316 protein-coding genes and 5 pseudogenes are annotated in these 345,925 nt (G+C 66.3%); 200 read left to right on the top strand and 121 right to left on the bottom strand.

Annotated elements, in window-relative coordinates; translation table 11 throughout:
* A partial coding sequence (locus AC5P7X_RS10765) for an autotransporter family protein (protein WP_495214801.1) occupies positions 1 to 1,920 on the bottom strand: 1,920 nt, incomplete at its 3' end.
* Between the two features lie 349 nt (positions 1,921 to 2,269).
* On the opposite strand from AC5P7X_RS10765, the gene AC5P7X_RS10770 reads away from it, so the two are divergent.
* Positions 2,270 to 4,621 (top strand): GH92 family glycosyl hydrolase, encoded by a 2,352-nt coding sequence (locus tag AC5P7X_RS10770; RefSeq protein ID WP_053500934.1) that lies wholly within the window; start codon positions 2,270 to 2,272, stop codon positions 4,619 to 4,621.
* Positions 4,622 to 4,764: 143 nt separating this feature from the next.
* Here the strand turns inward: AC5P7X_RS10770 and AC5P7X_RS10775 are convergent, their stop codons facing one another.
* Together AC5P7X_RS10775 and AC5P7X_RS10780 are read right to left on the bottom strand one after the other, a co-directional pair.
* Positions 4,765 to 6,138, bottom strand: coding sequence for a sensor histidine kinase (locus tag AC5P7X_RS10775; protein WP_053500936.1), 1,374 nt, complete (start codon positions 6,136 to 6,138; stop codon positions 4,765 to 4,767).
* Positions 6,131 to 6,805, bottom strand: coding sequence for a response regulator (locus AC5P7X_RS10780; protein WP_053500938.1), 675 nt, complete (start codon positions 6,803 to 6,805; stop codon positions 6,131 to 6,133). The genes AC5P7X_RS10775 and AC5P7X_RS10780 overlap by 8 nt, the downstream gene beginning before the upstream one ends.
* 62 nt (positions 6,806 to 6,867) lie before the next feature.
* On the opposite strand from AC5P7X_RS10780, the gene AC5P7X_RS10785 reads away from it, so the two are divergent.
* From AC5P7X_RS10785 to AC5P7X_RS10795, 3 genes are read left to right on the top strand one after another with little or no spacing between them, the layout of a single operon-like run.
* Entirely contained in the window at positions 6,868 to 8,115 is a 1,248-nt protein-coding gene (locus AC5P7X_RS10785) for a TolC family protein (RefSeq protein ID WP_053500941.1), read from the top strand.
* Entirely contained in the window at positions 8,112 to 9,284 is a 1,173-nt protein-coding gene (locus tag AC5P7X_RS10790; RefSeq protein WP_329842145.1) for an efflux RND transporter periplasmic adaptor subunit, read from the top strand. Before AC5P7X_RS10785 ends, AC5P7X_RS10790 begins: the two co-directional genes overlap by 4 nt.
* Positions 9,281 to 12,358, top strand: a complete 3,078-nt coding sequence (locus AC5P7X_RS10795) for an efflux RND transporter permease subunit (RefSeq protein WP_329842146.1) — start codon at positions 9,281 to 9,283, stop codon at positions 12,356 to 12,358. Before AC5P7X_RS10790 ends, AC5P7X_RS10795 begins: the two co-directional genes overlap by 4 nt.
* Before the next feature lie 159 nt (positions 12,359 to 12,517).
* On the opposite strand, the gene AC5P7X_RS10800 is transcribed toward AC5P7X_RS10795, so the two are convergent.
* The 6 genes from AC5P7X_RS10800 to AC5P7X_RS10825 all read right to left on the bottom strand — a co-directional run bounded on the left by AC5P7X_RS10800 (position 12,518) and on the right by AC5P7X_RS10825 (position 18,709).
* Positions 12,518 to 13,129: a DUF1120 domain-containing protein gene (locus AC5P7X_RS10800; RefSeq protein WP_053498842.1), complete on the bottom strand. Its 612-nt coding sequence runs from the start codon at positions 13,127 to 13,129 to the stop codon at positions 12,518 to 12,520.
* A gap of 12 nt (positions 13,130 to 13,141) precedes the next feature.
* Positions 13,142 to 13,762, bottom strand: coding sequence for a hypothetical protein (locus AC5P7X_RS10805; protein WP_053498843.1), 621 nt, complete (start codon positions 13,760 to 13,762; stop codon positions 13,142 to 13,144).
* A gap of 57 nt (positions 13,763 to 13,819) precedes the next feature.
* Entirely contained in the window at positions 13,820 to 14,587 is a 768-nt protein-coding gene (locus AC5P7X_RS10810; protein ID WP_080375089.1) for a DUF1120 domain-containing protein, read from the bottom strand.
* Positions 14,575 to 17,043 carry a fimbria/pilus outer membrane usher protein gene (locus tag AC5P7X_RS10815; protein WP_495214802.1) on the bottom strand — a complete coding sequence of 823 codons (2,469 nt, stop codon included), beginning with the start codon at positions 17,041 to 17,043 and terminating at the stop codon, positions 14,575 to 14,577. Before AC5P7X_RS10815 ends, AC5P7X_RS10810 begins: the two co-directional genes overlap by 13 nt.
* Complete coding sequence (locus AC5P7X_RS10820) at positions 17,040 to 17,741, bottom strand: fimbria/pilus chaperone family protein (RefSeq protein ID WP_495214803.1); 702 nt, start codon at positions 17,739 to 17,741, stop codon at positions 17,040 to 17,042. Before AC5P7X_RS10820 ends, AC5P7X_RS10815 begins: the two co-directional genes overlap by 4 nt.
* Positions 17,742 to 17,965: 224 nt before the next feature.
* A complete protein-coding gene (locus AC5P7X_RS10825; protein WP_053498848.1) occupies positions 17,966 to 18,709 on the bottom strand; it encodes an SDR family oxidoreductase in 744 nt (247 codons plus the stop codon).
* A gap of 105 nt (positions 18,710 to 18,814) precedes the next feature.
* Between AC5P7X_RS10825 and AC5P7X_RS10830 the strand changes: the two genes are divergently transcribed.
* Positions 18,815 to 19,747 (top strand): LysR family transcriptional regulator, encoded by a 933-nt coding sequence (locus AC5P7X_RS10830; RefSeq protein ID WP_329842151.1) that lies wholly within the window; start codon positions 18,815 to 18,817, stop codon positions 19,745 to 19,747.
* Between the two features lie 111 nt (positions 19,748 to 19,858).
* Here the strand turns inward: AC5P7X_RS10830 and AC5P7X_RS10835 are convergent, their stop codons facing one another.
* The 8 genes from AC5P7X_RS10835 to dkgB form a co-directional block, all read right to left on the bottom strand.
* Positions 19,859 to 21,226 carry a heavy metal sensor histidine kinase gene (locus tag AC5P7X_RS10835; protein WP_329842152.1) on the bottom strand — a complete coding sequence of 456 codons (1,368 nt, stop codon included), beginning with the start codon at positions 21,224 to 21,226 and terminating at the stop codon, positions 19,859 to 19,861.
* Positions 21,223 to 21,921, bottom strand: a complete 699-nt coding sequence (locus tag AC5P7X_RS10840; RefSeq protein WP_329842154.1) for a heavy metal response regulator transcription factor — start codon at positions 21,919 to 21,921, stop codon at positions 21,223 to 21,225. The genes AC5P7X_RS10835 and AC5P7X_RS10840 overlap by 4 nt, the downstream gene beginning before the upstream one ends.
* 45 nt (positions 21,922 to 21,966) lie before the next feature.
* Complete coding sequence (gene copD / locus AC5P7X_RS10845; protein ID WP_329842156.1) at positions 21,967 to 22,851, bottom strand: copper homeostasis membrane protein CopD; 885 nt, start codon at positions 22,849 to 22,851, stop codon at positions 21,967 to 21,969.
* Between the two features lie 10 nt (positions 22,852 to 22,861).
* Positions 22,862 to 23,239 carry a copper homeostasis periplasmic binding protein CopC gene (gene copC, locus AC5P7X_RS10850; protein ID WP_053498857.1) on the bottom strand — a complete coding sequence of 126 codons (378 nt, stop codon included), beginning with the start codon at positions 23,237 to 23,239 and terminating at the stop codon, positions 22,862 to 22,864.
* 110 nt (positions 23,240 to 23,349) lie between these two features.
* Entirely contained in the window at positions 23,350 to 23,673 is a 324-nt protein-coding gene (locus tag AC5P7X_RS10855; RefSeq protein WP_053498859.1) for a MoaF-related domain-containing protein, read from the bottom strand.
* Positions 23,670 to 24,608 (bottom strand): cyclase family protein, encoded by a 939-nt coding sequence (locus AC5P7X_RS10860; protein WP_329842159.1) that lies wholly within the window; start codon positions 24,606 to 24,608, stop codon positions 23,670 to 23,672. Before AC5P7X_RS10860 ends, AC5P7X_RS10855 begins: the two co-directional genes overlap by 4 nt.
* Positions 24,605 to 25,603: a TIGR03571 family LLM class oxidoreductase gene (locus AC5P7X_RS10865; protein ID WP_495214804.1), complete on the bottom strand. Its 999-nt coding sequence runs from the start codon at positions 25,601 to 25,603 to the stop codon at positions 24,605 to 24,607. Before AC5P7X_RS10865 ends, AC5P7X_RS10860 begins: the two co-directional genes overlap by 4 nt.
* An 11-nt stretch (positions 25,604 to 25,614) precedes the next feature.
* Positions 25,615 to 26,418 carry a 2,5-didehydrogluconate reductase DkgB gene (gene dkgB / locus AC5P7X_RS10870; RefSeq protein ID WP_329842162.1) on the bottom strand — a complete coding sequence of 268 codons (804 nt, stop codon included), beginning with the start codon at positions 26,416 to 26,418 and terminating at the stop codon, positions 25,615 to 25,617.
* A gap of 117 nt (positions 26,419 to 26,535) precedes the next feature.
* Between dkgB and AC5P7X_RS10875 the strand changes: the two genes are divergently transcribed.
* Positions 26,536 to 27,438, top strand: coding sequence for a LysR family transcriptional regulator (locus AC5P7X_RS10875; RefSeq protein WP_329842163.1), 903 nt, complete (start codon positions 26,536 to 26,538; stop codon positions 27,436 to 27,438).
* A 175-nt stretch (positions 27,439 to 27,613) separates the two neighbouring features.
* Here the strand turns inward: AC5P7X_RS10875 and AC5P7X_RS10880 are convergent, their stop codons facing one another.
* On the bottom strand, positions 27,614 to 28,087 hold the full coding sequence (locus AC5P7X_RS10880; protein WP_329842164.1) for a MerC domain-containing protein: 474 nt from the start codon (positions 28,085 to 28,087) through the stop codon (positions 27,614 to 27,616).
* A 32-nt stretch (positions 28,088 to 28,119) separates the two neighbouring features.
* Here AC5P7X_RS10880 and AC5P7X_RS10885 point away from each other — a divergent pair, with 32 nt between their 5' ends.
* From AC5P7X_RS10885 to AC5P7X_RS10920, 8 genes are all read left to right on the top strand, one after another.
* The gene (locus AC5P7X_RS10885) at positions 28,120 to 28,653 is read left to right on the top strand and encodes a ZrgA family zinc uptake protein (RefSeq protein ID WP_329842165.1); all 534 of its coding nucleotides are present in this window, start codon (positions 28,120 to 28,122) and stop codon (positions 28,651 to 28,653) included.
* Positions 28,650 to 29,345 carry an ATP-binding cassette domain-containing protein gene (locus AC5P7X_RS10890; RefSeq protein ID WP_329842166.1) on the top strand — a complete coding sequence of 232 codons (696 nt, stop codon included), beginning with the start codon at positions 28,650 to 28,652 and terminating at the stop codon, positions 29,343 to 29,345. The genes AC5P7X_RS10885 and AC5P7X_RS10890 overlap by 4 nt, the downstream gene beginning before the upstream one ends.
* The gene (locus tag AC5P7X_RS10895; RefSeq protein WP_053498873.1) at positions 29,338 to 30,591 is read left to right on the top strand and encodes an ABC transporter permease; all 1,254 of its coding nucleotides are present in this window, start codon (positions 29,338 to 29,340) and stop codon (positions 30,589 to 30,591) included. Before AC5P7X_RS10890 ends, AC5P7X_RS10895 begins: the two co-directional genes overlap by 8 nt.
* Positions 30,592 to 30,593: 2 nt before the next feature.
* Entirely contained in the window at positions 30,594 to 31,145 is a 552-nt protein-coding gene (locus tag AC5P7X_RS10900; protein ID WP_329842168.1) for a DUF3299 domain-containing protein, read from the top strand.
* On the top strand, positions 31,135 to 31,755 hold the full coding sequence (locus AC5P7X_RS10905) for a DUF3299 domain-containing protein (RefSeq protein WP_032954192.1): 621 nt from the start codon (positions 31,135 to 31,137) through the stop codon (positions 31,753 to 31,755). Before AC5P7X_RS10900 ends, AC5P7X_RS10905 begins: the two co-directional genes overlap by 11 nt.
* A complete protein-coding gene (locus AC5P7X_RS10910; protein ID WP_206620331.1) occupies positions 31,755 to 32,501 on the top strand; it encodes a hypothetical protein in 747 nt (248 codons plus the stop codon). The genes AC5P7X_RS10905 and AC5P7X_RS10910 overlap by 1 nt, the downstream gene beginning before the upstream one ends.
* 153 nt (positions 32,502 to 32,654) lie before the next feature.
* Positions 32,655 to 34,187, top strand: coding sequence for an MFS transporter (locus AC5P7X_RS10915; protein ID WP_053498878.1), 1,533 nt, complete (start codon positions 32,655 to 32,657; stop codon positions 34,185 to 34,187).
* A gap of 4 nt (positions 34,188 to 34,191) precedes the next feature.
* On the top strand, positions 34,192 to 34,749 hold the full coding sequence (locus tag AC5P7X_RS10920) for a TetR/AcrR family transcriptional regulator (RefSeq protein WP_188247510.1): 558 nt from the start codon (positions 34,192 to 34,194) through the stop codon (positions 34,747 to 34,749).
* Between the two features lie 128 nt (positions 34,750 to 34,877).
* Here AC5P7X_RS10920 and AC5P7X_RS10925 read toward each other — a convergent pair whose 3' ends face one another.
* Positions 34,878 to 35,759 (bottom strand): AraC family transcriptional regulator, encoded by an 882-nt coding sequence (locus tag AC5P7X_RS10925; protein WP_329842171.1) that lies wholly within the window; start codon positions 35,757 to 35,759, stop codon positions 34,878 to 34,880.
* Positions 35,760 to 35,865: 106 nt separating this feature from the next.
* Here AC5P7X_RS10925 and AC5P7X_RS10930 point away from each other — a divergent pair, with 106 nt between their 5' ends.
* Positions 35,866 to 36,402 (top strand): carboxymuconolactone decarboxylase family protein, encoded by a 537-nt coding sequence (locus AC5P7X_RS10930; protein WP_053498885.1) that lies wholly within the window; start codon positions 35,866 to 35,868, stop codon positions 36,400 to 36,402.
* Between the two features lie 56 nt (positions 36,403 to 36,458).
* On the opposite strand, the gene AC5P7X_RS10935 is transcribed toward AC5P7X_RS10930, so the two are convergent.
* Positions 36,459 to 37,238 carry a TraB/GumN family protein gene (locus tag AC5P7X_RS10935; protein WP_495214806.1) on the bottom strand — a complete coding sequence of 260 codons (780 nt, stop codon included), beginning with the start codon at positions 37,236 to 37,238 and terminating at the stop codon, positions 36,459 to 36,461.
* Between the two features lie 345 nt (positions 37,239 to 37,583).
* A complete protein-coding gene (gene fdhD / locus AC5P7X_RS10940) occupies positions 37,584 to 38,441 on the bottom strand; it encodes a formate dehydrogenase accessory sulfurtransferase FdhD (protein WP_329842173.1) in 858 nt (285 codons plus the stop codon).
* Positions 38,442 to 38,685: 244 nt separating this feature from the next.
* On the opposite strand from fdhD, the gene AC5P7X_RS10945 reads away from it, so the two are divergent.
* Together AC5P7X_RS10945 and AC5P7X_RS10950 are read left to right on the top strand one after the other, a co-directional pair.
* Positions 38,686 to 40,971 carry an FdhF/YdeP family oxidoreductase gene (locus tag AC5P7X_RS10945; protein WP_329842174.1) on the top strand — a complete coding sequence of 762 codons (2,286 nt, stop codon included), beginning with the start codon at positions 38,686 to 38,688 and terminating at the stop codon, positions 40,969 to 40,971.
* A 484-nt stretch (positions 40,972 to 41,455) separates the two neighbouring features.
* A complete protein-coding gene (locus AC5P7X_RS10950) occupies positions 41,456 to 41,995 on the top strand; it encodes a DUF411 domain-containing protein (protein WP_083297588.1) in 540 nt (179 codons plus the stop codon).
* A 116-nt stretch (positions 41,996 to 42,111) separates the two neighbouring features.
* Here AC5P7X_RS10950 and blaL1 read toward each other — a convergent pair whose 3' ends face one another.
* Positions 42,112 to 42,981, bottom strand: a complete 870-nt coding sequence (gene blaL1, locus AC5P7X_RS10955; protein WP_372483675.1) for a L1 family subclass B3 metallo-beta-lactamase — start codon at positions 42,979 to 42,981, stop codon at positions 42,112 to 42,114.
* Between the two features lie 203 nt (positions 42,982 to 43,184).
* On the opposite strand from blaL1, the gene AC5P7X_RS10960 reads away from it, so the two are divergent.
* Both AC5P7X_RS10960 and AC5P7X_RS10965 read left to right on the top strand, forming a co-directional pair.
* Positions 43,185 to 43,451 carry a hypothetical protein gene (locus AC5P7X_RS10960; RefSeq protein ID WP_005416705.1) on the top strand — a complete coding sequence of 89 codons (267 nt, stop codon included), beginning with the start codon at positions 43,185 to 43,187 and terminating at the stop codon, positions 43,449 to 43,451.
* A 9-nt stretch (positions 43,452 to 43,460) separates the two neighbouring features.
* Complete coding sequence (locus AC5P7X_RS10965; protein WP_235647180.1) at positions 43,461 to 44,639, top strand: low temperature requirement protein A; 1,179 nt, start codon at positions 43,461 to 43,463, stop codon at positions 44,637 to 44,639.
* Here AC5P7X_RS10965 and AC5P7X_RS10970 read toward each other — a convergent pair.
* Genes AC5P7X_RS10970 through AC5P7X_RS10980 form a run of 3 tightly spaced genes read right to left on the bottom strand, consistent with a single transcriptional unit; the run spans position 44,636 to position 48,795 of the window.
* A complete protein-coding gene (locus AC5P7X_RS10970; RefSeq protein WP_495214807.1) occupies positions 44,636 to 46,081 on the bottom strand; it encodes a coiled-coil domain-containing protein in 1,446 nt (481 codons plus the stop codon). The two genes, AC5P7X_RS10965 and AC5P7X_RS10970, sit on opposite strands and share 4 nt — an antisense overlap.
* 16 nt (positions 46,082 to 46,097) lie before the next feature.
* The gene (locus AC5P7X_RS10975) at positions 46,098 to 47,585 is read right to left on the bottom strand and encodes a DUF6384 family protein (protein ID WP_495214808.1); all 1,488 of its coding nucleotides are present in this window, start codon (positions 47,583 to 47,585) and stop codon (positions 46,098 to 46,100) included.
* Between the two features lie 13 nt (positions 47,586 to 47,598).
* Positions 47,599 to 48,795: a cell surface protein gene (locus AC5P7X_RS10980; RefSeq protein WP_495214809.1), complete on the bottom strand. Its 1,197-nt coding sequence runs from the start codon at positions 48,793 to 48,795 to the stop codon at positions 47,599 to 47,601.
* Between the two features lie 303 nt (positions 48,796 to 49,098).
* On the opposite strand from AC5P7X_RS10980, the gene AC5P7X_RS10985 reads away from it, so the two are divergent.
* On the top strand, positions 49,099 to 49,533 hold the full coding sequence (locus tag AC5P7X_RS10985) for an EamA family transporter (RefSeq protein ID WP_329842181.1): 435 nt from the start codon (positions 49,099 to 49,101) through the stop codon (positions 49,531 to 49,533).
* 31 nt (positions 49,534 to 49,564) lie between these two features.
* Positions 49,565 to 49,957 (top strand): DUF3224 domain-containing protein, encoded by a 393-nt coding sequence (locus AC5P7X_RS10990; protein WP_329842182.1) that lies wholly within the window; start codon positions 49,565 to 49,567, stop codon positions 49,955 to 49,957.
* Here the strand turns inward: AC5P7X_RS10990 and AC5P7X_RS10995 are convergent.
* The 8 genes from AC5P7X_RS10995 to pip form a co-directional block, all read right to left on the bottom strand.
* Positions 49,954 to 50,469 carry a DUF1697 domain-containing protein gene (locus tag AC5P7X_RS10995; protein WP_353075224.1) on the bottom strand — a complete coding sequence of 172 codons (516 nt, stop codon included), beginning with the start codon at positions 50,467 to 50,469 and terminating at the stop codon, positions 49,954 to 49,956. The two genes, AC5P7X_RS10990 and AC5P7X_RS10995, sit on opposite strands and share 4 nt — an antisense overlap.
* Positions 50,466 to 51,107, bottom strand: coding sequence for a response regulator transcription factor (locus tag AC5P7X_RS11000; RefSeq protein ID WP_053501277.1), 642 nt, complete (start codon positions 51,105 to 51,107; stop codon positions 50,466 to 50,468). The genes AC5P7X_RS10995 and AC5P7X_RS11000 overlap by 4 nt, the downstream gene beginning before the upstream one ends.
* Positions 51,100 to 52,155: a sensor histidine kinase gene (locus tag AC5P7X_RS11005; RefSeq protein WP_495214811.1), complete on the bottom strand. Its 1,056-nt coding sequence runs from the start codon at positions 52,153 to 52,155 to the stop codon at positions 51,100 to 51,102. Before AC5P7X_RS11005 ends, AC5P7X_RS11000 begins: the two co-directional genes overlap by 8 nt.
* A gap of 235 nt (positions 52,156 to 52,390) precedes the next feature.
* On the bottom strand, positions 52,391 to 53,128 hold the full coding sequence (locus tag AC5P7X_RS11010) for an MgtC/SapB family protein (RefSeq protein ID WP_053500236.1): 738 nt from the start codon (positions 53,126 to 53,128) through the stop codon (positions 52,391 to 52,393).
* Between the two features lie 31 nt (positions 53,129 to 53,159).
* Positions 53,160 to 55,919 (bottom strand): magnesium-translocating P-type ATPase, encoded by a 2,760-nt coding sequence (mgtA, locus tag AC5P7X_RS11015; RefSeq protein ID WP_495214812.1) that lies wholly within the window; start codon positions 55,917 to 55,919, stop codon positions 53,160 to 53,162.
* Positions 55,920 to 55,982: 63 nt separating this feature from the next.
* A complete protein-coding gene (locus tag AC5P7X_RS11020) occupies positions 55,983 to 56,282 on the bottom strand; it encodes a hypothetical protein (protein ID WP_005416698.1) in 300 nt (99 codons plus the stop codon).
* Between the two features lie 293 nt (positions 56,283 to 56,575).
* Positions 56,576 to 56,875 (bottom strand): EF-hand domain-containing protein, encoded by a 300-nt coding sequence (locus tag AC5P7X_RS11025; RefSeq protein ID WP_053500233.1) that lies wholly within the window; start codon positions 56,873 to 56,875, stop codon positions 56,576 to 56,578.
* Between the two features lie 318 nt (positions 56,876 to 57,193).
* On the bottom strand, positions 57,194 to 58,141 hold the full coding sequence (pip, locus tag AC5P7X_RS11030; protein ID WP_188247494.1) for a prolyl aminopeptidase: 948 nt from the start codon (positions 58,139 to 58,141) through the stop codon (positions 57,194 to 57,196).
* A gap of 114 nt (positions 58,142 to 58,255) precedes the next feature.
* On the opposite strand from pip, the gene AC5P7X_RS11035 reads away from it, so the two are divergent.
* Positions 58,256 to 58,921, top strand: a complete 666-nt coding sequence (locus tag AC5P7X_RS11035; protein WP_329842189.1) for a TraX family protein — start codon at positions 58,256 to 58,258, stop codon at positions 58,919 to 58,921.
* A gap of 117 nt (positions 58,922 to 59,038) precedes the next feature.
* Positions 59,039 to 59,464 (top strand): organic hydroperoxide resistance protein, encoded by a 426-nt coding sequence (locus tag AC5P7X_RS11040; RefSeq protein WP_005416694.1) that lies wholly within the window; start codon positions 59,039 to 59,041, stop codon positions 59,462 to 59,464.
* Between the two features lie 42 nt (positions 59,465 to 59,506).
* On the opposite strand, the gene AC5P7X_RS11045 is transcribed toward AC5P7X_RS11040, so the two are convergent.
* The gene (locus tag AC5P7X_RS11045) at positions 59,507 to 60,379 is read right to left on the bottom strand and encodes a hypothetical protein (protein WP_171957048.1); all 873 of its coding nucleotides are present in this window, start codon (positions 60,377 to 60,379) and stop codon (positions 59,507 to 59,509) included.
* 219 nt (positions 60,380 to 60,598) lie between these two features.
* On the opposite strand from AC5P7X_RS11045, the gene AC5P7X_RS11050 reads away from it, so the two are divergent.
* Entirely contained in the window at positions 60,599 to 63,265 is a 2,667-nt protein-coding gene (locus AC5P7X_RS11050; protein WP_329842192.1) for a sensor histidine kinase, read from the top strand.
* 32 nt (positions 63,266 to 63,297) lie between these two features.
* Positions 63,298 to 66,675, top strand: coding sequence for a hybrid sensor histidine kinase/response regulator (locus AC5P7X_RS11055; protein WP_329842194.1), 3,378 nt, complete (start codon positions 63,298 to 63,300; stop codon positions 66,673 to 66,675).
* Positions 66,676 to 66,707: 32 nt separating this feature from the next.
* On the opposite strand, the gene AC5P7X_RS11060 is transcribed toward AC5P7X_RS11055, so the two are convergent.
* A complete protein-coding gene (locus AC5P7X_RS11060; RefSeq protein WP_053500238.1) occupies positions 66,708 to 67,355 on the bottom strand; it encodes a response regulator in 648 nt (215 codons plus the stop codon).
* An 80-nt stretch (positions 67,356 to 67,435) separates the two neighbouring features.
* On the opposite strand from AC5P7X_RS11060, the gene AC5P7X_RS11065 reads away from it, so the two are divergent.
* The 13 genes from AC5P7X_RS11065 (at position 67,436) to AC5P7X_RS11125 (ending at position 80,587) form a co-directional block, all read left to right on the top strand.
* Positions 67,436 to 68,113 (top strand): response regulator, encoded by a 678-nt coding sequence (locus AC5P7X_RS11065; RefSeq protein WP_070489829.1) that lies wholly within the window; start codon positions 67,436 to 67,438, stop codon positions 68,111 to 68,113.
* Positions 68,106 to 68,423 carry a hypothetical protein gene (locus tag AC5P7X_RS11070; RefSeq protein WP_141750812.1) on the top strand — a complete coding sequence of 106 codons (318 nt, stop codon included), beginning with the start codon at positions 68,106 to 68,108 and terminating at the stop codon, positions 68,421 to 68,423. Before AC5P7X_RS11065 ends, AC5P7X_RS11070 begins: the two co-directional genes overlap by 8 nt.
* Positions 68,424 to 69,064: 641 nt before the next feature.
* Positions 69,065 to 69,970, top strand: coding sequence for a hypothetical protein (locus AC5P7X_RS11075; protein ID WP_495214814.1), 906 nt, complete (start codon positions 69,065 to 69,067; stop codon positions 69,968 to 69,970).
* 232 nt (positions 69,971 to 70,202) lie between these two features.
* Positions 70,203 to 71,108, top strand: a complete 906-nt coding sequence (locus tag AC5P7X_RS11080) for a hypothetical protein (protein ID WP_053500916.1) — start codon at positions 70,203 to 70,205, stop codon at positions 71,106 to 71,108.
* Between the two features lie 56 nt (positions 71,109 to 71,164).
* A complete protein-coding gene (locus AC5P7X_RS11085) occupies positions 71,165 to 71,845 on the top strand; it encodes an outer membrane protein (protein WP_346607277.1) in 681 nt (226 codons plus the stop codon).
* A gap of 166 nt (positions 71,846 to 72,011) precedes the next feature.
* The gene (locus AC5P7X_RS11090) at positions 72,012 to 72,566 is read left to right on the top strand and encodes a fimbrial protein (protein ID WP_070489831.1); all 555 of its coding nucleotides are present in this window, start codon (positions 72,012 to 72,014) and stop codon (positions 72,564 to 72,566) included.
* A 58-nt stretch (positions 72,567 to 72,624) separates the two neighbouring features.
* Positions 72,625 to 73,374 (top strand): fimbrial biogenesis chaperone, encoded by a 750-nt coding sequence (locus AC5P7X_RS11095; protein ID WP_053500910.1) that lies wholly within the window; start codon positions 72,625 to 72,627, stop codon positions 73,372 to 73,374.
* A gap of 80 nt (positions 73,375 to 73,454) precedes the next feature.
* Positions 73,455 to 76,037: a fimbria/pilus outer membrane usher protein gene (locus AC5P7X_RS11100; protein WP_495214816.1), complete on the top strand. Its 2,583-nt coding sequence runs from the start codon at positions 73,455 to 73,457 to the stop codon at positions 76,035 to 76,037.
* Positions 76,038 to 76,066: 29 nt separating this feature from the next.
* Positions 76,067 to 77,077 carry a fimbrial protein gene (locus tag AC5P7X_RS11105; RefSeq protein ID WP_329842205.1) on the top strand — a complete coding sequence of 337 codons (1,011 nt, stop codon included), beginning with the start codon at positions 76,067 to 76,069 and terminating at the stop codon, positions 77,075 to 77,077.
* Complete coding sequence (locus tag AC5P7X_RS11110; RefSeq protein ID WP_080375117.1) at positions 77,074 to 77,829, top strand: fimbrial biogenesis chaperone; 756 nt, start codon at positions 77,074 to 77,076, stop codon at positions 77,827 to 77,829. The genes AC5P7X_RS11105 and AC5P7X_RS11110 overlap by 4 nt, the downstream gene beginning before the upstream one ends.
* Before the next feature lie 227 nt (positions 77,830 to 78,056).
* Positions 78,057 to 78,995 carry a fimbrial protein gene (locus tag AC5P7X_RS11115; RefSeq protein ID WP_253134949.1) on the top strand — a complete coding sequence of 313 codons (939 nt, stop codon included), beginning with the start codon at positions 78,057 to 78,059 and terminating at the stop codon, positions 78,993 to 78,995.
* A 63-nt stretch (positions 78,996 to 79,058) separates the two neighbouring features.
* A complete protein-coding gene (locus AC5P7X_RS11120) occupies positions 79,059 to 79,733 on the top strand; it encodes a fimbrial biogenesis chaperone (protein ID WP_253134946.1) in 675 nt (224 codons plus the stop codon).
* A gap of 482 nt (positions 79,734 to 80,215) precedes the next feature.
* Complete coding sequence (locus tag AC5P7X_RS11125) at positions 80,216 to 80,587, top strand: hypothetical protein (RefSeq protein ID WP_053501317.1); 372 nt, start codon at positions 80,216 to 80,218, stop codon at positions 80,585 to 80,587.
* Positions 80,588 to 80,921: 334 nt separating this feature from the next.
* Here AC5P7X_RS11125 and AC5P7X_RS11130 read toward each other — a convergent pair whose 3' ends face one another.
* Positions 80,922 to 83,117, bottom strand: a complete 2,196-nt coding sequence (locus AC5P7X_RS11130; protein ID WP_495214817.1) for a TonB-dependent receptor — start codon at positions 83,115 to 83,117, stop codon at positions 80,922 to 80,924.
* A 238-nt stretch (positions 83,118 to 83,355) separates the two neighbouring features.
* Between AC5P7X_RS11130 and AC5P7X_RS11135 the strand changes: the two genes are divergently transcribed.
* From AC5P7X_RS11135 to AC5P7X_RS11145, 3 genes are all read left to right on the top strand, one after another.
* Positions 83,356 to 83,949 (top strand): TetR/AcrR family transcriptional regulator, encoded by a 594-nt coding sequence (locus AC5P7X_RS11135; RefSeq protein ID WP_495214818.1) that lies wholly within the window; start codon positions 83,356 to 83,358, stop codon positions 83,947 to 83,949.
* A gap of 118 nt (positions 83,950 to 84,067) precedes the next feature.
* Positions 84,068 to 84,694, top strand: a complete 627-nt coding sequence (gene lepB / locus AC5P7X_RS11140) for a signal peptidase I (RefSeq protein WP_053500267.1) — start codon at positions 84,068 to 84,070, stop codon at positions 84,692 to 84,694.
* 70 nt (positions 84,695 to 84,764) lie between these two features.
* Entirely contained in the window at positions 84,765 to 85,877 is a 1,113-nt protein-coding gene (locus AC5P7X_RS11145) for a DNA glycosylase AlkZ-like family protein (protein WP_235642231.1), read from the top strand.
* A gap of 145 nt (positions 85,878 to 86,022) precedes the next feature.
* Here the strand turns inward: AC5P7X_RS11145 and AC5P7X_RS11150 are convergent, their stop codons facing one another.
* Genes AC5P7X_RS11150 through AC5P7X_RS11160 form a run of 3 tightly spaced genes read right to left on the bottom strand, consistent with a single transcriptional unit; the run spans position 86,023 to position 88,427 of the window.
* Positions 86,023 to 87,099, bottom strand: a complete 1,077-nt coding sequence (locus AC5P7X_RS11150) for an ATP-binding protein (RefSeq protein ID WP_495214820.1) — start codon at positions 87,097 to 87,099, stop codon at positions 86,023 to 86,025.
* A 3-nt stretch (positions 87,100 to 87,102) separates the two neighbouring features.
* Positions 87,103 to 87,864 carry a response regulator gene (locus tag AC5P7X_RS11155; protein ID WP_329842214.1) on the bottom strand — a complete coding sequence of 254 codons (762 nt, stop codon included), beginning with the start codon at positions 87,862 to 87,864 and terminating at the stop codon, positions 87,103 to 87,105.
* Positions 87,861 to 88,427 carry a hypothetical protein gene (locus tag AC5P7X_RS11160; RefSeq protein ID WP_346607270.1) on the bottom strand — a complete coding sequence of 189 codons (567 nt, stop codon included), beginning with the start codon at positions 88,425 to 88,427 and terminating at the stop codon, positions 87,861 to 87,863. Before AC5P7X_RS11160 ends, AC5P7X_RS11155 begins: the two co-directional genes overlap by 4 nt.
* 237 nt (positions 88,428 to 88,664) lie before the next feature.
* Between AC5P7X_RS11160 and AC5P7X_RS11165 the strand changes: the two genes are divergently transcribed.
* From AC5P7X_RS11165 to xth, 3 genes are all read left to right on the top strand, one after another.
* Positions 88,665 to 89,846 carry an efflux RND transporter periplasmic adaptor subunit gene (locus AC5P7X_RS11165; RefSeq protein ID WP_495214822.1) on the top strand — a complete coding sequence of 394 codons (1,182 nt, stop codon included), beginning with the start codon at positions 88,665 to 88,667 and terminating at the stop codon, positions 89,844 to 89,846.
* A gap of 2 nt (positions 89,847 to 89,848) precedes the next feature.
* Positions 89,849 to 91,792 carry a MacB family efflux pump subunit gene (locus AC5P7X_RS11170; protein ID WP_495214823.1) on the top strand — a complete coding sequence of 648 codons (1,944 nt, stop codon included), beginning with the start codon at positions 89,849 to 89,851 and terminating at the stop codon, positions 91,790 to 91,792.
* A 223-nt stretch (positions 91,793 to 92,015) separates the two neighbouring features.
* Complete coding sequence (xth, locus tag AC5P7X_RS11175) at positions 92,016 to 92,807, top strand: exodeoxyribonuclease III (RefSeq protein ID WP_005416667.1); 792 nt, start codon at positions 92,016 to 92,018, stop codon at positions 92,805 to 92,807.
* Here xth and AC5P7X_RS11180 read toward each other — a convergent pair whose 3' ends face one another.
* From AC5P7X_RS11180 to AC5P7X_RS11250, 15 genes and pseudogenes are all read right to left on the bottom strand, one after another.
* Positions 92,808 to 94,526 (bottom strand): sensor domain-containing diguanylate cyclase, encoded by a 1,719-nt coding sequence (locus AC5P7X_RS11180; RefSeq protein ID WP_495214904.1) that lies wholly within the window; start codon positions 94,524 to 94,526, stop codon positions 92,808 to 92,810.
* A 115-nt stretch (positions 94,527 to 94,641) separates the two neighbouring features.
* A complete protein-coding gene (locus AC5P7X_RS11185) occupies positions 94,642 to 95,268 on the bottom strand; it encodes a DNA-3-methyladenine glycosylase (RefSeq protein ID WP_053500279.1) in 627 nt (208 codons plus the stop codon).
* Between the two features lie 72 nt (positions 95,269 to 95,340).
* Complete coding sequence (locus tag AC5P7X_RS11190; RefSeq protein ID WP_495214824.1) at positions 95,341 to 96,300, bottom strand: cation diffusion facilitator family transporter; 960 nt, start codon at positions 96,298 to 96,300, stop codon at positions 95,341 to 95,343.
* 69 nt (positions 96,301 to 96,369) lie between these two features.
* Positions 96,370 to 96,954 (bottom strand): AprI/Inh family metalloprotease inhibitor, encoded by a 585-nt coding sequence (locus tag AC5P7X_RS11195; RefSeq protein WP_495214825.1) that lies wholly within the window; start codon positions 96,952 to 96,954, stop codon positions 96,370 to 96,372.
* A gap of 188 nt (positions 96,955 to 97,142) precedes the next feature.
* The gene (locus AC5P7X_RS11200; protein WP_005416661.1) at positions 97,143 to 97,400 is read right to left on the bottom strand and encodes a hypothetical protein; all 258 of its coding nucleotides are present in this window, start codon (positions 97,398 to 97,400) and stop codon (positions 97,143 to 97,145) included.
* Complete coding sequence (locus AC5P7X_RS11205) at positions 97,397 to 98,749, bottom strand: TFIIB-type zinc ribbon-containing protein (RefSeq protein WP_329842223.1); 1,353 nt, start codon at positions 98,747 to 98,749, stop codon at positions 97,397 to 97,399. The genes AC5P7X_RS11200 and AC5P7X_RS11205 overlap by 4 nt, the downstream gene beginning before the upstream one ends.
* Before the next feature lie 20 nt (positions 98,750 to 98,769).
* Positions 98,770 to 99,909, bottom strand: coding sequence for an SPFH domain-containing protein (locus tag AC5P7X_RS11210; protein WP_329842224.1), 1,140 nt, complete (start codon positions 99,907 to 99,909; stop codon positions 98,770 to 98,772).
* Between the two features lie 101 nt (positions 99,910 to 100,010).
* Positions 100,011 to 100,439, bottom strand: coding sequence for an NAD-binding protein (locus tag AC5P7X_RS11215; RefSeq protein WP_329842295.1), 429 nt, complete (start codon positions 100,437 to 100,439; stop codon positions 100,011 to 100,013).
* A pseudogene (locus tag AC5P7X_RS11220) lies at positions 100,425 to 100,901 on the bottom strand (NAD(P)-dependent oxidoreductase); the annotation flags it as partial. The gene AC5P7X_RS11215 and the pseudogene AC5P7X_RS11220, both read right to left, overlap by 15 nt.
* Before the next feature lie 45 nt (positions 100,902 to 100,946).
* On the bottom strand, positions 100,947 to 102,251 hold the full coding sequence (locus AC5P7X_RS11225; RefSeq protein WP_329842225.1) for a transporter: 1,305 nt from the start codon (positions 102,249 to 102,251) through the stop codon (positions 100,947 to 100,949).
* 49 nt (positions 102,252 to 102,300) lie between these two features.
* Positions 102,301 to 103,050, bottom strand: a complete 750-nt coding sequence (locus AC5P7X_RS11230; protein ID WP_329842226.1) for a hypothetical protein — start codon at positions 103,048 to 103,050, stop codon at positions 102,301 to 102,303.
* Positions 103,051 to 103,063: 13 nt separating this feature from the next.
* Positions 103,064 to 103,768 (bottom strand): C39 family peptidase, encoded by a 705-nt coding sequence (locus AC5P7X_RS11235; protein ID WP_495214826.1) that lies wholly within the window; start codon positions 103,766 to 103,768, stop codon positions 103,064 to 103,066.
* A gap of 99 nt (positions 103,769 to 103,867) precedes the next feature.
* Positions 103,868 to 105,184 (bottom strand): FapB/FapC family functional amyloid domain-containing protein, encoded by a 1,317-nt coding sequence (locus tag AC5P7X_RS11240; RefSeq protein ID WP_495214827.1) that lies wholly within the window; start codon positions 105,182 to 105,184, stop codon positions 103,868 to 103,870.
* 43 nt (positions 105,185 to 105,227) lie between these two features.
* Entirely contained in the window at positions 105,228 to 105,845 is a 618-nt protein-coding gene (locus tag AC5P7X_RS11245; protein WP_053496543.1) for a FapB/FapC family functional amyloid domain-containing protein, read from the bottom strand.
* Positions 105,842 to 106,372, bottom strand: a complete 531-nt coding sequence (locus AC5P7X_RS11250; protein WP_053496544.1) for a FapA family amyloid fibril periplasmic chaperone — start codon at positions 106,370 to 106,372, stop codon at positions 105,842 to 105,844. Before AC5P7X_RS11250 ends, AC5P7X_RS11245 begins: the two co-directional genes overlap by 4 nt.
* 397 nt (positions 106,373 to 106,769) lie before the next feature.
* Here AC5P7X_RS11250 and AC5P7X_RS11255 point away from each other — a divergent pair, with 397 nt between their 5' ends.
* Positions 106,770 to 108,125, top strand: a complete 1,356-nt coding sequence (locus tag AC5P7X_RS11255) for a sigma-54 interaction domain-containing protein (RefSeq protein ID WP_053496545.1) — start codon at positions 106,770 to 106,772, stop codon at positions 108,123 to 108,125.
* A 7-nt stretch (positions 108,126 to 108,132) separates the two neighbouring features.
* Here AC5P7X_RS11255 and AC5P7X_RS11260 read toward each other — a convergent pair whose 3' ends face one another.
* Both AC5P7X_RS11260 and AC5P7X_RS11265 read right to left on the bottom strand, forming a co-directional pair.
* Positions 108,133 to 109,014, bottom strand: a complete 882-nt coding sequence (locus AC5P7X_RS11260) for a TolB family protein (protein ID WP_495214828.1) — start codon at positions 109,012 to 109,014, stop codon at positions 108,133 to 108,135.
* Positions 109,011 to 110,051 (bottom strand): hypothetical protein, encoded by a 1,041-nt coding sequence (locus AC5P7X_RS11265; protein WP_495214829.1) that lies wholly within the window; start codon positions 110,049 to 110,051, stop codon positions 109,011 to 109,013. The genes AC5P7X_RS11260 and AC5P7X_RS11265 overlap by 4 nt, the downstream gene beginning before the upstream one ends.
* Positions 110,052 to 110,142: 91 nt before the next feature.
* Between AC5P7X_RS11265 and AC5P7X_RS11270 the strand changes: the two genes are divergently transcribed.
* From AC5P7X_RS11270 to AC5P7X_RS11285, 4 genes are read left to right on the top strand one after another with little or no spacing between them, the layout of a single operon-like run.
* A complete protein-coding gene (locus AC5P7X_RS11270; RefSeq protein WP_495214830.1) occupies positions 110,143 to 111,069 on the top strand; it encodes a LysR substrate-binding domain-containing protein in 927 nt (308 codons plus the stop codon).
* Positions 111,066 to 111,527, top strand: a complete 462-nt coding sequence (locus tag AC5P7X_RS11275) for a helix-turn-helix domain-containing protein (protein ID WP_495214831.1) — start codon at positions 111,066 to 111,068, stop codon at positions 111,525 to 111,527. Before AC5P7X_RS11270 ends, AC5P7X_RS11275 begins: the two co-directional genes overlap by 4 nt.
* Before the next feature lie 10 nt (positions 111,528 to 111,537).
* Positions 111,538 to 111,963: a VOC family protein gene (locus AC5P7X_RS11280; RefSeq protein ID WP_253134881.1), complete on the top strand. Its 426-nt coding sequence runs from the start codon at positions 111,538 to 111,540 to the stop codon at positions 111,961 to 111,963.
* Positions 111,960 to 112,190, top strand: a complete 231-nt coding sequence (locus tag AC5P7X_RS11285; protein WP_005416635.1) for a hypothetical protein — start codon at positions 111,960 to 111,962, stop codon at positions 112,188 to 112,190. The genes AC5P7X_RS11280 and AC5P7X_RS11285 overlap by 4 nt, the downstream gene beginning before the upstream one ends.
* 7 nt (positions 112,191 to 112,197) lie before the next feature.
* Here the strand turns inward: AC5P7X_RS11285 and AC5P7X_RS11290 are convergent, their stop codons facing one another.
* The gene (locus tag AC5P7X_RS11290) at positions 112,198 to 112,893 is read right to left on the bottom strand and encodes an HAD family hydrolase (RefSeq protein ID WP_111176402.1); all 696 of its coding nucleotides are present in this window, start codon (positions 112,891 to 112,893) and stop codon (positions 112,198 to 112,200) included.
* Between the two features lie 139 nt (positions 112,894 to 113,032).
* Between AC5P7X_RS11290 and AC5P7X_RS11295 the strand changes: the two genes are divergently transcribed.
* A complete protein-coding gene (locus AC5P7X_RS11295) occupies positions 113,033 to 113,494 on the top strand; it encodes a hypothetical protein (protein WP_495214833.1) in 462 nt (153 codons plus the stop codon).
* 18 nt (positions 113,495 to 113,512) lie between these two features.
* Here AC5P7X_RS11295 and AC5P7X_RS11300 read toward each other — a convergent pair whose 3' ends face one another.
* The gene (locus AC5P7X_RS11300) at positions 113,513 to 114,253 is read right to left on the bottom strand and encodes a DNA/RNA non-specific endonuclease (protein WP_053496552.1); all 741 of its coding nucleotides are present in this window, start codon (positions 114,251 to 114,253) and stop codon (positions 113,513 to 113,515) included.
* 311 nt (positions 114,254 to 114,564) lie between these two features.
* Entirely contained in the window at positions 114,565 to 115,713 is a 1,149-nt protein-coding gene (locus AC5P7X_RS11305; protein ID WP_229765958.1) for a hypothetical protein, read from the bottom strand.
* A 24-nt stretch (positions 115,714 to 115,737) separates the two neighbouring features.
* On the opposite strand from AC5P7X_RS11305, the gene AC5P7X_RS11310 reads away from it, so the two are divergent.
* Positions 115,738 to 117,312, top strand: a complete 1,575-nt coding sequence (locus AC5P7X_RS11310; RefSeq protein WP_346607257.1) for a S15 peptidase family protein — start codon at positions 115,738 to 115,740, stop codon at positions 117,310 to 117,312.
* Between the two features lie 4 nt (positions 117,313 to 117,316).
* On the opposite strand, the gene AC5P7X_RS11315 is transcribed toward AC5P7X_RS11310, so the two are convergent.
* A complete protein-coding gene (locus tag AC5P7X_RS11315; protein ID WP_070489131.1) occupies positions 117,317 to 118,246 on the bottom strand; it encodes a DUF6708 domain-containing protein in 930 nt (309 codons plus the stop codon).
* 60 nt (positions 118,247 to 118,306) lie between these two features.
* Positions 118,307 to 118,603 (bottom strand): annotated as a pseudogene (locus tag AC5P7X_RS11320) (PfkB family carbohydrate kinase); the annotation flags it as partial.
* Between the two features lie 185 nt (positions 118,604 to 118,788).
* Between AC5P7X_RS11320 and AC5P7X_RS11325 the strand changes: the two are divergent.
* Positions 118,789 to 120,003, top strand: coding sequence for a chymotrypsin family serine protease (locus AC5P7X_RS11325; protein ID WP_495214834.1), 1,215 nt, complete (start codon positions 118,789 to 118,791; stop codon positions 120,001 to 120,003).
* A 65-nt stretch (positions 120,004 to 120,068) separates the two neighbouring features.
* Here AC5P7X_RS11325 and AC5P7X_RS11330 read toward each other — a convergent pair.
* Together AC5P7X_RS11330 and AC5P7X_RS11335 are read right to left on the bottom strand one after the other, a co-directional pair.
* Positions 120,069 to 120,403: pseudogene (locus tag AC5P7X_RS11330) on the bottom strand (LysR substrate-binding domain-containing protein); the annotation flags it as partial.
* A pseudogene (locus AC5P7X_RS11335) lies at positions 120,342 to 120,668 on the bottom strand (arsenic transporter); the annotation flags it as partial. The pseudogenes AC5P7X_RS11330 and AC5P7X_RS11335, both read right to left, overlap by 62 nt.
* 66 nt (positions 120,669 to 120,734) lie before the next feature.
* Between AC5P7X_RS11335 and AC5P7X_RS11340 the strand changes: the two are divergent.
* Both AC5P7X_RS11340 and AC5P7X_RS11345 read left to right on the top strand, forming a co-directional pair.
* Positions 120,735 to 120,947: a hypothetical protein gene (locus AC5P7X_RS11340; RefSeq protein WP_088497589.1), complete on the top strand. Its 213-nt coding sequence runs from the start codon at positions 120,735 to 120,737 to the stop codon at positions 120,945 to 120,947.
* Between the two features lie 106 nt (positions 120,948 to 121,053).
* On the top strand, positions 121,054 to 121,614 hold the full coding sequence (locus tag AC5P7X_RS11345) for a hypothetical protein (protein WP_495204886.1): 561 nt from the start codon (positions 121,054 to 121,056) through the stop codon (positions 121,612 to 121,614).
* Here the strand turns inward: AC5P7X_RS11345 and AC5P7X_RS11350 are convergent.
* The 3 genes from AC5P7X_RS11350 to msuE are packed head-to-tail and all read right to left on the bottom strand — an operon-like array spanning position 121,571 to position 124,271.
* Positions 121,571 to 122,605: a methionine synthase gene (locus tag AC5P7X_RS11350; RefSeq protein WP_495204887.1), complete on the bottom strand. Its 1,035-nt coding sequence runs from the start codon at positions 122,603 to 122,605 to the stop codon at positions 121,571 to 121,573. The two genes, AC5P7X_RS11345 and AC5P7X_RS11350, sit on opposite strands and share 44 nt — an antisense overlap.
* A gap of 39 nt (positions 122,606 to 122,644) precedes the next feature.
* Complete coding sequence (locus AC5P7X_RS11355) at positions 122,645 to 123,622, bottom strand: DUF1852 domain-containing protein (RefSeq protein ID WP_138951290.1); 978 nt, start codon at positions 123,620 to 123,622, stop codon at positions 122,645 to 122,647.
* Positions 123,623 to 123,677: 55 nt separating this feature from the next.
* On the bottom strand, positions 123,678 to 124,271 hold the full coding sequence (msuE, locus tag AC5P7X_RS11360) for an FMN reductase (protein ID WP_346607252.1): 594 nt from the start codon (positions 124,269 to 124,271) through the stop codon (positions 123,678 to 123,680).
* Between the two features lie 75 nt (positions 124,272 to 124,346).
* On the opposite strand from msuE, the gene AC5P7X_RS11365 reads away from it, so the two are divergent.
* Positions 124,347 to 125,261, top strand: a complete 915-nt coding sequence (locus AC5P7X_RS11365) for a LysR family transcriptional regulator (protein WP_171957003.1) — start codon at positions 124,347 to 124,349, stop codon at positions 125,259 to 125,261.
* On the top strand, positions 125,261 to 126,133 hold the full coding sequence (locus AC5P7X_RS11370) for a methylenetetrahydrofolate reductase (protein WP_070489144.1): 873 nt from the start codon (positions 125,261 to 125,263) through the stop codon (positions 126,131 to 126,133). Before AC5P7X_RS11365 ends, AC5P7X_RS11370 begins: the two co-directional genes overlap by 1 nt.
* Positions 126,134 to 126,139: 6 nt before the next feature.
* Here AC5P7X_RS11370 and AC5P7X_RS11375 read toward each other — a convergent pair whose 3' ends face one another.
* Positions 126,140 to 127,291, bottom strand: coding sequence for a serine hydrolase domain-containing protein (locus tag AC5P7X_RS11375; RefSeq protein ID WP_447900410.1), 1,152 nt, complete (start codon positions 127,289 to 127,291; stop codon positions 126,140 to 126,142).
* 223 nt (positions 127,292 to 127,514) lie between these two features.
* On the opposite strand from AC5P7X_RS11375, the gene AC5P7X_RS11380 reads away from it, so the two are divergent.
* From AC5P7X_RS11380 to AC5P7X_RS11395, 4 genes and pseudogenes are all read left to right on the top strand, one after another.
* The gene (locus tag AC5P7X_RS11380) at positions 127,515 to 128,042 is read left to right on the top strand and encodes a DUF6622 family protein (RefSeq protein WP_139727130.1); all 528 of its coding nucleotides are present in this window, start codon (positions 127,515 to 127,517) and stop codon (positions 128,040 to 128,042) included.
* Between the two features lie 108 nt (positions 128,043 to 128,150).
* Positions 128,151 to 128,528 carry a hypothetical protein gene (locus tag AC5P7X_RS11385; RefSeq protein ID WP_065177798.1) on the top strand — a complete coding sequence of 126 codons (378 nt, stop codon included), beginning with the start codon at positions 128,151 to 128,153 and terminating at the stop codon, positions 128,526 to 128,528.
* 113 nt (positions 128,529 to 128,641) lie between these two features.
* Positions 128,642 to 129,112 (top strand): hypothetical protein, encoded by a 471-nt coding sequence (locus AC5P7X_RS11390; protein WP_070489153.1) that lies wholly within the window; start codon positions 128,642 to 128,644, stop codon positions 129,110 to 129,112.
* Positions 129,113 to 129,156: 44 nt separating this feature from the next.
* Positions 129,157 to 129,363: pseudogene (locus AC5P7X_RS11395) on the top strand (hypothetical protein); the annotation flags it as partial.
* On the opposite strand, the gene AC5P7X_RS11400 reads toward AC5P7X_RS11395, so the two are convergent.
* The gene (locus AC5P7X_RS11400) at positions 129,283 to 129,642 is read right to left on the bottom strand and encodes a hypothetical protein (RefSeq protein WP_495214835.1); all 360 of its coding nucleotides are present in this window, start codon (positions 129,640 to 129,642) and stop codon (positions 129,283 to 129,285) included. The pseudogene AC5P7X_RS11395 and the gene AC5P7X_RS11400 sit on opposite strands and share 81 nt — an antisense overlap.
* A gap of 30 nt (positions 129,643 to 129,672) precedes the next feature.
* Entirely contained in the window at positions 129,673 to 130,575 is a 903-nt protein-coding gene (locus AC5P7X_RS11405) for a LysR family transcriptional regulator (RefSeq protein ID WP_053496567.1), read from the bottom strand.
* A 109-nt stretch (positions 130,576 to 130,684) separates the two neighbouring features.
* On the opposite strand from AC5P7X_RS11405, the gene AC5P7X_RS11410 reads away from it, so the two are divergent.
* From AC5P7X_RS11410 to AC5P7X_RS11430, 5 genes are all read left to right on the top strand, one after another.
* A complete protein-coding gene (locus AC5P7X_RS11410; RefSeq protein ID WP_495214837.1) occupies positions 130,685 to 131,806 on the top strand; it encodes a 4-oxalomesaconate tautomerase in 1,122 nt (373 codons plus the stop codon).
* 75 nt (positions 131,807 to 131,881) lie between these two features.
* Positions 131,882 to 132,940: an ABC transporter substrate-binding protein gene (locus AC5P7X_RS11415; RefSeq protein WP_070489222.1), complete on the top strand. Its 1,059-nt coding sequence runs from the start codon at positions 131,882 to 131,884 to the stop codon at positions 132,938 to 132,940.
* A gap of 14 nt (positions 132,941 to 132,954) precedes the next feature.
* Positions 132,955 to 133,788 (top strand): ABC transporter ATP-binding protein, encoded by an 834-nt coding sequence (locus AC5P7X_RS11420; RefSeq protein WP_053496569.1) that lies wholly within the window; start codon positions 132,955 to 132,957, stop codon positions 133,786 to 133,788.
* On the top strand, positions 133,772 to 134,548 hold the full coding sequence (locus AC5P7X_RS11425; protein WP_329842241.1) for an ABC transporter permease: 777 nt from the start codon (positions 133,772 to 133,774) through the stop codon (positions 134,546 to 134,548). Before AC5P7X_RS11420 ends, AC5P7X_RS11425 begins: the two co-directional genes overlap by 17 nt.
* A gap of 132 nt (positions 134,549 to 134,680) precedes the next feature.
* Positions 134,681 to 136,114: an OprO/OprP family phosphate-selective porin gene (locus AC5P7X_RS11430; RefSeq protein ID WP_253134848.1), complete on the top strand. Its 1,434-nt coding sequence runs from the start codon at positions 134,681 to 134,683 to the stop codon at positions 136,112 to 136,114.
* A gap of 24 nt (positions 136,115 to 136,138) precedes the next feature.
* Here AC5P7X_RS11430 and AC5P7X_RS11435 read toward each other — a convergent pair whose 3' ends face one another.
* A complete protein-coding gene (locus AC5P7X_RS11435) occupies positions 136,139 to 137,386 on the bottom strand; it encodes an arsenic transporter (protein ID WP_329842244.1) in 1,248 nt (415 codons plus the stop codon).
* Positions 137,387 to 137,681: 295 nt separating this feature from the next.
* Between AC5P7X_RS11435 and AC5P7X_RS11440 the strand changes: the two genes are divergently transcribed.
* Positions 137,682 to 138,863: a serine hydrolase domain-containing protein gene (locus AC5P7X_RS11440; RefSeq protein WP_329842246.1), complete on the top strand. Its 1,182-nt coding sequence runs from the start codon at positions 137,682 to 137,684 to the stop codon at positions 138,861 to 138,863.
* Positions 138,864 to 138,969: 106 nt separating this feature from the next.
* Positions 138,970 to 139,182: a hypothetical protein gene (locus tag AC5P7X_RS11445; RefSeq protein ID WP_005416609.1), complete on the top strand. Its 213-nt coding sequence runs from the start codon at positions 138,970 to 138,972 to the stop codon at positions 139,180 to 139,182.
* 96 nt (positions 139,183 to 139,278) lie between these two features.
* On the opposite strand, the gene AC5P7X_RS11450 is transcribed toward AC5P7X_RS11445, so the two are convergent.
* Positions 139,279 to 139,839: a fasciclin domain-containing protein gene (locus AC5P7X_RS11450; protein WP_053496573.1), complete on the bottom strand. Its 561-nt coding sequence runs from the start codon at positions 139,837 to 139,839 to the stop codon at positions 139,279 to 139,281.
* A 422-nt stretch (positions 139,840 to 140,261) separates the two neighbouring features.
* Between AC5P7X_RS11450 and AC5P7X_RS11455 the strand changes: the two genes are divergently transcribed.
* The 8 genes from AC5P7X_RS11455 (at position 140,262) to AC5P7X_RS11490 (ending at position 153,882) form a co-directional block, all read left to right on the top strand.
* Positions 140,262 to 143,390, top strand: coding sequence for a TonB-dependent receptor (locus AC5P7X_RS11455; RefSeq protein ID WP_053496574.1), 3,129 nt, complete (start codon positions 140,262 to 140,264; stop codon positions 143,388 to 143,390).
* Positions 143,391 to 143,520: 130 nt separating this feature from the next.
* A complete protein-coding gene (locus tag AC5P7X_RS11460) occupies positions 143,521 to 144,279 on the top strand; it encodes a SapC family protein (protein ID WP_495214838.1) in 759 nt (252 codons plus the stop codon).
* Between the two features lie 3 nt (positions 144,280 to 144,282).
* Entirely contained in the window at positions 144,283 to 145,305 is a 1,023-nt protein-coding gene (locus AC5P7X_RS11465; RefSeq protein WP_495214839.1) for a cupin-like domain-containing protein, read from the top strand.
* Between the two features lie 11 nt (positions 145,306 to 145,316).
* Positions 145,317 to 146,849 (top strand): tryptophan halogenase family protein, encoded by a 1,533-nt coding sequence (locus AC5P7X_RS11470; RefSeq protein ID WP_372486436.1) that lies wholly within the window; start codon positions 145,317 to 145,319, stop codon positions 146,847 to 146,849.
* A gap of 165 nt (positions 146,850 to 147,014) precedes the next feature.
* Positions 147,015 to 148,508: a xylulokinase gene (gene xylB / locus AC5P7X_RS11475; RefSeq protein ID WP_495214840.1), complete on the top strand. Its 1,494-nt coding sequence runs from the start codon at positions 147,015 to 147,017 to the stop codon at positions 148,506 to 148,508.
* 43 nt (positions 148,509 to 148,551) lie between these two features.
* Complete coding sequence (gene xylA / locus AC5P7X_RS11480) at positions 148,552 to 149,886, top strand: xylose isomerase (protein WP_053496576.1); 1,335 nt, start codon at positions 148,552 to 148,554, stop codon at positions 149,884 to 149,886.
* Between the two features lie 31 nt (positions 149,887 to 149,917).
* Positions 149,918 to 151,327, top strand: coding sequence for a sugar porter family MFS transporter (locus tag AC5P7X_RS11485; protein WP_329842252.1), 1,410 nt, complete (start codon positions 149,918 to 149,920; stop codon positions 151,325 to 151,327).
* Positions 151,324 to 153,882, top strand: coding sequence for a glycoside hydrolase family 3 protein (locus tag AC5P7X_RS11490; protein ID WP_495214842.1), 2,559 nt, complete (start codon positions 151,324 to 151,326; stop codon positions 153,880 to 153,882). The genes AC5P7X_RS11485 and AC5P7X_RS11490 overlap by 4 nt, the downstream gene beginning before the upstream one ends.
* An 8-nt stretch (positions 153,883 to 153,890) precedes the next feature.
* Here AC5P7X_RS11490 and AC5P7X_RS11495 read toward each other — a convergent pair whose 3' ends face one another.
* Positions 153,891 to 154,949 (bottom strand): LacI family DNA-binding transcriptional regulator, encoded by a 1,059-nt coding sequence (locus AC5P7X_RS11495; RefSeq protein ID WP_329842254.1) that lies wholly within the window; start codon positions 154,947 to 154,949, stop codon positions 153,891 to 153,893.
* A gap of 92 nt (positions 154,950 to 155,041) precedes the next feature.
* Here AC5P7X_RS11495 and AC5P7X_RS11500 point away from each other — a divergent pair, with 92 nt between their 5' ends.
* Genes AC5P7X_RS11500 through AC5P7X_RS11530 form a run of 7 tightly spaced genes read left to right on the top strand, consistent with a single transcriptional unit; the run spans position 155,042 to position 167,072 of the window.
* Entirely contained in the window at positions 155,042 to 157,216 is a 2,175-nt protein-coding gene (locus tag AC5P7X_RS11500) for an alpha-glucuronidase family glycosyl hydrolase (protein WP_495214843.1), read from the top strand.
* A complete protein-coding gene (locus AC5P7X_RS11505; RefSeq protein ID WP_495214844.1) occupies positions 157,213 to 159,201 on the top strand; it encodes a sialate O-acetylesterase in 1,989 nt (662 codons plus the stop codon). Before AC5P7X_RS11500 ends, AC5P7X_RS11505 begins: the two co-directional genes overlap by 4 nt.
* Positions 159,202 to 159,254: 53 nt before the next feature.
* Positions 159,255 to 160,949: a glycoside hydrolase family 43 protein gene (locus AC5P7X_RS11510; RefSeq protein ID WP_495214845.1), complete on the top strand. Its 1,695-nt coding sequence runs from the start codon at positions 159,255 to 159,257 to the stop codon at positions 160,947 to 160,949.
* Entirely contained in the window at positions 160,946 to 163,639 is a 2,694-nt protein-coding gene (locus tag AC5P7X_RS11515) for a glycoside hydrolase family 3 protein (protein ID WP_495214847.1), read from the top strand. The genes AC5P7X_RS11510 and AC5P7X_RS11515 overlap by 4 nt, the downstream gene beginning before the upstream one ends.
* 59 nt (positions 163,640 to 163,698) lie before the next feature.
* A complete protein-coding gene (locus AC5P7X_RS11520) occupies positions 163,699 to 165,183 on the top strand; it encodes an MFS transporter (RefSeq protein WP_005416593.1) in 1,485 nt (494 codons plus the stop codon).
* Between the two features lie 16 nt (positions 165,184 to 165,199).
* Positions 165,200 to 166,237 carry a glycoside hydrolase family 43 protein gene (locus tag AC5P7X_RS11525; RefSeq protein ID WP_329842261.1) on the top strand — a complete coding sequence of 346 codons (1,038 nt, stop codon included), beginning with the start codon at positions 165,200 to 165,202 and terminating at the stop codon, positions 166,235 to 166,237.
* Between the two features lie 4 nt (positions 166,238 to 166,241).
* The gene (locus AC5P7X_RS11530; RefSeq protein ID WP_495214849.1) at positions 166,242 to 167,072 is read left to right on the top strand and encodes an aldose epimerase family protein; all 831 of its coding nucleotides are present in this window, start codon (positions 166,242 to 166,244) and stop codon (positions 167,070 to 167,072) included.
* Positions 167,073 to 167,161: 89 nt separating this feature from the next.
* Here AC5P7X_RS11530 and AC5P7X_RS11535 read toward each other — a convergent pair whose 3' ends face one another.
* The 4 genes from AC5P7X_RS11535 to ptsP form a co-directional block, all read right to left on the bottom strand.
* Positions 167,162 to 168,415 (bottom strand): carbohydrate porin, encoded by a 1,254-nt coding sequence (locus tag AC5P7X_RS11535; RefSeq protein WP_329842263.1) that lies wholly within the window; start codon positions 168,413 to 168,415, stop codon positions 167,162 to 167,164.
* Between the two features lie 14 nt (positions 168,416 to 168,429).
* Entirely contained in the window at positions 168,430 to 170,136 is a 1,707-nt protein-coding gene (locus tag AC5P7X_RS11540) for a PTS fructose transporter subunit IIC (protein ID WP_329842264.1), read from the bottom strand.
* An 86-nt stretch (positions 170,137 to 170,222) separates the two neighbouring features.
* Entirely contained in the window at positions 170,223 to 171,179 is a 957-nt protein-coding gene (locus AC5P7X_RS11545; RefSeq protein ID WP_329842265.1) for a 1-phosphofructokinase family hexose kinase, read from the bottom strand.
* Positions 171,176 to 173,689, bottom strand: a complete 2,514-nt coding sequence (ptsP, locus tag AC5P7X_RS11550) for a phosphoenolpyruvate--protein phosphotransferase (protein ID WP_495214850.1) — start codon at positions 173,687 to 173,689, stop codon at positions 171,176 to 171,178. Before ptsP ends, AC5P7X_RS11545 begins: the two co-directional genes overlap by 4 nt.
* 157 nt (positions 173,690 to 173,846) lie before the next feature.
* Here ptsP and AC5P7X_RS11555 point away from each other — a divergent pair, with 157 nt between their 5' ends.
* From AC5P7X_RS11555 to AC5P7X_RS11565, 3 genes are all read left to right on the top strand, one after another.
* Complete coding sequence (locus AC5P7X_RS11555; protein ID WP_329842267.1) at positions 173,847 to 174,854, top strand: LacI family DNA-binding transcriptional regulator; 1,008 nt, start codon at positions 173,847 to 173,849, stop codon at positions 174,852 to 174,854.
* Complete coding sequence (locus AC5P7X_RS11560) at positions 174,851 to 175,297, top strand: Rap1a/Tai family immunity protein (RefSeq protein WP_329842268.1); 447 nt, start codon at positions 174,851 to 174,853, stop codon at positions 175,295 to 175,297. The genes AC5P7X_RS11555 and AC5P7X_RS11560 overlap by 4 nt, the downstream gene beginning before the upstream one ends.
* A 147-nt stretch (positions 175,298 to 175,444) precedes the next feature.
* Positions 175,445 to 175,678: a metallothionein gene (locus AC5P7X_RS11565; RefSeq protein WP_005416583.1), complete on the top strand. Its 234-nt coding sequence runs from the start codon at positions 175,445 to 175,447 to the stop codon at positions 175,676 to 175,678.
* Between the two features lie 15 nt (positions 175,679 to 175,693).
* Here AC5P7X_RS11565 and AC5P7X_RS11570 read toward each other — a convergent pair whose 3' ends face one another.
* The 3 genes from AC5P7X_RS11570 to AC5P7X_RS11580 all read right to left on the bottom strand — a co-directional run bounded on the left by AC5P7X_RS11570 (position 175,694) and on the right by AC5P7X_RS11580 (position 177,175).
* The gene (locus AC5P7X_RS11570) at positions 175,694 to 176,245 is read right to left on the bottom strand and encodes a cysteine hydrolase family protein (RefSeq protein WP_329842269.1); all 552 of its coding nucleotides are present in this window, start codon (positions 176,243 to 176,245) and stop codon (positions 175,694 to 175,696) included.
* A 3-nt stretch (positions 176,246 to 176,248) separates the two neighbouring features.
* Positions 176,249 to 176,887 (bottom strand): DUF6766 family protein, encoded by a 639-nt coding sequence (locus AC5P7X_RS11575; protein ID WP_495214852.1) that lies wholly within the window; start codon positions 176,885 to 176,887, stop codon positions 176,249 to 176,251.
* A 99-nt stretch (positions 176,888 to 176,986) separates the two neighbouring features.
* Positions 176,987 to 177,175, bottom strand: a complete 189-nt coding sequence (locus AC5P7X_RS11580; protein WP_053496592.1) for a hypothetical protein — start codon at positions 177,173 to 177,175, stop codon at positions 176,987 to 176,989.
* 148 nt (positions 177,176 to 177,323) lie between these two features.
* Between AC5P7X_RS11580 and AC5P7X_RS11585 the strand changes: the two genes are divergently transcribed.
* The 7 genes from AC5P7X_RS11585 to AC5P7X_RS11615 all read left to right on the top strand — a co-directional run bounded on the left by AC5P7X_RS11585 (position 177,324) and on the right by AC5P7X_RS11615 (position 182,669).
* The gene (locus AC5P7X_RS11585; RefSeq protein ID WP_111128454.1) at positions 177,324 to 178,487 is read left to right on the top strand and encodes a zinc-dependent alcohol dehydrogenase; all 1,164 of its coding nucleotides are present in this window, start codon (positions 177,324 to 177,326) and stop codon (positions 178,485 to 178,487) included.
* A 10-nt stretch (positions 178,488 to 178,497) separates the two neighbouring features.
* On the top strand, positions 178,498 to 178,995 hold the full coding sequence (locus AC5P7X_RS11590; protein WP_329842272.1) for a hypothetical protein: 498 nt from the start codon (positions 178,498 to 178,500) through the stop codon (positions 178,993 to 178,995).
* A gap of 109 nt (positions 178,996 to 179,104) precedes the next feature.
* Positions 179,105 to 180,046 carry an acyl-CoA dehydrogenase gene (locus AC5P7X_RS11595; RefSeq protein WP_206620268.1) on the top strand — a complete coding sequence of 314 codons (942 nt, stop codon included), beginning with the start codon at positions 179,105 to 179,107 and terminating at the stop codon, positions 180,044 to 180,046.
* Positions 180,034 to 180,792 carry a PIG-L deacetylase family protein gene (locus AC5P7X_RS11600; RefSeq protein WP_206620267.1) on the top strand — a complete coding sequence of 253 codons (759 nt, stop codon included), beginning with the start codon at positions 180,034 to 180,036 and terminating at the stop codon, positions 180,790 to 180,792. Before AC5P7X_RS11595 ends, AC5P7X_RS11600 begins: the two co-directional genes overlap by 13 nt.
* Positions 180,789 to 181,376 (top strand): class I SAM-dependent DNA methyltransferase, encoded by a 588-nt coding sequence (locus tag AC5P7X_RS11605; RefSeq protein WP_065196295.1) that lies wholly within the window; start codon positions 180,789 to 180,791, stop codon positions 181,374 to 181,376. Before AC5P7X_RS11600 ends, AC5P7X_RS11605 begins: the two co-directional genes overlap by 4 nt.
* Entirely contained in the window at positions 181,373 to 182,062 is a 690-nt protein-coding gene (locus AC5P7X_RS11610) for a glycosyltransferase family 2 protein (RefSeq protein WP_495214853.1), read from the top strand. The genes AC5P7X_RS11605 and AC5P7X_RS11610 overlap by 4 nt, the downstream gene beginning before the upstream one ends.
* A 178-nt stretch (positions 182,063 to 182,240) precedes the next feature.
* The gene (locus AC5P7X_RS11615) at positions 182,241 to 182,669 is read left to right on the top strand and encodes a BLUF domain-containing protein (protein WP_495214854.1); all 429 of its coding nucleotides are present in this window, start codon (positions 182,241 to 182,243) and stop codon (positions 182,667 to 182,669) included.
* Positions 182,670 to 182,684: 15 nt separating this feature from the next.
* Here AC5P7X_RS11615 and AC5P7X_RS11620 read toward each other — a convergent pair whose 3' ends face one another.
* Positions 182,685 to 183,062, bottom strand: a complete 378-nt coding sequence (locus AC5P7X_RS11620; protein WP_053496599.1) for a response regulator — start codon at positions 183,060 to 183,062, stop codon at positions 182,685 to 182,687.
* Positions 183,063 to 183,228: 166 nt separating this feature from the next.
* Here AC5P7X_RS11620 and AC5P7X_RS11625 point away from each other — a divergent pair, with 166 nt between their 5' ends.
* The 4 genes from AC5P7X_RS11625 to AC5P7X_RS11640 all read left to right on the top strand — a co-directional run bounded on the left by AC5P7X_RS11625 (position 183,229) and on the right by AC5P7X_RS11640 (position 185,845).
* Complete coding sequence (locus AC5P7X_RS11625; protein WP_229765966.1) at positions 183,229 to 183,609, top strand: hypothetical protein; 381 nt, start codon at positions 183,229 to 183,231, stop codon at positions 183,607 to 183,609.
* Positions 183,610 to 183,886: 277 nt separating this feature from the next.
* Positions 183,887 to 184,354, top strand: a complete 468-nt coding sequence (locus AC5P7X_RS11630) for a BLUF domain-containing protein (protein ID WP_346607292.1) — start codon at positions 183,887 to 183,889, stop codon at positions 184,352 to 184,354.
* A complete protein-coding gene (locus AC5P7X_RS11635; protein WP_495214855.1) occupies positions 184,351 to 185,118 on the top strand; it encodes a DUF72 domain-containing protein in 768 nt (255 codons plus the stop codon). The genes AC5P7X_RS11630 and AC5P7X_RS11635 overlap by 4 nt, the downstream gene beginning before the upstream one ends.
* Positions 185,111 to 185,845 carry a DNA-formamidopyrimidine glycosylase family protein gene (locus tag AC5P7X_RS11640; RefSeq protein ID WP_070489195.1) on the top strand — a complete coding sequence of 245 codons (735 nt, stop codon included), beginning with the start codon at positions 185,111 to 185,113 and terminating at the stop codon, positions 185,843 to 185,845. The genes AC5P7X_RS11635 and AC5P7X_RS11640 overlap by 8 nt, the downstream gene beginning before the upstream one ends.
* A 39-nt stretch (positions 185,846 to 185,884) precedes the next feature.
* Here AC5P7X_RS11640 and AC5P7X_RS11645 read toward each other — a convergent pair whose 3' ends face one another.
* The 3 genes from AC5P7X_RS11645 to AC5P7X_RS11655 form a co-directional block, all read right to left on the bottom strand.
* Entirely contained in the window at positions 185,885 to 186,382 is a 498-nt protein-coding gene (locus tag AC5P7X_RS11645; RefSeq protein ID WP_495214856.1) for a YciE/YciF ferroxidase family protein, read from the bottom strand.
* A 112-nt stretch (positions 186,383 to 186,494) separates the two neighbouring features.
* The gene (locus AC5P7X_RS11650; RefSeq protein WP_171956971.1) at positions 186,495 to 186,911 is read right to left on the bottom strand and encodes a low affinity iron permease family protein; all 417 of its coding nucleotides are present in this window, start codon (positions 186,909 to 186,911) and stop codon (positions 186,495 to 186,497) included.
* A complete protein-coding gene (locus tag AC5P7X_RS11655; protein WP_495214858.1) occupies positions 186,908 to 187,162 on the bottom strand; it encodes a hypothetical protein in 255 nt (84 codons plus the stop codon). The genes AC5P7X_RS11650 and AC5P7X_RS11655 overlap by 4 nt, the downstream gene beginning before the upstream one ends.
* 271 nt (positions 187,163 to 187,433) lie before the next feature.
* Here AC5P7X_RS11655 and AC5P7X_RS11660 point away from each other — a divergent pair, with 271 nt between their 5' ends.
* Positions 187,434 to 190,082 carry an excinuclease ABC subunit UvrA gene (locus tag AC5P7X_RS11660; RefSeq protein WP_495214859.1) on the top strand — a complete coding sequence of 883 codons (2,649 nt, stop codon included), beginning with the start codon at positions 187,434 to 187,436 and terminating at the stop codon, positions 190,080 to 190,082.
* A 106-nt stretch (positions 190,083 to 190,188) separates the two neighbouring features.
* On the opposite strand, the gene AC5P7X_RS11665 is transcribed toward AC5P7X_RS11660, so the two are convergent.
* On the bottom strand, positions 190,189 to 191,142 hold the full coding sequence (locus AC5P7X_RS11665) for an alpha/beta fold hydrolase (protein WP_207049101.1): 954 nt from the start codon (positions 191,140 to 191,142) through the stop codon (positions 190,189 to 190,191).
* A gap of 168 nt (positions 191,143 to 191,310) precedes the next feature.
* Here AC5P7X_RS11665 and AC5P7X_RS11670 point away from each other — a divergent pair, with 168 nt between their 5' ends.
* From AC5P7X_RS11670 to AC5P7X_RS11705, 8 genes are all read left to right on the top strand, one after another.
* Entirely contained in the window at positions 191,311 to 191,880 is a 570-nt protein-coding gene (locus tag AC5P7X_RS11670; RefSeq protein WP_495214860.1) for a TetR/AcrR family transcriptional regulator, read from the top strand.
* 62 nt (positions 191,881 to 191,942) lie between these two features.
* The gene (locus tag AC5P7X_RS11675) at positions 191,943 to 192,419 is read left to right on the top strand and encodes a nuclear transport factor 2 family protein (RefSeq protein ID WP_021202431.1); all 477 of its coding nucleotides are present in this window, start codon (positions 191,943 to 191,945) and stop codon (positions 192,417 to 192,419) included.
* Positions 192,420 to 192,565: 146 nt separating this feature from the next.
* Positions 192,566 to 193,084 carry a hypothetical protein gene (locus AC5P7X_RS11680; RefSeq protein WP_495214861.1) on the top strand — a complete coding sequence of 173 codons (519 nt, stop codon included), beginning with the start codon at positions 192,566 to 192,568 and terminating at the stop codon, positions 193,082 to 193,084.
* A gap of 253 nt (positions 193,085 to 193,337) precedes the next feature.
* Positions 193,338 to 193,985 (top strand): aldehyde dehydrogenase iron-sulfur subunit PaoA, encoded by a 648-nt coding sequence (gene paoA / locus AC5P7X_RS11685; RefSeq protein WP_495214905.1) that lies wholly within the window; start codon positions 193,338 to 193,340, stop codon positions 193,983 to 193,985.
* Complete coding sequence (locus AC5P7X_RS11690; RefSeq protein WP_495214862.1) at positions 193,982 to 194,932, top strand: FAD binding domain-containing protein; 951 nt, start codon at positions 193,982 to 193,984, stop codon at positions 194,930 to 194,932. Before paoA ends, AC5P7X_RS11690 begins: the two co-directional genes overlap by 4 nt.
* The gene (gene paoC, locus AC5P7X_RS11695; RefSeq protein WP_495214863.1) at positions 194,932 to 197,136 is read left to right on the top strand and encodes an aldehyde oxidoreductase molybdenum-binding subunit PaoC; all 2,205 of its coding nucleotides are present in this window, start codon (positions 194,932 to 194,934) and stop codon (positions 197,134 to 197,136) included. Before AC5P7X_RS11690 ends, paoC begins: the two co-directional genes overlap by 1 nt.
* 9 nt (positions 197,137 to 197,145) lie before the next feature.
* Positions 197,146 to 198,207, top strand: coding sequence for an XdhC family protein (locus AC5P7X_RS11700; protein WP_495214864.1), 1,062 nt, complete (start codon positions 197,146 to 197,148; stop codon positions 198,205 to 198,207).
* Entirely contained in the window at positions 198,183 to 198,851 is a 669-nt protein-coding gene (locus AC5P7X_RS11705) for a nucleotidyltransferase family protein (RefSeq protein WP_495214865.1), read from the top strand. Before AC5P7X_RS11700 ends, AC5P7X_RS11705 begins: the two co-directional genes overlap by 25 nt.
* A 61-nt stretch (positions 198,852 to 198,912) precedes the next feature.
* Here AC5P7X_RS11705 and AC5P7X_RS11710 read toward each other — a convergent pair whose 3' ends face one another.
* The 3 genes from AC5P7X_RS11710 to AC5P7X_RS11720 all read right to left on the bottom strand — a co-directional run bounded on the left by AC5P7X_RS11710 (position 198,913) and on the right by AC5P7X_RS11720 (position 200,953).
* The gene (locus AC5P7X_RS11710; protein WP_495214866.1) at positions 198,913 to 199,383 is read right to left on the bottom strand and encodes a hypothetical protein; all 471 of its coding nucleotides are present in this window, start codon (positions 199,381 to 199,383) and stop codon (positions 198,913 to 198,915) included.
* Positions 199,384 to 199,740 carry a hypothetical protein gene (locus AC5P7X_RS11715; RefSeq protein WP_495214867.1) on the bottom strand — a complete coding sequence of 119 codons (357 nt, stop codon included), beginning with the start codon at positions 199,738 to 199,740 and terminating at the stop codon, positions 199,384 to 199,386.
* A gap of 457 nt (positions 199,741 to 200,197) precedes the next feature.
* Positions 200,198 to 200,953, bottom strand: coding sequence for a tetratricopeptide repeat protein (locus AC5P7X_RS11720; RefSeq protein ID WP_442256386.1), 756 nt, complete (start codon positions 200,951 to 200,953; stop codon positions 200,198 to 200,200).
* A gap of 165 nt (positions 200,954 to 201,118) precedes the next feature.
* Between AC5P7X_RS11720 and AC5P7X_RS11725 the strand changes: the two genes are divergently transcribed.
* The 3 genes from AC5P7X_RS11725 to AC5P7X_RS11735 all read left to right on the top strand — a co-directional run bounded on the left by AC5P7X_RS11725 (position 201,119) and on the right by AC5P7X_RS11735 (position 205,453).
* Positions 201,119 to 201,829: a hypothetical protein gene (locus AC5P7X_RS11725; RefSeq protein WP_495214868.1), complete on the top strand. Its 711-nt coding sequence runs from the start codon at positions 201,119 to 201,121 to the stop codon at positions 201,827 to 201,829.
* 322 nt (positions 201,830 to 202,151) lie between these two features.
* Complete coding sequence (locus tag AC5P7X_RS11730; RefSeq protein ID WP_495214869.1) at positions 202,152 to 204,734, top strand: AAA family ATPase; 2,583 nt, start codon at positions 202,152 to 202,154, stop codon at positions 204,732 to 204,734.
* A 290-nt stretch (positions 204,735 to 205,024) separates the two neighbouring features.
* Positions 205,025 to 205,453, top strand: coding sequence for a DUF3653 domain-containing protein (locus AC5P7X_RS11735; protein WP_346607215.1), 429 nt, complete (start codon positions 205,025 to 205,027; stop codon positions 205,451 to 205,453).
* A gap of 36 nt (positions 205,454 to 205,489) precedes the next feature.
* Here the strand turns inward: AC5P7X_RS11735 and AC5P7X_RS11740 are convergent, their stop codons facing one another.
* Complete coding sequence (locus AC5P7X_RS11740; RefSeq protein ID WP_346607214.1) at positions 205,490 to 205,915, bottom strand: hypothetical protein; 426 nt, start codon at positions 205,913 to 205,915, stop codon at positions 205,490 to 205,492.
* Positions 205,916 to 205,924: 9 nt separating this feature from the next.
* Positions 205,925 to 206,566 carry a TraX family protein gene (locus AC5P7X_RS11745; RefSeq protein ID WP_346607291.1) on the bottom strand — a complete coding sequence of 214 codons (642 nt, stop codon included), beginning with the start codon at positions 206,564 to 206,566 and terminating at the stop codon, positions 205,925 to 205,927.
* 535 nt (positions 206,567 to 207,101) lie between these two features.
* Here AC5P7X_RS11745 and AC5P7X_RS11750 point away from each other — a divergent pair.
* Positions 207,102 to 207,359, top strand: coding sequence for a hypothetical protein (locus tag AC5P7X_RS11750; RefSeq protein WP_180832635.1), 258 nt, complete (start codon positions 207,102 to 207,104; stop codon positions 207,357 to 207,359).
* Positions 207,360 to 207,670: 311 nt separating this feature from the next.
* On the opposite strand, the gene AC5P7X_RS11755 is transcribed toward AC5P7X_RS11750, so the two are convergent.
* From AC5P7X_RS11755 to AC5P7X_RS11765, 3 genes are all read right to left on the bottom strand, one after another.
* Positions 207,671 to 208,069, bottom strand: a complete 399-nt coding sequence (locus AC5P7X_RS11755) for an Imm10 family immunity protein (protein ID WP_180832634.1) — start codon at positions 208,067 to 208,069, stop codon at positions 207,671 to 207,673.
* Between the two features lie 13 nt (positions 208,070 to 208,082).
* Complete coding sequence (locus tag AC5P7X_RS11760; protein ID WP_495214870.1) at positions 208,083 to 213,500, bottom strand: RHS repeat-associated core domain-containing protein; 5,418 nt, start codon at positions 213,498 to 213,500, stop codon at positions 208,083 to 208,085.
* Positions 213,501 to 213,613: 113 nt separating this feature from the next.
* On the bottom strand, positions 213,614 to 219,253 hold the full coding sequence (locus AC5P7X_RS11765; protein WP_346607212.1) for an IPT/TIG domain-containing protein: 5,640 nt from the start codon (positions 219,251 to 219,253) through the stop codon (positions 213,614 to 213,616).
* Between the two features lie 218 nt (positions 219,254 to 219,471).
* On the opposite strand from AC5P7X_RS11765, the gene AC5P7X_RS11770 reads away from it, so the two are divergent.
* Positions 219,472 to 220,446, top strand: a complete 975-nt coding sequence (locus tag AC5P7X_RS11770; protein ID WP_495214871.1) for a cytochrome-c peroxidase — start codon at positions 219,472 to 219,474, stop codon at positions 220,444 to 220,446.
* Here AC5P7X_RS11770 and AC5P7X_RS11775 read toward each other — a convergent pair.
* The 3 genes from AC5P7X_RS11775 to AC5P7X_RS11785 all read right to left on the bottom strand — a co-directional run bounded on the left by AC5P7X_RS11775 (position 220,443) and on the right by AC5P7X_RS11785 (position 222,574).
* Positions 220,443 to 220,859 carry a hypothetical protein gene (locus AC5P7X_RS11775; protein ID WP_146146946.1) on the bottom strand — a complete coding sequence of 139 codons (417 nt, stop codon included), beginning with the start codon at positions 220,857 to 220,859 and terminating at the stop codon, positions 220,443 to 220,445. The two genes, AC5P7X_RS11770 and AC5P7X_RS11775, sit on opposite strands and share 4 nt — an antisense overlap.
* An 843-nt stretch (positions 220,860 to 221,702) precedes the next feature.
* Positions 221,703 to 222,023: a hypothetical protein gene (locus AC5P7X_RS11780; RefSeq protein WP_206620807.1), complete on the bottom strand. Its 321-nt coding sequence runs from the start codon at positions 222,021 to 222,023 to the stop codon at positions 221,703 to 221,705.
* A gap of 71 nt (positions 222,024 to 222,094) precedes the next feature.
* The gene (locus AC5P7X_RS11785; RefSeq protein ID WP_206620806.1) at positions 222,095 to 222,574 is read right to left on the bottom strand and encodes a GNAT family N-acetyltransferase; all 480 of its coding nucleotides are present in this window, start codon (positions 222,572 to 222,574) and stop codon (positions 222,095 to 222,097) included.
* Positions 222,575 to 222,707: 133 nt separating this feature from the next.
* On the opposite strand from AC5P7X_RS11785, the gene AC5P7X_RS11790 reads away from it, so the two are divergent.
* Positions 222,708 to 224,903, top strand: a complete 2,196-nt coding sequence (locus AC5P7X_RS11790; RefSeq protein WP_495214872.1) for an AsmA family protein — start codon at positions 222,708 to 222,710, stop codon at positions 224,901 to 224,903.
* 73 nt (positions 224,904 to 224,976) lie between these two features.
* Positions 224,977 to 225,462 carry a TspO/MBR family protein gene (locus tag AC5P7X_RS11795; RefSeq protein ID WP_235648142.1) on the top strand — a complete coding sequence of 162 codons (486 nt, stop codon included), beginning with the start codon at positions 224,977 to 224,979 and terminating at the stop codon, positions 225,460 to 225,462.
* Between the two features lie 16 nt (positions 225,463 to 225,478).
* Here the strand turns inward: AC5P7X_RS11795 and AC5P7X_RS11800 are convergent, their stop codons facing one another.
* Positions 225,479 to 225,772, bottom strand: coding sequence for a hypothetical protein (locus AC5P7X_RS11800; protein ID WP_235648141.1), 294 nt, complete (start codon positions 225,770 to 225,772; stop codon positions 225,479 to 225,481).
* Between the two features lie 127 nt (positions 225,773 to 225,899).
* On the opposite strand from AC5P7X_RS11800, the gene AC5P7X_RS11805 reads away from it, so the two are divergent.
* The 4 genes from AC5P7X_RS11805 (at position 225,900) to AC5P7X_RS11820 (ending at position 231,699) form a co-directional block, all read left to right on the top strand.
* Positions 225,900 to 226,487 carry a biliverdin-producing heme oxygenase gene (locus tag AC5P7X_RS11805; RefSeq protein WP_495214873.1) on the top strand — a complete coding sequence of 196 codons (588 nt, stop codon included), beginning with the start codon at positions 225,900 to 225,902 and terminating at the stop codon, positions 226,485 to 226,487.
* Positions 226,488 to 226,602: 115 nt separating this feature from the next.
* Positions 226,603 to 228,843, top strand: coding sequence for an ATP-binding protein (locus AC5P7X_RS11810; RefSeq protein WP_495214874.1), 2,241 nt, complete (start codon positions 226,603 to 226,605; stop codon positions 228,841 to 228,843).
* The gene (locus tag AC5P7X_RS11815; protein WP_049414761.1) at positions 228,840 to 229,307 is read left to right on the top strand and encodes a response regulator; all 468 of its coding nucleotides are present in this window, start codon (positions 228,840 to 228,842) and stop codon (positions 229,305 to 229,307) included. Before AC5P7X_RS11810 ends, AC5P7X_RS11815 begins: the two co-directional genes overlap by 4 nt.
* Complete coding sequence (locus AC5P7X_RS11820; RefSeq protein WP_372486379.1) at positions 229,300 to 231,699, top strand: response regulator; 2,400 nt, start codon at positions 229,300 to 229,302, stop codon at positions 231,697 to 231,699. Before AC5P7X_RS11815 ends, AC5P7X_RS11820 begins: the two co-directional genes overlap by 8 nt.
* 2 nt (positions 231,700 to 231,701) lie before the next feature.
* Here the strand turns inward: AC5P7X_RS11820 and AC5P7X_RS11825 are convergent, their stop codons facing one another.
* The 3 genes from AC5P7X_RS11825 to AC5P7X_RS11835 are packed head-to-tail and all read right to left on the bottom strand — an operon-like array spanning position 231,702 to position 233,702.
* Complete coding sequence (locus AC5P7X_RS11825; RefSeq protein ID WP_171956944.1) at positions 231,702 to 232,394, bottom strand: Rossmann-fold NAD(P)-binding domain-containing protein; 693 nt, start codon at positions 232,392 to 232,394, stop codon at positions 231,702 to 231,704.
* A 13-nt stretch (positions 232,395 to 232,407) separates the two neighbouring features.
* Positions 232,408 to 233,082, bottom strand: coding sequence for a ChrR family anti-sigma-E factor (locus AC5P7X_RS11830; RefSeq protein WP_372486378.1), 675 nt, complete (start codon positions 233,080 to 233,082; stop codon positions 232,408 to 232,410).
* Positions 233,079 to 233,702 (bottom strand): sigma-70 family RNA polymerase sigma factor, encoded by a 624-nt coding sequence (locus tag AC5P7X_RS11835; RefSeq protein WP_053496654.1) that lies wholly within the window; start codon positions 233,700 to 233,702, stop codon positions 233,079 to 233,081. Before AC5P7X_RS11835 ends, AC5P7X_RS11830 begins: the two co-directional genes overlap by 4 nt.
* A 131-nt stretch (positions 233,703 to 233,833) precedes the next feature.
* Between AC5P7X_RS11835 and AC5P7X_RS11840 the strand changes: the two genes are divergently transcribed.
* From AC5P7X_RS11840 to AC5P7X_RS11890, 11 genes are all read left to right on the top strand, one after another.
* The gene (locus AC5P7X_RS11840; RefSeq protein WP_206620798.1) at positions 233,834 to 234,601 is read left to right on the top strand and encodes a hypothetical protein; all 768 of its coding nucleotides are present in this window, start codon (positions 233,834 to 233,836) and stop codon (positions 234,599 to 234,601) included.
* 81 nt (positions 234,602 to 234,682) lie between these two features.
* Complete coding sequence (locus tag AC5P7X_RS11845) at positions 234,683 to 235,633, top strand: acyl-CoA desaturase (protein WP_053496655.1); 951 nt, start codon at positions 234,683 to 234,685, stop codon at positions 235,631 to 235,633.
* 1 nt (position 235,634) lies between these two features.
* Positions 235,635 to 236,912: an NAD(P)/FAD-dependent oxidoreductase gene (locus tag AC5P7X_RS11850; protein WP_329843515.1), complete on the top strand. Its 1,278-nt coding sequence runs from the start codon at positions 235,635 to 235,637 to the stop codon at positions 236,910 to 236,912.
* The gene (locus tag AC5P7X_RS11855; protein ID WP_053496657.1) at positions 236,909 to 237,676 is read left to right on the top strand and encodes a DUF1365 domain-containing protein; all 768 of its coding nucleotides are present in this window, start codon (positions 236,909 to 236,911) and stop codon (positions 237,674 to 237,676) included. Before AC5P7X_RS11850 ends, AC5P7X_RS11855 begins: the two co-directional genes overlap by 4 nt.
* Complete coding sequence (locus tag AC5P7X_RS11860; protein WP_372486377.1) at positions 237,673 to 238,932, top strand: class I SAM-dependent methyltransferase; 1,260 nt, start codon at positions 237,673 to 237,675, stop codon at positions 238,930 to 238,932. The genes AC5P7X_RS11855 and AC5P7X_RS11860 overlap by 4 nt, the downstream gene beginning before the upstream one ends.
* 1 nt (position 238,933) lies before the next feature.
* Positions 238,934 to 239,479 carry a DUF2878 domain-containing protein gene (locus tag AC5P7X_RS11865; protein WP_053496658.1) on the top strand — a complete coding sequence of 182 codons (546 nt, stop codon included), beginning with the start codon at positions 238,934 to 238,936 and terminating at the stop codon, positions 239,477 to 239,479.
* Positions 239,476 to 240,261 (top strand): DUF1295 domain-containing protein, encoded by a 786-nt coding sequence (locus AC5P7X_RS11870; RefSeq protein WP_495214875.1) that lies wholly within the window; start codon positions 239,476 to 239,478, stop codon positions 240,259 to 240,261. The genes AC5P7X_RS11865 and AC5P7X_RS11870 overlap by 4 nt, the downstream gene beginning before the upstream one ends.
* A complete protein-coding gene (locus AC5P7X_RS11875; RefSeq protein WP_495214876.1) occupies positions 240,258 to 241,331 on the top strand; it encodes an SAM-dependent methyltransferase in 1,074 nt (357 codons plus the stop codon). Before AC5P7X_RS11870 ends, AC5P7X_RS11875 begins: the two co-directional genes overlap by 4 nt.
* 8 nt (positions 241,332 to 241,339) lie before the next feature.
* Positions 241,340 to 241,873, top strand: a complete 534-nt coding sequence (locus AC5P7X_RS11880) for a lipocalin family protein (protein WP_005416504.1) — start codon at positions 241,340 to 241,342, stop codon at positions 241,871 to 241,873.
* 313 nt (positions 241,874 to 242,186) lie between these two features.
* Complete coding sequence (locus AC5P7X_RS11885; RefSeq protein WP_053496660.1) at positions 242,187 to 242,813, top strand: response regulator transcription factor; 627 nt, start codon at positions 242,187 to 242,189, stop codon at positions 242,811 to 242,813.
* The gene (locus tag AC5P7X_RS11890) at positions 242,810 to 245,179 is read left to right on the top strand and encodes an ATP-binding protein (protein WP_495214877.1); all 2,370 of its coding nucleotides are present in this window, start codon (positions 242,810 to 242,812) and stop codon (positions 245,177 to 245,179) included. Before AC5P7X_RS11885 ends, AC5P7X_RS11890 begins: the two co-directional genes overlap by 4 nt.
* Here AC5P7X_RS11890 and AC5P7X_RS11895 read toward each other — a convergent pair.
* From AC5P7X_RS11895 to AC5P7X_RS11935, 9 genes are all read right to left on the bottom strand, one after another.
* Positions 245,136 to 245,891, bottom strand: coding sequence for a SapC family protein (locus AC5P7X_RS11895; RefSeq protein ID WP_372486374.1), 756 nt, complete (start codon positions 245,889 to 245,891; stop codon positions 245,136 to 245,138). The genes AC5P7X_RS11890 and AC5P7X_RS11895 overlap by 44 nt on opposite strands.
* 110 nt (positions 245,892 to 246,001) lie before the next feature.
* Positions 246,002 to 246,274: a hypothetical protein gene (locus tag AC5P7X_RS11900; protein WP_005409616.1), complete on the bottom strand. Its 273-nt coding sequence runs from the start codon at positions 246,272 to 246,274 to the stop codon at positions 246,002 to 246,004.
* A gap of 250 nt (positions 246,275 to 246,524) precedes the next feature.
* A complete protein-coding gene (fusA, locus tag AC5P7X_RS11905; protein WP_372486373.1) occupies positions 246,525 to 248,561 on the bottom strand; it encodes an elongation factor G in 2,037 nt (678 codons plus the stop codon).
* Positions 248,562 to 248,977: 416 nt separating this feature from the next.
* Complete coding sequence (locus tag AC5P7X_RS11910) at positions 248,978 to 249,727, bottom strand: hypothetical protein (protein WP_372486372.1); 750 nt, start codon at positions 249,725 to 249,727, stop codon at positions 248,978 to 248,980.
* Between the two features lie 64 nt (positions 249,728 to 249,791).
* Positions 249,792 to 250,553 carry a heme ABC transporter ATP-binding protein gene (locus AC5P7X_RS11915; protein ID WP_495214878.1) on the bottom strand — a complete coding sequence of 254 codons (762 nt, stop codon included), beginning with the start codon at positions 250,551 to 250,553 and terminating at the stop codon, positions 249,792 to 249,794.
* A complete protein-coding gene (locus tag AC5P7X_RS11920; protein ID WP_072166990.1) occupies positions 250,550 to 251,593 on the bottom strand; it encodes a FecCD family ABC transporter permease in 1,044 nt (347 codons plus the stop codon). The genes AC5P7X_RS11915 and AC5P7X_RS11920 overlap by 4 nt, the downstream gene beginning before the upstream one ends.
* The gene (locus tag AC5P7X_RS11925; RefSeq protein ID WP_372486370.1) at positions 251,590 to 252,636 is read right to left on the bottom strand and encodes a heme/hemin ABC transporter substrate-binding protein; all 1,047 of its coding nucleotides are present in this window, start codon (positions 252,634 to 252,636) and stop codon (positions 251,590 to 251,592) included. Before AC5P7X_RS11925 ends, AC5P7X_RS11920 begins: the two co-directional genes overlap by 4 nt.
* 51 nt (positions 252,637 to 252,687) lie before the next feature.
* Positions 252,688 to 254,064, bottom strand: a complete 1,377-nt coding sequence (locus AC5P7X_RS11930; RefSeq protein WP_372486369.1) for a YncE family protein — start codon at positions 254,062 to 254,064, stop codon at positions 252,688 to 252,690.
* A 122-nt stretch (positions 254,065 to 254,186) separates the two neighbouring features.
* Complete coding sequence (locus AC5P7X_RS11935; protein ID WP_495214880.1) at positions 254,187 to 255,215, bottom strand: alpha/beta hydrolase; 1,029 nt, start codon at positions 255,213 to 255,215, stop codon at positions 254,187 to 254,189.
* Positions 255,216 to 255,536: 321 nt separating this feature from the next.
* Here AC5P7X_RS11935 and AC5P7X_RS11940 point away from each other — a divergent pair, with 321 nt between their 5' ends.
* Positions 255,537 to 255,911, top strand: a complete 375-nt coding sequence (locus tag AC5P7X_RS11940; protein ID WP_495214906.1) for a hypothetical protein — start codon at positions 255,537 to 255,539, stop codon at positions 255,909 to 255,911.
* Positions 255,912 to 255,984: 73 nt separating this feature from the next.
* Here the strand turns inward: AC5P7X_RS11940 and AC5P7X_RS11945 are convergent, their stop codons facing one another.
* Both AC5P7X_RS11945 and AC5P7X_RS11950 read right to left on the bottom strand, forming a co-directional pair.
* Positions 255,985 to 256,356, bottom strand: a complete 372-nt coding sequence (locus AC5P7X_RS11945) for a DUF805 domain-containing protein (protein ID WP_026346975.1) — start codon at positions 256,354 to 256,356, stop codon at positions 255,985 to 255,987.
* A 115-nt stretch (positions 256,357 to 256,471) separates the two neighbouring features.
* Complete coding sequence (locus AC5P7X_RS11950) at positions 256,472 to 257,749, bottom strand: replication-associated recombination protein A (protein ID WP_227836677.1); 1,278 nt, start codon at positions 257,747 to 257,749, stop codon at positions 256,472 to 256,474.
* Between the two features lie 362 nt (positions 257,750 to 258,111).
* Here AC5P7X_RS11950 and AC5P7X_RS11955 point away from each other — a divergent pair, with 362 nt between their 5' ends.
* Complete coding sequence (locus AC5P7X_RS11955) at positions 258,112 to 259,284, top strand: hypothetical protein (protein WP_495214881.1); 1,173 nt, start codon at positions 258,112 to 258,114, stop codon at positions 259,282 to 259,284.
* A gap of 91 nt (positions 259,285 to 259,375) precedes the next feature.
* Here AC5P7X_RS11955 and lolA read toward each other — a convergent pair whose 3' ends face one another.
* From lolA to AC5P7X_RS11970, 3 genes are all read right to left on the bottom strand, one after another.
* Complete coding sequence (gene lolA / locus AC5P7X_RS11960; protein ID WP_206620603.1) at positions 259,376 to 260,014, bottom strand: outer membrane lipoprotein periplasmic chaperone LolA; 639 nt, start codon at positions 260,012 to 260,014, stop codon at positions 259,376 to 259,378.
* Positions 260,015 to 260,125: 111 nt separating this feature from the next.
* Entirely contained in the window at positions 260,126 to 262,069 is a 1,944-nt protein-coding gene (locus AC5P7X_RS11965) for a DUF3857 domain-containing protein (RefSeq protein ID WP_257243986.1), read from the bottom strand.
* Positions 262,070 to 262,108: 39 nt separating this feature from the next.
* On the bottom strand, positions 262,109 to 264,469 hold the full coding sequence (locus AC5P7X_RS11970) for a DNA translocase FtsK (protein ID WP_005416487.1): 2,361 nt from the start codon (positions 264,467 to 264,469) through the stop codon (positions 262,109 to 262,111).
* Between the two features lie 233 nt (positions 264,470 to 264,702).
* On the opposite strand from AC5P7X_RS11970, the gene trxB reads away from it, so the two are divergent.
* Positions 264,703 to 265,674, top strand: coding sequence for a thioredoxin-disulfide reductase (gene trxB, locus AC5P7X_RS11975; RefSeq protein WP_005416486.1), 972 nt, complete (start codon positions 264,703 to 264,705; stop codon positions 265,672 to 265,674).
* A 99-nt stretch (positions 265,675 to 265,773) separates the two neighbouring features.
* Here trxB and AC5P7X_RS11980 read toward each other — a convergent pair whose 3' ends face one another.
* Positions 265,774 to 267,252 (bottom strand): N-acetylmuramoyl-L-alanine amidase family protein, encoded by a 1,479-nt coding sequence (locus AC5P7X_RS11980; protein WP_495214883.1) that lies wholly within the window; start codon positions 267,250 to 267,252, stop codon positions 265,774 to 265,776.
* A gap of 192 nt (positions 267,253 to 267,444) precedes the next feature.
* Here AC5P7X_RS11980 and AC5P7X_RS11985 point away from each other — a divergent pair, with 192 nt between their 5' ends.
* The 4 genes from AC5P7X_RS11985 (at position 267,445) to AC5P7X_RS12000 (ending at position 270,264) form a co-directional block, all read left to right on the top strand.
* A complete protein-coding gene (locus AC5P7X_RS11985; protein ID WP_171956925.1) occupies positions 267,445 to 268,569 on the top strand; it encodes a GNAT family N-acetyltransferase in 1,125 nt (374 codons plus the stop codon).
* A 65-nt stretch (positions 268,570 to 268,634) separates the two neighbouring features.
* Positions 268,635 to 269,375 carry a leucyl/phenylalanyl-tRNA--protein transferase gene (aat, locus tag AC5P7X_RS11990; RefSeq protein ID WP_495214884.1) on the top strand — a complete coding sequence of 247 codons (741 nt, stop codon included), beginning with the start codon at positions 268,635 to 268,637 and terminating at the stop codon, positions 269,373 to 269,375.
* 86 nt (positions 269,376 to 269,461) lie between these two features.
* Positions 269,462 to 269,680 (top strand): translation initiation factor IF-1, encoded by a 219-nt coding sequence (infA, locus tag AC5P7X_RS11995; RefSeq protein WP_005409596.1) that lies wholly within the window; start codon positions 269,462 to 269,464, stop codon positions 269,678 to 269,680.
* Positions 269,681 to 269,769: 89 nt separating this feature from the next.
* Positions 269,770 to 270,264: a hypothetical protein gene (locus tag AC5P7X_RS12000; RefSeq protein ID WP_495214885.1), complete on the top strand. Its 495-nt coding sequence runs from the start codon at positions 269,770 to 269,772 to the stop codon at positions 270,262 to 270,264.
* Positions 270,265 to 270,336: 72 nt separating this feature from the next.
* Here the strand turns inward: AC5P7X_RS12000 and clpA are convergent, their stop codons facing one another.
* Positions 270,337 to 272,622: an ATP-dependent Clp protease ATP-binding subunit ClpA gene (clpA, locus tag AC5P7X_RS12005; protein WP_495214886.1), complete on the bottom strand. Its 2,286-nt coding sequence runs from the start codon at positions 272,620 to 272,622 to the stop codon at positions 270,337 to 270,339.
* Positions 272,623 to 272,760: 138 nt separating this feature from the next.
* On the opposite strand from clpA, the gene AC5P7X_RS12010 reads away from it, so the two are divergent.
* The gene (locus AC5P7X_RS12010) at positions 272,761 to 273,573 is read left to right on the top strand and encodes an APH(6) family putative aminoglycoside O-phosphotransferase (RefSeq protein ID WP_053496675.1); all 813 of its coding nucleotides are present in this window, start codon (positions 272,761 to 272,763) and stop codon (positions 273,571 to 273,573) included.
* Between the two features lie 104 nt (positions 273,574 to 273,677).
* On the opposite strand, the gene clpS is transcribed toward AC5P7X_RS12010, so the two are convergent.
* Positions 273,678 to 274,004, bottom strand: coding sequence for an ATP-dependent Clp protease adapter ClpS (gene clpS, locus AC5P7X_RS12015; RefSeq protein ID WP_005416477.1), 327 nt, complete (start codon positions 274,002 to 274,004; stop codon positions 273,678 to 273,680).
* A 112-nt stretch (positions 274,005 to 274,116) separates the two neighbouring features.
* On the opposite strand from clpS, the gene AC5P7X_RS12020 reads away from it, so the two are divergent.
* The 8 genes from AC5P7X_RS12020 to AC5P7X_RS12055 all read left to right on the top strand — a co-directional run bounded on the left by AC5P7X_RS12020 (position 274,117) and on the right by AC5P7X_RS12055 (position 279,761).
* Positions 274,117 to 274,590 (top strand): hypothetical protein, encoded by a 474-nt coding sequence (locus AC5P7X_RS12020; protein ID WP_005416476.1) that lies wholly within the window; start codon positions 274,117 to 274,119, stop codon positions 274,588 to 274,590.
* A gap of 1 nt (position 274,591) precedes the next feature.
* Positions 274,592 to 275,053 carry an NUDIX hydrolase gene (locus AC5P7X_RS12025; RefSeq protein ID WP_049460786.1) on the top strand — a complete coding sequence of 154 codons (462 nt, stop codon included), beginning with the start codon at positions 274,592 to 274,594 and terminating at the stop codon, positions 275,051 to 275,053.
* Positions 275,050 to 276,192 carry a tRNA 2-thiouridine(34) synthase MnmA gene (mnmA, locus tag AC5P7X_RS12030; RefSeq protein WP_005416474.1) on the top strand — a complete coding sequence of 381 codons (1,143 nt, stop codon included), beginning with the start codon at positions 275,050 to 275,052 and terminating at the stop codon, positions 276,190 to 276,192. The genes AC5P7X_RS12025 and mnmA overlap by 4 nt, the downstream gene beginning before the upstream one ends.
* Positions 276,189 to 276,803, top strand: a complete 615-nt coding sequence (hflD, locus tag AC5P7X_RS12035) for a high frequency lysogenization protein HflD (protein WP_005416473.1) — start codon at positions 276,189 to 276,191, stop codon at positions 276,801 to 276,803. The genes mnmA and hflD overlap by 4 nt, the downstream gene beginning before the upstream one ends.
* A gap of 216 nt (positions 276,804 to 277,019) precedes the next feature.
* The gene (locus AC5P7X_RS12040; RefSeq protein ID WP_005416472.1) at positions 277,020 to 278,210 is read left to right on the top strand and encodes a methyl-accepting chemotaxis protein; all 1,191 of its coding nucleotides are present in this window, start codon (positions 277,020 to 277,022) and stop codon (positions 278,208 to 278,210) included.
* Between the two features lie 5 nt (positions 278,211 to 278,215).
* A complete protein-coding gene (locus tag AC5P7X_RS12045; RefSeq protein ID WP_346607195.1) occupies positions 278,216 to 278,524 on the top strand; it encodes a hypothetical protein in 309 nt (102 codons plus the stop codon).
* Between the two features lie 135 nt (positions 278,525 to 278,659).
* Positions 278,660 to 279,124, top strand: coding sequence for a hypothetical protein (locus tag AC5P7X_RS12050; protein WP_346607194.1), 465 nt, complete (start codon positions 278,660 to 278,662; stop codon positions 279,122 to 279,124).
* 130 nt (positions 279,125 to 279,254) lie between these two features.
* Positions 279,255 to 279,761: a hypothetical protein gene (locus tag AC5P7X_RS12055; protein ID WP_346607193.1), complete on the top strand. Its 507-nt coding sequence runs from the start codon at positions 279,255 to 279,257 to the stop codon at positions 279,759 to 279,761.
* 132 nt (positions 279,762 to 279,893) lie between these two features.
* Here the strand turns inward: AC5P7X_RS12055 and AC5P7X_RS12060 are convergent, their stop codons facing one another.
* Complete coding sequence (locus AC5P7X_RS12060) at positions 279,894 to 282,653, bottom strand: bifunctional diguanylate cyclase/phosphodiesterase (protein ID WP_049461077.1); 2,760 nt, start codon at positions 282,651 to 282,653, stop codon at positions 279,894 to 279,896.
* Between the two features lie 130 nt (positions 282,654 to 282,783).
* On the opposite strand from AC5P7X_RS12060, the gene AC5P7X_RS12065 reads away from it, so the two are divergent.
* On the top strand, positions 282,784 to 284,886 hold the full coding sequence (locus AC5P7X_RS12065) for a sensor histidine kinase (protein WP_032954159.1): 2,103 nt from the start codon (positions 282,784 to 282,786) through the stop codon (positions 284,884 to 284,886).
* Between the two features lie 3 nt (positions 284,887 to 284,889).
* Positions 284,890 to 286,662: an EAL domain-containing protein gene (locus tag AC5P7X_RS12070; protein WP_005416466.1), complete on the top strand. Its 1,773-nt coding sequence runs from the start codon at positions 284,890 to 284,892 to the stop codon at positions 286,660 to 286,662.
* A gap of 93 nt (positions 286,663 to 286,755) precedes the next feature.
* On the opposite strand, the gene AC5P7X_RS12075 is transcribed toward AC5P7X_RS12070, so the two are convergent.
* From AC5P7X_RS12075 to flgA, 4 genes are all read right to left on the bottom strand, one after another.
* On the bottom strand, positions 286,756 to 287,976 hold the full coding sequence (locus tag AC5P7X_RS12075; RefSeq protein ID WP_053496680.1) for an ATP-binding protein: 1,221 nt from the start codon (positions 287,974 to 287,976) through the stop codon (positions 286,756 to 286,758).
* A gap of 91 nt (positions 287,977 to 288,067) precedes the next feature.
* A complete protein-coding gene (locus AC5P7X_RS12080; RefSeq protein WP_014037132.1) occupies positions 288,068 to 288,406 on the bottom strand; it encodes a FlgN family protein in 339 nt (112 codons plus the stop codon).
* On the bottom strand, positions 288,403 to 288,708 hold the full coding sequence (flgM, locus tag AC5P7X_RS12085; RefSeq protein ID WP_005409579.1) for a flagellar biosynthesis anti-sigma factor FlgM: 306 nt from the start codon (positions 288,706 to 288,708) through the stop codon (positions 288,403 to 288,405). Before flgM ends, AC5P7X_RS12080 begins: the two co-directional genes overlap by 4 nt.
* A gap of 75 nt (positions 288,709 to 288,783) precedes the next feature.
* Positions 288,784 to 289,440, bottom strand: coding sequence for a flagellar basal body P-ring formation chaperone FlgA (flgA, locus tag AC5P7X_RS12090; RefSeq protein WP_005416463.1), 657 nt, complete (start codon positions 289,438 to 289,440; stop codon positions 288,784 to 288,786).
* A 165-nt stretch (positions 289,441 to 289,605) separates the two neighbouring features.
* Here flgA and AC5P7X_RS12095 point away from each other — a divergent pair, with 165 nt between their 5' ends.
* The 55 genes from AC5P7X_RS12095 to AC5P7X_RS12365 all read left to right on the top strand — a co-directional run.
* Positions 289,606 to 290,550, top strand: coding sequence for a chemotaxis protein (locus AC5P7X_RS12095; protein WP_005416462.1), 945 nt, complete (start codon positions 289,606 to 289,608; stop codon positions 290,548 to 290,550).
* Positions 290,551 to 290,706: 156 nt separating this feature from the next.
* Positions 290,707 to 291,102, top strand: coding sequence for a flagellar basal body rod protein FlgB (gene flgB / locus AC5P7X_RS12100; RefSeq protein ID WP_005409576.1), 396 nt, complete (start codon positions 290,707 to 290,709; stop codon positions 291,100 to 291,102).
* A gap of 3 nt (positions 291,103 to 291,105) precedes the next feature.
* Positions 291,106 to 291,513: a flagellar basal body rod protein FlgC gene (gene flgC, locus AC5P7X_RS12105; RefSeq protein WP_005416461.1), complete on the top strand. Its 408-nt coding sequence runs from the start codon at positions 291,106 to 291,108 to the stop codon at positions 291,511 to 291,513.
* Positions 291,514 to 291,536: 23 nt separating this feature from the next.
* Complete coding sequence (locus AC5P7X_RS12110) at positions 291,537 to 292,220, top strand: flagellar hook assembly protein FlgD (protein ID WP_053496682.1); 684 nt, start codon at positions 291,537 to 291,539, stop codon at positions 292,218 to 292,220.
* Positions 292,221 to 292,252: 32 nt separating this feature from the next.
* Positions 292,253 to 293,476 (top strand): flagellar hook protein FlgE, encoded by a 1,224-nt coding sequence (gene flgE, locus AC5P7X_RS12115; RefSeq protein ID WP_053496683.1) that lies wholly within the window; start codon positions 292,253 to 292,255, stop codon positions 293,474 to 293,476.
* Positions 293,477 to 293,508: 32 nt separating this feature from the next.
* Positions 293,509 to 294,258 (top strand): flagellar basal body rod protein FlgF, encoded by a 750-nt coding sequence (locus AC5P7X_RS12120; RefSeq protein ID WP_053496684.1) that lies wholly within the window; start codon positions 293,509 to 293,511, stop codon positions 294,256 to 294,258.
* Positions 294,259 to 294,361: 103 nt separating this feature from the next.
* On the top strand, positions 294,362 to 295,147 hold the full coding sequence (gene flgG, locus AC5P7X_RS12125; RefSeq protein WP_005416457.1) for a flagellar basal-body rod protein FlgG: 786 nt from the start codon (positions 294,362 to 294,364) through the stop codon (positions 295,145 to 295,147).
* A 22-nt stretch (positions 295,148 to 295,169) separates the two neighbouring features.
* The gene (flgH, locus tag AC5P7X_RS12130; RefSeq protein WP_005416456.1) at positions 295,170 to 295,862 is read left to right on the top strand and encodes a flagellar basal body L-ring protein FlgH; all 693 of its coding nucleotides are present in this window, start codon (positions 295,170 to 295,172) and stop codon (positions 295,860 to 295,862) included.
* 8 nt (positions 295,863 to 295,870) lie between these two features.
* Entirely contained in the window at positions 295,871 to 297,001 is a 1,131-nt protein-coding gene (locus AC5P7X_RS12135; protein ID WP_053496702.1) for a flagellar basal body P-ring protein FlgI, read from the top strand.
* Between the two features lies 1 nt (position 297,002).
* Positions 297,003 to 298,202, top strand: a complete 1,200-nt coding sequence (gene flgJ / locus AC5P7X_RS12140) for a flagellar assembly peptidoglycan hydrolase FlgJ (protein WP_053496685.1) — start codon at positions 297,003 to 297,005, stop codon at positions 298,200 to 298,202.
* Positions 298,203 to 298,210: 8 nt separating this feature from the next.
* A complete protein-coding gene (gene flgK / locus AC5P7X_RS12145; protein WP_053496686.1) occupies positions 298,211 to 300,091 on the top strand; it encodes a flagellar hook-associated protein FlgK in 1,881 nt (626 codons plus the stop codon).
* On the top strand, positions 300,088 to 301,290 hold the full coding sequence (flgL, locus tag AC5P7X_RS12150; protein WP_053496687.1) for a flagellar hook-associated protein FlgL: 1,203 nt from the start codon (positions 300,088 to 300,090) through the stop codon (positions 301,288 to 301,290). Before flgK ends, flgL begins: the two co-directional genes overlap by 4 nt.
* 399 nt (positions 301,291 to 301,689) lie before the next feature.
* Positions 301,690 to 302,907: a flagellin gene (locus tag AC5P7X_RS12155; RefSeq protein WP_005416451.1), complete on the top strand. Its 1,218-nt coding sequence runs from the start codon at positions 301,690 to 301,692 to the stop codon at positions 302,905 to 302,907.
* A 72-nt stretch (positions 302,908 to 302,979) separates the two neighbouring features.
* Complete coding sequence (locus AC5P7X_RS12160) at positions 302,980 to 304,170, top strand: flagellin (protein ID WP_372486338.1); 1,191 nt, start codon at positions 302,980 to 302,982, stop codon at positions 304,168 to 304,170.
* Between the two features lie 86 nt (positions 304,171 to 304,256).
* Positions 304,257 to 305,426: a flagellin gene (locus tag AC5P7X_RS12165; protein ID WP_495214889.1), complete on the top strand. Its 1,170-nt coding sequence runs from the start codon at positions 304,257 to 304,259 to the stop codon at positions 305,424 to 305,426.
* 440 nt (positions 305,427 to 305,866) lie between these two features.
* Positions 305,867 to 307,282 carry a flagellar filament capping protein FliD gene (fliD, locus tag AC5P7X_RS12170; protein WP_005416448.1) on the top strand — a complete coding sequence of 472 codons (1,416 nt, stop codon included), beginning with the start codon at positions 305,867 to 305,869 and terminating at the stop codon, positions 307,280 to 307,282.
* 128 nt (positions 307,283 to 307,410) lie between these two features.
* Positions 307,411 to 307,827: a flagellar export chaperone FliS gene (fliS, locus tag AC5P7X_RS12175; protein ID WP_005416447.1), complete on the top strand. Its 417-nt coding sequence runs from the start codon at positions 307,411 to 307,413 to the stop codon at positions 307,825 to 307,827.
* A complete protein-coding gene (locus tag AC5P7X_RS12180) occupies positions 307,824 to 308,117 on the top strand; it encodes a hypothetical protein (RefSeq protein ID WP_005416446.1) in 294 nt (97 codons plus the stop codon). The genes fliS and AC5P7X_RS12180 overlap by 4 nt, the downstream gene beginning before the upstream one ends.
* A complete protein-coding gene (locus AC5P7X_RS12185) occupies positions 308,114 to 308,692 on the top strand; it encodes a PilZ domain-containing protein (protein ID WP_069138606.1) in 579 nt (192 codons plus the stop codon). The genes AC5P7X_RS12180 and AC5P7X_RS12185 overlap by 4 nt, the downstream gene beginning before the upstream one ends.
* Positions 308,693 to 308,784: 92 nt before the next feature.
* Positions 308,785 to 309,417, top strand: coding sequence for a response regulator (locus tag AC5P7X_RS12190; protein WP_005413261.1), 633 nt, complete (start codon positions 308,785 to 308,787; stop codon positions 309,415 to 309,417).
* A gap of 323 nt (positions 309,418 to 309,740) precedes the next feature.
* A complete protein-coding gene (gene rpoN, locus AC5P7X_RS12195) occupies positions 309,741 to 311,150 on the top strand; it encodes an RNA polymerase factor sigma-54 (RefSeq protein WP_053498600.1) in 1,410 nt (469 codons plus the stop codon).
* Between the two features lie 14 nt (positions 311,151 to 311,164).
* Positions 311,165 to 311,542 (top strand): response regulator, encoded by a 378-nt coding sequence (locus AC5P7X_RS12200; protein WP_005409556.1) that lies wholly within the window; start codon positions 311,165 to 311,167, stop codon positions 311,540 to 311,542.
* Positions 311,539 to 313,038: a sigma-54 dependent transcriptional regulator gene (locus AC5P7X_RS12205; RefSeq protein WP_495214891.1), complete on the top strand. Its 1,500-nt coding sequence runs from the start codon at positions 311,539 to 311,541 to the stop codon at positions 313,036 to 313,038. Before AC5P7X_RS12200 ends, AC5P7X_RS12205 begins: the two co-directional genes overlap by 4 nt.
* A gap of 197 nt (positions 313,039 to 313,235) precedes the next feature.
* Positions 313,236 to 313,652: a hypothetical protein gene (locus AC5P7X_RS12210; protein WP_053498604.1), complete on the top strand. Its 417-nt coding sequence runs from the start codon at positions 313,236 to 313,238 to the stop codon at positions 313,650 to 313,652.
* Positions 313,653 to 314,093: 441 nt separating this feature from the next.
* Positions 314,094 to 314,459 (top strand): flagellar hook-basal body complex protein FliE, encoded by a 366-nt coding sequence (fliE, locus tag AC5P7X_RS12215; RefSeq protein WP_005409552.1) that lies wholly within the window; start codon positions 314,094 to 314,096, stop codon positions 314,457 to 314,459.
* A gap of 13 nt (positions 314,460 to 314,472) precedes the next feature.
* Entirely contained in the window at positions 314,473 to 316,119 is a 1,647-nt protein-coding gene (gene fliF, locus AC5P7X_RS12220; protein ID WP_049412900.1) for a flagellar basal-body MS-ring/collar protein FliF, read from the top strand.
* 7 nt (positions 316,120 to 316,126) lie between these two features.
* The gene (gene fliG / locus AC5P7X_RS12225; protein WP_024958226.1) at positions 316,127 to 317,113 is read left to right on the top strand and encodes a flagellar motor switch protein FliG; all 987 of its coding nucleotides are present in this window, start codon (positions 316,127 to 316,129) and stop codon (positions 317,111 to 317,113) included.
* Positions 317,110 to 317,751, top strand: coding sequence for a FliH/SctL family protein (locus AC5P7X_RS12230; protein ID WP_053498606.1), 642 nt, complete (start codon positions 317,110 to 317,112; stop codon positions 317,749 to 317,751). The genes fliG and AC5P7X_RS12230 overlap by 4 nt, the downstream gene beginning before the upstream one ends.
* Complete coding sequence (locus tag AC5P7X_RS12235) at positions 317,748 to 319,133, top strand: FliI/YscN family ATPase (protein ID WP_049412897.1); 1,386 nt, start codon at positions 317,748 to 317,750, stop codon at positions 319,131 to 319,133. Before AC5P7X_RS12230 ends, AC5P7X_RS12235 begins: the two co-directional genes overlap by 4 nt.
* 3 nt (positions 319,134 to 319,136) lie before the next feature.
* Positions 319,137 to 319,604, top strand: coding sequence for a flagellar export protein FliJ (gene fliJ, locus AC5P7X_RS12240; protein ID WP_005416437.1), 468 nt, complete (start codon positions 319,137 to 319,139; stop codon positions 319,602 to 319,604).
* Positions 319,604 to 320,773: a flagellar hook-length control protein FliK gene (locus AC5P7X_RS12245; RefSeq protein ID WP_495214892.1), complete on the top strand. Its 1,170-nt coding sequence runs from the start codon at positions 319,604 to 319,606 to the stop codon at positions 320,771 to 320,773. The genes fliJ and AC5P7X_RS12245 overlap by 1 nt, the downstream gene beginning before the upstream one ends.
* Before the next feature lie 222 nt (positions 320,774 to 320,995).
* Positions 320,996 to 321,511 carry a flagellar basal body-associated FliL family protein gene (locus AC5P7X_RS12250; RefSeq protein WP_005416435.1) on the top strand — a complete coding sequence of 172 codons (516 nt, stop codon included), beginning with the start codon at positions 320,996 to 320,998 and terminating at the stop codon, positions 321,509 to 321,511.
* 10 nt (positions 321,512 to 321,521) lie between these two features.
* Positions 321,522 to 322,526: a flagellar motor switch protein FliM gene (gene fliM, locus AC5P7X_RS12255; RefSeq protein ID WP_005416434.1), complete on the top strand. Its 1,005-nt coding sequence runs from the start codon at positions 321,522 to 321,524 to the stop codon at positions 322,524 to 322,526.
* Positions 322,523 to 322,858 (top strand): flagellar motor switch protein FliN, encoded by a 336-nt coding sequence (fliN, locus tag AC5P7X_RS12260; RefSeq protein ID WP_005409543.1) that lies wholly within the window; start codon positions 322,523 to 322,525, stop codon positions 322,856 to 322,858. Before fliM ends, fliN begins: the two co-directional genes overlap by 4 nt.
* 17 nt (positions 322,859 to 322,875) lie before the next feature.
* Positions 322,876 to 323,274: a flagellar biosynthetic protein FliO gene (gene fliO / locus AC5P7X_RS12265; protein WP_495214907.1), complete on the top strand. Its 399-nt coding sequence runs from the start codon at positions 322,876 to 322,878 to the stop codon at positions 323,272 to 323,274.
* Position 323,275: 1 nt separating this feature from the next.
* A complete protein-coding gene (gene fliP, locus AC5P7X_RS12270) occupies positions 323,276 to 324,055 on the top strand; it encodes a flagellar type III secretion system pore protein FliP (RefSeq protein ID WP_495214894.1) in 780 nt (259 codons plus the stop codon).
* 59 nt (positions 324,056 to 324,114) lie between these two features.
* Positions 324,115 to 324,384, top strand: coding sequence for a flagellar biosynthetic protein FliQ (locus AC5P7X_RS12275; RefSeq protein ID WP_005413254.1), 270 nt, complete (start codon positions 324,115 to 324,117; stop codon positions 324,382 to 324,384).
* A gap of 12 nt (positions 324,385 to 324,396) precedes the next feature.
* Positions 324,397 to 325,188 carry a flagellar biosynthetic protein FliR gene (gene fliR / locus AC5P7X_RS12280; RefSeq protein ID WP_049460577.1) on the top strand — a complete coding sequence of 264 codons (792 nt, stop codon included), beginning with the start codon at positions 324,397 to 324,399 and terminating at the stop codon, positions 325,186 to 325,188.
* Between the two features lie 274 nt (positions 325,189 to 325,462).
* On the top strand, positions 325,463 to 327,595 hold the full coding sequence (locus tag AC5P7X_RS12285; RefSeq protein WP_495214895.1) for a putative bifunctional diguanylate cyclase/phosphodiesterase: 2,133 nt from the start codon (positions 325,463 to 325,465) through the stop codon (positions 327,593 to 327,595).
* A 204-nt stretch (positions 327,596 to 327,799) separates the two neighbouring features.
* Positions 327,800 to 328,930 (top strand): flagellar biosynthesis protein FlhB, encoded by a 1,131-nt coding sequence (flhB, locus tag AC5P7X_RS12290; RefSeq protein WP_005416428.1) that lies wholly within the window; start codon positions 327,800 to 327,802, stop codon positions 328,928 to 328,930.
* Between the two features lie 44 nt (positions 328,931 to 328,974).
* The gene (gene flhA / locus AC5P7X_RS12295) at positions 328,975 to 331,035 is read left to right on the top strand and encodes a flagellar biosynthesis protein FlhA (protein WP_171974417.1); all 2,061 of its coding nucleotides are present in this window, start codon (positions 328,975 to 328,977) and stop codon (positions 331,033 to 331,035) included.
* A 146-nt stretch (positions 331,036 to 331,181) separates the two neighbouring features.
* Positions 331,182 to 332,804, top strand: a complete 1,623-nt coding sequence (gene flhF, locus AC5P7X_RS12300) for a flagellar biosynthesis GTPase FlhF (protein ID WP_053498621.1) — start codon at positions 331,182 to 331,184, stop codon at positions 332,802 to 332,804.
* Positions 332,791 to 333,678: a MinD/ParA family ATP-binding protein gene (locus tag AC5P7X_RS12305; RefSeq protein WP_005416424.1), complete on the top strand. Its 888-nt coding sequence runs from the start codon at positions 332,791 to 332,793 to the stop codon at positions 333,676 to 333,678. Before flhF ends, AC5P7X_RS12305 begins: the two co-directional genes overlap by 14 nt.
* Complete coding sequence (locus AC5P7X_RS12310; protein WP_053498623.1) at positions 333,675 to 334,418, top strand: RNA polymerase sigma factor FliA; 744 nt, start codon at positions 333,675 to 333,677, stop codon at positions 334,416 to 334,418. The genes AC5P7X_RS12305 and AC5P7X_RS12310 overlap by 4 nt, the downstream gene beginning before the upstream one ends.
* A gap of 57 nt (positions 334,419 to 334,475) precedes the next feature.
* Positions 334,476 to 334,868: a chemotaxis response regulator CheY gene (gene cheY, locus AC5P7X_RS12315; RefSeq protein WP_005413247.1), complete on the top strand. Its 393-nt coding sequence runs from the start codon at positions 334,476 to 334,478 to the stop codon at positions 334,866 to 334,868.
* Positions 334,868 to 335,473: a protein phosphatase CheZ gene (locus tag AC5P7X_RS12320; protein ID WP_032129220.1), complete on the top strand. Its 606-nt coding sequence runs from the start codon at positions 334,868 to 334,870 to the stop codon at positions 335,471 to 335,473. The genes cheY and AC5P7X_RS12320 overlap by 1 nt, the downstream gene beginning before the upstream one ends.
* Positions 335,474 to 335,475: 2 nt before the next feature.
* Positions 335,476 to 337,335, top strand: coding sequence for a chemotaxis protein CheA (locus AC5P7X_RS12325; RefSeq protein WP_053498624.1), 1,860 nt, complete (start codon positions 335,476 to 335,478; stop codon positions 337,333 to 337,335).
* A gap of 90 nt (positions 337,336 to 337,425) precedes the next feature.
* Positions 337,426 to 338,166: a flagellar motor protein gene (locus tag AC5P7X_RS12330; protein ID WP_049413360.1), complete on the top strand. Its 741-nt coding sequence runs from the start codon at positions 337,426 to 337,428 to the stop codon at positions 338,164 to 338,166.
* A 1-nt stretch (position 338,167) separates the two neighbouring features.
* Positions 338,168 to 339,184: a flagellar motor protein MotD gene (motD, locus tag AC5P7X_RS12335; RefSeq protein ID WP_065178540.1), complete on the top strand. Its 1,017-nt coding sequence runs from the start codon at positions 338,168 to 338,170 to the stop codon at positions 339,182 to 339,184.
* 4 nt (positions 339,185 to 339,188) lie between these two features.
* On the top strand, positions 339,189 to 339,971 hold the full coding sequence (locus tag AC5P7X_RS12340) for a ParA family protein (protein WP_053498628.1): 783 nt from the start codon (positions 339,189 to 339,191) through the stop codon (positions 339,969 to 339,971).
* Positions 339,968 to 341,098, top strand: coding sequence for a chemotaxis protein CheW (locus tag AC5P7X_RS12345; protein WP_495214899.1), 1,131 nt, complete (start codon positions 339,968 to 339,970; stop codon positions 341,096 to 341,098). The genes AC5P7X_RS12340 and AC5P7X_RS12345 overlap by 4 nt, the downstream gene beginning before the upstream one ends.
* 253 nt (positions 341,099 to 341,351) lie before the next feature.
* Complete coding sequence (locus AC5P7X_RS12350; protein ID WP_053498632.1) at positions 341,352 to 341,660, top strand: STAS domain-containing protein; 309 nt, start codon at positions 341,352 to 341,354, stop codon at positions 341,658 to 341,660.
* Positions 341,657 to 342,022, top strand: coding sequence for a response regulator (locus AC5P7X_RS12355; protein ID WP_005409521.1), 366 nt, complete (start codon positions 341,657 to 341,659; stop codon positions 342,020 to 342,022). The genes AC5P7X_RS12350 and AC5P7X_RS12355 overlap by 4 nt, the downstream gene beginning before the upstream one ends.
* A gap of 45 nt (positions 342,023 to 342,067) precedes the next feature.
* Positions 342,068 to 344,056 (top strand): chemotaxis protein CheA, encoded by a 1,989-nt coding sequence (locus AC5P7X_RS12360; protein WP_111127755.1) that lies wholly within the window; start codon positions 342,068 to 342,070, stop codon positions 344,054 to 344,056.
* Between the two features lie 372 nt (positions 344,057 to 344,428).
* The coding region (locus tag AC5P7X_RS12365; RefSeq protein ID WP_495214902.1) for an MCP four helix bundle domain-containing protein at positions 344,429 to 345,925 on the top strand (1,497 nt) is incomplete at its 3' end.

Consider the following 345,925-nt stretch of genomic DNA (forward strand, 5'->3'; position numbering starts at 1 on the left):
CGCGTAGCCGGTTTCCACCGCACCCTGCCAGGCACGGCTGTCGTAGCGTTCCGCGTCCAGACCGATGCCTTCCACGCGATTGCGGAACTGCGCACGCTGCAACGAGCCATCCACATAGAAGCCTGCATACGGGTCGGCACCATTGCCGCCGCGCCAGGTACCGTAGATGCCCAGCGCCTCGCCCTTCACCTTGCCGCGGGCGTAGTAGCCGGTCAGCTCATTGGTGGAGGTGCTGCTGGCGTTGCCGCTGGACAGCATCACGCCCACGCTGCTGCCCGAATCGTGACGCCACAGATCGGCACCGACGGTCAGTGCCTGGCTGTTGCCACGGATGTCGAGCTGGCGGCTGACGGCATCGAAGCCGTTACGCGAGCCATCCACGCGGGCCCAAGCGCGGCCGGAGTTCTGGCCGGCGTTGCGGTCGTGGTAGCCCACGCGGAACATCGTCTGCGCGGCCTGCAGGTTGGCCAGGTAAGCGCCTGGCTCGGGGCGTAGCACCGGTTCCGGATTGACCGGATCCACGGGATCTACAGGGTCGACCGGCGGGCATTGCGGCAAGCCAGGGTTGGCCTCGCAGGGATCAGGCAGGGTCGGCAGCTGCGAACGCAGGTACCAGTTGCCGTCGGCGCCCGTGCCCTTGTGCAGGAAGTACTCGTACTGACCGCCCACCGCGCGGCCGGAGAGGTTGAACTGGCCGTTGGAGGCGCCACCCACATGGATCAGCTCGATGCCCTTGTCGGTCTGCGCACCGGCGCCGCCGACGTTGTTGACACGCACGTTGGCGCTGCCGCTGGTGTCACCGCCGATGATCAGCTTGTCGGTGGCGGCGTCGTCGCCGGCCAAGACGGTGTTGAAGATGATCATGCCATCGGCGCCGCTGAAGTTGCCAGCCACGTTGAGGGTATGGAAGGCGGAGCCGTCGCCGAGGGCGACCGTGCCGTTGCCGAGGCTGAGCGTGCCGACCGAGGAGTTGCCGGTCAGGTTCCAGGTAGAGGAATCCAGCGCCACGCGGGTGACGTTGCTCATGGTGCCGATGATGCTGGCGCCGTTGGACAGCGCCACATTCACCGTGCTGCCGGCGGCGTTGACAATGTTGCCGTTCATCCGCGAGTTCTCGACATTCAAGTCGATGTCCGCATCGGTTGCGTCAACGCGCAACAGGTTGCCGTCACCGCCGACCAGTTCGGCACCATTACGGAAGTTGAAACGGGCAACGACTGCAGCGTCAGCAGGATCGAATTTTTCCTCGATGTAGATACCAGACCCCGTGCGGCCCTCCACCCGGGAAGCGTCGATGTCTACAGTGACTGCATCACCTGTAACCGGGGTGAAATCATATTGGGCCCAGATGCCGTTGCCATCGCCGATGATCGTGCTTCCGTTACGGGCGACGATCTGCCCGGTGCCCACCAGGAACAGGCCGGTGCCGCTGTACACGCCGGTGGCTGCCTGCGCATGCCCCTCCAGATGCGTTGCATCCAGAACCAGGTCTCCACCCAACTGTACGCTGGCTCCGATTCCGCTGCCCGAAAGCGTGCTGCGCGTGAGGGTAGCGGAGGAACCCGGGAGCGCACTGCCGATCAGTCCCGTCAATGCCAGCGCTCGGCCCGTCGTATTGACCACAGTGGAATCGTTCATCGTTATCGCGCTGTTGCCAAGGCGGATACCAATGGCGCTCGACGCATTGATCGCCGCGCTGTCAAAGGTCACTGTGGAGCCGTCGGAGGCATCAACAGCCTGCGTAGCGCCGCCGGCCGCGACCACAAGGGAGGCATTGTCGAGTGACCAGGACTCAACGGGGTCTCCGGCGTTGACGGTTGCGCTTTCACCCGGGTTGAGGACGCCGGCCTGGCTGGGACCGGCAACGGCAAGGCCGGCGGCAATGGCCAGCGCAAGGGAACGGCGGACAGCGATCTTCATGATGTACTCCTGCTGGAATCAGAACCTCAGGAAAGGGGACCCCGTTCACTTCGTCGGCGTTAATGAAGCGCCGAGATGTTGTGAAGTCCAGGTGACACCCGTGCCTTTTTCCGGCCCGCCCGATGCAAACTGCGCGAGAGATCACACAACGGCAGGAGATGTCGTCACTCGCTTTGCCGCGCCGTTTTGGGCACGGGGACAGTCTGGTGAGGGGGGAAGGATCAATCCATGCAACTAATTGCAGTCTTCACTCGCCATAGGCTGAGTGATTGGAACCGTTCAGCCGCACCGCAACATGCGATGCCAGAACACGGATGCTAGGATCTGACAACCATCTGAATCGATCCAAATGCCGATGCCCATGCTGGACCGTCGCCTCCTGATCGCCTTCGCCGCTACCGCCGTGCTTGCCTCCGGTGCCGCCTTGGCGGCCTCGCCGAAAACCGCTGCCGAGCGCGCCTACGCCGCCGTCGATCCCTTCATCGGCACCGGCGGCGAGGGCCACACCTACCCGGGCGCGACGGTGCCGTTCGGCATGGTCCAGCTCAGCCCGGACACGCGTATCCAGCCGCGTGAAAAGGCCTATGGCTGGGCGGCGGGCTACCGCTACGACGACAGCAGCATCGTCGGCTTCTCGCATACGCATTTTTCCGGCACCGGTCATTCGGACCTGGGTGACGTCCTGCTGATGCCGTTCACTGGCAATCCCGGCCTGGAGCGCGGTGATCCGGAAAAACCGCGCAGCGGCTATGCCTCACGCTTCCGCCACGCTGACGAGAGGGCCGAGCCGGGCTACTACGCGGTCACCCTGGACGACTACAAGTTGCGCGCCGAACTGACCACCAGTGCGCGCGTGGGCGTGCACCGCTATGCCTTCCCCAAGGGCACCGACGCCAAGGTGCTGCTGGACATGCGTACCAGCATGTACGACTACCCGGGCAAGGTGCTGTGGTCGCGGGTGCGGGTGCGCGCCGACGGTACGGTGACCGGCTTCCGCGAGACGCGCGGCTGGGCGCCGGGCCGCCAGCTGTACTTCGCGATGCGTTTCTCGCGCCCGCTGGCCGGACATGAGCTGCACAACACCGAGCAGGACATCGTCTACAAGGGCTTCCCGCCGCCGGGTGAGAAGGATCCCGCGCAGCGTGCGCAGATCGAAGGCCGGCAGCTGGTCGGCACGTTTGCATTCGGCAAGCTGGATGCACCGCTGGTGGTGAAGGTGGCGATCTCGCCGGTCAGTGAAGCCGGCGCCATCGCCAACCTCGACGCGGAAGTGGCCGACTTCGATTTCGACCGCGTGCGTGCACAGGCGAAGCAGGAGTGGGCGCAGGCACTGTCCGTGCTGGACATTGACGCGCCGGAACATGCGCGGCGCAGTGCCTATACCGCGCTGTACCACACGATGCTGGGGCCGACGCTGTTCATGGATGCCGATGGCCAGTACCGCGGTTCGGACAACGCGGTGCACAAGGCCGACGGTTTCACGAACTATTCCACGTTCTCGCTGTGGGACACCTACCGTGCGCTGCACCCGTTGCTGACGCTGGTGCAGCCGGAGAAGCGCAACAGCGACTTCGTCAATTCGATGCTGGCCCACCATGAGCACAGCCCGTACGGCATGCTGCCGGTATGGTCGTTCCACGGCCTGGAGGACTGGTGCATGATCGGCTACCACGCCGTGCCGGTGATCGCCGATGCCTACGTGAAGGGCATCCGTGGCTTCGACGCCGACAAGGCATTGAAGGCGATGGTCGAGACCGCCAATTACGGCCCTTACGACGGCATCGCGCAGTACCGTGAGCTGGGCTATGTGCCGATCGACGAGGAAGGTGAAGCGGCCAGCAAGACGCTGGAGTACGCCTTCGACGACTGGGCCATCGCACGCATGGCGCAGGCCATGGGCAAGGCCGATATCGCGGCGACCTTCGACAAGCGCGCTGGCAACTGGCGCAACGCGTTCGACAAGGACACCGGCTTCATGCGCGCGCGCAAGCGCAATGGCAGCTTCCGCACGCCGTTCGACCCCAGCGCCAGCGGCTACGGCACCGACTATACCGAAGGCAACGCATGGCAGTACTCGTGGTACGTGCCGCAGGACGTCGCCGGCCTGGCGGCAGCGCACGGTGGCAGCGACAAGCTGCTCGCGCGCCTGGACGAGGTATTCAACGCCAAGGTGGATCCATCGATCTTCGAGCACATGGAAGACATCACCGGCCTGATCGGCTGGTACGCGCATGGCAACGAGCCCAGCCACCACGTGGCCTACCTGTATTCGTACGCCGGCCAGCCGTGGCGCACCCAGGCGCGGCTGAAGCAGATCATGGATACCCAGTATGCCGACCGTCCCGATGGCCTGGCTGGCAATGATGACGTCGGCCAGATGTCGGCGTGGTATGTGTTCACTGCGTTGGGGTTCTATCCGGTCGCGCCGGGCTCGGGCGAGTACATTCTTGGCCGTCCATTCCTGCCCAGGACCGCGATGCGTCTGCCGAACGGCAAGACGTTCACCATCGTGGCTGATGGGCTGGATGACAAGCACACGTATGTTGGCAACGTGAGCCTCAACGGCAAGCCGCTGCAGCGCACCTTCCTGCGCCATGACGAGATCCTGGCAGGTGGCGAGCTGCGTTTCACCATGCAGGCCGAGCCGAACAAGGACTGGCCGGGGCAGGGCGCGCAGGCGCCCTATTCGATGAGCCGGTGACGCGCACTCGGTAGGTGCCGACCTTGGTCGGCACGCTTCACGGGTGACCAGGAACCTGTGGAGCCGAGCCCATGCTCGGCTCAGGCATCGTGCCAGGAGCAGCCGAGCATGGGCTCGGCTCTACAAGGGCGGTTCAACAGCGCTCATCGGAACCGCAACCCCACCCGCGCACCGCCGATCGGGGCGGTATCAATCATCAAGGTCGCGCCATGCCGTTGCGCGATCTCGGCCACGATCGCCAGTCCGAGCCCGCAGCCGTCGCCCTCGCTGCTGGCCCGGTAGAAGCGTTCTGTGACGCGCGCGCGTTCGGCTTCGGCGATGCCGGCGCCGTCATCGTCCACCCATACCTGCACGCCGTCGGTTCCCTGCCGAACGCCGAGGGTGATGACTCCGGGCGTGGCGCCGTAGCGCAGCGCGTTGTCCAGCAGGTTGCCCAGCGCCTCGCGCAGCAACTGCGGATCGCCCTGTAGCTGCACGCCGTCGTCGGGTCCGTCGTAACCCAGGTCCACGCCGGCCGCCAACGCACGGTCGGCGTAGCGCTCGACCACGCCCCGCGCCAGCGCGGCCAGGTCCAGCGGCTGCAGCGGCAGTACGCTGCCATGGAGATCTTCCGAACGGCTGAGCATCAGCAGTTGGTTGACCAGGTGCTGCAGCCGCGCCAGCCCGGCCAGCGTGCCGGACAGCGCCAGCTGCTGGGTCTGCGGATCCTGTTGCCGCAATGAACTCTCCAGCTCCACCTGCATCGCCGCCAGCGGCGTGCGCAGCTGGTGCGCGGCGTTGCTGACGAAGCGCCGTTGCGCGGCCTGCATGGCGTCCAGTCGCTGAAGCAGGGCGTTGTAGGCCTCCACCGCCGGCCACAGCTCGCGTGGCGCCTCCTGTGCGGGTTCCAGGGGCGCCAGCGGGTCCGGGCGGGGGCTGGCCAAGCGCCGCGCCACCTGGTTGGCATGGCGTGCGGCCGCGCCGGTCCCGGACCAGGCCAGCCACGCGGCCAGCGTGAGGATCGCAGCCTGGAACGGGATGCTGGTCAGCAGCAGCTTGCGCTCCAGCCGGTGGCGCTTGCGCAGCGTCTCGGCTACGCGCAGCCGGATATCGTGGCCCGGTCCGGCACTGACGAGGACTTCGACCATGCGCACCGGCTGCCCGCGCAGGCGCGCATCGTAATAAACCGCGTCGTCGCTTGAGGCGGCGGTGGCCGGGCGCGGCAGCGCTTCGGCCAAGTCGCCATACAAGCGTCCACCCGCAGCATCGACCACTTCGCCATGCACTTCGTCGGCGGTGTCCCAGCTGAACATACGTGACACCGCGGGCGTGATCTCGATCGAGGCATGACCCTCCTGCACCGTCACCAGCTCGGACAGGGACATCGCCGAGTCCAGCAGCCAGCGGTCATAGACCTGACCGGCGTAGAAGCGCGCCAGCGCGAAGGAACCCACAGCGCTACACATCAGCAGCACCAGCAGCGGCAGCCACAGGCGGCGCAGCAGCAGGCTCCGCAGGCTGTGCACGCGCTCAGTCACCGCTGGCCTCCAGGCGATAACCCAGGCCACGCAGCATGCGGATGCCGACGCCGGCACGCGCCTGTTCCAGCTTGCGGCGCAGGCGACTGACATGCACTTCGATCACCGACAGGTTGGCGTCGTGGTCCCAGCTGTACAAAGCGTCGAACAGGCGCTGCTTGGTGACGGTGCGGCCGGGATGCTGCATCAGTGCCTCGACCAGTGACAACTCGCGGGCGGTCAGTTCGATGCGCTGGCCGTCCACCTGCGCCTCATTGCGGATGCTGTCGAAGCACAGACGGCCCAATCGCTTCTGCGCCGGTGCGTCACTGCGGCGGCGCGACAGCGCACGCAGGCGCGCTTCCAGCTCGCCCAGTGCGAACGGTTTGGCGAGATAGTCGTCGCCACCCCGGTCGAGGCCGAGGATGCGGTCCTCCACGCCGTCGCGCGCCGTCAGGATCAGCACCGGCAGGATCACACCGTCGTTGCGCAGGCGCGAGAGCAGGTCGAGGCCATCGACGTCGGGCAATGAAAGGTCGAGCACCATCACGTCATATGGCGCGCTGGCCAGTGCAGCGGGTGCATGCAGCCCGCGCGAGAGGTGGTCGCACAGATGACCCGCGCCCTGCAGGGCACGGATCAGTCCATCGGCCAGGGCGGCGTCGTCTTCGATCAACAGGATTCGCATTGCAAGCTTCGTGCAAGGTTGGGGCAAGATTGGCGCAAGTGCGTCACCTTACCGTGACGCGCATGAATTTCTCCCCTTGCCTTGCGGCTGTGTTGGCCGCCCTCCTGTGCGCACCTGCGGCGTCGGCACTTTCCCTGCAGGAGGCGCAGCGCGCCATGGAAGCACACAACCCGGACCTGCGTGTGGCGGCACTGGCGCTGCGTGGCGTGCAGGGCGACGCGCAGACGGCGGCGCTGCGTCCAGCGACCGAGCTGTCGATCGGCACCAGCAAGCTCAGCCCCAGGCACGGCGTCGGCCCCGGACGCTGGCAGGACAAGCGGATGGACAGCACCGTGGGCCTGGGCTGGACCTGGGAACGCGGTGGCAAGCGCGCGTTGCGTATCCGCCAGGCCGATGCGCTGCTGGAGGTGGCCGGACTGGACATGCTCGACACCCGGCGGCGCCAGCAGGTGGCGCTGCACGAAGCCTACTTCGGCCTGAAGCGCGCGCAGGAGCGGGCGCAGATTGCCGAGGCCAACCGCCAGAGCTCGACCGAGCAGATGGCGGCGGCGGCCAAGCAGGTTGCTACCGGGGCGATGGCGCCGGTGGATCGCGCGCGGCTTGCGGTGGACGACCTGGCCGTCGCCGACGCGGCGCGCGAGGCGGCCCTGGATCTGCGCGATGCGCGGCATGCGCTGGGCCTGCTGCTCGGCAGCGACGACAACCACGACCTCACTGCCGATGACCCCTGGCCGGATGCCAACAGCGTGGCCGATGTGCGCGCGTTCGACCCGCAGCAGCGTGCCGATCTGCGCGCAGCGCGTTCGCGCCTGGCCGCGGCCGATGCCGGTGTAGCACTGGCGCGCAGCGAGCGCCATCGCGATGTCCAGCTGGGTGTGGAAGCCGAACGCGAGCCGACCGACATCAGCGGTGTGACCTGGGGCGTGTCGTTGACCATCCCACTCGGTGGCCCATCGCGTGCACGCGGCGCGATGCAGCGTGCCGAGGCCGACCGTGATAGTGCGGCGCTGGAACTGCAGGTGCTGCAGCGCGAAGCGCGCGCCGAACTTGACCTGCTGCAGGCCAGTGCGCAGTCCGCCGCGCAGCGCCGCAGCGACTACGAAGGACTGCAGTCCGACGCCGCGCGCAAGGCGGTGCAGGGCATCGAACTGGCCTACCGGCGCGGCGCCGCCAGCCTGACCGATCTGCTGGATGCGCGCCGCAGCTGGCGCGAATTCGAGGCCGCGTTGATCGAAGCGCGTGCCGACCATGCCATTGCCCTGGCGCGCTGGGAAGCGGCCACATCCGTTGTTGAAGGAGCGTCCCGATGAAGTCCACCGTCGCCCGTCGCCTGCGTGCGCGACATGCCGTGCTGCCGGCCCTGCTGGCGCTGGCCCTGCTGGGCGGCTGCGGCCGCGAACCGGCGTCATATACCGAGGACGCGCCGCAGGTCAGTGCCGGCCAGATCCAGTTTCCAGCCGGCAGCCGCCAGCTGGACGTGCTGCGCAGCGAGGCGGCGACCGCCGGCGCCAGCGCCAGCCTTCAGCTGCCGGGCCGGGTGGCCTGGGACGCGGCACGCTCCAGTGCACTGCGCACGCCGTTGCCGGGTCAGGTGGCGCGCATCGAGGCGCAGCCGGGGCAGAGAGTGAAGGCAGGGCAGGTCATCGCCTGGATCACCTCGCCGGAGTTCGGCCAGGCCCAAGCCGAGGGCGCGCGTGGCCGTGCCGAACTGCAGCAGGCACGCAAGGAGCTGGAGCGCACCCGCGAGCTGCACGCCGCGGGAGTGGCGTCGGGCCGCGAACTGGATGAAGCCGAAGCGAGCTTTGCCGGCAGCCAGGCCGATCATGCGCGCGCGACTGCATTCGCCCGGGCCTATGGCAATGGCCAGCGCGTGGACCAGCGCCTGCCGCTGCGCGCCCCCATCGATGGCGTGCTGGTGGAGCGGCGGATGAACCCGGGCATGTCGGTCAGTCCCGACAGCGAGCAGCCATTGGCAGTGATCGGCGATCCGGACCGCCTGTGGCTGCTGCTGGATGTTCCTGAAAGCCTGGCAGGGCGGTTGAAGGCCGGCATGCAGGTGAGCGTGCCCGGCGCCGATGGACAGCCGCTGCAGGCGACCCTGCAGCACGTGGATGACTTCATCGACAGTGAGCGCCGCGTGGTGCAGGCGCGTGCCGAGCTGGACAACCGCGCACGTGGCTTCAAGGCCGGGCAGTACGTGCGCGCCCAGGTGGCGTTGCCGTCCGAGGGCGGTGTCTCGCTGCCCGACGCCGCGGTGTTGCTCATCGACGGAAAGCAGGTGGTGTTCGTGGAGGAAGGCAAGGGCCGCTTCGTGCGCCACGCGGTGCACGCCGAGGAGCTGGGTGACGGCCGCCTGTGGGTGCGTGAAGGCCTGGCGCCGGGCAGCAGAGTGGTCGTCGAGGGTGGCCTGCTGCTGCAACAGCTGGTGGACAGCGCGCCGGCAGCCGTCAGCACCGGCACCGGGCGCGCCGCCCCATGATCGATCGCCTGATTGCCTATTGCCTGCGCCAACCGCTGATGGTGATGCTGGCGCTGCTGCTGTTCATCGGCGCTGGCATCGCCGCGTTCCGCGTGCTGCCGGTGGAAGCCTTCCCGGATGTGTCCGACACCCAGGTGACGGTGGTGTCGCTGCACCCGGGCCGTGCCGCCGAAGAGGTGGAGCGTGAGGTGACGACGCCGCTGGAAGTGGCGCTGTCCGGCATTCCGCATTCGGTGCGGGTGTTCTCGCATACGCAGTTCGGCCTGTCGATGATCATCCTGACCTTCGACGACAAGGCCGATGACTACTTCGCACGCCAGCAGGTGCTGGAGCGCCTGCAGGGCGTGGAGCTGCCGGAAGGGGTGACCCCGGAGCTGGAGGCGATGAGCTCGGCGGTGGGCGAGATCTACCGCTATGTGCTGAAAGGCCCGCACCTGACCCCGACCCAGCTGCGCACCGTGCAGGAATGGACGATGGAGCGTAGCCTGCGCACCGTTCCTGGAGTGGCCGATGTGATCAGCTTCGGTGGCTTTGCGCGCACCTTCCAGGTCAAACCGGATTTGGGCAAGCTGCGTGACCGCGGCATCAGCCTCAGTGAGTTCGCCGAGGCGCTGGAGAAGGGGAGTTCTAACGCGGGCGGCGGCTACGTGGAACGCGGCCAGCAGCAGTTCCTGATCCGCGGCGTGGGCCTGATGCGTTCGCCGGCCGACATCGGCAACGTGGTGGTGGCGCAGCGCGGGGGCACGCCAATCCTGGTGCGTGACCTGGCCAGCGTCGCCGACACCGGCCTGCCCCGGCAGGGCCTGGTCGGCCAGGATGACAATGACGATGCGGTGTTCGGCATGGTGCTGATGCGCAAGGGTGAGAATCCCTCCGACGTGCTCGACGCCCTGCATGCGCGCATCGCCGAGATCGAGGCGAACCAGCTGCCGGCCGGGGTCAGCATCGAGCCGTTCTATGACCGCTCGTGGCTGGTTTCGACCACACTGAAAACCGTCTTCCGCAATCTGTTGGAAGGCGCGGTGCTGGTGTTCCTGGTGCTGTGGTTGTTCCTGTACAACGCCCGCGCCGCGCTGATCGTGGCGGCGATGATGCCGCTGGCCCTGCTGTCGACCTTCCTTGGCCTGCATCTGTGGGGCGTACCGGCCAACCTGTTGTCGCTGGGTGCGATGGACTTCGGCATCATCATCGATGGCGCGGTGATCGTGACCGAACACATCGTGTCGCGGCTGTCGAAGCTGCCGCCGAACGCTGACAGGAAGACGCGCTTCTCTACCGTACTCTCGGCAGCCTCCGAAGTGGGGCGCCCGACGTTCTTCTCGATGCTGATCATCATCGCCGCACACATCCCGATCTTCACCCTGCAGCGCCAGGAGGGCCGAATGTTCGCGCCGATGGCGTACTCGGTGACCTCGGCGTTGATCGGTGCGTTGATCCTCGCACTGACCGTGGTGCCACTGTTCTGCTACTGGTGGCTGCGCCGCGACCGCATGCGCGATGGCAATCCGCTGATGGACCGCCTGACCGGCTGGTACAAGCCGATCCTGGAACGCGCACTTGCCCGTCCGCGCGCGGTGGTGCTGACGGCGGTTGTGCTGCTGGTCGGTACGCTGGCACTGGGCACGCGGCTGGGATCGGAGTTCCTGCCCGAGCTGGACGAAGGCTCGATCTGGCTGACCGCCACGCTCGACCCGAGCACCAGCCTGGCCGAGGCGCAGCAGCAGTCGCGGCGCATCCGCGAGCTGGTCGGCACCTTCCCGCAGGTATCGACGGTGGTGGCCAAGCTGGGGCGGCCAGAAGATGGCTCCGATGCCAAGGGCGCCAACCAGATCGAGGCGCTGGTGGCGTTGAAGCCTGAGAAGCAATGGCCGAAGGGCGTGGGCAAGCGGCAGCTGGTGAGCGACCTGCAGCGCACGCTGGAGCAGCGCATCCCGGGGCCGGAGTTCTCGATCTCGCAGCCGGTGCGCGACAACATCCTGGAGAGCATCTCGCAGATCAAGGGCCAGGTGGTGATCAAGGTCAGCGGCTCGGATCTGGATGTACTGAACCAACAGGCGCAGGCGATCCTGGGGCAGGTGCGTGGCGTGGAGGGCGTAGAGAGTGCCTTCATTGATCGTGACGGCTCATTGCCGCAGCTGCAGATCGAGATCGACCGCGATCGTGCGGCACGCTATGGACTGAATGTGCGCGACATCGACGAGGTGATCGAGACCGCACTGGGCGGGCGCCAGGTTGGTGAACTGTGGGAAGGTGACCGCAGGTTCCCGATCACGCTGCGCCTGGACGACGCCGACCGTGACCTGCAACGGTTGCGCACGGTCCCGGTGGGCATTGGCGATGGCCACACCGTGACGCTGTCCGACGTCGCCGATTTCCGCATGGCCAGTGGCGCGATCAACATCTCGCGTGAGAACGCACAGCGGGTGAAGGCGGTGAGCATCTTCATCGCCGGCCGCGACATGGGCAGCGTGGTGGCCGACATGCGCAAGCGCGTGGACGCCAGCGTGCAGCTGCCGGACGGCTACCGGCTGGAGTGGTCTGGCGAGTTCGAGAACCAGCAGCGTGCGATGAAGCGGCTGGGCTGGGTGATTCCGCTGTCGGTGCTGATCATCTTCGTGCTGCTGTTCGATGCCTTCAAGGACATCAGCAGCGCTGCGCTGATCCTGGCCAACGTGCCACTGGCGATGATCGGCGGCATCCTCGCCCTGTGGCTCACTGGCATCCCGCTGTCAGTGTCGGCGGCGATCGGTTTCATCGCGTTGTTCGGGCAAGCAGTGCTGAACGGGGTGGTGATGCTCAGTCGCTTCGCCCAGCTGCGCGAGCAGGGCATGGACCTGCTGCAGGCGGTGGTACAGGGCTCGCTGCAGCGCCTGCGCACGGTGCTGATGACCGCGCTGCTGGCGATGTTCGGCCTGCTGCCGATGGCCACCTCGCACGCGATCGGTGCCGAGACCCAGAAGCCGCTGGCGGTGGTGGTGATCGGCGGCCTGCTGTCGGCGATGCTGTTGACCCTGCTTGTGCTGCCTACGCTGTACTACTGGGTACACCGGCGCCGCGAGGCCCATGGCGCCTGACCTGACTGTAGCGCCGAGCCCATGCTCGGCTGCTTCTGGCCTTCGCGCGAAGAGCAGCCGAGCATGGGCTCGGCTCTACCGACTCCCTGCGACACGCGCAGATGCAGCAGGCCAGCAGATGCGGGGCCGGGCATCCGTTGCCCGGCCCCGCCGAACCGATCAGAGGTAGTGAAGGTCGATGCCTATCATGCTGCGCAGACCTTTGGCGTTCTCAAGTTCGTCACCCTCAAGATCAACACCCAGCATCGTCACCCGCATGTTGGCAGAGACCTTTGCGAATCCTGGGTCGCGAGGATCGCCAATGCGCATGTAGTTGCCCGGATCGTCCACCCGGACCACATGGCTGCCGCTTCCTGATGAATGGAGCATTGCGAAATCGACCTGCTTTCCATCAGCGACGCCGTGAGGGATACGGAGTTCGACCATTGCCAGGTGGTCGTCATTCTCGGTGGCGAGGATGAAGCCATCCTTGGGAATTGGATTGTCGATGAGCAGGAGGTCGCGGAACTTCAAACCCACATGGGTCCTGGCAGTGCAGTCGATCGACAGCTGTGCGTTGCGGTGCTCCACAAAGGCCCATTTGCCTTCCGTGGTCGGTTGCGGGGCCAGCTCACCGAAGTCCAGCGCGCCGCCATCCGGTAGGGACAGCGTGCAGGATTCCGGCTGGATCGTCCCCGATACCGACAGCTCGCTTGCCTGTACAAGCGAAGCGGGGACACACGCACTGAGCAGTAGTGCTGCAACTGCCTTGTTCTTCATGAAGGTACTCATTTCGCCTCTTCCTTAAAGGTAGAGCAGTTCCATTACCATCTGACCAACGATATCCACCTCGTTCACTGCATCAAATTCACCTCGTGGCTTCAGGCTTGGCGTGATATTGATGTCGAACGTGGCATGACGGGCGCCAGATAGAGTGGAGCCGCCGGCCAGAACCATGACGTGATCGTGATCCTTGGAGCGGACTTTGTTGTCCAAGGTCATCGCGTTGTTGTCCAGCTTTCTGCGCGCAAATGGATAGGACTTGGCGTCAGCCTGGCCGTTTGTCAGATGCACTTCGTACCATCCGAGACTCTTCGAGCTGTCATTGCTGGGATAGATATGGAAGATGTCATCAAATCCACCATCGACCGTTGCGGTATCTGCAAACTGCAGGCCGAAGCGCGCGGGGAACGCGCAGGTGACAGTGCCCGGCAGCGTGATCGTGGAAAGCTCGGTAGACCGATCGGGTGGGAGCTTGTCCAGATCCTGCTGCGGAATGGTGAACTCATTGCCGTTGACGGACAGCTCGCAGGCACTGGGGTGGATGCTTCCGCTGACTTTCAGCTCGCTGGCATTGACATGCATGGCCGAGCAGCCGGCAAACGCCAATGCCAGCAGCGAGTGCGGGATGAATCGATTTTTCATGGGGAATTTCCCTTGCTGGAGAAGAAGCCCGCCATAGAGTAAGGCGGGCACCTTCGATTACAGGTACTTCAGCTCGATGGTGGCCTTGCCGTCCAGCGACACCTCATTGGTCAGGTCAAGGTGCTCCGTACCCACCACAGCGGCGTCGATTGTCAGGGTCGCGCGGGCGTTGGTAGCCGATGCAGCAGCGAGCGAACCGTCCTGGGCCTGCCAGGCGGTGAGCTGGTTGGGTGCGACCACGGTCGCGGCAGTCCACGTCGCCCCCAGGTCAGCGGACGTCACGAAGCTGGCGTCGCCGGCGTCAGCCGTGCCTCCGTTCAGCGAAATCACGTAGGCGCCGATGTTGCTGCTACCGCTGACACCCAAACCATAGGCTTGCTCTGCATTGGCCCCCATCTTTGCCACGGCAACGGCATCATCCGCGACGGTTCCCGACTGGTCATCCGTCACCAGCAGTGCGAACTGCGACTTCGAGGCGCAGGAAACCAGGACATCGGTGCTCTGGCGGCCGATGTGGGTCGGCTGATTCTCACTGAGCTTGCTGGCATGGAAGTTGCCCAGGTCGAGTTCGGTCTTGGTCAGGCTCAGCTGGCAGGACGGCGGAGTCACCTTGCCGGTCACGTTCAGGGTCACGCTGGCATTGGCGGTTGCGCTTGCGGCCAGGGCCGCAGCGGCCAGTGCAATCATCTTCAACTTCATGGTGATCTGTTCTCTTTGAAATCGATAGGCCGATGCGGGCACTATCGGGGGATGGAATGCCGGCAGAACCGGCAGGCGCCGCATCGCGCCGGGGAGGTGGGTTTGCGGCCGTACTACGGCCGGCATATCGCGGTTCCCTGTTCGAAGAACGCGTCATTCGACACCGGTGTTTCCAGAGCCAGTTCGAGCGTGCAGCGCTGGCCTTCGCCCAGCTGCACTTCAATCGGCACACCCGGTTCCACGTTCGGAATGAAGATCCGGCCGCGCTCGGCGACGGCGCTGACGATCTGGCCCGCAGCCAGAACAAGCTTTCCCTTTTCAAGCGGTTGGCCGTGCTCCAGCGTGGCCAGCACGTACACGCGGCGGGTTTCCTGGGTGCGGAACTGCACCTTGGGCACCGCACCCCGCGCGACGTGCAGGGAATACACCGCGTTGTGCACATCCACCTTGGACGGCAGCGTGGTGCCATCCACCTGCACGCGCGTGGCGACATAGGGACGGATGCGCGGAATGGCGGCAAATCCGCGGCGATTGGTCCAGACGCTGCCGGCGTCGGTTTCCAGGCGCACGCCCGGCCGGCGATCCACCTGGGCAATGCCGAAGGTGTCCTGCAGCGGCTGCGGCGAGAAGATCAGGCCGTAGCGGTGCAGCGCCAGGCCGCCACTGGCGGCCAGATTGATATGGGTGTTGCCCTGGCTGTGCGAGGCGCTGCCCGACAGGTGCGCGCGGCGTGTCATCCGCCCGGCACCGACGGAAAAACGGGGGCTGGACTCGCTCTGGCGGATATGTTCGACCGAGGTGCGCCAGGCCAGTTGCGAGTCCAGGCGACCGGACGCGTCCACGGTGAAGGTCTCGGTGCCGCGGCTTTTCCGGGCGCTGCTGCGCACCGAGGTGTTGCCCAGCGGCAACGCCCACGACAGCTGTGCGCTGCGATCGGTGCCCCTTGCTCCACCCTGCGTCGATTGCACCGAGGCGGTGAGCAGGCTGCGGCCAACGCGGTGCGACCAGCCTGCGGACAGGTGGCTGCTGCTCTGGCCATCGAAGCGGCGGCGCGGCGACCAGGATACGTTGAAGCTGCCAAGCCGTGACGTACTGAAAGCCAGGCCGGCGGAGGCCTGCCAGCGCGTGCGCGTGGGCAACCATTCGTCGTCGCGTGGTTGCAATGCCGTGTACAGGTCGGCGTAGTTCGCGCTCTGCCGTAGCATGCCAAAGTAGGCGCTGATGCCGTTCATGCGCGTGTTGGCGCGCATATCCAGCGCATAGCCCACGCCCACGCGGGAGGAGGCGGCAGTGAGCCGGGCACTCAATGCCATCTCCGCATTGCCGCGCGTGATCTGGTCGAGGCCGATGGCCACCGCACGGTACTGCCCGGTCAGCAGGAATCCGGAACTGGCGACAGCATCGGCCTTGGGGAGGCGCCAGGCGGTGCTGGCAGTGACCACGGCCTGTGGACCACCGGGAGCGTGGGCCACCGTATCGCGCAGCTGGCCGGCAGCAAAGGTCTTTCCGGGGCGCGCAAGCGTGGCACGGCTGAAGCTGGAGGCAGGCACCACGAAGGTACGTTCACCATCGTGCTCGTGCACGGTGACGTCCAGGTCGGTGGTGCTGTTGCGCAGCGAGAAACCAGACAGGCTGAAAGGCCCGGGCGGTACCAGCGTGGTATGCAGCAGCACACCGGCCTGGTGGATCTCGATGCGCGCTTCACTGCTGGCGATGCCTTCCACCAGAGCGCCTGCCGACGCCTCGGCCACGGCCAGTGCGGACTCGGGCACCAGCAGCACGCCATTGATCGGAATGCCGGTGAACAGCGGATTGGCCGAGGAGACATGGCCGAGCCGCAACAGCGCGCGTCGGCGCGGCAGGCTGCGTTCGATATAGCTGTCCTGGAACTGCAGCCGCTTGCCGCCTGGGTCGGCGCTCATTGACTGGCGGCTGCGGAACATCCAGCCCGCCGCATTGAAGCCCGTCTCGGTATAGGCCGAGTAGGAGGTGCGCGTGTTCCCGCCCGCGGCGATGGTGCTGGAACTGAGGGTGTAGTTCAGAAGTCCACCGATGCCGCCGCGTTCCACATCGACGACGTCGACCGGGGAGTCGTCCAGCGCATCTTCGGGCACCACCAGGTGCAGCTGCTGCGTGCCGGGCTCCGGGCGGATCACCGCCTGCGGCCAGGCATCGCGCAGGTCGAACGTGGCCTCGTCGTCCATATGGTCGAAGCTGGCTGGCCAGCGCAGGCGTGCCCTGCGCAGCAACGCCATGTCGGCCAGCAGCTGGCCCTCCTCGCCGAAGCGCGCATGAAGCTGGGCGCCGGTCCTGCCGTTGACCGTCACCGTGACCCGATGCGTGCCTGGCGCAAAGCGCGGCTCATGCCGGAACAGTTCGGCCAGGGCGGGGTCCAGGCCACGCGCAGCCAGCGCCCTGCGATCAAACTCCATCGCCTGGGTACCGGGGTCCGCGCTGGCTACAGGCGCATGCACGAGGCTGGCCAGCGCCGCCACCAGTGTTGTGCGCGGCAGCCGGATCAGGCCAGTCTGATGTGTGTCCTGCGTTCCCCGCCTGGCACGTGCCAGGGGGAGTGCGGTCATTGCAGGGGCAGATCGTAGGTGTCGACGGAGAAGCCGTAGACGCTTGCCGGACTGATCCGCAGCGTGGTGTCGGTGGCCGAGGCTTCAGGCAGCGGCAACGACACGGCTTCGTTGGCCAGCAGGTAGGCGCGCTTCAGCTCTGCGGTCTTGCCCGAGGGCAGCAAGGTGACCGAGGGGGCCAGCCGCACCACATAGGCGCTGTCATTGGTGAGCGTCAGCGTGTCGCCGTCGCGCGACCAGGTGAGCAGTTTCCACGGGGCATCATTGCGTGGCAGGCCCTTGGGGTGCAGCAGCAGCGGCAGGTTCTGGCGCACGCCGATACCAACGGTGGTTTTTCCGGGTTCCTGGTTGGGCTGGCCGATACCTTCGAAGGTCACGCGCTTCAGGCGCTGGGTCTTCAGCGGCTCACCCTGCAGGATGAAGCGCACCAGCTGTTGCTGGCCTGCATCCACGCGCGCAATGGGCGGGGTGGCGATCACTACGGTGTCCGGGTCTTCGGGAATGTCCAACACCACGGTGTGCAGCAGCGCGGGGGCCTTGTCGGTATTGGTGACAGTGGTGGTCGTTTCGCCATCGGCCTCATCGAGGATGACGATGGTGGATTTGGGCTGCATGCCATCGGCCAACGCCGGGGCCGCGGCCAACGCACAGGCGGCCACAAGGACAGAGCGGTACAGGTTGGAGCGGACGAGATGCATGACGGACCACCACAGAGTGCTTCCAGCAGGCGGCGGCAACTGTGCCGCCTGCAGAGGGTTCGAAGGATGCCCCCTGACTCGGAGTTGAGGTTGGGGGCAGACTGGATTCTGTGGTGGATGCAGCGGGTGAAACATCGGACGATGACGATAGTTCGCACGCTTGACGCATGTGTCGTCCGCTTGATGATCGGTGCAGACGCGGTGCGGTGCGGACTGTGCTGTCGCTAGACCATCCCTCCGTTGGCGCGCAGCGCCTGGCCGTTGATCCATCCGCCATCCGTGCCAGCCAGGAACCCCACCGCGCCGGCTATGTCTTCCGGCGTACCCAGCCGCTCCAGCGGGTTCATCCTCGCCAGCCGCTCGATCAGTTCCGGCGATTTTCCCTCGAGGAACAAGTCGGTGGCGGTCGGGCCTGGGGCCACTGCATTCACGGTGATGTTGCGCCCGCGAAGCTCCTTGCTGAGGATCGCGCCCATCGTCTCCACCGCTGCCTTGCTGGCCGCGTACACGCTGTAGTTCTCCAGCTTGATGCCAACCACGCTGGTGGACAGGGTGATCAGGCGGCCACCGTCGCGCACCCGTCGCGCGCTCTCGCGCAGCACGTTGAAGGCGCCTTTCAGGTTGATCCCGATCACCCTCTCGAACAGGGCATCGTCGCTGTCGGCCAGCGGCGCCAACTGCAGCACGCCGGCACTGTTCACCACTACGTCGATACCGCCGAAGCGCGCCTCGATGGCATCGAACAGCTGCCGCACCGCCTGAGGATCGGCGACATCCGCCTGCAGCGCGATGGCCTGCGCGCCGGCTGCGCTGAGCTCGGCCGCCAAAGCTTCGGCGTCGTCGCGGCGCCCCGCATAGTTGATCGCGAGCGCGTGGCCATCGGCGGCCAGGCGGCGGGAGATGGCGGCGCCGATGCCACGGGAGCCGCCGGTGACCAGGGCGACAGAGCGGGCGGGGGAGAGGGTCATGGTCGGTTCCAGCGGGCGCGCCGGAGTGGCGCAGGGCCATCTTCGCGATATTGCCTTTTCGGATAATCCTGCATAATCCGTCAACATCATCCGGACAACCGAACAATGGACCGCTTCACGGCCATGCGCGCCTTCGTCCGTATCGTCGAGCGCCGCAGCTTCACCCGGGCTTCCGAGGACCTGGGCCTTCCGCGGGCCACGGTGACCGACGCGATCAAGGCACTGGAACAGCGGCTGGGCGTGCGCCTGCTGCACCGGACCACGCGGCGGGTGGTGCCAACGCTGGAAGGCGAGGCCTTCTATGGCCGTTGCCTGCGCCTGATCGCCGACATGGATGATGCCGAGGCCGCGTTCCGTGACGCGCCGCCGCGCGGCCCGTTGCGCATTGAAGTGCATGGCACGCTGGGCCGGCACCTGCTGTTCCCGCACCTGCCGGACTTCCTGCAGCGCTACCCGGAGATCGAACTGGAGATCAGCGAAGGCGACCGCTATGTCGACCTGCTGCGCGAAGGCGTGGATGCAGCGTTGCGGGTGGGGACGCTGGCCGACAGTGATCTGGCGGCGCGCCGGTTGGCGATGCTGCGCGAGGTGACGGTGGCCGCGCCGGGCTACCTGCAGGCCAAGGGCGTGCCGGCCAGCATCGATGCCCTGCAGGACGGCCACCAGATGGTCGGCTACCGCTCCAGCGCCAGCGGCCAGCTGATTCCGCTGGAGTTCCAGCAGGGCGGGCAGGTGCACTACGTGCCGCTGCCGGCGCGGGTGCGTGTGTCCGGTGCAGACGCCTTCCTTGGTGCCGCGCTGGCAGGCCTGGGCATCATCCAGGCACCGCGCTACCGGATGGACCCGTACATTGCGCGCCGGCAGCTGGTGGAGCTGCTGCCGGAGGCGCCGCCGACGCCTAGCCCGTTGAGCCTGGTCTACCCGCGCAACCGCACGCCGTCGCCGCGCTTGCGGGTGTTCATCGACTGGGTGGCCGGGGTGTTCGAGCAGACCGGTGTTGCCGGCCAGCGGCCGGCACTACCGAAGCGGCGCTCCTGAAACGCCACGACGGGATAGCTGTGTCGGGGTAGTGCTGGCCGCTGGCCGGCAGCTGCAATGCGGCAGCTGCAATGCGCTTGATGCACCGGTAGTGCCGGCCAGCGGCCGGCACTACCGGGCTGCGGCGCTCGGCAACACCAGCTCGAACACGGTGCCGGTGTCATCGGACGCAACACTCACGCTGCCGCCATGCGCCTGTGCAATCGCGCGGGTGATCGCCAGGCCCAGCCCCGCACCTTCGTGGCGGCCACGCTCGCCGCGGTAGAAACGATCGAACAGGCGCGGCAGCGCTTCGGCGGAAATCGGCGTGCCGACGTTGTGCACGCTGACCCTGCACACGCCATCGGCCTCGGCCAGCCGTACCCGCACTTCGCTACCGGCAGCGGCATGCTTCAACGCGTTGGACAGCAGGTTGGCAATCGCCCGGTGCAGCATCAAGCGGTTGCCTTCCACGCTCGCCACACCTTCGCGGCGCAGGGTCAACTGCCGGTCCTCGGCCAGCAGGTCGTAGAACTCGAGCAGCGAATCCACCACCCCATCCAGCGCCACCGGCTCGCGCGAAGGCAGCGCGCCCGGTGCTTCAGCCTGCGCCAGGTACAGCAGGTCGCCCACGGTCTGTGCCAGCTGCTGCAGTTCCTCGGCACACGACGCCAGCGTCTCGCGGTAGGCCTCGTTGCTGCGCGGGTGCGCCAGCACCACCTGCACCTGGGTGAGCATATTGGTGATGGGCGTACGCAGCTCGTGGGCGAGATCACCGGAGAACTCGGTCAGCCGCGCGAAGTCCTGCTGCAGGCGTGCCAGCATGCCGTTGAGGGTCTGCGCCAGCTGCTCCAGTTCGGCCGGTGCACTGCGCGCGCTCAGGCGGCGCTGCAGCCGGCCAGCGGTGATCTGCCTTGCCTCATCGGCCAGCATGCGCAGCGGCCGCAGCGTGCGCCGCACCACGTAGCCGCCGAGCAGGCTGCTGGCCACTGCGGCGCCGATGATGGCGATCGCCAGCAGGTGGCGGAAGCGCTCCAGGAAGTCGGCATGGCGGTTGTCATCGATGGCCAGCAGGGTGACCAGCTGGCTGCTGTCGGCCAGCGTCTGGCGCAGGTGCAGGGCGTGCATGCAGCGACCATCGGCGAGGATCCAGTCGTGCCGCCGTGGCGTGGCATCGATGGGCTGGCTGCGTGCATGCTCGCGCAGCAGCGCCGGCGCAGTGGAGAACAGCACGGCTCCGCTCCCATCAACAATGTGGAAGGCGATATCGGGATGGTGGCCGAGCGCCTCTGCCAACCGCGGCCCGCGTGCGGTGGCGGGCCCATTGTCAGCGAGGTCGCGGATCAACGCGATCTTGTTTTCCAGTTCGATGAAGTCCTGGGCAACAAGATCATGGCGGGCGCTGACATAGATCGCCACGCCCAATGCGGCCAGCACCAGCGTGGCCACGATGGCGAACAGCAGTGTCAGCCGTACCGCAATGGAACGACGCAGGCTCATCCGCTGTGCACTGCACCGTCGTCCGGCGCCTCCAGCACATAGCCCATGCCGCGCACGGTGACGATCAGCTTGGCATCGAAGTCATCGTCGATCTTCGCGCGCAGGCGGCGGATCGCCACGTCGATCACATTGGTGTCGCTGTCGAAGTTCATGTCCCACACCTGTGATGCGATCAGTGAGCGCGGCAGAACTTCGCCCTGGCGACGCGCCAGCAGCTCCAGCAAGTTGTATTCCTTCTGGCTGAGGGCGATGCGATGGCCGCCGCGTTCGACCCGGCGGCGCAGGGTATCCACCACCAGGTCGGCGATGACGATGCGCTCGGCCTGCGGCTGTGCCTGGCCGCGACGCAGCAGGGTGCGTACCCGCGCCAGCAGCTCGGCGAAGGCGAACGGCTTGGCCAGGTAGTCGTCGGCACCCAGCTCCAGGCCCTGCACGCGGTCGGCGATGCTGCTGCGCGCAGTCAGGAAAAGCACCGGCACCTGCCATCCGGCGGCGCGCAGCCGCGACAGCACGTTCCATCCATCCAGGCCAGGCAGCATCACATCGAGAATGATCAGCTGGTACTCGCCACTGCCGGCCAGATGCAGCCCGTCGATGCCGTTGCAGGCGAGATCGACCACGTAGCCGGCCTCGATCAGGCCCTGGCGCAGGTAGTTGCCGGTCTTGGGTTCGTCTTCGACGATCAGCAGTTTCATGATGCGCCCATCATCGCAGCTTGGGCACGGGTCGGTGGTGCCGGTTCACGCCAACGGATCCAGCGTGCCGAGGATCGCGACGCAGGCCAGCACCAGTATCGCCAGCAGCGATTCGCAGGCCAGGCTGTAGCGCAGGGAACGCAGCGGCGGCGGTTGCCAGCCGCCATGGATGGAAACCGCCAGTGCCGGCACCAGCCGCCAGCGGTGCAGTGCCGCCAGCCCCAGCATGCCGCCCACCAGGGCCAGCTTGAGCAGCAGCCAGCGCCCGTGTGCGGTACCGGTCAGGGTCTGTACGGAACCGCCGAGATTGACATAGGTATAGGTGCCGGTCATCGCCAGGGTGGCGACGATGACCGTGCCGGGCAGGGCGAAGCTGTGGGCGGCCTGCCACAGTGCATGGGTGCGTTCGCGCAGGGGCAGGCCTTGTGGACGCAGCGCCAGTTGCAGAATGGCGGCGATCGCGCCGACCCAGGCGCCGGCGGCCAGCAGGTGCACGATGCCGGCCAGCAGCCGCAGCGTGCCACCGATCCCATCGCCCGCAGCGGCGTGGCCGTTCCAGGACAGGCTGGCCAACGCCGTGGCAGACAATGCGAGCAGGGCCACGCGGCGCAGGCCCTGCAGCGGCGTGGCGAATGCCAGCAGGGGCAGCATCGCCAGCACCGCCACGGTACGCAGCAGGCCGGCTTTACCCACCGGCGTACCGGTGAGGAACCAGTGCGCCGTTGCAGGGTCGATGTCGGCCGGCGCGATGCCGAGGACAACGGACAACCGGGTGATGGCATCGGTGACCACCAAGGCCAACGCGATCAGGGCGAGCGCCAGCGAGACGCCGCGCGGCAGCCCCGGACGGACGAACAGCATCGGCCCGAACAGCAGCATCAGCACCAGGTACAGCGCCAGCCGCAACGCATACGGCGAGAGCTCGGCCACGTCGGCAGCCTTACTTCACGGTGAAACGGTACGTGCCAGTGATCGGGTGGCTGTCCTGGCCGACCGCGCGCCACTGCAGTGCGTAGCTGCCTGCCGGCAAGGGCTTGGCGAAGCGTGCGCGCAGCGTGTGGCCATCTTCGGAGAGCTCCTGCGCAGTGGTGGGCATGGCCATCTTCATGCGGCCATGGTCCATGCTCAGCTCGATGCGGGTGGCACGCGGCATCACCTTTTCACTGAACTGCAGCTCGATCTGGCTGGCCGGGGCCACGATCGCGTCGGCGGCCGGCGTCGAGCGCACCAGGCTGGGATGGGCCAGCGCCAGCGGCGCAAGCGCGAGGCCGGACAGGAGAAGAACAAGGGCAGTGGAGCGGAGCAGGGGGTGGGTCATGCGTGGGACACCTGTGGAAGACGTGGCCCACAGGGTGGAGGGCAGCGCCTTTCGCCGCCCTGACCCTTGCATTACCGATCTGTAATGTTCCTTCCGGCCGCTGGCCGGCATCACAGCGCTGCCAGCGGCCCCTGCATGCGATGGAAGCTGCCATCGGTGGCGGTGAACCAGGCCAGCGAACGCCCGCCCACGAAATCGTCGACATGCACGACCGTAGCGCCATCGGCTTCCTGCCACGAAATGGCATAGATCCCTTTGCTGATCCGCTGCCACTCGCAGGCGGCTTCGCCCTGCGCACCGGCATAGGCGCCGGAGACGATGGCGTACTGCACGTGGCGGCCATCGGCGCTGTAGACATTGTCGGCGGCCAGGCCGTCATAGCTGACGCGGAAGCGGCGGCCAGCGAACAGGGGAAGGTCAGCCGCGGTGTTCATCGGATCGCCACCGGGTTGATGTTGACCTGGGTCGAGCCGACGTACAGCGGCTGGCCGAGCACGAACAGGAATTCCCAGGCGCTGTCGCGCACCAGCGCACGGCTGTCGATCAACTCCAGGTTGTAGATGCCGCGCTTGGCCAGCATGTACTGGTTGATCGGGAACTCCTCGGCACCGTTCGGGTTCGGGTAGACCTCCGAGGCCCAGGTGTCGCCACCGAAGGCGACGATGCCCTGGTCGGCCAGCCACTTCGCGGCCTCCATGCCGATACCCGGTTCCACTTCCAGGAACTGCTTGTCGTCCTTGCCGATCAGTTCCAGCCAGCCGGTGTTGAACAGCACCACGTCGCCCTTGCGCAGGCTCAGTCCCTGCTTCTTCAGCACGGCCTGGATGTCGGCCACGGTGAACTCGGTGCCGCCGGGCACGATCGCCTTGCCGTAGTACGCGGTCATGTCCATCACGACGCCGCGGGTGACCATCGGCGGTACCTTCTCGACGCCGAGCTTGCGCACACCGTCCACGGTGACGAAGTCGGCAGCCTTGTTGCCGTTGTAGTAGACGTTGTCGATGCCGATATGGCCGATGCCGTTGAGCTGGGTGCCAACGCCGGTCCAGGCGTTCACCAGTTCATCGTTGAAGGTGAACCTGTTGGGGCCCAGCGATTTGCCGGCCTGCTGGCCGACCTGCACGTTGTACAGGCGGAAGCTGCGGTGGCGGAACGCAGGCAGGTTCTTGTCCACCGGCACCGCCAATGGATAGGTCTTGCCGGTCCTGACCAGCGATACCGCGTGCTTGACCACGTCGGCGGTCAGCAGGTTGGCCGCGCCGATCTCGTCGTTGGCGCCGTAGGCAGAGGGATACCAGTCCTCGGCGGCAGCCTGGAAGGACAGCGGCAGGGTGGCCAGCGCAAGCGCGGCCAGGGTCTTCATCGTCATGGCAAAGCTCCGGTAACTGTCAGGCCGTCGCGGGGGGGGGCCAGCGGGGCATGCGGCGCGGCGGCACCGGCATGGGCCGGGAAGTGCGGCAGCACGTACTCGGCGATTTCGTGGAAGGTATCGGCCAACGGTCGTTCGTTGCGGCGGAACTGCAGGCCGATGTGGTCGACACCGGCCGCCTGCATGGCGTGCAGTTCGGCCAGCAGGGCGTTGCGGCCGCCGCGCAGGCCGAAGCGCCAGCGCTGCAGGGGGGCATCGGCGTCGGCCACCAGGTCCAGGTGGATGAAGCTGGCATACGGCTTGTTGCCGGCCACGGCGCGCCACGCTGCCACGCGTTGCCCATGGTCCTGTGGCGTGCCCGGATAGGCCAGGCAACCATCCATGTGCCGGCCGATCCAGGCCGGTTGCTGCTGGGCCAGGCCGGCCACGAACAACGGCAGGGCCGGGCCATCCGCGGGCAGCACGTCCAAACCCTGCGGGAGGTGCGCGGCGGCGCCTTCGCGCAGCAGTGCGATCTGCTCGCGGAAGCGGCTGCCCCGCGTGTCGAAGTCGCGGCTGAACAGCGGGTACTCCACCGGGCGGTCGCCACTGGCTACGCCCAGCAGCAGGCGGTCACCGCTGAGCCGCTGCACGCTGCGCGCCGACTTCAGGGTCAGCAATGGCTCACGGATCGGCAGCACCACCGCACCGGTGCCCAACAGGATGTCATTGGTGATGCCGGCCAGGTAGCCGAGGTAACTGAATACCTCGAACACCTGCGCCACATCGCCGAAGGCCGGGTCGTACACCGGCACGTCGCGTACCCACAGCGCACGGAAGCCGAGGCGGTCGGCCAACCGTGCCAGTTCCGCATGGCGCTGCAGGTCCGGTTCGCCGGGCAGGCGTCGCGCGGCGCGTCGTGCCTGTTCGCCCAGCGGCGTCCAGTCATTGTCCAGCGGTGCCTCGATGCCGATGCTGAAGCCACCGGCCTGCAGACGCGTCAACGCACTGCCCATGGCGAGGCTCCTCAGTCCCAGTCCGGGGCCAGGCCCGGCGGATCGACTTCGCGGCCGTTGTGGTCAAGCGCGGCGATCGCGGCCATGTCATCAGCATCCAGGTGCAGGTCCTGGGCGAGCAGGTTGCTGGCCAGGTTCTCGCGCTTGGTCGAGGACGGGATGACCGAGTAACCCAGTTGCAGTGCCCACGCCAGCGCGACCTGGGCCACGGTGGCCTGGTGCTTGTCGGCGATGGCGGCCAGCACCGGGTCCTTCAGCACCTTGCCATAGGCCAGGGTCATGTAGGAAGTGACGGTTATGCCCTGGTCCTGCAGGAAGGCGGTCAGTGCCGGGTTCTGCAGGTAGGGGCTCAGTTCGATCTGGTTGGTGGCGATCTCGCCGGCGCCGACCACCTCGATGGCCTGCCGGGTCAGCTTGATGTTGAAGTTGGACACACCGATCTGGCGGGTCAGGCCCAGCTTCTTGGCTTCGGCCAGCGCGGTCATGTACTCGCGTAGTTCAACGCCATTGCCCGGCGCCGGCCAGTGGATCAGCAGCAGGTCGACGTAGTCGGTGCGCAGCTTGGCGAGGCTGTCGCGCAGGCTCGGGATCAGCTTGTCGGCGGCGTAGTTGTCCACCCAGATCTTGGTGGTCAGGAACAACTGGTCGCGTGCTACGCCGGACTCGGCGATGGCCTGGCCGACCTCGGCTTCGTTGCCGTAGATCTGCGCGGTATCGACCGCACGGTAGCCGACTTCCAGGGCATCGCGCACCGAGTCGATGACGGTCTGGCCGGTCAGGCGGAAGGTGCCGACGCCAAAGGAAGGAACGCTCATGATGGACTCCAGGGACTTCGTTGCGAGCCGGCGGCTCGGGACAGGGCGAAGTGTGGGCGCTTTACATTTGTTGATTAAGCCGTGTATACGGGAAACGCTTTTGCGCCGAGGTAAAAAATGAAAACCACCCTGGATGAGCTGAAGGCCTTCGTGGCCGTGGTTGACAGTGGTTCGATCACGGCGGCGGCCGAGGAGCTGGAGCTGACCATCTCGGCCACCAGCCGCACGCTGGCGCGGCTGGAGGACAAGCTGCAGACCACGCTGCTGCGGCGGACCACGCGGCGGCTGGAACTGACCGAGGAAGGCACGGCGTTCCTGGAGTACGCGCGCACGATCCTGGCCACGGTGGACGAGGCCGAGGAACAGATGGCCGCGCGGCGGCTGCAGCCGGTCGGGCGCCTGCGCGTGGATGCGTCCACGCCATTCATGCTGCACGTGATCGTGCCGTTGCTGGAGGGCTTTCGCGAGCGCTACCCGCAGGTGGAGCTGGAGCTGAATTCCAACGAGGGCATCACCGACCTGATCGAAAAGCGCACCGATGTGGCGTTCCGCATCGGCGTGCTGCGCGATTCCACCCTGCATGCGCGACCGATCGGCCACAGCCGCATCCGCGTGGTGGCCAGCCCCGAGTACCTGCGACGGCACGGCACGCCGACGCGCGTGGAGCAGTTGCGCGAGCACGACCTGCTGGGCTTTACCCAGCCCAGTTCGTTGAACGAATGGCCACTACACGATGCCGATGGCGGGCCTTTCGTGATCGAGCCGGCCATCGCTTCATCCAGTGGCGAGACACTGCGGCAGATGGCGGTGGCCGGGTTGGGCATCGCCTGCCTGTCCGACTTCCTGACCCGCCAGGACCGGCGTGATGGCCGCCTGGTGCAGCTGTTGGCCAGGCAGACGCAGGAGGTGCGGCAGCCAATCAACGCGGTGTACTACCGCAACACCGCGCTGGCCGCGCGCATCACCTGTTTCGTCGACCATGTGACGCAGACGCTGGGGCAGCGTCCGTTTGACGAATAAGGAGGGGTAGAGCCGGCCGCTGGCCGGCTGCCGGGAGTGCATCAGTAGATCCACGCCATGCGTGGATGGTGTTTTCCGTCCGGCCAGCGGCCGGCACTACCGTTGGCTGTGCTGCATGTTTCAGTAGATCCACGCCATGCGTGGATGGCGTGTTCCAACCGACCCGCAGCCGGTGTTAGCGGTTGTGCAGCGCCCGCCGATTGCCGATGTGTGCTGCCGCCAGCATCATGCCGCCGCACGCGGTGGTGACGCCATGCCAGAGCAGTGATTCCTTCAGCGGCAGGTACAGCGAGGCTGACAGTAGAAGGATCGCGCCGACGCACGCCAGCCGCAGAGGCCGCCCGCGCCCGTGCCGGTGCAGCCCGGCCGAGGTGCTCGCCAATGCCAGCGAAGAGGCCAGCAGCGCGAACAGCCATTCCCAGCGTGACATCGCGAGCAGCAACGTCATCGCGCCATGGCCGGGGTGCTGGAACGAACGCAGAGCCATCATCGCCGCCGGCACGAAGGCCAGCAGTAGGGGCAGGGCGATGCAGTGGGCGGCGCAGGCCAGGGACAGCCAGGCCCCGGCAAGATCGAAGCGCGGGTGCCAGCGTGCCGAACGTGGCGGCTGGGCCAGGGCCCTTGCGGGCGTCGTGGGGATGTGGTCCATAATGTTACATAGTAACAATTGGAGTGTCCCCCATGAAGCGTTCTGCTGCTCTTTTCCTGCTGCTGGCTGCCAGTGCGACGCAGGCCCATGACATCCGCCAGCACGCACCGCACGTGCACGGCCAGGCGACCGTCGATGTTGCGCTTGACCAGCAGACGCTGGAATTCGCCCTGCAGGCCCCTGGCATCGGTATCCTCGATTTCGAGCGGCCGCCGGCCAATGCGGCCGAGCAGTCCGCGCTGACACGGGCTACGACAGTGCTGAAGGGCGGCAGCTGGGTCGCCCTGCCCACCGCCGCGGGCTGCCGCCTTTCAGGCAACGATGCCAAGGCCGAGGGATTCGATGCGACGGCTGCAGCACCGCCATCAGGTGAGCACCGGCACGCGGGGTTCAGCGCAACGCTGCGGTATCAGTGCGCCAAGCCGGCCGAGTTGCGCGCCATCGTCGTGCGCTTGCCCGTGCTATTCCCGGGCCTGCATGAAGTGATCGTCAACAGCGCCACCGCGCACGGCCAGAACCGCAGCGTGTTGACCGCGGACAATCTGCGCGTGGTGCTGGGGCCGTGAGCATGCGACCGGTGATCGCGCTGGAGGGCGTGCAGTTCGGCTACGGCCCGCGCCTGGTGCTGGATGTGCCGCGGCTGTGGATCGAGCAGGGCAGCAGCGTGCTGCTGCGCGGGATCAGTGGCGGTGGCAAGAGCACGCTGCTGGGCCTGCTGGCGGGCGTGCTGCTGCCCGGCAAGGGCCGCATCGAAGTTGTGGGCCACGGGCTGCAGGCGATGCGTGGTGCTGCGCGGGACCGCTTCCGCGCCGATCACCTTGGCGTGATCTTCCAGCAGTTCAACCTGCTGCCGTTTCTCAGCGTGCGCGACAACATCGCGCTGGGCCTGCGCTTCTCGCGCCTGCGCAGCACGCGCATCAGCGGCCCGCTGGATGCCGAGATCGCGCGCCTGCTGCAGGCCCTGCAGCTGGACCCGGCGCTGATGCAGCGGCGCGCGGGTACGCTGAGTGTCGGCCAGCAGCAGCGCGTGGCGGCGGCACGCGCCCTGATCGGCCGCCCGGCGTTGCTGCTGGCCGATGAGCCGACCTCGGCGCTCGACCGCGACGCGGCGACCGCGTTCCTGAAGCTGATGTCGGCGCAGTGCCAGGCGGCCGGCACTACGGTGCTGGTGGTCAGCCACGACGACAGCTTGCAGCCGTTGTTCGACCGCACGATTGCCCTGTCCCAGATCAACCAGGCAGGTGCCGGCCATGCTTGAGCTTGCCTGGACCAGCCTGCGCAGCCGTGCGTTGAGCGTGGGCCTGACCGTGCTGGTCATCACCCTAAGCGTGGTGCTGCTGCTGGGTGTCGAACGCGTGCGCACGCAGGCGCACGAAGGCTTCGCCAGCACGGTGTCGGGCACCGATCTGATCGTCGGTGCGCGTTCGGGGCCGGTGAACCTGCTGCTGTATTCGGTGTTCCATATCGGCGACCCGACCAACAACGTGTCCTGGCAGTCCTACCAGGCGCTGTCCGCGTTGCCGCAGGTGAAGTGGGCGGTGCCGCTTTCGCTGGGCGATTCCTGGCGCGGCTACCGCGTGGTCGGTACCAGCGATGGCTATTTCGAGCACTACCGCTACGGCGCCGGGCACGCGCTTGCGTTTGCGAGCGGACGGCCGTTCGATGACCTGTATGACGTGGTGATCGGTGCCGAGGTGGCACAGGCACAGAAGGTTGGTCTCGGTGACCAGATCGTGCTGGCGCATGGCACCGGCGCGGTCACCCTGGCCACGCATGCCGACAAGCCATTCCGTGTCGCCGGCATCCTGCAGCAAACCGGCACGCCGGTCGACTCGTCGCTGCTGGTCTCGTTGGCAGCGATCGAGGCGATCCATGCCGACTGGCGTTCGGGCGTGCAGCTGCGCAGCCAGAGCGTCAGCGCCGAGCAGGCGCGTCATCTGGATCTGACCCCGACCAGCATCACCGCCTTCATGCTCGGCCTGAACTCGCGCATCGCCACGTTTTCGGTGCAGCGCAGGATCAACGAGTATCCGGACGAGGCGATGCTGGCGATCCTGCCCGGCGTCACGCTGCAGCAGTTGTGGCAGTCGCTGGGGATGGCCGAACGGGCGCTGCAGCTGATCAGCGCGATGGTGGTGGCACTCGGCATGGTCTCGCTGGTGGCGCTGCTGGTCTCGACCCTGCAGGAGCGGCGGCGCGAGATGGCGATCCTGCGTGCCACCGGGGCACGGCCGGGTTACATCGCTGCCCTGCTGGTGGTGGAGGCGGTGGCGACCAGCGCGGTGGCCTGCGCGCTGGCGCTGGTGCTTCTGGTGGCCGCCAGCATTGCCGGGCGCGGCTGGGCGCTGGCCAACTTTGGCCTGTCGATCACCCATGTCTGGCCGGACGGCCGCGAGCTGGCCTGGGTGGCAGGCGTGCTGGCGATCAGCGCTGTGGCCGGGCTGGTGCCGGCGTTGCTGGCCTACCGGCGCACGCTGGCCGATGGCCTGTCGCCGGGAGGCTGAGCATGCGCTGGACGCTGTCGCTGCCGATGGTGTTGGCCCTGGCCGCCTGCGAGCGGCCGGCGGATACCGGTGTGCAGGCCTTGCCACCCTCGCCGGTTGTCGACCGCGCTGACGCTGCGGATGCGGCAGAGCAGGAACTGGACTGGTTGCAGATGATGCCGAAGGACGAGCTGGCCGCGCTGGAGCGGGGCGAGGGCCCGGAGGTCGAGCACAACGGCAACCGGCGCATGCCGCAGTTCGGTACGTTCCGTACGGTGGATACGGTGCTGCAGCGACCGGTTCGCCTGCCGGGTTACGTGGTACCGCTGGCCAACGCGCAGGACGGGCGGCTGACTGAATTCCTGTTCGTGCCGTACTACGGCGCCTGCATCCACGTGCCACCCCCGCCGCCGAACCAGATCGTGCACGTGGTGCTGCCACGCCCCATCGCGATGCCGGACATGTACTCGCCATTCTTCCTGGCCGGCACCCTGCGTGCCGAACGGCTGGATGACGATCTGGCCGGCTCCGCCTACACCATGCGCGATGCACAGCTGAGGCCTTATGAACCGTAGCCCCTTGTTGCTGGTGCTGGGATGCCTGTGGCTGGCGGGCTGTACGTCGCCGGGCGGCGATGCCGTGGCGGTCACGCCGAAGGACACACCGGCTGCAGTCGCTACGGACGCTGCCGCGATCAACCGTTGGGATGCGTTGCGGCCCGATGAAGTCACCTACCAGCGCCCGCCGCCGCAGATCGGCCTGTCACGCGGTGGCATGGATGGCGTGGGCGGACTGATCGACGACACCGGCTCCGGCACGCCGCCGGGGCAGGAGATCGACCATTCCAGCCCGGACCGCGCCAAGCAGTTCGGCTCCTCGCGCGTGGTCGACGCCGTCGACGGTCGCGCGGTCGATCTGGATGGCTACGTGGTGCCGCTCGGCACCAACGATGCAGGATTGGTGGATGAACTGCTGTTCGTACCGTTCTATGGCGCGTGCATCCACGTGCCGCCACCACCACCGAACCAGATCATCCACGTGACCCTGGCCACGCCGATCGCGCTGGGCGATCTGTGGGATCCGTACCGGCTTGCCGGCCGCCTGCAGGTGAAGCGTTTCGACGCGGATATCGCCAGCGCGTCCTACGATGCTGCGGCAGCCACGCTGACGGCGATCCACAACTGATGCCGCGGCGCTGGATCATGGCTGCCGGGGTGCTGCTGGGCGCAGTCGTGCTGCGGGTGTGGTGGCAGCGGCAGCGCGCCCCCATCGCGCCACCGGCGGTCGCGTTTCCGGCGCCTTCGTCCGACGCCAGCCAACGCATCGAACAGCGCCTGGGTGATGACCCCGCGTTTCGCAACGACGTGCTCTTCCTGCTTGCAGCAACATTGCGCGACCGCTGCCAGCCGGCGCAGGCGGGGCTGCTGGCGCGCATGGCCAATCGTGCATCGCTGCCGGTGCTGGCGGCAGTCAGCGCGGTGACCCAGCAGGACCCATCGCTGGACCGGCCGATCTACCAGTACATCCAGCATCGCGCCGATGCGACGCCGTGCGGGCAGCCGCTGCAGATGCCGTTGGCCGGTGGGCGCAGCATGGCCGTGGACATCGAACAGTATGCGCGCATGTTTCCGGACAGCTACTTCGACCCGCAACGCAGCAGCGAACCGCGGGATTTTGGTGGACTGTCGCTGCAGCAGCGCGCCGGCAATGCCTGTAACAGCGTGGTGTATTCGGTGCTGCCGCTCGGTGGCACCGACTGGCGGTGCAGCAGCCTGCGCGCGAATGCCCGTGCGCGCGTGCGCGGCCTGTGCGAGGACGAGCTGCGGCGCCAGCATGGGGGAACTGGCGGGGAACTGGACATGGCCGTGGGGAAGGGCATGCAGGCGGCGGTGGTATCGGCGATTGCCGCGCTGCCCGAAGACTGCCGGTAAACGTTCATCAGTAGAGCCAGGCCATGCCTGGCTGGCGGCGCAGTCGAGCAAGCCCGCCTCTACAAAAGCTGAATCGGTGGACTTCGAAGATCATAACTATACAGGACATCCTGTATAGTTATGGCCGTATTCCACCCCCGATCAGGTTCTCCCATGGCTTTGTCCCAGCCCTTGGCCGGTGCGCCGGCCCTGTCGCGTGCCCGTCGCTGGGCACTGTTGTTCACCGTCGCCGCCGGCCTGCTGCTGGTCACGCTCGACAACTCGGTGCTGTACACGGCACTGCCGACGCTGACCGAGGAACTCTCTGCCAGTGCCGGCCAGGCGCTGTGGATCATCAATGCGTATCCACTGGTGATGGCCGGCTTGCTGCTGGGCGCGGGCACGCTGGGCGACCGCATCGGCCACCGCCGCATGTTCCTGATCGGCCTGGTGGTGTTCGGCGTGGCCTCGCTGGCGGCGGCGTTCGCCGACACTGCAGCGCAGCTGATTGCCGCACGCGCGTTCCTGGCGGTCGGCGCGGCCGCGATGATGCCGGCCACGCTGGCGCTGATCGGCCTGAGCTTCCACGAAGAGCGCGAACGCAACATCGCCATCGCGATCTGGGGTTCGGTGGCCATCGTCGGTGCGGCGCTCGGCCCGATCATCGGCGGCTGGCTGCTGCAGCACTTCTGGTGGGGCTCGGTATTCCTGATCAACGTGCCGGTGGTGGTGCTGGCGCTGGTGGCCACGCTGCTGCTGGCACCGGAAGGCCAGCGCGACACCTCGCGGCCGTGGGACCTGGTTTCGTCGCTGCTGGCTCTGGCTGCACTGTCCGGCCTGGTGCTGGCGATCAAGTCGCTGATCGCTACGCCGCCGTCGTATGCGCTGGGCGCAGGCGCGCTGCTGTTGGCCGTCATCAGCGGTGCGGCGTTCGCACGCCGCCAGCAGCAGTTGCCGTACCCGCTGCTGGACTTCGCGATCTTTCGCAATCCGGCATTCCTGGCTGGCACGCTGTCGGCGGTGTTCACCCTGTTCGCGATGGCCGGCCTGCAGCTGGTTACCACCCAGCGCTTCCAGCTGGTGGCAGGCTTTACGCCGCTGCAGGCGGGCCTGCTGGTGTCGGTGGCGGCGCTGGGCAGCCTGCCCAGTGCGCTGCTGGGCGGCAGCATCCTGCACCGGGTGGGCCTGCGCCCGCTGATCTGTGGCGGCCTGGCTGCGGGTGCGCTGGGTGTGGGCGTGGTGGCCTTCGGCTTCCCGCACGGCCTCGGTTGGGTGGTCGCGGGCATGGCGATCACCGGCTTCGGCATGGGCTCGGCCATCTCGGTGGCGTCCACCGCCATCCTCAACAATGTGCCGGCACACCGCGCGGGCATGGCCTCGTCAGTGGAAGAGGTGTCCTATGAGTTCGGCGGCCTGCTGGCGGTGGCGACGCTGGGCAGCCTGAGCGCCGCGATGTACAGCGCGTTCCTGCCGGTCTCGGCCGATATGCCGGCGCTGGCCCGCGAGGGTTTCACCCAGGCGCTGCATGCCGCGCGCGAGAGCGGGCAGGGCGAGTGGTTCGCATTGGCTGCGGCGGCGTATGACCGTGGCTACCAGATCGTGCTGCTGGTGATCACGGCGGTGCTGGCGCTGGGCGCGACGATCCTGGCGCGCCTGCTGCGCGGCCGCGTCGGCAGCCGCGAGGGCGCGGCCGATCGCGTAAAATGAAGCGATGAGAACCAGCAAGCGCGATCGCATCCTCGACGCCGCCGTCAACGTGATCAATCGTGACGGCGTGCGTGCGGTGACCTTCGAGTCGGTGGCGGCCGAGGCCAAGCTGACCCGTGGCGGCCTGCTCTACCACTTCCCGTCGCGCGAGGCGCTGCTGCGCGGCATCGACGAGCACCTGGTGCAGGCCTGGGAGTCGTCGATGGAAACGCTGCTGGGCAAGCGTGCGGACGAAGCCTCGGCGCTGGAGCGTTACCAGACCTTCGTGCGCGTCTCGGCGCAGAGCGCTACCCGTGCCGAGCTGATGTTCATGCTCGAATCGGCCGACCCGGACGCCGATGAGCGCCCGTGGGGCCCGGCGGTACGCCGCTGGGCGCCGTTGCCGCCGTCGGCCGGGCTGAATGACCCGGCCGCGCTCGACAATTTCGTAGCACGGCTGGCCGCCGACGGCCTGTGGATCTACGAAGCGATGTACGAAGGGCAGCTGGATGAAGGCGTGCGCGCCCAGGTGGCCGAGCGCATCGCCGGGCTGCTGGCGAAGTCTGACGGCACGTCCAGTTGAGCGGCCGGTCGGCGCGCAGACATCGCCCGTGGTAGAGCCGACTGTTGGTCGACTGCTCTCCAATCAGACAGCGAAAACCCCGCGCTTCGCGCGATAGTCGACTGACAGTCGACTCTACCTCTCACCCTTTACCCAGCCTGGGCGGCGCTCGCGGCCAACCAGGCCCTGGGCGATGCCCCCAACCGCTTGCGGAACGCCTTCGACAACGACGCGGTATCGGCAAACCCCACCTCGACCGCTACCTGCTTGACCGCCACGCCGGCCCGCAGCTGCGCGCAGGCCAGGCTCAGCCGCCAGTCCAGCAGATAAGCGGCCGGCGTTGCCTGCATCACCTCCTTGAACACTGCCGCGAATGCGCTGCGCGACATGCCGGCGGTCGCGGCCATACGGGGCAGCGTCCATTCGTCCTGCGGCGCCCGGTGCATCGCCACCAGTGTGCGTGCCAGCCGTGCATCGGACAGGCCGCGCATCAGTCCATGACTGACGCCCGCTGCATCCGGGTGGTCGACCACCCAGCGCAGGATCTGGATCAGCGCCACCTCGAACAGGCGATTGGTCAGCAGCCGTGAACCGCAGCGCTGGCGATCGGCCTCGGCAAACAGCAGCTGCAGGGTGTCATCCAGTTCGCCGATGGCCGGCAGCGGCACCACCATGACCGGTGGCAGCGACTGCACGATCGGATTGCGCGCACCGCCATCGAAATCCAGCGTGGCGCAGGTGAAATCCGGGCCATCCAGCGGCGCGTTGAAGAACACATGGTGCAGCGGCTGCGGGTACAGCAGCAGGCTGGGGGTGTCGATCTTCAGCCGGGGCAGCGCGATAGCGCCGTCGGGATGGCGGACTTCCATTTCACCCTGGCGCAGGATGTGCAGGAAGGCACGACCGGGCTGCGGCTCGAAGACATGGCGCCCGCACAGCGGACCGCTGTGGAACAGCGCGGCCTGCACCCGGAAGCGCTCCAGCAGGGAGGAGAGACGGTCGGGTGGGGAGGTGTCGGTGGGCATGCTCATGGATGAATGGACAACATGTGTGGCTAATTGCGCCTGAAGCGTCCAGCGAGTCTACCTAGGATGAGCGGGTCGTCCAATCCCGGGCGCTTTCCCAAGGAGATCCACCATGTCCCGTGTCCCCCTGATCGATGCCGCCAACACCACCGCCGACCGCCAGGCCCTGCTGGGTCAGGTGCACGCTGCCTTCGGCGCCACCCCCGCCATGTTCCGCGCCGTGGCCAACTCGCCAGCCGCCCTGCAGAGCATGTGGGGTTCGTTCGGCGCGCTGGGCGGCGGTCGCCTGTCGCCGCTGCTGGGCGAGCAGATCGCCGTGGCCATTGCCAACCGAAATGCCTGCGAGTATTGCCTGGCTGCACACACCGCGCTGGGCCGCAAGGCTGGTGCCAGCAGCGAGCAGATGGCCGCTGCACAGATCGGTCAGTCCAGTGACCCGGCTACTGCCGCCGCCCTGGATTTCGCGCTGAAAGTGGTCGAGCAGCGTGCGCAGATCGCCGAGGGCGATGTGCAGGCGCTGCGTGCGGCCGGCTTTGACGATGAGCAGATCGTCGAGATCCTCGCCCATGTGGCGCTCAACCTGTTCACCAACTACGTCAACGTGGCGTTCGACGTGCCGGTGGACTTCCCGAAGGTCGCGCTGCGCTGAGTGCGATTTGTCCGGGTGGCCGAGTGCTGCCCGGACCTCGGCATCCAGCTCGGCGGCTAGGCGGGCTGGAAGGTGAATCCATGTTCGCGCAGGCCTTTGATGTAGCCACTCCCGTCGAACGCGTCCTCAATATCCAGTACTGCAAGCGTGGTGGATGCGTCCCCGGTCGCGGCGTCCACCGCATTGAGCCAGGCATCCAGCCGCAATGCGTCCAGCGCGAGCGCAGCGGCGGGCGTGTCCGCCGGCGTGTCGCCACTCGTGTCGTCCCCGTACATGGCAACGGCATCGCCCTGTGCCCAGGCCTGGGCCTGCGCGACGGCGATCCGCGGCAGCTGGCGCAGTCGCTGCACCTGTGCCGCAAACCGGGTGGTGTCATCGAGTACAGCGTGTGCCGGGGCACTGTCGCCATTCAACGGAATGTCGATGGTCAACTCAGCGCGTGGCACATGGTAGCGGCCTCCGGCTGCATGGCTGGTCCGGCGCAGCTCCTTGCAGAACACCTTCGGCGATTCCAGGCCGTGGCGGGCCATGATGGCCTTGCGCAGTACCTTGAGCGCGAAAAAGGGACGCAGGTGTTCCAGCCCGACAGACGCGATTCCGCTGTGCTCCACTGCCGCCTGCCATTCGGCATGGGCCTCGGCGGGGAGAAGATCGCGCAGCGTGCGGCCGTCCGCGATGCGGTGAACGATCGAGGCATCCGCCACCACCCGGCGCAGCCGGGTCAGCGCGCGCAGCCCAGAGCCTTGCCATGCGCCGCTGATGTCGACCTTCGGTCGTGCCAGAAGCGTGTTCGCCGCCGACGCAATGCGTCCCGCGTCGCCCAGCTGCGATGGCATCGCGCCGGGAAGCGCAGCAGGGACAGGGAGGAGCCACAGGCGTGCATCCGCACGCTGCGCGAGCCAGAGTGCAGGACCTTCTGCGCGGATCGTAGGTGCGGCAAGGGTGTCCGTCCTGCCCGCACCGCTGTTCCTGGGCGACACAGATACTGTCCTCACCGTGCGATGGACGGAAACGTCAAGCGACACGGACAGCAGTGAACGGGTTGGGCGGGCAGCCGTCTTGGGAATTCCTGCAGGGGAGGGGCCTCGGTTGGTGTAGCCGATGCTGGGCATCACAGCGGATGCCGGCTATCGGACAACGACGACATCGCTGGCCGTGCCTGCGCGCCCCTCGCGTGGGCGCTACCCTTCCGTACCGCTGTCGTTCTCCGTCACCTGCAAGCGCTCGGGATGGGTATACACATTGAACCCGCTCTCCCGCGCGAACCCGACCAGGCACAGGCCGGCACTGCGGGCCAGGTCGATCGCCAGCGCGGTCGGTGCTGACACTGCAGCCAGTATGCTGGCACCGGCGCGCACCGCCTTGCTGACCATTTCGTAGCTGGCCCGGCTGGAAATCACCAGCAGGCCGCCTTCGATGGCGTGTTCGTTGTGGTGCAGCGCACCGATCAGCTTGTCCAGTGCATTGTGGCGTCCGACATCCTCCCGCACCCAGCCGATGCGTCCACTGGCATCGGCCCAGGCCGCGGCGTGGGTGGAGCCGCTTGCCGCATTCATCGGCTGGTGCTGCGTCAGCGTGGCCAGCGCGCGCTGCAGAGCGGCGGGCGAGTAGCTGCGTCGCTCGCGGATCTGCGGCAGTGGGCGCAGCACTTCTTCCAGCTGGCGCGTGCCGCACAGGCCACAGCCACCACGACCGGGCAGCAGGCGTCCATTGGACGGGTCCAGGTCGGCACCGGGTGCCTCCTCAGCCACGGTCATCTGTAATTCGATGCCTTCCAGCTGCGGGCGGATCTCGATCGACAGCAGCTGCGAGGGGGTGTCGATCAGGCCTTCGCTGAGCGAGAAACCGAGCGCGAAGTCTTCCAGGTCGCACGGTGTGGCCATCATCACCGCAAAGGCGGCGCCGTTGTAGCGCAGCGCCACCGGCACTTCTTCGGCCACCACATCGACCTGCTGCTGTTGCCCCTCGTTGCGCCAGCGCTGCAGCGGGCGTTGGGCGGTGCCGGCAGGTGGGGTGTGCGGCGGGATCGAATCAGGCATGCAGCGCGTCCGGACAAGGGAGAAACGCGGGCGGGCCACCGCCTGCGGTTTCGAGGATAGCGCAGTGGTCGCGCGCAGACGCGGCTGTAACCGTTGCCATGGCAGGTTGTGCTGAAAACCGCCTGTACCCTCTGGCGAAGCCGCGCAGGCCGTGCTTGACTGTGCGGCTGGTCGTGCCATTGACGGCGCCGCCGGACCGCGTTGTGCCGATTGTTGCTGCGTTCCTTCCGTAAGGTTCCCGAACATGTCCGAGCAGAAACCGCCGCGTTACAAGCCCTACAACCAGCCTGCCGGCGGCTGGGGTGCCGCCGGTGCCACGGCCAAGGTGCTGCTGCAGCAGAGTGTGATCGGCAAGGGGTCAAAGGCGTTGCTGGCGATGAACCAGCCCGGCGGCTTCAAGTGCCCCAGCTGCGCGTTCCCCGATGCCGACGAACGCAGGAAGCTGGAGTTCTGCGAGAACGGCGCGAAGGCACTGGCCTGGGAAGCCACCCAGTTCCGCGCCGGCCGCGAGTTGTTCGCGCAGCACACCGTGACCGAGCTGATGGCGCAGACCGACTACTGGCTGGAGATGCAGGGCCGGCTGACCGAGCCGATGCGCTACGACGCAGGCACCGACCACTACGTGCCGTGCAGCTGGGACGATGCCTTCGCACTGATCGGCCGCCACCTGCAGGCGCTGGACAGCCCACACCAGGCCGAGTTCTACACCTCCGGGCGCACGCCCAACGAAGCAGCATTCCTGTATTCGATCTTCGTGCGCGAGTTCGGCACCAACAACTTCCCGGACTGCTCGAACATGTGCCACGAGCCGACCAGCCGCGGCCTGCCGCCGGCGATCGGGGTGGGCAAGGGCACCATCGTGCTGCAGGATTTCGAGCACGCCGAAGCGATTTTCGTGATTGGCCAGAACACCGGCACGAATTCGCCCCGGATGATGAGCAACCTGGTCGAAGCGCGCAAACGCGGCATCCCGATCGTGGCGGTCAATCCGATGCCCGAGCGCGCGCTGATCCGCTTTGCCGAGCCGCAGGACGTGGTGCAGATGGCCACGTTCGGTTCAACCGAGATCACCAGCGAGTTCGTGCACATCCGCATCGGCGGCGACCTGGCCCTGATCAAGGGCATGATGAAGGTGATGTTCGAGCGCGAGGCACAGGGCGAGCGCGTGCTCGACCATGGTTTCCTGTCAGAACACACGGTAGGCCTGGAGGCGCTGCGCGAAGACGTGATGGCGCAGGACTGGGACGAGATCGTACAGGTGTCCGGCATTTCGCAGGCGCAGATCCGTCGATGCGCGGAGATCTACATCCGCTCCAACGCGACCGTGATCTGTTACGGCATGGGGCTGACCCAGCACCAGTATGGCTCGCGCCTGCTGCAACAGGTCGCCAACCTGCTGATGCTGCGCGGCAACTTCGGCAAGCCCGGTGCGGGCATCGGGCCGATCCGTGGGCATTCCAATGTGCAGGGCGACCGCACTGTCGGCATCGACGAGAAGCCCAAGCCGGCCTATCTGGAACGCGTGCAGCAGGTGTTCGGCTTCGATCCGCCGCGCGAGCATGGCCATCATGTGGTCGAGTCGATCGAGGCGATGCTGGATGGCAGGGCCAAGGTGTTCATCGGCCTGGGTGGCAACTTCATTCATGCGGTGCCCGATACGCCTCGCGCGTATGAAGCGATGCGTGGGCTGGACCTGACCGTGGGCATCGCCACCAAGCTCAATCGAGGTCATCTGGTTCATGGCCGCGATGCGCTGATCCTGCCGGTAGTGGCGCGCTCGGAGCGCATCGTCACGCCGGCCGGCGAGCAGTTCGTCACCATCGAAGACGCGATGTCCAATGTGACGGCTTCGCGCGGCGTGCTCGAACCGGTCAGCACGGAGGTGCTGCCCGAGGTCGAGATCGTCTGCCGCATGGCGATGGCCGCACTGCCAGGCAGCAAGGTCGACTGGGCGCGCTGCATGCACGACTATGCGCCCATCCGCGATCTGATCGCTGCCGTGTACCCGGAGATCTACACCGGCTTCAACGAGCGCATCCAGCAGCCACGCGGGTTCCATCTGGACATTCCGCCGCGCCGCCGCGTCTGGCCCACGCCGAATGGCAAGGCCAACATCCTGGTGATGCCCGGCCTGGACGTGGACGATCCGGTGCACGATCCGGACATGTTGCGGTTGGCCACCGTGCGCTCGCACGACCAGTACAACACCACCATCTACAGCTACAACGATCGCTATCGCGGCGTGTACAACGATCGCATGGTGCTGTTCATGAACATCGAGGACCGGCTGGCGCGCGGACTGCAGAAGGAAGCGCTGGTCAGCCTGGAGACGATCAGCCGCGATGGCGTGCAGCGGCGCATCGAGGGCCTGACCGTACTGGACTACCCGATGCCGCGCGGCGCGCTGGCCGGCTACTACCCGGAACTGAACCCGTTGTTGCCGCTGGACTACTACGACCGCATCAGCGGTACGCCAGCGGCCAAGTCGATCCCGGTGCGGATGAGCGCGATGGTGGCGGCGATTGCGTGACACGCGCATCGGCTATCATCGGCGGGTGAACCTGCCTGGCCTGCTGCTGCGATGGATGCTGCTTGTCGCCCTGGTGCTGAATGCACCGGCGCTCGCGCTTGCCTCATCTTCGTACAGCGGGTCGGCCAATCAGGATCACTGCGCTGCACCGCACTCGGCCGGCATGGCGGCAGCCGGCTGCTGCGATGATGCGGCCCCGGCGGCCTGCCAGGGTGGTGAGTGTGAATGCCCGCCGGCCTGCCTTGGCATGCTGGCCACGTTGAGCGGAACGCCCGCCTCGCCGTGGCGCGAGGCGCCGGTAGGCGCCGGTTCCCAGCAACGCGCACCGCCACCGATGCCGGACCCATTGCGGCCCCCTATCGCGTGATTCCCTGCAGGCGCTCAAGCGCCTGCCGTAGCTGCTCGACCTTTCTCGACTCTGCCTGTGCCTTCGATGCGCGGGCGACGGGCCGCGTTGCCCGCCTCTGCAAAGGAATCACTCCCTATGAACCGTACTCTCTCGCTCGGCCTGCTGCTGGGCACCGTGTTGGCCACGACCGCCTGTGCACGTGCCGCCGAAGAATCTGCCGCCGCACCGGTCGCCAGCGCGGCACCAGTGGCACCGATCCAGGCCAGCCCGGCGAAAGTCGATCCGGCCTTGCCGGTGGCCATCGTGCACAAGACCGCCAGCTGTGGCTGCTGTGGCATCTGGGTCGACCACCTGAAGGCCGCCGGCTTCCAGGTCGATGTGCGCGACACCGATGACATGAATCCGATCAAGGTCCGCCTGGGTGTACCGGTCGGCAAGGCGTCCTGCCATACCGCCGAGATCGGCGGTTATGTGGTCGAGGGCCACATCCCGGCCGAGGACATCAAGCGCCTGCTGGCCGAACGCCCGGCCGCGCGCGGGCTGGTGCTGCCCGGCATGCCGGCCGGTTCGCCGGGCATGGAAATGCCGGACGGCTACGTGCAGCCGTATACCGTCGAGCTGGTGCGCACCGACGGCAGTACCGAACCGTTCGCCCAGCACGGACAGGGTGGCTGATGGACGGCGGGTGCCGGTCGTTCTGACCGGCACTCTTCGACGCGTCCTGTGTAGAGCCGAGCCCACGCTCGGCTGTGTTTGGCCGGCAAGCCGAGCATGGGCTCGGCTCTACGGGATCAGCGTGCTGCGGCCGTTTCCCTGGCCAACTGTGCGTCGAACTTCTTCTCGGCCGCATCCGCGTAGGCCTTGCAGTTCAGTGCCTTGTCGCTGGCCTTGCTGCCAGCGGCATAGTTCCAGTTGCTGGCGCCCGGATGCGGGGTCAGCAACAGGTCGCAGGGCAGGCCGCGCACCGTAGCGAAGCTGCGCCGGTAGTCCTCGACCAGGTGGGGATAGCCGGCGTTGCCCTGCAGCTGGTAGCCCGGCGCACTCAGGCTGTCGGCGTAGGCGATGCGCACCGGCTTGCCATCGCGGGTATCGGTCCAGGTCCAGGCGGTGCTGCCCGGGGTGTGCCCTGGCATGAAGTGTGCGGTGAACGCGATGCCACCCACCGTGACCACTTCGCCATCCATGATGATGCGGTCGGTGCTGGCCGGCGGAAAGGTGATGCTGTCGCCAAAGTGCAGGTCGTTGCTGCCCCCGCGCGCCAGCAGCACCGCTGATTCGGCGTTGGCTACCACCATCGCACCGGTACGGCGCTTCAGTTCTGCCACCGGGCCCGCATGGTCGGCATGCGCATGGCTGAGCAGGATCAAGCGCAGGTCCTGCGGCGCCACGTCGCGCACCTTCATGTTGCTGATGAGGTGGCTGGCCATCTGCGGCATGCCGCCGTCGAGCAGCACCGCGCCGTCGGCGGTCTGCACCAGGAGCGCGGTCAGGTCCTCAGTGCCGATCTGCCAGGTATGGTCGGCAATCTGCAGCGGCGCCATCGGCTGCAGCCAGGATGGGTCTACGGTGTAGGCCTGCAGCTGTGGCAGCGGTGAGTCGGCGGCAGTGACATCAAAGGCAAGTGTGGCAGTCAGGGCAAGGGTCGTCAGGCAACGGCGCATGGCGGAGAGGGGTCTGGATAGGGTCGGATGAAGCTAGCACGTACCCTGGACGGCCCGTTTCGCGAATAACTCATGGCTGCCATAAGGTTCGCCGCAGCCGATGCCGGGATTGTTCGCTTGCTCTGGACTGTGAATCCATCTGCACGGGCTGTTGCGCACGATCGGCCGGGGCTAGCCTGTTCCCAGGCTCAAGGAGGTGGACCATGCATGTGCTCATGGTGATGCTCGGCGGCGTGCTCCTGCTGGGCGTGTTCCTGCTGTTTGGCCGTCTCTGGAGCGTGGGCACCTCGCAGCTGCCCACGGCGCTGATCGCCTTCATCGCTACCTGGCTGCTGGTGGCCGTGGCCAACATGTGGGTGGGGGTCAGCAAGGCCGGTTACGCGGTACGCGAGGAGTTGCCGATCCTGTTGCTGGTGTTTGCCGCGCCGGCGCTGCTGGCCGGTTTCCTATACTGGCGCCTGGCGCGCTGAAGGAGTTCCATGCGTACCCGACTGCGCCTGCCTGCGCTGCGCCACCGTGATGGCCACCATGCCCGCGTGACCTACGAAGAACTGTTCTTCGATCTGGTTTACGTTTTCGCGGTCACCCAGCTCAGCCACCATCTGTTGCACCACCTGGACCTGGCTGGCGTGCTGCAGACCCTGGTGCTGTGGTTCGCGGTCTGGCTCGGCTGGCAGTACGCGTGCTGGGTCAGCAACTGGTTTGATCCGGAGGCGCCTCGCATCCGGGGCCTGTTGTTCGCCACCATGCTGCTGGCGTTGTTGATGTCCTCGTCCATTCCCGAGGCGTTTGCCGATCGTGCGTGGATCTTCGCCGGGGCGTACGCCACGATGCAGGTCGGACGCACCGCGTTCGTGCTGATCGAGGTCGGCCGCAACCATCCGTTGGCGCCGAACTTCCGCCGCATGCTGGCCTGGGTCAGCGTCTCGGCCTGCTTCTGGCTGGCCGGCGCAGCGGCCGAGGGCAACCTCCGCCTGGCACTATGGGCGGTGGCGGTGGCCTGCGAATACATCTCGCCGATGTTCGGCTTCGCGTTCCCGGGCATGGGTCGTTCGCACACCCGCGACTGGACGATCGAGGGCGGTCACCTGGCCGAACGTTGCCAGCTGTTCGTCATCGTCGCGCTGGGTGAGACGTTGCTGGCAACCGGGGGCGTGCTCAGCGACGTCGAGCATTGGAGCCTGGAAGTGGTTTCAGCGGTGTTGGCCACCTTCGCTGGCACGATTGCGATGTGGTGGCTGTACTTCGGCATCTCCAGCCGTGATGCCACAGAGGCCATCACCCACGCCGAAGACCCCGGACGGATGGGCGCCAACTTCCATTACGTGCACGCGCTGCTGATCGCCGGCATCATCGCCACCGCGGTGGGCAACGATCTGGTCATGGACCACCCGGCGGCGGCGGTCACCACGGTGTACGCCACCGTGATGGTGGCGGGCCCGCTGATCTACCTGCTGGGCAGCGCCCTGTACAAGCGCGTGGTCTATGGACGCGCGCCGCGCTCGCACCTGCTGGGCGCGGCGGCGCTGCTGGTGCTGGGCCTGGTGTTGCCCTGGATGCACCTGCTGGCCGCCGGATGGCTGACCAGCCTGGTGCTGCTGGGCGTGGGCGTGCTGGATGCGCGGCTGAAGCGGCGCACCCGGCCGCTGCCGGGCTAGAACCCGCCGCCGGTCTTGAAGCCACCGCCACCGCTGATGCCGCCGCCGCTGTGGAAGCTGCCGCCGCTGGAACTGGAACTGGAACTGGAACTGGAACCGGAGCTCGAGCTGGAACTCGAACGCGAGCTTGACCTCGAGCTGGAACTGCTGGAACCGCCCGAAAGCAGGTCGAACAGGCTGCCAGAGGAGCGGGTGGTGCTTTGGCTGCGGGGGGTGCTGAAGAAGGATGCGGCGACGGTGGCCGGGGCGGCGGACCGGTAGCTCGGCGCCTCGTAGGCCTGGCGTTCGATGTCTGCTGCTGCCTGGTAGCTCCTGCGCGCGGCCTGCAGGCTGTCCAGGCGCTTCTTCAGCACGGCCATTTCACGGGTGTGCTCAGCCACCATGCCGTCGATCTCGTCCAGGCGCAGGCGACTGCCATGGATGCGTTCAAGCACGGCATCGTCCTCGCCGGACGCGGTGGCGGCGACGCGGCGGTACAGGTCGTCCATGCTCTTGGCCGACAGTGTGCGCGCCAGCGCGGTGAGCAGGGCACCGCCTTCGGCATCGGTCCAGCTGCGGAAGCCATCGATCTGTGCCTGCTTGGCATCCACGGTCTGACGATGCAGCTGCTCGGCGAGGAGCGCCTGCGCTACTGCGCTCTGTGCCGTCTGCAGCTGCTGGCGCAGCGGGTCGCCACCAGCGCGGGCGAGGGCGGCATCGCGGGCCTGCTGAACCGGCTGGCGGGCGGCCTCCACGTCGTCGCGGGCGCGTCCGGCATGTTCCTGCAGATAGGGCGGAAGCTCGACCAGCGTGGCGTACTCGCGACGGGCACGGTCGAAGCCGCACAGCCCGGCCAGCCAGCCATCGACGGTGCGCACCAGCGGCCAGCCGCGGTACGCCGTGCTGCCGTAGTTGCGCCGGTGCAGGTACATGAAGATCGGGTCGGCCTGGTAGGCGCCGGCCTTGGCGTCATGCTCCGACTGCGCGGAGGCGGCCATCCGCTCCACCGTGTCAGCGCGCGCCACGGCCAGCTGCAGATCGTCCTGCAGGGCCCTGTAGGTGGGTTCCGCTTCCAGCGCGGTGTCCACCTGATCCTGAAGGGCCTGCCAGCGTCCACCGGCGGCGTCGCGCGCGGCAACGGCCTCCCGCGACCGCTGCTGCAGCGACTGCTCGATGTCCAGCAGTGCCTGCAGTTCGTCGGCCAGCACCGCCGCTTTGCGGTCACGGCGCTGCAGATCGGCGCTGGACTGCTGCAGCAGGTCCCGGGCCAGCATCGGCGGCGCATCGGTAGCGGCCTCGGCCTGCAGGCGGGCCAAGGTGTTGAAGTCGTCGCGGACTCCGCCGTGCAGCGCTTCCTGTTCCTTGATCAGTTCCCGGCACTGGTCGCCACGCGCGGCCAGTTGTGCCTGCACCTGGCCGATATCGGTTTCGACATCGGCAATCGCGTCGTTCAGGTCTCTCATGTCAGTTCCTTACCCATCACCATTGGGTGATGTAGCCACCGGTGGCGGGCATGCGGAACCGCGGCGACAGGCTGCCGCGCGGCTTGCTGCCGATCTGGTCGTCTTCGATGATGCCGTTGTCCTGCTTGTCGGCGGCAACGCGGTTGTAGGTGGCCTCGGGCACGCGTACGGCAAACACCGAGACCCGTTCCTCCTTGCCGGTTTCCTCGTTGCGGATCGGCAGTTCAACAGCGTTGCCGGCCTCGTCCAGCGCCTCGGTCACCAGGTAGTAGTTGCGGCCACCATTGGCCTTTTCGTTGTAGCGCCAGACGCCGGTGCGTTCATCGTCACGGTTGACGATGCGGTAGACTAGGGTCTGCGACAGCAACCCCACCAGCTGGCTGACCTCTTCCAGGGCCGGCCCGGCTTCGGCCAGCGTCTCGACCCGGATCAGGCGGGCGGCCTGCTCCAGTGCACGCTCGAAGCGCTTGCGGTCTTCGCCGGCGACACCGGTGGCGAGGCCATCGGCCTTGAGCTGGGCCAGGCGCTCGTTGAGCGCGGCCAGTTTGTCGGCGCTGCCGATCAGGTCCTTCAGGGTTGCTACCGCCTGCCCGGCCGCGGCGATGTCGCCCGCGCGCACTGCGACATCGCCGCCGGTGTAGGCGCGTGCGCGCACCAGCTCGGCATCCGGCGCCAGGCGTGCTGCCTTTGCAGCGGCGTTGGTGGTGTCCAGCAGCTCGCTGGCCTTGATCGCCTGGCCGAGGGTGTTCAGCCGCTCGGTCAGCGGAGGCAGGGTGTCCTTGGCCTGCGCCAGCAGTTGCGCCGCTGCCAGCCGATGCTGCTCCACCTGCGCGGCCGCCTGCTGGCCGGTGGCGCTGCCACCGCTGCTGAGCCGGGTGAGCTTGTCCTTGCGCACAAGGGTCGGCTGCGCGGCCAGTGCGGCGGGAACCTCGGCAAAGCGCCGCTGTGCCTCGACCAGCGCGGCCTGTGCGCCCTCGGTCAGCGGCTGCAGGCGCTCGCCGCTGGCGGTGGCACGTGGCAGCAGTCCCTGCAGGGCCTGTTCCTGTGCAGCCAGCAGGGCGCGCGCTGCGGCAGCCTCCTGTTGCTGTGCGGCCACCTTGTCGTTCAGCACCTGCACGTTCTTCTGCACGTTGCTCTCGTGCACGAACGCGCCGAAGCTGCGCGCCATCACCAGCAGGACACCGAGCATCAGCAGCACCAGGGCTACCATCAGCGCCCATTTCAGCAGCCGGCTGCGGTCGATCCAGCGCCGCGCCAGCCAGGCCTTCCAGCCTCGCGGCGCGGTGTAGAGGTAGCGCTGCTCACGCTGGGCCTGGATGCCGGCTTCGAGGATCTCGTCGGAGACCTCGATGCCCTGCGAGCGGTACAGCTCAAGCAGGCGCTGCTTCAGCGTCGCCTTGTCATGGCCGCTGTCGGCCAGCGCCTTCATTTCGGCATTGCGGTAACGCAGCTGGTCGACCACATCCATGGTCAGCAGCGCATCCTGCAGCTCGGCAGGGGCCATCGTCGCACTCACCTCAGCGCGACTCCGGGCTCGGCGGTGCCTGCAGCAGGGCGGCGAAACGCTGCTTGCCCTGTTCGACATACTCGGCGATCTCCGCCGAATCGCGGGTGGCCTGGCCGCGCAGCTGCTCGATCTCCTGCAGCGAGGTCTCCTGGAAGCGCACCACCGCGTCGACCAGCTTGCGCACCGAATCGACGCCGATGGTGGCGCCGTAGCCGGCCTTCAGCCCCTCGTGCAGCACGTCATCGCCAATGTTGGCCACCGCTTCCAGGCCCTTGGAGGTGCCCTCGGTCATCGCATTGAGCGCCTGCGTGGACTCGTGCAGGCCCATCTGCGTGTTGAAGGCCAGGTTCAAGGCGGTGAAGCTGGTTTCATTGGTGGAGAAGAACACCACCGAGCGCTCGTTGACGCGGCGCTTGATCTCGTGCGACTGGTGCACGCGCAGCATGATCGCCTCGGAGGTGGCGTAGTTCACCTGCAGGTTCTCGGCCAGGTCCTTGGCCAGCTGGTAGCGCGACTCCTCGGCCTGGTTGTTGCGCAGGGCCTCGTCGCGGGCCATGACCAGGCGGCCGGTATCGGCAGCATCGGCGGCCGGAACGGCCGACTCCACGCGCTGCTGCGCCTGCTTCAGCGCCTCGCGGGCATCGGCCAGCGCCTGCTCCTGCAGCTTCAACAGCTCATGGGCCTGGATCTCGGCATCCTTGATCGACAGGCGGAAGTCGCCGTACATCTCCAGCACGCGCGACTCGCGCTGCAGCTGCTCGGCCGAATCGCGGCTGACGTCCAGGAACGTGCGGCGGATCTTCTCGAACCGGCTCGGGATGTCGCCGCGGGTCACCTTCATCCACAGGTTCTGCAGGCGCTCGCCCATGTCGATCCTGCCGTCGCGCACCTGCTCGACCATGGTGCTGGCATCGTCACGGATGCTGTCGAAGGCGCGGATGATCTCGGTATAGCGGTCGGACACCTTGGCCGAGCTGATTTCATCACGCATCACGGCATTGAAATGCCCGGACTGCTGCAGCACGCGGGCAATGGCCACCACGCGGCCCTGGTCAAGGTTGGACAGCTGCGAGACCAGCGCGATGGCCGGAGCGTTGTTGTCCTGGGGAGCGGCCAGGCCCAGGCTGCGCAGCGTGGCCATGGCGCGGTCGAGGTACTTGATCGGCGCGGTAGCGGCCGGCGTGGCAAGGAGGGTGTTCTCGGACATTTCGACGGCTCCGGTCAGGGCAAGCGATGAGGAACCTGCCATGCGGAACGGGCAGGTTGCTGCGAAACGAAGGGGAGGGGAAGCAGCAGCCGTGCGGTGCACGGCAGGCGGGCCCGGTCAAGGGACGACGGCCCGGCAAGGGCGAGGGTGGTGTCCTGTTCACGCATGGCGCATTCCCTGCAGATCGCCCCCCTGGCGATTCCTCACCCATTGTAGCGGTGGTGATGGGCAGGTGAAGCCCCACCGATGGCAGGGTGGAGTAGCGTTGGCGCACGCTCATCCGTTCCGGCAAGCGAGGGGTCCGTGCAGAACGTACCGCAGTGGTTGATATGGGCCGGACTGTCTGCCGTGTTCGCGGCGCTGACCGCGCTGTTCGCCAAGGTGGGCGTGAAGGGTGTCGACTCGGACCTGGCCATGGCCATCCGCACCCTGGTGGTGGCGGCGGTGATCCTGCCGTTGGTGGTGGTCACCGGCAAATGGTCCAACCCGTTGCTGCTGCCGGGGCGCACCCAGCTGTTCCTGGTGCTGTCGGCGCTGGCCACCGGTGCGTCGTGGCTGTTCTACTTTCGCGCGCTGCAGAGCGGAGAGCTGGCCAAGGTGGCGGTGGTGGACAAGTTCAGCGTGGTGCTGGTGATCGTGCTGGCCTATCTTCTGCTGGGCGAGCGGCCCAGCCTGCGGGAGTGGAGCGGCATCGGCCTGGTGCTGGCCGGGGTGATCATGCTGGCCACGAAGAAGTAGCCGCGTTCAACCGACCAGAGGGGAGAGCAGGATGCAGGGTGAAGCACACGGTACGTTCGAAGTTGATCTGCGGCCGATAGGTGGCAACGACGGCCCGATCGCGGTGATGTCGATCAACAAGACCTTCGCCGGCGACCTGCGGGGCAGCAGCGTCGGCCAGATGCTGGCCTTCCGCACGGCGGTGCAGGGCTCGGCCGGCTACGTGGCGATGGAGCGGGTGACGGCCACGCTGGCCGGGCGCCACGGCGCGTTCACCCTGCAGCACAATGGGTTGATGACCCGTGGCACGCCCCAGCTGAGCGTGGTGGTGGTGCCTGATTCCGGCAGTGGCGGCTTGCTGGGCCTGGTCGGCACGCTGGAGATCACCATCAGCGAGGGTCGCCATGACTACCGGCTCCTGTACAGCCTGCCGGAAGAGCGCTAGCGCAGTTCCGCTGCCATCGCCGCGAGCCGGGCGACGGTGTTGAGATTGCGTGCCGTGCCCTGTGCCGAACCGGGAATACGCAAGCGCGAGTCGGCCATGCCGGCACCGTAGTGGATGAAGATCTCGCGCGTGCCGAGTGCGAGCTGTTCATCGCGCCGGCCGGTCACGCCGTCCAGCGGATCGGCAGGCAGGCTGCCGTCGAGGAACAGCGCGACCACACGGTTGCCGGCGGCCTGCGCAAACGGGTTGCGTGCCACTACGCCGGCGATCTCGTTGGCCGAGCGCACCAGCACGCCCAGCGGCTTGCCGGCGTACGCCTGCAGCCGTTGGGCGAGGGCCTCCCGTACGGTGGATTCATCAAGCCCGCTGCGGAACACCACATTGCCGCTGGCGATGTAGGTGCGGACATCGGCGAAGCCTGCGTCCTCGCACATCGCCACCAGTTCGCGCATCGGCAGCTTGCCGGTGCCGCCGACGTTGACCGCGCGCAGCAGCGCGACGTGGACGTTCATGGCGTACCCGCCTGCAGGCGGTCGTACATGCGCACCAGGTCAACCAGGGTGCGTGCGCCCATCTTGCGCATCACCTGCGCACGGCGCACCTTCACCGTGATCTCGCTGACGCCCAGGTCGCCGGCGATCTGCTTGTTGAGGCGGCCGCGCACCACGCCATCGACCACCTCGCGCTCGCCAGCATTGAGGGTGTCCCAGCGCAGCTGCAGCGCGCCGAGTGCCTCGCCCTCGCGGCGGCGCTGGCGGTCGATCTCGATGCCCTTGTGGATGGCATCAAGCAGTTCCTGGTCACGGAAGGGCTTGGTGAGGAATTCGATGGCGCCGTCCTTGATCGCGTTGACGCCCATCGCGATGTCGCCGTGACCGGTGATGAACACCACCGGCAGCTGCAGGCCGTGGCTGCTCATCGTGCGATGGAATTCAAGACCGCTCTGGCCGGGCATGCGCACGTCCAGCACGAGGCATGCCGGTGCGTCTTCCAGCGCGTGTTCGAGGAAGGCCTGGGTGGAGGCGAAGGCCCGCACCTGCAGGCCCATCGAGGCCAGCAGGTCTTCCAGCGCGGCGCGCACCGACGGATCGTCGTCGATCACGTAGACGATGGGTGCCGGGTCGGCGATGGGTGCAGCGGGCTTACGCATAGGGAGAGTCCGTGGCGATGGGCAGGTCGAACACGAAGCAGGCACCGCCGCCTGCGGGTCGTTCGGCACGGATCTGGCCGTCGTTGGCTTCGATCATCGAGCGGCTCAGGCTGAGACCCAGCCCCAGGCCGTGCGACTTGGTGGTCCAGAAGGCATCGAACACACGCTCGGGATGGTCGGCGGGCAGGCCGACGCCGCGGTCACGCACACTGAGACTGACCCGCTGGCCGTCACGCCGGGTCAGCAGTGACAGGCGCCGGTCGGCGGCGGGCACGGCTTCCATCGCGTCCACCGCATTGAGGATCAGGTTGCCGATCACCTGCTGCACCTGCACGCGGTCGGCCTGCACCGGTGGCAGTTCGGCGTCCAGCAGCAGCGCCACGGCCACGCCATGCCGGTCCAGCTCGCTGCGCGACAGCGCCAGCATTTCCTCCACCGCCTGGTTCAGATCGAAGGCGCGTCGTTCCGGTGCCGCGCCCTGGGTCAGGCCGCGGATGCGGGCGATCACGTCGCCTGCGCGGTGTGCATCGGCCAGGATGCGGGCCACGGTCTGCCGGGCCTTGTCCACGTTCGGTGGGTCCTGCGCGAGCCAACGCTGGCAGGCTTCGGCGCTGCTGGCGATGGCCGCCAGCGGCTGGTTCACTTCATGCGCGATGGAGGTGGTGAGCTCGCCCACGGTGGAAGCGCGCGCCACGCGCAGCAGGCGGCCCTGTGCTTCCTGCACGGCGGCCTTGGCCGCTTCCATGTTCAGGGCGAGGTAGGTGGTGATGCCGATCACCAGCATGCCGATCACCGAGTTGACCAGGCCGATGCGATAGGTGCCGAAGCGGGTCAGGAAGAAGCTCAGCCCGGTCAGCGCGATGCAGGTAATGGCCAGGGTGATCAACCCGCGTGCGCCCATCACGCGCGATGCGGCCAGGATGACCGCCGCGTAGAAGCAGGCAGCGGCAACCGCGTAATCGGTGACGGTGTCGATCAGGAAGATCGCCGCCATCACGACGATCAGGGCCAGCAGCACCAGTGGGCGGCGGGGCGACAGCGATGGCATCGGGACGGCTCCCTGGCGTGGGCGGAAAGGATAGCAAAGCCGCCATCGGTGGATGCCGACCCTGGTCGGCGTGCTCCTGCGCGGTGGGTGCCGGCTCCTGGTAGGTGCCGACCGTTGGTCGGCACAGCACTTGAACGGCGGGGCGATGAGGGTTTGTGCCGACCAACGGTCGGCACCCACCAAAGCGATGCACGGTGCACCCGGGGGGCATGAAGTTGCCGGCCAGCGGCCGGCACTACTCCTCCAGGCTGGCGTTCCAGAACCCCTGCAGCACGCCGGGCGTGGTCGCCAGCGTCGCCAGTACCGCATCCAGTTCGCCGGCATCCACCGTGGTGGCATACAGCACCGCTTCGATTTCCACGTCGCGCTCGCCAAACGGGCGCTGGTCCACCGCGCGCACCGGGTACTGCGCCTGCTCAAGCAGCAGCAACAGCTGGTCCAGTACCTCGGCCTGCTGCTCGCGCTGGCAGACCACGTTGATCGCATAGGTTGCCTCGCTGAACGCTTCCGGCAGCGGCTGCCGCTGGATGCGGTTCACCACGGGCCGAAGCAAAGTATTGGCGGCCAGCACGAACACCGCCGCGAGTACTGCTTCGGGCAGCAGCTTGATACCGGCACATGCACCCACCGCCGCCGATCCCCACAGGGTGGCGGCGGTGTTCAGGCCGGACACCTGGGCGCCGTCCTTCATGATCGCGCCGGCACCGAGGAAGCCGACGCCGGAGATCACATAGGCAACCACATGCAGCGGCGACGGCGGGCCGCCGTACAGGTCATGGAAGCGCACCGCCAGATCGACGAACACCGCCGCTCCCACCGCCACCAGCGTGTTGGTACGCAGGCCGGCGGTGCGTTGCCGCAGCTGGCGTTCCAGGCCGATGACCGTGCCCAGCACGAACGCCACCGACAGGCTGATCAGCGAGCTGAGCGTGGCGCCGGCGTTGAACACCGGCAGGTTCGGATTGATGTCCATTGTGTTTCTCCCTGGACAAAGCGGCGGGCGCTTACTGCCAGCCGTAACGACGGATGTAGAACCGCTTCAGCGCAGTGGTCAGCACCGCGTAGCCGAACAGGATCGCGACCAGGAACGGCCAGTAGCCGGCCGGCAGCGCCTGCAGCTTGAAGTAGTCGGCCAGCGGGCTCATCGGCAGGGCCACGCCAATGGCCATGATCAGGCCGGTCATCAGCAGCAGTGGCGGCGCGGCGATGCTCTGCAGGAACGGCAGCTTCGGCGTGCGGATCATGTGCACGATCAGGGTCTGGGTCAGCAGGCCGACCACGAGCCAGCCGGACTGGAACAGGCCCTGGTCGGACGGCGTGCGTGCATCGAACACGTACCACATCAGCGCGAAGCAGCTCAGGTCGAAGATCGAGCTGATCGGCCCGAAGAACACCATGAAGCGGCCGATGTCCGCCGGGTTCCACTTCAGCGGCTTGCGCACCAGCTCCTCGTCCACGTTGTCGAACGGAATGGCGATCTGCGAGATGTCGTACAGCAGGTTCTGCACCAGCAGCTGCAGCGGCAGCATCGGCAGGAACGGCAGGAAGGCCGAGGCCACCAGCACCGAGAACACGTTGCCGAAGTTGGAGCTGGCGGTCATGCGGATGTACTTCAGCATGTTGTTGAACGTGCGCCGGCCCTGGATGACACCTTCCTCCAGCACCATCAGGTTCTTTTCCAGCAGGATGATGTCGGCCGCCTCCTTGGCGATGTCCACCGCACTGTCCACGCTGATGCCGATGTCGGCTGCGCGCAGCGCCGGTGCATCATTGATGCCGTCGCCGAGGAAGCCGACCACCTTGCCCTGAGCACGCAGCTCGCGCACCAGGCGCTCCTTGTGCAGCGGCGTCAGCCGGGCGAACACGCGATGGTGGTGCAGCGCCCGCGACAGCGCGCCGTCGTCCATGCGCTCGATCTGCGGCCCGGTCAGGATGGTGTCGGTGTCCAGCCCCACCTGCGCGCAGACACGCGCGGTTACCAGTTCGTTGTCACCGGTGAAGACCTTGACCTCCACGCCATGCGCGGCCAGCGCCTGCAGCGCCTGCGCGGCCGATTCCTTCGGCGGGTCCAGGAAGGCCACGTAGCCTATCAGGGTCAGGCTACATTCGTCGGCCTGCGAATAGGCGGTCTGGCTGGCTGCGGTCTCCTTCATCGCCACCGCCACCACGCGCAGGCCCTGTTCGTTCAGTTCCTCGGTGGTCTGCCGCACCCGCGCCAGGCGGCGCTCGTCCAGCGGCATGTCCTGGCCGTTCTCGCGCACGGTGCTGCACACCGCCAGCATCTCTTCCACGGCTCCCTTGCAGATCAGCTCATGGTGGTCCTCGCGCTCGGAGACCACCACCGACATGCGGCGGCGCTCGAAGTCGAATGGGATCTCATCCACCTTGTGGTAGTCCTGCGACAGCCGCAACGAACTCTGCAGCTCCACGTGTTCCAGCACTGCGCGGTCCAGCAGGTTGATCAGCCCGGTCTGGAAGTGACTGTTGAGGTAAGCGAACTTCAGTACGTCTTCCGAATCGTGGCCGAACACATCGGTGTGGCGCTCCAGCGCGATCCTGTCCTGGGTGAGGGTGCCGGTCTTGTCGGTGCACAGCACTTCCATCGCGCCGAAGTTCTGGATGGCATCCAGGCGCTTGACGATCACCTTGCGCCGCGAAAGCAGCACCGCGCCCTTGGCCAGGGTGGAAGTGACGATCATCGGCAGCATTTCCGGCGTCAGGCCCACCGCCACCGACAGCGCGAACAGGAACGCCTCGGTCCAGTCGCCCTTGGTCCAGCCGTTGATCAGCAGCACGAACGGCACCATCACCAGCGCGAAGCGGATCAGCAGCCAGCTGACACTGTTGACGCCGGCCTGGAATGCGGTGGGCGCACGGTCGGTGGCGGTGCTGCGCTGGGCCAGGGTGCCGAAGTAGGTGCGGTTACCGGTGGCCAGCACAATGGCGGTGGCCGTACCGGACACCACGTTGGTACCCATGAACAGCAGGTTGTGCTGTTCCAGCAGGCCGGCCAGGCCATCGCCCGGGTGCGCGAATTTCTCCACCGGCAGCGACTCGCCGGTCATCGCCGCCTGCGCCACGAACAGGTCCTTGGCGTTCAGCACGCGGCAATCGGCCGGAATCATGTCGCCTGCCGACAGCACGATGTGGTCGCCGGGCACCAGTTCACGGATCGGCAGGTCCAGCAGGCGTGCCGGGCGACGGCTGTGCAGGCGCGCGCCGAAGTACTGGTCTGCCACATCCGCAGCCTCGGTGCCGGGATTGCGGCGCAGCACGCGCGCAGTGTTGCCGACCAGTGCCTTCAGCCGCTCGGCCGCTCGGTTCGAACGACCCTCCTGCACGAAGCGGATCAGCGTGGACAGCAGCACCATCGCACCGATGACGATCGTCGCCTTGATGTCCTCGGTCAGCCAGGACACCGCCGCCAGCACGGTCAGCAGCAGGTTGAACGGATTGCGGTAGCACTGCCACAGGTGGCGCCACCACGGCAGCGGCTTTTCGTGATCCACCTCATTGGGGCCGAGCGTGGCCAGTCGCTGCTCGGCCTCATGCGGACTGAGGCCATCGGCATGCGAGTCCAGCGTGGCCAGCAGCTCGGCTTCGTCCTGCTGGGCGAGCGTGACCAGGCCGGTGGTGAGCGCGAACGGCGCCGCTTCGGCGCTGCCCGGACCAAACCCGGCTTCGGGCATTGCGCGGCGGCGGAACAGGTTGCCTGCGCGACGGCTGCGCAGGAAGGCGTTGAACCAGGCGTTGAGCAGGCTCATGGGACGCTCCTCGAATGTCAGAGCCGGCCGCAGCCGGAACACGAACGGAATGGGTGAGACAGATCAGGCGTGGCGCATCGCAAGCACTGCCGGAGACCATGGCTGCATGTGCAGCCGCTGGCTGCCACCGATGCACAGTGGCTTCATCGCATCGCGCAGGGGATAGGGCAGATGACGCAGCACAGTGATGCGCTCGCTGATCGGCAGCAGCGACAAGGCGTCGGCCACCACGCGCGGCGAACCGAGCGACAGCGAACGGGCAAACATGACCGGGCCGTATTGCAGCAGCTGGCTGCGCAGGGCGGCAACATCGCGCTCGCCGATCAGGCGGCGCAGGGTGATGTAGAGGATCTTGTAGGACATGGGGGCGATCTCCAGGCAGGCGGCGCCTGGCGGTCCCCCGTCACTCAGGCAGGCAGGGACCGGCGGGCAGGCGCCAGGAACAGGCAACAAGCGGTGATCCGGGGTGCGGCGCACCCGGCAGGGTCGGGGTCCATCTGCGTCTCCATGAGGGAAAGGTGCCAGCCAGGGTTGCCCTGGCCAGTGGTGCTATTGTCCGCCCCTGAATGGGACAGGCCTAGAGACTCGTGGGTTAGCCCGGCTATACCTTGGTATAGCCGGGCATGCACAGCGCCAATCGAGGGTTCAGTGATGGATCAATGCGAAGCGCTGGTCTGCTTGCACACGTCGTACTCGCCACGGGTCAACGTCTTGTCACGGTCGGTATCGCAGGCATGCAGCCGTTCGGCCCAGTCCGGTGCTATTGCATCGACTTCCGCCAGGGTGACGATGCCGTCCTTGTCCCTGTCCAGCGACTCGTACGGCGGTATCAACTTCACTTCGGTGACGTCCTCGGCGGCGGTGGCCTTGCTCGCCTCCTGGGTCCTGGAACAGGCACCCAGCAGCAGGGCCGCACAAAGCGAGAGTGCAATGGGAAGGTAGCGACAAGCGATCATGGCGTGCTCCTGAAGAGAAGGCGGACTACCGGTGCGGTGGTCACGGCCGGATCTTCTGCGGGAGGCTGTAAGTGGGCTGCGAAGAATGGGGCCCGTGGACCGTTGCCGGTGGGTTGCCATTCACCGGGCCACGCAGCTACGACTGCGCGGAGACGCCTGGGCGAGGTGGCTCGACGGAGACGGCTCGGTAGAGTCGACTGCCAGTCGACGATCGCGCGCGGCGCGGGGCTTTCAGCTTCCTGCCAAGAGCAGTCGACTGACAGTTGACTCTACCTTCCTACGGTGGAATGCCGGCCAGCGGCCGGCACTACCCTCCCTTCAGAAGCGGTCGGCAAAGGCGTCCGTGGCCCGCACAAGCGCATCCACCGTGGCCGGCTCGTTGGCACTGTGGCCGGAGGTCACCATCTCCAGCCGCGCTTCCGGCCACGCCTTGGCCAGGTCCCAGGCGCTGCGCGGCGGGCAGATGATGTCGTAGCGCCCCTGCACGATCACGCCCGGCAGGTGGCGGATGCGATCCATATCGCGCAGCAGCTGGTCCGGTTCCAGGAAGATGCCGTTGCGGAAGTAGTGCGCCTCGATGCGGGCCTTGGCCAGTGTGTCCAGCGGGTCATCGGTGGACTCGGCGTCCACATCATGCTGCAGGGTGGCCGCGTTGTCTTCCCAGCCCAGCCAGGCCTGCGCGGCTTCGATCCGGATCGCTTCATCCGGGCTGTCCATGCGGCTCCAGTAGGCTGCGATCATGTCGCCGCGCTCGGCTTCCGGAATGTAGGCCTCATAGCGGTCCCAGCGCTCCGGGAAGATCCAGCGCGCACCGCCGTTGGCCTCGGCGAACCAGCGGTTTTCCATTTCGCGGCCGAGGAATACGCCGCGCACGATCAGGCCGGTGGCGCGCTCGGGATGCGCCTGTGCGTAGGCCAGTGACAGGGTCGACCCCCAGGAGCCGCCATAAACCAGCCAACGCTCGATGCCCAGGTGCTCACGCACCTTCTCGATGTCGGCCACCAGGTCCTGCGTGGTGTTGTCGCGCAGCTCGCCGAACGGGGTGGAACGGCCGCTGCCACGCTGGTCGATCAACACAATGCGGTAGCGTGCCGGATCGAAGAAACGGCGATGGGTGGGCGAAATGCCCGCGCCTGGGCCGCCGTGCAGGTACACCACCGGAATGCCGTCCGGTGTGCCGCACTCTTCGACATGCAGCGTGTGCAGATCGCTCACCGGCAGGGTGAACTCGCGGTAGGGTTCGATGGCGGGGTACAGGGTGCGCATGGCAGGTGTCTCACAAGCTGGGGCGGCCAGCATAGCGCCGACACCTGCAGGCTGCAGCGACGGGCTCCTGCTCGGCGCTGGAAATGGGCTGGCCGATGCGCATAAGCTTCCGCGATGCAAGCGACCACGACCGGGACGTCAACCTTCAACTTCACCCTCTGCAGCGGCGCGCGCGAGCTGCTGAAGTGGATCGCACTGCTGGCCATGATCGGTGATCACGTGGCCAAGGTGGTCTTTGGCGGCTACGTACCGGTGGTCAGCGAACTGGGGCGCATTGCCTTCCCGCTGTTCGCGCTGGTGATGGCCTGCAACCTGGCCCAGCCCGGGGCCGACCTGCGCAAATCGATACGCCGGCTCGCGTTGTGGGGGCTGATCGCGCAGCCATTGCACGCATTCGCGTTTGGTTCCTGGCTGCCGCTCAACATCCTGCTTACCTTCACTTTGGCGGTCGTGGCCGTTCATGCGCTGGCGAACCATCGGCCCGTTCTGCTGTTGCTGGCTGCCGGCGTGCTGCCGATGTTCGTGGATTACCAGTGGGCGGGTGTCGGCTGCGTGCTGCTGGGATGGATCGCGTTCCGGCATCGCGCGTGGTGGCTGCTGCTGGTCGGGCTCGCAGCGGTGTGCTGGGCGAACCACAACGGCTGGGCATTGCTGGCCGTACCGGTGGTGCTGCTGGCCGCGCGGGTGACATGGCCACTGCCGCGCTGGCGGTGGGCGTTCTATCTCTACTACGTCGGGCACCTGGGGGTGCTTGCTGCGTACGTGCTGCTGCGCGCCTGATTTGTCGCTGCAGGGTGGCGGCTATCGTCCCTGTCCGATGGAACGTGCTCGATCCTGCTTCCACGATGCGGCTTCCGGCCGCGTCCGCGGTCGCGCAACCACGCAAAGGAGCACTCCATGAGCATTGAACAGATCCTGTACACCGCCCAGGCCACCGCCGTCGGTGGTCGCGAGGGCCACGCCACCTCATCGGACAGGATGCTCGATATCGCGCTGTCCACGCCGGCAGAACTGGGTGGGACTGGCGGGACGGGCACCAACCCGGAGCAGTTGTTCGCCGCAGGTTACTCGGCGTGTTTCCTCGGCGCGCTGCGCCATGTCGCTGGCCACGAGGGCGTGAGCATCCCCGACAATGCTTCGGTTACCGGTCGCGTTGGCATCGGCCCGGTCAGCACCGGCTTCGCCATCGACGTCGCGCTGACCATCTCGTTGCCGGGCGTCGACAGCGAGCAGGCACGTGATCTGGTCAGCAAGGCCCACGTGGTATGCCCGTACTCGCATGCCACCCGCAACAACATCAACGTCGCGCTCATCGTAGCCTGACCCAACCGCCGCAGCGGGACGCGCCCGCTGCGGCCTTCGGGTTTACCCCGGCGCCATCCAGTCCAGTGGTGATGCCGCGAGAAATGCCTGCACCGTGCTGTACAGCGCGTCCGACTGTGCAGCGCTCCCATCCAGCCGGAACTCACCCAGCACGTGCAGGGTGCCGGCGCCGTCGTCATCGTTGCGATGCCCGGCAAGCAGCACCGGCACCCGCGCCAGTCGCGCAAGCCGCAACGGTGCGGGGTGACGATGGCCCGGCAGCGCGGAACGTACCATCAGCAGCGGATCCAGCAGCGCGATGATCGTGGCGCCACGTTGCAGCTGCCGCCAGCCCTGGCCGGGCATGGACGATGATCCGATGTCCAGGCGATGGCCCTGGCCCTGCAGTGCCGACAGGATTCGATGCTCGGCCGACCCTGGAGCGTGCGGGCAGCGGATGAAGTAGTGTGCCGGCGCACCCGGCCGGTCCAGCACGGCGGCGATGGCCAGTTCGACATCACCGGTGGGTAGCACGCAGACCACCCGGCGCCTGCCGGCTCCTGCTGCCCAGAGCGCCTGGGGGTCTTTCCAGGTGATCAGGCGCGCATGCCGTTTCACGGCGGGGAAGGGGAGTGAGCGCAGGTGGCGCAGGCGCATGCGCCGCAACCACGCATGTGCCAGCATGATGCTGCCCAGTCTGCTCGCCGTGCCGGCGGGCAGGCCGACCTGTTGCAGGGCGCTACAGGTGCGCTGGTAGCGACGGGTCTGCAGGCAGGATCCCAGCACGGCAGAGATCTGGCAGGCGACGCGCCGTTGCTGCGACGGTGACAGCAGGCGCGCGGCGAAGCCGCCCAGGCGCAGGCTGGCCTGATCGAGTGCATGCCGGCTGAGCAGCCGCAGCAGCCACCAGCGTTCGCCCATGCGTCGTGCCCACATTGCCGTCTCTCCGCGCCCTGCCGTTTCGAGATGACAGGGTTGCGGCGGGCGCAATGGACAGGAACCGGACAAGTACGAATTGTGGGTTGGCGTGAATAGTGGGGGGAATGCGACACCCCAAACCCCGAAATTGGACATCGTCCTACATCGACGCGGGCGCCGCCGACGCATGCTGGCTCTCCTTTCGAGTTACGCGAGCGCACCGCGCCGCCTGTTGCCATGCCATCGTCCCGTCCAGCCATTGCAGCGTCCCTGTATCGCCTGCACGCCCGTGCCGGGGCGGGTCCGGCCGATGGCGGCGAGCTGCAGGCACTGCGGCGCTACCCGCGGCGGCTGATGCTGGCCTGCGGGGCGGTACTCAGTCTGTTGTCGATCAGCGTGCTGATCACGCTTATCGTGGTGCAGGTGAACGCCTACGAGGCCCGGCGCATTGCCGATTTCCGCCGGGCCCACAACGCGTTGCAGATCCAGCTGGCGCGACAGGATGCCAGCTATGCCCGCCTGGCCAACATGGCCGAGTACGCCTGGGGCCACGACGTACGGCTGGGCCAGTCCAGTTCCGATGCCATGTACCTGGCCTATCTGCAGGGTGGGCAGCGGTTGGTGGTGGTGGCTGACGACAGCAGCCGCCCGCAGATGGCGCTCGGCCTGCAGACACTGCAGTGGCAGCCGCAGGAGCTGAAGCGCTACCTGCAGCTGAGTGCCGCCGTCTCGTTGATCCAGCGCCTGACCCGAACCTCCGATGAAGGCGAGCCGGTGGGAGCGTCCTACTTCTTTGATCCCAGTGGACAGTATCTGTCACTGGACAAGGGGCTGACCGAGCGCAGCCTGGCCGACGCACTGGGCACGCGCTCGCGCGACGAGATCTTCGAGCACCTGCGGGCTCCGGCGCAGCTGCTGGCCCCCGCCTCGCTGCATGACCAGGTGCCGCTGCTGGAGAGCCTGGCACGCAGCGACGCACCGCAGCGCACCTTCGGCCGCCATCCGATCACCGGCCAAGCCTCGCTGGTGTCGGTGTTCCAGGCCAGCGCCGGAGACGCACCCATTGCCACCTTCGTTGCGTACGAACCGCTGGCGCGCTTGCAGGCGCTGCTTCGCCGCAACAGCCAGGGCCACCTGATGCTGCTGGACCGTGACGGCCTGCGCGTGCTCTCCAGCCACGAGGATGCACGTGATGTCAGCGGCGCCGACGCCGACTGGGTCCTGCTCGGCAATGCCACCCGCGCACGCTTTCACAACGGGCGCTTCACCCTGGCGCTGGCGGTGAATGGCACGCCCTGGACGCTGGTGGAAACCTACCGCTGGCGTGACATCCTGCGCGGCATCGCGCCGATGCTGCTGTCGGGCGGCGCCTCGCTGATCGCCGCGCTGGCCGTGCTGTGGATCTTCCTGCTGTGGCTGCACAAGCGCATGTACATGCCGGCGCTGCGCCAGGTGAAGGCGATCTACGCGCGCGACCAGCGCCTGCGTCTGCTGCTGGACTATGTTCCAGTCGGGGTCGCGCTGCTGGACGCCCGCAGTGGTGAGGTACAGGACCTCAACAGTCCGTTGCAGCGGATGGACCGCGCCAGCGGTGGCCGCTTGATTCCACAGCTGCGCGCCGCGGTCGAGCAGGCTGATCTGGCCGATGGCCCGGTCATCCTCAGCGGTGAGCTGCCGCTGGCCAGCGATCCGCAGCAGCGACTGTTCCACCGTACCCACGTCCACTGCGGCGGGCACGCGTGGCCGGGAGGCGTGCTGCTGATGGTGGAAGACACCAGCGAGGACATGCGCGCCCTGCTGGCCGAGCAGGAACTGACCGCCGCCGCCGAATCACGCAGCCACGCCAAGTCGAATTTCGTGGCAGCGATGAGCCACGAGATCCGCACGCCGCTGCACGGCATCATCGGCCATCTGGAACTGCTGGCGCGCGGGCCGCTGCCGCAAGAGTCGATGGAACGGGTACTGCGCCTGCGCCAGTCGACCGATTCGCTCATGGACATCATCACCGACGTGCTGGACCTGTCGCGCATCGAGTCCGGCCAGTGGACATTGACGCCCGAGCGGTTCTCACCGGCGGCGATGCTCGAGCGGGTGGCGCTGCTGTATGCCCCGATGGCCAATGCCAAGGGCCTGCAGCTCGATTGCGTGGTGGGCGCCGACGTGCCGGAAGGTGCCGTGGCGCCGATGGCGGCGATCGAGCGGGTGCTGCGCAACCTGGCCAGCAATGCGCTGAAGTTCACCGCGTCCGGTCGCGTGCAGCTGGGTGTGTCATGCCGTCGCGAGGCCGCCCAGGCCTGGCTGCGTTTTGAGGCAACCGATTCCGGCATCGGCCTGAGCCAGGCAGAGTGCGACCGCCTGTTCCAACCCTTCGTGCAGGCAGACACCACCATCCTGTCGCGATTTGGCGGCTCCGGGCTGGGCCTGGCGTTGTGCCAGCAGCTCTGTGAGCGCATGGGCGGCCGGATCTGGGTGGAAAGCACGCCTGGGGTCGGCAGCCGTTTCGCGTTCGAAACCCCGCTGGCGACCTCGGTCACGCAGGTCGCGGCCGTACCACTGGCAGGCCGGGTGGTGGGCCTGTTGGCCGCTGCCGGGCCGTGGCGCACCGAACTTGAGCGGCGGCTGCGCGGCTTCGGCGCACAGGTGGTCACACCGCCAGTGCTGGCACAGGCCCCATGGCTGGAACTTCCCGAGGAGGCGACGGTGGTGATGTTCGAGCCTGGCCCGGGTGAATGGGAGGGGGTGTTGCGCTCCGGCCGTGCGTGGGTGCGGGTCTGCCGCGAAGGTCCGCTGCGTCCGCAGTGGCAAGGGGAGGGGCAGGTGGTGTCCTGCTATGCCAGCGAATCGCTGTATCAGGCTCTGGTTCAAAGCGAGCCAGAACCGCCAGTCAATGTCGCAATCGGATAAATTGCATGGGCACCCACGTCAGGATCAATGTCATGGCAGGTTCCGGAACCGCGCCCACCGCAGGAAGCTCGGCTGCCGCAGCGCGCCTGGACGACCTGCGCCGCCTGCGCAAGCGCCTCCTCATCGGCGGCGGCGCCCTGATCACCGTGCTGGTGTTGCTGGCGGCCATCGTCAGCTCCATCGCCGACGTGGAAGAGTTCCATGGCCGTGAACGGCAGTCGTTCATGGAAGCCCGGGCTGCGATGGACTACTTCCTGTTCCAGCGTGACCGCGCGTATGCCACGGTGGTCAACGGCAACGACGTGCTCTGGCGCGACCAGCGCCCGGTCCTGCAGCACGCCGGCGCCGCGCTTGCAGAACGCTTCCATGCGCAGGGCGAGGAACTCCTGGTGCGTGCCGAGGGCCGCACGGCCGTGCCGTGGCTGGTGCTCGGGCTGCAGGACAACCCGCTGCCAGCGCACGAGCTCAGTGCCTATCTGGGCATGATCGAGGTCTATTCGGCCTATACCGCCGATTCGATCACCTCGCAGGAGGCGCCGGGCTCGGTGACGGTCTATGCCTACGAGCCGCAGGGGCGGTTGCTGGCCGTATCCAATCTGCGCGATGAGGCGCAGCTGCTTCAGACCCTCGGCGTGGCCACGCGCCAGCAGGCGTTTGCGCGGCTGCTGCGCGACGAGCCCGACGTGCGGCGGCTGGCGCCGCGGCCCGGCCCGATCCGCTCGGCATCGCGCGAGGGGCGGCTGCGCTCGCACTTCGCGGTGAACCCCTTCAACGGCCAGGCCTCGCTGGTCGGCACGTTGACCATGGCCGAAGGCACCACGCCGTACTTCCGGCGCGTCGTGTTCGAGTCCATCGATACCATCCGGGCACGCCTGGAGGCGCGCGAAGAGGGCCGCTACCTGGTGGCCACCGGCGACCATCGCGTGGTGCTGAGCAGCGGCGGGCTCACCGCTGACGAGCAGGCGCTGGCACTGGCCGCCGTGGCCAGTGGCCTGGGTACCAAGCCGGTGCGCCACTATGCGAACGGCCGCTTCATCCTGGCCTGCGCGCTGCCCGGCGTGGACTGGACGCTCAGCCACGTCTACGACTGGTCCGATATCTGGCAGGCGCAGGGCAACTACCTGTTGATCCGCTGGATCAGCGCGCTGCTGATCATCGTTCTGTTGTGGTGGCTGCTGCGCCGTATTGACCGGCGGGTATTCACGCCGGCGCTGGCCGATGCGTCGCGGGTCTACGAAAGCGAGGCGCTCAGCCGCGCCATCATCAGCACCGCGCCGATCGGCCTGGCGCTGCTCGCGCGCGACAATGGTCGTCCGCTGCTGGAGAACGACACCGCACGACAACTGGTGCAGGTCACCCAGCATGACAGCACGGCGGAGGGCGAGGTGGCGCCGCTGTACGCACGCCTGGCCGAGGCCGGGCGCGGCGTGCAGGGCGACGAAGCACTGGACCTGCACTGGGCGGCCGATGAAGGCAGTACCACCCAGCTGCAGATCAGCCTGGCGCTGGCCAGGTATCACGATCAGGCGGTGTGGGTGTGTGCGCTGCGCGATGTCACTGCGCAGGTGGAGCTGGAAGAGAACCTGCGTCGCGCACGCGAAGACTCCGAAGCGGCGCGGCAGTCGGCGGAAGCCGCCACCCGTGCCAAGTCAGCCTTCGTGGCCACCATGAGCCACGAGATCCGCACGCCGCTCAATGGCGTGCTGGGCCACCTGGAGCTGCTCGGCCGGTCGCCGCTGCAGCCGGGCCAGCGCGAGCGGCTGGACCGCATCCGTTTCTCGGCCGATGCGCTGATGCGGATCATCAGCGACGTGCTGGATTTCTCCAAGATCGAAGCCGGGCAGCTGGATGTCGAGCTGGCGCCGTTCCCGCTGCGGCCGCTGATCGAGAGCGTGGCGCTGCTGTACGCGCCCGACGCACTGCGCAAGGGCGTGCGCCTGTACTTCGCGGTGGAGGCGCCGGCGGGCCAGGACTGCATCGGCGATGTGCACCGGTTGCGCCAGATCCTCAACAACCTGGTCAGCAACGCGGTGAAGTTCACCGCCTCCGGCCGCATCCTGCTGCGTGCGGAGCTGCTGATCGACGGCGCCGCCCCGCAGCTGCGGGTGCAGGTGGTGGATTCGGGCATCGGCATGACCGACGAACAGGCCCGGCAGCTGTTCCAGCCCTTCCAGCAGGCCGATGCCAGCGTTTCGCGCCGCTACGGCGGCAGCGGCCTGGGCCTGGCCCTGTGCCAGCAGCTGGCACAGGCGATGGGCGGCCAGGTGTCGGTGCAGAGCACGGTAGGCGTAGGCAGCAGCTTCACCCTGCAGTTGCCGGTGCGCACGCAGGCTGCCACGGCGCCGCTGCCGCAGCCACTGCGTGGGCGTCGTAGTACCCTGCTGTCATCGTCTCCGGAATGGCGCAGCGAGTTCGAGCGACTGTTGGTGCAGTGGGGTGCGGCAGTCACCGTACTCGATCATCCGCAGGCCGGGACCGGCGGCGACGTGCTGCTGATCATCGGCGATCACCGCCCGTGGGATCGCGAGGAAGAACGGCAGCTGGCCAGCGCCCATCACCATGCCGTGCTTGCGCATGCACAAGGCCCGTTGAATCCCGAGCAGCGTGGTGACTATACCGAGGTGACCTGCTACGCCAGCGACGCCCTGCTGCTGGCGATCGGCGCCGACGAACCCATCATGCCGGCACCGCAACCGACGCGTGCCACGGCGGTGGACGCGCGCGGGCGGGTGCTGCTGGTGGAAGACAATGCGGTGAATCGCGAGCTGATCCAGCAGCAGCTGGAAGAGCTGGGGTTTGCCGTCGATGCGGCCGAGGACGGCCGCGCAGCACTGGCGATGTGGCAGGACGATACCTACCTGGCGGTGCTGACCGACATCAACATGCCGGTGATGGATGGCTACGCGCTGGCGCGCGAGCTGCGCAGCCGGGGCCACTCGCTGCCGATCCTGGCGATCACCGCCACCGCGCTGGCCAGTGAGCGCGAGCGCTGCCTGGCGGCCGGCATCGACGACCTGCTGCTGAAGCCATTGAACCTGGACCGGCTGGAAGCCGGGTTGAGCAAGGTGCATGCGCGCACGCCGCGCCCGGTGGCATCGGGCATTGCCGCCGGTGGCCGCAGGGTCTCCGCCGCGATCCGGCGCATCTTCGTCGAGACCGGCGACAAGGATCTGCAGGCCATTGCCGAGGCGCGCGCAGCGAACGACCCGCAGCGCCTGCTGGAGCGCGTGCACGCGTTCAAGGGGGCACTGCAGATGCTGGGCGAAACACTGTTGGCCGAGCAGTGCGGGGCGGTGGAAGCGGCATTGCGTGACGGCGTGCCGGTGGCAGACGTCACGTTGGATGAACTGCAGCAGGCGCTGCACGTCCGGCTGGAGGAGTATCGCCAGGCTCTGGAGGCGCAGCCATGAGCGGCCGCCCATGCCGCCGCGCGGCGGCGTGCTCAGCCTGCCGGCGCATCCAGGCCCAGGTCCGAGGCGAACTTCAGCAGTTCCGCATCGCGCTCCACGCCCAGCTTGCGCATGGCGTTGATCTTCTGGGTGCTGACCGTCTGCTTCTTGCGGCCCAAGCGCTCGGCGATCTCGGCCACGCTCAGCCCCGAAATGAACAGCGCCACCACTTCCTGCTCGCGCTCGGACAGCGCGGTCACGCGGCGCACTTCCTTGCGCTGCAGCAGCTCGGCCACGCTGGGCGAGAGATAACGGCGATGCGCGTACACCGCCATCACCGCTGCCTGCACGTGGTGCAGGTCGTCGCCCTTGCTGAGGATGCCGGGCACGCCCAGCGCATCCAGGCGGTTGAGCAGGCTGGGCTGTTCCAGGCCGGTCATCACCACAACGCGCAACTGCGGGAAGTGCGTGCGCAGGTACGCCAGCAGCTCCAAACCATCGCCGTGGATGCCGCCCGGCATCGCATAGTCGGTCACCAGCACGTCGCAGGGCTCGCGTTCCAGCAGGGCCACCAGGCCGGTGGAATCGGTCGCCGCGCCAATGCAGTGGATCGCAGGCGCCTCGTCCAGCGCCGACTTCACGCCAAGGCGGATGACCGGATGGTCGTCGGCAAGTGCAACGCGGATGGCGAGCTGGATCATGGAATGGGAGGTCCGGTCGTTCGGGAAATGGCTGGCCGTACAGCAGGAAAACATACGAACCGCTTCAAGGAGCATGCAGCATGAGCATCCGCATTGTCATCGCCGATGACCATCCCGTCATCCTGGCCGGTGTGCGGGAGGCGCTGGGCGAAGTGCCGGACATCGACGTCGTGGCAGGCGTCGAGGATTCTACGGCATTGGTCGAAGCGCTGGGCAGGTTTCCCGTGGATGTCGCGGTGACCGACTACTCGATGCCCGGTGGCCAGTATGGCGATGGCGTGGCGCTGGTCGGCTTCCTGCGCCGCCGCTTCTCGGCCGTGCCGCTGGTGGTACTGACCAGCGTGGGTGGCGCACAGGTGTTGGCCAGCATCCGCAGGGCAGGGGTGTCGTGCATCGTGTCCAAGGCTGACCCTATTCCAGAGCTGGCCGAGGCCATTCGTGCGGCGAAGGAGGGACGGCCCTATCTGTCGCCGGAGATCGAGCGCCAGTTGGGCAGCGCGACCATTGAACAGGCGGTGCTGACGCGCCGTGAGGCCGAAGTAGTGCGCCTTATCGCCGAGGGCAAGACCCAGAAGGAGATCGCCCAGCAGCTGCAGCGCAGTCGGCAGACCATCAGCACGCAGAAGCATTCGGCGATGCGCAAGCTGGGCCTGCAGCGCAGCGCGGAAATCTTCGAGTACGCGCTCAACGAAGGCATGGTGTCGGCATCACAGGGGGCGCGTCTGGCACGTGGGCCGCGCAGGAACGACGATGACTGAGCATGCGGAAATCAGGCGTTGTCCGATGGAAACGGCCGATCAGGCGGCTAGGGTGGAAGGGCCAAACCCACCTGCCGACGGAGCCGCCGTGTCGCGCCTGCTCGATGTACGCATCGCCGCATTGATGTCCAGCTTTTCCAGATTGTCGCCGCATGGCCAGAAGCGGTTCCTGGATCTGTTGAATGTCTACATCTATGCATCGCCGGCGCAGCGCAGGCAGCTGCGCAGCACCTGGCCGGACGTGGTGATCGAGCCATGCGGCTGCCTCGAAGACGCACCGCAACCGCAAGCCCGCAACTCCACCCGCTGACGATTCGAACTGGATCGAGGGCGACCTCGATCGCGTCCACCTCACATCGGCAGCGAAGTAGCTGGCGAGCGTGTGGATAGTCGGGACCCTGTACGAAGATCTTGTCTCTCTGCCGGTTGCCGACGCCCGGCAGACGTCCTTCCTCAGGCGGAGGAACTACGATTGATCCTCGTACTCTGATCGTTGGACGGTCAGCACTGGTGGGTTGGTCAGGAGGTGGGGTCTGTTCGACAACCCGCAACGGGCGCCCAGTACGGATGACGCCGTCATGTAGTTGCCAGTGCACGGCATCGATGGCGATATCTATCAGATCAGCAATCCAAGCCGTGATCGCTGCGCCCACATTCGGCCGATCAACACCACTCTCTTCATCCCGGCACCCGTCCGCGGAAAGTCACTGACCTTCCGCTATGGAGCCACTCGGCGTCGCTGGGTCTATCAGGCCTGCTGATCGATCAAGGACGGGGAGGCGAGGCCTGGCAGGTCTCGCTTCGCTTTCGGCGAGCGGAGCATGAGCGCGTGGTCAAAATCGTACTCGTCAGGCAGCAGCAATGCGCTGCCCGGCGCATGGTTGTGGTCGCCGCTCCGTACGTGCCCGCTGGGCACGGAGCGGCGTCCCTCAACTGAAACCACGAGACCTCATGATTTCCCGCAAGCTCCTGTGTGCTGCCACCCTGCTGTGCCTGGCACCGTTCACCGCCAGTGCCGCCGAAGCCCATCTGACCCCGAAGTCCAACGGTGGTAGCGGCGCCATGCCGTCGGGCTATTCCAAGCTGTTCTTCGAGATCGCCGACAATGACTTTGCACCGATGCTGACGTTGCCGGCCAACCCGCGCGATCTCGATGACGTTGTGCTGACCTCGATGGCTGATCGCCGCGCCAGCATGCTCGATGCGGCGGGCACCAGCGTAGCCGATCTGGTCTATATCCCGGTGTCGCCGTTGAGCAGCTACAATCTCTGGAAGTCCAACTCGCTGGGCCGCTGGATGACTACCCCCTACGGTGCGGATGCGACGCGCATCGTGCTCAACAAGGGGGCTCACGCACAGGCACCGGCCATCACGCAGACCTTCGTGGATCTGCATGTGACCCGGAACGTTTCCAGCGTCGGCCTGCCGCCGCATGCACCGGCGCGTGCGGTGCTTGGCCTGGTGAACTACACCCAGAACGACGTGACCATCAGTGGCCCGGAACTGGCCGGTGGCATTCAGACCTGCGCCGTCGCACAGACCTGCGCCTTTGTTTTCGATGGGGGCGATGGCCGGTGGCATCCGCGCCGCGGGCGTGCCCACTTCCAGCCGACCACCGAGCAGCTGCCCAAGCTGGCGCAGCGCTGGACCGACATCGTCCTGCAGGGACCTGCCGAAGACGTGAACACCCCGTTGTCGATGATGCTGCCGGTTGAGGCCGTCGACGGCGACGTGCTGCAGATCCGTGACGTGTCGGACTCGCGCGCGTATCGCATCAATGGCACCACGGTGAAGTCGACACCGTTGACCTATCGCTACAACGCCAGCGAGGGCCGCTGGGGTAGCCCGGAGCGCTGAATCACCAGCAGTGCAGGGCGCCAGCCCTGCACTGCCAGATCGCCGGACCGCGTGCCTGGCGGCGCGTGCGGTCCGCGCAGCAAGGTGGATCTGGTGTGATGTGAAGGCTGAGTGAAAATCGTACTCGTCAGACAGATGTACCTGTCTACGGTCGGCATCGTTGCATGTACCGCATCACCTGCTTCGGGCAAGGGCAGCGTGCGGCAACCCTCAACTGCAACCGCGAGACATCATGATTTCACGCAAGCTCCTGTGCAGCGCCGTGCTGGCCTGCATTACCCCGCTGGCCGCTTCGGCTGCCGAGGCCTACCTGACCCCAAGCAAGAACGGCGGCACGGGTGATCTTCCGTCCGGCTACACGAAGGTGTACTTCGAGCTGTCGAACGACGACTGGACCCAGGAGATCAAGCTGCCAAGCAATCCGCGCAGCGGCGATACCGTTGTGCTGAGTTCGCTGGCCACAGCGGGAAGCCGCCTGCTCGCTTCCGACACTGCGTTCTCCCATCTGGCCTATGTTCCGGTGCAGCCGCTGAGCAACATCGAGCTGGCCTGGAGCAGCGGCAGCAAGCGCTGGGAAGTGACCGGGGGCTTGTCTGCGCGCACGCTGCTTGGCCAGAACGTTCCGGACTTCCAGATCCCGAGCACCGACCACGTCGTCACCCAGATGGACCTCTGGGACGGCTATCACGTGGGCACGCTGTCGTTGCCGGACACCGCCGAACGTGGCGCCGTCCTTTCCATCAGCAACCGGGCCACCTGGGGCACGACCCTCACCGGCGCACAGCTGGCCGAGGGCCACGATCAGGTCTGCCCGGGCAGCAGCGAGTGCAGCTTCGTCTTCAACGCCGATGGAAAGTGGCATGCGCGCCATGGGCGCAGGCATTTCCAGCCGACCCAACCGCAGTTGCCGGTGCCGGCGCAGCGCTGGACTGACATCGTCATCAGCGGCCCAGCGGAAGACGTCATCACGCCGATGCTCATGAGCCTGCCGACGGGTGGCATCCACGGCGACATCATCCAGTTTACCGATGTGTCCAACTCCAGGGCCTACCGTGTTGGCGGGTACGGCATCGATGGCAAGGCGAAGACCTTCCGCTACAACGCACGTCTCGGCACCTGGGTGCAGCAGCCGCGCTGAGTAGAGGCGCAGTGCGTGTTGCGCACTGCGCATTGACCGGAGTACTGGAGAACCCTATGCCCAATCCCTTCATGGTCGTTGGCGCCGCCATCGGCATGTGCATTCCTGCCTTGGCAATGGCCGGCGACCCACACAACTACGAGACCGTCCGGGTCATTGATGCGCACCACCAGGCCCGCAACATGGACGCGAGTGCCCGGCCCGGAATCGGCCGCTTCGTAGCGGGTGACCAGAAGCAGAATTTCGTGACCGGTTCGCTCGCGTTTGGCCGCGCCTATGGCAATGGCTGGCGCAGTGAAGGCGAGTTCGTCGCCCGGCGCACGGACACCTACACCAGCGGTTCCAGCGCCTTCACCACCAGCAGCAACCATCACGACGTGCGTTCGCAGCGGCTGATGCTCAATGTCTACCGCGATCTTGCGATCAACCAGGCATGGTCGCTGTACGCCACCGCCGGTGCGGGTCTGTCGCACATCCAGTCAGGCGGCTGGCAGGGTACGCCAAACCGCCGGTACGGCAAGGCAACGCGTACCGGCCTGGCCTGGTCGATGGGGGCCGGTGTTTCGATTGCCGCCGGGACCAACATGACGGTCGATCTGGGATACCGCTATGCGGACCTGGGCCGCACCGAAAGTGGCTGGAACACGTTCGCCAACGCACGTGGCCTGCAGGACGAGAAGCTGCAGCTGGATCTGGTGTCGCGCGAAGCGACGCTGGGGTTGCGGTACGCGTTCTGAATCAATCCTCCGACGCCGTGCGTCTCGTCATTTCTCGTCGTTGTCCTATGCCTGCGCATCGGTGACATCCCTAACATTTCCTCTCGAAGGGAATGCCCTTCGCTCAAGCCCAGGCATAGCGCGGCTTGAACGCAGTACACCTACCAAACACTGGATATTCAACATCATGAACAAGCTTGCAATTGCTCTTTCGGCCGCGCTCTCGTTGGGCGCCGCTGCCTCGGCTCACGCCGCTGACGCCACCATCACCTTCACCGGCAAGGTCGTTGCATCGACCTGTGCGGTCGACGTCAGCACGGGCTCCAACACCGTCGCTCTGCGCCAGATCAATGCAGGTGCATTCAAGGGCGATCCCACCGTGGGCAGCACGCCGTTCACGATGACGCTGAAGGCCGGCGCCGGTACCGCAACCTGCGCCAAGGACAAAGCACGCCTGGTTGTAGACAAGACTGCCAGCGCCATCAACGCGGACGGCATGATCACTGATACCGCGGGCGGTTCGGGGACCCGGACCAACGCTATCGTCAAGTTTCTGGACGCTGACAACGGCGACGCAGCGATTGACCTGACCAAGCTCGACGACCCCGCCCTGCAGCGTGACAAGGATACTGGTGGCGAGTTCAAGTACAACTGGATCGCGCGCTATCACGCACCGGGCGGGGCTGATCTGACCGAGGGTGATTTCAGCGGCAGGCTGGTCTTCGACATCGATAACTACTGATCCGTACTGCCGGGGGCACTAGGCCCCCGGCAACCACCTGATTGCTGAGGATGTCTTCATGCCTTTCATCCATCGAACACTGATGTGCTGCGCGCTTGCGGCGCCGACACTCCTGGCTAGTGTCGGGGTCGAAGCCAAGGTCGTGGTTGAATCCAATCGCGTGATTTACGCGGAAGGCACCAAAGAGCTGAGCGTTCGGACGCAGAACGCAGGCAGCGGTCCGGTGCTGGTACAGGCCTGGGTGAGCGAATATGGCGCCCGAACGCCGCCTTCGGAGAGCAACGCTCCGTTTGTCGTACTGCCGCCGGTTGCGCGCGTGGATGAGGGAAAGCACCAGGCGTTCAGGCTGCGCGCGATTGGTGGAGACTTGCCGGCGGACCGCGAGAGCGTGTTCACCTTCAGCCTTGCTGAAATACCCGCTAGTCCGGTAGGCGAAGCAGCCTCCAGTGCGGTTGTAAACGTAATATTCCGCAATCGGCTCAAGCTGTTCTACCGCCCGCAGTCGATCAGCAAGCTTGACTCTGCCTCTGCCATCGACAGCCTCCGCTGGTCTGTAGTGCCTCAGGGTCACGGTTGGGCACTGCAGGCAGACAACAACAGCCCCTTCCATGTCAGCACGGTCAGGGCTTCGATAACCGTGAATGGTCGCAAGACCGAAGCCGCCAATGTTGACATGCTTCGCCCCTATTCCAAGCAGTCGTTCCCGTTGCCAGGTGCCGCGTCGGCTTCATCGGGCACGGTCACTTTCAAGTACATCAATGACCACGGCGGCGATGTTGAACGCACGATGCCCCTGACCACGAACTGATCCCCCATACCCTCGCTGACTTGCACCACCTGGGCCTGGCCCGGGGCGGCAGCGCCTTGCCCAAACACTGGACCATGACCATGACCCGACATGCCAAGCACAACTCGCTCTGCCGTCGCCCGTTGGCGGCCGCAGTGGTGGCCGCGCTGCTGCCGATGTCAGCATGGGCCGCGCCGAAGGTGGAGTTCAACCCGGATCTGCTGTTCGGCATGGGCAGCGAGCACGTGGATCTCAGCCGGTTCGAGCGCGGCGATCTGCTTCCGGGCACCTACAATGCGGATATCAGCATCAACGGCCAGGTTGTTGACCGACGGGATATCGTGGCCCGCGTTGCCCAGGACGATGAGGTGCGCATCTGCTTCGATGCAGCACTCTTCGAGCTGATGGGCCTGGACGAGAAGCGGCTGGAGGCCGAGCGCGCCTCTGGCGACGATACCGAAGGCACCCTGCTGCCGCTGCCGGCGGAGCCCAGTTGCGAACGCCTGGATGCCTTCATTCCGGGTGCAACGAGCGAGTTCGACGTTGGCGAGCAGGCGCTGCTGATCAGCATTCCGCAGATCTATCTGGCCCGCACCCCGCGCGGCTGGGTGGACCCGGCCCGATGGGACCCGGGCATCACCGCTGTCACGCTGGGCTACAGCCTCAGCCACGATCGCTATCGCTACGAGGGCCGGGAAAGCCAGAACACCAGCATGACCGTGGATGCCGGCCTGAACCTGGGGCAATGGCGGCTGCGCCACAGTGGCTATCTGCACCACAGCAACGACGATGGCATGCGCTACGCAGCGGGGCGCAGCTACCTGCAGCGCAACGTGCCGTCGCTGAATGCGCAGTTGACCGTGGGTGAGTCCTCCACCAGCGGCGACATGCTGCAGGGCGTTAACTACCGTGGCGCGAACATCACCACCGACCCGCGCATGCTGCCGGACGGTGCCAGCAATTTCGCACCCGTGGTGCGCGGTGTCGCGCAGACCAATGCGCGGGTAACCATTCGCCAGCGCGGCTTCGTGATTCACGAGACCAGCGTCGCGCCGGGGCCCTTTGAGATTGACGACCTGCAGATCTATGGTTCCAGTGGCGACATCGAGGTGGAGGTTACCGAGGCCGATGGCCGCATCGAGCGCTTCGTGGTGCCGTTCACCGCCATGCCGCAGCTGCTGCGCCCTGGCCAGCAGCGCTACAGCATCACCGCCGGTGATCTGCGTGACGACCAGTTCGCGCAGAAGCCGCGCTTCATTGAAGCGACGCTGCGCCGGGGCGTGAGCAACAGGTTCACTGGCTATGCGGGTGCCACCGCAGCGTCGGGCTATACCGGGCTGGTGCTGGGCGGTGCCTGGTCGACGCCCATCGGTGCGTTCTCCGGCGATGTCACCTTCAGCGACGCGCGGATTCCGGGCATCAACGGCGGCGTCGAGCGTCGCCGTGGCCAATCCTACCGTGTTGCATACAACAAGGCGCTGTTCGACGACAACACCAACATCACGATGGCGGCCTACCGCTATTCGACCAGCGACTTCCTCACCCTGGCCGACGCCATGCGCCTGCGTGGCAATGTAGGCCAGGAGGCTGGCTATGACATCGTGGGGCGCCAACGCAGCCGCCTGGACCTGACCATCAACCAGCGCCTGCAGGACGGCAAGGGCCAGCTGACGTTCACCGGCAGCACCAGTGACTACTGGGACCAGAACCGACGCCAGACCAGCTTCTCGCTGGGCTATGGCAGCCGCATCGGGCGCGCCAGCTATACGATCAGCGCGCGTCGCACGCTGGAATCGTCGCTGTTCTCCAGCGACGCGGCGAAGGCCACCAACAGCGTGTACCTCAGCGTCAGCGTGCCGCTGGGCGTGCCGGCCAGCGCGCCGCGCCTGGATGTGAATGCAAGCCGCGACAGCAGCGGGCGCAACGGCTACGGCGTGGGCGTGATCGGATCACTCGGCGACACCGGCCTGGGCAGCTACAGCGCCTCACTCAATCGCGACGGCGACCGTTCCAGCTACGGCGTCAGTGCCAACTATCAGTTGCCGGTGGCACACGTCACCGGTTCCTTCAACCGCTCAACGCAGAGCAGCAGGCTCTCGCTGGGCGCCAGCGGCGGCCTGGTGGTGCACGGTGGCGGCATCACGCTGGCCCAGCGCCTGGGTGAGACCGTTGGCCTGGTGCATGTGCCGGGTGCTGCGGGCGCAAAGGTCGACAGCGCCACCGGCGTGAAGACCGACTCGCGTGGCTATGCCGTGGTGCCGCACCTGAGCCCGTTCCGTCGCAACGAGTTGGGCGTGGACCCCAGTGACCTGCCACTGGACGTCGAACTCAGCGCCGGTTCCGTGTCTGCCATCCCCAACGCGGGTGCGGTGGTGAAGATGGTGCTGCCGACGGCCGTGGGCCGTAACGCACTTATCGAAGCGCGGCTGCCGGATGGCACTGCGTTGCCCTTCGGCACCGATGTGCTCAATGCACAGGGCGACGTGGTGGGCGTGGTGGGGCAGGGCAGCCGGCTCTGGGTGCGCGGCCTGGATGAGCAGGGTGAGCTCTTTGTTGCACATGGGGCAGGTGAGGGGGCGCAGTGCCGAATTCCTTATGACCTGCGCGACAGCCCGAGCGCCGATCTTCTGGTTGCGGCCTGTGCGCCGTCGCTGGCTGATCAGGCGCAGCTTGCGGCTGATTGAATCACTTTCGGTGTAGAGGAACACGGATCATGAAATCTCACGTACGAAAATGGGCCAGACAAGGACTGCTGCCAATGATGGCGGTGGTTGCCATGGGTATCGCTGCTCCTGCCATGGCGCGTTGCGACTTCGGGGAGCCTGGTCGCGCGACCCTCACCGGCGCTCGGCTCACAGTCAATGGAACTCAGGTCGGCAGGCCGGTTTCGCCGTGGTACAACCTGTCGTCCGTCGATGATGTTGGCGGCTGCACCGACTCTGGGACGATGTATGTCACCGGCCGTGCCACCACCCAGGGGAGCTACACAGAGGGCCGGTCTACCTATTCCATCTATGAGACAGGCGTCCCAGGGCTCGGCTTCATCATGGCATTCCGGAGCGAGGCGCGGGAGAACGGCATCGACTATCAGCCGGTTGTTGCAGGCACGACCAACTCAAAGGTCTTCTTCCGGCATTGGCTGACGCTGGATCTGAGAATCCGCTTCATCAAGATTGGCGATATTCCAGAAGGCACCCTGATTATTCCGGAAGTGGCTGCGGCGGACTTCATTCTGCGCGACTTCAGCAGCGTGACCACCGGCAATAGGCTTCTGCTGGGCGCAACCTCAATCGAGGGAATTTACAGAAAGCTCTGCTACCCCAGGAACACTTCGGTGAACATGGGCCGTGCGCTGCAGACGGAGTTCTCCACGCGTTACAGCCACAGTGCGCCGCGTACCTTTGATATCGTGCTCGACTGTGAGGAGAAGGTCGGTGATGTCCTGTTCTACCTGGAGGAAAATGCGGCCAGCCCGCTGCTTGATCGTGATCGGGGATTGGTTGAAGTCAGCGGTGGTGCAAAGGGCATCGCCCTTCAGATGACGGACGTGGGCGGGGCGGCGATCCCGTTCGATTCGATCAGGTCCTTCGGCCACAGCGGCGATGCGGCCGGCGAGCTGCGGCGCACGTTCGAGGCGCGCTATGTGCAGACCGTCGGTGATGCCGATGACATCGTGCCAGGCAACGCGAATGCCTCCATTTCCATCGTGATGGCCTACCCATGACCCGTCGACTGGCAGCCTGCGGCATGACGGTGGCAAGGGTGCTCGTGGCCTGCCTGCTGCTGATCAGCGTGGGTGACGCCGCAGCGCAGGTTGCACTGCCCAGCACCAGGGTCGTCATCCGGGCCGAACAGGGCGCGGTAACCGTACCGCTTCGCAACATGGGGGAGGTGCCGGTGCTGGTACAGGCGTGGATTGCCGAAGGCGACCCGAATCAACCGCCGGAGCAGTCAGCGGCACCGTTTGCAATGGCGCCACCGTTGATGCGGCTTGACCCCGGCAAGGACAAGCCGCTGCGCATCAGAACGCTGGCAACGCTCGCGCCCGCCGATGCGCGCGAGCACCTGTACTGGTTGAATGTGCACACCATTTCATCACGTTCGGAACTCGCGCAAGGCGATCGGCTGGAATTGCCGGTGCGCAGCATCTACAAGCTGCTGTACCGGCCCGCAGGCCTTCCGGCGCCAAGCGTGAAGCGGGCAGAGGCGGTCGCGGTGCAGTTGCAGCGCGAGGGCGCGGCGCGATCTCTGGTCGTGACCAATCCGACGCCGTACTACCTGAACCTGGGCGACGTAACGTTGCTGCACGCGTCGGGCGATACCCGCCTGGGCAACCCGCATGTGGCACCGTTCGGCAGCGTCGCGATTCCGATACCCGGCGATGCCCCGGACGGACGTTTGAGTGCACGCTTGAACTGGATCGATGATGACGGCCGCCTGCTGCCCATCGTTCGCGAGCTGGGCCACGGGGGGTAGTGGACCTGCAGACGGGCGGCAACCGGGGCTGTCAACGCGCCGGGCCGCGCCAGACTTGCGCAGCCGGCCTGCAGGAGGGTATACCGTTCGGCATCACGGTTTGAGGCGGCACGTTCCTGGCTATGGACCCATCCGCTGGCGAGGTTCTGAACGAGACGCCTGCGCGGCGGCCAGTCGTGCGTCTTGGGCTTTTGCTGGCCCCCTGTGTGCTCGCGCCTGGCATCGCCATGGCAGCCTCCTGCAGTGGCGGTGGCGGCCACACGGACTTCCAACCACCCGCGCTGGTGGAGTTCACCGCGCGCGACGTTCCTGTGGGCGCCGGCCTGACCCCGTGGCTGCCCGTCAATGGCGGCGCGTCCACCAACGAGTTCCGCTGCGATGCGGACGCCCCCATCGACTATAGGATGGAGACGCACGGTGGGTTCATCCGTGAGCGCTATCACGAAAGCGGCGCAGAGTATGTAGTGTATGAGACCGGCGTTGCGGGGGTCGGCATGGCGTTCCTGGCGGAATTCGAACGCAGCACCCGCGGGCGCCCATCAGCAATGGGCTACGACGAGGTGGTGCTGCATGCCGGCGACAGCGGCACCGGGCCGGTGGGGGCGCGGCTGAAGGTGAAGTACATCCGCACCGGCAACATCGCCTACGGCAGCGCCACCAGCAAGCGGGAAATGGTGATCGAGTCACGCCTGTATGAAGGCGGCGCCGGCCCACTGCGGCATCAGCTGTGGGTAGGTGCAACGACCCTGAAGGTGCAGGACCGCCCCAGCTGCCGCATGCGCACGCAGGAGGTCAACATGGGGTTCGTGCCGGTGGCGGCGTTCACCGGCGTGGGATCCATCGCCGGCGAACGCAGCTATGAGCTGGTGCTCGACTGCGAAGCCGGTGTCGGGCGGGTGGACTATCAGGTGGTTCCCACCACGGCGGTGCTGGATGCCTCGCAGGGCATCGCCGAGGCCAGCGGCGGGGTGGTCGGGGTGGGCTATCAGTTCCTCAACGGCGATGGTTCGCCGATGCGCTTCTATGGTTCCGATGAGTTTGGCCGGGGCTCGGCCAACGCCGAGATCCTGCGCAAGACCTTTGGTGTGCGCTATCGGCAGACCCTTCCGGCCATCACGCCCGGCCCCGCCAACGCGGGGTTGACCTTCAGCCTGACCTTCCCCTGAGGCCGCATGCCCTATCACGTGCAAGCAAAGACAGGATTGCGCGCGGCCTGCTGGAGCAGTGCCTTGTGGCTGCTGTTCCTCGCGCCGGCCGCGCAGGCCGACGTGACCGTGGAAGGCACGCGGGTGATCTATGCGGCAGGCCAGCGTGAGGCGGCGCTGCGATTGAAGAATGACGGCGAACGCGCGTCGCTGGTGCAGGCGTGGGTGGCCGACGGCAACCTTCAGCAGGCTCCGGAAGCCTCCGCAGCGCCGTTCGTGCTTGATCGCCCGATGCTGCGGCTGGACCCCGGTGCATCCCACGCACTGCGGATAAGAGGCATCGCCCCGCAGCTGCCGACGGGCGACCACGAGCACCTGTACTGGCTGAACGTGGTGGATGTGCCCGCACGCGAGGCCAAGGCGGATGACAACGTAGTGCAGGTGGCCATCCGCTTCCGCATGAAGCTGTTGTACCGCCCGCAGGGGCTCGGGGCGCCGGTGAATCCTGACGGCCAGGTGAGCATGGCAGCAGGCGCGGGCGGGCTGGCGCTGCGCAATGCCGCACGGCACCACTTCAACCTGGCGGGCATGACATTGGTCTCCGCCACCGGCGAGCGGGCGGTGGACGCGTTCTACCTGGCCCCCGGTGAGAGCCGGACATTGGCGCTGCCCGAGGGGTTTGCCGGTCCGCTGACAGCGGTGCGCTATGAGTGGGTGGACGATGATGGTGTGCTGCATGCGGTGACGCGACCGCTCTGACGGCACCAGGGTGTGCGCATGTCGGCATCGGCGTGCGCGTGGCGCTGTTGCCGGTGCGGGGCGCTGGCAGTTGGGGATGTGCCGGGCCTGGTTGGGAAGCGCGTCAGCGGCGCGCACGAGCCCTGAAACACGGGCGTCTGTGGGTGTGCGACAATGCCGCCCGCTGCATGAATGTCTCCGTCTGTGCACCGCAGCGCTTGCTGATGGCAAGCCGGTTGTGCGCATGATGGGTTGCCACCGGAAAAGGGTGGCCGGGTGTGGAAACCCGTTTGGTCGATTGATGTTTGATGTCTGCGCTTGCCAGTCGGCGTCGCCTCGTGTGACGCCGGCTGGCAATCCGCTCGCGTTCCATGGCGGGCGGTACGTGGGGTGTACGCAAGTGCGCCCACCGGCCGATTAATCGACCACCGGTTTCCACACACGTACCGTCCCGCCGCCTTTGTTAAGGGCGGTGGCACCGTAGCCTTGTACGGAGACCCGCCATGAACCCTTCCGACATTCCCCCTCTGCGCACCCAGTACGCCCCGGCCAACGCCGATGAGGGCGAGGAAGCGAGCGCAACGCCCGACCCCAGCAACCTGATCGCGCTGCTGCACCAGATCGGCCGCGGCGTAGCTGCCGACGGCCAGCCCTGGCCCGAGCGCCACCAGCTGCCAGGCCGCTGCCTGGCGCTGGCCGACAGCGACGGCGCGTTGGCCGGCCTGCGCATCGTCAACGAGATCCTGCTGGCCGCCGAGCGCGCCCGCCAGAACGGCGGCCCGGAGCACTACGTGGGCGACCGTGTGATGGAAGGGCTGAAGCTGGCCGCGCTGGCGCTGACCAACCACGCCATTTTTCGTCTGCACCCCGAGTAGACCTATGCCGAGCGTGGATGCTGTCGGTGTAGAGCCGGGCCTGCGCTCGGCTCACCGGGCAAAACGCAGCCGAGCGTGGGCTCGGCTCTACAGGATATTCGCATCCTGCCTGGATGCCGTTGGCGGATGGCCCCGCGTTCTGTAGAGCCGAGCCTGCGCTCGGCTCATCGGGCAAAACGCAGCCGAGCGTGGGCTCGGATCTACAGGATATTCGCATCCTGCCTGGATGCCGTTGGCGGATGGCCCCGCGTTCTGTAGAGCCGAGCCTGCGCTCGGCTCACCGGACGAAACGGAGCCGAGCATGGGCTCGGCTCTACAAGGGGTCCATGCCAGCTCAGAAATCCAGGGTTGCCGACAACAACACCGTCCTCGGCGCCCCCAGCGCCAGGCTGGAAAGCAACGGCATGCCCCAGTACGCCTTGTTGGTCACGTTGTTCACGGTGGCGCGCAGCGCCAGCGGCCTGCCGGCCAGTGTGGTGCTGAAGCGCGCGCCCACGTCGAACAACGTCCGCCCCGGCACTGACAGGCGGTTGTCGGCACTGATGTACTGCTTCGACATCGCCGTGGCAGTACCGGTCAGGGTCAGGCCTTCCAGCGCGGGCACATCCCATTCCACGCCCAACTTGGCCTGCCGCTGCGCAACCGCTGTGGCCATGCGGCCTTCATTCACGCCGCCCGCCGTGCGGGTCAGTTTCGGCTGCACATAGGCCACGCCGCCCAGCAGGCGCACGCCGTCCAGTGGCGCACCGAAGAAGCCCCATTCCACACCGCGGTTCCGCTGTTCGCCGCCGAACGAGAAGATATTCGTGACCGGGTCGGTGTAGCTGCTGGGCCGCTTGATTTCGTACACGCTGAAGGTGTGCGCGAAGCGGCCCAGGTCCAGTTTCAGGCCCAGCTCCTTCTGCTTGGTGCGGAACGGTGCGAACACATCACCGGCATTGGCGGCGGTCATCGGCGCGGTGGCGCCCTGGCTGAGGCCTTCGATGTAGTTGGTGTAGAGGGAGACCGTGTCGGTGGCCTTCATCAGCAGCGCCGCTGCCGGGGTGGTGGCGCTCTCGTCATAGCGCGAGGTGCGTGCGCCCGTTGCCACATTGAAGGTCTCGCTGACCACCTGCTGGCGGCGCACACCCAGCGTCAGCTGCACGCGGTCACCGGCGAAGGACAGGGTGTCGGCGAAGCCGATGCTGTCCAGCCGCAGTTCGGTATGCGAGATGTGCGGCGCTACGAATGGCGCGGCCGGGCCCCACACCGGGTTGTACAGGTTGGTGGTCCAGTCCCAGCCCGGCACGCTGCGGCGGCCGTAGTCGTTCTGGGTGTGCTGGTAGTGGGTCACGTTGGCGGCCCACTGGTGGCCGACGCTGCCGGTATGGAATGAACCGCGCAGGCCGGCATCGCCGGACTGCTTCCTGATATCGAAGGCGAGCTGGCCGATTACCGTGGTGAAGTCGCCGGCCGGGTTGAGGATCTGCGCGCTGATCGAACCGTTGTAGCGGTAATCGGTCCTGCTGGTGCCGTAGGCCAGGTAGGCCAGCAGGCTATCGTTGATGTCCAGCTCGCCGCGCAGCATCGCGCCCTTGTCCTGGCTGTCCACGTAGGCCCAGTCCGGGTTGATCAGCGTATCGCCACGCGGCGGCCGCGGAATGACGACGCCGGGTGCCAGACCGACGCCGCGTGCGGGGCCGTCAACACGGTCATCGGCGCTGTACAGATCGGCCGACAGCCGCGCACGTTCGCCGCGCCAGTCCAGTGCCAGCGAACCGAGCTGCACCTTCTTGCGCTGCTTGCCCACGGCGCCATCGCCATCACGGTACGCGCCGTTGAAGCGGATGCCGAACTGCTTGTCCGCGCCGAGCCGACGGCCCATGTCCACATGGGTGCCGAACTGCGCATCGGAGGCGAAGTTGGCGCTGACCCGCAGCAGCGGCTGCTCGCCAGCGCGCTTGGGCACCAGGTTCACCGCGCCGCCCACCGAGCCGCCCGGCGGCATGCCGTTGAGCAGCGCGGAGGGGCCCTTCAGTACCTCGATGCGTTCGAACATTTCCGGCGAGGTGCGGTAGTAGGGCGCCATGCCACTCAGCCCGTTGAAGGTGGTGTCGCTGGTGCTGGAGGCGAAGCCGCGGATTGCGTAGTTCTCGCTCCAGGAACCGGTGACGCCGTTGCTGAACACCGTGGGGTCGGTGGCGGCGATGACGTCGGTCAGGTCCTTGGCCTGGCGGTCGCGGATGAAGGACTCGGTGTAGCTGACCGTACTGAACGGCGTATCCATGACGTCCTTGTCGCCGAGCAGGCCGATGCGACCGCCGGCCGCGACCTGGCCGCCGGCATAGTCGCCGGTCACGCGGCGCTGTTCCTGCACCTGCACCGAGGGCAGGGTGGACGGCGCGGTGTCGGCCAGCGCGGCACACGATGCCATCAGGCCAAGCGCGAGCGCCGATGCGCGGTAGCGGCGGGCCACCCTGTGTGGATGTCGCTGGCTGCAGCACGCGGCGGCTGCTTGGTTTTGTGGAGAGGAGAAGGGGTACACGGTCATGCCTGGGTCCTGTGAATCGCGAGGGCGAGCGCGCCTGGCGCGCGGCCATCGGCAAGCACGGGGGAGGGCGCAGCGCGGGGTTGTCGGCTGGGTGGGGACCTGGCGGGAAGTGAGCCACGGGCTCGATCCGGACGGCGCCATGATTGCGAACCAGACGCATTCCGAATTAGTTGAGTAAATTAAACTAAATCAACCGAAGCGGACAAGAGGGTCCCTTTGCTGGCACCCTCGGCAGGGTATGAACACGCAACGCGAAACCACGGTGCCGCCGCGCGGCCGCCCGCCGACCATTACTCCCGAGCGCCTGGCCGACATCGGCATCCGCCTGGGCCTGCCCAACCTGACCATGGCCAACGTGGCCGCCGAGCTCGCGGTCACCCAGGCCGCGCTGTACAAGCGCGTGGCCAACCTGGAGGCGCTGAAGCGCCTGGTGGCCGAGGCGGTGTTCCAGCGCTGGCAGATTCCCCACGCCTCGGCCGATGCGGCGGGTGGCCTGCAGGGTTACCTGATGGTGTTCGTCGAATCGTTGTGCGAGGTGGTGAAGGCGCATCCCGGGTTGCCGCCCTACCTGCTGCGGCGCACGGTGGCGACCGCGCCGATGCTGGAGAAGATTGCCTCGCACCAGGCGCATGTGGCCGAGGTCTTCGGCCTGCCGATGGACAAGGCACGCTGGCTGCTGGCCACGATCGCGTTCTACTGCATCGCCGGCGCCGACACCATCTACGCGATTGCGGATGACGAAGAGGGCCAGGTGATCTCCGAGTTCAAGCAGGGCATGCGGGCGCTGGTGATCGGGTCGTTGCAGTTGTTGGAAGCGGACGGCGATCCGTAGCGCTGACCATGCCGGATGGTCCTGAGTGTGGGCACATCTGGAACTTGTCCTATGTGTGACCAGGTGTGCCAGGTCTAGCCTAGGGCTCGGAGTCCCTTCATCACCTTCCGGAGCCCTTATGGATGCCACCTCCCGCGCGCCGTTGTCCCAGCGGACGCTGGCGTGGCTGAAGAAGGAGGTCGTGCCGCTGCTGATGCTGCTGGGCCTGTTCTTCGCTGCACGCGACACCCTGGCCAACCACTACGTGGTGCCGAGTGGTTCGATGCAACCCACCCTGCAGCCGGGTGACCGCGTTGTTGTCGATATGCGCGCGCACGGCCTGCGCCTGCCTTTCACCGGGCTGAAGCTGATGGGCGCCAGCGTGCCGCAACGCGGCGAGGTGGTGGTGTTCGCTTCGCCGGCCGATGGCGTGCGCATGATCAAGCGCGTGGTGGCGGTGGCCGGCGATCGTGTGCGCCTGCAGGATGGGCGACTGAGCGTCAATGGGCGGTCTCTGCAGATGACCGGTGCGACCGATGTGGAGCGGTTCGGCGAGCGTCAGGCCCGGCTCGACCTGACGCGTGGCGGAGGCCCTGACATCGCCGAAGTGCGGGTGCCTACAGGCAAGGTACTGGTGCTGGGGGATCACCGTGGCAACAGCCTGGACGGCCGCTTCTTCGGATGGGTCGATGCGGACCGGATCTACGGTCGCGCGGTGGCGGTGTACTACCGACGGGGGCAGGGTGTGGTCTGGCAGCGCCTGTAGTTGGGGCCGCGGAAGTGTCCCGGTGCGGCGAGCGCTAGTCCTGGGAGAATTGCCGTGATGCCATCCACGCATGGTGTGGATCTACAATGCGGCCATGCCAGCCACGCCCACCCTCGATGATCTTCGCCGCTATGCGGTGGCGCGCACCCTGTTCAAGCCGACCACGCTGCTGACCGCGATCCGGAAGCTGGGCTTCGTGCAGGCCGACCCGATACGGGCGCCGGCACGCGCGCAGGACCTGACCCTGCGGCACCGGGTGAAGGACTACCGCGCGGGTGATCTTGAACGTCGTTATGCGCGCTTGCCGGTGGAAGAGGACTGCCTGGTGAACTACGGCTTCCTGCCGCGCGAGCATCTGGCGCTGATGCACCCGCGCGTGTCCAAGCGCGAGTGGGACGCCGAGACCCATCGCCGCGCGGCCGAGGTGCTGGCGTTCGTGCGCGAGCGCGGCAGCGTACACCCCCGCGAGGTCGACCAGGCGTTTGCGCATGGGCGGGTGACCAACTACTGGGGCGGCACCAGCAATGCCAGCACGCATCTGCTTGATGGCATGCACTACCGCGGGCTGTTGCGGGTGCAGCGGCGCGACAGTGGCACCCGTATCTATGCCGTGGCCGAGCATGCCGAGCCGGACGCCAGCGAGCAGGCACAGATCGAACGCGCCGCTGCGCTGATTGATCTGGTGGTGCGCAAGTACGCGCCGCTGCCATCGGCCAGCCTGACCTATCTGGTGCGCCTGCTGGGCTATGGCGCACCGCATCTGGCCGAGCAGACCCGCAAGGCATTGGCGCTGGCCAAGCAGCAGCTGGCCAGCTGCACGCTGGAAGGCACCACCTGGTACTGGCCGGCAGACGAGAATCCACGCTCGCGCAGGCACGCGCCAGACGAGCAGGTGCGCCTGCTGGCGCCGTTCGACCCGGTGGTGTGGGACCGCCGCCGTTTCGAGTTGCTGTGGGAATGGGTCTACAAGTTCGAAGCGTACACACCTGCGGCGAAACGCCAGTACGGCTACTACGCGCTGCCGGTGTTGTGGCACGACCAGGTGGTGGGCTGGGCCAATCTCAGCGTGCGCGAGGGTGAGTTGGTGTCCAGCGTGGGCTATGCCGGCAAGTCGCTGGCCCGCGACAAGGTGTTTCGTGGCGCGCTTGAAGACGAACTGCAGCGCATGGCGGCTTTTCTGTAGAGCCGAGCCATGCTCGGCTGCGCGTTGCGCTGAGCTGCGTTTCGGTATCCATGAGACCCACCTATTGCGCGCGGGGCGCACGAATGGCAGCCGAGCATGGGCTCGGCTCTACAAGGCGATGATCGAGGCGGACCCTTGAGCAATCTCAACGACGCGCATGCACTGGCCAGCGGATCTCGAACGCGCTGCCGCCGCGTTCGGTCGGGCGGCACTGCGCCGTTCCGTGATGGGCCACGGCAATCGCCCGCACCACGGCCAGGCCCAGCCCGGAGCCTCCGCTCTGCCGCGATCGCGAGACATCGGTGCGCTGGAACGCCTCGAAGATGCTGTCGCGCAGCTCGTCGGGCACGCCGGGGCCGCCGTCTTCCACTGTCACGGTGCAATGGCCTTCGGCCAGCGTGACACGAACCCGCAGTGGGCAGGGAATGGCATGCCGTCGTGCGTTTTCCAGCAGCGCCAGCACCGCCTGGCGGATGCGGGCCGGATCGCAGTCCGTCAGCGACGGCCGTGCCTCCAGGGTCACCGAAAACCCGCTTTCGGCCAGTGCGTCGGACATTGCTTCCACCACCGCGGCCACCTGCACGCTGACGTCGCTGCGCTGCAGGCGCAGATCGAGGTGACCGCTCTCGGCCAGGCTCACCACGCGCAGGTCTTCGATGATGCGGGTGAGTCCTTCGAGCTGGGTGAGCATGCTGTTGAACTGCTCGGGGCCCGGCTCGAACACACCCTCGGCAATACCCTGCAGGCGGCCGCGCAGGATGGTCATCGGCGTGCGCAGTTCGTGCGCGATCGCCGCGTTCCAGAACACGCGGTTCTCGGACATCCGGCTGAGCCGTTCGGCCATCGAGTTGAAATCACTGACCAGCGTGGCCGCTTCGGCCATCGTGGTGTCGCCGCCGCGTGCACGTGCGTCCAGATCCCCGCTGGCCACCCGGCGCAGGCTCTCGGCCACCGAGTTCAACGGGGTGATGATGCGCCGGGTCAGGCGCGAGGCGACCAGCGTGGCGAAGATGACCACTACGGTGGCGGTCAAGCCGATCCACAGCCATTCCAGCCCGGACGGCATGATCGTTTCCGGCGCGTCGTACCAGCGCGGATAGAACACCTCCAGCAGGTAATAGAACAGGTAGAAGCCACTGATCGACAGCACCGTCGAACACAGCGAGGCGACCGTGATGGAGAGGGTGATCTGGCGGCCGATGCTCTTGCCTTTGGGATTCATCGATCAGTCCAGGAAACGGTAGCCAACGCCACGGATGGTGGCGGGAATGCCGATCACGCCCACCTCTTCAAGCTTGCGCCGCAGCTTGCTGACGTGACTGTCGACGGTACGTTCCTGCGCATCACCTTCGGGCAGGCAGGCATGCAGCAGGTCCGCGCGCGCATGCACCTGGCGCGGCGCGCGCGCCATATGCACCAGCAGCCGGAACTCGGTGAGGGTGACGCTCAGTGCGTAGACCTGCTCGCCGGTGCGCACCGTCACCTCGTGGCTGCGCAGGTCGATCTCGAACGGCCCCTGGCGGATCAACCCGTTGGGTTCTTCGGCGGCGGTGGGGGCACTGCGGCGCAGCACGGCCTGGATGCGTGCAACGATCTCAGCGGGATTGAATGGTTTGGCCACGTAGTCGTCGGCACCCACGCGCAGGCCGGTCAGCCTGTCCACGTCCTGGTCGAGCGCGGTGAGCATGATCACTGGCGTGTTGCCGCGCCGCCGCAGTTCGCTTAATACCTGCCAGCCATCGAGCTTGGGCATCTGCACGTCCAGCAGCACCAGGTCCGGGCGCAGCTGGCGATGGCTGGCGAGCGCCGCCTCGCCGTCGGCGGCGCGTGCGCTGCGCAGGCCGGAACGGGCCAGGTAGGCACCGAGGATATCGGCGATTTCGCCTTCATCTTCGGCAATCAGGACCAGGGGCGCGGGTCGGCTACGGAGTTCATGTCTCGTTGCGTGCTGCGGGTTCGAGGGCAGGGCGGGAAGGGACTGGGTCATCGGCCGCGCTCCATGGCCTGTGCTTCCTCGTCGGCTGCCCAGGCCAGTGTGGCCAGCACCAGCGTGCGCTGCAGGCTGGGTTCCACCGCAGCCGCGCCGCGCAGCTGCTGCAGCATCAGGGTGGACACCGCCGAGGGTAGCTTGCTCCAGCGCGAGGCCATGGGGGTGGCGTCCACCCGGGCCTGCAGCCGTGCAGCCATGCCCGCGATGGTGTGCAGGCGGACTGCCAGCAGGGCGGCCACCACGGTGGCCACAAGGGCAAGCAGCAGATGCAGGTTGACGTTGGCGGCCGGGTGCGTCGCCGCCCAGACCGCCAGGCCGATCAAGGCCAGCGATGCGAGAGACCCGGTGCGGCGGGTGCGGCCGGGCCCATCACTGCCGAACCCCACCAGGGCGGCGGCCCCGAAGCCGGCCAGCAATGGCAGGCCCGGATACGGCGCGACCCACATCCACGTGCTGGTCGATGCCAGCACCAGTGCTATCAACCATGGCGAAGGCGCACACCAAGCCAGGTAGGCACGGCGCACATCGATGGGTGGCAGGTCCGGGTAGGAAAGGGACACGGCAGGCAGGCAGTCGGCGAGGCCGACGAGGCTAGCGACCGTTGATGGAGATTCGGTCGAGATTGTGTCGAGATTGCGTGGACGCGGAGCTATCGCGTTCAGGCGTGGCGCTGGTGCCTGAACGGCCGCGACGCCTCCATGCAATCTCCACGGTGGCTCCAAGAAACGTCCATCAGTGTCTTCCAGACTGCGGCTCCGGCGGTCGCATTGGGCGACTGCCCGCAACCGGGCGTTTCGATGAGCAACCGCAGGACCTGGATCATTGCCGCCGCCGTGGCCACGCTGGCCGCCGGTGCTGGATGGTGGACGTTTGCAGGCGGCGATGATGCCGCGCTGATCACCGCGCCGGCAAGGGTGGCGGATCTGGAGAAGACCGTACAGGCGGTCGGCCGGGTCCATCCGAAGGAGCTGGTGGCGGTGGGCGCGCAGGTGTCCGGCCAAGTCAAGCGCCTGCATGTGGTGCTGGGCCAGCGCGTACGGGCCGGCGATCTGATCGCCGAGGTCGATTCACAACCGCAGCGGATCGCGCTGCGAAGCGCCGAGGCGGCCACCAATGCGCTGCATGCCCAGCATGCGGCCAGTCAGGCGCGCTATGTGCAGGCCAGCCATGCCTACGAGCGGCAGTCGCAGCTGGTGGTGTCGCGGCTGGTTTCCCAGGAAGGTTTCGAAGCCGCGCGCGTGGCACGCGACGCAGCACGTTCGGAGGTGGCTGCGCTGCAGGCGCAGATCGACCAGGCGGTGACCCAGGTCGAAACTGCACGGATCAATCTGGGCTATACCCGCATCGTCTCGCCCAGCGACGGCTACATCGTGGCCATCGTCACCAAGGCCGGGCAGACGTTGAACTCCATGCAGACCACGCCGACCATCGTGATGCTGGCGCAGATGGATACGATGACCGTGCGTGCCGAGATCGCCGAGGCGGATGTGGAACTGGTCGCACCCGGTCAGCCGTTGTGGTTCTCGACGCTGGGGCCGAGCGGGCACCGTTATGAATCCCATCTGCAGCAGCTGGAGCCAGCGCCGACCTCGATTGCCGAGGCCGCTTCCGGCAATGCGGGCGGCTCTGCGCAGACGCCGAAAGCGGTGTACTACGCCGGGCTGTTCGATGTAGCCAATCCTGGCCTGAAGCTGAAGCCTTCGATGACGGTGAAAGTGACCCTGCAGCTGGCGCGGGTCGCCAACGCGCTGCAGGTGCCATTGACGGCACTGGCCGAGCCGGATGACAAGGATGGCGACCGCGGCACCGTGCGCGTGGTCGATGCCAAGGGCCGCGCTGAGGAACGTGCGGTGACGACCGGCCTGCGCACCGCCACCGCCGTGCAGATCCTGTCTGGCCTGAAAGCGGGCGAAAACGTGGTGGTTGGCCAGGCGCCCAGCGGTGGCGACGCCGAACCCGCCAGCCTGCTGGGGATGTGAGCATGGCCCATGCACTGCTGGAACTGGAGGGCGTATCGCGCGCCTATCGCTCGGCCGCCGGCGAGGTGGTGGTGCTGAAGGAGGTCTCGCTGCGCATCAACGCCGGCGAGTTCATCGCCATCATTGGCCCCTCGGGTTCGGGCAAGTCCACGCTGATGAACATCCTGGGCTGCCTGGACCGGCCGACCGAGGGCAGCTATCGCGTGAACGGCGAGGCCACCGAACAGATGGCGCCGGACGCGCTGGCACGCCTGCGCCGTGAGCATTTCGGCTTCATCTTCCAGCGCTACAACCTGATGGAGAACCTGAGTGCCACCGAGAACGTAGCGCTGCCGGCAGTCTATGCGGGCGTGGACGCACAGACGCGCACTGCGCGCGCACGCACGCTGCTGGAAGCGCTGGGGCTGGGCGAACGCACCGGGAACCGGCCGGGTCAGCTGTCCGGTGGCCAGCAGCAGCGCGTGTCCATTGCCCGCTCGCTGATGAACGGCGGCGCGATCGTGCTGGCCGACGAGCCGACCGGTGCGCTCGATCACGCCAGTGGCCAGCAGGTGATGGCCGAGCTGAAGCGCCTGCACGCGCAGGGCCACACGGTGATCCTGGTGACGCATGATGCGGCGATCGCCGCCAACGCGGCGCGGGTGATCGAGATCGCCGACGGCCGGGTGGTGGCCGACCGCGCCGAGCCGGGATTGCTGGCTGCGGGCGCAGGATGCGGGACCGAGCGTGCCGCGTCGCCGGTCGCCGAGCGCCGCGCACGCAGGGACGCGGTCCGCGAAGCGGCACGCATGGCCGTGCGTTCGATGCTGGCCCATCGCCTGCGCACGCTGCTGACCATGCTCGGCATCATCATCGGCGTGGCCGCGGTGGTGACTGTGGTTGCGTTGGGCAAGGGCGCACAAGCGCAGGTCGAATCCCAGATCAACGCGCTGGGCGCCAGCACCCTGGAGATCTTCCCGGGCGCAGATTTCGGTGACCCGCGCTCGGCGGAAGTCGAAACGCTGGTGGTGGCCGACGCGGACCATCTTGCGGCGTTGAGTTATGTGGACAGCGTCAGTCCGAACCTGACGGGATCGGTGGCGGCACTGCAGGGCAACCGTCGTGCCAACACCCAGGTGCTGGGCGTAGGGGCCGACATGCCGCGCGTGCGGGGGCTGCGGCTGAAGGCCGGCCGCTTCTTCACCGACGCCGAAGTCGATGCGCACCGCGCAGTGGGCGTGGTCGACCAGAAGGCGGCGAAGGCGCTGTTCACTGGCAATCCCATCGGCAGCACGGTGCTGCTGGGTGGCATGCCGGTCGAGGTGATCGGCGCGGTCGGTCCCAATGCGTTCGCCGGTGGTGCAACCCCCACGGTCTACGTGCCGTACACCTCGGCGGCTTCCCGGCTGCTGGGCAGCCAACGCCTGGAGAGCATCACCGTGCGCGTACGCGACAACGTACCCACCAATGCCGCCGAAGCCTCGCTGGGCGCCGAGCTCGAGCGCCTGCATGGCCGTCGTGACTTCTTCATCTACAACGCCGACCAGATCCGCAAGGCGGTGATGAAGTCCAGCCAGACCATGGCCGCGTTGGTTTCGGCGATCGCGGCGGTGGCGCTGGTGGTGGGCGGCGTAGGCGTGATGAACATCATGCTGGTGTCGGTGAAGGAGCGCGTGCGCGAGATTGGCGTGCGGCTGGCGGTGGGGGCGCGGCAGAACGACATCCTGCGCCAGTTCCTGATCGAGGCGGTGCTGATCTGCCTGCTCGGCGGTGTGCTGGGGGTGTTGCTCGCGTTCGCTGTGGGTGCGCTGTCGAGCCTGTTGTCGCTGGGCGTGCCGTTCCTGTTCTCGCCGGGGCCGGTGCTCGCCGCACTGGCGTGCTCTTCGGCCATCGGGCTGGGCTTTGGCTACTTTCCGGCACGCACTGCCGCGCAGCTGGACCCGATCCAGGCATTGGCGGCAGAGTAGGGGCGCACCCGGTGACATCGTAGCCGCCATCACGGCCGGCGTTGCGGTAGAACGGCAGCAGCCACAGGTGGCTGATGCCGGGTTCACGGTGACCAGCCTGCTGCGCGGCATGGCAGCGGTCGGTGAACCGGATGGCACCGCATCATTACGCGGCATCCACGGTCCCTGCATGCCTGGGCGCGCACAGTGAACCCTCACCCGATGCGCCGAGGAGACTTCCTGCATGGCCCGTCGCAAGATGCTTCGCATTGCCACGTTCAACGTCAACGGCATCGGCACACGCCTGCCGCAGCTGCTGGACTGGCTGCACAGGGAATCGCCGGATGTGGTTGCCCTGCAGGAACTGAAGGCGACCGACGCCGCGTTTCCGGCTTCGGCATTGGAAGAGGCTGGCTACGGCGCGCTCTGGCAGGGCGAGGCGCGCTGGAACGGCGTGGCGCTGCTGGCACGAGGGACCACGCCGGTCGAAAGCCGCCGCCGATTGCCGGGCGAGCCCAAGGACACCCAGAGCCGCTACCTGGAGGCGGCGGCGCATGGCATTGTGGTGGGTGCACTCTACCTGCCCAACGGCAATCCGCAGCCCGGGCCCAGGTTCGACTACAAGCTGCGCTGGATGGAGCGCCTGATCCGGCATGCGCGCAGCCTGGTCGAGCTGCCGCACCCTGCGCTGCTGCTGGGTGATTTCAATGTGATTCCCACCGACGCCGATGTCTATGACCCCAAAGCCTGGCGCCGCGACGCGCTGCTCCAGCCGGAGGTGCGCGAGGCCTTCGAACGACTGCTGGCGCAGGGCTGGACCGATGCGGTGCGGAAGGTGCACGGCGACGCCACGATCTACACCTTCTGGGACTATTTCCGCCAACATGCCGAGCGCGACCGTGGGTTGCGCATCGATCATCTGCTGTTGAATCCCGTACTGGCCGAGCGACTGAAGGACGCTGGCGTCGACCGCTGGGTACGCCTGCAGGAAAAGGCCAGCGACCACGCGCCGGCCTGGGTGACGGTAAGCGCGTGATCAACGCGCGGCTGGGTCTTCGCGACGCTCGCGGCGTACCCGTGCGCGGGTGCGGTACAGGCGGCTGTCCGCTTTCTGGATGGTGTCGGCCACCGGTTCGCCAGGCGTGTTGATGGCCGCACCCATCGAGAACGCGCTGGGCGAGAGCGCGGCGTGGTCCTGGTACCAATGCTCCAGTTCGCTCAGCCGGCCGTCCGCAGGCGCGACCAGTACCACCATGAATTCGTCGCCGCCCAGTCGCACCACCGTCTCATCCCTGCCCAGCGGTGAGCGCAGGAACGTGGCGAACTCGACCAGGACGGCGTCGCCACGCCGGTGGCCCTGGGTGTCGTTGATGTGCTTGAAATGGTCCAGATCGAACATCACGCAGGCCCAGCGCTCGTCAATCAGTTCATCCAGCGGGTGCAGGTAGCGCCGGTTGTAGCACTGGGTGAGCGGATCCTTGAAGGACATTTCGCGCAGCTGCTGCTCCTGCATCCGCAGCGCGGTGACGTCCTGAGCATGTCCCAGCACGTAGGGCGGGCTGGCTTCGTTGTCGAGCACGTTGTGATACGCCCAGTAGTGGCGCGTTCCGTCCGCGGCGATCAGCTCGATCACTCCAGCGTCGGTGTGGTTTGCCTGGATCCGAGCGAGGTAGGCATTGAAGCCCGCGCGTTTTTCCGGCGGCATCAGGTCACACAGGCTGCGCCCGATCATCTGGCTTTCCTCGAAACCCAGTGATTGCACGGCCGCCGGATTCACCGAGGTCAATGTTCCGTCCAGCGTGTGCGTGCAGATCAGGCCCAGGCTGTAGTGGAACAGTCGCCGATAGCGGGTTTCGCTCGCTTCCAGCGCATCGAGCGCGGCTCGCTCGTCCGTGATGTCCTGGATCGCTCCGACCAGGCGCGGATGCCCGTCGATCTGTTGCCGGCTGCCAACGACGCGCGTCCAGATCGAGCGACCGTCGGCCGTGGTCATCGGTAGCTGCACTTCCCAGGACGTGCCTTCGTCGATGCAACGCTGCACTGCTGCCCGGATGATGTTGCGGCTGTCTTCGCGATAGAACGACAGCGCGGTGTCGAGCGTCGGTTCAAAGTTGCTGCGCACGCCGTGCAACTGCTTGGTCTCGCGGGTCCAGCGCACTTCGTTGGTCACAAGATCCATCTCCCAGCCGCCCACCCGCGCGGCGCGGTTGGTGCGCTCCAGGAAGTCTTCGCTGCGTTTCAGCTCACGATGCAGCGCTTTGGCCTGACCCACCTGCGCCATCAGCGTGCTGCGCTGCTCCAGCACCTGGGTGGTTACCCGGGCAAGGTGCACCATCAGCTCGCGCTGGGACGGAGACAGCACGCCGGGCATCGGATCGAGCAGGCACAATGTGCCGATGCGTGCGCCGTGCGCGGAGCCCAGAGGGATGCCAGCGTAGTGACGGATGCGCGGCCCGCCCGTCACCAGTGGATTGGTGGAAAAACGCGGATCCTGGCGTGCATCGGCTATCTCGAGCAGCGCGTCCTGGCGTATGGCATGGGTGCAGAAGGAAATTTCGCGGGCCGTTTCACTGACGCCCTCAAGGCCGATGTTGGCCTTGAACCACTGGCGGTCTTCGGCCACCACGCTGATCAGGCCCATGGTCATGCCGGTCGCGGCGCGGGCGGCGGCGACAATGGCATCGAACACCGGCTCCGGCGGCGTGTCCAGCAGGTGCAGTCGTTCGATTTCGAGCAGTCGTTCGGCTTCGTCCATGGTGCTTTTCAGGGCAGGGTGGCGAGGGCGGCTTCGGCGGCTGTCGGGCGCTACGCTAGTGCGTACCGCGTTATGTATCGCCATGACGGGGTGATGCCGACGTGACGCATCGCGGTCAGGGTTTGCGGGGCCCGCGCGAGGGCCGCACTGAAACGTGACGGTGGTCGCGAACATGCCAGCGCCAAGGGAAGTCCACCGCGCGGGTGATGCCGATGCGGGGCCCGACCACCGGATCTGCCGGAGGCGGCACGCCATCGCTGGCGATGACAATGCCGTGGCTGCCTGTCACCAGATCGGCGCCGTCGAAACTGCGGTCCAGCCCGAAGGCCTGCGAGAGCTTGCCGGGTCCGCTGGCCAGATCGTGGTCGCGGCGTGCGGCGGGACGCCGCGCCCGCATCTGGTCCAGCCCCTCGAGAGGTTCGATGGCGCGAAGCAGTACGGCCACGCCTTCGCCGATCTCTCCGCAGACAACGTTGCTGCCCCAGTGCATACCGTACGTGAAGTAGACATAGAGGTGGCCCGCCTCACCGAACATGCTGACCGTGCGCGGCGTTGGCCCGCGATAAGAGTGCGCGGCCGGATCGTCGCTGCCGGCATAGGCTTCAACCTCGACGATGCGGCCGACGCGACCATCGTTGCGCACCAGCAGCTTGTTGAGCAGCTCCGGGGCGAGCTCAGTTGGCGGGCGCCGGTAGAAGCCGCGCGGGAGGCTCTGCAGGGAAACGGGCAACCAGTCCGGCACGAGAGTGGCAGGTTCGGGCGAGAGACCCTGGCACTGTGGCACTGGCGAGGTGAAACGTGCGCAGACGCCACGTCATTCCGGTGCAGGCGGAGCGGCCAGTGCCGCGCGGCGGGCGGCATAGACCTCGGGCGTCTGCGGCTTGATGAACAGTGCCACCAGTTCCGGGTATTCCCGCTTCACCGCGGTTTCGATGCGGGTGATGCAGGCTTCGATCTGCGGGGTCCGGCGATCGTCCTCGAACTCGGCGCTGAGCATGGCCACGACCTGTTCCGGCCCCATCTGCATGGTGGTCACGCCATTGGCGCGGCGCAGGTCCGGATCGGTTTCGGCCACCGCCATGATCCGCTCGGCCAGCGCAGGATGGGCAGGCTCTCCAACCAGCAGGCCCTTGGTTTCACGGGCCAGAAGGAAGGCGGTCGCGGCCAGCACGCCGGCGATGCACAGTGACGCGACCCCATCAAGCACCGGCATGTCCAGCACCTGCGCGGCCAGCAGGCCGATCAACGCGAAGCCCAGGCCCAGAAGGGCGGCACTGTCCTCCAGCAATACAGTGAAGGTGGACGGGTCCTTGCTGCGGCGGAAGGCTTCGAAGTAGCCGAGCCTGCCCTTGGTACGCCGGAACTCCCGCAGCGCCACCCACCAGGAAGCACCCTCGAACAGGATGGAAATGCCCAGTACGCTGTAGCTCAGCGCGTGGTTGCTGGCGGGCTCCGGCCGGCGGATGTGCTGGATGCCCTCGTAGGCCGAGACGCCGGCACCAGCGGCGAACACCAGCAGGGCGACGATGAAGCTCCAGAAGTACAGCTCGCGGCCATAGCCGAAGGGATGGACCGGGTCCGGCGCCTTGCCGGCACGGCGCAGGCCGTACAGCAGCAGTACCTCATTGAGGGTGTCGACCAGTGAATGCACGCCCTCGCTGAGCATGGCCGAGCTGCCGGAGATGCCGGCTGCGATGAACTTGGCCACGGCAATGGCCAGATTGCCTGCGAGGGCTGCATAGATGACGAGACGGGAGCCGGTGGGAGCGGACATTTCGGCGGCGGGGCGGGGCGGACGCCTATTCTTCCCGATCAGCGCGTGCCCACTGCGTGCACGGTGCGATCAGCGGCCCTTGGGATTGAGATACAAACGCGCCCCATCCGATTCACGGTACCCCGTCCAGCGTCCGCCGCCCGACGCGCGGAAGCGCCCGAACAGCGTGTTGCTGGTGTCGGTCAGCTGCAGCTGGTTGCCTGACAGCACCCAGCGGTTGGCCGAGAAGAAGCCATCCGGGCAGCCGGCAGGCACATAGGCACTGTAGCCGCCGAACCACTCGATGTTCTTCAACTCGATGGTGCAGGTGCCGCCGTTCTCCTGGCCCAGTGTCCAGCTGCCGACCAGGTCGCTGTCGCGTACATCGCGGTCATCGCGCCGACGGTCATGGCCCCAGTCGTCGTTGTTGTCGTGGAAGCCGAAGCCCACGTCGATGCCTTTGCTTTCGCTGCGCGACTCGGACTGTGAGCTGCCACTGGTGGTGGTCTGCGTGGTCATCGAACCACTGTTCTGGATCTCGGTGCTGCTCGAATGGGTGGTCTGGTCGGTGCGGGTAGTCTGTTCGCCGATGCCGAACGAGGCGTCCTGGGCCATGGCGGGCAGGGCCAGGACGCACAGCACCGACAGGCAGCTACGGGGAAGCAGGGCAGCCATCGCAGGATCCTCGGAAGGTGGATCGCGCGAGTATCGAACCGGTGGGGTGGGAGACGGTGTGAGGGTGTGCGCTGGGGCAGCCCAGCGAAGGGTAGTGCCGGCCGCTGGCCGGCTCCCACTTGGCGCCCAGAAACCGAAGGGATGCCGGCCATCGGCCGGCATGACCCGCAGCCAGGCATGGCCTGGCGCTACTGATCCGGCTTCACCCTTGCCACCCGTTTCCGGTACTCATACACGTTGTCACCGCGGATACGCTTGTCCTCGGTGCCGGTGATCCGGCCGACCTGCTGGTCCGAGCCGGTGACCGGTTTGGCCTCGATCTCGGTCTCGTGTTCGAAGGAGTGCGATTTGTCGGTGTTGCGGTAATAGCGGTACAGCGCCCAGTACAGCGCGGTTGCGCCGGCCGGACCTGCCGCCAACAGCCAGAGGCCACTGTCGTCGCTCATGTCGATGCCACCAGGAAGGCAATTGCGAGGGCTTCAATGACGGTGCCGGTGGCCAGGGCCGCCAGCAGCATCTTCCATTGCTGCACGGGCACGCTGCCCATGGTTTCGCCGGTACGGCCGTTCACTGCGATGTAGTGCAGCATGCCGCCGTTCTTTCCGGGCTGGTGATACGAGTACAGCCACACCGGCAGGTACATCGACACCCAGCGCGTTCCATGCACCTCCAGCTGCTCCTGTTCCCAACGCACGCCACGGTTGTAGCGCCTCACCGAACCTTCCACCTGCGCGCGGGCGATCGACAGCAGCTGGTCTTCCAGCCGCGGCCGCAGCTTCTCCACGTCGAGGTTGCGCTTCTCAGAGGTGAAGCCGGCCAGGTATGAGGCGTTCCATTTCACCGCGTTCTTGGTGTCGAACGGCAAGATGGTGTTGATGATGTTGTTGGTGTTGGCGCGGGTATCCAGATTGCCGCGCTCGGCCGAGGATTCCAGGGGCAGGTCATCAACCGTGAAATCCACCTGGCGCTCGACCTGGTAGACATCTGCGTCGTAGAGGGTGCGTTTGTTCTTCTCGCTGCCGACCGTGTATTGCCGGGTCTGGATCTCGCCCTTGCCGGCCACGGCCGCGCTGACATTGCTGTCCACGATCATGTAGGGCAGGAACACGCCCACCACGTTTTCCGGGGTGAACTGCTCCTTGAACGCCTTCAGCGCGAACATGCGGCGCTTGTCGACGAACTGGCGGATGCGCGCGACCGCATCATCCTTCTTGATGTGGAAGGGCAGCACCGCATCGGGCACCGCACCATTGCTGATCTGTTCGTTGACGCCGAAGACGTGGCGGCACCAGTGGCAGCGCGCCGTCATCGTGCTTTCGGTATTGACCGTGACTTCGGCACCGCAGCCCGTGCACTTGAACGTCATCAGCGCCGAGGTGTCGGCGTCGATGTCACGCGCGCCGGAGGCGATGACCGTACCGCGCAGCTGGTCGATGGCCTCGCCCAGCCCGAATTCCTCCTCGACGCGCGCGCCATGCCATTCGTGACGGCAGTACAGGCAGACCAGGATATCGGTGCCGGCCTTGGGCCGGATGTCGGTGGCGCCGCACTTCGGGCAGCGGTTAAGGCCGTCCTTCAGCTCGCTGGCTGAGGTATCGATGGCTACAGGATCGGGCGCTTCCACTTCATCGCGGATGGCCTGGGGCAGCTTCGAGGTGTCCAGCGGGAAGCTGCCGGGCAGGGGAGGGACGTCCTGCGGCGAACCGGGCCCATCCAATGACGCCGCCGGCAAGGGCGGCGGCGTCGTGGGCGCGGATCCGGGCAGCGGCGGTGGGCCGTTTCGGGGATCGGACATGTTCGTTGTGCGTCCTGCTGTTACAGGCCCAGTGCCTTGGCTTTCAGGGCGTCGTAGTCGCCCTGGGTGATCAGGCCCAGGTCCAGCATTTCCTTGGCCTTCTTCAGCTTGGCCACCGGATCGTCGGCAGCCGGCGTGGCCGGCTGCTGCATGCCGCCGACACCGAACATGCCCGAGGCCATGCCGACACCGACCAGGCCAGCCGCACCGCCGTTCTCGCCGGCCGACTGGATGCCCTGGGCGACGCTGGCCTGCAGGTTGGAATTACCGCGCGAGCCGGACAGCGCATCTGCGCGCTGGACGGTCTTCAGCAGTTCGCGGGTGTTGGCGTCGTACTCGATCGAGACAATGGCGGTCTTGACGATGGCCAGGCCGCGATCGGACTTCCACTGGTAGCCCTGCTCGACGGCGGCCGACAGGCTCTGTGCAAAGCCCAGCGAGTCCTGCTGCAGCTTGGTGATGCGGTTGCCCTTGCCCGGATCGTTCGTGTACAGGCTGAAGGCGGGGGCCAGCGAGCCGACCACTTCATTGAACAACTGGCTGGCGGCGGCGTTGTCCAGGTCGGTGAAGTCGAACACCTGGCCCGGCTGCAGGTAGCTGGCCGGCACGAAGTTCTTCACGAACAGGATCGGGTCGACGATCTTCAGCGTGTACGAGCCGCGCGTGACCGCGCCCACCTGGGTATTGAGGAAACCATCGTCCCAGTAGATTTCCGACTGGGTACCGAAGCGATTGTCCGGCAGCTCCTTCAGCGAGACGAAATAAGCCGCCTGCTGCGAACCGGGCTGGCCGCCGAACTTGAAGCGTTCCCAGCTCTGCTTGATGAAGGTGCTGACCAGACCGTCGCCGGCGAAGATCGACTGCGAGTTAGGATCGCCCGAACGCCACTCGTAGCCGCCCGGTTCGGCGACGAACGCGGTGATCGCGCCGTCCTGGAACAGCAGCAGGCCGTAGCCTTCCGGCACGATGATCTTCGAGCCGTTGGTGATGATGTTGGACGAGCCACTGGTGTTGGAGCCGCGGCCGGCGTTGGTGCCGCGCGGCACCGCGGCGAACAGGGCCGCCGTCGAGGGCAGGCCTGTGGGCACGGTGTAGAAGTCCTTCCACTGGTCGGCCAGCACACCACCGACTGCACCCTTCACCGCCTGTACCAGACCCATATCCAACTCCCTGTGATTCGAGGGCAGGCACCGTGCCTGCCGAGCTGGACTGAATATAGCAGCGGTGGGGGGCGGCAGTGGTGCCGGAACATGAATCCGGATCAGCGCCGGCCGGTGCCGGTTGGCCCGGCTCGTACAGCCTGCAGCACGGCCGCCATGTCCAGCGCCCCCCACCCGGACGCCAGTGCCTGTGCGAACAGCGCGTCGCTGGCGTCGATCAAGGGCGCATGCATGCCGACCTCATGGGCGGCAGCGGCTACCAGCCCACTGTTCTTGCGCACGTCGGTGATCGACGCCTGCACGCTGAAGTCACCACGGACCATCTTGTCCAGCTTGATGCGTGATACTTCGCTGGCCATCGGCCCTGCGTTGAGCACCTGCGCGAAGCGGTCCAGCTCGATGCCGTGGGCTTCGGCGAAGTGCACCGCTTCGGCCAGGCCGGTGACCAGGGTGATCAGGTACAGGTTCACCGCCAGCTTCATGCGCAGCGCGGACGGCACTGCACCACAGCACACCGTTTGCCTGCCCATCGGTGCAACCAGTGGGGCGGCTGCCGCGAGGTCGGCATCCGCACCGGCCAGCAGGATCACCAGCTGCGCCGATTCGGCCTGTACGCGTGAGCCGGACACCGGCGCCTCGACGTAGCGGCCGCCCGCGGCACGGATCTGCTCGGCAAGCGCCTGCGAGTACGCTGCCGAGCTGGTGCCCATGTTGATCAGCAGGCGGCCCTCGACCCGCTCGCCGAACGCCGCGCTATGGCGGTCGAGCACGCTGTCGATGGCATCATCATTGGCCAGCATCAGGATGAGGTTGTCGCAGGCCGCGAATACTCCGTCCACTGCCTCGCAGACGTCGATGCCGGTGGCGCGAGCGGCAGCATGGTTGCGGTCTGAGCGCGACCAGCCGCGTACCTCGTAACCTGCGCGAGCCAGATGGGCCGCCATGGGCGTTCCCATCACTCCAAGTCCCAGGAATCCGATGCGCATGATGGACGTCCGCTGGCCGCAGGGCGCCCATCATGCCATGGGCAGTGGCCGCTAGAGCATGTAAGGGATCTTGAACGCCAGCGTGAAGTCCGGTGCATCCGGGGTCAGCCCGATGCCCAGCAGGGTCACCAGTGTGGTGTGCTGGTTGAGCGCGTAGGTCACGCCCAGATTCAGTGATGCCGCGTTGGCGTCGCTGCCGATCACTTTCATCCACTTCCCGCCTTGGAAACGGGTGGAGGCGCGGGCGCTGATGCGGTCGCTGAAGGACAGGCTCAGGCTGGTCCGCTCGTTGAATGCGAAGGCCACGCCAGCACCGAAGTACACCGAGCCTCCCAGCTTTACGTCGCCTGGGTTGACCGTATCCGGATTGCTGTCGATGTCGCTGAAGCCGCGAGGGATGGAGTGCACGTACCCGATGTTGGCGAACAGGATGGCCGGATCGGCGGTCTTGACCATCGACAGGCCCACATTGGCCTGCCACACGCCATTGCCGGTGGGCTGTTCCCTGGGTACGGCGAAGCGGATGTAGTCATCGTCGTCGCGCTCGATCACCTTCCAGTCCAGACCGTAGGGTGCGCGCCCGGTAGGGGCGGTCACGCCGGCAGTGAGAACGGTCTCCGGGCGCCAGCCGCGTTCGCCGAACAAGCGGTAATTCGCACTCAGGCCGATATCGCCCAGCCCGTTGCCATTGGTTTCTTCCTGCGCGATCGCAGCCGCCGCACCGCCGGCGCCGCCCTTCTGGTAGACGGTGCGCCGCGCCAGGTAAGGCACGTCCAGGTTGAGCGTCAGGTTCGGGCTGACACCCCAACGCGCGGCCAGGTTGTAGGTGAGCGAATCGGATTCAACGTTCTCGATGGCGATGTTGCCGAGGAAGATCGCGTCCAGCGCCAGGAAACCATTGAGGGTGAGCTGCTTGCGGTCGTAGCGGGCGTAGGTGAGGCTGTTCTCGACGGTGAAGCGGCGCGAGAACAGCGCCGACTGCTGCTGTTTCACATCATCCACGCTGCGCCGCGATTCCTGCTTCGCCTGCTGTGCCTCGGCGGCGGTACTGGCGTAGCCTTCGCCACCCGACGAAGTCTGTAGCGTCGCGCCACGCTCGACTGCCGTAGCCGTAGCCGTAGCCGTAGACGGGGCCATCGGGCCAACCTTCCCACTCAGCCGCGCCTGCATCGCCTGCACCTGCATGTCCAGTTCGCGCAGCCGCCGCACTTCCTGCGCGTAGTTGGACTTGAGCTGCTCCAACTGGTTGGCCAGTGCCTGCACGTCGGCGCCATCATCCGCCGCGGGTGGTGCGGCAAAGGCGGTACCCGCCAGCGCCGCCAGCGCCAACGGGGTGATCCTCATCAAGGTGTGCATGTTCGTGTCCTGCGTTGTGGAACGCTTCCCCCAACGCCGTGCCGTGGTGCTACCGGCCCGGCCCCATGCCGCGGTTCATCGCAATCGCCTGGGCCACGTTCTGGCTCAACGGCAGGTTGCCGCCCGCGGTGTCCCGCACCAGCTCCAGCCGCAGCTGATTGCTGGCGATCTGGCCGTCGCCGGCCAGGGCGATGCCCTGGCCGACGCTGCCGTTGCGTATCCATTGCTGGACCAGACCCTGGCCATCCACCTGAAGCTGCAGGCGTGCCTGGTTGCCGTCCAGCACTGCGGAGGCCGAGACGCCTGCGCCCTGTGCACTGAGCGAATGGGCTCCATCACCCGACAGGGCCGGCACCGCGCCATTGCGTACCACCAGCGTGGTCGCATTGCGGGCGACATTGCCATCGCCGGCCACCTGCACGCTCTGCACCAGGCCGCTGGCGTTGGCCAGGCCACTGCTGTCGATGTGGCGACCCTGCGTGTCAGGCAGCGGCGCATCTGCGGCGGTCACGTGCACGCTGGGCTGGAAGCTCAATTTCGGGCTGCCGCCGCTGCGGAAGTCCATGCCCAGGGTCAACGCACCCTGCAGCACGCTTCCGTTGCTGGCCTGCCACTGCGAGACCATCGTCACTCCGAACCAGGCCACGGTATTGCCGCCTACGGTGTAGCGGCCGCGCATCAGGTTCAGTTCGGGATCCGGAATTTCCTTCAGGCCACGCCCGGGCGCCGCGTCCGCCGCCTGCAGGGGCAGGGGGGGGCAGGCCAGCAGCAGGACCATCAACAGTCGGTGGCGGAACATGGCGGAGCCTCCTTCAGAACAGGTCGGCGTGGCTGAAGCCGAAGTCGACCAGTTCGGCATCGGTGATCGGCCCCTGTCGCGCGTAGAGCGCGCGGGCACTGGGCCGTTCGCTGGGTTGCAGCAGGACCGTGTTGCGATCGAAATCACTGCCGATCACCACGAATACGGCATGCGATGGCCACGCAGCGAGGAATTCAGGCAGCGCCAGGCTGCGGTTGCCAAGGATGGGGTCAGCCACCTCGACCACACCGCCGCGCACCTGCTTGAGCACCACGAAGTGGCGGAAGCCGCGCACGTCCATCAGCACAAGGCCGGGAACGCGAAGCGTGCGCAGGCGTGCCTCATCGATGCGATAGCCGCGACCGCGCATGCCCAGCGATTCCACGTAGCGCTTGATGTCGAGCAACGAAAAGCCACGCTCGGCCACCAGCGCCGGGTCGGACACCCCCATCATCCCTTCGATCACCGTCGCCTCGTCGGTATCGAGGTGGTAGGCATGGCGCAGGAGGGTCGCCAGTGCGGCCGCCCCGCAGCTGTAATCGGTGTGCTGGCGTACCACGTTGCGGTAGCGCCGTTCCTGCATGCTCTCCACCTTCTGCTGCAGCAGCGCGCCATTGGGCAGCACGCCGGCGAAGCCGACGTCGCCCGCCCGCGCAGACGCGCTGCCCAGCAACAGCAGGCAGGCCAGCAGGCGTATCGAGAGACGGTGGCCGATCATCGCGTTCTCCGGCAGCAAGGGGGAGCCCCTGTCCCAAGGGGGAGGAGGAACAGGGGCTCCCGGGGACCCGGCCATTGGCGGACGGCCGGGGTGTTGCGCTTACTCGCCGTTGCCGCCACCACCGCCGGTGCTGGGCTGGGCGACTGCCAGGGCCAGGCTGTTGGCCTGCAGGTTGCCGGTGCCCGCGGCCACGTTCACGCCGATGTTGCCGGAGGCGCCCGAGAAGGCACTGCCGGACAACGCCGAGGTGTTGGTCGCATCTACATTCACCCAGCGCGTGGTGCTGACTGTGCCGCTCAGGCTGGCATACAGGTCGGCCACGCCCAGTTCGACGAACTGGCTGGTGCCACTCTCACGCGTATCGAAGCCCAGGCCGCCCACCCCCGGCCGGTTGGGGTTCATCGTGGCGTTCTGGATCTGGTTGTCCAGATCGATATGGCCGGTGCTGTTGCCACCCGGGTGCGGCAGCTCGCCACTCCACGTATCCAGGTAGTAGTTGGCCATCTGGTAGGCGTTGCCGGTGCCGCGGTAGGTTCCCGCGCCATAGGCCAGTGTCAGGCCGCTGACGCCGCCACGCATGCCGACCTGCACGGTATCGGTGTAGGACTGCACGAAGCCGGCGTTGCTGACCGTGTTGCCGGTGGAGACCTGGTTGGAGCTGATGCTCGACTGCGCCACTGCGGTAGTCGCGACCGAGGCGGCGAGCGCATTCTTCTGCTCGTTGTTGTTGCCCGAGGCGACGTTCACGCCGATGTTGCCGGACGCACCGCCGAAGGCATTGCCACCGAGACCCGCGGCATTGGTGACGCCGGAGTTCATGGTGGCGTTGCCGAAGCCGGCCTGGTTGACGAACACCTCGGCGTCGGCCATGCCGAAGCTGAAGGACGCATCGGCCGCAGATAGTGAAGCCGCGTTGTCCTGCGTATTGTTGTCGCCCGATACCACGTTGAAGCCCAGGTTACCGGAGGCACCTGCACCCACGCTGTCACCGATGGAGGCACTGTTGGTGACCAGGCTGTTGCTGGTGGCGTTGTTGCTGATCGACTGCCGGTTGTCGATCACGGCAATGGCCGCCGAGTCGAGGTCGATGTCGCCGGTGATGTTCGGGTCGCCGGAGAAATTGATGTCGGTGCTCAGGCGCAGGTCCTTCTCCAGGTTCACGTCGACGCCGTGGTTGTTCTTTTCCTTGCGTTCGTCGGCCTGGATGTTGCTGTGCTTCTGCACGTTGACGTTGACGTTGCGGTTGCGTACGTCGTTGTCCGTATGGTTGTGGGTGTCGTTGCGGGTTTCGCTGATGGTGTGGGTGTGGTTGATGTTCGCGTTGGCGTTCTGGTTGTCCCAGCCATTGGCCGCAGCGGCGGTCGAGGCGGTGGCAATCGCCATGGCGAGCATGGTCCGTTTGACGGTCGCTTTCATGGTGCCCTCTCTCTCATCGGGTGGTGCATCGGTTGGGTGGTTGTCACGGGCGGTCCTGCACGACCAGGCCCAGTACATTGGCCGTGTCGTTGCCGTTGCCCGCGATCTGATTGAGTTGCAGGACCCCGTCGAATCCCCGCAGCGCCGTGCTGGTGACACCAGCACTGCGGGTGCCCGTCGCGACGCCGCGACCGGCGTCGTCCCGCCCCCCTGCCAACACGGAACCTTCGGCGGCCAACGCCGTATCGTCGGTTTCGCGTATGCCCTGTCGGGCCAGCGTCGCGCTGACGACATTGAGCGTCGTGTTGGCGATGCCGCTGGCCTGGTTGATGGATGCGATGCCGCTGGCACCGGCCAGCGCCTTGCCATCGATGACGGCAGTGGCGTGCAGCGGTGCACCCAGTACGCGGTTGCCACCGCGGAGTTGCCGGTTGCTGATCGAGACGTCGGCATGTTCGCCCGTGGCGATGCCGCGCATGTTGGCCTGCAGGTTGAGGTCGCCGGCCGCCTGGTTCACCGCGATGGCACCGTTTGCACCCGCCAGGGCGTGACCGTCGATGCGGGCAACGTCGAGGTAGGCGAGCATGCCGCTGTAGTCATCGGCCTGCGCGATCAACGGCGTGGCAGGCAGGATCAGCAGCAGCCAGTGCGCCCGACTCACTTGCCACCTGCCGGGGCCATGCCCTGCAGCGGGAACTGGCCGAGAGCGCCGCGCACGGTCTCGCCGATGCCGCGGGTGCTGTTTCCGACCGCGCCGAGCGGCCCGCTCATGGCGCCACCGAGACTGCCGCCGACCATGCCGTCACCGTGGCGGCCGAGCGTACCGCCCAATGCCTGCTGCGTCACGCGTTCGACCGTGGTGCCTGCGGGTGCGGTGGCTGTGGCTGCCTGACCCGCCCCCATGCCTGCGTAGTCCTCATCGCTCAGCTCGTCCATCCCGTTTGCCGGGGCACCCGCACCGAGGGCCGCTGCGATCTCGCGCTGGGGTTTCGGGTCGGCGATCAGCGCCATGCCGGGCGGCGCCATGCGATAGGCCGGGCGTGCGGACACATCACGCAACAGGACGATTTCGCCCGGTTGAGCCTTCACGCCCTGGCGTGCACCGGAGGCAGAGGCGCTCGCGGCAACCGACAGCAGGGCCACGGCCAGCGTCGCCAGCAGGCCGCGAATGGGGGTGGTGCCGTCCATGCCGATCTCCCGTGGTGGGTGCGGCGGAACCACGCATCAACCGTGCCAACCCAGCAAGGCTTGGCCGCTCTGGCGCCAGGCGCTGGCAAGCATGGGGTGCTGCTGCCGCGCTGTTACAGAGGCGTCGGAAAAATGTTGGGATTGCGCTGTACCAAGCGCCGCAGGGCAAGGCGGGCGCCCGACTGTCACACGGGCGTTACAGGTGCCGTCGCGGACTGCAACGATGCCGCTTCAGCCGGTGCTTTCTTGACGCGGCGCTCATTGCGCCGCCGTTTAGCGCAGCGCTAGGATCCGCCCATCAAAGGCCGCTGCGGTGGCCGTAAAGGGTCCCGGCGGAGGGCGGCACGCCGGTGATTGCCTGACAGTCCGCCGACGGTGTCCGGATGCTGGGGGAAGCATGGCGGCGGTCCCGGAGGCTTCTACATCACGTTGCGTGCTCTGGTTCGGCGAGCCGCTGGCGAACGAGCGCAGCGCGCTGGCGGCCGCAGGCTGGTACGTGCGCCGCATCCATCCCGACCCGGCGATGGCGATCGGGCTGCGCGGGCGTGATCGGCTGCTCGCTGTGCTGGATCTTCGCCATCTGGATACGCCCGCGCTGCAGTTGCTGGCGCCATGGATCGAACAGCACGTGCATCTGCCCTGGCTTGCGGTGCTGCCACCCGGCGCAGGGCCCACGCCTGCAGCGTGGCTGCCCTTGCTGCAGCGTTGCATCTCGCGGTTCACGCTGCCTTTCGGCCTGCAGGACCTGGTGGCTGCGATGCGCCAGCAGTTCGACGCGGATGATCCTTCTGCCAGCGAGGTATGCGGCGGCCAGGGACCACGCGCACTGATCGGCGAGAGTCCTGCGTTGCATGCGGTGCGCACCGTGCTGCACAAGTTCGCGCCGGTCGAACTGCCGGTGCTGGTCACCGGCGAAACCGGTACCGGAAAGGAGCTGGCGGCTCACGCGCTGCATGCGTTGTCCGGCCGTGCGGGCAAGCCGTTCATCGCGGTCAACTGCGGTGCCATTCCGGCCAACCTGGTGCAGTCGGAGCTGTTTGGCCACGAGCGCGGCTCGTTCACCGGCGCCGACAAGCGCCAGATAGGCGTATTCGAAGCCGCACACGGCGGCACAGTGTTCCTCGACGAGGTGGGCGACCTGCCGGCGGAGGCGCAGACCAGCCTGCTGCGCGTGCTGCAGGAAGGCACCTTCGAGCGCGTCGGCAGCAGCCAGCCGCTGCGGGCCGACGTGCGCGTACTCGCGGCCACCCACGTCGAACTGGAGCACGCGGTGGCGCAGGGGCGGTTCCGCAGCGATCTCTACTATCGGCTCAATGTGCTGCGCCTGCTGATGCCGCCCTTGCGCGAGCGTGGCGCCGATGTGCAGCTGCTGGCCGAGCACTTCCTGCGCTGCTTCCGTCTGCGCCACAGCGTGCGTGCACGTGGCTTTGCGCCCGCCGCGCTGCAGGCGATGCGACGCTTCGGTTGGCCCGGCAACGTGCGTGAACTGCTCAACCGGGTGCAGCGGGCGGCGATCATGGCCGAAGGCGAGCTGATCAGCGAGCGTGACCTCGAACTGGGGGGGAGCGAGCATGCGCCGCCGGGCGCGATGCTGCAGGATGCCCGCGGCCAGGCCGAGCGCGATGTGCTGCTGCAGACCCTGCGCCAGACCGGCTACAACGTCTCCGAGTGCGCACGGCAGATGCAGATCTCGCGGGTGACCGTGTACCGGCTGTGCCGCAAGCATCGGCTGGAACTGCCGGCGCAGCGCTGAGCGCGGATCATGGTTCGCCCGAACGGTAGCGGATGCGGTACAGGTCCAACCCCGCACCGTCTGCGCGCCGCGCCGAATAGGTCAAAGTGTCAGGTTGCGAGCCATCCAGCATCGCACCGTAGCTGTCGCCGAAGGCTTCGTTCACCGGGGAGGGCAATGCATGGCCCGCGTCATAACGGCCTCCACGCTCGTAGCCAATGAACTGTCGTACCGGTGCACTGCCGAAGTCCAGGGCACGGGCAAACACCACCGTTCGGCCGTCGCCGAGGAAAGTGGCATCGAACTCCTGCGCGGCGGTATTGATGCCACCGGCCAGCGGCCGCGCCAGCTGCGCCACGCCGCCGATCATCGTGGCGCTGTAGAGGTCATGGCCGCCGGCACCGCCCGCGCGATCGCTGGAGAACAACAGCGTACGACCGTCCGGGGAGAGCATCGATGCGAACTCGTCGGCCGCACTGTTCACCGCGGGGCCCAGATTCTCCGGTTCGCCGAATCGACCGTCGCGTCCAATGCTGGCCCGGTACAGATCGTCGCCGCCCTGGCCGCCTGCGCGGTCCGAGCAGAAGTACACGACGCGCCCATCTGCGGAGAACGCGGGATCGAAGTCGCGCCCGGCCGTGTTGAACGGTACCGGCGTCGCCGGCCGCCAGCGCTGCCCATCGTGGCGGGAGACCCAGATGTCATACCCGCCCGGACCGCCGGGACGGTTGCGGCTGAACCACAGTGCGGTGTTTCCGTCCGGGCTCAAGGTCAGTCGAATCTCGTCGTACTGCGTGGATGCAACGCCCGGCGCAAAGCGTTCGGCGGGGCCGACGATCTGCAGCACCCTTGAGGGAGTCGCGGGGGGCGACGCAGAAACCAGCAGCATCACGGCCAGCAGCGCTTTCATGCCTGCCGCTCGAAGTCGCTGACCCAGTTGGTTTCCCAACTGCGTCCCCCATCGGTCGAAGCCGCCTGTTCCCAGCGCGCCGAGCGCGGGGTAATGCGTGACCAGATCACCCGCGTCTGGATCGGCCGTCCGTCGTGCTGGTCATCGCCGAAGAAGCGCCCGACGCCGGCCTCGAAACCACCGCGCAGCGGCGCGCCGATCCGGGTCGGCTCCCGGCCATCCAGCCACCAGCTCAGCCAGTGCCGCTCAGCCGCACTCCAGGCGCGCATACCCATGCCGCGCAGTGGTGCTCCCGGCACGTCCATCAGGTTGTCGCCCACGTTGCCGAATCCTCCCAGTACCGGCCAGTTGTGCAGGGTGCCGTTGAACGCGTCCCACGCATCACTGCCTGCCAGCCGAGCGCGCAGGCGACGATGGCGCACGTTCCAATGGCCCACCAGGAAATCGAAATCGCGCGGTGCATCCGGCAGCTTCGGAAGCGGAGAGGGGGCTGCCGCAGTGCGGCGGAACCAGTTGCGCCAGTTCACTTCCCAGTGCGCGCCGGCATCGGCGGAGAACGCCTGCTCCCACCACGGCTCCTCGCCATGGATGTCATGCCAGCGGAACCAGACGTCGATGGGGCGTCCCCTGAAGTGATCACGACCACGGAAGCTGCCGCCATCGCCTTCGAAGACGCCGCGCACGGGCGCTTCGATATGGGCAGGGTTGCGTCCATCGATCCACCAGATCGACCACGTGGAAGACACCGGATCAAACGCACGCACGCCCAGGCCCCTGTAGGGACCCGAAGGCAGCGCCATGACGTTGTCATCGATGGTGCCGAGTCCGCCCAGGGTGAGCCAGACCGCGCTGGCGCCGCTGAAGGCTTCCCAGCGGGTATCGCCCAGCAGGCGCTCCTTCAGCCGTTGGTGCCGGACCCGCCAGTTGCCCTGTAACCATTTCCAGTCTTCGCTGTGGCTGGCCAGGGGCCGCCCCGAGGGCAGGGCGCTTGAGGCTGCCGCCGCGGCCAAGGTGGCCAGGAACTGCCGTCGATCCATGTGCGTGACCCCTTGCCGGACGTGCCTCCATCGTTGCGGGTGCGAGGGGGATTGACCACGCAGATATCGGGGCTCAGGCTAAGCCACACTTATGGTGACCCGACGCCAGCTTCCATCGCTTGTCGCCATCCGCGCCTTCGAAGCGGCGGCGCGGCTGGGCAGTTTCGCCCGTGCCGCCGAGGAGCTCGACACCAGTGCGGCATCGGTGAGTTACCACGTGCGCCGGCTGGAGGCCCAGACCGGTACCTGCCTGTTCCTGCGCCATGCACAGCATGTGGAGCTGACGGCAGCGGGTGCCAGCGTCGCGCAGGAGGCCACCCGGGCCTTCGACGCGCTTCGTGCCAGTTTCATGCGTGCCGCTGACATGGATGCGGCGCGATTGCGCCTGTCCGTATTGCCCACGCTGGGCACCAGCTGGTTGACGCCTCGCCTGGGCAGCTTCCGTGCCCGCCATCGGAACATCGTGCTGGAACTGGACCTGTCGGCAGAGCCCCACGACCTGGCCGCCGGGCGTTTCGATGCCGCCATCCGCAATGGGCATGGCGGGTGGCCCGGGCTGCAGGCCACGCCCCTGTTCCCCAGCATTTTCACCCCGTTGTGCGCGCCAGCGCTGCTGCCGGCGGCAGACGGGCTCGGTCGCCGGGCGTTGGACGTTCCGCTGCTCGGCAGGCCCGACTGGTGGGCACTGTGGTTCTCCGCACATGGTGCCGTCCCGCCGCCGGCCGCAGAGAGCTTCATCACCCCCTTTGCGGTAGAGCATCTGGACGTCGGCGCGGCCATTGCCGGGCAGGGCATCGCCATTGCTTCGCCAATCCTGTTCCAGGCCGAACTGGACAGTGGGCGCCTGGTGCAGGCACATCCCGGTGTGGCCAGCGACGGGCGTGGTTTCTGGTTCGTGGCACCGACGGCGCGCAGCCGGAGCGCCAAGGTCATTGCGTTCGGTGACTGGTTGGGCGAGCAGGCCGCGCAGGCCAGGCATGCGGCGCGACATCATCTGGCGCGCACGGTGGCGGCATGAGCCAGAGCCCCGAACTGCTGCGACGCCTGCTGCGTGCCAAGGACCGGATGGACCATGCCAGCCACGAGGACTGGCCGGTGGCCCGCCTGGCCGAAGTGAGTGCCGTATCCGCGGCGCATTTCGCGCGTTCGTTCAAGCAGGCATTCGGGCTGCCGCCGCACCGCTACCTGCTGAGCCGCCGCATCGAACGGGCCGTGGCGATGTTGCGTGACACCGACCTGCCGGTCACCGAGATCGCCGCCCAGACCGGGTGGAGCAGCCTGGGCACCTTCGGCCGCATCTTCCGTGACATCACCGGCGACAGCCCCGGCAACGTGCGCGAGCGCGAGCGCGCTGGCCAGGTGACCCCGGCCGGCGTGCCGGAATGCCATGCGCGTGCCGCGCAGCGACCGGACCTGAACATCGCAGTTTTGGAGAAGCGCCGTCGCCAGGCGGTTGCTAACGTGGACCCCACCTGAGGGAGGTCCCATGACAAACACTGTGAACACGGTCGGCCTGTATGTGCGCGACCAGGATGAGGCACTCGCGTTCTACGTCGGCATGCTCGGTTTCGAAGTGCACACCGATGTGCGCAATGGCAGCTACCGTTGGCTGACGGTACGCAGCCCCGGCCAGGACGGATTCCAGCTTGGGCTGTTCGTTCCGGGCCCGCCCACCCACGATGCGGCCACCGCGCAGGCGCTGCAGCAGCTGGTGGCCAAGGGCGCCATGCCGCCGCTGGTACTGGCCGTGGACGATTGCCAGGCGTGCTATACGCGATGGCGGGCGCAGGGCGTGGAGTTCACCCAGGAGCCGGTCGAACGCTATGGCGCCATCGATGCCGGATTCCGTGACCCGTCCGGCAATGGCTGGAAGATGATCCAAGCCCGCTCTGAAGCGAGGCGCCGTCAATGAGCCGGGGGGGCTGGGCGCGGCCCGTGCATCGCTGGACCTCGATCGTCTTCACCCTGGCGGTGATCGCCAATTTCGCCGTCCGCGGGCTGGGACAGGGCGAGCCGGCAGCGTGGATCACCTATTCGCCGCTGCCGCCATTGTTCCTGCAGCTGTTCACTGGCCTGTACCTGTTCGTGCTGCATTACGCCGGGAAGCGCCGCAGCGCCGCACTGGACGCCGCGGGCTGAGGCCGACTCAGGCGGCAGCGTCGGCGGCGTAGGCCGCCAGCAATGCCGGCAGCTGGTCCATGCGCTGGAAGATCACCTTCGCACCCGCAGCGCGCAGGGCCTCCGGCGTGCTGTGGTGCGGGCCGCCCTCGCTGAACCCAAAAACGGTCGCACCCGCCGCGACGCCGGCGGTCGCGCCGGTCACGGTGTCTTCGATCACCGCACAGCGGGCCGGGTCCACACCCAGCGAAGCGGCAGCGGCCAGGTACACGTCCGGGTGGGGTTTGGTCTGCGGCATGTCCTGGCCGCTGAAGACGTGGTCACCGAAGGCATCGAGGATGCCGACCTTGCTCAACTGCAGCTTCACCTTGAACAGGTCGGCACCGGACGCGCAGGCAATGCGGCCACCGGTCGCTATGGCGATCGCACGCACGGCCTCGGGCGCCCCCTGGATCGCCTCAAGGTCCTGCTCCAGCGCACGATTGCGCTGCTGGCGGAATTCCTCCAGCCACTGCTCGGTGAACGGCTTGCCGGTGCGCTCTGCGATCAGCCCGGCCAGATGGGCCACGGATTGGCCCAGGAAGACCTCGCCCGCCTGCGCAGGCGTCAGCGGCCAGCCGCGTGCGGTCAGCATTTCCGAGAGCACGCGGGCCACCAGCGGCTCGGAATCGACCAGTACGCCGTCGCAGTCGAACAGCACGGCATCGAAGGGGAAACGGGACATCTACTACTCCGGGACAGCCAAAAGGGCGAAGCGCCCGCCATTTTCCCATAGCGGGACGGGCAGGGCACGCCGGCCACAGGAACGCTAGACTGCCGGGCCACCCCACCCATCGCCTGCACGGGAATACCCCTTGAACCGAGTGCGATGCCAGGCCCGGCACCATCACCTCATCAGTGCCGGCATCGCCGGCGCGGTGGCGCTGGCCGGCAGCTGCCTGCTCCCCGTCCTGGTGTTGCTGCTGCCTGCGGGATTCTCGCCAGGCGAGTTCATTATGCCCGTTGCCGACGGCGCCGCGCAGTTGCGGAGTGCGGGGCTGCTCCTGCTGGCGGCCTGCGCACTGGCCACGTTTGCCGGCCTATGGGCCAGCGCGCCGTCGCCGGAACCCGCATCGACGGCGCGCAGGATGGTGGTGTCGCTGATCCTGCTTGCCACGACGCTGCTGATCAGCCTGGCCAGCATGGCCTACCTGATGCGAACGCTGTCCAGTGGGACGCCAACGACAGGGCACGGGCTTGTCGCTGCTACCGTCGTCGGCGCCGTAGTGCAGTTCCTGTTTGCCAGAGTGCTGGCGTCACGATGGCTGCGTGTACAGGCATCGTGACGTTCCTCTGTCCGCCGCTCAGCCCAGGTCACACCCTGCAGGCTGTGGCCAGGTGGTGGCCGGCAGCATGTTCTTCAGCGAGGCCGGTGCGTTGATCGCCACATAGCTGGCGCCCAGCAGCTCCTCCAGATCGGCAATCGTCACCAGGTAGTTGTCCAGGCTGCCGAGGTTGGCCTCGTTGGGAATGATCCAGCTGATCGCCTTGGCGGTTCCGGTGTTCGGGTCACGGGTGATGATCGTCTTCCAGAAGAACTCCGGGGTCGGGATGCCATGGCTGGCCAGGAAGTAATCGTTGGCGGCGTCGCCGTAGACCACACCACCGTAGACGTCCACCGGTGCGATGTCGCGGTAGCACTCGGCCACGTTTTCGGCCTTCACCCAGATGCCCTGGTTGAAGCTGGACACCTGCGGCACGATGTTGGTCATGTAGTTGGCGCGACGGATGTAGGTCGCGTCGTAGTCCATGTGGTTGGACGTGACCAGATGGCCACGGTCATAGCCGGATCTGATGCTGGCGTAGGACGCGGTGCTGGTCTGGCCCAGGCAGCCGGCTGGCAGGTCCGGGTCCTTGTAGAAGCTGGACGGCCGTGCGGCCGAACCGGTATCGGCGGTAAGCGTGTACTCGTAGCGGGTGGCGCTGTGGATGCTGCAGTCGTAGGTCAGCACGAAGCCGCCCTTGTTGAGGGTGACCACCTGGGCCTGTGCAGCACCGGCAAAAGCACTGAGTACGATGGCAAAGACAAAGCTTGCAAGGCGCATTTCGATTCTCCAGCAGAAGATTCAGGGCGCAGCCGCCCGTCACGACCTGGCCGGGGCGAGGACATGCGGAGATGCTGCGGAGACGGATGCTGCGGATTGCGGTGGAGCCTGGCCGCGTTGTTGGGCCATCAGCCCTGCGGTGTCATAAGCGTCACAAGCTGGCGCCTTGTGGTCAATGACGAAAGGGCGAAGCTGTGATCATGCGCAAGCACTGGTGATATGTCAGATCACGCGGCGCGTGGATGACACGCGCGCGTGCTAGGCGCCTGGCAGGCCTGCCAGCTGCGCGCCTGGGCCTGCGGCGGCGGGCGCTACAGGAATGCTTCCTGTTCTTCGTCCGGCGCCAGGCATGCGGCCTTGCTTTGCTCGGTCGAGCTCGCAATGGCCGCCTCGTCGAAACCGCTGCGGCTCAACCACAAACGATTCCAGCGGACCAGTGCGTCGCTGTCGCGTGCCAGGCAGGCATAGCGGACGATCGATTCCAGGTTGTCGATGGTCGGGTACTGCTGGGCGATTTCGTCCAGTCCCTGGCGCATCAGCGGCCAATCGGGCTTCGCCGCGCGGAAGTGATCGGGCGAATACGCGGTGGCCGACCAGTACAGCCGTGCGTAGCGCATGGCCCGCTTCTTCTTTGGTGCGCTGGCCATCGAGTGCCGCGCGAAGGCTTCCATCTTCTGCGCGCTGCCGCCCCAGGCCGGCGTGAAGTACTCCATGGCAATGAGGTGCAGTGGTTCGTAGTCGGGGAAGGCCTTCGCTGCGCGATCAACGAGCGCCAGCATTTCGTCGTCATCCGCGCTTTCGCGCAGCGCGATCAGCACGTTCATCTCGTGCCAGAACGGGTCGCCGCCGGCAACATCCTCATGCGATTGCAGGTAGGCCCGCGAAACCGCGTTGTACTCATGGAACTGTGCCCAGTCGTCGGCGTTGACGGTGTTGGCGTAACCGTTGCCGCGGTAGCTCCAGGCCAGGTTGAGTGGAATCCGTGCGGTGATCAGGTGGGCCGCCGCAGACTTCGGCGCGTGCTGAACCCAGCGCGCCGCCCATGCAGACCAGTCGTTCCAGGCTTGAACCTCCTGCCGCGACGTGCCGATTGCACGCGACATGCAGATGTAGAAACGGCCGAGCCGGGATTGGCCGGCGGCGTTGAGCTCGCCCTTGCGGAAACGCGCGGCCATCGCATCAAGTGCCGCAAAGTCGTCGTTGGCCATCAGCCGCGCAATCTCCGCGCAATCGTTGGCCGGTTCGGGGGCATCTTCCGCCAACACTAAAGGGGCGAACAGACAGGCGACGCTGGAGAGCGTGCCTGCGACGAGCATCCTGTGCATCGGGGGCGTCCTTGCTTTGATGGGAGACTGCGGAGGGCCCGCAGTGCCTTGAAGCATAGCAAGGCGCGCTTTGCGGCATGTTGCGTCGCAAGGTGCCAGCCACCATTCGCACTGGTACGGTCCGATCCGTTGCACCACCACCGACGGGGAGAGACAACGATGCGCAAGGTTCTGCTGCTGTTGATCCTGCTGACCGGGCTGGCGCCCACGGCCCTGGCGGCCACGGTCAAGACCACCCATCGCACCATCCCCAGCTGGGATGGCACGCCCCTCGGGGCCTTCGTCATCGAACCCCAGGATGCCGGCAGTGGCCGCTATCCGCTGCTGGTGATGCCCAGCAGCTGGGCAGTGCCCAGCGTGGAGTACGTGGGCGCGGCACAGTCGCTGGCGCAGCGCGGCTATGTGGTCATCAGCTACAGCTCGCGCGGCTTCTGGGAGTCGGGCGGCAGCATCGACATCGCCGGGCCGGCCACGGTCGAGGACGTCAGTGCACTGATTGACTGGGCGCTGGACAACACCCGTGCCGACCCCTCACGAATCGGTGTATCGGGCATCTCCTATGGGGCCGGCACCAGCCTGCTGGCGGCGGCACGCGACCCGCGCATCAAGGCCGTTGCCGCGTTGAGCGGCTGGGCCGACCTGCAGGCGTCGCTCTACAGCCATGACACGCCCAGCGCGCAGGGTATTGCCCTGCTGGTGGCAGCCGGCCTGGCCACTGGCCGCCCCGGGGCGGAGCTGGCCACCATCAACGGCAATGTGCTGGTCGGCAACTACCAGGGGGCGGTGGACTCGCTGCTGCCGGTGGCGGCACAGCGCAGCCCGGCCAGCAGCCTTGATGAGATCAATGCCAACCAACCCGCGGTATTCCTCGCCAACGCCTTCAACGACAGCCTGTTTCCGCCGGGCCAGCTGGTCGACTTCTTCACCCGCCTGAAGGGACCCAAGCAGTTGCAGCTGCGCCATGGCGACCACGCCCTCAACGAAGCCTTCGGTGCGCTCGGCATTCCCAATGAGGTCTATGCCACGGTGGGCGACTGGTTCGACCACTACCTCAAGGGCGTGGCCAATGGCATCGATCGCCAGCCGGCGGTGCAGTTGAAGTCGCAGAAGGGCAGCTGGAGCCGTTATCCGGACTGGCAGGCCACCTCTACCGGCGCCGTAAGCTACGGGCTGACCGCGCCGACCGGGCTTCTGCTGCCCACCGGAGGGCTGGCCGAGAGCGGTGGCGGCACCGGTTGGAACTACCGGATCGGCAGCGGCCTGCTTACTGCCGCCAACTCCGGCGTGGTGATGGCGTCCGGCGCGCTGCAGATGTTCAACCTGCCGCCCGGTGCCTATGTACCATTCGTTGGCCGCAACGCCGCAGGCGTCTGGCAGGGCCCGATCTACTGGAGTGCACGCCGCCTGGATGGCGCACCGGAAGTGCGGTTGACGGTGACGCCCACTCGCGCCAACACCACGCTGTATGCCTACCTGTATGCCGAGGATATGCTGGGCAACGGCCAGCTGATCAGCCACAAGCCGTACACCCTGCGCGGTGCCACGCCCGGCCAGCCGAGAACCATCGATCTTCGCCTGGAAGCCAGCAGCTGGAACCTCCCGACCGGCAGCCGGCTGACCCTGGTGGTCGATACCGTGGACCTGCGCTATGCGGGCATCAGCCAGCTGGGCGGTGCGGTGACCTTCAGCTCGCCAGCCAACGCGCCTTCGGTGCTGAAGGTGCCTTTGCATTGATGGGTCAGCGCAGGTCCGGTGGATTCATCGAAGCGTCGCGGACACAGGGATCACCGGCGTCCGGTGTCAGGCACGCCTCGATGTCCGGTGGAAACCGCGGAATCCTGCTGGTCTGCATCACCACCCAGCGCATGATCGTGTGCAGGTAGTTGAGTGGCAGCATCGTGAGCCACATGAAACCCGGGAGCTGCGCGTCTTCGGCGAAGATGCGCTCCTTGCCGGACGCGAAGCTCTCGCGCTTGCCGTCCAGCGGCATGCAGTAGTGCACCGCGTCCACGACGGCTGCCGGTCCTTCTTCCATGTAGCGCCGCAGGAACTCCCAGTGGGCATGCGCGTTCTCGATGCGGGAGGTCGCGATGCAGAACGCGAACGTCTCCCGTACTGTCACGCCATCCGCGTCCAGGATCAGTCCGCGGACATCCCAGTTGTACCATCCGAAGGTTCCGGTTCCGCGGCCAAGCGTGAAATACACCCGGTCCCAGGGCGCGCTGAGGGTGGTGCCATCCAGCCGGAACACGTGTATCTGCCGATGCTTGCGATCAAGCGCGATCGGATAGTAGGTCCAACGGAACAGCTCGAGGCAAGCTACCCATATGCTCGCTGCAGTGAAGACGGCCAGCATCGCCATGCCTATGAATATCGCCTCCCACAGGCCGTTTTGGTTCGGTAGCCTGTTCACGACCAGCAACCAGAGCAGCATCAGCATGCCGCCCAGCCCGAAGGCAATGCCGATCGCGCCCAGCAGGGCTGCAAAGCCACGTGCGGCGAACCAGCGATCCACCGAAACCAGGCAGTTCGAATTCATCTTCACCACGCACAGCTGCGCCAGCGGCGCGACATCCAGTCGCTTCTTCCGCAGCAGGCGGTGCTCACGATCAAACGCATTCAGCGGGCGGTTGTTGGGAAATTTGCGCGTGTATCCGGTGTAATCCATGGGCGATCCCTGCGCGATTCCAGCGCCCGTTGGATTCTAGCGGGATTATCCTGGGGGAGATCAGCGACGAACGTCGAACTGGTCGCTCTCCATCAGCGCCCGGACTTCAGCTTCGCGGGCAGGGCTGAAGTCGCCGGGAATGGCGTGCTTCAACGCGCCCGCAGCCAGTCCGAAGCGCACGGTGCTTTCTGCGTCCAGCCCGGACAGCAATCGGTGCACGATGCCGGCGGCAAAGGCATCGCCACCGCCGATGCGATCAACGATGCCGGGCAGCGGCCTCGGAGGAGCCTGCGCGCGGGTTCCATCGCGTCCCAGCAGCAGCGCACCGAGCACGTGATGGTCGGCGCTGATTACCTGGCTGTTTCTGAAGAACTACCAGCGCTAAGCTTGATCTGGCGCGACGCACACCTGCGTTGAAGCGCGCAATGCATCACGAAACGGTGAATGGCCCTCCTGCCCCGCCGAGCGCAAAGAGGTTTCCTGCTACCTTCGGCCGTGGAGCCGGCACTGGCTCCTGAACTCATTCCATGGAGGAAACCTAGATGTCGCTAGCATCAGTTCTGCTTGTTCTCGCGTCAGCTCAGAGTCTCGCGGTCATGCCGGCAGGCCAGGCATTTTCGGAGAAGGAATCGGATATCGCTGCCAAGGCCTACATGAGTGCGAACGGCGTGTCACTCGACACCGCCAAGCGCAGGCTGGAAGTTGAATCCGAGCTACCTTCGGTCATCGCCGAACTGAAACGGCGATACAGTGATCGGCTCGCATTTGTTTCGATCGAAAACATGCCCGATCAACACCTCGTTGTTGGACTGAAGGGAAACATGATGGAGGCGGTCCGGCACTTCAGAGTGAGTGACTCATCCATCAGGGTCGAGTTCGAGGAGGGGTATCCGTACACGGAGAAGGAGTTCTCCGAAACCATGCATAGAGTCGTTCCACTTGTGGTCGAACTCATACCTGATGCAGTGAGTGTGGACGGCCGCCCCGAGCTGGGCATGATTGACGTTTCGGTTCGTGGAGCCGATGCAAAATCGTATGAAGCGGCCAAGCGCAAGATTGAAGAGGCTGCGAAGCTGAAGGTCAACATCATCCTTGGGAGGGATCCCTTCCGCAATTCGGCGTACACCGCCGGTGGGGCGATCCTGACTGCCAATGGCAGGATGTGCACAAGCGGCCTTGCGGTTCGGCACAAGCTGACCAAGGTAAAAGGGCTCCTTACGGCAGCGCACTGCGATGATCAGTTGCTTTACAGCAATTACGATCATGAGGTTGGTGGCCCGCAGGTCATGATGCCACTGACATTCCAGGACGCGCTCTTCGACGGTAGTCACGATGTTCAATGGCACTCGCTTCCTGCTGGAAATACACCGCTCCAGGAAGTGTTCGCAGAATTGAAGGGTGAGTACCAGACGAAGGCATTGATACTGATCCATGCGGACCTTCCACTGCATGGCCTCCTTTGCTTCCGAGGGGCTCGCACCGGCTTCAGTTGCGGAACCGTCACATCGGTGCAGCACGCCCCGTTGGGCGTATGTGGCGCTGCAGTCTGTGCACCCACTTGGGGAAGAGTGGAAGGCTCCGAACTTGCATGCGCGTCCGGTGACAGCGGCGCCGCCGTCTTCAACAAGAGCGGCTCAGGCTACGGGATCGTAAAATCCGCTGAGAATCCCAGTGATTCAATCGAGAAGGGAAGCTGCAAGGCGTTGACCGTCATGCCCTTCGGCAAGGTTGCCGATCTGAATCTCGACCCGGTATGAGGCACTGGGACCGAGGAAGCCTTCAGTAGGCGCCGCAGGGAATTGCTGCGGGCAGGAGAGGTGGCGCGCTCTGCCGTGGGCGAGAGCAGGGCACCACGGCGGCGGACTATGCCGATCGTGCGCGACACTACCGGGTTGCCGATCGCGCGTGTCACCAGGGTGGGGTGATCCCCGTCCGGCGTGGCCATCTTCGGCAGCGCTGACACGCCGATGCCGGCCTCGACCATGCCCAATGAGTCGACAGGTGGGCCACTTCGTAGTGCCAGCTGAGCTTGAGGCTCTCACGCGCCAACGCACCATTCAGCAGCGTGCGGTTGCCGCTTGCGCGGTGCACGGTGATCAACTGGCGCTTGGCCAGATCCGCCCATTCCACCTTGCGCTTGCGTGCCAGGGAATGATTGTGCCGGGTCGAACAGGCCTTCGCGCCGGGCCAGCCGGGCCAGCCCGGCCAGCATCATCATGCCGATCAGGAACAGATAGACATCGCGGCCCTCGGCCACCGCGTGCAAGGTCGTGCCGAACGGCACCGTTCCCAGCAGTGGAAGCAGAAGAGCAGCCCCCAGTGCCCACACGTACTCCGGAATGCGGAATGGCCGGAACAGCAGGCCGAGGGTCGCCACGGTCACGGCCGCCCAGATGAGGAAAGAGGAACAGGAAGCGAGCATCGGGCGGGGTGTCGCACCTCCCCGCATAAGGTGGGAGCCATTCAGGGCGTTGCGGTGGACTCAACGATGTTCGACTACCAGGGCTGGACCTTCAACGCCAATGGCCGAACCCGGGTGGCCCGGGTGGAACTGGATGGCGACGGCGACGGCACCATCAACCGTTACCGGTTGACCCTCGGGCCCGCCCAGTCCGGGCTGTGCATCAAGGTGGCCTCGCAGGAGGAAGCCGCCAAGAGGCTCGAAACCGAGGTGGAGAAACTGCTCGGCCCAGAGTGGTAAAGAGGGGAGTGGTCAAGAGGGCTTCACTGCGGCAGAAGCGTTGTGAGGTTGCCAGCGCCACTCCGCAATCTCAGTCCATGCGACGGCCGACCGTATTCTTACGGCCATGCATTCGCCCTCCAGCGCTCCCGATTTCATGATAGCCCGCCAGCCCTCGGGCTGGGTGCAGAGCGGCGAGCGCTGGGACCTGTGGTGGAACGGGCGTTCGGTGGCCAGTATCGTGCCGCATGCCGCGCTCGGGTTCCGTCTGTACCTGGACGCACGCAAGATGTCACAGGCCAAGGTCGTGTCCGCCACCAGCGCCCGTCAGGCCAAGCGCTACGCCGAGCGCTGGTGTGCTGCACGGCTCTGCCCGCAGTTGCCTCTGCGCGATGCGGTGGCGCGGTTGGTGGATGCCGCCGGTACTCCACCGCCTCCGGCGCTCACGCGGGAGCAGCGGCAGCAGGCCCGGCGCCTGGCCGAAGCCGGGGCAGGGGAGATGGGGCGGATCAAGGAAGCGCTGGCGCCACGGCCGCGCATGACGGCCGCCAGGCCCGAGGTGCAGGGGCGAGGTGGAGCCTGGTCTGTACCCGGCCAGGTTCCATCCTCCCCGCGCCGAAACGGGAACACATCCCCAGCCAGGGCTACGCCAAAAGCTCCTCACGTACGATCCTCGCCCCCGCGCTGAGTGCGCGCAGCTTGCCCCTGGCCACATCGCGCGCCAGCGGCGCCATGCCGCAGTTGGTGCTCGGGTAGAGCTTGTCGGCGTCCACGAACTGCAGCGCCCTGCGCAGCGTGTTGGCCACATCCTCCGCCGATTCCACCGTGTTGGAGGCCACGTCGATGGCACCGACCATCACCTTCTTGCCACGCACCAGCTCGATCAGGTCCATCGGCACGTGCGAGTTCTGGCATTCCAGCGAGATGATGTCGAGGTTGGAGGCCTTCAGCTTCGGGAACGACTCCTCGTACTGGCGCCATTCCGATCCCAGGGTCTGCTTCCAGTCGGTGTTGGCCTTGATGCCGTAGCCGTAGCAGATGTGTACCGCCGTCTCGCACTTCAGCCCTTCGATCGCGCGCTCCAGTGCGGCTACGCCCCAATCATTCACTTCGTCGAAGAACACATTGAAGGCCGGCTCATCGAACTGGATGATGTCAACGCCGGCGGCCTCCAGCTCCTTCGCTTCCTCGTTGAGGATCTTCGCGAACTCCCAGGCCAGCTTTTCGCGGCTCTTGTAGTGCGCGTCGTACAGCGTGTCGATCATCGTCATCGGGCCGGGCAGCGCCCACTTGATCGGCTGCGTGGTCTGGCGGCGCAGGAACTTCGCATCCTCGACGAATACCGGCCTGGGGCGGCTCACGGCGCCAACCACGGTCGGCACGCTGGCATCGTAGCGGTTGCGGATGCGCACGGTTTCGCGCTTCTCGAAGTCGACGCCGCTGAGATGCTCGATGAAGGTGGTGACGAAGTGCTGGCGGGTCTGCTCGCCGTCACTGACGATATCAATGCCGGCATGCTGCTGTTCCTGCAGGGACAGGCGCAGGGCGTCCTGCTTGCCCTCGATCAGGCCTTCGTCCTGCAGCTTCCAGGGTGACCAGAGCTTCTCGGGCTCTGCCAGCCAGGAGGGTTTGGGCAGGCTGCCTGCGGTGGAGGTGGGGAGCAGCGTCTTCGTCGGCATCGTGTGGTGTGTCCTGGGGGCGAATGGGAAATCGATGGATCAGCGGGCGGCCCACTGCTCAAGCACGGCGCGGTACGGCTTGATGAAGTGTTCTTCGGTGAACCGGCCCTGCTTGACCGCCAGCTGGCTGCGCTCTTCGCGGTCGTAGACGATGCGGGTGGAGGAGTAGTCCTGGTGCTTCAGGCTGGGCTGGTAGACCTTGCCGGCCACGGAATTGGCGTTGTAGATCTCCGGGCGGTAGATCTTCTGGAAGGCCTCCATCGTGCTGATGGTGCCGATCAGCTCCAGGTTCGAGTAATCGCCCAGCAGGTCGCCCTGGAAGTAGAACGCCAGCGGTGCGACGCTGCCCGGCGGCATGAAATAGCGTACCCGCAGGCCCATCTTGTCGAAGTACTGGTCAGTGGGGGAGAACTCACCCTGGCGGTATTCCACGCCCAGGATCGGGTGATGGTTCTCGGTGCGGTGGTAGGTCTTGCTGCTGGAAACACTGATGCAGATCACCGGCCCCTTGCTGAAGTTGGCGCGGTAGGCGTCCGAGCGCAGGAAGTGCTGGAACAGCTTGCCGTGCAGGTCGCCAAAGCCCTCCGGAAGGCCGAAGGTGGCCTTGCCCTCGTTGCTGGCCGGCAGCACGACGCTGAAGTCGTAGTCGCGCACGTAGGACGAGAAGTTGTTGCCAACGATGCCCTCGCTACGCACGCCGGTCTGCGTGTCGACGATGGTCGGCCGCAGCACTTCGATCAACGGGAACGGATCGCTGCCGTCGGCGCCGTCGATGTGCATCTCCACCGAGATGATGTCCAGCTCGACCGCGTAGCGATCGGCGCTTGGGTTGTCCCAATGCGCCAGATCATTGAAGCGGTTGTTGATCATGCGGATGGTGTTGCGCAGGTTTTCCTGCCGGGACGCACCGCGCGCCAGGTTGGCGAAGTTGGTGGTGATGCGCGTGCCTTCGGCCGGCTGGTAATCCTCGTTGAAGGGGATGCGCGTGATGCTGAAGGTGAAAGCGTCGTTCGTCATGGGCGGCGTTCCGTTTGCGGGGTGACATCCAGATGCAGGTCGGCGGCATCTGGCTTCAAAAGGCTTCGATGGCCTCGGCGGCGGCGACTCGCGCGCCGCGATGGGACAGCGCCAGCAGCGGCATTGCGCGCTGCACCGCCAGTCGTGCGCGCTGGATCAGCGCTTCGTTGTGCACGTGCCCCTCGGTGAAATCGCGGTCGGTGGCATACACGCCCAGGGGCAGGGTGCGGGCCTGGAAGAAGCTGAACAGCGGCCGCAGCTGGTGATCGATCACCAGTGCATGGCGGTCACTGCCGCCGGTCGCGGCCAGCAGGATGGGGGTATCGACCAGCGCGTCCTGGTCGATGAAGTCGAAGAAGTGCTTGAACAGCCCTGTGTAGGAGCCGCGATAGACCGGCGTGCTCACCACGAGGACATCGGCCCGTTCGACGGCCACCAGCTGGCGCTCGACAACCTCCGGGAGCTGCGACCGCCACAGCGCACCGGCCAGCTGCGGCGCCAGTTCGCCGAGTTCGATCAGCTGCTGATCGCTGCGCATGTTCTCGCCGATCAGGCCCAGCAGGTGCTCGGCGAGGGTGGCGGCCCGGGAGGGGCGCTGCAGTCCACCGGAAACGGCGACGATACGGAGGGGGCGTTGGGATGAAGGCATGACCCGATCCTAGTCATGCCTTTCCATGACGTAAAATGGTATTACTTCACCTATCCATGAGTGAGATTCATCTTAATGTTGGAGCGGATCCACCTCAGCATCGTGCAGCAGGTCGAGCAGCAGGGCTCGCTCACCGCTGCTGCCGGCGTGCTCAACCTGACCCAGTCGGCGCTCAGCCACAGCATGAAGAAGCTGGAGCAGCAGCTGGGTACCGATGTCTGGCTGCGCGAAGGCCGCAGCCTGCGGCTGACCCAGGCCGGGCAATATCTGCTGGCAGTCGCCAACCGGGTGCTGCCGCAGCTGGACCTGGCCGAGGAGCGCCTGCGCCAGTTTGCCCAGGGCGAGCGCGGCGCGCTGCGCATCGGCATGGAATGCCACCCCTGTTACCAGTGGCTGCTGAAGATCGTCTCGCCGTACCTGGCCGCGTGGCCGGACGTGGATGTGGACGTCAAGCAGAAGTTCCAGTTCGGCGGCATCGGCGCGCTGTTCGGCTACGAGATCGACCTGCTGGTCACGCCCGATCCACTGCTGAAGCCGGGCCTGAAGTTCATCCCTGTGTTCGACTACGAGCAGGTGCTGGTGGTGGCCAGCAACCACGCCCTGGCCAAGGTGGACCACGTAAAGCCGCGCCAGCTCAGCCAGGAAGTGCTGATCAGCTACCCGGTGCCGTTCGAGCGCCTGGACATCTACAACCAGTTCCTGCTGCCGGCCGGCATCACCCCGCGGCGCCACAAGGCCATTGAAACCACCGACATCATGATGCAGATGGTGGCCAGCGGCCGCGGCGTGGCTGCCATGCCGCGCTGGCTGGTGGAGGAGTACGCCACGCGCATGGAGGTGGTGCCCGTACGGCTGGGCGCCAAGGGCATCCCCAAGCAGATCTACCTGGGCGCGCGCGAGGCCGATACCGGTATCGACTACCTGCAGGCCTTCATCGAACTGGCCCGCAACAGCTCGCCGCTTGCCGGCAATGTGGGCGGAGCACGTTGATGCCGGCAGGCCTGTCACTGCGGGCGGACGCCTTCATCAGCGCTTTTTCACTGGAAGTCAGCGCGAAGGCCATGCCCGCGCTGTGCGCCGAGGCGGATCGGATCCCGCGCGGTACGGTCATCTCCATTCCCTACCTGGCCAGCGAGGATGACGACACCCGCCTGGCCGCCGCGCACACGGTGCGCGCGCTCGGATTCGAACCGATGCCGCATCTCTCTGCGCGGCGTGTCGGGTCACGCGCAGCGCTTGAACGCTTCCTGGAGCGTGCCGCCGGCGAAGCCGGGGTCGCGCGTTGCCTGCTGATCGCGGGCGACCTGGCCACACCTGCCGGACCGTTTGCCGACAGTGCTTCGATCATCCAGACCGGTGTTCTGGAGCAATCCGGCATCAAGGTCGTTGCTATCGGCGGGCACCCGGAAGGGCATCCGGCAATGCGCAGTGAAGAACGCTGGCAGGCGCTGGAGGGTAAATGCCAGGCCATCGAAGCACGTGGCATGGCTCCCTTGGTCGTCACCCAGTTCGCCTTCGATGCCGATACCGTGCTGGCCTGGCTGGATGCACTGCGCACGCGTGGCATCGCGGTTCCGGTGCTGGTCGGTGTGCCGGGTCCGGCCAGCATCACCCGGCTGCTGCGATACGCCGCGAGGTGCGGCGTAGGCGCCAGTGCATCGATGCTGGCCAGGTATGGCATCTCGATCGGCCGGCTGCTCGGCACGGCGGGGCCGGAGGTGTTCGTCGATCGACTGGTGAACGGGCTGACGGACGCCCATGGCCAGGTCAGCCCGCATTTCTTCCCGTTCGGTGGTGTTGCGCCGTCGCTGGAGTGGATGGCGCAGTACCGGCGGCGCATTTCAATCAGCCAGAGTGGATGATCCGCATCACTGCAGGAATCGCGTTGTCCGGGCGCCGGCATGTTCCAGCGCGGGCGCAGGCCTGGAAAGCCTCCCATTGCAGTGACGCATGCCCAGGTCGAGGCGCTCTGCAATACCCTGCGGGTTGATGTCTCCGGCGCGATTGATCAGCACGACGAGTGTTCTTCGATCGGTGGGACGGTGCCGGAGATACCCGGTGAAGCCTGCGGTTCCGCCGCCATGGCCGACGACCTTTCCGCCATCGGAAACTTCCCAGCCGGCCCCCCAGCCCGCGTTGCTGCCATTGGAGAGCAGTGTGTCGCACCACATCCGTTTCAGGGACGCCTCGGGCAGCAGTCGATGCTGGTCCAGCGCCACAGCAAAGCGCGCCATGTCGTCGATGCTCGCGAGCAGGCCGCCGGCGGCCCATGCCGAGCCCGGAGCAGTGGGAGGCGGTGCGCGCCAGTGGCCATCCTGGAACAGATGCCCTTGGGCAATCCGGCGCCGCTCCCCTGCACGACGCGGCCCTGCATCACGCATGCCCAGCGGCGACAGGATCTCCTCCTGGAGGATGCGCCAGTAATCCATGCCGGTCGCATGCTCGATGGCCAGGCCGAGCAGGATGTAGTTCGTATTGGAGTAGGCGTGCCGCGCACCGGGCGCAAACTCCAGCGGCCGCTCGGCCACCTCTGCAAGCAGTTCACGGGGGCCTGGATTCGTCGGCATCAACCGCAGGAAGTTGTCTTCATTCAGATAGTTGGGAATGCCTGAGGTATGGCTCAGCAGCTGCAGCAGCGAAGTGGATGCCCAAGCGGAAGGCAACCCCTCCACATACAGGCCGATGGGCGCGGTGACGTCGAGCAGCTGCCGCTGCTGGAGCCGGAATATCAGCAGGGCCGTGAACAGCTTGGTGATCGACCCCAGTTCGAACACGGTATGGCGATCAATCGGTGCAGTCCGGCTGTCACTGAGCCGCCCGGTCGTGGACAGCGCGGCAATGCGCCCGTGATCGACCAGAACCGCCGCCATGCCAGGCTGCCGTTCGGCCTGCAGCAATGCGGTCAGCGAACTGCATCCCGCTAACGTCGCCCGGCTCGCCAGCGCCGATGATGCGGACAGGCCGCAGCCGGTGGCCAGCAGCGCCGCACACAGACGGCGTCGGACAGGGTCGTGGTACATGCGCGTGGCTCGCAGCGGCGTCGTGGTGATGGTAGCGCGGGCCGAAGGCGGGCCGGCGCAGGACGTACCGGGCGTATCCACCCAACAGCTGCCGGAGGCCGGGCAGCACGCCAGCGGGTCATCCCCGATGGCTGACAGCTGTCACTGGTTGCAACCCGGGCGGAAGCGAATAGTGAGCGCCAAGGCGAGGGCGCCTCGCCACCACTCACCAAGGGGACCGCTCATGAACATGCTCCAGCACCTCGCCTCGCAGACGCCAATCTGGGTCTGGCTGCTCCTGGCCTTCCTGATCACCCGTGGCATCGCCGCCATGAAGCCGGCCGAGACCTCGCTGCAGAAGCTGGCGATCGTACCCGCCTTGTTCGCCGTCTGGGGTGCGTGGTCGGTCAGCCATCGCTTCGGCGCTTCGCTGAGCGCCTGGAGCGAATGGCTGGCCGGCATCGCCACGGGCGCGACGCTTGCCTGGCTGCTGTTGAATCGATTGAAGCTGACGCTGGACCGCAGCACCGGCAAGCTCTGGCGCAGCGCGGACTTCAGCCTGCTGCCGCTGCTGCTGGCCACCTTCCTGGTGAAGTACGGCTTCGAAGTCGCATTTGCGGTGTCGCCGTCGCTGTCCGCCCATGCCGGCTTCAGTGCCGCCTACCTGCTGCTGACGGGCGGGTTCACTGGCATCTTCGTGGGCAAATACTGCCGGTACCTGGGCTCGCTGCGGATGGATGCGGCGGGCAAGGGGCTGGAAACCGCAGGCTGATTGTCCGAGGCGTGCCGGCCGCTGGCCCGCGTCCCCAGGCAGGGTTGTGCGGCGCTGGCGCAGGCGTCACGATGCCCGCCACTGGCCACCACCGGAAACGCTGACGTCATGAAGACCACATCCTGGTTCTGGATCAACGTGGTCAGTCACTTCAGCATTGTCGCCGCCCTGGCCTGGCTGCCCGCACGGTGGACGGGGCAACTTGTGGAGGCGCTGGCCGGGACGCAGCCGGCTATCGGTGATACCCGGTATTTGGCCTTCATCGGCGCCATGTTCGGCTTCTGCGTAACCGCGCTGATCCTGATGGGGGCGCTGACAGTCACTGGCGAACTGCTGGGTTTCTCCAGGCCCTATGCGCGGCGGCCGGAGTCCCGAAACGAAGCGCAGGTCGTCCACCGGAAGGTGTTGCTGGTTGCATTCGCCACGCTCTCGTGGGTGGCCGTGGGATCGCTCGCGGGTATTGCGTCGATCTTCGTGGCTTCGTGACGAGGGCGTTCTGCAGGCGCGGCAACGCACGGAAGCTGCTGTCCACCGGCTGGGGCGGAAGGTTGCGAATCCGCAAAGTCCAAGGTTCAGACAGGTCAAATGAAGGCTCCAAGATGAAGATTCTGATCTCTTCCCTCATGTTCCTGGGCCTGGTGGTTGCGGCAGGAATCGTTTGGATAACGTATCCAACCTCTCTCGAATCTGAGCTCAGAACATTCCGCCCACTTCCACCAGAAACATTCAAGATGCTTCGCGACGATGCGATCGCCTTCGCTCGGGCGAACGCATTGAAAGGCATTACCATCGAAGCTGGCCCCCCGCAATCGAGCGTGTTCGAACTTCGGTGCAGAGAGGTTCCATTACTCCTGGTCGAGAACGGGCATGACCTGCTCACCCTCGATATCTTTGGATACGCAGACCGACGTGCGCCAGGCATTGCCAAGCTTCAGGATCAGACGACATCGAGACTGATCCCGGAGGGTCAGCCCGGCAAGCCCGGCCCGATTTCTGGAGGGCCCTCGGGACTGGAGGCGCTCATCATGAAGCATCGAGACGGCATCGATGTCGCGCAGCAGTGCCATTGAATCCAGGGGCGATTGAAGTGCGCCAAACGCATTGATCTCCTGACTTCGAATCCGCCGCACCCTATGCACGCCGCCTGATCGACCAGCTGGGCGTGCCCGACGTCGATGCCACGGATGGGCCGCCACTGGCGGTGGCTCTGCAGCAACAGCGCGGTGCCAGCAATGCGCGATCATCGGTGGGTAGCGTGACCACGCTGTCCAGCCTGGTGCGCATGATGTACTCGCGCGCAGGCGCCTACCCGGCCAACCAGTTCCACCAACATGGCCACTTCACGCGAAAGCGGCTGTCGCCAGAGAGCGGGTATCGTGATCCTCTGCAGATCAAGCTTGGCCCTGAGCGCATAGTGCTTGCGGGTGACCGGCACGGTGCAGGTCAGGCGGGAATCCAGGTAGTCCTTGAACAGCGGTGGCCGCCAAGCACCCAGATAGAACAGCCGATCCCGTTTGACCGCCGCGGGCAACGGCACGTCCGACAGGTCGCTGTCTGACGCATCGCTGACCAGGCAGGGTGCATGGCGGAAGCCCAGCATGCGCAGCAGCCCAGCCAGATGTCCGGCGCCTTAGACGGTCCCGCGCCACTGGCTCATCAGCATCTGCAGAAAGCGCTCCGCCGTGGGCGAGAGCAGGGCGCCCCGGCGACGGACGATCCCGATCGTGCGCGATACCACAGGATTGCCGATCGCGCGTGTCACCAGGGTGGGGTGGTCCCCGTCCGGCGTGGCCATCTTCGGTAGCACCGACACGCCGATACCGGCCTCGACCATGCCCAGTGACGTCGACAGGTGCGTCACCTCATAGTGCCAGCTCAACTTGAGGTTCTCGCGCGCCAGCGCACCGTCCAGCAGCGTGCGGTTGCCGCTGGTGCGATGCACGGTGATCAGCTGGTGCTCGGCCAGATCAGCCCATTCCACCTTGCGCTTGCGGGCCAGCGGATGATCGCGTCGGCAGGCGAGGACGAAGGGGTCCTCAGCCAGTACGTCGAAGTCGAGATTGGGATCGTTGGCGCCCATGAAGTTGATGCCGAACTCGACTTCGCCACGTTCCACTGCCTGCAGACCCTCCGTCGCCGGGATATCCAGGATGCGGAAGCGCACGTTCGGGTGCGCTTCGTGGAAACGCGCCATCACGCTGGGCAGGAAGTAGAACGCCGCCGTCGGCAGGCACGCGATGGTCACGGTGGCGCCGCGGGTGTCCTCCCGGCCGCGCAGTGAGAACAGCGAGCCATCGAATTCTTCCAGCATGCGGCGTACCAGCGGCAGCAGGTTCTCGCCGACAGCGGTGGTACTGACGCTGCGCGTGGTGCGCTCCAGCAGTGGCGAACCCACGGCCTGCTCCAGCTTCTGGATCCGCCGGCTGAGTGCTGGCTGGGAGACGTGCAGGATTTCCGCGGCGCGATGGAAGCTGCGGGTCTCCGAGACCAGCAGGAACGCACGCAGATCCAGGATTTCGCAATTGATGCTCATTGGGTATCAATCATCCGAAAATCAGCAATTCACAGATCAATTGGGGTCATGCCAGTATCGAATCACAGAGGGGTCATTCATCCCCTATACGCATCAATCTAGCACACGTATGTCCAACGATCTGCTCAGCATTCCCTGCGTGCTCATGCGCGGCGGTACCTCCAAGGGCCCGTTCTTCCTGGCCAGCGACCTTCCGATGGACATCGCTGAACGCGATCGCCTGCTGCTGGAAGTGATGGGCTCGGGCCATCCGTTGCAGATCGACGGCATCGGCGGTGGCAACGCGCTGACCAGCAAGGTGGCGATCATCGACCGCTCCAGCCGTCCGGACGCCGATGTCGACTACCTGTTCGCCCAGGTACGGGTAGAGCAGCAGGTGGTGGATACCTCGCCGAACTGCGGCAACATGCTGGCGGCCGTAGGCCCGTATGCCATCGAGCGTGGGCTGGTGCAGGCGCAGGATCCGCAGACCGAGGTGCGCATCCACAACGTCAACACCGGCAAGCTGATCATCGCCACGGTGGAAACGCCGGGCGGCAATGTGGTCTACCGCGGTGATACGCGCATTGCCGGCGCGCCGGGCTCGGCCTCGCCGGTCAGGCTCTCCTTCCTTGATGCGGCAGGTGCCCGCACCGGCAAGCTGCTGCCCAGCGGGCACGCGCAGGAGACCATCGATGGCGTGCCGGTCAGCCTGGTGGACTGCGCGATGCCGATGATGCTGGTACGTGCCGAAGACCTGGGCGTGCGCGGCGATGCCCCGCCCGCCGAACTGAACGCGGACGCGGTATTCATGCGCCGGCTGGAAGCGCTGCGCATCGAGGCAGGCGCTCGCATGGGCATCGCCGACGCCGGCAACAAGGTCATTCCGAAGCCGGTGCTGCTGTCGGCGCCGCAACATGGGGGCGATCTGCAGGTGCGCTATTTCATGCCGCATCAATGCCACACCGCGCTGGCCATTACCGGCGCGGTTGGCCTGGCCACCGCCGCCGTTACGCCGGGCACGCTGGCCCACACTTTGGTCGGAAGCCTGTCCGTTCCCGGCAGCATTACCCTCGAACATCCGAGCGGGGCCCTGGAGGTGGGCCTCAGTCGCAGCTCGCAGGATGCGCCGGTCGTTGCCAGCGTCGTGCGCACCGCACGCCGCCTGTTCGAGGGCCGCGTGTTTGCCACCACGCCAGCACTTGCCGTGGCCGGTTCCACCCAAGCCCGCCAATGGACGTCAGCGGCATGATCTGAACCCGGACGGGCCGGCGCAGGTGCGCATGCCCGCCATTACAACGTAGATGCTTCACTCCTGGGAGGGATGATGTACAAGCAGTTCTTGATGGCCGCGCTGTGCGCGGCTGGTCTGGCCGCGGCCGGATGCAGCAACAGCGGGCGCACCGAAGGCGCATCCGCCGGCGGTGGTGACAATGCACCGGTACGCATCAGCGTCGGCTCCTACAACCTCAACAACCTGCCGTTCTTCATCGCCGACGCCAAGGGGTACTTCAAGGACGTCGGCCTGCAGGTGAAGACCGAGAACTTCGCCCAGGGCGGCTCCAAGGTATTGCAGGCGCTGGTGGCCAATTCCACCGACGTGGCCGTCGGCTTCTACGACCACACCATCCAGATGCAGGCCAAGGGCAAGGACGTGGTGGCCTTCGTGCTGCTCTCGCGCAACTCCGGCCTGGTGATGGCCGGCCGCGAGGATGCCACCTTCGATCCGGCCCGCCCGGAGACCATCAAGGGCCAGAAGGTCGGCATTACCGCACCGGGCTCATCGTCGGATTTCTTCGTCCGTCACTTCCTCGCCCAGCACGATATTCCGGCTGACAGCATCTCGTTGATCGGCGTCGGCTCGGGCGCCGCAGCAGTGGCCGCGCTGGAGCAGGGCAAGATCGACCTGCTGGTCAACTACGATCCTGCCGCCACCCTGATCACCGAACGCAAGGTCGGCAGGATCCTCCTCGACGCGCGCAGCGACGACGGCGCCCGCCAGGTCTATGGCGGCCTCTATCCAACCTCGGTGATGTACGCCAACCAGAGCTTCCTGGACAAGCGCCCCGAAGCGGCCGAGAAGATCGCCCGCGCCGAGCAGATGGCGTTGAAGTTCATCGCCGACAACAGTGCTGAAGACATCGTTGCGGCGCTGCCGGACAACTACGTTTCTGGCGACCGCGCCACCTATGCGCGCGCGGTGGAGAACGCCCGCGCGATCTTCACCCGCGACGGTCATTTCACGCCGGCTGATCTGGAAACGCCGTTGAAGGTGCTGCGCGAGTTCAATACGGATGTGGCCAAGGCCAATATCGATCTGTCCCGCACCTACACCAATGCTTTCGTCGAGCGTGCCAACGCTGCGGCGCCGGCTGCCCAACCGTAAGCGGAGGTAACCCCATGGCCCTCAATGCCACCGTGCGCCACCTCAATGGCGCACCGCAGCTGGAGCCTGCACAGACCATGGTCGCGCTCAACAAGGTGACCATGTCCTTCGGCGAATTCACCGCCGTTCGTGATGTCGACATCCAGGTAGGTGATGGCGAGTTCCTTGCCATCGTTGGGCCAACCGGCTGCGGCAAGAGCACCATCCTCAATTCCGTGGCGGGCCTGCTGAAGCCGTCGTCCGGCCAGGTCAGCATCGACGGCCGTGCGGTCAGCGGCGTCCAGGAGTCGGTGGGCTACCTGTTCCAGCAGGACGCGCTGCTGCCGTGGAAGACCGCATACCAGAACGTTGAGCTCGGCCTGCGTTTCCGTGGCGTGCCCGAAGCCGAACGCAAGGCCAAGGCCAACGCGTGGCTGGCCAAGGTCGGCCTGGCCGGTTTCGAGCATCGCTACCCCCACCAGCTGTCCGGTGGCCAGCGCAAGCGCGTGCAGATGGCGCAGGCGCTGATCGTCGAACCGAAGGTGATCCTGATGGATGAGCCGTTCTCGGCGCTGGACATCCACACCCGGCACCTGATGCAGAACGAGCTGCTGCGCCTGTGGCAGGAGGACCGGCGCTCGGTGATCCTGATCACCCACGATCTGGAAGAAGCGATCGCCCTGGGCGACCGCGTGGTGGTGCTGTCCTCCGGCCCGGCCAGCCGTGTCGTGCGCAGTTTCGACGTGGATCTGGAACGGCCGCGGAACGTGGCCGAAATCAAGCTGGATGACCGTTTCACCGACCTGTACCGCGACATCTGGGCCTGCCTGCGCGGCGAAGTGGAGAAGAGCTATGCACGCCAAGACTGACAAGTTCATCCAACTGGCTCTGGTTGTGGCCATGTTCGGCGGCTGGGAGGGCGGCATCGCGCTGGGCGTGATCGATCCGTTCTTCTTCCCGTCGCCAACGGCGATCGTGCAGCAGGCCTGGACCTGGCTGTCCGATACCTCGTTCTACCAGCACGTCTACATCACGCTGACCGAAACCGCGCTGGGCTACATCATCGGCACCGGCCTCGGCGTGGCCGGCGGTGTCTGGCTGGGCCTGAGCCGCCGCTCGGCGCGCATCCTCGATCCCTTCATCAAAGGCTTCAACGCAATTCCGCGCGTGGTGCTGGCCCCGATTTTCGTGTTGTGGCTGGGGCTGGGCCTGTGGTCGAAGGTGGCGCTGGCGGTCACCCTGGTGTTCTTCACCACGTTCTTCAATGCCATGCAGGGCGTACGCGAGGTGAATCCGGTGGTGCTGGCCAATGCCCGCATCCTGGGCGCAAGCCGCAGCGACCTGCTACGCCATGTCTACTTCCCGGCAGCGGCCAGCTGGATCCTGTCCTCGCTGCGCACCTCGGTGGGCTTCGCCGTGGTCGGCGCGATCATCGGTGAGTACCTCGGCGCCTCGGCGGGCCTGGGCTACCTGATCGCGCAGGCAGAAGGCAACTTCAACGCCGTCGGTGTGTTCGCCGGCATCATCATCCTGGCCGCCTTCGTGCTGGTCATCGACGCGCTGCTGGACGTGGTCGAGAACAAGCTGATCACCTGGCGTCCCAACGCCCAAGCCCAGGCCACCAGCTGACCGGGCCGGGCTGAGCCCGCCTGCCGCGCCGCCGGGCCGATCCGGCGGCGCGCGCTTCCTCCCCCGATCTTCCCCCGCACCACCGCAACAGGCCAGCGCCGGGCCAGGGGGCCGGCTGGCCGGAGAGAGTCCATGAACCATTCCACCGTGCTGCCGCTGGCAGCGCTGTCGGTCGCGCTCGGCCTGCTGTTGGCCAGTGGCCATGCTGGCGCCCAGGCTGTTTCGTCCCCACCCGCACCATTGAGCCAGGCCGAACTCTCACGCCTGGTGCAGCAGCAGGCGCTGCAGATCCAGCAGTTGGAGGCGCGCCTGCGTGCCGTGGAGGGCGGGCACAGCACCGCCGGTGCGGCGGCCGCAACGCAGGGCCCCGCGCTGGACACCCGCGTCGCCGCACTGGAATCCAGCCAGGCCAAGGCGCCCAAGGTCACCTGGTCCAAGGGCGCACCGGAGTTCAGCAGTGCCGATGGCAGCGTGGCGTTCCGTCCGCGCGGACGCCTGTTCGTCGACGCGTCCAGCACAGACGGATCGTCCGTGAGTGACCGCAACATCTCCGGTACCGAGATCCGCTCGGTGCGGCTGGGCGCCGAAGGCCGCTACGGCATCCTCGGCTGGGCGGTGGAAGGCGACTTCGCCGACAACGCGGTGGCGTGGAAGTCGGTCTACGCCACCGTGGACCACCGCCTGTTCGGGCTGCCGGCCGACCTGACCGTGGGCAACCGCCTCAACGACCGGGGTATCGACGGCTCCAGCAGTACTTCCAACACGCCGTTCCAGGACCGCAACGTGGTCGGCACGCTGATGCTGCCGCAGCGCGGCCTGTTCGGTGTCGGCCTGACCGAGCGCGTGTACGGCAAGGACTGGCATGCCAGCCTGTCGGTGGCCGGCAACGATCTCAACAACGCCGGCACCGACAACGACAGCCAGACCTGGGCCACGCGCGTGCATTGGAACCCGGTGGCCAATGATGCGGTCACGGTGCACCTGGGGGCCTGGGCCTTCCACGAGGAGATCGCCGCAGGCGCCAGCGGCGTCGTCCGCAGTTCGGCCATCGCCGGGCACTTCAACGACCTGGTCAAGATCGCGCCGGGCACACTGCTGGGCGCCGAGCGCAGCACGGCCTATGGCGCGGAACTGGCAGGCTTCTTCGGGCCGGCCTGGGCGACCGGCGAATGGGGTACGCGCAACCTGCGCGGGGCCGACGCCAGCGGGCGCTACGATCTGGACCACCAGGCCTGGGCGATTTCGGCTGGCTGGTTCCTGGCCGGTGCAAGGCCGGCCTATTCGGGCAAGGCCGGCACCTGGGGCCGGGTCAAGGTGGCCGATCCTGTCACCCGCGGCGGTGCCGGGGCATGGGAACTGAAGGGGCGCTACGAGGATGTGGACTATGCCGAGCTGCCCAGTGGCGGTACCGGCCACGCGTGGACGCTGGGTGCGAACTGGTATCTCAACGATTTCAGCCGCGTGATGTTCGAGGCGATCCGTTGGCAGACCCGCAACCGCAGCGGCACCGGCCAGGGCAGGGATGAAGGCACCACCTTCAACACCCGCCTGCAGGTGGCCTTCTAGAAGCGCATGCCGCTCGTGCGCCGATCAGAGCAGCAGCAGTGCTCCGATCAACGCCGGCGGCATCACCAGCGCGCCGACGCGCAGGAAGTCGAGCGCGCTGACATGCTCGCCCTCGCGGCGCAGCGCCACCAGCCACAGCATCGTCGCCAGCGAGCCGGTGACCGACAGGTTGGGTCCCAGATCCACGCCGACCAGCAATGCGGCACGGGTCTGCGCCGGCAGGTCGGCCATCTGCCCCAGCGAACCGGCGGCCAGGCCGACCGGCAGGTTGTTGGCTACGTTGCTCAGCAGCGCAGCCGCGCCACCGGCCAGCCAGCTGGCCTGGCGGGGAGATGCCTGCGCCAGGGCCTGCAGGGCGCTGGCCGCGGTCTGGATGACACCGGTCTGCGCCACCGCTTCCACCAGCACGAACAGTCCCGCCACCAGCGGCAGCACCCCCCAGGACACGTGGCGCAGCAGTGGCAGCGGGCTGCGCCGCTGGCGGATCGCCACCACCGCAACACTCAGCGTACCTGCGCAGAACGTGGTCAGGCCCAATGGCCCGTTCAAGGCCGACGTGACCAGCAACACGGTGCCGGTGAACAGCACGCCCAGTGCGCTCAGCCGGCCGCCGTCGGTCAACGGGCGATGCGGCGGCGCGGCCACCAGCGGCTGGGCGATCTCGCGCCGGTGCACCCAGCGCAGGACCAGGTAGGTGGCACCGATCGCCGCCGCCGACGGCAGCGCGAACTGCGCCAGCCACTGCAGCAGCGGCGGCAGGTGCTGGCCGTACACCACCAGGTTGGCCGGATTGGAAATGGGCAGCACGAAGCTGGCCGCATTGGCAATGAATGCACAGACGAACAGGTAGGGCAGGGGATTGGCGCGCGCCGCCTTGCAGGCAGCGTAGACCGCCGGCGTCAGCACTACGGCCGTTGCATCGTTGGACAGGAACACCGTCACCAGCGTGCCGACCAGGAACACCAGGTCGAACAGGCGTCGCCCGGATCCGCCCGCATGCCGCACCGCGTACAACGCGACCCAATCGAACAGGCCTTCGCGCCGCGCCAGTTCGGCCAGCATCATCATGCCGACCAGGAACAGGTAGACGTCGCGGCCTTCGGCCACCGCACCCCATGCGGTATGCAGCGACACCGCGCCCAGCAAAGGCAACAGGGCGGCAGCGCCCAACGCCCACACATATTCGGGGATGCGCAAAGGACGGAACAGCAGACCGAGGGTGGCAACGGCGACCGCTGCCCAGATCACGAGGGGGGCTTGGGGGGCGAGCATGGAGTGGGGCTTCAGCGGCACCTGCAGCGACCCCGGCGCAGGTGGGCCTGGCGCGCGCGATCAGCGGATGGGCGGCCGCTGCAATCATCGCAGGTTCCGGGTGGCCGCATCATACCGTGCGGCGCGGCATGGCGACCGCTACCCTGGACCGCGTTGCAGGTGGGCCGGGGGCGGCGCCCAGCCCACGTTCAGCACTCAAGCGGGCCATGACTTCAGGCACTGCAGCGTGACTACACATGTAGTCAAGCTACGCACACACTCATTGGACGAGATTGCGATGCCAAGATCCTGCTGGTTGTCCTGCGCCCTGGCTCTGGTGTTCGGCATCGCCGGGCCCAGCCAAGCGGCGACGCGTGCCGATGCCCTTGCCGCGATCGAGCGCAATGCACGCGCCGCGCATTCCGATGCGGTCCTGGTGATGCATGAGCGGGAGACGCTGCTTGAGCTGAAGCCCGCCGCCGGGCAGGAATCCGTTCACCTGATGTCGGCCACCAAGTCGGTCGTCGCGCTGGCCATTGCATTGCTGCTGGACGAAGGAAAGCTGGCTTCGATCGATACGCCGGTCAGCCGGATCTATCCCGAATGGAAGCAGGGCAGGAAGAGCGCCATTACCGTGCGCATGCTGCTGGACCATACCTCGGGCCTGCAGAACGTGGCGAACGCGGGCGAAGAGCTGGAAGGGGCCCCGGACCTGGTCAAGCTGGCACTGGCTGCCGAGCTGAGCGATGACCCGGGCAACGTGTTCTCCTACAACAACAAGGCTACCAACCTGCTGCCCGGCATTGTCGAGCGCCTGGCAGGCGAGCCTGTGGACGCGTATCTGGACGCGCGGCTGTTCAAGCCCCTGGGCATTGCCCACTACACCTGGATGAAGGATGAGGCAGGCACCCCGCTGGGCATGGCCGGGCTGTCCCTGCGCGCGGCCGATCTTGCCGCCATCGGGCAACTGTTGCTGGACGGAGGCGTGGCACCGGATGGCAGACGTCTCCTGAGTGAGCAGTCGGTCGCGTTGATGACGACCGAAAGCGCCCGTGCGCCAGATGTTGGGCTGCTGTGGTGGCGGATACCGGCCTGGGAACGGTACCAGCTCAAGCCCCGGCTGCGGGATCTGCTGGTGAAAAGGGGCGTGGACGACGACGTACAGCGCGCACTGCAGGCCAGCGCAGGGCGAGTATTCGAAAGCCGCAGCGCACTGGTCGCCTTCCTCGCCAATCAGCTGGGCGCGGACGGGTCCCAGCGCTACGGCAGCCAGATCTCCGCGCGCGGCCTGAAGCTCGCCGATCTCTACGACATCTCACGGGGACCGGTCGTCGGCTTTGCCGCCAACGGCTACCTGGGCCAATACCTGATGATCGTCCCGGAACAGCGCGTGGTCGCCGTGCGTCTGGTTCACCGGCGCGAGACCCACAGCGCTCCACAGGACGACTATCCCTCCTTCTTCGCCGATGTCCTGCAGTTGGCGCGGACACTGCAATAGGCCCTGTCGTCATCATGTCCACGCGCTCTGAACATCCTCCTGGAGCGTTCTTCACTGTCGTGCCGCTAAAAGTGGGATGACATCTTGGCCGCACACCTACTGAAGCATGTTTGATTATCAGGACTGGACCTTCCACGCCAATGGCCGCACGGTAGTGGCGCGGGTAGCGCTGGACGGCGACGGTGGCGGTACCATCAACCGCTACCAGCTGGTGCCGGGGCCGGCGCAGTCGGGGCTGAGCATCAAGGTCGCCTCCCAGGATGAGGCCGCGCAGAAACTGGAGGCCGAAGTGACCAAGCTGCTCGGGCCGGAGTGGTAGCCACGACGCCATGCCGGGCAGGGATCCGCATGGTGACGTCGGGATGACCGGCCCAGGCAACGGGCATCGCGCCGGATGCCCGTTGCGTGAGGCCGCTTACTTGGGCATCAGCACGGTGTCGACCACGTGGATGACGCCGTTGGACTGGCCGACATCTGCAATGCTGATGCCTGCCTTTCCACCCTTTGCGTCGATGACCCAGAGCTTGCCATCGTGGAGCGCCACGGTGAGAGGCTCACCCTGCACGGTCTTCAGGGTGGCCTTGCCGCTGTGCTTGCGGGCATCGGCCAGAAGCTGGGCGGAACTGTAGTTGCCCGGGACGACGTGGTAGGTCAGGATCCGGGTCAGCTGTGCCTTGTTTTCAGGCTTCACCAGTGTCTCGACAGTGCCTGCAGGCAGCTTTTCGAAGGCCGCATTGGTGGGCGCGAAAACAGTGAAGGGCCCGGCGCCGTTGAGGGTGTCGACCAGGCCGGCTGCTTTGACCGCTGCAACCAGCGTGGTGTGATCCTTGGAATTGACGGCGTTCTCGACGATGGTCCTGGTGGGGTACATTTCTGCCCCGCCCACGATGACGGTGTTGGCGGCGAAAACCGAGGAGCCGGACGAAACGAGTACGGCGAAGCCGACTGCGGCGGCGATGCGCTGAAGAGCGTTCACGGTGCGTTCCTTTCTGGATGACCCGCAAGTGCGGGCATTCTTCCTACGTCGGGTGAGCGTGACCGGATGCAGCAACGGCCGAGTCATCAGCTGTTTGGCCCGCAGGCGGTTTTGCTGCGCTGCATGGTGACAACGGCGAACCGCGGTGACTACTCTCCGCTGCAACGCGATGGTAGCGCTACCAGTCGGACGGGGATCCAAGGTCCAGGGGCTGCCTTCTTTGCCGCGTGTTTGTCCTGGCAGGCTTGAAAAGCAAGTGTAAGTCGCGGCGTGCCTGAGCACCCGTGCTGTTCGGTTTGGAATGCGGGCCACGCCCGTGCGTGCCCCTGGGAGGGGGCGGTACATCCATTCGATCGTATGTCAGAGGGGACTTTCATGAGCACTTGCAGTTTCCGCGGCACCCTGGCCCCGAGGTCCGGTTCATGAGCCGCGCATTGGCGAAGTTCCGGTCCCGGGCCATGTTCACCTTCGTGGGTGGCGCCCTGGTCATCAATCCTGCCTTTGCGCAGGACGCAGCACCGGCGACCGGGCAGCAGCCGCAGAGCCAGTCGCAGCCCACCCAGCTCGATGCAGTGCAGGTCACGGGCATACGCAACAGCCTGAGCCAGGCCATGGACATCAAGCGCGACTCGGCGGGCGTGGTCGACGCGATCAGCGCTGAGGACATCGGCAAGTTCCCCGATACCAATCTTGCCGAATCGTTGCAGCGCATCACCGGCATCTCCATCGAGCGCCGTGACGGCGAGGGTGCGCAGGTGACCGCGCGTGGCTTCGGTCCGCAGTTCAACATGGTCACGCTCAATGGTCGGCAGATGCCGGGTGCCGATGCATTCGGTGCCTCTGGACAGGTCGCCATCGGCGGTGTCGACGGCGGCACCCGCGCCTTCAATTTCGCGCAGCTGGCCGCCGAGGCCATCAATGGTATCGAGGTCTACAAGACCAGCCAGGCACAGGTGCCCAGCGGTGGCATCGGTGCGACGATCAACATCCTGACCTCGCGCCCGCTCGATCACGCCGGCATCGTGGCCAACGCCGGGGCGAAGCTGGTGTCCGACCAGAGCCAGCCGTTCGACAATGACCTGACACCGGAGCTGTCGGGCATCTTCAGCTACAGCAATCCGGAAAAGACCTTTGGCGTCAGCCTCAGCGCGAGCCAGCAGAAGCGCAAGGGTGGCTCGGTGCAGGCCACGGAGAACTACTGGAACGTGCAGCCGTGGACAGGGTCGATGCCGGGCAATCCGAACGTGGTCAATGCCCCGGCCGTCGGCCAGCTTTACGCGCGGCCCAACGACCTGCGCTACGCGTTCTCCGAATTCGAGCGCGAACGCGTCAACGGCCAGGCCGTGCTGCAGTTCGCACCGACGGACAGCCTGACCCTGACCGTGGATTACACCTACTCGACCAACGAGATCACCGAGAATCGCGGCGAGCAGGGCATGTGGTTGCAGAACAGCAACTACACCAACGTCGAGTTCGACACCAGTGGCGCCGTCGCGACGCCGGTATACATCCGTGAAATCGCCGGCACCAAGGATTTCGGCCTGGAACAGCAGCGCAGCATGCAGGAGTACAAGCTGGGTTCGCTGGGCTTCAATGCCGTCTGGAATGTCAGCGACCGCTTCAAGCTCAGCTTCGATGCGCACAACTCGAAGAACGAGAGCCGCCCGAATGACCCGCTCACCGGCGGTGGTTCGATCTTCATGAGCATCGCCGGCACCAACAACTGCACCCGTGGCCCGCATTGCGGTGGCTCCTGGGTGCAGGAGTTGAACTTCAACAATGGCCTGCCGGTTGGCACCCAGGTCTGGTATCCCAGCACCGCCGATGCGCTCGCCGGGACCAATGGCGTGGTCAATCCGGGCTTCCAGGAAGGCGAGGTCGGCACGCAGGTGCTGCGCGTCAACGCGCAGACCCAGATCAGCGAGATCAAGCAGGCGCGCGTCGATGGCGAATGGAACTTCGACCACGGGCGCTTCCAGTTCGGCGTGGACACCAACAAGTCCACCACCCACCGCATCCAGGCCGCCGAGGCCTACTCCACCCTGGGCGACTGGGGCGTGGCCAACGTGGACCGGGATACCGCCGCAGGCCTGATGGACCTGCTGCAGCCGGTCAGCATCGTCGGCCTGTTCGACGACTACAGTGCCAACAGCTGGCCCGCCTGGCGCGGCAATGCCGGGCAGCTCGCGCAATGGGCATCGCGCGAGTACGGCGTCGGCCTGGGTGTGAACCCGCAACGCGCGGCCGACAACTTCGTGGAAGAGAAGACCAAGGCGGCGTACTTCCAGGTGGAGCTGGACGGGGAGCTGGGCGGCATGCGCACCAACACCCGCCTGGGCGTGCGCTATGAAACCACCGATGTAGTGTCGACCTCGGTCATTGCCGTCCCCGAGTCCATCGAGTGGCAGGCCAACAACGATTTCCGCATCGTGCTGTCCGATGAGCAGCAACCCTTCACAGAGAAGGCGCGCTACAGCTACATCCTGCCCAACCTTGATTTCAGCATCGACCTCACCGAGGAGCTGAAGGGCCGCGTTTCGTTCGGCAAAAGCATCGCCCGCGCGCCGTATGGCAATCTCTATGCGGGACCCGGGGCCCAGCAGCCGTTCGGCTCGGTGCTGATCGATCCCTCGTCGCGCGCCAGCGGCAACTCGCAGAACCCGAGCCTGAAGCCGCTGGAATCGGACAACCTCGACCTGGGGCTGGAGTGGTACTTCGCCGACGCCAGCTATGTGTCATTGACCTACTGGAACAAGTCGGTCAGCAACTTCATCGGCAACACCGTCGTGCAGGAAAGCCTGTACGGCCTCACCGACCCGACCTCCGGGCCGGATGCGCGGGCGGCGTTGGACTTCCTGACCAGCGGCGCCTGCGTCGCTCAGGTCGGGCCGGCCAATGCCGCTGCCTGCTCGGCCAACGACACCTCGCTGTTCACCGCACTGGCATTGCTGCGCAACAATCCTGCCGGCCTGGGCGCCTACAACGGCACTGATGCGCAGGTGCTGGCCACCGAAGCGGCCTACGATCTGTATGGGCAGCCCAACGACCCGCTGTACCAGTTCAACGTCAATCGCCCGATCAACCAGAACAAATCCAAGCTGCATGGCTGGGAGCTGGGCGGACAGTACTTCTTCGGCGACACCGGCTTCGGCGTGCTGGCCAACTACACCGTGGTCAAAGGCGATGTCGGCTACAACAATGGCGGTGACCCTGGCATCGACCAGTTCTCGCTCACCGGCCTGAGCGATACCGCCAACGCCATGCTGATGTACGAGAAGTACGGGTGGTCGGTGCGCCTGGCATGGAACTGGCGCGACCAGTACCTGATCCTGGCCAACCAGGGCTCCAGCCGCAATCCTTACTATGTGGAGCCGTACGAGCAGTGGGATCTCAGCGTCAACTACGCGCTGGATGACCACTGGTCCTTCAGCCTGGAGGCGATCAACCTGACCGGCGAGGATGTGCGGTGGCGCTCGCGCACGTCGCAGATGATCGTCAAGCTGGCAGACCAGAGCCCGCGCTACATGCTGGGCGTACGCTACAAGTTCTGAGCCTGGTTGCCGATGCGTCCGGCACGGCACCGCTGCCCGCCAGCGGTGCCGTGCCGGGACGGTGTCGCCGCACCTGTCGCGCCTGCGCTACGCTGCCGGCCAGCCACCCCGCACTGGACTGGATACCCTGATGGCCCGCTATGAAATGCTCAACAACATCGCGCATCGGGACCTGAAGGTCGCCACCGGATTCGGGCCGCAGTTCGGCGATGCCGTGGGCATGGTGCCGGCCTATCCCAGCGAGTTCGCCGAACTGCAGCGTGAGTATCCGATCTTCCTGCGCAGGGAAGCCGGGACGGGAGCGTGGCAGTCCGTGGCCCTGCTGGGTTTCGAACAACACGAGAACCTGTTCCTGCTGGACGGGCGCTGGAATGCCTCCTACCTGCCTGGCGCGGCCGCCAAAGGGCCGTTCCTGATCGGCTTCCAGGAGCACTACGTGGATGGCCTGCTCACCCAGGATGCGGTGATGCACGTGGACCTGGACCATCCGCGCGTCACCGCCGGCGTCGGTGAGCCGCTGTTCCTGCCGCAGGGCGGCAACACCCCTTACCTGGACCACATCGCCGGGGTGCTGCGCGGCATCCACGAGGGCAGTGCCTTCGCGGCCGGTATGTTCACGATGCTCGACGACTGCGGCCTCATCCAGCCGGTCACGCTCGACGTGCAGATCGCGCCGCACCACCGGGTGAGCGTGAGCGGATTGCACGGCATCGACCGCGAGCGCCTGGCGGCGCTGGACAGTTCGCGCCTGGCTGCGTTGAACCGCGCCGGTTACCTGGAAGGTGCATACCTGATGCTTGCCTCGCTGCATAACATGCGCCGCCTGATCGCCGAGAAGCAGCGCCGCCTCCGCGTGCAGGACGGCACCGCGCAGGCGGTCAGGAACTGACCGGTGCACGCCCGCCTGCCGATGCGGATCCTGGAAGGCATCGATCCTGCCGCCTTGCCATTGGCTGACCTGGTGGAGGCCGGTGAGCCGGTTGTACTGCGCGGCATCGCCAGCGGTTGGCCGCTGGTCCAGGCCGGACTGGGCGGGGTCCAGGACGCAATGGCGTACCTGTGCAGCGTCGATGCGGGTGCGCCCATCCAGTACTCGTTCGGCGGCCCCGAGATCGGGGGGCGCCCGTTCTACAGCGCGGACTTCACCCGGTTGAACTTCGAAGTGCGACGCGGCGTGCTGGCCCAGGTGCTGGAAGAGATCGCCATGACGCTGCATGCACCGCAACCGCCAACCTACTACGTGGCCTCGCTGCCGATCGCGCGGGCACTGCTGCCGACATTCGCGCAGGCCAACGATGCCGGTCTGGCCAAGCAGGGCATCGACGCCACCGCCAGCATCTGGATCGGCAACCGGGTGACGGCCTCGTGCCATTTCGACACACCCGACAACCTCGCCTGCTGCGCGGTGGGGCGGCGCGAGTTCACCCTGTTCCCGCCCGCCCAGATCGACAACCTCTATCCGGGCCCGCTCGATCCCACGCCGGGCGGACAGGTGGTCAGCGTGGTGGACTTCGAACAGCCTGACTTCGATCGGCATCCACGTTTCCGCGAGGCGCTGGTGCAGGCGCGCAGTGCAGTGCTTGGGCCCGGCGATGCGATCTTCATTCCCAGCATGTGGTGGCACCATGTACGCAGCCTGGAACCGTTCAACGTGCTGGTGAACTACTGGTGGCGAAGCTCGCCGGCCTGGCTGGGATCCGCGCTGGCGGCGCTGCACCACGCGATGTGGGCCGTGCGTGATCTGCCGGCGCGCGAAAAGCAAGCCTGGGAAGGGCTCTTCCGCTACTACGCATTCGGCCCTGGCGAGCGCGCGGGGCAGCACCTGCCTGACGCCGCGCGCGGGGATCTGGCACCGTTTGACGAGCAGCGCGCCCGCCGCATGCGCGCGATGCTGCTGGGCAGGCTCAACCGTTGAGAGAGGGCACCATGTTGGATACCCAGAGCACGCCTTCAGGGCGCATCCGCAAGGTGGTCATTGCCGGTGGCGGTACGGCGGGTTGGCTGGCCGGCTGCGCGCTTGCGCACCAGTTCCGTGACCAGCTGGAGATCACGCTGGTCGAGTCCGAGCAGATCGGCACGGTCGGTGTCGGTGAGTCCACTGTGCCGCCGATCCGCACCTTCCACCGCTTCCTGCAGATCGACGAGCAGGAGTTCCTGCGCGCGGTGGCCGGCACCTTCAAGCTGTCGATCTCGTTCGAGAACTGGCGCCTGCCGGGCGATCGCTTCTTCCATCCGTTCGGCACCATCGGCCATGGCACCTGGGCGGCCCCCTTCCATCACTTCTGGCTGGACAGCCTGCGCCGCGGCATGCCCTCGGACCTGGGCGACTTCTGCCTGGAGAGCATCGCCTCGCGTGGCGACCGCTTCTCGCTGCACACCCAGCCGCAGGCCAGCTATGCGTATCACTTCGATGCCGGGCTGTATGCGCGGTTCCTGCGCGGTAGGGCCGAGGCCCACGGCCTGCGCCGGATCGAAGGCCGGATCGCCCAGGTCAGGCAGCACGCGCACGACGGGTCGGTGCAGGCGCTGGTGCTGGACGACGGCCAGGTGATCGAGGGCGATCTATTCCTCGACTGCACCGGCTTCCGCGGCCTGCTGATCGAGCAGGCACTGGGCACCGGCTACGAGGACTGGCACGAATGGCTGCCGTGCGACCGGGCCGTGGCGGTGCAGACCGAAGCGGTGGCGCCGCCGGTGCCCTATACCCGGGCGATCGCCCACGAGGCGGGGTGGCGCTGGCACATCGCGCTGCAGCACCGCGTTGGCTGCGGGCTGGTGTATGACAGCCGCCATCTGTCCGATGACGAGGCCGCCGCGAAACTGCTGCGCGATGCCGGGGCTCCACCCTTGCGCGATCCATGGAAGGTGCCGTTCCGCAGTGGACGCCGGCTGAAGGCCTGGAACAGGAACGTGGTGTCGCTCGGGCTGGCCAGCGGCTTCATCGAACCGCTGGAGTCGACCAGCATCCATCTGACGATCAGCGCGGTAGTGCGCCTGATCCAGCTGTTCCCGTTCGACGGCATCAGTGCGTCGCTGGTGCAGCTGTACAACGATGTCAGCCGCCAGGAAATGGAGCACGTGCGCGACTTCATCATCCTGCACTACCACGCCACGCAGCGCAGCGAACCGATGTGGAAGGCCTGTCGCGAGATGCGCGTGCCCGAGTCCCTGCAGCAGCGGCTGCAGGCGTGGCGCGAGCGTGCGCATGCGTGGCAGGACCCCGGCGAGCTGTTCCGCGTCGAATCCTGGACCAGCGTGCTGCTCGGGCAGGGCATCGCGCCCGGTCCTGCGCACCCGCTGGCGCAGGCCGTGAGTGATGCCGATCTGCGCACCTTGTTGAAGGGCATGCAACGGCCTGTGCAGCAGGCCGCCGCGCAGATGCCGGCGCAGGCGGAGTTCATCGCGCAGTACTGCAGGTCCGGCGTGGACGTGTGGCGTTCGACGGCAGCAAGCGCGTAGCAGGCTTTTGCGTTGCAGCACGCTTTTTCCGCTGCAGCTGGTTACAGTGCGGCAACACCGCTGGCGATGACGCGCGCGGTGGCAACGAGGGGGCCGGACACCACGCCCCCTTTTTGAGTCCACGGAATGTTAGCGCTACCTTTTTGTTGATCGGAGGCGGTTTCGATGGGTCTGGTTGCAGGGATCGATGCAGGGACGCAGAGCCTGAAGGTGCTGGTCTATGACCCGCAGAAGCAGGCGGTGGTGGCCTCGGCCGGCGCGCCGCTCGCGCTGGACAGCGGTGCCGACGGCAGCCGCGAACAGGCGCCGGCCGACTGGGTGTCGGCCCTGCGCGACTGCTTTGCCCGGATCGATCCCTCGCTGCGCGCACGCATCGTTGCGCTGGCGGTATCGGGCCAGCAGCATGGGTTCGTGCCAGTTGGCGATGATGGCCAGGTACTGGCGCCGGCCAAGCTGTGGTGCGACACCAGCACCTCGGTCGAATGCATCCAGATCATGGAGGCCGTGGGCGGGTTCCAGCGGACCATCGCGCTGGCGGGCAATCCGATCCTGGCCGGCTACACGGCCTCCAAGCTGCCCTGGACCCGGACCCATCGTGCCGACGTCTATGCGCGGCTGGCGACCATCCTGCTGCCACACGACTACCTGAATTTCGTGTTGACCGGGCAGCGGTTCTGCGAGCTTGGCGATGCGTCCGGCACCGGCTGGCTGGACGTGCGCACACGCACATGGTCGCAGGAACTGCTGCGCGCAACCGATCCTGATCGTGATCTTGCTGCCTGCCTGCCGCCGATCGCTGCGCCCGATGCCCTGTTCGATATCGCGCCGAAGGCCGCGGCCGCGCTCGGGCTTGCAGCGGCGGTGAAGGTGGCCGTTGGCGGCGGCGACAACATGATGGCAGCGATTGGCACCGGCTGCGTCACGGAAGGGCGGCTGGCGATGAGCCTGGGAACCTCCGGAACGCTGTTTGCGTATTCCGGCTCGCCGGTGATCGATCCGGATGGCGCGTGGGCGGCGTTCTGCTCGTCCACGGGGGGCTGGCTGCCGCTGATCTGCACCATGAACTGCACCGTGGCCACCGAACGCGTGGCCAGCGCCTTCGGTTTCAGCAGCCGCGACGGCGACGCGCATCTTCGCGCAACGCCGCCGGGGGCAGGGGGCCTGGTAATGCTGCCGTTCCTCAATGGCGAACGTACCCCTGACCTGCCGCTCGGCAAGGGCGTGCTGGCTGGCCTGGACATCGCCAATTTCACCCCGGCGCATGTGTACCGCGCCGCCATGGAGGGCGCGACCTACAGCCTGAAGTACGGCTACGACGCCTTCGTCCGCGCGGGCATGCAGTTCGATCGCATCGTGCTCACCGGCGGCGGCAGCAACAGCGCTGCCTGGCGTCAGCTGGTGGCCGATGTATTCGGCCTGCCGGTGGAGGTCCCGGTGCAGGCCGAGGGTGCGGCGTTTGGAGCGGCGCTGCAGGCGCTGTGGGCGCTCGCCCGATCGCAGGGCAACGCCACTTCGATCAGCGACATCACCGCACGGCACGTCAGCGTCGATCCCGCGCTGTCCGCGCGCCCGGATCCGGATCGCAGCGATGCCTATGCACGGGCCTACGCACGCTTCCTCAGTCATCTCGATGCCATCGCGCCGCTCCAGCGCGGTTGATGGCTCCTCCACGACACCCCGTACAACGACAGGAGCACGCACCATGAGCACGCAGCCCTTCATCGGCGCCAAGGAGTACTTCCCCGGCGTCGGCCGCATTCCGTTCGAGGGCAAGGGCTCGGACAATCCGCTTGCCTTCAAGGTCTACGATGCCAGCCGGGTCATCGGTGGCAAGACCATGCAGGAGCATCTGCGCTTCGCCGTGTGCTACTGGCACACCTTCTGCAATGCCGGGCACGATCCGTTCGGCCCGGGCACCCGGCAGTTCCCGTGGGAGGCCGCCTCGCCACTGGCCACGGCCGAAGCAAAGGTGGACGCGGCGTTCGAGTTCTTCACCAAGCTGGGGGTGCCGTACTGGTGCTTCCACGATATCGACCTGGCGCCGGATGCCGACGACATCGCCCAGTACCAGAAAAACCTCTCGCATATGGTGGGCCTGGCCAAGGCGCGCCAGGAGGCCACCGGCGTCAAGCTGCTGTGGGGCACGGCCAACCTGTTCTCGCACCCGCGCTACATGAACGGCGCATCGACCAATCCCGACTTCGCGGTGGTCGCGCGTGCAGCCGTACAGGTCAAGGCCGCCCTGGAAGCCACGGTCGAACTCGGCGGCGAGCACTACGTGTTCTGGGGTGGGCGCGAAGGCTATGCGTCGCTGGCCAATACCCAGATGAAGCGGGAGATCGAGCATTTCGCGCGCTTCCTGACCATGGCACGCGACTATGGCCGCAGCATCGGGCTGAAGGGCAACTTCCTGATCGAGCCCAAGCCGATGGAGCCGATGAAGCACCAGTACGACTTCGACAGTGCCACGGTGGTGGGCTTCCTGAAGGAACACGGGCTGGACAAGGACTTCAAGCTCAACATCGAGGCCAACCACGCCACGTTGTCCGGCCATACCTTCGAGCACGACCTGCAGGTCGCGTCCGATCATGGCCTGCTCGGCAGCATCGATGCCAATCGCGGCAACGCACAGAACGGCTGGGACACTGACCAGTTCCCCAGCGATCTGTACGACACCGTGGGCGCAATGCTGGTCGTGCTGCGCCAGGGCGGGCTGGAGGGCGGGTTGAACTTCGATGCGAAGGTGCGCCGTGAGTCGACCGACCTGGAGGATCTGTTCATTGCCCATATCGGCGGCATGGATGCGTTCGCACGCGGGCTGGAGGTTGCCCATGCACTGCTGACCGAGTCGCCGTGGGAGCAATGGCGTGCGCAGCGCTACGCAAGCTTCGATTCCGGCGCCGGCCAGGATTTCGAGCGTGGCACGCTCAGCCTGCCGGACCTTGCGGCACTGGCCGCCCGCCTCGGCGAGCCGCGCCAGGCCAGCGGCAAGCAGGAGCGTTACGAAAACCTGCTCAACCAGTACCTGCTGCGCTGAGCGCGGCCACGGTGCACTCAAGGGGATGGGGATGAACCAGGCAGCGGGCAGCGGTGAGAACACGCGGCTGATCGTACTGATCAGCGTGGTGGCGACGATTGGCGGTTTTCTGTTCGGCTTCGACAGCGGCGTGATCAACGGTACCCAGGATGGCCTGCACCAGGCGTTCCGGTCCGGTGAATGGATGCAGGGGTTCGAGATCGCGTCGATGCTGCTGGGCTGTGCGGTGGGCGCGTTCAGTGCAGGCCGGCTGGCCGATCGCCTGGGCCGCCGCAACGTGCTGATCCTGTCGGCAGTGATGTTCCTGCTGTCGGCACTCGGTGCCGGGGCGGCGGTCTCGTCGGCCTGGTTCATTGCCGCGCGGGTGGTGGGTGGATTCGCGGTCGGCGCGGCCAGCGTGATCTCGCCGGCCTACATTGCGGAGGTCGCTCCGGCCCGTTACCGCGGACGCCTGGCTACCGTGCAGCAGATCGCGATCATCACCGGGCTCACCGCCGCGTTCCTGTCCAACTACCTGCTGGCGGCCGCAGCGGGCGCGTCGACCGAACCGCTGTGGGGCGGGCAGGCCGCCTGGCGCTGGATGTTCTGGATGCAGGCCGCGCCATCACTGGTGTTCCTGCTGCTGTTGCTGACCATTCCGGAGAGCCCACGCTACCTGGTGGTGAAACGACGCAAGGACGACGCGCTGCGGGTGCTGACCCGGCTGCTGGGCAGCGACAAGGCCAGGGCCACGCTCGAGGAGATCGATGCCTCGCTGTCCAACGACCATCATCGCCCGCGACTGTCGGACCTGAAGAGCACGCTGACCGGGCGGATCCGCCCGATCGTGTGGGTCGGCGTCGGGCTGGCCTGCTTCCAGCAGCTGGTCGGCATCAACGTGGTGTTCTATTACGGCGCCGTGCTGTGGCAGGCGGTCGGCTTTTCCGAGAACGACGCACTGCTGATCAACGTGCTGTCCGGCGCACTGAGCATCGGCGCCTGCGGGGTCACCGTGCTGCTGATTGACCGGATCGGCCGCAAGCCCCTGCTGTGGTTCGGCTCGGCCGGGATGTCGCTGTCGCTTGCACTGGTGGTGGTGGCTTTTGCCAGCGGTTCGCTGGCCGACGGGCACCTGCAGCTGCCCGGCCGCATGGGCACGCTGGCGCTGGTGGCGGCCAATGCCTACGTCGTGTTCTTCAATCTGTCCTGGGGGCCGGTGATGTGGGTGATGCTGGGCGAGATGTTCCCGAACCAGATCCGGGGTTCGGCACTGGCGGTCGCCGGCGCGGCGCAGTGGACCTCCAACTTCGTGGTCACGGTGACGTTCCCGATGCTGCTGGCCGCGGCAGGGCTGGCAGCCACCTACGGCATCTACCTGGCCGCTGCCGTGATCTCGGTGATCTTCGTCGTCCGGCATGTGCACGAGACCAAGGGCAAGGAACTGGAGCAGATGGAAGGATGAGCGCCATGACATCGCAGACCTTCGTAATCCGCAGCGGCGCGCTGGTCGCCGCACTGATGCTGGGATTGCTCGGCTGCCGCGGCCAGGACCGGGCTGCCGCCGCCGCAGCCAACGACAACGATCCCTGGCCGGAGGTCACCTGGCCGCTGGCTGCGGACCCGGCACTGGAGAAGCGCATCACCGACCTGATGGCCGGCATGACGGTGGAGGACAAGGTCGGCCAGCTGGTGCAGGGTGACATCGCCAGCGTCACCCCCGATGATGTGCGCCGCTACCGGCTCGGCTCGATCCTGGCCGGTGGCAACTCCGATCCCGGTGGCCGCTATGACGCGTCGCCGGCCGAATGGCTGGCGCTGGCCGACGCCTTCTACGACGCCTCGATGGACACTTCGAAAGGCGGCAAGGCCATTCCGCTGCTGTTCGGCATCGATGCCGTGCACGGGCAGAGCAATATCATTGGCGCCACGTTGTTCCCGCACAACATCGGGCTGGGCGCCACGCGCAATCCGGAGCTGCTGCGGCAGATCGGTGGCATCACCGCGCTGGAAACCCGCGTCACCGGCATGGAATGGACGTTCGCGCCGACCGTTGCCGTACCCCAGGACGATCGCTGGGGTCGCACCTACGAAGGCTACTCCGAATCGCCGGACGTGGTGGCCAGCTATGCCGCCGCCATGGTGGAGGGATTGCAGGGCAGGGTGGGAACGCCGGAGTTCCTCGATGGCCGCCATGTGATCGCCTCGGTGAAGCACTTCCTGGGCGATGGCGGCACCACTGATGGCAAGGACCAGGGCGACACCCGCATCAGCGAGTCAGACCTGGTGCGCATCCACGCCGCCGGATATCCGCCGGCAATCGCCGCCGGCGCGCAGACCGCGATGGCGTCGTTCAACAGTGTCAACGGCGAAAAGATGCATGGGCACCGGCATTACCTCACCGATGTGCTCAAGGGCCGCATGAACTTCGGTGGCTTCGTGGTGGGTGACTGGAATGGTCATGGACAGGTCAAGGGCTGCACCACCACAGACTGCCCGGCCACGATCAACGCAGGCCTGGACATGGCGATGGCCTCGGACAGCTGGAAGGGGTTCTACGAGACGACGCTGGCCGCGGTGAAGGATGGGCGGATCACGCCGCAACGCCTGGACGATGCGGTGCGCCGGATCCTGCGGGTCAAGTTCCGCCTTGGGCTGTTCGAGGCCGGCAGGCCATCCACGCGGGCCGTCGGTGGGCAGTTCGCACTGATCGGCGCGCCGGCACATCGCGCGGTTGCCCGGCAGGCCGTGCGCGAGTCGCTGGTCCTGCTGAAGAACCAGAACGGCCTCCTGCCGCTGTCGCCGAAGCAGCGGATCCTCGTGGCCGGCGACGGTGCCGACGATGTCGGCAAGCAGGCCGGCGGCTGGACGCTCAACTGGCAGGGCACCGGCACCACCCGCAAGGACTTCCCCAATGCGGACACGATCTACGAGGGCATCGCGCGCCAGGCCAGCGCGGCGGGTGGTGAAGCCGTGCTTTCCGTCGACGGTCGCTATGCAGTGAAGCCCGATGTGGCGGTGGTGGTGTTTGGCGAGGACCCCTATGCCGAGTTCCAGGGAGACCGGCCGACGCTGGCCTACAAGCCCGGCAACGAAACGGACCTGGCGCTGCTCAAGCGGCTCAAGGCCGATGGCATACCGGTTGTCGCGGTCTTCCTGAGCGGGCGGCCACTTTGGGTGAACCGGGAAATCAATGCCGCCGATGCCTTCGTGGCTGCATGGCTGCCGGGTTCGGAAGGCGCCGGCATTGCCGATGTACTGCTGCGCGGAAGCGATGGCCGCGTGCAGCACGATTTCAAGGGCAAGCTCAGTTTCAGCTGGCCGCGCACCGCCACCCAGTACGCCAACAACGTGGGCCAGAAGGACTACGATCCGTTGTTTGCGTTCGGCTTCGGCCTGACCTACGCCGATAGCGGCGACCTGGCCGCGCTGCCGGAGGCATCGGGCGTGACCGGCAACGAAGGCGTGACCGGCGTGTTCTTCGCGCGTGGTGACGCAGGCCCTGGCATGGCACTGCGGCTCGAGGATGCCGCTGGCCAGGGCCTGACCGTGACCCGAGTACCGGACGCATTGCCCGATGACCGGCTGAAGATCACCGGCGTGGATCATCTGGCGCAGGAGGACGGGCGACGCCTGGCCTGGTCGGGCAATGGCGAAGCCGCCGCGGCACTGCAGTCGCACACGGCGTTGGACCTGCAGCGTGAATCGAACGGTGACCTGATGCTGCTGACCACGCTGCGGGTGGACGTAGCGCCGAAGGGTGAGGCGTGGCTGTCGGTGGGCTGCAGTGCGGGCTGCTCGGCGCGCGTCGCCATCGGGCCGGCGTTGGCGGCGCTTCCACAGGGCCAGTGGAAGCGTGTCGGCGTGCCGCTGAAGTGCCTGGCCAGGGCGGGTGCAAGGATGGACGCGATCGACCGACCGTGGTCGGTGGTGACGGGCGATGCGATGACGATCTCCGTGTCACGCGTCGCGCTGGGCGCACTGAACGAAGCCGAGGTCACCCTCGGATGCGGAGCATGATGCCTGCGCTACCGCCGCCGGGGCGGCACGGCGACCGAATCGCGTGCGATCAGCCGATGCGGCATCACATGATCGCGCAGCACCGTTGCGTCCGCCGCCGGACGGCGGATGGTGCGCAGCAGGATGTCGACGGCCGCGTTGGCCATCGAGGCGATGGGCTGGTGGATCGTGGTCAGTTCCGGCCACACGGTGGTGGCGGCCGAGGTGTCATCGAAACCCACGACCGACAGGTCGCGCGGCACTTCCAGCCCGCGCCGGTGCGCGACGGAGATGGCGGCAGCGCCCATGTCGTCGTTGCTGGCGAAAATCGCGGTCGGTGGGCGGCGTTGGGACAACAGCTTTTCGGCGGCAGCCAGGCCGGACCGGTAGGTGTAGTCACCGTGCTGGACCAGGCCAGGCTCCACCGCCAGCCCGGCCTCGCGCAGGGCGGTGACGAAGCCGTCGTAGCGGAGCGCACTTGCGCTCAGGTCATCGCGCCCACGGATGAAACCGATGCGGGTGTGTCCCTGCCGAAGCAGGTGATCGGTCATTTCCTTGCCGGCACTGAAATCGTCGATGCGGACGCAGGACAGGGCCTCGCTCAGGCGCCCCGATGCGATGGCCACGACCGGAATGCCTGCCTTGACCAGTTCGCTTACGGCGGCCTGCGATTCGCACAGGGGTGGCGGCAGGATCACCCCGTCGACGCGTCCGGCGAGCGCACGCGCCGCCTTGCGTTCGGATTCGGCATCCAGATTGTCCCAGTAGTCGATGACCAGCTGGATGGCGGAACTGGAGGCGACGCGCAGCAGGCCCACCAGCAGTTCGCGCAGGTAGGCGCCGCTGGGGTTGGTGTAGATCAGCGCAATGCGCGTGTGCTGTGCGGCGGCCAGCGAACTGGCGGCAAGATTGGGTGTATAGCCGAGCTCACGCACGGCGCGCAGCACGCGTTCGCGGGTGACGTCGCGCACCTTGCCCTGGTTGATCACCCGCGACACGGTCATCGGCGAAACGCCGGCAAGGGCCGCAACCTCGTCGATCGTCACGCCTGCGGTTCTGCGGCGAACCGATTTCTTCGGCTTGTCCAATGCACGATCCCTTTGTTCTTGGTGGCGCTGCCGCGCGGGTGCGAAGGACGATGATGCGCTGCTCCGGGCCCGAACGTAGTTTACAAAGGCGCATGTTAACGCCGTTGTTGCGTGCTGTCGGCACGCACCTGTGCGCCGTGCTCGCACTGCTGGCCTGTGCTGGCGGGGCACGGGCGGAGGATGGCTACAGGCTGTGGATGCGCTACCAGCCGGTTGCCACAACGGTCGCTGCCGTCTACCGGCGGCAGCTGGCCGAAGTGGTGGCCCCGGATGGCACGCCGATGCAGCGCGCCACCCGCGACGAGCTTGTGCGGAGCCTTTCTGGATTGCTGGGAACGGCCCCGCCAATGCGAACGGCAATCACTACTGACCATGCCCTGGTGCTGGGTACGCCGCAGTCTTCGGCGCTGGTTGCCGCGTTCGGCAACGAGATCGCCACGTTGGGCGACGAGGGCTTCCTGATCCGGCAGGTCCGGACCGGGGGGCGCGATGTGCTGCTGGTGGCGGCACGCCGGGATGTCGGCGTGCTGTATGGCATGTTCCACCTGCTGCGCCTGTTGCAGCGTGGCATGCCGCTGCAGGGCCTGGACGTGCGGGAGTCGCCGCGGGTCGCACTGCGCGTGCTCGACCATTGGGACAACCTGGACCGCTACGTCGAGCGTGGCTATGCGGGCAGCTCGCTATGGGACTGGCAGACGTTGCCGCAATGGCGTGACCCGCGCTACACCGACTACGCCCGTGCCAACGCTTCGCTCGGCATCAACGGCACCGTCCTCAACAACGTCAACGCCAGTGCGCTGAGCCTGTCGCCGGCCTATCTGGCCAAGGCCGCCGCGCTGGCTGACCTGTTCCGCCCCTATGGCATCCGCGTCTACCTAAGCGCACGCTTCAGTGCGCCCATCGAGCTCGGCGGCCTGGCGACGGCTGACCCGTTGGATCCCGGCGTGCGGCGCTGGTGGCGCGACAAGGTCGATGAGATCCATGCGCGCATTCCGGATTTCGGCGGCTTCCTGGTCAAGGCGAACTCGGAGGGGCAACCCGGCCCGCAGGATTACGGTCGTTCCCATGCCGACGGCGCCAACCTGCTGGCCGACGCGCTGGCGCCCTACAACGGCGTGGTGATGTGGCGGGCCTTCGTGTATTCGCACGAGGTCCCCGAGGATCGCGCCAAGCAGGCGTACAGCGAGTTTGTCGGGCTGGACGGCGCCTTCCGGCCCAACGTGATCGTGCAGGTGAAGAACGGCCCCATCGACTTCCAGCCGCGCGAGCCGTTCCATCCGCTGTTCGGCGCGATGCCACGCACGCCGCTGATGATGGAACTGCAGATCACCAAGGAGTACCTGGGTTTTGCGACGCACCTGGCCTACCTGGGAACGCTCTACGAAGAAGTGCTGCAGGCCGACACCCATGCCCGTGGCGAAGGGTCCACGGTTGCCCGCGTGGTCGATGGTTCGCTGGAGGGCCACGCACTGACCGGTATCGCCGGCGTCGCCAACATCGGCATGGACCGTACCTGGAGTGGCTCGCACTTCGACCAGGCCAACTGGTACGCCTTCGGCCGACTGGCGTGGAACCCGCAGCAATCCGCGCGTGCGATTGCCGAAGACTGGGCAGCGCTGACGTTCTCGCCCGACCCGCAGGTGACCGGCCCGATCGTGCGGATGATGATGGGCTCGCGCGAGGCAGTGGTGGATTACATGACGCCGCTGGGCCTGCATCACCTCATGGCACGCGGCCATCACTACGGCCCCGGCCCCTGGGTGGACGGCGGCCCGCGTGCGGACTGGACGTCGGTGTACTACCACCGCGCAGATAGCAAGGGCATCGGTTTTGATCGCAGCGCCGGCGGGAGCAACGCCGTGGGCCAGTACGCCCCGCAGGTCGCCGAGGTCTATGGCGACCCCGAGCGGGTGCCCGAGTCGCTGTTGCTGTGGTTCCATCATGTGCCGTGGGATCACCGCATGCGCTCGGGCAGGACGCTCTGGGACGAACTGGTCGGGCGCTATTCGCGCGGCGTGCGCCAGGTGCAGTCGATGCAGGCGACCTGGGCCGGCCTGCGCGACCGGATCGATCCGCAGCGGCATCGGCACGTCGCGGCGTTCCTGCAGATCCAGCACGACGAAGCGCAATGGTGGCGTGACGCCAGCGTGGCGTACTTCCAGTTGCTCAGTGGCCGCCCGCTGCCCGCGGGCGAACAACCACCGCCGCATCCGTTGTCGTACTACCAGGCCTTGCAGTTTCCGTCCGCACCGGGGGATGGCCGATGAGCAGGTTCGGAGCGGTCGGGTGTGCGCTGTTGATGATGGCTGCGGCAGTGGTGGCGATGCCGGCCGCGGCGCGGGAAACGACGGGATTGCTGCATCCGCTGTTCAGCGATCACGCCGTCCTGCAGCGTGACCGGCCCATTGTGGTCTGGGGGCACGCAGGCCCTCTGCAGCCGGTTTCCGTGACGTTTGCCGGGCAGGCGGTAAGCACCCGGGCGGACGCCGCAGGCGGCTGGCAGGCAACGCTGCCCCCGGTTGCCGCAGGCGGTCCGTACACGCTGGAGGTAAGCGCCGGGACACGTCGGGAGATGGCGCGCGACGTGCTGGTCGGCGACGTATGGCTGTGCTCGGGCCAGTCGAACATGGAGCTGCCGGTATGGCGCTCGCTCAACGCAGCCAGCGAGATCGCCGCAGCCACGATGCCACGGATCCGGCTGTTCACCGTGCCGCAGCACGCCGCCGTGCAGGCACGGGAGAGCTTCAACGGCAGCACTGCCTGGACATCGGCAACGCCTGATACGGTGCGCGATTTCTCCGCCACCTGCTTCTACTTCGCGCGCGAACTGCAGCGCACCGTCGACGTGCCGATGGGGCTGATCGAGGCGGCGTGGGGGGGCTCGCGGATCGAGGCCTGGACCAGCGTGGGTGCACTGCGAGGGCAGGATAGCCTGGACGAGGCACTCGATATCCTCGCGCGGTCTGCGCGTGATCCGCTGGAGGCACGGGCAGCCTGGGGCCGCTACTGGCAGCACTGGTGGGCCATGCGTGAAGGCGCGCTGCCCGGCGACGCACCTTGGCGCGCAGACACCGATGACGGCGGCTGGTCACGCGCACCGGCCGCGCTGGGGGCGTGGGAGCGGTGGAACGTGCCCGCGCTTGCCGATTACAACGGTATGGTCTGGTATCGCACGCAGGTGGTGCTGAGCGCTGAACAGGCTGCACGCGGCGCGACCCTGGAGCTGGCATCGGCCGACGAGGCGGACGTGACCTGGGTGAACGGCGTCTCCGTGGGCAGCCAGTACGGCACCGGCGAGAGGCGCTACCCGTTGCCCAGCGGCCTGCTGAAGGCAGGGTCCAACAGCATTGCGGTCAACGTGCTCGACACCTACGGTGAAGGCGGCCTGGCTGGCCCCGCCACGGCATACGGCCTGCAGTTCGACAACGGTGAGCGGGTGGCACTGCAGGGTCCTTGGAAGTACCGGGTGGCGCCGGGCCAACAGGCGCCGCCATTTGCCCCCTGGCAGGCCGCCACCGGGTTGTCGACGCTGTACAACGGAATGATCGCACCGCTCGGCGGTTTCGGGCTGCGCGGCATGCTGTGGTACCAGGGTGAATCGAACACCGGTGATGGTGCGGCATACGCTGCGCGGTTGCGTGCGCTGCGCGAGGATTGGCGGCGTCAGTTCGGTGCGCGCACGCCACTGCTGCTCGTGCAGCTGGCCAGCTATGGCCAGCCACCGGTTTCGCCCGCCGACAGCGGTTGGGCGCAGGTGCGCGAGGCGCAGCGGCGCGTCGCAGCCGAGGATGCGCAGAGCGGGCTCGCCATCGCCATCGACATCGGCGATGCCTACGACATCCATCCGCCGAACAAGCAGGAGCTCGGGCACCGCCTGGCGCGCGTGGCCCGCCACGTGGTGTACGGCGAGCAGGATCTGGCACCGTCAGGTCCGCGGGCGGTCACGGCCGTGCGGACGCCCACGGCCGTGGCCATTGCGTTCGAGGATGTCGAAGGCGCGCTCACCGCAAGCGGTGCGCTGCGTCCGATCGGCTTTGAACTGTGCGAGGCCAAGGGCCATGCGCACCACTGCGAGTACGCCGACGCCGAACTGGATGCGCGCCGGATCCTGCTGCGAGGCCCGCTGTCCACGCGCGCAACGCATGTCCGCTACTGCTGGGCCGATGGCCCGGTGTGCACGCTGCGCGATCGCAGCGGGGCGCCGGCCGGCCCGTTCGAACTTCCCATTGCCGAAGCCGAGGCCCGACGATGATGACGTTGTCTACGCAGTCCCCTGTGGCCCGCGACAGGGCCGGCCTGAGATCCATGGCGCGCCAGCTGCTGGCGGCAGTGATCCTGCTGTCGGCCGCAGCCGCCCGGGCCAGCGCGCCGCCGGACGCTCCGCCGGTGTACTTCGACTGGTTCGAGTACCGCGGCAATGACCAGGCGTTTGAAGTGCCGCTGCCGGCCGGGCACTACCGCAATCCGGTACTGGCCGGCTTCCATGCCGATCCCAGCATCGTGCGCGCGAACGGCCGGTTCTATCTGGTCAATTCCAGCTTCACCTACTTCCCGGGCATTCCGGTGTTCGAGAGTGCTGACCTGGTGCACTGGAAGCAGATCGGCAATGTGATTGACCGCCCCACGCAGCTGGATTTCGACGGGCTGAGCGTCTCGCGCGGCATCTTTGCCCCCACAATCGAGTACCACGACGGGGTCTTCTACGTGGTGACCACGGCCACCGACAGCGGCGGCAATTTCATTGCCACTGCGCGCGACCCGGCCGGGCCGTGGTCCGATCCGCACTGGCTGCCCGGCATCGATGGCATCGATCCATCACTGTTTTTCGACGACGACGGCAAGGTGTACCTGATCAACAACGATGCACCGCCCGGTCCGCCGCGCTACGACGGGCACCGCGCCATCTGGATGCAGCAGATCGATCTGGCGGCATTCAAGCCGGTCGGGCCACGCCGGGTGCTGGTTGATGGAGGCGTGGAGCCAGCGAAGAATCCGATCTGGATCGAGGGACCGCACATCTACAAGCGTGAGGGCTGGTACTACCTGTCCGACGCTGAAGGGGGTACCGGGCCGCAGCATTCGCAGGTGGTGCTGCGCAGCCGCGCGGTGTGGGGACCCTACGTTGCCTATGCGGGCAATCCGATCCTGACCCAGCGCGAGCTGCCGGACGACCGTCCGCTTCCGATCACCAATGCCGGCCACGCCGACCTGGTCGAAGGCCCGGATGGCTCGTGGTGGGCGGTGTTCCTGGCCAGCCGCAACTATCAGAAGCGCCACTACAACACCGGGCGCGAGACCTACCTGTTGCCGGTGCGATGGCAGGATGGCTGGCCGCAGATCCTGCCGACCGACCAGGCCATTCCCTACGTGGCCGAGGCGCCGTCATGGATGCAGGGCGAGGCATCGCAGGCCCCGTCGACCGGCAATTTCGTGGCGCGCGACAATTTTGATGGCCCAGCGCTCGATCGCCAGTGGCTGCGCGTGCGCGTGCCCAGGCATGCCTGGGCTGACCTGCACAAGCGCCCCGGCATGCTGGCCGTGCACCCGCTTGCCGAGGATCTGGACACGTTGCGCAATCCGGCATTTCTCGGCCGGCGCCAGCAGCACCTGCGCTTCGAGGCGAGCACCGCGATGACCCCGCCAGCCCCCGGTGTCGCCGCCGGTCTGGCAGCGTTCCAGAGCGAGGCGTACTGGTACTTCCTCGGCGTTCGTGACCTTGGCGGGGGGCGCCTCTCGCTCTTTCTCGAAGCGCGTGACGGGGGTGGCAGCACGCGGACGCTGGCCAGCCATGACGTGCCGGCGTCTGCAGCGCTGCGCCTGAAGATTGCCGGCAACGAGGGCGACTACGCGTTCTCGTTCGACATCGGCGACGGGCAGGGCTGGCAACTGCTCGCAGGCGACGTGGACGGCACCGTTCTGAGTACGGACCGGGCAGGCGGCTTCGTGGGCGCACTGTTGGGTCCCTTCGCGCGCGACGAGCGCACCGGGAGAAGCAAATGAGACTGTCGATTTCGTCCAAGGCCCGCCGCCGTACCTGGCGCGGTGGGATCGCCCTGTTCGTACTGACCTGTGTGGCGGCCGCCGCGTCCGCGGCTGCGCCGCGGCCCTGGCTGGATGTCTCGGCAAGCTTCGAGCAACGGGCCGCCGCACTCGTCGCGCAGATGACCCTGGAAGAGAAGGCCGCGCAGATGCAGAATGCCGCGCCGGCAATCGAACGGCTGGGTGTGCCCGCCTACGACTGGTGGAATGAGGGGTTGCATGGCGTGGCACGGGCAGGGCAGGCCACGGTGTTTCCGCAGTCAATCGGCCTGGCCGCGACCTTCGATGTACCGTTGATGGGGCAGGTGGCCACGACCATCAGCGACGAGGCCCGCGCAAAGCACCACCAGTTCCTCCGCGAAGGCGCGCATGGCCGTTACCAGGGCCTGACCTTCTGGTCGCCGAACGTCAACATCTTCCGCGACCCGCGCTGGGGGCGCGGACAGGAGACCTACGGCGAGGATCCCTACCTCACCGCGCGCATGGGCGTGGCCTTCGTACGTGGCCTGCAGGGCGACGACCCCGTCTACCGCAAGCTGGACGCCACCGCCAAGCATCTGGCCGTGCACAGCGGACCGGAGGCCGACCGCCATCACTTCGATGCACGCCCCAGCCGGCGCGACCTCTACGACACCTACCTGCCGGCGTTCGAGGCGCTGGTGAAGGAAGGCGAAGTGGATGCGGTCATGGGCGCCTACAACCGCGTGTACGGCGAGTCCGCCAGCGCCAGCCGCTTCCTGCTGCGTGACCTGCTGCGACGCGACTGGGGCTTCAAGGGCTACGTGGTCTCGGACTGCTGGGCCATCGTCGACATCTGGAAGCACCACCGTATCGTCGCCACGCGCGAAGCCGCCGCGGCGCTGGCGGTCAGGAACGGCACGGAGCTGGAATGCGGCCAGGAGTACGCAACGCTGCCTGCGGCAGTGCGCCAGGGGCTGATCAGCGAAGCGGAGATCGACGATGCGGTAACCCGCCTGTTCACCGCACGGATGCGCCTGGGCATGTTCGATCCGCCGGAGCGGGTGCGCTGGGCGCGCATTCCGGCCTCGGTGAACCAGGCGCCGGCCCATGATGCGCTCGCGCTCAAGGCCGCGCAGGCATCGCTGGTGCTGCTGAAGAACGATGGCATCCTGCCGCTGTCGCGCGACACCAAGCGCATTGCCGTGGTTGGACCCACCGCCGACGACACCATGGCGCTGCTCGGCAACTACTTCGGCACACCGGCCGCGCCGGTCACGATCCTGCAGGGCATACGCGAGGCGGCCAAGGGCGCTGAGGTGCGGTATGCGCGTGGCGTGGACCTGGTGGAAGGGCGCGACGATCCCGGTGCAACGCCGTTGATCGAGCCGACCTTCCTGCGGCCCTCGGCGGACTCGCCCGAGCGCGGCCTGCGCGGCGAGTACTTCCGCACGCCCGACCTGTCTGGCACTCCGGCCCTGGTGCGGACCGACGCGCAGATCGGCTTCCGCTGGGACCGGGGCTCGCCGACCGACAACCTGCTGGCACGCGGCGAAGCGGCACCGGGGCAGGGGATTCCCAACGACCGCTTCAGCATCCGCTGGAGCGGCCAACTGCTGCCGCCCGTGTCCGGTCGCTACCGGCTGGAGGTGGCCGGCGATGATGGCTACCGCCTGTACCTTGACGGGAAGCGTGTGATCGATCACTGGGTGAACACGGATCGCCTGCATGCCGAGGGTGTCGAACTCGACCTGCAGGCGGGGCGTGCCTATGACCTGAAACTGGAATACTACGACGACCAGCGCGATGCCGGCGTGCGCCTGGGGTGGCGCATGCCCGGTGCCAAGGCGCCGTTCGATGAAGCGCTCGATGCCGCACGCGAGGCCGATGTGGTGGTGTTCGTCGGTGGACTCACCGGCGATGTCGAAGGCGAGGAAATGACGGTCAACTATCCGGGCTTTGCCGGTGGCGACCGCACCGACCTGCGGTTGCCCGCGCCGCAGCGCACCCTGCTGGAGGCCCTGCACGCTACCGGCAAGCCGGTGGTGATGGTACTCACCGGCGGCTCGGCCATCGCCGTGGACTGGGCGCAGGCGCATCTGCCGGCGATCCTGATGAGCTGGTACCCCGGGCAGCGCGGCGGCACCGCCGTCGGCCAGGCGCTGTTCGGCGATGTCAATCCCGCCGGCCGTTTGCCGGTCACGTTCTACCAGGCCGGCGAAGCAATGCCGGCATTCGACGACTACGCCATGGAGGGCCGCACCTACCGCTACTTCCGCGGTACGCCGCTGTATCCGTTCGGTCACGGTCTGTCGTATACGCGATTCGACTATGGAACGCTTCGCCTCGATGCAGACAGCCTCCGCGCCGATGGCCGCCTGGGCGTGGCGGTGGATGTGGCCAACGCAGGCACGCGCAGCGGTGACGAAGTGGTACAGCTGTACGTGCGGCGCGAACACGCCGCTGGCGGTGATGCCGTGCAGGAACTGCGCGGCTTCCAGCGGGTCCATCTGGCTCCGGGCGAACGCCGCACGGTGACGTTCACCCTGCAAGCAGCGCAGGCCCTGCGCCACTATGACGAAGCGCGTGCGGCGTACGCGGTGCAGCCCGGTGCCTACGAGGCCAGGGTAGGGGCGTCCAGTGCCGATATACGTGCGCAGGGCAGGTTCACCGTGGTGCCCGCGCATGACTGATCGCCCTCGTTGGCATCGATTCCCCTTCGACCAGATCCCTTTTCCAGGACGTCCGCTGCATGGCAAGCACTGAACACGCGCTGTCGGTTCGCGAGAAGCTCGGCTACAGCCTGGGCGATCTCGCTGCCAACCTGATCTTCCAGACCCTGATCACCTACCTGGCATTCTTCTACACCGACGTCTACCGCCTGCCAGCTGCGACCGCGGCCACGATCATCTTTGTGGTCGGCCTGCTGGGTGCGTTCGTGTTCACGCCGTTGATCGGCATCGCGGCCGACCGAACGTCCACCCGCTGGGGCCGCTTCCGCCCGTGGATCCTGTGGACAGCCATCCCCTTTGGCGTACTGTCCCTGCTGGCGTTCAGCACCCCGGACCTGGGCGAGCGCGGAAAGGTGATCTATGCACTGGGCACCTACGCGCTGCTGGTCTGCGTTTACGCCGCGAACAACCTGCCGTACTCGGCGCTGAGCGGCGTGCTGACCGGCAGCATGGCGCAGCGCAACAGCCTTTCGGCTTACCGCTTCGTGGCCGTGATGATCGCGCAGTTCATCATCCAGGTGCTGCTGATGCCGCTGGTGCTGATTCTGGGTGACGGCGACCGGGTGCGCGGCTTCGAACAGGTCATGACCGCCTTCGCACTGATCGGAACAGTGTTCTTCCTGATCACCTTCGCCACCACCCGCGAACGCATCGTGCCGACGCGCGAGCAGACCGGCGGCATAGTGCAGGACCTGTCGGACCTGCTGCACAACCGCCCGTGGCAGGTGATGCTGGCGCTGACCGTGCTGGTGTTCATCAACCTGGCGTTGAAAGGCGGCACCTACATCTATTACTTCCAGTACTACATGAGCGAAGCGGCGCTCGCCAGCTTCCTGGAAAACTCAGGCTTCAATGGCCTGATCAGTGCATTGAATGGCGCCCTCGCCAGCGCCGGTTTCGCGGCGTTCACCTGGCCGAAGGACGCGGCCACCTCGGCGTTCAGCCTGTTCAACGCGTGCGGCATCCTCTGCATGATCCTGGGTATTGGTGCATCACGGCGGCTGGCGGATCGCTTCGGCAAGCGCGATGTCTTCGGTGGCGCCTTGTTTGTTTCGACCCTGTTCCTGCTGGCCTTCTACCTGTTCCCACCCACGGCGGTGGCGGTGGCGTTCGCAGCCTTCATGCTGCATGGCTTCTGCTATGGCATCACCATCCCGTTGCTGTGGGCGATGATCGCCGACGTCGCGGACTACTCGGAGTGGAAGAACCATCGAAGGGCAACGGCGATCATCTTCTCGGCGATGTTGTGCGGGCTGAAGATCGGCCTCAGTGTCGGCGGCGCGCTGGTCGCCGCGATCCTTGCCCACTACGGCTACCAGGCAGGCCTGGTGCAGCAGCCTGAGGCCGTGGTGCAGGGCATCCGCCTGACCGTAAGCGTCTATTGCTCCCTTCCGTTCCTGCTCGCCGTGGCGCTGCTGTTCTTCTACCGGATCGACAAGCGCGCGGAAACCCGCATCGAGCAGGATCTCCACCTGCGTCGCCGTTCCGCCGACGCCTCCGCGTAACGCAAAGATGACAACCATGATCGATCTCTCTGCCGGTGAAGACGGCCAGGCCAGCGAAGCCCGTCTTGCGCAGCTCACCGCACACGCCATTTCGCAACCGCTGGTGACCCACATCTACACCGCCGACCCTTCGGCGCACGTGTTCGAGGGGCGCCTGTACATCTATCCGTCGCACGACATCGACGGTGGCCAGCCATTCGACGATGAAGGCGGCCACTTCGGCATGCAGGATTACCATGTGCTGAAGATGGATACGCCCGACGGCACCGCCGTCGATTGCGGCATGGCGTTGCACGTGCGCGACGTGCCGTGGGCGCGGAAACAGATGTGGGCTCCCGATGCCGCCTGTCGCGATGGCCGCTACTACCTGTACTTCCCGGCCAAGGACGCCGAGGGCCGGTTCCGCATCGGCGTGGCAATCGGTGCGCGACCGGAGGGCCCGTTCGTGCCTCAACCGGAGCCGATCAAGGGCGCGTACTCGATCGACCCGGCCGTGTTCGAAGACGCGGATGGCAGCCACTACCTGTACTTCGGCGGCATCTGGGGCGGGCAACTGCAGAAGTATCGTGACAACCAGTACGACGTGGCACACGAGGAACCCGAGGGCAGCGCACCGGCCCTGGGGCCGCGCGTGGGCCGCCTGGATGCCGGCATGACCGAGCTGGCCGAGCCTACCCGCGAAGTGCAGATCCTGGATGAGCATGGCCAGCCGCTGCGTGCGGACGACCACGCGCGCCGCTTCTTCGAGGGTCCGTGGCTGCACAGGTACCAGGGTCGCTACTACCTGTCGTACTCCACTGGCAACACCCACCAGCTGTGCTACGCCGTGGGAGACAGCCCGTACGGGCCGTTCACCTATGCTGGCGTGATCCTCACCCCCGTGGTCGGTTGGACCACCCACCACTCCATCTGCCAGTTCCAGGGGCAGTGGTACCTGTTCTATCACGATGCGCTGATGTCCGGCGGCATCACCCACCTGCGCTCGGCCAAGTGCACGCCGCTGCACATGGAGCCGGACGGAAGCATCCGCACGATCAATCCCTACGGGGCCTGAGCGCATGTTGCCGAGGGATGATGCGCTGGCCCCGCTGCCGGCCGGTGAGCTGCACTGGTTGAGGTGCGGCGAACTGGAGGTTGCGCTCGCCGCAGGGGCGGGCGGGCGCATCGCGCACCTGCGTTACCGGGGCGTGGAATGGCTGGTGGACGCGCAGGAGACCGGGGCGGCGGCGATCGCCTGGGGCTGCTACCCGATGGTGCCGTGGGCCGGGCGTATCCGCCAGGGACAGTTCCGCTTCGACGGCGCGCCGCATGCGCTGCCGCTCAATTTCGGGGGGCATGCCATCCATGGCGTGGGCTTCTCGCGACCCTGGCAGGTCGAGCGCATGGAGATGGCCACGGCCACGCTCTCGCTGACGCTGCCACGCGACAGGTACTGGCCCTTCGGTGGCGTCGCCCTCCAGGAAGTGAGCCTGCACCCTCATAGCCTGCAGCTGCGCCTCTCGGTCCAGGCCGGCGAGCAGGCGATGCCGGCGGTGCTGGGTTGGCACCCCTGGTTCCGGAAGCCGGACCGGTTGCTGTTCGATCCTCGCGCGATGTATCCGCAGGACAGGGAAGGTATTGCCACGCTGCCCCACGTGGAGCCCACCACCGGCCCCTGGGATGACTGCTTCGTTGCCGACGGTGACATCACGCTGGTACGCGAAGGCCAGCGCCTGCGGCTGAGGTCGGACCACGACCACTGGGTGGTCTACGACGCTGCGCCGCACGCCACCTGTGTCGAACCGCAGAGCGGCCCGCCGGACGGCTTCACCCTGGCACCGCACCGGCTGGAGCCTGGCCAGCGCCTCGCGTTGACGTTCGAACTGGCGTGGGTGGCGGACAGCAGCTGAAGCCCGGCCAGAGTGTCGGTGCGCCGCCCGGACCGGTTGCGGACCCTGGTGCCTGACACGGGCAGCGCCTCACCACCACGTGCGATCTGCTACAGGTTCCAGTCAACCCGCATGCCCGCGATCAGTGCATTCGGCAGGTCCCGCTGGCGTGCGGGTTCATTGAACTGGTCGGGATGCACGATGTAGTGCAGGTTCGGCGCGATCCGAAGCTGTGGGGTGACCTGGATGCCATAGCTCAGCTCCATCATTACCTGGCTTCCGTGCGGGGTGCCGCTGCCGCCAGCGGCAGCGCGGGCCAGGCGAAGGTTCTCCAGCGCGATGCCGCTGTACTTCTGCTGGGTGACGACGAAGCCGATGCTGTCCTGCGGCCGGCTGGCGAACGTGCCTTTCTGCACAAGCCCGGCCTGCAGGAAGTGATCCTCGATCAGCTGCCCGGAGGTACCCTTGAGCGCGGCGCCGAAAAGGGTCAGGCCGCGGCCATTGCCATCGCCGGTAAGCTGCTGCTCGAAGCGCGCGAACGCACCGGAGCGACCGTGGCGTGCCGCGTACTCCTGGCCACTGAGCAGCGCGGGAATGCCGTTGGCATCGCGCAGCGGATCGCGATAGGTCGAGTTGTCCTGCCAGCCACCGAGTTCGTAGCGGGCTTTCAGTCGTGCCGAAGCAGGGCTGCGCCAGCCGATCGTGTAGGGCACGATCCAGCCGGTGGCCTGGTTCGTGTTCCACTTCAGGCCATGCTGGCCATCCTCGGCCTGGCTGGGATCGACCTGGTAGGCACCGATGCGGACATAGACATCGGGCGTCACCCAGGCCGTGGCGTCGGCCATCCAGCTCGATACGGGCCACCAGGTGAAGTTGCTGGTGCGGAAAACGTAGGTCGGGTTGCCGCACGCCGAGTTGCCCTGGAAGTACTGGCACAGCTCCGACCCGAGGTGGTGGATGTTGGCGACGCTGCGACCGGCCTCCAGTACCACCCGGTCATCCAGCAGTTTCTGCTCCAGGGTCAGGTTGGCCAGGCGCGTGCCCTGGCCGCCGTAGATTTCCTGCACCGAGGTGCTGTTGCCGGTGCTGCTGTTGGCGAGGTTGGTGCCGTGGCGATTGATGCCATAGGCCTTGATCGTTGCCCCCCGCCAGCCGAACGCAGCGTCGAGGTCAACATCGGCGCCGAACATCAGCTGGCCGGCGTAAGCGGTGCCGCTGCGCTTGCCACCATCGAGCGTGGCGGCCGCCTCGCCGGTGTAAGCCAGTTTGGGAGTGAGGACATCACTCGCGTTGGCAGCTACGGCCAGTGAGGGCAGGGCCAGCAGGATCGCTACCGGCACCAGGCGGCAGGAAGGGCAGGTCATGGGCGGGGTTCCTTTTACAGAGTGGGGGCCGTGACCGGCTTCTTGAGGATGCGCAGTGCAATCGCGGTGACCGCCACGCCGGCCAACAGCGCCAGCAGGTAGACACCAAGATGGGTGACCGCGTTCGGGATCGGCAGCACGAACACACCGCCGTGCGGCACCTTCAACTCGACGCCTGCGGCCATCGAGATCGCACCGGCCACGGCCGAGCCGAGGATCAGCGCAGGAATGGTGCGCAGCGGATCGCGTGCCGCGTAGGGAATAGCCCCCTCGGTCACGAAGCTCAGGCCGAGCACGCCGGCGGCACCGGCGGTGCCGCGCTCCTCGGCAGTGAAGCGGTTGCTGAACAACCACGTCGCCAGCGCGATGCCCAGGGGTGGCGTCATGCCGCCGATCATGGTCGCCGCCATCGGCGTGTACACCTGGCTGGAGATCAACGCGGTGGAGAAGGCGTAGGACGCCTTGTTGACCGGTCCACCCATGTCAACGGCCATCATGCCGCCCAGCAGCAAACCGAGCAGGATCGCGCTGCTGCCCTCCATGCCGCGCAGCCAGTCGGTCAGCCAGGCCAGCAGTGCGGCCACCGGCGTGCCGATCACGTACATCATCAGCAGGCCGACCAGCAGCGTGCCCAGCACCGGCAGGATCAGCACCGGCTTGAGGCCTTCCAGGCTGCGCGGCAGGCGCAGCGCACGGTTGATCCAGTGCACGCCGTAGCCGGCGATGAAGCCCGCGAGGATGCCACCGATGAAACCTGCGTCCATGTTGACCGCAACCAGCCCGCCGATCATGCCGGGCGCGATGCCGGGGCGGTCGGCGATGGAGTAGGCGATGTAGCCGGCCAGCGCCGGCACCATCAGCATGAAACCGGACTTGGCGCCGATCTGGAACAGCGACCAGGCCAGCGTCCCCTTGTGTGCGTCGTCGAAGGCATAGATGCCACCGAGCGCGAACGCCAGTGCGATCAACAGGCCGCCGGCTGTCACGAAAGGCAGCATGAACGACACGCCGGTCATCAGGTGCTTGTAAGGGCCGGTGCTCTTGTTCTTCTCTGCGGTACGGCCCGAAGCCGCTGTCCCCGCGTGCACGCCGGCCTCGGCCAGCGCCTTGCGGATCAGGTTCTGGCCGTCATTGATCGCCGGCTTGGTACCACTCTTGAACAGGCGCTTGCCTGCGAAACGCGACAGATCGACTTCGCGGTCGGCGGCGATCAGCACCAGGTCGGCGGCGGCGATTTCTTCATCGCTCAACGCGTCCTGCGCGCCGACCGAGCCCTGGGTTTCCACCCGGATCGCATGGCCCAGCACCTTGGCAGCCTGTTGCAGGCCTTCCGCCGCCATGAAGGTGTGGGCGATGCCGGTGGGGCAGGAGGTGATGGCGACGATGCGCTTGCCCGCATCAGTGCCGTGGTCACTGGCCGGCGCGGAAGCGAGCGGTGCAAGCGCGGCGACCGGATCGTCCAATACCTCGCCCAGGCTGGCATGCACGATGCGGGCATTGCCGAAGCGTGCGATGTCTGCCTCGCCATCGCCCACCAGCAGCAACTGGGTTGCGGAGACGGCGTCCGAGGCGGGCAGCGCGCCGGTCACACCCTGGTCGCTGCGGATTTCGATCATCAGCTCAAGCCCGCGCTGGCGGGCCGCGCGGCGCAGGGCCTCGGCGGCAAGTACCGCCTCGATGCTGCGTTCGCCAGCGGCGATGACTACGGTGGAAGCGTGCATGGGAACTCCTGGAATGCTTCGGGTTCGTCCTTGCCGGAGGCATCGCGGGTGGCCCGAAGCCAGCCGCCGCTCCTCCGGCAGGTGTTTCAATCCAACCGCTCGATCAGTACATCGCCGGCCCCGGCGCGCACCTGCGGCGGATCGAGCCGCCGCGCGTCTCCGCTATCCAGCCGGCTCATCGAGAACGCCGTGGCCAGTCGTGCACAGGCGGCCAGGTCGAGGGAGCGCTCCAACAGCGCGGCGGCGATGCCGGCGACCATGGCATCACCGGCGCCCACCGTGCTGCCCTGGGCCAGACGCGGCGGTCGCGCGACCAGGGCGCCGGCGCGATCAATGAACAGCGCGCCGTCGGTCCCCATGGAGATGGCAACGAGTGCGACACCGCGTTCGACCAAGGCCTGGCCTGCAGCGCGCAGTGCGCTGCGATCTGGCAGCGACGTGCCGGTCCAGGCCTCCAGTTCGTGGCGGTTGGGCTTGATGGCGTAGGGCAGCGCGCCCTGCGCGCCGTCCAGCGCAGCTGCAAGCGCATCGCCGCTGGTGTCCAGCAGCACGCGCGCACCGGCCGTTCCGGCCTGCGCCTGCAACCGCGCCCATGCATCGGCCGGTAGTCCGTGCGGCAGGCTGCCGGACAGCACGACCGGCAGGCCGGGCGAGAGCAGGGCGCCGAGCTGGCGCGACACCGCGTCCAGATCGGCAGCGTCCACGGCCAGGCCTGGCAGGTTGATGTCCGTCGTTTCGCCGTTGGCCTCTTCGACCAGCTTGATGTTGGTGCGGGTATGGCCCGGAACGCGCAGGCAGCCGTCAATGATGCCCCGCTCACGGAACAGCGTGCGGAACACGCCGTCGTTGCCGTCGCCCAGCACGCCCAGCGCGGTGATCGGCACGCCCCAGTCGGCCAGGCAGGCCGCCACGTTGATGCCCTTGCCACCTGCGTCGTCGCGGGAGCTGCCGGCGCGATGCACGCGGCCTGGCTGCAGGCGGGCCAGGCGCACGGTCTGGTCGATGGCCGGGTTCAGGGTCACGGTGACGGCGCGGGCAGTCATGCGCGCGCTCCATCGAGGCCGCGCACCTGCTCGGCGGTTTCGCACCCCAGTGCGGTGCTGGCCAGCGCTTGCAGTTCGGTCATCGCGGTGCCACGCAGGCGCGCCTTCACCGCCGGGACGTCGTTCGGGGTCATCGACAGTTCGTCCACGCCCAGGCCAGCCAGCAACATGGCGCCGAAGGGATCGCCGGCCAGGCCGCCACAGACGCCGACCCAGCGCCCATGCAGCCGTGCGCCTTCAACCGTGGCGCGGACCGCGCGCAGCACCGCCGGATGCAGGCTGTCGGCCTCGGCGGCGAGTTCCGGGTTCTGGCGGTCGATCGCCAGCACGTACTGGGTCAGATCATTGGTGCCGATCGAGAAGAAGTCGGCATGGCGCGCCAGTACGTCGCTCTGAGCGGCCGCGGCCGGCACTTCGATCATGATGCCGATCGGCACCACCGGCGCCTCCAGCTCGGCACGCAGGCGCTCACAGATGGCGCGCAGTGCGACCAGCTCGGTCACCGACGTGATCATCGGGAACATGATGGACAGGCGTGCACCGTCCTTGGCGGCGCGATACAGCGCACGCAGTTGCGGCTCCAGCAGGTCAGGGCGGCGCAGCAGCAGGCGCGCGCCGCGCACGCCGAGGAATGGATTCTCCTCGCGTGGCAGCTCCAGGTGCGCCACCTGCTTGTCGCCGCCGATGTCGAGCGCGCGCACGATCAGCGGGCGGCCGTCGAGTGCCTTGGCCATCGCCAGATAGGTGGTGTACTGCTCCTCCTCGCTGGGCGTACTGCCGCGTTCGAGGAACAGGAACTCGGTGCGCATCAGGCCAACGCCTTCCGCACCCTGTTCCAGTGCCAGTGGCACCTGGTCGGGCAGGTTGACGTTGGCGCCGATGTCGATGCGGTGGCCGTCGGGGGTCTGGGCGGGTTGCGCGCGTTGCGCGGCTTCGCGCTCGCGGATCTGCTGCTGTTCGGCGATCCATTCGCGTGCCGAGGCGAGATCGGCTTCGGAGGGGGACAGGTAGAGCCGTCCGCTGCTGCCGTCCATGATCGCTTCGCGGCCTGGCTGGATCGCCAACAGCCCGGCGCCGCCGGCCACCAGCGCCGGCAGGCCCAGCGTGCGCGAGAGGATGGCGGTGTGCGAGGTCGGCCCGCCCTGCGCGGTGGCCAGGCCGAGCACGCGACCGGTGTCGAGATTGGCGGTATCCGAAGGCGACAGATCTGTGGCGATCAGGATGCACGGTTGCGACGGCAGATCCGCCAGGCCACCACCTTCAGCAGAAGGGTCAAGCTGCGCCAGCACGCGCCGGCCGACATCACGCAGGTCCGCCGCGCGCCCGGCCAGCACCGGATTGCCCAGCGCCGCCAGCCCGGAGGCGATCTGCTCGATGGCCTGGTGCCATGACCACGCCACACCATGGCCTTCAACCATCAGCTGGCAGGTGCGGGTGATCAGGTCGGTGTCGTCGAGCAGCGCGGCCTGCGCCTTGAAGATCGCCGCATCCGAAGCGCCAAGGCGGCGCTGGGTGTCGTCCTGCAGGGCGGCCAGCTGCTGGCGGGTGCGGCCGAGTGCATCCTGCAGGCGTGCGCCGCCCTCGCCAAGCGGGGTAGGACGGTCAGTGACTTCCGCCTGCGTGCTGGCCAGCACATGCACCGGGCCGATCGCCAATCCGGGGCTGGCGCCGATGCCAATGATCGTCGCCTGCGCTTCGGGTGGTTTCCACCCGGCGACAGGGGCTGCTGCCTTGCGCTGGGCTGCACGCTCGGCATCAGCCCTTTCCTGTGCGACCAATCCATCCATGACCTTGCGCAGCGCTGCCAGCAGCGCGGGGGCATCGGCGCCCTCGGCAGAAACACGCACGGCATCGCCCTCGCGCAGCCCGAGCTGAAGCAGCGCTACCAGACTCTTGGCATCGGCCGCCTGATCGCCTGCGCGGACCTGCGCGCGGGCTGCGAAGCCGCGCGCCGTCTCGGCCCAGCGCGTGGCAGGACGGGCGTGCAGTCCGTTGGGGTAGGCGATGGTCCATTCGAAGCGCTCGGCCAGATCCACGGCTGGCGCGTGGGTGACGGCAATCGCGACATCGCCGGCCAGCGCGTTCACGATCTCGCCCGCCTCGGTGGTGGTGAACAGCCGCTGCAGCGTGGACTCGTCCTGGATCAGCCGGGTCAAGCGGCGCAGCACCGTGATGTGGGTATCCGACTGGGCAGCGATGCCGACCACCAGACGGGTGATCTGTCCCGGGTTCCATTCCACGCCTTGCGGCAACTGCAGCACGGCGATGCCATCGCGGTGCACCAGATGGCGGTCCTCGCCAAGCCCGTGCGGGATTGCTACGCCGTGTCCAAGGAAGGTGTTCGCCAGCGTTTCGCGCCGCCCCATGCTGGCTTCGTACCCCGGCGCCACGCAGCCGGACGCGACCAGCATCTGCGCGACCTGCGCAATGGCATCGGTCTTGTCCTGCGCCCGCGCGTCCAGGCGGATCAGTTCCCGGCTGGCCGGGGAAGGGGAGGTCTGGGGCGACAAGGGGGGCTCCGCGGAAGGGGTGGCTGAGACGTATTGGGAACGTTCCCACTCGCCATTTCAATGTGCAGTGCACAAAAATCCAATAGTCCTTTGGCGTTAACATGGTCCTGGACGGCCGTCCGGCCCAGAAAGGCGCTCGATTCCGGGAACGTTACCAGTGAGCATCAGCATCAATGACGTCGCACGCGTGGCGGGGGTATCCAAGTCCACGGTGTCGCGGGTGCTCGGCGGCGGCCCGGTCAGCGAGGCCGTGCGCGGCCGGGTGGAGGCGGCGATCCGCCAGACCGGATATCACCCCAACCTGCAGGCAAGACGCCTGCGCGCCCGGCATACCGGCATCATCGGCCTGATCGTGGCCGATATCCGCAACCCGTTCTTCACCGCGCTGATCCGCGCCGTGGAGGAAGTCGCATACCGGGAAGGCCTTCGCGTCACCCTCTGCAACACCGATGAGGACCCCGAGCGCGAGGCGCTGTATCTGCAGTTGATGCATGAGGAACGCATCAGTGGGCTGATTTTTGCGCCCACCCGGACCACGGTGGGGCGGCTGGACCGGCTCACGCTGGATTACCCTACGGTCCTGGTCGACCGTGCCGCACCGGGTGGCACGATCGACAGCGTGGTCCTCGACAACGCAGCGGCGATGTCACGCCTGGTCGAGCACCTGGCCGAGCGCGGTTATCGCCGCATCGGTGGCCTGTTCGGCAGCACCAGTACCACGGCGTCCGAACGCCGCGACGGCTATATCGCTGCAATGCGCAGGCACGGGCTGGAACCGGACTACCGGGAGGTAGAGCCCACGGCCGAGGCCGCCATCGCAACGGTCGAGCAGTGGTTGACCAGTCCTTCGCGTCCCGATGCGCTGGTCGCCAGCAACAGCCTGCTGCTCATGGGCGCATTGAAAGCGGCCCGCAGCGCTGGGCTTGCGATTCCAGGAGAGCTGGCGCTGGCAGGCTTCGACAACGAGCGATGGACCGAGCTGGTCGAACCGGGTATTACCGTGGTCGAGCAGCCGGTTGAAGAGATGGGGCGAGCTGCGATGTCGCTGTTGCTGGAGCGCCTGCGCATGCCGGAGCTGCCGGTACGCAGACTGGTGATGACGGGGAGGTGCGTGGTGAGAGGGTCGACCGCATGGAATGCGGAAAAACGAGAGGCGCGGAAATGAATGGACGCCACGCCCGACTGGCGGATCGCCACGTTCGCCAGCTGATCTTGCTTTGCGCCTGCCTCCTTGCCGGATCTGCGCTCGCGGAGACAGCACCTTTGCAGCGCACCTGGCTTGTCAGCGGGACCGAACTCATCACGCTGCTGCAGGGCAAAGGCGCTGACGGGTTCTGCGATGGCGAACACTGCCGGGGGCTGTCCAGCGCCCGGGCCAGCAGCTACATTCTGGGTGTTGCCGATGCCAGCCGCGGGCAGTGGTGTGGGCAGGGCCGGATCCTTCCGCATGAACTGGTCGATCAGGTGTCTTCCCATCTCCGGCAGCTGCCCCGCGAGCGATTGCAACAGGATGCGTCTGCCCTGGTTGTCGAAGGGCTGCGCGCGGCGTTTCCCTGTGGTCGCGGCACATCGCCTGGTGGCAGTGCCGAGCCCGGCAAGGCACGCTGAGACGCGTGGGCTGGGCGTTGCCAACGCGGGCTGCAGCCTGCGTAATGAACACATCGGTGTTCTGCACGCTGGCGACACGATGCATTCACGACCGCCGACACCCGCGCCCGCGACACTGCATGCTCCTTCCTCCGCATGAGGTGCCCCATGGCTACCTGTGATGTCTGCGGCAATGACTACGACAAGAGCTTCACCCTCCAGCAGGGTGGACGCAGCGGCACCTTCGATTCGTTCGAGTGCGCCATCCACGCGTTCGCACCGCGCTGCGCACATTGCGACTGCGCGATCATCGGCCATGGCGTTGAAGGAAGCGGTCAGATCTTCTGCTGCGCACATTGCGCCGGTCATGCCGGTGTAAAGGGAATCGCAGACCGGGCCTGAGCCCGCTCCGGCCTGTCATGCCGGGACTAGCGAGGCGAGCCGTGCGACCCGGGCTGCACCAGAATCGGCGAGCAGCGCCATCGCACGCTGTTTCCGGGCCGGCGTCCCCGCCACGGCCTCCCGTGCCACCACTACGTCGAATTCCCTGGCGTTGGCGTCCAGCGCAGTGGCCAGGACACACGAATCGGCCGTCATCCCAGCGAGCCAAAGGCTGCGCACGCCAAGCTTGGCCAGCAGAATCGGCAACGGGCTGGCCAGGAACGCCGAATGCTCGGGCTTGAGCACGAAGTAGTGGCCGGGCAGGGGAGAGAGGAGGTCGGCAATCCGCCCGGCCGGTCCTCTGTCCCGCTGGCACTGTGCTACCTGCTGGCGGAAGTCACGCTTCCAGTCGGAAAAATTGTCATTGGCGTAGATGACCGGCCATCCGTGGTCATCGAAGTGGTCTCTCAAGCGCCGGATCTGTCTGGCCGCCCGCTCCGCAGCCGGTGCCAGCGCCTGCGCACCCGGGAAGTCGAAGCGACTGAACATATCGATGATCAGCAAGGCCGTTGACGGAGCATTTCCCATGGCTCAATCACCTGTCTGCGCGTGCGGAGCTTCGACCGGCTTGGATTGCGGTGAGTCCTTCTGCCGCAGGAGGATCGTGAGCACGACCAGGGACAGCACGGCAAGGAATTCGCTCTGCCAGTTCTGCATCGATTCGAACCAGAACGTGCTGCTGCCCAGATGCTCCAGGAAACCCGGCACCGGCAATCCCTGCAACTGTTGCTCGACCTGCTCGGCGCGCCAGCTACCCAATGCATGCAATGTAAAACTGAGCAGGAACAACAGCCCGAAGGCAATCGCAAGCGAGTGAGCGTAGAGCACCTTCCATGCGCCACCGCGGCGAACCGGCCACGGCGCAGGGCCCGGCTCGACGCGGTTCTGCTCCTGCGCGGGGTCCAGCGGCCGGGATTCGGCTGAGCCACGCTGGCGCAGGTTGACGGTCAGAAGAACGTACATCCCCATCTGCAGGAACTCGCTCTCCCAGTTTTCGAATGTAGCGCTGACAAAATGCCCGGTCGCCAGGTAGTGCCACAGGTCGACCGGCGCGCGTCCGTGCTGCGTCAACGTCTGGTTGTGCACGTGATGTCCCGCAACTGCCTGCCCGACAATGAAGACGACAGTGAGTGCAAGCAGCACCAGCGAGAGACCGTTGCGTTTCCACATGCAACACCTCGTTCAGGCTGACCGGAAACCGTGCATGCAGCTTGCGCCGGTAGCGCACCATGACGCGTGAATCCGGCGCATCCAGGATGTGAGGCGGCCTCAACGCTTGCCCGTCGGATCGGGGTCGGGACGTTCGTAGTCCTCAGGTACGGCCTTGGGGCCATCGCCGTCGTCCGGCATGTCGTGCGCCTTCCACTTCGCTCGATCATTGCGCCGCTTGTCCGGGGTGTGCGCCTTCGATTGATCGTCCACGTCTGTTGTTGGATTGAAAGGCAGCTTGTCGTTCATGCTGGGCTCCTGTGGCGGGTGTTCGCAGCGTGACCCGGTCGGGGTTAACGCTACGACGCCGCGGAATGAACGCTGTGCACACCTGGATGTCACCGGGGCGGGAGGACGTCCCTGCGATGCTGTCGTTCCGATCTTCTGGAGAAGCACGATGCAGGCATTGACCTATCACGGCCGCAAGGATGTGCGCGTCGAGACCGTGCCGGACCCGGTGCTGGCGGCTGAGGACGATCTGATCCTGAGGGTTACCGCCACCGCCATCTGTGGTTCGGACCTGCACCTGTATCGGGGCAAGATTCCCGATCTGCACGACGGCGATGTGCTGGGCCACGAATTCATGGGCGTGGTGGAAGAGGTCGGCAGCGGCGTAACGCAGGTGAGGCCGGGTGATCGCGTGGTGATCCCCTTCGTGATCGCCTGTGGCGAGTGCTTCCACTGCCGGCTGGCCGAGTATGCCGCCTGCGAGACCACCAACACGGGCAAGGGCGCTGCGCTGAACCAGAAGGGCCTTCTGCCTCCGGCGGCGTTGTTCGGGTACAGCCATCTGTATGGCGGCGTGGCAGGCGGACAGGCCGAATTCGTGCGCGTGCCCAAGGCGAATGTGGGCCCACTGCGCATTCCGGAAGGCGTGGCCGACGAACAAGTTCTGTTCCTGTCGGACATTCTGCCCACCGGCTATCAGGCCGCGCTGAACGCTGGGGTCAAGCCGGGCTCGACAGTAGCCATCTTCGGTGCCGGTCCGGTGGGACTGATGAGCGCGGCCTGCTGCCGGCTGCTGGGTGCGGAGACCATCTTCATGGTCGACCATCTTCGCTACCGCCTGGACTACGCGCGCCGTGCCTATGGTGTGACGCCGATCGACTTCAAGGAGATCGAGGACCCGGCCGATTACATCCTGACCCAGACCAGTGGACGCGGCGTGGATGCCTGCATCGAGGCCGTCGGTTTCGAGGCCGAGGGCAGTGCCCTGGAGTCAGCGCTGACCGCCGTGAAACTGGAAGGCAGCAGCGGCGTGGCCATCCGTCAGTGCATCGCAGCCGCCCGCCGCGGCGGCGTGGTCAGCATTCCCGGTGTCTATGCCGGTTTCATCCACGGGTTCCTGCTGGGCGATGCGTTCGACAAGGGGCTGACATTCAAGATGGGGCAGACCCACGTGCAGGGACTGATGCCGGAACTGCTCGACGCCATCATCGAAGGAAAGCTGGATCCGGGTGACATCATCTCACACCGGATGCGCCTGGCCGACGCAGCGCAAGGTTATGCGATGTTCGATGCCAAGGACGACGACTGCCGCAAGATCGTATTGACCCCCTGAGCAGGCCGTCATGAGCGCGATTGTCATTGCCGGTGTCTACGCAGTCTGGCTGGCCGCCGGTGCGCTGGACTTCCACTTTCACCGGCGTACCGACCTGCCGCACACGTCCGCGATGCGCGAGAGCCTGCTGCATGGGCTGCAGCTGCTGCTCATCGGCAGCGGCGTGCTGGCGTGGCTCGTGCTGGAAAGCACATGGTTGCTCGTCGCGCTGCTGGCAGTCCTGGTCATCGCGCATGCAATCGCCGGCTACCTCGACACCGTCAGCGCGGACGGGGGGCGACGCATCAGCCCGGCCGAGCAGCACGTGCACAGTGTGCTCGACGCCGCTCCCTGGGTGCTGCTGGGCGGGGTGGCGTGGCAGGCCGAGCCTCGTTGGGCAGTCAATGTGGCACCGGCAGCACCGGCGCTGTGGGGGTTTGTATTGCTGCCGGCGCTTGGGCTGGTGGTGTTGCCATGGCTATGGGAACTGCGCCAGTGCGTGCGTGCAAGCGAACAGCGCCAGCGGTGACCGCGTGAGGAACACTGCGCCGGGTATTCATGTGGCCGCCACATCGCCAAGACAGTGATGTGACCGCAGGGCGCCTACGTTCATGACCTATCTTCATTGCAGACCGGCCATGCAGGATGTGACGTCGCCTTCTTCGCTGTTCAACCGCGCGCGCCAGGTTCTCGCCCAGCAGCCCGCGCTGCCTTTGCCCGGAAGTGGCCACACACTGCAGCGTTGGCGGGCGCTGGCGGCGTGGGGGGCAGAGGACCTCTGCTTGGCCAAGGTACTGGAAGCGCATTACGACGCCCAGGCGATCATTGCCGAGCTGAACGCGCCTAGGGTTGCTGAAGGGCAGCTGCTGGCGGTGTGGGCCGCAGAAGGCCCAGCCAACACCCTGCGCATCGACGCCGGCGGTGGACTGTATGGTGACAAGCCCTGGTGTTCAGGCAGCGCGTGGGTGGATGCGGCACTGGTAACCGTGCGGAACACACACGGCGTGTGGCTGTGCCATGTGGCGGCGGAGCATTGGTGCACGCTTTCGGGTGAGCCCTGGCCGGCGGCTGGCATGGCCGGCATTCCGTCCACGACGGTGCGCTTCGACGGCGCACCGATGACGATTCTGGGGCCGCGCGACGCCTACCTGCAACGGCCGGGCTTCTGGCATGGCGGAGCCGGTATCGCGGCGGTCTGGTTTGGCGCAGCGGTGGCACTGGCTGAACGCGTGCGGCCGGCCTGCAGCGACGGCAACCGCGCACGGCTGCTGGGTGCAGCGGACCTTGTGCTGGGGCCGGCTGCGGCGCTGCTTCGCGAAGTGGCCGCGCGCATCGACGACGCGCCCCAATCGGCGCATCGGGGAGACGTAGTGCGGCTGCGCTGCGTGGTCGAGCGGGCGGCGACGCGCGTCCTGGACCTTGCAGGCCGCGCGCTCGGTCCGGCGCCGATGTGCCTGGAAGACGGTCACGCCCGCCGCTGGGCGGACCTGACGGTGTTCCTCAGGCAGTGCCATGCCGATCGCGATTGGCAGTGGCTGGGTGAGCAGCGGGCAGCCGAGGAGACCGCATGGGCGCTGTAGCCAGCACACCCCTGCAAGGAGGGGGAACTCAGGAACAGGCTTGGCTGCGCTGCGATTGGCTCTGGCAGCAACCGTCCACGTCCGCCCGTTCACTGTGCGCCGACCATGACCGCCTTGTGGTCGTCGCGCCGCATCCCGACGACGAGATTCTTGGCTGTGGCGGGCTGCTCCATCATGCCGCGGCACAGGGCATGGAGGTTGGCGTCATTGCCGTGACCGATGGTGAAGCGTGTTATCCGGGTGAACCGTGGTGGACACCGGAGCGCCTGCGGTCGGCGCGTCGGGCAGAGCTTGCAGCGGCATTGGCGGAACTTGGGATTACGGCCGACGCGACGTTTCATCTCGGCATCGGCGATGGCGCGGTCAGCAAGCACGAACAGGGCCTGCAGGACTGGCTGCAGCAGCACCTGCAGCCGGGCGATCTGGTACTGGCGCCCTGGCGCTTCGATGGGCATCCCGATCACGAAGCGGCAGGGCGTGCAGCCTGCCGCGCCGCGCGCGCAGTGGGTTGCCGTCGCCTGGAGTACCCGGTATGGGGCTGGCACTGGCTGGATCCGGCCTGCGCGCATATGGCGTGGGAGTTCCCGCAGCTTGTCGACATTTCCGCAGTGGCGTCGGTGAAACGAAGTGCGATCGCCCGGTTCCGGACGCAGACGGGCAACGTGCCGGGCCTGAACAGCCCACCGGTGCTGCCTTCCCATGTACTGGCCCGATTTTTCCGCGATTACGAGGTATTTCTGGCATGAGCGCGCAACCGTACTTCGATGAACTGCATGAGCAGGAAGACCCTTTTGGCTACCGCAGTCGGTGGTATGAAGAACGCAAGCGTGCATTGCTGCTGGCCAGCCTGAGCCAGCGCCAGTTCAATCGTGGCTGGGAGCTGGGATGCTCCAACGGCGTGCTGACCGAGGCCCTGGCGGCCCGCTGTGAGCGCCTGCTGGCCACCGATATCAGCCCGCGCGCAGCGTTCCGGGCCCGCCGCAACCTGGCCCACCTGCCGCACGTGCAGGTCCACTGCGCCAGCCACCCCGAGCAATGGCCGCCGGGGCGCTTCGACCTGATCGTCTGCGGTGAGATGGGCTACTACCTGGGGACGAGCGCCCTTCGCGAGCTGCGTGCCGGAATCGATCAAGCACTTCGTGACGACGGATTGCTGGTCGCCTGCCATTGGTTGCCCTCGTTCCCCGGGCGGGTGAGCCGGACCGAAGTCGTGCATCGGTGCCTGGGCCACGGCCTGCACGAAGCCTTCCACTATCGCGATGCGGACTTCGTGCTGCAGGGCTGGACGCGCGGCACGCTGTCACTGGCCCGCAACGAGGGCCTGCGGTGATAGGCGTTCTGGTCCCCGCGCACAACGAGGCAGCCAGCATGGCGCGCTGCCTGCAATCGATCCGAAGGGCGGCCCTGCACCCGGGCCTGGGCGGCGAAGCGGTCGAACTGGTGGTTGCACTGGACGCTTGCTCGGATGCGACGGCGTCCATCTGCCACCAACAGCGCGTCGGCATTGTGCGGCTGGATGCACGCTGCGTGGGGATTGCCCGCGCAGCGGCCGCCGTCGAGCTGCTGGGTCGCGGCGCCACGTGGTTGGCCAGCACCGACGCTGATAGCGAGGTCCCTGGCGACTGGTTGGTTGGACAACTGGAGCAGCCGTGTGACGCCTTCTGCGGACTGGTGGACATTGCGGCGCGCTGCCCGTCCGAACATCGCCTGCGCAGGGTATTCCAGGGGCGGCAGCAGTGGGGGGAAGGTCACGGGCGCATCCATGGTGCCAACCTGGGTGTCTCTGCCCATTTCTATCGTGCGGTCGGCGGTTTTCCTGCCTTGCGCTGCGGGGAAGACGTTCAAATGGTGAGGGCGCTGCAGGCCTGCGGCGCGGATGTACGCTGGGCCGGTGCTCCCGTCGTCTTCACCAGTGCGCGTCTGGAAGGGCGCGCCGCAGGGGGATTTTCAGCCTATCTGGCGGAAATGGGGGCGGCGGGTGCCCCTGCCGTGCTCACCGGGCCGGCCATTGCGTAAACACCGGCCATTTCGCCGCACCGCAGCAGGCGGTCGCGCCGTCAGGCGTCTCCGATTCAGGCCGAATCCCATGAAACCCGGGCACATCGGCCAATATGTGACGCGCTCCCTGTACGCGTTTACGGCGCGTGAACGCTGCCGACCATAGATTGATCGGCTGGGAAAGCAGGAGCGGCCGATGCCGAACAGCGCGATTGTCTACGCCAGCCGGGCTGCCCCCGGGTTCACGCCGGAACGCCTGGCTGCACTGATGGAAGATGCGGCCCGCTTCAATCGATCAGCGGGCGTGACCGGGGTCCTGTTGTTTGACGGGCAGCGCTTCCTGCAATACATGGAAGGCCCCGCGGACGGGCTGGATGTTGCCTTCTCCCGCGTAAGCGGGGCCCGCAGCCACACCGAACTGACCGAACTCGGGCGTGGCCGGGTCGGGCAGCGGCGGTTGCCGTTCTGGCCGATGCGCTGCCTGTCGGTCAGCGCGAGCGAGCTGCAGATGATCGCCCTTGCCGACTGGTGCCGTTTCATCCAGCGGGCAGTAACCAGCCAGGACGAAGCCGAAGCGATGGAGAAGCTGCTTGCAGTCGTTGAGCCCTACGCGAACGCCGCCTGAAGTGCGGGACGGGTGCTAGCGTGTTGTGCAGCTGATCACACGCCGCACAGTGTCCTGCAACTGATCGATGTGGAATGGCTTGGCCACGAAGGCAGCCCGGCGGTGGCGCTGTGGCACCAGCTGGTCATAGACCGCAGAGACGAACAGAAAGGGGATGCCAAGTTCCGCCAGGCGATCAGCGACTGGAAATACCACGCCGTCTCGAAGCTCGACGTCCAGCACGGCGCCGTCGAACCGCTGGGTATCCAGCAGTCCCAGCGCGTCGAACACGCTGTAGGCGTGTGTCACCTGGTCGCCAGCGTCCTCAAGTGCATGTTCCATCAGTGCTGCCAGGTCGAGCTGGTCTTCCACCAGCAGCAGGTTGCATCTGCGCTGGCTCAATCCGGATTGCATGTGTGCAGCCTGTGTTGCTTCGGGAACGCCAGTCTGTGCTGTGTAGCATCAATACGGTGCGTGCGGCTTGTCAGCCCGGCGCGAAGCCCGTGAAGCGCGCTTCCAGCACCGTATAGGCAGCGTGCAGGGCCGGATGGAGTTTGTTGACGGCGCCTTGGCACGTGCCATGGATACTGCCGCCGTCCCCCGCATCGGAGCTTTTCTCATGCCGCTATCCGGAACCGATTCTGCTTCCCCCCGCGTGCTGCGTGTCGAGTGCATGCCGCTGGACTGCGGTGGCACAGCCGTCGTGGTGGAACTGGACCGCATGCCTGAACGGACATGGATGAAGTCGCTCAAGCGGGCGCTGCAGGCCGACGATGTCCTGGAGGACGCGCACGCCAAGTTCGATGGGCGCTTCGTGTATGTCGTGGGCGTGGAAGGCGGCGCTCACCGTATGCAACATCGTGTGGTACAGGCGCTGGTGGCAGCGGACGCTCCGCGCGCTCCGGCTGGCAGCCTGCGAAGTCGAGCCGGCGGCACGGCACTGTCCAGCCCGATGCCCTGATCGCAGACCACGAAGTCCGTGGATGCTATCGCTGCATCAGGGCTGCGTGCAGCGCACACCTTGGGCGGTTCACACCTCCCGACGAGGCGGTCGCCTGCTGAAGTGGCTGCGTACCGGGCGCGCCTGACATTGCGGCGGTCTGCGGCTTGTGCCCGACCAGCGCGTCAACGCTATGGGGAAGGGCTACGCAACAGTTCGACGCAGCCTCCACACCGGACTCACCGCGCGTACGACCGGCATCGCTAAGGTAAAGCGGTCCGCAACCATCGGTGGTGCCATGCCTCTTCGTGCGATTGCCTACGTGAGTGAAGCCTCCCGCAACCTGACCGCAGCGCGGCTGCAGCAGCTTGTGGCCGAAGCGGTGCAGTTCAACGAATCCGTCGATGTCACCGGCACGCTGCTGTTCGATGGCTCGCGCTTCCTGCAGTATCTGGAGGGCCCGGAGGCCGGGATCAATGCGGCGTACACGCGCATTCTCGCGGCCGGCAGCCACAGTGGGATCGTCGAGCTGAACCGGGGCAGGGTGGGGCGTCGACAGTTTCCGCACTGGCGGATGCGCAGCGTGCGGGTAGACGAACTGGCGCTGGGAAAGATCGCCATCTCCGACTGGACCGGCTTCGTACGCAGCGCGTCGGCGCTCGACTCGGGAAGCAGTGCGCTGGATCGTCTGCTGTCGGTTTCGCCGTTGCAGACGGATGCAGGTGCGGGAGAGACCCTGGAACCGGACTGGCAGTCGGTACGATGAAGGCCACAGCCGCCCCGGTTGCGTCCGACCCACCACGCGTCGGTTGTGCGGGATGGTCGCTGCCGCGGGCGGATCAGAAAGCGTTCGGCGCGGGCGACAGCCTACTGCAGCGCTACGCCACACGCCTGCCGATGGTGGAGATCAACTCTTCCTTCTATCGCCCGCACCAGCGCAGGACTTACGCGCGATGGGCCGCGAGCGTGCCGGAGGGCTTCCGGTTCACGGTGAAACTGCCGCGCGAGATCAGCCATGAGCGTCGGCTGCGCGATGCAATGCAACCGCTCGAACAGTTCCTTGAAGGCGTGCTGGAGCTGGGCGGAAAGCTCGGTCCGTTGCTGCTGCAGTTGCCGCCCAGCCTGGTGTACGACACGATCACGGCCGAAACCTTCCTGCGAGGCCTGCGCGCCCGCACGCGGGCCGATCTGGCGTGCGAGCCGCGCCACCCGAGCTGGTTCACGCCGGAAGTGGATGCACTTCTGAGTGCGAATGGCGTGGCACGGGTCGCTGCGGATCCGGCACGTGTGCCGGCGGCAGCGGTTCCCGGCGGTGACCGCACGTGGAGCTACTGGCGCTGGCACGGTCAACCGCAGATCTATCGCAGTGCGTACAGCGAACAGGCCCTGGCGGAGCTGGCGGAACGACTGCGGCGCGAATCCGGCGCGCAACGACCCGCCTGGTTCGTACTGGACAATACCGCACTGGGCCTTGCCACCGGCAACGCCCTGCGCCTGCAGGCGCTTCTGCAGGAGAATGCACATGCCTGAAGGCCCTTCGATCGTGCTGCTGCGCGAAGCAGCGAGCCACTTCAAGGGGCACGTGGTCCGCGCCGTGTCCGGTAACAGCCGCATCGACCTGTCACCGCTGCAGGGCCGCAGGGTCAAGGCGGTCCGCAGTTGGGGCAAGCACTTCCTGCTGGAATTCAGCCGCCACACGCTGCGCATCCACCTGATGATGTTCGGCAGCTGGCGCATTGACGAACGGAAGCCGACCCCGGCGCGGGTATCGCTGGTGTTCGACAACGGTGAGCTGAACTTCTATGCGTGTTCCGTGCGCTTGATTGACCAGCCTCTGGACGACATCTACGACTGGCGGGCGGACGTGATGAATGATGCCTGGGATCCGAAGCTGGCCCGGCGCAAGCTAGAATCCATGCCGGACGTCCTGGTCTGCGATGCGCTTCTGGACCAGAGCGTCTTCGCCGGCGTGGGCAACATCATCAAGAACGAGGTGCTGTTCCGGATAGGCGTGCATCCGGCCACACGGCTGGGCGACCTGCCGCCACGCAGGCTTACCGCCATGATCGAGCAGGCCCGCGCCTACAGCTTCGATTTCCTGGAATGGAAGCGTCGCTTCGAGTTGAAGAAGCACTGGCAGGTTCACACCAGGAAGGCCTGTCCCCTGTGCGGTGGCCCGATCAGCAAGCTCTACATGGGGACCGCGCGGCGACGCACGTTCTTCTGCCCCAATGATCAGGTGCTGTACCAGCCCTGAGGCTGCCATCCGTGGCAGCCGGCTTCCGGGGCGCGTCGATCAGGCGGCCTGCGCGGCCTTGGCGTTGCCGCCGCCCTTGGCCAGCAGGGTCAGCTTTTCGTCAGTTGCCTTCTCTTCCTCAAGCGTCTCCAGCAGCAGCGGCAGGGCATCCTTGTAGCCCAGCTCCTTGGCCAGCGCGGCGATGGTGCCGTAGGAAGCAATCTCGTAGTGCTCCACCTTCTGCGCGCCACCGATTAAGGCCGCATCCCGCACCGGCCCCTTGTCGATGCTGTCGATCACTTCCTTGCCTTCCTCCACCAGGCCCTCCATCGCCGCACACTTGATGCGCTTCAGGCGAATGCCGAGCACCTCCACCACCTGATCGATGCGTTCGATCTGGCCCTGCGTTTCTTCCAGGTGCGTTTCGAACGCTGCGGCCAAGTCCGGGTTCTCGGCCGCACGGGCCAGGCGCGGGAGGGCCTTGGTCAGCTGCTTCTCGGCACTGTAGATATCCGAGAGTTCGTGGATGAACAGGTCTTCCGCCGTCTTGATAGCCATACTGGGCTCCGCAGTGAGTGGAGTGCCCAGCGTAGGTCCTGCCCGGTTGCGATCGGGCAGGGGCCAGGTGAAGGCGGCATGTGAGCGCCCGCAGGATTACTGCGCACGGTCTTTACGAGAGTGCGCCCGAACCACACGGCATGCAGCGCTCCTTCTTGGACTGGATGTCTGCAGCGGTCTTCGCCAGTGCCTCGTAGCGCTGGCGAATCTCCTCAAGATGCGCCGGCTCCATCGACTCCAGGTTCAACAGCTCCTGATTGGCGTCCTTGCTGACCCGGATCAGTTCATCCAGCTTGATGTGCAGCGCGGCCGTATCGGCGTTCTGCGTGTGCTGGATCAGGAACACCATCAGGAAGGTCACGATGGTCGTTCCCGTATTTACCACCAGCTGCCACGTGTCATTGAAGTGGAAGGCCGGCCCGCTCGCGGCCCAGGTGATGATCACACCCAGCGCCGCGACGAATGCCCCCAGGCTGCCGGACAATCGCGCCGTCGCGGCCGCGACACGGGCGAAGCTGTGCCGCATCACGCGTCACCTCCCGCGGCCTCCTCATCCGTGCGGCGATCTGGCAGCCTGACCCGCTCACCCAGGCGCTTGGCCTGCTCGTCCGGCGTGGGCGCAGCGACGAAGGGAGAGATCGGATCACTGGCTGGGAAGGTTTCCTGCAGCGCTTCGTCATGATTGCGGTGGTTGTGCAGCTTTGCCTGCAGCGGGCTGACAGGATCGGGGCGCTGCGCTTCCGTGTCCGGATGGCGGAGGTCTTTCTGATCACGTTGCATGGGGTATCTCCAGGTTGATCACCACCTCGCAGGTGGCGGGCCCAGCATAGGAATGCGTTGTGAGCGGCCCCATCAAGGGTGGGGCAAGGTGGCGTCAATCCTTCAGGCAACGCGCGTTAACAATCGGCGGGGCGGCGCGGACTGCGTCGGCCATGGCGTTCTGATTCGGCACGTGGCTGCGCGCCCCCTCACGCCATTCACCCCGCAGCAGCGAGAATGGCCTACCGGGCGCACCATGCTCGATCCGCCCACCGAATGCAGGAATGCTGAGATGTCCAACACCCCCTTTGGCGAGTCGTCATGTGCTGCCGCAGCCAGCGGCTGCATCGAGGTCCGCGGTGCGCGCGAGCACAACCTGAAGAATGTCGACGTCTCCATTCCACGCAATGCGCTGGTGGTGTTCTCCGGCGTGTCCGGGTCCGGCAAGTCCTCGCTGGCCTTCGGCACGGTCTTCGCCGAAGCGCAGCGGCGCTACTTCGAATCCGTCGCACCCTACGCGCGTCGCCTGATCGATCAGGCCGGCGTGCCCGACGTGGATGCCATTGACGGGCTGCCACCGGCGGTCGCCCTGCAGCAGCAACGCGGTGCCAGCAATGCGCGCTCATCGGTGGGCAGCGTGACGACGTTGTCCAGCCTGGTGCGCATGATGTACTCGCGGGCAGGGGCCTACCCGGCCCACCAGCCCATGCTGTACGCCGAAGACTTCTCGCCCAACACCCCACAGGGTGCCTGCAGCACCTGCCACGGTCTGGGGCACGTCTATGAGGTGACCGAAGCGCTGATGGTGCCGGACCCGTCGTTGAGCATCCGCGAGCGCGCCATCGCCTCCTGGCCACCGGCATGGCATGGCCAGAACCTGCGCGACATCCTGGTCACGCTGGGCTATGACGTCGATGTGCCGTGGAAGAAGCTGCCGAAGAAGGACCGGGACTGGATCCTGTTCACCGAGGAAACGCCCACGGTGCCGGTCTATGCCGGCTTCACGCCGGCCGAGACCCGCGCCGCGCTCAAGCGCAAGCTGGAGCCCAGCTACATGGGCACGTACACCGGCGCACGCCGCTACGTGCTGCACACCTTTGCCAACACCCAGAGCGCCCTGATGCGCAAGCGTGTTTCCCGCTACATGGAAGGTCGCCTGTGCCCCGCGTGCCAGGGAAAGCGCCTGAAGCCGGAAGCGCTTTCGGTCACCTTCGCCGGCGTGGACATCGGCGAGTTCATGCGGCTGCCGCTGGACCAGCTGGCGGCCTTGCTCGAGCCCATCGCGCAGGGCGATTTCAGTGCACACAGCCACGGCGCGCGTACCAGCAGGCGTGCAACGCCCAGCGATCGCGCCAAGCGGGCAGCAAGTGGCCGCGCGACCCACGAAGGCGCCCCCGACGTGCGCCTGACCTCAGCCCTGTCAGAGGAAAAGCGCCTGGCGGCGCAACGGCTCGCGGGCGGGGTCATGGCGCGGGTACGGCAACTTCGCGAGCTCGGCCTGGGCTATCTCTCGCTGGATCGCGCCACGCCCACGCTGTCGGCCGGCGAACTGCAGCGCCTGCGCCTGGCCACGCAGCTCAGCTCGCTGCTGTTCGGCGTGCTGTACGTGCTCGACGAACCGTCGGCCGGCCTGCATCCGGCCGACAGCCAGGCGCTGTACGACGCGCTGGAACGGCTGCGCGACGGCGGTAACTCGGTGTTCGTTGTTGAACACGATCTGGAGCTGATGCGCCGCGCGCAGTGGCTGGTGGATGTGGGCCCGCAGGCAGGGGAACATGGCGGACGCGTTCTCTACAGTGGCGAGCCCGACGGCCTGCGCAACGTTCAGGATTCACGCACGGCGCAGTACCTGTTCGACAGGGTGCCGGCGCCGGCCAGCCGGCAGCGCAGTGCCAACAGCTGGCTGGCGCTGAAAGGCATTCACCGCCACAACCTGCACGGTGTGGATGCGCAGGTGCCGTTGGGGTTGCTGACTGCAGTGACCGGCATTTCCGGATCGGGCAAATCCAGCCTGATGGCGCAAGCGCTGCCCGAGCTGATGCTGCTGCACCTCGGGCATGAGACGGCAGACGACAGCGCCGACAGCGCACCTGCCGAAGGACCCACCGTAATCGAAGCAACGCGGGGCCAGCTGGCCGGCGACGTGGACGCCATCCAGCGCGTGGTGCAGGTGGACCAGAAGCCCATCGGCCGCACGCCACGCTCCAACCTGGCTACCTACACGGGCCTGTTCGACCACGTGCGCAAGCTGTTCGCCGCGACACCCGACGCGCGCCGTCGCCGATTCGATGCGGGCCGCTTTTCGTTCAACGTAGCCAAGGGGCGATGCGAGACCTGCGAAGGCGAGGGTTTCGTCAGCGTCGAACTGCTGTTCATGCCCAGCGTCTATGCGCCGTGCCCCACCTGTCACGGCGCCCGCTACAACGAGGCCACGCTGAAGGTGCAGTGGAACGGCCGCAACATTGCCGAGGTGCTGCAGATGACGGTGGACCAGGCCCATGCGTTCTTCGCCGAAGAAGAGGCCATCGCCCGCCCGCTGCAGTTGCTGCAGGAGATCGGCCTGGGCTACCTGCGGCTGGGCCAGCCGGCCACGGAGCTTTCAGGGGGTGAGGCGCAACGCATCAAGCTGGCCACAGAACTGCAGCGCAGCCAGCGTGGGCGCACGCTGTACGTACTGGACGAGCCCACCACCGGCCTGCATGCATCAGACGCGGACAGGCTGCTGGTGCAGCTTCAGCGGCTGGTGGACGCAGGCAACACGGTGGTGATGATCGAGCACGACATGCGTTCTGTCGCACAGGCCGACTGGGTGATCGACGTCGGCCCGGGCGCAGGCAGCGCGGGCGGCACCATCGTGGCGGCGGGGCCACCGCATCAGGTGGCCCGCGCCAAGGGCAGCAGGACCGCGCCGTTCCTTGCGCGCGAGCTGGCTCCACTGTAGAGCCGAGCCATGCTCGGCTATCGATCTCCAGCGCCGGAAGTCCAGCATCCAGGCCGCGCCTTTCAACAGAAAGCGGGCTCCGGCGCCTTGCCGAAGCCCGCGTTGCTCACTTCTCCTGCAGGAACGTCAGCAGGTCCTGGTTGACCTTGTCCTTGTGGGTGTCGGTCAGGCCGTGCGGCGCACCCGGGTAGACAATCAGCTTTGCGCCCTTGATGAGCTTTGCCGATTGGCGGCCTGAGATGTCGATCGGCACGATCTGGTCGTCGTCACCGTGAATGACCAGGGTGGGCACATCGAATTTCTTCAGGTCTGCGCGGAAATCGGTGGCCGAGAACGCAGCGATCGAGTCGTAGGTGTTCTTGTGGCCGCCCTGCATGCCCTGCGCCCACCACGCATCGATCAGCCCCTGCGACACCTTCGCGCCCGGGCGGTTGAAGCCGTAGAAGGGGCCCGACGGGATGTCCTTGTACAGCTGCGCGCGGTTATCCATCTGTGCCTTGCGGATGCCATCGAACACTTCGATCGGCAGGCCGTTCGGGTTGTCGGCGGTCTTCAGCATGAACGGCGGTACCGAGCTGATCAGCACGGCCTTCTTCACTCGTCCGGTGCCATGCCGGCCGATGTAGCGCGCCACTTCGCCGCCACCGGTGGAGAAGCCCACCAGGGTCACATCGTGCAGGTCCAGCGTATTGATCACCGTGGCCAGGTCATCAGCGTAGTGATCCATGTCGTTGCCATCCCACGGCTGGCTGGAACGGCCGTGGCCGCGACGGTCATGGGCAATGACGCGGTAGCCGTGGTTGGCCAGGAAGATCATCTGCGATTCCCAGCTGTCCGAGTTCAACGGCCAGCCGTGGCTGAAGGTCACGACCGGGCCGTTCTTCGGGCCCCAGTCCTTGTAGTACAGCTGCACGCCATCGGCGGTGGTGATGTAGCTGGCGGTGCGCGCGATGCTGGTGACTGCCGCCGGCGTGGCCGGTTCGGCGGCCTGCGCGGACAGGCCGGCCTGGACCGAGAGGGCGAGGGCGGCAACGGCCAGCGTACGGGCGAAGGTGTTCATGCGGGAACTCTCATGGGTGGGTGGTGAGACGTACTTTGCGCCTGCAATCAGGCATCCGGGTGATGAACTGTCCGGATTTCTTGATAGATCGTCTTGCACGGATGTGCGCACGCGAAGCGCTCGCGATCGCCGGTTGACAAGGTAGAACGTCCGTTCTACCTTGCAGTCATGAGCAAGGTCACCACCGACACCCAACAGAAGATCCTGGCCACGGCCGAGGCGCTGATCTACAAAAACGGGATTCACGCCACGGGCATGGACCTGCTGGTGAAGACCTCGGGCGTGGCGCGGAAGAGCATCTACCGCCATTTTGAGAACAAGGACGACGTGGCCGCTGCGGCGCTGAGGGCGCGCGACGTGCGTTGGCTGGCCTGGTTCCGACACGAGTGCGAGAAGGCGGACACCCCGGAAGCACGCATCCTCGGCCTGTTCACCGTGCTCAAGAACTGGTTCCAGTCCGAGGGTTATCGCGGGTGTGCGTTCATCAACACCGCAGGCGAGGTCGGCGACCCGGCCGATCCGATCCGGCAGATCGCGCGTGATCACAAGCAGAAGCTGCTCGATTACACACTGGAACTTACCGAGCAACTGGAGGTGGAGCAGCCGGCGGACCTGGCCCGTCAGCTGCTGGTGCTGATGGAAGGCGCCATCACCCTGTCGCGCGTGATGGGTGATTTCGACGCCGCAGACACCGCGAAGGATGTCGCGAAGCTGTTGTTGGAACAGGCCAAGCGCTAGCGCCTGGGTACGCCAGATCCGTTGAAGCAACCCGTGTATCCATCTCGATTGGAGGTCTCCCCGTGTCCGCTGAACAACCCCGTCCGCCGCTTCCTCCGTTCACCCTTGAATCGGCCACCCAGAAAGTGCGTCTTGCCGAGGATGGCTGGAATTCCCGCGATGCCGACAAGGTGTCGCTTGCCTATTCGCTCGACACCCAGTGGCGTAACCGCGCCGAGTTCACCAACGGCCGGGAAGAAGCCCGGCAGTTCCTGGCACGCAAATGGAACAAGGAGCTCGAGTACCGCCTGATCAAGGAGCTCTGGGCCTTTACCGAGAACCGCATTGCGGTCCGCTACGCGTACGAATGGCACGACGACTCCGGCAACTGGTTCCGTTCCTATGGCAACGAAAACTGGGAATTCGGAGAGGATGGCCTGATGCAGCGCCGCTTCTCCTGTATCAACGACATGCCGATCAAGGAGAGCGACCGCAAGTTCCATTGGCCGCTGGGGCGTCGCCCGGATGATCACCCGGGGTTGTCGGAGCTGGGTATGTGATTCCCGCTGAGGCGCCATCCGAAGCACGCTCAGGTACGATGGGGCGGCCGGCATCCGCGCCGGCGGGGCAGGGGGCGCAATGGACATGCAGGCCGGGGGGCGGATTCGAACCGCCAGCGAAGACCGATTCTCAGGAACTGGGATTGATGATCCTATTTAAGAGAGCCGGTCTTCTCTTGTGCCTGGCGGGCGCAGGGTCGGTTAATGCGCAGGTGCCGCCTCAACCGGACAGGCCGAAAGTTGAGCTTGACGGGTCGATCGCAACGGATGGTGGCGCGGAGCTTGATGACAAGCAGCTACGCACGCTGGTCGGGCGCGCAGATGCAGGCGACGCCGAGGCGGCGTTTCGACTTTCGCGCCACTTTGAGGGCAAAGGCGTGGCCGGCAACTCCCATATGTGGCTTGCCTATGCCGCAGCGCTGGGGCACCCGATTGCACAGTACAACGTGTTCTTCATGTTGAGGGACAAACAGGACTGTGAGTCATCCAGTGAGGCATACGCATGGCTCAAGAGTGCCGCGCTGAAGGGAGTGAAGGCCGCGCATTCCGAACTTGAGCAGGCGGCACGCATGGCGTCTCTGCGATGTGCCAGCAAGCGAGAGGAAGAGAGAAGCCATCTACCTACGAGAGAAGCGAGCGTGGCAACTCCGTCAAGCCCGCCGTAGTTGGCCTGCAGGCTGGGAATGAGTCCCGGTGTCCTTGGAAGAGCTCGATGCAGTCGATTTCTTCGGACCTACTACAACACGTTCTTCTAGGCACGCAGGCTGACTGCCTTGGAAGGGTCGTACATTTCGCCGACTTCACAGATCTGTACCCCGCAGAGGGGCATAGTGGCCCTTCGGTAGTGTGAGCGCGTCCATCCAGCCACGGGGTTTCCCCGAACGCCAGGAGGTCACTGTGCCAAGTTGTGATGAAGGAATGAAGTTGACGCGTCGCCAGGTGATCGCCGGCGGCGTCACGACCGTGGCGATGTCCGCCGCACCGGGGGCATCATCGCTCGCCGCCGAACTGGCGGCGCCCCCGCCGCCCAGGCCGCCGGTCATCAGCACGGTGGCCTTGACCGTCAACGGCGAGCGGCTGGAGCTCGAGCTCGACACCCGGACCACGCTGCTTGATGCCCTGCGCGAACATCTGAAGCTGACTGGAACGAAAAAGGGCTGCGACCACGGTCAATGCGGCGCCTGTACCGTGCTGGTCAACGGTGAGCGCATCAATGCCTGCCTCAGCCTGGCGGTACAGCACCAGGGCGATGCCATCACCACCATCGAAGGCCTCGGAACTCCCGATGACCTGCATCCGATGCAGGCCGCCTTCATCAAGCATGATGGCTACCAGTGCGGGTATTGCACGCCGGGGCAGATCTGTTCGGCGGTGGCGGTACTGGACGAGATCAAGCGGGGTGTCCCCAGCCATGTGCAGGCGGATGTCAGCGCACGGCCCCAGGCCACCAACATGGAAATGCGCGAACGCATGAGCGGCAACCTCTGCCGCTGCGGCGCCTATTCCAATATTGCCGAGGCGATGGCAGAGGTCGCTGGCGTGACCTCTGCAGGGAGGCGCTCATGAGGGCCTTCAGTTACGAACGCGCGAAATCCCCGGCCGAGGCCGCCAGGGCCGTCGCCGGTACCGAGGGCGCGAAATTCCTGGCTGGAGGGACCAACCTGCTCGACCTGATGAAGCTGGAGGTCGAGACGCCAGCGCACCTGGTCGATGTGCAGGACATCGGCCTGGACAGGATCGAACCCACCGACGAAGGCGGCCTGCGCATCGGCACGCTGGTCACCAATACCGCACTGGCCTCGCATGAGCGCGTGCGGCGCGACTACGCGGTGCTGACCCGCGCGATCGTGGCAGGTGCGTCCGGGCAGTTGCGCAACAAGGCCACCACCGGCGGCAACCTGCTGCAGCGCACGCGCTGCCCGTATTTCTACGACGCCAATCTGCCCTGCAACAAGCGCCTGCCCGGATCCGGCTGCGGCGCACTCGAGGGGTTCTCCCGGCAGATGGGCGTGATCGGCACCTCGGACAGCTGCATCGCGACCTATCCGGGCGACATGGCGGTGGCCCTGCGGGTGCTGGACGCCTCGATCCAGACCGTCAGGGGTGACGGCAGTACGCGCAGCATCCCGATTGCCGATTTCCATCGTTCCCCCGGCGACAAGCCGCAGCAGGACAACGTGCTGCAGCGCGGTGAGCTGATCACCCACGTCACGCTGCCACAACCCCTGGGCGGTCGGCACGTGTACCACAAGGTACGTGACCGCGCGTCCTATGCGTTCGCACTGGTGTCGGTCGCCGCGGTCGTGCAGCGTGACGGCTCGGCGCGGTTCGCCTTCGGTGGGGTCGCGCCGAAACCGTGGCGCGTCGAGGCAGCCGAACCGCTGCTGCGCGACGGCGTAAAGGCCGCGGCCCGGCAGGTGTTCGCCGGTGCCCGTCCGACGCGGGAGAATGCATTCAAGATCGCGCTCGCCGAGCGCACCCTCGCAGCGGTGCTGGTGGAAGGAGAGCGCTGATGCCCCTTGAATTCAACGCCCCCGCCGGCGATAACCTGTTCGACAAGGCCAAGGTCGTCGGCAAGTCGACGCCGCGCATCGACGGTCCACGCAAGACCACCGGTACCGCCCTCTATGCCTACGAGCGCCATGACGTTGCGCCGAACCAGGCCTACGGCTACATCGTCGGTGCGGGCATCGGCAAGGGGCGCATCATTTCGATGGATGCCTCCCGCGCACGTGCCGCGCCCGGCGTACTGGCGGTCATCACCGCACCGGAAACCAAGCCGGTCGGCACATCGAACTGGAACAATGCACCGCTGTTCGGCGGGCCCGAAGTAGCCCACTACCACCAGGCCATCGCCTGCGTGGTGGCAGAGACCTTCGAGCAGGCCCGCGCCGCCGCGGCGCTGATCCGCACCCGCTACGAGCGCGGCAAGGGCCGCTTCGATTTCCCGGCCCTGGCACCGTCCGCGCCGCTGGCAAAGGGGCGTGACGGCAAGCCCGACCGGCAGGCGCTGGGCGATTTCGACACTGCCTACGCGAGCGCCGCGGTCAAGCTCGACGAGACTTACCACACCTCCGACGAAAGTCATTCGATGATGGAGCCGCACGCCACCATCGCCGCCTGGGAGGGTGACACGCTCACGCTGTGGACGGCGAACCAGATGATCGACTGGGCCAGGCATGGCATGGCGGCGATCCTCGGCATCGATCCTGCCAAGGTGCGCGTGGACTCGCCCTATATCGGCGGCGGCTTCGGCGGCAAGCTGTTCATCCGTGCCGACGCGGTGCTGGCCGCGCTGGCGGCCAAGCAGGTCGGGCGGCCGGTGAAGATCGCGCTGCAACGCCCGTTGATGCCCAACAACACCACGCACCGGCACGCCACCCTCCAGCGCGTGCGGATCGGCTGCGGAAAGGATGGCCGGATCTCCGCCATCGCCCATGAGAACTGGTCGGGCAACATCAACGGCGAGGATGGCGAAAACGGCACCCTGCAGACGCCCAAGCTCTATGCAGGCGCCAACCGTCTGGTGGCCAACTACATCGCCACGCTCGACATGCCCGAAGGCAATGCGATGCGCGCACCGGGCGAAGCACCGGGCCACATGGCGCTGGAAGTGGCGATGGACGAAATGGCCGAGAAGCTGGGTCTCGACCCGATCGCGTTCCGCATCCTCAACGAGCCCGAGGTGGTACCCGGCGATCCGTCCAAGAAGTTCTCCGACCGCAACCTGGTGCGCTGCCTGCGCGAAGGCGCGGAGCGCTTCAACTGGAACAAGCGCAACCCCAGGCCGGCGCAGGTCAGGGAAGGGGACTGGCTGATCGGCATGGGCGTATCTGCGGGCTATCGCGGCGCACCGACGATGAAGTCGGCGGCGCGGGTCCGGCTTGACGGCCAGGGCGGAGTGATTGTCGAGACCGACATGACCGACATCGGCACCGGCTCCTACACGATCATCGCGCAGACGGCAGCCGAGACCATGGGCGTGCCGCTGGAGCGGGTCCACGTGACCCTCGGCGACTCCCGTCATCCCGCCTCCGCCGGTTCCGGCGGCCAGTGGGGCGCGGCAAGCTCCACCGCAGGCGTGTACGCGGCGTGCGTCAGCCTGCGCCGCAAGGTGGGCGAGAAACTGGGCTTCGACGGCGACACCGCAGACTTCGCCAATGGCCGCATCCAGGTGGGTGGGCGGACGATCAAGCTGGCAGAGGCGGGGACACTCTCGGCGGAGGACGGCATTGCCTTCGGCGACTTCAAGCAAGGCTACGACGTCGGCACCTATGCAGGGCATTTCTGCGAGGTTGCCGTGCATGCCTACACGGGAGAGACGCGCATCCGCCGAATGCTTGCCGTATGCGATGGCGGCCGGATCCTCAATCCGCTCTCCGCACGCAGCCAGGTCATCGGCGGGATGGTGATGGGTGCGGGCGCGACCCTCATGGAGGAGCTGGTGGTCGACAAACGGCTTGGCTTGTTCATCAACCATGACCTGGCCGGCTACGAGGTTCCCGTGCACGCCGACATCCCGTACCAGGAAGTGGTCTTCCTCGACACGCTGGATCCGGTGATCTCGCCGATGAAGGCCAAGGGTGTGGGTGAACTGGGCATCTGCGGGGTCGGCGCCGCGATCGCCAATGCGGTCTACAACGCAACCGGCGTGCGCGTGCGCAACTATCCCATTACCTTGGACAAGCTGCTGCCCGGCTTGCCCGACGTGGGCTGACCCTTGCGCATGGACCGACCCGCAGCCTCGCCCACTCTGGAGGCCTCCGCCGCAGGCGGAGGGGAGCCCTGCGATCTTGCCGAGCACCTGTCGGCAGCGTCGGGCTTCCTCGCCGAAGGCAGCCCGCGCGGCGTGCTCGAGACGGCCTTGACGCGCGTGCGCGCGGGCGAGCACGCCGTGCTCGCGCTGGTGCTGGAAACCGATGGCTCCACTTACGCCGGTGCCGGCGACATGGTGCTGTTCTGCAACGGCGGCCAGGTCGGCTGGCTGAGCGGCGGATGCCTGGAGCCCGAGCTCGCACGTCGCGCGGAGCAGGTGAGCGCGGCAGGGCGGGTCGACTGGATCGAGATCGACACGCGCAGTGACGACGACCTGTTGAGTGGGTCTGCGCTCGGGTGCCGCGGCCGGCTGCGGATTGCGCTCCTGCCATTGCGTGCCATGGCCGGCATCGACGACGTCATCGAGGCTTGGTTGCGCGAGGGTGTGTCACTCCAGCGCGACCTTCGTACGTCGGGCCAGGTCGTTTTCCGCGCCGGCCATCGCGAGCAGGCGTGGCAGCTGCATCCGATGGAGGGTACGCAGCCCTTTGGCGAGGGCGCATGGCATTTGCCGTTGCCCCGGCTTCCGCGGGCCCTGGTGTTGGGGGGCGGTCCCGAAACGCCCCTCCTGGTTCCGTTGCTGCGGGGCCTGGGGTGGCGGGTCAGCGTGGCCGAACGGCGAGCGCGCTGGGCCTCAGCCGGGCAGTGCGCAGATGCGCATCTTAAGACCAACCCGGCCGAGGCCCTTCATGGCGACCCGTGCGACGCCGTACTGGTGATGCATCACGATTTCGAACTGGACCGGGAGGCGCTGGTGGCCCTGGCTGATACCAACGTTGCGTTCATTGGACTGCTGGGTCCGCGGCGAAGGCGCGAGGACCTGTTCAAGCTGCTGACACCGGATCAGCGCCACCGCCTTTCCCCGAGACTTCGATCACCTGTCGGCCTGGACATCGGCGGCCGAGGGCCAGAGGCGATTTCGCTCAGCATCGCCGCGCAGCTGCAGCAATGGCGAAGCGCGCACGGCAGGTGACTGACGCGCATGCGGTCGTCGTGCTGGCTGCCGGCGGGAGCACCCGACTTGGCCAGCCCAAGCAGCTTCTGACCCGGCAGGGCGAAACCCTGGTACATCGCGTAGTGCGGTTGGCGCGCGAGCTCGCGCCAGCGCAGGTGCTGGTCGTGGTGGGCGCAAACGCACAGGCCGTGACATCCAGCATTGCCGGGCTGGAGGCCACTGCAGTAACCAACCACCACTGGGAACGCGGCCTGGCGAGCAGCCTGCAGGTTGCCGGCGCACACCTGCTGCCCACGGTCACTGCGGTGATGGTCGTGGCATGCGACCAGCCCGCAATCGAGCGCTCCCATCTGCAGGCGTTGCTTTCGGGTGCCCGCGCCTCGGCGTCGGGGTGCGCCGGCACCCGTCATGGAGACGCGCTTGGCGTTCCCGCCGTAGTGCCGCGTGCATGGTTCAACGCTGCGGGTGCAAGCGGTGACCGCGGCTTCGGAGCGCGCCTGCGGCAACTTCCTGTCGGTACGGTGCATGTCCTGCAGGCACCGGAACTGGGCCTGGATATCGATACGCCAGAAGATCTTGTGCGTGCGCGCGATGCGGGCTGGATCGATGCCGAGGTTGAGTTGCACGATCACGGTGCCAACGCCCGTCGCGCAGATGACTAGCGGCAGAGCCGGAGCCCAAACCCTCGCTGCCCGCAGCCCTGTAGAGTCGAGCCACGCTCGACTACGGCACGCCACATCGCGCCCCATCAGGCACATCACTGGCAAGAATCTGCAGCACCCGATCCAACAGAACGGGTTCCGGTACGTCAGCCAGCACCTGCTCCAGATAGCCCACCGGCTCAAGCTGCCATTGAGGTAGCGTGCCAAGCTGCAGAACGTCGGGCGCCCGCTGCTCCGCGTCCAGTGAGACCTGCAACAGCAGATGTTGCGAGCGCCTCTCCAGCCACAGCACGGGTATGCCTCGGCAATGAACCTGGAACTCGGCATCTCGATGCCGCTCAACGAACTGGAAGCCCTGTCGTGGCCGAGCCTCCACGAACTGCATGGCCTGGCGGCGCAACTGCAGAAAGCGATCGCCGGGGATGCTGTGGAAACCGATAGGCGAGGGCTTGGGCGGTGCCAGCCACTGCGTCTGTGCCGCAACCACCACCACAAGACAGAGCGCGGTGGCCGCCCAGCGCCACCAGGCCACTCAGCCCTCCGGATGCAGTCGGGTACTGGCGTGTGCGGTAAGGCCGATTCCGGCCATGATCAGCCCCTCCATCACGCGCGGGCCAACGTACTGCTCCAGCTCGCCATTTTCGCGGGCGCGCTGCGCGGCCAGCAGAATCTCCAGGACCACGCGAAGCCCGGCCAGCGAGCAATCGGTATCCGCCAAGGCGATGCGTCGGCCCGGCATCTGGTGGCGCTCCGGCCAGGGCTGACCATCGGAGGCGGCGCCGGCGCCGATGCTGTGCAGCAGGGCGTTGAGGGTGTTCGGGTCCAGCGCAGGGCCATTCGCAGGCGCGTCGTGGATCGGGTGCGGGGCAGGGGAGTGGGGCTGGGTCATGGCGGGGCTCCTTGCGTGCATGCAGAAGCCGCCACCGATAAAGGTGGCGGACGATGCGTGGTTCGAAACCCCGTGTGTGGATGACCGGGCAGGCGCAAGGCCTCCACGCACCGCCCGCCATAGCCGACTGACGGATTGCCAGCCGGCACCGCGCGAAGCAGTGCCGGCTGGCAAGTGCGAGCAACATCCACACAACCGGGGTTTCGAATCCCGACCACCGATGCACGGTGGCAGGGCAAGAAATACGCGGACCTATGCGTGATGCCAATGCAGTAGGGCTGATGACGTCACTACTTTCAACATTTTCAGAATCGTTGCATACGAATCAACCAAGCTGGAGCCTTGCGCTGCAACGCTATCGGCGATGACCGTGGTCCAAGCCTAGCGAGTGTCGGCATCTGCCCGGCGAGGCTGTGAGCGAGGCGAATGCGACAGGATTGCCAACGGCTGCTAGGCGTCAGTAGCCCTTCAACGCAACCTTGGTCCGCTCCAGCCATGTGGCATTGTGGCTCCGTGCGTGGCGCGACCAATGCTGGGCATCGTCGATGATGCTGGCGAACAGGATGCGGGCTTGCTCGCGATCGTCGGGTTGCGGCTGTGCCATCAGCCATTCGGCGTAGAGGCAGCGAGCGGCCGCATCGTTTCCGCATTCCACTGCGCGCTCGAACGCGGCACGGGTGCCGGGCGCTTGGGTGGCCGCCAGTGCCTGCGCGTAAAGCAGGGTCTGTTCCGGCTTGCGACGCACGTCCGGATGGCGGGCGAACAGGCCGTCCAGCGTCTCCACCGCAAGCGCAGCGTGCCCGGACTCGAGGCGGGCACGGGCGAGGCCGGTCAGGATGTAGGGATCGTCGCCCAGCGGCGAGCTGGCTGCCTGCTCAAGCAGGGTTCTGGCTTCCTCGGCCTGGCCGGCATCCAGCAGCGTCATGCCCAGGCGAACCCGGTTCTGCACGGTGGGCGTGCGCGCCAGTTCGGCACGGGCGTTGCGCAGGTCCTGGCCCGGGTCCATGAGCTGCTTGGCGGAACGGACGACCTGCCGAGCGCCGCGCGAGTGACGGACTTCCGGGAAGTAGATCGCCAGGAAGTAGACGACGCTGCCGAGCAGTGGGAACGAGAAGAGCAGGATGAGCCAGTAGAGGTTCTGGCCCGAGCGGATGGCGTGCACCGCGAAGTAGATGGCTGCCAGTACGTGGAGTCCGATTCCGATATAGGGCATGTGGGGTGCCTCGTCCTTGTGAGGGGTGGAACTATAGTGGGGGAGGGGTGGGGCGCCAATGGGCTGGGTGATCCGGCGTGACGCGTCACGTTAATAGACTGGGTTCTGCAGGGCGGAGCGCAGCGTGCCACTATGTGGCTCGGCTGCATTGATGGAAGGGGATACATGGAACGTACGCAGAAGACGCTAACGATGGCTGATGTTGCTGGATGGGGTTCGGCGCTCGTCACCTTTGGATTGATTCAAGGGGCTTTGTACCTAAAGGAGTATTGGGGGCACTTCGGCCTGGATCCCTTTCAGTTTGTTGCGGTGAGTGAGCTTGCACTGGCAGGGCTTGCTGGGATCGGCATGGTGTTACTTCTCATGCTGCTGGCCTCGCTGTTTGGCGGCTGGGTGGAGATGAAGGTCACGAGCGGCAGCTCCAAAAGCAAGCTGTTCGCATGGCTGTTTCCAGTGCCTTTCTTCACTGTCCTGGGGCTGCTGCTTTGGTGGTCGAACACGTGGCCTCTTCTGATAGGGGTTCTTCTGACGGTCATCTGTGCGTTGATCGTGCATCTTTCGCCGGTGGTGCCCACCGCAGTGAAAGATTCCCCTTGGCTGATCTACGCCTTGGTGATGCTGGTCTACGTCTCGATAGCGTCAAGCATGCTTGGCTCCCAGCGTGCCGAGAAGATTTCCTCTGGTGGCGGCAAGCACGTGACGGCTGTGACTGTTGATGGAAAGGTGCAGGGCGACCTAAGCCTGATTGGTCGTCTTGGTGACAGCTATGCACTGTGGGACCCGGCGCGGAAAGCTACAGTGCTTGTGCCTGTTGGCGATGTTGGGAGGTTGGAGATTCTGCGAAAGGGCCTGACTCCTGTTCCGGTAGCCCAATAGGGCTGGATCTCGGAAGCGGCAAGCTGAGAGTGGCAGTGCACTTCAGTACGGGGAGTAGCGATAAGGAAGATTTATCGCGGGTAGGGAGAAAGCTCCGGAAACTTGTGATCGGTGACTTTCGCGTCGACGGCCAAAACGAATTCGAGGTGCTAATTGCCTCTCATGGCTGATCAGCTTCGGAAGGGATCCGGGTCGATGAACTCGCGGTGCTACCATCGGGCCACAAGTACTGACCCGATGCGTAGCCTGAAACGTCTCTAGGAGGAGTAAAAGAATGGGAAGCCCACAGGACGGCAGAGCGCCTATCGAGGTCGAAATATTCTTGAACGGCAAGGCCAGCTGGCTGCGAGCGGCCGCCCGGGGGCTGGTTGAAACCCGACGCATGCCCACCGACGCGGAGATCGCCGCTCTGGCTGACCACTGCCTTCTGGAGGCGTCCAAGCAACTCGCCCAGACTGAGCCGCCACTGGATCCGGGCGCCATCGCGGGAACTCCGGGCCGGGCCGGCCTGCGTCTCGAGCGCGTGTTCGACGTTCGAGGGGTCAACGCGCTTGGAGATCAGGCGAAGCTGGAGCTTGCCGACGCAGACCTGGCGATCGTGTATGGGCCCAATGGATCCGGGAAGTCCGGCTACGCACGCTTGATGAAGCACCTCTGCGGAGCACGGTTGGCGGGTACCATACACGGCAACGTGTTCGATCTCACGCCGGAGACCCCATCAGCAAAAATCGAAGTCCGGGCGCTTGAAACTCACGGGCCTGCGACCGACACGACCATCCTCAGTTGGGAGTCGGCGAGAGGGCCTTTGGGCCCACTCAAAGCCGTGCCGGTCTTTGACTCGGCCACATCCTTGGAGTTCGGCGACAGCGCGAGTGCGGCCACTCACACGCCCCGGTCAATGCAGTTTGTTGGCCGCCTCATCCAGATTTCCGATCAGGTGGCGGCGAACCTGCGCCAGCGTGCCGATCTATTGGTCACCCGGATGCCGGTGCTGCCGTCTGACCTCATTCAGTCGCCTGTAGCCAACGAACTTCGCCAGCTCCTCCGCAGCAGGACCCAACGGGCAGCCATTGAAGAAGCATGCATCCTATCCGACGAAGGGCGAGCGGAGCGCGTGGCCTTGGAGGCCGCGCTGGCGCAGGCCAACCCCGCAGAACTTCACGCCAAAGTGGTTGCCGAACTTGAACGTCTGGCGAAGCACAAGGCGGCCGCTGTCGACCGGGAGCATGCAACCGGCGAGGAGAAGGCTGGCGAAATAGTGGCCGCTCGGCTCGACGCCGTAAACAAACGGGCGGCTGCGACCGCACACGCGACGTCATTCTTCCAGGGGTTGCCGCTCGCCGGCGTCGGAGAAGATACCTGGCGGCGGATGTGGGCGGCGGCCGAGGCGTATGCCCAAGCGTTCGCCTACCCCGATCATACCCACCCGAACACCGAAGAGGGCGCCCGCTGCGTGCTCTGTCAGCAGGAGCTCAACGAGGACGCCAAAGCGCGAATGCAAGGGTTCGCGGATTTCATCCAAGATCGATTGCAGGCGGAAGCAACCGCCGCTGAGCTGCGCGCCGTAATGCTGGTCCAAGCACTTCCGGACATTCCCGACGCGCAGACTTGGTCAACGATGAGTCAGGCCGTGGGGCTCGATCATCAGACAAGTGAAGCACTTCGCTTGGCCGTCGCCGCCCGTTCAAGCGCGTTGAAGGTCGCTGTCGATGTCGCGAGCTTGCCTGTGGTCGACTGGGCGGAATGGCACGCTGCGCTAGCATCCAGGACGGTCGAGTTGGAAAAGCAACGCGACACATTAGCGGGACTGATCGACGTCGAAGGACGCAAACTAAACCAAGCACGGTTGCTCGAGCTAAGGGGCAGGGAGTGGTTAGTAGCCCACCGCGAACACGTCAGTGCAGAAGTTGAACGTCTTCGAGCGATCGAGGGAGTCGAAGCGGCCATCCGCTTGACGTCGACGAACGCGCTAACCACCAAGAATAACGAAATAGCCGGTGCAGAGCTGGCCAAGGGGTTCTGCGATCGCTTTAACGCAGAAATGTCGCGCCTAGGTGGGCGCGGGTTGCCCGTGGTCATGACCCATCAATCCAAAGGCAAGGGCCGTTTCACGTTCTGCGCCGAGTTGAGGGGCCCGCAGCGTGCCATTCACAACCGCGAGGTATTGAGCGAGGGCGAGCAGCGCGTGGTCGCATTGGCTGCGTTCCTGGCCGATGCCACCGGCAGCGATCGTTGCCTCCCGATCGTGTTCGATGACCCCATTTCGTCGCTCGATCAGCGCTTCGAGGAGGCAGTGGCGGATCGGATCGCGGAGCTCGCAGAGACACGCCAAGTGCTTGTGTTAACCCACCGGCTTTCACTGATGGTTCTGCTTAAAAATGCGGCCAAGAAACGAGCGGAGTTCCATGGTTCAACTGCCCGAGTTCAGGTCCTATCCATTGCTAAAGACGGTCGTGCGGCAGGCGTTCCAGCCACGATTGACGCGTTCGCGATGAAGCCCAAAGAAGGCCTCGACAAAGTTGTACGTGATGCCCGATCAGCGGCAAACCTCGACGGCGAAATCAGACGGGCCGTGCTGAGAAACGCATGCAGCAACTTCCGGATCCTAGTTGAGCGCTCTGTGGAGGAGCACCTCCTGTTCGGGATGGTCATGCGCTACCGCCGTGAAATCAAAACGATGGGGCACCTAAAGAAGCTTACCGCCATCCGAATTGAAGATTGCGAGCTCATAGATGGAATGATGAGCAAGTATTCGGCATTCGAACACTCGCAACCTATGGAGACTCCCGCCTGGTTGCCAGAGATCGAAGAACTCATCGCAGACGCCAGTTCAGTTCAGGCATGGATCAAGCCCTTCGAAGCGCGGGCGAAAGCAGCCGCAGAAGGAAGGTCATCGACCACGTGATCCGCAGATGCACCTCACTCAAGATCGGCACTGTTCGGTCGGGTAAGTCCGTCACATCGAGCGATGATATCGGAGCTCTTTCCAATGTGCCTGCTGGCTACGTCTTCAAGGCGTGTTTGCTGGCAGAGGAAATCAACCTGCCTCTGGCGTTCTCATCCTTGGCCGGGGACTGAGGGCGCAGGCAAGAGCCGAGCCAGAGGCTCAGCCATTGCCATGCGGAGCCGACAAAGGCCGCACTAGCCCGATACAGCATTTCGCATAATGTATATTATGTTCAAGCTGCTGCGGGGATGGCTGGCACGCCGCTTGCCTCGTCCCCTGATCCCACTGCGGCATGGAGCCTGATTGTGCGTGATCGGAACCTGACCGGCCCTTGGGCCGGTTTTTCGTTTAAGGCTGGTCGACTGGTCACGCCCGAAGGCCGCGAACTGGAACCGCAGGATCTGGCCTGGCTGTCGCTCACTGCTGCACAGGCTCAGGAATGGCGTCGCATGATGGGCGAACTTCGCGGGGATCCTCGATCGGGACACCCTCGAAACCGTTGCAGCACTAAGGCTGCAAGAAAAGGCTTTCCTGCAGTGCCGGCTGAAGTGATCGAGGTGGCCGCCCTGATGGCTCGCCGTCAAGAACGGTTGTCCAGGGTGATGGCTGGCCCTGACGCCGAACCACCAGCGGCAGTCCTCCCGGTACCGGGGCCGAAACGCCGCCAGCGCGTGTGAGGCGTTTGCGTAGGGGCGCTGCCCCTACACCCCCGTTCATTGCTCCCGGCAGCGCTGCCAGCCACCAGCAGGCGACGAAACTTGCGCCCAGCCGTTGGGGAGCTTGCGGAAAGCTTGGCCGCCGATGCAGGCGAACCCGGAGCGCTTGGAAGCTTCGGAGCCAAGAGACGGCAGGCCGATCACGCTGTCGGAAGGTCCGGGCCGACCGGCACGATGCGCCTCATCGGAAAGTGTGCGGGCCTCAAGGCGCTCGCAGTACGCCTTCATGCCCGGGTGGGGGTGATTAGGCCACGCCAATTCCTGACAGTTGAAGGGCGTGGTGGTCTTAGACATTGAGTTATGAGCAGCCTTGGGTGCAGCAGCCAATGGCTTTGGTCTCGGCCCGACTGCCGATTGAAGCTGCGCGGTGGCGGCTGGCGACAGCGCCAACAACACAACACAAACGACGAAACGGATATCCATACCCTACTCCTAAGTGGCAATGCCGATCCCTGCGCAGGCTACCACGGCGCCCAGAACCGCCAAATGTCCCACGTAATAGCCATAGAACAGCCTACCGGAACGCGGCACTTGGACACTGAGATGGCCCAGCCGTAATGCTGGGATAGCGAGCAATGCCCAGGCATTGCCGTTGTACAGGCAGACGAGGCCCATGCAGAACCACACCGGCCACGGATGCCTGCCCTGCCCTCGGTACCAATACCAGCCCGCCAGAACGAGCCAGACGCCCGGCCACGCGTAGTCCAGCACCATAGGGGCCACAACAGCGAGGAGGATCACCAACACCCACTGCCGCCGTTGAATTGCCCAAACGACGCCGGCCGCAGCTGCGAATGTAAGAAGCACGTTCAATGGCAGCCATTCGTCGAACGCCAGCACGGCGGCCGGAGTGGCGACCGCACCCCACAGCAGCAAACGCCGTCCGGACTTCGCTGCTTCAATGCCGGGTTGCGCGAGGTTGTACGCCATCACCAGGGCGAACACGGGAAACGCCACCCGGCCCAGCTCAGACACGACGGGCACATAGCCAAGCCCAAACACTTTCAGCACGTGGTCGCCCGTCATCAGTACCAGAGCGAGCCATTTCAACAGTTCGCGTCCTCCACTGGTCATAGCCGATTCTCCCCCATTGGGGTCGTCATTGCTCACCTGCGCGTGCGGCTTTGACCTTATGAATGAGTCAGCTTCCGCCTTGCAGAGGCAGCCCCACCCCACTGCTGCGGCGTACTTACAGGCCTACCTCAACTGGTGCGGTGAGCAAAGACGTACAAGTCGGCTGATCGTAACTCCAGGGGCGCACATTGATCCCAGCAGGATTTCCAGCCTTGTGGACCTCCCTCCTGGTCTGGCGCTACGCCAGGCCAGGAGGGTCTGCAACCCTAAAAGATACAGACTCACGACACACCTAGACCAGCAATCACCACCAGCAGGCGCAGACACAGCACGACGTGCAAGCCATGCAGACCTTGAGGACGACTCAGGCCCAATCCTCCGTCACATTGACCAGAATGCCGCCAAAGGTTCCCGACGAGATCGATCAGATCAGGCCTTTAGCCATCAAAGTGAGCGAGTCACCGGAGCTCGAGATCAACCAGCTCCGGATGGATGGAGCAGCTACGCCGCGACGAGGCCAGGTGGGCGCTATCGAATGATTCACCCCAACTATTTGAGCTTTGTAGATGAAATCTTGAACAAATTCAGCCACTTCAGCGAGCAACAGATCGACAACGGGAAGCTTGATCCACGAGTGAGGCTGGCGGTGCTCGCCCAGGGCTACGCGGAAGGCATCTTTCTCTCGAGGCATGAGGGCAACTTGAGCGAGCTTGTGGAGCGCTATAGATCGCCCAGCCCCATTGCACTTTTGGATACGGGCCATCCACACGAATTGCGTATGGCGTTCGGATAGCACACTCTCCAACTGACGCATCGCCCGCCCCCTTCTCTAAGTTCCTGACGTGCAGCAGCCCTGCGCAATGCTGGCTTGGTCTCGAGCGGTGCCGCAGCCAATCCTTGCTTCGAGCCTCGCCTCCATCAAGAGGCGGGGCCGGCCTGTAGGACGATCATCGGGAGCTGGGAAGGCAGCCCCTGCCCCCAAAAAAACATTGAAAGCACCGATTGAACTGCAGCGGCGCAGAATACCCACACTTACCACTTCTTCCCCATACGCTTCGCTGTGCTCAGCGCTGGTCATGCAGGCATCGCCACAAAGCGACGCAATCAAATCTTCCCAGCTGAACTCAGCGCGAACGGAATCTTCTCTGAAGCGCAGATCTGGCCTAACGCCATCTCCAGCGAACCAGGCTTATCCAACGTTTTCAGCGTCACCGCTATCCCACCTTTGATACCAAGCTTCCTCTGCGCCACTTCGGAGAGCAGCAGCTGGAGCTTAGTACCCAGCAGGGACACTTCCTCCAACCCGCCATAGCATGGCTCCAGACCGCCGCCAACCTCAAGATGGGCATGATCCATGCCTAACTTCTTATCTTGATCGTCATACTTCTTAGCATTCTGAATTATGACGTAGCGGGACGGATCGGTTGGGCTATCTGCCAATCCGACCACGATGCAGTAGTCATCTTCCTCTACGGAAACCACTTCTGCAGTGAACTCATACATCGCCTGATCCTCATTATTGTCCGCCAGTCGTCCAGCGCCTAGTTTGGCCACCCTCCCGCCACTGGTATCTTACCGTGGCACCCGTCTCTTGAGCAGCGCGATTCATGTACCCCTTGCAAGAAGGGCAAGGGGGCCGCTCACCAGTGATGGTCATTGTGTCGCCTCTTCTGAGCGGCGTATGAGTTACAGCGCGAGCTTCAGTATGTGATGCCAGCGTATTGCGGGGGAAGCCTAGCGCCTTCTCCGCGGGCGTCATGTTGCCGCTTACCAGTCTTTCATGGCTGATTATTTGCCCGTCCGCTCCTCTTACCATCACGTTTGCGTTGTGATGTCCGCGCACAACCCCCTTGGGCCCAAGCCTTTTGACTACGCCTTTTGCTGCAGTTCCATAGCCACCACCTGGCGCCGCAAGTCCGATACCAAATGATATAGCTGAAATTACTTTTGTTTCTGTGGTTTCACAAGGATCTAGAAGTGTCTTTCCTGTCTCAACCGCATCATAGATCGATAGGGCAATTTCTATCCCAGCCCATATCAGCGGCAGCACGACAAACCAAGCGATATGCCCCGAAGGATCGCTGTAACTGATCGGGTTACCCAGAGCGTAGGCGTAGAAGTTCACATCCCCTGACGCGAAGCCATAGGAATCTTCGCTGATGAACCGGCCCATGTCCGGGCTGTAGTAGCGCGCGCGATAGTAGTAGAGCCCGCTTTCGTCCTGCTCCCGCCCTGTGTAGCGGTAGGGGTTGTTGGAGTTCCCTGCAGAAGCCTGCAACTGCCCATAGGGCGTGTAGTCGTAGCGCTGCAGCAGCTCGCCGGCCCCATTGGTCAGGCCCCGCGTACTGCCCAGGTGGTCGGTCAGATAGTAGGCCCTCCCGCCCGCGTCATTGCGGGCGAAGCGCTGATCAACGCCGAGGCCAGTCAGTATCGGGTTGACCGTGCTTCCGACTGTCTCCTGCACGGCATTCTGGCCGTCATACAGGTACTGGGTGGTGATACCCGCTTCGGTACGAACGACACGTCTGCCCAGCGGGTCATAGCCGAATGTGGCCACAATGCTGGCCCCTTCCCGTATCTCCACCAGCTGGTTGCGCACGTTCCACACGTAGCTGCGGACGCCATCGCTTGTGAGATTGCCGTTGTCGTCGTAGCTCAGCGTGCGGCCATTGTGCGTCAGCTGGCGGTTCGCATCATCGAAGCTGCTCGCGCCTGTAGTCGCGGCAGGCAGGGTCTGACTTGCAAAGCTGCCGCTCTGGTTGATGATCTGGCCGTTGCTGTCATATCCGAAGCCCAAGGTGCCGATCGCCTGTTGACCAGGCTTCTGCCACGCCAGGCCTGTGAGCTGGTTGCCGGCGTCATAGCTCTGGGCTACTTCGATGCCGTTGGGCAGGGTCAGATTGCTCAGACGGTCAGCGCCGTCGTAGGTAAACTGGACCGATTCCACGCCCTGATCAAGCTGACGAAGACGGTCAGCTGCGTCATAGGTGTAGCTGACTTTGGCCTGTGCCGCCGCGCGCATTTCTGTGCGTCGGCCTACGAGGTCATGGGCATATCCCACTGTCCCCTGAGGGCTGGACTCGGCGATCAGCGCGTCAGATTCATCGTAGTCCCAGCTCAGCGCACCAACCGCACCGGTATCGGTGAGCGTGCGGATTCGATTGCCGGCATCGTAGGAATAAGTAGCTGTGGATCCGTCAGGGAAGGTGGTTGTCTTCGGTCGTCCCAGCACGTCATACGTGTTGGTGACGCTGCGCTGCATGCGATCGGTGTAGCTGGTGACACGATCGGACAGGTCGTAGGTCCACTGCTCCACCTTGCCTGAGGCATCGGTTCGCGTCAGCGGACGATCGCGACTGTCATAGGTGTAGGTGATGCCGTTGCCGTTGGGCAGCAGCACGGCATCAACGTTCCCGTTGGCGTCGTAGCCGTACTCAACCCCTGCTCCGTGCGCATCCAGCAGCTTCCTGACACGCCCCATGATGTCGTACTCGCGGCGCACGACATTACCCAGTGGGTCTTCGGTCGCGATCAAACGCCCCAGAGAATCAAAACGATAGCTGGTACGCCGGCCTAGAGGATCAGTGACGCCGACAAGATCGTATCCGTCGTAATGGAGCTGCAGGGTCCTTTGCAGCGGATCGGTCGCGCTTACCATCTGGCCTGCTGCGTTGCAGCGATAAGTCGCAGTACGGTTGAGCGGATCGGTTACCGAACTGAGGCAACGGTTGTGGTAGCCCAGCTTAGTCACGCGGTTCAATGGATCAGTGATGGTCGTCAAATCACCATCAGCGTTGTACGCCATGCTGACCGTGCGCGCCTTACTGGTGCCGGCCAGCGCGGTGATCTGCGTGGTTTGGCCATCGTTGTTGTAGGTGTACTCCGTCTTCCGCCCCAACGGATCTGTGCTACGAATCAACTGGCCATTGCTGTTGCGCTCGTAGGTGAAGGTCTGCGCATCGGCGGTCCCATAGGCAAACGTTTCCGATGCCGGGTACGGCGTCCCCTGGGCGAATACGATCCTGCGCTTGCTGCCGTCAACCTCGGTAACCAGGGTGCCGGTCACACCATTGTCGACATGAGCGTAGTTCACGTTGATCTCGCCGCCATCGGCCTGGATCTGCTTGATCACCCGGCCAGTCGAAACACCGTTGACCACCTCGAACTGATTCAGTAGCAGGCGATGCCCACGCTGGTTGGTGATCGATTCAATTCGGTGCTGTACGACACTCCCGTTCTGTATGCGGGTCTGGAAGGTGTATTGACGGGAGGTAGCATCTGGATAGGTTGCCCTTGAGAGCAGCCCATTGCTGTCGTAGGTATAAGACCATTCCCTACCGGTGTGGTCCCGCAGCGATTTGATGCGATTGCTGCCGTCGTAGGCAATGGTGACGGAACGCCCGCTGGGCGAGGTGATTTCCGACACCAGGCCTGCGTTGTAGAGAAGCGACGTCCGATTACCGTGACGGTCCTCAATCCAGCGCACGCGGATGTCGTTCCAGCTTGAGAACTGCATGCGTGAGCCATCACGAAGCGTAAGCAGGAACGCGCGTCCCCAAGGCTGGGTTGGGTCCGAATCATAAACCGTCTTTATCAGTGCGCCGGCGAAGCGTGTATTGGAGCCGGCTTGGCGCCACTCCCCCTGATTGCCAGTGCCGGAGATTCTATCGAACCGAACTGCCGAGCCATTGGGCTGCACCAACTCCAGCACGTCGTAATTGGCGGTATTGGGACGATTGAGGGTGTAGCCCCAGTTCCACGACATGCCGATGCCGAACACACCGCGCTTGAGGTCGTTCGGCCGGTAATTGCGCCCCACCGTGATGGGCACCACATCATCGATGGCTACATCGGTTTCCGCGTGTGTGAACTCACCGGTCTTCAGATCAATGGGATCGCCAGCCACGGCCGCGTCACCGCTACACCCACATTGACCGGAGTTGTCAGGGGCCAACCCAAGCTCACTGGCTCCATTGCCACCCGGGACGCTGTACATGCCCCCCATCGTCTCGTGCAGAGCCACGCCCTGTTCGGGCACAAAGTGGCGCCCATCATTGGATACCGTGCCGCGCCCATACACCCGCCAGCCATCCGTCGGATCGTAGATCCAGAAGTCGGCTTCAGTGCCCTTCTTGTAGCTGTCGTAGTTTGGGTAGTAGACGCGGATACCATTGCGGACATTGGGATCCAGGCCTCGCACCTGGGCGGCGCCAGGCTCCACCGTGAACGCCATAGGGTGGTTTTCCATCACCGGGAACGGCGCCCTGTTGACCGGCGTCGGAACGATGGCGATTTCGTTGACCAGTCGCCCCTTGCGATCATGGATGACCGTGCCTTTGGGGATGTGCAACTCCAGCCCAGGGATGTCTGGATGGCTGACAATCAGGTCTTGCCTCAGCGGCGAGGCAATTCGCACCTTGTCGCGTGCACTGATCTTGGGCAGATGCATCAGGTACGGCAGCTCGTTCAGCTGCCCAGCCTTGACCTCTACACCAACTACGAACTGTCCATACTGATCATCGCCGACATTGGCTGTGCTTCCGTCGACGTACAATTCCTGATGGCCCGTGGGCAAGTCAAACAACGCGAACCAGCCGTCAGCATTGGTTCGGGTCGAGATACTACCAACGCTGACTTCCACGTTTGCAACCGGCATCTGGTCCACTCGAACTACCCGGCCGCGCAGGGCAGTCACCTTGTAGCGTGCTGCCATCGCGGCTGAGTACGCGGCAGGCTCGACACGCTTGTCCCCGCCATAGATCCGCCAGCGGTTATCGGTGTTGTCGCGCCCCGGATACCAGACACCGCTCTCGACCACGCCACGCGCGCGGCAAGGTTGGTAGCCGTTGGCCGCCTGCTCGCAGTTGGCTTGGTTCCCCGCCTGACCAGTAGTGACCCGCTCACCTGCTGGCTCCACATCGGTACCGCCCTGATCAACCGTACCTCCTGAGGCATCGAGGGCAGCGGTTCCAAAATCGAGCGCCACCAACGGCTGCGCCTTGCCCTCCGTGGTACGCACACCATCGATCATCAAGGTGTAGTGTGAAGCAGGGAACAGCGACCGCTTCGGTGACACAAACAGGAGCCGGCCGCCTTCGACCGGCATCACCTCGATGGGGGTAGATCCGCCAGGACCAATCAGAGTGACCGACGTCGCGGAGAAGTCGGCCATGTTGATGGGCTGGGTGAAGCGCACTGACAAACGCTGTGAGGGCAATACGTCCCTGCTGCCTTGGGCGGGAATCGATCCCCCCAGCCCCGCCTGCTGACGATCCTGATGTGCAAGCGCGTTGGAGAATCGCCCATCCTGCTGGCTGTAGATCAGTTCAGCATTCTGCTGAGTGCCACGTCGATCAACGCCCCCAGCAAGGCGCACCCGACCATCACTTAGCAGCAGTGCGGCGTGCCCGCGGCGCGCGATGCTGGTTTCATCACCGAGAGCGAGCGTACGGTTGCTGCGCTCGTTCCACAGCTCGGCAGGCATCCCCTCAACACCGATATCTCCGCCGGCGAACAGCACGCTGCCGTCTGTAAGCACCGTTGCCGTGTGACCCGCGCGTGGCGACAGCGTCAGCTCATCAGCTGGCGCGAGCTCATCTTTTACAGGGTCATACCAGAGCCCGTCACGGTGCAGGGTTCCGTTGTTGTCGGTCCCTCCCCAGACAAGAACCCGACCACTGGGAAGCAGTGTCAAGCTCGGATTGAGCCGCACTGCGGGCAGGACAGTGGCCTTGGCCGCTCCCCTTGGACTGCCTTCCCCTTTCAGAAGCCGGGTTCCAGCAGCATTCAACGTCAACCAACGCCCATCATTGAGCTGTGTTCGCTGCTCCCGTCCCGGCAACGGCTGCCATACGTCACTGGCACTTGCATCCGCTGCACGTGCTTGTGCGGGGGGCAGCAGGCCTGCATCAAGATGCCAGAGCGAACTGGCCATTGACAGTGCACCCAGTAGCAACCCAGTGATGAACACCTTGGGCCGACCTGTCCTGACTGCCCGGACCTTGGAGATTCCATTCTTCATAGTCGTTGATCTCTTCGCTGCTGCGCTCAGGGCGAGTTCGAGACGGAAACGGTCGCGTTGGCGGACCTTCCGAGATCCGGATCCGCCAGGATCCAGTACGTTCCCGTCTCCGGCAACGTAAGGTTCAGGCTTGAGGCGGTCGTCGGCCCGGTCGTTCCTATCGCATATCCGCGGCGCCGATCACTGGGCTTGAAAATCTGATAGACGACGCGACCTCCGGCGGGCTGCGTGGCCTGCCCTGCCACCTGCAGCGTGACCTTTTCGCCCTGCGCACCCGCAAAGGTCAGCAGGCCATCCTGACCGCGACGCGACAACGCGAGAGGAGCACCAACCCCGCGTTGCAGGGCGATCCCAATGTTGGACGACAACGTTGCACTGAACTGCATCGTCTGTCCTGGCGCCACTGCCTGGACCAGGATGCTGTAGTCCCCGGCCACGGTGTTGTAGAAATCGATATCGCAGCCCCCGTCGCTGACATAGCAGTACGACGTGTCAGCAATGCTGGCGCCACTGGGAGAGTACGCGTACACACGGACGTGATTCCCTTCGCTGAGGGTCAGGCCACTGATGGCGAACCCGAGGTTCCCCCCCGCCGTTGCCTGGAATCGGAAATGCGCCGACTGACCCTGTTGGCTAGAGGCAAACTGGGTATCCGGGCCATCCACAACCAGCGGGTTCAATCCGCCGGTGGACAAGGTAACCTGCCCATTGGTAGTGGCACCGTTGTCTGGATCTGCCCAGACCCAGTACGTTCCAGACTCTGGCAGAACCAGATTGATCGACCCTCCCGATGTCGGCGTGATGACGCCGACCTCGTAGGTGCGACGCCGATCACTGGGCTTGTATATCCGATATCGAACCGTCTTCGCCGATGGCGTGGTGGATTGCCCGGCAACAAGCAGGGCTACCGACTCCCCTGCAGTCCCGGTGAAGGTCATTACTGCATCCTTGCCACGACGATCCAATTGCAGATTCAGTGAAACATCCCGAGCGAGTGCAGGGCTGATGCTGCTGCTCAACCCTGCCTTGAACTGCATGGTCTGTCCTGGCTCCGTCGCCGAGACGATGACGCTATATGTTCCGGAGGTAGGGTTATAGATATCAATGTCGCAGCCGCCATCAGCGACGTAGCAGTAAGAGACATCGCCCACGCTGTCGCCATTGGGGGCGTATGCGTAGATGCGCACATGGTTGTTGCTACTGACCGCTAAGTCGCTGATCCCGAAGCCCAGGTGCTGACCAGCTGCCACATTGAAGCGGAAATGGGCTGACTGTCCGGGATGAGCCGAAATGAACTGAGCCACTGCTCCATCGCGCTCCATACCACTGGCCGTTCCGGTGGAAAGTGTCACGTGCGAACGGGATGCTGCCCCCTTGACTGGATCAGCCCATATCCAATACGTACCCGTCTCCGGCAGTACCATGTTGATCGAACCGCCGGTCTGCGGACTGACCGAATGGATGTAGTAGCCGCTCCGCCGATCGCTCGGCTTGTAGACCCGATAGATCACCTGACGATCTCCGGGCACCGTTGTCTGCCCAGCCACCTGGAAGGCCAAGCTTTCCCCCTGCGTGCCGCTGAACGTGATCAGCCCATCCTGACCGCGGCGCGTCAGATCGAGTACCGCAGGAACATCGCGCTCCAGTGAAATACCCCTGCTGGACGAAAGCGTTGCATTGAACTGCATTGCTTGGTCGCCGTGCTCCGGAACGATCATGACACTGTAAGTACCCGCGGTCGGGTTGTAGATGTCGATGTCGCACCCTCCATCGGCAACATAGCAGTACGAGTCATCCTGGATGCTGCTGCCATTGGGTGCGTAGGCGTAGATCCGAACTTGCGTCCCACTGCTTACAACCAGATCGCTCAGGCCGAAGCCAAGATGCTGGCCAGCAACGGCATTGAATCTGAAGTAGACCGTCTGTCCAGGAAGGATGGTTTCCACAGGTACTGATCCGCCGCTCTGGGACAGGCCACTAGTGGTCCCCGAGGAAAGCGTGACCTGTGCGCTGGCGGTTGCGCCATTGTCAGGATCGGCCCATACCCAGTACGTGCCAGTCTCTGGCAGCGACATGTTCAACGAACCGCCGGCAAGTGGCGTGATCGAGCCGAAGAAGTATCCGGACCTTCGATCACTCGGCTTGTAAATGCGGTAACGCACGCTGTTGCCAGCGGGTGCGGTCGCTTGGCCTGCCACCTGCAGTGCCACGGTCTCACCCTGAGTGCCATTGAAGGTGAGCACCCCGTCCTGGCCGCGACGCGAAAGCGTCATCTGGCTTGGGCTGTCACGAATCAGTTCAGCCGGTGCACTACTGGACAGCGTCGCGGTAAATTGCATGCGCTGCCCTGGCACGGATGGCACCAGCACCACGCTATAGGTACCCGGAACCGGATTGAAGATGTCGATGTCACAACCGCCCCGCTCGACATAGCAATACGAATCATCCTGGAAGCTGTCCCCGTTGGGGGTATAGGCGTATATCCGGACATGCGTGCCATCAGAAACCGCCAGGTCACTGACGGCAAAGCCAAGATGCTGGCCCGCCGCCGCAGTGAAGCTGTAATGTGCGGATTGCGCGGGCTGATCTGCGACAAAGGCCGCCGCCGCACCATCCAGTACCATGCCACTGGTGGTGCCGGTGGACAGTGTGACCCTGGCACTCGCGGCTGCTCCAAATTCAGGATCAGCGTATACCCAGTACTCGCCACTCTCAGGCAGGCGAATATTCACTGCCCCGCCCGTTTCCGGAAGGATGCTGGCGATGTGATAGCCCGCCCTACGGTCGCTGGGCTTATAGACCCGATAAGCAACCGTCCTGGCTGCAGGTACGGTGGATTGACCCGAGATCTGGAAGGCCACGGTCTCACCAGCCATGCCGCTGAACGCCAGCAAGGCATCCTGGCCACGCCGATCCAGGCTCAGATTGAATGGTACATCCCGCGAAAGAGTGGAGCGCAGCGCTGACGAAAGCGTAGCCCGGAACTTCATCGTCTGAGTCGTACCCACCGGGCGCATGACGATGCTGTAGGTTCCACTCACAGGGTTGTAAAGTTGTACGTCGCAACCGCCATTGTTCACATAGCAATATGTTTCGTTGCCCACACTGGCACCGCTTGGCGCGTAGGCATATATCCGGACGTGCGTGCCATTGTTGACGCTCAGATGACTGACGCCAAAGCCAAGGTGCTTTCCTGCCACCGCATTGATGGTGAAGGACACGTCCTTGCCTGCAGCGCTTTGATATTCCCCTATGCTGCCGTCCTGCTCCATTTCACCCAGAACGCCCGCTTCCAGGGTCAGCGTTGACGTCGTAGTTGCACCGTGTTCCGGGTCAACAAAGACCTGGTACGTGCCGGCGACATTGGTGTCTATCAACAGGGTTTTCTCGCCCGCAGCGTAGCCGGAAGCGATGGTCGTGCCATCCGGACGAAGCGCCCGGAAGTACACGCCCGCTCCCATTGGCTCTGTGGTTTGCGCTGTGATCTTGAGAGCAATCACTTCGCTGGCAGATGCTGGAAAGACCAGGCGTGCATTCTGGCCGTGGCGAGGCAAGACCAGAGCAGTTGGTGTGCCACGTGTCATGTTCACCACAAGATCGCGGGACACGGTTGCGTTGAACGTCATGGTCTGGGTTGAATCCAGGGGCACGACTTCCACGCCATGAACGCCCGCTTCCAGCGACGACAGGTTCAGATCGCAACCGGAATTCGCCAGGTGACAGGTTGTGTTAGCCAACAGGACGCCATTGGGACGATACACATTCACAACCACGCCGCTGCCGTCCGCGATGATCAGGTTGCTGATACCAAGGCCCAGAGAATCCTCTTGGGATGCGTTGATCTGGAAATATGCAGCCTCCCCTGCCCGCGAAAGTGCGTGAGTTGAAGTGGCGCCATCAATGAAGGGACTTCCCTCACCGGCACTCAACAGTACTTCCGTTGCAACTGTTTCCCCGTATCCAGCGTCGATCACGACGTCATAGGTGCCGGTGGCTGGAAGGGCCAGGTTCATTACCATTCCACTTGCTACGGCTAGGGACTTCCAGAGGGTTCCATCTGGATGGTGAACCCGATAGTAGACATTGCGACCTGCGGGCAGGGTCGTCTGACCAGCAACCAAGAGTCCAAGCACCTCACCTGCCGTTCCGGTGAAGCTCAGCCTTGCATTCTGCCCAGGGCGCAAAAGGGAAATGGGCAACGGCGTGGCGCGCGCCAAAGTGTGCTGCGAGTCAGTGGACAACGCTGCCTGGAAGGCCAACAGGCGAGTGCCTGACGCTGCAGGTGCTATCAGAATTGCGTGCCTGCCCGTACTCAGGGCCGAGAGATTGAGGCTGCATCCGTTGTTGGCCTGCGTGCACTGCTGGAATCCAGCCTGCCCTCCATCAGGCCCCTGCACAGTCACTGTTGCCGAACCCCACGCTGGAGGACCGGTCTTCTCCGCCAAACCCAGCCCCAACGGCACTCCCTTGCGAGCGTCGAACACCAGTCGACGACTCTGTGCTGCAACGCTCGTACTTACCTCCTGCAGCGTGCCATCAACATCCAGGACGGCGGACCGCTCCAACTGCAGCTTCCATGCCAGCGGCCCCGCCTTGGGAGTCAGCACCAGCAGGTGAGTGCCCGCAGACTTCAATGCAGGCATGTGGAAACTTGGCGAGTTGGCCGAGACTGTGCCGGAGGCCAGGCGTTTGTTGCCGACTCCATAGAGAGCAAAGTTGAGCTCGCTGGCCAGTGCGGAAAATTGGGCGCTGATGTAGTCCCCGCCCTGCGCATCGAACAGGATGGCAACGCCTTGACCGGCGGCAGTCGTCGAAAGATCGTTGAGTTGGCCATCAACAGCCAGTCGTTTCACAGCTCCAATCGTCGACTCGTCGATTCCCGGCGGTACAACGAGTACGTCGTCCGTACTCACTGCGCTTCCATACGGTGTGGTGACCCGGACTCTGCCGCTGCTCGCGCCACTTGGAACCGGGGCCTGAAGTGCGGTGTTGCTAGCCTGTTCCAGGGACAGTGGGGCCATGCCGAGGCGCGCACTGGTCTGCCCGGCGAGCGGGAGCAATGACTGCCCGCTGATGGTCAGCGCGCCCCCGGTTGTGGTGATGTGAGGGCTGACTGCGGTGATGAGCGGGGCGCGAGGTTGTGCATCAACGACGAATGGCACGTCGCTGCTTGCCGTCTGCGCACCCACGGTAACGGTCAGCACACCAGTGGTGGCCGCCGAGGGAACGGTGACTGTCAGACTGCCTCCACTGGCGGCGATGACGCTGGCAGGCACTCCATTGAAGTGAACGGTGTTCTGCGCCGGCGCAGCGCTGAATCCCCGCCCTTTCAGCGTGACCCGGTCTCCTGCGCCGCCGTGACGTGGTGCGAAATCAAATATGGCGAGCGCGCCAGACGCCAGGCGTTCAACCCGCTTGATGTTACCCAGCGTGTCGTAGTGATAACGCGCCGTGTCGCCGGCGCTATTGGTCACCGCGATAAGGCGACCGTTGGCGTCGTACACGTAGTCGGCAGCCAAAGTCGATTCGCTTCCCAGCAGCAGGGCAACGAAGCCAGCAATGCGCAGCCCGATACGGCGCACAGCACTGGGCCCAAAGCTGCGCGCACCGAGAAGCGCATAGAGCCAGCTAGCACGTCGTGAAACGCGGTATTGCGGAACGTCCATATCCCTTGGTCCCGTCTGCTAGTGCACATGTTGTTCAACGACAGCACGTGAGCCCGCTTGCGTGGCCCGGCATGCCTTCCATTGGCAGTTCCACAGCTTCAATAGTAGTTGCATAATTTCCAAGGGCGTGTCAAGTAACGACATCCAGGGCGATGGAGCGCATGGCGTTGAGTGGAATACTTCAGACCATTCTTGTGACATCCGTCATGTTTTTCGCCATGAGCGGACTTACGGGATGCGGCCTCTCCCCGCCGAGCTCCGACACCAACGGGGACGCGACCTCAATCGCCTTGGGGCGGGAGCTGTTCTTCGATCAAAGTCTGAGTGCCGATGGAACCATCAGCTGTGCGAACTGCCACGTTCCCTCGAAGTCATTCACAGATGGCCAGGGTGTCTCAATCGGCGTCCGTGGCGTGCCTGGCACACGAAACGCCCCAGACCTCTCTGATGCAACTGCCTACTCCACGTTGTTCTGGGACGGCCGGGAAAGCGAACTCAAGGTGGTGGCGCTGCAAGCATTCACTAATCCCAGGGAGATGGGATTGCCTGACGAAGCTGCGCTGCTTAAACAGATCAACACCCAGGAGCGCTACGCGCGTTTTGCGCAGGGTCGCCCTCTGAATCAATCAGACATCGCTGAGGGCCTTACGCAGTACTTACGATCTTTGCCACGGCAACCGACACGCTACGACCGCAGCATCGGTGAACCTTCACTTCTAAGCATGGATGAGCGCGCTGGTCTTGCACTGTTTGCTGGCAAGGCAGCCTGTACGGAATGCCACCTGCTTGCTGGAGATCCGGCCGCGTTGACTGACCAGAGGTTCCATCACGCCGGCGTTGGGTTTGAGCAGATCGCCGGGGACGTAACTGCATTGCTGGGGCGGCTTGAACAGTCCACGCGCACGGGGCAGCCCTTGGGTGAACTTGTGCTCTCCGAGCGGGAGATTGCGGAGCTTGGTCGCTTTGCAGTGACTCGGAGACCGCCTGATCTGGGTGCGTTCCGCACTCCCAGTCTGCGTAACGTCGCACGCACAGCGCCGTACATGCATGACGGGAGCGTGGCGACCCTCGACAAGGCGGTAGAGCGTGAAATCTACTACCGCAGCTTGGGGCGAGGCCGCGCCGTGAACCTGACGGTTACTGAGCAGGCGCAACTGACCGCCTTCCTGCGCGCCCTGTCCACCGAGAATTAGTGGGCAGGCGCCGGCTCGTTGATATCAATATCACGCGTGGTCAGCAAAGTGTCGCCGACACTGACTTCGAGCAGATACCGACCCGGCTCCCACTCCCGCGCGTTCGTTGGCGCAAGTGTCAATCTAGCTTGCTTGGTGGTGGCAGTCTCGGATGCAGAGGACGCAACCTGGCCTGTGGCCAGGTTGATGAAACGCGCCTGGAGTTGGCCGGCGTTCTCTGGCGGCACCGTATTCAGCACGACATCGACGGTCAGATTGTCCTGCACGGTGAAGGGTCGTGTGCGCACTGAGCCATGCGCATCCCCGCTATCAATCGTCAGGGACTGCAGCGAAACGGGGCTGATCGCCGCCAGTTCCTGTGATGGGCCTGCCTTTCCGCAGGCGGCTGCCGCTGTTAGCACGAAGAGCATCACGGGGAGAGTCCTTGCCTTCATAAGCACCACGCCTTTCCATGACTGAGCTGACTGGAGTATGGCACCGCAAGCAGGTCATGCGCGAGTTCCGTTCCGCGCACCGCCCCTCGGCTCATGTCGGTTCTGGCCGAAACAATGGCCGCTAGCCCGAGCCTCCCTGGCCGCAGCGCCAGCCATCATCGATGACAAGCCGACGAACCTTCTACCGCACCATCAGCAGCTGCTCTGGAGGGGCCCTCACATGGCACTGCTTGAACGTGAATGGCACAGGATCCCCGAGCGCTACCGGTCGCCCACACCAATTGCGATCTTGAACTGGGGAGACAACCCAGAACTGGCTATGTCACTTGCATAGCGCGCAACAAGGCTAGAGCCATTCCGACTGAGGAGTTACCTGACCCTCCATTGGCATTGCCCCAACTTGAGAGCACTGCATTGGCAATGCACCAAAGTCACAACCTAGGATTGTTCAATGTCCAACTTGCCCACAGTGATCCGTGCGCCATCTTGGTGCATTCCGAGGACCCCGTCCTTACAAATCAACAAGATGAAATTCTTCAAACTCCGAGCGTGCAACACCGCCCTTTGGGCTTCCCTCAACCTCTGCAGGAATGGCAAAGGATCTTGCGGATCTGACAGTGACCGGTAAAGACAGCTTTGCGGGGGTAGTTTTGCCGCTGATCTTGCCGTGGCTGCACGCCCGCCTGGCAAGAGCGCTTTCGCCGATTCGGCACCAACGACCGAGGCCTCAGGAGCGCGTTCTGGCACCCCAGCCGTAGCCACTCACTGGTCGTGACGCGTCACGCTATTCGGCTCGTTCCATGCCGGCGAGTTCCATGCCATCTAGGCGCGGGCCCGCGTCGATGCGCTGAGGATGAGCGTCACATACGCAATCAACGTGCCGGCCGCCAAACCCCAAACCTCCATCTCCCAGTTCCTCCGGTACGGGGATGGGCCTGTCACCGCCCAGACCAACAGCAAGGCGGCCGTCACCAGCACCGTCCTGTTGGCGATGGAAATGAGCTTGTCTGCAGATTCATGGCCCAGATTGGGATCCCATCCGAAGAGCCAACGCAGGCGCTTCCAGTAGTCGTGCCCCACAGCCAACAGAAAGAGGAACGCGCCCGCCAGCAGACTCAGCAAAAACTGTACCAATGGATTCAAGGGACATCCTCAGGAATTGTGCAGCCAGCCTCGGCTGGATATCGCCGACCACGTGCGACCAGCGCATCGCATCACAGGAACGTGTGCATCACAAAGACATCCACCAAGCCCAGCGTCCCATGCCGGAACGCCTTCGGTAGCGTTCCCACCACATCGAACCCCAGCTTCCGGTACAGCGCCACGGCCGGGGCATTGGTACTGACCACGTAATTGAACTGCATGGCCAGGAATCCTTCCGCCCTCGCCCGCTCCAGGCTGTGTTCCACCAGGGCCCGGCCCACACCTTGCCCTTGTGCCGGCGCATCCACCACATACGTGGCGCTGGCCACATGCGCCCCAAGGTCAGGGAAATTCGGGCCCATCTTGTACATGCCCACCACTCGGCCCTGCAGAACGGCCACATAAGGTGCCTGGGCCTGGAACCAATGCGTGCGAAACGTCTCGACAGCGAAAGAGCCAGCAAAGGGCAGCGCATCCTGCGCCGCAATGGCCGTCTTGAACATGCCCCACATCGCGTCGAAATCGCCTGCACGGGCGGGCCGGATCTCCATGCGTCTCCTGCAGATCTGTGGTCGTGACCAGGCCGGACACTACCAGAATCCAGCACCCGCCCCGTAGCTGCTTCACGCGCCACCGCCATCGGCTCCGTAATAGTTGTGGAAATTCCGGCTCTCAGAGCAGTAGATGTCTCCTGTTTCCGTGCACATCCCGCACCGGCTTCGACGGTGGCGCGTCCCCGCCTACGTCCTGCTGGGCATCTATCTGCTGTACCTGCTGGCCGGCAACATCTTCCTCAATACGCCACTGTTCGATCAGGTCACCAACCGCAAGCCGCACAAGTTCGTGATGACCACCGGCCCGGCCATCACGCTGCTGCCCGGCCATGTCATCGCCTGGAACGTGCACATGCGCGGCCACGTGAACCACACGGTCTACGTGCTGCATGCCGAGCGCGCCAGCGCCCGGTTGGCGGTGCTGCCCCTGTTCCAGCGCGAGGTGCGGGTTCCGCGCTTGCAGGCGACGGGGGTTTCCGCCGAGATCAGCCGCGTCGAAGAAGCCATCCCGCCACCGCCGCGCAGCGACCGCGGCTGGACGCTCCGTTTCGACGCCATCCACAGCGACAGCATCCGCAGCGCACGCTTTGGCAAGTTGCTGATCATTGGCAAGGGCCGGGGTACGGTGGGCTTTCTCAAGCAGCTGCGCGGCGGGCCGTCGGAGCTCTTCGAATCCGAGGTGGCGTTCAGCGATGCGGACACCAGTTTTGACGGCGTGCAGCTGTTGGGCGACATGGATCTCACAGCGCGCTTCAGCTATCCGCGCCACTATCGGGACCAGGCGCCCGGTCTGGCCAAGTTGAAGCTGCTGCATGCCCAGCTTGAGGTCGACGCCCGCAGCCAGGGCCTGCGCATGGACACGGATGCCACAACGCCGAAGATCTCCAGCGCGCCCGTGCCCGGACGCCTGCAGCTGGCGCTGCACCTGATCGACGGCCAGCTGCAGCCCGGGGACCGCGCGATCTGGCAGGTGCCGCTCTACCTGGGTGATGGTGCCCCCAATCGCGGTGTGCTGGCCCTGCAGCTCAATGTGTTCAACGACCTGCGCCTGCAGGCCCGCCTGCCGCCCAAGCCCGGCTCAGGCAGTGAAGTGGATGCGAATCTGCGCGTCCGTGGCCGGGACATCCCCTTCCAGCAGCCCGCCCAGCTGCTGGAACGCAGCTCTGGTACCGTGCGCGGCGAATGGACGTTCACTTCGCTCAACTGGATCCCTGCCCTGTTCGTTCGCAAGCCGTGGCTGCAGCTGGACGGCGGCGGCACGCTGAAGGCGGACCTGCGCGTGCGCAACGGCGAACTGATCGAAGGCAGCACCGTGGACATTCCGGCCGCCGAAGCCGTGGCCGAAGTCGCGGGCGTACGACTGGCGGGCACGGCCAGCGCCCATGGCGAATTGAAGGCCGGCAGCCCCAGCCAGGCACAGCTGGCTGTCCGGCTGCCACGATTCACTGCTCGGCCAACTGATGCCAAGGATGTGCGCCTGTTCGACGGCCGTGATCTGGCCCTGGACCTGAGCGGCGATGGTCGCCTGCAGGAGCTGCGCAAGGGTGTCCGCGCGCACCTGCGATTCAGCCAGGCAACCATTCCCGACCTGGCCGCCTACAACCGCTACCTGGGCTCGCCGCAGGTGCGGCTGCTCCGTGGCACCGGCAGCCTGAGCGGCGATGCCACGCTCGACACCGATGGACGCGTCGGCCATGGCACTGCCCGGCTGCTGGGGCGCAATGCCAGTGCCAAGGTGGCAGGGCTGGACATGGGCGGCGACATCGACGTGAAGGCAACACTGCGCCGCGGTGACTTCAATCAGCGTCATTTCGATCTGTCCGGCACCACCGTCGAACTTCGCAATGTGCAGGTGGCGGGCGCAGAGCGGGCAAGCGCATGGAAAGGTCGCGTGGCCTTCAAGCGTGGCCGCATCGACGCGCAGTCGCCCTTCCAGGTCGATGCCACCACGGACCTGGATCTCAGCGATGCCCGGCCGTTGCTTGCACTGTTTGCAGAGCGTACCGACTACCCGCGCTGGACCCTGTCGCTGCTGGATTCCGGCCAGGTGCAGGCCCGGGCGACGCTGCGCTGGCGCCCGGGCCATCTGATCATTGATGGACTCCAGGCCGAGAACGATCGGCTTTCGGTACGCGCGCGGCTGGATCTGCTCGACCAGCGCAAGCGCGGCGATCTCTATCTGCGGTGGGGGCTGCTGGGCGCGGGGATCGAGCTGGACGGTGACCAGCGCCAATGGCACCTGGCGAAGGCAAGGGAGTGGTTTGACCAGCGACCTTCCCTGCTGCCAGCGAGCCAGGGAGCGGGTGCCGTCGGTTCTTCAGATTGAAGGCCAGCAACCTGCATCCATTCGCTGCCTCTGTGCGTAGACAGGCAGCACAAGCATCAGGGAGCTGCACGCTATGAAGCGGAGTTCACAGGTTTCCGGATTTCTGGGATGGGTGGCAATCACTTTCGTCGCGGCCACGCTGGGGGCATGGGCGTCCACGTCCGCGGCAAGCTTCTACGCTACCCTCACGCTTCCGGCATGGGCGCCACCGGCCAGCGTCTTTGGTCCGGTGTGGACGCTGCTCTACGCCATGATGGCGGTTGCCGCGTGGCTGGCCTGGCGCGAACGTGGCTGGCGCGGGGCACGACCCGCGCTGCTGCTCTATCTGGTGCAGTTGGCCGTCAACGCACTGTGGAGCTGGCTGTTCTTCGGCTGGAAGCTGGGCGCGCTTGCCTTCGCCGACATTCTTGTATTGATCGTGTTGGTGTGCGCGACGATCGTCGCGTTTGCGCGTAGCCGCCCGGCCGCGGCGGTGCTGCTGCTTCCCTACCTAGCCTGGATCCTGTTCGCCTCGGCGCTCAACTTCGCCGTCTGGCGGGCCAATCCAGGGCTGCTGTGACACGCGGATCCAGCGTTCATGCCTGGGCCGCGGCCTGTGGGCGCCAGGTCCGCAGCAGGGCCGGCTTGAACGCCTGCTGCCCGCAACCGGTGGGGCACCGCACCACCCGCGCTGCAGTATGGCTGACCAGGCCCTGCCCTTCTTCTGCCTTGAAGATCGTCTCGCAGGAAAGGCAACGCGCTACCAGCGAGTACAGGTGCAGCAGCCGGCCACTGGCTGGATCCTGCAGTGCATCCACATCCAGCAATTCAAATTGGCAGCTGTCAGGGAGCATACGGTACTGGGGCGCGGGTGCGGTCTGCAGGTTCACGGGCGTGGCATCTGTTGGAATTGCAGTCACCGTAGGGCAGCCGCTGTCTAGCTGGCGTGCAGCGCAGATGTGCTGGCCGCGAAACCTGCACCGGTCTCTGCATCGAAATCTGCTAGGGTGCGCGCCGATGCCTACATCCACATTGCCAGCACAACCCGATCACCCCATTGCCCTCAGCGCCGCCCTGAAAGCGCACACCCGAGCGGCCCACGATCGCCTCGACCAGCACCTGTTGCAGCAACACATCTTCGCGTCGCGCCAGCGTTACCTCTGCTTCCTGCGCGTGCAATGGCACTTCCATAGCACTGTTGCGCCGCTGTACCGGATGCAGGATCCGGGCGCGACCCGCTTGCCGCTGATCGAGGAGGATCTTTGCGACCTCGGCGCTTCCATGCCGGCACCCCATGCCTGGCAACCGCAGCCGCATGTGTTCTCGAAAGCGACCGTTCTGGGCTGGCGCTACGTGGCGGAGGGCTCGACGCTGGGGGCGGCCGTGCTGTTGAAGATGGCCGCTGCGTTGCAGCTTCATGCCGGGTACGGAGCGCGCCACCTGCGCCCTTCCAACCTCGGTGTGGCCGAATACTGGAGACGCGAGCGGGAGGAACTGGATGCCCTCGTTTTAAGTGGCCAGGAGCGCGCGCAGGCATGCAGGGGCGCGACAGACGCCTTCCAGTTCATCCGTCGCTGCGTAGATGAAGAATTCAGGTTTGAATGAAAGGCCCTTCACGTTCACGTGGTGGTATGCGGCGGCACGCTTTTGCTTCACCATCCATGCACACCGGATGCAGTGCTGGGCCGTTCCAGCCATCCACGAACCATGAGTCCCGCCCTTGACGCCTCCTGCCGAATCCGCGCACGACACTGCCCTGTCCCGTTGCGCGCGCGAACCGATCCACACCCCCGGCGCGATCCAGCCCTACGGTGTGCTTCTGGTCGTTGAACCGCAGTCCCTGCAGGTACGCGAGCGCGCCATCAGCCACCCCGGGCTGCTGAAACAGTTCGGCGAACCGTTGATGCAGCACGTCAGTGAAGTGCTGGGCGGCGTGCTGGCACCGTTCCAGGGCGTGTTGCAACAGGCGACGGTGGGCAGCAGCGCGCATGTCGGTGCCGTGCACCTGGATGGGCACGGCCGCCATCAGCTGCTGGTGCACCGCTCCGCCACGGATCTTCTGGTCGAGCTGGAGGCGCCGGTTCCCGGCCAGCCCGGCTCGCTGGAAGAACTGTATCCAGCCATCCGCGAGCTGATGACCGGCATTGAATCGGCAGCGACGGTGGAAGACCTGTGCAGGCTTGCGGCCGCGCACATGCGGCGGCTCACCGGCTTTGACCGCACCCTCGTCTATCAATTCGATCCCGGCTGGAATGGCATCGTGGTGGCCGAAGATGGCAATGGCCTGTTGCCGTCCTACCTGGACTTGCGCTTCCCCGAGTCGGACATTCCCGCACAGGCCCGCGAACTGTACCGCCGGAACCGGGTGCGCCTGATCGCGGACAACAACTATACCCCTACCCCGCTGATGCGGGCCGAAGACCACCGCGAGGCGCCACCGACCGACCTGAGCCTGGCCGTGCTGCGCAGCGTGTCCCCCGTGCATCTTCAATACATGCGCAACATGGGGACCGGGGCGTCGATGTCGGTGTCACTGGTACATGAGGGGCGGTTATGGGGCCTGGTATCCTGCCACACCGTGCAGCCACGCCGCCTGCCCTACCACGTGCGTACCGCCTGCGAGTTCATGGGCCAGATCCTGTCGCTGCAGATTGCACTGAAGGAGCGCGCGCTCGCGATTGAAGAACGCGTCGCGCGTCGCTCGATACTGGTCAAGCTGCTGGGCCGCATGGCCGGCGACGAAGAATTCATGGCGGCCCTGCGCCAGGACGAAGGCAGCCTGCTGTCGCTGACCGGCGCGGCCGGGGCTGCCATCGTGCACAAGGGCGACTGCATGCGCGTGGGTGAGTGCCCGCCCGCCAGCGACGTGCTGGCCCTGGCCGATTGGCTGGCTACCCGGCAGGCCGGCCAGGAAACCTACTGCACCGACTACCTTGCCGCCGACTGGTCGCCTGCCGCGCACCTGGCCGATGTAGCCAGTGGCCTGCTGGCAGTGTCCATTTCGCAGCTGCATGACAGCTACCTGATGTGGTTCCGGCCGGAGGTGGTGCGAACCGTGCGCTGGGGGGGAGACCCCCGCAAGACCGCAGCGCCCGGCGTCGCACTTTCCCCGCGGAGCTCCTTCGAAGCCTGGAAAGAGACCGTGCGGCAGCGCAGCCTGCCGTGGACCGACGCCGACTGCGATGCGGCGCACGAGATGCGCACGGCCATCGTCGATATCGTGCTGCGCAAGGCCGAGGAGATGGCGGAACTGAACGAGCAGCTCCTGCGCAGCAACAAGGAACTGGAAGCCTTTTCCTATTCGGTCAGCCACGACCTGCGCGCCCCCTTCCGCCACATCGTGGGCTATTCGGAGCTGCTTGGCAGCTCGGCGGGCGACCGCCTCAACGAGACCGAGCGCCGCTTCCTGGATACGATCGTCGATTCGGCAAAGTCCGCCGGAACACTGGTGGATGACCTGCTCAGCTTCTCGCAGATGGGACGCTCCACGCTGGGGCGGGTGCGGCTGGACATGGCTGCGCTGGCCGAGGACGTGCGCCGGAGTCTGGCGCTGGATTACGCCGGCCGCGACGTGCAGTGGACGCTCGCGCCGCTGCCGGAGGTGGAAGCCGACCCGACGATGCTTCGCCTGGTCTGGCAGAACCTGCTGGGCAACGCGATCAAGTTCACCCGCGAGCGCGAGCACGCGATGATCGAGATTGGGCACGACTGCAGCGACGCCGAAGATCACTTCTTCGTGCGCGACAACGGCTGCGGCTTCGACATGCGTTACGTCGACAAGCTGTTCGGCGTGTTCCAGCGCCTGCATCACGTCGAAGAGTTCGAAGGCACCGGCATCGGCCTGGCCAACGTGCGCCGCATCATCGGCCGCCATGGCGGCCGTACCTGGGCCGAGGGCGAGCCCGGCAAGGGCGCCACCATTCACTTCACCCTACCCCGCTCCACAGGAGAACACCCATGAGGGACCTGCGGCCGATTCTCCTGGTGGAGGACAGCCCCAAGGATGCAGAGCTGACGATGGCCGCGCTTGCGCGCTGCCAGCTGCTCAACGATGTCATCCATGTACGCGACGGCGCCGAAGCGCTGGACTACCTGCGCTGCGAAGGCAAGTTTGCCGGCGCCATGCACGGCGGCCCGGTGGTGGTGCTGCTGGACCTCAAGCTGCCCAAGGTCAATGGCCTTGAAGTACTGGAACAGGTGCGCGGCGATGCGAATCTGAGCAGCACGCCGGTGGTGATGCTGACCTCCTCGCGCGAAGAGCAGGACCTGGTGCGCAGTTACGAGCTGGGGGTCAACGCATTCGTGGTCAAGCCGGTCGACTTCAAGGAATTCTTCGACGCCATCCAGGGCCTGGGCATGTTCTGGGGCATCACCAACCAGCCACCACCCCATCGGCCCAACGGTTCGGGGCAGCGCAATGCATGATGGATCGCGCCGCAGCGAGCGCCTGCGCATCCTCATGCTGGAGGACAGCGCGCTTGATGCGGAGCTGATCGGCGCCCAGCTGCAGCGTGCCGGCCTCGATTTCGAGGCTGAGCGCTTGTGGACCCGCAACGCGTTCATCGAGGCCATCGAGAACCGCCCGTTCGACGTGATCCTCGCCGATCATGTCCTGCCAGGCTTCGATGGTGACGCAGCACTTGCCCTGGCGCGCGAGCGCGTGCCGCAGACGCCTTTCATCTTTGTTTCCGGCACCCTGACCGAGGAACTGGCGGTACAGGCACTCACGCGCGGCGCCCGCGACTACGTGGTGAAGCAACGCCTGCAACGCTTGCCCGACGCCATCCGCCGCGCTCGCCAGGAGGCGCAAGAGCGCACCCAGCTGGCCAATGCGCAGGCCGCGCTGAACGAAAGCCAGGCCCAGCTGCAGCAGGTCACCGATGCCGTCCCGGCGCTGATCGCCCAGTTGGACAAGGACCATCGCTACCGGTTTGCCAACAAGGCGTTCCTGGACTGGCATGGATTCAGCCTTGCAGAACTGCTGGGTCGGCCGGCTCGGGATGTCAGCGGCATTTCCGCCTTCGAGCACGCCCTGCCCAGCCTGGAACGCGTACTGCAGGGGGAGCGAACCCGCTTCCAGGTCGAACTGATCCATCGCAGTGGCGAATCACGATTCGTGCAGATGGACTGCGTGCCTGAGCATGCCGCCGATGGCAGCGTGGCCGGGTATATCTGCCTGGGCAGCGACGTTTCGCTGCTGAAGCAGGCCGAGCTGGCCCTGCGCGAAGACAACCAGCTGCTTGAGCAGCAGGTACAGGCACGCACGGCCGAGTTGCGCGCCAGCAAGCGGCGCCTGCAGGCGATCTTCGAATCCAGTTTCCAGCACCAGGTGCTGCTGGATCTGTCCGGACGCGTGGTCGATGCCAATGACGCGTCACTGGCCGCGGTGCTGGGAGACAAGAAGGACGTCGTTGGGCAACGCTTCGCCGAATCGGTCTGGTTCGGCACCACCGAGGGCATCAGCGCGCTGATCGATCGGGCCGTGGCCGCAGCCGTACAGGGCCGCAGTTCACTGCATGCGCTGGAACTGGAACTCCCGACCGGGCGGCGCAGCTTCGATTTCTCGTTCCGTCCACTACTCGATACGGAGGGCGTGGTCACCGCTGTGGTCTCCGAGGCCGTGGAAACCACCGCGCGCGTGCAGGCTGAGCATGCGCTGCGCCAGTCACAGAAAATCGAGGCGGTCGGCCAGCTCACCGGCGGCATCGCACATGATTTCAACAACATCCTGACCGTCATTTCCGGCAATGTCGAGCACGCCATGCTGCTCAGTGAAAGGGCTGGCGAGGCCGGTGCGCTGGTGGGCCGTGCGCTGGACAATGCGCTGAAGGGTGTCGGCCGTGCCGCCAGCCTGACCCAGCGTCTGCTGGCATTTGCCCGCCGCCAGCCGCTGCGCAGCCAGGCCGCCAACCTCAACGAGCGCCTGCTGGACATGCACGACATGCTGCAGCGTGCGCTGGGTGAGCTGGTGCAGTTGGAGATCCGCAGCGCCGAGGACATCTGGTGTGTCGAGATCGACGTCAGCCAGCTGGAGGCCTCCGTACTGAACCTGGCGGTGAATGCCCGCGATGCGATGCCGCACGGCGGCCGGCTGGTGATCGAGGTCGACAACAGCCACCTCGACCACGACTACGCTGCGCTGTTCCCGGATGCGACGCCGGGCGAGTACGTGATGCTGCGGGTGCGTGACAACGGCCACGGCATGGATGCAGCGACGCTTGCCCGGGTCTTCGAACCCTTTTTCACTACCAAGCAGGTTGGCCGTGGCACCGGCCTGGGCCTGTCGATGGTGCACGGGTTCGTCAAGCAGTCAGGCGGCCACGTACTGATCGATTCGGTGGAAGGCGGCGGCACCAGTATCACCATGATGTTCCCGCGCTCACCGCTGGCCCTGCCCTCCGAAGCGCGCACCCCGCAGACCGGCCTGGCGGGCTACTCGCCGCGCGAGGAAACCATCCTGGTGACCGAGGACAACGACGATGTCCGCGCCCACACGGTGGATGCACTGCGGCTGCTGGGCTACCGGGTGTTGGAAGCCCACGACGGCCCCTCCGCACTGCGGCTGCTGGAACGCCCTGATACCAAGGTGGACCTGCTGTTCTCTGACGTGGTGATGCCCGGCATGTCGGGCTGGGAGCTGGTGCGTGAAGTCCGTGAACGCTGGCCGGAAGTCGCCGTCCTGTTCACGTCGGGCTATCCGCGCGATCACGACCAGGTGGGCAGCCAGGGACGGGCCGTTGCACTGCTGCCGAAGCCGTTTACCCGCAGTGACCTGGCGACTGCGGTGCGCACCGCGCTGGAGACGGTGCCACACTGAGATCAGGACGCCGAATCGCGCGCGCCGGCAGCGATCCGGTTGATGTCCGCGCATTCCACCGTGCCCGGCGGATGCTCCCGCCCGGCCAGTGCGATCATCGCCTGGCCCAGCGCCAGATTGCTGGTCATCAATGACGGCGCAACGGCGCCGGCCAGCTTCATCAACGGCGCGCCACCCCAGTACAGGGGCTTGAGCAAGCCGTGACGCGTGCCGGTTCCCGGCACCGGCCGGACGCCCCCCGGGCGCAGCATCACCGAGCGCATCGGCAGGGCCTGCAATGCCACCTCGGTCTCGCCCTTGATCCTCAACGGCATCAATCTGCTCTGTGGATCCGCGCCGGCACCGGATACATACAGGAAACATCCCTCGGGATTCGCAGTTGCCCAGGCGCGGGCCACCGCCAGCGTGATGTCCCGGGTCACGCGTCGATACTCGGCCTCAGCCGTGCCGACCGGTGGCGCACCGGCACAGTAGAAGCATGCGTCGAACCCGGCCAGTTCATCCGAGCGCCCCTGGATATGCAGGAAGTCAGGAACAACCAGCTCCCTACCCGCTCCGCTGAGGCTGCCCGGGCGCCGCACCAGCGCGGCCAGATGGCCGACCTGCGGCGAGCGCTGGCAGGCCAACGCCACGCCCTGCCCGACCAGGCCCGAGGCACCGGTCAACAGAATCCTCAACGCACCTTTCCCGGCCATGGTCGCACCCACGCTAGAGTTTCACGAAACGCTGGATCTTCCGCGCCAGCCAACCACTGAACACCAACGGCGCGTCCAGCGCTGAAACGCAGATGCAGGGAACACCCGGAGCAGTTACCGGTTGATGCTCTACCTCCTCATCCAGGTCCGCCACGTCGCCCGGCGCGAACAGCCCCAGCGCGTCGTTGTACGAGCCCCGCAGGATCTGGGTCAGTTCGCTGCGGCCATGGCTGTGCATCGGCAGGCACTTGCCCGGGGCAATCTTCAGCATGATCAGCGAGGGCATCTGCTCCGCCCTGATGCAGTGCACGCCGGGCGCCATCCAGCGCCAGCGCAGGGCACTGAGCGAAGCGCCGAAGTAAGGATGCAGCGCGGCAGGCAGATGATCCGGATCGGCCTCGGGCCGCTCCCTCGGCACAGGGCGCCTGGTTCCGGCGATGGCGCTCGGCACTTCCGAGGCCAACTGCATCAGCATGGCCTCGCGCAACTGCTCGCGACGCGCATCGGCTGCGGGCGGTTGGGTCTGCTCCAGCAGCACCGAGCCGATCGCCTCGGCATCGCGCAGGCGCTGGCGGCAGTGAGGGCACTGCTCAAGGTGGGCACCGGCCACGATGCTCAACGGCACCGGCAGCGCGCCGGCGGCATAGCTCATCAGCGTGGATTCGTGCAGGTGGTGGTGCGGATTCACAGCGCACCTCCCACTTTGGCCTGCAGTTGCAGGAACGCACGTCGCAGGTGTGACTTTACCGTTCCCAGCGGCATGCCCAGCGCCTGGGCAATCTCGCTGTGGCTCTTCGCCTCGAAATAGGACATCCGCACCAGCCTCGCCTGCACGGCAGGCAGCTCGTTGATGCGCTGGCGAAGGCGCGCCTGGTCGGCGAACTGCTCGGCGCTGCTGCGCTCGATCATCTCCACGGCAGCGGCGTCTTCCACCGCTGCCTGCACCTGCATCCAGCTGCGCTCGCGACGGATGCGGTCGATATGCAGGTTTCGCGCGATCCGGTACAGCCAGGTACTCAGCGCGCCTTGGGCCGCATCATACTCGGCCGCCCGCAACCACAGGCGCAGCAGGCACTCCTGCGCCATTTCCTCGGCCACGGCGTCGGGTGCCCCCAGGCCACGCAGATACACGCACAGCCGCGGCATGAAGTAGTCATAGATCCGCATGAAACAGTCGCGGTCGCGCAGCCGCGCCACACTGTCCATGTCATCGGCCCAGTTCGTCGGCTCGCTGCTGGGCTGCTGGGAACTGGACACGGTGCGTGCGGTATCGAAGTTGAGGAGGGTGCTGGCAGCGTCAGGGTACATCTGCGTGAGCGGCGGGCAGGTGAAGGTCTGTCCTCTCTACGCGCAGGGGCGGCCATTGGATGCAGCAGGCACTGTGCATCCAAGCAGCCGCGCCCGCCGTATGACCTGAGCCTCCCTACCGGATGAACACCATGCGCACTGCCTGGCTGCTGCTGTGCCTGCCCCATGCCGCGCTGGCGGCGCCCTGGCTGCGCAACGAGGGCGTGGCCACCTCGGCGCAGGGCGATCTGCTCTATCGTGAAGTGCACTGGCGGCGCGGCCCATCGGAGGGTGCCGAGCGCTGGGTGCTCTATCAGTGCCCGGATGGCCGCCCCTTCGCCCGCAAGCATCTGCCGGCCAGCGCCCGCCCGCTGGCCCGGGGCTATTCGCTGCAGGACAGCCGTAGTGGGCAAACCGCTGACGTCGACGCCAGTGGCGAGTCGGTGTCCATCGCCTGGAAAGAAGATGCCGCCAGTGAGCTGCGTCATCGTCGGCTTGAGCTGGCTCCGGATGCGGTGATCGACACGGGCTTCGACGCCGCGGTGCGCCAGCATTGGCCAGCGCTGCTGCGAGGTGAACGCATCAGCCTGCCCTTCCTGGTGCCGGGGCGGCAGCGCTTCTTCCCGGTGCAGGTGCGGCACACCGGCCCGGTTCGCTGGCAGGGCATCGACGCCCAGGCCATCGAGGTCAGTCTGGACACCTGGTACGGCGGCATCGCGCCGCGCCTGTCGCTGGTCTATGCCAGCACCGACCGCCGCCTGCTGGAATTCCGCGGAACCAGCAACCTGCGCGATACCCGCGGCACCTACCCACAGGTCACGGTGCGCTTCAGCTCGCCGGTGGCCGAGCGGTCCGCCAACGAATGGCAACAGGCCTGGACGCAACCCCTGGTTGGGCGCTGCAGCGTGATGCCCAAGTGAAGCCGAAATTCTCCACAGCCGGCCGCATCCATTGCGCGCACTGCTGCGTAGAGGAAGACACGACACCCGCCGAGATCCGCCATGGCCTCTGTAGCGCCCCTCCCCCGCCGACGCTGGCGCCTGCTGCGCACCCTGAAGCGCTGGGTCGACACCGGCAGCGCTGCAGACCACGCCGCTGGCGAGCCTGGACGCATCGACTGGCTGCGCGCCGTACCGTTCGCGTTGATGCACCTGGCCTGCATCGCGGTGATCTGGGTAGGTATCTCGTGGACGGCAGTGATCGTCGCCGCAGCCCTCTACGCAGTGCGCATGTTTGCGATCACCGCCTTTTACCACCGCTACTTCTCGCACCGGACGTTCCAGGCATCGCGAACGGTGCAATTCGTGTTCGCGGTGATCGGCGCGTCCAGCGTGCAACGTGGGCCGCTGTGGTGGGCGGCCCACCATCGCCATCACCATCGGCATGCCGACCAACCGCTGGACCCGCACTCGCCGCGCGAAGGCGGCTTCTGGCGCAGCCACATGGGCTGGTTCCTCACCCGCGAGGCATTCGCCACGGATCTATCGCGCGTGCCTGACCTGGCGCGCTTCCCGGAACTGCGCTGGCTGGACCGCTTCGATACGGCGGTGCCGGTACTGCTGGCCGCTGCGCTGTACGCACTCGGCGCCGGCCTGGAGCGCTGGGCGCCCGGGCTGCACACCTCTGGCCCGCAGTTGCTGGTGTGGGGCTTCTTCATCTCCACCGTGGTGCTGTTCCACGCCACCGTCACCATCAACTCGCTGGCCCATCGTTTTGGCCGGCGGCGCTTCGAGACCCGCGACGACAGCCGCAACAACCTCTGGCTGGCGCTGCTTACCTTCGGCGAGGGCTGGCACAACAACCACCATTTCTTCCCCGGCACCGTCCGCCAGGGGTTCCGCTGGTGGGAGATCGACCTGACCTGGTACGGGCTGCGCGCAATGGCGGCCATGGGCCTGGTGAAGGGGCTCAAGCCCATCCCCGAGTGGGTACTGGCCAAGGCGAGGTACTGACATGCGCATCGCGATCATCGGCTCCGGCATTGCCGGCCTGGCCAGTGCCTGGTGGCTGGACGGCGAACACGAAGTGACGCTGTTCGAGGCCAACGATTACCTGGGCGGACATACCCACACCCATGACGTGCAGGTGGACGGCACGCGCATGGCGGTGGATACCGGTTTCATCGTGTTCAATCCCCTGCACTACCCACTGCTGACGGCACTGTTCGAAGAACTGGGTGTGGCCTCGCAGCCGACCACCATGAGCTTCTCCATGCACAGCGAGCGCAGTGGCGTCGAGTACAACGCCACTTCGCTGGATGGCCTGTTCTGCCAACGTCGCAATCTGGTTTCGCCACGTTTCTGGGGAATGCTGGCCGACCTGCGCCGGTTCTACCGGGATGCGCCGCTGCTGCTGGCGGAAGACGAAGGCCCGACACTGGGCCAGTACCTGCGCAGCCAGCGCTACGGCACCGCTTTCATCGACGAGCACCTGCTGCCGATGGCTTCGGCACTGTGGTCGTCACCGACCGCCACGGTCATGCAGTTCCCGGCCCGCTACCTGGCCCAGTTCATGGCCAACCACCAGATGCTGCAGATGACCGGGCGCGCACCCTGGCGGGTAGTCAGCGGTGGCTCGGCACGCTATGTCGATGCCCTTCGCGCCCGCTGGCGGGTGCGCGAACGGCTGGAATGCCCGGTTCACTCGGTCGAACGCATGCCGTGGGGCGCGCGCGTGCACAGCGCGGCGGGCGTGGAGGGTTTCGACGAGGTCATCATGGCATGCCACAGCGACCAGGCGCTTGCCCTGCTGCGTGACGCCGATCCGGCCGAACGCGAAGTGCTCGGCGCCATCCGCTACCAGCCCAACGAAGCAGTACTGCATACCGATGCATCGTTGCTGCCGCGCAACCGCAAGGCATGGGCTGCATGGAATGCACACGTTCCCAGGGATCCAGGCGCGCCCTGTACGGTCAGCTATTGCATGAACCTCCTGCAGGGCCTGCCCGGTGACACCCCGCTGGTCGTGACCCTCAACCGCAGCGAGGCGATCGACCCGGCCAAGGTGCTGCGCAGGCTGCACTATGCCCACCCGGTGCACGATCATGCCGCCATCCGTGCCCAGCAGCGCTGGGCAGAGCTGCAGGGCCGCCGCCACACCTGGTTCGCGGGCGCATACTGGGGCTGGGGCTTCCACGAAGACGGCATCCGCAGCGCCCGCCGCGTGGTGGACGCGATGCGCGAGTGCGCCGCGCACCGTGACAGCGTTGTACCCGGCGAGGTGGCAGCGTGAGTGCCAGCGCACTCTACTTCGGGCAGGTGATGCACCGACGGCATCATCCGCAGCCCCACGCATTCCGCTATCCGATCGCGCAGCTGCTGCTCGATCTTGACGAGCTGGAGACCGTGTTCGCCGGGCGCTGGCTGTGGTCGGTCAATCGCCGCAACCTGGCCGAGTTCCGCCGCAGCGACTACTTCGGCAATCCCGCACAACCACTGGCCGATGCGGTGCGCGACCGTGCCGCGTCCACCCTGGGCTATCGGCCTACCGGCCCGGTACGCCTGCTCACCCATCTTCGCTTCGCCGGGCACGTATTCAACCCGGTCAGCTTCTACTACTGCTACCAGTCCGATGGCAGCACCCTGGACTGCATCGTCGCCGAGATCACCAATACGCCCTGGAAGGAACGGCACGCCTATGTGCTGCCAGTCGCCACGGCCACCCACGAAGGCGCCTCGCTGCGCTGGCGGTTCGACAAGCGCTTCCATGTCTCACCGTTCATGCCGATGGATTGCCACTACGACTGGCGGTTCAACTGCCCGGATGATGATCTGCGCGTGCACATGCAGGTCTGGCGCCAAGGCGTTCGCCAGTTTGATGCCACCCAGACAATGCAGCGGCACGCGCTGGATGGCCGCGGGCTGGCCCGGGTCCTGGCCTGCTATCCCTTGATGACCCTGCAGGTGATGGCCGCCATCCACTGGCACGCGCTGCGGCTGTGGCTGAAGCGCAACCCCGTGCATGACCACCCTGCCCTTGCCGAGAAACCGCGATGAACTCGATGACTCCCCTGGTCGCCCTGCCGCGTCCCGGCGCCTTGGATGCCTTCCTGCGCCGCCGCCTGCTGGAACAGCTTGCCCCCATGCGCGACGGCCGCCTGTGCGTGCGTGATGCACTCGGCGACGTCTGGCTGGGCGAAGCCCATGGCGAACTGCAGGTGACCGTCACCATCGATGACCCGGCGTTCTACCGCAAGGTTGCAGCGCAAGGTAGCGTGGGCGCAGGTGAAAGCTACATCCAGGGCGAATGGCACTGCGATGACCTGGTGGCGCTGATCCGGCTGCTGGTGCGCAATCGCGACCTGCTCGACGGCATGGAGCGCGGCCCGGCCCGCGTGGGTGGCTGGCTGCTGCGCGGCTGGAACCGCCTGCGCCGCAACAGCCGTGAAGGCAGCCGCCGCAACATTGCCGCGCACTACGACCTCGGCAACGACTTCTTTGCCCTGTTCCTGTCGCCGGACCTGATGTATTCCTCCGCCCTGTTCGACACAGAAGACGAGTCGCTGGAATCCGCCTCCCGGCGCAAGCTGGACCGCATCTGCCAGCAGCTCCAGCTCAAGCCGGGCGATCGCGTGGTGGAGATCGGCACCGGCTGGGGTGGTTTTGCGCTGCACGCCGCGCAGCACTACGGCTGCCACGTCACCACGACCACCATCTCCGCCGAGCAGCACGCGCTGGCTGCCCAGCGCGTGCAGGCAGCGGGCCAGCAGGACCAGGTCACCCTGCTGATGCAGGACTACCGCGACCTGCAGGGCCAGTTCGACAAGCTGGTGTCGATCGAGATGATCGAAGCCATCGGCGCGGAATACCTGGACACCTACATGGGCACGCTGCAGCGCCTGCTCAAGCCTGATGGCGTTGCCCTGCTGCAGGCCATCACCATCGAGGACCATCGCTACGAGCAGGCCCGGCGCAGCGTCGACTACATCAAACGCTATGTGTTCCCCGGCAGCTTCATTCCGTCGATCAACGCGATCATGGCCGCCAAAACGCGGTCCAGCGACCTGCAGCTGATCGCCCAGCAGGACTTCGGCCACTCCTACGCGCTGACCCTGCGCGCCTGGCGCCAGCGCTTCCTCGACCGGTTGCCCGACGTGCAGGCGCAAGGCTTCGATACGCGCTTCTGCCGCCTGTGGGAGTTCTACCTGGCCTACTGCGAGGGCGGCTTCCTGGAGCGCTCGATCGGGGTCTCCCATCTGCTGATGGCGCGCCCGGGGCATCGCCCGGGCGCCTCATCGGGCCAAGGCAGCTGAGATGCGCAGATTCTGGCCCAATCTGCTTGGCAACCAGCTGGTCTGGGTGTGCGCCGTGGCCGGCGCCGGGCGCGGCTGGCAGTGGCCGGCGTTGCTGGCAGCCTCTCTCTACATCGGCAGCCAGCTGCTGACGTCGCCGCAACCACGGCTGGATCTTCGGTTGATGGTGTTGGCACTGGCCTGCGCATGGCTGGTCGACGCCAGTGCTGCCGCCAGCGGCACCGTGCGCTATGCCGCCGCCCCGCTGGGCTGGGTGCCGCCTCCCTGGATCATGGCGCTGTGGGCCGCGTTCGCGATGACGCTGACCACCTCGATGCGCTTCCTGCTGCGCCACCCTGCCTTGCCGGCCCTGTTCGGCCTGCTGTTGGCACCGCTGGCCTACCTCTCCGCAGCGCGCGGTTTCGATGCGGTCCGCTTCGCCGCACCCACGTGGCAGGGCCTGCTGGTGCTGGGCGCGGGCTGGTGCATTGCGCTTTCGCTGCTGTGCGTCACCGCTCGTCGCGGCTCTCGCACCACCCCGCCCTCCCTGGCCGGAGCATCGCCATGATCAATCTGCTGTGGGTACTTCTGTATGCCGTGCTGGTGATGAGCTGGGGCTGGGCCTGGCAACGCCGCCGCCAGAACATCGGCGTCGTGGACGTGCTCTGGGCCAAGGGCGTGGGTGCCTCTGCCCTGCTGCTGGCGCTGCTCGGCGATGGCGCGATGTTGCCCCGGATTGCGTTGGGCCTGCTCGGCGGCCTGTGGGGCAGCCGGTTGGCGCTGCACCTGTGGCGCCGGGTCCGTAGCGAACCCGAAGACGGGCGCTACCGCTATCTGCGCGAACACTGGCAGAGCCACCAGGGCAAGATCTTTGGCTTCTTCATGGCGCAGGCGCTGCTGGTCGTGCTGTTCGCCCTGCCCTTCGTTGCGGTGGCAGCCAATCCCCATGCTGGCCTGACACCGTGGACAGTCGCCGCAGCACTGGCCTGGCTGCTGAGCGTCGGCGGCGAGAGCCTGGCCGACCGCCAACTCGCACGTTTCCGCGCCGACCCGGCGAACAAGGGCCGCACTTGCCGCGAAGGGCTCTGGCGTTATTCACGCCACCCCAACTACTTCTTCGAGTGGCTGCACTGGTTCACCTATGTGCTGCTTGCCGTCGGCTCCCCCCTGTGGTGGCTGGCGTGGGCCGGGCCGCTGCTGATGTATCTGTTCCTGCGCTATCTCAGCGGTATCCCCTTCACCGAGAAGCAGGCGTTGCGCAGCCGCGGCGACGACTACCGTGCCTACCAGCGCAGCACGCCTACGTTCTTTCCCTGGTTCCCCCGTTCTTCCAAGGAGCATTCCGCATGAGCGCGATCCCGTCACTGAATCCGGCCGAAGGTGCGGAAACCGGGCTGATCGCCTGGGCCGAACGCGGGCTGGTTCCCGATGCGGCGCTGCGTGCCGGCATCCGGCGCCTGTGCGCGCAACGCCTGCATGAGGAATCGGCGGGAGGTATCGAGGCACAGTCCGCGCGCTTCAGCCGTCGCATCGCAGAACTGACCGACAGTCCGCTCGCATTGCATACCGACGCGGCCAACCGCCAGCACTACGAAGTTCCCGCGGCATTCTTCCAGGCCTGCCTGGGCAAGCGGCTGAAGTACAGCAGTTGCTATTACCCCACCGGGCGCGAAACGCTGGACCAGGCCGAGGAGGCGATGCTGGAACTCTATGGCCAGCGTGCCGGACTTGCCGACGGCCAGCAGATTCTCGAACTGGGCTGTGGCTGGGGTTCGCTGACCCTGTGGATGGCCGAACGCTATCGGCAGGCCAACATCACTGCGGTGTCCAACTCGCACAGCCAGCGCCAGCACATCATGGCGCAATGCCAGGCCAGGGGCCTGCACAACGTCGAGGTACTGACCCGCGACGTCAACCAGCTTGAGCTGCCCACGGCACGCTTCGATCGCTGTGTCTCGGTGGAAATGTTCGAGCATTTGCGCAACTACCAGCGACTGCTGGCGCACATCGCGCAGTGGCTGAAGCCCGACGGTGCGCTGTTCGTGCACATCTTCGCCCATCGCACGTTGATGTACCCGTTCGAGACCGAGGGTGGCGACAACTGGATGGGGCGCCACTTCTTCACCGGCGGCCTGATGCCGGCCGCTGACACCCTGCTGCATTTCCAGCGCGACCTGCGACTCGATCAGCGCTGGCTGCTGGACGGCACCCACTACCAGCGCACCGCCGACCATTGGCTGGCCAACCAGGATGCGGCCCGCGAGGCGGTGATGCCGGTTCTGGTCGCAACCTACGGCCAGGCGGCGGCGAAGATCTGGTGGCAGCGCTGGCGCATGTTCTGGATGGCCTGCGCCGAGCTGTTCGGCTACGACGATGGCCAGCAGTGGCTGGTTGCCCACTATCTGTTCCGTCCCCGTTGAGGTGTGACATGCGCATGCGCTCCCTGCTTCCGCTGCTGGCCTTGAGCCTGTTCGGTTCCGGCTGCAGTTCCAGCGATACCCGTCCTCTGCCCCGCCCGCCCTCGGTGGACGTGCCGCGCTTCATGGGCGACTGGTATGTGATCGCCCACATACCCTCATGGCCGGAGCGCGAGGCCTTCGACGCGGTTGAGAGCTATGCGCTGCGGCCAGACGGGCGCATCCAGACGACCTTCACCTATCGCAAGGGCAGTTTCGACGCCCCGCAGAAATCGATGCACCCGGTTGGCCGGGTGGAGAAGAACGGCAATGGCGCGATCTGGGGCATGCAGTTCGTCTGGCCGATCCAGGCTGAGTATGTGATTGCCTGGCTCGACGACGACTATGGCCAGACCATCGTCGCACGCAGCAAGCGCGACTATGTCTGGTACATGGCGCGTACCCCGCACGTGTCGGACAGCGACTACCAGCACGCCGTGGAGCGCATCGCGGCCATGGGCTACGACACCGGCAGGCTCAGGCGCGTACCTCAGTCGGTGCGATAGATCGCCAACCGCCCACCACTCGGCTCGCGGGTGACCAGGCACTTCGGAGTGACGCGTCACATTAATACCCCCCTCGCAGGGTGCCGGCAGCCCTGCAACCCAGGCCACCTGTACCCAGCGAGAGCGCGCCAGGACACTGCGTCCACACGGCTTTCAACCTGACGATACGTCCAGCCCATGGATCAGCTCTTATCGATGGAGCTCATACATCGATCTTTAGGAATAGTCGTAAAAACGCAACAAATTCGATGTTCGACGCGACAGCGGCGCCAGAATGGCGGCCACGCCCACGGGCGCTGACCACCTCCCGCGCATGAATGGATTTCCTGCACCGCGCCGGCTTCGCCTGGCGCTCCTGGACGATCATGAAGTCGTCCGTCGCGGCACCGCCCTGCACCTGTCAGGCGATCTCCGGTTCGACATCGTCGCCAGCCATGGTTGCAGCGGCGCGCTGATCGACAGCCTGCACCGCTTGCCCGTGGATGTGGCCATCATCGATCTCACGCTCGCCCGTGGCGACCTGGGCGGCATCGAGCTGGTTACGCTGCTCTGTCGCGAATTCCCGCGCACACCAATGCTGGCCTTCGCCACGCTCTCTCCCACCACGAATCTCAACAGCCTGATCGATGCCGGACTCGGTGGGTTCGTCAGCAAGGCCGAACCCCTTGCGGCATTGTCCGACGCCATCGTGCGCGTCTTCCAGGGCCTGATCCGGATTCCGCCGGACGTCAGGCTGGCCGGTGATCGCGGCGAGCTCAGCCGCAACGAGCGGGAGGTACTGGAGCTGCTGCTGGAAGGCCTGACCGTATCGGAGATCGCGCTGCGCCGGCACCGCAGCATCAAGACCGTCAGCACACAGAAGGTCGCGGTGCTGCGCAAGCTGGGATTGCGCAGCGATGTGGAGATCTATGCGCTGCGTGAACGGCTGGAGTCTCCGTGAGGCGCCATGCGCCATTGCGCCCGTGCCTGCTGATCCTCGGGTTGCTGGTGCTGCTTCTCCTTCCCGCTGCGTCGGCGGAAGATATCCGGTCACCACGCTGGCTGCCGGGCAGCAGCGTGCGGGTCTCCACCGCCCCGTCCCTACGCCCCGCGCCCGCGGCGATGGCCGATCCGTCATCACCGCCGACGCTCGCCCATGGCTACGCCAACCTGGTGGCGCGTCACGCCCAACTCAGCTTCCTGGAACAGCCCTACCCGACGACCGCCGCATCAATCCTCGCTGTGTGCCATCACGAGGCCGACCTGGTCATGGTGTTTGGCGGTGCGAGACACCAGAAGCCACCCTGCCCCGACCTTGCCGCGTCCAGCCGCTTCCGGGGTGGCGCCACTCTGCTGGCAGGGCGCGCCGGCGAATGGCTGCCACGGGAGATACGCGAGCTCGACGGCCGGGTCGTAGCCGTGGTTGAAGGCGGGCCCTACGCCGGCTGGCTGCGCGCGCATCACCCTCAGATCCGGCTGCAGCCCCTGTCTGATCGGTACGCAGCATTGGCGGCAGTGCAATCCGGCGTGGCCGACGTGGCGATTGGCCTGGAATCCACGCTGCGCCCGCTGGTTCGACGCCATTTCAACGGCAGCCTGCGCCTGCAGCCATTCGACAGCGACTTCTCCACCGACCTCTACCTGCTCGTCCGCCAGGAAGACCAGCAGCTGCTTGAACGCATCGGACAGGCATTGCGGGAGATCACACTCGAGGAGCATGCGAGCCTGCTCCACCTGTGGGCAGGCCAGACCCTGCCAGCAGCGGCGGGAAACGCACTGGACTGGATGCAGGCCTCGCCCCCGCGCGGCTGGCTGTTGCTGGCCCCTCTGCTGGTCGCCCTGCTGCTGTGGCCCATGACCCGTCACCTGCGGGTACGGGGCGACCGCCGCAGCGCGCAGGCCATCGGGATGATCAGTCACGAGATGCGCAATTCTGCGCAGGCCGTACTGGCCTCGATCGAGCTGCTTGGACAATCGGCACTGCCGAAAGGCGAGCGCGATCTGCTCGCCGCTGCCAGCAGCGCCAGCCAATCCCTGCGCGGCCTGTTGAATCGCGCACTGGATTTTTCGCGTCTCGCCAGCGGCGCTTTCAGGCCGCATGCACAAGCCTGTGATGCGACCCAGCTTTGCCGGCAGGCACTGGAGGCCATTCGGCCACAGGCGCAACGGAAAGGGCTGCAACTGCATCTTGATGCCCCGGCCGAACCTTTGCCGATCATTCTGGTGGACATTGATGCGCTACGCCAGATTGCCAGCAATCTGCTGGCCAATGCGGTGAAGTTCAGTGATATCGGCGGCATCGAGCTGCGCCTGCGACTGCTTCCAGCAGCGCGGCCGCAGGAGCTGCTGATGGAGGTGATCGACAGCGGGATCGGGATCGCGCCCGCACAGGTAGCCGAACTGTTCCAGCCTTTCCATCAAGGCAGCGGTGGGCATCAGCGTGGCGGTAGTGGCCTCGGGCTTTCCATTGCACGCGAGCTGGCACGTGCGATGGGGGGCGATCTGACCGTGCACAGCGTCCTCGGTCGCGGCAGCCGCTTCATCCTGCGCCTGCCGGTGTGCACAGCTGACTCTGCCGAGAGTGTCCGGGACATGCCCGTGGAGGGCACGCCACTGGCCGGGCTGCAACTGCTGCTGGTGGAGGACCACGCACTCAATCGCCACGTCATTGCCGAACAGTTGCGGCGCTGGGGCGCCGAGGTATGTGCCCTGGAAGATGCGGCCAGCGCGCTGGCCGAACAGATACGCCACCCCCGCCCTGCCGCGTTGATCGACATCGGGCTGCGTGGCATCGATGGCTACGCATTGGCACGCGAACTGCGCGCCCGTAACGGGCATCCGCTCCGCCTGATCGCCTTGTCCGCCCGCACCGGGCGAGGTCACCACGCACGTTGCCGTCGCTCGGGTTTCGATGCGGTGCTGGCCAAGCCGTTGCGCGCCGCCGAACTGCTCGCTGCTCTGGGCATTCCGGCGCTGGGGAGCCTGGACGCGCTTGAGCCGGCGACTGAAATGGACGCGGCCTACAGCGCCGACATCTGCGATGAACTCAGCAGGATCGAGCGGATTATCGATCGTGCAGACGCATCGGCGCTCGGTCATCACGCGCACCGATTGCAGGGCGCACTACAGATGCTGGGTCAATGCGAGCACGCCGCCGTCGCGGCCGAGCTGGTCGATCTGGCGCAGGACGCCACGCCAGACTGGACCGACGCACGTCGCCTGCTGTGCGTACTGCAGGCCGGACAGGGCGCCCGCGTCGCGGGAACCCTGCCCAACCCCTTGATCACGCGGCCAGACGCTCGACCTGGCGACGGGTCAGGTCATTGAAGCGACCCAGCGACATCAGGTGCTGGTGGATCAGTGCCAGCCAGCCACTGCGGTGCCACTCGACCACGGTTGCTTCCGGCAGCGCCACGAACTTCTCGACGTCCACGACCAGGAAGCCGTTGAGGTTGAACTCCCGGCCATCCGGGATACGCACGGTGGCGTTGCGCTCCACCAGCAGGCCGTTGTCGACCAGGGCCTTGGAGAAAGCCTGGGTCTGTTCGTGTTCGCGGGTGTACTGGCCGCAGAATTCCAGGGCCTGCTGCACCATCTCGGTCGCCTTGCCGTCAACGAACAGCGGCTGGCCTTCCTCGCCCCCCTTGACCACGCGCGGGCTCTCTTCGTCGATGCCCAGCAGGAAATCATTCTCCGCACCGGTGTCGATGAAGATGAAGGGGTGGCGGCGCAGGTAGGCGGGAATGTAGGCCTCGTCTTCCCACAGGCCATCCTTGATGAACAGGTTCTGGTCGGACACGCCCACGGCAGCCATCGGAACCGCGCTCGGGCCGGCAAACAGGATCGGGAAGTGGTGCAGGGCCAGCGAGAACTCGCCCAGCACCAGCGGAATGGCATTGTTGCCGGCGGCAAACTCCAGCTTGCCCGGCAGGATGCGCAGATCGGCATGCACATCGGCCTGCAGCGGCACCGGGCGGGTATAGAACAGGGGGGCGCCGCTCGGCGCCGCTTCGGCGGTGGTGTCGCTGGTGGTGGTCATGTTGGGAACCGTTCGATCATGCGCGCCTGCCATCCCGGGCACGCCAGCGGGAACAACCTGAATCCCGCATTATCAACAAGCTCGATGACAACGGCCACCCCATCGGCGAACTATTTCAGCTGCAGGGGGTAGCGCTGCCAGAGCACGTGGACCAGGAAACCGGCCAGCTCGGTGTCGCGGGCACTGACCGCCGCACGGATCTTGTCCAGCAGCACCATGTCGCTGCAGGAACGCACGTCGGCATGATTGGCCTGCCCTGCCCTGCGCGCACGATAGCGCGCCGCCCGCTGCGCATCGCTCATCGCGTACCCGAACTTGGGCGGACGACCGCGCTTGCGCGGCAGGGTCAGCTCCAAGGTTCCGGGGTCTTTGTCATCACGCATGAGAGGGGTGCGGGCGGCGGCGAGCAACGGGGGGTGCGCAATTTATCGTGAGGCATCACTTTAATCCAGCTTTTTCTACAGATTTGGTGCGATGCAGCGCCAATGTTGCCGTGTCGGTGCGGATCCATCCACGCATGGCGTGGATCTACTGCAGAGCTCGCGACCCGGTCACCCGGTAGATCCACGCCATGCGTGGATACGGAAACCCGAACAAAAAAAGGGAGCCCGCGAACGGGCTCCCTCACCTTGCCTATGCCGCGCGTACTGGCTCATAGCCGTGCAGGTGCGCCTCACTGCTGGCCCGCCCCTGGCTGAGCGAACGCAGCGAGGTGGTGTAACCCACCAACTGCGCCAGTGGCGCGAAACCACTGACCTCGGCACGACCGTCCTGGTCCTCGATGCGGGCGATGCGGCCATGGCGCCGGTTGAGGTCGCCGACCACATCACCCACCGACGCCGACGGCGAATGCACCGTCACCGCCATCACCGGCTCCAGCAGCTGCGTGCCACCCTCGGCCAGCGCCGCCTTGATCGCCTCGGCGCCTGCGCGATGGAATGCCATCTCCGAAGAGTCCTTGGCATGGGTCTGACCATCGACAAGACTGACCTCGATGCCGACCACCGGATGTCCCTGCGGACCTTCCGACAGCGCAGCACGCACGCCCTTTTCCACCGCCGCGATGAAGCTGCGCGGCACCACGCCACCGACGATGCGGTCGTTGAACACGACAAGGTCGTCGTCGCGCGGTGTCACATCCAGCACCACGTGCGCGAACTGGCCCTGGCCACCGGTCTGCTTGACCAGCCGCCCGACGACACCGGTCATCGGGCGCATCGGCGTCTCCTGGTAGGCCACGCGTGGCGCACCTACGGCCACGTCGACCTTCCATTCGCTGCGCAGGCGCTCGACCATCACCTCCAAGTGCAGCTCGCCCATGCCCCAGACCAGGGTTTCACCCGTTTCCCGGTCCGTTTCCACACGGAACGAGGGGTCTTCCTGGGCCAGGCTGGCCAGTCCCTGCGCCATCCGGATCAGGTCCGCCGCACGCGCCGGCTCCAGCCGCCAGGCCAGCACCGGCGCCTGGGCCTGGATGTTCTCCAGCCGCAGCGGTTGCGCACGGCTGCTCAGCGTCTCGCCACTGACCGCATCCTTCCAGCCCAGTACCGCGACGATGTCACCGGCCACGGCCTGCTCGATGTCATGGGTCTGGTCGGCCTGCACCCGCACCAGGCGACTGACACGCCGCCCCTGCGGATGCTGCGAACTGGCCACCGCGTCGCCCACCTTCAAGGTGCCCGAGTACAGCCGCACGAAGCTCAGCGCGCCGTGCTGCTGGTGGGTGATCTTGAACAGCAGGCCCGCCAGTGGACCGTCCGGATCCGGCGGCAGCATCACCTCGCCCTCATCGCTTTCGGCGCTGACAGCAGGGCGATCCAGCGGCGACGGCAGGTAATCGACCACGGCATCCAGCAGCGTCTCGATGCCCTTGTCCTTGAACGCAGCACCGGCCAGCACAGGCACGCCGGCACCTGCCAGCGTCGCCCGCCGGATCGCCGCGCGCAGCATATCGGCACCAATCACGCGACCTTCCAGCCAGGCATCGGCCAGTTCTTCGTCATGATCGGCCACAGCTTCGACCAGCGCATCGCGCTGGGCCTGCCATTGGGCGCGCGCCGCTTCGTCCCACGGGGTCACCGTGGTTGCGCCGCCCTCCTGCCACTGCAGCACGCGCTCATCGACCAGATCGACCCAGCCATTGAAGCCGCTTTCGCTGCCCAACGGCACGCCCAGCGCCCACGGCCGCGCGCGCAGCTTGTCCTGCAGCTGCTCCAGCACGCGCTCAAACGCAGCGCCTACGCGGTCCATCTTGTTGACGAAAGCGATCAGCGGCACGCGATGGCGACGCGCCTGGCGCCACACCGTCTCGGACTGCGGCTGCACGCCGTCCACGGCCGAGAAGACGGCCACGGCACCGTCGAGCACGCGCAGTGAACGTTCGACTTCGATGGCGAAATCGATGTGGCCGGGGGTATCGATCAGGGTCAATCGATGCGCCGGCAGGTCGCGCGGTGCCCACTGCGCCTGCACGGCAGCCGCGCCAATGGTGATGCCACGTTCGCGCTCGATCGCCGAGAAGTCGGTGGTCGCATTGCCGTCGTGCACTTCGCCGACGCGATGGATTTCGCCGCTTTTCCACAGCAGGCGTTCGGTCAGCGTGGTCTTGCCGGCATCGATGTGGGCAATGATGCCAAGGTTGCGACGGCGGGAAAGGACTTGGGTGTTCATGAGAAAGGTTCCTGCAAAGCCAACTTCGGGGGCCGCGCACCCCGGTTGGCGACAGGGTGCGCGGCTAGCGTTCGGTCTCGGCGATCTGGTGCATGGCACGTTCTCCTTGCGGTACATCGGGTTACGGGAAATGGAACTGCGGAAACGAAAAGAGCGCCCCGAAGGGCGCTCTGTCGAAGGTCCAGCGATGGCCGTCTCAACGGCCTCGTGGGGCTCCAGGCAGACACGCCCGTTCCGCGCTTGCGCGGGTCAGGGTGAAAAACTTCAGGAGCGGCATCCGGTTCATGGGGCGCATTCTAGACCTGCCAATCTGGCGCGCAAGTGAATATTGAGCACACAAATGGAACGATGAGGCCGGCAACGATAGGGGTCAGATCCCTTTGCCCCTGGCAAAGGGATCTGACCCCTGGCGGCCCTTACTTGCAGCCGTGCAGCTTGCGCGCCTCGGCCACTGTCGCAGCCTGGTCATCGCCCATCGAGATCCAGCCCTTCAGCGACATCGCCGGATCTACATGCGGCTGGCGCGCGCCACCGCGGACCACCACTTCGGTCCAGCTGCCCACCGGCGCCAGCTCGGACAGGCGTGCCGCCTGATCGTCCTCGGTGCTGAACATGTCATCTGGACCCGCCTGCGGCGTGGTATTCACGGTGTCCGTCTTACGGGTCCGGACCCGAAGTGCGCCGTCCGGGAGCCGCTGACTGATCACGTCGTAGCGCTCGATACCGTATGCCCAGCTGTTCTCGCCAACACTGCGGGTCTCGCTACCGTCATCGGCCACGGTTACCACCTCGCCTGCCGGCCCGACAACGCCCGCGACGGCCCCCAGGCCGGACATCAGCGCCTGATAGACGATCATCTGCCGCTGCTCGGTAGTCAATGCTCCGGCCTTGAGCTTGGCGGCAGGAATCTTCAGGTACGCCGCTTCACTGCACAGCACCAGCACCTGCTGGTCGTCCCAGCTCACCGACATTTCCTCGTTGGCAAAGTACTGCGTCTTCATCGACGTCACTGCGGCACCGTCGCCACTGGAATGCCGGGTTTCGATCAGCGAGGCATTCTCGGCCGCGTTGGTCAGCGAAACCTGGGAGGTCGAAGCTGCATGGGCTGCGCAAACGGAAGCAATCATCGCGGCAAGCAGCACGCTGCGGGTAACGGTGCGGAACATGGCATCAGTCCATTGAAGAAAACGAAGCCTCCATGATACCCGGAGCAACCTGGCGGACGTTCGCTCAGGTCACCACCACCAGCGGCACCCCACGACGCGGATGCTCCAGCACCACTACATCCTGCTGGTACACGCGCTGCAGGTTGTCCTCGGTCAACACCTGCAATGGCGTTCCGTCGGCCGCCACGCCACCCTGCTCCAGCAGCACGATACGGTCGGCATAGCCGGCCGCCAGATTCAGGTCATGCAGTACCACGATCACGCACGCACCGGCTTGTGCACAGGCACGCACACTGCGCAGCGTGCGCTCCTGATGGCGCAGATCCAGCGCAGCAGTAGGCTCATCCAGCAGCAGCAATGGCGTGTCCTGTGCCAGCACGCGCGCGAACGTGGTCCGGGCGGACTCACCGCCGGACAGCTGCTGCACCTCGCGCAGGCGCAGGGCCTGCAATTCGACGGCATCGATGGCAGCTTCCACCTGCGCGTCGTCCACACGCGGATCCGGCGGATGCGGCAATCGCCCCATCGCCACCACCTCTTCGACGCTGAAGGCAAAACGCACGCCGTGCTCCTGCGGCATCACCGCGCGCTCGCGCGCCAGCGGCCCCGCCTTGTAACTGGCCAGCGGCCTGCCCAACAGGCTCACCTCGCCCGCATCGGCGCGCAGGTCGCCGGCCGCGACCGCCAACAGCGTGGACTTGCCCGCACCGTTCGGGCCCACCAGCGCGGTCACCGTACCCGACTCGAACGCCAAGGAAATGCCGTGCAGGATCTCACGTTGCTGGCGGCGCACCACCACCTCGTGCAGCTTCAACAGCACACTCATGGCACCGCCTTGCGGCGCTGCTGCAGCACCAGCCAGAGGAAGAACGGCGCACCCAGCGCCGCCGAGAACAGGCCCAGCGGAATCTCCGCGGGCGGATCCAGCGTGCGCGCCGCGGTATCCGCCACTACGATCAGCACTGCACCCAGCAGGCCGGACAACGGCAGCAACCAGCGATGGCCGGGACCCACCAGCAGGCGCGCCACGTGCGGCACCACCAGGCCGACGAAGCTGATCGAGCCCGCAAACGCCACCGCCGCCCCGACCAGCAGCGCGCTGAACGCCACCAGTCGACGCCGCGTGCGGGTCACATCCAGCCCCAGATGCTGGGCCTGGCGCTCGCCCAGCGCCAGCATGTCCAGCGGCGTTGCCAATCGTTGCAACGCGAACACGCCAATCGCAAACAGCGGCACCACCGCCACCACATCGGCCCAGTTGGCACGTGCCAGCGAGCCCATCTGCCAGAACACCAGCGACTGCAGTTCGCTTTCGCTTGCGATATAGGTGAGAAAACCGATCAGCGCCGAACAGAACGCCGCCATCGCGATACCGACCAGCAGCAGCGTCGCATTGCCACTGCCCTTGCCCGGCCGCGCCAGCGCATAGGTCAGGCCGATGGCCAGGGCGCCACCGACGAAGGCGGCAACCGGCACCAGCCAACCGGCGGCACCGGCAGCGCCGAGAACAATGGCAGCCACTGCACCCAGCGCAGCACCCTGGCTGACACCGACGATGCCGGGGTCGGCCAACGGATTGCCGAACAGGCCCTGCAGGCTGGCACCGGCCATCGCCAACGACGCACCGACCATCGCGCCCAGCAGGGCACGCGGAATACGCAGCTGCCAGACCACCGCCAGATCGCGGCTGCTGACCGCCTGCGGATCAAGCAGGCCCAGCTTCACCGCCAGCGCCTGCATCACCTCCAGCGGTGGCAACCGCAGCGGGCCCACGGCGAACGACGCCAGCACCGCCCCCAGCAGGGCCAGCAAGGCCACCATCAACATCGCCCGCCCGCGACGGCGGCGCCGATCCGCCGGACTCATGCCTTCGGCAACGCTGCCAGGGCCTTGGCCAGCGCCAGCGCGCCCGCACCAGAACCCACGCTGGTGTACTTCAGCTGCACATCCGGCATCACCCAGACCCGGTTGGCCTGCCCGGCCGGGGTCTGCTTCAGCGTCGGGTACGCCTTCCACAGGCCATCGGCACCGCCGAACAGCTGCAGGTCGTGCTCGGTCACCAGGATCACTTCCGGTGCCGCCGCGACCACGCCCTCGTTGCTCAGCTGCGAGTAGTTCTTCACCCCGGCCTCGGTGCCGATGTTGATGCCGCCGGCCAGGGCGATCAGCTGCGCCGAGGCGCTGTCGGCACCCGCAACGGTGGGCGAGCCGCCAGCGCCGGTCGCCGATACGTGGATCAGTCGTGGCGCATGGCCCAGGCCCTTGCCAATCGCTGCAGCCTCGTCGAGCTGGCGCTGCACCTGCGTGGCCAGTGTTTGCCCCGCTTCGGCCAGCCCTAGTGCCGCAGCGACCTTGCGCACCTTGTCCGGCGCCGGCTGCAGGTCATCGATGACCACCGCCGGCTCGCCCACCTCGCGCAGCTTTTTCGCCAGCTCGGTGTGGCGGCGCAGGCTGTTGCCGAGGAACAGCGAGCCCTGCAGGCTCAGCACGCCTTCCACGCCCGTGGTGCGGTTGAACAGGAACTGGTGCGGGGCAGCCAGGCCGGCCTGGGTGGTGGTGTTGGTTGGCGCAGCGAATACCTGCTTGCCCAGTCCCAGCGCCTCGATCACCGCGATGACGTCGTCACCACCGGCAATGATCCGGCTGGTGTCGGACACTTCAATGTCAGCACCGTCATCGGAATGCACTTTGGCCGGCAGCACGGCCCTCTGTTCATGCACCGCTGGCATCTCGGCACCGGCCACGCGCTGCCAGCCTGCCGGCAACGCGGTTTCGGCAGCAGCTGTTGCGGCAGGCGGCTCGGCAGTCTTGTGGTCATCAGACGGCGTTGACGAGCCACTGCAGGCGGCCAGCGCCAGCGAAACAGCCAACGGAAGCGCACACGGGCGCAGACGGGACGCGATGTTCATGGACGTTCTCCTTGCTGGCAGGGCGACGCGCACGCCGCCCTGCCCTGTGACTTACTGCTTCGGGGTGATGCGGGTGATGCGATCACCCTTCGGATCTTCGGCGCCACGTGACTTGTTCACCGCGAACACGTTGCCCTTGCCGTCGGCACGCACATGGTTCGGAAGGGTGCCGCCATCGAGGTTGGCCACCACCTTGCCGTCGCCGTTCACCACCGTGACCGTACCGGCGCCACGATTGCTGACATAGGCCAGGCCGGAGGCATCATCGAAGGCGACGTTCAGCGCGCCGGCGCCGACCGGCACGTCATGCAGCACCTTGCCGGATGCCACATCGACGATCAGCAGGTTGTCGGTGCCCTGCGAGGCCACGTACAGGCGGTTGCGTGCTGCGTCGAAGGCCACGCCAGAGGCGCTGATCGAATTGCCCAGGTCGATGATCTTGTCGACCTTGCCGCTGGCCACATCGATCACCGCCGCTTCCGGCGTGCCGATGCTGACGGTGAACAGCTTGCCGCCCTTCTCGTCCAGCACCAGGCTCATCGGGGTGAACTTGCCATCATCCACGCCGGACTCCAGCGTCACCTGCGGCAGTTCCTTGAACGTCTTCGCATCGAACACCGACAGGTGGTCCTCACCCGTGGCCGAAGCGAACACCTTGCCGTGGGTGCCGTCGACCACCACGTCGCGCGCATGCGGCACGGTGTCGACGGGGAACTGGTGGACCAGCGAGAGGTCCTTCTGGCGGTACACCGCAATCGAGTTCTGCCGGGTATTGGTGACCCAGACATTGCCATTGGCGTCATCCACGCCCACACCGTAGACCGCATAGACCGCGCCGTTGGTGCTGCCCGGCACCTGCGCCGGGGTGATCGCCTTGATCACCTTCAGCGACTTCGGATCCAGCTTCAGCAACTGCGACTGGGTCACCGGCGGACGGCCCACCGCCGAGGTCACGAACACGGCATTGCTGGCGGCGCTGTAAGCGGACTGATACAGCCCCGGCACCAGCTTGTTGGACTGGGTGGCGAACTGCGCCTGGCCGGACAGCGGCAGTTGCGGCGACACGCGCAGCTTCAGCACCGTGGCCGCAGCCGGCTGGCTGGCGCGCACCACCACCGGGTGGGTGCCCGGCACCGCATCGGCCGGAATGCTCAGCTGGATCTTGAAGTTGCCGTCGGCATCGACCACCAGCGGCTGCGTGTTGAGCACGCTATCGCCACGCAGCAGGCTGACCTTCTGGCCCGGCACGAAGCCACGACCAACCACATCGGCAGTGCTGCCGGGGACCACGTTCTCACCGCGCGAGACGACCTCACCCTTGAAGGTGGCGTTGGCCGGCTGATCGAACACCGGCTGGGCGCTGGCGGTCACCGCCAGCAGCAGACCGGCGGCGAGAGAGGTAAGGCGGAAAGACGGATGGAACGACATGGCAGGCTCCTTGCACACGTAGGCCGCGCCACGTGGCGCGGGATTCATCGGTTGCCTGGGCCGCTGCACGCCGGCAGCCTCGCCTGGGTAGTGGGGTCGCACGGCATGGCGCGCGAAGGCATTCATTCGGCGGCGCTGTCCCCGCCATTGGGCGCGCCATCGCCGGCGCTGCGGTCGGACACGCCATACAGTTCATGCAGCGCAGCGTGGAACGATGCCGGCAGCATCGGGCCGTGGCCGAGGCCATCGAACTCGCGGTACTGCACGCTCAGGCCCGGCACCTTGCCCAGCCGCTCGGACAACTGCATCGCCGCATCCGGGGTGGCGCCACTGATCCGGCGCAGGTGCGCAACCACGCGCGGGTTGCTCATATCGCGCTTGCCGCGATCACCGACGCGCTCGGCGCCGCCCAGCATCAGCCAGAGCTTGGCCGGCTGGCCGTGCACGTTCTGCACGAACTGCTGCTCCGGATCACCCAGCGCCGCGCCCTGGCTCCACCACAGCGACGGACTGGCTGCCAGATAGGACTGGAACGCGGCAGGTCGCGTGTACAGCGCATTGAGCACGAACAACCCGCCCAGCGAATGGCCCCACAGCGCCTGCTGCCGCGTATCGATGCGTGCGCGACGCTCGACTTCCGGCTTGATGCGGCGCTCGATCACATCCAGGAAAGCCGCAGCGCCGCCGCCGACGGCCTGGGTCGTGCCGCTCTCGTCGTCGGCACGGTCGATCCACGCGGTGTAGTCGCGGGTACGCGCCCTGGAATCGATGCGCAGGTCGTTGTCGTAGCCGATCAGCACCAGTACCGGCGGTGCCTTACGCGCGGCCAGCTCGGCCAGCAGCGGCTGGTCCAGCACCATGGCCACGGCATTGCCATCAAGCGCGTACAGCACCGGGGATGGGGTCTTGTCGGCCCTGGCCGGAATCGCCAGGTTCACCCGCCAACGGCGCTGCTGGTCCGGGCTGTCCACCACGAAACGTTCAAAGCGATAGCTGGCCGCCGGCTCGTCCAGCACGGTGTGGCCGATCTTCTGCAGCGGATTGCGCTGCTGCGCATTGGCGTAAGGAGTGGCCAGGAGCAGACCCATCATCATGGCAGCCAGGCCGCGGGCCAATGGGCCACGGCGCGAAGGCAGGACGAAAAGCTTCATCAGTGGCGGCAGGAGCGGCCCAAGGCCGCCGGTTCTCAGGGGACCGCAGTCTACCTTAAACGCGAATGATTATCACATCGATCAAACGTCACGCTGTGTATCACGCGCGCGATGCGTTCATTTTCCCGGTTGCGCCGGAAACACCGGATCCACTATTTTGCCTGGCAGCGGGGCGCAGGAGCGCCCTTCCCTCGCAGGGCTGCGGATGGATGGGCAATCGAGCCGCCGGCCGTGCCCTGTCCTTTGCCAAACCCATCCACGCATGGCGTGGATCTACTGACCACCATCCACGGGAATGAATCCCGTGACTGCGAGAACACCTTGAAGCGCACCGCCTTGATCGCCCTTTCCCTCGGCCTGATTGCACCGCTGGCCGCCCATGCCGCACAGGATCTGCCAACGCTCTACCAGGCCTTTGAAGAGGCCGGCAATTCGTCTCTCGGCATGGACGAACTCAACCAGACGGTGACATTCACTGCCGTGGCCCTGGGTGTCTCCAGCAACCTGGCGGGCGAGCCGCTGATCGAGGCCGGCGACGACCAGGGCAATGTCCTGGCCCGGCTGACCAGCGACGACGAACAGCAGGCGGCCAAGCTGGGCGCACTGGAAGAAGGCGCGACTTTCACCGCAAGCTGCACGCTGCAGTTCAGCTCGGGAACGGAATACCTGTCCTTCGGCGACTGCAGCATCAAGTAAGAAGGAAGCCGGCGAAACGCCGGCTTCGTTTTCCCGCCCTGTAGAAGTCGAGCCATGCTCGACTCACGCAGTCTCACGGCCCCGCAGGCACCGGGCCGTAGACGTTCTCCTGCGGTGTGCCCGGCAGCAGCGCGAACACGAAGATCACCAGGCCACCGAACGGAACAAAGGCCAGCAGGTACATCCAGCCCGACTGGTTGCAGTCGTGCAGGCGGCGCACGGTGACGGCGATGACCGGCACGAACGTGGCCAGCCAGAACACGACGAACAGGATGATCGACGCGATGCCCAGCACGTCGGACTGCATCACCAGCCCGGCGATGAGCGGCACCATCAGCACGGCGGAGACGATCAACAGGAACAGCTGGAACATCCAGTACTCGCGACGGTTGGCACGACCCTCGAACTGGGCATAACGCTTCAACGGCAGAATCATTTCCTGCACGGCATCAATCCATTACCCCTGTAGAGCCGAGCCATGCTCGGCTGCTGTTCCAGGAGGTACCTGCAAGCCCGTGCAAGAGTGGAGTCGAGCATGGCTCGACGCTGCATAAGCCGGCTCAGCGGCCCTTCGCGGCCCTCGCCGCCTCACGTTCGGCGCGCAGCCGATCAAGCTTTTCCTTCAGCTTGATCTCCAGGCCCCGCGGCACCGGGTTGTAGTACACCCGTTCGCCCATCGCGTCCGGAAAACCGGTCTGGTCCAGCGCGATGCCTCCTTCGGCATCGTGGTCGTACTGGTACTCGGCGCCGTAGCCCAGTTCCTTCATCAGCTTGGTCGGCGCATTGCGCAGGTGCAGAGGCACTTCTTCGGTACCGCTCTGGCGCACGTCGGCCTTGGCCTGGTTGAACGCGGCGTAGCCCGCGTTCGACTTGGCGGTGCTGGCCAGGTACAGCACCAACTGGGCGAACGCGAGCTCGCCTTCCGGGCTGCCCAGCCGCTCGTAGATGTCCCAGGCTTCCAGCGCCATGCTCTGCGCGCGCGGATCGGCCAGGCCGATGTCCTCGATCGCCATGCGGGTCAGTCGACGTGCCAGGTAGGATGGATCGCAACCGCCATCGAGCATGCGGGTCAGCCAGTACAGCGCGGCATCCGGATTGGAACTGCGTACCGACTTGTGCAGCGCTGAGATCTGGTCGTAGAACTGCTCGCCGCCCTTGTCGAAGCGGCGGGTACGATCGGCCAGCACCTGGGTCAGGGTCTGCGGCGTGATGCGACCGCCCTCCCCACCCGCCAGTTCGGCGGCGATTTCAAGAAGGGTCAGTGCGCGGCGCACGTCACCATCAGCGGCAGTGGCGATTTCCAGCAGCAGCTCGGGCGCAACCTCGATACCCTCCTCGCCCAGGCCGCGTTCGCGGTCGCCCAGCGCGCGTTCCAGCGCCTCGACGATATCGGTTGGCGATACCGCTTCCAGCACATGTACGCGGCAACGCGACAGCAGCGCCGAGTTCAGCTCGAACGACGGATTCTCGGTGGTGGCACCGACGAACAGGATCGTGCCGCGCTCGATGTGCGGCAGGAAGGCATCCTGCTGCGCCTTGTTGAAGCGATGCACCTCGTCCACGAACAGCACGGTGCGCCGGCCCTCGGCGAACCGTTGCGCAGCCTCGGCCAGCACCTGGCGCACTTCCGGCAAGCCGGACAGCACGGCGGAGATGGCACGGAACTCGGCATCGGAGTACTCGGCCAGCAGCAGTGACAGCGTGGTCTTGCCGCAGCCCGGCGGGCCCCACAGGATCATCGAATGCACGCGCCCGGATTCGACCGCGCGACGCAGCGCGCTGTCCGGCGCCAGCAGGCGCTTCTGCCCGACCATTTCGTCGAGGGTGCGCGGGCGCATGCGCTCGGCCAGCGGGCGCAGATGTTCCCGATCAACGCTCAGCAGATCGGGGCCGGGGAAGGAAGTTGAACGATGTCTTGCCACCCGCTCATTGTACCGCGAGAGCGTACCAGCCAAGGTTGGCACCCACCAGGGCGACGGGCCCGTGCATTGGTAGCGCCGGGCCATGCCCGGCGGATCAGGCCGCAGGGATCGGTAGTGCCGGCCGCTGGCCGGCAGCCTAGCAAGGTGTCGGAAATGAGCCGAAGCTGCCGCGGCCAATTCATCGGTAAGCCACTGATTCACATGTGGCGTTCCTTCCCGGGGGTGGTGCACCTCATCAGTAGCGGAGAATTTGGAACTCAACCATTCAGGACCCACTCATGAGAGATCCCGAATCCAATCTCCTTGAGTTCATTGCTGGCTGCGCTGTCGACGAGGACATCTACTATCTGGCTGCCGCCCTTGGCCCCGGGCATGACTACTACGACCCGGATCCAGGCCCACCCACCCGCATGTTCGTCTTTGGCCGCACCCCCAAAGAGGAGTGGTTCTACCATGACCTGCAGGACTTCCAGGTCATGTCCACAGAGCTTGTCCCAGAGGAAGAAGGCGGTCGCCCCCGTCGGGTGCTTGCCCTGGATTTCCATGGGCAGCTGGAAGATTATTCCCGTGCTGGGGCAACGATCGAGTACGTCTCGGCTGAAGGCGCCGACTTCCCCGGAGGTCTTACCTGTTTGCGACTGCTGGGCGACGACCTTTTCTGCGGGGGCACAAGAGGACAGATCCATCATCGCGGCGAAGGCGGATGGCAGCAGCTGCCAACCCAATTCGCGACTGCCTTGTGCGAGGAGGACGACGACGAGTCGGAACTGGATGACTTCGACAGGTGGCTCGACTATTTCAGCCGCCTGCTCGAACTCGGCGATGTCCCCGCACTTCCTCAAGATCCGATGGAACGCGACGCAGAGCTCCGCAGGAGATTCGCCGATTGGCGCGCATACATGACCGATATCCGGGAGGATGGAGGATTCAACCAGTTACTTGCTGAGTTCCACGTGGGGAGCGTGAACGACCTCTGCGGAACGGGCTTTGCTGACCTCTACGCAATCGGCTCCCAAGGCCTTATTGCGCACTGGGATGGCTCGAGCTGGACCGCGCCCGAACAAGTCACTACTGCGGAGCTGTTTCATGCTTGCAGGACCCACCAGGGCCGACTCGTCTTTGTAGGCATGGACGGCACCATCGTTACGGGCGACATCTCCACTGGATTCGAGTGCTTGCACCACGACGTCAGCGAAGGCATCAACTTCAACTCTGTGTGCCAGTACAAGCAACAGGTTTACATCGGCTCGGAGAATGGCGGCCTCTACGTCTACAGTCTAGAAACCGGCGTAGTTGAACCCTTGCTGGAAGGCATCCCCGAAGAACTGAGAGATGCAACGATTGTTGATATCAGTTCCGTCGGTAGCGTGCTGTGGGTGCTGACGCCCTGGGACCTGATTCGATTTGATGGCACCGCGTGGCGGGTGATCGTTCATCCGGACAACGGATGAGCCGGCCGCTGGCCGGCAGATCCCAAGCGTGCCAACCAACGGTTGACACCCACCGGAGCAGGTAGCGCCGGGTCATGCCCGGCATCCTCGGTCAATTACCGATGACGTCCGTGCCCTTCGGCGGGGTGAAGCTGAAGGTGCCGGCAGCAAAGCCTGGATTGCGCTTCCAGCCACTGAAGCTGATCACGGTGCGCTGTCCGACCGCGTCGGTGATCTCCATCTTGGCCAGGCCCTGTGCATTGAAGCCCAGCGCGGCGTACTGGAAGCTGGCTTCGGTCTCGCGCTTCGGCGACAGCGACAGCCACTGCAGGCCATCACGCTGCGCAGCCTCTTCACTGACGTCGTACTGCTGTTCCAGCAGCGCCGGGTTGATCAGCGCAGTCAGCGGGCTGTTCTGCTCTTCCTTGCCCTGCTCGCGCACGGTGACCTGCTCCAGGTCCGGCTCGTACATCCAGACCTTCCTGCCGTCAGCCACGATCAGCTGATCGTGCGGGCGCACGTATTCCCAGCGGAACAGGCGCGGCGCCGACAGGGCCACGCGGCCACTGGTCGATTCCTTCACCTTGCCGCGGCTGTCGAACACCTGCTGGCTGAACTGGCCATCCAGGCCCTTCAGGCCACTGGTGAAAGTCTTCAGGTCATCGCGGGCACCGGCCCAGGCACTGCCGGCAGCGGCACAGGCGACGGCCAGGGTAGTCGTGGCAAGGAAACGGCGGAAGCGGAAGTTCATGCGGAAATCCTGTGGGCGCGGGCGCCAGGAAAGGTGGTTGCCAGTGTGCCCGGGGGAAGATGAATGGGCGATCAGGGCGACATTATGCCGCCCTGATCGTCCATCGGCGATTCAGCCGCCAGATGCCGGCAGCTTGCCGTACAGCACCTGGCCGCGGAAGCCGCGACGCACTTCGCGGTACAGCGCGCGGAACGCCGGATAGTCCTGCGGCTGGCACAGCGCCTCGGGGCCACGCACCGCGTTCTGCTGCAAGCGGTGGTGCACGATCACCTCCTGGCCCTCGCGGCTCCAGTCCACCCGGTATTCGCCAGCGGCATTGGTAAAGCGCTGGCTGGCCGGAATGGCGATGATCGGCGCATTGGCCGGGAACTGCAGGCGATAGGTTTCCTCGCGCAGGCTGGCATTGCAGTAGAACGGCGTCTCGTTGGCCGGCGCCGAGGCGGTGGCGTACAAGCCACGCACCGACTCGCCACCCGGCGGGTCCGGCACGGCCATGCCACCGGCCACGCTGAAGTCGGCGTAGTCCTCGGCCTGGAAGGCCATGCGGTAGCCGAACGGCCGGGTCAGGTCGACCGGTACGCCCTGGATCTGCAGCTGCCCTCGCCCATCGAAACCTGAGGCGGCCATGATCTGCTCCTCAGCGCGCGCACGGTTCTGCGCGTTGAGCTGTGAGAACTGCGCGCGCATGCCGATCTCGGCGTTCTCGCCCAGCTTCGGAATCGTTTCGCCGCGCAGGTTGCCGTTGGCATCAAACGTAAAACGCACTTCCATCGACGTCGCATTGCGCTCCGGCGTATTGGCCGGGGTACGCGCCAGCGTAGCGTCGCGGGTACGCATCACCGGCGCACCCAGGTCACCTTCCGGCAGCTGCCCGAAGCGTGCCCACGCGGTGGTCGAATCCAGGTAAAGATCAAACTCGGGGATATAGGTGATGGCGTGGTTGAAGCGGCCCAGCACCGGAATCTTCGGCAGCGTCGGGCCGCCCCCCGCACCGATCAGCACCGGCGAGCTGGCGATACCCTTGGCCGCCAGCAGCGCCTCGAGGATCGTCACGTGGTCCTTGCAGTCACCATAGTGATTGTCGAGGATGCTCTGCGCGCTGTTCGGCTCCAGGCCGCCGTTGCCCAGGTACACCGCCACATAGCGGATGTTCTGCGCGACCCAGCGATACAGCGCATCAGCCTGTTCGCGGCGGTCGCTGATGCCGGCGGTGATCTCATCAGCGAGCGCCTGCAGCGCCGGGGTCACCTGGGCCGCCGGGCCCGCCTTGAGCTGGTAGGCGCGCCCCATCTGCGACCAGTCACGATACGTGCTGGCCATGATGTTCGGGCCGAACTCCCAGCCCGCCGCCGACCAGTTCTGCGCCGGCATCGCCTCGCGGCGCTGGTAGCGCCAGCGCCATTGCGCCTGGCCATTCTTCACTGTCGGCCGGTCACTGCCCTGCACGCCGCGGCTGTCCACGAACATCGGCAGGTGGGCCGGCGCACTCAGGGTGACCTCGGCGTCCTCGTACTCGGTGAAGACGTTGAAGGTCTCCCACAGGCCGAAATAGCCCGGGAAGTACGGCGTAGCCTGGGTGCGACGCACCTGGTAGTACAGGCGCGTGCCCGGGGCCAGGTTCGGGAACACGATCACCCGCACCTTGCGGTCGGCATACATCGCCGCCGAGGCGCTGGAGTAGCTTTCCTGGGTGTAGATGCGGTCGGCCGGCACGTCGCGGCGCTGGCCGTCGGCGGTGATGGTGTAGGCGCCAAGCACCTCCAGCGTTTCCATCTTCTCGCTGTAGCTCAGCCGCACCTGGCTGAACTGCTCGACCGAGGCCTTGGTCTTGAGCAGGACCTCGTAGGTTTCGGTCTGCACATTGCCCGCATCCGGCCGGACCTGGTAGTCGGCGCGGTAACGGACAATGCTGAAATTATTGCTGGCTTCGGTATCGCCGCTGGTGGAAGGCGGCGCCGTGGCGGGCGCGGAGGTGGCGGTTTCTGCCAGTGCCGGGCCGGCAGCCATAAGGGCAGCCAGCGCCAGCGCCAGCGCGCTTGGTACGGGGTGAAGCATGCGTCGGTTCCTTGGACGTCGTGGGGGATACGTCGGGTCTTACTTCGGCGGCGGCGGTGCCAGCACCGTGCGGTCGCCGTTGTGCTCGGGCGGGCTGACCACGCCGGCCGCTTCCATGGCCTCGATCAGTCGCGCTGCACGGTTGTAGCCGATCTTCAGCCGGCGCTGCACGCCGGAAATCGAGGCACGGCGGGTCTCGGTGACCACCCGCAGCGCTTCGTCATACAGCGGGTCGGACTCGTCGCCGGCCGCACTGGTCTCGGGCAGGCCAGTGGCGCCGACGACCACGCCGTCGCCCATCGTCTGCACTTCGTCCAGCACGCCGTCGACATAGTCGGCCGGGCCCATCGCCTTGAGGTGCTCGACCACGCGATGTACTTCGTCGTCGGACACGAACGCACCATGCACGCGCTCGGGCAGCGCGGTGCCCGGCGGCAGGTACAGCATGTCGCCGTGGCCCAGCAGGGTCTCCGCGCCAGACTGGTCGAGAATGGTGCGCGAGTCGATCTTGGAGCTGACCTGGAAGGCGATGCGGGTCGGGATGTTGGCCTTGATCAGGCCGGTGATCACATCCACCGACGGGCGCTGCGTGGCCAGGATCAGGTGGATGCCAGCCGCACGCGCCTTCTGTGCCAGGCGCGCGATCAGCTCTTCCACCTTCTTGCCGACGATCATCATCATGTCGGCGAATTCGTCGATGAAGATGACGATGAACGGCAGGGTTTCCAGCGGACGCGGCGCCTCGCCCAGCTCCGGGTTCGGCTTGAACAGCGGATCCATCAGCGGCTGGCCGGCGTCCTGGGCTTCCTTCACCTTCTTGTTGAAGCCAGCCAGGTTGCGCACACCCACCGCGCTCATCAGCTTGTAGCGGCGCTCCATCTCGGCCACGCACCAGCGCAGGCCGTTGGCGGCCTCCTTCATGTCGGTAACCACCGGCGCCAGCAGGTGCGGAATGCCCTGGTAGACGCTCAGCTCGAGCATCTTCGGGTCGATCATCAGCATCCGCAGGTCTTTCGGCGACGCCTTGAACAGCAGGCTCAACACCATCGCGTTGACCGCCACCGACTTGCCCGAACCGGTCGTACCGGCCACCAGCAGGTGCGGCATGCGCGCCAGGTCGGCCACGGTCGGGCGGCCGGCGATGTCCTTGCCCAGCGCCAGGGTCAGCACGCTGGCCGATTTGTCATATTCCTTCGAGCGCAGCAGCTCGGACAGAAAGATCATCTCGCGGGTGACGTTGGGAATTTCCAGGCCGATCACCGACTTGCCCGGAATGACGTCGACCACGCGCACCGACTTCACCGACAGGCCGCGCGCGATGTCCTTGTCCAGCGAACTGATCTGGCTGACCTTGATGCCCGGTGCCGGCTCGATCTCGAAGCGGGTGATGACCGGGCCAGGGTTGGCGCCGACCACCTGCGCATCGATGCGGAAGTCCTTCAGCTTGAACTCGATCTGCCGCGACAGGGTCTCCAGTGTCTCTTCGTCGTAGCCCTTCGGCTGCGGCTTGGGATCATCCAGCAGCGCCAGTGGCGGCAGGTCGGAACCATCGCCGTTGACGCCACGGAACATCGGAATCTGGGTATCGCGCTTGGCGCGATCACTCTTCTCGATCACCGGCTCAGGGCGCGGTTCGATCTTTACCGGCTCGCGCTTGGCGCGCACCTCGGCGTCGGCCTTGCGCACTTCCTGGCGCTCCTCGCGCATCACCCGGGTCTGCTTCCACTCGCTGACTTCTTCCTTCTTGCGCTCCAGCAGCGGTGCCAGCGACATCACGCCACGGCCGATCTTCTCCATCACCGTGAACCAGGACAGCCCGGTGGCCAGGGTGATCGAGGCCAGCAGCAATACCAGCACGAACAGGTTCGCCCCCAGCGCACCGAAGCCCACCGTGAGCGAATTGCCCACCAGCTTGCCGAGAATGCCGCCGGCACTGGCGACATCGCCACTGAACAGGCGCACGTGCAGGAAGCCGGTGCCGGCGATCAGGAAACCGACCAGACCGACCAGGCGCAGCGCCGGGTCCAGATCGTTCTCGCCCTTGCTCTCGCGCTTGAGGCCGAACATGGCGATCCACGCCAGTGCGCCGAGCACCACCGGCAACAGGAAAGCGATGTAGCCGAACAGCTGCAGCAGCACGTCGGCAATCCAGGCCCCGGCGCGGCCGCCGAGGTTATGCACCGGCGCGACCACGCTGCCGGTATGCGACCAGCCAGGATCCGTGGCTGAATAGGTGAACAGACTGGCTGCCAGGTACAGCAGGGCCGGCGCGATGGCGATCAGGCCCAGATCGCGCCAGAGGCGCTGGCGGCGTGGATTGTCGGTCGTCGCCGCCGCGGCCGTGCGACGTGACGCCTTGCTGTCGTCCGACTTGGAGCGTTCAGGGACCTGCTTCGCCACCTTAGACCATACCTTTGGAATGCGCTGTTAGTGATTGATAATAAATGAGACGGCGTCAGTTTTCAGTTATGCGACGTCCGGCAAGGCAATCCGAGGCCCGGAACCACCGCTGGATGACGGCGTTCTGTTCATCGGCTTGAATCGCCCTGCCCCAGCCGCCACTCTATGAGCAGCCATGGATGCTGCGCAAACATCGCCAGCGCCTTGTCCCATCTACCTTTTCGCGAGTTTACATGAGCACCAGCCTGCCCTCCCGCCACCAGCGCCTCGTCATCCTCGGTTCCGGCCCGGCCGGTTGGACCGCCGCCGTCTACGCCGCCCGTGCCAACCTGAAGCCGGTCGTCATCACCGGCCTGCAGCAGGGTGGCCAGCTGATGACCACCACCGAGGTGGACAACTGGCCGGGTGACGCCCACGGCCTGATGGGCCCGGACCTGATGGCGCGCATGCAGGCGCACGCCGAGCGCTTCGAGACCGAGGTCATCTTCGACCATATCCACACCGCCGACCTGTCGCAGCGCCCGTTCAAGCTGATCGGCGACAGTCACGAGTACACCTGCGACGCGCTGATCATCGCCACCGGCGCCACCGCCAAGTACCTGGGCATCCCGACCGAAGAGACCTTCAAGGGCCGCGGCGTCTCCGCCTGCGCCACCTGTGACGGCTTCTTCTATCGCGACCAGGACGTGGTCGTGGTCGGCGGCGGCAACACCGCCGTCGAAGAGGCGCTGTACCTGTCCAACATCGCCCGCAAGGTCTACCTGGTCCACCGCCGCGACACCCTGAAGGCGGAGAAGATCATGCAGGACAAGCTGTTCAGGAAGGTCGCCGAAGGCAAGATCGAGACCGTCTGGCACCACCAGGTGGAGGAAGTGCTGGGCAACGATGCCGGCGTGACCGGCGTTCGCGTGAAGTCCACCCTGGACGGCAGCACCCGCGACATCGACGCACACGGCTTCTTCGTGGCCATCGGCCACCACCCGAACACGACCCTGTTCGACGGCCAGCTGGCGATGAACAACGGCTACCTGGAAATCCGCTCGGGCCTGGGCGGCAACGCTACCCAGACCTCGGTGGAAGGCGTGTTCGCCGCCGGCGACGTAGCCGACCAGCACTACCGCCAGGCGATCACCTCGGCCGGCTTCGGCTGCATGGCCGCTCTGGACGCCGAGCGTTATCTGGACGCGCAGGGCAAGGCCAGCTGAGTCGAGCCATGCTCGACCCCGACCAAAGGCCGGCGCGAGAGCGCCGGCCTTTGTGCTTTCAGTAGTGCCAGGCCATGCCTGGCAGACCGAAGCCTGCCCTCACGCCCGTACGCACGCCTGCGAGAACTCGACCGGTGCCGACGCAACCCCGTCTGCGTCCCTTAGGAGCGCACTCCAGCGCGCGACGCCCGTGCCGATGCCATTGCAGGCAAGATTGATCACCACCGGCTGCATCGGATCGTCAAAAGTCTGCGTCGACGAAGAGCACGCACCCGCCTCTGAACAGGTCGTCAGCGAGAGCTCCACCGACAGCGGGTATTGGGGATTCCCGGCATAGCGGACTTCGATGTCACGGGCCGATTGAACCGGCACATTGGTATCTGGGATCGGATGCAAGACCAGCGGCTCGCAGGCCTTGCCTGCTGCCCAAAGGCGATAGCCCTTCTCCACGCCTTTCATCGACGCCGAGCGGAAGACGGGGTCCTGCAAGGCAGCCACATCGTCAGGATTGGAGTGGTAGGCGGTTTCGATGATCACCGAGGGCATCTTTCCGATGCGGTTCTCGCCGTGCCTAGCCGAAGTCGAACTCTCGCGAATCGGGAAATCCTGATAGCCAGGCTGCGCGCGTATGACTTCCCGCATCGAACACAGGATGCTGTCCGCCAAGGCCTTATCCTGCGGTTTCGCCTGATGGTAATAGACCTCGGTGCCACGCGTACTGGCTGAATCGCTGCCATTGGTGTGCAGGCTCAGCATCACATCCACACCCAGATGGTTTGCATAGTTGGGCCGAGCCCGTATGTCCTCTTCCTTTTCGCGAGCAGACTCCGGGCTGTTCGGAAACTCATTCCACATGTCGGTGCGTTCGGGGAAAAGCGCTTTGAGGTGGTAGCGGGATGACATGTGCTCCCATGGCTTCCCGGACTCCGGATGGAGTTCCGTGGAGCGGCTCCGTGCCCGGTGCACCGTCAAGCCGCTACGTTGTTCCATCAATACTTGCAGTTCGTCACCAAACAGTGGACTCAGCGTGTCTTCCTGAATGCCGAGAGGCGCTGGACGCTGAAACTTCCATTCTCTGCTGGGATGCAAGCTGATGTAGCCATGGCTTGCTGATACCAAAGCTGACGTATGCGTCGATCTCGCCCGCGCCTGCGGCGGAACGGCGAGATCCTCCGGGTAGTACTCCTCAAGGGTTTTTCCGTCGAATAGGAAATCAATGTCGTTCACAATCAGTCCTGACTTTTCGGCATAGAACCTCAACGAGGACGCCATCGGAATCAGGAAGAGCTCGTCATAACCCCGATCGGGGCCAGGAAGATATCCAGGCCCAAAGCTGATCACCATTGATCTTGCCTTCGCATTGAGACGGATGCTGACGCTGACATGTCGCAGCTCACCCCTCTCCTGCAAATGACGCGTCAACTGGCTCCCAACTTCACGCTCCAACAGCGCAACCACCTCCGCGTAGGCACCCGGATCCTCAAGCACTTTTGCTGGCTGATCTCCAGAAGCCCAAACAGGTGACACAAAGATCAAGCCACACGCGACCACGGCAGTTGCAAGCTTCAATCCCTTCATTGTTGATTTCTCCATGTGGTGGGATGCGCGCCACTCATGCGGCGCCCCGCCACCCTGCCGAGCCGTACGCCGGTGATTCCGCACCAGATGCACACGGTTGGAGAATTCAAACTTTCCTCATGCCCCCGCAGAACAAACCAACCCAGCCCCGCCAACACCATTCGTGATCCACCTGGCCTATCCTTGCCAACCATGCCCTCCGCCCGCTTCCTCGACTCCCTGCAGTCCATTCCCGCCACCGACTGGGACGCCCTGCACGACGGCCAGAATCCGTTCGTCAGCCACGCCTTTCTCTCAGGCCTGGAACAGCACGGCTGCCTGCGCGAGGACTGGGGCTGGCAGCCCCGGCACTTCACGCTGTGGGAGGGCGAGCGCCTGATCGGCGCCATTCCGGGCTACCTGAAGACCAACTCCCACGGCGAATTCGTGTTCGACCATGCCTGGGCCAACGCCTATGCCCGGCATGGCCGCGACTACTACCCGAAGTGGCTGGGCGCGGTGCCGTACTCGCCGGTCACCGGGCCGCGCCTGCTGGCCCGTCACGATTCAGATCGCACCGCATTGCTGTCGGTGTTGCGTGATGCACTGCCAGCACTGGAGGTGTCATCGGCCCATATCAATTTCCACACCGCAGCGGACGAGGCGCTGTTCGGCGATGACTGGCTGCTGCGCGAGGACGTGCAGTTCCAGTGGCAGAACCCGGGTGACTGGGCGACATTCGACCAGTTCCTCGGCGCGATGAACCACAAGCACCGCAAGAACATCCGCCAGGAACGGGCCAAGGTCACCCGCCAGGGCATCACGTTTCGCGTGGTGCATGGCGACGAGGCCAGCCGCGCCGACCTGCAGGCGATGTATCGCTTCTACCTGCAGACCTTCCTTGAGTACGGCAATGCCCCGGCGCTGACCGAGGCTTTCCTGCGCCATCTGGCCATTTCATTGGGACGTGGGCTGGTGCTGTTCCTGGCCGAGCAGGAAGGCCAGCCAATCGCCGGCGCACTTTGCCTGCGCGGTGGTGACACGCTGTACGGTCGCTACTGGGGTGGCGCCACATTGCCCGGCCTGCATTTCGAAGCCTGCTACTACCAGGGCATCGAATACTGCCTGCGCGAAGGGCTGAGCCGTTTCGAGCCGGGCGCACAGGGCGAGCACAAACTGGCGCGAGGCTTCCTGCCGACGCTGGTACGCAGCCGGCACTGGGTGGCCGACGCGGATTTCGCCGAGGCGTTGCAGGAGTGGTGCAGGCAGGAGCGGCGCGATGTGCGGCGGTACCGGCAGGAGCTGCTGGGGCACAGCCCATTTCGCGCGGACGGGTGACCAGCCAACCAGGGTTGGCATCTACCGCGGCATTCGCGCGGGGCCGCGACAACTACAATGCCGGCATGACCCGCCAGCTGCCCTGGCGCCTGGCCGATGCGCCGGACGCCCCCTTCCCTCCGGCCGAGACTGCCCTGCGCCAGCCCGACGGCCTGCTCGCGGTGGGTGGCGACCTGCATCCAGCGCGTCTGCTCAACGCCTACGCAGGCGGCATCTTTCCGTGGTTCAGCGAGGGCGAGCCGATCCTGTGGTGGTCGCCTGATCCGCGCATGGTGTTCCGCACCGACGGCGTGCACCTGTCCAGCCGCTTCCGCCGCCAGCTGCGCAGCAGTACGTGGGAGGTCAGCGCGGACACCGCCTTCAGCCAGGTGATGCGCGCCTGTGCGGCGGCACCTCGGCCCGGCCAGGACGGCACCTGGATCAGCCCGGCCATGGTCGAGGCCTACAGCCAGTTGCACGACCTCGGTTTCGCCCATTCCTTCGAAGTCTGGGACGGTCAGTCGCTGGTCGGCGGCATCTACGGGGTGGCCATCGGGTCAATGTTCTTCGGCGAGAGCATGTTCAGTGGCGCCAGTGGTGGTTCCAAGATCGCGCTGGCGGCACTGGCGTCCACGCTTCACGGCTGGGGCTGGGAGCTGATCGACGCCCAGGTGGAAAATCCGCACCTGCTGCGGATGGGCGCCGAACACCTGCCGCGCGCGGAATTCCTGCAGCACGTGCGCCAGGCCGTGCGCCGTGACAGCCGTGAAGGCTCGTGGACACGGGCCGTCGGACGCTTGCCAGCCCAGCATTTGGCCGGGGGTTAACGCAAACTTTGCAAGCTGGGCCGGTCACGCGTAAAATACCGCGCCTTAGGCCCAGCGTGGCCGTTTTCTGAACCGCACAGGACTACATGTCGAAAGACGATTCCATCGAGTTCGAGGGCACCGTCAGCGAGACGCTGCCGAACACCACTTTCCGCGTTCGTCTGGAAAATGGGCACGAAATCATCGCCCACATCTCCGGCCGCATGCGCAAGAACTACATCCGCATCCTCACCGGTGACCGGGTCAAGGTTGAAATGACCCCGTACGACCTGACCAAGGGTCGTATCACCTACCGCATGAAGTAAGCGGTCGGCGCGGTGCGCCACTTCGACAAGGCCAGCCCTGGTTGCTGGCCTTTTGTCATGCCTGCAATCCGGCCCTGCCGGAGGTCATCGTGACCGAACTCACCGTGACGTCGGTCAGCCCTGCTTGCGGCAGATTCGCATCTGCATCGGTGGCGGCATCGTGGGACCCGATCCAGTCCGGATCGCCATCCCCCTGCCCCGCCATGAACATGCTCCCGCTGACCGCTCTGCTCGTCGCCGTTGCCGTGTCCGCCAGCGCAGCGCCCGTGCGCGCCGCCGACACTCTTTCCACCTCCAGTGACTGCGTCCAGCTGGGCAGCGACCAGCAACTGGTGCGCGCCGGCGCTTCGCGCAACATCCTGCTGCGCAATGGCCAGGACCACTACGTCGTGCATTTCCAGGACGACTGCTCGGCGGCAGGCTACTCGCGGAAACTGAGCTTCGCCACGGACGGCCAGCAGGGCCTGCTGTGCCCTGCCGGCCGCAGCCAGCTGCTCACCGATTCCAGTCGCTGCATCGTGTCGCAGATCGAGCCAGTCGACGAGGCCACCTTCAAGAAGAAGGCCCGCCAGCGCAGCCGCTGACGGCGCACATGACAAGGGCGGCCGAAGCCGCCCTTGTCATGTCAGGTCCGCCGAAACCGGCCGGGGGTCAGTTCATTCCACGGTGACCGGCAGCAGGCGCTCCGGTTCGGCCTGGGTTTCGACCACCAGCTCGTCGTCGTGCACATCGATGCTCACCTTGCCGCCGTTGACCAGCTTGCCGAACAGCAGCTCGTCGGCCAGCGGACGCTTGATCCTGTCCTGGATCACGCGGGCCATCGGACGCGCACCCATCAGCGGGTCGAAGCCGTGGTGGGCCAGCCAGTCGCGCGCGGTTGGCGTGGCCGACAGGCTGACGTGCTTGTCCTGCAGCAGCATCTCCAGCTCGATCAGGAACTTGTCGACTACGCGCAGGATGTGCTCGAAGCCCAGCGCCTGGAACTGCACCACCGCGTCGAGGCGGTTGCGGAATTCCGGGGTGAAGCTGCGGCGGATGGTCTCCATCGCGTCGGTGGCGTGGTCCTGCTTGGTGAAGCCGATCGAGCGCCGCGAGGCCTGCGCCGCACCTGCATTGGTGGTCATCACCAGCACCACGTTCTTGAAGTTGGCCTCGCGACCGTTGGTATCGGTCAGCACGCCGCGATCCATTACCTGCAACAGGATGTTGAAGATGTCCGGGTGCGCCTTCTCGATTTCGTCCAGCAGCAGCACGCAGTGCGGTGTCTTGACGATCTTCTCGGTCAGCAGGCCGCCCTGATCGAAGCCGACGTAGCCTGGAGGGGCACCGATCAGGCGGCTGATCGAATGCGGCTCCATGTATTCGGACATGTCGAAGCGGACCAGCTCGATGCCCAGCTGCAGCGCCAGCTGCTTGGTCACCTCGGTCTTGCCGACACCGGTCGGGCCGGCGAACAGGAAGTTGCCGATCGGCTTTTCCGGATTGCCCAGGCCCGAGCGGGCCAGCTTGATCGCCGAGGACAGCGTCTCGATGGCCGGGTCCTGGCCGAAGATCACCATCTTCAGGTTGCGCTCCAGGTGCTGCAGCACATCCTTGTCGGTGGCACTGACCTGCTTGGTCGGGATGCGCGCCATCTTGGCGACGATCGCCTCCACTTCCTCGACGTCGATCAGCTCCTTGCGCTGCCCTTCCGGCAGCAGGCGCTGGCGGGCACCGGCCTCGTCGATCACATCGATGGCCTTGTCCGGCAGCAGGCGGTCGCCGATGTGCTTCACCGACAGGTCAACCGCCGCCTGCAGCGCCTCGTCGGAGTAGGTCACGCCGTGGTGCAGTTCGTACTTGGACTTCAGGCCCTGCAGGATCTCGTAGGTCTCGCCAACGGTCGGCTCGACGATGTCGATCTTCTGGAAGCGGCGGGCCAGTGCCCGGTCCTTCTCGAAGATGCCGCGGTATTCCTGGAAAGTGGTCGAACCGATGCAGCGCAGCTCGCCGGAGGCCAGGGCCGGCTTGATCAGGTTGGACGCATCCATGGTGCCGCCCGACGCCGAACCGGCACCGATGATGGTGTGGATCTCGTCGATGAACAGCACCGCGTTGGGCACCTTCTTCAGTGCGGTAAGCACGCTCTTCAGGCGCTTCTCGAAGTCGCCACGGTACTTGGTGCCGGCCACCAGCGCGCCCAGGTCGAGCGAATAGATCACCGCGTCGGCAAGCACGTCGGGCACCGAGCCCTCGACGATGCGGCGGGCCAGGCCCTCGGCGATGGCGGTCTTGCCCACGCCGGCCTCGCCCACGTACAGCGGGTTGTTCTTGCGGCGACGGCACAGGACCTGGATGGTGCGCTCGATCTCGTCACCACGACCGACCAGGGGATCGATGCGGCCGGACCGGGCCTGTTCGTTGAGGTTGCTGGCGAACTCGGTCAGGGCATCACCCTTCGGCTCACCCTCCCCGCCTTCCATGCGGCCCTCGCCGTCGGAGGAGGAGGACGGCTGCTCGCCTTCCTCGCCCAGCTTGGCGATGCCGTGGGACAGGTAATTGACCACATCCAGCCGGGTCACATCCTGCTGGTTGAGGTAGTAGACGGCGTGGGAGTCCTTCTCGCCGAAGATGGCGACCAGCACGTTGGCGCCGGTGACCTCCTTCTTGCCCGAGGACTGCACGTGGTACACGGCCCGCTGCAGCACGCGCTGGAAGCCCAGGGTCGGCTGTGTATCGCGGCCGTCATCTTCGGCCAGGCGCGACACGGAGGCCTCGATGGCCTGCTCCAGCTCCTGGCGCAGGCGTTCGGCGTCGGCACCACAGGCCTTCAGTACGGCCTGGGCGGACGGGTTGTCGAGCAGTGCCAACAGCAGGTGTTCGACCGTCATGAACTCATGCCGGGCCTCACGGGCGCGCTTGTAGCACTGGCCGATGGTGTGTTCGAGGTCTTTGCTGAACATGGATTACTCCGGCGGCAGATGGGAACAATATGCGGCCTGACTACGCGATTTCCATCACCCTAGCGGATTGCTGCGTTCAGATGGCGTTAGCACTGCAGAACGCTTGATCTTCGTTCACTCCAGAAGACCTCAACCGGCATGAGCGAACCCTACCTGAGCCGCTGGCGATTGCGGCGTGATGGCCCGGCCATCGAAACGCCCCATGCCCGGCTCTGGCCGGTGCTGACCGCTGCCGGCACGCCGGCGATGCTGAAGATCAGCAGCGAAACCGAGGAGCAGAACAGCCACCGCCTCCTGCGCTGGTGGGACGGCGACGGCGCTGCCCGCCTGCTGGCCCACGCCGGGCCGGCGATCCTGATCGAACGTGCCGGCGGCGACTCGCTGAGGCAACGCTCGATCGAGGGCGACGACGAGGCCTGCACCACGATCCTGTGCCAGGTCCTGCAACGGCTGCACCGGCCACGGAGCGCGCCGCCAGCGGAACTGGCCTGCCTGCGTACATGGTTCGCCGATCTGCTGCAGCCAAGGGCCGCGCTGCCGCCACTGCTGGAACAGTGCAGATCACTGGCGGAGGTGTTACTGATGGAAGAACGCGAGGTCCGGCCCCTGCACGGTGACCTGCACCACGACAACGTGCTGGATTTCGGCAGGCGCGGCTGGCTGGCGATCGATCCGAAGCGGCTGCTGGGCGACCGTGCGTTCGACTACACGACGATGTTCAGCAATCCGGATCTCTGTGGCCCGGGCATCCACGTGGCCACGCGGCCGGAGCGGTTTGCTGCCCGGCTGGAACAGGTCAGCGCACTGGCCGGCCTGGAGCGCACGCGCCTGCTGCGCTGGATCGCGGCCAGCATGGCGCTGTCGGCAGTGTGGTTCAGGGATGACGGCGACCCGGCCGACGTGGACGAGGCGGTGGCGCGGATGGCGCTGGAGGCGCTGGCGGAGGCCTGATCCAGCTGTAGAGCCGAGCCTGCGCTCGGCTGCTGCTGGCAGAGATCTGGATGCCTGGGTGAACAGCAGCCGAGCGTGGGCTCGGCTCTACAGGTCGGGGGCGGTCAGGCCTTTTCCATCGTGCACAGCAGCGGATGCTGGTTCATCCGCGAGTACTCGTTGACCTGGGCAACCTTGGTCTCGGCCACTTCGCGGGTGAAGACACCGCAGACGCCGCGGCCGCGGGTATGAACGTGCAGCATCACCTGGGTGGCCTTGTCCAGGTCCATGCTGAAGAACTGCTGCAGCACATCCACCACGAAATCCATCGGGGTGTAGTCGTCGTTGAGCAGCATCACCTGGTAGAACGGCGGCGGCGCCACTTCCGGGCGCGCGGGCTCTACGGCAACGCCGTGCTCGTGCTGGGAATCGGGGGAGGACTCATGGGGCATCCATCCATTATAGGGGCTCGGGCAGGCCTGCGTCGGCCCGCCGCAGATTGGACGGCACGCACGCCCACCGTCACAATTGCACCCTCTCCCAACACTGTTTCACAGGATCTTCATGAAAAGGACCCTTCTTCCCGCCCTGCTGATCGCGCTGGCCGCTGCCGGCTCTGCCACTGCCGCAACCAGCGCCGACAAGTCCGTGGCCCGCCATCTGGACAAGCTGGGCTATACCTACGAAGTCGACGAGGATGGCGACTACCGCATGGTGTTCGACGTCGAGGGTGACCGCACCCAGATGGTCTACGTGCGCTCGGCGGTGGAGGATTTCGGCAGCCACAACATCCGTGAGATCTGGTCGCCGGCCTACAACGCCAAGACCAAGCAGTTCCCGGTGGCCGTGGCCAACCGCCTGCTGGAGGATTCGCAGGACGCCAAGATGGGGGGCTGGGTAAAGCAGGACACCACCGCCATGTTCGTGGTGAAGATCGACGCCGATGCCACCCCGGACCAGCTCAGCGACGCCATCGATGCGGCCATCCGCACCGCCGACGCGATGGAGCTGGAGCTGACCAAGAAGGACGAGTTCTGAGTTGAACGCCACGCCGGACCCGCGCTGGGCACCGCACGCCACCGTCGCCACGGTAGTGGTTGACGGCGGCCGCGTGCTGCTGGTCGAAGAGACCATTGAAGGCCGCCAGGTGCTGAACCAGCCGGCCGGCCACCTCGAGCCAGGCGAAAGCCTGGCCGAGGCAGCCCTGCGCGAGACCCGGGAGGAAACCGGCTGGACCGTGCAGCTGACCCATTTCATCGGCTGCTACCAGTGGACTGCCGGCGACGGCACCGCCTTCCTGCGCTTCTGCTACGCAGCACACCCGGTCTCGCACGACCCGGCCCAACCGCTGGACACCGGCATCGACCGCGCGTTGTGGCTGACCCCGGCCGAGCTGCAGGCCGCCGGCGAGCGCCAGCGCAGCCCGCTGGTCTGGCAGGTGGTGGCGGATTACCTGGGTGGCCAGCGCCATCCGCTTTCGCTGGTCCGGGAGGTCGCATGAGCACGCCGCGCGTGATGGTGGGCGTCTCGGGTGGTGTCGACTCTTCGGTCGCCGCCTGGCGCTTGGTCCAGCAGGGCGAGGCCGTGGCCGGCCTGTTCATGCAGAACTGGGCCGACGACGGCAGCGGTGACTGCCGTGCCGAGGATGACCGCCGCGATGCGGTCGCCGTATGCGGCCTGCTCGGTATCCCGTTCCACTTCCGGGACTTTTCCAGCGAGTACTGGCAGGGCGTGTTCGAGCACTTCCTGGCCGAATACGCCGCTGGCCGCACGCCGAACCCGGACGTGCTGTGCAACCGCGAGGTGAAGTTCAAGCATTTCCTGGATGCCGCCCGCGAGCTGGGCGCCGAGCGCATCGCCACCGGCCACTATGCGCGGGTGACCCAGCGCGGCCACCAGTGGCTGCTGCTGCGCGGTGCCGACCGCTCCAAGGACCAGAGCTACTTCCTGCACCAGCTGGGCCAGGAGCAGCTGGCGGCCACCCTGTTCCCGATCGGCGACCTGGAGAAGACCGACCTGCGACGGATTGCGCGCGACGTCGGCCTGCCGACCCACGCCAAGAAGGATTCCACCGGCATCTGCTTCATCGGCGAGCGGGATTTCCGCGAATTCCTCGGCCGCTACCTGCCGGCCAGGCCCGGCCAGATCCTTGACCCGGCCGACGGCAGCGTGATCGCCGAACATCCGGGCGTGTTCTATTTCACCCTGGGCCAGCGCGAGGGCCTGAACATCGGCGGCGTACGCGGCCGCCCGGCCGCACCGTGGTACGTGGTCGGCAAGGATGTGGCCAGCAACGTGCTGTACGTCGACCAGGACCGCGACAGCCCATGGATGCTGTCCGAGCGCCTGCGATCGGAGCCGGCGCATTGGATCTCGGGCTCGCCACCCGCGCGACGCTTCGAATGCACCGCCCAGACCCGCTACCGCCAGCCCGATGAGCCGTGTACGGTCGACGTGCTGGACGATGGCAGCGTGCTGGTCACCTTCGCGCGCCCGCAGCGTGCCGTTACCCCCGGTCAATCGCTGGTGCTGTATGACGGTGATGTGTGCCTGGGTGGCGCGGTGATCGCCGCCACCGATGCGCCGCTGGAACAGCGCCTGCGCACCACCCCCTCCCCTTTTGAGGTAATCGCTGCATGAGTTTCACTGTCGACGACCGCGTCCTGGCCTTGGCCGGCATTGCCCAGGCCCTGCAGCAGGTACGCCGCATCGCCGATACCGGCCATTCCGACGCCGCCGCCGTGCGCACCGCCGTGGACAGCGTGTTCCGTGTCGATGCGTCCTCGCCGCAGGCGGTATTCGGTGACCGCCATGCACTGAAGGCCGGGCTGCGCCTGCTGCACAACTATTTCCGCAACCAGGGCCAGGATCCGATCCTGCCGAAACTGGCGCTGTCGGTGCTGCAGCTTGAGCGCCGCTTTGTTCAGGATGGCGCCACCGTGAACAAGGTTGCTTCGGGCATCGAGCGTGCCCAGCGCCAGGCCACCGAACTGGGCGACAGCGGCCACCCGGATGTGCTGGCCAGCCTGGGAAGCCTGTACGCGGACACCATCAGCCACCTCAAGCCGCGGGTGATGGTGCAGGGCAACCCGCACTACCTGGGCCAGGCCGGCGTGGTGGCCGAGATCCGTGCCCTGCTGTTGGCCGCGGTGCGCTCGGCAGTGCTGTGGCGCCAGCTGGGCGGCAGCTACTGGGACTTCCTGTTCGGCCGCAAGGCGATGATCGAGGCCGTGGACCGGCAGCTGGCGTAAGGGTGTGGGGTCAGAGCCCTTTTCCATGAAAAGGGATCCGACCCCGCCGCTGCCTACCCAAGGGTCGGATCTCTTTCCGGCACGGAAAGGGCTCTGACCCCGAAGCCGCCAAGCGCCGGAAAACCGGCGCATTCAGAATGCACTTGCAAGCACATCGACGTTAAAGAGAAAGGGGGTACGGCCGATACATCCTCCGTGCACCTCCCGAGAACGTCCATGTACTCACGCATTTTCATCCGTCTGGCCGCCCCCCTGGCTCTGACCCTGCTGCTCCCCTTCGCCATCGGTTTCGAATGGCCGGCCGCCCTGCGCTGGGCGATCCTGACCACGATGACGCTGAGCTGGCTCGGCTTTGCGTGGTGGACCACCCGCGCCCAGGCGCATCGTTCCCCGGAACATGCCCGTGTCCTGCGTGAGCAGGACCAGCTGCTGACCGAACTGCGCAACTTCGTCGGCAACGAAATCGACGGTTCGCGTGGTGAAGTGGAACGCGCCCGCGACCTGATCCGCCAGGCGGTCTCCAGCCTGGGCGGCAGCTTCGATGCGATGAACCGCAAGTCGCGCCAGCAGAGCCAGGCGCTGTCGCGCATCGTCGACCGCGCCGGCGATGAAGGCAATGCCGGCCTCGACGTTGCCCGTTTCGCCCAGCACGCCAGCCACCGCATGGAACAGCTGGTGGAAGCGCTGGAACAGGTGAGCGGCCAGAGCAGCACCACCGTGCAGCACATCGACCAGATGGCACAGCACCTGGATGGCATCTTCGCGCTGCTGGAAGACGTCAAGTCGATCGCCGACCAGACCAACCTGCTGGCGCTGAACGCCGCCATCGAAGCCGCGCGTGCCGGTGAAGCCGGACGAGGCTTCGCGGTGGTCGCCGACGAAGTGCGCAACCTGTCCGAGCGCTCGACCACCTTCAACGAGCAGATCCGCAAGCTGGCGCACAGCTCCAAGGACGCCATCGCCAAGGTGCGCGAGACGGTCTCGCACATGGCCTCGCGTGACATGGACCGCTCCCGCGAAGCACGCCAGGAAGCGGCGGCAATGCTCGACAATGTCGCGCAGATCAATGCCTCGCTCGGCGACGGCATGCGCGAAGTCTCCGAGTGCGCACGTGCGATCGATGGCAGCGTGGCCGAAGCCGTGCGCGCCCTGCAGTTCGAAGACATCGCCACCCAGGCGCTGGGCGGCGTGCACACCCACCTGGACCGCCTGACCGCGATCAACCGTGAAGCGGTGGCCCTGCAGGAACTGCTGCACCGCAATGGCGGCGTGTTCGACGAAGAGATCGCCACGGCCCTGCAGCGCACAGGCAACCGCCTGCGCGAACTGCGCAGCGAATGGGAACGCCCGCCGCACAAGCCGGTTGCCCAGCAGAGCATGGGTGCCGGCACGGTAGAGCTGTTCTGATCCTGATGTCCGCTGCCCTCGCCGGCAGCCCGCAAGGCCCCGGTTCGTCCGGGGCCTTTGCCTGTGACCCGCCGCTGGATGCATCCTGTACGCGCACCATGACCCTGATCCGCGCCCTGCCCTCCCTCACCGACACCGAGCGCCCGCGCAACGCGAGCGTGCGTGAGCAGCTGCAAAAGCTGGAAGAGGTCGCCCGCGAGGAAATCTGCGAGCTGCAGCAGCTGGCGGACGCGCGCCCGGCGCCGTCGCCGGCGGACGAGGAACTGCTGGGGCTGGCGTGGGACCTGGGGTTGGATGGCGAAGCGCTGAAGTAGATCCACGCCATGCGTGGATGGACGACGCGATACCTGCAACCTCTGCTTTGCCTGTCGCCCTTTAGGATTTGTTGTATAGGCTGAGGAAGGGGAAGAGGACATACTGCCGCCCTCCCCCGTCTCTCTGGCCTCTGAATGACGTTCAATCTGGAAGAAGCCCGCGAGGCTTTTGAGCACTTCCTGATGTTGATGGACGGCCAGATTGAATGGCTGGTCGCGCAGGCTCAAATGCATGGCATTGAACTGGATTGCAGCCTCGAAAGCCTCGACAGGCTGGAACACCTCCATGACTTGATGGCAGCCACGCTGTCTGAGGATGAGCGGGACTCTCTGAGGGTCGTGTTCGCCCGATATCTAGGGGAGACCGTCAGGCTGGCACACGGTGGGAAGTGGACCCTGCCACTTGATGACCCAAAGGACATCAGTTTCAACATGCCCGTTATCGTGGGACACTCATCCTGCCCGTGGTTGGAATTCAATCCCATCCATACGATGCGAGCCTATTCACTTCGGGCCAAGCCCGGAATGATCCGAGGCATCGTAGCGCACAGTGTTGCTCCACAGATTCTGGATCTCAGCGATCTGGTGGAAGAGGACTGACGCCAAGAGGCTGCTTGAGTCGCTGGGCGGCCCACCCGGATGGTGGCTCGGACCGCCTGCCATCCACGCATGGCGTGGATCTACTGTTCGGGCAGTGGCATGATCCACCGGTCCCGTTCATGGAAGACCGATGGCCATCGCTCTGATCGCAGTACTCCTGATCGAAACGGTCCTTCTGATGGCCTGGGTGGCCGGCTATTTCAGCTGGGGCATCACCCTGTTCAACGAGCGCATTGCGGCGTCACCGGCCATGCAGGCCCGCCTCTCGCTGGGCAGCCTGGAACGTGACCTGCCACATGACAACTGGCTGCGACTGGCCTTCCATGCGCTGCCCGATGGCAGCATGGCGTTCCGCGAGAGCTTCGCGCCGAGCTTCGGCCTGCGCTACTTCCCGGTGATGCGTGGACGCATCGTGCTCAACGCACGGCGGCACGAGGTGCGGGTGATCGGCCTGTGCAGCTGGTTCGTGGCAATGCTGTCGCTGCTGCTGTTGCCACTGGTGGCGATGCGCCCGATGGTGGCGCCGATGCTGCTGGTACTGCCGCTGTTCCTGGCCAGCTATCTGGTCCAGAAGCGCCGCTATGCCGCCATCGTCGAGGCGCTGCGCATGCAGTTGAAGGCGGATTTTCCGAGGTAGATCCACGCCATGCGTGGAGGGTCGCATGTGCAGGCATTGGTGCCGACTAAGATCCATGCCCACGAGGGTGGGGTTACGCCGAGCGCAGGCATTCGTGCCGACCAACGGTCGGCACCTACCAGCGTCGGGTGGTCAGCGCACCAGCACCGCTTCGCTGCTGGCGTCGGTGCGCATCGGTAGCGGACGCTGCTGCCGCAGCCATTGCGCCAGGTCACGCGGGCTGAGCGGGCGCGAGTACAGGTAGCCCTGGATCTCGTCGCAGCCCTGGCGGCGCAGCATGTCTTCTTCCTGGTGCGTCTCCACGCCCTCGGCCACCACCTTCATGCCCAGCGCGTGGCCCAGGTGCACGATGGCCTGGGTCACTTCGGCCGTGCCGGAGTCGTGCAGCATGCCCTGCACGAAACTGCGGTCGATCTTCAGGCGCCCCACCGGGAAGCGGTTGAGGTAGTTGAGGTTGGAAAAGCCGGTACCGAAGTCGTCCACCGCCAGCGGCACGCCGTGCCGTTCGAGCACGTCGAAGCAGTGGCGCAGGATGTCGGTGTCACGGATCAGCGCCGATTCGGTCAGCTCCAGCTCCAGCCGCTGCGGCGGCCAGCCGTGGGCATGGCAGATCTCGATCACACGTTCGGCGAAGCCACGGTCGCGCAGCTGCACCGCCGATACGTTGACCGCGATGCGGTCGAAGTGCAGTCCAGCCCGGTCCCAGGCGGTTGCCTGACGGCAGGCTTCGTTCAGTACCCAGTCGCCGATGCGTACGATCTCGCCGCATTTCTCGGCGATGGGAATGAACTCGGCCGGGCTGCAATAGCCGATGCCGGGGCGATGCCAGCGCAGCAGTGCTTCGATTGCCGGCGGCTCGCCCTGGTGGGCATGCAGCAGCGGCTGATAGGCCAGGCTGAACTCCTCGCGCTCGATCGCACCGTGCAGCGCGTGCTCAAGCTCCAGCCTGCGCTGGATGCGGGCCAGTGCGTCCTGGCTGTAATACTGGTAGGTGTTGCGTCCGGCTTCCTTGGCCGCGTACATCGCAGCGTCGGCAGCGCGCAGCAGTGAATCGAAATCGGTCTGCGCATCGCCCAGCATCGCGATGCCGACACTGGCACCGACCTTCAGCGTGGTCTCGCCACGGCGCAGCGGCTCGGCCAGCGAGGCGATCAGCTTGCGGGCGACATGTCCCGCATCCTCGGGCTCAGCCAGGTCGCGCAGTACGACGATGAACTCGTCGCCGCTGAAACGGCCAAACAGATCATTGTTGCGCAGGTTCTGGTGCAGGCGGGTGGCGGCAGCCTTCAGCAGCGCATCACCCGTGGCGTGGCCGAAGCTGTCGTTGATGGTCTTGAAGCCGTCCAGGTCGATGAACAGCATCGCCAACGAGGTGCCGCGATCACGCGCCTCCTCGATGGCCTCGGCGGTCTGTTCGCCGAGCAGCACGCGATTGGGCAGGCCGGTGAGCAGGTCGTAGTGGGCCAGCAGTTCAATGCGCTCGTTGGCCTCGCGCTCGCGGGTGATGTCACGGAACAGCACCACGAAGCGCGGCGGCAGTCCGTCACGACGATCCAGCTCGATCAGCACCTGCACCCAGACACGCAGGCCGGACTGGCGGTAGAAGCACAGGTCCAGCTGCTCGGGCAGGCCGCCGTTGGCGATGCGGGCCAGTGCCGCCTCGAACGCATCGCGCGAGTCTTCGGTATACAGCGCCATCGCCTGATCGAGGGTGATCGGCTCCTTGCGCAGGCCGTGGATGCGATAGCATTCCTCGGTCCATTGCATGCTCCGGGTCTGCACCTCGATCTCGCAGCCGCCGATGCGGCCCAGCGCGGAAACCCGGTTCAGCAGTTCGGTGCGCCAGCGAATCAACGCGTCGGTCTGGTGCTGTTCGGTGATGTTCTGCACCTGGCCGAGCAGGCGCTTGGGCTGCCCGTCCATGTCCAGCAGCGGCTGCATCCACAGCCGCAGGTGCTGCGATGGCTCATGGCCACGGGTCAGCTCCAGCTCGAGATTGGCGGCACGACCATCGCGCCACAGCCGCCGCCATGCCGCACGCAACGCGCCACGCGAGCGCGGATGCAGCTGCTTCAGCCAGCGCCGCTGGCCGGGCACGGCGCCGTGCTCCAGCGCCAGCAGCGAGCGCAGTTCCGGCGACCACCAGAAGTGCCCGCTGTTGGGGTCGAACGACCAGCTGCCCATGCTGGCGATGCGCTGGGCCTCGCTCAGGTGCAGCTGCTGTTCCTGCAGCAGCGATTCGAGCTGCTTCTGCTGCTCGATATCGGTATGCGTGCCGACCATGCGCAGCGGCTGGCCATCGGCGGTGCGCGCGACCACGCGGCCGCGATCCAGCACCCAACGCCACTGGCCATCGGCCTGGCGGAAGCGGAACTGTGCGCTGTACTGCTCGCTGCGCCCGCGCAGGTGCTCGTCGAGCGCGGCACGCACCTGGTCGATGTCCTCGCTGTGCACGCGCGACAGCAGTTCGGTGGCCGTCTCGTCGCCCAGCGCCGGCGTGCGCGCCACCCGGTCACTGGGGATGTCCCAGTCCCAAAGGCTATGACCGGCGCTGTCCAGTGCCAGTTCCCAGCGCCCACCCCCATCGACCGGCACCGGCTCGGGAATGCTCAGGGTGAACGCCAGCAGGTTGCCGGCACCGTCATGCACGGCGCGCAGGTGGCCGTCGTAGTGGCCGCGCGGGCCGCCCGGCAGCGTGCAGGGCACGATGCCGCCATCGGCGGCCATCAGGCGTAGATCTTCCAGCATTGGCGCATAGGCAGCCACGGTGGCCGGCAGGCCATGCTCGCGCGCGGCCGGATTGGCCGCCAGCGGGCGCCCGGTACGGTCGACGATGACCAGCGCCGACGCAAGCGGGTGCTGCAGCAGGCTGGCGATGATCCCTTGGTCCACGCGATCTTGCTCCGGATGACTCGCCCGTCAGCGGGGCACGCAGTGGTTAACGGCGCCTGCGGCGGATAATTGAGTGGTGACGGCACGCTGCGGGGTAAGATGACCGGCGCCCCTTTCACCCACCCCGTCCATGCCCGCAGAACCGACCGGCAACGCCCCAGTTCCCGACCCGCGGATGGCGCAGGCACTGAGCCGTGACCGGCGGCGGGTGGTGTTGAGCTACCTGGTGATGGCGCTGGCCTGGATGATCTCCACCGACAGCGTGGTGCAGGCGCTGGTGCCCGATCCGCAGCAGGCGGCCCTGTGGCAGGGCCTGAAGGGCTCGTTCTTCGCCCTGGCCAGCGCGGGCCTGCTGTACCTGCTGCTGCGCCCGCTGGCCGAGCACGTGCTGCATACCCACGCCCGCCAGCAGGCCTCGGAGCTGCGCCTGCGGCAGATGTTCGAGGGCAACCCCGGCCCGATCCTCGTCTATGACCTGGATACATTGGCGATCCTCGACGCCAACCCAGCCGCCTGCACCGCTTTCGGCTGGGAGCGCGATGAGCTGCTGGAACAGACCATCGACGCCTTGTGGCCACCCGGCCAGGGCCAGGCGCTGCAGGCCAAGCTGGAGGCGATCCGCGAGGCGCCCGACGAGCTGTGCATCCTGCGCGCGCAGCTGCAGCTGCGCGATGGCGCGCTGCGGCAGATGGAACTGCGCTCCAACGCGATCAGTTACGACGGTCACAATGCGCGCCTGCTGATCGCCATCGATCGCACTGCCGAGGACCTGGCCCAGCTGCGTCGCGACCAGGCGCTGGCACGGGTGGAAGAAGCCCACGAACTGGCCCGCATCGGCGCCTGGGAGCTGGACCCGTCCACCGGGCTGGGCCGCTATTCCAACCAGGTCTATCGCCTGCTCGGCCGCCGCCCGCCCGAAGCCCGCCGCTGGCACCGCTTCGACGAACTGCTGGTGCCGGCCGACCCGGCCACCGCCACCCAGACCGAGCAGCTGCTGGCCGAGCTGTGCTCCGGCGAGCCGGTACAGGTGGACGTGCTGCTGCCGCTGCTGTCGATGGACGGGCGCGCGCTGATGGTGCACCTGCGCGCCGCCAGTGGTCTCGATGAGGCTGGCCGCAACCGCGTGCTGGGCACGCTGCAGGACGTGACCGAACGCGAGCAGTCGCGGCGACTGCTGCGCGAGCGCGAGGAGCAGTTCCGCGAGCTGGTGCGGGTACTGCCCGACGGCGTGGTGATCCTCTCCGACGAACATGTGTTGTACGCCAACGCCTGGGCCGCCGGCCTGTTCGGCTACGGCAGCCATACCCTGCTGGGCGAGCCCTTGTCTGCGCTGGTCGCTGCCGCAGACCTGCCGCGGGTGCGCAGCCAGCTGCGTGCCGGCCAGCCGCACCTGGGACCGGGCCACAGCAGCGTGGTGGCCATGCAGCGCGGCGACGGCCGCAGCTTCCATGCCGGCCTGGCGGTGGGCGACGTGCGCTACGGTGGCCGCGACTGCAAGCTGCTGATCGTGCGCGACCTCAGTGATTCCGAGCGCATCCGCAGCGCGCTGGAAACCAGCAACCGCGAACTGCAGGCGATGGCCGGGCGGCTGTTCTCGCTGCAGGAGGACGAACGTCGTGCGATTTCGCGCGACCTGCACGATGACATCGGCCAGGCCATCACCGCGATCAAGCTGTCGGCGCACGCCGCGCTGGAAGAGGACGATCCGCAGCGGCGTGGGCAGGATCTGGCGCAGATCGTCAGCCTGGCCGACACCACCGTGGCCAAACTGCGCGACATCTCCACCCTGCTGCGCCCCCCGCAGCTGGATGCGCTGGGCCTGGAGGCAGCGCTCAGCTGGCAGGCGCGGGTTCTGTTCCGCTCCTCGCCGGTGGAGCTGCTGGCCGAGATCGAGCCGCTGCCGCATCGCCCCGACAACAGCATCGAACAGGCCTGCTTCCGCATCGCACAGGAAAGCCTGACCAATGCGCTGCGCCATGCGCGCGCCAGCCAGGTCCTGCTGCAGCTGCGCGATGTCGGCCAGCGCGGCCTGCACCTGCAGATCCGCGATGACGGCGAAGGCTTCGATCCGGACGGCCCGCGCGGCCTGGGCCTCATCGTGATGCGCGAGCGCGCACAGAGCGTCGGTGGTCACGTGCGGATTGAATCCGCGCATGGCGAAGGCACCCTGGTCGATGTCCACCTCCCCTACCAGGCGGCCAGCAGGGCTGCCGTCGATTCACCGGAATACTGAACCATGTGGAATCCCAACCTGCCCCCGGTCAGCATCGATGACGCTCCCGACCGCCTTGGCGCCGGCAACCCCGAGCTGCAGGCAATGGTTGCCGAGGCAGCCTCAGGCGGCATCGCACTGATGCTGATGCACGTGGACATCGACCATTTCGCATCGGTCAACGAAAACATGAGTGCCGAAGTGGGCGACCAGGCGCTGGTGCTGGTGGCACAGCGCCTGCAGTCTTACCTGCGCGGGCGCGGCAAGTTGTGGCGACATGGCAGCGACGAGTTCCTGATCGCGGTGCCGCGCACCGCTGATCTGCCGTTGCCGGAGGATTTCGCCGAGGAGATCCGCCAACAGATGGAGCTGCCGCTGTCGGTGCTGCCGTACACGTTGTTCATGACCGGCAAGCTGGGCGTGAGCCTGTGCCCGGAACATGCCAGCAGCACCTCGCGCCTGCTCGACCATGCCGAGGATGCGCTGTACCAGGCCGCCCGCGAAGGCGGCAATGCCGTGCGCATCCATGCGGTGGACACCCCGCCAAGCGCGCACAGCGAGAGCATCATCGCGCGCCAGATCGTCGATGCCATTCCCAATGGCGAGCTGAAGCTGCGCTACCAGCCACTGGTAAGCGCGCGCGACGGCCACGTGGTGGGCATGGAAGCGCTGCTGCGTTGGCAGTCGCCGACCCTGGGCATGCTGGTGCCGGAGCGCTTCATGCGCACCGCCGAACGCCTGGGGATCATCGTGCAGATCGGCACCTGGGTGCTGGAAGGCGCCTTGAAGCAGGCGCGGCTGTGGCGCGACCAGGGCTTCGATGACTTCACCATCGCAGTGAACGTGTCCACCCTGCAGCTGCTGCGGCCGAACTTCTTCGCCGAAGTGATGTCACTGCTGCAGGCGGCGGGCGTACCGGCGCACATGCTGACGCTGGAGATCAACGAGAGTGCGCTGACCAACAACGTCAATTTCGTCCACGAAACGCTGGCCAACCTGCGCAACGAAGGCATCAGCCTGAGCCTGGACAACTTCGGTACCGGCGACTCCAGCCTCAGCGCGCTGGTACGCTACCCGGTGGACAAGCTGAAGATCGACCGCAGTTTCATCAAGAGCGCGCCGGCCGGCAATCGTGAAGCGGCCATCGCCCGCGCGATCATCGCCATGGGCCACCAGCTGGGCATGACCGTGATTGCCAACGGCGTGGAATCGCAGGCGCAGCTGGGCTTCCTGCGCCGCAACGACTGCGACGTGTTCCAGGGCTACCTGTTCGGCGAACCGATGTCGGCCGATGCCGCCGGCATGACCCTGCGCCGCCGCTACCTGCGCCCGGAAGCCTTCGCCGAGACGCGCCCGGACCGGACGCTGCTGCTGCTGGATGACGAGGAGAACGTGCTGCGCTCGCTGGTGCGCCTGTTCCGCCGCGACGGCTACCGCATCCTGGCCGCCGGCAACGTGCGCGATGCGTTCGACCTGCTGGCGATCAACGACGTGCAGGTGATCCTGTCCGACCAGCGCATGAGCGACATGAGCGGCACCGAGTTCCTGGGCCGGGTGAAGATGCTGTACCCGGATACGATCCGCCTGGTGTTGTCGGGCTATACCGATCTGAACACGGTGACCGATGCGATCAACCGCGGCGCGATCTATCGCTTCCTGACCAAACCGTGGAACGACGACGAGCTGCGCAAGCACATCCACCAGGCGTTCCGCACGTACGAGGAACAGCGCCGCAGCAATGCCGGCCCGGCGCCGGTGGAGAGCGGAGATGGCGGCGAGGATCGCCCATTGCGGTAACCCTCCCCTCTGGTAGAGCCGGCCGCTGGCCGGCTGCTCTGGATATCGGGTTCAATGAGGTTGCCGGCCAGCGGCCGGCATTGCCAGAAGCGGTCAGCGCGGCTGCTTGACCGGCAGCACCACACGGAAGCGCGAGCCCACGCCGGGCGTGCTGTCCAGGTCGATGCGGCCGTGGTGCTTGTTGATGATGCTGTAGGAGATCGACAGGCCCAGGCCGGTGCCACTGCCAACCGGCTTGGTGGTGAAGAACGGATCGAAGATGCGCTGGCGCAGTTCCGGCGAGATGCCACCGCCGGTATCTTCGAACTCGACCCAAACGTGATCGCCATCAACGCCGGTACGCACCGTGATCGTGCCGCGCTCGGCGATGGCATGGCCGGCGTTGAGCAACAGGTTCATGTAGACCTGGTTCAACTCCGATGGCAGGCACTCCACCAGGGGCAACTGGCCGAACTCGCGCACCAGGGTGACCTTGTACTTGAGTTCGTTCCAGATGATGTTGATGGTCGATTCCAGGCCCGCGTGCAGGTCGACCAGCTTCCACGACTCGTCGCGGCCGGAATACGAGAAATCCTTCAGGTCGCGCACGATGCGGGTGACCCGCTCGATGCCTTCGCGCGATTCCGCCATCAGCTGCGGCAGGTCGCGGCTGATGAAATCGATATCCAGACGGTCACGGATATCATCGATTTCCGGAATCAGCGCTTTCGGGTCCGGCGCGCGCAGGGCGCGCTCGTAGGCTTCGATCACGGTGAACAGGCTGCGCAGGTATTCCTGCAGGCTGCCCAGGTTGGAGTGCACGTAACCGATCGGGTTGTTGATCTCGTGCGCGACGCCGGCGGCCAGCTGGCCGATCGACGCCATCTTCTCCGACTGCAGCAGCTTTTCCTGGGTGCCATTGAGGCGCAGGTAGGCCTGGCGCAGTTCGGCATGGCGCTGCTGCAGCTCGCGTTCGTAGTCTTCCTGCCCTTCGATGTGGCGGAACAGGGCGAGGAAATGCCCCTGGCCGACCGGACCATGGTGGTACAGATGGGCGATGACCACGCCCTCGCCCAGCGGCAGGCTGCCATTCCAGTGACCATGCTGGCGAGCCTGTTCCAGCGCATCGGGCGGCAGCAGTTCGCGCAGGCGCTGCGGCGGCGGCAACCCGCCGTCCTCGCCACTGGCCAGCAGGTTCTGTGCGGCCGGATTGGCCAGGGCCACCCGCCCGTCATCGGTGAACAGCAGCAGGCCTTCGCGCAGGCGCTCAAGCAGGGCCTGCAGCACCGGCTGCGGCGGAAGGGGGGCGGTAACCAGGGCGTTGGCAGCGGACACGGCGACTCGGGACGTTCGAACAGGCGCCCAATATACGCGGTCATGCAGCGGGCTTCAGCCCGCCGGGAGGGGTTATGCGACCGCCGTCGCCTCAGGCGACGGCGAGGGGCCGGCCGATGCTGACCGTGTGCGACTGGCCCTTGGCATCGTAGGCCGAGGCGTCTTCGGTGCGGCCGAGCTGGCGCAGCGCCCAGTTCACCTCGCGGCGGCGGCGCGACAGCAGCACGCCGTTGGCCCGGTTGCGCTCGGCCAGTTCCTGCAGCTGTTCGCCCTCGCCCACCGGTGGCGCGCCTTCCAGCGCACGCAACGCTTCCAGCTTGGCGCCGGTAGCCCGGATCAGGGCGTGCACGTCGTGCTCGACCAGGGCCTGGCGTTCAACGTCCAGGGCCTGGGCGAGACGCTGCAGCGGCTCGCTCATCGCCGCAGTCATCCGTGCAGCTGCTGGTCCAGATCGAGCATGCGCGATGCGATCGCGTCCGGATTGATCTTGTAGGTGCCGTTCTGCAGCGACTCGCGCACGGCGGCCACGCGCTGGGCGTCGATCGCCGGGGCGGTGGTCAGCTCGCGCTCGATGGCCTGCAGATTGGTGGCCTCGCCGGTCAGGCGCAGGCTGTCGGCCGCCTCGACCGGGCGCGCCGCCGCATCGGTGCTGACACCGGGCTTGTTGGCCGGGGTCGTCACGCTGCGCAGTGCCTGGGGGACCTGCAGGTTGCCGTCGATTTTCTGGCTCATGGGGTGTCCTGGAGTTGCCGTTCACAAGGGATAACGGCCGCAGGGCCGTGATCTTTAGGGATATTTTGCGGTAATTCAACGCGCCACGATTACGTCACCTGCGGCGTCGACCGTGCCTTGCACGATCCGCCGCGAGGACAGGTTCTCGACCGAGACCCGTTCGTTCTCACCGGCATCACCCATCGCACGGCCGGCAATGCGGACCTCGACCGAGCCGCGACGCGACACCAGGGCCACATTGTCTCCTCGCTTGATGAGACGCTGCACCACCAGATCGTTGTTCGACAGCAGGGCTCCGGCCTGCAACGGACGGCGGGCGACGCGGCCGATCGCTGCATTGGGATCGGACAGCACCGCGCCGGCAATCCGGGCAGCGTCACGCTGGGCAGTGGTGATATCGGCGGCAGTGAGGGTTTCTCCAGTACCGATTCCGCGGTTGAGCACCAGTACGGTCTGGTTGCGCCGCACCTTTACCGGCACGAACAGGCGCCAGCCGCCCGCATCCGGACAGCTGACTTCCACCGTGGTGTTGGCGGTGGGCTGCACCTGTAACGCCCCCCCGCACTTCGGCAGGCGCAGCGCATCGGCCACCTGGGCCTCGCCCTCGCTGCCCGCCGGCAGCGTCGACAAGGCCGCCGCGCGGATGCTTGCCACCGGCTGCCAGTCGGCGGCAGCCGCCCACGGCGAGGCCACGGCCAGCGCGATGGCGAATAGAGATGTGACCCGGCACATGGCGCCTCCTTCAATCGGCAAGAGCTGGCCCAGGTGCGTGCAAGGGGTGTGCCAGAGGGGCAGAGCTGCCTCGGTCGAACATGGCGCGACACCACAATTGCGGTGTGGAGCGCGCAGTGGCAGAGCGCCCTCAAGTTTGGCGCCCAACGCGCCGATACAGCAGCCATGTCCCATGACCTGCTCAACCGGATCGACCAGCGGACCCGCCTGGCCGGCCACAACCGCCTGGCGCTGCTGCTGTTCCGTCTCGGCGGACGTCAGCTTTTTGGCGTCAATGTCTTCAAGGTGCAGGAAGTCCTGCGGCGCCCGGAGCTGTTCCAGGTACCCGGCCTGCCCAGCCAGTTCGCCGGCGTGGCCGACGTGCGCGGCCGCTCGGTGCCGGTGCTGGACCTGGGCCTGGCCATCGGCCACCCCGAACGTGAGCCCGATGCCGATACCTCGCCGGGTTACCTGGTCGTCACCGAATTCAACCGCTCGATCCAGGGGTTCCTGGTCAGCGGCGTCGAACGCATCGTCAACATCGCGGTGGAAGACATCCACCCGCCGCCGGAGCTTGGCGCCGAGTCGAGCTACCTGACCGCGGTAACCCGCTTCCAGGGTGAGCTGATCCAGGTGATCGACGTTGAAAGCGTGCTGGCCGATATCGCCCAGGTCCGCGGTGACGCCGTACTCGATCCGGCGATGGCAATGCCCGCCGATGGCCCCCAGCTGCAGGTGCTGGTGGTGGACGACTCGCGCGTGGCCCGCCAGCAGATCCGCAGCGTGCTGGATCAGCTGGGCGTGGGTGCCACCCTGCTTTCCGATGGCAAGCAGGCTCTCGACCACCTGTTGCAGATCCAAGCCTCGGGCGAAAACCCCGCCGAACGCTATGCCATGGTCATCTCCGACATCGAGATGCCGGCCATGGACGGGTACACGCTGACGACGGAAATCCGGCGCCATCCGGGCCTGGCCGGCCTCTACGTGCTGCTGCACACCTCGCTGTCGGGTGTCTTCAACAACGCCATGGTCGAGCGTGTCGGCGCCAACGCCTTCGTCGCCAAGTACTCGCCGCACGAGCTGGCCGATTTCGTGCTGGACCGCCTGCGCAAGGTGGCGATGGCGGCGTAAGGCCGCGTCACGGGTCTCCGCCGGGCATGGCCCGGCGCTACCACAACCTCCCCCACCCCTGGGGTAGCGCCGGGCCATGCCCGGCGGACGTGATGTCGCGCGCACTTTGGCACACCCCTTGCAGCTTCCCGGGCAACGTTCCCGTGGGAGTGCACCGTGCGCAACCTGATTACCGACTACCTGGGCGTCCACGCCCAGGCCATGCCGTTGCGCGAACAGCGGATGAAGCTGATCGCCAGCAACCTCGGCAATGCCGACACGCCCGGCTACAAGGCCCAGGACCTGGACTTCGATGCCGCCCTGCGCCATGCCCAGGGGCAGGATGCCAACGGCCTGATGGCCACCACCCATGAGCAGCACTACGAAATCAGTAGTGGCCTGAACCCGTTCCAGATCGCGCGCGAGGGCGTGCAGCCCAGCCTGGACGGCAACACCGTCGATCCCGATGCCGAGCGTGCCGCCTATGGCCGAGCCGCGCTCGAGTACCGCGCCTCGCTCAGCTTCGTCGAGAGCAAGGTGCGTTCCATGCTGACTGCGATCACGGGGCAATAAGCCATGAGCAACCTGCCGATCTTCGATATCGCCGGCTCCGCGCTGCAGGCGCAGTCGGTGCGCATGAGCACCATCGCCTCCAACCTCTCCAATGCCGACACCGTCGCCGGTTCTGCCGACGCCGTGTACAAGCCGCTGGAGCCGATCTTCCAGGCCGTCACCAGCAAGAACGATCCCAACATCACCTCGGTGAAGGTGAAGGAGATCACCCAGAGCGAGGCGGCGCCGATCAAGCGCTACGAGCCGGGCCACCCACTGGCAGACGCCGATGGCTACATCTACCAGCCCGACGTCGATCCGGTGGCGCAGATGGTCAACCTGATCTCGACCTCGCGCAATTACCAGGCCGGCGTGGAAATGTTGACCACCGCCAAGGAACTGGCCCTGGCCACCTTGACCATGGGCCGCTGAGGCCCGCAGCACCGGATACCGCCATGACCACCGCCGTCAACAACCAGACCAGCCAGGACGTCTATTCCGCGCTGGGCCTTAACGCCCCCAACAGCAACGCCACGAAAAAGAAGAACACGCTCGACCAGGCCGACTTCCTGCGCCTGATGACCGAGCAGCTGCAGCACCAGGATCCGCTGAAGCCGATGGACAACACGCAGATGGTCGCGCAGATGGCGCAGATGTCCACCGTGCAGGGCATCACCGATCTGAACAAGACGGTGAAGGGCTTCCAGGAATCGATGGCCAGCGACCAGGTGCTGCGTGGCGCGGCGCTGGTCGGCCACGAGGTGCTGGTGCCATCGGAAAAGCTGGTGCTGGAGAAGGAAGGCAGCGTCGAGGGCACGGTGGCCGCGCCGTCGGCCGGCATCATCACCGTGGATATCACCGATGCCACCGGCGCCAAGGTCACCTCGCTGAGCGTGGAAGCCAAGGCAGCAGGCGAAACCGCCTTCCAGTGGGACGGCAAGGACGCCAACGGCAAGCGCATGGAACCGGGCAAGTATTCCATCGTTGCCAACCATGTCGATACCGCCGGCAAGAGCACCAAGCTGTCCACCTATGTGCAGGCGCCGGTGGAAAGCGTGACCGTCGGATCCGACGGCCTGTACCTGAACCTCAAGGGCCTGGGCACGGCCCCGATCGACTACGTGCTCCGCGTCAGCTGAGCCGCACATCCCGCATCAACCAGGAGCATCCCATGGGCTTCAATGTCTCGCTGTCCGGCATCAATGCCGCCAACACCGACCTGAGCGTCACCGCCAACAACGTCGCCAACGTCAACACCACCGGCTTCAAGCAGTCGCGCGCCGAGTTCGCCGATCTGTTCGCCTCCACCAGCTACGGCCTGTCGAAGAACCAGACCGGCTCGGGCGTGCGCGTCTCCAACGTCGCCCAGCAGTTCATCCAGGGCCACAACGAGCAGACCGGGCGCAGCCTGGACATGGCCATTTCCGGTGAAGGCTTCTTCACCATGAACATGAATGGTTCGCGCGTGTACTCGCGTGCCGGCAACTTCCAGACCGATTCGGCCGGTTACGTGGTCAATCCGCAGGGCGCGCGCCTGCAGGTGTTCGCGCCGAATGCCGATGGCACCAACTTCGATGCCGGCCGCCTGGTCGACCTGCAGTTGCTGACCACCGACAGCCCGCCGAAGCAGACCAGCGAAGTGAAGGTGGGCTTCACCCTGCCGGCCAACGCCAAGCAGCCGACGGTGGCGACCTTCGACCCGGCCGATTCGAACAGCTACAACCACTCCAGCGGCGGCATCACCGTGTACGACTCGCTGGGCGTGAGCCACATCCAGGTGTCGTATTTCGTGAAGGGTGCCAACCCGAACGAGTGGACCGTACGCAACTACGTGGATGGCCAGCCGGCCGGCGCGCCGACCCCGGTCACCTTCGACAACAGCGGCAAGCTCACCGCGCCGGCCAACGGCAAGGTCAGCCTCGGCACCTTCACCCCGACCACCGGTGCCGGCGTGCTGAACATGACGCTGGATGTGAGCGGCTCGACCCAGTACGGCGAAAAATTCGCGCTGCGCAACACCCAGCAGGACGGCTATGCCGCCGGCAAGCTCAACGAAGTGACCGTGTCCGAATCCGGCGTGGTCTACGCCCGCTATTCCAACGGCGACGACAAGCCGCTGGGCCAGGTCGCACTGACCACCTTCAACAACACGCAGGGCCTGGAATCGAAGGGCAACAACCTGTGGGTGGAGACCTTCGAATCAGGCACGCCGCGCACCGGCATGCCGGACACCTCCAACCTCGGCAAGATCCAGGCCGGCTCGCTGGAAGCGTCCACCGTCGATCTCACCGAGCAGCTGGTCAACATGATCACCGCGCAGCGCAACTTCCAGGCCAACGCGCAGATGATCACCACGCAGGACCAGATCACCCAGACCGTCATCAACATCCGTTGATGAGCTGCTGACCCTGTCACGGAACTCCCCGCATGGATAAAGCCCTTTACGTGGCGATGACCGGTGCCCGCGCCTCCCTGCAGGCGCAGGGAACGCTCAGCCACAACCTCGCCAACTCGGACACTCCTGGCTTCAAGGAAGCGCTGGCCAACACCGAAGCCTTCCCGATCAAGGGTCCGGGCTTTGCCTCGCGGGTGGATGCGCTGCACGTCGACGCCGGCTTCAACCGCCGGCCCGGCGCGCAGCACATCACCGGCAAACCGCTGGACCTTGCACTGCAGAGCGGCACCTGGCTGGCGGTGCAGGCGAGCGATGGCAGCGAAGCGTATACGCGTGGCGCAGCCCTGTCGGTGACGCCGAACGGCCAGCTGGTGACCTCCAGCGGCCGTCCGGTACTGGATGACAACAACAACCCGATCGCCATTCCGCCCTACCAGGCGATGGAGATCGGCGCCGACGGCACGATCTCGATCATCCCGCAGGGCGAAGGCCCGCAGACGATGGCGCAGATCGGCCGGATCAAGGTGGTGCAGGCGCCGGACGAGCGCCTCGAGCGCGGCCTGGATGGCCTGTTCCGCAACACCGACCCGCGCCAGCCGTTCGCACCGGCACAGGGCACCGCCGTGCACAGCGGGCAACTGGAGGGCAGCAACGTCGATGCCGCCGGTGCGCTGGTGCAGATGATCCAGCTGCAGCGCCAGTACGAAATGCAGGTTCAGGTGATCAAGCACGGCGACGACAACGCGCGCAGCGCCAACAGCCTGCTCCGCCTGGGCAGCTGACGGATTTCCGGCGCTGCCCGGGCGCGGCGCTGGCACACCGCTTGCACACCCGCTACCAAGGGCCGCATTGCGCGGCCGGCTTCACCCAGACAGGACTCCGAAGATGAACCAGGCATTGTGGATCGCGAAAACCGGACTGGATGCGCAGCAGATGCGCATGTCGGTGGTTTCCAACAACCTCGCCAACACCAACACCACCGGCTTCAAGCAGGACCGCGCCAGCTTCGAGGACCTGCTGTACCAGCAGGTGCGGCAGCCGGGCGGCTCTTCGTCGGCGCAGACCCAGCTGCCGACCGGCCTGCAGCTGGGTACCGGCGTGCGCGTGGTCGCCACCGCCAAGAACTTCGAGCAGGGTGGCCAGCAGCAGACCGGCCGCGCACTGGACGTGATGGTCAACGGACGCGGCTTCTTCGAAGTGCAGATGCCCGACGGCAGCTCGGCCTACACCCGTGATGGCTCGTTCAAGATCAACCAGGACAGCGAGCTGGTCACCAACAGCGGCTACCCGGTGCAGCCGGGCATCCAGATTCCCGAGGGCGCGCAGTCGGTCACCATCGGCAGCGACGGCACCATCAGCGTGAAGATGGCCGACAACGCCGCGTCGGTGGAAGTCGGTGCGCTGACCCTGACCGACTTCGTCAATCCGGCCGGCCTGCAGGCGCGCGGCGAGAACCTGTTCCTGGAAACCACGGCCTCGGGCCCGGCACAGAACGGCAATCCCGGCCTGAACGGTCTCGGCACCGTGGTGCAGGGTGCGCTGGAAGGCAGCAACGTCAATGTCGTGGAAGAGCTGGTGTCAATGATCGAAACCCAGCGCGCCTACGAAATGAATGCCAAGGCGATCTCCACCACCGACTCGATGCTCGGCTATCTCAACAACAAGATCTGACCGGCCCAACCGGGAAACCGCCATGTCGCCCATTTCCAACCTCGCCCGTACTGCCCTCGCCTGCACCGTGGTCGCCCTGCTCGGTGGCTGCGTGATCGCGGGCGACGTGCGCCCCTATCCGGCGATGGCACCGATCCAGCCGATCATGCCGCCGCAGGCCGCGCCCACCGCCGGTGCGATCTACGCCGCTGGCCCGACCCTGCAGCTGTATTCGGACCGCCGCGCACGCGATGTCGGCGACCTGCTGACGATCACCCTGCTGGAAAACACCACCGCGCAGACCAGCGCCAACACAGCCACCAACAAGGAATCCAACCTGAGCCTGGGCACGCCGTCCATCCTTGGTGCGCCGGTCACCCTGGGCGGCAAGGACATCCTCAGTGCCACCGCCAAGGGCGCGCGTGACTTCACCGGCAAGGGCAACAGCGCGCAGAGCAACCGCCTGCAGGGCAGCGTCACGGTCACGGTGATCCAGCGCCTGCCCAACGGCAACCTGGTGGTGCAGGGGCAGAAGAACCTGCGGCTGAACCAGGGCGATGAACTGGTGCAGGTGCAGGGCATCGTGCGCCCGGGCGACATCAGCCAGGACAACACCATCCCTTCCAGCCGCGTAGCCGAGGCCCGCATCGTCTACGGCGGCCGCGGCCCGGTCGCGCAGTCCAACGCGATGGGCTGGCTGAGCCGCTTCTTCAATTCCGGCCTGACGCCGTTCTGAGTATGGCCATGAACTTCTCCTTCTCTCCTTCCTGGCAGCGACGCGTGGCGTTGATCGCGTCGCTGATGCTGCTGATCGTGGCCGCCCCGGCCAGCGCTGAGCGCATCAAGGACCTCGCCCAGGTCGGCGGCGTGCGCGGCAATGCGCTGGTGGGCTATGGCCTGGTGGTCGGCCTGGATGGCAGCGGCGACCGTACCAGCCAGGCGCCCTTTACCGTGCAGAGCCTGAAAAACCTGCTTGGCGAGCTGGGCGTGAACGTGCCGCCGAACGTCAATCCGCAGCTGAAGAACGTGGCCGCCGTGGCGATCCACGCCGAACTGCCGCCGTTCGCCAAGCCGGGCCAGCCGATCGACATCACGGTGTCTTCGATCGGCAACGCGGTGTCGCTGCGCGGCGGCTCGCTGCTGATGGCCCCGCTGCGCGGCGCCGATGGCCAGATCTATGCCATCGCCCAGGGCAATCTGATCGTGGGTGGCTTTGGCGCGCAGGGCAAGGACGGCTCCCGTGTCTCGGTGAACGTGCCCAGCGTCGGCCGTATTCCCAACGGCGCCACCGTGGAGCGTGCCCTGCCCGATCCGCTGGCCAACGGCGGCGACATCACCCTGAACCTGCACAACAACGATTTCACCACGGTCTCGCGCATGGTCGCCGCGCTCAACAACGCATTCGGCGAAGGCGCGGCGCGCGCGATCGATGGCGTGACCGTCGCCGTCACCGCACCGACCGATCCGGGCGCACGCATCGGCCTGCTGGCGCGCATCGAGAACCTGGAACTGACCCCGGGCAGCGCCCCGGCCAAGGTGGTGGTCAATTCACGCACCGGCACCGTGGTCATCGGCCAGCAGGTGCGCGTGGGGCCGGCCGCGATATCGCATGGTTCGCTGACCGTGACCATCCAGGAAAACACCAACGTCAGCCAGCCCAATGCGCTGTCGGGCGGCCGTACCGTGGCCAGCCCGCAGTCCACCATCACCGCCACCAACGACGGCAGCCGCATGTTCAAGTTCAGCGGCGGCACCACCCTGGACGAAATCGTGCATGCGGTGAACGCCGTAGGCGCGGCACCGGGCGACCTGATCGCGATCCTGGAAGCCCTGAAGCAGGCCGGCGCACTGAGTGCCGAGCTTGAGGTGATCTGACATGCGCATCAATCCCGCATTCGACCTGCACCCGGCGCAGCAGAACGATCCGGCGAAGATCGACAAGGTCGCTCGCCAGCTGGAAGGCCAGTTCGCACAGATGCTGGTCAAGAGCATGCGCGATGCCAGCTTCGGCGACTCGCTGTTTCCCGGCGAGAACAAGATGTTCCGCGACATGTACGACCAGAAGATTGCCGAGGCGATGACCCGCGGCAAGGGCCTGGGCCTGTCCGGCATGATCACCCGCCAGCTGTCCGGCCAGGCCGCCGAAGGTCCGGCACTGGATACCCGCGTGGATCCGGCCAAGGCCAGCCGCGCTTACCAGCTCAACGCGCCGGCCAGGCCGGCACCGTCGCTGCCCCTGAAAGATGGCAGCCAGGCCGTGCGCATGCTGCAGCAGATGGCCGCAGGCGCGCAGCACGGTGCGCAGGCCGCGCTGGCACCGATGGAGCAGGCACTGGACCTGATCGCCGGCCGTGAGAGCAGCGGCCTGCACCGCTCGCTGGGCACCGAGGATCCGTACATCGGCAGCCTGCAGGGCGAGGACTGGGCCGCCAACAGCGACCAGTGGACGGCGACGGCCAGCAATCGCGGCACGGCCGTGAGCCCGGCCGATGCCCTGGCCACGCGCACCGCGGTCGCCCAGCTCGGCGAGCATACCCCGGAGGGCTTCGTCGCCAGTATCTGGCAGCACGCACAGAGCGCGGCCAGGGAACTGGGCGTGGATGCCCGCGCCCTGGTCGCCCAGGCCGCGCTGGAGACCGGCTGGGGCAAGCGCCACATCAAGCATGCCGATGGCAGCACCTCGCACAACCTGTTCGGCATCAAGGCCACTGGCTGGAACGGCCAGCGCGCCACGGCCGGCACCCATGAATATGTCGATGGCGTGCGCCGCAACGAAACCGCCAGCTTCCGCGCCTACGGTTCAGCGGCCGAGAGCTTTGCCGACTACGTGCGCCTGCTGAAGACCAGCCCGCGCTACCAGCAGGCCCTGCAGGCCGGTACCGACGTGCAGGGCTTCGCCCGTGGCCTCCAGCGCGCCGGTTACGCCACCGATCCGCGCTACGCCGCCAAGATCGCTGCGATCGCCGGCGGCCCGACCATCGAGCGCGCCGTAGCCGCCGTGGCCGACGCCGGCTCGCGCCTTGGCCAGACCTTCGCCAGCACCGCGACCGCGGCGCTGGGTATCACCCGTCGTTGAGGAACACCATGTCCAGCGTACTTTCCACCGGTACCGGTGCCCTGCTCGCCTTCCAGCGAGCGTTGGCGACCACCAGCCACAACGTGGCCAACCTCAATACACCCGGCTACAGCCGGCAGAAGGTCAACTTCGCCACCGCCGATCCACAGAACTATGGCTACGGCACGGTCGGCAACGGCACCCGCATCACCGACATCCGTCGCACGGCCGACCAGCTGGCGATCTCGCGCCTGCTCGACAGCAGCGGTGAGCTGGCGCGCCTGAAGCAGCTTTCGGGCATGGCCGACCGGGTCAACGCCCTGTTCTCCGATGCCGCCACCAACGTGGCCGGCGTCTGGTCGAACTTCTTCGACTCGGTCAGTGGCCTGTCGTCCAACGCGGCCGGCACCGCCGACCGCCAGAACATGCTCGACGGTGGCAAGGCGCTGGCCAACCGCTTCGTGCAGCTCAACACGCACCTGAACAATCTCAACAGCGAGGTCAACAACGGCCTGCTGGCCGGTGCGACCGAGGTCAACCGCCTTGCGCAGGAGATCGCGCAGATCAACGGTGCCATCGGCACCAACATTGCCTCGGCTGCACCGGACCTGCTCGACCGCCGCGATCAGCTGATCACCCAGCTGATCGGCTACACCGGTGGCACCGCGGTGATCCAGGACGGCGGCATCATGAATGTCTACACTGCCGGCGGCAACGCGCTGGTGGTGGGTACCACGGCGACCAAGGTCACCACCGTGGCCGATCCTTACCAGCCCGAGCGCCTGCAGCTGGCACTGGAGACCCAGGGCAACACCATCCGTCTCGACCCGAAGGCGGTCGGTGGCCAGATCGGTGGCCTGCTGGAATTCCGCGACACCGTGCTGACGCCTGCGCAGGCCGAACTGGGCAAGCTGGCGGTGGGCCTGGCCGAGAGCTTCAACCAGGTCCACCACCAGGGTGTGGATCTGTATGGCCAGATGGGCGGGGACTTCTTCAACATCGGCAGCCCGCGCGTGACCGGCAACAACAGCAATACCGGAACCGCCAGCCTCAGCGCCACCTATGGCGACCTGGGCAAACTGGACGCGCAGAACGTGGTGCTGCAGTTCGATGGCACCACCTGGAAGGCCAGCCGCGCCGACACCGGCGCCAGCATTCCCCTGACCGGTACCGGCACCGCCGCCGATCCGCTGGTGATCAACGGCGTGAACCTGGTCGTCGGCGGCACCCCGGCGGCCAATGACCGCTTCCTGCTGCAGCCCACCGCCGGCGTGGCCGGCAGCCTGGAGATGGCCATCACCGATCCGTCGCGCATTGCCGCGGCCGCCGCAGTCAAGGGCGCAGCCGCCACCGCCAACACCGGTACCGGCAAGCTGAGCGGCGTCACCGTCACCGATTCGGCCAACGCGAACCTGCGCAATCCGTCCGCGATCGTGTTCACCTCGGCGACCACCTACACCATCGACGGTGGCCCGCCGCAGACCTATACGCCTGGCCAGACCATCAGTGCCAACGGCTGGAGCTTCGTACTGGACGGTGCGCCGAAGGTGGGCGATACCTTCAACATCACCCCGACCCCGGCCGGTTCGTCGGACAACAGCAATGCCTCCAGGCTGGCCAAGGTGGAAAGCACGAAGGCCTTCAACGCCGGAACGGTGACACTGAACGGTGCACTGGGTGGCCTGACCACCCAGGTCGGCGCTGCCGCCCGCTCGGCCGAGTACTCGCTCGATGCGCAGCTGGTGATCAATGACAAGGCACAGGAAGCCCGCGACGAGGTCTCCGGCGTGAATCTGGACGAAGAGGCCGCCGACATGCTGCGCCTGCAGCAGGCCTACCAGGCTGCCTCACAGCTGATTTCCACCGCCGACAGCATGTTCCAGACCATCCTGGGGGCCGTCCGCCGATGAGCAGCCGCATCTCCACCAGCATGATGTTCAACCAGTCGGTGTCGCTGATGATGGCCAAGCAGGCCAAGCTCAGCCACCTGGAGCAGCAGATTGCTACTGGCAGCAAGATCGTCAGCGCCAAGGACGATCCGGTTGCCGCCGGCACTGCAGTCGGCCTTGACCGCAGCCTGGCCGCACTGGACCGCATGAAGCTCAACGCCGGCAATGTGCAGAACCGCCTGGGCGTGCAGGAAAACACCCTGGCGCAGGTCAACGACCTGATGGCGCGCGTCAACGATCTGACCATCCAGGCCAGCAATCCGGCACTGAGCGCGGCCGACAAGAAGACGCTGATCACCGAGGTCAACCAGATCCGCGATGGCCTGCTGTCGCTGGCCAACGCCGACGATGGTACCGGCCGCTACGTGTTCGGTGGCACCAACGACGGTGACCCGCCGTTCGCCAAGATCAACGGCAAGGTCGTCTATCGCGGCGACCAGACCCAGCGCCAGGTTGAAGTCGGCCCCGATACCTATGTGCGCGACGCCCTGCCCGGCAGCGAGATCTTCATGCGCATCCCCACCGGCGACGGCTTCGTTGACGGCAGCGCCGCGGCCGGCAACACCGGCAACGGCGTGCTGACCAACATCACCCGCGACGGCAGCGACAGCTGGAACGGCCAGGGCTTCAGCGTGCGCTTCACCACCGGCACCCAGTACGAGGTGGTGGATGGTGCGGGCAACGTGACCGGCACCGGCACCTACAAGGCTGGCGACGACCTGGAAGTGAACGGTGTGCGCCTGCGCATCACCGGCGCACCTGCAGCGGGCGACAGCTTCAGCGTACAGGCCGCCAGCAGCCGCGACATCTTCGCCACCATGGACAACCTGGTCGCCGCGCTGGGTGCCGACACCGGTACCACCGCGCAGATGACTGCGCAGCAGAATCAGCTGCAGAGCGCACTGCGCGACGTCGCGCGCGCCTCGGAGCGGATGATCGATTCGCGCGCTGCCGGTGGTGCGCAGTTGAAGGCGCTGGACAACGCGGCGGAGATGCGCGAGGCCAATGGCGTGACCCTGAAGACCACGCTGTCGCAGATGCGCGACCTGGATTACGCCGATGCACTGAGCCAGTACCAGCTGCAGAGCACCGCACTGCAGGCGGCGCAGACGATCTTCTCGCAGATGCAGTCGATGTCGCTGTTCAACAAGCTGCGCTGACGCCTCTCCTGCGTCACCCCTGAAAGGCCGCGATGCCCTGCATCGCGGCCTTTTTCGTTTGCGCGCCTGCCCGCCACCACGCGGCCCTCTGGCCATCTCCGGCCGATTCTCCGTGATTGCCCATCAAGCCGGGTCGCACCCCGCCGATACCTTCATCAGCGCTGGTCAGGCCCTGCCCGACCGCCCCTCCCGGGCTCGCTTCCATCCTGGCAACAGGGCTGAAAACCCCGGGAAAACAGCTTCAGGCAACGAATTCCGGCTTCAGCGGAATTCACGGCTAAAGGTTGTTGACAAAGCGCCGTTATTCATTTGGCAACGGCGAAGCACACAGCCACACAAAAAAACAGGCGGCGCTTCGTTTCATTCACCAACGGGTTCCATATAAGAGGAGACGACCCCATGGCACAGGTAATCAACACCAATACGATGTCGCTCAACGCTCAGCGCAACCTGAGCACCAGCGGCAGCTCGCTCGCCACCACCATCCAGCGCCTCTCGTCCGGCCTGCGCATCAACAGCGCGAAGGACGACGCGGCCGGCCTGGCCATCAGCGAGCGCTTCACCACCCAGATCCGCGGTCTGGACGTGGCCATCCGCAACGCCAACGACGGCATCTCGCTGGCCCAGGTCGCCGAGGGTTCGCTGAACGAAGTCGGCAACAACCTGCAGCGCATCCGCGAACTGGGTGTGCAGGCCTCCAACGCCACCAACTCGGCCAGCGACCGCAAGGCCCTGCAGGCCGAAGTGACCCAGCTGGTCTCGGAAATCGATCGTGTGGCCAAGCAGGCCGACTTCAACGGTACCAAGCTGCTGGACGGCAGCTTCACCAGCCAGCTGTTCCAGGTGGGCGCCAACGCCGGCCAGGCCATTGCCATCAACAGCGTGGTCAACGCCAAGGCCGATTCGCTGGGGGCTGCCACCTTCGCCAACGGCTACACCGGCACCGCGCTGGCGGTGGACAAGGCCACGGCCGACACCACCTACTCCGGCCTGCAGGTCTCGGTCACCCCGCCGGGCGGCACCGCCACCACGGTCACCATCAGCGACTTCACCGTGAAGGCTGGCGAGTCGATCACCTCGGCCACCGCTGCGGCGATCAACAACAAGCTGGGTGAAACCGGCGTGGTGGCCTCGGTCAATGCCGGCGTCATCAGCCTGGCTTCGGTCAAGGATGGCCAGACCTTCGCCCTGGGCGTCAGCGCAGCAACCCCGCCGGCCGGCGTCACCGCCGCGACCATCGCCGGCCTGGGCCTGACCGAGACCAGCACCAACGGCGGCACCCTGACCGGTGCAGCGGCCAGCTTCGTCAAGGACCTGAACGTCACCACCGCCGAAGGCGCACAGAAGGCGATGTCGATCGTCGACAAGGCCCTGGAATCGGTCAACAGCGTCCGCGCCGACCTCGGCGCGATCCAGAACCGCTTCACCTCGGTGGTCGCCAACCTGCAGACCTCCTCGGAGAACCTGTCCGCATCGCGCAGCCGCATCCGCGATACCGACTTCGCCAAGGAAACCGCCGAACTGACCCGCACCCAGATCCTGCAGCAGGCCGGTACGGCCATGCTGGCCCAGGCCAACCAGGTACCGCAGAACGTGCTCAGCCTGTTGCAGCGCTGACATGAGCCGCCCCCGGGGCACGTCGGGGGCGTCTGACCCAACTCACGTGCAACCGCTCAAGGACCTCTCCTCATGGCACAAGTCATCAACACCAATACGATGTCGTTGAATGCTCAGCGTAACCTGAGCACCAGCGGCAGCTCGCTGGCTACCACCATCCAGCGCCTGTCCTCCGGTTCGCGCATCAACAGCGCCAAGGACGACGCCGCCGGCCTGGCGATCTCCGAGCGCTTCGGCACGCAGATCCGCGGTACCGACGTCGCCATCCGCAATGCCAACGACGGCATCTCGCTGGCCCAGGTCGCCGAAGGCTCGCTGACCGAAATCGGCAACAACCTGCAGCGCGTCCGCGAGCTGTCGGTGCAGGCCGCCAACGCCACCAACTCGGCCAGCGACCGCAAGGCCCTGCAGGCCGAAGTGACCCAGCTCGTCTCGGAAATCGACCGCGTCGCCAAGCAGTCGGACTTCAACGGCACCAAGCTGCTGGACGGTTCGTTCTCCAGCCAGCTGTTCCAGGTCGGTGCCAACGCCGGCCAGGCCATCGCCATCGACAAGACCATCGATGCCAAGGCCAACGCCCTGGGCGGCGCCAAGTTCGACACCAACTCGCTGGCCCTGGCCGACCCGGGCACCAACGCCGACCTCAAGGTCACTGGCCTGCAGATCAATGGCGTGACCATCGCCGACGTCGATGTCAAGCAGGGTGCCGACGCCGCTGCCACCGGCAAGGCCTCCCGCGAGGCGCTGGTGACTGCCATCAACGCCAAGATCGGTGAGACCGGTGTCTACGCCGAAGTGAACGGCACCGCTGGCGTCACCCTGACCTCGGTCAAGGACAGCGTCAACGCCGATGGTTCGTTCAAGGCCATCACCGCATCGGTGGGCACCTGGACCGGCGCTACCGCACCGACCTTCACCGCCACCACTGCTGCTGCAGCGCCGGCCGCGAAGTACGCCAGCAACCTGGACGTCAGCACCGTGAAGGGCGCCCAGCAGGCGATGGAAGTGGTCGACAAGGCCCTGAGTGCGATCAACAGCACTCGTGCCGACCTGGGCGCCGTGCAGAACCGCTTCACCTCGGTGGTGGCCAACCTGCAGACCTCGTCGGAGAACCTGTCGGCTTCGCGTAGCCGCATCAAGGACACCGACTTCGCCAAGGAAACCGCAGAACTGACCCGCACCCAGATCCTGCAGCAGGCCGGTACGGCCATGCTGGCCCAGGCCAACCAGGTGCCGCAGGGCGTGCTCAGCCTGCTGCGCTGATCCGCTTACTGATCGACCTCCGGGCGCTGCATGACGCCGCGCCCGGATCCTGAAACACGTTCCACCTTCGCCAAAGGAAATGCACCATGGCACAAGTCATCAACACCAACACCATGTCCCTGAATGCTCAGCGCAACCTGAGCACCAGCGGCAGCTCGCTGGCCACCACCATCCAGCGCCTGTCCTCCGGTTCGCGCATCAACAGCGCCAAGGACGACGCCGCCGGCCTGGCGATCTCCGAGCGCTTCGGCACGCAGATCCGCGGTACCGACGTCGCCATCCGCAACGCCAACGACGGCATCTCGCTGGCCCAGGTCGCCGAAGGTTCGCTGACCGAAATCGGCAACAATCTGCAGCGCGTCCGCGAGCTGTCGGTGCAGGCCGCCAACGCCACCAACTCGGCCAGCGACCGCAAGGCGCTGCAGGCCGAAGTGACCCAGCTGGTCTCGGAAATCGACCGCGTCGCCAAGCAGTCGGACTTCAACGGCACCAAGCTGCTGGACGGCACCTTCTCCAGCCAGCTGTTCCAGGTCGGCGCCAATGCCGGCCAGGCCATCGCCATCGACAAGACCATCGATGCCAAGGCCAACGCCCTCGGTGGTGCCCAGTTCGCCACGGCCACTGCTGCCGTCACCGGTGCCGACAACGTTGATACCGCTGTTGCCGCGTTCACCATCACCGACAGCAAGGGCACCGTCGTCAACTTCGACGCGATGACCGTGAAGAGCGTCGGCGATGCGGCCGCCAACACCGCGGCAGCCGGCAAGGCCGTCGCAACCGCGATCAATGCCAAGATCGGCGAGACCGGCGTCTATGCCGAAGCCGACGCGGCCGGCGCGCTCACCCTGACCTCGGTCAAGGACAGCGTCAACAATGCCGGTGCTTTCACGGCCTTCAGCAGCACCATCGCTGGGTTCACCGCAGGTGCCGCGCCGACCGCCAAGTTCGCCGACAAGATCGACGTGTCCACCGTGAAGGGTGCACAGCAGGCGATGGAAGTGGTCGACAAGGCCCTGGGTGCGATCAACAGCACCCGCGCCGACCTCGGTGCGATCCAGAACCGCTTCACCTCGGTGGTGGCCAACCTGCAGACCTCGTCGGAAAACCTGTCGGCATCGCGTAGCCGCATCAAGGACACCGACTTTGCCAAGGAAACCGCCGAGCTGACCCGCACCCAGATCCTGCAGCAGGCCGGTACGGCCATGCTGGCCCAGGCCAACCAGGTGCCGCAGGGCGTGCTCAGCCTGCTGCGCTGATCCACGGCAAGAAGGCGCCGCTACCGTCGGGTCGAACCGACGGTAGCGGCAACCGGGAAGCCACGATGCACGAAGGCGCGGGCCATGCCCGGCCCGGGATGAGTCCCGAACCGGCTTGGCATCGCCCGCTCCTGCGGACCTCTCTTTCAGCGCTGTACCTTTGACTGTACGTACCGGGCGGCTTCGTCTCCCCCCGATTGTCAGTAGTCTGATCCCTCCCCTGCATTGGGGGAGGGCTTTTTGCAGACTCCCGGCAGCCCGCGGTGAACCCACCCGCGCCCTGCCCCAGCCCTCCTGCAACCCGCGTGCCAGAACCTGCGCCAGGCGTTGGCACGGCACGTGCATCAACGAAGTCCTCAAGACCCAGCGGCGCAGGCCGCTATTTTCGTTGACGACGGGCCACCGCACGACGGCCGGGCCCGGATACCAGGAGAAACGACGTGGCAGACTTTGGATACGGTGGCATTGGCTCGGGGCTCAACATCTCGGACATCGTCAACCAGCTGGTCGCAGCCGACCGCAAGCCCGCCGACAATGCGCTGAACCTGCAGCAGTCCAAGGCCAAGATGCAGCTGTCGTCGATCGGCACCATCACCTCGGCCTTCGACAAGCTGAAGACGGCGCTGACCGCACTGAAGGCCACCACGGCGTTCGACACGCGCACCGTGACCGCCAGCAAAGGCGGCGACAAGGGCACCGACGAGATCCTGACGGCGTCGGTCGCGCTGTATGACGTCGGCACAACCAAGGCTGCCGCCTCCAATGGCACGCACGTCGTCAATGTCACCTCGCTGGCCACCGCGCACAAACTGATCGCCGATACCTCGGTACCCAAGACCGACACGTTTGCTGCCGGAACCTTGACGCTGACCGTTGGCGTGGGCGACAAGGCCAAGACCATGAACGTGGAGGTGGAGGACGGCGACACGCTGACCACCATCCGCAACAAGATCGATGCGGCTGGCCGCAAGGAAGGCGTGCAGGCCACCCTGATCAGCTCCGGCGACAACCAGTACCTGTCGATCGCCCAGGAGAAGACCGGTGCCGCCAACGCGATCAAGCTCGAATACGCAGGCAGCGACGCCAAGCTGGGGGGACTGGTCAACAGCCTCAAGCAGAACACCGCCGCCGCCGACGCCGAGCTGACCATCGATGGCGTGAAGGTCGTGAGCGCCAGCAATACGGTGGCCGATGCGGTTCCGGGCCTGACCCTGAACCTGAAGATGCCGGGCACCAGCACGGTGACCATCAGCACCGACACTGCGGCAGCCACCAAGGTGATGCAGGAGTTCGTCACCGCCTACAACGCCGCACTGGCGGCGATCAACACCGAAACCAAGTACGACGCCAAGACCAAGGAAGCCTCCACGCTGACCGGTGATGCGCAGATGCGCGGCGCCACCAGCCAACTGCGCTCGGTGATGTCGAGCGTGCTCAAGGACCTGGCTGGTGACAAGCTCGATGCCAAGGCGATCGGTCTGGATACCCGCGGCTACCCCAATGCCGACGGCACGCTGATCCTGGACACCACCAAGTTCGCCGCCGCACTGGCCAGCCAGCCGGAGAAGATGCGCCAGGCGATCACCGGAGATACCGGCGGTGCCGGCAAGCTGTACACGCTGGTCGACGGCTATGTCAGCACCACGGTCGGCAAGGAAGGCGCGTTCGTCGCGCGGACCAAGGGACTGAACACCACGCTGGACAACATCGACAAGCGCCGCAAGGATCTCGACACGCGGATGAAGAGCGTGGAAGAGCGCTACAAGAAGCAGTTCATCGCGCTGGACAGCCTGATGGGCAAGTTGCAGCAGAGCAACACGGCGCTGCAGCAGCAGCTGGCACAGTTGAACCGCTGACGATGCGTGCGTGGCACTCAAGTTTGCCGCGCAATGCACCGATAACGGACGCAACAGCAATCATCGCCGCGCCGCCGGCACCGATCCCCACGATCGCCCGACGGCACCCCGCGCAAGGAGAATCACGAATGTACGGTTCCAGCCGTCAATATGCCGAGCAGTACCGCCAGGTGGGAGTGACCAGTGCGGTCGCCGATGCCGATCCGCACAAGCTGGTGGCGATGCTGCTGGCCGGCGCGCTGGAGCGCGTGCGTCGCGCCCTGGCCAGCCTCGAGCGCGGCGACCAGGCCGGCAAGGGCAAGGCGATCGGCGAAGTCTGCGCGATCGTCGGCCACCTCAACGGCTCGCTGGACCATGAGGCCGGCGGCGAGATCGCCGGCAACCTGTCGGCCCTGTACGATTACGTGCTGCAGCGCCTGACCGAAGCCAACCTGCACAACGACCGCGCCGCGCTGGATGAATCGCTGCAGCTGCTGGGCGAGATCGACAGCGCCTGGAACGCGATCCCGCACGAACAGCGCCGCCCGGCCGCGGTGGCGCCATGAGCCTGCCCGAACTGCACGCGCAGCTGGATGCCTTCGAGAAGGCATTGGGCGATGACGCCCTGGACCAGGCCGACAGCCTGCTCGACGGGCACGACAGCACCCTGCATGCCCTGCTCAGCCAGCCGCTGACCGCTGCGGACCACGCGCCGCTGAGCGCGCTGTTCGAGCGCCAGCAGAGCCTTCTGGGCCTGCTGCGCCAGCGCCGCGATGCAGCAGCCGCACTGATGAATGACGGCCAGCGCTCTCTTCGCGCCGCCCATGCCTACCTGCAGGCAGAATCGCTGGCATGACCCAGCTGCCGACCACGTCGCTGCACCATCCTGCCGAAAGCGAGCTGTTCGACGAAACGCTCAGCTGCGAGCTGGCCCTGCCGGCCGAGTTCCAGGCGGGCAGCGCGGCCGGACGCACCAGCGGTGCCGAAGGCCTGCTGCGCAGCTTGGCACTGGTCGAAGACAGCCGTGTTGACGAGCACGACGAGCGCAACGAGGCCACCCTGCAGCTGCAACGCCTTGAAGCCAAGCTGGACCTGGCGATGGTGCTGCTCGGCCGCTTGGTGCGCCAGCAGGGCCTGGAACTGCCCCTGCGCCCGGTGCGCTGGTCGCGCCGTGGCATCCGCCTGCAGCTGGGCCCGCGCAGTGGTGCCAGCCCCGGGCAGGCCGGCGTGGTGCGCCTGCAGCCCAGCGACTGGCTGCCCGACCACATCGACCTGCCGGTGGAAGTGATCGCCGAGGCAGCCGACGGCAGCGGCGGCCACTTCCTGTGGCTGCGCTTCCAGCGCCTGGGCGACGGCTTGGAAATGGCAATGGAACGGCACCTGTTCCGACTGCACCGCCGCCAGGTGGCCGAGGCGCGCCGGGCGCGCTGAAAGCTGCCACCATCACGCTTGGCGGGCAAGCCTTGGCGCGCCCGTTCAGCTAAGTTAAGGTGGACTCCCCTACACGGATCTGTTGCGTGCCTGTGCGAGTTCTCATCGTCGACGATCACACCCTCGTCCGCGCCGGCCTGGCGCGGCTGCTGCAGGGGTTTGCCGACGTGCAGCTCGTCGCCGAGGCCAGCAACGCCGAACAGGCACTGCAGCTGGCCCTGCAGCATGCGCCGGATGTGGTGCTGATGGATCTCTCGTTGCCGGGCCGCACCGGCCTGGAAGCGCTCAGCGACATCCGCCTGCGCGCCCCGGGCACCCGGGTGGTGATGATGACCATGCACGACGATGCCGCCCATGTGCGCGACGCCCTGGATCGCGGTGCGGTCGGGTTCGTGGTGAAGGATGCAGCACCGCAGGAGCTGGAACTGGCGCTGCGCGCCGCGCATGCCGGCCAGGTGTTCCTGAGTCCCCAGATCTCGGCCAAGATGCTGGCCCCCATGCTGGGCCGCGAGAAGCCTACCGGCATTGCCGCGCTGTCGCCGCGTCAGCGCGAGATCCTGCGCCGCATCGGCAAGGGCGAAAGCAACAAGGAAATCGCTGCGGACCTCGGCATCAGCGTGAAGACGGTGGAAACCCATCGCGCACGCATGATGGAGTCGTTGGGCTGCCGCCGCGCCAATGACCTGTTGCTGCTGGCCGCGCGCCACCAGCACGAGCTGGAGTGATTGCCTGCCAATGGGGTCAGATCCCTTTCTGCAGGAAAGGGATCTGACCCCTGCCCGGCACTGCACCGGCGACGAATTCCCGTCACCCCGACATTCCCTGACAGGAATCCGTACACCGGCCGCTGCAAAACCCGCCGCGTCGGCACGACGAATCAATGACTTGGCGGCCCGTTTCGTCAATATCCCGAGCCAATGTAGGGATAACCCCTACATCCTGTCGGGACAACCACGAATCCCCTCAGGAACCCCCCGATTCCGCCCACGCCGGATCAAAAGCAAGATGCGTTCCACAAGGCGCCGGGGAGCGGCGCCGGGGAACCACGATGAAGGCTGCACTCTCGACCCAGCTGGGCCAACAACTTCACCTCACCCCGCAGCTGCTGCAGTCGATACGGCTGTTGCAGCTTGATGGCCTGCACCTGGAACAGGAAATCCAGCGCCTGCTGGACTCCAACCCGCTGCTGGAGATCGAAGAGGCCGAAGCGCCTGCCGCTGATGCCACCGAGGTCAGCGCCACCACGCTGGAAACCGCCGCGTTCGACGAGCTGCCGGAGTCTTCGATGTGGGACGTGGCCGGCGCCAGCTGGCAGGACGGCGACGACGACCGCATGGCGCGCATTGCCGCCGGTGAGTCGACCGACCCTCAGCTGCGCGTGCTGCAGCGCCTGGCGCTGGACATGGACGACAGCGAACTGGCGGTGGCCGCGTTCTGGCTCGACCACTGCGACGAGGCCGGCTACCTGCAGGCGCCACTGGCGCAGCTGCAGCTGCTGGCCAGCGCCCAGTTCGACATCGCCGCCGAAGGCGTCGAGGCCATCCGCCAGCAGCTGCTGCACGGTGAACCGGCTGGCATGGCTGCGCAGGACCTGCGCGAAGGCCTGCAGGCACAACTGCGCAGCCTGCACGGCGTGGTCCCCGCGCGTCACCTGGCCGCCCGCATCCTCGATGGCGCGCTCGAGGCACTGGCCGCACACGACTACCCCGCCCTCGCCCGCCAGCACGACGCCGAGATCGACGACGTGCGCGAGGCGGTGCGCCTGATCCTCTCGCTGCAGCCGCGCCCCGGCGACAGCCTGCTGCCCGAACGCAATGCGGTGGTGGTACCGGACGTGGTCGCCTGGCATGCCGATGGGCAGTGGAAGGTGGCACTGAACCCGGCCACCAGCCGCCGCGTCTCGATCAACAGCCAGTACGAACAGGCGCTGGCCGAAACCAGCGAAGCCGCGCCGGCACTGCGCGAGATGCTGCAGGAGGCGCGCTGGTTCAGCCGCGGCCTGTCGATGCGCTACGACACCCTGCTGCGCACCGCGCGTGTGATCGTCGAGCGCCAGGCCGCCTTCCTGGTGCGTGGCGAAGAGGCGATGGCCCCGCTGACCCTGAAGGAAGTGGCCGAGGAAATCGGCATGCACGAGTCCACCGTCTCGCGCATCACCACCGGCAAGTTCCTGCAGACCCCGCGCGGCACCTTCGAACTGAAGCACTTCTTCGCGGTGCGCCTGGAAGGCGCCAGCGTCTCCGGCCAGGCGGTGAAAGCCATGGTCCGCCGCCTGATCGACGCCGAGCCCGCCGGCCGTCCGCTGGCCGACGAGGCCATTGCCGGCCTGCTGTCACGCCAGGGGGTGAACATTGCCCGCCGAACCGTCGCAAAATACCGAGAACAACTGGATATCGCCCCGGCCCGCGAACGGCGCCGGCTCAGCGCCAGGCAACCGCAGCTGGCCCGGGTGGGCTGAAAAGGATGTTGGACATGAACAAGCTCACGGTCCTGCTGGTCGATGACCACGAGGGCTTCATCAACGCGGCGATGCGCCATTTCCGCAAGATCGACTGGCTGCAGATCGTCGGCAGTGCCGGCAACGGCCTGGAAGCGATCGAGCGCTCGGAAACGCTGCGCCCGCAGGTGGTGCTGATGGACCTGGCCATGCCGGAGATGGGCGGCCTGCAGGCCACCCGCCTGATCAAGTCGCAGGACGATGCACCGTACATCGTGATCGCCAGCCACTTCGACGACGCCGAGCACCGCGAACACGCGCTGCGTGCCGGTGCCGACAACTTTGTCAGCAAGCTGTCCTACATCCAGGAAGTCATGCCGATCCTGGAAGGCCTCAGGGAGGAACAGTCGTGAGTGAATCGCGCATCCTGGTGCTGGACAACGACGCCGTGCGCGCAGAGCGCACCGTTGCCCTGCTGGAATTCATGGACTTCAATCCGCGCTGGGTCTCCGACGCGGCCGACTTCGACCTGGGCCGGCAGCGCCAGAACGACTGGATGGCGGTGATCGTCGGCAGCCTGGACGACAGCCCCGCCAGCACCGCGCTGTACAACTGGCTGGGCGGCAGCAGCCTGCCGCCTCCGGTGCTGCTGGCCGATGGTGATGCCGCAATGTTTGCCCAGCAGCACGGGCTGCATGAAGCGAATATCTGGCCGCTGGAAACGCCGCTGCGCCACGCGCAGATGGAAGCCCTGCTGCGCCGCGCCAGCCTCAAGCGCCTGGATGCCGAGCATCAGGCCGGCGCCGCGCAGGACCAGGGACCCACCGGCAACGGCCCGGCAGTGAGCGCCCTGCGCACCATGATCGAGCAGGTGGCCGCATTCGATACCACCGTGCTGGTGCTGGGTGAATCCGGTACCGGCAAGGAAGTGGTGTCGCGCGCCATCCACCAGCGTTCGCCGCGCCGTGACGGACCGTTCGTGGCGATCAACTGCGGCGCCATTCCGGCCGACCTGCTGGAAAGCGAACTGTTCGGCCATGAGAAGGGCGCCTTCACCGGCGCGCTCACCGCGCGCAAGGGCCGTTTCGAAATGGCCGAGGGCGGCACCCTGCTGCTCGACGAAATCGGCGACATGAGCCTGCCGATGCAGGTGAAGCTGCTGCGCGTGCTGCAGGAGCGCAGTTTCGAGCGCGTGGGTGGCAACCAGACCATCCGCTGCAACGTGCGCGTGGTGGCCGCGACCCATCGCGACCTGGAGACCCGCATCGCTGAGGGCAAGTTCCGCGAGGATCTGTTCTACCGCCTCAACGTGTTCCCGATTGAAGTACCCGCGCTGCGCGAGCGTCGCGAAGACCTGCCGGCACTGGTGGAAACCATCGCCGCGCAGCTGGCCCGCACTGGCCGTGGCGAAGTGCGCTTCACCCCGGAAGCCCTGCAGGCGCTGGCCGGCTACGAATGGCCGGGCAACGTGCGCGAGCTGACCAACCTGGTCGAGCGCCTGGCGGTGCTGCATCCGGGGGGTTCGGTGCGCGTGCAGGACCTGCCGGCCCGTTACCGTGGCGATGCGGCACTGGCCGCCACGCCGGCACCGGCACAGCCGGCCGCCAGCGAAGAACGCCTGGACCTGCGCAGTTTCTCCTTCCACACCCCGGGCAGCGGCAACCAGCCGGCACTGGAGCACGGCATTGCCGTCAATCGCCCGGCGGCACCGGCGGCGCTGCCCGACGAAGGCATGGACCTGCGCAACCACATGGCCAACATCGAACTGGGCCTGATCAACGAAGCACTGGAACGCACCCAGGGCGTGGTCGCCCACGCGGCCCAGCTGCTCGGCCTGCGCCGCACGACCCTGGTGGAAAAGCTGCGCAAGTACGGCATCGAGCGCGAGCAGGCCGAACTGGCCGGCTGAAACGCATTGCCAGCATGAAGGGGGCACGAACGCCTGGGCTTGCCCGGGCGTTGGTGTTTTTGGCGCCCGCGGTCGCCCGGGCGTCAGATCCCTTTCCCCAGGAAAGGGATCTGACCCCATTGCTTTTGCACGTTTTCCTAGAGACAACACCGCCGCAGTGCGGAGCATGGCGAGGACACCCCCAAGGAGGTTCCACCATGCGTCGCCTCGCCCTGCTCGCCACCCTGCTCTGCCCGGCCCTGGCCACCGCGGCCAACTGCACGCTGCCTGTCACACTGGACCAGCGCCACTTCACCAACCTCAGCGACCCGTTGTATGCGCCGGACAATCCGAACGCCGGACGCATGGTGCAGGTCAGCTTCACCGGCAACCAGTACGTGCTGGATATCCTCGGCACCGACCTGCGCATCGGCGGCAGCTACCGCTACCAGCGCCTGGCCCCGCATGTCGCGGAAATCCTGATGACCGAGGCCCACCCGGCCGGTCCCGCCCACTACACCCTGCTGCTGACCTGCCAGAGCGACCGCCAGGGCCGCTTCATCTACACCCAGCACGACGGCCCCATCGCGCCGCGCCAGCGCCAGAATTCCGGCCACTGGACCCTGCAGCCGTAGGCCAGAAAACCGACGCCGGATAAATGGCGCCTTCAATGGGGCCAGAGCCCGTTGCGTCGCAACGGGCTCTGACCCCATCCGATCAGTGCCGACCAACGGTCGGCACCCACCAACAGCAGCAGGTTCCAACAGATCGCGGCCCACTGTCGAAAGCGGGGCGGGTCCGGTTGCGGGGGTGTCCGCGGCATGGATGCCGCGGCCAAGCCCCCAAGGACGGGTTTACGGCGTCCCCCGCAACCGGACCCACACCGCCATCCCACGGAAAGCCCAGCTGTTGCTGTTGAGGTTGCCGGCCAGCGACCGGCACTACTGCGGGGAGCGGGGTGCAACCCCGCACGCACACCCAACCTCCTCACTTCACTGAATCGAAAACCGGTTTCGGCACGGCACTTGCACCTGCTCCAGCAGACAACCCCATCCCTGTTTCTGGAACCGTTGCAGATGTCCCACTCCGTCACTTCGATCCTTTCGCAGATCCGCTCCTATCAGACCCAGATGGGGCAGCCGGCGCTCAACCCGCTGGGCGAAACGCCGCGCAGCAACGCCCTGCCGGGCACGGTGCTGGACGCGCCGCAGGCCCAGCCGGCCAGCTTCACCGAAACCCTGCGTGGTGCGATTGCCGGCGTCAACGATGCGCAGCAGAAGTCCGGCGCCCTCGCCAAGGCCTTTGAAATGGGCGACCCCAGCGCCGACCTGGCCAAGGTGATGGTCGCCTCGCAGCAGTCCCAGATCGCCTTCCGCGCCACCGTGGAAGTCCGCAACCGTCTCGTCCAGGCCTACCAGGACGTGATGAACATGCCGCTGTAAGGAACATTGACGCATGGCACTGACGCTCTCCAAGGACAGCCTGAACGCCGAGAAGGCCGGGCAATGGTTCGACCGCCTGCAGAGTCTGCAGATCACCCGTCGGCTGGGCCTGATGGCGATGATCGCGGTGGCGGTGGCGGCAGGCCTGTCCGTGTTCTTCTGGTCACAGAAGCCGGGCATGGTCCCGCTGTACACCGGCCTGGACCAGAAGGCGACCGCTGAGGCGACCGACCTGCTACGCGCCGCGCAGATTCCGTTCGCGCTCGATCCGGCCACCGGTGGCATCACCGTGCCGGAAAAGAACCTGCACGACGCCCGCCTGAAGCTGGCCGGCTCCGGCCTGACCGACAGTGGCAAGCTCGGCTTCGAGCTGATGGAACGCGACCCGGGCTTCGGCGTCAGCCAGTTCGTGGAAAGCGCGCGCTACCAGCACGCGCTGGAAACCGAGCTGTCGCGCACCATCAACACGCTGCGCCCGGTACGTGATTCACGCGTGCATCTGGCCATTCCCAAGCCCAGCGCCTTCACCCGCCAGCGTGACGTGGCCAGCGCCTCGGTCACCCTGGAACTGCGGGGCGGCCAGCAGCTGGAACGCAGCCAGGTGGACGCCATCGTGCACATGGTCGCGGCCAGCATTCCGGACCTGGCGCCGGAACGGGTGACCGTGGTCGACCAAAGCGGGCGCATGCTCAGCATCACCGACCCGAACAGCGAGGCGGCGGTCAACGCCGCGCAGTTCGAGCAGGTGCGGCGCCAGGAAACCTCTTTCAACCAGCGCATCCGCGAACTGCTGGAGCCGATGACCGGCCCCGGCCGCGTCAACCCGGAAGTGAGCGTCGACATGGACTTCTCGGTGACCGAGGAAGCCCGTGAGCTCTACAACGGTGAACCGCAGAAGCTGCGCAGCGAGCAGATGAGCGAGAACACCACCAGCACGCCGGGTCCGCAGGGCGTGCCGGGTGCAACCAGCAACAGTCCGCCGGGCCAGCAGGCCGCGCCGGCCACCGCGCAGACCCCGACCGAAAGCAGCAAGAACGCCACCCGCAACTACGAGCTGGACCGCACCCTGCAGCACACCCGCCAGCCGGCCGGCCGCATCAAGCGCGTGTCGGTGGCGGTGCTGGTGGACAACGTGCCGCGCGCCGGCGCCAACGGCAAGATGAGCCCGCAGCCGCTGTCGGCCGCCGAACTGACCCGCGTCGAGGCGCTGGTCAAGCAGGCCGTTGGCTTCAACGCCGAGCGTGGCGACACCGTGTCGGTGATGAATGCCCCGTTCGTGCGCGAGACCACGCCCGAACAAGGCCCGGCCTGGTGGGAGCTGCCGTGGGTGCACGATGCCGGCCGCATGCTGCTGGGGGCGGTGGTGGTGCTGGCGCTGCTGTTCGGCGTGCTGCGCCCGGCGCTGCGCGCGATCACCGGCCAGAGCAGGAAGGCAGACGAGCAGGCGCTGGAGCCGCATACGGCGGATGTGCAGCTGGTCGATGACGATGGCATTGCGCTGCCAGCGCTGGGCACCGACCGGGCAAGCCTGGGCGGACCGGATGCGCTCGCTCTGCCGGTGGATTCATATGAGGAACGACTGCGGATGGCGCGTGAAGCCGTGAAGACCGACTCCAAGCGCGTGGCCCAGGTGGTCAAAGGCTGGGTGGCCAATGACTGAGGCACAACTGACCGGTGTACAGCGCGCGGCCGTGCTGCTGCTTTCCCTGGGTGAGCTGGATGCGGCCGAAGTGCTGCGCCACATGGAACCCAAGGAAGTACAGAAGATCGGCATCGCCATGGCCACCATGACCGACATCACCCGCGAGCAGGTGGAGCGGGTGATGGACCAGTTCGGCCAGGAACTGGGCTCGAAGACCTCGCTGGGCGTGGGCTCGGATGACTACATCCGCAACATGCTGGTGCAGGCGCTGGGCAGCGAGAAGGCCGGCAACCTGATCGACCGCATCCTGCTCGGCCGCAACACCACCGGCCTGGACGCGCTGAAGTGGATGGACCCGCGTGCAGTGGCCGACCTGGTGCGCAACGAGCACCCGCAGATCATCGCCATCGTGATGGCGCACCTGGAAACCGACCAGGCCGCCGACGCGCTGAAGCTGCTGCCGGACCGTACCCGCGTGGATGTGCTGCTGCGCATCGCCACCCTCGACGGTATTCCGCCGAACGCGCTCAATGAACTCAACGAGATCATGGAGCGCCAGTTCGCCGGCAACCAGAACCTGAAGTCGTCGAACATCGGCGGCGTGCAGTGCGCGGCCAACATCCTGAACTTCATGGACAGCGGCCAGGACCAGGCAATCCTGGGCGAAATCGCGCGCATCGATGCGCCGTTGAGCAACCGCATCCAGGACCTGATGTTCGTGTTCGACGACCTGGTCGACCTGGACGATCGCGAGATGCAGCTGGTGCTGCGCGAGGTGAGCGGCGAGCGCCTGGGCCTGGCCCTGCGCGGCGCCGACATCAAGGTGCGCGACAAGATCACCCGCAACATGTCGCAGCGCGCGGCCGAGATCCTGCTGGAGGACATGGAAGCCCGCGGCCCGGTGCGCCTGTCCGACGTGGAAGGCGCGCAGCGCGAGATCCTGGCGATCGTCAAGCGCATGGCCGATGAAGGCACCGTCACCATCGGTGGCAGCGCGGAGGCCATGCTGTGAGCAACGTCGTGCGCTGGCTTGCCCCGGACCTGCTGGCCCAGCCCGAACCAGTGCTGGAGCAGGAGGATGCGTTCGAACTCACCGAGCCGGATCCGGAACACGAACCGGAGCCGCCGCTGCAGCTGCCGACCCTTGAAGAGATCCAGGCGATCCAGGACAGCGCCGAGAAGGAAGGGTTCGAACAGGGCCATGCCGACGGCTACGGCCAGGGCCAGGCCGAAGTACGTCGCCTCGCCGCACAGATCGAAGGGATCCTGGACAACTTCAGCCGGCCGCTGGTGCGGCTGGAGAACGAAGTGGTCGGCGCCCTCGGCGAACTGGCGGTGCGCATCGCCGGCGCACTGGTCGGCCGCGCCTACGAAGCCGAGCCGGCACTGCTGGCGCAGCTGGTCGGCGAAGCGATCGACGCCGTGGGGGGCAGCACCCGCGAGGTGGAAGTGCGGCTGCACCCGGATGACATCGCTGCCCTCGCCCCGCTGCTGAACCTTTCACCGGCGCAGCGCCTGGTACCGGATACCAGCCTCAGCCGTGGCGACCTGCGCGTGCACGCCGAAGCCGTGCGCATCGACGGCACCCTGGAAGCCCGCCTGCGCGGGGCCCTGGATGCGGTGATCCGCCAGACCGGAGCCACCGCATGAGCGTCGGACCGCAAACCACTCCGCCGCCGGCCGACTGGGCCGTAGCCCGCAACCTGCGCCTGGCGCGGCGCCTGGATGGCCTGCGCGTGGACACCGCGCATGGTCGCGGCCTGATCCGCGAGGGCGTGTTGCGCCGTGCGGTCGGGCTCACCCTGGAAGCGGTCGGCTGCGAAGCGCCGCTGGGTGCCAGCTGCAAGGTGGAAGTGGTCGACGGTGGCTGGGTCGATGCAGAAGTGGTCGGCTTTGCCGGCGAGCGCACCTACCTGATGCCCAGCGCCGAACTGCATGGCCTGCTGCCCAATGCCCGGGTGGTGCCATCGGCGCGCCGGGGCGGCGTGGAAGTGGGCGAAGGCCTGCTCGGCCGCGTCATCGACAGCGACGGCGTGCCGCTGGATGGCAAGGGCCCGATCCGCGCCGAAGGCCACGTCGGCATGGCCGGCGTGTCGATCAATCCGCTGGCGCGTGAACCGATCACCCAGCCGCTGGACGTGGGCGTGCGCGCGATCAACGCGCTGCTGCCGATCGGCCGCGGCCAGCGCGTCGGCCTGTTCGCCGGATCCGGCGTCGGCAAGTCGACGCTGCTGGGCATGATGACCCGCTACACCGCCGCCGACGTGATCGTGGTCGGCCTGATCGGTGAACGCGGCCGCGAAGTGCGCGATTTCGTCGAGACCACGCTGGGCGAGGAAGGCCTTCGCCGCGCCGTGGTGGTCGCCAGCCCTGCCGACCGGCCGCCGCTGGCGCGCCTGCATGGTGCCTACCGCGCCACCGCCATTGCCGAGTGGTTCCGCGACCAGGGCCTGAACGTGCTGCTGCTGATGGACTCGCTGACCCGCTTCGCCCAGGCGCAGCGCGAGATCGGCCTGTCGGTGGGCGAACCGCCGACCACCCGCGGCTATCCGCCGTCGGTGTTCGCCAAGCTGCCGGCACTGGTCGAACGCGCCGGCAATGGCGCCAAGGGCCGTGGCTCGATCACCGCGTTCTACACGGTGCTGACCGAAGGCGATGATCCGCAGGATCCGATCGCCGATGCCGCGCGCGCGATCCTCGACGGCCACATCCTGCTCTCGCGCCGCGTGGCCGACAGCGGCTTGTACCCGGCCATCGACGTCGAGTCGTCGGTCAGCCGCGTGGTCACGGAAATCGCCGACGAACCGTGGCGCCTGCGCATCCGCAAGTTGAAGCGACTGGTCTCGGCCTACTCGGCCAACCGGGACCTGATCGCGATCGGTGCTTACCAGCGCGGCAACGACGCGGCCACCGACGAAGCCCTGGAACGCTGGCCGGAAATCATGGAGTTCCTCGGCCAGGACGTTGCCAAGGCCGCAGATCTCCCGCACAGCCAGGCGGCGCTGCAGCGCCTGGTGGAACAAGAGAGTTAAGCCATGAACCAGTCCAAGCGCATCGATCCCCTGCTCAAGCGAGCCCAGGAACATGAGGACGCAGTCGCCCGCGACCTGGCCGAACGCCAGCGCGTGCTCGACACCCATCTTTCGCGACTGGACGAACTGCGCCGCTATGCCGAGGAGTACGCCAACGCACAGATGGCGGCGACCAGCCCGGCACAGTTGCTCAACCGCCGCGCCTTCCTCGATCGACTGGACAGCGCGGTCGAGCAGCAGCAGGCCACGGTCAATGGCAACCGAGAGAAAGTGGAGGCCGAGCGCGCGCGCCTGATCCTGGCCAGCCGTGACAAGGCGGTGCTGGAGCAGCTGGCCGCCAGCTACCGGGCGCAGGAAAAGGTGGTGACCGACCGCCGCGACCAGCGCGAGATGGACGACATTGGTGCACGGCGTGCACGCCTGGTGCAGGCCGAAGACCAGGACGGCGCCGAGCAGGGAGGCCGCTCGTGATGCCCGCCCCGCTCGCCAGCAGCGCCAACACGGCCACGCCCGCCACCAGCAACAGTGCCGCACGTGCCTCGCGCAGCGAAGGCGGAAAGGACTTCAGCCAGCTGCTGCAGGGCGGTGCGCCCTGCGCGCCCGCGTCTGCGGGAAACGCCACGACGCCGACGCCTTCCACGCCAAGCCCGCCATCGACTGCCGACAGCAATGGCCAGGCACCGGATGAACGCAATGCGGGCGCCGAAGCGGCAACTGCTGAAACGCCGTCGCTGCCACCCGTTGCCGTGACCCCAGCGGGACCCGGCACCGAGAAGGACAAGCCCGCCGCGACCGAGGACGCCCCGTGGCCACCGCCCGGCCTGGCCGGCCTGGTGCTGGCGATGCCGATGCCTGCCGATCCGGCCGCTGCTCTGCCGACCACCGCTGCACCGTCGCTGGCCAGCGACGGTAGCGCGCTGCTTGCTGCTGCCCCCGCCACGAACCCGACACTGCCTGCAGACGCGCCGGCGACGGCCACCACAACCCCAGTGGCGGCTGACGCCAAACCGGCGGCGACCAGTGCGGACGATGCCACGGCGCTGCCACTGCCGGAGATGATCCTGCCCGGCAAGCGCAGCGAGCACGGCGAAGGCAGTGACGTGGCCGCCGTTGGCGACCGCGCCAGCACACCCCTGCTGCACGCCCCGGCAGCAGCCGCCGTACAGGACCTCAAGGCGGCGCTCGCCGCCGGCAATGCGATCTTCAATGGCGAGCCGACGCCGAAACCCGTGCTGGGTGACGATGGCTTCGACCAGGCCATCGGCGCACGCCTGGGTTGGCTGGCCGACCAGAAGATCGGCCACGCCCACATCCGCCTGAGCCCGGACGACATGGGCCCGGTCGACGTGCGCCTGCAGTTGAACGGCGACAAGGTGCATGCCAGCTTCAGCAGCCCGCACGTGGACGTGCGGCAAGCGCTGGAAAGCAGCCTGCCGCGCCTGCGCGAGCTGCTGGGCGAACAGGGCTTCCAGCTGGCCCACGCCGATGTCGGCCACCAGTCACCGGGTGGTGACGGCAATGCGCCGGGCCAGCCCGGTGGCAGCGGCATCATCGGCGACGGAGAACCGACGCCGGGCGATGCCAGCGTGTCGTCGGCGCAGTTGATCCGCCAGCGCGGACTGCTGGACGCCTACGCCTGACAGCCGTGCCGACCAGGGTCGGCACCCACCAGCGCAGAGCGGTCGGCGCCCACCAGGGCAGCCGGGCAATAGAGCCGCACCCACCGGTATCGCGTTGGTGGGTGCGGAGCTTGCTCCGCTCGGCCCCACCCACACCCTGACGGAATTCCGTCGCGTCCCGCTGCCCGGCCTTCGGCACGCCCCTTGCATATCCCGGTGAAGCAACCCTCAGGAGCTTCACCCGTGGCCGCAGCCGCTGACAAAACCAAGAAGACCGCAGAGAAGGACAAGGCCGCCAAGCCGCGTAGTCCGATCCTGATCACCGCGCTGGTGGCCGTACTGGCCGCCGCTGCCGCCGGTGGCGGCGTGTGGTTCTTCACCCAGTCCAAGCACGAAGAGAAGACCGCGCAGGCGCCGAAGAAGAGCGCGACCCCAGCCCCGGCACAGTACTTCGCGCTGGACCCGGCCTTCGTGGTCAACCTCAATGGCCCGGTCGACGGCCCGCGTTACCTGCAGCTGGAGGTCCAGCTGATGACCCGCGACCCGGCCGCGCTGGAAGCGATCAAGACCCACGCCCCGGCCATCCGTGCGCGCCTGCTGATGCTGTTCTCGCAGGTCAGCCCGGACCAGATCGCCGATGTCGCCGGCAAGCAGAAGCTGCAGGCCGCCTCATTGGCCGAGGTGCAGAAGGTACTCAAGGCCGAGACCGGCAGCAACGGCGCCGACGATCTGCTGTTCACCAGCTTCGTGACCCAGTAAGGGCCCACCGATGAATGATCTGCTGTCCCAGGACGAGATCGATGCCCTGCTCCACGGCGTGGACAGTGGCGCGGTCGAGACCGATGCGGAACCCCCGTCTGGCGAAGCGCGCTCGTACGACTTCGCCAGCCAGGACCGCATCATCCGTGGTCGCATGCCGACCCTGGAAATGGTCCATGAGCGCTTCGCGCGCCTGTGGCGGATCGGCCTGTTCAACCTGATCCGCCGCTCGGCCGAACTGTCGGTGCGCGGCATCGAACTGATCAAGTTCAACGACTACATGCACTCGCTGTATGTACCGACCAACCTGAACCTGATCCGCTTCAAGCCGCTGCGCGGCACCGGCCTGATCGTGTTCGAGCCGACCCTGGTGTTCGCCATCGTCGACAATTTCTTCGGCGGCGACGGGCGCTACCCCACCCGCATCGAGGGCCGCGAGTTCACGGCTACTGAAATGCGGGTGATCCACCTGCTGTTGAAGCAGACCTTCGCCGATCTGCGCGAAGCGTGGGCACCGGTGATGGATGTCGACTTCGAGTACATCAACTCGGAGATCAACCCGCATTTCGCCAACATCGTGACCCCGCGCGAATATGTGGTGGTGTGCCGCCTGCACGTCGAGCTCGACGGGGGCGGCGGCGACATCCACGTCACCCTTCCCTACTCGATGCTGGAACCGATCCGCGAACTGCTCGACGCCGGCATCCAGAGCGACCGCAACGACCGCGACGAGAGCTGGGGCAAGACCCTGCGTGAGCAGCTCAACGTCGCCGAAGTCACCCTGTCCAGCGTGCTGGCCAGCAAGCGCATGACCCTGCGCGACCTGACCCAGCTGAAGGTCGGCGACATCCTGCCGATCGAGCTCAGCCCGCAGGTGCCGCTGTGCGTGGAGAACATCCCCGTGTTCACCGGCGAGTTCGGCATCGCCAACGGCATGAACGCCGTGAAGATCACCGCTACCCATCCGCCGGGCACCCGCCCGCGCGTACCCGTCATCCAGGAAGACCCGCAATGAACGATATCGACGCCCTCGAACCGACCCCGGCCCAGTTCAGCAGCCTGCAGGCCGATGAGGCAAATGGTCCGGACCTGAACCTGGACGTGATCCTCGATGTGCCGGTGACCCTGTCGCTGGAAGTCGGTCGTGCCCGCCTGCCGATCCGCAACCTGCTGCAGCTCAACCAGGGGTCGGTGGTGGAACTGGAACGCGGTGCAGGCGAATCGCTGGACGTGTTCGTCAACGGCACCCTGATCGCCCACGGCGAAGTGGTGGTGATCAACGACCGCTTCGGCGTGCGCCTGACCGATGTGGTCAGCCCCAGCGAGCGTATCCGGAGACTGCGTTGAGCCTGCTGGCCTCCACCCTGCTGGCGGTCGGCAAGGCCGCCGCCCCGGTTGGTCCGCAGATCGGCCAGCATGCGGCCGCCGCACCCAGCCTGTTCGGTGCGGTGCTGGCGCTGCTGGCGGTGCTGGCCCTGGTCATCGGCCTGGGCTGGCTGCTCAAGCGCATGCCTGGCAGTGGCTTCCGCCCGGCCGAAGGCATGAAGCTGGTAGCCAGCCTCAGTGTCGGCGCCAAGGAGCGCGTGGTGGTGGTGGAGGTCAATGGCCAGCAACTGCTGCTGGGCGTCACCGCCGGCGGCATCAACACCCTGCACGCCCTGCCCGAGCCGCTGCCGCCCCCTGCACCGGTGCGCGTGCCGGACTTCAAGAACCTGCCGAATTTCGCCCAGCTGCTGCAGCAGCGGCTGCGCAAGGATCCCTGACATGCGTGTCCCCCATACCCGTCTCGCCACCCTGACGCCGTGGCTGCTGTTGCTTGCCCTGTGCCTGTTGCCGGCGCTGGCGTTCGCCGCACCCGGCGCTCCGGCCACCCCTCTGCCGGACGTCAACGTCGGCAAGATCGGCGGCCAGCCGGTCAGCCTGCCGCTGCAGACCCTGCTGCTGATGACCGCGATCACCCTGATCCCGTCGATGCTGCTGGTGCTGACCTCGTTCACCCGCATCATCATCGTGCTGGGCCTGCTGCGCCAGGCGCTGGGTACCGGCCAGACGCCGTCCAACCAGGTGCTGCTGGGCCTGGCCCTGTTCCTCACCGCGATGGTGATGATGCCGACCTGGGACAAGGCGTGGAGCGCGGGCATGGCGCCCTACCTCAACGGCGACATCGACTTCCAGACCGCATGGACGCTGACCACGCAGCCACTGCGCGGCTTCATGCTGGCGCAGATCCGCGAGACCGACCTGATGACCTTTGCCGGCATCGCCGGGCATGGCACCTACGCCAGCCCCGACGCGATCCCGTTCCCGGTGCTGGTCGCTTCGTTCATCACCAGTGAACTGAAGACCGCCTTCGAGATCGGATTCCTGATCTTCATCCCGTTCGTGATCATCGACCTGGTCGTTGCCAGCGTGCTGATGTCGATGGGCATGATGATGCTGTCGCCGATGCTGGTATCGGCGCCCTTCAAGATCCTGCTGTTCGTGCTGGTCGATGGCTGGGTGCTGACCGTGGGTACGTTGGCGGCGAGCTTCAATCCGGCCTGATATCCCCCGTAACGCGCAGTCGAGCAGGGCTCGACTCTACATGAGCAGATGGAATCCGAATGTCTCCCGAACTTGCCTTGACTGAACTGCGTGGCGGCCTGATCACCGTGTTGTGGGTGGCCGGCCCGCTGCTGCTCACCGTACTGGTGGTGGGCGTGGTGGTTGGTGTCGTGCAGGCCGCGACCCAGCTCAATGAACCGACCATCGCCTTCGTCGCCAAAGCTGCAGCGCTGACCGCAGTGCTGTTCGCACTGGGCAGCCTGCTGATCGGCCACCTGGTTGAATTCACCACGCTGCTGTTCCAGCGAATTCCGCACCTGATCGGCTAGGACACCGCTTCGATGGACGCCGCCACCCAGATGGCTGCCGACGGCCTTCAGGCCTTCGGCATGATCGGCACCGTACTGTGGACCATGCTGCGCATCGGCGCTGTGGCCATGGCCATGCCCATGGTCGGGACCCGCGCCGTCCCGTCACGGGTGCGCGTGGTGCTGGCTGGCACCCTGGCCATCGCACTGGCCCCGCTGCTGCCCCCGGTGCCGGACTGGACCGGCTTCGACGCCGCCACGGTGCTGACCATCGCGCGCGAGCTGGCCATTGGCGTATCCATCGGCTTCCTGCTGCGGCTGGTGTTCGAAGCCGGTGCGATGGCGGGCGAACTGATCGCGCAGGGCACCGGCCTGGCCTTTGCGCAGATGAGCGACCCGCTGCGCGGTGGTACCTCCGGCGTGATCGGACAGTGGTTCTATCTGCTGTTCGGGCTGCTGTTCTTCACCGCCAACGGCCACCTGGCGCTGATCTCGCTGCTGGTGGACAGCTATCGCGCGCTGCCGATTGGCGCCCCGCTGCCGGATCCCCATGCGTTCTTCAGCATCGCTCCGACCTTCCTGCTGACCGTGCTGCGCGGTGCGCTGACCCTGGCCATCCCGCTGACCGTGGCGATGCTGGCGGTGAACCTGGCCTTCGGTGTCCTGGCGCGAGCCGCCCCTGCGCTGAACCCGATCCAGCTGGGCCTGCCGGTTTCGCTGCTGCTGGGCCTGTTCCTCCTGGCGCTGCTGGCCGGGGAAATGGGTCCGCCGGTACAGCGCCTGTTCGACGCCGCCTTCCAGGCCGCGGACGCGGTCACACGCTGACCCGGTCATCACGTTTTGCTGCTTGCCATGCCTTTGTTTCTGTAGAGCCGAGCCCATGCTCGCCTGTCATCGGCAGGAGCGGCAGCCGAGCATGGGCTCGGCTCTACACGGGCGCAACTTCACGTTTTACTGCTTGCCCTTCCCCCGGGTCCGCGCGTTAGAGTGAATGCGCGGCAACCGGGGGGATGCCGCACCTGGCCGGCGCCTGCGTCGGCCTGCCTCATGCATGCCCCACCGTGGTTTCCGTCGACAGGCAGGTCCGGGAGACTGACGAATGCTGGTAGGCACGTACAACCCATGGCTGGTGGCGATCTCACTGCTGGTCGCCGTGATGGCGTCGTACACGGCGCTGGCCATGGCAGGGCGCACGGTCACCGCCCCGGGCAGGGCAGCCGCCTGGTGGTGGCGCCTGGGGGGCGGATTCGCCATGGGCCTGGGTGTCTGGTCGATGCACTTCATCGGCATGCTGGCCTTCGATCTGCCCATTGCACTGGGCTACGACCTGCCCATCACCCTGCTCTCGCTGGCCCTGGCGATCGCCTCGTCGGTGTTCGCACTGTGGCTGGTCTCACTGCGTACCCTGCCCCATCCTCGATTGGCCGGTGGTGCCCTGCTGATGGGCACCGGCATTGCCGGCATGCACTACGTCGGCATGGCAGCGATGCGCATGCAGCCCGGGATCGACTACGACCCGGGCTGGCTGCTGCTCTCCCTGGTGGTGGCGGTGGCCGCTTCGTGGACCGCGCTGTACGTGGCGTTCCGCCTGCGCGCGCAGCGCACCCGCGTCGGTGACCGGTTGGCGGCCGCCGGCCTGCTCGGCCTGGCCATCGTCGGCATGCACTACACCGGCATGGCCGCCGCGCGTTTCCCGGAAGGCAGCATCTGCGGCGCCGCGGTCGGTGATGGCCTGCAGAGCGAGTGGCTGGCGATGCTGGTGGTGGTGTTGACGGTTGCGATCCTGGCGGTGGTGCTGGTGGTCTCGTGGCTGGACCAGCGTGTGGAGGCGCAGCTGCTGCGGCTTCGCAACTCGATGCTGAGCACCTCGCTGACCGATGCCCAGCAGGAATTGACCCAGGCCGCACTGCACGACCCGCTGACCCGCCTGCCGAACCGCCTGCTGCTGCAGCGGCGCATCGTGCAGGCGCTGGCCGAAGCCGAACAGGGCGGCAGCCGTTTCGCGGTGATGTTCATGGACCTGGACGGATTCAAGCAGGTCAATGATGCCTACGGCCATCAGGCCGGCGACGCACTGCTGGTGGCGGTGGCCGAGCGTACCCGGCAGCTGCTCCGGCCCAACGATATGCTGGCCCGTCTGGGCGGCGACGAATTCGTGCTGGTGGTGCGCATCGAGCACGACGAGGACCTGCCCACCCTCGCCCGGCGCATCCTGCAGGCGGTGGGCAGCGGCCCGTTGCTGCCGGACAACGAACTTCAAGTGACCGCCAGCATCGGCGTGGCGATCTGCCCCGACCACGCTGCCAGCGAGCGCCAGCTGATGGCCTTCGCCGACGCGGCGATGTACCAGGCCAAGGAATCCGGACGCAACGCCTTCGTGCTGTTCGCCGACTGGATGAACGACAGTGCCGAGCAGCAGTTCCGGCTGCTGACCGACCTGCGCCGTGCGATCGGCAGCGAGCAGCTGTTCCTGCACTATCAGCCGAAGATCCGCGTGGCCACCCAGAAGGTGGCCGGTGCCGAAGCGCTGATCCGCTGGAAACACCCGGAGCACGGACTGATCCCACCGGACCGCTTCATCCGCCTGGCCGAACGCAGCGGCGCGATCAACGAGATCGGTCGCTGGGCACTGGACCAGGCCTGCCAGCAGCTGCGGCGCTGGCGCGACGCCGGGCATGAAGGCTGGTCGATGTCGGTGAACCTGTCGCCGGTGCAGTTCAGTTCGCCACACCTGCTGCAGGATGTGCGTGAAGTGATCGAACGCTATGGCATTGCCCCGCGCCACCTGGTGCTGGAGATCACCGAAAGCACGGTCATGCGCGATACCGATACCAGCCTTCGCCTGCTGCAGGCGCTGTCGGCGCTGGGCGTGGGCATCTCCATCGATGATTTCGGAACCGGCTATTCCAGCCTGCTGTATCTGAAGCGGCTGCCCGCCACGGAGATCAAGATCGACCACGCGTTCGTGCGTGACCTGGAACACAGTGCGGAGGACGTGGTGATCGTCTCGGCGATCGTGGCGCTGGGCCATGCCCTGGACATGGACATCGTCGCCGAAGGCGTGGAAACCGCTGCGCAGCGCGCCTACCTGGAGCGCCTGGGCTGCGACTTCCTGCAGGGTTACCTGCTCGGCCGCCCGGTCGACGCGGCGCGCTTCATGCAGCTGCACGACCTGCCCCGGCCGCGGGTGGAACTGGCGCAGAGCCCACCGCCGCAACACCCGCCCGGCTGACACCGGGCCGCGCGCGCCCCATCACGCAACAGTTCCTGCGACACGTTCCTGTAGAGCCGAGCCGACGCTCGGCTGCGCTTCTCGCCTGGACCCAACCGCAGCCGAGCGTGGGCTCGGCCCTACAACACCGGCGGTCGGCAGCACCACGCCATGCGTGGAACAGTTCTTGCACGCACCTGGGCAACCCCTGCCGCAGTGCCCGTGATGTCCGAGAACGAATCCGCCGGCGAAAAGACCGAACAACCCACCGAAAAACGCCTGCGCGACGCCCGTGAACAGGGCAACCTGCCGCGCTCGCGCGAACTCGGCACCGCCGCCGTGTTCGGCGCCGGTGTGCTGGCAGTGATGGCCATGAGCGGCTCGATCGGCCGTGGCGCCACGGCCTGGATGAAGCAGGCGCTCAGCCCGGAACAGAGCCTGCGGCAGAACCCGAAGGAACTGTTCGGCCACTTCGGCGACCTGCTGTTGCAGTTCATGCTGGTGATCGCACCGCTGGTGCTGGTCTGCCTGCTGGCCAGCTTCGTCGCCCCGCTGGTGATGGGCGGCCTGCGCTGGTCGCAGAAGGCGTTGCTGCCTGACATCAACCGCATGAACCCGATGAGCGGGCTCAAGCGCCTGTATGGCCCCGAGGCGATTGCCGAGTTCACCAAGTCGCTGCTGCGCGTGGCCTTCGTCGGTGTGGCCGCCGGCCTGGTGGTCTGGACCGGCTTTGACACCCTGCGCGGGCTGATCCACCACCCGCTGGAGACCGCCATCACCGACGGCCTCGGCTTCACCCTGCGCCTGCTGCTGGCCACCGCCGGCGCCATGCTGGTGCTGGCCGCCATCGATGCCCCGTACCAGCGCTGGAACTGGATGCGCAAGCTGAAGATGACGCGTGAAGAGCTGCGCCGGGAAATGAAGGAAAGCGAAGGCAGCCCCGAGGTGAAGGGCCGCATCCGCCAGCTGCAGCAGCAGATGGCCAACCGCCGGATGATGGAAGCGGTGCCCACCGCCGACGTGGTGGTGGTCAACCCCACCCATTACGCGGTGGCCCTGAAGTACGAAGGCGGCGCCATGAACGCCCCCACCGTGGTCGCGCTGGGCGTGGACGAGACCGCCCTGCGCATCCGTGAAGTGGCCGACGGCAACAAGGTCGCGATCGTCTCCGCCCCGCCTTTGGCACGCGCCTTGTATCGGGAAGGCCAACTCGGAAAGGAAATTCCCGTGAGACTGTATTCGGCCGTCGCCCAGGTCCTGTCCTACGTCTACCAGCTGCGCGCCTGGCGCACTGGCCCGATGCCGGACGCCCCGCACATCCAGGTGGATGAATTCGGCAAGGGAGGCCGCCCGTGAGCGCCCAGCCCGCCACCGGATTCAACACCCGCCGCGCCCTGGAAATGATCCGCCAGGGCCTTGGCGCGCCGCTGATCGTGCTGGCCCTGCTGGCCATGGTCGTGGTGCCGCTGGCCGCGCCTGTCCTCGATGCGCTGTTCACCTTCAACATCGCCATCTCGCTGATGGTGCTGCTGGCGGTGGTCTACGTGAAGCGCCCGCTGGATTTCACCATCTTCCCGATCGTGCTGTTGATCACGACCATGCTGCGGCTGGCGCTGAACGTGGCCTCCACCCGCGTGATCCTGCTCAATGGCCAGAACGGGCACGATGCCGCAGGCAAGGTCATCGCCGCCTTCGGTGAATTCGTGATCGGCGGCAACTACGCGGTCGGCATCGTGGTGTTCGCGATCCTGACCATCATCAACTTCGTGGTCATCACCAAGGGCGCCGGCCGCGTCTCGGAAGTGACCGCGCGCTTCATCCTGGACGCGATGCCCGGCAAGCAGATGGCGATCGACGCCGACCTCAACGCCGGTTTGCTGACGCGTGAAGAAGCCAAGCTGCGCCGCGAGGAAGTCCGCGAGGAAGCCGACTTCTACGGTGCGATGGACGGTGCCAGCAAGTTCATCCGCGGCGACGCCATCGCCGGCATCCTGATCCTGTTCATCAACATGCTCGGCGGCCTGGCCGTGGGCGTGCTGCAGCATGGCATGCCGTTCGGCGAAGCCGCCGCCACCTATACCCTGCTGTCGATCGGTGACGGCCTGGTGGCACAGCTGCCGGCGCTGCTGGTCTCCAGCGCGGTGGCGATGCTGGTCACCCGCGCCTCGCGCTCGCAGGACATGGCCCAGGCCATGACCGGGCAGGTGTTCGGCCAGTACCGGGCGCTGGCGATCACCGCCGGCATCATCGGCCTGGTGGGCCTGGTGCCGGGCATGCCCAACGTCGCTTTCCTGACGCTGGCCTCGATCCTCGGCTTCATCGCCTGGAAGCTGTATCGCAAGACCAAGGCACCGGCTGCCGATGCGACAGGCAGTGGCACCGATGCCGCCGCGCTCACTGCGCTCGGCCGCCCGGCCGCCGCGGCCCCCACCGCCGAACTGAGCTGGGACGAACTGCGCCCGGTCGATCCGCTGGGCCTGGAGGTCGGCTATCGGCTGATTCCGCTGGTGGACAGCAACCAGGGCGGCGAACTGATGGCGCGCATCAAGGGCGTGCGTCGCAAGCTGACCCAGGATGTCGGCTTCCTGATCCCGTCGGTGCACATCCGCGACAACCTGGAATTGCCCGCCAACGGCTACCGCGTGCTGGTGCACGGCGTACCGGTGGCCACCGCCGAGATCCACCCCGACCGCGAGCTGGCCCTGGATCCAGGCAGCGCACTCGGCGCACTGGAGGGCATTGCCGGCAAGGATCCCGCGTTCGGCCTGGATGCCACCTGGATCCAGCCGCACCAGCGCGCCCAGGCCGAAACGCTGGGCTACACGGTGGTCGACCCGGCCACCGTGGTCGCCACCCATCTGTCGCACTTGATCCGCGAACACGCGCCGGAACTGCTCGGCCACGAAGAAGTGCAGCACCTGCTGGCCAACCTGGCCAAGAGCGCGCCCAAGCTCGTCGAAGATCTGACGCCCAAGGCGCTGCCGCTGTCGGCGGTGGTGCGCGTGCTGCAGAACCTGTTGGTGGAGCGCATTCCGATCCGCCAGCTGCGCAAGATCGCCGAAGCGCTGGTCGAACATGCGCCCGCCAGCCAGGACCCGGCCGTGCTGACCGCCGCGGTGCGCACCGCACTGGGCCGCTTCATCGTGCAGGAGATCGCCGGAATGTCGGCGGAGCTGCCGGTGTTCACCCTCAACCCGCAATTGGAACGTGTCTTGCAGGAGTCCACGCAGGGCAACGGCGCCGCGCTGGAACCCGGACTCGCTGAGCGACTGCACCAGAGCCTGGCCGAATGTGTCAGCAAGCAGGAAGCCCGCAACGAGCCCGCGGTCGTGCTGGTACCTGGCCCGGTGCGCGCCGCGCTGGCCCGCCTGGTCCGCCACAGCGTTCCGTCGCTGTCGGTCCTGGCCTACAGCGAGGTGCCGGAGGACAAGCGCCTGAAGCTGGTCGGAACGATCAGCTGACGCCCGCCCGCCGATGCGCCAGAAAACAGACACCACTTTCGAACCAACGCAACTGACAGACACCAAGGGGAACCCGCACCGTGCAGACCACCGACCACCCGAGTTCCCCGACCGCCACCCCGCCGTCTTCGCCCCGTGACCACAGCATGAAAATCAAACGATTCGTCGCCGCCGACATGCGCTCGGCCATGAACCTGGTGCGCAAGGAACATGGTCCTGACGCCGTGATCCTGTCCAACCGCCGGATCGAGGAAGGCATCGAGATCGTCGCCGCCGCCAACTACGACGAGAGCGCGGTGCAGCGTGCGCTGGAAGCCTCGCGCCGTGACGTCGCACCGCCGCCGGCACCCAAGCCGCGCACCGCCGCCGACGCGGTGATCGCCGCCGTCACCCGCCGCCGCAGCAGCACCCCGGCACCGGAACCGATTGCCGCGACCACCTCGGCGGTGGCCGCCCTCGCCCGTGCAGCAGTGGGCGCTACCGGCCGCACCCTGGACAGCGCCGACGAGATCGTGCCGACCCGCGGCAGCACCGGCTTCGCCGCCACGCTGGCACGCGCCGCCGTCAATGAGCCGGCGCTGCCGGACCAGATCTTCGCCCCGTTCGCCGAAGCCATCGTCGCACCGGCACCCGCCAGCGCCACGCCGGCCAACCGCGCCCGCTTCCAGATCGACCCGCCGCACGAGGCGCATCACGAAAGCGCGGCCCCGGCCGTGCAGCCGCCGCCGCTGCCGACCGCAGCCCTGGCCGAAACGCAGCCGGAGGTCGCCGCAAGCGAACCGGCGCTGGCCGATGCCACCGTCGAAACCGCGCCGACGCCGACGCTCGCCCCAGCCCCGGTCCTGACCGTGGTCGCCCAGGACGACGCCGAGATCCGCCAGCTGCGCCAGGAAGTGGCCGGCATGCGCCAGGTGATCGAGCGCGAAATGAACCGCTTCACCGACGAGCGCCTGCGCGGCTGCCCGGTGCGCGCCACCGCGCTGGACCTGATGGACGAGTACGGCTTCGATGCTGGCCTGGCCCGCGACGTCGCCATGCAGATTCCGCTGGAGACCGAGGCGCACCGAGGCCGCGGCCTGATGCTGGGGCTGATCTCGCGCAAGCTGCCGATCGCCCCGGTCGACCCGCTGGAGGAAGGCGGCGTGATCGCGCTGGTAGGCCCGACCGGCGCCGGCAAGACCACCACCATCGCCAAGCTGGCCTCGCGCTTCGCCGAGAAGCACGCGCCGCGTGACGTCGCCCTGGTCACCACCGACACCACCCGCATCGGCGCCCGCGAGCAGCTGTATGGCTATGGCAGGCAGCTCGGCATCGCCGTCCACGAGGCCAACAGCGGCACCGACCTGGACCAGCTGCTGGAACGCCTGAAGGACTACAAGCTGGTACTGATCGACACCGCCGGGCTGGGCCCGCGCGACCGCGCGCTGGCCGCCCAGCTGCAGTGGCTGCGCGCCGCCCGCCAGGTGCGCACCCTGCTGGTGCTGCCGGCCAACACCAGCTTCGGCGACATGGACGAGGTGGTCCGCCGCTTCGGTGCCGCCAACCTGCAGGGCCTGGTGCTGAGCAAGCTGGACGAAACCGGCCGCTTCGGCAACGCCCTGTCGGTGGCCGTGGACCATGCCCTGCCGATCACCTGGGTGACCGATGGCCAGGACGTTCCGGACGACCTGCACCGGGCCAGTGCGGCCAATCTCGTACTTCGCCTTGAAGATTTGCGCCGAGCGGCCGATATGCCCTGCAACCCGGAGTTGAACCATGCCGTCGCGTGAGTACGCCAAGCTGACCAAGACCTTCCCGCTGTCGGCCACCCGCAGCGAGCCGCTCGGCCCTGTGCGCACCATCGCCGTGACCGGCGGCAAGGGCGGCGTGGGCAAGACCAACGTATCGGCCAACCTGGCCGTGGCGCTGGCCGGCATGGGCAAGCGCACGCTGCTGCTGGACGCCGACCTCGGCCTGGCCAACATCGACGTGATCCTGGGCTTGAACCCCACCTTTACGCTGGCCGACCTGGTTGCCGGCCGCTGCTCGCTGGACGATGTCATCGTCGAAGGCCCGAACGGCGTGCTGGTGGTCCCGGCCGCGTCCGGCCGCCGGCACATGGCCGAGCTGGCCCCGGCCGAGCACGTCGGCCTGGTCAACGTGTTCTCCGAGCTGGAGCGCGAGCTGGACATCATGGTGGTGGACACCGCCGCGGGCATCACCGACGGCGTGCTGACCTTCTGCCAGGCCGCGCAGGACACCGTGGTCGTGGTCTGTGACGAGCCGGCTTCAATCACCGACGCCTACGCGCTGATCAAGGTGCTGTCGCGTGAACGGGGCGTGGACCGCATCCAGGTGGTGGCCAACATGGTGCGCGACCCCAATGAGGGCCGCGTGCTGTACGAGAAGCTGACCCGCGTCTGCGAGAAGTTCCTCGCCGATGTTTCGCTGAACTACCTGGGCTGCGTGCCGCAGGATGACTGGCTGCGCCTGTCGGTGCAGCGCCAGCAGCCGGTGGTGAAGGCCTACCCGTCCAGCCCGTCCGCACTGGCGATCACCGAGATCGCGCGCCGCACGGCCCGCTGGCAGGCGCCGACCGAACCACGCGGCGGCGTCGAGTTCTTCCTCGAACGCATCCTCAAGCAGCGCGGGGTGGCGGCATGAAAGGCGCGGCCCAGTACAGGGAAGTCCAGCGCTCGGCGGCCAACGACGTCATCGCCCAGCACTCGGACCTGGTGCGGCGCATCGCCCACCATCTGGCCGCGCGCCTGCCGGCCAGCGTCGAAGTCGACGACCTGATCCAGGCTGGCATGATGGGCCTGATCGAGGCTTCGCGCAGCTACGACGCCGACCAGGGCGCCTCGTTCGAGACCTATGCCTCGATCCGTATCCGTGGCTCGATGATCGACGAGATCCGCCGTGGCGACTGGGTGCCGCGCTCGGTGCACCGCCGTGCACGCGATGCTGCCGCCACCATCCGCCGCCTGGAACAGAGCAGCGGCCGCGCCGCCAGCGCCACCGAAGTGGCCGCCGCGATGGAGATGCCACTGCCCGAATACCTGCGCCTGATGGAAGACGCCGCGCGTGGCCAGGTGCTGAGCCTGGAGTCGCGCATTGAGGACCAGGGCGAGCTGGACACGGTCGCACAGGGTGGCCCGACCCCGCAGCAGGTGCTGGAGCGCAGCGAGTTCGGCCGCGAGCTGGGCAAGGCCATCGGCCATCTGCCCGAGCGCGAACAGCTGGTGCTCTCGCTCTACTACGAGCAGGAACTCAACCTGAAGGAGATCGGCGCGGTGCTCGGCGTGAGCGAGTCGCGGGTCTGCCAGATCCACGGCCAGGCCGTGCTGCGCCTGCGCGGCCGGCTGAAGGTATTCGAGGCCGTCGACGCCGGCCTCGAAGAATGAACATCCCCGAGGCAGCTGCCCCCGGCCGCCCGGAATGAACAACAAAGGAACTCTGCTTTGAACAAGAACATGCGCATCCTGATCGTCGACGACTTCTCGACCATGCGTCGCATCGTCAAGAACCTGCTGGGCGATCTGGGCTTCACCAACACCGCCGAAGCCGAGGACGGGCATGCCGCGCTGTCGCTGCTGCAGAGCCAGCCGTTCGATTTCGTGGTCACCGACTGGAACATGCCGGTAATGACCGGCATCGAGCTGCTCAAGGCGATCCGTGCCGACGCCAAGCTGAAGACCCTGCCGGTGCTGATGGTCACCGCCGAAGCCAAGCGCGAGCAGATCATCGAAGCGGCCCAGAACGGCGTGAACGGCTACATCATCAAGCCGTTCACCGCGCAGACGCTGGAAGAGAAGCTCGGCAAGATCTTCGAACGCCTGGCGGCCAGTGCCTGATGGATACCACGGTCGACAAGAATGCCCTCGCCCTGCGCCTGCAGGAAGCACTGGACGCACTGGAGTCCGGTGACGAAACCGCCTGGCGGCAACGCATCGACGGACTGGTCGCGCTGCGCACGCAGCCGATGATGAGCGGCCTCTCGCGGCTGGCCCGCGAGCTCGGGCAGGCCCTGGGTGAACTGCCGACCGTACCCAGCGAGGCCGGCGAACTGGACGATGCCTGCGCACGCCTGGACCACGTGGTGGCGATGACCGAACAGGCGACGCACCGCACCCTGGACCTGGCCGAGGAATGCCGCAGCCTGACCGAACAGTTGCGCGCCGAAGGCCTGCAGCCGGGCCAGGATGCACAGCTCGAGCGCATCCGCCACAACCTCACCGAGATCGCCCTGACCCAGAGCTACCAGGACCTGACGGGGCAGATCATCCGTCGCGTGGTCGGCATCGTCCGCCGTGTGCATGAGGGCTTCGGCGCGCTCGGCCTGCCGCCGGAACAGCATCGCACCGATCCGGAACTGGCCGGGCCGGCACTGAAGGGACTGGACCGCCACGCGGTCTCGCAGAACGACGCCGACGACCTGCTGTCGGACCTGGGGCTGTAAGCATGAGCGCGGTATCCGACGACATCACTGCCGATTTCATCATCGAGGCGCAGGAAATCCTGGATCGCCTGGGCGAACAGCTGGTGTCGCTGGAGCAGGCACCACAGGACACCGAGCAACTCAACGCGGTGTTCCGGGGCTACCACACGCTCAAGGGCGGCGCCGGCTTCCTCGGCGTCACCGCCATGGTCGAGTTGTGCCACGCCGCCGAAGAAGCGCTGGGCATCGCGCGCGCGGGCCAGGCCGTGCTGCAGGCCCATCACTTCGATGCCGCCCAGCAATCGCTGGACTACCTGCAAGCGATGCTGGATGCAGTTTCCTCCGGCACCGAGCCGGGCTATGCGCCGCCGGAGCTGATCGCCCAGTTCGACATGCATGGCGGTGCCGTGGCTGCACCCGCCGCCGCAGCAGCTCCCGCTGCGGGTGGCAGCGACCTGATCACCGACGACGAGTTCGAGGCCCTGCTCGACCAGCTGCACGGCGGCAACGCACCGACTGCGGTGGCGCCAGCAAAGAAGGCCGACGACGGCCTGATCAGCGAAGACGAGTTCGAAGCCCTGCTCGACCAGCTGCACGGTGGCGCCGCACCCGGCGCCAAGCCCATCGCTGCGGCAGCGCCCGCACCGATCGCGGCACCACGCCCACTGGCCGCACCGGCCGCACCGGCACCTGCAGCGGCGACCAAGCCGGCCGCCAAGCCGCTGGCCGAAGCCGAACACACCGTGCGCGTGGACACCAAGCGCCTGGACGCGATCGTCAATCTGATCGGCGAACTGGTGCTGTCACGCAACCGGCTCAAGACCCTGCGTGCGCGCCTGCGCGACGAGGAACTGGACCGCGCCGTGTCCACCCTGGACATCGCCACCGCGCGCCTGCAGTCGGCGGTGATGCGTACCCGCATGCAGCCGGTAGGCAAGGTCTTCTCGCGCTTCCCCAAGGTCGCCCGAGACGTTGCCCGCTCGCTGAAGAAGGAAGTGGACCTGGAGCTGATCGGCGCCGAGACCGAGCTCGACCGCAACCTGGTCGAAGCGCTGGCCGACCCGCTGGTGCACCTGGTCCGCAACGCCATCGACCATGGCGTGGAAATGCCCGACCTGCGCGAAGCACAGGGCAAGCCGCGGATGGGCCATGTACGCCTGTCGGCCCAGCAGGAAGGCGACTACGTCAGCATCGAAGTGCAGGACGATGGCGCCGGCATCGATCCGGAGAAGCTGCGCGCGAAGGCACGCGAGAAGGGCCTGATCGATCCGGAGGCCGCCGCCCGCCTGAGCAGCGAGGAGTGCCTGCACCTGGTGTTCCTGCCCGGCTTCTCGACCAAGCAGCAGGTCACGGATATCTCCGGCCGCGGCGTTGGCATGGACGTGGTGCAGTCGCGCATCCGCGAACTGAGTGGCCAGATCCAGATCCAGTCGGAGCTGGGCCGCGGCAGCCGCTTCCTGATCCGCGTGCCGCTCACCCTGGCGATCCTGCCGACCCTGCTGGTGCAGGCCGGCGAAGACGTCTATGCGCTGCCGCTGGCGCGCGTGATGGAAGTGCTGCACGCACCGCGCACCTCGCTGGGCTGGTTCGATGGCCGCGCCGTGCTCGACCGCCGTTCGCACACGCTGCCACTGGTGGATCTGCGCCAGTGGCTGGATGTGACGCCCGCCGCCTCGACCCTGCTGACGATCGTGGTGCTGCAGGCCGGCGAAGCGCGCTTCGGCCTGGTCGTGGACCAGGTCCGTGGGCGCGAGGAAGTGGTCATCAAGCCACTGCCGAAAGCCCTGCGCGGCCTGCGCGGTTACGCCGGTGCAACCCTGATCGGCGATGGTCGCATGGCGCTGATCCTGGATGTGGACGGCCTGCGCAGCCCGCACGACTGACCCGCTTGCTGAACCCGTAAAACCGTGAAGTCGCACCAGTAGCCCGTACCGGTGTCTCAAGTCCCATTCATACAAGCCGATACCGGATCCATGGATAGACTCAGCCTCATTGGACTCTTTCTCGCCCTGGCCTCGCTGGTCGGCGGCAGCATCCTCAAGGGCGCCGGCCTGGCGTCGCTGTGGTCGCCTGCGGCGTTCGTGATCGTCATCGTCGGCACCGTCGCCGCGATCCTGCTGCACACCTCGCCGGCGGTGTTCAAGCACGCGTTCAGCATCGTGCGCTGGGTCGTGCGTCCACCGCACAGCGACCGCCGCGAGCTGATCCAGCAGATCGTCGAGTGGAGCAACATCGCACGCCGCCAAGGCCTGCTGGGCCTGGAATCGCAGGTGGAAGCACAGCAGGACCCGTTCCTGCGCAAGGGCCTGCAGCTGCTGGTGGACGGCGTCGAGCCCGAATCCATGCGGCACATGCTGGAAATCGAACTGGGCAGCCAGGAGCACCAGGACCAGGCCGGCGCCAAGGTGTTCGAGGCGATGGGCATCTATGCACCGACGCTCGGCATCATCGGTGCCGTGCTGGGCCTGATCGCGGTGATGAAGAACCTGGCCGACCCGAGCAAGCTCGGCCACGGCATCGCCGCCGCGTTCACCGCCACCATCTACGGCATCGCTTCGGCCAACCTGCTGTTCCTGCCGATCGCCGCCAAGCTCAAGAGTGTGATCTCGCACAACACGCGCGACCGCGAGATGGTCATCGAAGGCCTGATCTCGATCGCCCAGGGCGAGAACCCGCGCAACATCGAAACCAACCTCTCCGGCTTCCTGCACTGACATGGCCCGCCGCAAGCACCACGAAGAGCACGCCAACCACGAAGCATGGGCGATCCCCTATGCCGACCTGATGACGCTGCTGCTCGCCTTCTTCGTGGTCATGTACGCGATCTCCTCGGTGAACGAGGGCAAGTACCGGATCATGGCCGACGCGCTGACCGATGCCTTCGGTGGCGCACCGCGCACCATCAACCCGGTGCAGGTGGGCAACAAGCAGGTGCAGGGCGGCGGCTGGGACAGCCCCTCGGTGATCAAGTCCGGCACCAAGATCGGTCCCTCCGCGCCGGCGCCCTCGCACGACCCGACCCTGCTGCCGTCGATGGCCTCGCAGATGCGCATGCCGGTGTCGGTGCACAACCAGGAGCAGATCGCCCGTGCCGAGCGCCAGCTCAACACGATTGCCGATCGCCTCACCGCCGCACTGGCGCCGCTGATCGACCGCGGCATGATCAGCGTGCGCCGCACCGAACTGTGGATCGAAGTCGAGATCAACAGCGACATCCTGTTCCCCACCGGCTCGGCCGCGCTGGACGTGCATGCGCGGCAGACCCTGGCCAGCCTGGCCGAGGTGCTGCGCGACGTGCCCAACAGCGTGCGCGTGGAAGGCCACACCGACAACGTGCCGATCGCCACCGCCACTTTCCCGTCGAACTGGGAACTGTCGGCCGGGCGCGCAGCCAGCGTAGTGCACCTGTTCGCCGACCAGGGCGTGCAGCCGTCGCGGCTGGCGATGGTCGGCTATGGCCAGTTCCGCCCGCGCGAAGAGAACGACAGCGCGCAGGGCCGCAACCGCAACCGCCGGGTGATGGTCATCATCCTGGCCGACACGTCGCACTCGGTGGATCCGCTCGGCCAACGCCTGAACGCAGCCACCGGCGCCACCGACAGCACCGTCACCGAACAGGCCGACGCAACTCCGGCCAGCGCCCCCACCTCCCCCATCGCACCGGTGAAGTTGCCGCCGGTGCCGGCTGGCAGCCGCGTCGGCGCCGCCGTTCCCCCGGCAATGAAGGAGTAATCCGATGCGCATCTGGGCAGTCGCCAACCAGAAGGGCGGAGTCGGCAAGACCACCACCACCCTCGCCCTCGGCCGCGGCCTGGCCGCGCTCGGCCATCGCGTGCTGCTGATCGACCTCGATCCGCATGCCTCGCTCAGCCGCGCCTTCGGCGTGCCGGTGGACCCGCCGCCGGCCGGCGTGCTGGAATTGTTCGGCACACCGCCAGCGGACCTGTCCAGCCTGTGCCATGCAAGCAACATCCATGGCCTGGACTACGTCTGCGCACAGTCGGCGCTGGCCACGCTGGAACGCCGCAGCGCCAACCAGCCCGGCCTCGGCCTGGCCCTGCAGAACGCGCTGGCGCGCCACCAGGGCCAGCACGACTACATCCTGCTGGACTGCGCACCCACCCTCGGCCTGCTGATGATCAACGCACTGGCTGCCGCCGATCGCCTGATCATCCCGACCCAGGCCGAGCCCCTGGCCCTGCACGGCCTGGATGGCATGGTCCGCACCGGCGAGATGGTCGAGCGTTCGCGCCGCCGCCCGCTGCCGATCTCGATCCTGCCGACCCTGTTCGACCGACGCACCCGCGCCGGCAACGAGTCGCTGCGCACCATGCAGGACCGCCATGGCAGCCGCGTGTGGGAAGACGCCATTCCGATCGATACCCGCATCAGCAACGCCGCCGGGCTGACCCTGCCGAGCGCCGGCGAGGACTACCCGGGCCGTGGCCTGGCCGCCTACCGGCGCGCCTTGAACTGGATCCTCGGCGAGGATGCCCGCGCCCTGGAGCAGGCCGCATGAACAGCACCGGCATCCTCGACGATTACCTGGACGAACTGCTGGGCGAAGCGATGGTCGCGCCGCCGCCTGCCGTGCTGCCGCCCGCAGGCACCGGGCAGGGCCCGGCGATCGAAGCAGTCGCCGAACGCGAACCCACCTGGGATGACCTGCCCGCCGAGGTGATCTACGAAACAGAATCCGTCGCCGCCGCGCAAAGCCGGGACGACGCAGCACTGGAAGCGGCCTTCGAGAGCGCTGCCGCTTCCGGTAGCGCTGGGCAGGGTCCGGCGGGAGAAGCGGTTTCCGAACGCGAGCCGACCTGGGATGACCTGCCTGAGGAGGTCATCCACGAAACCGCGCCGGCACCCGCCATCGTTGCAAACGCCGGTCCGGAACCTACCTGGGACGACCTGCCGGACGAGGTGATCTACGAGACCGATCCGGCCGACAGCCATCGCCTCGCCCACACCGACAGCCCCGGCCTGCAGGCCGCCTTCGAAGCGGCCGCCGGTGGCGAAGACGTAGCCACGCCACCGCCCGCCGTGGTCGCAGCTCCGGTGGCCCCGACGGTTGCACCTGCAGCCCCGGCCGCGCGCACCGCCACTGCGCCGCCGCGCGCCGCCGTCGATGCCCCGGCAGGCAACCGTCCCGGCACCTGGCAGGAGCTGCAAGCGCAGGCCCACCAACCGGCTCGCAGCCCGCATCCGCAGAACCGACGCGCCGGCGAACGCACTTCGCGCTGGCTGCGCCTTCGCTGCGGCACCCAGGCCTATGCGCTGGAACTGCTGAAGGTGCAGGAAGTGGTGCTGCCGGTGCCGCTGCTGCCACTGCGTGGCACTGCAGCGGCCATGCTCGGCATCATGAACCTGCGCGGCCAGGTGGTACCGGTGATGGATCTGGGCCTGCACCTTGGCGCCGCGGCCGCCGAAGACGACGCACAGACCCGCATCGTGGTCCTGGAGGAGGACGGCGAGACCATCGGCCTGCGCGTGTCAGCGGTCGAAGATGTCGCCAACCTCACCGATTCGCAGATCGAACCGCCCGATACAGCGCGCATCTGCCAGATCTCAAACGACCTGTTCCGCGGCGTGGCCCGGGTCAGCCAGCGGCCGATGATCCTGCTCGACGCCACCCGGCTGTTGAGCTGAGCCGCCAAGAAAAAGGGGACGGAGGGAATTAAGTCGCAAGTGGCTCGGCGCTTTGCGCCGATGGATCAACACCTTACGTCCCCACTGCGCGGTCGCCGTTGCCGAGGGAGCTGCAGTAGAGCCAGGTCGATTGCGACTTAATTCCCTCCGTCCCCTTTTAAGCAGCGACCGCATCGACGTACCGCGTCGATTCTTCTAAAGAACCCCACCGGGGTGCCGTTATGGATCACGGAACCGTTTGTCCGGAGCAACGATGAGCACTGTCGAACTGGGTGGGGATCTCGGCATCGAGAGCACTACCGAGCTCAAGAACCGCCTCGCCCCACTCGTGGACCAGGCTGGCGAGCTGACCCTGGATGCCAGCCAGGTCGCCCGCATCCACACGGCCGCCTTGCAGGTGCTGTGTGCGTTCGTGCAGGCCCGCCGCGAGGCAGGCCTGGGCACCGGCTTCCACGGTTGCACTGCAACCTTCAGTGACGCCGCGCGCCTGCTGGGCGTCACCCAGGCCCTGGGCCTGGACGCAACCCATGACAACCTGAAATCTGTGGAGAACGCTGCATGAGCGCACGTATCTTGGTGGTGGACGATTCGGCGTCGATGCGCCAGATGGTGTCCTTCGCCCTCACCTCGGCCGGTTTTGCCGTCGAAGAAGCTGAAGACGGCGCGGTCGCGCTCGGTCGTGCCAAGGGCCAGCGCTTCAATGCGGTGGTGACCGACGTCAACATGCCGAACATGGACGGCATCGCGCTGATCCGCGAACTGCGCCAGCTGCCGGACTACAAGTTCACCCCGCTGCTGATGCTGACCACCGAATCGGCCGCCGACAAGAAGTCCGAAGGCAAGGCCGCCGGTGCCACCGGCTGGCTGGTCAAGCCGTTCAATCCCGAACAGCTGGTCGCCACCGTGCAGAAAGTGCTGGGCTGATCGCCCGGCGCCGCTCCCCCTCTTCGCTTCCGGATCACCACTGCCATGAGCATGGACCTGCAACGCTTCCACGCCACCTTCTTCGAGGAGAGCCGCGAAGGCCTCGATGCGATGGAGGCTGGCCTGCTGGCCCTGGAATCGGGGCAGCAGGACGCGGAGATCATCAATTCGGTATTCCGCGCCGCCCACTCGATCAAGGGCGGCGCCGGCACCTTCGGCTTCGACGCGATCGCCGGCCTGACCCACGTGCTGGAAACGCTGCTCGATGAGCTGCGCGCCGGCAAGCGGGCCCTGGAAGGCCACGCCGTCGACGCCATGCTGTCCTCGGTGGACGTGCTGCGCGCCCTGCTGCGCGAAGCCGAACACGGCCAGGCTGCCGATCCGGCTGCAGTCGCTGCGGTGAAGGCGCGCCTGGAAGCGGTTCTTTCCGGCCAGGCCGCAGCGAGCGCCCCGTCGGCCGCCGCAGCCAAGGTGGACGATACGCCGGAAGCCTGGCAGATCGGTTTCACTCCAGCGCCGTCGCTGTTCATGAGCGGCAACGACCCGCTGCGCATCATCCGCGAACTGGAACACCTCGGTTCGCTGCAGGTCGCCGCGCGCATGGAGCGCCTGCCGGGCTTCGCCCAGCTTGATCCGCTCGAAGCGCATCTTGCATGGGACCTGGGCCTGGTTGGCAAGGTGCCGCGCAGCAAGATCGAAGACACCTTCGCCTGGGTGCTGGACGATTGCGAGCTGGACATCCGTCCCGCCGCGCCGCCGAGCCTGGCCACCGAGGCGCCGGCCGCAGCGGCTCCCGCTCCGGTCGCAGCGGCCCCGTCTGCACCTGCCACGCCTGCTGCCAACGGTGGTGCCAGCCAGGAAGCGGAAACCTCGATCCGCGTCAGCGTGGACAAGGTCGATGCGCTGATCAACCTGGTTGGCGAACTGGTCATCACCCAGGCCATGCTCAAGCAGGTCTCGCACGCACTGGACCCGGTCCACGCCGAGAGCCTGTTCGCTGGCCTGGACCAGCTTGAACGCAACACCCGCGACCTGCAGGAAGCGGTGATCGGCGTGCGCATGCTGCCCGTCGATGCGGTGTTCCGCCGCTTCCCGCGCCTGGTTCGAGACCTGTCCAGCCGCCTGGGCAAGCAGGTGCGCCTGCGCACCGTCGGCGAAGGCACCGAACTGGACAAGGGCCTGATCGAAAAGATCGCCGATCCGCTGGTGCACCTGGTGCGCAACTCGATCGACCACGGCCTGGAAATGCCCGACGTCCGCCGCGGTGCGGGCAAGGACGAGACCGGCACGATCACGCTGGCAGCTTCGCATCAGGGCGGCCATATCGTCATCGAAGTCAGCGACGACGGTCGCGGCCTGGACCGCGCCAAGATCCTGGCCAAGGCTCACGAACGCGGCCTGGCCGTGCCGGACAACCCGACCGATTCGCAGGTCTGGGACCTGATCTTCCAACCTGGCTTCTCCACGGCCGATGCGGTCACCGACCTGTCCGGGCGTGGCGTCGGCATGGACGTGGTCCGCCGCAACATCCAGGCACTGGGCGGCGAGGTGCAGATCGAAAGCAGCCTTGGTACCGGCACCCGCACGCTGATCCGCCTGCCGCTGACCCTGGCCATCCTCGATGGCATGACGGTGGCCGTGGCCGGCGAAACCCTGATCCTGCCGCTTGCCTACGTGCTTGAGGCGTTGCAGCCGCAGCCCGAGGATATCCGCAGCATGGCCGGCGAAGGCCGCGTGCTGCGCGTGCGCGGCGAGTACCTGCCGATCCTGTCGTTGAGCGAGTACTACGGCTACGGCAACCGCGCACCGGGCAGCGAATCGCTGGTGGTGGTGGTGGAAGGCGATGGCCAGAAAATCGCGCTGGAAGTGGACGAACTGGTCGGCCAGCAGCAGGTGGTGGTGAAGAACATCGAGAACAACTACCGCCGTATCGGCGGGGTGTCCGGTGCCACCATCCTTGGCGACGGCCGCGTCGCGTTGATCGTCGACATCGGCGGACTGGTGCGCTCGCTGCGGATGCCCCAGGCCGCCTGATCCACGCCGCATGCGGGTCATGGACCGCCGCCCTTCGGGGCGGCGGTTTTTGTTTGTGTGCTCCATTCCAGCCGCGGTCAGATCCCTTTTCAGGGAAAAGGGATCTGACCCCATCCCTTCTGTGAACTCCGTCGAGGCGATGGTTTCGCGCGCAACCACGTCATCCGAGCGCAAGCCCCGCCAGACCAGCACTTTCGCGTTGTCATCCCTACGCAACCGAATGTGATCTGCGTCCATAAAGTCCGCGCGGACGGCGCCGTTATTTCGCTTTGACGGTCGTCACCGAACCCCACCGGGCACCCCCGTTCGCTCTGCAACCACCCCCAAACCGGCGCACAGACGCCGGCACTCTGCCCACCTGGAGCACCCTGCATGAAGTGGTTCCAAGATCTGCCCATCGCCCGCAAGCTGGCCGTGGGGTTCACCCTCACCACCCTGATGACCCTGATCCTCGGCGCCTTCGCACTGCTGCGCCTGAGCGAGGCCAACGCGCAGTTGCGCGAGATGGCTGGCAACGATATCCCCTCGGTCCAGCATCTGGGCGAGGCACGCTCGCAGCTGGGCGAGTTCCGCACCTACGAACTGGCCCAGCTGAGCATGCTCGACCAGCCGGACAAGGTCGCCGACTACAACAAGCGCATGGACGACACCGCCAAGGCCGTGCATGACGAGTTGGCGGCGTACGCGGCGCTGCCGGCGCTGGACAAGGAGCGTGAACTGTATCGCGCGGCCAGCGCGCAGCTGGACCGCTACTTCTCCGCAAACAAGGCGATGCGCGACGCCGTGGCCGCCGGTGATGGCGCACAGGCCCAGCAGATCTCCGACGAGCAGTCGCGCCCGGCGCGTCGCGACCTCTTCGCTGCAATGAAGGCACTGGGAACCCACATCGCCGGCCAGATGGACGGCAAGATTGCCGACGCCAACGCCACCCACCGCACCAGCATGATTGCCATCATCGGCTGCATCGTGCTGCTGTCGCTGGTCGCTGCCGCGCTGGCCATCGTCATCTCGCGGGCAGTGACCGGCCCACTCGGCAAGGCCGTGCATGCCATCCAGGCCGTTGCCCGCGGTGATCTCAGCGTCAGCACCCAGGCCACCAGCAAGGATGAAGCCGGCAGGATGCTGGCTGCCACCGCCGAGATGACGGCGATGCTGCGACGCTTCAGCGAGCAGACACAGCTGATGGCACAGATGCACGCTGGCCCGGACATCAGCCATCGCATCCCGGAAGATTTCCCGGGTGTCTACGGCCAGCTGGCCAACGGCATCAACACGGTGATCTTCGAACACCTCGATGCGATCGTCGATGCCATTGAAGTACTCAACCAGTACGCCATCGGCAACCTGAGCCCGGATGCACGCCGCCTGCCCGGCAGCCGCGCGATCCTGCACGAATCCATGGACGCGGCCAAGGCCAGCCTGCTGGCCATCAATTCGCAGATCCAGCACCTGGCTGCGGCGGCCGCCGCCGGTGACTTCAGCCAGCGCGGCGACGCACAGCGGTTCCAGCACGACTTCAAGGTGATGATCGAGCACCTCAACACCATGATGCAGGTGGCTGACGGCAACCTCGGCCAGCTCTCGCAGCTGCTGCAGTCGATCGCCACCGGCGACCTGACCGCACGCATGGAAGGCCAGTTCAATGGCGTGTTCGCCCGCATGCGGGATGATGCCAACACCACGGTCGCGCAGCTGACCCAGATCGTCGGCCAGATCCAGGCCAGCGCTTCCAGCATCACCCTGGCCGCCGGCGAGATCGCCTCGGGCAACAGCGACCTGTCGCGCCGTACCGAGCAGCAGGCCGCCAACCTGGAGGAAACCGCGGCCTCGATGGAGGAACTGACCTCCACCGTGCGCCAGAACGCCGAG

This window comes from Stenotrophomonas sp. YJH_SMC_53 (assembly GCF_059369995.1).

Excerpts from the sequence above, each read along its gene's own strand:
- AC5P7X_RS11325 (WP_495214834.1), top strand. The coding sequence starts at position 118,789 with ATGTCGCTAGCATCAGTTCTGCTTGTTCTCGCGTCAGCTCAGAGTCTC.
- AC5P7X_RS11735 (WP_346607215.1), top strand. The coding sequence starts at position 205,025 with ATGGCTGGCACGCCGCTTGCCTCGTCCCCTGATCCCACTGCGGCATGG.
- mnmA (WP_005416474.1), top strand. The coding sequence starts at position 275,050 with ATGAGCACGCCGCGCGTGATGGTGGGCGTCTCGGGTGGTGTCGACTCT.
- AC5P7X_RS11880 (WP_005416504.1), top strand. The coding sequence starts at position 241,340 with ATGCGCATGCGCTCCCTGCTTCCGCTGCTGGCCTTGAGCCTGTTCGGT.
- AC5P7X_RS11845 (WP_053496655.1), top strand. The coding sequence starts at position 234,683 with ATGGCCTCTGTAGCGCCCCTCCCCCGCCGACGCTGGCGCCTGCTGCGC.
- AC5P7X_RS11005 (WP_495214811.1), bottom strand. The coding sequence starts at position 52,155 with ATGCCATCGCTGTCGCCCCGCCGCCCACTGGTGCTGCTGGCCCTGATC.
- AC5P7X_RS11605 (WP_065196295.1), top strand. The coding sequence starts at position 180,789 with ATGAGCGCGCAACCGTACTTCGATGAACTGCATGAGCAGGAAGACCCT.
- flgE (WP_053496683.1), top strand. The coding sequence starts at position 292,253 with ATGGGCTTCAATGTCTCGCTGTCCGGCATCAATGCCGCCAACACCGAC.
- AC5P7X_RS11835 (WP_053496654.1), bottom strand. The coding sequence starts at position 233,702 with ATGTACCCTGACGCTGCCAGCACCCTCCTCAACTTCGATACCGCACGC.
- AC5P7X_RS11165 (WP_495214822.1), top strand. The coding sequence starts at position 88,665 with ATGAGCAACCGCAGGACCTGGATCATTGCCGCCGCCGTGGCCACGCTG.
- flhB (WP_005416428.1), top strand. The coding sequence starts at position 327,800 with ATGTCCGAGAACGAATCCGCCGGCGAAAAGACCGAACAACCCACCGAA.
- AC5P7X_RS11925 (WP_372486370.1), bottom strand. The coding sequence starts at position 252,636 with ATGAACATCGCGTCCCGTCTGCGCCCGTGTGCGCTTCCGTTGGCTGTT.
- AC5P7X_RS11535 (WP_329842263.1), bottom strand. The coding sequence starts at position 168,415 with ATGACCTGCCCTTCCTGCCGCCTGGTGCCGGTAGCGATCCTGCTGGCC.
- AC5P7X_RS11200 (WP_005416661.1), bottom strand. The coding sequence starts at position 97,400 with ATGAGCGACGACAGTGGCCTCTGGCTGTTGGCGGCAGGTCCGGCCGGC.
- xylB (WP_495214840.1), top strand. The coding sequence starts at position 147,015 with ATGGGTCTGGTTGCAGGGATCGATGCAGGGACGCAGAGCCTGAAGGTG.
- AC5P7X_RS11065 (WP_070489829.1), top strand. The coding sequence starts at position 67,436 with ATGAGCATCCGCATTGTCATCGCCGATGACCATCCCGTCATCCTGGCC.
- infA (WP_005409596.1), top strand. The coding sequence starts at position 269,462 with ATGTCGAAAGACGATTCCATCGAGTTCGAGGGCACCGTCAGCGAGACG.
- AC5P7X_RS11370 (WP_070489144.1), top strand. The coding sequence starts at position 125,261 with ATGCCGGCAGGCCTGTCACTGCGGGCGGACGCCTTCATCAGCGCTTTT.
- AC5P7X_RS12305 (WP_005416424.1), top strand. The coding sequence starts at position 332,791 with ATGCCGTCGCGTGAGTACGCCAAGCTGACCAAGACCTTCCCGCTGTCG.
- trxB (WP_005416486.1), top strand. The coding sequence starts at position 264,703 with ATGAGCACCAGCCTGCCCTCCCGCCACCAGCGCCTCGTCATCCTCGGT.
- AC5P7X_RS11460 (WP_495214838.1), top strand. The coding sequence starts at position 143,521 with ATGGCCCGCTATGAAATGCTCAACAACATCGCGCATCGGGACCTGAAG.
- flhA (WP_171974417.1), top strand. The coding sequence starts at position 328,975 with ATGATCCGCCAGGGCCTTGGCGCGCCGCTGATCGTGCTGGCCCTGCTG.
- AC5P7X_RS11275 (WP_495214831.1), top strand. The coding sequence starts at position 111,066 with ATGAGCCAGAGCCCCGAACTGCTGCGACGCCTGCTGCGTGCCAAGGAC.
- AC5P7X_RS11380 (WP_139727130.1), top strand. The coding sequence starts at position 127,515 with ATGAACATGCTCCAGCACCTCGCCTCGCAGACGCCAATCTGGGTCTGG.
- AC5P7X_RS11025 (WP_053500233.1), bottom strand. The coding sequence starts at position 56,875 with ATGATCGCTTGTCGCTACCTTCCCATTGCACTCTCGCTTTGTGCGGCC.
- motD (WP_065178540.1), top strand. The coding sequence starts at position 338,168 with ATGGCCCGCCGCAAGCACCACGAAGAGCACGCCAACCACGAAGCATGG.
- AC5P7X_RS10900 (WP_329842168.1), top strand. The coding sequence starts at position 30,594 with ATGCGCTGGACGCTGTCGCTGCCGATGGTGTTGGCCCTGGCCGCCTGC.
- AC5P7X_RS12065 (WP_032954159.1), top strand. The coding sequence starts at position 282,784 with ATGCCCGCAGAACCGACCGGCAACGCCCCAGTTCCCGACCCGCGGATG.
- AC5P7X_RS10810 (WP_080375089.1), bottom strand. The coding sequence starts at position 14,587 with ATGCCGGCCGTAGTACGGCCGCAAACCCACCTCCCCGGCGCGATGCGG.
- AC5P7X_RS11010 (WP_053500236.1), bottom strand. The coding sequence starts at position 53,128 with ATGGACATCAATCCGAACCTGCCGGTGTTCAACGCCGGCGCCACGCTC.
- AC5P7X_RS11020 (WP_005416698.1), bottom strand. The coding sequence starts at position 56,282 with ATGTCCTACAAGATCCTCTACATCACCCTGCGCCGCCTGATCGGCGAG.
- AC5P7X_RS12345 (WP_495214899.1), top strand. The coding sequence starts at position 339,968 with ATGAACAGCACCGGCATCCTCGACGATTACCTGGACGAACTGCTGGGC.
- AC5P7X_RS11910 (WP_372486372.1), bottom strand. The coding sequence starts at position 249,727 with ATGTTCCGCACCGTTACCCGCAGCGTGCTGCTTGCCGCGATGATTGCT.
- AC5P7X_RS11155 (WP_329842214.1), bottom strand. The coding sequence starts at position 87,864 with ATGACCCAGTCCCTTCCCGCCCTGCCCTCGAACCCGCAGCACGCAACG.
- AC5P7X_RS11630 (WP_346607292.1), top strand. The coding sequence starts at position 183,887 with ATGCCTCTTCGTGCGATTGCCTACGTGAGTGAAGCCTCCCGCAACCTG.
- AC5P7X_RS12180 (WP_005416446.1), top strand. The coding sequence starts at position 307,824 with ATGAGCCTGCCCGAACTGCACGCGCAGCTGGATGCCTTCGAGAAGGCA.
- AC5P7X_RS10930 (WP_053498885.1), top strand. The coding sequence starts at position 35,866 with ATGTCCCGTGTCCCCCTGATCGATGCCGCCAACACCACCGCCGACCGC.
- AC5P7X_RS11260 (WP_495214828.1), bottom strand. The coding sequence starts at position 109,014 with ATGAAAGCGCTGCTGGCCGTGATGCTGCTGGTTTCTGCGTCGCCCCCC.
- AC5P7X_RS11060 (WP_053500238.1), bottom strand. The coding sequence starts at position 67,355 with ATGATCCAGCTCGCCATCCGCGTTGCACTTGCCGACGACCATCCGGTC.
- AC5P7X_RS10770 (WP_053500934.1), top strand. The coding sequence starts at position 2,270 with ATGCCGATGCCCATGCTGGACCGTCGCCTCCTGATCGCCTTCGCCGCT.
- flgM (WP_005409579.1), bottom strand. The coding sequence starts at position 288,708 with ATGAGCCAGAAAATCGACGGCAACCTGCAGGTCCCCCAGGCACTGCGC.
- flgK (WP_053496686.1), top strand. The coding sequence starts at position 298,211 with ATGTCCAGCGTACTTTCCACCGGTACCGGTGCCCTGCTCGCCTTCCAG.
- pip (WP_188247494.1), bottom strand. The coding sequence starts at position 58,141 with ATGCGCACCCTGTACCCCGCCATCGAACCCTACCGCGAGTTCACCCTG.
- AC5P7X_RS11540 (WP_329842264.1), bottom strand. The coding sequence starts at position 170,136 with ATGCACGCTTCCACCGTAGTCATCGCCGCTGGCGAACGCAGCATCGAG.
- fliN (WP_005409543.1), top strand. The coding sequence starts at position 322,523 with ATGAACGATATCGACGCCCTCGAACCGACCCCGGCCCAGTTCAGCAGC.
- AC5P7X_RS11405 (WP_053496567.1), bottom strand. The coding sequence starts at position 130,575 with ATGAGCATCAATTGCGAAATCCTGGATCTGCGTGCGTTCCTGCTGGTC.
- AC5P7X_RS10795 (WP_329842146.1), top strand. The coding sequence starts at position 9,281 with ATGATCGATCGCCTGATTGCCTATTGCCTGCGCCAACCGCTGATGGTG.
- AC5P7X_RS11095 (WP_053500910.1), top strand. The coding sequence starts at position 72,625 with ATGCCTTTCATCCATCGAACACTGATGTGCTGCGCGCTTGCGGCGCCG.
- AC5P7X_RS12070 (WP_005416466.1), top strand. The coding sequence starts at position 284,890 with ATGTGGAATCCCAACCTGCCCCCGGTCAGCATCGATGACGCTCCCGAC.
- AC5P7X_RS12350 (WP_053498632.1), top strand. The coding sequence starts at position 341,352 with ATGAGCACTGTCGAACTGGGTGGGGATCTCGGCATCGAGAGCACTACC.
- AC5P7X_RS11000 (WP_053501277.1), bottom strand. The coding sequence starts at position 51,107 with ATGCGTAAGCCCGCTGCACCCATCGCCGACCCGGCACCCATCGTCTAC.
- AC5P7X_RS11340 (WP_088497589.1), top strand. The coding sequence starts at position 120,735 with ATGTTCGACTACCAGGGCTGGACCTTCAACGCCAATGGCCGAACCCGG.
- AC5P7X_RS12135 (WP_053496702.1), top strand. The coding sequence starts at position 295,871 with ATGAACTTCTCCTTCTCTCCTTCCTGGCAGCGACGCGTGGCGTTGATC.
- AC5P7X_RS11575 (WP_495214852.1), bottom strand. The coding sequence starts at position 176,887 with ATGTGGAAACGCAACGGTCTCTCGCTGGTGCTGCTTGCACTCACTGTC.
- AC5P7X_RS10780 (WP_053500938.1), bottom strand. The coding sequence starts at position 6,805 with ATGCGAATCCTGTTGATCGAAGACGACGCCGCCCTGGCCGATGGACTG.
- AC5P7X_RS10860 (WP_329842159.1), bottom strand. The coding sequence starts at position 24,608 with ATGACGATGAAGACCCTGGCCGCGCTTGCGCTGGCCACCCTGCCGCTG.
- AC5P7X_RS10855 (WP_053498859.1), bottom strand. The coding sequence starts at position 23,673 with ATGAACACCGCGGCTGACCTTCCCCTGTTCGCTGGCCGCCGCTTCCGC.
- AC5P7X_RS11525 (WP_329842261.1), top strand. The coding sequence starts at position 165,200 with ATGATCGATCTCTCTGCCGGTGAAGACGGCCAGGCCAGCGAAGCCCGT.
- AC5P7X_RS12200 (WP_005409556.1), top strand. The coding sequence starts at position 311,165 with ATGAACAAGCTCACGGTCCTGCTGGTCGATGACCACGAGGGCTTCATC.
- flgL (WP_053496687.1), top strand. The coding sequence starts at position 300,088 with ATGAGCAGCCGCATCTCCACCAGCATGATGTTCAACCAGTCGGTGTCG.
- AC5P7X_RS11445 (WP_005416609.1), top strand. The coding sequence starts at position 138,970 with ATGTTTGATTATCAGGACTGGACCTTCCACGCCAATGGCCGCACGGTA.
- AC5P7X_RS11090 (WP_070489831.1), top strand. The coding sequence starts at position 72,012 with ATGAACAAGCTTGCAATTGCTCTTTCGGCCGCGCTCTCGTTGGGCGCC.
- AC5P7X_RS11725 (WP_495214868.1), top strand. The coding sequence starts at position 201,119 with ATGGAACGTACGCAGAAGACGCTAACGATGGCTGATGTTGCTGGATGG.
- AC5P7X_RS11255 (WP_053496545.1), top strand. The coding sequence starts at position 106,770 with ATGGCGGCGGTCCCGGAGGCTTCTACATCACGTTGCGTGCTCTGGTTC.
- AC5P7X_RS11705 (WP_495214865.1), top strand. The coding sequence starts at position 198,183 with ATGGCGAAGCGCGCACGGCAGGTGACTGACGCGCATGCGGTCGTCGTG.
- mgtA (WP_495214812.1), bottom strand. The coding sequence starts at position 55,919 with ATGAGCCTGCTCAACGCCTGGTTCAACGCCTTCCTGCGCAGCCGTCGC.
- hflD (WP_005416473.1), top strand. The coding sequence starts at position 276,189 with ATGAGTTTCACTGTCGACGACCGCGTCCTGGCCTTGGCCGGCATTGCC.
- AC5P7X_RS11950 (WP_227836677.1), bottom strand. The coding sequence starts at position 257,749 with ATGCGCCCGCGCACCCTCGACGAAATGGTCGGGCAGAAGCGCCTGCTG.
- AC5P7X_RS12320 (WP_032129220.1), top strand. The coding sequence starts at position 334,868 with ATGGATACCACGGTCGACAAGAATGCCCTCGCCCTGCGCCTGCAGGAA.
- AC5P7X_RS11110 (WP_080375117.1), top strand. The coding sequence starts at position 77,074 with ATGACCCGTCGACTGGCAGCCTGCGGCATGACGGTGGCAAGGGTGCTC.
- AC5P7X_RS11670 (WP_495214860.1), top strand. The coding sequence starts at position 191,311 with ATGAGCAAGGTCACCACCGACACCCAACAGAAGATCCTGGCCACGGCC.
- AC5P7X_RS10825 (WP_053498848.1), bottom strand. The coding sequence starts at position 18,709 with ATGACCCTCTCCCCCGCCCGCTCTGTCGCCCTGGTCACCGGCGGCTCC.
- AC5P7X_RS10960 (WP_005416705.1), top strand. The coding sequence starts at position 43,185 with ATGCATGTGCTCATGGTGATGCTCGGCGGCGTGCTCCTGCTGGGCGTG.
- AC5P7X_RS11840 (WP_206620798.1), top strand. The coding sequence starts at position 233,834 with ATGCGCACTGCCTGGCTGCTGCTGTGCCTGCCCCATGCCGCGCTGGCG.
- AC5P7X_RS11195 (WP_495214825.1), bottom strand. The coding sequence starts at position 96,954 with ATGGCTGCCCTGCTTCCCCGTAGCTGCCTGTCGGTGCTGTGCGTCCTG.
- AC5P7X_RS11035 (WP_329842189.1), top strand. The coding sequence starts at position 58,256 with ATGCAAGCGACCACGACCGGGACGTCAACCTTCAACTTCACCCTCTGC.
- AC5P7X_RS11315 (WP_070489131.1), bottom strand. The coding sequence starts at position 118,246 with ATGGATTACACCGGATACACGCGCAAATTTCCCAACAACCGCCCGCTG.
- fliJ (WP_005416437.1), top strand. The coding sequence starts at position 319,137 with ATGAACCAGTCCAAGCGCATCGATCCCCTGCTCAAGCGAGCCCAGGAA.
- AC5P7X_RS11560 (WP_329842268.1), top strand. The coding sequence starts at position 174,851 with ATGAATGGACGCCACGCCCGACTGGCGGATCGCCACGTTCGCCAGCTG.
- AC5P7X_RS11865 (WP_053496658.1), top strand. The coding sequence starts at position 238,934 with ATGCGCAGATTCTGGCCCAATCTGCTTGGCAACCAGCTGGTCTGGGTG.
- AC5P7X_RS10915 (WP_053498878.1), top strand. The coding sequence starts at position 32,655 with ATGGCTTTGTCCCAGCCCTTGGCCGGTGCGCCGGCCCTGTCGCGTGCC.
- AC5P7X_RS11645 (WP_495214856.1), bottom strand. The coding sequence starts at position 186,382 with ATGGCTATCAAGACGGCGGAAGACCTGTTCATCCACGAACTCTCGGAT.
- AC5P7X_RS12045 (WP_346607195.1), top strand. The coding sequence starts at position 278,216 with ATGTCCGCTGCCCTCGCCGGCAGCCCGCAAGGCCCCGGTTCGTCCGGG.
- AC5P7X_RS11075 (WP_495214814.1), top strand. The coding sequence starts at position 69,065 with ATGATTTCCCGCAAGCTCCTGTGTGCTGCCACCCTGCTGTGCCTGGCA.
- AC5P7X_RS11420 (WP_053496569.1), top strand. The coding sequence starts at position 132,955 with ATGGCCCTCAATGCCACCGTGCGCCACCTCAATGGCGCACCGCAGCTG.
- fusA (WP_372486373.1), bottom strand. The coding sequence starts at position 248,561 with ATGAACACCCAAGTCCTTTCCCGCCGTCGCAACCTTGGCATCATTGCC.
- AC5P7X_RS10800 (WP_053498842.1), bottom strand. The coding sequence starts at position 13,129 with ATGAGTACCTTCATGAAGAACAAGGCAGTTGCAGCACTACTGCTCAGT.
- AC5P7X_RS11510 (WP_495214845.1), top strand. The coding sequence starts at position 159,255 with ATGGCGCGCCAGCTGCTGGCGGCAGTGATCCTGCTGTCGGCCGCAGCC.
- xth (WP_005416667.1), top strand. The coding sequence starts at position 92,016 with ATGGCCCGTCGCAAGATGCTTCGCATTGCCACGTTCAACGTCAACGGC.
- AC5P7X_RS11620 (WP_053496599.1), bottom strand. The coding sequence starts at position 183,062 with ATGCAATCCGGATTGAGCCAGCGCAGATGCAACCTGCTGCTGGTGGAA.
- AC5P7X_RS11955 (WP_495214881.1), top strand. The coding sequence starts at position 258,112 with ATGAGAGATCCCGAATCCAATCTCCTTGAGTTCATTGCTGGCTGCGCT.
- AC5P7X_RS12355 (WP_005409521.1), top strand. The coding sequence starts at position 341,657 with ATGAGCGCACGTATCTTGGTGGTGGACGATTCGGCGTCGATGCGCCAG.
- AC5P7X_RS12020 (WP_005416476.1), top strand. The coding sequence starts at position 274,117 with ATGAAAAGGACCCTTCTTCCCGCCCTGCTGATCGCGCTGGCCGCTGCC.
- AC5P7X_RS12245 (WP_495214892.1), top strand. The coding sequence starts at position 319,604 with ATGCCCGCCCCGCTCGCCAGCAGCGCCAACACGGCCACGCCCGCCACC.
- AC5P7X_RS12110 (WP_053496682.1), top strand. The coding sequence starts at position 291,537 with ATGACCACCGCCGTCAACAACCAGACCAGCCAGGACGTCTATTCCGCG.
- AC5P7X_RS12275 (WP_005413254.1), top strand. The coding sequence starts at position 324,115 with ATGTCTCCCGAACTTGCCTTGACTGAACTGCGTGGCGGCCTGATCACC.
- AC5P7X_RS11300 (WP_053496552.1), bottom strand. The coding sequence starts at position 114,253 with ATGCGCCTTGCAAGCTTTGTCTTTGCCATCGTACTCAGTGCTTTTGCC.
- AC5P7X_RS11860 (WP_372486377.1), top strand. The coding sequence starts at position 237,673 with ATGAACTCGATGACTCCCCTGGTCGCCCTGCCGCGTCCCGGCGCCTTG.
- AC5P7X_RS12340 (WP_053498628.1), top strand. The coding sequence starts at position 339,189 with ATGCGCATCTGGGCAGTCGCCAACCAGAAGGGCGGAGTCGGCAAGACC.
- AC5P7X_RS11125 (WP_053501317.1), top strand. The coding sequence starts at position 80,216 with ATGAACCCTTCCGACATTCCCCCTCTGCGCACCCAGTACGCCCCGGCC.
- AC5P7X_RS11745 (WP_346607291.1), bottom strand. The coding sequence starts at position 206,566 with ATGACCAGTGGAGGACGCGAACTGTTGAAATGGCTCGCTCTGGTACTG.
- AC5P7X_RS12040 (WP_005416472.1), top strand. The coding sequence starts at position 277,020 with ATGTACTCACGCATTTTCATCCGTCTGGCCGCCCCCCTGGCTCTGACC.
- AC5P7X_RS12235 (WP_049412897.1), top strand. The coding sequence starts at position 317,748 with ATGAGCGTCGGACCGCAAACCACTCCGCCGCCGGCCGACTGGGCCGTA.
- AC5P7X_RS10925 (WP_329842171.1), bottom strand. The coding sequence starts at position 35,759 with ATGAGCATGCCCACCGACACCTCCCCACCCGACCGTCTCTCCTCCCTG.
- fliR (WP_049460577.1), top strand. The coding sequence starts at position 324,397 with ATGGACGCCGCCACCCAGATGGCTGCCGACGGCCTTCAGGCCTTCGGC.
- AC5P7X_RS11435 (WP_329842244.1), bottom strand. The coding sequence starts at position 137,386 with ATGCTCGCCCCCCAAGCCCCCCTCGTGATCTGGGCAGCGGTCGCCGTT.
- AC5P7X_RS12050 (WP_346607194.1), top strand. The coding sequence starts at position 278,660 with ATGACGTTCAATCTGGAAGAAGCCCGCGAGGCTTTTGAGCACTTCCTG.
- AC5P7X_RS11805 (WP_495214873.1), top strand. The coding sequence starts at position 225,900 with ATGCCTACATCCACATTGCCAGCACAACCCGATCACCCCATTGCCCTC.
- AC5P7X_RS11615 (WP_495214854.1), top strand. The coding sequence starts at position 182,241 with ATGCCGAACAGCGCGATTGTCTACGCCAGCCGGGCTGCCCCCGGGTTC.
- AC5P7X_RS12360 (WP_111127755.1), top strand. The coding sequence starts at position 342,068 with ATGAGCATGGACCTGCAACGCTTCCACGCCACCTTCTTCGAGGAGAGC.
- AC5P7X_RS10975 (WP_495214808.1), bottom strand. The coding sequence starts at position 47,585 with ATGGCCCCTGCCGAGCTGCAGGATGCGCTGCTGACCATGGATGTGGTC.
- AC5P7X_RS11310 (WP_346607257.1), top strand. The coding sequence starts at position 115,738 with ATGCGCAAGGTTCTGCTGCTGTTGATCCTGCTGACCGGGCTGGCGCCC.
- AC5P7X_RS11590 (WP_329842272.1), top strand. The coding sequence starts at position 178,498 with ATGAGCGCGATTGTCATTGCCGGTGTCTACGCAGTCTGGCTGGCCGCC.
- AC5P7X_RS11500 (WP_495214843.1), top strand. The coding sequence starts at position 155,042 with ATGTTAACGCCGTTGTTGCGTGCTGTCGGCACGCACCTGTGCGCCGTG.
- AC5P7X_RS11365 (WP_171957003.1), top strand. The coding sequence starts at position 124,347 with ATGTTGGAGCGGATCCACCTCAGCATCGTGCAGCAGGTCGAGCAGCAG.
- AC5P7X_RS10935 (WP_495214806.1), bottom strand. The coding sequence starts at position 37,238 with ATGCCATCGCAGCTGGGCGACGCGGGACGCATTGCGTCGGCGGCGAAC.
- AC5P7X_RS11505 (WP_495214844.1), top strand. The coding sequence starts at position 157,213 with ATGAGCAGGTTCGGAGCGGTCGGGTGTGCGCTGTTGATGATGGCTGCG.
- AC5P7X_RS11215 (WP_329842295.1), bottom strand. The coding sequence starts at position 100,439 with ATGGGCAGGCAAACGGTGTGCTGTGGTGCAGTGCCGTCCGCGCTGCGC.
- xylA (WP_053496576.1), top strand. The coding sequence starts at position 148,552 with ATGAGCACGCAGCCCTTCATCGGCGCCAAGGAGTACTTCCCCGGCGTC.
- AC5P7X_RS11640 (WP_070489195.1), top strand. The coding sequence starts at position 185,111 with ATGCCTGAAGGCCCTTCGATCGTGCTGCTGCGCGAAGCAGCGAGCCAC.
- AC5P7X_RS11595 (WP_206620268.1), top strand. The coding sequence starts at position 179,105 with ATGCAGGATGTGACGTCGCCTTCTTCGCTGTTCAACCGCGCGCGCCAG.
- flgA (WP_005416463.1), bottom strand. The coding sequence starts at position 289,440 with ATGTGCCGGGTCACATCTCTATTCGCCATCGCGCTGGCCGTGGCCTCG.
- aat (WP_495214884.1), top strand. The coding sequence starts at position 268,635 with ATGACCCGCCAGCTGCCCTGGCGCCTGGCCGATGCGCCGGACGCCCCC.
- AC5P7X_RS11485 (WP_329842252.1), top strand. The coding sequence starts at position 149,918 with ATGAACCAGGCAGCGGGCAGCGGTGAGAACACGCGGCTGATCGTACTG.
- AC5P7X_RS11390 (WP_070489153.1), top strand. The coding sequence starts at position 128,642 with ATGAAGATTCTGATCTCTTCCCTCATGTTCCTGGGCCTGGTGGTTGCG.
- AC5P7X_RS11600 (WP_206620267.1), top strand. The coding sequence starts at position 180,034 with ATGGGCGCTGTAGCCAGCACACCCCTGCAAGGAGGGGGAACTCAGGAA.
- AC5P7X_RS12310 (WP_053498623.1), top strand. The coding sequence starts at position 333,675 with ATGAAAGGCGCGGCCCAGTACAGGGAAGTCCAGCGCTCGGCGGCCAAC.
- AC5P7X_RS11790 (WP_495214872.1), top strand. The coding sequence starts at position 222,708 with ATGTCTCCTGTTTCCGTGCACATCCCGCACCGGCTTCGACGGTGGCGC.
- AC5P7X_RS11230 (WP_329842226.1), bottom strand. The coding sequence starts at position 103,050 with ATGTTCCGCCACCGACTGTTGATGGTCCTGCTGCTGGCCTGCCCCCCC.
- AC5P7X_RS11455 (WP_053496574.1), top strand. The coding sequence starts at position 140,262 with ATGAGCCGCGCATTGGCGAAGTTCCGGTCCCGGGCCATGTTCACCTTC.
- AC5P7X_RS12285 (WP_495214895.1), top strand. The coding sequence starts at position 325,463 with ATGCTGGTAGGCACGTACAACCCATGGCTGGTGGCGATCTCACTGCTG.
- AC5P7X_RS10945 (WP_329842174.1), top strand. The coding sequence starts at position 38,686 with ATGTCCGAGCAGAAACCGCCGCGTTACAAGCCCTACAACCAGCCTGCC.
- AC5P7X_RS12080 (WP_014037132.1), bottom strand. The coding sequence starts at position 288,406 with ATGACTGCGGCGATGAGCGAGCCGCTGCAGCGTCTCGCCCAGGCCCTG.
- AC5P7X_RS11545 (WP_329842265.1), bottom strand. The coding sequence starts at position 171,179 with ATGACTGCCCGCGCCGTCACCGTGACCCTGAACCCGGCCATCGACCAG.
- AC5P7X_RS11915 (WP_495214878.1), bottom strand. The coding sequence starts at position 250,553 with ATGAGTGTGCTGTTGAAGCTGCACGAGGTGGTGGTGCGCCGCCAGCAA.
- AC5P7X_RS11715 (WP_495214867.1), bottom strand. The coding sequence starts at position 199,740 with ATGACCCAGCCCCACTCCCCTGCCCCGCACCCGATCCACGACGCGCCT.
- AC5P7X_RS11585 (WP_111128454.1), top strand. The coding sequence starts at position 177,324 with ATGCAGGCATTGACCTATCACGGCCGCAAGGATGTGCGCGTCGAGACC.
- AC5P7X_RS11180 (WP_495214904.1), bottom strand. The coding sequence starts at position 94,526 with ATGGACGAAGCCGAACGACTGCTCGAAATCGAACGACTGCACCTGCTG.
- AC5P7X_RS10905 (WP_032954192.1), top strand. The coding sequence starts at position 31,135 with ATGAACCGTAGCCCCTTGTTGCTGGTGCTGGGATGCCTGTGGCTGGCG.
- AC5P7X_RS11935 (WP_495214880.1), bottom strand. The coding sequence starts at position 255,215 with ATGAAGCTTTTCGTCCTGCCTTCGCGCCGTGGCCCATTGGCCCGCGGC.
- AC5P7X_RS11655 (WP_495214858.1), bottom strand. The coding sequence starts at position 187,162 with ATGCAACGTGATCAGAAAGACCTCCGCCATCCGGACACGGAAGCGCAG.
- AC5P7X_RS12185 (WP_069138606.1), top strand. The coding sequence starts at position 308,114 with ATGACCCAGCTGCCGACCACGTCGCTGCACCATCCTGCCGAAAGCGAG.
- paoA (WP_495214905.1), top strand. The coding sequence starts at position 193,338 with ATGAAGTTGACGCGTCGCCAGGTGATCGCCGGCGGCGTCACGACCGTG.
- AC5P7X_RS11070 (WP_141750812.1), top strand. The coding sequence starts at position 68,106 with ATGACTGAGCATGCGGAAATCAGGCGTTGTCCGATGGAAACGGCCGAT.
- flgG (WP_005416457.1), top strand. The coding sequence starts at position 294,362 with ATGAACCAGGCATTGTGGATCGCGAAAACCGGACTGGATGCGCAGCAG.
- AC5P7X_RS12330 (WP_049413360.1), top strand. The coding sequence starts at position 337,426 with ATGGATAGACTCAGCCTCATTGGACTCTTTCTCGCCCTGGCCTCGCTG.
- AC5P7X_RS12055 (WP_346607193.1), top strand. The coding sequence starts at position 279,255 with ATGGCCATCGCTCTGATCGCAGTACTCCTGATCGAAACGGTCCTTCTG.
- AC5P7X_RS11700 (WP_495214864.1), top strand. The coding sequence starts at position 197,146 with ATGGACCGACCCGCAGCCTCGCCCACTCTGGAGGCCTCCGCCGCAGGC.
- AC5P7X_RS11660 (WP_495214859.1), top strand. The coding sequence starts at position 187,434 with ATGTCCAACACCCCCTTTGGCGAGTCGTCATGTGCTGCCGCAGCCAGC.
- AC5P7X_RS10980 (WP_495214809.1), bottom strand. The coding sequence starts at position 48,795 with ATGTCCGAGAACACCCTCCTTGCCACGCCGGCCGCTACCGCGCCGATC.
- AC5P7X_RS11225 (WP_329842225.1), bottom strand. The coding sequence starts at position 102,251 with ATGCACACCTTGATGAGGATCACCCCGTTGGCGCTGGCGGCGCTGGCG.
- blaL1 (WP_372483675.1), bottom strand. The coding sequence starts at position 42,981 with ATGCGCCGTTGCCTGACGACCCTTGCCCTGACTGCCACACTTGCCTTT.
- AC5P7X_RS11205 (WP_329842223.1), bottom strand. The coding sequence starts at position 98,749 with ATGTCCGATCCCCGAAACGGCCCACCGCCGCTGCCCGGATCCGCGCCC.
- AC5P7X_RS10830 (WP_329842151.1), top strand. The coding sequence starts at position 18,815 with ATGGACCGCTTCACGGCCATGCGCGCCTTCGTCCGTATCGTCGAGCGC.
- AC5P7X_RS10895 (WP_053498873.1), top strand. The coding sequence starts at position 29,338 with ATGCTTGAGCTTGCCTGGACCAGCCTGCGCAGCCGTGCGTTGAGCGTG.
- AC5P7X_RS11825 (WP_171956944.1), bottom strand. The coding sequence starts at position 232,394 with ATGGCCGGGAAAGGTGCGTTGAGGATTCTGTTGACCGGTGCCTCGGGC.
- AC5P7X_RS10990 (WP_329842182.1), top strand. The coding sequence starts at position 49,565 with ATGCAGGGTGAAGCACACGGTACGTTCGAAGTTGATCTGCGGCCGATA.
- AC5P7X_RS11580 (WP_053496592.1), bottom strand. The coding sequence starts at position 177,175 with ATGAACGACAAGCTGCCTTTCAATCCAACAACAGACGTGGACGATCAA.
- AC5P7X_RS11795 (WP_235648142.1), top strand. The coding sequence starts at position 224,977 with ATGAAGCGGAGTTCACAGGTTTCCGGATTTCTGGGATGGGTGGCAATC.
- AC5P7X_RS11425 (WP_329842241.1), top strand. The coding sequence starts at position 133,772 with ATGCACGCCAAGACTGACAAGTTCATCCAACTGGCTCTGGTTGTGGCC.
- AC5P7X_RS11565 (WP_005416583.1), top strand. The coding sequence starts at position 175,445 with ATGGCTACCTGTGATGTCTGCGGCAATGACTACGACAAGAGCTTCACC.
- AC5P7X_RS10815 (WP_495214802.1), bottom strand. The coding sequence starts at position 17,043 with ATGACCGCACTCCCCCTGGCACGTGCCAGGCGGGGAACGCAGGACACA.
- AC5P7X_RS11530 (WP_495214849.1), top strand. The coding sequence starts at position 166,242 with ATGTTGCCGAGGGATGATGCGCTGGCCCCGCTGCCGGCCGGTGAGCTG.
- AC5P7X_RS12155 (WP_005416451.1), top strand. The coding sequence starts at position 301,690 with ATGGCACAGGTAATCAACACCAATACGATGTCGCTCAACGCTCAGCGC.
- flgH (WP_005416456.1), top strand. The coding sequence starts at position 295,170 with ATGTCGCCCATTTCCAACCTCGCCCGTACTGCCCTCGCCTGCACCGTG.
- AC5P7X_RS10950 (WP_083297588.1), top strand. The coding sequence starts at position 41,456 with ATGAACCGTACTCTCTCGCTCGGCCTGCTGCTGGGCACCGTGTTGGCC.
- AC5P7X_RS12210 (WP_053498604.1), top strand. The coding sequence starts at position 313,236 with ATGCGTCGCCTCGCCCTGCTCGCCACCCTGCTCTGCCCGGCCCTGGCC.
- AC5P7X_RS11850 (WP_329843515.1), top strand. The coding sequence starts at position 235,635 with ATGCGCATCGCGATCATCGGCTCCGGCATTGCCGGCCTGGCCAGTGCC.
- AC5P7X_RS11750 (WP_180832635.1), top strand. The coding sequence starts at position 207,102 with ATGATTCACCCCAACTATTTGAGCTTTGTAGATGAAATCTTGAACAAA.
- AC5P7X_RS11400 (WP_495214835.1), bottom strand. The coding sequence starts at position 129,642 with ATGCTGGGCTTCCGCCATGCACCCTGCCTGGTCAGCGATGCGTCAGAC.
- flgJ (WP_053496685.1), top strand. The coding sequence starts at position 297,003 with ATGCGCATCAATCCCGCATTCGACCTGCACCCGGCGCAGCAGAACGAT.
- AC5P7X_RS10875 (WP_329842163.1), top strand. The coding sequence starts at position 26,536 with ATGAAAACCACCCTGGATGAGCTGAAGGCCTTCGTGGCCGTGGTTGAC.
- AC5P7X_RS11145 (WP_235642231.1), top strand. The coding sequence starts at position 84,765 with ATGGTGTGGATCTACAATGCGGCCATGCCAGCCACGCCCACCCTCGAT.
- AC5P7X_RS11900 (WP_005409616.1), bottom strand. The coding sequence starts at position 246,274 with ATGCGTGATGACAAAGACCCCGGAACCTTGGAGCTGACCCTGCCGCGC.
- AC5P7X_RS11050 (WP_329842192.1), top strand. The coding sequence starts at position 60,599 with ATGCCATCGTCCCGTCCAGCCATTGCAGCGTCCCTGTATCGCCTGCAC.
- AC5P7X_RS11885 (WP_053496660.1), top strand. The coding sequence starts at position 242,187 with ATGAATGGATTTCCTGCACCGCGCCGGCTTCGCCTGGCGCTCCTGGAC.
- AC5P7X_RS11045 (WP_171957048.1), bottom strand. The coding sequence starts at position 60,379 with ATGTGGGCACGACGCATGGGCGAACGCTGGTGGCTGCTGCGGCTGCTC.
- lepB (WP_053500267.1), top strand. The coding sequence starts at position 84,068 with ATGGATGCCACCTCCCGCGCGCCGTTGTCCCAGCGGACGCTGGCGTGG.
- AC5P7X_RS10965 (WP_235647180.1), top strand. The coding sequence starts at position 43,461 with ATGCGTACCCGACTGCGCCTGCCTGCGCTGCGCCACCGTGATGGCCAC.
- AC5P7X_RS11690 (WP_495214862.1), top strand. The coding sequence starts at position 193,982 with ATGAGGGCCTTCAGTTACGAACGCGCGAAATCCCCGGCCGAGGCCGCC.
- AC5P7X_RS10835 (WP_329842152.1), bottom strand. The coding sequence starts at position 21,226 with ATGAGCCTGCGTCGTTCCATTGCGGTACGGCTGACACTGCTGTTCGCC.
- AC5P7X_RS11265 (WP_495214829.1), bottom strand. The coding sequence starts at position 110,051 with ATGGATCGACGGCAGTTCCTGGCCACCTTGGCCGCGGCGGCAGCCTCA.
- AC5P7X_RS10820 (WP_495214803.1), bottom strand. The coding sequence starts at position 17,741 with ATGCATCTCGTCCGCTCCAACCTGTACCGCTCTGTCCTTGTGGCCGCC.
- fliF (WP_049412900.1), top strand. The coding sequence starts at position 314,473 with ATGGCACTGACGCTCTCCAAGGACAGCCTGAACGCCGAGAAGGCCGGG.
- flhF (WP_053498621.1), top strand. The coding sequence starts at position 331,182 with ATGAAAATCAAACGATTCGTCGCCGCCGACATGCGCTCGGCCATGAAC.
- AC5P7X_RS11895 (WP_372486374.1), bottom strand. The coding sequence starts at position 245,891 with ATGACCACCACCAGCGACACCACCGCCGAAGCGGCGCCGAGCGGCGCC.
- AC5P7X_RS11240 (WP_495214827.1), bottom strand. The coding sequence starts at position 105,184 with ATGAAAGCGACCGTCAAACGGACCATGCTCGCCATGGCGATTGCCACC.
- AC5P7X_RS11680 (WP_495214861.1), top strand. The coding sequence starts at position 192,566 with ATGATCCTATTTAAGAGAGCCGGTCTTCTCTTGTGCCTGGCGGGCGCA.
- AC5P7X_RS11570 (WP_329842269.1), bottom strand. The coding sequence starts at position 176,245 with ATGGGAAATGCTCCGTCAACGGCCTTGCTGATCATCGATATGTTCAGT.
- AC5P7X_RS10880 (WP_329842164.1), bottom strand. The coding sequence starts at position 28,087 with ATGGACCACATCCCCACGACGCCCGCAAGGGCCCTGGCCCAGCCGCCA.
- AC5P7X_RS11280 (WP_253134881.1), top strand. The coding sequence starts at position 111,538 with ATGACAAACACTGTGAACACGGTCGGCCTGTATGTGCGCGACCAGGAT.
- AC5P7X_RS12160 (WP_372486338.1), top strand. The coding sequence starts at position 302,980 with ATGGCACAAGTCATCAACACCAATACGATGTCGTTGAATGCTCAGCGT.
- AC5P7X_RS11385 (WP_065177798.1), top strand. The coding sequence starts at position 128,151 with ATGAAGACCACATCCTGGTTCTGGATCAACGTGGTCAGTCACTTCAGC.
- AC5P7X_RS12165 (WP_495214889.1), top strand. The coding sequence starts at position 304,257 with ATGGCACAAGTCATCAACACCAACACCATGTCCCTGAATGCTCAGCGC.
- AC5P7X_RS11270 (WP_495214830.1), top strand. The coding sequence starts at position 110,143 with ATGGTGACCCGACGCCAGCTTCCATCGCTTGTCGCCATCCGCGCCTTC.
- AC5P7X_RS11980 (WP_495214883.1), bottom strand. The coding sequence starts at position 267,252 with ATGAAGGGATTGAAGCTTGCAACTGCCGTGGTCGCGTGTGGCTTGATC.
- AC5P7X_RS11130 (WP_495214817.1), bottom strand. The coding sequence starts at position 83,117 with ATGACCGTGTACCCCTTCTCCTCTCCACAAAACCAAGCAGCCGCCGCG.
- AC5P7X_RS11285 (WP_005416635.1), top strand. The coding sequence starts at position 111,960 with ATGAGCCGGGGGGGCTGGGCGCGGCCCGTGCATCGCTGGACCTCGATC.
- AC5P7X_RS11040 (WP_005416694.1), top strand. The coding sequence starts at position 59,039 with ATGAGCATTGAACAGATCCTGTACACCGCCCAGGCCACCGCCGTCGGT.
- AC5P7X_RS10805 (WP_053498843.1), bottom strand. The coding sequence starts at position 13,762 with ATGAAAAATCGATTCATCCCGCACTCGCTGCTGGCATTGGCGTTTGCC.
- AC5P7X_RS10910 (WP_206620331.1), top strand. The coding sequence starts at position 31,755 with ATGCCGCGGCGCTGGATCATGGCTGCCGGGGTGCTGCTGGGCGCAGTC.
- AC5P7X_RS11760 (WP_495214870.1), bottom strand. The coding sequence starts at position 213,500 with ATGGCCAGTTCGCTCTGGCATCTTGATGCAGGCCTGCTGCCCCCCGCA.
- AC5P7X_RS11055 (WP_329842194.1), top strand. The coding sequence starts at position 63,298 with ATGGCAGGTTCCGGAACCGCGCCCACCGCAGGAAGCTCGGCTGCCGCA.
- dkgB (WP_329842162.1), bottom strand. The coding sequence starts at position 26,418 with ATGAGCGTTCCTTCCTTTGGCGTCGGCACCTTCCGCCTGACCGGCCAG.
- AC5P7X_RS11135 (WP_495214818.1), top strand. The coding sequence starts at position 83,356 with ATGAACACGCAACGCGAAACCACGGTGCCGCCGCGCGGCCGCCCGCCG.
- clpA (WP_495214886.1), bottom strand. The coding sequence starts at position 272,622 with ATGTTCAGCAAAGACCTCGAACACACCATCGGCCAGTGCTACAAGCGC.
- AC5P7X_RS11150 (WP_495214820.1), bottom strand. The coding sequence starts at position 87,099 with ATGAATCCCAAAGGCAAGAGCATCGGCCGCCAGATCACCCTCTCCATC.
- AC5P7X_RS11720 (WP_442256386.1), bottom strand. The coding sequence starts at position 200,953 with ATGCCCTATATCGGAATCGGACTCCACGTACTGGCAGCCATCTACTTC.
- AC5P7X_RS11290 (WP_111176402.1), bottom strand. The coding sequence starts at position 112,893 with ATGTCCCGTTTCCCCTTCGATGCCGTGCTGTTCGACTGCGACGGCGTA.
- lolA (WP_206620603.1), bottom strand. The coding sequence starts at position 260,014 with ATGAACTTCCGCTTCCGCCGTTTCCTTGCCACGACTACCCTGGCCGTC.
- AC5P7X_RS11415 (WP_070489222.1), top strand. The coding sequence starts at position 131,882 with ATGTACAAGCAGTTCTTGATGGCCGCGCTGTGCGCGGCTGGTCTGGCC.
- AC5P7X_RS11350 (WP_495204887.1), bottom strand. The coding sequence starts at position 122,605 with ATGCCGACGAAGACGCTGCTCCCCACCTCCACCGCAGGCAGCCTGCCC.
- fliM (WP_005416434.1), top strand. The coding sequence starts at position 321,522 with ATGAATGATCTGCTGTCCCAGGACGAGATCGATGCCCTGCTCCACGGC.
- AC5P7X_RS11100 (WP_495214816.1), top strand. The coding sequence starts at position 73,455 with ATGACCCGACATGCCAAGCACAACTCGCTCTGCCGTCGCCCGTTGGCG.
- AC5P7X_RS11765 (WP_346607212.1), bottom strand. The coding sequence starts at position 219,253 with ATGGACGTTCCGCAATACCGCGTTTCACGACGTGCTAGCTGGCTCTAT.
- AC5P7X_RS11985 (WP_171956925.1), top strand. The coding sequence starts at position 267,445 with ATGCCCTCCGCCCGCTTCCTCGACTCCCTGCAGTCCATTCCCGCCACC.
- AC5P7X_RS11235 (WP_495214826.1), bottom strand. The coding sequence starts at position 103,768 with ATGATCGGCCACCGTCTCTCGATACGCCTGCTGGCCTGCCTGCTGTTG.
- AC5P7X_RS10885 (WP_329842165.1), top strand. The coding sequence starts at position 28,120 with ATGAAGCGTTCTGCTGCTCTTTTCCTGCTGCTGGCTGCCAGTGCGACG.
- flgC (WP_005416461.1), top strand. The coding sequence starts at position 291,106 with ATGAGCAACCTGCCGATCTTCGATATCGCCGGCTCCGCGCTGCAGGCG.
- AC5P7X_RS10920 (WP_188247510.1), top strand. The coding sequence starts at position 34,192 with ATGAGAACCAGCAAGCGCGATCGCATCCTCGACGCCGCCGTCAACGTG.
- AC5P7X_RS11665 (WP_207049101.1), bottom strand. The coding sequence starts at position 191,142 with ATGAACACCTTCGCCCGTACGCTGGCCGTTGCCGCCCTCGCCCTCTCG.
- AC5P7X_RS11375 (WP_447900410.1), bottom strand. The coding sequence starts at position 127,291 with ATGTACCACGACCCTGTCCGACGCCGTCTGTGTGCGGCGCTGCTGGCC.
- AC5P7X_RS11345 (WP_495204886.1), top strand. The coding sequence starts at position 121,054 with ATGCATTCGCCCTCCAGCGCTCCCGATTTCATGATAGCCCGCCAGCCC.
- AC5P7X_RS11210 (WP_329842224.1), bottom strand. The coding sequence starts at position 99,909 with ATGGGTCTGGTACAGGCGGTGAAGGGTGCAGTCGGTGGTGTGCTGGCC.
- AC5P7X_RS11770 (WP_495214871.1), top strand. The coding sequence starts at position 219,472 with ATGAGCGGACTTACGGGATGCGGCCTCTCCCCGCCGAGCTCCGACACC.
- AC5P7X_RS12120 (WP_053496684.1), top strand. The coding sequence starts at position 293,509 with ATGGATAAAGCCCTTTACGTGGCGATGACCGGTGCCCGCGCCTCCCTG.
- AC5P7X_RS11115 (WP_253134949.1), top strand. The coding sequence starts at position 78,057 with ATGGCAGCCTCCTGCAGTGGCGGTGGCGGCCACACGGACTTCCAACCA.
- AC5P7X_RS11170 (WP_495214823.1), top strand. The coding sequence starts at position 89,849 with ATGGCCCATGCACTGCTGGAACTGGAGGGCGTATCGCGCGCCTATCGC.
- AC5P7X_RS11870 (WP_495214875.1), top strand. The coding sequence starts at position 239,476 with ATGATCAATCTGCTGTGGGTACTTCTGTATGCCGTGCTGGTGATGAGC.
- AC5P7X_RS11820 (WP_372486379.1), top strand. The coding sequence starts at position 229,300 with ATGCATGATGGATCGCGCCGCAGCGAGCGCCTGCGCATCCTCATGCTG.
- AC5P7X_RS10790 (WP_329842145.1), top strand. The coding sequence starts at position 8,112 with ATGAAGTCCACCGTCGCCCGTCGCCTGCGTGCGCGACATGCCGTGCTG.
- AC5P7X_RS10995 (WP_353075224.1), bottom strand. The coding sequence starts at position 50,469 with ATGAACGTCCACGTCGCGCTGCTGCGCGCGGTCAACGTCGGCGGCACC.
- AC5P7X_RS11430 (WP_253134848.1), top strand. The coding sequence starts at position 134,681 with ATGAACCATTCCACCGTGCTGCCGCTGGCAGCGCTGTCGGTCGCGCTC.
- AC5P7X_RS11250 (WP_053496544.1), bottom strand. The coding sequence starts at position 106,372 with ATGGACGGCACCACCCCCATTCGCGGCCTGCTGGCGACGCTGGCCGTG.
- AC5P7X_RS11190 (WP_495214824.1), bottom strand. The coding sequence starts at position 96,300 with ATGTCCGCTCCCACCGGCTCCCGTCTCGTCATCTATGCAGCCCTCGCA.
- AC5P7X_RS11470 (WP_372486436.1), top strand. The coding sequence starts at position 145,317 with ATGTTGGATACCCAGAGCACGCCTTCAGGGCGCATCCGCAAGGTGGTC.
- fdhD (WP_329842173.1), bottom strand. The coding sequence starts at position 38,441 with ATGCCTGATTCGATCCCGCCGCACACCCCACCTGCCGGCACCGCCCAA.
- fliS (WP_005416447.1), top strand. The coding sequence starts at position 307,411 with ATGTACGGTTCCAGCCGTCAATATGCCGAGCAGTACCGCCAGGTGGGA.
- AC5P7X_RS11625 (WP_229765966.1), top strand. The coding sequence starts at position 183,229 with ATGGATACTGCCGCCGTCCCCCGCATCGGAGCTTTTCTCATGCCGCTA.
- AC5P7X_RS11085 (WP_346607277.1), top strand. The coding sequence starts at position 71,165 with ATGCCCAATCCCTTCATGGTCGTTGGCGCCGCCATCGGCATGTGCATT.
- AC5P7X_RS11740 (WP_346607214.1), bottom strand. The coding sequence starts at position 205,915 with ATGGATATCCGTTTCGTCGTTTGTGTTGTGTTGTTGGCGCTGTCGCCA.
- AC5P7X_RS11785 (WP_206620806.1), bottom strand. The coding sequence starts at position 222,574 with ATGGAGATCCGGCCCGCCCGTGCAGGCGATTTCGACGCGATGTGGGGC.
- AC5P7X_RS11410 (WP_495214837.1), top strand. The coding sequence starts at position 130,685 with ATGTCCAACGATCTGCTCAGCATTCCCTGCGTGCTCATGCGCGGCGGT.
- AC5P7X_RS12095 (WP_005416462.1), top strand. The coding sequence starts at position 289,606 with ATGTCCCATGACCTGCTCAACCGGATCGACCAGCGGACCCGCCTGGCC.
- AC5P7X_RS11515 (WP_495214847.1), top strand. The coding sequence starts at position 160,946 with ATGAGACTGTCGATTTCGTCCAAGGCCCGCCGCCGTACCTGGCGCGGT.
- AC5P7X_RS11755 (WP_180832634.1), bottom strand. The coding sequence starts at position 208,069 with ATGTATGAGTTCACTGCAGAAGTGGTTTCCGTAGAGGAAGATGACTAC.
- AC5P7X_RS11875 (WP_495214876.1), top strand. The coding sequence starts at position 240,258 with ATGAGCGCGATCCCGTCACTGAATCCGGCCGAAGGTGCGGAAACCGGG.
- AC5P7X_RS10970 (WP_495214807.1), bottom strand. The coding sequence starts at position 46,081 with ATGAGAGACCTGAACGACGCGATTGCCGATGTCGAAACCGATATCGGC.
- AC5P7X_RS11355 (WP_138951290.1), bottom strand. The coding sequence starts at position 123,622 with ATGACGAACGACGCTTTCACCTTCAGCATCACGCGCATCCCCTTCAAC.
- AC5P7X_RS11635 (WP_495214855.1), top strand. The coding sequence starts at position 184,351 with ATGAAGGCCACAGCCGCCCCGGTTGCGTCCGACCCACCACGCGTCGGT.
- AC5P7X_RS10865 (WP_495214804.1), bottom strand. The coding sequence starts at position 25,603 with ATGGGCAGTGCGTTGACGCGTCTGCAGGCCGGTGGCTTCAGCATCGGC.
- copC (WP_053498857.1), bottom strand. The coding sequence starts at position 23,239 with ATGACCCACCCCCTGCTCCGCTCCACTGCCCTTGTTCTTCTCCTGTCC.
- AC5P7X_RS12010 (WP_053496675.1), top strand. The coding sequence starts at position 272,761 with ATGAGCGAACCCTACCTGAGCCGCTGGCGATTGCGGCGTGATGGCCCG.
- rpoN (WP_053498600.1), top strand. The coding sequence starts at position 309,741 with ATGAAGGCTGCACTCTCGACCCAGCTGGGCCAACAACTTCACCTCACC.
- AC5P7X_RS11965 (WP_257243986.1), bottom strand. The coding sequence starts at position 262,069 with ATGCTTCACCCCGTACCAAGCGCGCTGGCGCTGGCGCTGGCTGCCCTT.
- AC5P7X_RS10840 (WP_329842154.1), bottom strand. The coding sequence starts at position 21,921 with ATGAAACTGCTGATCGTCGAAGACGAACCCAAGACCGGCAACTACCTG.
- fliP (WP_495214894.1), top strand. The coding sequence starts at position 323,276 with ATGCGTGTCCCCCATACCCGTCTCGCCACCCTGACGCCGTGGCTGCTG.
- AC5P7X_RS11815 (WP_049414761.1), top strand. The coding sequence starts at position 228,840 with ATGAGGGACCTGCGGCCGATTCTCCTGGTGGAGGACAGCCCCAAGGAT.
- AC5P7X_RS11080 (WP_053500916.1), top strand. The coding sequence starts at position 70,203 with ATGATTTCACGCAAGCTCCTGTGCAGCGCCGTGCTGGCCTGCATTACC.
- fliE (WP_005409552.1), top strand. The coding sequence starts at position 314,094 with ATGTCCCACTCCGTCACTTCGATCCTTTCGCAGATCCGCTCCTATCAG.
- AC5P7X_RS11930 (WP_372486369.1), bottom strand. The coding sequence starts at position 254,064 with ATGTCGTTCCATCCGTCTTTCCGCCTTACCTCTCTCGCCGCCGGTCTG.
- AC5P7X_RS11490 (WP_495214842.1), top strand. The coding sequence starts at position 151,324 with ATGAGCGCCATGACATCGCAGACCTTCGTAATCCGCAGCGGCGCGCTG.
- AC5P7X_RS12325 (WP_053498624.1), top strand. The coding sequence starts at position 335,476 with ATGAGCGCGGTATCCGACGACATCACTGCCGATTTCATCATCGAGGCG.
- AC5P7X_RS11105 (WP_329842205.1), top strand. The coding sequence starts at position 76,067 with ATGAAATCTCACGTACGAAAATGGGCCAGACAAGGACTGCTGCCAATG.
- AC5P7X_RS11920 (WP_072166990.1), bottom strand. The coding sequence starts at position 251,593 with ATGAGTCCGGCGGATCGGCGCCGCCGTCGCGGGCGGGCGATGTTGATG.
- paoC (WP_495214863.1), top strand. The coding sequence starts at position 194,932 with ATGCCCCTTGAATTCAACGCCCCCGCCGGCGATAACCTGTTCGACAAG.
- AC5P7X_RS10785 (WP_053500941.1), top strand. The coding sequence starts at position 6,868 with ATGAATTTCTCCCCTTGCCTTGCGGCTGTGTTGGCCGCCCTCCTGTGC.
- AC5P7X_RS11520 (WP_005416593.1), top strand. The coding sequence starts at position 163,699 with ATGGCAAGCACTGAACACGCGCTGTCGGTTCGCGAGAAGCTCGGCTAC.
- clpS (WP_005416477.1), bottom strand. The coding sequence starts at position 274,004 with ATGCCCCATGAGTCCTCCCCCGATTCCCAGCACGAGCACGGCGTTGCC.
- msuE (WP_346607252.1), bottom strand. The coding sequence starts at position 124,271 with ATGCCTTCATCCCAACGCCCCCTCCGTATCGTCGCCGTTTCCGGTGGA.